This window comes from Microbacterium sp. SZ1 (genome assembly GCF_002362255.1).
Classification (GTDB): Bacteria; Actinomycetota; Actinomycetes; order Actinomycetales; family Microbacteriaceae; genus Microbacterium.
Genome location: NZ_LPVV01000040.1, coordinates 1 through 370,830 on the forward strand (window position 1 = coordinate 1; position 370,830 = coordinate 370,830).

At 68.4% G+C, this 370,830-nt stretch carries 358 protein-coding genes, 8 tRNA genes, 1 other RNA gene and 1 pseudogene; 200 read left to right on the top strand and 168 right to left on the bottom strand.

Translation table 11 applies throughout. The features are described from left to right. Positions 1–37: 37 nt before the first annotated feature. Positions 38–907 carry a fumarylacetoacetate hydrolase family protein gene (locus AUC47_RS14035; RefSeq protein WP_096715815.1) on the bottom strand — a complete coding sequence of 290 codons (870 nt, stop codon included), beginning with the start codon at positions 905–907 and terminating at the stop codon, positions 38–40. Between the two features lie 88 nt (positions 908–995). On the opposite strand from AUC47_RS14035, the gene AUC47_RS14040 reads away from it, so the two are divergent. The 3 genes from AUC47_RS14040 to AUC47_RS14050 all read left to right on the top strand — a co-directional run bounded on the left by AUC47_RS14040 (position 996) and on the right by AUC47_RS14050 (position 3,621). Continuing rightward, the gene (locus AUC47_RS14040; protein ID WP_096715816.1) at positions 996–2,315 is read left to right on the top strand and encodes a PrsW family intramembrane metalloprotease; all 1,320 of its coding nucleotides are present in this window, start codon (positions 996–998) and stop codon (positions 2,313–2,315) included. Positions 2,316–2,522: 207 nt separating this feature from the next. Further along, entirely contained in the window at positions 2,523–2,891 is a 369-nt protein-coding gene (locus AUC47_RS14045) for an FKBP-type peptidyl-prolyl cis-trans isomerase (protein WP_096715817.1), read from the top strand. Positions 2,892–3,069: 178 nt separating this feature from the next. Further along, positions 3,070–3,621, top strand: coding sequence for a YceI family protein (locus AUC47_RS14050; protein WP_096715818.1), 552 nt, complete (start codon positions 3,070–3,072; stop codon positions 3,619–3,621). Between the two features lie 27 nt (positions 3,622–3,648). Here AUC47_RS14050 and AUC47_RS14055 read toward each other — a convergent pair whose 3' ends face one another. Continuing rightward, positions 3,649–4,941: an MFS transporter gene (locus tag AUC47_RS14055; RefSeq protein ID WP_096715819.1), complete on the bottom strand. Its 1,293-nt coding sequence runs from the start codon at positions 4,939–4,941 to the stop codon at positions 3,649–3,651. Between the two features lie 184 nt (positions 4,942–5,125). Between AUC47_RS14055 and rpsO the strand changes: the two genes are divergently transcribed. From rpsO to AUC47_RS14070, 3 genes are all read left to right on the top strand, one after another. Next, positions 5,126–5,395, top strand: coding sequence for a 30S ribosomal protein S15 (rpsO, locus tag AUC47_RS14060; protein WP_017203073.1), 270 nt, complete (start codon positions 5,126–5,128; stop codon positions 5,393–5,395). Positions 5,396–5,553: 158 nt separating this feature from the next. Continuing rightward, complete coding sequence (locus tag AUC47_RS14065) at positions 5,554–6,429, top strand: hypothetical protein (RefSeq protein WP_096715820.1); 876 nt, start codon at positions 5,554–5,556, stop codon at positions 6,427–6,429. Between the two features lie 25 nt (positions 6,430–6,454). Next, positions 6,455–6,775: a transcriptional regulator gene (locus AUC47_RS14070; RefSeq protein ID WP_256999592.1), complete on the top strand. Its 321-nt coding sequence runs from the start codon at positions 6,455–6,457 to the stop codon at positions 6,773–6,775. A gap of 10 nt (positions 6,776–6,785) precedes the next feature. Here AUC47_RS14070 and AUC47_RS14075 read toward each other — a convergent pair whose 3' ends face one another. After that, positions 6,786–7,790 carry an isopenicillin N synthase family dioxygenase gene (locus AUC47_RS14075; RefSeq protein ID WP_096715822.1) on the bottom strand — a complete coding sequence of 335 codons (1,005 nt, stop codon included), beginning with the start codon at positions 7,788–7,790 and terminating at the stop codon, positions 6,786–6,788. Positions 7,791–7,954: 164 nt separating this feature from the next. Here AUC47_RS14075 and efeU point away from each other — a divergent pair, with 164 nt between their 5' ends. Genes efeU through efeB form a run of 3 tightly spaced genes read left to right on the top strand, consistent with a single transcriptional unit; the run spans position 7,955 to position 11,466 of the window. Beyond that, entirely contained in the window at positions 7,955–8,908 is a 954-nt protein-coding gene (gene efeU, locus AUC47_RS14080) for an iron uptake transporter permease EfeU (protein ID WP_096715823.1), read from the top strand. Then, positions 8,905–10,137 (top strand): iron uptake system protein EfeO, encoded by a 1,233-nt coding sequence (gene efeO, locus AUC47_RS14085; protein ID WP_096715824.1) that lies wholly within the window; start codon positions 8,905–8,907, stop codon positions 10,135–10,137. The genes efeU and efeO overlap by 4 nt, the downstream gene beginning before the upstream one ends. A gap of 21 nt (positions 10,138–10,158) precedes the next feature. Beyond that, complete coding sequence (gene efeB, locus AUC47_RS14090) at positions 10,159–11,466, top strand: iron uptake transporter deferrochelatase/peroxidase subunit (protein WP_096715825.1); 1,308 nt, start codon at positions 10,159–10,161, stop codon at positions 11,464–11,466. Positions 11,467–11,470: 4 nt separating this feature from the next. On the opposite strand, the gene AUC47_RS14095 is transcribed toward efeB, so the two are convergent. Further along, positions 11,471–12,334 carry a serine hydrolase domain-containing protein gene (locus tag AUC47_RS14095; protein ID WP_096715826.1) on the bottom strand — a complete coding sequence of 288 codons (864 nt, stop codon included), beginning with the start codon at positions 12,332–12,334 and terminating at the stop codon, positions 11,471–11,473. Continuing rightward, positions 12,331–13,479: an acyltransferase family protein gene (locus AUC47_RS14100; RefSeq protein ID WP_096715827.1), complete on the bottom strand. Its 1,149-nt coding sequence runs from the start codon at positions 13,477–13,479 to the stop codon at positions 12,331–12,333. The genes AUC47_RS14095 and AUC47_RS14100 overlap by 4 nt, the downstream gene beginning before the upstream one ends. A gap of 110 nt (positions 13,480–13,589) precedes the next feature. On the opposite strand from AUC47_RS14100, the gene AUC47_RS14105 reads away from it, so the two are divergent. After that, complete coding sequence (locus AUC47_RS14105; protein ID WP_096716140.1) at positions 13,590–14,813, top strand: LLM class flavin-dependent oxidoreductase; 1,224 nt, start codon at positions 13,590–13,592, stop codon at positions 14,811–14,813. A 1-nt stretch (position 14,814) separates the two neighbouring features. Next, positions 14,815–15,459, top strand: a complete 645-nt coding sequence (locus AUC47_RS14110; RefSeq protein ID WP_096715828.1) for an FMN reductase — start codon at positions 14,815–14,817, stop codon at positions 15,457–15,459. 107 nt (positions 15,460–15,566) lie between these two features. Here AUC47_RS14110 and AUC47_RS14115 read toward each other — a convergent pair whose 3' ends face one another. Together AUC47_RS14115 and AUC47_RS14120 are read right to left on the bottom strand one after the other, a co-directional pair. After that, positions 15,567–16,259 carry a response regulator gene (locus tag AUC47_RS14115; RefSeq protein WP_096715829.1) on the bottom strand — a complete coding sequence of 231 codons (693 nt, stop codon included), beginning with the start codon at positions 16,257–16,259 and terminating at the stop codon, positions 15,567–15,569. After that, positions 16,256–17,533 carry a sensor histidine kinase gene (locus tag AUC47_RS14120; RefSeq protein ID WP_096715830.1) on the bottom strand — a complete coding sequence of 426 codons (1,278 nt, stop codon included), beginning with the start codon at positions 17,531–17,533 and terminating at the stop codon, positions 16,256–16,258. The genes AUC47_RS14115 and AUC47_RS14120 overlap by 4 nt, the downstream gene beginning before the upstream one ends. A 159-nt stretch (positions 17,534–17,692) precedes the next feature. On the opposite strand from AUC47_RS14120, the gene AUC47_RS14125 reads away from it, so the two are divergent. Next, complete coding sequence (locus tag AUC47_RS14125; RefSeq protein ID WP_096715831.1) at positions 17,693–19,132, top strand: cation:dicarboxylate symporter family transporter; 1,440 nt, start codon at positions 17,693–17,695, stop codon at positions 19,130–19,132. A gap of 59 nt (positions 19,133–19,191) precedes the next feature. On the opposite strand, the gene AUC47_RS16820 is transcribed toward AUC47_RS14125, so the two are convergent. Both AUC47_RS16820 and AUC47_RS14135 read right to left on the bottom strand, forming a co-directional pair. Then, positions 19,192–19,368 carry a DUF5302 domain-containing protein gene (locus AUC47_RS16820; RefSeq protein ID WP_096715832.1) on the bottom strand — a complete coding sequence of 59 codons (177 nt, stop codon included), beginning with the start codon at positions 19,366–19,368 and terminating at the stop codon, positions 19,192–19,194. A 38-nt stretch (positions 19,369–19,406) separates the two neighbouring features. Beyond that, positions 19,407–19,979 carry a DedA family protein gene (locus AUC47_RS14135; RefSeq protein WP_256999593.1) on the bottom strand — a complete coding sequence of 191 codons (573 nt, stop codon included), beginning with the start codon at positions 19,977–19,979 and terminating at the stop codon, positions 19,407–19,409. Between the two features lie 154 nt (positions 19,980–20,133). Between AUC47_RS14135 and AUC47_RS14140 the strand changes: the two genes are divergently transcribed. After that, complete coding sequence (locus tag AUC47_RS14140; protein WP_256999594.1) at positions 20,134–22,059, top strand: GDSL-type esterase/lipase family protein; 1,926 nt, start codon at positions 20,134–20,136, stop codon at positions 22,057–22,059. A gap of 107 nt (positions 22,060–22,166) precedes the next feature. Here AUC47_RS14140 and AUC47_RS14145 read toward each other — a convergent pair whose 3' ends face one another. After that, entirely contained in the window at positions 22,167–23,477 is a 1,311-nt protein-coding gene (locus AUC47_RS14145; protein ID WP_096715834.1) for a UDP-glucose dehydrogenase family protein, read from the bottom strand. Between the two features lie 377 nt (positions 23,478–23,854). Here AUC47_RS14145 and AUC47_RS14150 point away from each other — a divergent pair, with 377 nt between their 5' ends. From AUC47_RS14150 to AUC47_RS14170, 5 genes are all read left to right on the top strand, one after another. Continuing rightward, positions 23,855–26,131 carry a polyribonucleotide nucleotidyltransferase gene (locus AUC47_RS14150; protein WP_096715835.1) on the top strand — a complete coding sequence of 759 codons (2,277 nt, stop codon included), beginning with the start codon at positions 23,855–23,857 and terminating at the stop codon, positions 26,129–26,131. A 218-nt stretch (positions 26,132–26,349) separates the two neighbouring features. After that, entirely contained in the window at positions 26,350–27,375 is a 1,026-nt protein-coding gene (locus AUC47_RS14155) for an aldo/keto reductase (RefSeq protein WP_096715836.1), read from the top strand. Positions 27,376–27,455: 80 nt separating this feature from the next. Further along, positions 27,456–28,058 (top strand): histidine phosphatase family protein, encoded by a 603-nt coding sequence (locus AUC47_RS14160; protein ID WP_096715837.1) that lies wholly within the window; start codon positions 27,456–27,458, stop codon positions 28,056–28,058. Between the two features lie 58 nt (positions 28,059–28,116). After that, the gene (gene dapB / locus AUC47_RS14165) at positions 28,117–28,857 is read left to right on the top strand and encodes a 4-hydroxy-tetrahydrodipicolinate reductase (protein WP_096715838.1); all 741 of its coding nucleotides are present in this window, start codon (positions 28,117–28,119) and stop codon (positions 28,855–28,857) included. Further along, a complete protein-coding gene (locus AUC47_RS14170; protein WP_096715839.1) occupies positions 28,857–29,291 on the top strand; it encodes a hypothetical protein in 435 nt (144 codons plus the stop codon). Before dapB ends, AUC47_RS14170 begins: the two co-directional genes overlap by 1 nt. A gap of 8 nt (positions 29,292–29,299) precedes the next feature. On the opposite strand, the gene AUC47_RS14175 is transcribed toward AUC47_RS14170, so the two are convergent. From AUC47_RS14175 to AUC47_RS14185, 3 genes are all read right to left on the bottom strand, one after another. Then, positions 29,300–29,725, bottom strand: coding sequence for an OsmC family peroxiredoxin (locus AUC47_RS14175; protein WP_096715840.1), 426 nt, complete (start codon positions 29,723–29,725; stop codon positions 29,300–29,302). Positions 29,726–29,808: 83 nt separating this feature from the next. Further along, positions 29,809–30,309 (bottom strand): DUF4395 domain-containing protein, encoded by a 501-nt coding sequence (locus tag AUC47_RS14180; RefSeq protein ID WP_096715841.1) that lies wholly within the window; start codon positions 30,307–30,309, stop codon positions 29,809–29,811. Positions 30,310–30,329: 20 nt separating this feature from the next. Beyond that, a complete protein-coding gene (locus AUC47_RS14185; protein ID WP_096715842.1) occupies positions 30,330–30,740 on the bottom strand; it encodes a thioredoxin family protein in 411 nt (136 codons plus the stop codon). A 96-nt stretch (positions 30,741–30,836) separates the two neighbouring features. On the opposite strand from AUC47_RS14185, the gene AUC47_RS14190 reads away from it, so the two are divergent. From AUC47_RS14190 to AUC47_RS14200, 3 genes are read left to right on the top strand one after another with little or no spacing between them, the layout of a single operon-like run. Continuing rightward, positions 30,837–31,646, top strand: a complete 810-nt coding sequence (locus tag AUC47_RS14190) for a thymidylate synthase (RefSeq protein ID WP_096715843.1) — start codon at positions 30,837–30,839, stop codon at positions 31,644–31,646. Next, positions 31,643–32,119: a dihydrofolate reductase gene (locus AUC47_RS14195; RefSeq protein WP_096715844.1), complete on the top strand. Its 477-nt coding sequence runs from the start codon at positions 31,643–31,645 to the stop codon at positions 32,117–32,119. The genes AUC47_RS14190 and AUC47_RS14195 overlap by 4 nt, the downstream gene beginning before the upstream one ends. Beyond that, positions 32,119–32,880, top strand: a complete 762-nt coding sequence (locus tag AUC47_RS14200; RefSeq protein ID WP_096715845.1) for an SDR family NAD(P)-dependent oxidoreductase — start codon at positions 32,119–32,121, stop codon at positions 32,878–32,880. The genes AUC47_RS14195 and AUC47_RS14200 overlap by 1 nt, the downstream gene beginning before the upstream one ends. Positions 32,881–32,893: 13 nt before the next feature. Here the strand turns inward: AUC47_RS14200 and AUC47_RS14205 are convergent, their stop codons facing one another. Further along, the gene (locus AUC47_RS14205; protein WP_096715846.1) at positions 32,894–33,436 is read right to left on the bottom strand and encodes an NUDIX domain-containing protein; all 543 of its coding nucleotides are present in this window, start codon (positions 33,434–33,436) and stop codon (positions 32,894–32,896) included. A 94-nt stretch (positions 33,437–33,530) separates the two neighbouring features. Here AUC47_RS14205 and dapA point away from each other — a divergent pair, with 94 nt between their 5' ends. From dapA to dapF, 15 genes are all read left to right on the top strand, one after another. Next, entirely contained in the window at positions 33,531–34,508 is a 978-nt protein-coding gene (dapA, locus tag AUC47_RS14210) for a 4-hydroxy-tetrahydrodipicolinate synthase (RefSeq protein ID WP_096715847.1), read from the top strand. A 68-nt stretch (positions 34,509–34,576) separates the two neighbouring features. Then, positions 34,577–36,253 (top strand): ribonuclease J, encoded by a 1,677-nt coding sequence (locus tag AUC47_RS14215; RefSeq protein ID WP_096716142.1) that lies wholly within the window; start codon positions 34,577–34,579, stop codon positions 36,251–36,253. Between the two features lie 67 nt (positions 36,254–36,320). Continuing rightward, positions 36,321–36,815, top strand: a complete 495-nt coding sequence (locus tag AUC47_RS14220) for a GNAT family N-acetyltransferase (protein WP_096715848.1) — start codon at positions 36,321–36,323, stop codon at positions 36,813–36,815. Positions 36,816–36,888: 73 nt separating this feature from the next. Continuing rightward, entirely contained in the window at positions 36,889–39,603 is a 2,715-nt protein-coding gene (locus AUC47_RS14225; RefSeq protein WP_096715849.1) for an FtsK/SpoIIIE family DNA translocase, read from the top strand. After that, entirely contained in the window at positions 39,603–40,178 is a 576-nt protein-coding gene (pgsA, locus tag AUC47_RS14230; RefSeq protein WP_096715850.1) for a CDP-diacylglycerol--glycerol-3-phosphate 3-phosphatidyltransferase, read from the top strand. The genes AUC47_RS14225 and pgsA overlap by 1 nt, the downstream gene beginning before the upstream one ends. Further along, on the top strand, positions 40,175–40,654 hold the full coding sequence (locus tag AUC47_RS14235) for a CinA family protein (protein ID WP_256999595.1): 480 nt from the start codon (positions 40,175–40,177) through the stop codon (positions 40,652–40,654). The genes pgsA and AUC47_RS14235 overlap by 4 nt, the downstream gene beginning before the upstream one ends. A 141-nt stretch (positions 40,655–40,795) precedes the next feature. Beyond that, positions 40,796–41,104 carry a helix-turn-helix domain-containing protein gene (locus AUC47_RS14240; protein ID WP_096715852.1) on the top strand — a complete coding sequence of 103 codons (309 nt, stop codon included), beginning with the start codon at positions 40,796–40,798 and terminating at the stop codon, positions 41,102–41,104. Positions 41,105–41,125: 21 nt separating this feature from the next. Then, positions 41,126–41,350, top strand: a complete 225-nt coding sequence (locus AUC47_RS14245; protein ID WP_096715853.1) for a DUF3046 domain-containing protein — start codon at positions 41,126–41,128, stop codon at positions 41,348–41,350. A 269-nt stretch (positions 41,351–41,619) separates the two neighbouring features. After that, positions 41,620–42,666, top strand: a complete 1,047-nt coding sequence (gene recA / locus AUC47_RS14250; protein WP_096715854.1) for a recombinase RecA — start codon at positions 41,620–41,622, stop codon at positions 42,664–42,666. 246 nt (positions 42,667–42,912) lie between these two features. Beyond that, positions 42,913–43,659, top strand: a complete 747-nt coding sequence (locus tag AUC47_RS14255; protein WP_096715855.1) for a regulatory protein RecX — start codon at positions 42,913–42,915, stop codon at positions 43,657–43,659. Positions 43,660–43,764: 105 nt separating this feature from the next. Further along, on the top strand, positions 43,765–45,312 hold the full coding sequence (gene miaB, locus AUC47_RS14260) for a tRNA (N6-isopentenyl adenosine(37)-C2)-methylthiotransferase MiaB (protein ID WP_096715856.1): 1,548 nt from the start codon (positions 43,765–43,767) through the stop codon (positions 45,310–45,312). Next, positions 45,309–46,247: a tRNA (adenosine(37)-N6)-dimethylallyltransferase MiaA gene (gene miaA, locus AUC47_RS14265; RefSeq protein WP_096715857.1), complete on the top strand. Its 939-nt coding sequence runs from the start codon at positions 45,309–45,311 to the stop codon at positions 46,245–46,247. Before miaB ends, miaA begins: the two co-directional genes overlap by 4 nt. Before the next feature lie 53 nt (positions 46,248–46,300). Next, positions 46,301–46,828, top strand: coding sequence for a dihydrofolate reductase family protein (locus tag AUC47_RS14270; RefSeq protein ID WP_096715858.1), 528 nt, complete (start codon positions 46,301–46,303; stop codon positions 46,826–46,828). Positions 46,829–46,853: 25 nt separating this feature from the next. Continuing rightward, the gene (locus AUC47_RS14275) at positions 46,854–47,294 is read left to right on the top strand and encodes a GNAT family acetyltransferase (protein ID WP_096715859.1); all 441 of its coding nucleotides are present in this window, start codon (positions 46,854–46,856) and stop codon (positions 47,292–47,294) included. A gap of 22 nt (positions 47,295–47,316) precedes the next feature. Beyond that, on the top strand, positions 47,317–48,189 hold the full coding sequence (gene dapF / locus AUC47_RS14280) for a diaminopimelate epimerase (protein ID WP_096715860.1): 873 nt from the start codon (positions 47,317–47,319) through the stop codon (positions 48,187–48,189). A gap of 24 nt (positions 48,190–48,213) precedes the next feature. Here the strand turns inward: dapF and AUC47_RS14285 are convergent, their stop codons facing one another. Then, positions 48,214–48,867 carry a class I SAM-dependent methyltransferase gene (locus AUC47_RS14285; RefSeq protein ID WP_096715861.1) on the bottom strand — a complete coding sequence of 218 codons (654 nt, stop codon included), beginning with the start codon at positions 48,865–48,867 and terminating at the stop codon, positions 48,214–48,216. Positions 48,868–48,935: 68 nt separating this feature from the next. On the opposite strand from AUC47_RS14285, the gene hflX reads away from it, so the two are divergent. Then, complete coding sequence (hflX, locus tag AUC47_RS14290; protein ID WP_096715862.1) at positions 48,936–50,447, top strand: GTPase HflX; 1,512 nt, start codon at positions 48,936–48,938, stop codon at positions 50,445–50,447. A gap of 24 nt (positions 50,448–50,471) precedes the next feature. On the opposite strand, the gene AUC47_RS14295 is transcribed toward hflX, so the two are convergent. Then, positions 50,472–51,140, bottom strand: a complete 669-nt coding sequence (locus AUC47_RS14295; RefSeq protein ID WP_096715863.1) for an SIMPL domain-containing protein — start codon at positions 51,138–51,140, stop codon at positions 50,472–50,474. Between the two features lie 142 nt (positions 51,141–51,282). Between AUC47_RS14295 and ssrA the strand changes: the two genes are divergently transcribed. The 8 genes from ssrA to AUC47_RS14325 all read left to right on the top strand — a co-directional run bounded on the left by ssrA (position 51,283) and on the right by AUC47_RS14325 (position 61,418). After that, positions 51,283–51,652, top strand: a transfer-messenger RNA (tmRNA) gene (ssrA, locus tag AUC47_RS14300). Positions 51,653–51,753: 101 nt separating this feature from the next. Next, a complete protein-coding gene (locus tag AUC47_RS16580; protein WP_143740744.1) occupies positions 51,754–53,178 on the top strand; it encodes a tyrosine-type recombinase/integrase in 1,425 nt (474 codons plus the stop codon). Next, positions 53,171–54,739: a hypothetical protein gene (locus AUC47_RS16585; RefSeq protein ID WP_143740745.1), complete on the top strand. Its 1,569-nt coding sequence runs from the start codon at positions 53,171–53,173 to the stop codon at positions 54,737–54,739. The genes AUC47_RS16580 and AUC47_RS16585 overlap by 8 nt, the downstream gene beginning before the upstream one ends. Next, positions 54,693–56,768 (top strand): phage integrase family protein, encoded by a 2,076-nt coding sequence (locus tag AUC47_RS16590; RefSeq protein ID WP_143740746.1) that lies wholly within the window; start codon positions 54,693–54,695, stop codon positions 56,766–56,768. Before AUC47_RS16585 ends, AUC47_RS16590 begins: the two co-directional genes overlap by 47 nt. Next, positions 56,768–57,190, top strand: a complete 423-nt coding sequence (locus tag AUC47_RS14310; protein WP_096715865.1) for a hypothetical protein — start codon at positions 56,768–56,770, stop codon at positions 57,188–57,190. The genes AUC47_RS16590 and AUC47_RS14310 overlap by 1 nt, the downstream gene beginning before the upstream one ends. A gap of 238 nt (positions 57,191–57,428) precedes the next feature. Further along, on the top strand, positions 57,429–59,573 hold the full coding sequence (locus tag AUC47_RS14315) for a hypothetical protein (protein ID WP_143740747.1): 2,145 nt from the start codon (positions 57,429–57,431) through the stop codon (positions 59,571–59,573). A gap of 198 nt (positions 59,574–59,771) precedes the next feature. Next, positions 59,772–60,197 (top strand): SIR2 family protein, encoded by a 426-nt coding sequence (locus AUC47_RS14320; RefSeq protein WP_096715867.1) that lies wholly within the window; start codon positions 59,772–59,774, stop codon positions 60,195–60,197. 99 nt (positions 60,198–60,296) lie between these two features. Further along, positions 60,297–61,418 (top strand): hypothetical protein, encoded by a 1,122-nt coding sequence (locus AUC47_RS14325; protein ID WP_143740748.1) that lies wholly within the window; start codon positions 60,297–60,299, stop codon positions 61,416–61,418. Between the two features lie 199 nt (positions 61,419–61,617). On the opposite strand, the gene AUC47_RS14330 is transcribed toward AUC47_RS14325, so the two are convergent. Beyond that, positions 61,618–61,941, bottom strand: a complete 324-nt coding sequence (locus AUC47_RS14330) for a hypothetical protein (RefSeq protein ID WP_096715869.1) — start codon at positions 61,939–61,941, stop codon at positions 61,618–61,620. A gap of 228 nt (positions 61,942–62,169) precedes the next feature. On the opposite strand from AUC47_RS14330, the gene AUC47_RS14335 reads away from it, so the two are divergent. Together AUC47_RS14335 and AUC47_RS14340 are read left to right on the top strand one after the other, a co-directional pair. Beyond that, positions 62,170–62,577 carry an ArsR/SmtB family transcription factor gene (locus AUC47_RS14335; protein ID WP_256999596.1) on the top strand — a complete coding sequence of 136 codons (408 nt, stop codon included), beginning with the start codon at positions 62,170–62,172 and terminating at the stop codon, positions 62,575–62,577. Then, positions 62,577–63,518, top strand: coding sequence for a cation diffusion facilitator family transporter (locus AUC47_RS14340; protein ID WP_096715871.1), 942 nt, complete (start codon positions 62,577–62,579; stop codon positions 63,516–63,518). Before AUC47_RS14335 ends, AUC47_RS14340 begins: the two co-directional genes overlap by 1 nt. A gap of 117 nt (positions 63,519–63,635) precedes the next feature. On the opposite strand, the gene AUC47_RS14345 is transcribed toward AUC47_RS14340, so the two are convergent. Together AUC47_RS14345 and cmtR are read right to left on the bottom strand one after the other, a co-directional pair. After that, on the bottom strand, positions 63,636–65,729 hold the full coding sequence (locus AUC47_RS14345; protein WP_373557871.1) for a heavy metal translocating P-type ATPase: 2,094 nt from the start codon (positions 65,727–65,729) through the stop codon (positions 63,636–63,638). After that, complete coding sequence (cmtR, locus tag AUC47_RS14350; RefSeq protein WP_096715873.1) at positions 65,726–66,100, bottom strand: Cd(II)/Pb(II)-sensing metalloregulatory transcriptional regulator CmtR; 375 nt, start codon at positions 66,098–66,100, stop codon at positions 65,726–65,728. The genes AUC47_RS14345 and cmtR overlap by 4 nt, the downstream gene beginning before the upstream one ends. Positions 66,101–66,204: 104 nt before the next feature. Between cmtR and AUC47_RS14355 the strand changes: the two genes are divergently transcribed. The 16 genes from AUC47_RS14355 to ccsB all read left to right on the top strand — a co-directional run bounded on the left by AUC47_RS14355 (position 66,205) and on the right by ccsB (position 81,674). Then, positions 66,205–66,621, top strand: a complete 417-nt coding sequence (locus tag AUC47_RS14355) for a hypothetical protein (RefSeq protein WP_096715874.1) — start codon at positions 66,205–66,207, stop codon at positions 66,619–66,621. A gap of 140 nt (positions 66,622–66,761) precedes the next feature. Continuing rightward, positions 66,762–67,274 carry a DUF3515 family protein gene (locus tag AUC47_RS14360; RefSeq protein ID WP_096716143.1) on the top strand — a complete coding sequence of 171 codons (513 nt, stop codon included), beginning with the start codon at positions 66,762–66,764 and terminating at the stop codon, positions 67,272–67,274. Next, the gene (locus tag AUC47_RS14365; RefSeq protein WP_096715875.1) at positions 67,271–69,169 is read left to right on the top strand and encodes a cytochrome c oxidase assembly protein; all 1,899 of its coding nucleotides are present in this window, start codon (positions 67,271–67,273) and stop codon (positions 69,167–69,169) included. Before AUC47_RS14360 ends, AUC47_RS14365 begins: the two co-directional genes overlap by 4 nt. Beyond that, positions 69,166–69,822, top strand: a complete 657-nt coding sequence (locus AUC47_RS14370; protein ID WP_179297639.1) for a copper resistance CopC family protein — start codon at positions 69,166–69,168, stop codon at positions 69,820–69,822. Before AUC47_RS14365 ends, AUC47_RS14370 begins: the two co-directional genes overlap by 4 nt. 585 nt (positions 69,823–70,407) lie before the next feature. Next, positions 70,408–71,073: a DsbA family protein gene (locus AUC47_RS14380; protein WP_096715878.1), complete on the top strand. Its 666-nt coding sequence runs from the start codon at positions 70,408–70,410 to the stop codon at positions 71,071–71,073. Positions 71,074–71,108: 35 nt separating this feature from the next. Further along, positions 71,109–72,065, top strand: coding sequence for an NAD(P)-binding domain-containing protein (locus tag AUC47_RS14385; protein ID WP_256999632.1), 957 nt, complete (start codon positions 71,109–71,111; stop codon positions 72,063–72,065). A 40-nt stretch (positions 72,066–72,105) separates the two neighbouring features. Then, on the top strand, positions 72,106–72,510 hold the full coding sequence (locus tag AUC47_RS14390; protein ID WP_096715880.1) for a hypothetical protein: 405 nt from the start codon (positions 72,106–72,108) through the stop codon (positions 72,508–72,510). Continuing rightward, entirely contained in the window at positions 72,510–73,049 is a 540-nt protein-coding gene (locus AUC47_RS14395; RefSeq protein ID WP_096715881.1) for a signal peptidase II, read from the top strand. Before AUC47_RS14390 ends, AUC47_RS14395 begins: the two co-directional genes overlap by 1 nt. Continuing rightward, positions 73,046–73,381 (top strand): DUF6804 family protein, encoded by a 336-nt coding sequence (locus tag AUC47_RS14400; protein ID WP_067118169.1) that lies wholly within the window; start codon positions 73,046–73,048, stop codon positions 73,379–73,381. Before AUC47_RS14395 ends, AUC47_RS14400 begins: the two co-directional genes overlap by 4 nt. 49 nt (positions 73,382–73,430) lie before the next feature. Beyond that, a complete protein-coding gene (locus tag AUC47_RS14405) occupies positions 73,431–74,369 on the top strand; it encodes a cytochrome c oxidase assembly protein (protein WP_096715882.1) in 939 nt (312 codons plus the stop codon). 62 nt (positions 74,370–74,431) lie between these two features. Next, complete coding sequence (gene lnt, locus AUC47_RS14410; RefSeq protein ID WP_306453254.1) at positions 74,432–75,982, top strand: apolipoprotein N-acyltransferase; 1,551 nt, start codon at positions 74,432–74,434, stop codon at positions 75,980–75,982. Between the two features lie 176 nt (positions 75,983–76,158). Further along, entirely contained in the window at positions 76,159–76,935 is a 777-nt protein-coding gene (locus AUC47_RS14415; RefSeq protein ID WP_096715884.1) for a M23 family metallopeptidase, read from the top strand. A gap of 669 nt (positions 76,936–77,604) precedes the next feature. Next, complete coding sequence (locus tag AUC47_RS14425) at positions 77,605–78,261, top strand: TlpA family protein disulfide reductase (RefSeq protein WP_096715886.1); 657 nt, start codon at positions 77,605–77,607, stop codon at positions 78,259–78,261. Beyond that, complete coding sequence (locus AUC47_RS14430; protein ID WP_096715887.1) at positions 78,258–79,004, top strand: cytochrome c biogenesis CcdA family protein; 747 nt, start codon at positions 78,258–78,260, stop codon at positions 79,002–79,004. The genes AUC47_RS14425 and AUC47_RS14430 overlap by 4 nt, the downstream gene beginning before the upstream one ends. Further along, positions 78,985–80,685 (top strand): cytochrome c biogenesis protein ResB, encoded by a 1,701-nt coding sequence (resB, locus tag AUC47_RS14435; protein WP_096715888.1) that lies wholly within the window; start codon positions 78,985–78,987, stop codon positions 80,683–80,685. The genes AUC47_RS14430 and resB overlap by 20 nt, the downstream gene beginning before the upstream one ends. Then, a complete protein-coding gene (gene ccsB / locus AUC47_RS14440) occupies positions 80,682–81,674 on the top strand; it encodes a c-type cytochrome biogenesis protein CcsB (protein WP_096715889.1) in 993 nt (330 codons plus the stop codon). Before resB ends, ccsB begins: the two co-directional genes overlap by 4 nt. 21 nt (positions 81,675–81,695) lie before the next feature. Here the strand turns inward: ccsB and AUC47_RS14445 are convergent, their stop codons facing one another. Continuing rightward, complete coding sequence (locus AUC47_RS14445; protein ID WP_096715890.1) at positions 81,696–83,060, bottom strand: M23 family metallopeptidase; 1,365 nt, start codon at positions 83,058–83,060, stop codon at positions 81,696–81,698. A 209-nt stretch (positions 83,061–83,269) separates the two neighbouring features. On the opposite strand from AUC47_RS14445, the gene AUC47_RS14450 reads away from it, so the two are divergent. Further along, positions 83,270–83,569 (top strand): ArsR/SmtB family transcription factor, encoded by a 300-nt coding sequence (locus tag AUC47_RS14450; protein WP_096715891.1) that lies wholly within the window; start codon positions 83,270–83,272, stop codon positions 83,567–83,569. Between the two features lie 76 nt (positions 83,570–83,645). On the opposite strand, the gene AUC47_RS14455 is transcribed toward AUC47_RS14450, so the two are convergent. Together AUC47_RS14455 and AUC47_RS14460 are read right to left on the bottom strand one after the other, a co-directional pair. Continuing rightward, positions 83,646–84,701 carry a Gfo/Idh/MocA family protein gene (locus AUC47_RS14455; RefSeq protein ID WP_096715892.1) on the bottom strand — a complete coding sequence of 352 codons (1,056 nt, stop codon included), beginning with the start codon at positions 84,699–84,701 and terminating at the stop codon, positions 83,646–83,648. Beyond that, positions 84,702–85,004 carry a PTS sugar transporter subunit IIB gene (locus AUC47_RS14460; RefSeq protein ID WP_096715893.1) on the bottom strand — a complete coding sequence of 101 codons (303 nt, stop codon included), beginning with the start codon at positions 85,002–85,004 and terminating at the stop codon, positions 84,702–84,704. It abuts the gene before it with no gap. Between the two features lie 793 nt (positions 85,005–85,797). Here AUC47_RS14460 and AUC47_RS14470 point away from each other — a divergent pair. Next, on the top strand, positions 85,798–87,573 hold the full coding sequence (locus tag AUC47_RS14470; RefSeq protein WP_143740749.1) for an ATP-dependent nuclease: 1,776 nt from the start codon (positions 85,798–85,800) through the stop codon (positions 87,571–87,573). 89 nt (positions 87,574–87,662) lie between these two features. Here the strand turns inward: AUC47_RS14470 and AUC47_RS14475 are convergent, their stop codons facing one another. Both AUC47_RS14475 and AUC47_RS14480 read right to left on the bottom strand, forming a co-directional pair. Beyond that, positions 87,663–88,043, bottom strand: a complete 381-nt coding sequence (locus AUC47_RS14475) for a hypothetical protein (RefSeq protein ID WP_096715896.1) — start codon at positions 88,041–88,043, stop codon at positions 87,663–87,665. Continuing rightward, positions 88,040–89,038, bottom strand: coding sequence for a metallophosphoesterase (locus AUC47_RS14480; RefSeq protein ID WP_096715897.1), 999 nt, complete (start codon positions 89,036–89,038; stop codon positions 88,040–88,042). Before AUC47_RS14480 ends, AUC47_RS14475 begins: the two co-directional genes overlap by 4 nt. Before the next feature lie 591 nt (positions 89,039–89,629). On the opposite strand from AUC47_RS14480, the gene AUC47_RS14490 reads away from it, so the two are divergent. Next, positions 89,630–89,914: a helix-turn-helix transcriptional regulator gene (locus tag AUC47_RS14490; protein ID WP_256999597.1), complete on the top strand. Its 285-nt coding sequence runs from the start codon at positions 89,630–89,632 to the stop codon at positions 89,912–89,914. A 218-nt stretch (positions 89,915–90,132) separates the two neighbouring features. Continuing rightward, complete coding sequence (locus AUC47_RS16595; RefSeq protein ID WP_143740750.1) at positions 90,133–91,131, top strand: hypothetical protein; 999 nt, start codon at positions 90,133–90,135, stop codon at positions 91,129–91,131. Positions 91,132–91,529: 398 nt separating this feature from the next. Here the strand turns inward: AUC47_RS16595 and AUC47_RS14495 are convergent, their stop codons facing one another. The 4 genes from AUC47_RS14495 to AUC47_RS14510 form a co-directional block, all read right to left on the bottom strand. Next, positions 91,530–92,393: a transposase gene (locus AUC47_RS14495; protein ID WP_096715900.1), complete on the bottom strand. Its 864-nt coding sequence runs from the start codon at positions 92,391–92,393 to the stop codon at positions 91,530–91,532. A 10-nt stretch (positions 92,394–92,403) separates the two neighbouring features. Further along, positions 92,404–92,751: a DUF7882 family protein gene (locus AUC47_RS14500; RefSeq protein ID WP_096715901.1), complete on the bottom strand. Its 348-nt coding sequence runs from the start codon at positions 92,749–92,751 to the stop codon at positions 92,404–92,406. A 175-nt stretch (positions 92,752–92,926) separates the two neighbouring features. Then, positions 92,927–93,496: a hypothetical protein gene (locus tag AUC47_RS14505; protein ID WP_096715902.1), complete on the bottom strand. Its 570-nt coding sequence runs from the start codon at positions 93,494–93,496 to the stop codon at positions 92,927–92,929. 14 nt (positions 93,497–93,510) lie between these two features. Further along, entirely contained in the window at positions 93,511–94,308 is a 798-nt protein-coding gene (locus tag AUC47_RS14510) for an inositol monophosphatase family protein (RefSeq protein ID WP_096715903.1), read from the bottom strand. 145 nt (positions 94,309–94,453) lie between these two features. Here AUC47_RS14510 and AUC47_RS14515 point away from each other — a divergent pair. After that, a tRNA-Lys gene (locus tag AUC47_RS14515) sits at positions 94,454–94,526 on the top strand. Positions 94,527–94,600: 74 nt separating this feature from the next. Here the strand turns inward: AUC47_RS14515 and AUC47_RS14520 are convergent. From AUC47_RS14520 to AUC47_RS14535, 4 genes and pseudogenes are all read right to left on the bottom strand, one after another. Further along, on the bottom strand, positions 94,601–95,074 hold the full coding sequence (locus AUC47_RS14520; protein ID WP_096715904.1) for a YbaK/EbsC family protein: 474 nt from the start codon (positions 95,072–95,074) through the stop codon (positions 94,601–94,603). 63 nt (positions 95,075–95,137) lie between these two features. After that, positions 95,138–96,369, bottom strand: a pseudogene (locus AUC47_RS14525) (MFS transporter). Then, the gene (locus AUC47_RS14530) at positions 96,360–96,797 is read right to left on the bottom strand and encodes a MarR family winged helix-turn-helix transcriptional regulator (RefSeq protein ID WP_096715905.1); all 438 of its coding nucleotides are present in this window, start codon (positions 96,795–96,797) and stop codon (positions 96,360–96,362) included. The pseudogene AUC47_RS14525 and the gene AUC47_RS14530 overlap by 10 nt, the downstream one beginning before the upstream one ends. Before the next feature lie 36 nt (positions 96,798–96,833). Continuing rightward, a complete protein-coding gene (locus AUC47_RS14535) occupies positions 96,834–97,622 on the bottom strand; it encodes an IclR family transcriptional regulator (RefSeq protein WP_096715906.1) in 789 nt (262 codons plus the stop codon). Positions 97,623–97,727: 105 nt separating this feature from the next. On the opposite strand from AUC47_RS14535, the gene AUC47_RS14540 reads away from it, so the two are divergent. Genes AUC47_RS14540 through AUC47_RS14550 form a run of 3 tightly spaced genes read left to right on the top strand, consistent with a single transcriptional unit; the run spans position 97,728 to position 100,389 of the window. Further along, positions 97,728–98,501: a CoA transferase subunit A gene (locus AUC47_RS14540; protein ID WP_096715907.1), complete on the top strand. Its 774-nt coding sequence runs from the start codon at positions 97,728–97,730 to the stop codon at positions 98,499–98,501. A 1-nt stretch (position 98,502) separates the two neighbouring features. Further along, positions 98,503–99,150, top strand: a complete 648-nt coding sequence (locus tag AUC47_RS14545) for a 3-oxoacid CoA-transferase subunit B (protein ID WP_179297640.1) — start codon at positions 98,503–98,505, stop codon at positions 99,148–99,150. A gap of 36 nt (positions 99,151–99,186) precedes the next feature. After that, the gene (locus AUC47_RS14550; RefSeq protein WP_096715908.1) at positions 99,187–100,389 is read left to right on the top strand and encodes an acetyl-CoA C-acetyltransferase; all 1,203 of its coding nucleotides are present in this window, start codon (positions 99,187–99,189) and stop codon (positions 100,387–100,389) included. A gap of 25 nt (positions 100,390–100,414) precedes the next feature. Here AUC47_RS14550 and AUC47_RS14555 read toward each other — a convergent pair whose 3' ends face one another. Beyond that, a complete protein-coding gene (locus AUC47_RS14555) occupies positions 100,415–100,690 on the bottom strand; it encodes a hypothetical protein (protein ID WP_096715909.1) in 276 nt (91 codons plus the stop codon). Between the two features lie 215 nt (positions 100,691–100,905). Between AUC47_RS14555 and AUC47_RS14560 the strand changes: the two genes are divergently transcribed. The 7 genes from AUC47_RS14560 (at position 100,906) to ilvC (ending at position 109,683) form a co-directional block, all read left to right on the top strand. Next, complete coding sequence (locus AUC47_RS14560) at positions 100,906–102,174, top strand: MFS transporter (protein ID WP_096715910.1); 1,269 nt, start codon at positions 100,906–100,908, stop codon at positions 102,172–102,174. 50 nt (positions 102,175–102,224) lie between these two features. Continuing rightward, positions 102,225–103,631 (top strand): alpha,alpha-trehalose-phosphate synthase (UDP-forming), encoded by a 1,407-nt coding sequence (locus AUC47_RS14565; RefSeq protein WP_096715911.1) that lies wholly within the window; start codon positions 102,225–102,227, stop codon positions 103,629–103,631. Positions 103,632–103,677: 46 nt separating this feature from the next. After that, positions 103,678–104,475, top strand: a complete 798-nt coding sequence (gene otsB, locus AUC47_RS14570) for a trehalose-phosphatase (protein ID WP_096715912.1) — start codon at positions 103,678–103,680, stop codon at positions 104,473–104,475. A 9-nt stretch (positions 104,476–104,484) separates the two neighbouring features. Beyond that, complete coding sequence (gene ilvD, locus AUC47_RS14575; RefSeq protein ID WP_096715913.1) at positions 104,485–106,203, top strand: dihydroxy-acid dehydratase; 1,719 nt, start codon at positions 104,485–104,487, stop codon at positions 106,201–106,203. Positions 106,204–106,262: 59 nt separating this feature from the next. Next, a complete protein-coding gene (locus AUC47_RS14580) occupies positions 106,263–108,065 on the top strand; it encodes an acetolactate synthase large subunit (protein WP_096715914.1) in 1,803 nt (600 codons plus the stop codon). Positions 108,066–108,067: 2 nt separating this feature from the next. After that, positions 108,068–108,577 carry an acetolactate synthase small subunit gene (ilvN, locus tag AUC47_RS14585; RefSeq protein WP_096715915.1) on the top strand — a complete coding sequence of 170 codons (510 nt, stop codon included), beginning with the start codon at positions 108,068–108,070 and terminating at the stop codon, positions 108,575–108,577. A 77-nt stretch (positions 108,578–108,654) separates the two neighbouring features. Further along, complete coding sequence (ilvC, locus tag AUC47_RS14590; protein ID WP_096715916.1) at positions 108,655–109,683, top strand: ketol-acid reductoisomerase; 1,029 nt, start codon at positions 108,655–108,657, stop codon at positions 109,681–109,683. Positions 109,684–109,745: 62 nt separating this feature from the next. Here the strand turns inward: ilvC and AUC47_RS14595 are convergent, their stop codons facing one another. Then, entirely contained in the window at positions 109,746–110,681 is a 936-nt protein-coding gene (locus AUC47_RS14595) for a hypothetical protein (protein ID WP_096715917.1), read from the bottom strand. 78 nt (positions 110,682–110,759) lie between these two features. On the opposite strand from AUC47_RS14595, the gene AUC47_RS14600 reads away from it, so the two are divergent. The 3 genes from AUC47_RS14600 to serA all read left to right on the top strand — a co-directional run bounded on the left by AUC47_RS14600 (position 110,760) and on the right by serA (position 113,344). Next, the gene (locus AUC47_RS14600) at positions 110,760–111,281 is read left to right on the top strand and encodes a hypothetical protein (protein ID WP_096715918.1); all 522 of its coding nucleotides are present in this window, start codon (positions 110,760–110,762) and stop codon (positions 111,279–111,281) included. Beyond that, positions 111,278–111,613 (top strand): hypothetical protein, encoded by a 336-nt coding sequence (locus AUC47_RS14605; protein WP_096715919.1) that lies wholly within the window; start codon positions 111,278–111,280, stop codon positions 111,611–111,613. The genes AUC47_RS14600 and AUC47_RS14605 overlap by 4 nt, the downstream gene beginning before the upstream one ends. 126 nt (positions 111,614–111,739) lie before the next feature. Then, a complete protein-coding gene (serA, locus tag AUC47_RS14610) occupies positions 111,740–113,344 on the top strand; it encodes a phosphoglycerate dehydrogenase (RefSeq protein WP_096715920.1) in 1,605 nt (534 codons plus the stop codon). Positions 113,345–113,413: 69 nt separating this feature from the next. Here the strand turns inward: serA and AUC47_RS14615 are convergent, their stop codons facing one another. Then, positions 113,414–113,959 carry a TetR/AcrR family transcriptional regulator gene (locus tag AUC47_RS14615; RefSeq protein WP_096715921.1) on the bottom strand — a complete coding sequence of 182 codons (546 nt, stop codon included), beginning with the start codon at positions 113,957–113,959 and terminating at the stop codon, positions 113,414–113,416. A gap of 118 nt (positions 113,960–114,077) precedes the next feature. Between AUC47_RS14615 and AUC47_RS14620 the strand changes: the two genes are divergently transcribed. The 7 genes from AUC47_RS14620 to AUC47_RS14650 all read left to right on the top strand — a co-directional run bounded on the left by AUC47_RS14620 (position 114,078) and on the right by AUC47_RS14650 (position 121,721). Then, entirely contained in the window at positions 114,078–115,613 is a 1,536-nt protein-coding gene (locus AUC47_RS14620) for an MFS transporter (RefSeq protein WP_096716145.1), read from the top strand. A gap of 73 nt (positions 115,614–115,686) precedes the next feature. Then, positions 115,687–116,730: a 3-isopropylmalate dehydrogenase gene (locus AUC47_RS14625; RefSeq protein ID WP_096715922.1), complete on the top strand. Its 1,044-nt coding sequence runs from the start codon at positions 115,687–115,689 to the stop codon at positions 116,728–116,730. Between the two features lie 61 nt (positions 116,731–116,791). Continuing rightward, positions 116,792–117,892, top strand: coding sequence for a branched-chain amino acid aminotransferase (locus AUC47_RS14630; protein WP_096715923.1), 1,101 nt, complete (start codon positions 116,792–116,794; stop codon positions 117,890–117,892). An 85-nt stretch (positions 117,893–117,977) separates the two neighbouring features. After that, the gene (locus AUC47_RS14635; protein WP_096715924.1) at positions 117,978–118,754 is read left to right on the top strand and encodes a fumarylacetoacetate hydrolase family protein; all 777 of its coding nucleotides are present in this window, start codon (positions 117,978–117,980) and stop codon (positions 118,752–118,754) included. Next, a complete protein-coding gene (locus AUC47_RS14640; RefSeq protein ID WP_096715925.1) occupies positions 118,751–120,034 on the top strand; it encodes an MFS transporter in 1,284 nt (427 codons plus the stop codon). Before AUC47_RS14635 ends, AUC47_RS14640 begins: the two co-directional genes overlap by 4 nt. Positions 120,035–120,046: 12 nt before the next feature. Beyond that, positions 120,047–121,552, top strand: coding sequence for a glutamate--tRNA ligase (gltX, locus tag AUC47_RS14645; protein ID WP_096715926.1), 1,506 nt, complete (start codon positions 120,047–120,049; stop codon positions 121,550–121,552). A 97-nt stretch (positions 121,553–121,649) separates the two neighbouring features. After that, positions 121,650–121,721 (top strand) — tRNA-Gln (locus tag AUC47_RS14650). A gap of 62 nt (positions 121,722–121,783) precedes the next feature. Here the strand turns inward: AUC47_RS14650 and AUC47_RS16825 are convergent. Beyond that, positions 121,784–122,686 carry a hypothetical protein gene (locus AUC47_RS16825; RefSeq protein ID WP_096715927.1) on the bottom strand — a complete coding sequence of 301 codons (903 nt, stop codon included), beginning with the start codon at positions 122,684–122,686 and terminating at the stop codon, positions 121,784–121,786. Between the two features lie 179 nt (positions 122,687–122,865). Between AUC47_RS16825 and AUC47_RS14660 the strand changes: the two genes are divergently transcribed. Next, positions 122,866–123,825 carry a DNA topoisomerase IB gene (locus AUC47_RS14660; protein ID WP_096715928.1) on the top strand — a complete coding sequence of 320 codons (960 nt, stop codon included), beginning with the start codon at positions 122,866–122,868 and terminating at the stop codon, positions 123,823–123,825. Between the two features lie 69 nt (positions 123,826–123,894). Further along, positions 123,895–126,372 (top strand): aminopeptidase N, encoded by a 2,478-nt coding sequence (gene pepN, locus AUC47_RS14665; RefSeq protein ID WP_096715929.1) that lies wholly within the window; start codon positions 123,895–123,897, stop codon positions 126,370–126,372. A 4-nt stretch (positions 126,373–126,376) separates the two neighbouring features. On the opposite strand, the gene AUC47_RS14670 is transcribed toward pepN (AUC47_RS14665), so the two are convergent. Then, positions 126,377–127,261 (bottom strand): aminoglycoside phosphotransferase family protein, encoded by an 885-nt coding sequence (locus tag AUC47_RS14670; protein ID WP_096715930.1) that lies wholly within the window; start codon positions 127,259–127,261, stop codon positions 126,377–126,379. 2 nt (positions 127,262–127,263) lie between these two features. Next, complete coding sequence (locus AUC47_RS14675) at positions 127,264–127,902, bottom strand: MBL fold metallo-hydrolase (RefSeq protein ID WP_096715931.1); 639 nt, start codon at positions 127,900–127,902, stop codon at positions 127,264–127,266. Positions 127,903–128,054: 152 nt separating this feature from the next. Here AUC47_RS14675 and AUC47_RS14680 point away from each other — a divergent pair. Continuing rightward, positions 128,055–128,127: transfer RNA gene (locus tag AUC47_RS14680), tRNA-Glu, on the top strand. Between the two features lie 89 nt (positions 128,128–128,216). Here AUC47_RS14680 and AUC47_RS14685 read toward each other — a convergent pair. The 3 genes from AUC47_RS14685 to AUC47_RS14695 form a co-directional block, all read right to left on the bottom strand. Next, positions 128,217–129,548 carry an acyltransferase family protein gene (locus AUC47_RS14685; protein WP_179297641.1) on the bottom strand — a complete coding sequence of 444 codons (1,332 nt, stop codon included), beginning with the start codon at positions 129,546–129,548 and terminating at the stop codon, positions 128,217–128,219. 122 nt (positions 129,549–129,670) lie between these two features. After that, a complete protein-coding gene (locus AUC47_RS14690; protein ID WP_096715933.1) occupies positions 129,671–130,780 on the bottom strand; it encodes a DUF4349 domain-containing protein in 1,110 nt (369 codons plus the stop codon). Then, positions 130,777–131,358: an RNA polymerase sigma factor gene (locus AUC47_RS14695; RefSeq protein WP_256999602.1), complete on the bottom strand. Its 582-nt coding sequence runs from the start codon at positions 131,356–131,358 to the stop codon at positions 130,777–130,779. Before AUC47_RS14695 ends, AUC47_RS14690 begins: the two co-directional genes overlap by 4 nt. A gap of 219 nt (positions 131,359–131,577) precedes the next feature. Here AUC47_RS14695 and AUC47_RS14700 point away from each other — a divergent pair, with 219 nt between their 5' ends. Next, the gene (locus tag AUC47_RS14700; protein ID WP_096715934.1) at positions 131,578–132,582 is read left to right on the top strand and encodes a TerC/Alx family metal homeostasis membrane protein; all 1,005 of its coding nucleotides are present in this window, start codon (positions 131,578–131,580) and stop codon (positions 132,580–132,582) included. A gap of 5 nt (positions 132,583–132,587) precedes the next feature. On the opposite strand, the gene AUC47_RS14705 is transcribed toward AUC47_RS14700, so the two are convergent. Continuing rightward, a complete protein-coding gene (locus AUC47_RS14705) occupies positions 132,588–133,181 on the bottom strand; it encodes an LON peptidase substrate-binding domain-containing protein (RefSeq protein WP_096715935.1) in 594 nt (197 codons plus the stop codon). A gap of 36 nt (positions 133,182–133,217) precedes the next feature. Between AUC47_RS14705 and AUC47_RS14710 the strand changes: the two genes are divergently transcribed. Next, positions 133,218–133,715: a DUF427 domain-containing protein gene (locus AUC47_RS14710; protein ID WP_096715936.1), complete on the top strand. Its 498-nt coding sequence runs from the start codon at positions 133,218–133,220 to the stop codon at positions 133,713–133,715. 17 nt (positions 133,716–133,732) lie between these two features. Here the strand turns inward: AUC47_RS14710 and AUC47_RS14715 are convergent, their stop codons facing one another. Together AUC47_RS14715 and AUC47_RS14720 are read right to left on the bottom strand one after the other, a co-directional pair. Next, the gene (locus AUC47_RS14715; protein WP_096715937.1) at positions 133,733–135,046 is read right to left on the bottom strand and encodes an LLM class flavin-dependent oxidoreductase; all 1,314 of its coding nucleotides are present in this window, start codon (positions 135,044–135,046) and stop codon (positions 133,733–133,735) included. Beyond that, positions 135,043–136,338: an O-acetylhomoserine aminocarboxypropyltransferase/cysteine synthase family protein gene (locus AUC47_RS14720; RefSeq protein WP_096715938.1), complete on the bottom strand. Its 1,296-nt coding sequence runs from the start codon at positions 136,336–136,338 to the stop codon at positions 135,043–135,045. The genes AUC47_RS14715 and AUC47_RS14720 overlap by 4 nt, the downstream gene beginning before the upstream one ends. A 187-nt stretch (positions 136,339–136,525) precedes the next feature. Here AUC47_RS14720 and leuC point away from each other — a divergent pair, with 187 nt between their 5' ends. The 6 genes from leuC (at position 136,526) to AUC47_RS14750 (ending at position 142,878) form a co-directional block, all read left to right on the top strand. Beyond that, on the top strand, positions 136,526–137,977 hold the full coding sequence (gene leuC / locus AUC47_RS14725) for a 3-isopropylmalate dehydratase large subunit (RefSeq protein WP_096715939.1): 1,452 nt from the start codon (positions 136,526–136,528) through the stop codon (positions 137,975–137,977). Positions 137,978–137,979: 2 nt separating this feature from the next. Continuing rightward, the gene (leuD, locus tag AUC47_RS14730; protein ID WP_096715940.1) at positions 137,980–138,576 is read left to right on the top strand and encodes a 3-isopropylmalate dehydratase small subunit; all 597 of its coding nucleotides are present in this window, start codon (positions 137,980–137,982) and stop codon (positions 138,574–138,576) included. Between the two features lie 62 nt (positions 138,577–138,638). Further along, positions 138,639–140,006: a UDP-N-acetylglucosamine 1-carboxyvinyltransferase gene (gene murA, locus AUC47_RS14735; RefSeq protein WP_096715941.1), complete on the top strand. Its 1,368-nt coding sequence runs from the start codon at positions 138,639–138,641 to the stop codon at positions 140,004–140,006. 5 nt (positions 140,007–140,011) lie between these two features. Next, positions 140,012–140,767, top strand: a complete 756-nt coding sequence (locus AUC47_RS14740; protein ID WP_096715942.1) for a lysophospholipid acyltransferase family protein — start codon at positions 140,012–140,014, stop codon at positions 140,765–140,767. Further along, positions 140,757–141,896, top strand: coding sequence for an NAD(P)H-dependent glycerol-3-phosphate dehydrogenase (locus AUC47_RS14745; RefSeq protein ID WP_096715943.1), 1,140 nt, complete (start codon positions 140,757–140,759; stop codon positions 141,894–141,896). Before AUC47_RS14740 ends, AUC47_RS14745 begins: the two co-directional genes overlap by 11 nt. Then, positions 141,796–142,878: a D-alanine--D-alanine ligase family protein gene (locus AUC47_RS14750; protein WP_096715944.1), complete on the top strand. Its 1,083-nt coding sequence runs from the start codon at positions 141,796–141,798 to the stop codon at positions 142,876–142,878. The genes AUC47_RS14745 and AUC47_RS14750 overlap by 101 nt, the downstream gene beginning before the upstream one ends. 69 nt (positions 142,879–142,947) lie before the next feature. Here AUC47_RS14750 and AUC47_RS14755 read toward each other — a convergent pair whose 3' ends face one another. Beyond that, positions 142,948–143,466: a DUF3515 domain-containing protein gene (locus AUC47_RS14755; RefSeq protein WP_096715945.1), complete on the bottom strand. Its 519-nt coding sequence runs from the start codon at positions 143,464–143,466 to the stop codon at positions 142,948–142,950. 23 nt (positions 143,467–143,489) lie between these two features. Here AUC47_RS14755 and thiL point away from each other — a divergent pair, with 23 nt between their 5' ends. After that, on the top strand, positions 143,490–144,485 hold the full coding sequence (gene thiL, locus AUC47_RS14760) for a thiamine-phosphate kinase (RefSeq protein ID WP_096715946.1): 996 nt from the start codon (positions 143,490–143,492) through the stop codon (positions 144,483–144,485). Here the strand turns inward: thiL and rsmD are convergent. Further along, entirely contained in the window at positions 144,477–145,058 is a 582-nt protein-coding gene (gene rsmD / locus AUC47_RS14765; protein WP_143740753.1) for a 16S rRNA (guanine(966)-N(2))-methyltransferase RsmD, read from the bottom strand. The two genes, thiL and rsmD, sit on opposite strands and share 9 nt — an antisense overlap. A 61-nt stretch (positions 145,059–145,119) precedes the next feature. On the opposite strand from rsmD, the gene AUC47_RS14770 reads away from it, so the two are divergent. The 6 genes from AUC47_RS14770 to mutM all read left to right on the top strand — a co-directional run bounded on the left by AUC47_RS14770 (position 145,120) and on the right by mutM (position 150,234). Then, positions 145,120–147,294: an ATP-dependent DNA helicase RecG gene (locus tag AUC47_RS14770; RefSeq protein WP_096715947.1), complete on the top strand. Its 2,175-nt coding sequence runs from the start codon at positions 145,120–145,122 to the stop codon at positions 147,292–147,294. Between the two features lie 30 nt (positions 147,295–147,324). Beyond that, positions 147,325–147,822, top strand: coding sequence for a pantetheine-phosphate adenylyltransferase (gene coaD / locus AUC47_RS14775; RefSeq protein WP_096715948.1), 498 nt, complete (start codon positions 147,325–147,327; stop codon positions 147,820–147,822). A gap of 140 nt (positions 147,823–147,962) precedes the next feature. After that, complete coding sequence (locus AUC47_RS14780; protein ID WP_096716147.1) at positions 147,963–148,457, top strand: YceD family protein; 495 nt, start codon at positions 147,963–147,965, stop codon at positions 148,455–148,457. A gap of 2 nt (positions 148,458–148,459) precedes the next feature. Then, positions 148,460–148,669, top strand: coding sequence for a 50S ribosomal protein L32 (gene rpmF / locus AUC47_RS14785; RefSeq protein ID WP_050721097.1), 210 nt, complete (start codon positions 148,460–148,462; stop codon positions 148,667–148,669). 16 nt (positions 148,670–148,685) lie between these two features. Beyond that, positions 148,686–149,378, top strand: a complete 693-nt coding sequence (gene rnc / locus AUC47_RS14790; protein WP_096715949.1) for a ribonuclease III — start codon at positions 148,686–148,688, stop codon at positions 149,376–149,378. Then, complete coding sequence (mutM, locus tag AUC47_RS14795) at positions 149,371–150,234, top strand: bifunctional DNA-formamidopyrimidine glycosylase/DNA-(apurinic or apyrimidinic site) lyase (protein WP_096715950.1); 864 nt, start codon at positions 149,371–149,373, stop codon at positions 150,232–150,234. Before rnc ends, mutM begins: the two co-directional genes overlap by 8 nt. Before the next feature lie 12 nt (positions 150,235–150,246). On the opposite strand, the gene AUC47_RS14800 is transcribed toward mutM, so the two are convergent. The 5 genes from AUC47_RS14800 to AUC47_RS14820 form a co-directional block, all read right to left on the bottom strand. Beyond that, positions 150,247–151,569: an FtsX-like permease family protein gene (locus AUC47_RS14800; RefSeq protein ID WP_096715951.1), complete on the bottom strand. Its 1,323-nt coding sequence runs from the start codon at positions 151,567–151,569 to the stop codon at positions 150,247–150,249. Then, the gene (locus AUC47_RS14805; RefSeq protein ID WP_096715952.1) at positions 151,566–152,261 is read right to left on the bottom strand and encodes an ABC transporter ATP-binding protein; all 696 of its coding nucleotides are present in this window, start codon (positions 152,259–152,261) and stop codon (positions 151,566–151,568) included. Before AUC47_RS14805 ends, AUC47_RS14800 begins: the two co-directional genes overlap by 4 nt. Before the next feature lie 85 nt (positions 152,262–152,346). Continuing rightward, on the bottom strand, positions 152,347–153,429 hold the full coding sequence (locus AUC47_RS14810; RefSeq protein ID WP_096715953.1) for a GNAT family N-acetyltransferase: 1,083 nt from the start codon (positions 153,427–153,429) through the stop codon (positions 152,347–152,349). Further along, on the bottom strand, positions 153,426–154,511 hold the full coding sequence (locus AUC47_RS14815; RefSeq protein WP_096715954.1) for a GNAT family N-acetyltransferase: 1,086 nt from the start codon (positions 154,509–154,511) through the stop codon (positions 153,426–153,428). Before AUC47_RS14815 ends, AUC47_RS14810 begins: the two co-directional genes overlap by 4 nt. 13 nt (positions 154,512–154,524) lie before the next feature. After that, the gene (locus AUC47_RS14820; RefSeq protein ID WP_096715955.1) at positions 154,525–154,803 is read right to left on the bottom strand and encodes a hypothetical protein; all 279 of its coding nucleotides are present in this window, start codon (positions 154,801–154,803) and stop codon (positions 154,525–154,527) included. 521 nt (positions 154,804–155,324) lie between these two features. Between AUC47_RS14820 and smc the strand changes: the two genes are divergently transcribed. From smc to AUC47_RS14835, 3 genes are read left to right on the top strand one after another with little or no spacing between them, the layout of a single operon-like run. Beyond that, a complete protein-coding gene (gene smc / locus AUC47_RS14825; RefSeq protein ID WP_096715956.1) occupies positions 155,325–158,873 on the top strand; it encodes a chromosome segregation protein SMC in 3,549 nt (1,182 codons plus the stop codon). 26 nt (positions 158,874–158,899) lie between these two features. Beyond that, complete coding sequence (ftsY, locus tag AUC47_RS14830; protein WP_096715957.1) at positions 158,900–159,772, top strand: signal recognition particle-docking protein FtsY; 873 nt, start codon at positions 158,900–158,902, stop codon at positions 159,770–159,772. Between the two features lie 55 nt (positions 159,773–159,827). Beyond that, complete coding sequence (locus AUC47_RS14835; RefSeq protein WP_096715958.1) at positions 159,828–160,328, top strand: DUF2004 domain-containing protein; 501 nt, start codon at positions 159,828–159,830, stop codon at positions 160,326–160,328. Positions 160,329–160,349: 21 nt separating this feature from the next. Here the strand turns inward: AUC47_RS14835 and lipA are convergent, their stop codons facing one another. Together lipA and lipB are read right to left on the bottom strand one after the other, a co-directional pair. Then, positions 160,350–161,342: a lipoyl synthase gene (gene lipA / locus AUC47_RS14840; RefSeq protein WP_096715959.1), complete on the bottom strand. Its 993-nt coding sequence runs from the start codon at positions 161,340–161,342 to the stop codon at positions 160,350–160,352. Continuing rightward, the gene (gene lipB, locus AUC47_RS14845) at positions 161,339–162,028 is read right to left on the bottom strand and encodes a lipoyl(octanoyl) transferase LipB (protein ID WP_306453256.1); all 690 of its coding nucleotides are present in this window, start codon (positions 162,026–162,028) and stop codon (positions 161,339–161,341) included. Before lipB ends, lipA begins: the two co-directional genes overlap by 4 nt. 72 nt (positions 162,029–162,100) lie before the next feature. On the opposite strand from lipB, the gene AUC47_RS14850 reads away from it, so the two are divergent. Beyond that, on the top strand, positions 162,101–162,685 hold the full coding sequence (locus tag AUC47_RS14850) for a TetR/AcrR family transcriptional regulator (protein WP_096715961.1): 585 nt from the start codon (positions 162,101–162,103) through the stop codon (positions 162,683–162,685). Positions 162,686–162,726: 41 nt separating this feature from the next. Beyond that, positions 162,727–164,286, top strand: a complete 1,560-nt coding sequence (gene ffh / locus AUC47_RS14855; protein ID WP_096715962.1) for a signal recognition particle protein — start codon at positions 162,727–162,729, stop codon at positions 164,284–164,286. Between the two features lie 6 nt (positions 164,287–164,292). Here ffh and AUC47_RS14860 read toward each other — a convergent pair whose 3' ends face one another. Beyond that, positions 164,293–165,204 carry an EamA family transporter gene (locus tag AUC47_RS14860; protein WP_096715963.1) on the bottom strand — a complete coding sequence of 304 codons (912 nt, stop codon included), beginning with the start codon at positions 165,202–165,204 and terminating at the stop codon, positions 164,293–164,295. A gap of 78 nt (positions 165,205–165,282) precedes the next feature. Here AUC47_RS14860 and AUC47_RS14865 point away from each other — a divergent pair, with 78 nt between their 5' ends. Then, positions 165,283–166,215: a LysR family transcriptional regulator gene (locus AUC47_RS14865; protein WP_096715964.1), complete on the top strand. Its 933-nt coding sequence runs from the start codon at positions 165,283–165,285 to the stop codon at positions 166,213–166,215. 2 nt (positions 166,216–166,217) lie between these two features. On the opposite strand, the gene glpK is transcribed toward AUC47_RS14865, so the two are convergent. The 3 genes from glpK to AUC47_RS14880 form a co-directional block, all read right to left on the bottom strand. After that, positions 166,218–167,732: a glycerol kinase GlpK gene (gene glpK, locus AUC47_RS14870; RefSeq protein ID WP_096715965.1), complete on the bottom strand. Its 1,515-nt coding sequence runs from the start codon at positions 167,730–167,732 to the stop codon at positions 166,218–166,220. Between the two features lie 30 nt (positions 167,733–167,762). Then, positions 167,763–168,515 (bottom strand): MIP/aquaporin family protein, encoded by a 753-nt coding sequence (locus AUC47_RS14875; protein WP_096715966.1) that lies wholly within the window; start codon positions 168,513–168,515, stop codon positions 167,763–167,765. A 97-nt stretch (positions 168,516–168,612) separates the two neighbouring features. Then, entirely contained in the window at positions 168,613–170,322 is a 1,710-nt protein-coding gene (locus tag AUC47_RS14880) for a glycerol-3-phosphate dehydrogenase/oxidase (RefSeq protein ID WP_096715967.1), read from the bottom strand. A 102-nt stretch (positions 170,323–170,424) separates the two neighbouring features. Between AUC47_RS14880 and AUC47_RS14885 the strand changes: the two genes are divergently transcribed. Beyond that, positions 170,425–171,396 carry a sugar-binding transcriptional regulator gene (locus AUC47_RS14885; protein WP_096715968.1) on the top strand — a complete coding sequence of 324 codons (972 nt, stop codon included), beginning with the start codon at positions 170,425–170,427 and terminating at the stop codon, positions 171,394–171,396. Positions 171,397–171,399: 3 nt separating this feature from the next. Here the strand turns inward: AUC47_RS14885 and AUC47_RS14890 are convergent, their stop codons facing one another. Further along, on the bottom strand, positions 171,400–172,551 hold the full coding sequence (locus AUC47_RS14890; protein ID WP_096716148.1) for a glutamate--cysteine ligase: 1,152 nt from the start codon (positions 172,549–172,551) through the stop codon (positions 171,400–171,402). A gap of 207 nt (positions 172,552–172,758) precedes the next feature. Here AUC47_RS14890 and rpsP point away from each other — a divergent pair, with 207 nt between their 5' ends. From rpsP to trmD, 4 genes are read left to right on the top strand one after another with little or no spacing between them, the layout of a single operon-like run. After that, entirely contained in the window at positions 172,759–173,196 is a 438-nt protein-coding gene (gene rpsP, locus AUC47_RS14895) for a 30S ribosomal protein S16 (protein ID WP_096715969.1), read from the top strand. 6 nt (positions 173,197–173,202) lie between these two features. Continuing rightward, a complete protein-coding gene (locus AUC47_RS14900) occupies positions 173,203–173,433 on the top strand; it encodes an RNA-binding protein (protein ID WP_096715970.1) in 231 nt (76 codons plus the stop codon). Next, on the top strand, positions 173,417–174,055 hold the full coding sequence (rimM, locus tag AUC47_RS14905) for a ribosome maturation factor RimM (protein ID WP_096715971.1): 639 nt from the start codon (positions 173,417–173,419) through the stop codon (positions 174,053–174,055). Before AUC47_RS14900 ends, rimM begins: the two co-directional genes overlap by 17 nt. A 20-nt stretch (positions 174,056–174,075) precedes the next feature. Further along, complete coding sequence (gene trmD / locus AUC47_RS14910) at positions 174,076–174,777, top strand: tRNA (guanosine(37)-N1)-methyltransferase TrmD (RefSeq protein ID WP_096715972.1); 702 nt, start codon at positions 174,076–174,078, stop codon at positions 174,775–174,777. Here the strand turns inward: trmD and AUC47_RS14915 are convergent. Then, positions 174,774–175,367, bottom strand: a complete 594-nt coding sequence (locus AUC47_RS14915; protein WP_256999607.1) for a histidine phosphatase family protein — start codon at positions 175,365–175,367, stop codon at positions 174,774–174,776. The genes trmD and AUC47_RS14915 overlap by 4 nt on opposite strands. Before the next feature lie 71 nt (positions 175,368–175,438). Here AUC47_RS14915 and AUC47_RS14920 point away from each other — a divergent pair, with 71 nt between their 5' ends. Together AUC47_RS14920 and AUC47_RS14925 are read left to right on the top strand one after the other, a co-directional pair. Continuing rightward, complete coding sequence (locus AUC47_RS14920; protein WP_096715973.1) at positions 175,439–176,176, top strand: class I SAM-dependent methyltransferase; 738 nt, start codon at positions 175,439–175,441, stop codon at positions 176,174–176,176. Continuing rightward, complete coding sequence (locus AUC47_RS14925; protein WP_096715974.1) at positions 176,173–176,619, top strand: pyrimidine dimer DNA glycosylase/endonuclease V; 447 nt, start codon at positions 176,173–176,175, stop codon at positions 176,617–176,619. Before AUC47_RS14920 ends, AUC47_RS14925 begins: the two co-directional genes overlap by 4 nt. Positions 176,620–176,628: 9 nt before the next feature. Here the strand turns inward: AUC47_RS14925 and map are convergent, their stop codons facing one another. Continuing rightward, positions 176,629–177,411: a type I methionyl aminopeptidase gene (gene map, locus AUC47_RS14930; protein WP_096715975.1), complete on the bottom strand. Its 783-nt coding sequence runs from the start codon at positions 177,409–177,411 to the stop codon at positions 176,629–176,631. A 109-nt stretch (positions 177,412–177,520) separates the two neighbouring features. Between map and AUC47_RS14935 the strand changes: the two genes are divergently transcribed. The 9 genes from AUC47_RS14935 (at position 177,521) to AUC47_RS14975 (ending at position 184,638) form a co-directional block, all read left to right on the top strand. Continuing rightward, on the top strand, positions 177,521–178,012 hold the full coding sequence (locus AUC47_RS14935; RefSeq protein WP_096715976.1) for an MFS transporter permease: 492 nt from the start codon (positions 177,521–177,523) through the stop codon (positions 178,010–178,012). A gap of 176 nt (positions 178,013–178,188) precedes the next feature. Next, on the top strand, positions 178,189–178,536 hold the full coding sequence (rplS, locus tag AUC47_RS14940) for a 50S ribosomal protein L19 (RefSeq protein ID WP_096716150.1): 348 nt from the start codon (positions 178,189–178,191) through the stop codon (positions 178,534–178,536). 117 nt (positions 178,537–178,653) lie between these two features. Then, the gene (gene lepB / locus AUC47_RS14945) at positions 178,654–179,388 is read left to right on the top strand and encodes a signal peptidase I (protein WP_096715977.1); all 735 of its coding nucleotides are present in this window, start codon (positions 178,654–178,656) and stop codon (positions 179,386–179,388) included. Then, on the top strand, positions 179,385–180,047 hold the full coding sequence (locus AUC47_RS14950; protein ID WP_096715978.1) for a ribonuclease HII: 663 nt from the start codon (positions 179,385–179,387) through the stop codon (positions 180,045–180,047). The genes lepB and AUC47_RS14950 overlap by 4 nt, the downstream gene beginning before the upstream one ends. A 42-nt stretch (positions 180,048–180,089) precedes the next feature. Beyond that, the gene (locus AUC47_RS14955) at positions 180,090–180,416 is read left to right on the top strand and encodes a DUF2469 family protein (RefSeq protein ID WP_017204525.1); all 327 of its coding nucleotides are present in this window, start codon (positions 180,090–180,092) and stop codon (positions 180,414–180,416) included. A 155-nt stretch (positions 180,417–180,571) separates the two neighbouring features. After that, entirely contained in the window at positions 180,572–180,931 is a 360-nt protein-coding gene (locus AUC47_RS14960; protein WP_096715979.1) for a YraN family protein, read from the top strand. Then, complete coding sequence (locus tag AUC47_RS14965) at positions 180,931–182,460, top strand: YifB family Mg chelatase-like AAA ATPase (protein WP_096715980.1); 1,530 nt, start codon at positions 180,931–180,933, stop codon at positions 182,458–182,460. The genes AUC47_RS14960 and AUC47_RS14965 overlap by 1 nt, the downstream gene beginning before the upstream one ends. Continuing rightward, positions 182,457–183,659 (top strand): DNA-processing protein DprA, encoded by a 1,203-nt coding sequence (gene dprA, locus AUC47_RS14970; RefSeq protein WP_096715981.1) that lies wholly within the window; start codon positions 182,457–182,459, stop codon positions 183,657–183,659. The genes AUC47_RS14965 and dprA overlap by 4 nt, the downstream gene beginning before the upstream one ends. Before the next feature lie 76 nt (positions 183,660–183,735). Further along, a complete protein-coding gene (locus tag AUC47_RS14975; RefSeq protein ID WP_096715982.1) occupies positions 183,736–184,638 on the top strand; it encodes a tyrosine recombinase XerC in 903 nt (300 codons plus the stop codon). Between the two features lie 15 nt (positions 184,639–184,653). Here AUC47_RS14975 and AUC47_RS14980 read toward each other — a convergent pair whose 3' ends face one another. Beyond that, complete coding sequence (locus AUC47_RS14980; protein WP_256999609.1) at positions 184,654–185,181, bottom strand: murein hydrolase activator EnvC family protein; 528 nt, start codon at positions 185,179–185,181, stop codon at positions 184,654–184,656. 306 nt (positions 185,182–185,487) lie between these two features. Between AUC47_RS14980 and rpsB the strand changes: the two genes are divergently transcribed. From rpsB to AUC47_RS15025, 9 genes are all read left to right on the top strand, one after another. Further along, complete coding sequence (gene rpsB / locus AUC47_RS14985; protein WP_096715984.1) at positions 185,488–186,381, top strand: 30S ribosomal protein S2; 894 nt, start codon at positions 185,488–185,490, stop codon at positions 186,379–186,381. A 44-nt stretch (positions 186,382–186,425) separates the two neighbouring features. Further along, the gene (gene tsf, locus AUC47_RS14990; protein ID WP_096715985.1) at positions 186,426–187,253 is read left to right on the top strand and encodes a translation elongation factor Ts; all 828 of its coding nucleotides are present in this window, start codon (positions 186,426–186,428) and stop codon (positions 187,251–187,253) included. A gap of 91 nt (positions 187,254–187,344) precedes the next feature. Further along, entirely contained in the window at positions 187,345–188,061 is a 717-nt protein-coding gene (gene pyrH / locus AUC47_RS14995; protein ID WP_096715986.1) for a UMP kinase, read from the top strand. A 63-nt stretch (positions 188,062–188,124) separates the two neighbouring features. Further along, the gene (gene frr / locus AUC47_RS15000) at positions 188,125–188,679 is read left to right on the top strand and encodes a ribosome recycling factor (protein ID WP_096715987.1); all 555 of its coding nucleotides are present in this window, start codon (positions 188,125–188,127) and stop codon (positions 188,677–188,679) included. 5 nt (positions 188,680–188,684) lie between these two features. Then, a complete protein-coding gene (locus AUC47_RS15005; protein WP_179297642.1) occupies positions 188,685–189,839 on the top strand; it encodes a phosphatidate cytidylyltransferase in 1,155 nt (384 codons plus the stop codon). After that, positions 189,839–190,420: a DivIVA domain-containing protein gene (locus AUC47_RS15010; RefSeq protein ID WP_096715988.1), complete on the top strand. Its 582-nt coding sequence runs from the start codon at positions 189,839–189,841 to the stop codon at positions 190,418–190,420. The genes AUC47_RS15005 and AUC47_RS15010 overlap by 1 nt, the downstream gene beginning before the upstream one ends. A gap of 48 nt (positions 190,421–190,468) precedes the next feature. Next, complete coding sequence (locus AUC47_RS15015; protein ID WP_256999612.1) at positions 190,469–191,143, top strand: lytic transglycosylase domain-containing protein; 675 nt, start codon at positions 190,469–190,471, stop codon at positions 191,141–191,143. A gap of 9 nt (positions 191,144–191,152) precedes the next feature. Beyond that, entirely contained in the window at positions 191,153–191,440 is a 288-nt protein-coding gene (locus tag AUC47_RS16955) for a hypothetical protein (protein WP_096715989.1), read from the top strand. A 2-nt stretch (positions 191,441–191,442) separates the two neighbouring features. After that, a complete protein-coding gene (locus tag AUC47_RS15025; protein WP_096715990.1) occupies positions 191,443–192,156 on the top strand; it encodes an alpha/beta hydrolase in 714 nt (237 codons plus the stop codon). On the opposite strand, the gene AUC47_RS15030 is transcribed toward AUC47_RS15025, so the two are convergent. Beyond that, complete coding sequence (locus AUC47_RS15030) at positions 192,153–193,202, bottom strand: AI-2E family transporter (RefSeq protein ID WP_096715991.1); 1,050 nt, start codon at positions 193,200–193,202, stop codon at positions 192,153–192,155. The two genes, AUC47_RS15025 and AUC47_RS15030, sit on opposite strands and share 4 nt — an antisense overlap. A 181-nt stretch (positions 193,203–193,383) precedes the next feature. Here AUC47_RS15030 and AUC47_RS15035 point away from each other — a divergent pair, with 181 nt between their 5' ends. Beyond that, positions 193,384–195,354 carry a glycosyl transferase gene (locus AUC47_RS15035; RefSeq protein WP_096715992.1) on the top strand — a complete coding sequence of 657 codons (1,971 nt, stop codon included), beginning with the start codon at positions 193,384–193,386 and terminating at the stop codon, positions 195,352–195,354. 20 nt (positions 195,355–195,374) lie between these two features. Continuing rightward, positions 195,375–196,286 carry a tetratricopeptide repeat protein gene (locus AUC47_RS15040; protein WP_096716153.1) on the top strand — a complete coding sequence of 304 codons (912 nt, stop codon included), beginning with the start codon at positions 195,375–195,377 and terminating at the stop codon, positions 196,284–196,286. 71 nt (positions 196,287–196,357) lie between these two features. Here the strand turns inward: AUC47_RS15040 and glgB are convergent, their stop codons facing one another. The 3 genes from glgB to glgX form a co-directional block, all read right to left on the bottom strand. Next, on the bottom strand, positions 196,358–198,562 hold the full coding sequence (gene glgB, locus AUC47_RS15045; protein WP_096715993.1) for a 1,4-alpha-glucan branching protein GlgB: 2,205 nt from the start codon (positions 198,560–198,562) through the stop codon (positions 196,358–196,360). Continuing rightward, entirely contained in the window at positions 198,559–200,631 is a 2,073-nt protein-coding gene (locus AUC47_RS15050; RefSeq protein WP_179297644.1) for an alpha-1,4-glucan--maltose-1-phosphate maltosyltransferase, read from the bottom strand. The genes glgB and AUC47_RS15050 overlap by 4 nt, the downstream gene beginning before the upstream one ends. A 62-nt stretch (positions 200,632–200,693) precedes the next feature. Next, entirely contained in the window at positions 200,694–202,766 is a 2,073-nt protein-coding gene (glgX, locus tag AUC47_RS15055; protein ID WP_096715994.1) for a glycogen debranching protein GlgX, read from the bottom strand. A 127-nt stretch (positions 202,767–202,893) separates the two neighbouring features. On the opposite strand from glgX, the gene AUC47_RS15060 reads away from it, so the two are divergent. From AUC47_RS15060 to ligA, 3 genes are read left to right on the top strand one after another with little or no spacing between them, the layout of a single operon-like run. Then, entirely contained in the window at positions 202,894–204,069 is a 1,176-nt protein-coding gene (locus tag AUC47_RS15060) for a cysteine desulfurase family protein (protein ID WP_096715995.1), read from the top strand. Between the two features lie 9 nt (positions 204,070–204,078). Then, on the top strand, positions 204,079–205,176 hold the full coding sequence (gene mnmA, locus AUC47_RS15065) for a tRNA 2-thiouridine(34) synthase MnmA (protein ID WP_096715996.1): 1,098 nt from the start codon (positions 204,079–204,081) through the stop codon (positions 205,174–205,176). Positions 205,177–205,215: 39 nt separating this feature from the next. Beyond that, a complete protein-coding gene (ligA, locus tag AUC47_RS15070) occupies positions 205,216–207,531 on the top strand; it encodes an NAD-dependent DNA ligase LigA (RefSeq protein ID WP_096715997.1) in 2,316 nt (771 codons plus the stop codon). A 15-nt stretch (positions 207,532–207,546) separates the two neighbouring features. Here the strand turns inward: ligA and AUC47_RS15075 are convergent, their stop codons facing one another. Genes AUC47_RS15075 through AUC47_RS15085 form a run of 3 tightly spaced genes read right to left on the bottom strand, consistent with a single transcriptional unit; the run spans position 207,547 to position 211,734 of the window. Continuing rightward, positions 207,547–208,098: a GNAT family N-acetyltransferase gene (locus tag AUC47_RS15075; RefSeq protein ID WP_096715998.1), complete on the bottom strand. Its 552-nt coding sequence runs from the start codon at positions 208,096–208,098 to the stop codon at positions 207,547–207,549. A 58-nt stretch (positions 208,099–208,156) separates the two neighbouring features. Then, positions 208,157–209,986: a DEAD/DEAH box helicase gene (locus AUC47_RS15080; protein ID WP_096715999.1), complete on the bottom strand. Its 1,830-nt coding sequence runs from the start codon at positions 209,984–209,986 to the stop codon at positions 208,157–208,159. Between the two features lie 47 nt (positions 209,987–210,033). Beyond that, complete coding sequence (locus AUC47_RS15085; RefSeq protein WP_096716000.1) at positions 210,034–211,734, bottom strand: long-chain-fatty-acid--CoA ligase; 1,701 nt, start codon at positions 211,732–211,734, stop codon at positions 210,034–210,036. A 68-nt stretch (positions 211,735–211,802) separates the two neighbouring features. Between AUC47_RS15085 and gatC the strand changes: the two genes are divergently transcribed. From gatC to AUC47_RS15115, 6 genes are all read left to right on the top strand, one after another. Then, the gene (gene gatC / locus AUC47_RS15090) at positions 211,803–212,102 is read left to right on the top strand and encodes an Asp-tRNA(Asn)/Glu-tRNA(Gln) amidotransferase subunit GatC (RefSeq protein ID WP_096716001.1); all 300 of its coding nucleotides are present in this window, start codon (positions 211,803–211,805) and stop codon (positions 212,100–212,102) included. Then, positions 212,099–213,616, top strand: a complete 1,518-nt coding sequence (gene gatA / locus AUC47_RS15095; RefSeq protein WP_096716002.1) for an Asp-tRNA(Asn)/Glu-tRNA(Gln) amidotransferase subunit GatA — start codon at positions 212,099–212,101, stop codon at positions 213,614–213,616. Before gatC ends, gatA begins: the two co-directional genes overlap by 4 nt. Next, entirely contained in the window at positions 213,616–215,130 is a 1,515-nt protein-coding gene (gene gatB, locus AUC47_RS15100; RefSeq protein WP_096716003.1) for an Asp-tRNA(Asn)/Glu-tRNA(Gln) amidotransferase subunit GatB, read from the top strand. Before gatA ends, gatB begins: the two co-directional genes overlap by 1 nt. A gap of 72 nt (positions 215,131–215,202) precedes the next feature. Beyond that, positions 215,203–216,459: a DNA polymerase IV gene (gene dinB, locus AUC47_RS15105; protein WP_096716004.1), complete on the top strand. Its 1,257-nt coding sequence runs from the start codon at positions 215,203–215,205 to the stop codon at positions 216,457–216,459. Positions 216,460–216,497: 38 nt separating this feature from the next. Then, positions 216,498–216,815: a hypothetical protein gene (locus AUC47_RS15110; protein WP_096716005.1), complete on the top strand. Its 318-nt coding sequence runs from the start codon at positions 216,498–216,500 to the stop codon at positions 216,813–216,815. Continuing rightward, the gene (locus AUC47_RS15115; protein WP_096716006.1) at positions 216,799–217,380 is read left to right on the top strand and encodes a hypothetical protein; all 582 of its coding nucleotides are present in this window, start codon (positions 216,799–216,801) and stop codon (positions 217,378–217,380) included. Before AUC47_RS15110 ends, AUC47_RS15115 begins: the two co-directional genes overlap by 17 nt. A 3-nt stretch (positions 217,381–217,383) precedes the next feature. Here AUC47_RS15115 and AUC47_RS15120 read toward each other — a convergent pair whose 3' ends face one another. The 9 genes from AUC47_RS15120 to AUC47_RS15160 all read right to left on the bottom strand — a co-directional run bounded on the left by AUC47_RS15120 (position 217,384) and on the right by AUC47_RS15160 (position 222,901). After that, the gene (locus AUC47_RS15120) at positions 217,384–217,878 is read right to left on the bottom strand and encodes a DUF2017 family protein (RefSeq protein ID WP_096716007.1); all 495 of its coding nucleotides are present in this window, start codon (positions 217,876–217,878) and stop codon (positions 217,384–217,386) included. After that, the gene (gene clpS, locus AUC47_RS15125; protein WP_096716155.1) at positions 217,875–218,171 is read right to left on the bottom strand and encodes an ATP-dependent Clp protease adapter ClpS; all 297 of its coding nucleotides are present in this window, start codon (positions 218,169–218,171) and stop codon (positions 217,875–217,877) included. Before clpS ends, AUC47_RS15120 begins: the two co-directional genes overlap by 4 nt. Beyond that, positions 218,168–218,515, bottom strand: a complete 348-nt coding sequence (locus tag AUC47_RS15130) for a metallopeptidase family protein (protein WP_096716008.1) — start codon at positions 218,513–218,515, stop codon at positions 218,168–218,170. The genes clpS and AUC47_RS15130 overlap by 4 nt, the downstream gene beginning before the upstream one ends. A 34-nt stretch (positions 218,516–218,549) precedes the next feature. After that, positions 218,550–219,179 (bottom strand): LysE family transporter, encoded by a 630-nt coding sequence (locus tag AUC47_RS15135; RefSeq protein ID WP_096716009.1) that lies wholly within the window; start codon positions 219,177–219,179, stop codon positions 218,550–218,552. 9 nt (positions 219,180–219,188) lie between these two features. Further along, positions 219,189–221,270 carry a heavy metal translocating P-type ATPase gene (locus AUC47_RS15140; protein WP_373557872.1) on the bottom strand — a complete coding sequence of 694 codons (2,082 nt, stop codon included), beginning with the start codon at positions 221,268–221,270 and terminating at the stop codon, positions 219,189–219,191. 97 nt (positions 221,271–221,367) lie between these two features. After that, positions 221,368–221,443: transfer RNA gene (locus AUC47_RS15145), tRNA-His, on the bottom strand. Between the two features lie 36 nt (positions 221,444–221,479). Continuing rightward, positions 221,480–222,106, bottom strand: coding sequence for an oligoribonuclease (orn, locus tag AUC47_RS15150; RefSeq protein WP_096716011.1), 627 nt, complete (start codon positions 222,104–222,106; stop codon positions 221,480–221,482). A 36-nt stretch (positions 222,107–222,142) separates the two neighbouring features. Then, positions 222,143–222,218 (bottom strand) — tRNA-Arg (locus AUC47_RS15155). A gap of 413 nt (positions 222,219–222,631) precedes the next feature. Continuing rightward, complete coding sequence (locus AUC47_RS15160) at positions 222,632–222,901, bottom strand: hypothetical protein (protein ID WP_096716012.1); 270 nt, start codon at positions 222,899–222,901, stop codon at positions 222,632–222,634. 217 nt (positions 222,902–223,118) lie between these two features. Between AUC47_RS15160 and AUC47_RS15165 the strand changes: the two genes are divergently transcribed. The 4 genes from AUC47_RS15165 to AUC47_RS15180 all read left to right on the top strand — a co-directional run bounded on the left by AUC47_RS15165 (position 223,119) and on the right by AUC47_RS15180 (position 226,510). Then, positions 223,119–223,670 carry a single-stranded DNA-binding protein gene (locus AUC47_RS15165; RefSeq protein ID WP_096716013.1) on the top strand — a complete coding sequence of 184 codons (552 nt, stop codon included), beginning with the start codon at positions 223,119–223,121 and terminating at the stop codon, positions 223,668–223,670. Between the two features lie 54 nt (positions 223,671–223,724). Continuing rightward, the gene (locus tag AUC47_RS15170) at positions 223,725–224,216 is read left to right on the top strand and encodes a DUF6993 domain-containing protein (protein WP_256999616.1); all 492 of its coding nucleotides are present in this window, start codon (positions 223,725–223,727) and stop codon (positions 224,214–224,216) included. A gap of 121 nt (positions 224,217–224,337) precedes the next feature. Next, positions 224,338–226,017: an energy-dependent translational throttle protein EttA gene (gene ettA / locus AUC47_RS15175; protein WP_096716014.1), complete on the top strand. Its 1,680-nt coding sequence runs from the start codon at positions 224,338–224,340 to the stop codon at positions 226,015–226,017. 4 nt (positions 226,018–226,021) lie between these two features. After that, complete coding sequence (locus AUC47_RS15180; RefSeq protein WP_096716015.1) at positions 226,022–226,510, top strand: acyl-CoA thioesterase; 489 nt, start codon at positions 226,022–226,024, stop codon at positions 226,508–226,510. Positions 226,511–226,543: 33 nt separating this feature from the next. Here the strand turns inward: AUC47_RS15180 and AUC47_RS15185 are convergent, their stop codons facing one another. Continuing rightward, the gene (locus tag AUC47_RS15185) at positions 226,544–227,431 is read right to left on the bottom strand and encodes an acyl-CoA thioesterase (protein ID WP_096716016.1); all 888 of its coding nucleotides are present in this window, start codon (positions 227,429–227,431) and stop codon (positions 226,544–226,546) included. A gap of 53 nt (positions 227,432–227,484) precedes the next feature. Here AUC47_RS15185 and AUC47_RS15190 point away from each other — a divergent pair, with 53 nt between their 5' ends. Continuing rightward, entirely contained in the window at positions 227,485–228,150 is a 666-nt protein-coding gene (locus AUC47_RS15190; RefSeq protein WP_096716017.1) for a hypothetical protein, read from the top strand. A gap of 20 nt (positions 228,151–228,170) precedes the next feature. On the opposite strand, the gene AUC47_RS15195 is transcribed toward AUC47_RS15190, so the two are convergent. The 4 genes from AUC47_RS15195 to pepN (AUC47_RS15210) form a co-directional block, all read right to left on the bottom strand. Continuing rightward, entirely contained in the window at positions 228,171–229,829 is a 1,659-nt protein-coding gene (locus AUC47_RS15195; RefSeq protein ID WP_096716018.1) for an FAD-binding dehydrogenase, read from the bottom strand. Continuing rightward, entirely contained in the window at positions 229,826–230,275 is a 450-nt protein-coding gene (locus AUC47_RS15200) for a globin (RefSeq protein ID WP_096716019.1), read from the bottom strand. The genes AUC47_RS15195 and AUC47_RS15200 overlap by 4 nt, the downstream gene beginning before the upstream one ends. Continuing rightward, the gene (locus AUC47_RS15205) at positions 230,272–231,351 is read right to left on the bottom strand and encodes a mechanosensitive ion channel family protein (protein ID WP_096716020.1); all 1,080 of its coding nucleotides are present in this window, start codon (positions 231,349–231,351) and stop codon (positions 230,272–230,274) included. Before AUC47_RS15205 ends, AUC47_RS15200 begins: the two co-directional genes overlap by 4 nt. Positions 231,352–231,423: 72 nt before the next feature. Next, positions 231,424–233,976, bottom strand: coding sequence for an aminopeptidase N (gene pepN, locus AUC47_RS15210; RefSeq protein ID WP_096716021.1), 2,553 nt, complete (start codon positions 233,974–233,976; stop codon positions 231,424–231,426). 124 nt (positions 233,977–234,100) lie between these two features. Between pepN (AUC47_RS15210) and AUC47_RS15215 the strand changes: the two genes are divergently transcribed. Genes AUC47_RS15215 through AUC47_RS15235 form a run of 5 tightly spaced genes read left to right on the top strand, consistent with a single transcriptional unit; the run spans position 234,101 to position 238,977 of the window. Next, a complete protein-coding gene (locus AUC47_RS15215; protein WP_096716022.1) occupies positions 234,101–235,285 on the top strand; it encodes a ferrochelatase in 1,185 nt (394 codons plus the stop codon). A gap of 36 nt (positions 235,286–235,321) precedes the next feature. Beyond that, on the top strand, positions 235,322–235,807 hold the full coding sequence (locus AUC47_RS15220) for a ribose-5-phosphate isomerase (RefSeq protein WP_096716023.1): 486 nt from the start codon (positions 235,322–235,324) through the stop codon (positions 235,805–235,807). A gap of 1 nt (position 235,808) precedes the next feature. Continuing rightward, complete coding sequence (locus AUC47_RS15225) at positions 235,809–236,819, top strand: Fpg/Nei family DNA glycosylase (protein WP_096716024.1); 1,011 nt, start codon at positions 235,809–235,811, stop codon at positions 236,817–236,819. A 23-nt stretch (positions 236,820–236,842) separates the two neighbouring features. Next, positions 236,843–237,484, top strand: a complete 642-nt coding sequence (locus AUC47_RS15230; protein ID WP_096716025.1) for an FMN-binding negative transcriptional regulator — start codon at positions 236,843–236,845, stop codon at positions 237,482–237,484. Next, positions 237,481–238,977 carry an amidohydrolase gene (locus AUC47_RS15235; protein WP_096716026.1) on the top strand — a complete coding sequence of 499 codons (1,497 nt, stop codon included), beginning with the start codon at positions 237,481–237,483 and terminating at the stop codon, positions 238,975–238,977. Before AUC47_RS15230 ends, AUC47_RS15235 begins: the two co-directional genes overlap by 4 nt. 78 nt (positions 238,978–239,055) lie before the next feature. Here the strand turns inward: AUC47_RS15235 and AUC47_RS15240 are convergent, their stop codons facing one another. Next, positions 239,056–239,541: a Dps family protein gene (locus AUC47_RS15240; protein ID WP_096716027.1), complete on the bottom strand. Its 486-nt coding sequence runs from the start codon at positions 239,539–239,541 to the stop codon at positions 239,056–239,058. A 139-nt stretch (positions 239,542–239,680) separates the two neighbouring features. Between AUC47_RS15240 and AUC47_RS15245 the strand changes: the two genes are divergently transcribed. The 3 genes from AUC47_RS15245 (at position 239,681) to AUC47_RS15255 (ending at position 240,644) form a co-directional block, all read left to right on the top strand. Next, positions 239,681–240,217 carry a gamma carbonic anhydrase family protein gene (locus AUC47_RS15245; protein ID WP_096716028.1) on the top strand — a complete coding sequence of 179 codons (537 nt, stop codon included), beginning with the start codon at positions 239,681–239,683 and terminating at the stop codon, positions 240,215–240,217. 28 nt (positions 240,218–240,245) lie between these two features. Further along, a tRNA-Ile gene (locus AUC47_RS15250) sits at positions 240,246–240,319 on the top strand. 121 nt (positions 240,320–240,440) lie between these two features. Beyond that, entirely contained in the window at positions 240,441–240,644 is a 204-nt protein-coding gene (locus tag AUC47_RS15255; protein WP_096716029.1) for a DUF6458 family protein, read from the top strand. 23 nt (positions 240,645–240,667) lie between these two features. Here AUC47_RS15255 and AUC47_RS15260 read toward each other — a convergent pair whose 3' ends face one another. The 3 genes from AUC47_RS15260 to AUC47_RS15270 form a co-directional block, all read right to left on the bottom strand. Then, positions 240,668–241,018 carry a DUF7882 family protein gene (locus AUC47_RS15260; RefSeq protein ID WP_096716030.1) on the bottom strand — a complete coding sequence of 117 codons (351 nt, stop codon included), beginning with the start codon at positions 241,016–241,018 and terminating at the stop codon, positions 240,668–240,670. Between the two features lie 86 nt (positions 241,019–241,104). After that, the gene (locus AUC47_RS15265; RefSeq protein WP_096716031.1) at positions 241,105–242,034 is read right to left on the bottom strand and encodes a helix-turn-helix transcriptional regulator; all 930 of its coding nucleotides are present in this window, start codon (positions 242,032–242,034) and stop codon (positions 241,105–241,107) included. Continuing rightward, positions 242,015–242,770: a 3'-5' exonuclease gene (locus AUC47_RS15270; RefSeq protein WP_096716157.1), complete on the bottom strand. Its 756-nt coding sequence runs from the start codon at positions 242,768–242,770 to the stop codon at positions 242,015–242,017. Before AUC47_RS15270 ends, AUC47_RS15265 begins: the two co-directional genes overlap by 20 nt. Positions 242,771–242,848: 78 nt before the next feature. On the opposite strand from AUC47_RS15270, the gene AUC47_RS15275 reads away from it, so the two are divergent. Then, positions 242,849–243,748 (top strand): alpha/beta fold hydrolase, encoded by a 900-nt coding sequence (locus AUC47_RS15275; protein WP_096716032.1) that lies wholly within the window; start codon positions 242,849–242,851, stop codon positions 243,746–243,748. Here AUC47_RS15275 and AUC47_RS15280 read toward each other — a convergent pair. After that, positions 243,720–244,193 (bottom strand): Lrp/AsnC family transcriptional regulator, encoded by a 474-nt coding sequence (locus AUC47_RS15280; protein ID WP_096716033.1) that lies wholly within the window; start codon positions 244,191–244,193, stop codon positions 243,720–243,722. The two genes, AUC47_RS15275 and AUC47_RS15280, sit on opposite strands and share 29 nt — an antisense overlap. Positions 244,194–244,361: 168 nt before the next feature. On the opposite strand from AUC47_RS15280, the gene pdhA reads away from it, so the two are divergent. From pdhA to AUC47_RS15295, 3 genes are read left to right on the top strand one after another with little or no spacing between them, the layout of a single operon-like run. Further along, positions 244,362–245,477 carry a pyruvate dehydrogenase (acetyl-transferring) E1 component subunit alpha gene (gene pdhA / locus AUC47_RS15285; protein WP_096716158.1) on the top strand — a complete coding sequence of 372 codons (1,116 nt, stop codon included), beginning with the start codon at positions 244,362–244,364 and terminating at the stop codon, positions 245,475–245,477. Positions 245,478–245,479: 2 nt separating this feature from the next. Next, entirely contained in the window at positions 245,480–246,490 is a 1,011-nt protein-coding gene (locus tag AUC47_RS15290; RefSeq protein ID WP_096716034.1) for an alpha-ketoacid dehydrogenase subunit beta, read from the top strand. After that, positions 246,487–247,866 carry a dihydrolipoamide acetyltransferase family protein gene (locus AUC47_RS15295; RefSeq protein ID WP_096716035.1) on the top strand — a complete coding sequence of 460 codons (1,380 nt, stop codon included), beginning with the start codon at positions 246,487–246,489 and terminating at the stop codon, positions 247,864–247,866. Before AUC47_RS15290 ends, AUC47_RS15295 begins: the two co-directional genes overlap by 4 nt. Here AUC47_RS15295 and AUC47_RS15300 read toward each other — a convergent pair. Beyond that, a complete protein-coding gene (locus AUC47_RS15300) occupies positions 247,859–248,452 on the bottom strand; it encodes a TetR/AcrR family transcriptional regulator (protein WP_096716036.1) in 594 nt (197 codons plus the stop codon). The genes AUC47_RS15295 and AUC47_RS15300 overlap by 8 nt on opposite strands. Before the next feature lie 112 nt (positions 248,453–248,564). Here AUC47_RS15300 and AUC47_RS15305 point away from each other — a divergent pair, with 112 nt between their 5' ends. The 5 genes from AUC47_RS15305 to AUC47_RS15325 are packed head-to-tail and all read left to right on the top strand — an operon-like array spanning position 248,565 to position 254,474. After that, the gene (locus tag AUC47_RS15305; RefSeq protein ID WP_256999624.1) at positions 248,565–250,118 is read left to right on the top strand and encodes a carboxyl transferase domain-containing protein; all 1,554 of its coding nucleotides are present in this window, start codon (positions 248,565–248,567) and stop codon (positions 250,116–250,118) included. Between the two features lie 5 nt (positions 250,119–250,123). Further along, entirely contained in the window at positions 250,124–252,025 is a 1,902-nt protein-coding gene (locus AUC47_RS15310; protein WP_096716038.1) for an acetyl/propionyl/methylcrotonyl-CoA carboxylase subunit alpha, read from the top strand. Beyond that, complete coding sequence (locus AUC47_RS15315) at positions 252,025–253,173, top strand: acyl-CoA dehydrogenase family protein (RefSeq protein WP_096716039.1); 1,149 nt, start codon at positions 252,025–252,027, stop codon at positions 253,171–253,173. The genes AUC47_RS15310 and AUC47_RS15315 overlap by 1 nt, the downstream gene beginning before the upstream one ends. Before the next feature lie 9 nt (positions 253,174–253,182). Next, positions 253,183–253,671, top strand: coding sequence for a MaoC family dehydratase (locus AUC47_RS15320; protein WP_096716040.1), 489 nt, complete (start codon positions 253,183–253,185; stop codon positions 253,669–253,671). Further along, the gene (locus AUC47_RS15325; RefSeq protein WP_096716041.1) at positions 253,668–254,474 is read left to right on the top strand and encodes an HpcH/HpaI aldolase/citrate lyase family protein; all 807 of its coding nucleotides are present in this window, start codon (positions 253,668–253,670) and stop codon (positions 254,472–254,474) included. Before AUC47_RS15320 ends, AUC47_RS15325 begins: the two co-directional genes overlap by 4 nt. Positions 254,475–254,511: 37 nt before the next feature. Here the strand turns inward: AUC47_RS15325 and AUC47_RS15330 are convergent, their stop codons facing one another. Then, entirely contained in the window at positions 254,512–255,099 is a 588-nt protein-coding gene (locus tag AUC47_RS15330; RefSeq protein ID WP_096716042.1) for a histidine phosphatase family protein, read from the bottom strand. Further along, positions 255,096–255,935, bottom strand: a complete 840-nt coding sequence (locus AUC47_RS15335; RefSeq protein ID WP_096716043.1) for a Sir2 family NAD-dependent protein deacetylase — start codon at positions 255,933–255,935, stop codon at positions 255,096–255,098. Before AUC47_RS15335 ends, AUC47_RS15330 begins: the two co-directional genes overlap by 4 nt. 65 nt (positions 255,936–256,000) lie before the next feature. Here AUC47_RS15335 and AUC47_RS15340 point away from each other — a divergent pair, with 65 nt between their 5' ends. Further along, positions 256,001–256,804 (top strand): TrmH family RNA methyltransferase, encoded by an 804-nt coding sequence (locus AUC47_RS15340; RefSeq protein WP_096716044.1) that lies wholly within the window; start codon positions 256,001–256,003, stop codon positions 256,802–256,804. Positions 256,805–256,825: 21 nt separating this feature from the next. Here AUC47_RS15340 and AUC47_RS15345 read toward each other — a convergent pair whose 3' ends face one another. Then, positions 256,826–257,656, bottom strand: a complete 831-nt coding sequence (locus AUC47_RS15345) for an SGNH/GDSL hydrolase family protein (RefSeq protein ID WP_096716159.1) — start codon at positions 257,654–257,656, stop codon at positions 256,826–256,828. A gap of 125 nt (positions 257,657–257,781) precedes the next feature. Between AUC47_RS15345 and AUC47_RS15350 the strand changes: the two genes are divergently transcribed. Further along, on the top strand, positions 257,782–259,524 hold the full coding sequence (locus tag AUC47_RS15350; RefSeq protein WP_096716045.1) for a DEAD/DEAH box helicase: 1,743 nt from the start codon (positions 257,782–257,784) through the stop codon (positions 259,522–259,524). 122 nt (positions 259,525–259,646) lie between these two features. Then, complete coding sequence (locus AUC47_RS15355) at positions 259,647–260,744, top strand: VIT1/CCC1 transporter family protein (protein ID WP_096716046.1); 1,098 nt, start codon at positions 259,647–259,649, stop codon at positions 260,742–260,744. Positions 260,745–260,832: 88 nt separating this feature from the next. On the opposite strand, the gene AUC47_RS15360 is transcribed toward AUC47_RS15355, so the two are convergent. Beyond that, positions 260,833–260,915 (bottom strand) — tRNA-Leu (locus tag AUC47_RS15360). A 112-nt stretch (positions 260,916–261,027) separates the two neighbouring features. On the opposite strand from AUC47_RS15360, the gene AUC47_RS15365 reads away from it, so the two are divergent. Both AUC47_RS15365 and AUC47_RS15370 read left to right on the top strand, forming a co-directional pair. Further along, the gene (locus AUC47_RS15365) at positions 261,028–262,323 is read left to right on the top strand and encodes a M20/M25/M40 family metallo-hydrolase (RefSeq protein ID WP_096716047.1); all 1,296 of its coding nucleotides are present in this window, start codon (positions 261,028–261,030) and stop codon (positions 262,321–262,323) included. A gap of 51 nt (positions 262,324–262,374) precedes the next feature. Beyond that, positions 262,375–263,199, top strand: a complete 825-nt coding sequence (locus AUC47_RS15370) for an undecaprenyl-diphosphate phosphatase (RefSeq protein ID WP_096716048.1) — start codon at positions 262,375–262,377, stop codon at positions 263,197–263,199. A 12-nt stretch (positions 263,200–263,211) separates the two neighbouring features. Here the strand turns inward: AUC47_RS15370 and AUC47_RS15375 are convergent, their stop codons facing one another. Further along, the gene (locus tag AUC47_RS15375) at positions 263,212–264,060 is read right to left on the bottom strand and encodes a PAC2 family protein (protein ID WP_096716049.1); all 849 of its coding nucleotides are present in this window, start codon (positions 264,058–264,060) and stop codon (positions 263,212–263,214) included. 90 nt (positions 264,061–264,150) lie between these two features. Between AUC47_RS15375 and AUC47_RS15380 the strand changes: the two genes are divergently transcribed. From AUC47_RS15380 to lnt (AUC47_RS15420), 9 genes are read left to right on the top strand one after another with little or no spacing between them, the layout of a single operon-like run. After that, positions 264,151–264,831 (top strand): HAD family hydrolase, encoded by a 681-nt coding sequence (locus AUC47_RS15380; protein ID WP_256999625.1) that lies wholly within the window; start codon positions 264,151–264,153, stop codon positions 264,829–264,831. Beyond that, positions 264,828–265,847 (top strand): tRNA (adenine-N1)-methyltransferase, encoded by a 1,020-nt coding sequence (locus AUC47_RS15385; protein ID WP_096716051.1) that lies wholly within the window; start codon positions 264,828–264,830, stop codon positions 265,845–265,847. Before AUC47_RS15380 ends, AUC47_RS15385 begins: the two co-directional genes overlap by 4 nt. Before the next feature lie 10 nt (positions 265,848–265,857). Continuing rightward, positions 265,858–266,772, top strand: coding sequence for a hypothetical protein (locus AUC47_RS15390; protein ID WP_096716052.1), 915 nt, complete (start codon positions 265,858–265,860; stop codon positions 266,770–266,772). Then, the gene (locus tag AUC47_RS15395) at positions 266,772–267,764 is read left to right on the top strand and encodes a helix-turn-helix transcriptional regulator (protein ID WP_096716053.1); all 993 of its coding nucleotides are present in this window, start codon (positions 266,772–266,774) and stop codon (positions 267,762–267,764) included. Before AUC47_RS15390 ends, AUC47_RS15395 begins: the two co-directional genes overlap by 1 nt. Further along, positions 267,761–268,750, top strand: a complete 990-nt coding sequence (locus tag AUC47_RS15400; protein WP_096716054.1) for a helix-turn-helix transcriptional regulator — start codon at positions 267,761–267,763, stop codon at positions 268,748–268,750. The genes AUC47_RS15395 and AUC47_RS15400 overlap by 4 nt, the downstream gene beginning before the upstream one ends. 26 nt (positions 268,751–268,776) lie before the next feature. After that, positions 268,777–269,040 carry a Sec-independent protein translocase subunit TatA gene (gene tatA, locus AUC47_RS16605; RefSeq protein WP_143740755.1) on the top strand — a complete coding sequence of 88 codons (264 nt, stop codon included), beginning with the start codon at positions 268,777–268,779 and terminating at the stop codon, positions 269,038–269,040. 54 nt (positions 269,041–269,094) lie between these two features. Next, complete coding sequence (tatC, locus tag AUC47_RS15410) at positions 269,095–269,853, top strand: twin-arginine translocase subunit TatC (protein WP_096716055.1); 759 nt, start codon at positions 269,095–269,097, stop codon at positions 269,851–269,853. Further along, entirely contained in the window at positions 269,850–272,324 is a 2,475-nt protein-coding gene (locus AUC47_RS15415; RefSeq protein WP_096716056.1) for a DEAD/DEAH box helicase, read from the top strand. The genes tatC and AUC47_RS15415 overlap by 4 nt, the downstream gene beginning before the upstream one ends. 11 nt (positions 272,325–272,335) lie before the next feature. After that, positions 272,336–273,868 carry an apolipoprotein N-acyltransferase gene (lnt, locus tag AUC47_RS15420; protein ID WP_096716057.1) on the top strand — a complete coding sequence of 511 codons (1,533 nt, stop codon included), beginning with the start codon at positions 272,336–272,338 and terminating at the stop codon, positions 273,866–273,868. Here lnt (AUC47_RS15420) and AUC47_RS15425 read toward each other — a convergent pair. The 4 genes from AUC47_RS15425 to AUC47_RS15440 all read right to left on the bottom strand — a co-directional run bounded on the left by AUC47_RS15425 (position 273,865) and on the right by AUC47_RS15440 (position 276,551). Further along, a complete protein-coding gene (locus AUC47_RS15425) occupies positions 273,865–274,248 on the bottom strand; it encodes an RNA polymerase-binding protein RbpA (protein ID WP_096716058.1) in 384 nt (127 codons plus the stop codon). The genes lnt (AUC47_RS15420) and AUC47_RS15425 overlap by 4 nt on opposite strands. 123 nt (positions 274,249–274,371) lie before the next feature. Then, entirely contained in the window at positions 274,372–275,145 is a 774-nt protein-coding gene (locus tag AUC47_RS15430; RefSeq protein WP_096716059.1) for a glycerophosphodiester phosphodiesterase family protein, read from the bottom strand. Continuing rightward, positions 275,142–276,068, bottom strand: coding sequence for an SPFH domain-containing protein (locus tag AUC47_RS15435; RefSeq protein WP_096716060.1), 927 nt, complete (start codon positions 276,066–276,068; stop codon positions 275,142–275,144). Before AUC47_RS15435 ends, AUC47_RS15430 begins: the two co-directional genes overlap by 4 nt. 9 nt (positions 276,069–276,077) lie before the next feature. Continuing rightward, complete coding sequence (locus AUC47_RS15440; protein ID WP_096716061.1) at positions 276,078–276,551, bottom strand: NfeD family protein; 474 nt, start codon at positions 276,549–276,551, stop codon at positions 276,078–276,080. Positions 276,552–276,672: 121 nt separating this feature from the next. Here AUC47_RS15440 and AUC47_RS15445 point away from each other — a divergent pair, with 121 nt between their 5' ends. Next, positions 276,673–277,437, top strand: coding sequence for an SDR family oxidoreductase (locus AUC47_RS15445; RefSeq protein ID WP_096716062.1), 765 nt, complete (start codon positions 276,673–276,675; stop codon positions 277,435–277,437). A gap of 77 nt (positions 277,438–277,514) precedes the next feature. Here the strand turns inward: AUC47_RS15445 and AUC47_RS15450 are convergent, their stop codons facing one another. After that, positions 277,515–278,114 carry an HdeD family acid-resistance protein gene (locus AUC47_RS15450; protein ID WP_096716063.1) on the bottom strand — a complete coding sequence of 200 codons (600 nt, stop codon included), beginning with the start codon at positions 278,112–278,114 and terminating at the stop codon, positions 277,515–277,517. Between the two features lie 180 nt (positions 278,115–278,294). On the opposite strand from AUC47_RS15450, the gene AUC47_RS15455 reads away from it, so the two are divergent. From AUC47_RS15455 to AUC47_RS15465, 3 genes are read left to right on the top strand one after another with little or no spacing between them, the layout of a single operon-like run. Beyond that, positions 278,295–278,693, top strand: coding sequence for a helix-turn-helix transcriptional regulator (locus tag AUC47_RS15455; RefSeq protein WP_256999638.1), 399 nt, complete (start codon positions 278,295–278,297; stop codon positions 278,691–278,693). Positions 278,694–278,697: 4 nt separating this feature from the next. Beyond that, positions 278,698–279,108 carry a VOC family protein gene (locus AUC47_RS15460; RefSeq protein ID WP_096716065.1) on the top strand — a complete coding sequence of 137 codons (411 nt, stop codon included), beginning with the start codon at positions 278,698–278,700 and terminating at the stop codon, positions 279,106–279,108. 27 nt (positions 279,109–279,135) lie between these two features. Continuing rightward, positions 279,136–281,484 (top strand): ATP-binding cassette domain-containing protein, encoded by a 2,349-nt coding sequence (locus AUC47_RS15465; RefSeq protein ID WP_096716066.1) that lies wholly within the window; start codon positions 279,136–279,138, stop codon positions 281,482–281,484. A 98-nt stretch (positions 281,485–281,582) separates the two neighbouring features. On the opposite strand, the gene AUC47_RS15470 is transcribed toward AUC47_RS15465, so the two are convergent. Next, positions 281,583–282,434: a class I SAM-dependent methyltransferase gene (locus tag AUC47_RS15470; protein WP_096716067.1), complete on the bottom strand. Its 852-nt coding sequence runs from the start codon at positions 282,432–282,434 to the stop codon at positions 281,583–281,585. A gap of 96 nt (positions 282,435–282,530) precedes the next feature. Here AUC47_RS15470 and AUC47_RS15475 point away from each other — a divergent pair, with 96 nt between their 5' ends. After that, complete coding sequence (locus AUC47_RS15475; RefSeq protein WP_096716068.1) at positions 282,531–283,379, top strand: hypothetical protein; 849 nt, start codon at positions 282,531–282,533, stop codon at positions 283,377–283,379. A 40-nt stretch (positions 283,380–283,419) separates the two neighbouring features. Then, positions 283,420–284,745 (top strand): MFS transporter, encoded by a 1,326-nt coding sequence (locus tag AUC47_RS15480; RefSeq protein WP_096716069.1) that lies wholly within the window; start codon positions 283,420–283,422, stop codon positions 284,743–284,745. 14 nt (positions 284,746–284,759) lie between these two features. Here the strand turns inward: AUC47_RS15480 and AUC47_RS15485 are convergent, their stop codons facing one another. The 7 genes from AUC47_RS15485 to polA are packed head-to-tail and all read right to left on the bottom strand — an operon-like array spanning position 284,760 to position 294,032. Next, positions 284,760–285,572, bottom strand: coding sequence for an arginase family protein (locus AUC47_RS15485; RefSeq protein WP_096716070.1), 813 nt, complete (start codon positions 285,570–285,572; stop codon positions 284,760–284,762). A gap of 58 nt (positions 285,573–285,630) precedes the next feature. Beyond that, a complete protein-coding gene (locus AUC47_RS15490; RefSeq protein ID WP_179297645.1) occupies positions 285,631–286,386 on the bottom strand; it encodes a formylglycine-generating enzyme family protein in 756 nt (251 codons plus the stop codon). Continuing rightward, positions 286,383–287,132, bottom strand: a complete 750-nt coding sequence (locus AUC47_RS15495) for an SGNH/GDSL hydrolase family protein (RefSeq protein ID WP_096716071.1) — start codon at positions 287,130–287,132, stop codon at positions 286,383–286,385. The genes AUC47_RS15490 and AUC47_RS15495 overlap by 4 nt, the downstream gene beginning before the upstream one ends. 44 nt (positions 287,133–287,176) lie before the next feature. Beyond that, positions 287,177–288,529, bottom strand: a complete 1,353-nt coding sequence (locus AUC47_RS15500; RefSeq protein WP_096716072.1) for an MFS transporter — start codon at positions 288,527–288,529, stop codon at positions 287,177–287,179. Between the two features lie 50 nt (positions 288,530–288,579). Next, on the bottom strand, positions 288,580–289,614 hold the full coding sequence (locus AUC47_RS15505; protein WP_096716073.1) for an LLM class flavin-dependent oxidoreductase: 1,035 nt from the start codon (positions 289,612–289,614) through the stop codon (positions 288,580–288,582). A gap of 54 nt (positions 289,615–289,668) precedes the next feature. Continuing rightward, on the bottom strand, positions 289,669–291,345 hold the full coding sequence (locus AUC47_RS15510; RefSeq protein WP_096716074.1) for a DUF885 domain-containing protein: 1,677 nt from the start codon (positions 291,343–291,345) through the stop codon (positions 289,669–289,671). Positions 291,346–291,401: 56 nt separating this feature from the next. Next, on the bottom strand, positions 291,402–294,032 hold the full coding sequence (gene polA / locus AUC47_RS15515; RefSeq protein WP_179297646.1) for a DNA polymerase I: 2,631 nt from the start codon (positions 294,030–294,032) through the stop codon (positions 291,402–291,404). A gap of 45 nt (positions 294,033–294,077) precedes the next feature. On the opposite strand from polA, the gene AUC47_RS15520 reads away from it, so the two are divergent. Continuing rightward, positions 294,078–294,503 (top strand): hotdog fold thioesterase, encoded by a 426-nt coding sequence (locus tag AUC47_RS15520; protein WP_096716076.1) that lies wholly within the window; start codon positions 294,078–294,080, stop codon positions 294,501–294,503. A gap of 27 nt (positions 294,504–294,530) precedes the next feature. Here the strand turns inward: AUC47_RS15520 and AUC47_RS15525 are convergent, their stop codons facing one another. Next, a complete protein-coding gene (locus AUC47_RS15525) occupies positions 294,531–295,064 on the bottom strand; it encodes a GNAT family N-acetyltransferase (RefSeq protein WP_096716077.1) in 534 nt (177 codons plus the stop codon). A gap of 3 nt (positions 295,065–295,067) precedes the next feature. Next, on the bottom strand, positions 295,068–295,694 hold the full coding sequence (locus tag AUC47_RS15530; protein ID WP_373557873.1) for an ANTAR domain-containing response regulator: 627 nt from the start codon (positions 295,692–295,694) through the stop codon (positions 295,068–295,070). An 84-nt stretch (positions 295,695–295,778) separates the two neighbouring features. Between AUC47_RS15530 and AUC47_RS15535 the strand changes: the two genes are divergently transcribed. Next, positions 295,779–295,861, top strand: a tRNA-Leu gene (locus AUC47_RS15535). 11 nt (positions 295,862–295,872) lie between these two features. Here the strand turns inward: AUC47_RS15535 and AUC47_RS15540 are convergent. Then, complete coding sequence (locus AUC47_RS15540; protein ID WP_096716078.1) at positions 295,873–296,217, bottom strand: DUF3140 domain-containing protein; 345 nt, start codon at positions 296,215–296,217, stop codon at positions 295,873–295,875. 129 nt (positions 296,218–296,346) lie between these two features. Between AUC47_RS15540 and AUC47_RS15545 the strand changes: the two genes are divergently transcribed. Next, positions 296,347–297,600: an alpha/beta fold hydrolase gene (locus AUC47_RS15545; RefSeq protein ID WP_096716079.1), complete on the top strand. Its 1,254-nt coding sequence runs from the start codon at positions 296,347–296,349 to the stop codon at positions 297,598–297,600. 7 nt (positions 297,601–297,607) lie between these two features. On the opposite strand, the gene AUC47_RS15550 is transcribed toward AUC47_RS15545, so the two are convergent. The 44 genes from AUC47_RS15550 to AUC47_RS15765 form a co-directional block, all read right to left on the bottom strand. Further along, a complete protein-coding gene (locus tag AUC47_RS15550) occupies positions 297,608–298,285 on the bottom strand; it encodes an esterase/lipase family protein (protein WP_256999626.1) in 678 nt (225 codons plus the stop codon). Beyond that, positions 298,264–299,061, bottom strand: coding sequence for an alpha/beta fold hydrolase (locus AUC47_RS15555; RefSeq protein ID WP_096716080.1), 798 nt, complete (start codon positions 299,059–299,061; stop codon positions 298,264–298,266). The genes AUC47_RS15550 and AUC47_RS15555 overlap by 22 nt, the downstream gene beginning before the upstream one ends. 118 nt (positions 299,062–299,179) lie before the next feature. After that, entirely contained in the window at positions 299,180–300,631 is a 1,452-nt protein-coding gene (gene pyk / locus AUC47_RS15560; protein WP_096716081.1) for a pyruvate kinase, read from the bottom strand. 54 nt (positions 300,632–300,685) lie between these two features. Beyond that, positions 300,686–302,152, bottom strand: a complete 1,467-nt coding sequence (locus tag AUC47_RS15565; RefSeq protein WP_096716082.1) for a glutamate synthase subunit beta — start codon at positions 302,150–302,152, stop codon at positions 300,686–300,688. Continuing rightward, positions 302,145–306,668, bottom strand: coding sequence for a glutamate synthase large subunit (gene gltB / locus AUC47_RS15570; RefSeq protein ID WP_096716083.1), 4,524 nt, complete (start codon positions 306,666–306,668; stop codon positions 302,145–302,147). Before gltB ends, AUC47_RS15565 begins: the two co-directional genes overlap by 8 nt. Before the next feature lie 135 nt (positions 306,669–306,803). Continuing rightward, a complete protein-coding gene (lgt, locus tag AUC47_RS15575) occupies positions 306,804–307,832 on the bottom strand; it encodes a prolipoprotein diacylglyceryl transferase (RefSeq protein ID WP_096716084.1) in 1,029 nt (342 codons plus the stop codon). Between the two features lie 10 nt (positions 307,833–307,842). Continuing rightward, the gene (gene trpA, locus AUC47_RS15580) at positions 307,843–308,646 is read right to left on the bottom strand and encodes a tryptophan synthase subunit alpha (protein ID WP_096716085.1); all 804 of its coding nucleotides are present in this window, start codon (positions 308,644–308,646) and stop codon (positions 307,843–307,845) included. Continuing rightward, positions 308,643–309,911 (bottom strand): tryptophan synthase subunit beta, encoded by a 1,269-nt coding sequence (trpB, locus tag AUC47_RS15585; RefSeq protein ID WP_096716086.1) that lies wholly within the window; start codon positions 309,909–309,911, stop codon positions 308,643–308,645. Before trpB ends, trpA begins: the two co-directional genes overlap by 4 nt. After that, complete coding sequence (gene trpC / locus AUC47_RS15590; RefSeq protein WP_096716087.1) at positions 309,911–310,684, bottom strand: indole-3-glycerol phosphate synthase TrpC; 774 nt, start codon at positions 310,682–310,684, stop codon at positions 309,911–309,913. Before trpC ends, trpB begins: the two co-directional genes overlap by 1 nt. Further along, complete coding sequence (locus AUC47_RS15595; protein ID WP_096716088.1) at positions 310,684–310,929, bottom strand: HGxxPAAW family protein; 246 nt, start codon at positions 310,927–310,929, stop codon at positions 310,684–310,686. The genes trpC and AUC47_RS15595 overlap by 1 nt, the downstream gene beginning before the upstream one ends. A gap of 47 nt (positions 310,930–310,976) precedes the next feature. Next, positions 310,977–311,567: a Trp biosynthesis-associated membrane protein gene (locus AUC47_RS15600; RefSeq protein WP_096716089.1), complete on the bottom strand. Its 591-nt coding sequence runs from the start codon at positions 311,565–311,567 to the stop codon at positions 310,977–310,979. Next, the gene (gene hisI / locus AUC47_RS15605; RefSeq protein WP_096716090.1) at positions 311,564–311,923 is read right to left on the bottom strand and encodes a phosphoribosyl-AMP cyclohydrolase; all 360 of its coding nucleotides are present in this window, start codon (positions 311,921–311,923) and stop codon (positions 311,564–311,566) included. The genes AUC47_RS15600 and hisI overlap by 4 nt, the downstream gene beginning before the upstream one ends. After that, positions 311,920–312,681, bottom strand: coding sequence for an imidazole glycerol phosphate synthase subunit HisF (gene hisF, locus AUC47_RS15610; RefSeq protein ID WP_096716091.1), 762 nt, complete (start codon positions 312,679–312,681; stop codon positions 311,920–311,922). Before hisF ends, hisI begins: the two co-directional genes overlap by 4 nt. Next, positions 312,681–313,523, bottom strand: coding sequence for an ATP phosphoribosyltransferase (gene hisG / locus AUC47_RS15615; RefSeq protein WP_096716092.1), 843 nt, complete (start codon positions 313,521–313,523; stop codon positions 312,681–312,683). Before hisG ends, hisF begins: the two co-directional genes overlap by 1 nt. 41 nt (positions 313,524–313,564) lie before the next feature. Further along, complete coding sequence (locus tag AUC47_RS15620) at positions 313,565–313,828, bottom strand: phosphoribosyl-ATP diphosphatase (protein ID WP_096716093.1); 264 nt, start codon at positions 313,826–313,828, stop codon at positions 313,565–313,567. Then, positions 313,825–314,505 carry a ribulose-phosphate 3-epimerase gene (rpe, locus tag AUC47_RS15625; protein ID WP_096716094.1) on the bottom strand — a complete coding sequence of 227 codons (681 nt, stop codon included), beginning with the start codon at positions 314,503–314,505 and terminating at the stop codon, positions 313,825–313,827. The genes AUC47_RS15620 and rpe overlap by 4 nt, the downstream gene beginning before the upstream one ends. After that, positions 314,492–315,895, bottom strand: coding sequence for an RsmB/NOP family class I SAM-dependent RNA methyltransferase (locus tag AUC47_RS15630; protein ID WP_096716095.1), 1,404 nt, complete (start codon positions 315,893–315,895; stop codon positions 314,492–314,494). The genes rpe and AUC47_RS15630 overlap by 14 nt, the downstream gene beginning before the upstream one ends. A gap of 107 nt (positions 315,896–316,002) precedes the next feature. Further along, the gene (fmt, locus tag AUC47_RS15635) at positions 316,003–316,920 is read right to left on the bottom strand and encodes a methionyl-tRNA formyltransferase (protein ID WP_096716096.1); all 918 of its coding nucleotides are present in this window, start codon (positions 316,918–316,920) and stop codon (positions 316,003–316,005) included. A 53-nt stretch (positions 316,921–316,973) separates the two neighbouring features. Continuing rightward, on the bottom strand, positions 316,974–318,932 hold the full coding sequence (locus AUC47_RS15640) for a hypothetical protein (protein ID WP_096716097.1): 1,959 nt from the start codon (positions 318,930–318,932) through the stop codon (positions 316,974–316,976). A 7-nt stretch (positions 318,933–318,939) separates the two neighbouring features. Further along, entirely contained in the window at positions 318,940–320,133 is a 1,194-nt protein-coding gene (gene metK / locus AUC47_RS15645) for a methionine adenosyltransferase (RefSeq protein ID WP_096716098.1), read from the bottom strand. A gap of 92 nt (positions 320,134–320,225) precedes the next feature. Then, complete coding sequence (gene rpoZ, locus AUC47_RS15650) at positions 320,226–320,483, bottom strand: DNA-directed RNA polymerase subunit omega (protein WP_045258544.1); 258 nt, start codon at positions 320,481–320,483, stop codon at positions 320,226–320,228. Positions 320,484–320,546: 63 nt separating this feature from the next. Next, positions 320,547–321,509, bottom strand: a complete 963-nt coding sequence (gmk, locus tag AUC47_RS15655) for a guanylate kinase (RefSeq protein WP_373557874.1) — start codon at positions 321,507–321,509, stop codon at positions 320,547–320,549. Then, positions 321,448–322,293, bottom strand: a complete 846-nt coding sequence (gene pyrF / locus AUC47_RS15660) for an orotidine-5'-phosphate decarboxylase (protein WP_096716100.1) — start codon at positions 322,291–322,293, stop codon at positions 321,448–321,450. Before pyrF ends, gmk begins: the two co-directional genes overlap by 62 nt. Further along, complete coding sequence (carB, locus tag AUC47_RS15665; protein ID WP_096716101.1) at positions 322,290–325,577, bottom strand: carbamoyl-phosphate synthase large subunit; 3,288 nt, start codon at positions 325,575–325,577, stop codon at positions 322,290–322,292. Before carB ends, pyrF begins: the two co-directional genes overlap by 4 nt. Continuing rightward, positions 325,577–326,731, bottom strand: coding sequence for a glutamine-hydrolyzing carbamoyl-phosphate synthase small subunit (gene carA, locus AUC47_RS15670; protein ID WP_096716102.1), 1,155 nt, complete (start codon positions 326,729–326,731; stop codon positions 325,577–325,579). Before carA ends, carB begins: the two co-directional genes overlap by 1 nt. Continuing rightward, a complete protein-coding gene (locus AUC47_RS15675; RefSeq protein ID WP_096716103.1) occupies positions 326,728–327,264 on the bottom strand; it encodes a PH-like domain-containing protein in 537 nt (178 codons plus the stop codon). The genes carA and AUC47_RS15675 overlap by 4 nt, the downstream gene beginning before the upstream one ends. Then, on the bottom strand, positions 327,261–328,565 hold the full coding sequence (locus AUC47_RS15680) for a dihydroorotase (protein ID WP_096716104.1): 1,305 nt from the start codon (positions 328,563–328,565) through the stop codon (positions 327,261–327,263). Before AUC47_RS15680 ends, AUC47_RS15675 begins: the two co-directional genes overlap by 4 nt. Then, positions 328,562–329,527: an aspartate carbamoyltransferase catalytic subunit gene (locus tag AUC47_RS15685; RefSeq protein ID WP_096716105.1), complete on the bottom strand. Its 966-nt coding sequence runs from the start codon at positions 329,525–329,527 to the stop codon at positions 328,562–328,564. Before AUC47_RS15685 ends, AUC47_RS15680 begins: the two co-directional genes overlap by 4 nt. Beyond that, positions 329,524–330,054 (bottom strand): bifunctional pyr operon transcriptional regulator/uracil phosphoribosyltransferase PyrR, encoded by a 531-nt coding sequence (pyrR, locus tag AUC47_RS15690; protein WP_096716106.1) that lies wholly within the window; start codon positions 330,052–330,054, stop codon positions 329,524–329,526. Before pyrR ends, AUC47_RS15685 begins: the two co-directional genes overlap by 4 nt. Positions 330,055–330,136: 82 nt before the next feature. Beyond that, positions 330,137–331,714, bottom strand: a complete 1,578-nt coding sequence (locus AUC47_RS15695) for a Rieske 2Fe-2S domain-containing protein (protein WP_096716107.1) — start codon at positions 331,712–331,714, stop codon at positions 330,137–330,139. Between the two features lie 118 nt (positions 331,715–331,832). Beyond that, on the bottom strand, positions 331,833–335,135 hold the full coding sequence (locus AUC47_RS15700; RefSeq protein WP_096716108.1) for a DEAD/DEAH box helicase: 3,303 nt from the start codon (positions 335,133–335,135) through the stop codon (positions 331,833–331,835). Between the two features lie 53 nt (positions 335,136–335,188). After that, positions 335,189–335,599, bottom strand: coding sequence for a transcription antitermination factor NusB (nusB, locus tag AUC47_RS15705; RefSeq protein WP_096716109.1), 411 nt, complete (start codon positions 335,597–335,599; stop codon positions 335,189–335,191). Positions 335,600–335,602: 3 nt separating this feature from the next. Further along, on the bottom strand, positions 335,603–336,163 hold the full coding sequence (gene efp, locus AUC47_RS15710; RefSeq protein ID WP_067118332.1) for an elongation factor P: 561 nt from the start codon (positions 336,161–336,163) through the stop codon (positions 335,603–335,605). A gap of 74 nt (positions 336,164–336,237) precedes the next feature. Beyond that, positions 336,238–336,675, bottom strand: coding sequence for a type II 3-dehydroquinate dehydratase (aroQ, locus tag AUC47_RS15715; RefSeq protein WP_096716110.1), 438 nt, complete (start codon positions 336,673–336,675; stop codon positions 336,238–336,240). Next, complete coding sequence (gene aroB, locus AUC47_RS15720; protein WP_096716111.1) at positions 336,672–337,760, bottom strand: 3-dehydroquinate synthase; 1,089 nt, start codon at positions 337,758–337,760, stop codon at positions 336,672–336,674. Before aroB ends, aroQ begins: the two co-directional genes overlap by 4 nt. Further along, positions 337,757–338,275: a shikimate kinase gene (locus AUC47_RS15725; protein WP_096716112.1), complete on the bottom strand. Its 519-nt coding sequence runs from the start codon at positions 338,273–338,275 to the stop codon at positions 337,757–337,759. Before AUC47_RS15725 ends, aroB begins: the two co-directional genes overlap by 4 nt. Beyond that, positions 338,259–339,488, bottom strand: coding sequence for a chorismate synthase (aroC, locus tag AUC47_RS15730; RefSeq protein ID WP_096716113.1), 1,230 nt, complete (start codon positions 339,486–339,488; stop codon positions 338,259–338,261). Before aroC ends, AUC47_RS15725 begins: the two co-directional genes overlap by 17 nt. 48 nt (positions 339,489–339,536) lie before the next feature. Then, positions 339,537–340,352 (bottom strand): shikimate dehydrogenase, encoded by an 816-nt coding sequence (locus AUC47_RS15735; RefSeq protein WP_256999627.1) that lies wholly within the window; start codon positions 340,350–340,352, stop codon positions 339,537–339,539. Then, the gene (gene mltG / locus AUC47_RS15740; RefSeq protein WP_096716115.1) at positions 340,349–341,899 is read right to left on the bottom strand and encodes an endolytic transglycosylase MltG; all 1,551 of its coding nucleotides are present in this window, start codon (positions 341,897–341,899) and stop codon (positions 340,349–340,351) included. Before mltG ends, AUC47_RS15735 begins: the two co-directional genes overlap by 4 nt. Positions 341,900–341,901: 2 nt before the next feature. Beyond that, positions 341,902–342,375, bottom strand: coding sequence for a Holliday junction resolvase RuvX (gene ruvX / locus AUC47_RS15745; protein ID WP_096716116.1), 474 nt, complete (start codon positions 342,373–342,375; stop codon positions 341,902–341,904). Continuing rightward, positions 342,372–345,032, bottom strand: coding sequence for an alanine--tRNA ligase (gene alaS / locus AUC47_RS15750; protein WP_096716117.1), 2,661 nt, complete (start codon positions 345,030–345,032; stop codon positions 342,372–342,374). Before alaS ends, ruvX begins: the two co-directional genes overlap by 4 nt. Positions 345,033–345,105: 73 nt before the next feature. After that, positions 345,106–345,294 carry a hypothetical protein gene (locus AUC47_RS15755; protein ID WP_096716118.1) on the bottom strand — a complete coding sequence of 63 codons (189 nt, stop codon included), beginning with the start codon at positions 345,292–345,294 and terminating at the stop codon, positions 345,106–345,108. Positions 345,295–345,410: 116 nt separating this feature from the next. Then, complete coding sequence (gene rpsD, locus AUC47_RS15760) at positions 345,411–346,040, bottom strand: 30S ribosomal protein S4 (RefSeq protein ID WP_096716119.1); 630 nt, start codon at positions 346,038–346,040, stop codon at positions 345,411–345,413. A gap of 160 nt (positions 346,041–346,200) precedes the next feature. Further along, positions 346,201–347,568, bottom strand: coding sequence for a replication-associated recombination protein A (locus tag AUC47_RS15765; protein ID WP_096716120.1), 1,368 nt, complete (start codon positions 347,566–347,568; stop codon positions 346,201–346,203). Between the two features lie 110 nt (positions 347,569–347,678). Here AUC47_RS15765 and AUC47_RS15770 point away from each other — a divergent pair, with 110 nt between their 5' ends. From AUC47_RS15770 to AUC47_RS15780, 3 genes are all read left to right on the top strand, one after another. Then, the gene (locus AUC47_RS15770) at positions 347,679–347,996 is read left to right on the top strand and encodes a hypothetical protein (RefSeq protein ID WP_096716121.1); all 318 of its coding nucleotides are present in this window, start codon (positions 347,679–347,681) and stop codon (positions 347,994–347,996) included. A 92-nt stretch (positions 347,997–348,088) separates the two neighbouring features. Further along, positions 348,089–349,444 carry a DUF349 domain-containing protein gene (locus tag AUC47_RS15775; RefSeq protein WP_256999629.1) on the top strand — a complete coding sequence of 452 codons (1,356 nt, stop codon included), beginning with the start codon at positions 348,089–348,091 and terminating at the stop codon, positions 349,442–349,444. 61 nt (positions 349,445–349,505) lie between these two features. After that, positions 349,506–350,057, top strand: coding sequence for a type IV toxin-antitoxin system AbiEi family antitoxin (locus AUC47_RS15780; RefSeq protein WP_096716122.1), 552 nt, complete (start codon positions 349,506–349,508; stop codon positions 350,055–350,057). Here the strand turns inward: AUC47_RS15780 and AUC47_RS15785 are convergent. The 10 genes from AUC47_RS15785 to pdxS all read right to left on the bottom strand — a co-directional run bounded on the left by AUC47_RS15785 (position 350,044) and on the right by pdxS (position 360,244). Continuing rightward, positions 350,044–352,293 (bottom strand): RelA/SpoT family protein, encoded by a 2,250-nt coding sequence (locus tag AUC47_RS15785; RefSeq protein ID WP_096716123.1) that lies wholly within the window; start codon positions 352,291–352,293, stop codon positions 350,044–350,046. The genes AUC47_RS15780 and AUC47_RS15785 overlap by 14 nt on opposite strands. A gap of 68 nt (positions 352,294–352,361) precedes the next feature. Beyond that, positions 352,362–353,351 carry a protein translocase subunit SecF gene (secF, locus tag AUC47_RS15790; protein ID WP_096716124.1) on the bottom strand — a complete coding sequence of 330 codons (990 nt, stop codon included), beginning with the start codon at positions 353,349–353,351 and terminating at the stop codon, positions 352,362–352,364. Continuing rightward, positions 353,351–355,081, bottom strand: coding sequence for a protein translocase subunit SecD (gene secD, locus AUC47_RS15795; RefSeq protein ID WP_096716125.1), 1,731 nt, complete (start codon positions 355,079–355,081; stop codon positions 353,351–353,353). The genes secF and secD overlap by 1 nt, the downstream gene beginning before the upstream one ends. Before the next feature lie 50 nt (positions 355,082–355,131). Continuing rightward, positions 355,132–355,548, bottom strand: coding sequence for a preprotein translocase subunit YajC (locus AUC47_RS15800; protein ID WP_256999630.1), 417 nt, complete (start codon positions 355,546–355,548; stop codon positions 355,132–355,134). 73 nt (positions 355,549–355,621) lie between these two features. Further along, positions 355,622–356,647, bottom strand: coding sequence for a Holliday junction branch migration DNA helicase RuvB (ruvB, locus tag AUC47_RS15805; protein WP_096716127.1), 1,026 nt, complete (start codon positions 356,645–356,647; stop codon positions 355,622–355,624). Further along, on the bottom strand, positions 356,640–357,245 hold the full coding sequence (gene ruvA, locus AUC47_RS15810; protein WP_096716128.1) for a Holliday junction branch migration protein RuvA: 606 nt from the start codon (positions 357,243–357,245) through the stop codon (positions 356,640–356,642). The genes ruvB and ruvA overlap by 8 nt, the downstream gene beginning before the upstream one ends. A 9-nt stretch (positions 357,246–357,254) precedes the next feature. After that, entirely contained in the window at positions 357,255–357,836 is a 582-nt protein-coding gene (ruvC, locus tag AUC47_RS15815) for a crossover junction endodeoxyribonuclease RuvC (RefSeq protein WP_096716129.1), read from the bottom strand. 45 nt (positions 357,837–357,881) lie between these two features. Then, positions 357,882–358,643: a YebC/PmpR family DNA-binding transcriptional regulator gene (locus AUC47_RS15820; RefSeq protein WP_096716130.1), complete on the bottom strand. Its 762-nt coding sequence runs from the start codon at positions 358,641–358,643 to the stop codon at positions 357,882–357,884. Positions 358,644–358,767: 124 nt separating this feature from the next. After that, positions 358,768–359,361: a pyridoxal 5'-phosphate synthase glutaminase subunit PdxT gene (pdxT, locus tag AUC47_RS15825; RefSeq protein WP_179297647.1), complete on the bottom strand. Its 594-nt coding sequence runs from the start codon at positions 359,359–359,361 to the stop codon at positions 358,768–358,770. Continuing rightward, a complete protein-coding gene (gene pdxS, locus AUC47_RS15830) occupies positions 359,351–360,244 on the bottom strand; it encodes a pyridoxal 5'-phosphate synthase lyase subunit PdxS (protein ID WP_096716131.1) in 894 nt (297 codons plus the stop codon). The genes pdxT and pdxS overlap by 11 nt, the downstream gene beginning before the upstream one ends. 77 nt (positions 360,245–360,321) lie before the next feature. Between pdxS and AUC47_RS15835 the strand changes: the two genes are divergently transcribed. Together AUC47_RS15835 and pdxY are read left to right on the top strand one after the other, a co-directional pair. Next, entirely contained in the window at positions 360,322–361,629 is a 1,308-nt protein-coding gene (locus AUC47_RS15835) for an aminotransferase class I/II-fold pyridoxal phosphate-dependent enzyme (protein WP_096716132.1), read from the top strand. 46 nt (positions 361,630–361,675) lie between these two features. Further along, complete coding sequence (pdxY, locus tag AUC47_RS15840) at positions 361,676–362,527, top strand: pyridoxal kinase PdxY (RefSeq protein ID WP_096716133.1); 852 nt, start codon at positions 361,676–361,678, stop codon at positions 362,525–362,527. Positions 362,528–362,534: 7 nt separating this feature from the next. Here the strand turns inward: pdxY and AUC47_RS15845 are convergent, their stop codons facing one another. From AUC47_RS15845 to AUC47_RS15855, 3 genes are all read right to left on the bottom strand, one after another. Then, the gene (locus AUC47_RS15845) at positions 362,535–363,083 is read right to left on the bottom strand and encodes an HIT family protein (RefSeq protein WP_096716134.1); all 549 of its coding nucleotides are present in this window, start codon (positions 363,081–363,083) and stop codon (positions 362,535–362,537) included. Continuing rightward, complete coding sequence (thrS, locus tag AUC47_RS15850) at positions 363,080–365,005, bottom strand: threonine--tRNA ligase (RefSeq protein WP_256999639.1); 1,926 nt, start codon at positions 365,003–365,005, stop codon at positions 363,080–363,082. The genes AUC47_RS15845 and thrS overlap by 4 nt, the downstream gene beginning before the upstream one ends. Positions 365,006–365,126: 121 nt before the next feature. Further along, the gene (locus AUC47_RS15855) at positions 365,127–365,486 is read right to left on the bottom strand and encodes a YnfA family protein (protein WP_096716136.1); all 360 of its coding nucleotides are present in this window, start codon (positions 365,484–365,486) and stop codon (positions 365,127–365,129) included. A gap of 22 nt (positions 365,487–365,508) precedes the next feature. Here AUC47_RS15855 and AUC47_RS15860 point away from each other — a divergent pair, with 22 nt between their 5' ends. Beyond that, a complete protein-coding gene (locus AUC47_RS15860) occupies positions 365,509–365,931 on the top strand; it encodes a DoxX family protein (protein WP_096716137.1) in 423 nt (140 codons plus the stop codon). 39 nt (positions 365,932–365,970) lie between these two features. Continuing rightward, entirely contained in the window at positions 365,971–367,317 is a 1,347-nt protein-coding gene (locus AUC47_RS15865) for a cryptochrome/photolyase family protein (protein ID WP_096716138.1), read from the top strand. Between the two features lie 13 nt (positions 367,318–367,330). On the opposite strand, the gene AUC47_RS15870 is transcribed toward AUC47_RS15865, so the two are convergent. Further along, positions 367,331–367,813 carry a hypothetical protein gene (locus AUC47_RS15870; RefSeq protein ID WP_218838230.1) on the bottom strand — a complete coding sequence of 161 codons (483 nt, stop codon included), beginning with the start codon at positions 367,811–367,813 and terminating at the stop codon, positions 367,331–367,333. Between the two features lie 25 nt (positions 367,814–367,838). Beyond that, on the bottom strand, positions 367,839–370,830 hold a 2,992-nt coding region (locus AUC47_RS15875; protein ID WP_143740756.1), incomplete at its 5' end, for a DUF7507 domain-containing protein.

Here is a 370,830-nt window from a genome sequence, read left to right on the forward strand (position 1 = left end):
CGGGGCCGTCGTCTGTGTCCGTGTCGTCGCGTGCGAGTCAGTCGATCATCCGGCAGTGCGTCGTGAGCTCGCCGAGTCCGTCGATGCCGACCGTCACCGTGGAGCGGTCGCGGAGGAAGATCTGCGGATCGCGGGAGTAGCCCGCCCCACCCGGGCTGCCGGTCGAGATGAGCGTGCCAGGCAGCAGGGTGAGCGACTGTGAGAGGTGGGCGATCAGCTTCGCGACCGAGCGGACCATCTGTCCCGTGCTCGCGTCCTGCACCGTCTCGCCGTCGACGACCGCCCAGATGTGGAGGTCCTGCGGGTCTGTGACCTCGTCAGCAGTGACGGCGAACGGACCCGTGGGCGTGAATCCGTCGAAGGACTTGCAGCGCGACCACTGCGCCTCGGAGAACTGGATGTTCCGAGCGGTGATGTCGTTGACGACGGTGTACCCCCACACGTGCGAGAGCGCGTCCGCTTCGGAGACGTCCTTGGCGGGCGTGCCGATCAGCACGCCGAGCTCGGCCTCGTAGTCGACGGCTTCGCTGAGGGAGCGCGGCCAGGAGGTGGTCTGCCGGTGACCCGTCAGAGAGTTCGGCCAGAGGGTGAACACCGTCGGCGCCGTATCCGTCTTGAGGCCGAGCTCGCTCGAGTGAGCGGCGTAGTTGAGACCAACCGCGAGGACCGCGGGCGGCGCGATGACGGCGGAGAGGAACTCCCAGTCGCCGAGCGGATGCCGCGGCGCGGCGCCTTCCGCCAGGGCCGATCCGAGCGCGTCGAGCAGGGCGGTTCCGCCCTCGATCAGCTGCTGCAGGGTCGCCGGTGCATCGGCGAGGAGGTCGGAGACGAGGATGGCGTCGGTGCCGTCCACCACCGCGAGATTCGCAGCGGGGGAGTCGGCACGGCGCAGATGAGCGAACCGCATGCCTCTACGGTATCCGCTGACGCCCGTCGGTCGCTGGAGGAAGTCGCCAGACCGGGCCGCGGTTGATTGTTACCAATATGCTGTGGGCATGAGTTCCGGAGGACCCGCCCAGCCGTCGCCGTACACGCCGCCGCCCGCGCACGGGTACCCCCAGCAGCAACCGCCGGCGCCTCAGGGGTATCCCCAGCAGTACGGCGCCCAGCAGTACGCCCAGTCGAACTACGCACCGGCCGCATTCGGTCAGCGTCCCGCCTACGCCTCCGTGCTCGCCCAGCCGACGCCCTACTCGCCGCCCGCTCCGGTCGCGCCGTCACCCGCGCAGGGGCTGCCGGCGCTGCCGGGCCGCCGTCGCGCCAGCGGGGTGGCCCTCGGCATCCTCTTCGGGTTCCTCGGCCTGTTGCTGCTCGGTCTCATCGCGTACTTCGGCCTGTTCCTGGGTCCGTTCGCCTCGGTCGTCGGGCTGGTGCTCGCCCTGGTGCCGCTGGCTGTGGTGTTCTTCGTCGTGCGGATGATCGACCGGTGGGAGCCGGAACCCAAGACGCTCGTCTTCTTGGCCGTCGCGTGGGGAGCCGTCGCGGCGGTCGGGCTGACGCTCCTGGTCGACCTCGGGCTCTCGGCCGTGCTCGGACCGCGCGGCGAGGTGGCGAGCGCGGTCATCCAGGCGCCGATCGTCGAGGAGCTGTGGAAGGGCGTCGGGGTCTTCCTGATCTTCCTGATCGCACGCCGGTCCTTCGACGGGCCGGTCGACGGGGTCGTCTACGGCGCGCTCGTCGGCGCCGGATTCGCATTCACCGAGAACATCCAGTACTTCGCCATCAGCCTCATCGAAGGCGGCAGCGGTCAGCTGACGGTCACGTTCATCATGCGCGCGATCATGTCGCCGTTCGCCCACGCCATGTTCACCTCTCTCACCGGCCTCGCGATCGGCCTCGCGGCCCGGCGGCACGCGTCGGCCGGCGCAGCCCTCGGCTTCGGCCTGCTGGGGATGCTCGGGGCGATCTTCCTGCACGGGCTCTGGAACGGCTCGTCGTTCGCCAACTTCTTCCTGCTGTACTTCGTGCTGCAGGTGCCGCTGTTCGTCGGCTTCATCCTCGGCATCGTCGCTCTGCGCCGGGAGGAGGCGCGTCTCACCAAGGCGCGTCTGAGCGACTACGCGGCGGCGGGGTGGTTCACGCCGGAGGAGGTCACGATGCTGGCGACTCCCGCGGGGCGCAAGACCGGACTCCGCTGGGCTGCGCAGCTGCGCGGCGATCGTCGACCGCTCATGCGCGAGTTCATCAAGGATGCGACCATGTTGGCCGCCGTGCGCCAGCGGGCGATCACGGGCCGCGATCCGATGGCTCCCGCCGACGAGCAGGCGCTGCTGGTGCGCACCCGCGCGGCCAGGGCGGCGCTGCTGGCTTACTGACCTGCCCCCGGACAGACTCAACGCCCGGTGCTGCGGCGATGCCTGCATGTCTCCCGGGCGTTGAGTTGGTCTACAAACAGGGTGCACCCGGCATCCGCGGGTGTCAAGAGCTTCTCCCGAGTCGAGTCGAGTCGAGTCGCGTCGTGTTCGCTGTGAGCAGGTGCGAGCTCGTTGACCCCTGCGCGACGGCTCGGGTTGGATGGAAGCATGACTGATCGCACAAAGCCTGAGTTCGACGCCCCCACCGGACCCGCTCCCTCCGAGCTCGTGATCCGCGACCTCATCGAAGGCGACGGAGCCGAGGCCAAGCCCGGCGACACCGTGACCGTCCACTACGCCGGGGTGGAGTTCGAGTCCGGCGAGGAATTCGACTCCTCCTGGGGTCGCGGCGAGACCATCCAGTTCCCGCTGCGCGGCCTCATCCAGGGCTGGCAGGACGGGATCCCCGGCATGAAGGTCGGTGGACGACGCGAGCTCGTCATCCCGCCGCACCTCGCCTACGGCCCTGCGGGCGGCGGGCACTTCCTGTCCGGCAAGACCCTGATCTTCATCATCGATCTCGTCGCCGTCGGCTGATCCGACCCCCGACTGCGGAAGGCGTCGCCCCCACCCGGGGTCGGCGCCTTCCGTCGTTCCGGAGAATCCTCACCATTCGGGGAATACATGCAACTGCATGTAAGTTGTGACACGTGATGCCGCGCGAGCGGTCCACGATCACGGTCGCAGATGCGGCTGACGTCTTCAGAGGAGCACCATGACCATCGACATCCCCGGCTACCGTCCCGGCACCTACGTCCTCGACCCCGCGCACAGCGAGGTCACGTTCAGCGTCCGACACATGATGATCTCGAAGGTGCGCGGCACCTTCGGCGTGAAGAGCGCCACCCTCGTCGCACCCGAGAACCCGCTCGAGACCACCGTCCAGGCGAGCGTCGACGTCACGTCCGTCGACACGAAGGACGAGGGGCGCGACCAGCACCTCCGCTCGGCCGACTTCTTCGACACCGAGAACTTCCCCACGATGGACTTCGTCTCGACCGGCGCCCGCGCCGAGAACGGCGACCTGTTCGTCGACGGCGACCTCACGATCCGCGGCATCACCAAGCCCGTCACGTTCGAGGTCGACTTCGGCGGCTTCGGCTCCGACCCGTGGGGCAACTACAAGGCCGGCGCCTCGGCCAAGACCGTCATCAACCGCGAGGACTTCGGTCTGACCTGGAACGCCGCGCTCGAGACCGGAGGCGTGCTCGTCGGCAAGGACGTCACGATCAACCTCGACCTGCAGGCCGCTCTGCAGCAGGACTGATCGCAGCTCGCGAGAGCCCCGTGCCCGTCAGGGTGCGGGGCTCTCGGCGTCGTAGGCGTGGAATCGCCGATTGCGTCCGGCGAGGATCGCGACGAGTGCGATCACGAGGAATCCCCCGAGCAGCGGCGGGAACCACAGCGTGGTCAGCGACGCCAGTACGCCGGCGTAGAGCGCTCCGACGCGCGGACCACCGGCCACCACGACGATGAAGACGCCCTGCAGGCGGCCGCGCATGGTGTCGGGGACGGCGGCCTGCATCATCGTGTTGCGGTAGATCGAGCTGACGTTGTCGGAGGCTCCGGAGAGCGCCAGCGCGACGCAGGCGGCGGCGATCAGGGCGATGGCGGGGGAGCTCTCGGTCGCACTGCCGGTCAGGGCACCGATCAGCAGCACGACGCCGAACAGGAGGATCGCCGCGCCGTATACCTCGACCGACCGCGTGATGCCACGACCGTGCCATCGGTACTGCACGACCCTGCCCGAGAACAGGCTCGACGCGAAGGTGCCGACCGCGACGGACGCGGTGAGGATGCCGGTGGTCACGGCGCCGCCGCCGAGGATCATCGTCCCGAGTGCGGGGAAGAGCGCGAGCGGCTGCCCGAACGTCATCGCGATGATGTCGACGACGTACTGCATCCGGATATTGCTCGCTCGGCGGAGGAACCGCCATCCGTCGACGAGCGACGCCAGTCCCGGTCGGACGATCTCTCCCTCGGGGCGAAGCGCGGGAAGAGTCCACAGACCGAGGAACATCGAGAGCATGAGCACGACGTCGATCGTGTACGTCCAGCCGTAGCCGGTCAGAGCGACGAGCAACCCGGCGAGGGCGGGACCGGCCATGACGGTCAGTCCGAAGGCCACGCCGTTGAGGGCGGATGCTGCGGCCAGCAGCTCGCGGGCGATCAGGCGAGGGACGATCGCGGTGCGCGTCGCCATGCCCACCGAGTTCGCCGCCGAGTTCACGATGCTGAGCACATACAGCCACCAGATCGTCTCGGCGCCGGTCCACGTGAGGGCCGCCAGGAGTGCGGTGGAGAGGAACGTCACGGTGGCCGCGATCAGCGCGACCCTGCGCCGATCGAAGGCGTCGGCGAGCATCCCGCCGTACAGGCCGGCGAGCACCATCGGCGCGAGACCGGCGACCGCGATCATCGACACCGCGAAGGTGCTCTCGGTGAGCTCGAACACGTGCAGCATGACCGTGACGATGGTGAGCTGGCCGCCGATCCCCGCGAGCGAGGAGCCGATCCACATACGGGCGAACGCCGGGCTCGCCTTCAGCGGGCTGAGGTCGATCAGATGGCCGCGCGCGCTGCTCACGCCGGGTGCCTGTCATGCATTCCTCGAGCGTATCCGCTCTGCGTGGAGGCGGACGTGGGCATGGTCACCTCGCGGCTCCGCGCCTGGTAGACTCGTCAGGTTGCCGTTCGATCGGCCGCGGATAAAGAGAGCTCGCGCATCAGGCGTCGGGCGCCGCGCAACAAGCAGAGAGGGGATCGAATCTATGGCACTGGAAGCAGACGTCAAGAAGGCGATCATCGAAGAGTACGCGACGCACCCCGGTGACACCGGATCCCCCGAGGTGCAGGCCGCGATGCTGACGCAGCGCATCAAGGACCTCACCGAGCACCTGAAGGAGCACAAGCACGACCACCACTCGCGTCGTGGTCTGTTCCTGCTCGTGGGTCAGCGCCGTCGTCTGCTCGGCTATCTCCAGAGCGTCGACATCGAGCGTTACCGCTCGCTGATCGCGCGCCTTGGTCTTCGCCGATAAGGCACCACGGACCCAGCGTTCAATCGCGCAGAACATTCTTGAGAAGGCCGCCCCAGGTGTGGGGCGGCCTTCGTCATGTCCGGCACGGCCGCGCGGAGCGTTGACCTCGTGCTGACTTTCCTTTAGGAAAGCAGGACGAGTCGAAACGGGGAAGCGACGTGGAACAGAAGCCGATGCGCGGTCTCGCGCCCCTCGATCCGCCCTCGCCCGACGTCGCTCGCCAGTATCTGCAGGAGGCGGATGCCGTGCGTGCTCGGCGTGATCGTCAGGGCGGATCGCAGGTGCAGGGGTGGGCGATCATCGTCACGGCCATCGTCACCGGGGTGTTCCTCACGGCGCACCTCGTCGTGGTGGATTCCGGGAGACCCGCCGTCGTGCCGGTCTTCGTCTTCGTCATCATGATCGCGGCGCAGATCGTCTCGGGAGCGACGGAGCGCGACGGCGTGCGGGTGCGCGTGCCTCGCAATCGCGCAGCCTTCGTCGCCATCGTCGTGCTGAGCGTGCTCGGCATCCTCGCATCCTTCGCTGTGCAGATCGTGGCGCCGGAGGCGCCGTTCGTGGTGATCGCAGCGCCGCTCTGGACGTCCTGTCTGATCTTCGCAGGCCTCGGAGTCGCGCATCTCCGAACCGCGACCGGCGACGGGCGCATCGTGCCGCAGCCGCCGTTCGAAGGACCTGCCCGTCTCACGACGCTGGTGGTCGGGTCGCTGCTCGCAGCCACGATCGCCGTGGTCTCCCTCGACGACCTGCTGTTGAGCAGCGTGCTGGCGATCGTCATCGGCTCGGCGTTCGTGGTGGGAGTCGTCGGCGCCCGCACGGATTGGGGTCTCTCCCACCTGGGGCAGGTGTGGCGATGGCCGCAGTACGGCGTCGGTGCTCTCGGTGCGACTGCGCTGCTGGGCGTCACCCTGAACGCATCAGCCGGATCACCGGTCGACCCGCTGCTCGGTGTCGCGGCCGCCGTCGTGGTCGCTCTGTCGACCGTCGTCGTGGCGATCGCGCCGACCCCGACGGAGCGCCGCGATGTCGAGTGAGGGCATCGCGGAGATCCATCCCAGGATGCGACTCGACGACAACTTCTCGACGCCGACCCGGTTCTCGGTCCTCGCCTCGCTCGGCGAGGGCGTGGAGATCGACTTCGGGACTCTCGCGAAGGTCATCCAGGCGAACGACTCCACGCTGAGCAAGGCGATCGCTCACCTGGTGGATGCCGGGTACGTGCAGACGCGCAAGGGTCAGGTCGGGAGCCGCCCCCGCACCTGGATCCGATCGACGGCGCTGGGGGAGGCGGCATTCACCGGCCATCTCAGAGCACTGCGAGAGATCGTCGAACTCGGCGGACGCCACGCCGACGGGACGCGGTCGGTCGAGGGCGACTGACCGCGTCGCCTCAGGCGGCGGGCCCGACGAGATCGGGGTGGTGGATCGCCGCCACGTCGGGGTGCGCCCGCAGACGCGACTTCATCGCATTCTCGCCGTAGGTCGCGTGGATCGGGTTGCTCGGGTCTTCGGTGATGCCCGTCGCCTCGGCGGCGAGGTCGGCGGGAAGCTCCAGGAGCGGCAGCTGCTGATCCAGGGCCGGGTTGAAGAAGAACGGGATCGAGATGCGCTCCTCGGGTGCCCTCGGCGAGATGACGCGGTGGTTGGTGGCCTTGAGGTACCCGCCGGTCGCGTACTCCAGCAGCTCGCCGATGTTCACGACGAAGGCGCCGGGCACGGGCGGTGCCGACACCCACTCGCCGTCGCGCTCGACCTGGAGACCGCCCTTGCCAGGCTCGACCCAGAGCAGCGTCAGCACGCCCGAGTCCTTGTGCGCGCCGACGCCCTGCTGCGGCTCCGGCTCATTCGTGCCCGGATACCGAACGATCTTGATCAGGGTCGACGGGTCGCGGAACGACTCGTCGAAGTAGTTCTCCTCCGCGCCGAGGGTCAGGGCCCAGGCGCGCAGCAGCTTGCGGGCGATCTCCGTCAGGGTGTCATGCCACTCCGTGACGACCTCCTTGAGCTCCGGCTGCGCTGCGGGCCAGAGGTTCGGGCCCGTGAGGCGGTTGAACGCCGGACCGCCCTCGACGGGCTCGCGTTCCGGTCCGATGTCGATCTGCTCGCGCCAGTCGACCTTGCCCTGCGTCCGCTCTCCACCGACGCGCGTGTAGCCGCGGAAGTGGGGGCTCTTCACGTTCTCGATCGCGAGCTTGTCCTCGTCGGGCAGGGCGAAGAAGTCGAGCGCGGCCCGGTGCAGGCGCGCCTCCAGCTCGGGGGAGATGCCCGTTCCCGTCAGGTAGAAGAACCCGACGTCGTGGGTGGCGGCACGCAGCTCGTCGCGGAACCGTGCTGCTGCCTCGGGGCCGGCATCGAGCTGAGAGAGGTCGAGGATGGGGAGCGAGAGATCAGCCATTCCCCGAGCGTAAGTCGCCGTGCCAGCGGTGCGGACGAGTGTTGCGCCGCGTTACCCGACGCGCGTCCGGAGGCGCCGAGTCGAAACAATCGGCGACGTGATGCTAAGGTCTCCTCCTGGGTAAGGGATGCCTTACCTTGGTTTCGTCAGGGAGTTCCCGTTCCGTGCTCGCCACCTTTCTCATCGGCCTCCGTGAAGGCCTCGAGGCCGCACTCGTCGTCGGCATCCTCGTCGCCTACCTCCGCCGGCTCGGACGTACCGACGCGCTGCCCCGTATGTGGGCGGGGGTGGGCCTCGCGATCGCGCTCGCCCTGGGGATCGGCGCGATCCTCACCTTCGGCGCGTACTCCCTGACCTTCGAGGCGCAGGAGCTCATCGGGGGCCTCATGTCGCTGCTCGCTGTGGGCATGGTCACCTGGATGATCTTCTGGATGCAGAAGGCCGGGCGCACCATGAAGGCCACGTTGGAAGGCGGCCTCGACCGGGCGCTGACCCAGGGCGGCGTCTGGGCGCTCGTGGCGATCGGCTTCGTCTCCGTCGCGCGAGAGGGTATCGAGACGACCCTCCTGCTCTGGTCGATGGTGCAGTCGTTCGGCGACACGCCCACGGCACTGCTCGGCGCCGTGCTCGGTCTCGGCACCGCCGTGGCGATCGGCTGGCTGCTGGCGCGAGGCGCCGTGCGTCTCGACCTGCGCCGGTTCTTCACCTGGACGAGCGGCTTCCTCGTCGTCGTCGCCGCCGGCGTGCTCGCGTATGCCGTCATGGATCTCCAGGAGGCCGGAGCGCTGCCGGGTCCCTTCACCGCCCTGGCTCCCGTCGACGCGCTCACCGGCGCCGTCGCGACCGGCTGGCCCGCGTTCCCCTTCGGCTGGGCGTTCGACGTGAGCCCCGCCATCGCGCCAGGAGGAGCGGTCGCCAGCATCCTGCAGGCGACCGTCGGATTCATGCCCCGGATGACCTGGCTCCAGGTCGCGGCGTGGGTCGTCTACCTCGCCGTCGTCGGCATCCTCTTCGTCCGCGGGCTCCGATCCCGTCGGTCCTCCGCCCCTCACACGACACCGTCGTCCGCCGACGCGGACGCCCCGGTGCAGTCCCTCACCGATCAAGGAGCAGTATGACCACCTCCCGCCGAGTCCTGGCATCCGTCGCGGCCGCCGGTGCGGCCGTCCTCGTGCTGAGCGGATGCGTCGCGAAGAGCGACGCCGCCGCGGGCGCCGCGTTCGACGTGGCGTCGACCGACTCCGAGTGCGCCGTGTCCGGCTCGACCGCGACGAGCGGCACCCTCACCTTCGACGTCAAGAACGACAGCGCCCAGACGTCGGAGTTCTACCTGCTCGCCGAAGACGGTCTGCGCATCGTCGGCGAGGTCGAGAACATCGCCCCCGCCGCGTCGCGCACGCTCACCGTGGTCGCCCAGCCGGGAAAGTACTACACGCTCTGCAAGCCGGGGATGATCGGTGACGGCGTCGGGAAGGCCGAGTTCACGGTGACGGGTGACCGCGTCGCGGTCGCCGGCGAGGACTCGGAGCAGAAGCAGCAGGCGGTCGACCTCTACGCGGCGTTCGTCAAGGATCAGGTCGGCCAGCTCGTGCCTGCGGTGGAGGAGCTCGTCGCCGCGTACGAGTCGGGCGACGACGAGACCGCACGCACGAAGTTCCCGCAGACGCGTGCCTTCTACGAGCGCATCGAGCCGGTCGCCGAGGCGCTCGGCTCGCTCGACCCCCGCATCGACTACCGCGAGGTGGATGCCGTCGCCGAAGGCCTCGATTGGACGGGCTTCCACCGCATCGAGAAAGACCTCTGGGTTCCGGCTCAGGACGCGCTGAATGCCGACGGCGAGACGCCGGCTTGGCAGGACTGGGTGCCGTCTACCCCCGAGGAGCGCGTCGGGTACGGCGACCAGCTCCTCGCCGACGTGCAGGAGCTCTACGACTACGTCCACTCCGACGACTTCACGAAGGCCCTCGAGGACCAGGGTATCGGCGGCATCTCGAACGGCGCGATCGCCCTGCTCGACGAGGTCGCGACCGGCAAGATCTCGGGCGAGGAGGACTGGTGGTCGAGTACCGACCTCTATGACTTCGCCGCCAACGTCGAGGGATCGAAGATGGCGTTCTCGCTCGTGCAGGACTTCGCCGCGGCGCAGGGTGACGAGGGCGAGGCTCTCGTCGGTGAGATCGAAGACGGCTACGCCGCTCTCGAGGCCTCGCTCGCCGCGCACGGGTCGCTCGCCGGCGGCTTCGTCGGTTACTCCGAACTCACCGACGACGACAAGCGCGAGTTCACCGACCTGATCAACGCCCTGGCCGAGCCGCTCTCGCAGCTCACCGGCACGATCCTCGACTGAGCGACGGGTACGATCACGCGAGTGGACGACAGCACGAACGGGGCCGCCGCAGACGCATGGGACGCGTCTGCGGCGGCATCCGTCCCCGCGGGGCTGAGCCGTCGGGGACTCCTCGGACTCGCGCTCGGCGGCGGTGCCGCATCGCTCGCGGTCGGCCTCGGCGCCGGCCTCACGGGCGGCGTGGCGCTCGGTCGAGCACGGGCCGCAGAGGATGCCGAGCACGCATACTCCTTCTTCGGCGCGCATCAGGCCGGCATCACCACGCCCGTGCAGGAGCACCTTCACTTCGCGGCGTTCGACATGATGCCGCGCACCGACCGGGACGACCTCGTGACGCTGCTGCAGGACTGGAGCTATGCGGCCTCCCGCCTGACGCAGGGCCTCGAGGTGAGCGCCACGGGGGCGGTCGGCGGGGATGCCGAGGTGCCGCCGGACGACACGGGCGAGGCGCTCGGTCTGCCGGCGGCCGGTCTCACCATCACGATCGGCTTCGGACCCAGTCTGTTCGAGAACGAGGACGGCGACCGGTACGGCATCGCGGCGCAGCGTCCCGCCTCGCTGGAACGGCTTCCCGCGTTCCTGGGTGACGACCTCGTCCCGCAGCTGTCGAACGGCGATCTCTGCATCCAGGCGTGCGCCGACGACCCGCAGGTCGCGGTGCACGCGATCCGCAACCTCAGTCGAATCGCCTTCGGCCGCGCGAAGCTCCGCTGGTCTCAGCTGGGGTTCGGCAAGACCTCTCGCACCACCGCCGATCAGGCGACCCCGCGCAACCTGTTCGGCTTCAAGGACGGGACGGCGAACATCCTCGCCGACGACGAGAAGGCCCTTGCGAAGAACGTCTGGGTTGCGGCATCCGACGAGCCGGCGTGGATGGCCGGCGGCTCGTACCTGGTCGCGCGGAAGATCGCCATGCTCATCGAGACGTGGGATCGGGTGCGCCTGTCGGAGCAGGACACGATCATCGGGCGTGACAAGGGACGCGGCGCGCCGCTGTCCGGCGGCGACGAGGACACCGCCCCGGACTTCACGTCCACGCGCATCGACGCGAACTCGCACGTGCGCCTCGCGCATCCGGAGCAGAACGACGGGGTCCGCATACTCCGTCGCGGCTTCAACTACGTGGACGGCAACAACGACCTCGGGCGCCTCGATGCCGGACTCTTCTTCCTGTCGTACCAGCGCGACCCCGCGCAGTTCATCACGCTGCAGCGGAAGCTCTCGACCGACCGCATGAACGAGTACATCCGGCACGTGGGTTCCGGGATCTGGGCGATCCCCGCGGGCGCGGAGCAGGGATCCTACGTCGGGGCGCCCCTGTTCGACTGAGCCGTCAGCTCGCGATGAGACGCACGGCTGCCGCGGCGAAGGCGTCCGCCCCGAAGTGGTCGTCGGCCGACACCGTGACGACCGTGTCCGCATGGAGGATCACGAGCTGCCCGTAGGCTCCGTGCAGCCGCCACGCAGATCCGGGGCCGTCCCACGCTCCGAGGCCGTACCGCTGGTATCCCTCGCTCGTTCCGGCAGGCACCCAATCCGAGTGCATGGCATCGACGACGGATCCGGGCACGATCTGCTCCCCGTCCCAGACGCCGCGGTCGCGGAGCAGGCGGCCGATGCGCGACATCTCCTCCGTGCGGAGCGCGAGGCCCTCTCCGGCGAGGATGTGCCCGAGCGGGCAGCGCCGCCATTCGACGTCCTCGAGTCCGAGCGGTGCGAAGAGGCGCGGCCCCAGATAGTCCTCGACATCGCCGACCACGCGCTCCAGCAGTCGCATCGCCGTATAGGTGCTGGCGTTGGAGTACTGGAACGCCCGGCCGCGCGAGTCGCGGCTCAGGAACTCGGCGGCGAGATCGGGCCAGTCCGTCATCAGCGTCGGCGACCACGGGAGATCGATGCCGGTCGACATCGACAGCAGGCGGCGGAGCGTGAGAGCACCGACGCCCCGACCGAGAGCGACGTCCTCGACGATCCCGGAGATCGGCTCGTCGAGGGAGAGCAGTCCCTCGGCATCCGCGCTGCCCGCCGCGAGGACGCTGACACCTTTCGCGACGGAGTGGATCTCCGTGCTCTCATCGGCGGCCCAGCGATGATCCGCCGTGTCGTCGCCCACCCGCACGTGCAGACCGAGCGCGCCGAAACCGCTGGACTCGACCTCGGCGACCAGGCGATCTCTGAGCGATGCAGCCCGGGTCATCGGGGAGTGCCCGGAACAGCACGCGGTCGACGCGAGCCCGTGGGGTCGCTGCGGTGCCCCTGCTTGCCGGCGAGGTCCGGATCGGCGAACAGCCACTTCGGTCGGGGCTCGACGAGCGGGCGGAACACCCACCGCACGGGCTTCGTCGCGAGCGCGAGGGCGAGAGCGACCGACAGCAGGGTGACCAGCGGTAGCCAGAGCCAGGTCGGGTCGAGGTCGCGCAGCACACCGGTCTCGCGGAAGGGGTAGAGGGCGAACGAGTGCAGCAGGTAGACGTACATCGTGTACTGCCCGAAGGGGGTCCACCAGTAGGTTCCGCGCGGAACCAGAACGAAGAACGCCGCGCTCAGCACGAGCGCGAGCACCATCAGGGCGAGGCGGACGCCCCCGGCCCACCACTGCTCGCCGCCGAGGTCGGCGTAGGCGTCCTCGTAGAACAGCCAGTGCCGCAGGTCGATCATCTCCCAGAGGTCGACCCAGTGCCAGGCGGTGAATCCTGCGGCGGCGAGCACACCGACGGCGCCGACGCGGAGCCACCACGGGCGCGCATCCAGCAGCCGCAGTCGGGCGACGACGTCGTGCTCGCGCAACCACCATCCGAGCGTGAAGAACGGCAGCAGCCCGAGCGTCCGTGACAGGGAGAACGTGCTGTCGACGTTGGGCAGGTAGCCGACGCCCAGGGAGATCACGACGGTCCAGGCGAGCGGCCACCGGAGCAGCGCGAGGTAGGGGAGCACGAGGCGGAAGATGCCGAGCGCGAGGAGGAACCACAGCGTCCACGACGGCTTGGTGAAGTTCGGCTCCGCCTGCCCCTCGACGAGCCATTTCGTCAGCGTCCAGAGCAGCTCGAAGATCACGTACGGCACGAGGATGTCGGTGATCACCCGCGCCATCTGCACCCTGGTGGGGGACCCGGACTTCGAGAAGTAGCCGGAGATGATCGCGAACGCGGGCATGTGGAAGGCGTACAGCGCGAGGTAGGCGGCCAGCGCGATGTCGGAGTCGTACGTGAGGCGCTGCACCGCATGCCCGAGCACGACCAGGACGATGCACGCGTAGCGCGCGTTGTCCCAGAACGGGACGCGTCGGCGGGGCTTCGGTGCGGTCGCGGTGACGGGGTTCGGGTCGGCTCCGGCACTGTTCATGCTCTGAGGCTACCGCCGGGAATAAAGTTGGTCCGATCGCGTTGACTCAGATACATTCAAATGAATAAAACCGGATGCAGGGCACCCGATTCGGAGAAGACGGAGCAATCATGAGCGAGCAGACAGGCACGCAGATGCAGTTCGGCATCATGTCGGTCAGCGACATCACCCGCGACCCGACGACCGGCGTCACGCCCAGCGAGCAGGAGCGCATCAAGGCGACTCTCGCGATCGCCAAGCACAGCGAAGAGGTCGGCCTCGACGTCTTCGCCATCGGCGAGCATCACAACCCGCCGTTCTGGTCCTCGAGCCCGACCACGTTCCTCGCGGCCCTCGCCGCGCAGACCGAGCGACTGATCGTGTCGACCTCCACGACGCTCATCACCACGAACGACCCCGTGCGGATCGCGGAGGAGTACGCGATGCTGCAGCACGTCTCCGACGGACGCATGGATCTCATGCTCGGGCGCGGCAACACCGGCCCGGTGTACCCGTGGTTCGGCAAGGACATCCGCCAGGGACTCCCGCTCGCGATCGAGAACTACGCGCTGCTGCACAAGCTGTGGCGAGAGGACGTCGTCGACTGGGAGGGCAAGTTCCGCACCCCGCTGCAGGGCTTCACCTCGACCCCGCGCCCGCTCGACGGCATCGCGCCCTTCGTGTGGCACGGCTCGATCCGCACGCCCGAGATCGCCGAGCAGGCCGCCTATTACGGGGACGGCTTCTTCGCGAACAACATCTTCTGGCCGAAGGAGCACTACCAGCGGCTCATCGAGCTCTACCGTCAGCGCTACGCCCACTACGGTCACGGCACGCCGGAGCAGGCGATCGTCGGTCTCGGCGGCCAGGTGTTCATGGCCGCGAAGTCGCAGGATGCCGTCTCGCAGTTCCGCCCGTACTTCGACAACGCCCCGGTGTACGGCCACGGCCCGAGCATGGAGGACTTCACCGAGATGACTCCGCTGACGGTGGGATCGCCGCAGCAGGTGATCGACCGCTACGCCGGCATGCGCGAGCACTTCGGCGACTACCAGCGCCAGCTGTTCCTCATCGATCACGCGGGTCTGCCGCTGAAGACGGTTCTCGAGCAGCTCGACATCCTGGGCTCGGAGGTCGTGCCGGTGCTCCGCAAGGAGCTCGCGAAGGACCGTCCGGAGACGGTTCCGGACGCCCCGACCCACGCGGCCCGGGTGAAGGCCGTGTACGGCGATGGGCCCACACGCCAGGCGCGTCCGGGTGCCAACCGCGGCGACAACCTCACCGGCGACTCGCCCTACGAGGACACGCCGGCACCCGCCGGATCCGCGTTCGGCCTGTCCCGGAAGGGAGCCTGAGATGACCACGCGCCGCATCGCCGTGGTCTCGGCAGGGCTGTCGAACCCGTCGTCGACCCGCATGCTCGCCGATCGGCTGGCCGCGGAGACGGTCAAAGCGCTCGCCGCACGCGACATCGACGCCACAGTCGACGTGATCGAGCTGCGCGACTACGCGCATGACATCACGAACAACCTTCTGACGGGTTTCGCGCCGCCGGCGCTCGAGACCGCGATCAACACGGTGGTCTCCGCCGACGCGCTCATCGCGGTCACTCCCATCTTCTCCACGAGCTACTCGGGGCTGTTCAAGTCGTTCATCGACGTGCTCGACCCCGATTCGCTCACCGGGAAGCCGGTGCTGATCGGAGCGAACGCCGGGACGGCCCGTCACTCGCTCGCGATCGACTACGCGATCCGCCCGCTGTTCGCCTACCTGCACGCGGATGCCGTGTCGACGGGCGTCTTCGCGGCATCGAGCGACTGGGGAGGTGCCGGCGACGACGTCGCCCCGCTCGCGCGCCGCGTGGAGAAGGGGGCGAAGGAGCTCGCGGACGTGATCGCGCAGCGCGACGCGGCCACGGTCTCCGACCCCTTCGATCCCGCGACGTACCTCGGTGAGGGTCGCTCGTTCGGACACATGCTCGGCGGTCTCGCGGGGGAGTGAGCGCACGGCGGCGACAGGCGTCGCGCGGAGGGCCACGAGCCGCCAAGGATGTCTGAGGCATCGCACGGTGACCCGTGGCCCTCTCCGCCGTTCCGCGGCGACCGGCCTCAGCGACCCGGGGTCGGGCGCTGCCAGGAGTACTCGGTCTCCGGCCTGCCCCGCGCGCCGTAACGGGCCGCTCTCATGACGACGCCCTCCGACGCCAGATGCTCGAGATACCGTCGCACCGACACGCGGGACATGCCGAGCCGGTCGGCGGCTTCACTGGCCGAGAGCGGACCAGCAGCCCGCACCTCATGCGTGACGGCCTCCAGGGTCGCGGCCGACAGTCCCTTCGGCAGGGCGATCGTTCCGGTCGCTCGTCCGAGCAGCGCGTCGATCTCGGCCTGAGTGGTCTCTCCGTCGGTCTCGTCGACTCGTGCCCGATGTTCGCGGTAGGCCGTGAGGCGTTCTCGGAAGATCGCGAACGGGAACGGCTTGACAAGATACTGGTACACGCCGAGGGCCGCCATCTGCCGCACGGTCTCGGCGTCCCGCACACCGGTGATCGCGATGACGTCGATCGCCGCAGCCCGGGCGCGCAGCGTGCGAAGCACGTCGATGCCGGATCCGTCGGGCATGGTCACGTCGAGCAGCACGAGGTCGAAGCGCTCGGAGCCGTCGGCCCCTAGGACGGCGGTGAGGGCCGCCCGCGCCCCCGAGCATTCCGCACCCACCACGAAGCCGTCGATGCGCTCGAGGTAGGTCCGGTGCAGTTCGAGCGTCAGGGCGTCGTCGTCGACGATCAGGGTTCGAATCACCGGATCCTCCGTCTCTTCGGCGGCAGAGTGACGCGGAACGTGGTCGGGGCGGACCGCAGCTCGACGATGCCGCCGGCGTCGACGACGACGGCGCGCACCAGTGCGAGTCCGACTCCGCGTCCCTCGGCGCCTGCCGGCTTCGTGGAGAACCCCTGCTCGAAGACGCGATCGCGCAGGTCGATGGGGATCCCGGGGCCGCTGTCCGACACCTCCAGCACGATACCGCCGTCCTCGGTGGGCTGCAGCACGACCTCGACCCAGCGCTCGGCGACGTCGGCCACGGCATCCATCGCGTTGTCGACGAGGTTTCCGAGGACCGCGACGCTGTCGACGGCCGAGAGCGGCGACGCCGGGGTGTCCGGCTCGATGCGGATCCGCCAGTCGATGCCCCGCTCCTTCGCCTGCGAGGCCTTGCCCAGCAGCAGGGCGCCGACGGCGGGGTCGCCCGCGCGGCGTGCGGTGACCTGGTCGACGAGCGACTGACTCTGACGAGAGGTCTCGGTGAGGATCTCGATCGCCTCGTCGCTGCGTCCGAGCTCGAGCAGCGCGACCGCGGTGTGCATGCGGTTCCCGTGCTCGTGGGTCTGCGCGCGGAGGGCATCTCCGAGTGTCCGCAGCGATTCGTACGACGACACGGCGTCGCGCAGCTGTCCCGGTGGCAGGTCGCCGGCGATCCGTCGTGTGATGCGCCGGGCGATCCAGGCGCCGAGCGCTCCCAGTGCGACGAGCCCGACCGTGATGGCGAGGGAGAGCGGCAGCCGTCGCAGCAGGGTGTCGGAGATCGACTCGATCGTCACCCCGGCCGACACCCAGCCGATCAGCTCGTCGCCCGCGGTGAGGACGGGCACGATCGTGCGGACCGACGGTCCGAGGGTCCCCGTGAACACCTCCGTCAGCTGCGAGGGTGCGGCGGGGATGGTGCCGAGGTAGCGCTCGCCGAGCCGGTCGACGTCGGGGTGCGTCACCCGCACGCCGTCCGGGGTCATGATGGTCACGAAATCCAGGTCCGCCGCAGCGATGACGTCGAGTGCATAGGGCTCGAGAGCGCGGGTCGCGGCATCCGTGTCGCCCGTCGCGAGCGCCTCGGCGACGGCGGGCGACGTCGCGAGCGTCACCGCGGTCGCCGCGGTCACCCGCTCGGCCTCGGCGTGCGTCGCGCGCTGCGCCTCGACGACGAGGAACACCGCGACGAGGGCGCCGATCACCACGGCCGCCGCGAGGACGACGAGGAACACCGCCGAGGCGGTGCTGCGGCTGCGGCGGGCGTGTCGCATCTGGTGCTTCCGATCGTCGGTGATCGCCGTGACGGGATCTCGGTAGTGACCAATACGACCACAAATATCGACGACGCGGGAAGTCGGGGAGTGTGGACACACCGCGGGCGACGACGCCGGCGCAGACGGACGACGACGTTCATTATCAAGGAGGATGCCATGGCCATCACGACGGGGTTCACCCTTCCCGGATTCCATTGGCGACGAGGCAAGCAGTCGTGGGACAGGCACACCTGGCTGTACGTGTCGGTCATCATCGCTGTCGTGCTGGGAGCCGCGGTCGGCCTCATCTGGCCCGAGGTCGGTCAGAGCCTCGAGCCGATCGGCAAGGGCTTCGTGTCGCTCATCAAGATGATGATCGCTCCCATCATCTTCTGCACGATCGTGGTCGGCGTCGGATCCATCGCCAAGGCGGCCACCGTGGGCAAGATCGGCGGACTCGCGCTGCTCTACTTCATGGTGATGTCGACGTTCGCCCTCGCGATCGGCCTGGTCGTCGGCAACATCATCCACCCCGGTGCGGGCCTCGACATGGCGTCGGCGACCTACGACGCGACAGAGACCGAGGCGAAGACGACCACCGAGTTCGTGCTCGGCATCATCCCGACGACGTTCTTCTCCGCGTTCACCGGGGAGAGCGTGCTGCAGGTGCTGTTCATCGCGCTGCTCGTCGGCTTCGCCCTCCAGGGACTCGGGGAGAAGGGCGCTCCGATCATGGACGCCGTCAAGAACCTGCAGAAGCTCGTCTTCCGCATCCTCGGCATGATCCTGTGGCTGGCGCCGCTCGGCGCGTTCGGAGCCATCGCCGCCGTCGTGGGCAAGACCGGCATCGCGGCCATCTGGAGCCTCGGCGTGCTGATGATCGCCTTCTACATCACCTGCGTCGTGTTCATCGTCGTGGTGCTGGGCGTGCTGCTGTTCGCGGTGACGCGGGTCAACATCTTCAGTCTCATCAAGTACCTGGCCCGCGAGTACCTGCTGATCGTCGGCACCTCGTCGTCGGAGTCGGCCTTGCCTCGACTCATCGCGAAGATGGAGCACGTCGGCGTCTCGAAGCCGGTCGTCGGCATCACGGTCCCGACCGGGTACTCGTTCAACCTCGACGGCACAGCGATCTACCTGACCATGGCGTCGCTCTTCATCGCCACGGGGATGGGGCAGCCGATGTCGATCGGCGAGCAGATCGGTCTGCTGGTGTTCATGATCATCGCGAGCAAGGGAGCGGCCGGCGTCACCGGTGCCGGGCTCGCGACGCTCGCGGGCGGTCTGCAGGCTTACCGCCCCGACCTCGTCGACGGGGTCGGCGTGATCGTCGGCATCGACCGGTTCATGTCCGAGGGCCGCGCGCTCACCAACTTCACGGGCAACGCCGTCGCGACGCTGCTCATCGGCACGTGGACCCGCGAGATCGACCGGGAGCGCGTGCGCCGGGTCCTCAGCGGCGAACTGCCGTTCGACGAGTCGGTTCTCGACGGCGTCGACGACCACGGCATGGCCGACGAGCGCACGGCCGTCGACGCACAGGGACTCAAGGACTCGGCACTCGACGAGATGTCGGCGAAGCAGGAGCGCGCACGCGCCAGGGCCGTGCAGAGCTGACGGCGGGACCGAAGAAGGGGATGCGGGAGTCGACGTCGTCGGCTCCCGCATCCGTGCGATCAGCCGCTCTTGCGTCGGAACTCGCGCCGGGTCTGCGGGGCGTGCGTGCCGTGGACGGCGGAGTCGCCGTCCAGGTGGGCTTCACCCTGGCGGTGGTGCGCGTTCTTCTTCTCGAGCGCTTCCTTGAACTTGCGCTTCATGTCCTCGGTCGAGGACGCGCCTTCGTCGGTGCTCATGCCCGCCAGCCTAGGGCACGGCTCGTCCGGCCGGTCCGTCACCTGCGGACGCGCGTCGTGACGACGTCGATCGCGGCGCCGAGCGCGAGGGCGGCCCCCACCGACACGATCACGGCCACGACGGGACCGCCGGGGACGACGAGCGCCACGACCGCGCCCACCGACGCCTGATAGGCGCCCCAGCCGACCGCCGCGACGGCCGCAAGGCACAGGTATCTCAGCGGGTGCAGGCGCGACGCCCCGGCCACCAGGTTTACGGCGAGCCGCGCGAAGGGGATGAACCGTGCCGTGAACAGTACGCTCGCCGTCCCGGTGTCGAGTCGGCGCCGGGCCCAGGCGAGCGCCTGCTGCACGCGGGGTCCCCGCATCCACCGCCACCGCTCCGTTCCCACTGTGCGGCCGATCAGGTAGCAGGCGACATCATCGAGGAACGCCGCCGCCCCCGCGCAGGCGATCACCGACCAGAGCGGCGGCGATCCGGCCGTCGATGCGATCGCACCGAGGGCGGTGACCGCGATCTCGCCCGGGATCACCACGAAGAAGGAGTCGCCGAGCACGAGCACGCTCATGATCGCGAGAGCCCAGGGCCCGGTGAGCAGGTCGGTCGGCACGGCTCCACCCTGCGCGGCGCAAGTGAACGGGAACCAAAGCGCGGATAGCCGGTGACCAGCGATCCAGCATCCGGTGAACTTCTGGTGCGTCGGGCCGTTTCGGTGATGCGGCCACCCGCGGCCGCTGCATCCTGAGGGTGTGAGAGTCGCGATCGTGACAGAGTCCTTCCTTCCGCACATGAACGGTGTCACCGGATCCGTGCTGCAGATCCTGAAGCACCTCGAGCGCACGGGGCACGACGCCCACGTCCTCGCTCCGGATGCCGTCGGCATCCCCACCGAGATCTCCGGCGCCCCGGTGCACGCCATCCCGAGCCTCCCGCTCCCGGGCTACCGCAACGTGCGGGTGGGCACCTCGCCGGCGCACCGAGTGGCGGCATCCCTCCGTCGCTTCCAGCCCGACGTGGTGCACCTCGCCTCGCCGTTCGCGCTCGGGTGGCGCGGAGCGCTCGCCGCGGAGCGCCTCGACGTCGCAGCGGTCGCGGCGTACCAGACCGATGTCGCGGCGTACACCGAGCGCTACGGCATCCCGGCGACCACCGGCATCGCGCAGTCGCACATCGCGCGGCTGCACCGCAGGGCGACGCTCACGCTCGCGCCGTCGGCGGAGTCGGCCCGGCAGTTGGCCGACCTGGGAGTGGACAGGGTGCGTCGGTGGGGGCGCGGTGTCGATGCGGAGCGCTTCCACCCGTCTCGGCGGTCAGGAGCACTGCGCGCCTCCTGGGGAGCGGACGTCGTGATCGGCTACGTCGGCCGGCTCGCGCCCGAGAAGCAGGTCGAGGACCTGGCCGTGCTCGACGGCATCCCCGGCGCCAGGGTCGTCATCGTCGGCGATGGTCCGAGCCGCGCGAAGCTCGAGACGCTGATGCCTCGCGCCCTCTTCCTCGGCCACCTGAGCGGTGATGCGCTCGCCGCAGCGATGGCGTCGTTCGACGTGTTCGTCCACCCGGGCGAGAGCGAGACGTTCGGGCAGACTCTCCAAGAGGCGCACGCGAGCGGAGTGCCCGTCGTCGCCACGGGACGAGGAGGTCCGCTCGATCTCGTCCGCATGGGGATCGACGGCTGGCTCTACCGCCCGGGCGACCTCGACGACCTGACCATGCGCGTGCAGGACCTCGTGGGCGATCAGCGCAAACGCCGCGCCCTCGGCGAGGCGGGATGCGAGGCGGTGCAGGGACGCAGCTGGGGGAGCGTCTGCGACCAGCTCCTGGGGCACTTCGACGATGCGATCGGCCTGCGGACGGTCGACACGGCCCTGCGCGCTCGCCGCCTGTCCAGGCCCGAGCCGTCCGTCGCCGTGCCGAGCAGACGCTGGAACCGCTACGTGGCACTGGGTGACTCGCTCACCGAGGGGCTGTGCGACCCCGCGCCCGACGGCTCGCTCCGCGGCTGGGCCGACCGGCTCGCGCTGCTGCTGGCTGCTCGGGGAGGCCTCCACTACGCCAATCTCGCCGTCCGATCGAAGCGCGTGCGCGACGTCTGCGGCGCGCAGCTCGACCGGGCACTGGCGCTGCGCCCCGACCTCGTGTCGATCCTCGTCGGGGCGAACGATCTCGTCGGTCGCAGGGTCGACGTGCGCCGGATCGCCGCCCAGCTCGAACAGGCCGTGGTGCGATTGCGCGACGGCGGGGCGGACGTGCTCCTCGTCACGCCGTTCCTTCCGCGTCGACGGGCCGCGCAGATCTACGCCAGGCGGTTCTCGGCCTTCGCCACGGCGCTCGCCGGGATCGCCGTGCGCACCGGAGCGATCCTCATCGACACCGATATGCACCCGACGCTGCCCGATCGCGAGAACTGGGGCGAGGACCTCGTGCACCTCAGCAGCCGTGGTCACCGCTTCCTCGCGTACCAGGCCGGCGAGGTGCTCGGCGTCCCGCATGCGGACGCGCTCGGCGCCCTCGACGCGGCGCTCCACGAGAACGAGCCGATCGGCGCAGGACTCTGGTGGCGCAGGCACGCGCTGCCCTGGGTCTGGCGCCGCATGCACGGCAGGGCGGCGGGCGACGGCCGCGTCGCCAAGCACGACGATTACGTGTACCTCGGCCGCTCCGCCGCGCAGCGCGACGTGCCGGTCGCCTGACCCGCCCGCGATCTCCGCCGACGCTCCGGGCTACCGCCGAGACCCCGGGGCCGCAGACGTCCGCAGCCCGGGGTCTCGACGAGACGGCGTGGTCTCGGTGGCAGGGGTCAGCGACGGCCCATGCCGTGGTACGCCCATCCGGCCGCGCGCCAGGCCGTGGCATCCAGGCAGTTGCGACCGTCGACGATCACGCGCCCCGCGACAAGTGAGCCCGCGTGCTCGGGCGTGAGCTCGCGGCGGTAGATGTCCCATTCCGTGACGACGACGACCGCGTCGGCGTCGCGCAGCGCGTCGTCGCGCTCTGCCGCGTAGCCGAGCTGCGGGTGCGCGGCCGCGGCGTTCGCGAGTGCGGCGGGGTCGGTGACCACGACATCCGCGCCGAGTCCGCGCAGTCGCACCGCGATGTCGAGTGCGGGGGAGTCGCGGATGTCGTCGCTGAACGGTTTGAACGCCGCACCGAGCACCGCGATGCGGCGTCCGAACACGAGTCCGCCGAGGGCGTCGACCACCAACCGCACGGCGCGGTCCCTCCGCCGCATGTTGATGCCGTCCACCTCGCGGAGGAACCCCACGGCCTCGCCTCGTCCGAGCTCCTCCGCCCTGGCGGCGAACGCGCGGATGTCCTTCGGCAGGCACCCGCCTCCGAAGCCGATGCCGGATCCGAGGTACCGGCGCCCGATCCGGGAGTCGTGGCCGAGCGCCTCGGCGAGCAGAGCGACGTCTGCGCCGGCCGCCTCGGCGATCTCGGCCATCGCATTGATGAACGAGATCTTCGTCGCCAGGAAGGCGTTCGCGGCGCCCTTCACGAGCTCGGCCGTGGCGAGGTCGGTGACGAGGAAGGGCGCGCCCGCCCGGATCGCGGGCGCGTAGACGTCGCGCAGGAGCTCGGCGGCATGCGCGCCCGCCTCGCCGGTCGGGATGCCGACGACCAGACGGTCCGGGGTGATCGTGTCGTGCACGGCCCATCCCTCGCGCAGGAACTCCGGGTTCCAGACGAGCGTGGCACCGGTGGCTTCGACCGCACTCGAGAGTCGTGCTGCCGTTCCGACCGGCACCGTCGACTTGCCCGCCACGACGTCGCCGGGTCGGAGGTGGGGGAGGAGTGATGTCACTGCCGCATCGACGAAGCGCAGATCCGCGGCGTGTCCGTCGGGCACCTGCGGCGTGCCGACGGCGACGAAGTGCACCGCCGCGCCCTCGGCGTCCGCCATGTCCGTGCTGAAGCGGAGACGGCCGGTGGCGACGCCGTCACGGAGAAGCTCGTCGAGCTGCGGCTCGAAGAACGGCGCCGATCCGCGGCGCAGGGCGTCGACCTTTCCGGCATCGACGTCGATGCCGATCACGTCGTGCCCGATCGAGGCCATGGCTGCGGCGTGCACGGCACCGAGGTACCCGCAGCCGATCACTGACATGCGCATGGGGACACCACAGCCCATGCGCCCCACGGTGCGGCGTCCGGCGTGTGAACGCGCGATGACCGGCCGGTGTCCGCTCGACGACGGGCACCAGGGGAGTCGCGGTTCGCGGACGTTCTGAGGGCGCGCTGATAGGCTGTCAGCGGTCGACGTCTGTCGCCACCACAATTTCATATCGACTCATGGAGCGATCGGCGGAGAAGCTGGTCCCCTGTGGTGGGTTCCTCGGCGGATGTCGTCGGGTGGCTTTCTACTGGTGGCCAGCGCAGGCGATGTTCGCGGGATTGCCCGCGCGCCCGAACCCCGTCGATTCCGCTCCTTCATGAACACGCTCGCGCATCACACGGATCCGCGAGTCTAAACAAAGAAGGAGAGACCTCTTGGAAGGTCCTGAAATCACCGCCACCGAGGCCGTACTCGACAACGGCCGCTTCGGCACCCGCACCGTCCGCTTCGAGACCGGCCGCCTCGCGCAGCAGGCGCAGGGCGCCGTCGCCGCCTACCTCGACGGCGAGACCATGCTCCTCTCGGCCACCAGCGCCGGCAAGCACCCGCGCGAAGGCTTCGACTTCTTCCCGCTGACCGTCGACGTCGAGGAGCGCTCCTACGCCGCCGGCAAGATCCCCGGCTCGTTCTTCCGCCGCGAGGGCCGCCCCTCCACCGAGGCGATCCTCGTCTGCCGTCTGATCGACCGTCCTCTGCGTCCGTCGTTCGTCGACGGCCTGCGCAACGAGGTCCAGATCGTCATCACCGTGCTCTCGATCGCGCCGGGCGAGTTCTACGACGCCCTCGCGATCAACGCGGCGTCCGCGTCGACGCAGATCTCCGGCCTGCCGTTCTCCGGCCCGGTCGCAGGTGTGCGCCTCGCGTTCATCCCCGGTCACGGCGAGCACGCCGACCAGTGGGTCGCGTTCCCGACTGCCGCGCAGGTCGACGAGGCCGTGTTCGACCTCGTCGTCGCGGGTCGCGTCGTCACGAAGGCCGACGGCACCGAAGACGTCGCGATCATGATGGTCGAGGCCGAGGCCACCGAGAACAGCTGGAACCTCATCAAGGCCGGCGCCACCAAGCCGAGCGAGGACGTCGTCGCCGAGGGCCTCGAGGCCGCGAAGCCGTTCATCGCCCAGCTCGTCAAGGCCCAGGCCGAGCTCGCCGCCACCGCGTCGAAGGAGCCGGGCGTCTACCCGGTCTTCCCGGCGTACAGCCAGGAGGTCTACGACTTCGTCGCCGGCCGCTCGTACGACGAGCTCGTCGGCGTCTACCAGATCGCCGACAAGACCGAGCGCCAGACCGCCGACGACGCGATCAAGGACCGCGTCAAGGCCGAGCTCATCGAGGCGACCGAGGCAGGCGAACTGCCCGCTGCTGCTCCGCTCGAGTTCTCCGCGGCGTACAAGTCCGTCACGAAGAAGATCGTCCGCGGCCGCATCCTCACCGAGGGATCGCGCATCGACGGTCGCGGTCTCGCCGACATCCGTCCGCTCGACGCCGAGGTGCAGGTCATCCCGCGCGTCCACGGTTCGGCGATCTTCCAGCGCGGGGAGACCCAGATCCTGGGCATCACCACGCTCAACATGCTCAAGATGGAGCAGCAGATCGACTCGCTGTCGCCCACGACGAGCAAGCGCTACATGCACCACTACAACTTCCCGCCCTACTCGACCGGTGAGACCGGCCGCGTGGGTTCGCCGAAGCGTCGCGAGATCGGGCACGGCTTCCTCGCCGAGCGCGCCCTCGTGCCGGTGCTGCCGAGCCGCGAGGAGTTCCCGTACGCGATCCGTCAGGTGTCCGAGGCGCTGAGCTCGAACGGCTCCACGTCGATGGGCTCGGTCTGCGCGTCGACCCTGTCGCTGCTGAACGCGGGTGTGCCGCTGCGCGCCCCCGTCGCCGGTATCGCGATGGGCCTCGTGTCCGACGAGGTCGACGGTGAGACCCGCTATGCGGCGCTCACCGACATCCTGGGTGCGGAGGACGCGCTCGGCGACATGGACTTCAAGGTCGCCGGTACGAGCGAGTTCGTCACGGCCATCCAGCTCGACACGAAGCTCGACGGCATCCCGTCGTCTGTGCTCGCCGGAGCACTCACCCAGGCCCGCGACGCACGTCTGACGATCCTCAACGTCCTGAACGCCGCTATCGACGCTCCCGACGAGATGGCGCCCACCGCGCCTCGCGTCATCAGCGTCCAGATCCCGGTCGACAAGATCGGTGAGCTGATCGGCCCGAAGGGCAAGACGATCAACGCGATCCAGGACGAGACCGGCGCGCAGATCTCCATCGAGGAGGACGGCACCGTCTACATCGGTGCGACCGACGGACCCTCGGCCGAGGCAGCCCGTGCCCAGGTCAACGCGATCGCCAACCCGACCAACCCCGAGGTCGGCGAGCAGTTCCTCGGAACCGTCGTGAAGATCGCCACGTTCGGCGCCTTCATCTCGCTGCTTCCGGGCAAGGACGGCCTCCTGCACGTCACCGAGGTGCGCAAGCTCGCCGGTGGCAAGCGCGTCGAGAACGTCGAGGACGTGCTCTCCGTCGGCCAGAAGATCCTCGTGAAGATCACGAAGATCGACGACCGCGGCAAGCTCTCGCTCGAGCCCGTGCTCGACGACGCGCCTGCCGAGGGCGCGGCTCCCGCCGAGGAGACCGCGGCCGAGTAAGCATCGCCGCCGCGACATCGAACCCGGGTCCGTCTTCGCGACGGGCCCGGGTTCCGTCGTTCCGTGGCGTGACCAAACCGTTATGGGAAGTTTCTCCGCCGTTCCCCGTATTGGCCGGCGGGTTCGCGGTCATCGCATACCCTCGAAGTACGCACCGGGGGGTGCAGACCAGGCAGTGACGGAGATCGGATCGTTCGATCGACGCGGGGGTGAGGAAGATGCGGTTGTTCAGCGTAGGCGCAGGCGCCTCCGCAGAGCGCGCCCCGCACGACGCGGAACACCCCTCCGCTCCCATCCCGATCGTCGGCCCCGGCATCGGCGAGTCGATCAGGGTGCCGCTCGGAGAGACCGGTTTCGACACCTTCCCTCTCATGCTCGGCGCGGCGGAGTTCGGCTGGAACGTCGATCTCGAGACCAGCCACGGCATCCTCGACCGTTACGTCGAGTTCGGCGGCAACGCCATCCACACCGCCGACGGATTCTCGGGCGGCCGCAGCGAGCACATCATCGGACAGTGGCTGCGTTCGCGCGGCCGTCGCGACCGGACTCTGCTCAGTGTGCGAATCGGCGCGCACGCCGACAATCCGGGGCTCGGGTCGGTCAACCTCGTCCGCGCCGTCGAGGGCTCGCTCACCCGCCTGGGTGTGGAGCGCATCGACGTGCTCTACCTCGACGCGACGCTCGACCGCACGACCAACTTGGAAGACACGCTCGCCACGGTGGAGTGGCTGACCGAGGCGGGCAAGATCGGTGCGCTCGGCGCCTTCGGACTCGCACCCGAGCGTCTCGTCGAGGCGCGCATCCTCGCCTCGGCGGGTTACCCGCGCATCCAGGTGATCGACTCGCCGTACAACCTCGTGCGACGTCAGCCGTTCGAGGGCAACCTGCGACTCGTGGCCGGAGCCCAGAACCTCGCCGTCACCCCCTCGCACGCGCTCGAGCACGGCTTCCTCTCCGGCCGCCACCGCAGCAAGGCGCTGACCTCGCGGGGCGTGCGCGGCGAGCAGCTGCGCGGACACCTGAACCGGCGCGGCACCAAGATCCTCAAGGCCCTCGACCAGGTCGCCGCCGAGCTCGACGTCCCGGTCGCCGCCGTATCCGTCGCCTGGCTGCTCGCCCAGCGCACCGTCGCCGCACCGATCGTCAACACGTTCGCGACCGAGCACGTCGACGAGCTGATGCAGGGCGCCGGTGTGAGTCTGTCTCGCGTGCAGGTCGCCGACCTCACTCGCGCGGGCAACTGAGCGTCCTCCCGCCTCTCTCACAGACCTGACATAGGCTGGGAGAGATCCCCACGGATGCTGTCGATGAAGCGAGCGAGTTTGTGACGCACTACATATACCTGGTCAGGCACGGCGAACACCAGGATGCCGAGCACGGTCTCGCCGACGGTCCGCTCTCTCCGCGCGGAGCTCGTCAGGCCGAGCTCATCGCCGACCGTCTGTCGGGTCTTCCGCTCGATGCCGTGTGGCACTCCCCGCTGCTGCGAGCGAACGAGACGGCTCGCGCCATCGCCGCCCGCCTCCCATCGGTCGACCCGGAGCCGACCGCGCTTCTGTTCGACTGCGTGCCGACCGGGATGACGGAAGAGACCCCTGCGGTCTTCGAGCCCTTCTTCGGTTCGATCACGGATGCCGAGATCGAGGCCGGCCGCGCGCAGATGGCGGATGCCGTCAACGAGTTCCTCGTGCGCAAACCCGGTGACGTGCACGAGGTGCTCATCACCCACAATTTCGTGATCTCGTGGTTCGTCAGGGAGGTGCTGGGCGCACCGGAGTGGCGGTGGATGACTCTGAACCAGGCCCACTGCGGCCTGACGGTGATCGCCCAGAAGCAGGGACGCCCCTGGACGCTGCTCACCCACAACGACACCGGGCACCTCCCGGTCGAGCTCCGCACGGGCATACCCGACACGATGCCCGTCTGATACGACGTTGCACGGCCAGCCGCCGATCAGGCGACCGTCCGCGAAATAGACTCGAAACATGACCACGCAGGTAGCCCTCGTCGGCGGCACCGGGAAGCTCGGCTCGATCATCCACGCTGTGATCGACGAGCTGGACGGGTTCGAGGTGAGCCGCGTGCTGACGTCGTCGAGCGACCTGGCCGAGATTGACGGCGCCCACCTCGTCGTCGATGCGACGACCCCGCAGGTGAGCATCGACGTCGTGCGCGCGGCGGTCGAGCGCGGCATCAACGTGCTCGTCGCGACGTCGGGCTGGTCGGCCGAGCGGATCGCACTGGTGCGCCCACTCGTCGACGACGCGGGGAACGGCGTCGTGTTCATCCCGAACTTCTCGCTCGGATCGGTCCTCGGTTCGGCTCTCGCCGCGGCTGCGGCTCCGTTCTTCCCGTCGGCCGAGATCGTCGAGGCGCATCACGAGCGCAAGGTGGACTCGCCCAGCGGCACCGCCGTGCGCACCGCCGAGCTCATCGCGGCGGCGCGCGCCGACCGGGGACCCGTCAGCGCGCCGCACGCCGATCAGCGAGCGCGGGGCCAGCAGGTCGCGACGGTCCCCGTGCATTCGCTGCGTCGGCCCGGGGTTATCGCCAAGCAGGAGGTCGTGCTGTCCGGGCCGGGAGAATCCCTGAGCTTCGTGCACGACACCGTCGAGCCTGCTCTGGCCTACGCGCCCGGCATCCGCCTCGCCGTGCCGTACGCCGCACAGGCCACCGGTGTCGTGGTCGGACTCGAGAGCATGATCGACATCGGCATCCGCTCGTGATGTCTCGCATCGGAGTCGGCCTCATGGCCGCGTCGCTCCTGGTCTACCTCGCGGTGTCCGTGTGGCTCGCGATCATGTTCTTCGCCGTGGGCACGGGCGTGTCGATCGGCATGGGCATCGCGCTCCTCGTGCTCGCACCGTTCGGCGCCTGGGCCCTCGGGCGCGAGATGCAATTCGGCTTCGCGGCGGATCGTCTCGGCCGCACGCTGGACGCCGAGGGCGGCATGCCGGAGGCCGAGACCGAGCTGACGCCCAGCGGTCGGCTCCGTGCCGAGGACGCAGCGCCGATGATCGCCCGCTACGAGGCGGAGGCGGATGCCGCGCCCGACGACTGGCGGGCACGGTACCGGCTCGGCGTCGTGCAGGACGCGTCCGGGCACCGCAAGGATGCGCGAGCGAGCATCAGATCGGCGATCCGGCTCGCCCGCCGCTGAGGCCCGGGTCAGGCGAGCGTCGCCTCGAGGGTGATGTCGATACCGGCGAGAGCCTGAGAGACCGGGCAGCCGGTCTTCGCGCCCTCGGCGATCTCCTGGAACGCCTCAGGAGACAATCCGGGCACGACGGCATTGACGTTGAGGTGACTGCCGGTGATGCCGACGCCGGGCTTGAAGGTCACCGATGCGCTCGTGTTCACGCGCTCCGGCGGGGTCCCGTTCTCCGAGAGGGCGTGGGAGAGAGCCATGCTGAAGCACGAGGCGTGAGCCGCGGCGATCAGTTCCTCGGGCGTGGTGGTCGTGTCGCTGCCCTCGCTGCGGGCCTTCCAGTCGATCGGGAAGGTGCCGAGGTTCGACGACGAGAAGGCGACGGTGCCCGAGCCCTCCGCGAGGGATCCGGTCCAGGTGGTGGTGGCTTCGCTGGTGACGGGCATGATTCCTCCGGTTCTCGCGATGCTCGGTGTGCGGGTCGCGTGTCCGGTCAGCCTACCGAGCGGGCAGGCGGGAGGGAACCGGCTCAGGCGGTGGTCGCCGAGCGTCCGAGCAGACCGGCGCGCTGGAGCAGCAGGTAGAGCTGGCAGCCGAGGCACAGCGAGAACACGGCGTTGAGGAACGCGGCGATGAAGGCCGCCGCCGTCGCGATGGGCAGGGCCCATGGGATCCCGAGCAGGTGGAGGACGAGGCCCACCGAGACCACGAACAGGCCGACGCCCTGAGCGAAGCGCGGAGGTCGAGGGTCCTCGAGCTCCGACGGCGGGCTCAGTCGCGGCTTCACGAATCGGCGGAAGACCGCTCCCCAGGGGGCGGTCGAGGGCGAGACGACGCTCCAGAGGAACAGCGCGGCGATGACGACCGCCAGGAGGAAGCCGGGGTCGAGGGCGCGTTGCCCGAGGGGCGCAGATGGGGCGTCGGGCGAGGTGCCCACGAGCCCGAGGAACGTCGCCACGAGCAGCAGTGCGGTCGTGATCGTGGCGGCGAAGCGCGGTCCGCGAGGGTCGATGCCGGCGGGAGTGCTCATCTCTGCTCCAGTCTGCCGCGTCAGAGGGCGGCCACTGCCTCGGTGAGGGCGGCCGGTCGTGGCACGCCGTGGAACCGGGCGCGCACGGCGCCCGATCGGTCGACGACGAATGTCGTGGGGGTCTGCAGGACCCGGTAGCGGGACGACAGGTCCGGGCGATGCGTGAGGTCGACCTCGACGTGGGCGACGGATTCGTGTTGATCTGCGTAGGAGGTCAGCAGGCGCCGCACCTGCGGGCAGCGGGTGCAGAACTCGGTGCTGAACTGCACGAGGGTCGCACGCTCTGCGAGCGGGACTCCTCCGTCGGAAGGGTCGAACCGGAGGCCGCCGGCCGCGCTGCGACGGCCGTCCCGTGCTCGCACCACCAGCCCCGCGACGACCGCGAGGATGACGAGTGCTCCCGCGATGGCGAGCGCGAGTCCGGGTGACATGGGTCGAGCGTAAACCCGCTGCGGATGGGGCGGACGCGATGTTTCCGACCGTGACGGACGGCTCCGATGTCGCCCGCGGCGGGTAGTCTGACTCTCATGAGCGCAGCCGTCCCGACGCCGTATGAAGACCTGCTCCGCGACGTGCTGGATCACGGCACACACAAGTCCGATCGCACCGGAACCGGCACCACGAGCGTGTTCGGCCGTCAGATCCGCTTCGACCTCTCCCAGGGGTTCCCGCTCATCACCACGAAACGGGTGCACTTCAAATCCATCGCCTACGAGCTGCTGTGGTTCCTCCGCGGCGACTCGAACGTGCGCTGGCTGCAGGAGCACGGCGTGACGATCTGGGACGAGTGGGCGGATGCCGAGGGCGACCTCGGGCCCGTGTACGGCGTGCAGTGGCGCTCGTGGCCCACTCCCGACGGCGAGAGCATCGATCAGCTCTCCCAGGTGATCGAGCAGATCCGTCAGACCCCGGACTCCCGCCGCCTCATCGTCTCGGCCTGGAACCCGGCCGACATCCCCGACATGGCGCTGGCGCCCTGCCACGCGCTCTTCCAGTTCTACGTGGCCGACGGACGCCTGTCCTGCCAGTTGTACCAGCGCAGCGCCGACCTGTTCCTCGGAGTCCCCTTCAACATCGCCTCGTACGCGCTGCTGACGATGATGATCGCGCAGCAGGTAGGCCTCGAGCCGGGCGACTTCGTCTGGACCGGCGGCGACTGCCACATCTACGACAACCACCTCGAGCAGGTACGCGAGCAGCTGACCCGAGAGCCCTTCCCGTACCCGACTCTGCGATTCGCGCGCACTCCTGACTCGGTGTTCGAGTACGAGTACGACGATTTCGTCGTCGAGGGCTACCAGCATCACGCCCCGATTCGCGCGGCGGTGGCGGTATGACCTGGGTCGGGCTGGTGTGGGCGCAGGCCGCGGGCGGCGTCATCGGCGCCGAGGGCGGCATGCCGTGGAACGTCCCCGAGGATCTCGCTCACTTCAAGGATGTGACGATGGGCGCCCCGGTGATCATGGGGCGCAAGACATGGGACTCGCTCCCCGAACGTTTCCGACCTCTGCCGGGCCGCGAGAACGTCGTCATCACCCGCCAGCAGGACTGGTCGGCAGAGGGTGCGCATCGCTCGGCGACGGTCGCGGATGCCGTGCGCGGCCACGACCGCGTCTGGATCATCGGCGGTGCCGAGATCTTCCGTCAGGTGATCGGCGACGCCGACCGCCTCGAGGTGACGGAGCTCGATCTCGACGTCGGCGGCGACGCGTTCGCGCCGTCGACCGCGGGATGGCGCGTCGTCGACGAGGGGGAGTGGCAGACCTCCCGCACCGGCATCCGCTACCGCTTCCTCGGGTACGAGCGCTGATGCCCACCGCTCTGATCACCGGTGCCAGTGCCGGCCTGGGCGAGGAGTTCGCCCGTCAGCTCGCGCGTCGCCGTGCCGATCTCGTGCTCGTGGCGCGCTCGGCCGACGCTCTCGAGGAACTCGCTGCCGATCTGCGCAGCGAGCACGGCGTCGCGGTCGAGGTGCTCGTCGCCGATCTGGCGGATGAGGCGGGTGTCGAGAGTGTCGCGACTCGACTGCGCGATGCCGGCGACCCGATCGACCTGCTGGTGAACAACGCGGGATTCGGGCTGCCGCTGCAGTTCGCCGACAACGACATCGACGACGAGGTGCAGCATCTGCGGGTCCACGTCGAGGCATCGATGCGACTCATGCACGCCGCCCTCCAGACGATGCGGGGCCGCGGCGGACGCATCATCAACGTCGCCTCCGTGGCCGGATTCATCTCCCGCTCGACGTACTCCGCATGCAAGAGCTGGCTCATCGGCTTCAGCCGCTGGGCGAACAGCGAGTACGCCGGCGACGGCGTGAGTGTGACCGCAGTGTGCCCGGGGTTCACGCACACGTCGTTCCACGAGCGCATGGGGCTTCCGCCCGGGCAGGAGGGCGTGCCGGCCTTCATGTGGCTCGACGCGCGGAACGTCGTGCGAGAGGGTCTGCGCGACGCGGCGCGGGGGAGGGCGGTGTCGATCCCATCGCTGCGCTACAAGGCGCTGGTCGCGGTGACGCGCGTGCTGCCGAGTTCCCTCACGTCCCGCATCGCTCGCCGCGGACGCGTCTGACATCCAGCGCCGCTCAGCGGAAGCGACCCAGCCGGATCCCGGCCATGGCGATCGCAGCGACCGTTTCGCCGTCGGTGATGCGGCCGTCGGAGATCATGGCCAGAACCTCGGAGAACGGCTCCCAGGCGACCGCGTCGATACCCTCCTCGTTCTGCGTGCGCGTGTCGGCGCCCGCGATCGGGCGAAGACCGCGCGCGAGGAAGACGTACTCCGGAGCATCCGCGATGCCGTTGAGAGCGTTCATCGTGCCGATCCGTGTCCAGTCGGCCGCCTCGAAGCCGGTCTCCTCCGCGAGCTCCCGCTGCGCGGCGACGAGGGGCTCCTCGCCGTCGCTGCCGCCGGCCGGTATCTCGATCGACCGTCCCGTCGTGTAGCGCTCGAGTGTGACGAGGCAGACCCGGTCCTGGTCGTCGACGGCGACCACGAACACCGCCGGATTGCGCATCGTCACGACTCCGTAGATCCCATCGCCGCTGGGTCCGGTCACGCGATCCTCGCGCACCGAGATCCAGGCGTTCTCGTAGACCGTCGACGAATCGTGCGTGACCCAACTCATGAGTCAGAGCCTAGGCGTCTCCGTCAGGGGTCGAGGCGACGTCATCCGGCCCGCAGCGTCGGCGTGAACCCCGGCCGACCGATACGCTGGGATCATGACGCACTCGGGCAACCCCTTCGGACAGGTTCTCGTCGCGCTGGTCACTCCGATGACCGCCGACGGCGAAGTCGACTGGCCCGCCGTCGAGAAGCACATCGATGACGTGATCACCGCTGGAGCGGACGGCATCGTCGTGACGGGAACGACCGGCGAGACCTCGACCCTGACGGACCCCGAGAAGCTCAAGCTCGTCGAGGTAGGCAAGTCGGTCTCCGCCGGTCGCGCGAAGATCATCACCGGCGGCGGTTCCAACGAGACCGCCCACGCGATCGAGCTCTACAAGGCCAGCGAGAAGGCCGGCGCCGACGGCATCATGATCGTCACGCCGTACTACAACAAGCCGACCCAGGCCGGCATCCTCACCCACTTCCGGCTCGTCGCGGACGCCACCGACCTCCCGGTCATCCTGTACGACATCCCGGGCCGCACGGGCGTGCCGATCAAGTACGAGACGATCCTCCGTCTCGCGAAGCATCCGAACATCCTCGCGGTGAAGGACGCCAAGGGCGACTTCTCCGAGGTGAGCCGCGTGCTCAACCAGACGGATCTCATGTACTTCTCCGGCGACGACGCGAACGTGCTGCCGCACCTCGCGATCGGCGCGACGGGAATGATCGGCGTCACCGCGAACATCGCCGCGACGCCGTATCGCACCATCGTGGATGCCGTGAACCGCGGCGACCTCGCGGCCGCGACCGCAGAGCACAAGCGTCTCGAGCCGCTCGTCCGCGCCGTCATGACCCACGTGCCCGGCACTGTCGCGGCGAAGTACATCCTGCACGGGCTCGGCCGCATCTCGAGCCCGCGCGTCCGTCTGCCCCTCGTCGGACCGGAGGAGTGGGAGGCGGCCCTGATCGAGGACGAGCTCGACCTCGTCAGGGACGTCCCGGGTGCCGACTTCTCGAACTTCCGCCCCGACCGCAACGCGGCCGCAGGCGGCGCCCTGCCGAAGGTGCACGGCACGACACGCTGACACGGGTCGCGGTGCGCCGCGACATCATGAACGACCGGACGCGGGAAGCGTTCGACAGAGGAGAGCGCATGTCCATCCCGATCGCAGATCCCACCGACCTCGAACGGGGGACGCTGCGCGTCACCCCGCTCGGCGGACTCGGCGAGGTCGGCCGCAACATGACCATCTTCGAGTTCGACGGCAAGATCCTGATCGTCGACTGCGGAGTGCTGTTCCCCGAGGAGCACCAGCCGGGAGTCGACCTGATCCTGCCGGACTTCGAGCCGATCAAAGACAGGCTCGACGACATCGTCGGCGTCGTGCTCACGCACGGTCACGAAGATCACATCGGTGCCGTGCCGTACCTGCTGCGCCTCAAGAGCGACATCCCGCTCATCGGCTCCGGTCTGACCCTTGCGCTGGTCGAGGCGAAGCTCAAGGAACACCGCATCAAGGCCTTCACGCTCACCGTCACGGAGGGCCAGCGCGAGCAGGTCGGGCCGTTCGACCTCGAGTTCGTCGCCGTGAACCACTCGATCCCGGATGCTCTCGCCGTCGCGATCCGCACGCCGGCCGGCATGGTGCTCGCCACCGGCGACTTCAAGATGGACCAGCTGCCGCTCGACGGTCGCATCACGGACCTCCGTGCGTTCTCGCGTCTGGGGGAGGAGGGCGTCGACCTGTTCCTCGTCGACTCCACCAACGCCGACGTACCCGGCTTCACCCCGACCGAGCGCTCGATCGGGCCGGTGCTCGACCAGGTGATCGCGAAGGCGCCTCGTCGCGTGATCGTCGCGAGCTTCTCCAGCCACGTGCACCGTGTGCAGCAGGTCATCGACGCGGCTCACGCGCACGGTCGCCGCGTGGCCTTCCTCGGCCGCAGCATGGTGCGGAACATGACGATCGCCGAGCAGCTCGGATACCTCAAGGTGCCGGAGGGCGTGCTCATCGACTTCAAGAAGGCCCGCGACCTTCCGGACGACCGCATCGTCTACATGTCGACCGGATCGCAGGGCGAGCCGATGGCCGTGCTCAGCCGGATGGCGAACCTCGACCACGCGATCGAGATCAGCGAGGGCGACACCGTCATCCTCGCCTCGAGCCTGATCCCCGGCAACGAGAACGCCGTGTACCGCGTGATCGACGGACTCACGAAGCTCGGCGCGAACGTCGTGCACAAGGCCAACGCCCGGGTGCACGTGTCCGGCCACGCCGCCGCCGGCGAGCTTCTCTACTGCTACAACATCCTGAAGCCGAAGAACGTCCTCCCCGTGCACGGCGAGTACCGCCACCTCATGGCGAACGCGAAACTCGCTCAGGACACCGGAATCGCCGCCGAGCGGACGATCATCGCGTCGAACGGCACCGTGATCGATCTGAAGGACGGCGACGCGCGCGTCGCGGGTCAGCTCGACCTCGGTTTCGTCTACGTCGACGGCTCGACCGTGGGCGAGATCACCGATGCCGACCTCAAGGACCGCCGCATCCTCGGCGAAGAGGGTTTCGTCTCGGTCATCGTCGTCGTGGATGCCGCGACCGGGCGCATCATCTCGGGGCCCGAGATCCACGCGCGAGGCATCGCCGAGGACGACTCGGTCTTCGATGACGTCTCGCCGAAGATCGTCGCCGCCCTCAAGGAGGCGTCGGGCAACGGCGTCCGCGACACGCACGCGCTGTCGCAGGTCGTTCGCCGCACGATCGGCCGGTGGGTCAACCAGAAGCTCCGTCGTCGCCCGATGATCGTGCCGCTCGTCATCGAGGCCTGACGGGGGTCCGCTCGCTCTCACGGGTGGCCGACATCCGGACGTAACACGCGCGCCCTATGCTCCCGGCATGTACAGGGCGTTCACGTCTCGCAGGGCCGTCCAGACCGATGCGAAGTTCCTCGGCGACATGCTCGTCGAGGCCGCGAACTGGCGCTCCGGTGGGCTGCGACCTCGACACGAGGTGCTCGCCTCCGCGGAGCATCGTCGCTACCTGGCCGGTTGGAAGCGGACGGCGGATGACGGACTCGTGGCGATCGATGCGGACGACGTGCCTATCGGAGCTGCCTGGTACCGCATGCTCCCGCAGAACGAGCCGGGCCTCGGGTTCGTCGGCATCGCGGTGCCCGAGCTCATCATCGGCGTACACCCGCTCTGGCGGGCGCGCGGCGTGGGCCGGTCACTGCTGCGCGGAGTCGTGGAGCTCGCCGGCTCACAGGGTCACGCGCGAATCAGCCTGAGCGTCGAAAGGGAGAACTTCGCTCGCAACCTGTACCGCGCTGAAGGGTTCTCGGTCGTGGAGTCGACCGGATCCCGCGAGACGATGGTCAGGGTGACGGTCTGACCGGAGAGTCGCGGATCCCGCGAGTGCCGCGTCATTACGCGGCATCGTCGGAGGTTGGTCGTACCGTGGAAGCATGGCCAGGAGTACCACCAAGACTGAGCGCGCTTCGAGCGGCGCGTCGTCGCGCCCGAAGCGCCAGGCCGCGCCGAAGGCTCAGGCCGCACCGAAGAAGTACATCGACGACCTCGACAAGCCTCCGGTGATCGTGCGCGCGTGGGGCGGTCTCGCACACGGCGTCGGTGGTCTGTTCCGGGCGTTCGGACCCGAGACCCTCGAGAAGGACGACCGCCGCGACGGCTTCCCGTTCCTGCTCGTGCTGCTCGCGATCGCCGGCGCCGTGAACGAGTGGTTCTTCATCGGCAACGAGGTCGCAGCGAACATCAGCGCCTACTCGGTCGGTCTGTTCGTCGGGCGCGTCGCATTCATCATGCCCGTGCTCCTCCTCCTGCTTGCGGGGTGGCTGTTCCGCCACCCCTCGTCGGTGCACGACAACGGGCGCATCGGCATCGGCTTCGGGATGTTCGTGCTGGCGCTGTCCGGCATCTTCCACGTGGCTGGTCCTCGACCGCATCCGAACCAGGGGATGCCGGCGCTCAGCGAATCCGGCGGCCTGCTCGGGTGGCTGGTCGGGCAGCCCCTGACGTATCTGACCGACATCCCGGCGTACCTCGTGCTGTCGCTCCTCGTGGTGCTCAGCATCCTGATCCTCACGAAGACGCCGCCGAACCGCATCGGACAGCGCCTCGGCGATCTCTACGCGTGGATGTTCGACGCCGAGCGCATCGAGAAGCCGGTGAAGGATGCTGCGGCGATCGACGACGCGGACAAGGTCGACGACCCCGACGTGCTGCCGTGGTGGCGTCGCAACAAGACGGGTCGCGAGGAGGACCCCGACGAGGGAACCTTGGGCTCCGACGACATCACGGCGCTCCTCGGGACTCAGGAGGCCACTCCCGCCTACGACCAGGCCGTCACGGTCGCGAACCCGTACGACGCGGCGACGGAGGTGCTGTCCGATGTGCGCTCGGTGACCGACGCCCTCGCAGAGCAGCAGACGACAGCGCTCCTCGACGACGAGTCGGACACCGGCGAGATGCCCGAGCTTCCCGGACTCGACGGGTTCGGCACGGACGGCCCCGGAGACGGCGGCCCGCAGGCTCCCGTCGCGCCGTACATCCTCCCGTCGCCGGGCGTGCTCGCGGAGGGGCCGCCCTCGGTCGCCCGTTCGGAGGCGAACGACCGTATCGTCGAGCAGATCACGAGCGTGCTCTCGCAGTTCAACGTCGATGCGAAGGTCACGGGCTTCTCGCGCGGTCCGACGGTCACGCAGTACGAGGTCGAGGTCGGGCACGGCGTCAAGGTCGAGAAGATCCTGCAGCTCAGCAACAACTTCGCGTACGCGGTCGCGTCGAACGACGTGCGCATCCTCTCGCCGATCCCGGGCAAGAGCGCGATCGGCATCGAGATCCCGAACACAGACCGAGAGACCGTCGCGCTGGGAGATGTCCTCCGCTCGCAGGCGGCGCACAAGAGTACGCACCCGTTGACGATCGGCGTCGGCAAGGACGTGGGCGGCAACTTCGTCGTCGCCAACCTCGCGAAGATGCCGCACCTGCTCGTGGCCGGTTCGACCGGTTCGGGTAAGTCGAGCTTCGTCAACTCGATGATCACGAGCCTGCTCATGCGCGCACGTCCATCGGACGTGCGCATGGTCCTGATCGACCCCAAGCGCGTCGAGCTGACCAGCTACGCCGGGGTGCCCCACCTCATCACGCCCATCATCACGAACCCCAAGAAGGCAGCCGAGGCGCTGCAGTGGGTCGTGAAGGAGATGGACATGCGGTACGACGACCTCGCGTCGTTCGGCTTCCGTCACATCGACGACTTCAACAGGGCCGTGCGCGCCGGCGAGGTCGAGGTACCGGTCGGCAGCGAACGCGTGCTCAAGCCGTACCCGTACCTGCTCGTGGTCGTCGACGAGCTCGCGGACCTCATGATGGTCGCCCCGCGTGATGTCGAGGACTCGATCGTCCGCATCACGCAGCTCGCGCGTGCGTCCGGCATCCATCTCGTCCTCGCCACGCAGCGCCCGAGCGTCGACGTCGTGACCGGTCTGATCAAGGCCAACGTCCCCTCACGTCTGGCATTCGCCGTCACGAGCGTCACCGACAGCCGCGTGATCCTCGACAGCCCCGGCGCCGACAAGCTCATCGGTCAAGGTGACGCTCTGTTCTCGCCGATGGGATCGTCGAAGCCGTTCCGGCTGCAGGGTGCGTGGGTCGACGAGAAGGAGATCGACGCGGTCGTCAAGCACGTCACACGCCAGGCGCGTCCCGAGTACCGGTCCGACGTGCAGGAGGCGATGGAGCCGAGCAAGAAGAAGGAGGTCGACGAGGACATCGGAGACGACCTCGAGCTCCTCCTGGCCGCTGCCGAGCTCATCGTGTCGTCGCAGTTCGGCTCGACGTCCATGCTGCAGCGCAAGCTGCGTGTCGGCTTCGCGAAGGCGGGCCGCCTGATGGATCTGCTCGAGTCGAGGGAGATCGTCGGCCCGTCCGAGGGATCCAAGGCTCGCGATGTGCTTGCGACGCCCGAGCAGCTTCCGCAGGTCATGGCGAAGCTCCGCGGCGAAGACGTGCCGGCGCCCGTCGGCGCTGCGCCCGCGGCGGCGGCGGCGGCCGCGGGACCCGCTGCTCCGCGCGATCCGGTGGAGGCGCAGTTCGAAGGACTGCCCGTCGTCGAGGGCGAGGGCGACGAAGACGCCTGGGGCCTGACGGGACGCGACTGATGGCGATTCCTCGGCAGCTGCCCAACGCGATCACGGTGGCCCGCATCCCGCTCGCGATCGTGTTCTTCGTTCTGCTCCTGCTGGGCGGCGCGTACGGCCTGGCCGATCTGACGGTGCGCTGGATCGCGGCGGTCCTCTTCGTCGTCGCCATCTCCACCGACTGGGTCGACGGCTACCTCGCCCGGCGCTATGACATCGTCAGCGACTTCGGCAAGCTGTGGGATCCGATCGCCGACAAGCTCCTCACCGGAGCCGGGTTCATCGGTCTCGCGATCCTCGGTGAGATCAACTGGTGGGTCGTCGTGGTGATCCTGGTGCGAGAGTGGGGGATCACGGTTCACCGGTTGATCGTCGCGAAGGAGCACGTGGTCGCAGCGGCGTGGATGGGCAAGCTCAAGACGGCTGCGCAGGGGGTCGCGCTCGCATGGGCGCTGCTCCCGCTGCACGTGGTGATCGGTCTCTGGCCATGGGTGGTCGTCACAGCCGTGCTGATGATCATCGTTCTGATCCTCACGGTGGCGAGCGGGATCGACTACATCGTCGCTCAGGTCAGAGGATCGAGGCGGTCTGCGTGACGAACGCCTCCGACGTCGTCGGTGCCCTCACCCGACGCGGCTGGACGCTGGGCGTGGCCGAGTCCCTGACTGGCGGCGCCGTCGCGGCGGAGCTCGTGAGGGTTCCCGGCGCCTCGGCGGCGCTGTGGGGTGCCGTCGTGGCTTACGCGACTCCGGTCAAGCACTCGTTGCTCGGGGTCGACGAGGCGCTCCTGGCGGCGCACGGGCCCGTTCACCCGCGCGTGGCGCTGCAGATGGCTGACGGTGTGCGCCGCGCCGTCGGCGTCGGAAGACCAGCCGACGTCGGGATCGCGACGACCGGCATCGCGGGTCCGGACTCGCCCGACGGACAGCCCGTCGGCACCGTGCACGTCGCCGTCGTCACCCCGGAGTGCTCGGTCAGCGAGTCGTTCCGGTTCGACGGCGACCGGGCGGAGATCCGCTCCAGCGCGGTCGATGCCGTGCTCTCGCTTCTGCGGCGACTGACCCGGGAATAGTGACGTCAGCGTGTCCGTTGTCATAAATGTGCTCACACCGAAAGCACAGCGTGCAAGGGTAGATTCTGTGACAGTCGATACGACTAGACTGACGATTCCATCGGGGGAGACCTCGAGTAGGCGATCTGGGAGGAGGTTCCGATGATTCTCGTACGGCAGGAAATCGGCGATGTTCTGAGGGACTTCCGACTTCAGAAGGGGCGGACGCTCCGCCAGGTCGCGAGTAAGGCATCCGTCGCTCTCGGATACCTCAGCGAGGTCGAGCGCGGTCAGAAGGAAGCCTCCAGCGAGATCCTCGCTTCGGTCGCGGACGCGCTCGATGTCCCCATCTCGACGATCATGCGCGAGGTCGGCGACCGCATCTCGGTTCTCGAGGGCATCCAGGTGTTCCCCGATGTCGTCCCCGACGACCTGGTGGCAGCCGTCGAGCCCGAGCTCTCACTCCGCTGACGCCGGGTTCTTCGACTCTCCATGCGTCGCAGTGAGTTCCTCCGCGCCGTGGAGGCTGAGTTCGGCGGACGCTCGTCTTCGCTGGTGAGCGATCTCGTGCTGACGCAGCTGTCCGGCCGCACGGCTGAGGCCGCGTTGGATGCGGGCGTTCCCCCGCGCGACATCTGGCTCGCGCTGTGCGCCGAGACGGACGTGCCTCTCGAGCGACGCCATGGTGCAGGGCGACTGGAACCGCGCAAGCGTTGAGAACGGCGGCTTCGGCGGTTCACTTCGAGATTCGCCCGACTCGTTTCGGCGTGTCGTCGAAGATGTGTTCGATATGCGCGTAACGTTCTGCACAAGTGGTTCGGAGATCTCGTTCTCCCCGTTCACTGGCTCACGCGATGCAATGTCGGTGGCCCCTCGTACGGTGATAACAGGCCGAAGAGCCATACGCCTTGTCGGAGAGTTCGTCCCGATCCCGGGACGACCGCGACAGCCTACAGGCGGCACCACGCGAGCATAAGGAGCACGTCATGCCATCACCCGCAGACCGCGAGAAGTCCCTCGAGACCGCACTCGCTCAGATCGACCGGCAGTTCGGTAAGGGCTCCGTCATGCGACTGGGCAGCGACGAGCGCGCACCGGTCGCCGTGATCCCGACCGGATCGATCGCTCTCGACGTCGCTCTCGGCGTCGGCGGGCTCCCGCGTGGCCGCATCGTGGAGATCTACGGACCCGAGTCCTCGGGTAAGACCACGCTCACGCTGCATGCGATCGCCAACGCCCAGCGCTCCGGCGGCATCGCGGCATTCATCGACGCGGAGCACGCGCTCGACCCCGACTACGCGGCCAAGCTCGGCGTCGACATCGATGCACTGCTCGTCTCGCAGCCCGACACGGGTGAGCAGGCGCTCGAGATCGCTGACATGCTCGTGCGCTCCGGGGCGATCGATCTGATCGTGATCGACTCGGTCGCCGCTCTCGTGCCCCGAGCCGAGATCGAAGGTGAGATGGGAGACTCTCACGTCGGTCTCCAGGCCCGCCTCATGTCGCAGGCTCTCCGTAAGCTGACCGGTGGTCTCAACCAGACCAACACGACGATGATCTTCATCAACCAGCTGCGCGAGAAGATCGGTGTCTTCTTCGGATCGCCGGAGACCACCGCCGGTGGAAAGGCGTTGAAGTTCTACGCGTCGGTGCGCATGGACATCCGTCGTATCGAGACCCTCAAGGACGGTACCGACGCCGTCGGAAACCGCACCAGGGTCAAGGTCGTCAAGAACAAGATGGCACCTCCCTTCAAGCAGGCGGAGTTCGACATCCTCTACGGCGTCGGCATCTCCCGCGAGGGCAGTCTCATCGACTTCGGCGTCGACCACGGCATCGTGAAGAAGTCGGGCTCGTGGTACACCTACGACGGAGATCAGCTCGGACAGGGCAAGGAGAACGCCCGCACGTTCCTGATCAAGAACCCTGACATCGCTCTCACGATCGAGACGCAGATCAAGCAAAAGCTCGGGATCGGCGGGCCGGCTGCTGCGGCTCCCGGCGACGAGCTCGCTGAGCGTCGCCCCGCGTAAGAGCTATGCGCAGGCAGTTCGACGGTCGAGGAACGAACGCTCCGATGGCCGGAGTGTGCGATGAGTGATCGCGGGGGCGAGTCCGAGCGGCTCGCTCCCGTGACCCCGCTTTTCGGCGGGCGGCGCCGGACTTCGGGTTCCGCTTCAGTGGGAGACCAGAACCCCCGCGCTGACGAGCACGGGCCGCATCGAGGCGCTACGACCGCTGGAGGACCCGATGACAAGCGGCGCGCAGCGGAAGCCGTCATGCCGCGGCGCACCGGGGACGCGGGGCTCTGGCGGTCGACGTGGGACGGCAACGACATCTCGCACTCCTCGCGCGATGAGGAATCGGCCGGCTCTCCGAGCGACCGCCATCCTGCTCGCGGTGCGGCAGGGCGAAGTCCTCGGCTGCGTCCGCTCAACACCGTGCCCGATTCTTCGGGCGACGCATCAGAAGAGGCCGGAGCGGGTGCGCGGTCTCCGCAGAGCGATGAGGAGATCCGTGCGGCAGCGGAGGAGCTGCTCGTGCGCAAGCTCCGCTCACGATCGCTGTCGGTGTCCGAAGCTCGTCTTGTGCTGCGGGGCTACGAGCGCGACGGACGACGTCTTGACCCGCATCAGATGGACGATGTCGTCGCAGAGTTCGAGCGCCGCGGCTACCTCGACGATGCGCTTCTCGCCGAGCAACTCGTCACAGGGGGAGTGGCACGCAAGGGGCAGGGTCGCGTGGCTCTCACTCGCGCACTCGCTCAGCGAGGGATTCCTCGCGAGATCATCGACGGCGCTCTTGAAGAGCTGCCGGACGACGACGCGGAGCGGGCCCTCGAGTTCGCGAGGACCAAGGCGAAGTCTCTGGCCAGGCTCGACCCGGACACCGCCCTCCGCCGTCTCGTCGGACAGCTCGCGCGACGTGGCTACAACGGCGGGGTCGCGATGAACGCGGCGAAGACCGCATTGGCGGAAGCGTCCGGTCGCAGCTCGAGCGGAGTGCGCTTCGTCGACTCTGACTGACCCGACGATCTGACTGCCTCGACGACCAGCGGGTCATCACCCTCCACATACGTTTCATCGGCGGCCGCGGGCGCCCTCGCGACACGCTCGTAGAATGGCTTCATCATGACTATCCCGCGCAGCGAGCCGACGATCATCTCCTCATCGTCGGCGGCGATCGACCACGACGGCAGGCAGCGTTCCTACGAGGTGCGCACCTTCGGGTGTCAGATGAACGTGCACGACTCCGAGCGCCTGTCGGGTTCACTCGAAAGCGCGGGGTACGTGCGAGCGGAGGCCGGAGACGAAGCCGACGTCGTCATCATCAACACCTGTGCGGTGCGCGACAACGCGGCCGGCAAGCTCTACGGCACACTCGGACAGCTCGCCGCCGTCAAGCGCCGAAAGGACGGCATGCAGATCGCCGTCGGCGGCTGCCTCGCGCAGATGGACAAGCAAGCCGTGCTCGATAAAGCCCCATGGGTCGATGTCGTCTTCGGCACGCACAACATGGGCTCGCTCCCGGGTCTGCTGGAACGCGCGCGTCACAACGGCGAGGCGGAGCTGGAGATCCTCGAGTCGCTCGAGATCTTCCCATCGACGCTCCCGACCAAGCGCGACTTCGCCCACAGCGGATGGGTGTCGATCTCCGTCGGATGCAACAACACCTGCACGTTCTGCATCGTGCCGAGTCTGCGCGGCAAGGAGAAGGACCGCCGACCCGGCGACATCCTGAACGAGATCCGACTGCTGGTCGAAGACGGCGCGATCGAGGTCACGCTCCTCGGCCAGAACGTGAACTCCTACGGCGTCGAATTCGGCGACCGCCAGGCTTTCGGCAAGCTTCTCCGTGCGACCGGGGAGATCGAGGGTCTCGAGCGCGTCCGCTTCACCAGCCCTCACCCCGCGGCCTTCACCGACGACGTGATCGACGCCATGGCGGAGACGCCGAACGTGATGCCGCAGCTGCACATGCCGCTGCAGTCGGGCAGCGACCGCATCCTCAAAGCGATGCGGCGGTCCTATCGCAGCGAGAAGTTCCTCGGCATCCTCGAGCGGGTGCGCGACCGGATTCCCCACGCGGCGATCACCACCGACATCATCGTCGGATTCCCGGGTGAGACCGACGAGGACTTCGAAGACACCATGCGGGTCGTCGAGCAGTCGCGTTTCGCGAGTGCCTTCACGTTCCAGTACTCGATCCGCGAGGGCACCCCGGCGGCGACGATGGAGGACCAGGTCCCCAAGGCCGTCGTCCAAGAGCGCTACAACCGCCTGATCGCGCTGCAGGAGCGCATCTCTCTCGAGGAGAACCAGAAGCAGGTCGGCCGCGAGGTCGAGGTGCTGGTCTCGACGGGCGAGGGTAAGAAGGATGCCGAGACCCACCGCCTCACCGGTCGAGGGCAGGACAACCGTCTCGTGCACTTCGAGGTGACTCCCGGCTCGGATCTGCCGCGCCCGGGTGATGTCGTGACCGTCACGATCAGCCACGCAGCGCCGTTCCACCTGCTCGCCGACGATCCGACCGGCGCGCCGCTGCGAATCCGTCGCACGCGCGGAGGCGACGCGTGGGATCGTGCTCAGGCGGAATCCTGCGCGGTGCCCGCTCCGGCCTCGACCGGTGGGACACGAGCGGTGTCACTCGGCCTCCCCACGCTCCGCGTCGGCGTGTGACCGAAGACAACTCCACCACGACGTCGGGTACTCCGAAGCTGTGGGCGATCGTCGGCGCCACGGGCACGGGGAAGAGCGATCTCGCTCTCGACCTCGCCGAGACTCTGCGTGCCCGAGGCAACCACGCGGAGATCGTCAACGCCGATGCCATGCAGCTCTATCGGGGCATGGACATCGGCACGGCGAAGCTGGCGGTCGACGAGCGCCGCGGCATCCCGCACCATCTTCTCGACGTACGCGACGTCGAGGAGGAAGCGGCCGTGGCCTGGTACCAGCCCCTGGCACGCGCGGCCGTGACCGACATCCATTCTCGCGGCGGGGACGCGATCGTCGTCGGGGGATCGGGTCTGTACGTCTCCAGCGTCGTCTTCGACTTCACGTTCCCGCCCCGTGACACCGCCATCCGCGAACGGCTCCAACGCGAACTCGACGACAGCGGACTCGACGCGTTGATCGCCCGACTGCGCCGACTCGACCCCGGGACGGCGGATCGTATCGACACCAGGAACGCGCGACGCGTGATGCGCGCCCTCGAGGTGCTCGAGCAGGGGAGCGCCACCCATGGAGCTGCTCTTCCTTCCGATCCCGCGCTCTGGCAAGCCGGCACTCGCATCATCGGTGTGCACGTCGACCGACCGCGCCTGGTGCAGCGCCTCGATGAGCGCGTGGAGCGTATGTGGCGCGCGGGGCTGGAGACCGAGGTCGCCGCGCTCCGAGAGCAGGGACTGGAGCGCGGAGTGACCGCTCGTCGGGCGATCGGATACGCGCAAGCACTCGCACAACTCGACGGGGTCCTCTCCGAAAGAGAGGCGATCGAGCAGACCCAAGCGCTCACCCGTCGATACGCGCGTCGGCAGGTCTCGTGGTTCAAGCGGTACCCCGGCCTGGAATGGCACGACTCGCCGGTCGAGGCGCGATCGCTCCTCCCGGACTGACCCTGCCTGGGCGCCGGCGGGTGAATGTCCGACGTCCGTGCGACCCTGTCGCCATGGCGACCCATTACTACACCGCATCCAGTCTCGACGGCTTCATCGCGACCGCCGACCACTCCCTCGACTGGCTCCTCTCCCAGGACATCGACCAGGACGGCCCGATGGCGTACCAGGAGTTCGAGCGGGGGATGGGCGTGCTCGCGATGGGGGCGTCCACGTACGAGTGGGTGATGCGGCACGAGGAGGGGAAGTGGGGGTACACGCAGCCGACGTGGGTGTTCACTCACCGCGACCTCGAGCGCCCGACGAGCGGGGACGTCCGCTTCGCGCAGGGTGACATCGCGGCCGCCCATGCGGAGATGGTCGAGGCTGCCGGCGGGAGGGACGTCTGGGTGGTAGGCGGGGGAGAGCTCGCGGGTCAGTTCGCCGACTCCGGACTCCTCGACGAGGTTTGGGTTCAGTACGCGCCGGTGACCCTCGGCTCGGGCGCTCCGCTGCTGCCCCGTAGGCTCACCCTCGACTTGCTGGACGTCGCCCGCAACCGCGCGTTCCTCTGCGGGCGCTATCGCGTCGTCAAAGACTGAGACCGCACGATCCTAGACTCGAGGCATGGCCTGGGAAATCCGCGCATTCGACCCCCGAGACACCGAGGCGGTCGTCGCGCTCTGGGAGGAGGCGGGGCTCACCAGGCCTTGGAACGATCCGCGCCGAGACATCGAACGCAAGCTCCAGGTGCAGCCCGAGCTGTTCCTCGTCGCGTTCGATGACGGCGACGGCACTGAGTCGCGCATCGTCGGAACCGTGATGGCGGGGTACGACGGGCACCGCGGATGGCTGTACTACCTCGCGACGGCGCTCACTCACCGCAAGCGCGGTGTCGCCCGCGCCGTCGTCGAAGAAGCCGAGCGGCTGCTCCTCGCCATGGGGTGCCCGAAGATCCAGCTCATGGTCCGCGAGGGCAACGAGTCGGTGCTGGCCTTCTACGACAGCCTCGGATACGAACGGTTCTCGGTGAGCAACACAGGGAAGCGACTGATCGTCGACGCATAGGCGCGATCCATAGACTGGTGGCATGGTCGCATTCACCAAGGGGCACGGCACAGGCAACGATTTCGTCATCATCGCCGACCCCGACGGCACGCTCGAGCTGACCGCCGAACAGGTCGCCGCGCTCTGCGACCGTCACTTCGGGATCGGCGCAGACGGCATCCTCAGGGTCGTGCGCTCCTCGGCGATCCCGGAGGGCCGCGCGTCGCTCGACGAGGAGCCCGCCGCCGAGTGGTTCATGGACTACCGCAACGCCGACGGATCCCTCGCGGAGATGTGCGGCAACGGCATCCGCGTCTTCGCCCACTACCTCCTGCGGTCGGGCCTCGCGTCGCTCGAGCCCGGGTCGACCCTTCCGATCGGCACCCGCGCAGGAGTCCGAGACATCACCCGGAGCGATACCGGATACCAGGTCGACCTCGGCGCGTGGCGACTCTCCGGCGGCGACCCCCTCGTGAAGGCCGACGGGCTCGCGGTCACGCGTCCGGGACTCGGCATCGACGTCGGCAACCCGCACGTGGTCGTGGCGCTGGCCGAAGACGCCGAGCTGGCGGCCCTCGAACTGCATCGCGCTCCCGAACTCGACCCCGCGCCGCCGCACGGTGCGAATGTCGAGTTCGTCGTCCCCGCTGAGCCGCTGGTTCGCGACGGGGTGGGTCACGTGCGCATGCGCGTGTCGGAGCGCGGTGTCGGTGAGACGCTGAGCTGCGGCACGGGCGTCGCGGCGACTGCGCTGGCGGTGCGGCACTGGGCCGGCGCGCAGGCGCCGGATCATTGGCGCGTCGAGGTCCCCGGTGGCGTCCTGGGGGTGCGGATGTTCCCTGCCGAAGACGGCGAGCACGTCGGTCTGTCCGGACCAGCGCAGCTCGTGTTCAGCGGCGAGGTCGAGCTGGTCTGACCCGCGCCGTGCTTCGTGGGCGGATCAGTCCTCGGCGAGCGGAAGGGCGATGGGCTCAGTGGGGGGAGTCCCGTGCTTTCGCACCTTGAGCACTCGGTACCCCTTGGCCGTGGCGGTGCGGTACACGCTGAAACCGGGGTGGAAGGTCGCGCTGATCCAGCGCTGCAACGAATCCGCGCCCAGGTTGCGCTGCACGACGAGCCACGCGTCGCTGCGCTCATCGAGGCGCGGGATCCACTTCTCCAGCAGTCCGTGCAGCTCGTTCTTGCCCACCCGGATCGGCGGGTTCGACCGGATCGAGCGGAACATCACGTCGCCGGGAACATCTTCGGGGCGACGGGCGTTGACATTGGTGAGGCCGAGAGCCGCCGCGTTGCGGCGGACCAGGTCGAGGGCACGCTCATTGACGTCGACCGCCCAGACGGTCGCGTGAGGCGAGGCGAGCGCCATCGACAGGGAGATCGGACCCCAGCCGCTGCCGAGGTCGAGAAGGTGACCTCCCGGCGGAACCGGAGGCATGTTGGCGAGCAGGACCGCAGTTCCGGCGTCCAGCCGATCCGGGCTGAAGACGCCACCCGCTGTGGTGACGTCCAGCTCGCGGCCTGCGAGCGATACACGGATCGTGCGCAGGTTCTCGGGACTCGCCGGGGCCGCAGTGAAGTAATGGTCGGACCCCATACCGTGAGCGTAGCGGACGGCGCGGGCTAAGGTTAAGGCTCGCAACCAAACCCAGAGAACAGGGACGGATGACGGATACCACGACACACTCGACCGGCGACGACGCGCTCGACCGCGTGCTCGCGAACGCCGAACGGCGCACCGAGCCGCGAGTCTTCGGTGCAGCCCAGGCGCTGCAGGACCGCGAGACGGCCGCACACGCGACGTCGGACGGCGATCAGTGGGATCTTGAGGACCGCCACGCGCTTCGCCGCGTCGCCGGACTCTCGACGGAGCTCGAGGACGTCACCGAGGTCGAGTACCGGCAGCTCCGACTCGAGAACGTCGTGCTTGCGGGGGTGTACCCGCAGGGCGCACAGGAGGATGCCGAGAACTCGCTGCGTGAACTCGCCGCACTCGCGGAGACGGCCGGTGCCGTCGTGCTCGACGGCGTCCTGCAGCGTCGACCGCACCCGGATGCCGCGACCTATCTCGGACGCGGCAAGGCGCAGGAGCTCAAGGACATCGTCGCGGCCGTCGGCGCCGACACCGTCATCGCCGACACTGAACTCGCCCCCAGCCAGCGTCGTGCGCTCGAGGACGTCGTGAAGGTCAAGGTCATCGACCGCACGACCGTCATCCTCGACATCTTCAGCCAGCACGCGAAGAGCCGCGAGGGCAAGGCTCAGGTCGAGCTCGCCCAGCTCGAGTACCTGCTGCCGCGTCTCCGCGGATGGGGTGAGTCCATGAGCCGTCAGGCGGGCGGCCAGGTCGGTGCCGGAGGTGCCGGCATGGGATCCCGCGGTCCGGGTGAGACGAAGATCGAGCTCGACCGTCGCCGCATTCGCACCAAGATGGCGCTGCTCCGTCGGCAGATCCGTGACTTCGGCCCTGCTCGCGAGGCGAAGCGCGCCGAGCGCAAGCGCAACACGATCCCGTCCGTCGCGATCGCCGGATACACGAACGCCGGCAAGTCGAGCCTGTTGAACGCGCTCACGAGCGCGGGCGTGCTCGTCGAGAACGCGCTCTTCGCGACCCTCGACGCGACCGTACGCCGGTCCGAGACCTCCGACGGCCGCGTGTACACGCTGACCGACACAGTCGGGTTCGTGCGCAACCTGCCGCACCAGCTGGTCGAGGCCTTCCGGTCGACGCTGGAGGAGGTGGGTGACGCCGACGTCGTGCTGCACGTGGTCGACGGTTCGCACCCCGATCCTGCGGGTCAGCTGCAGACCGTTCGCGATGTGATGGGCGATGTCGGAGTCAGGGATCTGCCCGAACTGGTCGTCTTCAACAAGGCCGACCTCATCGCGCCCGACGAGCGCCTCGTTTTGCAGGGACTCGAGCCGAAGGCGCACTTCGTGTCGTCGCGGTCGGGCGAGGGCATCGACGAGCTGCGCGCCGCGATCGAGGAGGCTCTGCCGAAGCCCGCGGTCGAGGTACGCGCGGTCGTGCCGTACGACCGGGGCGATCTCGTCGCGGCGATCCACGAGACGGGGATGCTCCTGTCGGTGGATCACCGCGAGGACGGAACCCTCGTGCACGCACGGGTGTCGGAACGGCTCGCCGCCGACCTGGAACCCTTCGCGATCGACGCCTGACGGTCCGGGCTGACCGCGCGAAGGTCAGCGCGCCAGGAAGCGCGCCTCGACGGTCGCCGAGATGGCGATGTCCTCGGGCTCGTACTCCATCGCCGGCGTGGCGTCGGCGGCGAAGGCGGCGCCTCGGGCCGCTTTCATCATCATCGGGGGCGTCGGCGACGGCTGCCCGCTCGAGATCAGGCCGACGTCGGCGATCTCGCGCGGCGCGACCTCGTTCAGGCCCAGCGCTCCGGCATAAGCCTCGGCGCGCGTCACGGCGACGCGGACGGCCTCGGCGGCGACGGCGCGCTCGATCTCGGCGCGGGTCGCGGGCGTGAGGTGCCAGTCCACCCAGCCGAGTTCGACGCCGTCCCACGGCGAGACCTCGGAGACCCACTCCGACAGGTCCGACGCCTCGGTGAACGTGGCGGTGAGATCGACGCTCGCGTAGTGCACGAGAGCGAGACGCTTGCCCTCGGTGTTCCAGGGGCGTTCGGCGCGTACGGAGAGCCGCTTGCTCGTCCAGTCGACCACGATTCCGGCGTCCGCTCTGCTCGTGATCGAGGCGCGGACCGGCTCCGTCAGGCGCATCACACGGTCGATGACGGCGCCGCGGTCGGGGCCGTCGGCGCGCACGCTGACCTGGATGGTCGCCCGTTCGGGTGCGATGCGCCTCTCGTGTTCTCCGCGGACCGTGATGGTGACTTCGCTCATGACGGCGACTCTACGCCAGCGCTCAAGGAGGGGCGGAATGGCAGAGACCGCTCCGACGTTGTAGTCTGTGATGCTCGGGGACTTCGGTTCGCGAGGTGATAAATCCACAGAGTGACAGCGGCTCCTTCGAGAGAAGGACGACGGGGCTGATCGGTTTCGACAGCGCCTGTGAATCCACGAGAAGCGGGCCGAGGATGCAGAGTTATCTCGTAAACGCTCTCTGCAAAACAATAGTTGCCGAAACCAAGCGCAACGACTTCGCCCTCGCTGCCTAAGCGAGCCCGATAGTCCGTCAGACCATGTGTGATTCCGGCATGGATTCTGGCGTCATCTAGGAATCTTGCTGCGTGACGGCGTCTGGACGTCACGTGGGACTCCTCCCAGGCTGGGCTCGTCGACTTGGGTGTCTGTGACAAAGGTCGGAGCCGAGCAGAACGCTTTCACAGACTGCGCCCGGAGAAGGCGTGGAGACTCAGCGTTGGACGGGGGTTCGATTCCCCCCAGCTCCACATGTCGCGTGAAATGAGTGTCTCACGACTTTCAGATCGGTCTTCAGATCGGTCTGGTTGAGATGTATCATCCGAGTCATCAAGGATGACTCGGAGGTAAGCCGTTGTCAGCTGAGGAGAACGATGCCTCGCCGGAACACGAGAAGCACACTCTTGTTCTTGGTGAGGTTTCCCGCAAGCGCGTCATTGATCTTCGGATCAATGACGCGCTTCTGCGTGCGAGCGACATCACTGGAACCCTTGACGGCCTACAGATTCCCGACGGAACTCCGTTCCTCGCGGAAGCGAACGGAGAGGTTGAGCTGCTTCGTTTCGTCAACGCATACCTGTTGGACGCCGCGCAGCAGCGTGCGTACCCCTTAGGCACGTTGCGAACTCAACATGCGGCGGTGTTCCGCCGTCTGCTTGAGCGGGTCCGAGATAAGCGCGATCCGTGCGCAGACCTGATCGATGTCACACGCGAGGACCTCTTCGAGTACCGCGACCATCGCAGAAGCAGGTTGCAGAGCAGTTCCTGGAACAGCGAACTCAGCATCATTTCGAACTTCTTCCGCTACGCGCGCGAGAAAGAGTGGATAGCGCGAGATCCTGTGGCTCGGTGGGGTTCCACCGGCCGCGTAACTATGAAAGCCAAGGAGCAACACGTCAAACGAATCCGCTTCTTGACGGAGGGGCAAGCGCGCTTCTTCCTGGAAGCGGGATTGCGAGGCGACGGGGCGGCTCCTGAGGCGCGAGTGACTTTCCCAGAACGTGACTACGCGTTCGGTCTAACACTGGTCTCGACCGGATTGCGTCGACTCGAAGCTAGTTTGCTGCTCGAGGCAGAAATCCCCAAGTCCGTCGACGCAAGCGGCGTCCATGTGTTCTGGCGCGTGGGGAAGGGGGATCGCCCTCGAGAGATTTGGGTCGCCGAGGCCGTTGCTACCGCCATTGATCACTATCGGCTCATAGAACGCGAGTACGTCGTCCAGCGAGCTCAACGCGCACTTCGGAAAGCGAAGCGCGACGGCAGACTAGTGATGGCTGAAGTTCTCGAACGACATGGCGAGCCGAGGTTTCGAATCGACGGAGTCATGATGCGAGCGGAACAGATTGGCGATGACCTACGCCGACATGCAGTACGCGTGCGACCTGACGGCATGCTTGATCCTTTGGCTCTCTTCGTTATGCAAGGTGGCCGTGGACCATCTCTAAAACGGTTCAACGCGACGTTCAACGAGGCCAGCGAGCGTGTCGCTCTCTTTGGCCCGCACCGGGACTCTCCACCTGCGCACCTCAGCGTCACCCCGCACATCATGCGACATACTTTCGCCGTTCGTATGCTCGCTGCGCTCATGCGTCACGGCCGTGAGACTGCCGGGAACCCGAACCTCCACCTGACTCACCCTCTACTTGTCGTGCAAGAACTGCTTGGCCACGCTCGAAGGGACACGACCGAGCTCTACCTCCATCACGCTCATCGTTACTCGGATCAAGTTCCAAACGTCATTCGGGACGCTGCAGTTCGAATGGTCTCGACGAATGCGTGAAGAGTTCGTTGTGGAGTGGTTCCCTCCCGCTGGCCCGAGGCGGTTGCGGCTGGTCCCAGCAAACCTTGGTGCACCTGAGCTTGCAAGAGAACTGGCTAGTTCGTGGGTGGCCCTATGCCGAGAGTACATCTCGCCGGTGAACATTCTGAGAACGGCCATTCCAAAGTTCTGCGCAATCGTTGCTCGCCAACCCGGCTTCGACGCGTCGACTGACGGCATCGAAGCTCTTCGTCGTCGCCACCTCGATGCGTGGGAGCGAGAGCTGCTTGATGAGCAAGCAAAGAAGAAAACAGAGCAACCCTACCGTTTAGCCGTCTTCCTTTCAGCATTTCTTCGCTGGATCGAAGACGAACAGCCAGGAAAACTGCATCCAAGCGTCGTAGAACGGGTCAGGGAGAAGACGCGGCTCTCACTCGTGTCGTCGAACCCGTTGCAGGACTTCTCAAGACGCGAGATGTTTCTAATGCGAAAGGCCGCGAGGGAACTCACCCACCAAGATCGAGAGAGTTGTGATCCTGACGTTCTCGTAGCATTGCACGTCCTCCTATCCGTGGCGACCGGTCAGCCGCCCGAGGTGTTGCGCGTGCTTACGGTTGACGACGTCGTCGCATCGACTACCGACCCGCGGGGCGCCGACATGGATACCGCCGTTCTGGCTGCTTCAGGGCTGGCGACGAGTTACGCAGTCACGATCTTCAAGCTGCGTGCGCACTCGGTAGACGAAGAGGTCTACACGCGCAAGCATGATCGTCGCGTTGTCAGTCTGTTCGACGACTTGATCTCACGAACGAACACGCTTCGGCAGCAGAGTGGACTCCGTTCTCTCTGGCTCACTCGAGGGCGAACCGGTGAGATCGAACGGCACGATTGGAGCCGACCTCGGCTCTCAACGTGGTTGTTCCGTCACGTCGAGGAACCTGTCAGTCGCAACCACGACTGGAGACGTATAAGGAAGTCAGCCATCGCGAAGGACGTGATGGACAACACCGATACCTTCCTCGAATTGCAGCATCGACATTCGCCGTCAACTTTCTTCGGACGATATACCGCGAGCCCTGACATGCGCGCCCACATGGGACGCCTTTGGGGCAGAACTGCCGCTGAGATGTTCGACCGAGCCGTCGGCCCCGCAGTGGTTGTAGGAGGAAGCCCTGTGCGACTGGACGTGGCCACCCAGCAAGCCCGTCCGATTGAGTCCAAGTCGGTCCCACGGGCATACGAGGGAGCACTCACGGGATGCGCAGCGCCTGAGCAGTCCCCGTACGCAGACGAGGGCGAGACATGCCCTGTAGCGCGCGCGGGGAAATGTTTCACTTGTCCCAACGCGGTAATTACCGAAGCCCACCTCCCTGCGATGATCCTCCTCAACGAAGCCTCTGACCCGGAAGCAGCCGGGCGTCTCGACACGTGGACCTCGCTGTGGCGAGACATACACCGCTCGACCGCAACGATGCTCACTCTCTTCCCGGCGAAAAGTGTTGACGAGGCCCGCAGACGCACGTCCGAGGTGCTGGTTGATCTGGGCATACGACAGGAACTTCGAGGCGATGATGAGAAGTAGTTCGAGGCACATCGTGGATAGCGCGGGAAAGGTCGCGGTCCGCGCGTCAGACTACGTCCATGATGACATGCCGGACGGACCGCGATTTAGCGACAACCGTTGGGATTGTCAGTCGATCCGGCGCCAGGGCTTCGCGACCCGTTATCTCAACTTCGAAGACATACCCTCCGGCTACCGCCCCGACGTCAAGCTGTTCCTTCTCTTTCAGGGGCGACCCCACCACTCACACGCCGTGAATGCCGGAGTTGTACTGCGAAGGAACCCCGCGCCGCTCGAGGCGATGGTCGCGCAGCTCGCCCGTTTTTCTCTCATAACGAGGTGGGGAGAAGCGAACAAGTTGGCTTCGTTCAAGCAATGGTCGCAGAAGCACGCAAACGCCTACATCGAGGACCTCCGAGCTGGCAAACATTACGCAAACGGGCAGCCGAACGGCCCCAGTTCCGTCCGCGCCCATGCCACTCTCCTCCAACAGTTGCGCGTGATGGCTCCGGCGGCTCCCAATCCATTGTCATTCAACCCTTGGTTCGGTTTGACGGGAGCTGAAGTTGCCGGCGATGAGCCGGACCTTGAGGCGAGGACTCCGCCGCTTCCTCGCGAAGAGACATGGGAGCCGCTGCTTGCTGCATCGGCCTTCGTCATCTTCGAGTGCAAAGACACGATTCTTCAAGCCCATGCAGCGCTACGTGATAGTCGGACGTCGCCGGAGATGGGCAGAGGCTTCTCCGGTCGTGATGCCGTCAACGTCCTTGAGGCGTATCTCGAGGGAGGAGGACGAGTTCCGCTGATCACGGCTTTCGGGCGCAACAAGAAGCGTACGCGGGGCGCCCCAAACCTAGCGATGCTTCGCAGGAAGTTGAACCTCAGTGAAAACATCACGAAACCATCTCATCGGGCCTATAACCCAGAGATCCGTCGAACGATACAGAGAGCAGTCGATGAGGGTCAGACTGAATACGGTGGCCTAGTGGAATGCGCGCCTGATTCACCGTTCGCCGAGATCGGAATGGATGAGGCAGAGTACTTGCCTAGTGTGCTACGCGCCGCGTGCTATGTGATGATCGCAAGCTTGTCCGCGATGCGCGACAGCGAGATTCAAGCGATCCGACGCGGCTCGGTAAACCGTGACCTGGACGTGCCGGAGATCTCCTCGATCACGTTCAAACACGCAGGTGTCTTCGGGCGGCCCAGGACTTGGTGGATCCCCGAAGTTGTCACACAAGCGACAACGGCCCTCGAGCAATTGACGGCCACCAATCGGGTGTTCGCTCGCAGTGGTCGACGAGGAGACGGCGGGGAAGACGGCGAGTACAGGGCGCAACGCGATATCAGGAGACTGATCGACTTCGCCAACAGTCCTCCTGAGAGGCGTCCAGGGAGAGGCCGGGAACTTCACCTTTCGCCGATCCGGCTCACGCCCGGTCACACCATCAATGCGATGTCATTACGGCGGTCGTTCTGCGTCTATGCCGCGGCCTACCCCGGAATGGACATTGGGATTGGCATCCAGTTAGGACACGCGTCATTGAGGGTCACCGGCAACTACACTCGCGACCGTCATCATGTCGCGAGTGCAGTACTTGACGACGAACGCGCCAAGGTAGTTCGTCGGGCGGTCGCCGAGCTGGTCTATTCAGAGGAGGCAATCGGCGGTCCGTCAGGAGGACGGCTGATGGAGCTGCGCGCTCAGGTGGTGGCCGATCCGGCTCGCGCCGCGTTGCTGATCTCGCGCGCTGCCGAAAACTATCACCTCGGGGCGACAAACGATTGTGCACATCGGGAAGAGACAGCTGCCTGCGGTCCTGGCGGGCCTAAGCTCGCCGACCGGTTCTGCGCAACCGGAGCCTGCCCGAACGCAGTGGTGCACGCCAAACATGTAGCTGTGCTGGACCATCAGATCGCGAGAGCCGACGCACTCCTCGATACGGACGGCCTTCATCCTGGGTTCGAGAAGAACGTGCGCAGCGGAAGGGCAGGAATGGTCAAGCTGCGAGACGAGATCACCGGGCCGCCTGACGAAAGGAACGATTGATGTCCATAAAGCCAGCCGCGGTAAGCGACGACGTGTTCGAGCGAGTGCTCGCAGCTATCGAGGTGATGGCTGGCAGTGCGACCCTGAGGCGGACGAAGAGAGAGATCGAGAAGGTCGCGGGCTTGGCGCATGCCACGGTCGCCCGCGCTTTCGCCCAGGACTTGCGTGAACCCACACGCTACGCCATCAATGAACGCTTCAACGCGCTTCAGGGCGAGACCGGTGGTCTGTCGGCCGAGGGGGTTGAAGAGCGCAATAAGGATGAACAATTAGAGCAGGGTAAGGAGCGCATCAAGGTGCTGGAAGGTGAACGAGCGGTTCATCTACAGACGATCTACGCGCTGTGGCTGGCTTCCCAGCCCGACCAGTCCGCGGCTCCAATTGTCCGGATCAAGCGGCCGCGCTCTCCGAACCTCCAGTAGCAGCACACTCGAGACCCTCTGCTCAACGATAACCGGGCAGGGGACGGGGCCCGAGGCAATGCCAATTTCTCTGCTGTCGGACTCGGTCGGGACCATCAGTGCCGCGCCTCTGAGTACTCTCGACCTGAAGGACCAGGTGTGCCTTGCGCGCCGAGGGGAAACCCGCGCGTCCCGCATGCCGCTCAAGTCCCGATCCAGTAACGTCAGAATTTCTGGGTTCGGAGTACTGGGGGAAACGATGACTGACGCAGTGATCGAGGACGACTACGCGACGTCATCTGATGCGCTTCTGGACGGTGGGTACGCGCTCATTGGGGCGGTGCACAATCTGGTGAAGGCGCAAGGCGCTGCCACAAAGCGGGATCTCCTTCTGGCTGCTGCGACACACAGCCTGCGAAGCGGTGACAAATCTGCAGGAGAAGTCACCGCGGTCGTCAGCCAAGTCTGGCCGGGCGCACGGACTGATGAAGCCTCGGTGGGAGAAGCGCTTCTGGTCGGTCAGGAACTCAACCTGTTGCAGCCGAAAAACGGGCTTGACGGAACTGAACTTTGGGGTCTGACCGCCAATGGTGCTGACGACGTCGACCGTCAAGTGGCCTGGGTCGCATCGGTCAAGGCCTCCGCAGCGGAGGAGCTGCGCTCGCGAGCCCTCGCGGACGCGGGCAGGGACATCTCACGTGAAACCGCGGAATTGTGGCTCGAGCGCATTGTCGGAGCGCTAGTCGTGGGTATCACTGCCTCGCAGGACGCGTACCTCGGCCAGGTCGAGCACCTGGTGACGAAGCGGCTGGCGCCGCGCGGCATCCATCAGAAGACGGTGCTCGCTGAGATAGCCCGGGTCGATGCGGATCCAGATGTTGTGTCGTTCTTGCAAGCCTGCGCTATCGCAGCGCTTGACCCCCTCGATCCATTCGGCGCGGAGATCGTCAGTCACATCACAACCGGTTGCGTGCTCCATTCGTACGTGGCGGGGAGGGACTCTGCCGCCGTTATCGAACGTCTTGGGACGCCAGCGGGTCAACGGGCCATCATCGACACACCGGTTCTCGTCGATCTCGTGGGCCCGGCGCGCGTGAGCATTCCGGCAGCCACGACCATTCGTGCGGCGGTGGCTGCTGGATGGGACGTTGTCGTAGCGGATCACACCATTGAAGAGCTGGACTCGTTGATGGAGCGCGAGATCCCACGAATTAAAGAGAGCCTTCACGAAGCCCATGACCGCGGGGTCCGCGCCGAGTGGTACGCCTCATTAGTCGAAGAGCAACTGCCGAGCTACTGCATCGAGGCAGTCAAGGAGGGGACGTACACCAATCTTGACCAGATGGTGGACGCTGCTCAGAGCATCGCAGATGTCCTGAGCGAGCTCGGCGTGGTGGTGCGAGCGCATTACAACGAGAACGACATCGTGCGAGTGGAGCGTTGTCGCGCCGCACTCGAGAACGACCTAGAACAGACGAACTCTGGACGCTCGACGAGCGCTATTCAAAGAGACGCAGACACCATTGCCATGATGTGGCGACGGCGTCGTCGAGAGGCGAATGGCAGTGCCTGGTCTGGTGGATGGGTGATAACGCCGGACCGCCACATGTCGGCGGCGTATCGGGCGGTGGAGCGCGCCGATGCCGTCTCCCTGACACTCTCGTTGGCGCAATGGTCGACTCTTCTCTCAGTGACGGTGCCTCCTGCGGAGGTCGTGGACCTTGCAGGAGCGGCCGCGCGCCAACTCGTCGACGAGGCCATGTGGTTGCTTCCGTCTCGCTTCCCTAGTGACGTAGCTATGGACTTGGCACGGCAGATCTCTCCCGACCGTGGGGGATCGGAGTCGGATCTCCGCTACATGCAACTCAGTTTCGACACGGCGCTACGTGCGGATCCGAATCGCTCGGCCACATCCATCGCGGCCGAAGTTCTCGAGGGGAGGAACCAGCGCAGAGACCGGCAGAGTGCGCTGAGCGTTGAGCGGGCGAAGCAATCGGAGGCGGATGCGCTCCGCAACGCTGACGCCGCACGGCGCGAGGCGAGCGAGCAGCGCAGACTCGCCGACTCCGCGGTTGCGGACTCTGTGACCTCGAGGCAAGAAGGGCAGCAGCTCAAGGATGAACTCGCATGGGCTAGGCAGCGCACGACCAGGATCGTCGTCGTGTTCAGCGCAGGGTTCGTTGCGTCGCTGGTGTGCATCGCGCTGGTCATCCTGAACGCCGGGCTTCTTCCGCTCCTTAGCGCGCTGGCGGGACTCGCTGTTCTCGTCGTCGGCGGTATCAGATGGTGTCAGAAGTCGGATGCGAAACTCCTCCCGATACTCATTGGCGCCGGCTTTGAGGTACTCGGCCTAGCCACAGGGCTTCTTGGCCTTGTTGGCTCCGACCTCAGCTCGCTGGGCTAGCCGGTATCACGACCGAGGCGCAAACACGGGGGCACACTCACACGAACATCGCAAAGGCTACGGGAAGGACACCTGATGCCTCTAGGAATTCCAGCACTCGTTTCACTCGCAACGTCGATGCACGCTCAGCCAGGTGTCTATGCGCTGCTCCTTGGATCGGGCGTGTCTACCGGCGCTGGCGTCCCGACGGGATGGGGCGTGGTCACCGAACTGGTCGCGCGTACGGCGGCGCTCCAAGGCGGCGATGAAGGCGCAGCGCAGGCACGCGCGGATGCCGAGGCATGGTGGTCCGAACACGGCGAAGGCGAGCTCGGGTACTCGACTTTGCTCGAGCAGCTCGCGCCCACGGCGGCGGCCCGGCAGGGGCTCCTTGCAGAGTTCTTCGAAGGCGAAACCGCAGACGGGGACAGACTCGTCCCGAGCCGCGCTCACCACGCCATAGCCCGGCTTGTGGCGCGGGGTGCTGTACGTGTGATTATCACGACGAACTTCGACCGCCTCATGGCGCAGGCGCTGGAAGCCGTCGGTGTGTCCCCGCAGGTCATCGCCCGACCGGAGGCCGTCAACGGCATGATGCCACTCGCTCACGCTTCCGCCACGGTCATCAAGTTGCATGGTGACTAAAAAGATCTCGGTTCTCGCAACACTCCCGACGAACTGTCGACGTATCCGGAGGAGTGGACTCGGCTTCTCTCGCAGGTATTCGAAGAGTACGGACTGCTTGTGTCTGGTTGGTCCGCGGAGTGGGATGAAGCGCTCGTGCATGCGTTGGAAGAGGCGCGTCATCGGTATTCGCTCTTCTGGGATGCTCGCAGCTCCCGAAAGGAGAACGCTCAGCGCCTACTATCGGGACGACGCGGGGTCACCATCCCGTCGAGCAACGCCGACGTCCTGTTTACCGAGCTTGCAGAGGATCTCGATGCGTTAGACCGCATGAGCGCTGCCCCGCTCACGACCGCTCTCGCCGTTGCACGTCTGAAGAAGTACCTACCGGACCCCGCACGCCGCATCGACCTCCACGACCTTGTAATGAGCGTTGTCGATGAAGTTGTAGAGGGGATCAAAACCCAAGTGATTACCGGCGGAGGTGCGACCGTCACCGGTGCCGATCTGCAGTCCGTATGGGATGACCGATTCCGATCCATGGAACGACTCGCGCCTCTCCTCATCGAAGGCGTGTGGCACGATTCAGACGGCCGCCATGATCAACTGTGGCAGGACGTCGTTCAGCGCCTCGTCGATGCCGCCGCGGTTTTCGAGCAGACCTTTAACGAGGGCTACCGGGGTGCGCGACGCATTCCCGCGCTGGTCGCACTCGAGGTGCTGTCCATCACGTCAATGCGTCGCGGACGCGAGGACCTCCTACCTACGCTCACAGACAAGATTGAGGTCGTCGACCGCTACCGCGACACCGAACCACAGGACTGCGTGCATTTCCTCCATTACGCGCGCATCGCGGACGACAGTTGGGTCAGTGCGATGCCGAGATGCGAGGAAACTCGCTACATGTATCCAGTGAGTCACGTTTTCTCGTTGGAGACGCGTCGCTTCTTCCAGGATCTCCTCGCCGACGACGAGGCTTTCAAGGCTGCCTTCTACGGCTTCGAGTATCGCCTTGGCCTCCTCCAATCTCTTCGGCCGCGCGGCTACCGGGCAATCTCTGGGGACTACGTGGGGGAGTGGCAATGGCTGGCCGAGATGCCCAACGCCGAGACGCAGTTCCGTCGTGACTTGGAGAGAAGCGGACAAGGCAGGTGGGCCACGCTCCTGGAGCGCGACGGAGTAACGCTTGATGCCGCTCTGATCTCGCATCGTGAAACGCTTGAGCGCTATCGCCGCTACTAGGTAGATTCGGGATCGGTGTCCGAGCGCCGAGTTGACGCGTCAGGTCGGATGACAACGCAAGCGCGAACTCCTGTGCAAGTACTGTCGGTATGGTCGCGCTGGACCATCCCGAGCCGCCGACGTTTCCGCCCTCGTTAGCGCCGGCTGAACGTCACGTTCGACATCCCATCCTTCGGGAACCAGGACGGCGGCTCGAGCCTCAGCAGGAAGTTCGAGTCGCGGTGGAAGAGCGCTGGTCGCCGCCGCCGTGCTTCGGGAGGGCATCGAGCGTCGAGATCGGTGTCGTCGTCGAATCGAGGATGGTCAGGTGGGGGAAGACCTGCTGCGCGGTGAACGACACCGCGTCCCATGCCCGGAGGCCGAGCTCGTAGGCCAGGTCCAGGATGACGGCAAGATGTGCCGCCGTGTACTCGAACCGAAGATCGCCGGCGGTAGGTCGAACGGCATCCGCGTTCACACGCTCGACGAGCGAGCAGTACTTGCTGATCTCTTCGGCGTGGACGTCCGGCAAGAGCTCGTCCATGCCGTCGACCCTGTGCCGACGAACGGCAAGGCTTCGCGGTCTCCGTCGTCGAAGCCCGTAGAGCGGTACCTCGTCGAGGGTGAGGAATGGGGGAAAAGGGTGATGTTGACGCGGGCGGGACAGCCGACTCATCCGCGCCCCTCGGCCTAATTAGGAACACGGCGGACATGGGTCGAAACGGATTCCGGGCGGTGAAAGTGAGTGTCCTTATCAAATTCCGGTTGATGCTTGAACGAGAATGAAGGCGCGATCTATCATCGTCGTATGGCGATGATAGAACGCTCGTTCAGCAGCTTGGACTCAGAAGCAACCGATGCCTACGCACATCTCTTCCATGCCTTCGCGGATCCCACAAGGCTTGCTATCGTCCAACATCTTGCCTCGGGGGAGCACCGAGTGCGTGACCTCGTCGAGCACATGGGCTTTGCCCAGTCGACCGTGAGCAAGCACCTGAGCTTCCTGTCCGAATGTGATCTGATCTCCGCCCGCCCCGATGGGCGCGCGACCTGGTATGCGCTGGTCCACCCCCGGGCGGTGCGCGATGTGATGGTGGCGGCGGAAGCGCTCTTAGGAGCAACGGGCAAAGACTTTGCGCTCTGCGCGCACCTCCGTAGCGAGCATCAAGGAGAAAACTGATGGGTGCAGGACACGAGCACGGCCCCGCTCTGACGGATGAGGGCATGCCCGGCGACTACCGTCGTCGGCTCTGGATCACCTTCATCATCACCGCAGCAATCGTGACGGCCCAGGCCGTCGGTTCCGTCATCACCGGTAGCTTGGCGCTGCTCACCGATACGGCGCATGCGGTCACCGACGCCTCCGGTCTACTGGTCGCGCTTATCGCAGCAACTCTGATGCTGCGGCCTGCAAGCGCGAAACGCACGTGGGGCTTCCGGCGGATCGAGGTGATTGCGGCGCTTGCCCAGGCGGCGCTGTTACTCGCGGTAGGCACCTATGCGGCGATTGAAGGGATCCGACGCCTGTTCGAGCCTCCCGAGGTGCCGGCCGGCGAGCTGCTTGTCTTCGGTATCATCGGGCTCGCCGCCAATATCATTGCAATCGTCGTCCTCGCGTCCAGCCGTGGTGCCAACTTCAACATGCGCGCGGCTTTCCTCGAAGTCCTCAACGATGCGCTCGGCTCGTTAGGGGTTATCGTCGCGGCAGTCGTCATTGCAACGACGGGATTCCAGCAAGCTGACGCCCTCGCTGGCATCCTTATCGCTGCACTCATTGTCCCGCGCGCCTTCGTCCTGATGCGAGAAACCGGCGCCGTCTTGATGGAGTTCACGCCGAAAGGATTGGATCTCGAGGACGTCAGAGCGCATATCCTTCGCCAGAAGTACGTCGTTGACGTACACGACATTCACGCCTCCACGGTTGCTACTGGGCTCCCGACATTGAGTGCCCACGTTGTTGTGAAGGACGAGTGCTTCGAGGACGGTCATGCTATGCAGGTGCTGAGCGACGTTCGAGAGTGCGTTGCGGAACACTTCGACGTCGCCGTCACTCACTCCACGTTCCAGCTGGAAACCGAGCAGGTGAAAGACGGAGAGTCCGCTTCGACCCGGCACGCGTAAAGGACTGCAGACTCTCTCTTTGCGAGGCGTCTGTCCGAAGCGAGGATCCAGGCATCCGATCTCTTGCTTGGCCCAGCGTCCTCGAGTGCAGATAGAGGATCGCGCTCGGGCAATCGCCTACGCGAGGACGGGCCGCGCAGCTGAAGCCTTCTGCGTTGCGGGTCCGGTTCGTCGGGCGGCGCGGACACCGTTGAGGATCACAATGACCTCAGCCACCTCATGGACCAACACCACACCCGCCAGGCCGAGCACGCCGAAGAGGGCCAGGGGGAACAGCACGATGATGATGGCCAGGGCGAGAGCGATGTTGACGGTCATGATGCGGCGTCCGCGGCGGGCATGGGCGAGGGCTGCGGGGATGAGGCGCAGGTCGTTGTCGGTGAACGCGATGTCGGCGGACTCGATGGCGGCGGCTGAGCCTTTCACTCCCATGGCGATGCCGACGGTGGCGGTGGCGAGGGCGGGGGCGTCGTTGATGCCGTCGCCGACCATCGCGGTCGGGCTCTCGGCGGCGAGTGACGAGATGGCAGCCGCCTTGTCCGCGGGGAGCTGCTCGGCGCGCACATCGGAGACGCCTGCCTGAGCGGCGAGGGCGCGCGCCGTCCGCTCGTTGTCGCCCGTGAGCATGACGGTGCGGATGCCCTGCTTGTTCAGCAGGGAGATGGTCTCGGCCGCTTCGGGGCGCAGTTCGTCCCGCACGCCGATGAGGCCCGATACCTGACCGTCGGTCTCGACGACGACGACGGTCATCCCGTCGCCGGCCATCTCGTCCGCGGGCCCGGCGAGATCGCCCAGATCCGACAGCCATCGCACGTTCCCGACCCGCACTCGGGTCGGGCCGACGCGACCGGTGAGGCCGTGGCCCGCGTCTTCGACGACATCCGTCGCCGCGAAGATGTCAGAGGCGGCGCGGGTAATGGCGGCGGCGAGCGGGTGGGTGCTGGTGTTCTCGAGCGCGGCGGCGAAGGCGAGGATGTCCTCGCGGGAGCGTCCCTGGGCGGTGGCGACGGAGACGACCTCCGGCTCGTTGCGGGTGAGGGTGCCGGTCTTGTCGAGCGCGACGGTGCGGATGGTGCCGAACTGTTCGAACGCCTCACCGGACTTGATGACGACACCGAACTTCGACGCCGAGCCGATGGCGCTGATTACGGTGACCGGCACGGCGATGGCCAGCGCACAGGGCGATGCGGCGACGAGCACCACGAGAGCTCGCTCGATCCACAGGCCGGGATCGCCGGCGATGAACCCGAACCCGGCGACGAGCGCGGCGATGATGAGCACGGCCGGCACGAGGGGGCGGGCGATCCGGTCGGCCAGACGTGCACGCTCGCCCTTGCGGGCGTGCGCCTGCTCGACCAGCTCGACAATCTGCGTCAGGGAGTTGTCGCGACCGTCCGCGGTCGCTTCGATCCGCAGCGTCGCGGCGCCGTTCACGGATCCTGCGGGGACCGCATCGCCCGGCCCGACCTCGACGGGGATCGACTCGCCCGTCACCGCCGAGGTGTCGATGCCGGAGCGGCCCTCGACGACGACGCCGTCTGTCGCGACGCGTTCTCCGGCTCCGACCACGAGGATATCCAGTTTACGGACCTCGGCAGCGGGGATCGTCACGTCTCCGCTCAGGCGCGACACCCGAACCGTGTCGGGGATCAGCGACAGCAGGGCGCGTAGGCCTTCTTTGGCCCGGTCCATTGCCCGGTCCTCGAGTGCTTCGGCGAGGGAGAACAGGAAGGCGAGCGCGGCCGCCTCTCCGATGTGCCCGAGGGCTACGGCACCGATGGCGGCGATGGTCATCAAGAGGCCCACGCCGAGGCGCCCGCGTGCCAGGCGGCGGATCGCGCCGGGCACGAAGGTGTAGGCACCGGCGAGAAGCGCGACCGACTGCAGCACGAGCGCGGGGATCGGGAACCCTGTCCACTCGGAGAGATAACCGGCAAGCAGCGTCACTCCGCCGATAGCGGAGGGAAGTAGGGCGGTGTCGCGCCACAGCGGCGGTCGCACCTCGTGCTCGGCTTCGTCGTGCTCGCTTTCAGTCCCGGCGGGCCCGCAGCATGCATCGCCCTCGTGGCGTATGGACGATCCATGTGATGCTCTGGCCGTCGGTTCGGGGCCGCAGCACGCGTCACCGGGCGCAGAAGGCTGACGCAGCTCGAGTCGCCGAATGGTCTTCGTGGGGCGTGCGTCGTCGGGTCCGCAGCATTCCTCGCTCATCGGTTCTCCTCTACGTTCGAGTCGGCCGGTGCGCAGCACAGGGGGACGTCGCAGTTTTCGTCGGTGCACGGCTCACCGTCGTCGACTGCGAGCACAGTGTTCACCAGAATCGTGATCGCCTTCGTCACGTGTGGATCTGCGATCTCGTACCGCGTCTGGCGTCCTTCCGGGGTCGCGACGACGATCCCGCACCCGCGCAGACACGCCAGATGATTCGAGACGTTCGTGCGGGACAAGCCCAGCGATTCCGAAAGGCGAGCCGGATACGCCGGCCCAGAAAGGAGTTCGAGCAGAATCCGCGAACGAGTCGGGTCGGCCATCGCCCGCCCGAGCCTGTTCATCACGTCGAGACGGGAAGCAATGGTCAGCATGCAGTGACTATACATCACCCACTGACATATGCTCGTTGTCGACCGTCCGAGGTCGGCTAAGTGCGTTGAGGTTGACGGCAGAAGTGGTGGTTAGACTGATAGAGATGATGCCGCCAACTGACTCCGATGGTTCGGCGCTCGTCCCGTTCCGCTCGCCGGCGGCGCGATTCATCTTCAGCCTCGTTGTCGCGCTGCTCGTGGTTCTCGGAATCGGAAGTAGCCTTCATGCTGAGGCGACGGCTTCGGCGTCCGCCCCGACGGCAATCTCGTACGTCGCCCACGAGCACACAGATGAAGGCAGCTCCTCTCAAGCTTTGACAGGATCATCCGAGATGGTCGCTGTCGCATGCATGGTCGGTGTGTTCTTCGGCATGCTGGTGCTCGGACGGTTCCTGAGCAGCAGACCACTTACGCCTGTGCGCGCGGAGCAGTTCGCCCTGAGGGTCACGGTGCGCCCGAGCGTGCGTCATCTGCATCTGTTGCGACCTAATCCCTCCGAGCTGCAGGTGTCTCGAACCTGACTCTCCGGCTCTTAAGCCGTTTTCGTCCGTACGTTGACGCGGATGCAGATCGACGCGCGTCGTCGACAGCCTGGAGAGAAAACTTGAAGAACACCCCTTACCAACGCGCCGCCGAGGGCGTCTCGCATCGTCGCACCGCATTGCGGAAGACAGCGCTATGCATTGTCGCGCTCGTCGGATCGCTCGCGGTTCTGTCCGGATGCGCGGCAACTGTCGCAACAAGACCTGCCCCTGATGCGAACGCCCCAGAGTGCGCTGACGTATCGGTGCGCCTTCCGGATGCTGTCGGCGAGCTCGAGAGCCGGACGACCGATGGCCAGGCGACGGCCGCGTGGGGAGACCCTACGGCTGTTGTCTTCGCCTGCGGCCTTGAACCGCCAGCGCCGACGACGTTGCAATGCGTGACTATCAATTCCGTCGACTGGATCGTTGACGACGAAGAACTGCCGAACCTGCGGTTGACGACTTACGGACGGGAACCTGCGGCCCAGGCGTACGTCGACACGACTCGCCTGTCTGCCGACACTGTGCTGCAGGCACTCGCGCCGGCGGTGCAGATGCTCCCGAAAACGGCTGCCTGTTCTGCGCCTGATGAAGGTACATCGGACGACGACGACGCTCCCACGACAAGTGGCTCAGGAGACCTCCCATGAGCGTGCGAAGCACGCGCGTTATCGGTCCCGCGCTCTTGTTGACGGCAGCCGTTGTCGCTCTACTGTTGGGTCTCGTCGTCGGAGGGGGCGCCGACCCGCGCGTGGCCAGTGATCCCGGCGCCGTCGTTCGGTGGGGACTTCCGGCCGCCAAGTTCATCGTCAATCTAAGCGCCGCCGTCATGGCAGGATCGGTCGTTCTTGCCGCGTTCGCCCTGCGACGTGGCGAGAAAGAGTTCGACATCGCGCTGGACGTCACGTCCATCGGCGCTGCCGCCCTCACCATCAGCAGCGGAACGACCGGGTACCTCACGTTCCTGTCATCGTTCAACCCCGAAGTATCACTGGGTCCCGCTTTTGGACAGCAGTTCGGTCGGTTTCTCCTCGAAACCGAGCTCGGTCGTGTCTGGTTGATCACGACAGTGATAGCTGCCGTCATCACCGTGATTTCCTACGCCTTCCGCGGTTGGGGGGCCACGCTGGTCCTAGTCGTTCTCTCCCTCACATCGCTGGTCCCGATGGCGACACAGGGCCATTCGGGTAGTCTCGCGAACCACGACGCAGCCGTGATGGCCTTGGTGTTGCACATCACAAGCGCCGCCGTGTGGATGGGTGGGCTGATAGCGCTCGCGTACTTGAGGCCGAATCTGCGGGAGCATCGGTTGCGTGTGATTGTTGAGCGGTACTCAACCATCGCGCTCGTGGCGTTCGTCATTGTGACCGCCTCTGGGGTCGCTCGTACGATTGCCTCGGTGCGGGGCTGGAGTGACCTCGCCAGTGCGTATGGTGTCGTGCTCATGCTCAAGGTGGTCGCGCTGACGTTGCTCGGGCTCGTCGGAGTGGCGCACCGACGTTGGTTCATCCGGCGGAGTGTCGGAGAGCGTGCGCCATTTTGGACCTTCGTGGGCGTCGAGTTTGCCATCATGGGCGTGGCCAGCGGTGCTGCAGCGGCGCTCGCGCGCACCCCTGCGCCGGCCGACACTACGGCCCCGGTGCTGACTACGCCGGCAGAGATTCTCACTGAGGCACCTCTGCCACCTGAGCTCACATTGGCTCGATGGTTTGCGGGCAACGATGTGAACGTGCTGTGGCTGCTGATTGCGGCGTTCGGGATCTTCTTCTATCTGGCGGGAGTTCGCCGGCTGCGGCAGCGTGGCGGGGAGTGGCAAGCGTCTCGAACGTCGGCGTGGGTGCTGGGTATGGTGTTGCTGGCGTGGGCCAACGGCGGGGCCGTCGCGGTTTACGCCGAGTACCTGCACAGTATTGACGCGGTGGGGCGAGTGCTGTTGCTGCTCGTGGTTCCCTTCTTCCTTGTTCTCGGTGCGCCTTGGCAGCTCGCGATGACGACGATCACCAGTCGTACTGATGGAAGTCGTGGAGTTCGCGAGTGGTTGCAGGCCGCTGCCGGATCGAGCGTCATACGTTTCATCGCACGCCCCGTTGCCACGGTCTGCGCCTTCGCGCTTGTTCTGTGGTCCACGTCGGCGACGGGTGTGCTCCGAAGCACCCTGGCTGACCCGTTGCTGCATGAGCTGCGCGTAGCTGGTCTTCTGTTCGTCGGGAGCCTTCTCTTTTCTCTGGTCCTTCGTCGAAGGGCTATGCGCGGTCATTGGACGTGGTGGACGGCCATCGTGGGTCCTGCCGCCGCGCTCGTCGGCGTCGGTGGCTGGGTCGTTCTGCAGAGCGGCCTGATTGCCGCCAACTGGTTCGGGGCGATGGGCCGCCAATGGGGTCTCGAGCCGATGGCGGACCAGCGAATCGCCGGCATCGTCATCCTTGTCTCCGGTCCGCTGTTGGTCTTCGTCGGGATCGCAGTCAGCCGCTCACGGTCTTCTTATCCAACATTCTCAGCCTCGGGGCAGATCCGGTCCCATGCTTCTCGAAAGGTTCACTCATGACATCCCTGTCCGCTCAAATCCGCCGGATCGGCGGCGGCGCGTTCGCCACGGCCCTCGTTGTCACGCTGCTCAGCGCCGCCCCAGCTGTCGCTCATGACAACTTGACTGATGCCGTACCCGCTGCTGGCGAGACAGTGACCAGCTTGGATGCGGTCGCTCTCACCTTTAGCGGTGAACTCATCGACTTCAGCCAGACCAGCTTCGCGCAGGTTCAGGGGGCTGACGGGCTCTTCTACGAGTCCGCTTGCTCCACAATCGAGCTCAATGTGCTCACAACCCCCGTGGCTCTCGGTGCCTCGGGCACGTACACCGTGTTGTGGAACGCCGTATCCAGCGACGGGCACCCTATCTCCGAGTCGTATCAGTTCGAGTACGTGGCATCTCCGGACGCGACCGTCGCACTCGGTTGGGATGCCCCGGCGTGTGGGAACGAGGACACGCGCGCTCAACCTGCAGCGGCACCCACCAGCACCCCGGCCCCAATGGAGGACGATGTCACTTCGACACCGCAGCCGCTCGAGGACAGCGAAGCGCCGAACGCTTCCGGCGAGATCGTCGTCGTTCTTGGCATCGTCGCGGGGGTCATCGTTCTCGGTGGCCTGACAATCGCGACGATCTCGATCTTGAGCCGTCGACGGAAAAGGTCCGAGTGAGTTCGGTAGGACGGCTGATTCAAAGAATCGCTACAACGCGCTGGCTACAATCGACGTGTGGTTCATTCGATTCGACCTGCCCGTGATGGGCTGTGGAGTCGGAGCCAATTGATAATGCGGCTCATTACCACCATCGGACTAGCGCTCTTGCTCGTTTTCGCAATCTGCGCCGCAGCGCATGGCAGCGCCGAACTCGCCTCGCAGGCCGCGCCGAGTGTCGTATTGACGGCGTCCGGGGATTCGAGTGTCGTTGGCGATGAAGCGACGAGCGTCGCTGAGGAGTCGTCGCCCAGTTCGGAACTGGACCCCGCCACAGGCGCTGTACTGTGCGTCCTCGGAATTCTGTGCGGGCTCGTGGCGGCCGTCCTCCTATACCGCATGTTGTACCGTGACGCGCGTTGGACGTTTTCGACAGCCGTCAGAACGATGCTGTCGTCTGCACCCACGGCTCGCCCCACTCCAAGGCAGATGTCCTTGCCTCTGACGGCTCTCGGTCTCTCCCGCACCTGACACACCGAAGGACCGCGCAACGAGCGCGGGCCGTTTCTCGACCTTCGACCGTGTCACCTGTCTGTGGAGTACCCAATGAAACCTGCCGTGAAAGCCGGCCTCGTTGCTGTTGCCGTTGCCATCGTCCTAATCGTTGCCGCTGTGATTTTCGTCCTCGTGAGTCAAAGGAACTCCGCGCCGCCTGCGTCCGAGGATGGGGGAACTACGCCTCAAGTGCTCCGAGACAACTCTCACGTCCTCGATGATGGGGGAGAGGGGGCCGTAACCGTCGTGGAGTTCCTCGACTTCGAATGCGAAGCATGCGGTGCCTTTTATCCTGTGGTTGAAGAGCTGCGGGAGAAGTACGACGGCGAGATCACGTATGTGATCCGGTACTTCCCGCTGCCGGGTCACTTGAATTCTCGGAACGCTGCTTACGCGGCGGAAGCAGCGGCACAACAGGGCCGTCTCGAGGAGATGTACCGCATGCTCTTCGAGACCCAGTCGCAGTGGGGTGAAGCCCAGGAATCCCGGGCGAGCGTCTTCCGAGGATTTGCAGAAGAGATCGGCCTGGACATGGCCGCGTACGACGCGGCGGTCGCAGATTCGGTCACGGCCGAACGCGTCGACCTCGACTATAACGACGGCCAGGCGTTGGGCGTCAGTGGTACACCGACCTTCTTCGTCGACGGTGAGCCGGTCACACTCGAGCGGTACGAGGACCTCGAGAACGCCATCGTTGCTGCAAGCGAGGCGCAGTGACGCTAGCAGCGCTAACTCACCGTCGGGCCATCATCGTGGGCTCGGGCCACGCTGGCCTCTCCGTCGCTTCGGAACTTTCTCGAATGGGATTGGTTCCGCAGCGGGACTTCGCCGTCATCGACAGTAACTGCGACGGTCGCCGCTCGTGGGGTTATCGCTGGTCATCGATGACGCTGTTGACCGAAGCGGGACGCAGTCCGATAGCGGGTCGTCATCTTTCGGGAGACCCTTACCGCCACCCGTCACCGCGCGAGGTCGAAGAGCACCTCTTGTCGGTGGAGTCCTCGCTGCGCATCACCACCATGTGGGGCATTCGTGCGACCGGCGTGCAGCGTCTTGGCGATGGGTCGACCCTTCTCCTCTCCACCAATGAGGGGCAGGTTCAGACACGCAATATCGTCTGCGCGAGCGGATCCGCAGGTCGTCCGCGTATTCCTAGCTGGGCCGTAGAGACGCAGGCGCCGGGCATAGTCCTACACAGCGCGGACTATCGTGGCCCGACACAGATTCCCGCGGGCGACGTTCTCATCATCGGGGCGGGTCACAGCGGACAGCAGGTTGCGCGCGAACTTAGCAGCTCCCACCGCGTTACGTTGTCGTCCAGGTCGCCGCAAGGTCACAGTCCCGGAGCGGGATGGGGCCGCTGGATGGGGCGGCAGTTGCGCGACGGTAGGACATCACACGCTCCTGACTGGGAGGCGCTCGGCGTCACGTTGATGCCCGCTGCGGTGGCCGTCGACGGAGCACACATCATCTTCGAAGATGGTCAGCGAACCGCTCCGCAGTCGGTGATCTTCGCGACCGGCTATCTGCCCGCCGACACTTGGCTCCCGACTGAAGTTCGAGACTCGCCTCGCGGACGCGGAACGACAGCGGTGCCTGGTCTGTTCATCGCCGGCATGCCGCTGTACAGCAAGCCGGACGCCGACACCTTCGACGGAGCACGTCGCGACGCGATGCTCATCGCACGGCGGATCATGAAACGCCCCTGAACAACGCCCACATCAGTGAACCCCGGAATGAGGAGAACGCATGAGACATCAGAACATCACTAAGAGACTGGAACACGCAGTCGCTGCGGTGCTGCTGGTGGCGGCCGCGACCTTCATGCTGGGCTCGCAGGCAACGTCCGCGGCCGCGGCGACGGAAACCGTGCCGCCGGCTGTGTCCTCGACGCCGTCGCCGACCGCAAGTCCCAGCCCTTCGGAAGCACCTACCCCTTCGGGAACTCCGACCGAGACTGAGTCGGACAAGGAACGTCACGAAAGACAGAACGGGGAGCGACCAGTAGAGCGGGACGATCTCGGGTTCCTCGGGATCATCTTCGTAATCGGTATCGGATTCGTTCTCGCCGCGGGAGCCGTCGGTGTCGCAGTCGCCGGGCGGAAGCGACGCCGCGAAGACCGCGCGGCGGCTGACACCGAGATCGAAGGGTGATGATGAACGCCCGGATTCCGAAAAACGCGTTCGCCTTCGCGGTTGCAGGTGCGACGGTTGCCACTGACCAGGTGTCGAAGGCCATGGCCCTCGCGGAGCTGAGCACCACGGAGCGTATACCGCTGTTGGGTGACCTTTTCGGGCTGCAGCTCGCGTTCAACCCCGGCGCGATCCTCTCGTTCGGCTCCGGCGCGACCCCGTTGCTTACGGCGGTGGGCGTCATCGCAACGGTCGCCCTTTTCATCAGCGCCATCCGGTCCCGTACCGCATGGTGGGCGGTCGGTATCGGGTTCATACTCGGGGGAGCTATCGGCAACGTGCTTGACCGCCTCTTCGCGCCGCCGGGTTTTGGTCGCGGGTACGTGACGGACTTTCTCGCCTATTCCGACCTGTTCATCGGAAATATCGCCGACGTCGCGTTGGCGGTGGGGGCTGTTGTGCTCGCCATCGGCCTTTTACGCCGACGACGCAACACCCCTGAGGACCCTCAGAGTGTTTCCTCACATCTGAACGACAACGAGATGAGTGACCAGATATGACGCAGAAGAAGCGCACTCCCTCCACCTACCAGAGAAATGCGCTCGCGCCCAGCCTCATTGCCGCAGCGGTCCTGTTCCTCGCGCCTGTGCTGCTGACGACCGAATGGGCAGCTGTGGTGCTCTACGTGACGTCGATCCTGGCCATCATCGTGGGGTGGTTTGCTGTGCAGGCGCGTCACTGGTGGTGGGCGCCGGTGTTCGTCGCCATCGCGGTTCTGTGGAACCCCGTGGCACCATTCCCGTTCGAAGGACCGGTGTGGGTTGGGGTTCAGGCTGCTGCGGCGGTCGTGTTCCTGGTCGCCGGAAGTCTCATCAAGTTCCCGCGTCCATGATGTTCCTCTCACGTGCTCCACACCTCGACATCACGGAGAGCGCCCGTCGATGACCCCGTGGATCCCCGATGCCCCACCTTCGTTCCCCGACTACTTCGCCGTGGTCCCGGGGGCGCTTCCCGTGCTGCCTGCAGTCGCAGGGCTCCTTGCGGTTTTCTACTCCGCCGGCGCGATTCGGATGTGGGTGCACGGTCGGAGATGGTCAGTGTGGCGCACACTCAGCTTCCTCAGCGGGTGCGCAGGTCTTGCGGCGACGACCGGACTGGCGGTCGAAAACTACGGCTACGCGCTGATGTCGGTGTTCATGTTCCAGCAGCTCACCTTGATGATGGCGATCCCGCCACTGCTCGTCTTGGGATCCCCGGGGACGTTGCTGCTTCGCGCGACCCCGCACCGGGGAATGGGGCGTGTGGTTCTGACCATGGCTCATGCCGGCCTGCGCAGCAGACTCGCTCGGTGGACATTGAGCCCGTGGACCGCGCTCCCGCTCTACCTCGCGGCGTTCTATGGCTTATACCTGGCAGGGCTCGCGGACACGATCTTAGGCTCAACCACAGGTCACATAGCACTGGAAGTGGCTTTCCTCGCGGCGGGCATCATCTTCACCATCCCCATCCTCAGTTCCGATCCGCTTCCCGTCCGGCTCAGCCATGGCGGTCGCGCCCTGGACGTATTCGCCGAAGCCGCCCTGCATGCGTTCTTCGGCGTGTTTCTCATGATGTCGACCACCATGCTCATCACGCACTTCGTCGCTCCCACGCAGGCGATGGGCCTGGATCCCATCGAGGATCAGAGGCTCGCCGGTGGACTCGCATGGTCGTACGGCGAAGCGCCGACGCTGCTGATGTTGATCTACGTCATGCATCGGTGGTTCCGGGACGACACCGCACGGTCGCAGGCGCAAGACCGCTACGAGGACCTGCACGGTTCCTCCGAGCTCGATGAGTACAACGCCTATCTTGAGAAGCTGCGGGAGCGGGACACCTGACCATGACAGTGGCACTCAGACCCGCGTCCCTACATGAGCCCTGCTCACCGGAGACCGACCCGGTGCGTCCACTCATCACACTGTGGCTCGCGCTTCCGCTTGCCGCGGCCGCCGGACTCGCGATGGATCTCGCGAGCCCAGAGTTGAGCTGGTGGCCGCTCGCATTCGTGAGCGTTGTCGTCGCCCTGGTGACCACCGTCGGGCGCAGTATCGGTGGGGCACTGCTCGTCGGGCTTGTGTTCGGAGCGACCTTCTACTCGCTTCACCTGGACTGGGTCGGTCAATTCCTCGGCCCAGTACCCAGAATCGCATTGGTCGGGCTTCAATCCGCGATCTTCGGAATCGGTGCGATCCCGATAGCGCTCGCGTACAAGTGGACGAGCGAGCTCCGCCGCAGCGCCGCGCTGCAGGTCATCATCGTGCCCGCACTCATCGGCGTGCTCTGGGTCGGGCGAGAGGTAGCGCTCGGCTCATGGCCCTACGGGGGATTCCCGTGGGCGCGTCTCGGAATGACACAGGTGGAGGGACCTTTCCCCGAGGTCGCCTCCTGGGTCGGCGTGACCGGTCTCTCACTCGTCATCGCGACGATCTCGGCCAGCGTCGTGCAGTGGTTGCGCGCGGGGCTGCGATTCCTGCCCGCCGCAGCGCCTGCTGCGCTCCTCCTCATCGGGCTCGCCGCCATCCCGCAGTTCGCGACGACCGATGCGGGCATCCTCAGAGTCGGGTGGGTTCAGGGCAACGGCCCCTCAGGCTACTTCGATGAGCGATCCTCTGGAGACCTGCTGAGCGCTCAAGCCGACGCGACGGAACCGCTCCTCGACCGGCGGACCGATCTGCTCGTATGGCCAGAAGGAGCGGCTGAGTTCGATCCCTTCCGGGACGAACAAGCTGCCGCTGTGCTCGACGAGATCGTGACCAGGGCAGGGAGCCCCCTCCTCGGCAATGCCGCGACGACGAGAGGCGCCGAGACGTTCAACACCTCGTTCGTCTGGACGCAGGGCTCGCTCGATCCCCAAATCCACGACAAGGTCAATCCAGTCCCGTTCGGTGAGTACGTCCCCGACCGATGGTTCTATGAGCAGTTGGCCCCGGATCTCGTCGGGCTGATCCAACGCGAATACACACCGGGCACTAATCCGCCCGTTGTCACGGTGGGGAAGACCGCCATCGGGTTGGCGATCTGCTTCGACGTCATCTTCGACGGCGTGATCCGCGCCGGCGCCGAACGAGACGTGGGACTCTTCGTCTTCCAGACCAACAACGCCGACTTCCGTGGATCGGATGAGAACCTTCAGCAGCTCGCCTTTGCTCGCATGCGCGCCATTCAGACCGGGAAGAGCGTGGTCAACGTGTCCACCGTCGGCACCAGCCAGGTCATCGCCCCGGATGGAAGCATCCTCGCGACCGCTGGCGTGGATGAGGTCGCCGCTGAGGTTACGAACGTTCCCCTTCGCACCGGCACGGCGCCCGGGATCTTCGTTGACCAGTGGGCCTCGTCCAGCATCCTCCTCCTCGCGCTCGGAGCCATCGTCGGGCTCGCCATCTACTCTCGTCGGCGTTCAACGCGCCCTCCACGTCTCCACGACGACCCAACCCGAAAGGTCGAACAGTGACCACGCATGAGACTCGCCAGGCCGCGACTGCTGACTCCCGACTCGAACCGGCACTCACTCGCGCGGACCTCCGAAATCAGAGAGCCGCAGCTGCAACAGCTCATGTTCCGCAACTCACTCGCGCCGAGCTTCGGCGCGCTCGCGAGGCCACACCACCTAGCAAGGCGGATCTCATCGTGTCGACGGTCCCCAGCCACGACGCGGCGGACAGCGACCTCCCACGTCAACAGCCCTCGCCTGCCGGATCCCGAACCCGGAGCATCGGAAAGAAGCTCATCGCGGTCGGCACGCTCGCACTCGCTTCCTCATTCACGGTCGGCATGACCATCCCCGCGGCGACCATCGAAGCATCCGGAGCCGACACCACTGCGCGGTTCTCCTCCACTCAGAGTCTCGCGAGCGACGACATTCAGGCTTTCGTGGTTCCCGAGGACACCGCAGCAGTAGACCTTCGTCGGGAGAACGACTACAGCGTTACCTCGGCTCCGCAACTCGCCGCGGCCGCGGGGATCCGCTATTTCTATGGATCACTACAGATAGACCCGGATGCGGTCGTGCAGTGGCCGTTCCCTGTCAGCGTGCCCACATCGTCCAGTTTCGGGCCGCGATGGGGACGAATGCATGAGGGGGCGGATTTCACGCCCGGGGAGGGCGCCCAGATTCGGGCAGTCGCTGGGGGAACGGTGCGTATCGCTACCGAGAACGGCGGAGCGTTCGGGGTGACCGTCTACATCGAGAGCATCGTGGACGGTCAAACGGTGTTCAGTCGGTATGCGCACATGCTGAATGGGTCGCTCGGCGTCCGCGAGGGAGACATCGTGTCGGCCGGGACTGTGGTCGGAAGAGTGGGTAACACCGGCCGCAGTTTCGGTGCGCACCTGCACCTTGAGGTGTCGACAGGCGACGGCACGCTCGATCCCGTGTCCTGGTTGCAGGAGAAGACAAGTGGATGAGCGGACGGGTCTCAAGGGCTCCGGCACCGCAAGGGCGACAATCCGCTCCGTCTGGGTTCACCGCCATCCCTCCTTCACCCTGAGCCTTGTCGCCATCGTTCTGTCATCGATGCTGCTCATGCTCGGCGTTGCGTGCGCGACCGACAAAGCTGCGCCCGTCCCAGCGACCACGTCGTACGCCGATTCGACGGTGCTTTTCGCAGCCTCCGACAACCCACCCGAGATGGCTCACATCGCGCCGGGGAGCACGTCAACCTCGCTGAGTGACGGCCTCGGCACCGCTCTGTGCTCGATTACCGTTCTCTGCGGTGCTCTGCTTCTCGTTATCTCCGCCCGATGGCGTCAACCGTCTTCAACGAGCGTCCCTCTCTCGAGATTCGCCCGTGTCATCCGCGCTCTCCCGCGTGTCGATATCCGAGTGACAACACTCACGCTGACGCAACTCCGCGTATCCCGGACCTGAGCTCCGCGTCGTATCGCGTCTTCACCTCGTCGCTGCCGGCGCGCGGCAACTAACCGGCATCCCGGCGACCGCACCAGCGCGGGCCGGGAGGATTCTGGGCGCCGCCGAGGACTCGCTGTCCTTCTTCGACCGTGCCATCGGCACGTGCTCTGGACGCGAGCGACCGTGCTGCACCCTCCGACATTCGTACCTGAACAGGAACCCTCATGCATCCTGAATCCGTTCACCCACCGCCCGACTCGGTCAAGACGCCGCGAGCGCATCGACGCCGTCGCACCGCTCTCACTGTCGTGTCGATAGCCGCTCTTGTCGCCTTAGTGGGCTGCGCCTCCAACGATTCCCTCTCTCAGCAGTATCGGGAAGGCAACGAAAAAGGATTCATTGCCGGCGACTTTCAAGTCGTTGAGATCCCGGAAGCCGAGCGCGGCGAACCAGTTGCGTTCGAAGGCGTCACTGAGACCGACGAAAGGGTGTCGAGCGACGACTACCGGGGTGAGGTCCTCGTCGTGAATTTCTGGTACGCCGCATGCGGCCCGTGCATCGTCGAGGCGCCGTACCTAGAACAGGTATGGCAGGACTACCAAGATGAGGGAGTCGCCGTTCTCGGAGTCAACACGTACGACCAGGCTGCAACCGCGTTGTCATTCGCAAAGGACAACGGTGTCACCTACCCGAGTGTCATCGACGTCAACGACGGCAAGGTCAAGCTGGCGTTCGTGCAGGTGACACCGATCCAGGCGACGCCGACGACATTGGTGCTTGACCGCGGCGGACGGGTCGCCGCGCGCGTCATCGGTCAACTGGACAGCGCGTCAATCCTCGCCACCCTCGTCGACGACGTCCTCGAGGAGAGGGCGCCGTGACCCCCGGCGCACTCATCGTCGACGGCGCTCTCTGGGTCGCGCTCCCAGTCGCTCTCCTCGCGGGACTCGTCTCCTTCGTCTCCCCATGCGTGCTGCCGCTCGTCCCGGGATATCTCGGGTATCTCGGCGGAACGGTGCCAACCGGGACCGGGGGCCGACGTCCGGCACGTGGCCGGTTGATGCTGGGGGTGACGTTGTTCATCGCAGGCTTCACCGTGGTCTTCGTCGTGGTGACCATCCTTGGAGGAACCTTCGGATTCGTTCTGCTGCGGTACGCGGACATCCTGACCCGCGTGTTCGGTGTGGTCATCATTGTGATGGGACTCGTCTTCATCGGAGCTTTCAGCATCGCTCAGCGATCCGTGCGCCCCCTCCTTAGCAACCGCGCTGGGCTCATCGGTGCGCCGCTTCTCGGGTTTGCCCTCGGAGTCGGGTGGACGCCCTGCATCGGGCCGACACTCGCGGCCATCATCTCCATGTCATGGAATCTCGGGGATCCGGCGCGGGCAGGCTTGCTTGGTCTCGCTTACTCGCTGGGCCTGGGAATCCCCTTCCTGATCCTCGCCGCTGGATGGGGATGGGCCTCCTCCTCGGTGGCGTTCCTCCGACGCCATGTCCGCACTCTCAATCTCATCGGCGGCGCGATGCTCGTCGCCCTCGGAATCCTCATGGTTTCAGGGGCGTGGACCTCGCTCATGTCCCAACTCCAGCAGGTGATTATCAATGTCCCGCTCCCGCTCTGACTCCCGCACGACAAGCGACCCGCTCCGACCCAGCGACCACGCCGAAACCGACACTGCGGTAGAAGTGACCAACCCCTCGCTCAGCGTCACCGGGTGGCTGCGATGGGGGTGGACGCAGTTGACGAGCATGCGCACCGCGCTGCTTCTTCTGCTTCTATTGGCAATCGCGGCAATACCGGGCTCGCTGTTCCCGCAACGCAGCGCGGACCCGAACGGTGTCGTGCAATGGCGGCGGAACAATCCCGAGATGTTTCCTCTGGCCGATGGCCTCGGACTGTTCGACGTCTACATCTCACCGTGGTTCTCCGCCATCCACCTTCTGCTGTTCCTCTCGCTGATTGGCTGCGTCATCCCCCGCGCGAAGCACCACTACGTTGCGTTGCGCTCGCGTCCCCCGCGGACACCGTCGCGGCTGTCACGACTTCCCGCCCATCGCGAACTGGTGGTCGCCGCAGACGCGGAACGTGCCATTGTCTCTGCGTCGGACATGCTGCGCCGGTCTGGCTATCGCGTTGAGCGCTACGACCAGCGAGGCTCCTTCTCGGTGTCCGCTGAACGCGGCTACCTCCGAGAATCAGGGAACCTCGTCTTCCACGTTGCATTGGTGGGCGTGCTCGTCTCCGTTGCCGTCGGCGGATCTTTCGCCTTCACCGGTCAACGAGTCGTGGTTGAAGGGACAACCTTCGTCAACGCCCTCAGCGACTACTCCTCGTTCAACCCCGGACGCTTCGTCGACGGCACCGGTCTCGTGCCCTACTCACTCACGCTCGACGACTTCCGGGTGGCGTATCGGCTACCTGGAACCCCGGGGGCAGGGCAGGCCGAGAACTTCGACGCGCAGATCACCGTTCGCCAGCCAGGGGAGGAGGACACCGCGACGAGCGTGCGGGTGAACCACCCAATTACCGTTGCGAACGACCGCATCTACCTGCTCGGGAACGGGTACGCTCCAACGCTCACCGTGAGGAACGGCGACGGTGACATCGTCTTCAGCGAATCGCAGCCGTTCCTTCCGCAAGACTCCAACATGACGTCGCTGGGTATCATCAAGATCCCGGATGGGTTGCCGAAACAGGTCGGACTTGTTGGTTTCTTCTACCCCACTCAGGGGACCCTCCCATCGGGAGCCTTCACATCGATCTATCCCGATGTCGTTGACCCAGTGCTGACATTCAATGTCTTCAGTGGCGACCTTGGCATCGACGACGGCACGCCGCGCTCGGTGTACACGCTGGACGTGAGCGGGCTCAACCAGGAGACCGGAGGTGACAGCGAGGTTGACTCGTTGGAGCTTCGCCCCGGAGACACCGTTGACCTTCCGAACGGGTGGGGGTCTGTGACGTGGGAGATCGCGGAAGAGCAACAACCGGTGAAGCGGTTCGCGTCATTGCAGATTCAACAGGACCCCAGCAGCGGGGGAGTGCTCCTCTTCTCCGTTATTGCGATGGTCGGGCTGTTCGCCGGACTGTTCGTGCCACGCCGACGCGTCTGGGTGAAAGCGCGTGTCGATGAAGGCCTGGTGCGTATCGAATACGCCGGCCTCGCCCGAGGGGACGACCCGACACTGCAACGGGCGATAGATGAACTCGCCCGCCGCCACTCCACATCCGTTGATGCACACGACACATCTGCAGCCGCCATCGACCATTCCCACGACCCCTCCGAAAGGAACCCGTCATGACCGACCTCAGCCTTGACGGCATCTCTCTCCTCCTCGTCTGGACGGCGATTGCCACATACGTCCTCGCCTTCGCGGCCTACACCATCGATCTCGCGCAACGCAGCGCGGCCTCCACCGTGCCGGCGAGGAGCGTGGTCGTGGCGGGACCGAATAGATCAGATCTGCAGGGATCGGAGCCTCATCAGAGCTCTGGTAGGACCGGGGGGCCACCACGCCGGATGTGGGCCAGGATCGGGACCTCGCTCACCGTCCTCGCGCTCCTGTTCCACCTCGGAGGAACCTTGGGCCGAGGTATCGCCGCCGAACGCGTCCCATGGGCGAACATGTATGAGTTCGCGCTCACCGGCACGCTCCTCATCGTCGCCGTCTACCTCGTCGTGCTGCGATTGTACGACCTGCGGTTCCTGGGAGCGTTCCTGCTCGGTATGACCGTGCTACTCCTCGGCGGCGCCACACTCGGGTTCTATGTCGAGGTAGCGCCGTTGATGGATCCGTTGAAGAGCGTCTGGCTCGTCATCCACGTCTTCGTCGCCTCGCTGGCCACTGCACTGTTCGCTCTTGCTTGCGGAGTGTCGGTCACTCAACTCATGCAGGGGCGACGTGAGCGACTACTCGCGGCCGACGCCGCGGGGAACGCCGCGCGGAAGGGGCCCCGGTTCCTCCGCACGATCCCGTCGGCTGAGACTCTGGAGACTCTCGCGTACCGGTTCACCATCGTCGGCTTCATGTTCTGGAGTTTCACCCTCATCGCGGGGGCGATCTGGGCAAACGATTCGTGGGGCCGTTACTGGGGATTCGACGTCAAGGAAGTGTGGACGTTCGTGATTTGGGTCCTCTACGCGGGGTACATCCATGCGCGGGCCACGCGGGGATGGCGCGGGGCGCGATCCGCCTGGCTGTCCATCGTTGGCTTCGCGGCGGTGCTGTTCAATTTCACCATCGTGAACATCTATTTCCCCGGTCTCCACTCATACTCAGGGCTCACCTGACAGGCGGGGCCGCGGCGTCCGTCATACGTAGACGCCGCGGTCCTCCATGAACCGCACAGGGTTCGTGTACCCGCCGTTGATGTACACCTCGAAGTGCAGGTGACAACCGAAAGAGCGACCTGTGTTCCCCGCGTACGCGATGACCTGTCCAGATTCCACCCACTGACCGCGACGTACAGCGATCCCGCCGGGCTTGATGTGCGCGTAACCGGAGCTGACACCTCCGCCGTGTTGGATGCGCACGTAGTTGCCGTAGTTCCCGTTGGCGCCGGCGTACTCGACCGTCCCGGAGTTGGCGGCGAAAATGGCCGCACCACATCCGTTCGCCAGGTCGGCGCCATAGTGATAGCTCGATGAGCAGCCCTGCGGTCCGCAGATGGGAGTGCGTGGTCCATAACTCGAGCTGCGCGCACCGCCATGCGGTCGCACCCATCCGCCTGTCCCGGCCTGACCGCCCCCTCCACTGTTTCCACCGCTGTTCGCGGCGGCCTCCGCAGCCTCTCGCTCCCGCCTGGCCTTCTCCTCCGCAGCGCGCACGGCGACACCGGCTTGGTAACCGGCCACCGTCTGCGCCGTCGTGTCTTGAAGCGCGGCGAGCTGCGCCTCCAGCGTCCCGAGATACGCAGTTTGCTCATCCAATGCCGCCTGGGCAGCGTCCGCAGCGTCCTGTGCGGCGCGCATCTTCTGCTCAGCGACCTGCTGAAGTCGGTCGCGTTCGTCGCGCGCGACAGCCGCCTGGTCTGAGAAGGACTGCGCAGTGTTCTTCGACGAGATCGCGTCGTCGTACACCGCGCGGTTGTACTGCATGAACTTGTCGAGGGTTCCCAATCGCGACAAGAGCTCGTCCGACTCTGCGGCCGAGCCCGCAAGGAAGAGCTGGAGGGTGGTGTCGTCGCCCCCGTTTCGGTAGAGCTGCGCTGCGAGCTGACCGGCTTTGCGAGATGCCTCCTCGGCAATTGCGGCTTGTTCATCCGCTTGGGCCTGCAGCTCGTCAGCGGTGGTAATCGCGTCGAAGAACTCCTGCTGCGCCGTGTAGTACTCGTCTGACGCGACCTGAGCGGCAGCTTGTGTGTCGGCGACGTTCCGGGTCAGTGACTGGATGAGCCCTTGGATACGTTGAACCTCAGCGCCTTTCGCGGCCTCGTTGCCTTTGGCGCGCTGCACGTCGTCCCAGGAGGGATACGTGGCGGCGTAAGCGGCCGACACCCCAGAGCCGATCCAGAAGGCGGCGAGAGCAACGACGCTCATCGCGCCGAGCCCGAAAACGCTACGACGGCCAATTGGCCGCTTCCAGAACTGTTCTCTCTCCGCTGCTGTCGGACCACATCCGCAATCATCGGAAGCGGCCAAGGCAGCACGCTCAGCCTCGTCGCGGGCCGTGTTCATGAAACGCTCGTATTCTCGAGGCCAGCTTCCGGGAAGCGTCGGTTGAACGCATCCTCGGCAACGGTCGGAATAAGGTGGCCCGGGCGCATGAGGTCGATGGTCACGACGCAAAAATACATCAGCCTTCACTGATATGTTGTCACATGGCCGAGTGTCGTCAACATAGACTCTTCACCGTGGGTAGCGGGACAGGGTCAGAGGCGGAGAGCATGCTGTCTCCAGTCGACTCCGTTCGATTGTCCGAGATCATTCAGGGCTTCGCTTCGCCCGTGCGTCTGCGAATTCTCAGCGCCGTTATGTACTCGCCACTCACGGTCGGTGAGCTGTGCGAAGCTGTTGGAGCTGGCCAGACCGCCGTCTCGAATCACCTCAAACTACTCCGTGAGCTCGGCCTGGTCGCTGGAACTCGCGACGGGCGCAACATCCGGTACGAGCTGTTTAGCAGCGATGTATTGCAGCTCCTTGCCGACATGATTTCTCACCTCACCCCGAACTCGACTGACGACTGAGTGCAAAGGACCATGGGCTGCTGAATCTGTCGACATGAGATCTGCGGCCGCTCCTCGCGCAGATTGTGACGCGGACTCAGGCTCGCCCCCGATGAGCGGAGTGCTCCACTACGTCCACCCATGAGCGCGCGACCTGTTCGACGACTGCCAATGTCGCCGCTGTCGCTCGCTGGTCGCGACCCGCGTCGTGGTCGCCGCCGACGAGGTCACGGAATCGCCTGAGAACCGGACGCAAGTCACTGGGCGGAAGATCCACGATCCTCCGGACAGGTGGTCGACCGCTCGCAGCCAGCACGATCTCCCGAGGCTGGTCGATTTGGTCGATGAGCACCCTGCCCCGCTCACCCTGTATCTCACTTGGTCGTCGCGACGCTGTGAACTTGGAGTAGGTGACCTCGGCGATGAATTCCGGGTAGGTCAATAGCGCCGTTCCCACTCCGTCAGCTCCGGTGGGTAGTGAGAGGGTCCGACCGATAGCGTCCGACGGCTCACCGAACAGTCGTATGAGGGCTGCGATGGGATAGACGCCGAGATCTCGCAACGCACCCCCACCGAGCTTGGGGTCGAAGATCGCGGGTTTCTCGCTGGCAAGCACCTTGTCGTACCGGGAGGACCGCTGGCACAGCGCGAACGACACGTGGCGGACCGGCCCGATGACGCTGAGCCACTCCTCGATGAGGTCGAACCCCGGCTCGTAGACGGATCGCATTGCCTCCATCAGCACGAGGTCATGGGCCGACGCCCACTGCGCAAGAGCCACGAAACTCGCGGAGCGGGATACGGCGGGCTTCTCAACAAGGACGTGCTTTCCGGCATCCAGTGCATCGCACACCCACCGCTCGTGCGTGCTGTTCGGTGTGGCGATGTATACGGCGTCGAGACCGCTGTCATCCCACAACTCGCGGGGTGTGGAGACCGCCTTGGCGATGTTGTGCTCTCGGGCGAAGTCTTCAGCGCGCCCCTGGTCTCTCGAGAACGCGGTGCGGACTGAGACACCGCCGACCGTGGCTGCTGCGAGGGCGAGTTCGCCGGCGATCCGACTGGTGCCGACGTTCCGATGGTCAGCATGAGTTCTCCGGGGCGGTGAGAGGAGCGCGCTTTGATGTCGGAGGCCGCTCCTCCCACCTCGCATTCACTTCGCGACGGCCGCCATCACATCGTTGAGGACCTTTTCGGCGTTCATGGTGCCGAAGTCCGGGGGCGAGATCACGAGCACCGGCACGCCGTCTGGGGCCTTCTTCTGCACGTCATTGAGCGCGAATCGGATCTGTGGGCCGAGCAGGATGGCCGTGGCGGTGTCGATGTGGTCGTCGAGTTCGACGAGGGGAACGGCGAGCACCTCCGTGGCCATCCCGCGGGCGTTCGCCGACTGGGTCAGTTTCACCTGCATGATTCCGGTGCTCATACCTGCGTTGCACACGAGGAGCAGTTTCATCAGTCATGCAAGGGTGCGCGAACCGTCCGCCTCCAGCTCAGGGACAGCGAAGACCGTCGAGGAGCCGTCCTCGATGGCGCCTAGAGGCCGTGAGCTTCCGAGGCCGCGATGGTCTTCGGCCGACGAGGGGCAGGCGCAGCCCCGCAACTGAGTCAGAGCGCCGGACACTCACAATCGGCAACCCGCGGACGGCTTCCCGAGGGCCATGCACTCGACTGTTTCTACGGTCACGGGGGAGAAGCCCTCGGTGAGTGCCGGTGACCGACATGGAACATTTGTTCGAATCTTGCTAGCGTTACTCGAATAGAGGAGCCTGTCATGGGATCGAGCAAGAGGTTGGCAGCTCATTACGACATGCGCGCAGCATCGTGCCATCCTTGACGCCTCCCGCGCCGGCCCGCTGCAGTCGCTGACCGACCGGGAGCTGGCGCTGCGTGAGCAACCGGTGATTATCTACCCTCATCCGTTCTCCGCAGTCCGGGCGTGGGTGCGGTTCGGACCGGAGGCGATCTGCGTCAACGCAAAGCTCGTGCGGTCGACCCCGCGCGCAGCGGGTATCGAGTTCCGGGCGGAAGAGCGAGTCTTTCGATGCTGGGTGTGGGGCAATGCCGTTCACACGGTGGAAGACGACTGATGACGGCCAACAAGTCGACTCGCTCTGCCATCGGCGGCTCAACGCACGACCGCGGTTCGCAGCGCCGAACGACATCCCGACGGATCCCGGACGTCACCGGCGATGGCGGTACTGTCAGGATCGGAATCACCACCGGCACAGAGACCCTAGGGAGCCGAATTGCATTTGAACTTCGTCATCGGCTACAAGTCCTTCGAGGCACTGCCTTCGTCAGCGGACCTTCCGAACTTCATGGTGGTCACCGGAGCCAACGGGTCTGGCAAGACTCAGTTTCTCGAGGCCCTGAACGTTGGCGCGTTCACCGGGGACTGGGATCGGTCGGTCGACCAGACGCTTCTTCTCAGCGCGGCTCAGCTGGGCGAGCCTGTATTCGAGTTGAGCGCGCAAGAACCACGACGCGCGGTCGTCGAGCGGTTCAAGGCTCAGGTCGACGGTTTCCTTCGTCCCAATGGCTATCGGCGCACCTCCGACTTGGAAGGCATCTACGAGAACCTCCGGCTGAGCTTCGGGATTTCAGAAGGAGCAATGCGCGCTGCCGAAGCGCACGCAGGGAAACCCATCGAGGAATGGCAGTTGTCCGATTTCGAGCTATGGACCCCATTCGAACTCGGACACGGATTCTTTGGAATGGCCGTCACGGATGCGTTCACTCGGTATCAAGCCATGCTCACTGCGAACGACTTCAGGGCGTGGCGAGCCTCTCAGGGTAAAGCAGTAGATGCCTGGTTGACCGAAGAGCAGTTTCAGAGTGCGTATGGCCCGCCCCCGTGGGATCTGTTGAACGAGGTGCTCGTACACCTCGCTCTTCCGTATGAATTTGTGGCGCCGCCAATGGACCTCGATAACGGGCCGTTCTCGGTGCGCCTGCGCTCGCTCGCGGATGGCTTCGAGCTCGCCCCCGCCGACTTGTCCTCGGGCGAGAAGACACTCCTCCAGCTTGCGCTGTCGATGTACTCCGGCACGCACCGCGCACAGGTCTCCCGGATTCCGAAAGTGCTTCTTCTCGATGAACCGGACGCTGCGTTGCATCCGTCGATGGTACGAAGCATGTTGGCAGTCATCCGAGAGGTCCTCGTCGAACGGCTCGACATGCGAGTGGTGATGACGACGCACTCGCCGACCACCGTGGCGCTGAGTCCCGACGATGCCATCTTTGTAATGGAACGCACGGGAGTGGAACGGCTCACGCGGGCGTCGAAGGATGCGGCGTTGCGTCGGCTGCTCGTCGGCGTCCCCGCCATCAGCGTCTCCGCGGAGAACCGTCGAGTCGTTCTCGTCGAGAGCCCGAACGATGCACGTTGGTACTCCAGCATTTACGCCGTCATCCAACCGACGCTGAGCTCGGAGCGGAGCTTGGAGTTCGTCGCTGCTGGTGGTTCCGGCCTCGCTGACGGGTGTGATGCGGTAGTGGGACTCGTTCACAAGCTTCGTTCCAACGGAAACCTCGCAGTGTGGGGCTTGGTGGACCGCGACAACCGCCATAGGGAGCCTTCCGACTCGGTCATTTTCAACGACGAGGGCTACTCCATTGAGAATCTGTTGTTGAACCCTCTCGCTATTGGACTCCTGCTCTTGTCGGACAGCCACGCCGCTGCTGTTACAGCTGTCCCTGAATCTCGTTTCGTCGAGTTTCGACCTGTGGACGCCCAGGCCCTGGTTGACGCCGTAAGTGCTCACGTTTTAGGGGACGCCGCTCGAGGTGTTACGCAGACCATGCGTTTCGCCGGAGGGCTCGAGATCGAAGTCCCGAGCTCATGGTTGTCTGGTCGGGGCCATGACCTTCACGATCTGATTCTCGAGAAGCTCAGCTGGCTGCGGCGATACGCGGCCCGAGATCGGCTCATCGATTCCGTCGTCAGTCGCGTCTTGGCGCAGTATCCGACCTTTGTGCCGATGTCGGTCGTTGGTACGGTTCGTCGGTTACTTGACGCCTAGTTTCGTTGACCAGCCGCAGCGCCTGACCGCAGTCGAGCGCAGACCAGACCAGACGGGTCCTCGCCAGAGGTGAGTCGGCTCCGGACGTTTCATGATCTCCATGCCCAGGCGTCGTGCTTGGCATCGCGCAACGCCTCCTCAAGGCGCCCCTCATAAAGCAAGGTGATGTTGCGCGGTGGGTCCTCGTCGGGTAGCGCGACGTTCAACCACTGCGCCCAGGTCCAGCTATCGGCGGTCCCGGTCGCCAGGACGCGGAGAACTTCCTGTAGCCCCTCGACGATGCTCCCCTCCTGGAGCTGAAACGACGGGAACAGGTAGACGTCGTCGGATGTGTGCAGCATGAGGAGCCGTAGGTCGCTCCCGGCTTCCATGACCTCGGTCTCCGTCCACTCGAGGGCGCGGGCCATGCTCGCGACCGTGTAGCAGGGACCGACGATCTTGGCCCAGGGGTTTGGCTCGTCGTCGGTCATGGCTTCCCCTCAGGATCGCGAGTGTGGCGCCGGCGGACGTCTTCGATGAGTTCGTCGAGGGTGCGGCGTCCGTCGACGTAGTCTTGCGCGTCGCGCAGAGCGTGGGTGCTGGGCTTGCGTCCGTCCAACGTTCCGTCGTGCAGCGATTCGGCAACGTTGCGGATCCGCCAGTCGCGGTCAATATCGGCGCGCTCGGACATCCCGCGGATCACCGCGAGACTGGGCGTTGCCATCTTCAGCGTGGCCATGTCGAGGATCCCCAGGTTCCCCTCGTGGCCTTCTCGCCCGAGGCTGGCAACGCGTCTGCCGTCGTCGGTCTTTCCGCCGGCTGCGACATGCATGTGCCCGTGAGCGAGCAGCTCGGGGCGCACCGCGTTCCACACTTCGGTGATTCGAGCACGCGACGCTGCGGACGCTTCAAGCGCGGTTTCGGGGAATCGATGGGGATTTGTGCGCAGGATCTCGCGGACTGGACGAACTGGTGTACCCGCCGGGCCTTCGTGCGTGAGCATGAGGTCGGCAGGCCCTCCTGCGATGGCCGCAGCGACGTGGTCGTCGGTAACGCCCTCCTCCGGCCACCAAGTCGATCCTTCGATGCGGGACTGACGGTCGACCGACGCGGCCCCTCCCAGGGACAGAACCCGACGGCCGCCGATGGTCAAGCGAGCCGGTCGAGGGAGTAACCAGATCAGCTTCGAGACGCGTATAGCGTGACCGGGACGCTCGTCGAGGAGCGGGCTTATCTGGTTCCAGGGTTCGTGGTTGCCCAGGGTGACGAGAATTCGGTCGATGTCAGTTGCAGCGAACACGTCGTCGATCTCCGTTGGAGGCATCCACCAGTCGCCGAGGTGGAGCAAGGTCGTCACATCGGGCGCCATGTAGGGAAGCACACGGGCAATCGTGTGCGCCCATCCAACGTTGCCGTGCCAGTCTCCGCACACCGCAACTCGCTGATCCGGGAGGTCAAGGGTCGACGCGTGTTCGAGCACTCTCATCGCGCCCTCGCGGCCTGGCGTGCTCGCGACCGTGCGCGGAAGGTCGGCCCCACTCGCAGGCTGCGCTCCACGCCCGGATCCCAACTGATCCATCCGCCGCGTTTCCACTGAATCGCTACGTGCAGTCGGAACGCGTGGTGGATCGTCGCGCGAACGGGGTATGTGAGGCCGGGGGGCCACTCGGGGTGCAGCTGGTCGTGCGGGAAGAGCTCAGCGAAAAGTTCCGAGAAAGTCGGGCCGCGGCCGGTGCGTCGCCGTACGCGGGCGATGAAGATGGCCGCGGTCAGGCCCATTTCGTCGGCTCGCTCGTCATCGGTGAGCGCTCTGAACGCCGCGATCCAAGCATCAGGTGCTTCGACCTCCACGGCGCTCCACCAGATCGGTCGGGGATCAGTCACTGCTACTCAACAATCGGGGTCGACCGGAACGGGACCTACGCATCGAGGCGACCCGGAGCCGATGCGCGGCGGCACACGTGCAGGTCGAGACGCGCGGAGCGTCAGTCGATGGAGTGAATGTTTCGTATGGCTGAACACGATTATGCCATATAGAAAAGGCCATGGGTCGGGGTAATCTCGTCAGGCTTGACCGGTGGGACGGCAAGACGCGAGCGCTAAGGCAGGTTGGGAGGCGTTCGCTGTCCAGCTGGGTCACAACCTTCAGCAAGCGCGGGTCGGACGAAGCATGACGCAGGGCTCGGTGGCTTACCGTGCAGGTCTAACTCGCTACACCTACCAGATGTATGAGTTGGGTAAGGCTCAATCCCAGGGGCCCGCGAATCCGACTCTCAGAATTCTGCTGGCGCTGTCGCAGGTGCTCGAAGTTCCTCTTCACGAACTGTTACCCTCGGACGTCCCCGACGTGACGACTCGCTGAGCGCCTCGACACCGTACCGCCCGCGCAAGGCATCGAGGCGGGTGCGCGTCCATCATGAATTGCGGGGCGCAAAGTGGTCGGCCCGACGTTCTCGGACGCATCGACGCCGCCCCCGTTCTGTGAGCGCTTCTCTCGTTCGTCAGATGTCTACTAGTCCTCTGCTTTCCCACCTGGCGCGCTACGATCTCTCAGATTCAATCACGCAAAGGAGAACTTGGATGTCCGCGACGAAGCCGAAGCCAGTGTGGTCAAAACGCCATCGGCGCCTAATCGACGAGTCCTTTGACTTCCTGCGTTCTTCGTCGCAACACCTCAGCAGGAACGTGGTGGTTCGCGGTATCCCAGTTATGGACGGAGACCGACGGATCATTTTTCGATACGGTGTGCGTGGAACTCTGATTCCCGACGATTTCATCGAGGACCTACGCGATATCCTCGGGAGGGCTCAGTCGGTCCTCGACATAGCGATGACTCAGGCAGTGACCGACGCGGCTAATCCTCCGCTCACGGACAAGCAACGCCGTAACACCTACTTTCCTCTAGCGAATAGTGAGGCAGCCTGGAGGTCTATGCTCGGTCAGCCACATGTCAAGGCGCTGCCTTCGAGAACTGTCCGTGCACTCCGCGCGATCCAACCGTTCGTGACGAGAGATCCTGTGATTTCCTTGTTTCATCAAGTGCATAACTCGGACAAGCACGAAACTCCGCTAGTGCTAGGGGTGATACCCGATCCTGAGTTCATCATGATGTTCAGCGAGGTGGAGCCACGCACAAGTGAGCATTGGATCGATTGGGTCGACCCGCTCCCAGAAGTCGAGAATCGTGTTGAATTCGCCTACTACCGGTGTGCTGACCCTATTACTCACGTTGGAATCGAGGAGATTCCACTTGGGTTGGTCATTCGCGTTGAGAATGAGTGGCGAGACACTCAATATCTGCTTTGGGATGTTATGGAGTTTGTTACACGGGCGGCAGCCCTGCTGAGCGGGACTAGTCTCACACCAGCCAATCTGATGCGGAACATGTTCAACGCTGAACGTGCCCAGCTCGAGGCTTTCAAGTCGATGATGAGTGATGCATCCCGGACTGGGACGAACACTGCGCCCCACGCCGAGCGGCTCTGGCAGCAGCGCGCTGAAGTGACGCGGCGGGCGGCACGGCGTTTCGCTGCCTGGAATGGATCTTTCCCGCCAGGTCACGAGGAAGATAGACGGTGAGAATAGCAGGTCTGCCTTGGCGCTATAAAGCGGTCGGAGGTGGTTCGACAGCAGACGGATCGCGTCTCGGGCGAGAATCTCTCGCGAACCATGTAAGCCGGATGGTCGACCACATCATCAGTCCTATCCGAGGCTGGAGCGCCGGTCCTCGAGACGATTCGCTTCTCGTGAGGGACGCGGCACTACGCTCGGATCCGTGCACACCGGGCGCGCAGCCCCAATAAGTGTCTCATCGACACCCGCTCAAGATTCTGCGTGGGCTGCCGGTAAGAGACATGAGACACGTAAAAAGCGATTCTTGTGCGCACCAGGTCGCTGTCACCGACGAGGCCCCGTCTCAGCAGCCGCGGCGGCGGGGCTTCGTCGTGTCCGGGCGCTGCGCAGAACCGGCGGCGGAGTCAGCGGGGGCGGCCGAGCGCGTCGAGAGCGCTGCGCGCCGCTGCCACGGCATCCTCGGCCTGGTCGGCGGCTTGCGCGGCGTCTGCGCGGCGTTCCTTCGCTTTCGCGGCGTCGGCCTCGGCGTGCTTCGCTTCCCTTCGTGCGGCGGCGAGCTCCTTCTCGAGTTCGGATACACGTGCGATGAGCTCGTCGGCTCGGCTCGCGGTCTCGTCCGCGACGCGTTCGGCCTTGGCGACATCTCGGGCAGCGCGTTCGTGCGCCTGCTCGGCCTCGCGCAGCGCGCGCTCCGCGTCTCGCCGTGCGCGGCGGGCTTTCAGCTCATCGGGCGGCGCCGGTGGTTCGACCGGTGCGGAGGGAGCGCCACCACCGACGATCGTGTCCAGCGCGTCGGCGAAGGTCCCGGTGGGCTCGAGCTCCCGCACCAGCCGCCCCGAGGCCACGGCGGCCGCAGCATCGGGGTCGAAGAACGCCGCGGAGATCGTCTGCTGCACGGCATCCCTCGTCGACGGCGTGACCCGCTCGCCCCTCGACTCCGCGAGGTCCGCAGCGGCGGCCGCGAGCCGTGCGGTCAGCGCCCGACGGTCGCGTCCCAGCTGCGCGAGCGCTTTCGCGTCGAGATCCTCCTGCGCCTCGCGCAGCTCTGCGGCGAGCTGCAGGGCTTCGCCGAGCTGGGAGCCGCGCTCGCGCGCGAAGACGTTGACCACCCACGCGGCGACCGACGGCTTGCGCAGGGCGCGGATGCCAGCCACCAGGGCCTTGTCGGACGATTCGGCGGCACGCGCGTTGCGGGCGGCGATGAACTCGCCGAGCGGATGAGTGTAGAGCTCGGCCGCGATCTCGGAGAGGGAGGATGCCGCGCTCATGCGAGCGAGGTTACACCGCGGCGCCCGCGGCGGACTCGCCGACCTTGTCGATCGCCGCGGTCTCGGCCGGCTCGGGCACGAGGTACATCCCGGTCGGAGTGTTCGCCGTGTAGGCGAGCGCTTCGACCCAGGCGCGGTTGACGGAAGGGGAGCGGCTGCCGAAGTACTTGAAGACGATCGAGCTGCCGGAGTGGATCCAGACCGTGGTTCGTCCGCCGCCGACGCTGGAGTCCTCGCGCCACGAAAAGGGAAACGGCTCGCCTCGGCGGAGCTTCGCAGTCATGACCAGCTGAATGTGCGTGAGGGCGCGGTCCTCGATCTCGACCTTCGGTCCGCCTTCGTAGATGAACTTGCCCATGCTCGGTCCTCCTGCTGCGTCACCACGGGAGCCCGCGTCACAAGCCGCGATCGAGGTGATCGCTGGGTGGAGACGTTCTCACTCTCACACGCGGCGGCAAGACCGGTATACCGAGATCGGGACGGGCGCGCCTGCTCTTCGCCCGGTGTAATCATGCGTGCGCGGAATGTGCTCTTCAGCCCGCCCAGTCGATGAGGATGAGTCCCTGCCGGGTGTCGGCGAACTTCACCCAGCCGTCGCCGAAAAGATACGTCATGCCGTAGCCGTCTTCGTCGGTTCCCATCGAGAACTGCGGGTTCTCGGTGAGATAGATCCCGTCCGACCCGTCTTCTCGAGTCCACCCCTCGCCGAGCAGCGAGGTCTGCGCGCGGGACGCGTCGTCGGGAGTGATCTCGGACCACCCGTAGAGCTGTCCGTGGTCGGATGCGACGCTGTAGTCGGCCCAGAAGCACAGCAGGCCGTCGGGCAGAGCGACGTCGCCGATCACGAACTCCTTCTCCTCGAACGTCCACCCCTGCGAGGTGAGGGCGTCGACGGTGCCCGGCGAGATGATCGTGTCGCAGGCCGGCTCAGCGGCGTCAGCGGTCGGGGCCGGCGACGAGGCGGGCTCGGATGTCGCGCTCGTCGTCGGCGTCGCAGCCTCGGGTATGGGCGAGGCCTCCGAGTCGGGCGTTGCTCCGCACGCCGTGAGAGCGAGCGCGAGAGCGAGGGCGCCGAACGCGGCGGCGGGGGTGAGGGGCTTCATCGCTGGCTTCCGGGTCAGTCGTGCAGGAGCTCGAGGAACGCGTCGTGGAGGACGCCGTTGGTGGCGAGTGTCGACAGGTCCGAGATCGTCTCAGCGCCGTCGAAGCCGGTCATGCGTCCGCCGGCCTCGCGCACGATCGGCACGGCCGCGGCGATGTCGTACTCCTTGACGTCGAACTCGGCGACCATGTCGATGCGCCCCTCGGCGAGGAGCATGTAGGCGTAGATGTCGCCGTACGCGCGGTCGCGCCAGACCCGATCTGCGAGGCGCAGGAGCTGGTCGCGGTGGCCGGCACGCGTCCACTGGGCGATGCTCTGGAAGCTCACGCTGGCGTCGTCGAGCGAGTCGACCGCCGACACCTCGATGCGGCGTGGGTCATGATCGGTCGCGGTCCACGCGCCGAGGCCCGCAGCGCCCCACCACCGCCGTCCGAGTGCCGGCATGCTCACCACGCCGATCTGCGGCACTCCGTCGATCGCGAGCGCGATCATCGTGCCCCACAGAGGGACGCCCCGGAGGAAGTTCGCCGTGCCGTCGATCGGGTCGATGATCCACTGCCGGTGAGTGTCGCCCTCGGCGCCGAACTCCTCGCCGAAGACGCCGTCGTTCGGGCGCTCGGTCGACAGGACGTCGCGGATCCCGCGCTCGGTGGCGAGGTCGGCATCCGTGACGTGCGAGCTGTCCGCCTTCCTCGATACCTGCAGGTCGGCGGAGTCGAAGCGGGGCAGGGACTGCGCGTCGGCGGCGTCGGCCAGCCGAAGGGCGAGCTCGAGGTCGCGGGACAGGTCGGCGGCAGCGGGGGCGGCGGTCACGCCTCAAGGATAACCGGCGCCGTTTCCGGGCGAGCGGCAGCGGCGACATGCGGCGACACGCGCGGGCTTGAGGTGCCCGCGTCCCGATTTCCCCCAGCGCTGCTCGACTGGTAATGTAATTCCTCGGCCGGGGAAACCGGGCCACGCACCTCTAGCTCAATCGGCAGAGCAACTGACTCTTAATCAGTGGGTTCAGGGTTCAAGTCCCTGGGGGTGCACGGATCAGCCTCGGAATCTCTCGCCAGACTCCGGGGCTTTTTCGCGTCCGCCGCAGCAGCGCTGCGCATGAGGCTCACTCCACGGCGACGATGGTGCCGTCCGTCAGCCGTTGCAGGGTCTCGAACGTCAACGGCATCACGGTGTGCGGGTGACCTGCCGCCGCCCAGATGACGTCGTGGTCGCGCAGCGCCTCGTCGATGAACGTGCGCAGGGGAGAGGGGTGCCCCACGGGGGCGACACCGCCGATCGCCTGGCCCGTGGCCTCTCGCACGACGGCGGGCGGAGCCATGGACACGTCGACCGCTCCGATCGAGCGGGCGAGCACATCGAGATCGACCCGGTGGCCGCCGCTCGTCATGACGAGGATCGGGGCGCTGTTGGCCTTCAGCACCAGGCTGTTCGCGATCGCCGCGACGTCGCAGCCGATCGCATCGGCTGCCGCCCTGGCCGTCCGAGCGGAGTCCGGCAGCACGCGGATCTGGGTCTCGACACCCGCGCGGGCGAGGTGCTGCTGGACGAGGATACTGCGCTCGGGAAGGTCGGTCATGGCCCCACCGTACCGAGAACCACCGTACCGAGAGCAACCGCCCTCAGAGGTGGGGCTGTCCGATCACGCCGCGTCGCCGATGAGGATCGCCGCGGCATCCTCGGTCTCGGCGTCCGCCGGCTCGTCGTCGATGTGCGCGAGAGCCTTGCGTCCGAGGAACACGGTGAGGGCGGCGATGAGGACGGCGGCCGCGGCGACGAGGTACGGCACGGTGGCATTGAGCGCGTGCCAGAGGGCTGCTGCGAGCGGCGGTGCCATGGCGCCGCCGAGGAACCGCACGGCCGAGTACGCGGAGGAGGCGACGGAGCGGGGCAGGTCGGTGGCCTCCATGACCGCCTCGGTGAGCACGGTGTTCATGATGCCGAGCAGCAGACCGCCGATGACGATGCACGTCACGAGCGCGGCGGCGGACGAGACCAGCAGCCCGGCGACGACGAGGTCGATGGCGAGGAGCGGAAGGACCAGGAGGATGACGCGGGTGCGCGGCATCCGGCGCATGAGGAGCGGCGCGACCCAGACGCTCGTCACCGCCAGGGCGACGCCCCATCCGAAGAAGGTGAAGCCGATGCCCATCGCGCCGAAGCCGAGCGGGAAGGGCGAGAACGCGAGCAGGATGAAGAAGCCGATGTTGTAGAACAGTGCGGCGACCGCGAGGATCGCCAGTGCCGGGCGCTTCAGCGCTGTGAACGGGGGGAGAAAGGCACGGGTGTGCGCTTCTCCTGCGGCCCGCGCAACAGCACGAGGACCGCCACGAACGCGATGGCCATGAGCACCACGACACCGAAGAACGGGGCACGCCAGCTCTGCTCGCCGAGGATGCCGCCGAGCAGCGGACCGATGGCGATGCCGAGGCCGAGCGCGGCCTCGTAGAGCACGATCGCCGCGGCACTGCCTCCGGATGCGGCGCCCACGATCGTCGCCAGTGCGGTGGAGATGAACAGCGCGTTGCCGAGTCCCCATCCGGCGCGGAACCCGATCACCGCGTCGACGCTGCCGCTCAGCGCGCAGAGCAGCGCGAACGCGACGATCAGGGCGAGGCCGATGAGCAGCGTGCGCTTAGCGCCGATGCGGCTCGAGATCCAGCTGGTGACGAGCATCGCGACGCCTGTCACGGCGAGGTAGCTCGTGAAGAGCAGCTCGGTCTCGAACGGGCTCGCCTGCAGCGAATCCGCGATCGCCGGAAGGATCGGATCGACGAGCCCGATGCCCATGAAGGCGACGACGCAGGCGAAGGCCACTGCCCAGACCTGTGCCGGCTGCTTCCACACGGAGGTGGTGGTACTGCTCACTGCGATGCTCCTGCCTGATCGTTGGTGGTGTGCGCGGCGAGGATCTCGGCGGCCCTGTTCAGGGCGCGCCAGTCGTCGTCGCCGAGATCGGTGAATCGCGGCGCCAGGGTGTCTCGGAACTCCACCCGCCAGGCGCGGAGTGCGTGTGACCCCTCTGGAGTGATCGCGACCGCGGTCGCCCGGGAGTCCTCGAGAACGGGGGAGCGAAGCACGAGCCCATCCCGCTCCAGCGTGCCGAGCAACCGCGTCATGCCCGGCTGCGTGGTCCGCGCAGCCACGGCCAGCTCGCCGACCCGCTTCGGTCCGTTCTGCTCGAGCAGACTCAGGACGCGCCACTGCGCGGCCGGTGCCTCGTTCCCGGCCTCCTGCGCGGCGATCCGCGCGAGGGCATAGGAGGAGAGGACGAGCGAGGGGATGACGTCCTGACGATTCATACCACCGAGTATATACCTAATGGTATGTAAAGGGAGTCAGTGACGTGCGCCGGCTAGTCGTGCGGACAGCTGATGGGCGTGCGCGAGCAGAATGCGACCGAGCTCGGGGGTGCGGTCGGGACCGAACCGGAATTCCACGCCGGTCAGGCTCAGCGCCCACTCCGGCCGTCCCTGGCGATCGAAGACCGCAGCGCCGAGTCCCCAGCTGCCCTCCACGATGAGCCCGGGATTCACGGAGTAGCCGCGTTCCTTCGTCTCGGCGAGTCGGGTGCGCAGGGCTGCCTCGCCGTGGGTGCGACCCCAGCCGTCGGCGAGCTCCGGGTGTCGGTCGAGATAGGCATCCACATCGTGGTCGGGGAGGAACGCGAGGATGGCCAGTCCGGCGCTCGCGACTCCGAGCGGGAACCGCACGCCCTCGCTGAGCACGAACGAGCGGATCGGGAACGAGCCCTCCTCGCGCAGCAGGCACACCGTCTCATCCGCGCGTCTCACCGACAGGAACGCGCTCTCCTCGGTCTTCACGGCGAGCGAGCGCACGATGTCACGGGCGAGCGCCGTGATGTCGTAGCGGGCCGCGGCGACCGTACCCATGAGGAAGAGCTCGGGCCCGGGCATCCAGCGCCCGGTGTCGTCGGAGCGGTCGACCAGGCCTTCGGCACGCAGCGCGGACAGCAGGCGGTGCGCGGTGGACCGGGAGAGGTCGGCCGCCTGCGCGAGCGACTGCAGTGTGGCTCCGTCGGTTCCGCCGGCCGTTACCAACCGCAGCAGCGAGGCAGCGCGGGCGATCGCCTGCGCCCCCGGGATGGTGCGGATCTGTCGTTCCATAATGTGGACGCTAGGTGAGAGAGCGGCCACATCGCAAGAGCGGGCTTTCGCTGGAATGCGGCGAGAGCGCACGCTGGACGAACGCACGTCTTCGAAGGAGCACACGTGATCGACAAGCAGTGGGCATCTGCAGCGGACGCCGTCGCCGACATCCCCGACGGGGCCTCCCTCGCGGTCGGCGGCTTCGGGCTCTCCGGGAATCCGATCGCCCTCATCGAGGCGCTGCTCGCACAGGGGACGACGGACCTCAGCATCGTCAGCAACAACTGCGGTGTCGACGACTGGGGCCTCGGCGTCCTCCTGCACGCTCAGCGCATCCGCAAGATGACGTCATCGTACGTGGGGGAGAACAAGGAGTTCGAGCGGCAGTTCCTCTCCGGCGAACTCGAACTCGAGCTCACGCCGCAGGGAACGCTCGCCGAGAAGCTGCGCGCCGGCGGCTCGGGCATCGCGGCCTTCTACACGCAGACCGGAGTGGGTACTCAGGTCGCCGAGGGCGGCCTCCCGCGGCGCTACCACCCCGACGGCACGGTCGACGTGGCGTCGCCGGCGAAGGACGTCCGGACGTTCGACGTCGCAGGCACGCCCCGCGAGTACGTCCTCGAAGAGGCCATCACGACTGACTTCTCCCTCGTGCACGCGCTGCTCGGTGACCGACACGGCAACCTGGTGTTCAACAAGGCTGCCCGCAACTTCAACCCGCTCGCCGCCATGGCAGGGCGCGTCTGCATCGCGCAGGTCGAGCGTCTCGTCGAACCGGGAGAACTCGACCCCGACGGCATCCACCTCCCCGGTGTCTTCGTGCACCGGATCGTCGAGGTCGGCACCGACATCCCCAAGCGCATCGAACGGCGCACCGTCGCCACGGAAGGAGCCTGACATGGCGCTCACCCGCGACGAGATGGCCGCGCGTGCCGCCGCGGAACTCCACGACGGCTCCTACGTCAACCTCGGGATCGGGCTGCCGACGCTCGTGCCCAACCACGTGCCCCGCGATGTCACGGTCGTGCTGCAGTCCGAGAACGGCATCCTCGGTGTGGGGCCCTATCCGCACGAGGATGCCGTCGACCCCGACCTCATCAACGCGGGCAAGGAGACCGTGACGGTGCTCGCCGGCGCCGCGTTCTTCGATTCGGCGACGAGCTTCGGCATGATCCGCGGCGGGAAGATCGACGCCGCGATCCTCGGAGCGATGCAGGTGTCGGCGAGCGGCGACCTCGCGAACTGGATGATCCCGGGCAAGATGGTGAAGGGGCCGGGCGGAGCCATGGACCTCGTGCACGGGGCCGGCCGGGTGATCGTGCTCATGGAGCACGTCGCGAAAGACGGGTCCGCGAAGATCGTGAACACCTGCACCCTCCCTCTCACGGGTCGTGGGGTGGTCGACCGGATCATCACCGACATCGCCGTGATCGACGTGACCGCACAGGGTCTCGTGCTCGTCGAGACGGCGCCGGGGGTGTCGGTGCAGCAGGTGATCGACGCCACAGAGCCGCCACTCGTCATCGCACCTGGACTCGCACACTGACCGCGGACTGACCGCAGACATCGGAAGGATGCAGACATGACCGACCTCACCGCACCCGACGACCACGACGTCGTGATCGTCGCCGCAGCGCGCACGCCGCAGGGCCGTCTCAAAGGGCAGCTCGCGCGATTCTCCGCACCCGAGCTCGGCGCGTTCGCGATCCGCGGCGCCCTGGAACGAGGAGGGGTGGATGCCGCGGACGTCGATGCCGTGATCGTCGGTCAGGTGCTCGCCGCCGGGTCGGGCCAGAACGCAGCGCGCCAGGCCGCCATCGGCGCCGGCATCGGCTGGGACGTCCCCGCGCACTCCGTGAACAAGGTCTGCTTGTCGGGGCTCACCGCGGTCATCGATGCGGCCCGCATGATCCGCACCCGCGATGCCGAGGTCGTCGTCGCCGCGGGGATGGAGTCGATGACGCGCGCCCCGCACCTGCTGATGGGCTCACGTGACGGCTGGGCCTACGGCTCGGTCGAGGTGCTCGACCACATGGCCTACGACGGCCTCACCGACGCCTTCGATCGCGAAAGCATGGGGGCGTCGACCGAGCGGCACAACGAGCGCTACGAGGTCACACGGGAGGCGCAGGACACCGTCGCCGCGCTCTCGCACCAGCGCGCGGCGGCCGCCCAGCAGGCCGGCGTCTTCGACGCGGAGATCGTGCCGGTCGAGGTGCCGCAGCGCAAGGGTGCGCCCGTCGTCGTGTCGACGGATGAGGGGGTGCGCCCGGACACCACGGTCGAGTCGCTCGCGGGGTTGCGCGCGGCCTTCGCCGAGGGGGGTTCGCTCACGGCCGGGAATTCGTCGCAGATCTCCGACGGCGCCTCGGCCGTCGTGGTGACCACCCGTGGCACCGCGGCGGCGAAGGGGTGGGAGGTGCTCGCCACGGTCGGTGCGAGCGGACAGACGGCCGGTCCGGACAACTCGCTGCACGCGCAGCCGGCTCGTGCCATCGAACAGGCCTGCGAGAAGCAGGGCATCGCGCCGGCTGACCTGGACCTCGTGGAGATCAACGAGGCGTTCGGGGCCGTCGTCGCGCGATCTCAGACCGAACTCGGCCTCGACAGCGCGATCGTGAACATCCACGGCGGGGGCATCGCGATCGGTCACCCGATCGGAGCATCGGGCAACCGTCTCGTCGTGCACGTCGTGCACGAGCTGACCAGGCGCGGCAGCGGCATCGCAGCCGTCGGGCTCTGCGGAGGCGGCGGTCAGGGCGAGGCGCTCATCCTCAGCCGCTGACGCCAAGTCGGGCGGGCAAGGGGACTCAGCGTGAGCGCTTGAGTTCCTTGGAGAGGTTCTTCTCCTTCTTCTCCCGCTCCTTCTGCTGCTTGGCGTAGACGGGGGAGTCCTTCGAGACCGGCTTGCCCTGCTTGGCGCGACGGGTGTCGATGACGGCGCCGATCGCGAGGGCGAAGGTGATGCCCCAGCTCACCCACGCGAGCGCGGCGCGCCAGGTGATCGGCGTCTCGCGGGAACCGCGGAGCAGAGAGGCGCCCGACATGATCGCGCCGAGGAGTCCGGTGCTGGTGAGGTAGTTCATGACCTTCACGCTACCCGGGCGGGTGGTCGGTCCGCCCAGCCTTGACAACCCGGCGGGATGCTGTCAGGCCTCGTTCCCAGCGAACGCGAACCGCCACGCGGTAGAATGGTCGGGTCGCGGCTGGTCCGCGGCCGCAACCCGTGTATCTACCGGCCGTCGGCTCCCCGGCGGACAGCGGCGGCACCCGACCCCGCGTCCGCGGACGCGCGAGAGCCATGACACACGCTTCCCCCTCGACATCCTCCGTCGCCACGGCGACGCCTCCGGCCCCCAGCCTCATCCGCACGGCGGGCATCCCCTACTTCCTCATCGCGTTCATCGCGCGCCTGCCGTTCGCGATGATGGTGGTGGGGGTGCTCACGGTCGTCGTCTCGGCGCGCGGGTCTCTCTCGCTGGGCGGACTCACCTCCGCGGCGGTCGGACTCGGCACCGCGTGCTTCGGTCCGCTGCTGGGCGCGGCAGCCGATCGATTCGGCCAGCGCTTCGTACTGCTCGCTCTTGCGATCGCCAACGGCGCGATGCTCGTCGTGTTCACCCTGGTCGTCTACGGCGGGGCCGCCGACGCGCTCGTGCTCGTCGCCGCGTTCGGCATCGGCGCGACCGCGCCGCAGGTGGCTCCGATGTCGCGCTCGCGCCTGGTCACGATGATCACGGAGCGGATGCCGGAGGCTGCGCGCCCCCGCACGCTGTCGGGGACCATGGCGTACGAATCCGCCGCGGATGAGACCGTGTTCGTGTTCGGACCCTTCCTCGTCGGCATCCTCGCGTCCGTCATCGCGCCGTGGGCGCCGCTGGTCGGCGCGGCCCTGCTCACCGTGGTCTTCGTCGGGGGATTCGCGCTGCATCCGAGCGCCAGGGCAGTATCGATCCACCGCGGCGACGACGGGAGGGCGCCGTCCTCGGCATCCGACCTCTTCCGCCCGCGCCTGCTCGTGGTCGTCCTCGGCATCCTCGGCGTCGGAATGTTCTTCGGAACCATGCTGACGTCGCTCACCTCGTTCATGGCCGATCGCGGCGCGGCGGAGGAGGCCGGACTGCTCTACGGCGTAATGGGCGTCGGCTCGGCGCTCCTCGCGCTCGGCGTCGCCTGGCTCCCCGCTCGGTTCACGCTGCGCGCGCGCTGGCTCGTCTTCTCGGGGATCCTGCTCGGCGGAACCCTGCTGCTGCTGTTCGTCGACACGCCGGCCACGATGATGGTGGCTCTGGCGATCATGGGGGTCGGCATCGGCCCAACCCTCGTCACGCAGTACAGCCTCGGAGCCGCCCGCAGCCCGCTCGGCCGCTCGGCCACCGTGATGACCATGCTCGGATCCGCGGTCGTCGTCGGGCAGTCGATCGGCGCAGCCGTCGCCGGGGAGCTCGCCGAGAACGTCGGCACGGCGGGCGCGCTCGCCCTCCCGATCGCCGCGGCCGGGATAGCGTTCACCGCGGCGCTTGTCAACTGGCGTCTGAGTCCCGCGGCGCCTCGCGTAGCCTCGGTCTGAGCCTCTGTAGCCTGAGGAGCACCGCACCGGATCGTCAGGAGCCTTCCCCCATGCCCGCAGATTTCGTCGTCGTCGCCAACCGTCTCCCCGTCGACCGTGTCGCCGGTCCGGACGGCACGGAGGAGTGGCGGACGTCGCCCGGCGGCTTGGTGGCGGCGCTCGAGCCGATGATGCGCAGCGCCCGCGGCGCCTGGGTCGGCTGGCCGGGTCAGCCCGATACCGAGCTCGAGCCGTTCGAGATCAACGGCATCGATCTCGTGCCGGTGGCGCTGAGCGCCGATGAGGTCGCCGACTACTACGAGGGCTTCGCCAACGACACCATCTGGCCGCTGTACCACGACGTCATCGCGCCCCCGCAGTATCACCGAGAGTGGTGGGAGGCGTACGTGCGGGTCAACCGCCGCTTCGCCGAGGCGGCCGCGTCCGTCGCGGCCCCCGACGGCACGGTCTGGGTGCACGACTACCAGCTGCAGCTCGTGCCGCAGATGGTGCGCGACCTGCGGCCGGACGTGACGATCGGGTACTTCCACCACATCCCGTTCCCCGCGCACGGACTGTACGCTCAGCTGCCCTGGCGCGATCAGGTGCTCACCGGCCTGCTCGGCGCCGACGTCATCGGGTTCCAGCGCGCTCAGGACGCGACCTACTTCCTGACCGCGGTGCGCCGCCGTCTCAAGTACGAGGTCAGGGGCTCGAACGTCGCGGTGCCGACGGCCGACGGCGGCACACGCTCCGCGGTCGCGCGGGCCTTCCCGATCTCCATCGACACCGCGCCCTACATCGAGCTCGCCGCTCGCCCCGACATCAGGGCGCGTGCACAGGAGATCAGGGAGAGCCTCGGCAACCCGTCGAAGATCCTGCTCGGGGTCGATCGTCTCGACTACACCAAGGGCATCCGTCACCGCATCAAGGCGTACGGGGAGCTGCTGGAGGACGGCCGCCTGAACGTCGAGGACGTCACCCTCGTGCAGGTCGCGAGTCCGAGCCGCGAGCGCGTCGACGCCTACGTGCACCTGCGCGACGAGATCGAGCTCGCCGTCGGACGAATCAACGGCGACAACGACACGATGGGCCACACGGCGATCCGCTACCTGCACCAGGGCTACCCGCGCGAGGAGATGGTCGCGCTGTATCTCGCTGCCGACGTGATGCTCGTGACCGCCCTCAGGGACGGTATGAACCTCGTCGCCAAGGAGTATGTCGCCACACGTGCCGACAACAGGGGAGTGCTGGTGCTCAGCGAGTTCACCGGCGCCGCCGACGAGCTCCGCCAGGCCGTGCGGGTGAATCCCCACGATATCGCCGGACTCAAGGACGCGATCATCGAGGCCGTCGAGATGACGCCGGCCGAGCAGTCGAAGCGGATGCGGTCGCTGCGCCGTCGCGTGCTCGAGAACGACGTCACCGCGTGGTCGAACTCCTTCCTCAGGGCTCTCTCCGAGGTCAGGTCGCGCTGACCCGGACGGCCATACTGGAGGGGACCCGTCGATTGGAGATCTTCCCGTGACCCGCAGCTGGACCCCCGGATCGTCAGACCCCGCCCTGAGCGCCATCGCGGCGACACCGCGGCTCGTGGTCGCCCTGGACTTCGACGGGACCGCGTCTCCGCTGGTTCCCGACCCGATGGCCGCGCGAGCGCTGCCCGAGGTCGCGGCGCAGGTCGCGCGTCTGGCCGAGCTCCCCGACACGGTGGTCGCCTACGTCTCCGGGCGCAGCATGCACGACCTGCGGGTGATCACCGAGCACGCAGACGACTCGCTGATCGCACTCGCCGGTTCGCACGGTGCGCAGTACTGGTATCCGGGACTCGGCGACGCCGACGCCGACGGCCCTGCACCGGGCGACGGCGAGCGTGAGGCCCTGTGGGCCGCTGCCCGTCCGATCATCGACCGATACGAGGGCGCGGAGCTCGAGCCCAAGACCTTCGGCATGGGCGTGCACACGCGCACGGCCACCCGCGAGGTCGAACAGGCGGTGTTCGCCGAGATCGACGAGCTGGTCGCCGCGCGCTTCCCGCACTGGCGTCGTCGCTCCGGACACCGCGTGCTGGAGTTCTCGTCGCGGACCGAGGGGAAGGATGCCGCGATGGCGGCGCTCCGCGCCCACTTCGCGGCGACAGCGATCCTCTTCGCCGGCGACGACGTGACCGACGAGGACGCGATGCGCGTGCTCGGGGGCGACGACCTCGGGGTGCGTGTCGGACCGGGGGAGACCGCTGCGACCCTGCGTGTGGAGAATCCGCAGGAGATCGCGCTTCTTCTGGAGGCGCTGGCGGACGAGCGGGCCGCCCGTCGGGAATAGACTTCCGTCATGTCCTCGTCTGACACCGCCCCCCACGAGTCCATCGACATCAAGCCTCGCAGCCGCGTCGTCACCGACGGCATCGAGGCGACGACCTCCCGCGGCATGCTCCGCGCGGTCGGCATGGGCGACGCGGACTGGGACAAGCCCCAGATCGGCATCGCCTCGAGCTGGAACGAGATCACCCCCTGCAACCTGAGCCTCGACCGGCTTGCGCAAGGCGCGAAGGAGGGTGTGCACTCCGGAGGCGGCTACCCGCTGCAGTTCGGCACGATCTCCGTCTCCGACGGCATCTCGATGGGCCACGAGGGCATGCACTTCTCGCTCGTGTCGCGCGAAGTGATCGCCGACTCCGTCGAGACCGTCATGATGGCCGAGCGCCTCGACGGCTCGGTGCTGCTGGCCGGGTGCGACAAGTCCATCCCCGGGATGCTCATGGCCAGCGCTCGCCTCGACCTGTCGAGCGTGTTCCTGTATGCCGGCTCGATCGCGCCCGGCTGGGTGAAGCTCTCGGACGGCACCGAGAAGGACGTCACGATCATCGACTCGTTCGAGGCCGTCGGCGCCTGCCGGGCCGGGCTCATGAGCGAGGAGGACCTCAAGCGCATCGAGTGCGCGATCGCTCCGGGCGAAGGCGCCTGCGGCGGTATGTACACCGCGAACACCATGGCCTCGGTCGCCGAGGCGCTCGGGTTGAGCCTGCCGGGGTCGGCAGCACCGCCCGCGGCCGACCGTCGCCGCGACTACTTCGCCCACCGCTCGGGCGAGGCCGTGGTGAACCTGCTCCGTCAGGGCATCACCACCCGCGACATCCTCACCAGAGAGGCTTTCGAGAACGCGATCGCGCTGGCGATGGCCCTCGGCGGCTCGACCAACGTCGTGCTGCACCTGCTGGCGATCGCCCGGGAGGCGGAGGTCGAGCTCAGCCTGCACGACTTCAACCGCATCGGCGACAGGGTCCCGCACGTCGCCGACATGAAGCCGTTCGGCAAGTACGTCATGAACGACGTCGACCGGCACGGCGGCATCCCGGTGATCATGAAGGCGATGCTCGATGAGGGGCTGCTGCACGGCGACGCGCTCACGGTCACGGGGAAGACCCTCGCCGAGAACCTCGCAGAGCTCGACCCGCAGCCGATCGACGGCGAGGTCATCCACACCTTCGACAACCCGATCCACGCCACCGGGGGGCTGACGATCCTGCACGGATCGCTCGCCCCGGAAGGTGCGGTCGTCAAGACGGCGGGCTTCGATGCCGCCGTGTTCGAGGGGCCGGCGCGCGTGTTCGAGCGCGAGCGCGCCGCGATGGATGCCGTCGCGAACGGCGAGATCGACAAGGGCACCGTCATCGTCATCCGCTACGAAGGCCCCAAGGGGGGCCCGGGCATGCGCGAGATGCTGGCGATCACCGCGGCCATCAAGGGCGCGGGGCTCGGAAAAGATGTACTACTCTTGACGGACGGACGATTCTCAGGCGGCACAACCGGCCTGTGCATCGGCCACATAGCACCCGAAGCGGTGGACGCAGGTCCCATCGCCTTCGTGCGCGATGGTGATCTGATACGGGTCGATATCGCAGCTCGCTCTCTCGACCTACTCGTCGACGAGGCGGAGCTCGCCTCCCGCCGTTCCGGCTGGGAGCCGCTTCCCCCGCGCTATACCCGTGGCGTCCTTGCCAAGTACTCGCGCCTCGTGCGGTCCGCCGCCGAAGGCGCGACGACCGGCTGATCCGCGTCGAACGCCTCTGCGGCATCCGACGTCGCCCACAGACCATCAGAAGGAAAGTCATGACTGCTGACTCCGTCTCGGCCGTGCCGAGGCCACCCGCACCCAAGTCATCCGCTCCCGAGATCACGGGTGCGGAAGCCGTCGTCCGCTCGCTCGAACTCCTCGGCATCACCGACGTGTTCGGCCTGCCCGGCGGCGCGATCCTGCCCGTCTACGACCCGCTGATGGATGCCGCGCAGCTGCGTCACATCCTGGTCCGCCACGAGCAGGGCGCCGGTCACGCCGCCGAAGGGTACGCCTCGTCGTCGGGCAAGGTGGGTGTGTGCATCGCGACCTCCGGACCGGGAGCGACGAACCTCGTCACCGCGATCGCCGACGCCTACATGGACTCGGTGCCGCTGCTCGCCATCACCGGCCAGGTCTTCTCCACCCTCATGGGCACGGACGCGTTCCAGGAGGCCGACATCGTCGGCATCACGATGCCGATCACGAAGCACTCGTTCCTCGTGAAGGATGCCGCGGACATCCCCGGCGCGATCGCCGCCGCGTACGAGATCGCCTCGACCGGTCGTCCGGGCCCGGTGCTGGTGGACATCACGAAGGACGCGCAGCAGGCCGTCGCCCCGTTCGTGTGGCCGCCGAAGATCGACCTCCCCGGCTACCGTCCCGTGACCAAGGCGCACGGCAAGCAGATCCAGGCCGCCGCGGCCCTGCTCGCCGAGGCGAAGAAGCCCGTGCTGTACGTCGGCGGCGGTGTGATCCGCGGTCGCGCCTCGGCCGAACTGCTGGCCCTCGCCGAGACCACGGGCGCGCCGGTCGTGACGACCCTCATGGCGCGCGGCGCGTTCCCCGACTCGCACCCGCAGCACCTCGGCATGCCCGGCATGCACGGCACGGTCCCGGCCGTCCTCGCGCTGCAGGAGGCCGACCTGCTCGTCTCGCTCGGGGCGCGGTTCGACGACCGTGTGACCGGCAAGGCGTCGCTGTTCGCACCGAACGCCAAGGTCGTGCACGTCGACATCGATCCCGCCGAGATCTCCAAGATCCGCACGGCCGACGTGCCGATCGTCGGCGACGTGCGCGACGTGCTCGTCGACCTCGAGAGCGCGTTCCGCGCTGCGGCCGGTGACACCGCACCCGACACCGAGGAGTGGTGGTCGTACCTCGACGGCCTGCGCACCGAGTTCCCGCTCGGGTACGCGCCGACCACGGACGGGCTCCTCGCTCCGCAGTACGTGATCCAGCGCATCGGCGAGCTCACCGGCCCCGAGGGCATCTACGCCGCAGGTGTCGGTCAGCACCAGATGTGGGCCGCGCAGTTCATCAAGTACGAGCGCCCGAACGCGTGGCTGAACTCCGGGGGAGCGGGCACCATGGGCTACTCGGTCCCCGCCGCCATGGGAGCGAAGGTGGCCGAGCCCGACCGCCACGTGTGGGCGATCGACGGCGACGGCTGCTTCCAGATGACCAATCAGGAGCTCGCCACCTGCGCGATCAACAACATCCCCATCAAGGTCGCGGTCATCAACAACTCCTCGCTGGGCATGGTGCGCCAGTGGCAGACCCTCTTCTACGACGGGCGCCACTCGAACACCGACCTGAACACGGGACACGGCACGATCCGCATCCCCGACTTCGTGAAGCTCGCCGAGGCGTACGGCTGCCTCGCGATCCGCGTGGAGAAGGAGGAGGAGGTCGACGCCGCCATCACCCTCGCGCTCGAGACGAACGACCGCCCCGTCGTGATCGACTTCGTCGTGAGCGCGGACTCCATGGTGTGGCCGATGGTGCCGCAGGGCGTCAGCAACAGCTACGTCCAGTACGCGCGTGACCACGCGCCCGCATTCGACGAGGAGGACTGACCATGACGACGCACGTGCTGAGCCTCCTCGTGGAGGACACCCCCGGTCTGCTGACGCGAGTCGCCGGACTCTTCGCCCGACGGGGCTTCAACATCCACTCCCTCGCGGTGGGCGTGACCGAGGTGCCGAACATCTCGCGCATCACGGTGGTCGTCGATCTCGACGATCTGCCTCTCGAGCAGGTGACGAAGCAGCTCAACAAGCTGATCAACGTCATCAAGATCGTGGAGCTCGACTTCGCCACCTCGGTGCAGCGCGAGCACATGCTCATCAAGGTGCGCACCGACAACACCACCCGATCGAACGTGATCGAGGTCGTGAACCTCTTCCGCGCCTCCGTGGTCGACTACGCCTCCGACGCCCTCGTCGTCGAGGTCACCGGCGACCGCGGCAAGGTCGAGGCTCTGCTGCGCGCGCTCGAGCCCTTCGGCATCAAAGAGATCGCGCAGTCCGGCCTCCTCGCGATCGGCCGCGGCGGCAAGAGCATCACCGAACGCGTCCTGCGCGGCTGACCAGAACCATCCCGAGCTTCGCCGTCGTCGAACGAGCGAAGCGAGACGAAACGCCAACAATCAAGGAGAAAGAACCAGTGAGCACCGAGATCTTCTACGACGCTGACGCCGACCTGTCCATCATCCAGGGCAAGAAGGTCGCGATCGTCGGCTACGGCTCGCAGGGCCACGCGCACGCGCAGAACCTGCGCGACTCGGGCGTCGAGGTCGCGATCGCCCTCAAGGAGGGCTCGAAGTCCGCGCCGAAGGCGGAGGAGGCCGGCTTCGCCGTCAAGACCGTCGCCGAGGCCACCGAATGGGCCGACCTCATCATGATCCTCGCGCCGGACCAGCACCAGCGCACGATCTACAGCGAGTCGATCGCCCCCAACCTCACCGCGGGCAAGACACTCGCCTTCGCGCACGGGTTCAACATCCGCTTCGGCTACATCGACGCGCCCGAGGGCGTCGACGTCATCCTCGTCGCGCCCAAGGCCCCCGGTCACACGGTGCGCCGCGAGTTCGTCGCCGGCCGCGGCATCCCCGACATCATCGCCGTCGAGCGCGACGCATCGGGCAACGCCTGGGCGACCGCCCTCTCGTACGCGAAGGCCATCGGCGGCACCCGCGCCGGCGTCATCAAGACGACCTTCACCGAGGAGACCGAGACCGACCTCTTCGGCGAGCAGGCCGTCCTCTGCGGTGGCATGAGCCACCTCGTGCAGGCCGGTTTCGAGACTCTCGTCGAGGCGGGCTACCAGCCGCAGATCGCCTACTTCGAGGTGCTGCACGAGCTCAAGCTCATCGTCGACCTCATGTGGGAGGGCGGCATCGCCAAGCAGCGCTGGTCGATCTCCGACACGGCCGAGTTCGGCGACTACGTCTCGGGCCCGCGCGTCATCGACGAGCGCGTCAAGGAGAGCATGAAGGGCGTCCTGTCCGACATCCAGTCGGGGGCGTTCGCCAAGCGCTTCATCGAGGACCAGGACAACGGTGCCGAGGAGTTCCTCGCGCTGCGTGCCAAGGAGGAGACGCACCCGATCGAGGCCACCGGCAAGGAGCTGCGTTCGCTCTTCGCCTGGAAGCAGCAGGACGAGGACTACGTCGACGGCAGCGCTGCGCGCTGATCTCCCCGTAGACCGAGAACGGGCCCGGTGCGAATCGCACCGGGCCCGTTCTGCGTCAGGATTCACTCCGCGGGAGCGGCGTCCTCCACCTCGATCGGCGCATCCGACGGGTCGGCCCACACGGGCGCGGGCAGGGGAGTGTCGACCTGACCGCTCTGGATCGCGCGCAGCGCTTCGGTGATCTCGTCGGCGTTCTCCGGCACGGCGAGACCGCAGGTCCGCAGCTCCGAGGCGAACTTCAGCGTGAGTCGGATCTTGCCGGCCTCGACGGCCTCAGCAGTCGTCCCGGTCAGCTTCTCGCTCCCGGTCTGGATGTCGGAGACCTCGTCGCACACGTGATAGACCGCACCCCCGGCGACCCACACCACCTCGTCCTTTCCCAGCAGCTGGATGACGGTGGACTGGTCGGCGGTGTACTGCTCGACGGAGGGCGGGTCGAAGTCGATCCCCAGGACGACGGCGAGAGCGGCGAGCACGATGCCGACGACGCCGGCGGTGGCCTTCTGCCCCTTGTCCATGTCCTTGTTCAGGAAGATCAGGATGATCAGCGGGAGGAAGGCGACGACCGCGATGATCGCGCCGAGCTGGTTCTGCACGAAGAAGCGGACCTTGTCCGACTTGCGTGCCGGGTCCAGTCGGTTCGCCTTCTTCCACAGGATCGAGCCGGTGATCGACAGCGCCGCGATCACGACGAGCATGACCAGCAGCGTGACGAACGCCCACTGGGGGAACTGGGCCGTGGCGTTCTGGCTCTCCAGCAGGCCGGTGTCGGAGTCGCGGACGTAGGTGCCGTCCTCGCCGACCACGACGCGCTGACGCAGCAGCCAGAAGATCGCGACCGCCTCGGCGGCGATCGCGACGACCCACAGTGCAACCGCGATCCATCGGAACGTCGTCGCCTTCGATGTGGCCTGAGCGGTCGGCGTCCAGCCCGCTGCGGGCTCCCCGACCTCGCTGGTCGACCGCGAACGGTCTGTTCGATTGTCGTTCTCGGTCACTGCGATCCTTCCCCGCCGTGGGCGCCTCCGGCCCGGATGCCCCCGAGCCTAGTGGAGCCGGTGTCCTACGCTGGAGACATGACATCCGATTCCGACGACGACGCCCTGAGCTGGGACGGTGACGACGCCCGCGCCTCGAAGCGACTGCCTCGGGACGATGCCGGTCGGCGAGCGCCCGCCGAGGATGCCGCCGCTGAGCCGTCGATCATCGGGTCCTCGACCGATGGTGCTTCCTCGCGGCATGCTGCGGAGCCGGTCGGCTCTGACGACGACGCGGCCGTGCTGCTCGATGACGAGAGCTCCGCACTGGGCACGGGCGTGCTGCTCGCACTCGGCGTCGTCGGCGGGATCTACCTGCTCTACAGCGTCGGCTGGGTCGTGGGCGGTCTGCGACTCAAGCCGCTCGCCAACTTCTTCGTCGCGGACGCGATGTTCCTCCCGTGGTTCGTGCTCGCCGTCGCGGCTCCGGCTCTGTGGTTCCTCGCGGGGTGGGTGCTCACGCGGGGGAAGGCGACCTGGATCCGTCTGTCCGTCCTTCTGCTGGGAGTGGTTCTGCTCGTGCCCTGGCCTTTCGTGACGGTGGGGGCGATCGGATCATGACCGCGACCCCTCCTGCATCCTCGACGACCCCGGCCTCGCCCCGCTGGGTCACGGGGCTCGTGCTCGGCCTCGCCGGACTCTTCTACGCCTACGCCGTCTGGAACGCGATCGCGCACCTGATCACGATGGCGCAGAGCGGCATCGACGGCGCCGGGTGGGTGACGCTGCTGTTCGGCGTCGCCTTCCCCGCGATCGTGTTCGTGTTCGCGTATCTGATCGGTCGCCGCCGGCGTGCCGGCGAGCTCGCCCTCGCACTGCTGGCCGGTCTGGGCATCGTCGCGGTGTTCTGGTTGAGCCTGCTCGCGTACAGCCTCACGCTGCCGACCGGCTGAGGAGTCGTCGACCGTCACACGTCCGGGAGGCGGGGGAGCGCTCGGGTACAGTTGAGGTGATCGCGCCCCCACGGTGTGCGGCGCATCGGCCCCTCCCGCCTGTCGCGCTGCCCCGAAGGATCCACTGTGCCGAAGCCCGTCGTGCTCATCGCCGAAGTTCTCTCTCCCGCCACGATCGAGGCCCTCGGCCCCGACTTCGACGTCAGGCACGTCGACGGCACCGATCGCGAGGCTCTGTTCGCGGCTCTCGCCGAGGCGAACGCGGTGCTGATCCGCTCGGCCACCCGGATCGACGAAGAAGCGCTCTCGCACGCGCCGCAGCTCAAGGTCGTCGCTCGTGCCGGCGTCGGTCTCGACAACGTCGACATCAAGGCGGCGACCACCGCCGGCGTCATGGTGGTGAACGCTCCCACCTCGAACATCGTCTCCGCCGCCGAGCTCACGGTCGGCCACATCCTGAGCCTGGCCCGCCGTATCCCCGCCGCTCACGCCTCGCTGTCGTCCGGTGCGTGGAAGCGCAGCTCGTTCACCGGCGCCGAGCTCTTCGAGAAGACGGTCGGCATCGTCGGGCTGGGCCGCATCGGCGCCCTGGTCGCGGCTCGGCTCGCCGCGTTCGACATGCGCGTCGTCGCCTACGACCCCTACGTCACGTCGGCGCGCGCCCAGCAGCTCGGCGTGCAGCTGCTCTCGCTCGACGAGCTCGTGGCGGAGTCCGACTTCCTCACGATCCACATGCCGAAGACGCCCGAGACCACGGGCATGATCGGCGCCGAGCAGTTCACGGCGATGAAGCCGACCGCCTTCGTGGTGAACGTCGCCCGCGGCGGCCTCATCGATGAGGAGGCGCTGCGTGAGGCGCTCGTCGCGGGCGAGATCGCTGGTGCGGGCCTTGACGTGTTCACCTCTGAGCCCCCGGCCGACGGCGGCTCCGCGAGGGCACTCCTCGACCTCCCCAACGTCGTCGTGACCCCGCACCTCGGCGCGAGCACCGAGGAGGCCCAGGAGAAGGCCGGCGTCTCGGTCGCGAAGTCGGTGCGCCTCGCGCTCGGCGGAGACCTCGTGCCCGACGCGGTCAACGTCGCCGGCGGTGTCATCGACCCGTACGTGCGTCCCGGCATCTCGCTCGTCGAGAAGCTCGGCCAGATCTTCGCGGCTCTCGCGACGTCGCCGCTCACGAGCCTCGACGTCGAGGTGCATGGCGAGCTCAACGACTACGACGTGAGCGTGCTGAAGCTCGCGGCGCTGAAGGGCGTGTTCACCAACATCGTCAGCGAGACGGTGTCGTACGTGAACGCTCCGCTGCTCGCCGAACAGCGCGGCATCGCGGTCCGTCTGCTCAAGGACGACGAGAGCGACGAGTACCGCAATGTGATCACGCTGAGGGGTGCGCTGTCCGACGGCTCACAGCTTGCCGTCTCCGGAACCCTGACCGGTCCGAAGCAGACCGAGAAGCTCGTCGGCATCAACGATCATGCGCTCGAGCTGCCCATCGAGAAGCACCACGTGGTGATGCTCTACACCGACCGCCCCGGCATCGTCGCGGTCTACGGGCAGAAGTTCGGCGAGGCGGGCATCAACATCGCCGGCATGCAGATCGGCCGTCTCGCCGCCGGCGACCAGGCGCTCAGCGTGCTGACCCTCGACTCGCCCGTCTCCGACGAACTCCTCGACGACGTCCGCGACGCGATCGACGCCGACCTGTTCCGTCAGATCGAGATCACCGAGGTCTGATCCGAACAACGAAGAGGGAGGATGCCGCGCGCTGCAGCATCCTCCCTCTTCTCGTTCCGTTCGACGGTGTCAGGGCGCCGTGGCGCGGAGGACCAGGGCGATCAGCGCCTCCAGTTCCTCGCGGTGGGGGACCAGGTGCTCCTCGCCGTTCACGTCGAGCGAGTTGTTGAAGTACAGGCCGTCGCTCACGAGCATCACGAGGTCGAGGCTCGCACGGTCGCGTACGTGCGGGCGGATCGTGTCCTCCCACCTTCGGCGCACGTGACGGAGGGCGTCGCCCGCCGCGACGGAACCGCCCTGGGCGAGGCGCGAGGTGGCGATCAGAGCGCGGTCGAGCGCGTCGTCCTCCATCACCGAGGTGCGCACGTAGTAGGCGACCGGTCCGTCCTCGTGTGCGTTCATGCGCTCGAGGTCGGCCGTCGTGAGCCGATCGAGACGGTCGAGAAGCCCGGCGACGAGGTCGTCCTTTGAACCGAAGTGGTAGAGCAGGCCGCCCTTCGAGACGCCGGCCTCCTTCGCCGTGGCGTCCAGGGTCGCCGTTCGCTCGCCGTCGTTGATCACGATCTTCTCGAACGCGTCGAGCACGCGCTCGCGGGCGAGGGGAGGTCTGGGCATCGGGGTCCTCTGCTCGGCGGGTTCTTGCCTTCACGGTACGCCAAGGGAGCGGTGTTCCTGTTACTATACCATCCGGACGGTTTATATTCAGGCCGACTCAACTCGAAAGGTGTTCCTCATGACCCGCACGGCGTCGATCCCGACGACGGAGACGGAAGCGCCCCGCGTCGGGGCTCGCGGCTGGGCGGCCCTCGTCGTCCTCATGCTGCCGGTCCTGCTCGTCTCGGTGGACAACACGGTGCTCAGCTTCGCCCTGCCCGAGATCTCCATCGCGCTCGCCCCCTCAGGAACCGAGCAGCTGTGGATCATCGACGTATATCCGCTCGTGCTGGCCGGGCTCCTCGTGACCATGGGAACGCTCGGCGACCGCTTCGGGCGCCGCAGGATGCTGCTGATCGGCGCGACCGGCTTCGCGGTGGTCTCGGCGCTGGCGGCGTTCGCGCCCACCGCGGGCCTGCTCATCGCCGCGCGCGCCCTGCTCGGATTCTTCGGCGCGATGCTCATGCCGTCGACGCTGTCGCTGCTGCGGTCGATCTTCCAGAACCGCGATCAGCGACGGCTCGCGATCGCGGTGTGGGCGTCCGCGTTCTCGGCAGGCGCGGCGCTCGGACCGATCGTCGGCGGGTTCCTCCTCGAGCATTTCGCGTGGGGAGCCGTCTTCCTCATCGCGGTCCCGGTGCTGATCCCGCTGCTCATCGCCGCGCCGCTGCTCGTGCCCGAAAGCCGTGACCCGCACCCCGGGCGGATCGACCCGGTCAGCATCCTGCTGTCGATGGCCGCCATGATCCCCGTCGTGTACGCGATCAAGTCGTTCGCGGTAGACGGCCCCTCGCTCACCGCGGGTGCCTGGGCTCTGCTCGGCGTCGTCATGGGGTACCTGTTCGTGCGACGTCAGCTGCGCGCCGACGTCCCGATGCTCGACATGGCGCTCTTCCGCCGAGGGTCGTTCTCCGGAGCGATCCTCGTGAACCTGCTGAGCGTCGTCGCGCTCGTGGGCTTCCTGTACTTCGTCTCGCAGCATCTGCAGCTCGTACTCGGACTCTCGCCGATGGTCGCGGGTCTCGCCCTCGTGCCCGGGATGGCGGCGATGATCGTCGCAGGCCTCGGGGTCGTGCCGATCTCGCGCCGGGTTCGCCCGCATATCCTCGTACCGGCCGGACTCGTGTTCTCGGTCGCCGGATACCTCCTCGTCGCCCTGTCGACCGAGGATCACGGTGTGGCGCCGCTCATCATCGCCTTCGTCGTGCTGGGCGTCGGGATCGGCGCCGCCGAGACGATCTCCAACGAGCTGATCCTGTCGAGTGCTCCGGCGGCGAAGGCGGGAGCCGCGAGCGCGGTGTCGGAGACCGCGTACGAGCTCGGAGCCGTGCTCGGCACGGCCGTTCTCGGCGGACTCATCACGGCGTTCTACCGCGGCGCGCTCGTGGTACCCGACGGCATTCCCGCGGAGGCCGCGCACGCGGCATCCGAGACCCTCGCGGGGGCGTACACGGCTGCGGCCGCGCTGCCGGGGGAGTCGGGCGAGGCCCTCTGGGCTGCGGCATCCGCGGCGTTCGGATCCGGAGTCCTGGTGACGTCGTTGATCGGTGCGGGACTCGTGGTCGTCGCGGGGGTCGTCGCCGCCGTCACACTGCGCAAAGCCCCCGTTCACTGACCGCTACGCTGGGAGGACCGGCCCGCTCGTCGCGTCGACGATGCGGCCGGTCCATCCCGATGCAAGGAGTGTCATGTCGCGTGTCGTGAAGCTGGCCGTCATCCCCGGTGACGGGATCGGTCCCGAGGTCATCGCGGAGGCGGAGAAGGTCCTCGACGCTGTCACGGCCGACTCCGACGTGACCTTCGACAGGACCCGATTCTCGCTCGGCGCCGACCGGTTCCTCGCGACCGGCGACACACTCACCGACGATGACCTCTCGGCCATCGCCCAGCACGACGCGATCCTGCTGGGCGCAGTCGGCGGGACGCCTGGCGACCCCCGCCTGAAGGACGCGAACATCGAGCGCGGCCTCCTGCTGAAGCTTCGCTTCACGCTCGACCACTACGTCAACCTGCGCCCGTCGAAGCTCTTCGCGGGTGCTCCCGGACCGCTCGCCGAGCCGGGGGAGATCGACTTCGTCGTCGTGCGCGAGGGCACCGAGGGCCCGTACGTCGGCAACGGCGGAGCGATCCGCAAGGGCACCCCGCACGAGGTCGCGAACGAGACTTCCGTCAACACGGCCTTCGGCGTCGAGCGCGTCGTCCGCTACGCCTTCGATCTCGCCGAGCGCCGGCGCAAGAAGCTCACGCTGGTGCACAAGACCAACGTGCTCGTTCACGCCGGTGCCATCTGGCAGCGCATCGTGAACGAGGTCGCCGCCGAGCACCCCGACGTATCGGTCGACTACCTGCACGTCGACGCCGCCACGATCTTCCTCGTGACCGATCCCTCCCGCTTCGACGTCATCGTCACCGACAACCTGTTCGGTGATATCCTCACAGATCTGGCAGGTGCCGTCACCGGCGGCATCGGTCTCGCAGCATCCGGGAACATCAACCCGGATGACTCGTTCCCCTCGATGTTCGAGCCGGTCCACGGTTCCGCGCCCGACATCGCAGGTCAGCAGAAGGCCGACCCGACCGCGGCGATCCTCTCGATCGCGCTGCTCCTCGACCACCTCGGCCTCGCCGAGGAATCGGCGCGTGTCAGTGCCGCCGTCGAGGCCGACATCGCCGCTCGTTCGGGCGCGCGCAGCACCGCGGAGATCGGCTCCGCGATCGCTGCGAGACTCTGAATCGCAGGCGTAGGCTGAAGCGGCGCGACGATGCGCCCACCCACAAGGAACGGATGAACACATGACGACCATCGATGCCGAGGCGACCCTGGCTCCCCTGGAATTCGCGGTGACCAAGAACCTCGCTGCGGCGACACCTGCTCGCGTCGACGAGGTGCACGAGAACCCCGGATTCGGCGTCGTCTTCACGGACCACATGGTCGACATCTGCTGGTCGGCGAAGGGCGGCTGGCACCGTCCGCGGGTGCAGCCCTACGGTCCCATTCCGCTCGATCCCGCCGCCGCAGTGCTGCACTACGCGCAGGAGATCTTCGAGGGGATCAAGGCATACCGCCACGCCGACGGGTCGATCCACACCTTCCGACCCGATCGCAACGCCGCGCGCATGCAGGCGAGCGCCCGCCGTCTGGCACTGCCCGAGCTTCCCACCGAGTACTTCATCCAGTCGCTGCGCGAGCTGATCGCCGTCGACGGTCGCTGGGTGCCCTCCGGCGCGGATCAGAGCCTCTATCTGCGCCCCTTCATGTTCGCGAAGGAGGCGTTCCTCGGCGTCCGCGCGGCACAGAAGGTCGCCTACTACGTCATCGCCAGCCCGGCCGGAGCCTACTTCACCGGCGGCATCAAGCCGGTACGCATCTGGCTGTCGGAAGAGCACGCGCGCGCCGGACGCGGCGGCACCGGCAAGGCGAAGACGGGGGGCAACTACGCCTCCAGCCTGCTGCCCCAGGCCCTCGCCAGTGAGAAGGGCTGCGATCAGGTGGTCTTCCTCAACGAGGACGACAACGTCGAGGAGCTCGGCGGCATGAACGTGGTGTTCGTGTTCAAGGACGGCCGCGTCGTCACCCCGGAATCCGACAGCATCCTCGAGGGCATCACGCGCGACTCGCTGCTGCAGCTCGCCGAGGACCGCGGCTACACGGTCGAGAAGCGACCGATCTCGATCACCGAGTGGCGTGAGGGTGTCGCCTCCGGAGACATCGTCGAGGTCTTCGCGTGCGGAACCGCCGCCGTGGTCACGCCGATCGGCGCCCTCGTCGGCGAGGGCTTCGAGGAGCCGCAGCCGCTCGGCGAGCTCGCCCTGTCGCTGCGCGAGGAGCTCACCGACATCCAGTACGGGCGTCGTGAGGACAAGCACGGCTGGCTGCTGCGCCTCGACGCCTGATCTTCCGTCTCTTCACATCGAGACCCCGCCCCGCTGGCGTCAGCAGGGCGGGGTCTCGGCGTTGCGGGCTGGATAGGCTGGATGCATGAAGATCGCCCGGTTCAGCCATGACGACGCCATCCTGTTCGGGATCGTCGACGAGTCCGACCTCGTCGTCCTGACGGGCGACCCGCTCTACGCCGGGTACGAGACCACCGGCGACCGGGTGCCGATCGCGGATGCCGTCATCCTCGCTCCCGTGATCCCTCGCTCCAAGATCGTCTGCGTCGGGAAGAACTACCACGACCATGCCGCCGAGATGGGCGGAGAGGCCCCGGAGGAGCCGCTGCTGTTCCTCAAGCCCAACACCTCGGTGATCGGCCCCGGTGACGCGATCGTGCGACCCGCCATCTCGGAGCAGACCGAGTACGAGGGCGAGCTCGCCGTGGTGATCGGTCGCGTCGCGAAGAACGTCTCGGCGGAGAACGCGCTCGACCACGTGCTCGGCTATACGATCGCGAACGACGTGACCGCCCGCGACCTGCAGCGCAAGGACGGTCAGTGGACCAGGGCCAAGGGCTTCGACACGTTCTGCCCGCTCGGCCCGACCATCAACACCGACTTCGACCCGTCGACGGCCACACTTCAGACCCGGGTGAACGGCGAGGTGAAGCAGCAGGCGCCGCTCAGCGACATGATCCACTCCGTCGCCGACATCATCGCCCACGCGTCGGCGGTGTTCACGCTGCTGCCGGGCGACGTGATCCTCACCGGCACCCCTGCCGGGGTGGGGGCGTTCGGCGCCGGCGACACGGTCGAGGTCGAGATCACGGGCCTCGGCATTCTGCGCAACGCCGTGCGCGACGCCGCAGCCGCGTCATGAGCGACGTCGCCCTGTCGGCGGCGCAGATCCTCCGCATTCAGCGGCGTACCGTCCTGACCCTGTCGATCGGGCAGGTGCTGGGCGGCATCGCATTCGGGGCGACCGTCTCGCTGGGGGCGCTTCTCGCCGCCGACATCTCGGGCGACGATGCGCTCTCAGGTCTCGCCACCGCGTCGGTGACTCTCGGCGCCGCGCTGTGCGCGATTCCGCTCGCCCGGCTGGCGGCGCGGGTCGGACGTCGACGCGCACTGACCCTCGGGAATCTCTTCGCGCTCATCGGCATCGCCGTCGTCATCACAGCCGCGTCGCTTCGGATCTTCCCGCTTCTGCTCGTCGGCATCGTCATGATCGGAGCGGGCAACGCCGGCAATCTGCAGTCGAGGTTCGCCGCGACCGATCTCGCCTCTCCGCAGCATCGGGGCAGGGACCTCTCGATCGTCGTGTGGGCGACGACCATCGGGGGAGTCACTGGACCGCTTCTCCTCGGCCCGGGCGAGGTCGTCGGCGAGATGATCGGGATGCCGCCGCAGACGGGCTCGTACGCCTTCTCGTTCGTCGCGCAGTGCGCGGCCCTGGCGCTGTATCTCATCGCCCTGCGTCCTGATCCGCTGCTCACGGCGCAGAAGCTGGCTGTCGCCACGGCGGCGACCACGGGTCGTGTCATCGAGGACCGCCCCGTGGTGGCGCGCTATGCCGTCTTCGCTATCGCCGGCTCGCACGTCGTGATGGCCTCGGTCATGGCGATGACCCCCGTGCACCTCGCTCACATGGCGCACGGCGCACACGGCATGGCGCCGACGCCGGCCGACGTCTCGGCCCTCGTCGGCATCACGATCGCCCTGCACGTCGGCGGCATGTACGCGCTGTCACCTCTGTTCGGCATCCTCGCCGACCGGTGGGGTCGGCTGCGCGTCGTCCTGCTCGGGCAGGCGCTGCTCGGCGGCGCTCTGGCCTTCGCCGTGTTCGTGAACGATCAGGAATGGGGTGTGATGGTCGCCCTCATCCTGCTCGGACTCGGCTGGAGCGCAGCGACGGTCGCCGGTGCAGCCTTGCTGACCGAGGCGAGCGCGCCGGAACTGCGGACGCGCAGGCAGGGGCGCAGCGACTCGTTGATGAGCCTCTGCGCAGCTGCTGGAGCGGTGCTCGCCGGTGTCGTCCTGTCGAACTTCCAGTACGCGGGGCTCGGGATCGCGGCATCCGTGCTCGTCGTCGCGATCGTCGCGCTGTCGCCGCTTGGCGCACAACGGACGCGCGCGGGGAGCAGGACGCCCGCGCCGTAGAATCGAAGGGCTATGGCTACTCCTCACCCCCTCACGACGACGGCCAGCGGCGCCGACGTCCGCGTCCGCTTCTGCCCCTCGCCGACCGGTCTGCCGCACGTCGGCATGGTCCGCACCGCCCTGTTCAACTGGGCCTACGCCCGACACAACGGCGGGAAGATGGTGTTCCGCATCGAGGACACCGATGCCGCGCGCGACAGCGAGGAGAGCTTCCGGCAGCTCGTCGACGCGCTCACCTGGCTGAAGATCGACTGGGACGAGGGTGTCGAGGTCGGCGGCCCGCACGCGCCGTACCGGCAGTCGGAACGGCACGACATCTACCGCGGCGTCATCGACAAGCTGCTCGCGACCGGCGCGCTCTACGAGAGCTACTCGACCGCCGAGGAGATCGACGCCCGCAACGAGGCAGCGGGTCGTGCCAAGCAGCTCGGGTACGACAACTACGACCGGAACCTGACCGACGAGCAGAAGGCCGCGTTCCGCGCCGAGGGTCGTCAGCCTGCGCTGCGCCTGCGCGTGCCGGACGAGGACGTCACATACGTCGATCTCATCCGCGGCGAGGTGACCTTCCCCGCAGGGTCGTTCCCGGACTTCGTCGTGGTCCGCCCCAACGGCATCCCGCTGTACACCTTCGTGAACCCGGTCGACGACGCGCTCATGGGCATCACCCACGTGCTGCGTGGCGAGGACCTCATGCCCTCGACGGCCCGTCAGCTCGCCCTGTACGCCGCGCTCATCGACGCCGGAGTGACGACGTTCGTGCCTCGCTTCGCCCACATGCCTCTCGTGCTGGGGGAGACCGGCACGAAGAAGCTCTCGAAGCGCGACCCCCAGGCCGATCTGTTCCTGCACCGCGAGCGCGGGTTCATCCATGAGGGGCTGCTGAACTACCTGGCTCTGCTCGGGTGGTCGATCGGCCCCGACCGCGACGTCTTCTCGCTCGAGGAGTTCATCGAGGCGTTCGACATCATGAACGTCAACCCGAACCCGGCGCGCTTCGACCAGAAGAAGGCCGAGTCGATCAACGGCGACCACATCCGGATGCTGGGGGAGAAGGACTTCGCCGAGCGGACGATCCCGTACCTCGCCGCCGCCGGCCTCTTCGACGAGCCGACCCACGAGCAGCTGGTCCTCGCCTTCCGCGCGGCGCCGCTCGTTCAGGAGCGCGTGCAGCTGCTGGGCGATGTGCCGGGGATGCTGGGCTTCCTGTTCGTCGACGAGGTGTCGTATGACGCCGACGCGCTGAAGGGCCTCCCGGCCAACGCCTCGGAGGTGCTGCAGGCCTGCGTCGCCGCTCTCGAGCCCGTCGAGGAGTTCACCCCGGAGAAGATCCAGGATGCTCTCGCGACGGCCCTCGTCGAGAACCTCGAGCTGAAGCCGCGGGTCGCCTACGGCCCGCCGCGCGTCGCGATCACCGGTCGGCGTGTGTCGCCGCCGCTGTTCGAGTCGATGGAGCTCATCGGCAAGGACGAATCGCTCCGCCGCCTCCGCAGTCTGGCGGACTTCCTGGCGCAGTGACGGCGCGCCCGGGCGGGCGATCGGAGCCGAGCGTTTTGGCATTCCGGTCGCCGCTCGGGTAGGCTTGACTCTCGGTGCGAGGCTCCGGTTTCGCCCTTGGGGTATGGTGTAATTGGCAACACGGCTGATTCTGGTTCAGTTGTTCTTGGTTCGAGTCCAGGTACCCCAGCAGAACGAAAACCCCCGCTCAGGCGGGGGTTTCGTCGTTTTCGGTAGTGGGATTTCGCGCGGCTACTCGCACTCCCCGAGGAAGCCGAGGTAGCAGACGGCCTCGTGGGTCTCGGCGGGCCGGTAGTCGTCGTTCGACACCTGCCGAGTGTCGATCTCAGGCGTCCGCGTCAGATTCCCGTATGTCCCGAGGGTCGCGACATAGGCGCCCTCACTGTCCTGCGCCCGCATCTGGCTGATCGCGTTGCTGTAGTCCGCGCAGATCGCGGTCGCGGTCTCCGTCAGCTCCACCCCCGCGCAGTTCGCGTCGTAGCTGGCCTGCAGCAGGTTCGTGCAGTCGGTCCAGTCCTGGTTGACGTAGCAGGGGTTCACGGTGTCCATCGACACGTCGTACCGACCCGTCTCGTACTCCTCGCTGTGGAACGTCTCCGGCTGCTCCGGCACGTCGACCTTGGTCCAGTGCCGCGCCGTCGCGAAGGCCGTGACCACCACGATGGCGATGATCAGGAGCAGGGCGCCGAGGATCGACAGCGTCACCCAGAGGCCGACGTTGCGCTTCTTCGCCGGGGCGCCGTCCGACGGCATCCCGGCATACTGCGCGGACTCGAAAGAAGGGGACGCCTCGTACGGGTCCGTCGGCGCGCCCGGGTACGGGGAGGTGGGTGCGCCGGGGTACGCAGACGCTGGTGCCCCGGAATGCGGGGGTGCGGGAGAGTAGGGCGGCGGCGCAGCGTCGAAGGCGGGAGCGCCGGCCGGCTCGGCCGGGGCGGGCTCCGGCGCGGGTGCCGGGGGACTCGGCTGGGCGGCGCTCGGCTGGGTGGAGAGCCAGTACGTGTACCAGCTCTGAGAGGATGCCGGATCGTCGGCGACCAGCTGCGCGTCGACGTCGCTGAGCTGCAGACCGAGTGGTCCGCGCATGTCCGCTCGCTTGAGGGCCGCACGGAACTGCTCGAGTGACATCGTCATACATACGAGGATGGCAGACGGTCGTCGTCGTCGACAATCGCGGCACCGCGGGTGTGGCCGCGCGCGGACGCGCGGTCACCTAGCAGATGGTCCGCATCCGACGCCACGCCCTTCCCGCGCACCAGGCTCTCAGGCATCGTCGACACCGTGCCGAGACGACCGATCAGGGGAGGATGCGCATGGCGCTGAGGCGAGTGGTCCCGGGCGAGGAGCCGGGAATCCGTCGCGTTCGTTCCGGATCGGGGTTCCGCTACCTCGACGCCGGTGATCAACCGGTCGTCGATGCCGATCGCGAGCGCATCCAGGACCTCGTGATCCCGCCGCGGTGGACCGACGTCTGGATCGCGGCCGATCCGCTCGCGCACATCCAGGCCGTCGGCACCGACGACGCGGGTCGGCGCCAGTACCTCTACCACCCGCTGTGGCGTGCCGGGCGAGACCAGCGCAAGTTCGCCAGAGCACTCCGGCTTGCGGCTGCCCTGCCGTCGGCTCGCCGACGGGTGACCCGGGCGATCGGCCAACCGGGGCTGTCGAAGGAACGCGCTCTCGCGGTCGCGTTCCGTCTGCTCGACGACGGAGCTCTGCGCATCGGCTCGGAGCGCTACCTCGTCAAGCACGGGAGCCGGGGTCTGAGCACCCTCCGCCGACGGGACGTGCGGATCGACGGGAGCACCGTCGCCCTCGAGTTCCCCGCCAAGAGCAAGCAGCTCGCGTCGATCGAGATCACGGACGGGCCGCTCGCCGAGGCGCTGTCGGAGTTCGCGGTCGGCTCTCCGCGAGCGACGCTGCTCGCGTATCGCAAGGGTCGCCGACGCGTTCGGCTGACGTCGGGGGAGATCAACGACTACCTGAGGGAGGTCGCGGGTACGGCCTTCACGGCCAAGGACTTCCGAACACTTCACGGCACGATCCTCGCGGCCGACGCTCTCGCGCGGATCGGCCCGCTCGAGGGCAAGAACGAGCGCCGCAAGGCGGAGCGGCTCGCCGTGCAGGCCACGGCATCCGCCCTGGGCAACACGATCGCCGTCGCCCGCAACAGCTACATCGATCCCCGGGTGTTCCGCCTGTACGCGCGCGGTCGCACGCTGGATCTGTCGGTGTCGCCCGAGACCGCGATCCGGCGACTGCTCGGCAAGTGATCTCGGTCGGCCGCCCGCGCCCGGTCGGCCGGGGCGGCACCTCGCGAGGTCGGATGACAGGATGGAACCATGGACACAGCCAATCTCACCCGCGAGGAGACCGCCGCGCGATCCGCTGCGATCACCGTGCGCGGCATCCGCGTCGAGCTCGATTTGACGGGCGCGCCCGAGCGGGCGCGCGCGGGTTTCGCGACGACGACGACCCTCGATTTCTCCTCGACGAGTGAGACGACCTGGCTGGACTTCATCGGGCTCTCCGTGGATCGCGTCGTCGTCAACGGGGAGGAGCGCGACGTCGACTACGACGGTGCCCGCATCCAGCTTCGCGATCTCGCCGCCGACAACGTGGTGCGCGTCGAGGGCACTGGCGCGTACAGCCGCTCCGGCGAGGGGCTGCACCGGTTCCACGACCCCGCCGACGGACTCACCTACCTGTACACGCAGTACGAGCCGGCCGACTCCCGTCGCGTGATGGCATGCTTCGAGCAGCCCGACCTCAAGGCGTCGTACACGTTCGTCGTCGATGCGCCGGCCGGGTGGCAGGTGCTGTCGAACCAGTCGGCGTCCTCCGTCGACGTGGGCGTCGGAGTGCAGCGCGTGGAGTTCGCCCCCACGCTTCCGATCTCGAGCTACATCACCTCGGTCGCTGCCGGCCCGTACACGAAGGTCGATGGCGTCTGGCAGCGCGACGACCAGAGCGTCGACCTCGGCGTGTTCGTCCGCCAATCGCTCGCGCAGTACCTCGAATCCGACGAGATCCTCGAGATCACGCGACAGGGTCTGGACTTCTTCACGGATGCCTTCGCCTTCCCGTACCCGTGGGGCAAGTACGACCAGATCTTCGTTCCCGAGTACAACCTCGGCGCCATGGAGAACCCCGGGCTCGTGACCTTCACGGAGTCGTACCTGTCGCGCGGAGCGGCGACCGACGCCCAGCGTGCCGCCAGAGCGAACACGATCCTGCACGAGATGGCGCACATGTGGTTCGGCGACCTCGTGACCATGAAGTGGTGGGACGACCTCTGGCTCAAGGAGTCGTTCGCCGACTACATGGGCGCTCACGCCTCGGCGGTGGCGACCCGGTTCCATGACGCCTGGGTCACCTTCGCCTCTCGGCGCAAGGCCTGGGCATATCAGCAGGACCAGCTGCCCACCACGCATCCGATCGTCGCCGACATCACCGACCTCGAGGCGGCGAAGCTCAACTTCGACGGCATCACCTACGCCAAGGGCGCCGCGGTGCTCAAGCAGCTCGTCGCCTTCGTCGGCGATGACGCGTTCTTCGAGGGCGCCCGCCGGTACTTCGCGGCCAACGCCTACGGCAACACCACCCTCGACGACTTCCTCGTGCAGCTGAGCGCCGTCTCCGGCCGCGACATGACGGAGTGGTCCCGCGCGTGGCTGCAGACCACCGGCCTCTCTACGCTCTGGCTCGAGCGCACGGCCGATGCCACGGTGCTCGTCCAGCAGGATCCGCGGCCGCACCGCCTGCGGATCGGCCTCTACGATCGCGTCGACGATCGCATCGTGCGGCGGGACCAGATCTCCCTCGACGTCTCCGATGAGCGCACCGAGATCGAGCTCGCCGAGGCCGACCTCGTCCTCGTGAACGACGACGATCTCACCTACGCGAAGGTGCGCCTCGACGAGCGCTCGCTCGCCACGGTCGAGGAGTCCCTGTCGACGATCGAGGACCCGCTCGCTCGTGCGCTCGTGTGGTCGTCGCTGTGGAACGCCACGCGCGACGGCGAGCTGGCCGCCTCGCGATACACGGCGATCGTCCGTGCCCATGCTCCGGCGGAGTCGAACATCGGACTCCTCGTCGGCGTGCTCGCCAACGCGGCCTTCGCCATCCGCCATTTCGTCGCCGGCGACCGCCGAGTCGATGAGCAGCGGCTCTGGGTGGAGGCGACGTGGCGCGCCCTTCAGGACGCCGACGCCGGGAGCGATGCGCAGCTCTCCTGGGCGCGGGCCCTTGCCGCGGCATCCGCCTTCGACGACGCTCGGCATCTCGAGGTAAGGGCGCTCCTCGACGGCGAAGTCCCCGAGGGTCTCTCTGTCGATCCGGACCTGCGCTGGCAGCTGCTCACAGGTCTCGTCACGACGGGGCATGCGGACGTCGCCGATATCGATCGCGAGGCAGAGTCCGATGACACCGGCAGCGGCCACACGGCGGCCCGTCGCGCACGAGCATCCCGCCCGGAGGCGTCGGTGCGTGCCGACGCCTGGCGGACGGCGTGGGACGACGAATCGCTGAGCAACGATCACCTGGACGCCGAGATCGCCGGGTTCCGTGCTGGCGGCCGACGCGACCTCATCGCCGGCTTCGACGACGAGTACTTCGCCCGAATCGCCGGCGTCTGGCGCACCAGGAGCATCGAGCTGGCACAGCGCCTCGTCGTCGGGATGTTCCCGGCGGCGGACTCGCTGGGGCCCGTGGACGCGTGGCTCGAGGAGAACCCCGACGCCCCTGCGGCGCTGCGACGGATCGTCGTGGAGCAGCGAGATCACCTCGCGCGCGATCTCCGCGTGCGCGCTGCTCAGTAGGCGCTCAGGAGGACGTGAGTTCCCCCGCCGCGCGCTCGCCCAGAGCGCGCAGCGCGGGGCGGTCGTCGCTCTCGGTGAGGAACACCGCCGCCAGGTAGGCCGCCCAGGCGCGAGCGCGCACCCACGTGTCGTCGTCGTATCGCCCCGCCGTGGCTTCCCTGAACGCAGATCGGCCCGCATGGTCGAAGAGGAGCCAGCCCGCCGCGAGGTCGTAGGCGGGGTCGCCGGACGTGACGTCGCCGAAGTCGATGAGCGCTGCCAGCGAACCGTTCATGATGAGGATGTTGCCCGGGTGCAGGTCGCCGTGGATCCACACTTTCTCGGACGCGGAAGACGCCGTGAGACCGGCATCCCATGCGGACTGCATCGGCTGCGCGTCACCGAGTCGCACGAGTCGCGCCCGCATCGCCTCGTCTCGCTCAGCGAGAGCAACGCCGCGCACCGGATTCCCCGGCGCATCGGCAGGCGCAGGCCGGTGCAGGGCGCCGAGAGCCGCGGCCAACATCGGCGCCCACGGGGCGTTGGCCTGCATGCTCAGCCCGAGGGCCGGCGTGCCGTCGATCCAGGGCACCACCGACCACGGCCAGGGGAACGCCTCGGTCGGGGCGCCGACGATCAGCGGAACCGGCGTGCGGATGCCGAGCACGGCCAGACGCGGGCCCAGCACCGGGAGCGCCCGCTGCTCGTGCCGGATCAGCGAAGAAGCGAGCGCCCGCCGCGGCAGACGCACGGCGAGCTCGTCGCCGAGTCGCCAGATCGCGTTGTCCCAGCCCTCCGCGACCTTGCGCAGCGGAAGACCCGCGAGCCGTGCCGAGTCCTCCTGGCCGCGCAGAAGCGCGCGGATCTCGTCTTCGTCGAGTGCGAGTTCGGCGGCGGGGGAGTCCGCCACCGTCAGAGATCGAGCGAGTCGTTGGGCTCGAGCGCGAAGAACTCGCCGCCGTTCTGCTCGGTCGCCCACTGCAGGCGCTGACGGTGCATCGTCTTGCCGGCGACCGACAGCGTCATGTCGTGCGTGCCGAAGGCGCGGCGCGGCTTGACGGCGAGCACGTAGTCCATCGCCTCGCCGATCTTCAGCCACGGTGCGCCGAGCGGGGCCGCGAGCGTGCCCACCTCCACGCCCTCCGGGACGGCATACGAGTCGCCGGGGTAGTAGAACTCACCGTCGACGAGCACGCCCACGTTCTCGGGCACGGGCAGAGACGAGTGGATGACCTCGTGCGTCCCTCCGAAGAATCGCAGCTCGAACGATCCCGCTGTCACGGTGTCACCCGGTGCGACGACCGTGATGTCGTATCCCTCGGCCGCCTTCGCGACACCGGCAGGCCCGAAGATCGGCGTGCCGGGAGCGGCGCGCAGAATCCGGTCGAGGTGTTCGGGCGTCCAATGATCGGGGTGCTCGTGCGTGAGGACGACCGCCACGAGGCCGCTGAGGTCGTCGAGCGGGCTGGTGAAGGAGCCAGGATCGATCAGCAGGACGTCGGCGCCCTTGTCGATGCGGAGAGCGGCATGTTCGAATTTCGTGACGCGCATGAGCCGAGTCAACTCCGTTGCGATCGGTCTCGCAAACGGCTTGACAGCACGCCACGCCCGGGATCCCGCTCTCTCCGGCCTCGATTTGGCGCAGTGAGAATCGCCGTGGCATACTTGAACGGTTGTTGCGGGACGGAAACGCTCCGCAAGACGGCCCCATCGTATAGCGGCCTAGTACGCCGCCCTCTCACGGCGGTAACGCGGGTTCGAATCCCGCTGGGGTCACACAACACGCGAAAGCCCTCGGTTCTCCGAGGGCTTTCGTCGTCTCCGCAGGCGGAGCCGTTGCCGAGCGCCGGCACCCTCCGGGGGAATCAGGTGTTCGGCCGGCCGGCCGGCCGCGTCGATCCCGTGAGCCACAGAGCGACGACCGTGCAGGCCAGCGAGAGCGCCGCGAGCGGGAAGTCCAGGCCGTACGTCGTGATCGCGATGATCGGGGCGATGAACACCACGACGGCGAGCACGCAGATGCGCATTCCGGGGAACCGCGGGAGGCCGGGGCGCGGCGCCGCCTCGAACCGTACGAGCCACAGCGATGCCGCCCACACGACCGCGAGGACGAGCAGCAGGAAGAGCGGACGCGTCCACCACCAGACCGCACCGCCCGGTGCGGGCATCGGCACAGGTAGCAGCAGCTCGATGCCGATCAGCATCATGATGATCGGCAGGTGCCAGAGGTAGATGGTCATCAGGCGCGAGCCGATGACGAACACCGCACCCTGCGCGGCCCTGGTCTCCATCAGTGCCGTGAGGGGCCTGTGCAGCAGGGTGAGACCTGCCGCCTGGATCGCGGCGAGAACGGCCATCGGCGTGGTCGGCGGCCACTGGTTGCCGAGCATGCTCCACGAGTACCCGTCGAGCGAGACGAGGCCCCAGAGCGCCAGATACCCGCCGATCATGACGAACACCAGCTGCCACCACGACCGTCGCGAGAACCAGCCGTCGAAGAGGAAGAAGCCGACCTGTTGCGCGAACAGCCAGACGAACACGATGTTCGGCACCCCGAAGAGCTCCTGCCCGGCGCCGTACCCCTCGGGAGGAACGGGGTGGATGCCGAGCAGACCGCCGACCACGATGTAGCGGAACCCGTCGACGAGCAGAGCGAGGCCGAGCAGCACGAGCAGCACGCGCGCGCCGTGCTTCTCGTGCAGACGCATCATCGTCGGTGCGGCCGCCTGCACGATCAGATACGCGGCGAGGAACCACAGGGGAGAGCCCACTCCGACCGCGACGACGTCCACGAGCGCTGGATCGATGCCGAGCAGGCGGACGGCACCCAGCGCGACCGTGAAGAAGACGAACAGCGGTACGGCAGGACGAGCGAGGCGCGCCAGGCGGACGCGCACGAACGAGTCGGCGCTCTCCCCGCGGCGCTGCGCGGAGCGCCATCCGGCGCGGGCCGCATAACCGCCGACGACGAAGAAGAGCGGCATGATGTTGGCCACCCAGGTCGCGGCGCTGAACCAGGGCTGCGCCTCGACGGTCCGCTCGATCAGGAGCGAGCCGTCCGGTGCCCGGCCGACTCCCGTGAAGAGGATGTGCACGAACACGACGAGCACGACGCAGGCGACGCGGGCGAGGTCGAGGGTGAGGTCACGTCCGACCGGAATCGCGCGGGCGGTCGTGTCGGTGGCGGCACTGCTCATGCCGACGACTCTAGCGGCGTGCGTCGTCACGACCCCGTTCACCGTCATCGATGCATCGACGGTCAGCGAAGGAGGGCCGCCCCGCACGGACGGCCCTCCTCTCTCCTTGCGCCGTGCGCGTGTCAGTCCTCAGTCGGCGCAGGCGCGGCATCCGCTCGCGCGAGGCGACGCCGGCGACGAGTGCGACGGACGAACCACACCACCAGCACGATCACCGCGGCGACCGCGAGCCACGGGAGGAGGAATCCGACAGCGATCACCAGCGCATTGAGCGAGACCACGAGGCCGTTCCATCCGGCGAGGACGCCGTCGCCGAAACCGGCGGGGTCGGCGGTGGTCGGTGCGTTCGCCTTCGTGAGCTGCACCTGCACGCTCGACATCGCGACCTGGTCGTCGAGAGCGGCGAGCTGCTGCTCGTACGACTCGAGCTGTGCCTGGCGGTCGGTGAGGGCCACCTCGGCCTCGATGAGCTCCGAGACGCTGCCCGACTGCGCCATGAGCTCTGTGAGCCGCTGCACCGACGCCCTCGTGGCGTCGACGCGGGCTCGCAGATCAATCGCGGTCGAGGTGACATCCTGCTTCGAGATCGACGACGAGACGACCTCACCGGAGTCGCCGAGCTCGTCGATCACCGCGGTCAGGTCGGCGGACGGAACACGGATGCTGATCCAGCCGTACCCGGAAGCCGGCGGCGCGGGCATCGACGTGTCGTCGACCGAGGAACTCCTGCCGACCTCGGTGCTCTCGACGTGACCGCCCCGTGACTCCGCGAGCGCACTGATCTCGTCGGCCGCCTTCGCGATGTCCTTCACCTCGAGCGTGACGTATCCGGTCGCGATGATCTCGCGGTCGGCTCCGTCGACCGCGCCCGGAGCGTTCGCGGAAGCGTCTGCCCCCGGCGCGGCTTCCGAGAGACCCTGCGGAGCACTGCGATCGGGTGAGATGGCGCTCGAGTCCTGCGCTGTGCCGCCCGTGAGCATCTCACCGCTCTCCGCCGTGCTCGTCGCGCTCCCGCCGACGCTGTCGAGGATGGGCGGCGTCACAAGCACTCCGACGACGAAGGCGGCGGCGATGCCGGCGCCGGTCAGCCAGCGGCGGCGGCGCGCACCCGACCGGTCGGCGACCGGCGCGGGGCGAGGCCGTTCCTCGGCGATCTCGGCGAAGACCGCGCGCTCGATGCGGGCGACGGCGTCGTCCGAGAGCTCAGGCAGGTCAGGGGTCTTGTCGTTCATGCGTCGCTCGCTTCCTTGACGGCACCCCGCAGGTGGGTGCGCACTCGCGAGAGACGATTCCGAACGACCGCGTGGCTCACTCCGAGATGTTCGGCAGCGGCCTGGTAGGCGTATCCCTCGGCCGCGCAGAGCCGGAAGATCTCCCGGTCGAGTTCGCCGAGCGTTCCGACCTCCTCGGCGATCCGGTCGGCCAGGGCCGCCGTGATCACCTGCTCCTCGACGCTCACCGTCGCGGGCAGCGTCTCGTCGACGGCGTCCGCGGTGTGGGCCTGGTCGCGGCGACGCTGGCGCAGGCGGTTGGCCGCCTGGAACCGGCAGATCGTCGCGAGCCACGGCAGGACGGAATCTCCCTGCAGCTCGAGTCCTGGCAGCTTGCGCCACGCGGTCACGAAGGTCTCCTGCGTCACATCCTCGGCATCGGGCGCCGAGCCGAGGATGCCGTGGGCGATCCAGTAGACCGGTCGCACGTACGAGCGGTACAGCTCGCGGAAGGCGCGTTCGTCGCCCGCTGCGGCCTGCGCCACCCATCTCTGATCACTCGTGTGCACGGCATCCTGCTTCCGTTCGGTGTCTCTCACCCGGAAAGTGTCGGCGAACGCCTCATCGTCTCAGAATCAGCCGACGGGTGTTCCATCACGAGCCGGGGTCTAGCATGGACTACTGCGAGAGGGAGTATCCCGGACCCGCGCGTAACGTCATCACGAGCATCGGCGAAGCTGCTCCGGGCGCGCGACGCACCAGTGTGCGGGGGAGAGACTTTCGGTTCTTTCCCTGCCTTCCGAAAGGTCCCCGCGACTGTGGACATCCCCCTCTGGTTCGAGATCACCTCGATGGTGGCGCTGAGCCTCATCCTCATCGGCGATCTGCTGCTCATCCGGCTGCGCCCGCACATCCCGTCCACGAAGGAGTCGACCCTCTGGGTGGCCTTCTACGTCGGACTCGCTCTGCTCTTCGCCGTGATCCTCGGCAATGTCGCCGGATGGCGCAACGCCGGCGACTTCATCACGGGCTGGGCGCTGGAGTACAGCCTCTCGGTCGACAACCTCTTCGTCTTCGTGCTGATCATGGCGCAGTTCGCGGTCCCGAGGCGGCTCCAGCAGCAGGTTCTCATGGTCGGCATCATCATCGCGCTCGTGCTGCGTGGCGCCTTCATCCTCGTGGGTGTCACGATCATCGAGCACTTCTCGCCGATCTTCTACATCTTCGGCGCCTTCCTCATCTACACCGCGATCAAGCAGGCGATGCCCGAGGGCGAGCACGACGACGACGTGAAGCGGGAGAACTTCATCGTGCGGCTGCTGCGTCGCCGCATCGACATCAGCGAGACGTACGACGGCTCGAAGATCCGCACCACCGTGGACGGGAAGCGGATGTGGACGCCGATGGTCATCGTGTTCATCACGATCGGCGTCACCGACCTCATCTTCGCGATCGACTCGATCCCCGCGATCTTCGAGATCACCACCAACGGCTTCCTCGTGTTCGCGGCGAACATCTTCGCGCTCATGGGTCTCCGTCAGCTCTACTTCCTGCTCGGCGATCTGCTCGACCGCCTGCGGTACCTGCACTACGGCATCGCGGTCATCCTCGGCTTCATCGGCGTCAAGCTCATCCTGCATGCCCTGCACGAGAACGAGCTGCCGTTCATCAACGGCGGCGAGCACGTCGAATGGGTGCCCGACATCGACAACCTCGTGTCCCTCGGCGTGATCGTCGTATCGATGGCCGTGGCGACGATCGCGAGCCTCATCGCCTCCTCACGGGAGAAGCGCGCGGTGACCCGGAGCGCATCGGTGGAGTGAGCGTCTCACCCGGCTGACCAGAGCTGCTCGGCCTCGAGCGTGAGGTCGATGACCTGACGGAGCAGTGCTCCGACGGTGGTCGACTGCAGCAGGGTGAACTGGTCGTACTCGCCGAGCGGGGCGATCGCGGCGAGCTGCCAGGAGGCGGCGAGGGGGTCGTCGGAGATCTCGGTGTCCGAATCCCACCGCCCGTCGGCGCGAGAGAGCACCCGCCGAACGATCGCCTCCGCCTCCGTGCGCAGCGGGGTGAGCGCCTCGTTCCAGGTGAGATGGGGGAGCAGCGAGACCTCCGCGCGCGGATAGGGGTCGTCGTCCAGCCATCGCTCGACCGTGAAGCGCTGAGTGCCGACGGCGACCGTGCGCAGCACCTCCGCACCCGCCGTCACGCTCACCAGGCGGGCCAGGGTGCCGACGCCGCTGCGTCGATCGCCGCCTCCGACCTCGTGTCCGCGTTCGATGAGCACGACGCCGAACTGCGGGTCGTCGTCATCGAGCAGCTGACCGATCATCGTGAGGTATCGGGGTTCGAACACCCGCAGGGGGAGCGGGGTGTACGGGAAGAGCACCGAGCCGAGCGGGAACATCGGTATTGCAGTCATGACCCCAGTCAACACCGCGCGACGTACAGTGAACAGATGCGCAGACCCCGCCCCGACACTCCCGGCCCCGGACAGGAATCCGTCTGGGACTATCCACGGCCCCCGCGGGTCGAGCCCGTGCCGGAGCGCGTCACGATCAGGCTGGGCGGCGAGGTGATCGCGGACACGACGGATGCCGTGCGCGTTCTCGAGACGAGCCACCCGCCCGTCTACTACCTCCCGATCGAGGACTTCGTCGACGGCGCGCTCGTGGATGCCCCAGGCTCGTCGTTCTGCGAGTTCAAGGGAGCGGCCCGCTATCTCGACGTCCGAGGCGGCGGAACGAGCGCCCCGGGCGCGGCCTGGAACTACCCGCAGCCGTCGCCCGGCTTCGCCGTGCTCGCCGACCGGGTCGCGGTGTACGCCGGGCCGATGGACGCCTGCACGGTCGGAGACGAGGTCGTCACGCCGCAGCCGGGAGGCTTCTACGGCGGGTGGGTGACGTCGACCGTCGCCGGACCTTTCAAGGGCATCCCGGGCTCGATGGGCTGGTAGCCCGGAAGTCAGTCAGCTCAGAAGGCACGCAGGTTCGCCTGCAGCCCGCCGTCGACGTACTCCCGGCGTAGGATGCGGCGTCTGCGCAGCACCGGAACGAGCTCGTCGAGCGTGCGGTGCAGTGTGACCGGGTGGAAGTCGCCCCACAGCAGCACGCCGTCGTTCCCCCACTCGCCGAGTTCCTCCACGAGGTCGACGAACTCCTCAGCCGTACCCACGAAGCCCGTGCGGTCGGTGATGCGGCCGGCTCTGGCGAGGGCCGTGAGGTGAGCGCGGAGCGGCGCGTCGTCACCGCGGTCGCCCACCAATCGCTGGATGCTGCCTCGCGAGACGTGCGGCCCGAAGATCGAGAGGTCCAACGGGCGGTCGAGGTCCAGCGTCGTGAGATCGGTCTCCAGGTCGCTCGACTGCTTGCGGGCGATCTGCACGAGTGCGGCGTCGTCGGGGTGTGCCGAGGCGGCGACGATACGGTCCGCTTCTTCCGCGGAGGTGGTGATCACCGGCTGGATCGCGAAGAGGATCCGGATGTCGTCGGGCGTGCGCCCCGCCGCGACGGCGGCGTCGTGGATCTTCGCACGGTAGGCCCGGATCGACGCCTCGTCCAGCGGGGCGAGTGCGAGCTGCACGTCGGAGTTCGCACCAGCGAAACCGAGACCGCGCCCGGAGCCTCCGGGTGAGACGATCGCCGGCTCGCCGTCCGTGAAGGGAATCGCGTTGAGCGGACCGTCGAACGAGTAGTGCTCGCCCCGGTGCTGCGTCGCGGAGAGCCGGGTGCCGTCGGCGTACACGCCGGTCGAGCGGTCGGCGACGAGCGCACCGTCCTCCCAGCTGCGCCAGAGCGAGCGGATGCCGTCCAGCCACTCCTCTGCGCGGTCGTACGCCTCGTCGTGGCCGAGCTGCGCGGCATCCGAGAAGTGTCGTGCGCTGCCGGTGTCGGTGACGACGTTGAGGCCGAGACGGTGTGCGCTCAGGTGCTGCAGCGTCGCGAACTGGCGGGCGGCCGTGTACGGGAGGTAAGCCGCGGGGTTGACCGTCGGCACCACGCCGAGATGCCGCGTCGCCTGGAAGAGATACGGCGCGAGCAGCAGCGGGTCGTGCTTGGGTCCGCCGAACGCATGCCGGACCCGGAGGTCGATGGTCTCCCGCGAACCCATCGACGGCGCGTCCTCGATGATGACGAGGTCGAAGCCGGCCTGCTCCAGAGTGCGCGCCGCCTCCTGGTAGATCTCGGGGCGCGTCCAGTCGTAGTCCCAGTCGAGCGAGGGGTAGCCCCAGCCCTGCGGTCCGAAACCGCGGGCGAGGAACCACCCGAAGTGCTGGAGCCTGCTCATGCCACGGCCTCGCGGGCGGGGGCGAGGACGCGCGAGAGGTCGGCGATCAGGTCGGCGACGTCTTCGATGCCGATCGACAGGCGGAGGGTGCCGGGGCGCACGCCGAGCACCTCACGCTCCTCGTCCGTGCGCGAGGCGTGGCTCGTGGTGGCGGGGTGCAGCACGAGAGAGCGCACGTCGCCGATGTGCGTCATGTGCGTGAAGACGCGGACGTCCTCGACGAAGGCGCGCGCGGCTTCGAGACCGCCGCGCAGGGTGAAGGTGAAGATCGAGCCGTATCCGCCGGTCAGGTACGTCGCCGCGAGGCGGTGGTGCGGGTGACTCTCGAGCCCCAGGTAGTCGACGCTCTCGACCGCGTCCTGCGCCGTCAGCCAGCGGGCGACCTCCAGCGCGTTGCGCGACTGCCGCTCGACGCGGAGTCCCAGCGTCTCGGCGCCCTGTCCGATGAGGAAGGCGTTGAGCGGCGAGGGCGACGCGCCGAACCGTGGCGCGACCGACTCGCGGGCGTACGCGAGTCGTGCGTTGCCCCCGTGTCGTGCGGCCACGCTCGCGAGGCCGCCGCGGCCGGGCAGCACGAGGTGCGGGGCGTTGTGACCGGCCTTCGCCGCGTCGAAGCGTCCGTCGTCGACGAGCACACCGCCCAGCACCGACCCGTGCCCGGCGAGGAACTTCGAGGCGGAGTGGACGACGATCGCGGCTCCGTGCTCGATAGGTCGGATGAGGTACGGGGTGGCGAGCGTGTTGTCGACGATGAGCGGGATCGCCGACTCGTCGCCGACGGCGCTGACGGCTGCGATGTCGAGCAGGTCGTTCCGCGCGTTCGCGATCGACTCCGCGAACAGCGCCCTCGTGTTGGGGCGGATGGCCTCTCGCCACGCATCGGGGTCGTCGATGTCATCGACGAACGTCGTCTCGATGCCGAGACGGGTGAGGTTGTCGAGGAAGAGGCCGCGTGTTCCCTCATAGATGTGGGTGGACGAGACGACGTGGTCGCCGGCGCCCGCCACCGTGAGAAGCGCCGTGGCGACCGCTGCCTGACCGCTCGCGACGAGCACCGCGTCGGCTCCGGCCTCGAGGGCGGCGAGCTGACGCTCGACGGCTCGGACCGTCGGATTGCCGGTGCGGGTGTACCCGAATCCGTCGCCCGTACCGAAGTGGTTCGCCGCGTGATCGAAGTCATCGAACTCGAAGCCCGCCGTGAGGTAGATCGGCGTCGCGCGCGACGTCGCCGGCTGCTGATTCCGGGCGGCGTGAACGGCCTTGGTGGCGAAGCCGAGGGAGTCGTCGGTCATGCGGGTGCCTCTCGATGGTGCGGGTCACAGTACTGTGTCACGGCGTGACTCGCCGCGCGGAAGCGGTGGTAACCTGACGTCATGCGGATCGTGCTCCTTCTTAGCGGCCGCGACGAGACCTCGTTCTGAGCCCCTCCTCGTCGCGGAGTCCATCGTGGGCCGAACCGCCAGCTTCAGGAGAACCGCATTGAACACCCCCGCATCGGAGTCCGCTCCCGCACGCCGCAGGACACTCGCCGAGAAGGTCTGGGACGACCACTTGGTCGTCAAGGGCGAGAACGGCGAGCCCGACCTCATCTACATCGACCTGCACCTCGTCCACGAGGTGACGAGCCCGCAGGCCTTCGACGGCCTGCGCGCGGAGGGGCGTCCGCTCCGTCGTCTCGATCTCACGATCGCCACGGAGGACCACAACACCCCCACCTGGGAGATCGACAAACCGATCGCCGACCTCACGAGCCGCACCCAGATCGAGACCCTGCGTCGCAACGCCGCGGAGTTCGGCGTGCGGCTGCACTCCCTCGGCGACGCGGAGCAGGGCATCGTGCACGTCGTCGGCCCGCAGCTCGGCCTGACGATGCCGGGCATCACGGTGGTCTGCGGTGACTCGCACACCTCGACCCACGGCGCGTTCGGTGCCATGGCGTTCGGCATCGGCACCAGCGAGGTCGAGCACGTGATGGCCACGCAGACCCTGCCGCTCAAGCCCTTCAAGACGATGGCTATCACCGTCGAGGGCACGCTGCGCCCCGGGGTGACGGCGAAGGACATCATCCTCGCGGTCATCGCGAAGATCGGCACCGGCGGCGGGCAGGGCTATGTGCTCGAGTACCGCGGCAGTGCGATCCGCGCCCTCTCGATGGAGGGGCGCATGACGATCTGCAACATGTCGATCGAAGCCGGTGCCCGCGCGGGCATGGTCGCGCCGGACGAGACGACATTCGCGTACCTGGAGGGGCGTCCGCACGCGCCGAAGGGGCAGGACTGGGAGGATGCCGTCGCCTACTGGCGCACGCTCCCCACCGACGAGGGCGCCGAGTTCGACGCCGAGGTGTTCATCGACGCCGACGAGCTCGAGCCGTTCGTCACCTGGGGTACCAACCCCGGCCAGGGCAGCTCCCTGTCGGCATCCGTGCCGAACCCGTCGGAGATCGCCGATCCGAACGAGCGAGCCGCCGCCGAGCGCGCGCTGGAGTACATGGATCTGACGCCGGGCACGCCGCTCAAGGAGGTGCCGGTCGACGCCGTCTTCATGGGCTCGTGCACCAACAGCCGCATCGAGGACCTGCGGGCCTTCGCATCGATCATCAAGGGCAAGAAGAAGGCCGACGGCGTCCGCGTCATGGTCGTCCCCGGATCAGCTCGCGTGCGTCTGGAGGCCGAGGCCGAGGGCCTCGACCAGGTGATCAAGGACTTCGGGGCGGAGTGGCGGTTCGCCGGGTGCTCGATGTGCCTCGGCATGAACCCTGATCAGCTGGCACCGGGCGAGCGCTGCGCCTCCACGTCGAACCGCAACTTCGAAGGCCGCCAGGGCAAGGGCGGCCGCACGCACCTCGTGTCGCCCCTGGTGGCCGCGGCGACCGCGATCCGCGGCACCCTGTCGAGTCCCAGTGACCTGAGCGAGACGGTGGAGGTCTGACCATGGAGAAGTTCACGACGCACACGGGGATCGCCGCACCGCTGAAGCGGTCGAACGTCGACACCGACCAGATCATCCCCGCCGTCTTCCTCAAGCGCGTCACCAAGACGGGCTTCGACGACGCCCTGTTCCACGGCTGGCGACAGGATCCGGACTTCGTACTGAACCAGGCGCCGTTCCAGGGCGCGAGCGTGCTGGTGGCCGGTCCCGACTTCGGAACCGGTTCGAGCCGCGAGCACGCGGTCTGGGCACTGCGCGATTACGGATTCAAGGTCGTCCTGAGTCCGCGGTTCGCCGACATCTTCCGGGGCAACTCGGGCAAGCAGGGTCTGCTCGCCGCGACGATCTCGGAAGAGGATCTCGAGCGCATCTGGGCGGAGATCGACCGGAATCCCGGCGCATCCATCACCGTCGACCTCGAGGCGCGCACCGCGTCGATCGGCGACATCCAGGCCGTGATCGGTATCGACGATTACACTAGATGGCGGCTCCTCGAAGGGCTCGATGACATCGGGCTCACCCTGCGCAACGAAGACAAGATCGCGCAGTTCGAGGCCCGCCGCGAGTCGTGGCGGCCCCGGACTCTCCCTGTTCAGTGAACGGAGGGGCGGGGGAGCCGAGGGCGACCCCGCCCCGATTTCCTGAACGAAGTGAGGCCCGAATGACGACACCTGTGCGCGACGCTCTCCCCGACGGGGTGCCCCCGCTGACCGGAGACGTCCTCGCCATTCGAGGAGGGCGACCGCTGCGCGGTCGCGTCGACGTCAAGGGCGCGAAGAACCTCGCGACCAAGGCGATGGTGGCGACTCTGCTCGGGGAGACCGCCAGCACGCTACGCGACGTACCCGCGATCAGCGACGTCGCCGTGGTGCGGTCGCTGCTCGAAGTGCACGGAGTGCGGGTGTCCGAGGGCGATGAGCCCGGATCGCTCACCTTCGACCCGAGCGACGTCGAATCCGCCCACTTCGAGGAGATCGACGCCCACGCCGGGGCCTCGCGCATCCCGATCCTCTTCTGCGGCCCTCTGCTGCACAGGCTCGGACAGGCATTCATCCCCGACCTCGGCGGATGCCGCATCGGCGACCGCCCCATCGACTTCCACCTCGACGCGCTCCGCAAGTTCGGCGCCACGGTCGAGAAGCTGCCGAGCGGCATCCGCCTCTCCACGGGTGGAACCCGTCTGCACGGCGCGAACATCCACCTGCCGTACCCGAGCGTCGGCGCCACGGAGCAGGTGCTGCTCACCGCGGTGCGCGCCGAGGGCGTGACCGAGCTGCGCAACGCCGCGATCGAGCCCGAGATCATGGACCTGATCGCGGTGCTGCAGAAGATGGGCGCCATCATCTCGTACGAGCCGAACCGCGTGATCCTCATCGAGGGCGTGGAGAAGCTGCGCGGCTACGATCACCGGTCGATCTTCGACCGCAACGAGGCGGCGTCCTGGGCGTCCGCCGCGCTCGCGACCGACGGCGAGATCTTCGTCGGCGGCGCGAAGCAGCAGGAGATGCTCACGTTCCTCAACGTCTTCCGCAAGGCCGGCGGCTGGTTCGACATCCAGGAGGACGGCATCCTCTTCCGTCGCGAGGGCGAGCTCAAGCCCGTCGTCGTCGAGACCGACGTGCACCCGGGCTTCATGACCGACTGGCAGCAGCCGCTGGTCGTCGCCCTCACCCAGGCGAAGGGCCGCTCGATCGTTCACGAGACGGTGTACGAGAACCGCCTCGGCTTCACCGACGCCCTCGTCAAGATGGGCGCCGACATCGTCGTGCACCCGCGCGGACTGCAGGCCGGACCCCGTCGTGTGCCGCGCCGCGACCTCGAGCAGGCAGCCGTCATCACGGGCCCGACGCCGCTGCACGGCGCCGACATCGTCGTGCCGGACCTCCGCGGCGGCTACAGCCACGTGATCGCTGCGCTCACGGCTGAAGGCGAGTCGAAGGTGTCGGGTGTCGACATCCTCAGCCGCGGCTACGAGAAGTTCCTCGCCAAGCTCGACGCTCTCGGCGCCGACTTCGACGTCCTCCGGTGACCCCGATGGGTTCCCGGTCGACGGAGACCACGCGGCCGAGCCTGTTCTGGCCGCTCGCGGCGATCGTGATCCCGGCGATCTCGCTGCTGGCGAAGATCCGCATCACGGGTGCCGAGAAGCTCCCGCAGAACGGTGCCTTCGTCCTGGCGCCGAACCACTACTCCGAGTTCGACCCGCTCATCGTGGCGCTGGCGGTGTGGCGCATCGGTCGCGCGCCGCGGTTCATGGCGAAGGAGAGCCTGTTCCGGGTGCCGGTGCTGGGATGGTTCCTCACCCACACGGGCATGATCCCCGTCGCGCGCACGTCGTCGGCGTCGGCGGCCAAGCAGACGATGAAGCAGTCGGAGGAGCTCGTCGAGCACGGCCGCGGAGTGATCGTCTACCCCGAGGGCACGCTCACGCGCGACCCCGACATGTGGCCGATGCGCGGAAAGTCGGGCGCGGTCCGGCTCGCTCTCGCCGACGGCATCCCACTCATCCCGATGGCGCACTGGGGCACCCAGGCGATCATGGGGCGGTATCAGAAGGGCCTGAGCCTCTGGCCGCTGCGCAAGCGGGTGGAGGTCGTGGTCGGCGACCCCGTCGACGTCTCGGATCTCCGCGGTCGTGCGAGCGAGCCGGCCGCGCTGAACGAGGCTACAAACCGGCTCATGAACGCCATCACGGCACTGCTCGAGGAGCTGCGCGACGAGAAGGCACCGGCCGAGCGCTGGAACCCCACTGCCCACGGACAGAAGGAGACGGGTCGCCTTGACTCCTAAGCGGACGATTCCGAGCGGTCCCCGGGTCGCGGTGATCGGCGCCGGAAGCTGGGGGACCACCTTCGGCAAGATCCTCGCCGACGGCGGCGCGCAGGTGACGATGTGGGCGCGTCGCGCCGAGCTCGCGCACGAGATCGATGAGGCCAAGCGCAACTCGAAGTATCTGCCCGGCATCAATCTGCCGCGCACGATGAGCGCCACACACGAGCTGGCCGTCGCGATGCGAGGCGTCGACCAGGTCTACCTCTCGGTGCCGAGCCAGTCGTTGCGCGAGAACCTCAAGGCCCTGCGGCCCCTGCTCGCCGGGAACGATGCGAAGATCGTCAGCCTCATGAAGGGCGTCGAGCGCTCGACGGGTCTGCGCATGAGCCAGGTCATCGAGCAGGAGCTGCGGTGCGATCCCGAGCGCATCGCCGTCGCATCCGGCCCGAACCTCGCGCTGGAGATCGCGCGGGAGCAGCCGACGGCTGCCGTGATCTCCTCGCGCAGCCAGGAGACGGCTGAGGAGGTCGCTCGCGCCGCTCGCAACGACTACTTCCGCACCTTCGTGAACACCGACGTGATCGGCACCGAGTTCGGCGGCGTGCTGAAGAACCTCATCGCCGTCGCGATCGGCATCGTCGACGGGGTCGGCTACGGCGAGAACACCAAGGCGTCGATCATCACCCGGGGGCTCGTCGAGATGACCGACTTCGCGGTCGCGAACGGCGCCCATCCCGAGACGCTGCAGGGACTCGCGGGGCTCGGCGACCTCATCGCGACGTGCCAGTCGCCGCTGAGTCGGAACAACACGGCCGGGCGTCTGCTCGGCCAGGGATACAGCTTTCAGGACGTGGTGAAGCAGATGCAGCAGACGGCCGAGGGACTCGCTTCCGTCGCGCCGGTGCTGCAGCTCGCCCGCGAATCCGACGTGGACATGCCCATCGTCGAACAGGTGAAGATGGTGCTCGACGGGAAGATGGATCCCCGCGACATCGCACCCCACCTCACGACGGACGACGACACCCCGCAGGGGGAGAGGACCAACCATGGACAAGCAGAGGGTGGTGGTGCTCTTCGGCGGGCGCTCCAGCGAGCATTCGATCAGTTCCGCAACGGCGGGCGGAGTGCTGGGCGCGATCGATCGTGACCGCTACGACGTGATCCCGGTGGGGATCACGCGGGAGGGCGCCTTCGTCCTCGAGGACGACGACCCGGCGAAGTTCCCACTCGATGCCGCGCATCTTCCCGAGGTGGTCGACAACGGCACTCGCGTGCTCTGGCCCGAACCAGGGGGGAATCGCACCCTGCGCGTGGTGCAGGCGGATGGAACGATCGACGGGCTCGGCGAGATCGACGTCGTGCTGCCGATCCTGCACGGCCCGCACGGCGAGGACGGCACGATCCAGGGTTACTTCGACACGCTCGAGGTACCGTACGCCGGCGGCGGCGTGCTCGACTCGGCGCTCTGCATGGACAAGCACTTCATGAAGGTGGCGCTGCAGGCCGCCGGTATCGCCGTCGCCCCGTGGCGCACGGTGCGTGCGAAAGAGTGGGCGTCGGATCCGGATGCCGTGCGCGCCGCCGCTGCGGAGCTCGGATCGCCGCTCTTCGTGAAGCCGGCTCGGGCCGGGTCGAGCGTCGGGGTGTCGAAGGTCGAAGTGCTCGACGAGCTCGACGCGGCCCTCGCGATCGCCTTCGCGGAGGACGACAAGGTTCTCATCGAGACCGGTGTCGTCGGCCGCGAGATCGAGGTCGCGGTGCTCGAGGGCGCCGAGGGCGTCCGTGCGTCTCTTCCCGGAGAGATCGTGCTCACCTCGCGCGGCTTCTACGACTTCGAGGGCAAGTACCTCGGCGGCGACGGCGTGGACGTCGTCTGTCCGGCCGACCTCGACGAGGTAGAGGTGACAGCCATCCAGGATGTCGGCATCCGCGCCTTCGAGGCGGTGGATGGTCGCGGCCTGGCCCGTGTCGACATGTTCCTCACCGCGTCGGGCGAGCTCGTCGTCAACGAGCTGAACACGATGCCCGGCTTCACCCCGATCTCGATGTTCCCCAAGTGCTGGGTCGTCTCGGGGCTGAGCTACGGAGATCTCATCTCCGAGCTGATCGAGGCCGGTCTGCGTCGCTGAACGCCAGGCCTCGGCGGCGCTGACGAGGCGCCTCGGCCGCGCTCAAGGCAGCGGCTCGACCGCTGGCGATCAGCCCTCGGCCGAGCCGTCGTCGGTGCTCTCGCCTGTGCCGTCGTCGGTAGGGACGCGATCCGTGCACCGCGCCGTGGCGGGTACCAGGCCGGCCCTGATGCTCGTCGACAACTGCTCCACGACCGTGCGGAAGTCGATCTCGGAACCGCGACGGATGATCACCTCGACAGCCGGGTCCCGTCCGTAGGTGACGAGACGCTGGCGCTCCTCCTCCTGATCGAGCACGAGCCAGTCGACACCGCCGATCGTGGTGCACACGTCGGTCGACGGTGCCGGCGGCTCGACGCCGCAGCGGAGCACGACGGTCGGATCGCCCCAGGCGCCGGTGGCCTGAGCGTCGGTCCAGACCCGGTCGAGATCGCCCACCGCGTCGGGCAGGAGCACCGAGACCTCGGCGCACGCCGGGTTGTTCGCGTCGTCGGCCGGCTCCAGGTGGATCGTGGTCGAGCAGCCGGCGAGTCCGGCCGCGGCGACCAGCATGCCCGCGACGAGAAGCAGACGGCGAGAAGGGGGCATGCATCCAGGCTACCTTTGACTGCATGCCCTCCCGACCCGATGCCGACGACCCGCGCCTGGGCGACCTGTCGGAGGGGGAGATCCTCCGCGCCATCCTCGCGCGGACGTCACAGGCGTCGCACACGCTGATCGGGCCCGGCGACGACGCAGCGGTCATCGCCGCTCCATCCGGATCCGTCGTCGCGACGACCGACACCCTCGTGCACGGTCCGGACTTCCGACTCGCCTGGTCGAGCGGATTCGACCTGGGCTGGAAGGCGGCGGCGGTCAATCTCGCCGACGTGGCCGCGATGGGCGCGCGTCCGACGGCCCTTCTCGTGGCTCTGGCGGTGCCGCGCGACCTCCGGCTCTCCTTCGTGGAGCGCCTCGCGGACGGATTCCGCGAGGCGTGTGCGGCGCTGGCGCCAGGCTGCGCGGTCGTCGGCGGCGACCTGACCGTGTCGGACGTGCTCACCGTCGCCGTCACCGCGCTGGGCGATCTGGAAGGGCGGGCTCCGATCACCCGCAGCGGCGCGCGTCCCGGCGACACGGTCGCGGTCGCGGGCGAGCTCGGTCATGCCGCGCAGGGACTCCAGCTGCTCTTCGGCCGGTTCCGCGACGGCGAGACCCCGGTGCCCGTGGACGCCGCCGCGCTAGGCGAAGGCGATCGTGCGGCACTCGATGCTCAGCTGCGCCCATCGCCGCCGATCGGGCTCGGACCCATGGCCGCGACCGCCGGTGCCACGGCGATGATGGACATCTCCGACGGGCTCGCACTGGACGCACGGCGCATGGCGGCGGCATCCGGGGTGACGATCGACCTGTCGGCGGCGGCGCTCGGCAGTGATCCAGTACGCGCTCTCGCCGGAGGAGAGGACCATGCGCTGCTGGCCGCGTTCCCCGGTGAGGCTCTGCCGCCGGGCTTCCGGCGCATCGGCGAGGTTGCAGAGCGATCGGAGCACGACCTGCTCCTCGACGGGAAGCCGGTCGACATCAGCGGCTGGGATCCCTACCGCGACTGGGACTCGGCGTCAGGCTGAGTCGTCGGCCGACCCTCGGGGCACCGCCCACCACAGGGTCGTGTCGCCGTAGGTCTTCTCGCGGAGCAGCTCGAGTCCGGCGGCGGCGAGGTCGGGCGGAGTGGACCGTCGCGCACGCTCGATCACGACCAGCGCCTCCGGCGCGAGGAGGGGCGTGAGGGCGACGAGGTCGCCGGTCATCGCCTCATCGACGAGGTCATAGGGCGGGTCGGTGAAGACGAGGTCGAACGGCCCGGTCGCACGCTGCAGGAACGCGCGAGCGCTGCTCTGATGCACACGCGCAGGAGAGAGCCCCCCGGCCTTCGCGACGACGCCGGCGTTGCGCCGGATGATCCCGGTTGCGGTCCGAGCGTGCTCGACGAGATCGACGGATGAGGCGCCCCGGCTCAGCGCTTCCAGACCGAGCGCCCCCGAGCCCGCGTAAAGATCGAGGACACGCGCGCCGACCATCGCGTCGGCGGATTCGAGCGCGCCGAACAGCGACTCGCGCACCCGGTCGCTCGTGGGGCGGGTTCCGCTTCCCGGCACGTCCAGTCGGGCGCCTCTGGCGGCTCCGGCGATGATCCTCGTCACCCGTTCACGATACGACAGCGCCCGTGCGCGCCGTGTCGGCGCCTTCTTCTAGACTCGGATCATGCCGCTCTCGCTCGACACGTCTCTGCAGGAGACGCTCGGTGCGACCCCGGCGAAGGCGCTCGACCGGGCGTTCGGGATGACGACCGTGGGCGACCTGCTCTCGCACTATCCGCGGCGGTACGCGGATCCGGGTGAGCTCACCCCGATCCGAGAGCTCCCGATCGGCGAGACCGTCACGATCGTGGCCGAGGTGCTGTCGTCGAGCGCTCGAGCGATGCGCAACCGGCGCGGCGCGATGGCCGACGTGGTGATCGGCGACGGCATCGGCAAGATGTCGCTGACGTTCTTCGCGAAGAACCTCGGCGCGGCGAAATGGCGGGCCGAGGAGCTGGCGGTCGGGCGCCGGGGCGTGTTCTCCGGCAAGGTCGGGGAGTTCAACGGCGTGACCCAGTTCGCGCACCCCGAGTACGAGCTCTTCGACGACGAGGATGCCGCGCGGCGGCGTGCGGACGCCCGTGCCGCCGTCCTCATTCCGATCTACCCGGCGACCTCCAGCCTGCAGACGTGGCAGATCGCGAAGTTCGTCGGGCGGGTGCTCGATGACCTCGGCGATGTGCCGGAGCCGCTCGCCCCCGAGGTCCGGACCAGGGAGGAGCTGCTGACGGCGCGTGAGGCGCTCGAGCAGATACATCGTCCCAAGACCCGCAACGACATCGACCCTGCCGTCCGCACGCTGCGCATGCACGAGGCGCTCACTCTGCAGACGGCCCTGCTGCAGCAGCGCGATGCGGTGCGCGCGCTCTCCGCGACGACCCGTCCGGCGAGACCGGGAGGACTCCTCGAGAGGTTCGACGCGGCGCTTCCGTACTCGCTCACGCCCGACCAGCAGACGGTCGGCGAGCAGATCGCCCACGACCTGGTCGGGTCGTGGCCCATGAACAGGCTCGTTCAGGGCGAGGTGGGGTCGGGTAAGACCCTCGTGGCCCTGCGTGCCATGCTCCAGGTCGCCGAGTCCGGCGGTCAGGCCGCGCTCATCGCACCGACCGAGGTGCTCGCAGGGCAGCACCTCCGATCGATCACGAAGATGCTCGGGCCGCAGCTCGCTCCTCTGGTCATGCCGACTCTGCTGACGGGGCAGATGCCGGCCGCCGAGAGACGGAAGGCCGCGCTGCGGGTCGCATCGGGCCAGTCGCTCATCGTCGTCGGCACACATGCTCTGCTCGGCGACAAGACGACGTTCGCCGATCTCGGACTCGTCGTCGTCGACGAGCAGCATCGGTTCGGCGTCGAGCAGCGCGAGGCGCTCCGCGCGAAGGGGTCGAGCCCGCACGCCCTCGTGCTGACGGCGACGCCGATCCCTCGGACGGTCGCGATGACCGTGTTCGGCGACCTCGACACGTCGGTCATCCGCACGATGCCGAAGGGGCGAGCCGGGATCGAGTCGTTCGTCGCACCCCTCGCCGAGCACCCGGGGTGGTTCAACCGCGTCTGGGAGCGTGCGGCCGAGGAGATCGCGCAGGGCCGCCAGGTGTTCGCCGTGTGCGCGGCGATCGACACGACCAAGAAGACCGCCGAGGTGGGGGAGCAGGCGCTTCTCCAGGGCGAGGGCGCCTCCGGTCCGAAGTGGGGCGTCGTGCAGCTCGACGAGGCCCTGGCCACGCACCCGACGCTCGGCGGTCTGCGCAGGGCGGTGCTCCACGGGCGCATGCCGTCGGACGAGAAGGATGCCGTGATGCAGTCCTTCGCCCGCGGAGACATCGACCTGCTGATCGCGACGACCGTGATCGAGGTCGGCGTCGACGTGCCCAACGCCTCGACCATGATCGTGCTCGACGCCGACCGCTTCGGCGTCTCGCAGCTGCATCAGCTCCGCGGGCGCGTGGGTCGAGGAGGCGTACCGGGTCTCTGCCTCCTCGTGACAGAGGCCGAAGCGGGCTCGGTCGCGCGCGAGCGCGTGGATGCCGTCGCCGCGACGCTCGACGGATTCGCCCTCGCGGAGGTCGATCTCGAGCTGCGCGGAGAGGGCGACGTGCTCGGAGCGGCCCAGGCCGGAGTGCGCTCCTCGCTCAAGCTCCTGCGCGTCGTCAAGGACTCCAAGCTCATCGTGCGGGCTCGGGAGCTGGCCGAGGCGATCCTCGCGGACGACCCCGATCTGACCGCGAATTCCGGTCTCCGCGCCGCTATCGCGCGTCGCGTGACGGAGGAAGACCGCGCCGCCCTCGCGAAGAACTGACCTCCGTTCGAGGTGCCCTAGGCTGGATGCATGAGCAGCCGGATCGCCGTCGTCCCGGGTTCCTTCGATCCGCCCACCCTCGGTCACCTCGATGTGATCAGGCGTGCCGCGAAGCTGTACGACGAGCTGCACGTCCTCGTCGTTCACAACCCCGGCAAGGAGGCGATGCTGCCGATCGCGCAGCGCATGTCGCTGCTGGAGCAGTCGATCGCCGAGGACGGGATGGACGGCAACGTCATCGTCGGGTCATGGAGCATGGGGCTGCTTGTGGACTACGCCCGCGACGTCGACGCCGGCGTCCTGGTCAAGGGCATCCGGTCGCAGGTGGACGTCGCCTATGAATCTCCGATGGCGATCGTCAACCGCCACCTCGCCGACATCGAGACGGTGTTCCTGCTGCCGGATCCTGCGCACGCCCTCGTGTCGAGCTCGCTCGTGCGGCAGGTCGCCGGTCTCGGCGGAGACATCTCACCGTTCGTGCCGCCCGCCGTCGCGTCGTTCCTGGACACCGGCTCCCGGGGCATCTGACGGGTGCCAGGCCGCGACCTCCGCACTCAGGCGCCGGCCAGCCCCGCCTCCTGCCGAGCCGGTAGCATTGCGGGGTGCGTTCCCGATTCAACGGCCCCTTCGTCCTCCCCGTCCGCGACATCGTTCGCAAGCCGGGGGAGATGCGCGAGCATGCCTTCACGGTGACACTCGACGAGCCGTGGGGCGAGGGCATCGTGTCGTTCGCTCAGGGGTCGCAGCTCGATCTCGACGTGCGGCTCGAGTCCGTTCACGAGGGCATTCTCGTGTCGGGCGCGGCGGACGGGGAGTACTCCGGAGTGTGCGGTCGATGCCTGACCGACATCGCCCGGCCCGTCGAAGTCGAGTTCCAGGAGCTTTTCGCGTATCCTGGTGAGGAAGAAACTGACTTCGAGGTTCAAGACGACCACGTGGATCTTGAAACTCTTGTCAGGGATGCGGCCGTATTGTCGCTTCCATTTCAGCCGGTGTGTCAGCCGGATTGCCCCGGGCTCGACCCGGTCACGGGCGAGAGGCTGACCGAGAGCACCGGATCGGAGCAGGCGGCTCCCATCGATCCTCGATGGAGCGCGCTCCAGCAGATCACAGACCAAGACGGCGCGGCAGAGAGCAGCGCCGCCGAGAAAGAAGAGAGCTAGTCATGGCTGGTAACCCCCCGAAGCGCAAGGTCTCCCGTTCCAACACCCGCTCGCGTCGTGCGCAGTGGAAGGCCGAGGCCCCCGCGCTCGTCAAGACCGTCGAGAACGGCAAGGTCGTCTACAGCCGTCCGCACCAGGCGAAGGTCGTCACCGACTCGCAGGGCACCGAGCTCTTCCTCGAGTACAAGGGCCGCAAGGTCGCTGACGTCTGAGTCGCGACTCCAGCTCGTGACAGAGGTCCCTGGGGGGACGAGACCTCTCCCTGAGAAGCTCCGCGTCGACATCGACGCGGAGCTTCTGGAGTTGGCGCTCACCCACCGCTCGTACGCCTACGAGCACGGGGGCATCCCTCACAACGAGCGCCTCGAGTTCCTGGGCGACTCCGTGCTCGGGCAGGCCGTGACCGTGATGCTGTTCACGAGCCACCCCGAACTCGACGAAGGCGCCCTCGCGAAGCGCCGCGCGAGCGTCGTGTCGACGGTCGCGCTGGCGGAGGTCGCGCGCGGCATCGAGCTGGGCAGCCACCTGCTTCTCGGCCGTGGTGAGGAGCAGACCGGCGGACGCGACAAGGACTCGATCCTCGCGGACACGATGGAGGCCGTGATCGGCGCCACGTTCCTGTCGGCTGGGCCGGAGGCCGCGACCGAGCTCGTGCTGCGGCTGACCGAACCTCTGCTCGCCGACCCCGAGCGCTACGGCGCGGCGATGGACCCGAAAACGAGCCTGCAGGAACTGGCAGCACGCCTCGGTCTGACGGCTCCGCAGTACTCCATCGAGGCCAGCGGCCCTGATCACGATCGTCGCTTCACGGCGACGGTGACCGTCGGCGACGTCAGTATGACCGGTCTCGGCAGCAGCAAGAAGACGGCCGAGATGGCCGCCGCGCTGAGTGCATGGCGTCTCCTGAACGAGCGTGCCTGAGCTTCCCGAGGTCGAGGTCGTGCGTGCCGGTCTCGCACCTGCCGCGATCGGCTCGCTCATCACCGCTGTCAGCGTGTTCGATGAACGCGCCCTGACCCGGCATGCGGCCGGACCCGAGGACTTCGTCGCCCGGCTCGAGGGACACCGCTTCGCGGCAGCCGACCGACGCGGCAAATTCCTCTGGCTTCCGCTCGACTCCGGCGACACGGCGCTGATCGCGCACCTCGGTATGAGCGGCCAGATGCTGCTCCGTGCGCCCGACGCGCCCGCCGAACGGCATGAGCGCATCAGGATCGGCCTCGAGCATCCGATCCACGGCGAACTGGCCGTCGTGTTCGCCGACCAGCGGACCTTCGGCTCGCTGGCCGTCGACGAGCTGCGCGACGATGGACCGTCGCGCATCCCCTCGCAGGTGCTGCACATCGCTCGCGATCCGATGGACCCGCTGTTCGACGACGCGACGTTCCTCGCCGCTCTGCGGCGGAGGAGCAGCGGGATCAAGCGCGTCCTGCTCGATCAGCAGGTGATCAGCGGTGTCGGCAACATCTACGCTGACGAGTCGCTGTGGGCGGCCCGCATCCATCCCGAGACCGCGGTATCCGCTCTCTCGACGCGAGCAGCCTCGCGGTTGCTCGCCGACATCCGCGCCGTGCTGGCCAAAGCCCTCGCCGAGGGCGGCACCAGCTTCGACGCGCAGTACGTCAACGTGAACGGTCAGGCCGGGTATTTCGCCCATTCCCTCAACGCCTACGGACGGGGAGGTGAACCGTGTCCGCGGTGCGGTGGCCCGATTCGGCGCACCGCGTTCATGAACCGGTCGAGCCACTACTGCCCGCGCTGTCAGCGCCGCCGCTGACCCGACCGGCGCTCACCCCGCCGCGAACGAACGCGCCAGGAGCGGTCGGGTCGCGCGCATGCTGGCTCCGACCACGCCGATCCCGATCGCGACGACGACGACGATCGTCAGCACCGATTCCGGCGCCGTGATGAGGGCCATCCCGAGCAGCGGGAAGACGAGCACTGCCGCGCAGAGCGCCGAGCCGATCGCGGTGATCAGCAGCGGCGACATGATCGCCCGACGACGTGCGCGGTCGACCGTCTCGAGCGGCATCCCCAGGTGATGCAGGCTCTCGTGGAGCTCGCGCTGATCGAGGATCGCCGCCGCCTGATTCACGCCCACCGAGGCCGCGACCATGAGGAACGACGCCACGAGCGTGATGATGAGGCCGGTACGCATGTCGACGGCGAGTGCGGCTTCCTCGGAGGCGGCGTCGTCGCTGCCGAGAACGTTCATGAGCGAGACTCCGGTGCCCGCGAACACGGCCATGAAGCTCGCCATCGCGATCCCGCTCACCTGCCGCCAGGCGCTCTTCGGGGAATCGAGCACGAGGCGCGCCGCCAGCAGCCGCTCCGGGTGCTCGGCCCGACGCAGCTGCCCCGACGCGATGAGCTTGATCACCCAGGGGCCGAGCACGTTCAGCACGGTGAGCGCGATCGCGAAGAGCACGGCAAGCACCGTGATCGTCGTCACGATGCCGGCGACCGAGGGGAAGACCTTGATCAGCACGAAGACCAGCGCGAGGACGGAGACGCCGATGATCGCGCGGAACCAGTGCACGTTCGACGCGGTGGTGCGCAGGCGAACGCCGAGCGGCGAGATGATGACCCGGCGGAGGCCGAGCGCGGCGCTGCCTGCCGCGACGACGAGGATGCCGCCGACCACCGAGAGTACGACCAGCGGTGGGAGCACGACGGCCTCTACGCCCAGTGCTTCGCCGCGGAAAGGGATCAGGCCGATCAGCGGGCTGATCGCGAGAGAGACGAGCACTCCGGCGACCGCGCCGGCGGCGGCCACGAGCACGGACTCGACGACGGTCGCGACACCGACGCCGAGCGGGGTGACCCCCAGAAGGCGCAGTGTGGAGAGACGCTCGTCACGTCGCCGCGCGGAGAGCCGTGCGGCGGCTCCGCCGAGGTTCATCAGCGGGACGACCAAGAGCACCAGCGCGATCGCGGCGAGTGCCTGGTAGACGGGGGCGAAGTCATCGGTCCAGCTCCAGAAGGACTGCGCGCCGCCGACCACGGTGAGCACGAGTGCGGTGACGATCGCGAAGGCCGTCGCGGGGAGTGCGAGGAACGCCGTCTGACCCTGCGCCGGACGCAGCAGCAGGGCGAGGACGCGAGGGTTCATGCGGACACCGCCGGCGAGACGACCTGTCCATCGCGCACGGAGGCGATCCGGGAGCAGCGGGCCGCGACCTCCGGATCGTGGGTGACGACGAGCAGTGTCCGCCCCTGACCCGTTGTCGACCAGAGCAGGGCGTCCATGACCTCGTGCGAGGTGTGCGAGTCGAGGGCGCCGGTCGGCTCGTCGGCGAAGACGAGCTCGGCACCCGTCGCCTGAGCGCGCGCGATCGCGACGCGCTGCGCCTGGCCACCCGAGAGCTCGCCGATGCGGCGGTCCTCCATGCCGGCGAGCCCGAGGGCGGCGAGCCACGATGCCGCGTGGTGCACGGCATCCGCTCTCTTCACGCCGTTGATCATGGAGGCGAGGGCGACGTTCTCGACGGCGGTGAGCTCAGGGATGAGGAGACCCTGCTGGAAGACGAAGCCGAAGCGCTCGCGTCGCAAGCGCGATCGGGCCGACTCTCCGAGCCCGGACAGCTCGACCGGGGAGCCCGCGGCTGGTCGGAACGAGACGGTCCCGGAGTCGGGGGTGATGATGCCGGCGAGGACGTGCAGGAGGGTGGTCTTGCCCGATCCGGAGGCGCCCATGATCGCGACGGACTCGCCGGGAAGGACCTGGAGGTCCACCCCGGCGAGTGCGCGTGTGGTGCCGTAGGACTTCGTGAGGGCCCGTGCCTCGAGGACGTGAGTGTTCATGCTTCCAGCCTCGCGACGACGCCACCCGGCGTCATCGCACCGGCGGATGATCCGCCGTCCCGCGCCTACATCGCGCGGATGATCCTCAGGCGAGCCGCTTCTGCCAGGCGCCTGCGTACGACACCGCCCGGAAGCCGAGCGCCTCGTTGATGCTGAGCATCGGCCGGTTCTCCTCGGCGTTGAAGGTGGATACGACGGGAGAGTCCGGCATCAGCTCGCGCCAGCGGAGCAGATTGGCGCACTTCACGATCATGCCGAGGCGGTGTCCGCGATGAGCGCTCGAGACGAGCGTGCCGAACTGATGTGTCGTGCCGGTGCGATCCGCGCCGATGAGCAGCTCGTTGTACGCGACGAGATCGCCGGTGGGCACGTGCTGCACCGCGGTGACCGCGAACGCCTGACCCGCCGACGTCAACCTCGCGTCACGTCGTTCGACGCGCTGCGCGTCCCACTCTTCCGCGACGAACTCCATGTCGCCGCTCGGCGCGTCCGTCGAGAGACGTGCGAGGATGCCCGCGTACCCGTCCCGGTACTCCTCGGGAGTGGGCGCCATCCACTGCACGATCCGGTAGTCCGGTCCTGCGACATCGAGGGCGGAGTCGAGGGCGTGTTCGAGCGCGGAGAGGTCCGCGCGCAGATCGAGCTCGCTGTTGCGCTCGACCTGCTCGCAGACGAAGCCTTCGACCGCCAGCGCGTCGGAGAGAGCAGTGGACGGGATCCGCCCCCACCCGGTCCGGGGCACGATCATGCGATCGGTCTCGATCGGGCGGTGCAGAGACCAGGCCTGGATGAGCGACCGCCCGTGGGCGCGCGCCTCCTCCTCGGCGAGGTCGAGCAGCGCCGCCTCGACGCCCAGCCCGGCGAACCGATGCGGTACGAGCACGTCGATCTCGGCTGCCTGCGCATCGGCTTCCCTGGCGTAGTCGATCGTGATCATGCCGACGATCTCACCATCGATCCTCGCCACGAATCCGGTGTGCAGGGTGTCGGTCTGGTCCTGCCAGGCCGGCAGCATCTGGGCGGCGTCCGGAGCCAGATCCGGGATACCGGTGGCCTCATCGCAGACGAGGCGATTGAGTTCACCGTACGCGAGGAAGTCCGCGGCCTCGTCGCTGTCGAGCGAACCGGGGACCACGAGGGGCGTGATCGTCAGCGTGGAGGTGGTCATGAGAGGTCCTTCCGCCAGGCGCCTTCGTAGGCGATGGCTTCGAAGCCCAGGGCTTCGTTGATGGAGAGCATGGGCCGGTTCTCCTCGGCGTTGTAGGTGATCACCGCCCGCGACTGCGGCGCGATCTCCCGCCAGGTCGCGAGCGAGGCGCACTTCACGAGCTGGCCGAGGCGGTGACCTCGGTGCTCACGCAGCACGAGCGTGTCGTGCTGGTGGGTGGTGGCGGCGGTATCCGGGCCGATGCCGATCTCGGTGAACGCCGCGAGCTCGCCGCTGTCGACGTGCTGCGCAACGGTGACGAGCATCCGCTGGCGCATCTCGACGATGCGCTTCTCGCCGGCGACGACGCGATCGGCGTCCCACTGCTCCTCGTCGGCTTCGAGCCCCGCCGACGGCGCGTCGGTCGACATCCGAGACTTGAGCCAGGCGTAGCCGTCGAGGTGCTCGGTCGGTGTAGGCACCTCCCACTGCAGCACCCGGTACCCGGTAGCCGCGCGGCGCGCGTCGGCGTGCAGGGCGTCGAACTCATGGGTCGCGTCGTCGAGGTCGAGCCGACTGACCCGATACACCTGTTCGAGTGAGAAGCCGTGGCGCAGCAGGAATCGGGAGACGTGGTCGTCCGGCACGCTTCCGTGTCCGGTGCGCGCGGTGATCCGGTCGCCTGAGGACGCCGGCTGCTCAGTCCAGTTCTGGATGACGGTCCTGCCGTGTCGCCGGGCCGCTGCTTCGATGTGGGGGAGCACGGCACTGCCGATGCCCCGACCCCAGACGCGCGGGTGGATCTCGATGCTCGCGATCGCCGTGCGCGACCCCTCCTCGTGGGGGATGTCGACGACAGCGCGTCCGACGATCGTGCCCGCGACGCGGACGGCCCAGACGGTCGTGGTGCGTTCCGGACGCGACCTCAGCAGTGGCAGCAGCGCCTCGGGCTCGAGGTCCTGTTCGTCGCGTCCGGTGATCGCGCGGTAGACGTCGTTGCGGACGCGGGCGAGTTCGCGGAACTCGCCCGCGTCTGCTGCATCCGCCCGTGCCGGGAGCACGAGCGGATGCAGCGTGGCATCCTCGGTGAGCACGATGCTCATGATGTCCTTCCGATCAGCGCAGCTGGCGCTGCAGGTCGAAGGTGAGCAGAGCGTACGTCTCGGCGGCGGAGCGTTCCCGCCGGTCGAGAGCGAGCAGATCGCCGGAGACGCGAGACGAGCGGCGCTCCCGCCGAGGGCGCTGCGCTCTCTGCAGCAGCCACAGGCCGATGCGGAGGGAGAGACGGTCTGCGAGCGCGAGGCGACGCAGGTCGTCGGGTGCGGGGATGTGGAGGACCTGCTGGTCCTCGGTATCCGGTGGGTGGGTGGTGGAGCGGTACAGCGTGGTGTTCACGATGATTCCTTCGAGTGGTGATGGTGTGATGCGATGACGCAGACGGCGCGGACCCCGTTCAGAGAGGGGTGGCGCGGTGAGAGCACGAGCCCGGGAGACTGCGGAGAGCGGATGCCGGGGTCGGCGGTGAGCCGTGATCCTGCGGGATCAGTGCGGAAGCGGCGCGATGGCGCGCGAGGCGGACGCCCGAGAGCGGGCGGAGTCCTGCTGCTGCGGCTCTAGGAGAGAGCGCTGCTGCGACGGACGCCGGCGGTTACCGAGTGCGCAAGGCGCGGCGCAAAGGGCGCGGCGAGGCGTGTGGCCTGTGCGTTCAGCTGAGTGATCATCATCGGTAACCTCCTTTCGTGTGGCGATCCGGAGGTTCACGGTAGCGAAGGCCCACAGCTGACGTCAAGCATCCCGGGCGTGTCCGGCGTGTCGCGGCGTCGGGACGATCGCCCCGGCACCGCGCGGGATGCCGGTCGTGACGCGGAATTCCGGTAGCGTATGGGCGTGATCCAGCCCGGAAGCGCGGTACGCGCATGCATCTGAAGAGCCTGACCCTCAAGGGGTTCAAGTCCTTCGCGCAGCCGACCAGCTTCGTCTTCGAACCGGGCGTCACGTGCATCGTCGGCCCCAACGGATCCGGCAAGTCGAACGTCGTCGACGCTCTCGCCTGGGTGATGGGGGAGCAAGGGGCGAAGACCCTTCGCGGCGGCAAGATGGAGGACGTCATCTTCGCCGGCACGTCGACGCGAGGTCCGCTCGGCCGTGCGGAGGTGCAGCTGACGATCGACAACGCCGACGGCGCGCTGCCGATCGAGTACGCCGAGGTCACGATCAGCCGCACGCTCTTCCGCAACGGATCGAGCGAGTACGCGATCAACGGCGAGTCCTGCCGACTGCTCGACGTGCAGGAGCTGCTGAGCGATTCCGGTCTCGGCCGCGAGATGCACGTGATCGTCGGCCAGGGCCGCCTCGACACGGTCCTGCAGGCCTCGCCCGAGGACCGCCGCGGCTTCATCGAGGAGGCCGCAGGAATCCTCAAGCACCGGCGGCGCAAGGAGAAGACCCTCCGCAAGCTCGACGCGATGGAGACGAATCTGACGCGTCTGAGCGACCTCGCCGGGGAGATCCGCCGTCAGCTCAAGCCGCTGGGTCGTCAGGCGGAGATCGCGCGTGAGGCGCAGACCATCGCGGCGGTCGTGCGCGACGCCAAAGCCCGCATCTTCGCCGACGACGTCGTGGCACTGCGCACGGCCCTGGCGGACCACACCCGCACCGAGCACGAGCGTCACACCGAGCGACTCGTGCTCTCCGATCAGGCCGAGGCCGTGCGGGCGAGTATCGCGCGCCTCGAGCAGGACCAGAACTCGGTGGCCGTCGACCAGGCGCGAAGCGTCGCCTTCGGGCTGGAGCAGGTGCAGGAGCGCATGCGCGGTCTGTACACACTCGCCAACCAGCGCCTCGCGCTGCTCGGCTCGGAGGAGGACGACGCGGCGGTGACCGCGGTGACCGTCACACAGGCGACGATCGACGAGGCGAAGGCCGAGATCACCGAGATCTCTGAGGGGCTGGGCGATGCGCAGGACGCCGCGGCGGCCGCCAGCCGCGAGGTCGTCAGCGCGCGCGCAGAGCTCGACACGCTCGACGTCGACATCGCCGAGCAGAGCGCTCTCGTCTCGGAGTACGACATGAGGCTCACCTCGCTGCGCGGTGCCGCGGATGCTGCGGCGTCGGCTCTCGCGGCGGTGCGTGGCGCGGTGCTGCGGCAGGAGAACGCTCTCGAGGCCGCCCACATCCGGCGCCGGGAGGCAGCAGAGGCGCTGGAGGCCATCGACACCGCGGAAGCACCCGAAGGCACCGCGGCCGAGTACTCCGCGGCCTACGAGAGCGCGCAACGCGCCGCGACGGCAGCCGAGACGGAGCGGGAGACGCTCCGCGAGCGGCTGCACGCGGCGGAGCGCGAGGTCGATGCGCTCACCGCGAAGGCCGCAGCCCTCGGGAGTGCACTCGCCCTCTCCGGTGGTGCGGCCGAGATCGTGAAGACCGGGGGCGACGGCATCCGCGGTCTCGTCGGCGACGCCGTGCAGGTCAAAGCGGGTTTCGAGGCGGCGATCGCCGCTGTGCTCGGTCCGCTGACCGAGGGCGTCCTGGTGGACGAGGCTGTTCATGCCTTCGCCCTCGCCGGGGATGCCGAGTCGCAGGGGAGGGGCGTGATCGACTTCGTCGTGGCCGACGCTATCCGTCCTGCCGTCCGGCTGCCGGAGCTTCCGGGCGTCACGCCCGCCGTCGACACGGTCACAGCGCCCGCCGGGGTGCTCGGCATCCTGTCGCACGTGCTCATCGCCGGCGACCTCGACGAGGCTCGCGCAGCGCGCAGCGCGCTGGACGCTCTCGACGACACCACGACGACCGTCGTGACGACCACGGGAGACGTGGTCACCGCGCAGACTCTGCGCACGGGTTCCGGGGGAGAGCGTTCACGACTCGAACTCGCCGCCGAGCGGGATGCCGCGAGCGAGCGCCTCGCGGAGGTGCAGGTCATCGTCGACTCGCTGCGCGAGGCGCGGGAGGACGCGAACGACCTCGTCGAGACGACGCGGCGTCAGGCGAAGGACGCGCTGCGTGCGCTCCGGGAGCATGACGCGGCGCTGGCCAGCCACGCGGAGCAGGTCAACCGCATCACCGTCACGCACGAGTCGGCGGTCGCGGAGTGCGACCGGCTCGAGGCGGGACTGGCTCAGGCGCAGTCCGCCGTGGAGGAAGCAGAGGCGAAGGCCGGCCGCGCGAAGACCGAGCTCGACGAGGCGGTGTCGGCACCCCGGCCCGTCCTCGACGCATCGGCCCGAGACGGTCTGCTGGAGGCTCTGGAGCATGCGCGCGAGGGCGAGGTCAGAGCCCGCCTGGAGATCGAGACGTTGCGGGAGCGCGTCCGCGCGGCCCAGGCGCGCGTCGCGAGCTTGGAGCGACAGCGCGAGCAGGAACGGGATGCGGCGGCGGAGGCAGCGCGTCGCGCGGTGATCCGTCGCGCTCAGCGGGAAGCGGCGTCGGGCGTCGCGTCAGAGCTCCCGCGCATCCTGGACTCGATCGACCGCTCCGTGGCCGAAGCCCGTCTCGCGTTGGGGGAGGCGGAGGCTGCGCGCTCCGCGCAGAACGAGGAGCTGACCGCTCTCCGTGCGCAGGAGACGTCGCTCCGCGAGCGCCTCGCAGGTCTCACCGAGAGCGTCCACGGCCTGGAACTGCAGATCCACGAGAAGAAGCTGCACCTCAACAGTCTGCTCGAACGCGTCGCGTCCGAGCTGGCGCTCGACGAAGATATTCTCGTTGCGGAATATGGGCCGGATCAACTCGTGCCTCGCGATCCGGGCGCTGAGCTCGCAGAGGGGGAGTTAATCGACGACACGGCCATTCCGTTCGATCGCCGCATCCAGCAGCGACGCCTTGCCGACGCGGAACGCAAGCTCGCTCAGCTGGGGCGCGTCAACCCGCTCGCTCTGGAAGAGTTCGCGGCGCTCGAGCAGCGGCACGCCTTCCTGACCGAGCAGCTCGCCGACCTCACGCAGACGCGACAGGACCTGCTGACGATCATCGCCGACCTCGACGAGCGGATGCAGACGATCTTCGCCAGTGCGTTCGAGGACACCAAGGAGGCCTTCGGGGAGGTCTTCCCGCTGCTGTTCCCCGGCGGCTCGGGAAGCATTTCGCTCACCGACCCCGACAACATGCTCACGACGGGCATCGAGGTCTCGGTGCGACCGGTGGGCAAGAAGATCGAGCGGCTGTCGCTCCTCTCGGGTGGTGAGCGGTCCCTCGCGGCCGTCGCACTCCTCGTGGCGATCTTCAAGGCCCGGCCGAGTCCCTTCTACATCCTCGACGAAGTCGAGGCCGCGCTCGACGACGCCAACCTTGGACGCCTGCTCACCGTGTTCGAGCAGTTGCGCGAGAGCTCGCAGCTGCTGATCATCACGCACCAGAAGCGCACGATGGAGATCGCGGACGCCCTCTACGGCGTCTCGATGCGCCAGGACGGCGTGTCGGCCGTCGTGGGACAGCGCGTCGGCGACCGCGCCGCGGCCGCGGCGGTGTAAGCGTCCGGCGCGGATAGGCTGGAGTCATGGCGGAGAAGTCCTGGTCCCTCGGTCGCGCGCTGCGCGGCATGTTCGTCAAGCCCACGATCGACGAGACGACGTGGGAGGACCTGGAGACCGCGCTCATCACGGCCGACTTCGGCCCAGACATCAGCGAGCGAGTCGTGGACGAGCTCCGCGCGAAGGTCGAGCGCTACCGCACGACCGACCCGAAGGACCTGCAGCGGATGCTGCGCGAGACGCTCGAGGAGCACTTCGCGAAGTTCGACACGACCCTGAAGCTCACCGAGCGTCCGGCCGTCGTGCTCGTCGTCGGCGTGAACGGCGTCGGCAAGACCACGACGATCGGCAAGTTCACCAAGTTCCTCCGCGGATACCAGCGCAGTGTCGTGGTCGGTGCCGCCGACACCTTCCGTGCCGCGGCGGTCGACCAGCTCGCGACCTGGGCGCAGCGTGGGGGAGCGGCGATCGTCCGTCCGCAGCAGGAGGGGCAGGATCCCGCGTCCGTCGCCTACCAGACCATCGAGTTCGCGCAGCGCGAGGGGATCGAGATCGCGATCATCGACACCGCGGGACGCCTGCACACCAAGGGCGGACTCATGGACGAGCTGACGAAGATCCGTCGGGTCATCGAGAAGCAGGCTCCGATCAGTGAGGTGCTGCTCGTGCTCGACGCGACGACCGGTCAGAACGGCGTCATGCAGGCCGAGGCCTTCCTGCAGCACGCGGGCGTCACGGGGCTGGTTCTCACCAAGCTCGACGGTTCGGCGAAGGGCGGTTTCGTCCTCGCGGTGCAGGAGCGCACCGGCATCCCCGTCAAGCTCCTCGGCCAGGGCGAGGGCATCGACGACCTCACCGGTTTCACCCCGCACGTCTTCGTGCAGTCACTCGTCGGCTGACGACACGACACGCACAGGACTACCGCCGCGACCACGAGGCTGGTTTCATAGCGTTATGGCGATCGAACACGATTACTTCGGACTCCTGTCGTCGGGCCCCGACGGCTCGATCTTCTGGTCGGAGACCGTGGAACTCGGCGATCAGAGTGTGACGGTCGACCTCACTGCTCCGGATCAGGATGACGTGTCGGCGGACGCCCTCGACATCGCGGCGTCGCTGATCGCCGGCCTCGAGACGGTCGACGGCACGGCGCGGCGCAGCATGCTCTCCGAAGTCGACGACCGCACCAGCGAGGTGACGGAGTACATCCTGCAGCAGCAGGAGGCCTACGGCGACGAACTCGACGACGTGCTGATCGACGTGAGCGGGGATGCAGCGGTCGACATCATCCGATCGCTGCGGCTCATGAGCATGACGATCCTGGCCGACGAGCACGGCGGTTCCGAGCCGTTCGCGGTGCTCGAGTACGCGCTCGACGCCGACACGACCGACGACGTGCTGCTCGTGAACCTCGGCTCCGACGGCGCCGTGCTGTCGGTCATGAGCGCCGACTGACCGTCGGCGCCCTGCCCGATCTCAGACCGCCTGAGCGAAGCCGAGGTCTGCGCCCTCTGCGATGTGCGCGAGGTGCGCGGGGATCTCGCGTCCCTTCGACGTCATCGACTGCGCCCACAGCCGTCCGGCTCGGTAGGAGGAGCGGACGAGCGGACCCGCGAGCACGCCGAGGAAGCCGATGCGCTCCGCCTCCTCCTTGAACTCGACGAACTCCGCGGGCTTCACCCAGCGGGCGACCGGGAGGTGTCGTGGCGACGGGCGAAGGTACTGCGTGATCGTGATGATGTCGCAGCCGGCCTCGTGCAGGTCGCTCAGGGCCTGGACGACCTCTTCCGGCTCCTCGCCCATTCCGAGGATCAGATTGGACTTCGTGATGAGTCCGGCATCCCGCCCCTGGGTGATCACGTTCAGCGAGCGCTCGTACTTGAAGGCCGGGCGGATGCGCTTGAAGATCCGCGGGACGGTCTCGACGTTGTGGGCGAACACCTCGGGACGCGCCTCGAAGATCTGACCGAGGAAGGCCGGATCGGCGTTGTGCTCGTTCGCGAGTAGTTCGACGCCGGTGTTCGGATTCAGGGCGTGGATGCGGCGCACGGTCTCGGCGTTCAGCCACGCCCCGGTGTCGGGCAGGTCATCGCGCGCGACACTCGTCACCGTGGCGTAGCGCAGACCCATCCGCTGCACGCTCTCGGCCACGCGGCGGGGCTCGTCCGTGTCGTACGCGTCCGGCTTCCCTGTGTCGATCTGGCAGAAGTCGCAGCGCCGCGTGCACTGCGAACCGCCGATGAGGAACGTCGCCTCCCGATCCTCCCAGCACTCGAAGATGTTCGGGCATCCGGCCTCCTGGCAGACCGTATGCAGGTCCTCGCTTTTCACGAGCGAGTGCAGGGCCGTGTACTCGGGGCCCATCTTGGCCTTCGTCTTGATCCACTCGGGCTTGCGCTCGATGGGGGTCTCCGAGTTGCGGATCTCGAGGCGGAGGAGCTTGCGTCCCTCGGGTGCGGCGGCGGTCATGCGGATGCTCCTGCGAGGTCGGCGGTCGAGTAGGCGGCGGTGAAGGCGGACGCGACGGCATCCGCGATATCGGCGGGGGAGACGTCGGCGCCGACGACGTCGCTCACGGTGGTGACGCCGGCGTCGGTGATCCCGCAGGGGATGATGTCGCGGAAGCCCGCGAGCGTGTTGTCGCAGTTGATCGCGAAGCCGTGCATCGTCACGCCCTGCTGGACGCGGACCCCGATCGCGGCGACCTTGTCCTCGGAGAGAGGGCGACGCACCCAGACGCCGCTCCGACCCTCGACCTGATGGCCGTCGACGCCGAGCGGTCGCAGCACGTCGATGAGCACATGCTCGATCCGTCGCACGTGCGCGACGACGTCCATCGGCTCGGCGAGGCGGACGATCGGGTAGCCGACGAGCTGCCCGGGACCGTGCCAGGTGATCTTGCCCCCGCGGTCGACGTCGATCACGGGGGTCCCGTCCTGCGGCCGCTCATGCTCCTCCGTGCGCTTGCCGGCCGTGTAGACCGCCTCGTGCTCGAGGAGCAGGAGGGTGTCCGGCCGTGAGCCCGCGACGACCTCGGCGTGGACGCGCCGCTGCAGATCCCAGCCCTCCGTGTAGGGCACGTAGGCCGGTGCGAGACCGGCGGTGACGACGTCGAGCATGCGAGCACTCCCTCGTGAGGCGACCGTGGCATAAATGGATCGCGTCTAACAATACTCCTCCGGGTCGGGTCAGGGCGCTCGGCGGTCGCCGCGCGATACCGTGTCCTCATGACGACGACGAGCCGAGCAGGGCGCCCGAAGGCGTCGTCGCGCGAGACGCTCGCCGAGGCCGCCTGCGAGCTCTTCCTCGAGCGCGGGTACGACGCGACCTCCGTCGCCGACATCACTCAGCGCGCGGGAGTCAGTCGTTCCAGCTTCTTCAACTACTTCTCGTCGAAGAGCGACGTGCTGTGGTCGGGTCTCGATGCACGCATCGACGGAGTGGGCACGGCGCTGAGCGAGCTCGGCGACCACGCGGATGCCGCGGCGGTCCGGTCGATCCTCGTCGACGCCCTCCGCGGGTTCGCTCCCGACCCGCTCGCGCTGGCGCTGCGCAACCGGACGGCCATGGGGCTCGACGAGGAGCTCGCCCGCGACAGCGCGCTCCGGCTCGCGCGCCTCGCATCCATCGTCGCGTCCGCGGCATCCGCATCCGGGATCTCCCGCATCCGTGCGGATGTGGTCGGCGCAGCTCACGCAGCCGCCGTGCTGTCGTCGCTTCGCGAGTGGGCCGAGCAGGGTGCCGGCTATTCGGCACCTGAGACCGTGCTCGCGGACGCCTTGACGACCCTCGACGACCTCCGCTGGGGCTGACGCGTTCGACGAGGCACCGCTCGCGTAGAATCGCTATCACCATGGCTACGTTTGGCACGCTCTCCGATCGTCTCACCGACACCTTCCGCAATCTGCGCACGAAGGGAAAGCTCAGTGCGGCTGATGTCGACGGCACCGTCCGCGAGATCCGGCGCGCTCTGCTCGATGCCGACGTCGCCCTCGCCGTCGTCAAGGACTTCACGGCGAAGGTGCGCGAGCGTGCCCTCGGCGACGAGGTCAACAAGGCGCTGAACCCGGCGCAGCAGGTCGTCCAGATCGTCAATGAGGAACTCGTTCAGATCCTCGGTGGAGAACAGCGTCGTCTGCAGTTCGCCAAGACCGCGCCGACCGTGATCATGCTCGCCGGACTCCAGGGTTCGGGCAAGACGACGTTCGCCGGCAAGCTCGCCAAGCAGCTCGAGGGCGAGGGCCACACTCCGCTCCTCGTCGCCGCCGACCTCCAGCGCCCGAACGCCGTGAACCAGCTGCAGGTCGTCGCCGAGCAGGCCGGTGCCACGATCTACGCGCCCGAGCCCGGAAACGGCATCGGAGACCCGGTCAAGGTCTCGCGCGACGGCGTCGAGCACGCCCGCCGTCAGCAGCACGACGTCGTCATCATCGACACCGCCGGTCGTCTCGGCGTCGACGCAGAGCTCATGAAGCAGGCCGCCGACATCCGTCGAGCCGTCGACCCCGACGAGGTGCTCTTCGTGATCGATGCCATGATCGGGCAGGACGCCGTCAACACGGCCAAGGCCTTCCAAGAGGGCGTCGACTTCACCGGTGTCGTGCTGTCGAAGCTCGACGGAGACGCCCGCGGTGGTGCCGCGCTGTCCGTCGCGTCGGTGACCGGACGCCCGATCATCTTCGCCTCGACGGGTGAGCGCCTCGAAGACCTCGAGCCGTTCCATCCCGACCGCATGGCGAGCCGCATCCTCGACCTCGGCGACATCCTCACCCTCATCGAGCAGGCCCAGCAGGCCTTCGACGAGGAAGAGGCCGCCAAGATGGCGGAGAAGCTCGCGACCGAGCAGTTCACGCTCGAGGACTTCCTCGACCAGCTTCAGCAGATGAAGAAGATGGGGTCGATGAAGAAGATGCTCGGGATGCTCCCGGGCATGGGCCAGATGAAGCAGCAGCTCGAGGACTTCGACGAGCGCGAGATCGACCGCACCGAGGCGATCATCCGCTCGATGACCCCGGGGGAGCGCCGAAACCCCAAGATCCTCAACGGATCCCGCCGCCTGCGCATCGCGCGCGGTTCGGGTATGACCGTCACGGACGTGAATCAGCTGGTGCAGCGCTTCGACCAGGCCGCGAAGATGATGAAGACCGTCGCCCGCGGCGGCACCCCGAACATCCCCGGGATGGGTCCCGTGCCCGGGATGGGGCGCCCCGGCGCCTCATCGAAGCGCGGCAAGAAGGGCAAGGGCAAGCCCTCGGGATCGCGATCGGGCAACCCGGCCAAGCGCGCCGCCGAGAACGCCGGGCTCACGCCGGCCTCGACGCCGACCGGATCCGGCTTCGGTCTGGGCGGGGGAGCCAAGGCGCCGACCGAGGCGGATCTCGCCGAGATCCAGAAGCTCTTCGGCAAGAACTGACGCGGTTCAGGCTCTCGCGTCGACGCGTTCGGCGGTAGACGTGCTCGCGGGCTCCGCAGAGCGCCGCGGACGCGCGACGAGCTGCCCGCCGACCAGCGCCGCGACCACGACCCCGATCCCGAGTGCCTGCGCGCTGCTGAACGACTCGCCGGCGATGACCACGCCGAGAACGGTCGCGACGACGGGGGAGAGAAGCGCCAGCAGCCCGGGCGCCACCACCGAGAGCAGCTGGATGCCGCGGAACCACAGCGTGTATGCGATCAGCCCGCCGACGGTGCCCAGCCAGAGGTAGCCCAGTGCGGCGTCGCCGTCGATGTGTGACGGCAGGCCTTCGACACTCAGCGTGAGCGGCAGAAGGAAGAGTCCGCCCGCGGTGAGCTGCCATCCCGCGTACGCGACCGGACCCACGTCGGCAGGGCGTCCCCATCGTTTCGTGAGGATGATGCCGAGCCCGGTCGAGGCGACGCCGCCGAGCGCGGCGAGGATACCGAGAGCGTCGAGGGCGGCATCCGGGCCCAGCACGACGAGCCCGACGCCGGCTGCTCCCGCCAGAGCGGCGATGGCAGAGCCTGGGCGGATTCGGTCGCGGAGGACCAGGGCTCCCAGAGCGAGCACGATGAGAGGCTGCGCCCCGGCGACGGCGGCGGCGACTCCACCCGGGAGTCGCTCGGCGGCGAGGAACAGCAGCGGGAAGAACGCTCCGATGTTGAGGATGCCGAGCACGAGGGACTTCACCCACCACCACCCGGACGGCCGGGTGCGACCGATGGCGAGCGCGATGAGGCCGGCCGGAAGGGAGCGGAGGAGTCCGGCGAGCAGGGGGTGGCCGACCGGGAGAAGCTCCGTCGTCACGACGTAGGTCGTTCCCCACGACATCGGCGCGATGGCGGTGAGCATGAGGACGGTCAGTCGGTTCATGAATCCAGATTCGCTCCGATCGCCCCATGAGTCCAACGCATGCTTGTCATCTCAGGTATGAATGACGATCATGGTCCTGTGGATCTGCAGCAGATGAGGTACGTGGTCGCGCTTGCCGAGGAATCGAGCTTCACCCGCGCCGCCGAGAAGAGCTTCGTGACGCAGTCGGCTCTCAGCCATCAGATCGCGGCTCTCGAGCGCGAGATCGGGCACCGGCTGTTCGTCCGCACGAGCCGTGCGGTGCGGCTCACCGAGCCCGGTGAAGCGTTCCTCGCGCACGCGCGCATCGCCGTGCGCGCCTCGTCCGACGCGCGTGAGGCGGCGTCTGCCGCCGCAGGGAACATCACGGGGACACTTCGACTCGGGGTGATCCCGACGGTCACCGCCGTCGAGGTGCCCACCGTGATCGCGCGTTTCCGCTCGATGCACCCGAACACGCGAGTCGAACTCGTCGTCGGCAACAGCGACAGCCTCATGAGCGATGTGCGCGCCGGGCGTCTGGATGCGGCGCTGCTGGGGCTGCGCGCCGAGATCGAGCCGCACGGTGTGGCCGCAAGCGAGCTGGCGCGCGAGAAGCTCGTCGCCGTGGTTCCCGACGATCACCGGCTCGCGAACCGGCGCAGTATCCGGCTCTCGGATCTCGCCGACGAGGTCTTCGCCGATTTCCCCGCCGGGACCTCCGGGCGTGCGCAGAGCGATGCGGCGTTCGCCGACGCGGACGTCCCGCGCGATGTCGCATTCGAGGCCGACTCCGCCGAGCTCATCCTGGGTCTGGTCGCCGCCGGACTCGCGGTCACGTTGCTGGCTGCAGGCGTCCCCGACCGCTCGCGAGGCGGAGTGCGGATCATCCCCCTCCGCGACGGGCCGTCGCGGGTCGAGTACCTCGCGTGGGACGAGCGGTCGACCCGAGCGGTCACGCGCGCCTTCCGCGAAGTGATCGGCGGCGAACCACCGGGGAACGCGGAAGCGGGCCCGGAGGAATCCTCCGAGCCCGCTCCCTCAGCATCCTGAGATCACTTCACGTCTTCGTCGACCCAGTCCATCGACTTCGTGACGGCCTTGCGCCACAGTCGCAGCTGGCGGTCGCGCTCGCCCTCGTCCATCGAGGGCTCCCAGCGCTTGTCCTCCTGCCAGTTGGCGGACAGATCGTCGAGGCCGCTCCAGAAGCCGACGGCGAGGCCGGCCGCGTACGCGGCGCCCAGTGCGGTGGTCTCCGCGACGACCGGGCGCACGACCGGGACGCCGAGCACGTCCGCTTGGAACTGCATGAGCGCGTCGTTGGCGACCATGCCGCCGTCGACCTTCAGCTCCGACAGATCGACTCCGGCATCCGCGTTGACCGCGTCGAGGACGTCGCGGGTCTGGAACGCCACTGCCTCCAGGGCCGCACGCGCGATGTGGTTCTTGTTCGCGTAGCGGGTCAGTCCGACGATCGCGCCGCGTGCGTCCGGACGCCAGTACGGAGCGAACAGACCCGAGAACGCGGGGACGATGTAGACACCGCCGTTGTCCTCGACCTTGTCGGCCAGCTCCTCGACCTCGGGGGCGGAGGAGATGATGCCGAGCTGGTCGCGCAGCCATTGGATCAGGGATCCGGTGACGGCGATCGATCCCTCGAGCGCGTAGTGCGTCGGCTGGTCGCCGAGCTTGTACCCGACGGTCGTGAGCAGCCCGTTCTTCGAGCGGACGATCTCCTCGCCCGTGTTGAAGATCAGGAAGCAGCCGGTGCCGTAGGTGTTCTTGCTCTCGCCCTTGTCGAACGCGGCCTGCCCGAACGTCGCCGCCTGCTGGTCGCCGAGGATGCCGGCAATCGGTGTCTCGCGCAGGAGCGACGAGCTCTCGGCCGCGCCGTACACCTCGGAGGAGGAGCGGATCTCCGGCATCATCGAGCGCGGCACGCCGAACGCCTCGAGGATGTCGTCGCGCCACTCCAGCGTCTCGAGGTCCATGAACATCGTGCGCGAGGCGTTGGTGACGTCGGTCGCGTGCACGCCGCCGTCGATGCCGCCCGTGAGGTTCCAGAGCACCCAGCTGTCGGTCGTGCCGAAGAGCAGGTCGCCGGCCTCCGCCTTCTCACGAGCGCCGTCGACGTTCTCGAGGATCCAGGTGATCTTGGTTCCCGAGAAGTAGGTGGCGAGGGGGAGGCCGACGATCGACTTGAAGCGGTCGACGCCCTCCTCTCCGGCCAGACGGTCGACGATCTCCTGCGTGCGGGTGTCCTGCCAGACGATCGCGTTGTACACCGGCTTTCCGGTGTTCTTGTCCCAGACGACCGCCGTCTCGCGCTGGTTCGTGATGCCGACCGCGGCGATGTCGTGACGGGTGAGGTCGGCGCGGCTCAGAGCGAGGCCGATGACCTCCTGCACGTTGCGCCAGATCTCGGAGGCGTCGTGCTCGACCCAGCCCGCCTTGGGGAGGATCTGCTCGTGCTCCTTCTGGCCGGTCGCGACGATGCTGCCCTTCTTGTCGAAGATGATCGCGCGGCTCGAGGTCGTGCCCTGGTCGATCGCGATGATGTAGTCAGCCATGGATGTTCTCCTTCGAAGTCAGGTGGCGGTTCAGGCGAGGCCGAGGAGGGCCGGTGCGGCGAGGGCGGCGAGCACGCCACCGACGAGCGGACCCACGACCGGGACCCACGAGTAGGACCAGTCGCTGGAGCCCTTGCCCTTGATCGGCAGGATGGCGTGAGCGATGCGAGGACCGAGGTCGCGGGCAGGGTTGATGGCGTATCCGGTGGGTCCACCGAGCGAGGCGCCGATACCGACCACGACGAGGGCGACGGGCAGCGCGCTCAGCGGTCCGAGGCCTCCGGGGACGCCGATGTCGGCGACGCCGTAGTCGGCGAACGCGAACACCGCGAACACGAGCACGAATGTCCCGATGACCTCGGTGACGAGGTTCCAGCCGTAGGAGCGGATGGCGGGGCCGGTCGAGAACACGCCGAGCTTGTTGGCGGGCTCGGGTTCCTCGTCGAAGTGCTGCTTGTACGCGAGCCACACGAGGATGGCGCCGACGATCGCGCCGAGGAGTTCCGCGCCGGTCGCGGTCGCGAACTGCGAGAAGTCGATCTTGCCGGCGACCAGCAGACCGATGCCGACCGCGGGGTTGAGGATCGCACCGGAGTACGCCGAGGCGAGGACACCCACGAAGACCGCGAGACCCCAACCCCAGTTGACCATCAGGAAGCCGCCGCCGTAGCCCTTGTTCTTGGCCAGGGCGACGTTGGCGACGACTCCGCATCCGAGGAGGATCAGCAGCGCTGTGCCGACGAACTCCGACAGGAAGTAGAGACCGAGATTCACATCAGTCATGTCTTCTTTGACCTTTCTCGCGTGTCAGGGCCCCTCTGCCCCGACACTTTTCTGTTGTTGTGGTTCGTCGCGAGGAGGGCGACGGTCGGAGGTCCCGTCAGCCGCGGGTGCGGGACGGGATGTGAAGTCCGTGGCGCTCGTTCAACAGCGTCCGAGTCTCCTCGATCTCGGCGTCGTGGCGGTCGCGATCCCAGTCGAGCAGCGACGCCAGGGCGTCGGCCAGCTCGTCCAGCACCTCGGCGTCGGCACTGCCGGTGAAGGCGATGCTGGTGCGGCGCAGGACGACGTCCTGGAGCCGTGCGACGAGCTCGTTGCGCACCATCCACTCGAGCTCCCGCGTCGAGAGGTCGCCGTCGGCGAGAGGAGCGTCGTCACCCTGCTCGATGAAGGCCCAGACCTCCGCGGCGCGAGTGCCGTAGCGGGCCAGCAGCTTCTCGGCACGCTCGCCGGCGCCTCCCAGGTGCTCCTGGATCCAGATGCGACGGGCCTTCTCGGTGCGCGGGAAGTCGCGCCCTCCGCCGATCGCACGACCGGCGGTCGAGACCGTCCGGGTGCGCCCGATGAGGTCGAGCACGACGTCGGAGAGCGATTCGCCCAGTGCGCGGAAGGTGGTCCACTTGCCGCCCACGAGGCTGACGAGCGGGGTCGCGCCCTTCCTGTCGACCTCGACGCGGTAGTCACGCGAGACGAACCCGGGCGCGGTGTCCTCGTGACGGGGGAGCGGGCGGATGCCGGAGAAGTTGAACACGATCTGCTCGCGCGTCACAGCGATCTGCGGGAACACGTGGTGGATGAGGTCGAAGAAGTAGTCGATCTCCTCCTCGGTGCACACCGGGACCTCGCGGGGGTCGGCGTCGATGTCGGTCGTGCCGACGAGCACCCGGCCCTTGAGCGGGTAGATCAGCACGATGCGACCGTCGGAGTGCTCGAAGAAGATCTCGCGGCCGCGGGTGGCCTCGAGGAGCTCCGGGTGGTCGAGCACGATGTGCGAGCCCTTGGTGCCGCCCATGAAGTGTGTGTCGGCGCCCAGCGCGTCGTTGGTGAGGTCGGTCCACGGGCCGGAGGCGTTGACGACGACGTCGGCCGCGACCGAGAACTCGGTGCCGCTCTCGCGGTCCCGCAGCACGACCTTGTCACCGTCGCGGGAGACGGCCTCGACGTAGTTCAGAGCCACGGCGCCGGGGTGGGCGGCGCGACCGTCCTGCAGCACGTCCAGAGCGAGGCGCTCGGGGTCGTGCATCGAGGCGTCGTAGTACGTGGCGGTGTACTTGATGTTCGGGTCGAGGTGCGGGAGCTCCGCGAGCGACTTCTTGCGACCGAGGAAGCGGTGACGCGGAACCGTGCCCCCGTCGCGCGAGAACGTGTCGTAGATCGTCAGGCCGATCTTGATCAGGAACGCACCGCGCTCCTGCGGCTTGCCGCTCTTGTGCGTCAGGAAGCGCAGCGGGGCGGACAGGATGCCGGAGAACGTCGAGTAGATCGGAATGGTCGTCTGCAGCGGCTTGACGTAGTGGGGAGCGATCTTCAGCAGACCGTTGCGCTCCTCCACCGACTCGCGGACCAGACGGAACTCGCCGTTCTCAAGGTAGCGGATGCCGCCGTGGATCATGTGGCTCGACGCTGCGGATGCCCCCGAGGCGAAGTCGCCGCGTTCGACGAGGACGACGTCGACGCCCTGCAGGGCGAGGTCGCGGAACGTGGAGATGCCGTTGATCCCTGCTCCGATGATGAGGACGCTGGTGCGCCCTGCTTCGCGAACGGCGCGGACCTCTGCGCGCTCCGGTGACGAGTGTGTCGACTCGATCATCTTCGACCTCCCTGTGGTGCTTGCCCCCAGCATCGACCCGTACGACCCTCGCGCGCAAGCCCGCTGCACATATGTGCAAGGATCGGTGTCGAGGAGGATGCCATGCCCCACACTGAGCCGGGATCCCGCGACTCCAAGCTGATCGCGGCGCTCACTGCCGCGCAGCTCTACTACATGCAGGACAAGACCATGGAGGTCATCGCAAAGGAGTTGAAGACCTCCCGGTCCTCGGTCTCGCGTCTCCTGAGCTTCGCGCGGGAGAGCGGTCTCGTCGACATCCGCATCAATTCGCCGCTCGAACGGCTCGGGATGCTGGAGCAGCGGATCCGCGACCGGCACCGAGTGGTGGCGCACGTCGTGCCGACGCCGGAGATCGTGAGCGAGGTGGAGCGGCTCGAACGGGTGGCGCTGACGGCCGGCCGACTGCTCTCGCAGTTCGTCGACTCGAACATGATCGTCGGAGTGGCGTGGGGGTCGACGATCAGCGCGGTGAGCCGTGGACTCACGCAGAAGGAGACGCACAACACCACGTTCGTGCAGCTCAACGGCGCCGGCAACACGCAGACGAGCGGCGTCGAGTACTCGAGCGACATCCTGCAGCGCTTCGGCAGCGCCTTCGGCGCCCAGGTGCAGCAGTTCCCCGTGCCGGCGTTCTTCGACGATCCGTCGACGCGTGAGGCCATGTGGCGCGAGCGCAGCACGCGCCGGGTGCTCGACCTTCAGGCGAAGATGGACATCGCCGTCTTCAGTCTCGGGTCGCCGGCCGCCGAGGTCCCGAGCCGGGTCTACGTCGGCGGCTACCTGAGCCGGGACGACTACCGCAGCCTCCGCGAAGACCACGCGATCGGTGACGTCGCGACGGTGTTCTTCCGGGCTGACGGGTCGTGGAAGGACATCCGCGTCAACGCACGTGCGACCGGACCCGGTCTCGACAGGCTGCGTCGGGTGCCGCGTCGCGTGTGCGTCGTGTCCGGCATCCCGAAACTGGCGAGCTTGCGCGCGGCGATCGCCGCCGACCTCGTCACCGATGTCGTCCTCGACGAGGGGCTCGCCCGCCGTCTGGTGGACGACTGACAGTCAGGGCGCCTCGGTCGAGCCCTCCGGGCCCGACCGGAACTCCCGGATCAGGTGCTGCACGACAGCCCGGAGGTCGCCGCCCGTGGCGTTCGCGATCATGAGCTGCCGCTCATAGCTGGCGCCGTTGCCGAGGATCGTCGAGATGCTCCCGAATTCCCGCACGCATCCCAGCTCCACCGCCACGGGCGCGAGCTCGTCGAGGACCTCGGCGAGGTGATCCCGCACCGGTCGCTGTGTGCCATCGGCGTCGACGATCAGACGCGCGTCGAGTCCGTAACGCGCCGCGCGCCACTTGTTCTCCCTGTGGTACCACGACGGCATGGTCGGCAGTTCCCGCCCCTCGTCCATCTCGCGAGAGAAGTGTTCGACCAGGACCTGCACGAGAGCGGCGACGGCGGCGAGCTCCGGCAGCGTCGAGAGCCCGTCGCACGCGCGGACCTCGATGGTTCCCCAGCGAGGAGCCGGCCGGATGTCCCAGCGGACCTCGGTGGCATCGGCCATGACACCGGTCCTGACCATGTCGTCGAGGTACGACTCGTACGCGGACCAGTCGGGTAGCTGCCAGGGCAGACCTGCAGTGGGGAGCTGCTGGAAGACGAGGGCGCGGTTGGACGCGTACCCCGTGCGCTCACCGGCCCAGAACGGGCTGGAGGCCGACAGGGCCTGGAGATGGGGGAGGTACCCCGAGAGGGCGTTGATGATCGGGATGACCTTGCGCTTGTCCTCGACACCGATGTGCACGTGGATGCCCCAGATCATCATGTTGCGTCCCCACCACTGGGTGCGCTCGATGAGCGTGTGATACCGGGTCTTGTCCGTGACCTCCTGGTCGTACCACTGGGCGAAGGGATGGCTGCCGGCCGACAGCAGCTCGACGCCGGCCGGGTCGGTCGCGGTCCGCACGGCCGCGATCGCGTTCGCGATGTCGTCGACGGCGTGTGCGACCGAGTCTCCGACTCCGCTCGTGACCTCGATGGTGTTCGTCAGGAGCTCGCCCGTCACCGTGTACCGCTCGTCCGCGCTGTTCGCCTCCAGCGCCTCCAACAGCTCGGGAGCGCGCCCGACGAGGTCGCCGGTCGCCGGATCGGCGAGCATGATCTCCCATTCCAGACCGACGGTGGACCGGTCGGAGGCGGCGAACTCGAGTGTCACCCGCACAGTCTGGCACGCGACAGAGGCGACACGACGAGCATCGTGTCGCCGCGTTTCGCGAGCGGTCGACGGATCTGGCAGAATAGAGGGTCGGACGACGTGCTCGACCCTCTATCCAGCACGAGTCCTCCCTCTGAGCTTCCGCCGGATGTGCACCCCACTCTCCAGGCGACCGGTTCGTTTCCTTCCACACAATTCAGGAGAATCGTGGCTGTCAAGATTCGTCTCAAGCGCCTGGGCAAGATCCGTGCGCCCTACTACCGCATCGTCGTCGCCGACTCGCGCACCAAGCGCGACGGTCGCGTGATCGAGGAGATCGGCAAGTACCACCCGACCGAGGAGCCCTCGTTCATCGAGATCGACTCCGAGCGTGCGCAGTACTGGCTGTCCGTCGGCGCCCAGCCGACCGAGCAGGTCACCGCGCTCCTCAAGATCACGGGCGACTGGGGCACCTTCAAGGGTGACAAGGACGCGAAGTCCACCCTCAAGGTCGCCGACGAGAAGGCCGCTTTCGAGGCGGACTCGTCGAAGAAGTCGGTCATCAAGCCCAAGGCGGAGAAGAAGGAGGAGGCCCCCGCTGAGGAGGCTCCCGCCGCCGAGGCCGACGCGGAGGCCGCTGAGGCTCCCGCCGCCGACTCCGAGTAATCCGCCGTGCTCGCCGCCGCGCTCGAACACATCGTCAAGGGGATCGTCGATCACCCTGAGGATGTCCGCATCAACGCCTCCACGTCGCCGCGAGGCGATCTCCTCGAGGTGCGTGTGCACCCCGATGACCGTGGACGCGTGATCGGGCGCGGCGGCCGCACCGCGAAAGCACTGCGCACGCTCGTCTCCGCCCTGGCGGACGGGCGCCGCGTCCGCGTCGATGTCGCGGACGACTGACGTGGTGCCGAAAGATCGCAACCAGGGCAAGAACCAGCTCCGCGTGGGGCGTCTCGTCAAGGCCCACGGCCTCAAGGGTGCGCTGAAGCTGGAGCTGTACACCGACAACCCCGAGCGACGTTTCACTCCGGGCGCCGAGTTCACGTTGCAGGTGCCCGAGGCATCTCCGTGGCACGGCAAGACCGTCACGGTCCGCGAGTACCGCGTCATGAACGCGAATTCCGTCGTCTTCTTCCAGGACGTCGACGATCGCGACGCCGCCGAGAGCCTCGTGCGCGCGATCCTCTGGATCGACCAGGACTCCGACGAGCCCGAGGACAACGCCTGGTACGACCACCAGCTCGTCGGGTTGGACGTCGTGCGCGACGACTCCGTCGTCGGTCGCGTGATCCGCGTCGAGCACCTGCCCGCCCAGGACCTTCTCATCGTCAAGGCGCGCGAGCAGGAGATCATGGTCCCCTTCGTCGAGGCCATCGTGCCGACCGTCGACATCGCCGCGGGACGGGTCATCGTGACGCCGCCCGCCGGGTTGTTCGAGGAGGTGCCGGACGCCGACGACGGCGGGAACGCGGAGACCGACGCGGATGCCGGTGAGTCGTCCGATTCCGACGCGACCTCCTGAGCGCTGACCCGGTTCCCCTCGTGCGCATCGACGTCGTCTCGATCTTCCCGTCGTACTTCGACGGTCTGACCCTCTCGCTGCTCGGCAAGGCCCGGAGCACCGGTCTGCTCGACCTGAACGTTCACGATCTGCGCGACTGGACCCACGATCGGCACCGCACGGTCGACGACACCCCGTACGGCGGTGGCGCCGGCATGGTCATGAAGCCGGAGCCGTGGGCCGCCGCGCTCGACGACCTCGTGGCGATCGACGCGTCGGTTCGACCGACCATCATCTTCCCCTCTCCCGCAGGCGAGGTGTTCACGCAGGCCTCGGCGCGCGAGCTGAGCGGGAGCGACCACCTCATCTTCGGATGCGGGCGCTACGAGGGCATCGACGAGCGCGTGTTCGAGTATGCGGCGACACGCGGCGAGGTGCGGCTGATCAGCCTCGGCGACTACGTGCTGAACGGGGGAGAGGTCGCGACGATGGCGATGATCGAGGCCATCGGCCGACTGATCCCCGGCGTGGTCGGCAACCCCGAGAGCCTCGTCGAGGAATCTCACGAGGACGGTCTGCTCGAGTACCCGTCGTACACGAAGCCCTCCCTGTGGCGGGACCGGCCCGTGCCCGAGGTGCTGCTCAGCGGCAACCACGCCGCCATCGCCGCGTGGCGGCGCGAGCAGCAGTTCGATCGCACCCGGCTCCGCCGTCCCGATCTGCTGTCGGACGACGAGTCCTAGAGCATCCGCTCGCCGCGACGGTCGATCTCGAAGACCACTCCATGCGGATGCCGGAGCGCCAGCGCGCTCGAGGCATCCAGCCCGCGGAGCTCGGCGCGCAGCATCCGCCCGATCATCTCGTGGCTGACGATGAGCGGGGTGCCCGATGCGAGCCATCCGCAGGACGACAGCGCTCGGCGTGCGCGCGCACGCGCCTGCGCGTAGCTCTCGCCGCCGGGGAACGCCCAGCCGTAGCGGTTCGCTGCGCGTTCCTCCCTGGCGGAGGGAAAGCGCACGTCGATCTCGTCCCAGGTCATTCCCGCCATCCGCCCGTGATGGATCTCGGCGAGCTCCGGGATCTCGACGAGGTCGACTCCCAGCCGCTCGGCGATCACGGCGGCGGTGCGCAGAGCCCGCCCCAGCGGGCTGGAGCAGACGACCGTGACGTCCTGGCCGACGAGTCGCTCGGCTATGGATGCTGCCTGCCGCTCGCCCTCGGCGGTCAGAGGCGAGTCCAGCTGCCCGTGGAGCCGGTGCTCCAGATTCCACTCCGTCTGGCCGTGACGGGACAGGAGCACTCGCTCCGGCACGCGACGGTCCTGGGGAATCATGCCCCCAGGATGGCATAGGCGGTGCGAGGCGTCGACGGAGGGTCGAAGCGACGGACTGATACCGTCGGAGCATGGTCGATGAGGCGCTGGCGAGATCGTTCGAGGGCATCGGAGCGGATTACGACCGATACCGGCCCGGCTTCCCCTCGGTCGCGGCGGATGCCATCGTCCCTGGCCACGTCGGGGTCGCTCTCGACCTGGGAGCCGGTACAGGGAAGTTCACCGAGCATCTGGTGGATCGCGCCGACCGGGTCATCGCTGTCGAGCCGTCGGCCGCCATGCTCGAGGTCCTTCGCGAGAAGCTGCCCACGGCGGAGGCTCTCGAGGGCAACGCCGAGCAGATCCCTGTCGAGGACGCGGTCGTCGACGTCGTGGCGGTGGCGCAGGCGTTCCACTGGTTCGACCGCGTGCGAGCCTGTGCGGAGATCGCGCGGGTGCTGCGGCCTGGTGGAACGCTGGGCCTGCTGTGGAACCGCTCCGATCCCTCATGCTCGTGGGACACGGCGGCAGCACGCGTCATCCACCCCGCCGTGGGCGACGATGACGAGACGACCGGCAGCACCTCCGAGGAGTTAGCCGGATTCCGTTTCGAGCGCCTCGAGACGTTCCACTGGAGCGAGCCGATCACGCGCGACGATTACCTCGCACGGTGGTCGACCGTGAGCACGTTCCTCGTCGCCCCTCCATCAGGGAAGGCGGCGATGACGGCAGCGATCGAGGAGATCCTGGAGGCGGATGCCGCGACGCGCGGTCTCGACGGCTTCGAGCTGCCGCATCTGACCGACGTCTACCTCTACACCCGGGTATGAGGATCTGGTCGCTGCATCCGCAGTATCTCGATCGTCAGGGGCTGGTGGCGTGCTGGCGGGAGACCCTGCTCGCGCAAGCCGTCCTGGCGGGACGCACTCGCGGGTGGGACAGGCATCCACAGCTCGAGAGGTTCCGAGCAGCGCCCGACCCGCTCGACGCGCTCGGCTCCTACCTCGAAGCGATAGCCGTCGAGGCGGATGAACGCGGTTACCGCTTCGACCGGAGTCGCATCGACCGTGCTGCAGCACGTCAGGCCGATGCGCTCTCCGTCACCACGGGGCAGCTCGCCTTCGAGTGGGGCCACCTCACCGCGAAGCTCGCCGTGCGAAGTCCCGACCTCCGCGAGCTGTGGTCGGGCGTGACGACGCCCGAGCCTCACCCGCTGTTCCATGTGCTGGACGGACCCGTCGCCGGGTGGGAGCGGGCGTCGGCCGAGGACTGAGCAGCGGTGTCAGTCCACTCCGAGGAACGAGCGGTCGGTCAGCACGATCGGGCCCTCGGCCGTCACCGCGACCGTGTGCTCGGAGTGCGCGCCGCGTGAGCCGTCGACGCTGCGCAGCGTCCACCCGTCCGGATCGGTGACCAGTTCGTCGGTGGTCGCGAGCAGCCAGGGCTCGAGGGCGAACACGAGTCCCTCGCGCAGCGGGAAGCCGCGTCCGGCTCGGCCGTCGTTCGGCACGTGAGGGTCGCCGTGCATGATGCGACCGACGCCGTGGCCGCCGAAGTCGGTGTTGATCGAGTACCCCTCGCCGTGGGACACCGCCGCGATGGCGGCCGAGATGTCGCCGATGCGGTTGCCCACGGTCGCCGCATCGATCGCGGCGGCCAGAGCGCGCTCGGTGGTGTCGATGAGTCTGAGGTCTTCATCGCGCGGTGTTCCGACGACGAAGGACACCGCCGAGTCGGCCACCCAGCCGTCGACGGACACCGCGAAGTCGAGGGAGACGAGGTCGCCGTCGCGAAGCGTGTAGTCGTGGGGGAGTCCGTGCAGGACGGCATCGTTCACCGACGTGCAGATCACCTTGCCGAACGGGCTCGCGCCGAACGAGGGGTGATAGTCGATGTAGCAGGACTCGGCGCCCGCCTTGCGGATCATGTCGTGCGCGCGACGGTCGATCGACAGGAGGTTCGTGCCGACCTTCGTGTCATCGCGCAGCGTCGCCAGCGTCTCGGCGACGAAGCGTCCTGCCGCGCGCATCTCGTCGATCTCGGCGGGGGTGCGCAGTTCGATCATCGGGTGTCCTCTCGTCCTTCCCATTCTCCCTGATCGGAGCGCCCGCGGACCGCACGCGCTCAGAGCGAACACCCCGGACGTGCACGGCGTGCCGTCGTACCATCGAGGTATGTGGTTGCGTCAGGCGTTCTTCCGGTGGTTGCTCCCGGCCGCGTTCCTGCTGCCACTGTGGCTCCTCGTCGGATGGGGCGTGTTCCAGGGCGGGTGGGCGATCCTGTGGGTCCTGTTCATCGCCGTGCCGTCGGTGTTCCTCGGGCAGCTGCTTCTCACCCTTCTCACCCGGTCTCGTCCGTCGGTGCGTGCCGAGCGAGCCGTCTCCTGGTGGGATGTCGCCGGATTCACCGTCTGGCACGGCCTCACCATCGCCGTCGGGCTCTTCATCGACGGGGCGTTCGGGTGGCTCCTCACGGCGGCGATCGTCGTCGGAATCGCATTGATCTGGCTCCAGCTCTGGCAGCTCTGGAACGAGGCGAGGGGAAGCGGTGCGCGCATCCGGGAGACCATCAGCTGGTCGACCATCCCGCGCGTCGACGAGCCGACCTCCACGAGCCGGGCGCGTGAGGTCATCGTCGTCCGGGAGACGGATCAGCGCGACGCCTGACGGGTGAGCGCCGCGTTTTGGCGGTGTGCGGCATCCGTGGCAGAATAGTTCCTTGTGCCGTGACCGGCTCTGCCTCAGGGGAGCCCGCGGACGCTTCGGCGCCGTTCAGCACACACCTTTCTTGTTCCTTCCGAAATCATGCATCCGACCTGTGGCGAGTGCAGAGAGAGACGATCATGCAGATCCTCGACGCCGTCGACGCGGCTTCGCTCCGTTCCGACATTCCTGTCTTCCACCCCGGTGACACGGTCAACGTGCACGTCAACATCACCGAGGGCAGCCGCTCCCGTATCCAGGTCTTCAAGGGCGTCGTCATCGGCCGCCAGGGCGACGGCGTTCGCGAGACCTTCACGGTCCGCAAGATCAGCTTCCAGGTCGGTGTCGAGCGCACCTTCCCCGTGCACTCCCCGGTGATCGACCACATCGAGGTCGTCACCCGCGGTGACGTGCGTCGCGCGAAGCTCTACTACCTGCGCCAGCTGCGCGGCAAGAAGGCGAAGATCAAGGAGAAGCGCGACAACTGACGCGCACCGACTTCAAAGCACCCCGGGACACGATGTCCCGGGGTGCTTTGTTCTCCCCGGGGTGTGCGACCCTTGGTAGTGCCGCGTGCGCGCGGTGCGACTCTGTGAAGGAACCTGATGACGACTGACTCCGCCGCCGCATCCACGCCTCGAACACGACGGCGCCGCGGATTCCTGATCTTCCTGCGAGACGTGCTGATCATCATCGTCATCGCCGCCCTCGTCTCGTTCGTCGTGAAGACCTTCATCGTCCGCTCGTTCTTCATCCCTTCGGCGTCGATGGAGCGGACCCTCATGGTCGACGATCGGATCCTCGTCGACGAGCTGACCCCGCGTTGGACCGACTACGAGCGCGGAGACGTCGTGGTCTTCAAGGATCCGGGTGGGTGGCTCGAGGGGCAGCCGCAGACGCCCGCACAGCCACCGCTCATCCAGGCCGTCGACTGGGTTCTCACCGTCGTCGGCATCTCGGCGTCGGACTCGCAGGACCACCTCGTCAAACGCGTCATCGGGCTGCCGGGGGATCACGTCGTGTGCTGCAACGCGCTCGGCCAGATCACCGTCAACGGCGCTCCCATCGACGAGCTGGACTACCTCGACCTCCCTGAGGGTGACACGGCGGCCTCCAACGAGCCGTTCGACGTGGTCGTGCCCGATGACTCCATCTGGGTGCTCGGAGACAACCGCGATCGGTCGCGCGACTCCCGCGCGCATCAGGACCTCCCCAGTGGCGGTTTCGTGCCCCTCGACAACGTCGTCGGCAAGGCGTTCTTCACGACCTGGCCGCTCGACCGCATGGGTACGATCGACGGTCACCACGACAGCTTCAACGGGGTGCCGGAGGCGGAATGACCGTCGTCGCACCGAAGCTCACGCTCGAGCGCAGACTCCTGACCGAGGAGTGCGAGCTGATCATCTCGCTCGACGAGGTCGGCCGTGGAGCCCTCGCCGGCCCCGTGGCGGTCGGCGCAGCGGTGATGGATGCCAAAGGCGCACGCCGACGCGTCCCGGAGGGCCTCCGCGACTCGAAGCTGGTGACGGAGAGACGGCGTCCCGACGTCGCGGCCCGCGCGGCAGCGTGGGTGCAGGCCTCAGGGGTCGGATGGGCGACGGCCGCGGAGATCGATCAGGTCGGCATCATGCGGGCTCTCGGTCTGGCAGCGTCGCGGGCTGTGCAGAGCGTGGTGGAGCAGGGCGTCGCGGTGTCCAACGCGCTCGTGCTCCTCGACGGCAACCATGACTACGTCTCCGCCGTGCATCCCGTGCCGCTGCGGGTGCGTTCGGTCGTCAAGGCCGACCGCGACTGCGCCTCGGTCTCGGCGGCGTCCGTCATAGCGAAGGTCGCGCGAGACACATACATGACCGAGCTGCACGTCGACCACCCTCCGTACCAGTGGGATCGGAACAAGGGGTACGCGAGCGTCGAGCATCGGGACGCGATCCGTTCGCTCGGGCTCTCGCCCCACCACCGGTCGTCCTGGTCGATCGCCGACGCGCCAACCCTGTTCTGAGCGTGCGACGACTGCCCGCGCCGACTCTAGGATGGACTCATCATGGATGAGGAAGCATTCGACGACTACGACCGCGAACTCGAGCTGGCTCTGTTCCGCGAGTACCGCGACGTCGTCTCGCAGTTCCAGTACGTCGTCGAGACGGAGCGGCGGTTCTATCTCGCCAACGAGGTGAACGTGGTCCGTCGTGACACCGAGCACGACTTCTACTTCGAGATCTCCATGAGCGACGTCTGGGTGTGGGACATCTACCGGGCCGACCGCTTCGTCAAGGCCGTGCGGGTGCTGACGTTCAAGGACGTCAACGTGGAGGAGCTCCAGCGCCGCGAGTTCGAACTGCCTCAGGAGCTCTCGCTCGACGGCGAGTGATCACTCGGCACGCGTCCTCCCTATTGCGTGTGTGATCTGTTCTGCACGCGTGATCTCCTCTGCACGGGAGGCGGAACAGGGGAGTTCTCCCGGATAGCCGCCTTTCGCGGGATGCGTCGGCGGAGAACAGACACGTCGGGCGACAGGCTGTCGGCATGGCAGCGAAAGACGAACTCGGCAGGGCGGGCGAGCAGCGCGCCGCACGATACCTTCAGAACCGCGGATACGAGATCCTCGCTCGGAACTGGCGGTGCTCCCAGGGGGAGATCGACATCGTCGCGGTCACATCGGGATGGCTCTGCGTCGTCGAGGTGAAGACACGCACGTCGGCGGCCTTCGGGCACCCCCTCGATGCGATCGACTCCCGCAAGCTCGGGCGGCTGTGGCACCTGGCTTACGCGTGGATCGCCGCGCATCCCGACCGTGCGCGCGGGCTTGGTTTGCGCGTCGAGGCGATCTCGATCGTGGGGGCGGATCCCGCCTCAGGTGAGATCGAGCACCTGGTGGACCTCTGATGACGATCGCACGGACCTGGGCGGTCGCGCTGACCGGGGTGGACGGGCACCTCGTGGAGGTCGAAGCGGATCTGTCGAATCAGACACCGGACTTCCGCATCATCGGCCTTCCCGACAAGTCGCTCGGAGAGGCGGTTCAGCGCGTGCACAACGCCTGCAAGAACTCCGGCCTCGATCTTCCGAGGCGCAGGCTCACCATCAACCTCTCGCCGGCGAGCCTGCCGAAGCAGGGATCCTCCTTCGACCTGAGCGTGGCCGTGTGCGCCCTCGCCGCCGGGGGAGCCGTCGACGTCCGGTCGATCCGTCGTACCGTGCACATCGGCGAACTGGGGCTGGACGGGCGACTGCGCCCTGTACCCGGAGTGCTCCCCGCGGTCCTCGCGGCAGCGCGCGCGGGATTCGACCGCGTGGTCGTTCCGTCGGCGAACCTGAGCGAAGCCGTGCTCGTGCCGGGGGTCGAGGTGCGCGCCGCCGTCTCGCTCGCAGAGGTGGCCCTGTGGCACGGAGCGGACGTCGTCGTTCCGGAGCTCGATCCGGTCGAGCACCCGCCTGTCGTTCTCCCGGACAGCGATTCGCTCGACCTCGCCGACATCGTCGGACAGCACGACGCCGTGGAGGCGCTCGTCGTGGCGGCGGCCGGGGGCCACCACATGCTTCTCAGCGGACCCCCGGGTGCAGGCAAGACCATGCTCGCGAGGCGACTTCCGGGCATTCTCCCTCCCCTCACCGACGAGGAAGCGCTGGACGTCGCCTCGATCAGATCGCTGTGCGGCGAGAACGTGCGGATCCTCGACGCGGTCGCTCCGCTCGAGGCGCCGCATCACAGCGCATCGGTCGCCGCTCTCGTCGGGGGCGGTTCGCGTGCGGCGCGTCCCGGGGCGATCGTCCGAGCGCACCGCGGCGTGCTCTTCCTCGACGAGGCAGCGGAGTTCTCGCGCGTTGCGCTCGACGCTCTGCGACAGCCGCTCGAGTCGGGCACCATCGAGATCAGCAGGTCTGGATTCACCGCGCGCTTCCCGGCGCGATTCCAGCTCGTCATGGCCATGAATCCGTGTCCGTGCGGCAACTACGGGGTACGAGGGGCCGAGTGCGTCTGTCCCTCGGCGGCCATTCGCCGATACGCGTCGCGGCTCTCCGGTCCGCTGCGCGACCGTGTCGACATCGAGCTGCAGGTGGCGCGTGTGACGCCTGCGCGAGCAGTGGCCGGGGCGCCGGCGCTGACGAACACCAGAGACGCCGCGGATCGAGTCGTGAGAGCCCGCGCCCGAGCTGCGGAGCGTTGGCAGGGAACGCCGTGGTCGAGGAACGCCGAGGTGCCCGGGAGTCGGTTGCGTCAGATCGACGTGCGGATCCCTTCGGATGCGCGCACAGCCCTGGACCGCGCTCTCGAGCGAGGGATGCTGACGCTGCGCGGCTACGACCGCGTGTTGCGGCTCGCGTGGACGATGGCCGACCTTGCCGGACTCGATCGGCCAGGGCGGGAGCAGGTCGGACGAGCCCTCTACCTGAAGCGGGGGTACGTCGCATGATCGACGACCTGCTCAGGGACGAATCGATCCGCGAGAGTCTTGCGCTCCTCAGGGGACCCTCCGCGAACGCGGAAAGGACCTCGCAGGAGGTGCTGGCGCGAGTCGCGTGGTCCGTTGTCACCGAGCCCGGCGACGGGGTCGCCGGCGCGCTCGTGGCGGAGATGGGCGCGGCGGACGCCTGGCAGACCATGGTGCGAGGAGTGATGGATGGGCTCCTCTCGCCTCGTCCGGACGGCCGGGCACTCCGTGAGGGTCTCGCGCGCTGGCGTCCGCGCTTGTCAGCCGGCGCCGTCGCGTCTGCGCTGCGGGATGCCGCGCACCTGGGGGCGCGACTGCTTCTGCCCGGGGACGACGCGTGGCCGACGCCGCTCGACGACCTGGAGGTCCACACGCCCTTCGCGCTGTGGGTCAGGGGAGATGTCGCCGCTTTGCGCACGGCGGAACGGGTGGGGATCGTCGGAGCGCGAGCGGCCACCGCCTACGGCGAACAGGTGGCGGGCGAGATCGCGGGCGACCTCGCGGCGACAGGTGTGGCCGTGGTCTCCGGCGGCGCGTACGGCATCGACGGCGCCGCTCATCGTGCGGCCCTCGGCGTCGGCGGCACGACCGTCGCCTTCCTCGCCGGTGGTGTCGATCGAGCCTACCCGCAGGGACACCGCGATCTCCTGCAGCGGATCGCGTCGGCGGGGGCGGTGGTGAGCGAGGTGCCCTGCGGGACCGCGCCGACGAAGTGGCGCTTCCTGTCGCGCAATCGGTTGATAGCCGCGCTCGGCGACGCGACGGTGGTCGTCGAGGCGGGGTGGCGGAGCGGATCGCTGAACACCGCGGGCCATGCCGCCGCCCTCGGACGTCCGCTGGGTGCCGTGCCGGGTCCGGTGACGTCTCCCGCGTCGGCCGGATGCCATCGACTGCTGCGAGAGTACGACGCCCGCTGCGTGACCACTGCGGGGGAGGTGCGCGAGCTGTGGCGTCCGTCGACGGATGCCACATCGGTCGGGTTCCGTGACTCGCCGGAGCAGACCAGACTCCTCGACGCCATGAGTGCGCGAACGGGGTGGGATGCCGATGAACTCGCCCGCCGCAGCGGTATCGCGCCGGCATCGGTGCGCGCACTCCTGGGCGCTCTCGAACTGGAGGGTTCGGTGCAGCGGACCGAGCACGGGTGGAAGCGACGGACCACGGGCGAGCGGCGGGAGTGATCCGGGCGCTGCCGTCCCCATCCGGGCAGCGGCGAGGCTGACGCGGGAAGGGGGAAGTCTGCGGCAGGCTTTCCCCATGGAGCTCAGCGCGGCCGCGTCGGCATTCGTCGATCACCTCGATCGGGTGCGTCGGCTGTCTCCCGCCACCGTTCGGGCGTACCGCTCCGACCTCCGTGATCTCTCGGCGACACTCGGACAGGCGGCGGTCGATCAGGTGACCTTGGAAGACCTGCGTGACTGGCTGTGGGCGGCGACGCAGAGGGGTGACGCCCGCTCGACGCTCGCCAGGCGAACCGCCGCCGTCAGGTCCTTCTTCGCCTGGGCGCAGGAGCAGGCGCTCATCGGGCACGACCCGAGCCTCCGCCTGGTCGCACCCAGGCGCGGACGCACCCTACCTACCGTGGCGTCGAAGGACTCCATGACGGCGCTCCTCGATGGACAGCGAGCAGCCGCGGCGAGCGGCGACCCGATCGCGCTGCGAGACCATGCGATCCTCGAACTCCTGTACGGCGCCGGTATCCGGGTCTCGGAGCTGTGCGGCCTCGACGTCGACGACCTGGACCTCGACCGCGGCACCGCGCGCGTGCTCGGCAAGGGCGGGAAGGAGCGGGTCGTTCCCTTCGGCGCACCTGCTCGCGACGCGGTCGGCGGGTATCTCACCCGCGGACGTCCGGCGCTCGCAGCAGGAGCGTCAGCGACGTCGCCGGCGCTCTTCCTCGGCGCGCGTGGCGGCCGGGTCGGGCCACGGGCGGTGTACACGCTGGTGGCGGAGGTGCTCGCCCCTCTCGTCGGAGCGGAGACCGTCGGGCCGCACGCTCTGCGCCACACGGCGGCCACCCACCTGCTCGACGGTGGAGCCGACCTCCGCGCCGTGCAGGAGATCCTCGGCCACGCCAGCCTCGGCACGACGCAGATCTACACCCACGTCTCGTCGGAGCGGCTCGCCGCCACCTACCGTCTGGCTCATCCCCGGGCCTGAGCCGGCCGACCGGGATCATCCGTCGTCGCAGCACGGCAGCAGCACTGCGCGTGCTACGTCGCCGAACAGCAGCAGCGGATTCACGTACTCGCCCCGAAGGCGGACGCCGACATGCAGCGTGCCGGCGACAGCATGGCCTCCGACACCGACCGTCCCGATGACGTCACCGCCCCTGACCGCCGTGCCCGGAGCGAGGTCCGACGTCAGCGGCTCGTAGGAGGATACGAGCTGGTCCGCGTGCTCGATGGTCAGCACGGGCCGATCGACGACCACTCCGCGAAAGGCGACGACGCCATCGGCGGGAGCGCGCACCTCGGAACCGACGTCGGCGCGGAGGTCGATGCCGCGATGTCCCGCACCGTACCGGTGGGCGGGAGCGCGATACGGCTCGACCACCTCGTGCGGTGCTTCGACGGGCCACTGCCATCGCGGGTACTCGCCGTGATCGGGCGGGGCCGATCCGTCGCCGGCGGCTCGACCCGGTTGGAAAAGGAGGAGGAGCGCCATCACGAGCAGAACGGCGAGTGCGAGTCGGTGTCTCATGTCGACAGCTTGCGGTGCGGCGCATACGACGGGTCGGAGAACTCCGGGACCTGCCGACCGCGGGGGAGAACCCGTCTCGTCCGTCCGTCGTGGAGGAGGAGTGACGCCGGGCGATCCTGTATGCTGGAGGAGCACCTCGATATCGGGGTGACTACGCGTGCCCACAGCGACTCCGGTCGCGGCATCCATTCCCACAGGTCCCGTTCTCGAACGGGCGGGAGTGCGCCGGGCGCCAGGGAATCCGATCGTCCGATCGGTTCGACAAACCTCAACGGCGTGTTCTCGCGCCAGAACCAGGAGACGACCATGGCTGTGGTCACCATCCGCCAGCTGCTCGACAGCGGCGTGCACTTCGGACACCAGACCCGTCGGTGGAACCCGAAGGTGAAGCGCTTCATCCTCACGGAGCGCAGCGGCATCCACATCATCGACCTGCAGCAGTCGCTGGGCTACATCGACAAGGCCTACGACTTCGTCAAGGAGACGGTCGCGCACGGCGGCACCATCCTCTTCGTCGGCACCAAGAAGCAGGCGCAGGAGATCCTCGCGGAGCAGGCGACCCGTGTCGGCCAGCCCTTCGTGAACCAGCGCTGGCTCGGCGGCCTCCTCACCAACTTCTCCACGATCGCGAAGCGTCTCGCCCGCATGAAGGAGCTCGAGGAGCTCGACTACGAGAACCCCGCCGCATCGGGCTTCACCAAGAAGGAGCTGCTGCTCAAGAAGCGTGAGCTCGACAAGCTGCACAAGTCGCTCGGCGGTATCCGCAACCTCACCAAGACGCCGTCCGCCCTCTGGGTCGTCGACGCCAAGCGCGAGCACCTCGCGATCGACGAGGCCAAGAAGCTCGGCATCCCGGTCATCGGCATCCTCGACACGAACGCCGACCCCGACGACTTCCAGTACCCGATCCCCGGCAACGACGACGCGATCCGCTCCGTCTCGCTGCTGACGCGCATCATCGCCGACGCCGCGGCCGAGGGCCTGCAGCAGAAGCACAACCCCGAGTCGGGCGACGCCGAGCCGCTGGCCGAGTGGGAGAAGGAGCTGCTCGCGACCCCCGCCGAGGAGGTCACCGAGGCTGAGACCGCTGAGACCCCCGCCGACGCCGCAGGCGCCGAGGCTCACGACGAGGCGATCGCCGCCGCTTCCGGTGAGGAGACCGCCGAGGTCGCCGCCGCCGAGGCAGCAGACGCCAAGTAATTCCGCGACCACCACACACATCACGAAGCAAGGAGCCACCACACATGGCCAACTTCACCATCGCCGACCTCAAGGCGCTGCGTGAGCAGCTCGGCACGGGAATGGTCGACACCAAGAAGGCGCTTGAGGAGGCCGACGGCGACGTCGAGAAGGCCACCGAGATCCTGCGCCTGAAGGGTGCGAAGGGCAACGCCAAGCGCGCCGACCGTTCCACCAGCGAGGGCCTCGTCGTCGCTCGCGAGCAGGACGGCGCAGTGACGCTGATCGAGCTCGCCTGCGAGACCGACTTCGTCGCGAAGAACGAGCGCTTCATCGCGCTGGCCGACAAGGTCGCCGACGCCGTCGCCGCTGTCAAGGCGGACTCCGTCGAGGCCGCGCTCGCGGCTCCGGCCGGTGACAAGAACGTCGAGACGGTCATCTCGGAAGAGGCCGCCATCATCGGCGAGAAGGTCGAGCTGCGTCAGGTCCGCACCGTGACCGGCGACAAGGTCGAGGTGTACCTGCACCGCACCAGCAAGGACCTGCCGCCGCAGATCGGCGTCGTCGTCGCCTACTCGGGTGACGACGCCGAGACCGCGCGCAGCATCGCTCAGCACATCTCGTTCGCCAACCCGTCGTACCTGTCCCGCGAGGACGTGCCGGCCGAGGCCGTCGAGAAGGAGCGCGAGATCGTCACCGAGATCTCTCGCAACGAGGGCAAGCCCGAGGCGGCTCTGCCCAAGATCGTCGAGGGCCGCGTCTCCGCGTTCATCAAGCAGGTCGCACTGCTCGAGCAGGACTACGCGAAGGACAACAAGCTCTCCGTCGCCCAGGTGGCGAAGGACGCCGGTATCACCGTGACGGACTTCGCGCGCTTCAAGGTCGGCGCGTAGCACGGTCGAAGGGGTTCGGATCCACGTGGTCCGAACCCCTTCTTCATGCCCACGAGGCAGTATCTTGAATCGGGACGAGAGGACAACACCCATGACCGAACGCACCGGACGCCGCCGCGTCCTGCTCAAGCTCTCCGGAGAGGCGTTCGGCGCCGGGCAGCTCGGCGTCAACCCCGACGTGGTGAGCCAGATCGCGCGGGACATCGCTGCGGCCGTCGACCGCGTCGAGATCGCCATCGTCGTGGGCGGCGGCAACTTCTTCCGCGGAGCCGAGCTCAGTCAGCGCGGTATGGATCGCGGTCGTGCGGACTACATGGGAATGCTCGGCACCGTGATGAACGCGCTCGCGCTCCAGGACTTCCTCGAGCAGGCCGGCGCGCCGACGCGCGTGCAGTCCGCCATCTCGATGACCCAGGTCGCCGAGCCGTACATCCCGCGCCGCGCAGAGCGCCACATGGAGAAGGGCCGCGTCGTCATCTTCGGCGCCGGCGCCGGACTCCCGTACTTCTCCACCGACACGGTCGCCGCGCAGCGCGCGCTCGAGATCGGCGCCAAGGAGGTACTCGTCGCCAAGAACGGCGTCGATGCCATCTACACAGCAGATCCCAACAAGCACGCGGATGCCGAGCGCATCGACCGCGTCACCTACCGAGACGCCCTGCAGCGCGGACTCAAGGTCGTCGACTCCACCGCGTTCAGCCTCTGCATGGACAACAACATGGACATGCGCGTGTTCGGCATGGAGCCCGCGGGCAATGTGACCAAGGCGCTGCTCGGCGAGCCGATCGGCACGCTCGTCACCGCGTGACCTGACGGGCGTTCCGCGCCCGGCCCGATAGAATTCTTGAACACCCCGACGATAGGAGCCACCGTGATCGCGGACGTCCTCGCTGAAACCACCACTCGCATGGCGCGGGCGGTCGAAGCCGCCAAGGAGGACTTCTCCACGGTGCGCACCGGGCGGGCGAACCCGCAGCTCTTCCAGAAGGTCCTGGTGGACTACTACGGCACGCCCACCCCGCTCGCGCAGCTCGCCTCCCTGGCCAACCAGGAGGCTCGAACCCTCATCATCACGCCGTACGACAAGTCGGCGCTCAAGGCGATCGAGCAGGCTATCCGGGACATGCCGAACCTCGGCGCGAATCCGACGAACGACGGCAACCTCGTGCGCGTCACCATGCCCGAGCTCACGGCCGAGCGCCGCAAGGAGTACGTCAAGCTCGTGAAGTCGAAGGCGGAGGACGCGAAGGTCCACGTCCGCGGCATCCGTCGCAAGTCCAAGGACGAGCTGGATGCGCTCAAGAGCGATCTCGGCGAGGACGAGATCGCCCGCGGCGAGAAAGAACTCGACGTCATCACGCGCCAGCACGTCGACCTCATCGACGACGCTCTCAAGCGCAAAGAGGCCGAACTCCTCGAGGTGTAGGCGGTATGTCCGACGATCGCATCGGCGAAGGACCCGAGTCGCCGCAGACGCGCCGCGAAGCGCGTGACTCGGCGTCCGCTGCAGACGGAGCCCCCCTGGGTGACGCCGCGTTCCCCGGGTTCGACGCCGACAGCATCCCGCCGCGCCCACCGCTGCCGGCGGAGCCGGTGTCGGCGGAGCCGCCGGTCGTGCGCGCACCGACGCTGGCGACCGCCGACCACAACGCGATCCGTGAGCAGTGGCGCGCCGCGCGCGACGAGTTCGGCACTCACGTCTCGCACGCGCGCGACCAGATCGACCTCGCCAACGAGCGCATCAAGGAGCGAACGGGTCGCGACCTGATCTTGGCGATCCTGATCGGCTTGGCCTTCGGTGCCGCGCTGCTCGCCTCGTTGCTGTTCATCAAGATCCTCTTCGTCCCGTTCGCCCTGGCGGCCGCTCTGCTGGGCGTCTACGAGCTCTCGCTGGCGTTGCGCGGCTCGGGTCGTCGGATCGACCTCGTTCCGCAGTTCATCGCTGCGGGCTGCCTTGTGCTCTCCGCCTACTTCCTCGATCTCTGGCTCGTCTGGGTGACGCTGTTCCTCGCGGTCGCCTTCGTCGTCGTGTGGCGCCTCATGGCACAGATGGTCGCCAAGGACGGACGCACATACGGAGACGTGCTCGCGGACGCCGTCATCGGCGGATTTGTGCAGATCTACGTCCCGTTCCTCGCTGCGGTCGCGCTCATCCTTCTCGGTCAGGAGGGCGGCGAGTGGTGGGTGCTGAGCTTCATCGTGATCGCCGTCGTCGCTGACATCAGCGCGTATGCCGCCGGCCTCGCGTTCGGACGCCATCCGATGGCTCCGCGCATCAGCCCGAAGAAGACGTGGGAGGGCTTCGGCGGAGCCGTCGTGGGGTCGGTCGCCGCCGGAGTGCTGCTCGCCATCTACCTGCTCCAGCTGCCGTGGTGGATCGGCGTCATCTTCGGAGCTGCGATCCTCCTGTCGGCGACGCTGGGCGACCTCGGCGAGTCCATGCTGAAGCGCGACCTCGGGATCAAGGACATGAGCTCGTGGCTTCCGGGACACGGCGGTCTGCTCGACCGGCTCGACAGCATCCTGCCGTCGACGATCCCCGCTCTCTGCCTCTACTTCCTCTTCTCCTCCTGGACGGTGCTCTGATGGCTACAGAAGAACGACTCGACTCGACACAGGTCGCCGATCCTCGTCCCGCCTTCTCGTTGACGACCGGACGCACGCGCGGATATCACCGCGCCGCCGTCGACACCTTCCTCGCCGCCGCCCGCACGGCGTTCGAGGGTGGCGGAGATCTCACCGCGGCCGACGTCCGGGTGGCGTCCTTCCCGCTGGTGAAGAACGGATACGTGATCTCGGAGGTCGACGCGGCTCTGGGACGGGTGGAGGACGCTCTCGCCGGCCGCGCCCGCGAGCAGTCCGTGCGTGAGAAGGGCGCCGGGGCCTGGGTCGAGGAGGCCAGGGCCGAGGCCCAGGTCATCCTGGACCACCTCGCCCGCCCCAAGCGCCACCGATTCGCGCGCACCGGAGTCCTGACGTTCGGCTATCGCGTCGACGAGGTCGACCACGTGGCTTCCCGCATAGTCCGGTACCTCCGCGACGGCGAACCGCTGACCGCGGAGCAGCTGCGAGGCGCGGCGTTCCGAATGCAGCGTGGTGGGTACCGCGAAGAGCAGGTCGACGCTCTCCTCGACGCGACCATCGACGTGATCCTGGCTGTTCGCTGAACGTTTCCGTGGTCCATCCCGACCCGATTGGGTAGACTGCCCCCTATCGTGAACTCCCGAAACGACATGATCACCCATCGCAACGATCGCTCGCCGGTGCCCGCATCGCGAGTCCTCTCGCCGCGCGCAGGTACGCGACGCCGGGGGATCGTCGGGTTCTTCAGCGCACTCGCGGTCGTCGGATTCGCCGCGGCCATCGTCGCCCCGACCGGAGTGGCCCTCGCCGAGCAGCCCGTCGAGGCCGGCCCCGAGTCGGCGTACGCGGCGGCACTCGCCGACACGCAGAACATCACGGTGACGGTCGAGGGCGCCGAGATCGCGCCCGTCCAGCGCGGCACGTTCTCGGTGTACGTGACGCCGAAGCCGACGCCGACTCCGACCGTCGCCGCCAGCACCTTCGAGAAGTCGAGCTCCGGCGGCGGCGGACCGCTGTTCTACACGGGCGGTGGCGCGCCGGCCGAGTGGATGGCGGCGGCTGGCATCGCCGAGTCCGACTGGGGCTACGTCGACTACATCGTGTCCCGGGAGAGCGGCTGGAACCCGAACGCGACGAACAAGTCGTCCGGAGCATGCGGCCTCGTGCAGGCGCTCCCGTGCAGCAAGGTGCCGGGCAACGGCTACGACCCGGTCGACAATCTCCGCTGGGCCACGGGATACGCGACGGGTCGCTACGGAAGCTGGGCCGGGGCCCACGCCTTCTGGACCAAGAACCACTGGTGGTGACCTCGGGTCATGCCCCGTTCGCGCAGACGGCGTCCGGCGCGCCCTGACGCCGAGGACTCCCTCGAGCGACTGCTCTCCTCCTGGAAGCGCACCGAGACGCGTCGCGGTGCCGAATGGACCGTTCAGCCCGTCTCGGCGGCCCAGGCGCAGAAGGAGTACAGCTGTCCGGGCTGCGGGCGCGCCATCGCTCCGGGCATCCCACACGTCGTCGTGTGGCGCGCCGACGGCGTGCTCGGGGACGCCGCCGATCTGGCCGCGCGCAGACACTGGCATTCGCACTGTTGGAGGATCGGGTGAGCATGGAAATCCGTGGACCGTTGGAACTGCCCGCCCGCCGCGAGGACATCGAACTCCGCACGGCGGACGACCTCACCCTGGTGGGCGAGCTGTCGCTCCCCGAGACCGCTGAACCGATCGCCACTCTCGTGACGCTGCATCCGCTGCCGACGGCCGGTGGCTTCATGGACTCGCACATCCTGCGCAAGGCCGCCGCACGACTTCCCGCCCTCGCCGACCTCGCGGTGCTGCGGTTCAACACACGCGGAACGAGTTCACCGCGCGGCACCAGCGAGGGCGCCTTCGATGGGGGCGCCTCCGAGCGATTCGATGTCGCGGCGGCGATGGATTTCGCGCGCGAGCGCGCGCTTCCGCGCCCGTGGCTGCTCGGGTGGTCGTTCGGCACCGAGCTCGCGCTGAAGTACGGCCGCGAGCACGATGTCCAGGGCGTGATCCTGCTCTCCCCGCCGCTGCACCGCGCCACCGACGACGAGGTGGCCGCCTGGGCGGGCGACGGTCGCAAGGTCGTCGTCCTCGTGCCGGAGCTCGATGACTACCTGCGCCCGGAAGAGGCGCGCAAGCGCTTCTCGTCGATCCCGCACGCCGAGCTCATCGCGGTCGAGGGCGGCAAGCACCTGTGGGTGGGGGAGAGCCAGACCCGCCGCGTGCTCACCGAGATCGTCGCTGCGGTGAACCCCTCTGCCCTGCCGTTGCCGACGGAATGGCCATTGGCCTAGAGCTCGTTCATCCGCGGGATCAGCACCTGACGATAGATGATCAGGATGCTGGCGGCCACGGGGATCGCGATGAGCGCCCCGAGGAGCCCGAGGAGGCTGCCCCCGGCCAGAGCCGCGACGACGACGACCGCGCCGGGCACCGACACCGCCCGGCTCATGATGCGTGGGGAGATCACGTACGCCTCGATCTGCATGTAGATCAGGTAGTAGATCGCGGCGGCGATCGCCGTCGCGGGGGAGCCGAGACCGGGGATCAGGCAGACGAGGACGATGAGGGTGGACCCCGTGAGGGTCCCGACGAGCGGAATCAGCGAGAAGAAGAAGGCGACGACGGCGAGCACGGCGGGGAACGGCGCCTGGATGATCGACAGGAAGATCATGCTGAGCACGCCGTTGATCACGCCGAGCGACACCTGCCCCATGACGTAGTAGCCCACCGAGTCGGTGATCTGCTCGGAGAGGTCGATGAAGCGGTCGCGCTTCGACGCCGGAGCGAGCTGGTACACGGCTCGCTTGAGCGACGGCGTCGATGCCGTCAGGTAGATCGTCAGGATCAGCACGATGAACGCGCCGAACAGGCCGGTCACCACGGACAGGCTCGCGTTGATGACGCGGTTGGTGATGTCGCCGAGGTTCGCGATGACCCAGGCCTGCGCCTCCTGCAGCACGCGCTCGACGTCGAGGTTCGGGAACGCTCCGGTGATCCACTCCTCGATGTCGCCAAGCAGACTGGGGCGGCTGACGATCACGGTGATCTGGCTCACGAGCTGCGAGATCTGATCGACGAGCACGGGGAGCACGATGAGAATGATCCCGGCGAAGATGCCCAGAACCGCGACGATCGTGACCAGCACGGCCGACCAGCGGGGGAGCCGACGCCGCTCGAGGAACGAGACGAGCGGGTCGAGCCCCAGACTCAGGAACAGCGCGGTGCCGACGTAGAGGAGCACCGTGGAGAGGCTCTGCACACTGGTGATGAGCAGGATCCCCAGTCCCACTCCGAGCGTCGCCACGAGGGCGGAGCGGAAGGGATTGTGGATCTTCATCTGTACTCCTCGGCAATCCGGTTGCTCAAGGTTATCCATCGCGCCGACGGAGCCGCGGCGCGACGTGCCGCCGGCGACCGCAGCCTCGTCCCTCGTGGGCAACACACAGGTGATTTCGCTAGTCTGAAATGTCGAGTGTTGCGACTCGGGCGTGCGTCCGGGGCGCGTGAGGAGACTATTCGTGCGTTTCGTATGGGCCGTCGTGGCCTTCGTCCTGGCCGCGGGACTGATCGGTGCGGGCATCGCCCAGCGCACCGTTTTCATGGGCCCGTCGAGTCAGAAGGTCAGCGTCGAGGTGGACCAGCCTGCGCCGTTCGTGCTCATGGACGGCGAAGTGCTCCGCGAGAACCCGGGCGCGCAGACGCTGCTCGTCCGCGGTGACGGTGACATCTTCGCCGCTTACGGCCGGACCGCCGACATGGAGGCGTGGCTCGCGGACGCCGACTACAACCACGTCACGGTGGGAGACGAGGGCGGCCTCGACGTCGAGCACGTCACGGTGCAGTCGTCGGAGGACGATTCCGATGCTGCGACGCCCACCCCCGCGCCGGCGGAGACCCCCGCCGCTGACGGAGCAGCCGCCGACGACGCGACGGCAGACCAAGCCGGCCGCAGCCCCGTCGGATCCGACCTGTGGCTCGACTCGTTCACCGACACCGACTCGCTGATCGCCGACATGCAGGTCCCCGACGGTGTGAGCGTCCTCATCGCCTACGACGGCACCCAAGACGCGCCCGACGACATCGCGGTCTCATGGCCGCTCGACAACTCCACTCCGCTCGCGGGTCCGCTCCTCACGGCCGGTGCGATCGTCCTGGCCGTCGGACTCGTGCTCTACGTCCTCGCCATCCGGCACCAGCGGCGCGGCCGGGGCCCCCGACGCAAGGGGCTGGGCCCGCTTCCGGCGACCGAGCCGATCGACGTGGCGCAGCTACCCCCGGCCGACCGCGCCGCCATCGAGTCACCGGCCCCGCACGGCGGCGCGCCGTCGGCCGACGCCGCGGACGGCTCCTCGGGCGAGGCGAACGGACCCAGCGGTGATCGCGCCGGCGAGAAGCGCTCGGAGAATCGCGCGCAGCTGCCCTGGCGTCGCGGCCGGATGCTGGCGCTCCCCGTGGTCGCACTCACCGCCGTTCTGGCGACCGGATGCTCTCCGGACTCGTGGCCGCAGTTCGATCAGGCCTCGCCGACGCCCTCGCCGAGTGAGACCGTCATCGCCCCTGAGAACCAGAAGCCGCCGGCGGTCACCGAGGCGCAGGCGAAGCGCATCCTCCAGGAGGCCTCAGCCACCCTCGCCGAGGCCGACACCGCCATGGACATCGATCTGGCAGGAACCCGCCTCGACGGACCTGCCCTCGCGGCCCGCAAGACCGAGTACGCCCTGCGGACCGCGGTCCCCGAGACACCCGTCCCTGCGGTGATACCGACCGACGACGTGGAGGTCGTGCTCCCCGAGGCGACCGACCGCTGGCCGCGCACGGTGCTCATGCTCTCGAAGAGCGAGGGTGACGACACCGTTCCCCCCGTGATCCTGACCATGAGCCAGCAGGACCCGTGGTCGAACTACAAGGTCACCAACATGGCGGAGATGTCGGCGGACGCCGTCTTCCCCGATGTCGCGGCTTCCTGGCTCGGAACATCCCTCGTGCCTGCCGACTCGGCGTTCCTCGGTCTGCCCCCGGGGGAGCTCGCGGCAGCGTTCTCGGACGTCGTGGACGCGGCCGAGCAGAGCCCGTCGTACGGCCTCTTCGACGACAATGCCCTGAACCTCGCGAAGTCCATCAGGGACAGTCGCCAGGCCGTGGTGCAGAACCTCGCCGACAACGGGGCGGCCGAGACATCGCAGACCTCCTTCGACATCGTTCCGGCCGACTCCGCGCCGGTATCGATGACCACCCTGGGAAGCGGCGCGATCGTCAGCGTCTCGCTGATCGACACCGAGAGCGTGACGCCGACCTCGGCCGACGCGGTGATCCGCTTCGGCGACAACGTTCAGGCGAAAGCGCTCACAGGAGTGACCGAGTCGGCCAAGGGCGTGACCACGAAGTACGAGTTCCAGTTGTTCTTCTCCGTTCCCGCGCAGGGATCGACGGAGCAGATCAAGCTTCTCGCCGTCCGTCAGGACCTACTCTCCGTCGAGGTGATCAAGTGACCGATATCTCTCCTGCCGCGATGCGTGGCGCCGTCGACCTGTCGAGCCTGCGCAACCGCCCTGCCGCTCCTCCCTCGGGAACCGCTCCAGCCCCCGCCGGGCCGCTGGCCGACGTGGTCGTCGACGCGACCGACGAATCGTTCGGGCAGATCCTCGAGATCTCGCGCACGGTCCCCGTGGTCGTCGACCTGTGGGCCGAGTGGTGCGGGCCGTGCAAGCAGCTGAGCCCGATCATCGAGAAGGTGACCCGCGAGCTCGGCGGACGGGTCCTGCTCGCGAAGGTCGACGTCGACGCGAACCCGCAGCTCGCGCAGGGTTTCCGTGCGCAGTCGATCCCCATGGTGGTCGCGCTGATCGCCGGGCAGCCGGTGCCGATGTTCACCGGCGCCGTGCCGGAGCAGCAGGTGCGCGAGGTGTTCGCGCAGCTGCTCCAGGTCGCCGCGCAGAACGGTGTCACCGGCACGCTTCCGTTCGGCGGTGCAGAGGCCGAAGGGGCGGATGCCGACGCTGAGCCGCCTCTCCCGCCTCTGCACGCCGAGGCGTTCGCCGCGATCGAAGTGGGGGATTACGCCGCAGCGATCACCGCGTACGAGAAGGCGCTCGCGGAAAACCCGCGCGACGAAGACGCGATCGCGGGCCTCGGTCAGGTCCGTCTGCTCGACCGCGTGCAGAAGCTCGACCTTCAGCAGGCCAGGGCCGCTGCCGCAGCTGCACCCCTCGACGTGCAGGCGCAGTTCGACGTCGCCGACCTCGATCTGGCCGGTGGCCACGTCGAGGACGCGTTCGGGAGGCTGCTCGACCTCTTCGCGCAGCTGCCGTCCGACCAGCGAACGCCCGTCCGAGAGCGTCTGGTGGAGCTGTTCGGACTCATCGGCGCCGCGGACCCGCGCGTCGTCTCGGCTCGCAACCGCCTGTCGTCGCTGCTGTTCTGACGAGGTCGTCACCACGCGCACCGAGAGGGCGGCGAGACGAGGTCTCGCCGCCCTCTCGGCGTCCGTCGGCCTCAGCCCCGGTTCACGGTCGGGACGTGAGGATCGTTCTGAAGGCGCAGCCAGATCGTCGACAGCGCGGGCAGCGTCACCGACGCGACCGGCGCTCCGCTGTCGGGGCTCTCCGCGACGACCATGCCGAGGTTGCCTGATCCGCGACCGCCGAACGCCGCGGCATCCGAGTTCAGGATCTCCTGCCACACACCTGCGCGGGGGAACTCGAGTCGATAGCCCGTGCGCTCCACGCCGGCGAAGTTGCTGATGACGATGAGTCGGCCGCCGTGCGCGTCACGCCGCTCGAAGGCGATGACCGTGGGGTCCCAGGTGGGCGCCCCGAGGCGCGAGAACGACGATGCGTCGTTGTCGCGCTCCCAGAGCGGAGCCTGTGCTCGATAAGCATGGTTGAGCTCGCTGACGAACTGCTGCAGCTGTGCGTGCGAAGGCTGGTCGAGCAGCCACCAGTCGAGTTCCCGCGACTCCGACCATTCCGCGAGCTGGCCGAACTCCTGCCCCATGAACAAGAGCTTCTTGCCAGGGTGCCCCCACATGTATGCGAGATAGGCGCGTGCGTTCGCGAGCTTGTGCCAGTGGTCTCCCGGCATCTTCGACAGCAGGCTGCCCTTGCCGTGCACGACCTCGTCGTGGCTGATGGGGAGGAGATAGTTCTCCCCGAACGCGTAGACGAACGAGAACGTCATCTCGCCCTCATGATGCGCGCGGTACATCGGGTCGCGCTCGATGTACTGGAGCGAGTCGTTCATCCACCCCATGTTCCATTTGAAGCCGAACCCCAGGCCGGCGTGGTCGGTGGGCGCGGTGACACCGGGGAAGCTGGTCGACTCCTCAGCGATCATGAGGATGCCGGGGTGCAGGCGATACGCGGTCGCATTGACCTCCTGCAGGAACCGGATGGCCTCGAGGTTCTCGCGTCCGCCATGGATGTTCGGCTCCCACTCGCCCGCGTTCCGCGAGTAGTCCAGGTAGAGCATCGATGCGACAGCGTCCACGCGCAAGCCGTCCACGTGGAACTCCTGCAGCCAGAACAGCGCGTTCGCGACGAGGAACCCGCGCACCTCGGGGCGCCCGTAGTCGAAGATCAGCGTGCCCCAGTCCTGGTGCTCGCCGCGACGCGGGTCGGGGTGCTCGTAGAGCGGCTGCCCGTCGAAGCGAGCGAGCGCGAACGCGTCCTTCGGGAAGTGGCCGGGGACCCAGTCCATGATCACGCCGATTCCGGCCTGATGCAGGCGGTCGATGAGGTAACGCAGGTCGTCGGGTGAGCCGAACCGGCTCGTCGCGGCGTAGTAGCCGCTGACCTGGTAGCCCCACGAGCCGCCGAACGGGTGCTCGGCCAGGGGCATGAACTCCACGTGGGTGAAGCCCGCCTCGGTGACATGCTCGATCAACGGGTCGGCGATCTCGCGATATCCCAGGCCGGACCGCCACGATCCGAGGTGCACCTCGTACACCGACAGGGGCTGCGCCACGGCATGGGTGGCCGCTCTGCGCGTCATCCACGCCCCGTCCGACCAGTCGTACGAGGGCGCGGTGACGATCGACGCCGTCTCGGGCGGAGTCTGGGCCGCCTGCGCCATCGGGTCGGCCTTGAAGATCCAGGAGCCTTCGCGCGTGCGGATCTCGTACTTGTACGTCGACCCGACGGAGACGTCGGGGATGAAGAGCTCCCAGAGGCCGCTCACGCCCATGGAGCGCATCGCGTGGCCCTCGCCGTTCCACCCGTTGAAATCGCCCACGACGCGCACGGCCGTGGCGTTGGGCGCCCAGACCGCGAAAGATACTCCGGCGTCGCCGTCGGCGTCTCTCGGGTGCGCTCCCAGCACCTCCCAGAGGCGTTCGTGGCGTCCCTCCGCGATGAGATGCACATCGAGTTCCCCGAGCGTGGGCGGGTGCCGGTACGGATCGCCGACGATCGTCTCGTCGTCCTCGCCGTACGCGGTGGCGACGCGATATGCCACGGCAGAGCCGTCGTGCTGCGCCTCCCAGATCCCGTGTGCGACGTGATGCAGGTCGAGACGGGTTCCGTCGCGGAACACGGCGGCGACGGTCGACGCGAGCGGGCGGCGCACGCGGATCACCGTGACGGTGCGCTCGGATGCGTCGTGCTTGGGGTGCGCGCCGAGGACGGAGTGCGGATCGTGATGTGTGCCGGCGGCGACGGAACCCCACTCCGTCGATGCGGTCGCGTCTTCGACGTAGCTCATGCTCGTCCCCTCACCTTCAGGATGTGCACCGGTTCGGCGAAGGCGTCGAGGCGCACGTAGTTGTGGTCCGTCCAGGTCCAGACGGCGCCCGTCAGCAGGTCTTCGACCTCGAAGGGCTCGCCGGGCGTGACACCCCAGACCGTGGTGTCCAGGTGGACGGTGGTCTCGCGCACCGAGTGCGGGTCGACGTTGGCGACGACGATGATCGTGTCGGATTCTCCCGTGCCGGTGAAGGCGGCGTCGAGATGCTTGCTGTAGACGAGGATCGCGTCGTCGTCGCTCCAGTGGACCGAGAGGTTGCGAAGCTGACGCAGTGCGGGATGCTCACGACGGATGCCGTTGAGACGGCGGAGCAACGGGGCGAGGGAGTCGCCGGACTGCTCCGCGGCATCCCAGTCCCGCAGCTTGAACTCGTACTTCTCGTTGTCGATGTTCTCCTCGGAGCCGGGACGAGCGACGTTCTCGAAGAGCTCGTAGCCGGCGTACACCCCGTACACCGGCGCCGCAGTGGCGCCGATGCACGCGCGGATGCGGTACGCCGCCCTGCCGCCGAACTGGAGGTACTCGGTGAGGATGTCGTGGGTGTTCACGAAGAGGTTCGGGCGCATGTAGTCGCTGGTCTCATGCGCGATGCTGTCGAGGAACTCCTCGAGCTCGGCCTTGGTGTTGCGCCAGGTGAAGTAGCTGTAGCTCTGCTGGAACCCGACAGCGGCGAGCGCGCGCATCACCGCGGGCCTGGTGAACGCCTCGGCCAGGAAGATGACGTCGGCGTCGGCGGCGTTCACCGTGGCGATCAGCCATTCCCAGAACTGCAGCGGCTTCGTGTGCGGGTTGTCGACGCGGAAGATCTTCACTCCCTGACGCACCCAGTGCTGCACGATGCGCAGCATCTCGGCGTAGATCCCCGTCGGATCGTTGTCGAAGTTCAGGGGATAGATGTCCTGATACTTCTTCGGAGGATTCTCGGCGAACGCGATCGTGCCGTCGGGGAGCGTCGTGAACCACTCGGGGTGCTCGGCGACCCAGGGGTGGTCGGGGGAGGCCTGCAGCGCAAGGTCCAGTGCGACCTCCAGACCCTCCTTCTGGGCGGCGCGGACGAAGGCGCGGAAGTCCGCCGGGGTTCCGAGCTCGGGGTGGATCGCATCGTGCCCGCCCTCGGCCGCGCCGATGGCGTACGGCGAGCCGGGGTCCCCGGCCTCCGCGGTGAGCGTGTTGTTGCGGCCCTTGCGGTTGATGGTGCCGATCGGGTGGATGGGGACAAGGTAGATGATGTCGAAGCCCATGTCCGCGACGGCGGGGAGGCGCTTCGCGGCGGTGCGGAAGGTGCCGCTCTTGATGGTGCCGTCTTTGAGGCGCTTCGCCCCCTCGGATCGCGGGAAGAACTCGTACCAGGCGCCGACGCCGGCGGCAGTGCGCTCGACGCGCAGGGGACTGATCTCGGATGCGGAGCGGAGTGTGGTCAGCGGCCTCTCGGAGAAGACACGCGCGAGGTCGGCATCGGTCGACAGCGCGAGCGTGCGGTCGGCGTCGCCGGCGCGCAGCTCTGCAGCGAGGGTTGTGAGGAGTCGTCGCTGGGCGGCCGGTCGGTCCTTCTCAGCCGCAGCACGAGTGAGAAGCTCGGCACCCATGGCGGCCATCACCGGCACGTCGACACCCGCTGCGACCTTCACCTCCGCCGCATGGGCCCAGGTCGCGAAGTCATCGGAGAACGCCTCGAAACGGAACGACCAGGTTCCCTGCACGTCGAGCGCGATCTCGGCGGCCCACCGGTCGGTGCCGTCGAGCAGGGGATGAAGCCGGTGCAGGCTCTCCTCACCGGCGGGCGACGTCAGGCGCAGCTGGACGCCGATCAGGTCGTGGCCCTCACGGAACGCGACGACTCCGAACGGCACCACCTCGCCGACGAACGCCTTCGGCGTGAAGCCTCCCGGCACCGCCGGGGTCGCCGCCGTCAGCGGTATGCGGCCGGCGCGAAGGTCTATCGGATCCTGCACGGCGCCGAGCGGGCGCAGGGGGATCTCAGCGGGACTCCGGAAAGCCTTCGGGCGGGTACTCGTGCGTGCGGCCACCCCCCGACAGTACCGCGACGGCCAGACAGCGGGTAGCGCGCCGAGGACCGGCGCGCCGCGGGTCATTCCACGCGGAACAGGTGCATGGACGTGCCGGGAATGGGCAGCACGTCGCCAGGAGCGTACGCCTCGCCGTGACTGTTCGGACGCTCGTCCGCACTCGACCACAGCGATATGAATCGCGTCGCGTCTTCGAGCGCGTCGGGCAGTCGGACGTCGATCGGCGACTCGGTGCCGTGCACGATCAGGAGGATGCGGTTGGCCGCTTCGCGGTCGGGCGTCGAGGCGGCGACGTACTGCAGGGTCCGGTTGCCCGGGTCGCTCCACTGCTCGCTCTCCATGGTGTCGCCGTTCTGGTCGAACCAGTCCATGACCGAGGCGTTGGGGATGTGCTCGCCCAGCCGCGCATATCGGCTGGGACGCAGCGCCGGGTTCTCTTCGCGCAGGGCGATCAGACGGGTGACGTGCGCACGGAGATCCTCCTGCCACGGCTCCGGATCCCAGCTCAGCCAGGTGAGGGGCGAGTCCTGCGCATACGCGTTGTTGTTGCCGCGCTGGCTGCGGCCCACTTCGTCACCGGCCGTGAGCATGGGGATGCCGGCGGAGAGGAGCAGGGTGCCGAGGAGGTTGCGCATCGCCTTACGGCGCGCGGAGAGGATGGCCGAATCGTCGGTCGGTCCCTCGATCCCGTGGTTGAAGGCGCGGTTGGTGTCGGCCCCGTCCCGGTTGTGCTCGCCGTTCGCCTCGTTGTGCTTCACGTCGTACGACACGAGGTCGTGCAGCGTGAAGCCGTCGTGGGCCGTGACGAAGTTCACGCTCGCGAGCGGCCCGCGCTCCTCGGAGAACGTGTTCGACGAACCGGCGAGGCGGGTCGCGAAGCCGCCGATCCCGACCGGTGCGGATGCCCGTCGGGCGTAGTCGATGTCGCTCAGCCAGAAGTTGCGGACGCGATCGCGATAGCGGTCGTTCCACTCGTGCCATCCCGACGGGAAGTTGCCGGTCTGCCACCCGCCCAGGCCCACGTCCCAGGGCTCCGCGATCAGCTTGGTGTCCGCGAGCAGGGGGTCGGCGGCGATCGCGCTGAGCAGGGGGTGCTCGGGCGTGTAGGCGTGACTCCCATCCCGGGCGATCGCCGTGGCGAGGTCGAAGCGGAAGCCGTCGATCTGCATCTCCTGCGCCCAGTAGCGCAGCGAGTCGAGAACCAGGCGCGCCCCGGCATCCGTCGCCGTGTTGAGCGTGTTGCCGCAGCCGGTGGTGTCGATGTAGACGCCGGATGCGTCTTGGCGGTAATAGCTCGCATTGTCGATACCCCTCAGGCTCGACCTCGGGCCGCCGATGCCCTCCTCGGAGGTGTGGTTGTACACCACGTCGAGGATGACTTCGAGGCCCGCCTCGTGGAGCAGGCGCACCATGCCCTTGAACTCGGCGAGGACGGCTTCGGGGCCGCCCTTGCGGGCGTCCTCCGTCGCGTAGGCGGTGTGCGGGGTGAAGAAGTTGAGGGTGTTGTAGCCCCAGTAGTTCGTGAGCCCCCGTTCCAGCAGGCGGGGCTCGGGTACGAACGCGTGCACCGGGAGCAGTTCGATCGAGGTGATGCCGAGCGAGTGGAAGTACTCGATCATCGCGGGGTGCGCGAGGCCGGCGTAGGTGCCGTGCAACGCGGGCGGCATGTCCGGCTGCCGCTTCGTGAGGCCCTTGAGGTGGCCTTCGTAGATCACGGTTCGATCGAGAGGAATGCGCGGCTTGACGGAATCGCCCCAGTCAAAGCCGTCGGCGATGACGACCGACCGCCACTCCTCGTAACCGCCGCCCTGCGCAAGGCCGCGCGCGTAGGGGTCGAGGAGCAGCGTCTCGGAATTGAAGGTGTTGCCGGGGCCGTGCGGTCCGCCGACACGGATCGCATAGCGGGTTCCGGGCTGCAGCAGGGGAGTGGTGACCTCCCAGACGCCTCCGGGAAGGCGCTCGAGGCTCACCTGATCGGTCGCCCAATCGAGGTCCTCGGCGTCGAAGATCACCAGCTCGACCGACGACGCGTTCTGTGACCAGATGCGAAGCGTTCCGACGCCGTCGTGAAGACGGACGCCGAGGTGGTCGAGGGTGGATCCCCCGGGCACGGTGCTGTCTCGAGTCGCGGGCATGAGTACACCCTAGAGGTCTGAACCTCAGTGCCAGAATCGTGCGCACACGGTCCCATCTCCGCGGCGCTCCCGCGCCGCCTGAGACCACTCACGAGCCGGCGCGTGCGAAATGCGCGACTATGGAGGCATGCGGCATTACCTCGACCACGCAGCCACGAGCCCGCTGCGCCCGGAGGCCCGCGAGGCGTGGCTGCGGGCGAGCGAGGTGGTCGGCAACGCGTCATCGACGCACGGCGCGGGGCAGGATGCGAGGCGGCTGCTCGAGGAGTCCCGCGAGCGTGCGGCGGCCGTGCTCGACTGCGACCCGATCGAGGTGGTCTTCACCTCGGGCGGCACGGAGTCGATCAACCTGGCGCTGAAGGGTCTCTGGGCCGCCCGTCGGACGGGCACCGATGCGATCGTCATGCCGGATGCCGAGCACCACGCCACGATGGATACGGTGGCGGCGCTCGTCGCCGACGGCGCCGTGCCGCGCCCGGTCGCCGTGACGGCACTCGCGGCGATCGATGTCGACGCCTTTCGCGAGGAGCTGCCAGGAGCGTCGATCGCGACCGCTCTGATCGCGAACAACGAGGTCGGAACCGTCAATGACGGCGATGCACTCGCCCGAGCGTCGGCGGCGGCGAACGTGCCGCTGCACCTCGACGCCGTCTCGGCTCTCGGTCACGTCCCGCTCTCGTTCCGCGAACTGCGCGGCGATGCTCCAGACGCGGTCGGCCTCGTCGCGATGAGCGTCGCCGGTCACAAGATCGGCGCCCCCGTCGGCGTCGGCGCGCTGGTGACCTCGCGGACGGCTCGCCTGACCGCGCTGCTGCACGGCGGCGCGCAGCAGCGGAACCTCCGCGCCGGGACGCAGGACGTCGCGGGCGCCGCGGCCTTCGCGACCGCGCTCGAACTCGCGGAGGCGGAGCGAGAAGGCGAGTCGGTGCGGCTCAGCGCCCTGCGTGACCGGATCGTCTCCGGCATCCTGGCGCGCGTACCGACGGCGGAACTGCTCGGCGATCCGGTCCATCGCCTGCCCGGGAACGCGCACCTCCTGTTCCCCGGCGCGGTGGGGGAGAGCCTGCTGTTCCTGCTCGACATGGCCGGGGTCGCGGCGTCCACCGGATCCGCCTGCCAGGCGGGCGTCGCCGAGCCCTCTCACGTCGTGATGGCGATGGGGCGCAGCGAGCAGGACGCCAGGAGCGTGCTGCGCTTCTCCTTGGGACGCACGTCGACGGATGCCGATGTCGACGCGGTGCTGTCGACGATCGCCGACGCCTACGCCAGGGCATCCGGGTCCGGCTCAGCCGCGCGCTCGTAGACTGGACGCATGAGGATTCTCGCGGCCATGAGCGGAGGCGTCGACTCCGCCGTGGCGGCTGCCCGAGCCGTCGAGGCGGGGCACGACGTCGTCGGTGTGCACCTCGCGCTCTCGCGCGCCGGCGGCACGCTGCGCACCGGCAGTCGGGGCTGCTGCACGATCGAGGACGCCCTCGACGCGCGGCGGGCCGCCGACCTGCTCGGCATCCCGTTCTATGTCTGGGACTTCTCCGAGCGGTTCCGCGACGACGTGATCGCCGACTTCGTGTCGGAGTACCAGGCCGGGCGCACCCCGAACCCGTGCATGCGCTGCAATGAAAAGATCAAGTTCGCGGCATTGCTGGAGCGCGCGATCGAACTCGGCTTCGACGCGGTCTGCACCGGCCATTACGCCACGCTCGTTCCGACGGAGTCGGGTCTCGAGCTGCACAGAGCAGCCGACAACGCGAAGGACCAGTCCTACGTGCTCGGCGTCCTGACGGCTGAGCAGCTCGCGCACACGTACTTCCCGCTCGGCACGACGCCGTCGAAGGCGGTGGTCCGTGCGGAGGCCGAGGCCAGAGGGCTGAGCGTCGCCCAAAAGCCCGACAGCCACGACATCTGCTTCATCCCCGACGGCGACACCCGCGGGTGGCTCGCGGAGAAGGTCGGCACCGCGACCGGTGAGATCGTCGACCGGACCGGCGCCGTCGTCGGCTCCCACGAAGGTGCCCACGCCTTCACGGTCGGGCAGCGCCGCGGGCTCAAGCTCGGCGTTCCGGCGTCCGACGGCAAGCCGCGGTTCGTGCTCGAGGTGCGCCCCGTCTCGAACACGGTGGTGGTGGGGCCGAAGGAGGCGCTTGCGACCCGTGAGATCGCCGGTGCGCGATTCAGCTGGGCGGGCGCGGCCCCCATCGACAGCGATTTCCGGTGCGACGTCCAGATCCGCGCGCACGCGGAGCCCGTCGCCGCGCACGCCTTCGTCGAGCCGGACGGCGTCCGCGTGGTGCCTGACGAGCCGCTCGACGGCGTCGCTCCCGGCCAGACCGCCGTGCTCTACATCGACACCCGGGTGCTCGGTCAGTTCACGATCGACCGCACCGTATCAGCGGTGCCGGTCGGCGCGTAGCCCCCTTCGTATGTCGGTGCCCGCTCGTAGACTGACGGGGTGCCGGAGAACATCTCGCTGGAAGACGCCCGTACCGAGGCCGCGGAGCTGACGACCCGCATCCTCGAGGCGAAAGACGCCTATTACGGGCGCGACACCTCGATCGTCGACGACTTCACCTACGACGGCTGGATGCATCGGCTCGAAGAGCTCGAACGGCTGCATCCTGAGCTTCAGGGGCAGGATTCGCCGACGCAGATGGTGGGAGCCGCGGAGGCCACCGGCCTCGCGACGATCGAGCACGCCGAGCGGATGCTGAGCCTCGACAACGTCTTCTCGATCGACGAGCTCCGCGATTGGGCCGCGAAGACTCGGGCATCAGCGGGGCGCGACGTGGACTGGCTCACGGAGCTCAAGATCGACGGACTGGCGATCAACCTCCGATACGAGAACGGGCGCCTGACGTCGGCGGCCACGCGAGGCGACGGCCGTGTCGGCGAGATCGTCACCGAGAACGCCCTGCGACTGCCCATGATCCCGGCGCGGCTGAGCGGTACCGGGCATCCGTCCATCGTGGAGGTCCGTGGCGAGGTCTTCATCCCCGTGGCGGCGTTCGAGCGCTTGAACGCCGCGCAGGCTGAGTTCCGTGAGCGGGCCTTTGCCGAAGCCCTCGAGCGCTGGGAAGCACGGGCGGGAGCGAAGAAGCCGTTCGACGAAGAGAAGGCTCGTACGGCGGCGGCTCGACGGTTCCCCGCCTTCGCGAACCCTCGCAACGCCGCGAGCGGCGGGCTGCGGCAGCAGATCGAGAAGAAGAACGGCATGGAGCTGGAGGCGGGCCTGCTCCGCATCGAATCGCTGGACCTCTACGTGCACGGCATCGGCGCGTGGGAGAACCCGCCCGTCGCCGCGCAGAGCCAGGTCTACGAGCTCCTCGCCGAGTGGGGCCTACCGACGAGTCCGCACACCAAAGTCTGCACGACGGTCGACGACGTCGTCGAGTTCGTCGAGTACTTCGGCGAGCACCGTCATGACGTCGAGCACGAACTGGACGGCATCGTCGTCAAGGTCGACGAGCTCGCACTGCACGACGAGCTGGGGGCGACGAGCCGTGCGCCGCGATGGGCCATCGCCTACAAGTACCCGCCCGAAGAGGTGCAGACGAAGCTGCTCGACATCGTCGTCTCCGTCGGCCGCACCGGTCGCGCGACGCCGTTCGCCGTCATGGCGCCCGCGCACGTGGCCGGGTCGGTCGTCCGTCAGGCCACGCTGCACAACAAAGACGTCGTGAAGGCGAAGGGCGTCCTCATCGGCGACACGGTCGTGCTCCGCAAAGCGGGCGACGTGATCCCCGAGGTGCTCGGTCCGGTGGTCGAGAAGCGCGACGGCACCGAGCGCGAGTTCGTCATGCCGACGGACTGCCCCGAGTGCGGCACCCCGCTGCGCCCCATGAAGGAGGGCGACATCGACCTGCGGTGCCCGAACGCCCGTTCGTGCCCCGCTCAGGTGCGCGGTCGGGTCGAGCACATCGGCTCGCGCGGCGGTCTCGACATCGAGGCGCTCGGCGAGGTGACCGCCGCGGCTCTCACGCAGCCGACGTCGCCGTCCACTCCGCCCCTCGAGACCGAAGCGGGACTGTTCGGGCTCACTCTCGAGCAGATAGTCCCGATCGAGCTCGTCGTCAAGGATGCGGAGACGGGACTGCCCAAGGAGGACGAGGACGGCCTGGTGAAGACGCGAGCACCGTTCCGTCGCAATCCCACGGCTGCCGAGAAGAAGTCGGGTATCGACGGGCCGCAGCCGTCGTCGCAGGCGGTGACGTTGCTGGCGGAGCTGGAGAAGGCGAAGACCAAGGATCTTTGGCGTCTGCTCGTCTCTCTCAACATCCGTCACGTCGGTCCCTCGGCCGCTCGCGCGCTCGCGCAGTGGTTCGGTTCGCTCGACGCGATCCGGGCAGCGTCCCGCGACGAACTCGCCGCCGTCGAAGGGGTGGGTGGGATCATCGCCGACTCTCTCCTCGCGTGGTTCGAGGTCGACTGGCATCAGGACATCGTGCGCCAGTGGACTGAAGCCGGAGTGCAGTGGGCCACCCCCGGCCACCCCGGCCCTGGAGGAGCCGTCGCCGAGGGAGGCGTGCTGGAGGGCCTGACGGTGGTCGCGACCGGCTCTCTCGACGGCTACACGCGAGACGGTGCCCAGGAGGCCATCATCCAGGCGGGTGGCAAGGCTGCCTCGAGCGTCTCGAAGAAGACGGACTTCGTCGCTGCCGGACCCGGCGCTGGGTCGAAGCTCGCGAAAGCCGAGGAGCTCGGCATCCGCATCCTCGACGCCGCGCAGTTCCGCATCCTGGTCACAGAGGGGCCTGACGCGCTCGGCTGAGTCGGCGACCCGCGATCACTCCGCGGGATCGGCGAGGTCCGTGACGAGACGAAGCTCGTGCAAGCCCTGCACACTGCCACCCTCGCCGAACTTCTCACCGCCGTCGGCTGTCCAGCCGTGCGCACGGTAGAACCCGATCGCTCGCTCATTGCCTTTCAGCACCCACAGGTACGCGCGCGACCAGCCGCTCGTCCGCAACTCGTCCTCAGCATGGCGGATGAGCGCGCGACCGACGCCCTGCGACCAGACGTCGGGATGCGCGTACAGACCGGCGATCTCTCCGCGATCCCTGAAATCGGCGTCGCGTCCTCCGCCGAAACTCGCCCAGCCGACGATGCGGTCGTCGAGTTCGGCGACGACGAGACGGTGCGCGACCGGTCCATACGCGTCGGTCGACGCCCCAGCGAGCGATCGAGTGATCCACGCGGACCACATCGCCTCGCGTGCATCCACGCTCTGCTGATCGACCACTGTCCGGTCGATGAGGCCGGCGTACGCCGCACGCCACGAGTCGACATGCACGACGGCGATGCCGCGCGCATCTGCGACGGTGGCATCCCTGATCATCAGCGTCCGGTCACCCTACCGGCTGCGGGCGCACCCGCCGAAGCGCGAAAGCCCGACGTCAGTTCTTGTGACGCGGCTTGCGAGCCGCGCGGTCATCGCGGGCGGGGCGGTCGTCGCGACGGTCGAATCGGGGACGGTCGTCGCGTCGTTCGAAGCGGTCCCGTCCACCGTCCCGGGGTGCGCGTCGAGCACCGGGGCCACGGTCCGGCTTGATCTCGATCAGTCGGCCGGAGATGCGCGTGTCGCGCAGCTTCTCCAGCACCGAGGCGTCGAGATTCGCGGGCAGCTCGACGATCGAGAAGTCCGGACGGATGTTGATCGCGCCGAAGTCGTCGCGCCCCAGTCCGCCTTCGTTCGCGAGCGCGCCGACGATCTGGCGGGGTTCCACGCGGTGGCGGCGACCGACTTCGATGCGGTAGGCCGCGTAGTCTCCGCGACCGCGACGCTCGCGCGGCTCGCGCGCCTCTCGCGGCTCACGCGTGGCCCGCTCGCGCGGCGGGCGGTTGTCGAACTCCACGGCGCGGGCGAGGGCGTCGTCCTCGGGGTCGAGCAGCAGCGGCTGGTCGCCCTGTGCGACGACCGCGAGCGCGGCGGCGACGTCGGCCTCCGGCACATCGTGGTTGCGCACGTAGTGCGCGATGATGTCGCGGAACTTCTCGATGCGCGTCGTCTCGCCGAGCGCCGCTGTGATCGCATCGTCGAAGCGGGCGAGGCGAGTCGTGTTCACATCCTCGGTCGTCGGCAGCTGCATCTGCGTCGGCTGCTGGCGCGTCGCCTTCTCGATGTGCTTGAGCAGGTAGCGCTCGCGCGGAGTGATGAAGCTGATCGCGTCACCGGTGCGACCGGCGCGGCCCGTGCGGCCGATGCGGTGCACGTACGACTCCGTGTCCGTCGGGATGTCGAAGTTCACGACGTGGCTGATGCGCTCGACGTCGAGACCACGGGCGGCGACATCCGTGGCGACCAGAATGTCGAGCTTGCCGTCCTTGAGTTGATTGACGCTGCGCTCGCGCTGCACCTGTGGCACGTCGCCGTTGATCGCCGCGGCAGAGTAGCCGCGGGCTCGGAGCTTCTCGGCGAGAGTCTCGGTCTCGTTCTTCGTGCGGACGAAGACGATCATGCCGTCGAAGTTCTCGACCTCGAGGATGCGGGTGAGCGCATCGACCTTCTGCGCATACGACACGACCAGGTAGCGCTGGGTGATGTTGGTGTTCGTGGCCGTCTTGGACTTGATCGTGATCTCTTCGGGATCACGGAGGTATTGCTGCGCGAGACGGCGGATCTGCGCGGGCATGGTCGCCGAGAACAGTGCGACCTGCTTCTCGACGGGTGTCTGGGCGAGGATCTGCTCGACGTCCTCGGCGAACCCCATCTTGAGCATCTCGTCGGCCTCGTCGAGAACGAGGTACTGCAGTTCGGAGAGGTCGAGGGTGCCCTTGGCGAGGTGGTCCATGATGCGACCAGGGGTGCCGACCACGACGTGCACTCCGCGCCGCAGCGCTGAGAGCTGGACGCCGTATCCCTGGCCGCCGTAGACGGGGAGGACATGCACGCCCTTCATCTTCGAGGCGTACGACTCGAACGCCTCGCAGACCTGGAGCGCGAGCTCACGCGTCGGGGCCAGCACGAGCGCCTGCGGTGTCTTCTGCGCGACGTCGAGCCGCTCGAGCACGGGCAGGGCGAACGCCGCGGTCTTTCCCGTGCCGGTCTGCGCCATGCCGACGACATCGCGTCCGGAGAGCAGGGTCGGGATGGTCGCGGCCTGAATCGGGGAGGGCGTCTCGTAGCCGAGGTCCTTGATGGCTTTGAGGACCGACCCGGTGATTCCGAGTTCCTCGAATCCGGGTGTCGAGGGGGCGTCGGTGGGCGCAGCGTCTTCAGGAGTCACTGATCAAGGGTAGCGTCTCGCCGCCGACGCCACCTGTGAGCTCTCGATCAGGAGCCGCTGCTGAGCGCCAGCAGCTTCTCCTTGACCTGACGACGCAGCACCTTGCCGATCAGCGACTTCGGTAGCTCGTCGACGACGAAGATGCGACGGGGCACCTTGTAGGGCGTCAGGATGCCGCGGGCGAACGCGCGGATCGCCTCGACGTCCACGTCGGACGCCGGATCGGCGACGATCGCCGCCACCACCTCCTCGCCGGAGTGCTCGCTCGGAAGGCCGACGACCGCGGCATCCATCACCTGCGGATGCTGACGCAGGGCGCTCTCGACCTCGGTCGGTGCCACATTGAAGCCGCCGGTGATGATGAGTTCCTTGATGCGATCGACGATGCGGATGAACCCGCCGTCGTCGATCGTCACGATGTCGCCCGTGCGGAACCACCCGTCGACGAAGACCGACTCGGTCTCCTCCGGCTTGCCGTAGTAGCCGGAGAACACCTGGGGTCCTCGCACCAGCAGCTCGCCCGCGGAACCCGCCGGGACGTCGACCGTGGGGTTCTCGGGGTCGACGACGCGGCACTCGGTGCCGGGCAGCGGGAGCCCGACCGTGCCCGGCACACGGTTGTCGGCGACCGGGTTGGCCATGAGTACCGGTGAGCACTCGCTTAGGCCGTATCCCTCGACGAGGAAACCGCCGGTCGCCGCCTCGAACGGCACCACGAGCTCGTGGGGGAGAGCCATGGCTCCCGAGATCGCGACCTCGATGCCCGTCAGCGACACGCCCTGGTCGGTCGCGGCGCTCAGCAGCCGGTCGGCGATCGGAGGCACGAGCGGGAGGAACGTCGCGGGGTGCTTCTTCATGACGTCGAGCACGAGTCCGGGGTCGAACTTCGGGAAGAGCACGAGGCGCGCCCCCATCGACATCGCGAACGTGAGGCAGAGGGTCAGTCCGTAGGCGTGGAACATCGGGAGAACGGCGTAGACGACGCATCCCTTGCCGCGCTCGATCGACGGCACCCATGCCTGTGCTTGAGCGGCGTTCGCGAGCAGATTCCGATGTGTGAGCGCAGCGCCCTTGGGAGTTCCCGTCGTGCCGGACGTGTACTGGATGATCGCCAGATCGTCGGTCGACGGGCGAGGGTGCGAGGCGGGCAGCGGCTCCGAACCGACCAGCGTCTCCCAGGTGACGGTTCCGCGAACGCGCTCGGTCAGCGCCGCGCGGGATTCGCGGGCCTTCGCGATCGGCAGACGCAGGGCCGTGCGGGTGAGGAACGGCATGGCGCGCGTGACGTCGACGGAGATGAGGTTCGCGACGGCGAGATCGGCGGGGAAGCCCTGCACCGTCGAGACGACCTTGTTCCACACGATCGCATGCTTCGCCCCGTGGTCCTCGAACTGCTTGCGCAGCTCGCGAGGCGTGTAGAGCGGGTTGTGCTCGACGACGACGGCGCCGAGTCGGAGCACGGCGTAGAACGCCACGATGTGCTGCGGACAGTTCGGCAGCACGATCGCGACGGGGTCGCCCGCTCGGACACCGAGGGCGCGGAGACCGGATGCGGCACGGTCGATCGCCTGCTGCAACTCGTCGTAGGTCGTCTCCCGGCCGAAGAACTGCAGGGCGGGAGCGTCGGGGTAATCGCGGGCCGACGCGGCGACGATGTCGATCAGTGATCCGGAGACGGCCGCGAGGTCGTCGGGGACGCCGTCGGCGTAGCTGGCGATCCACGGGCGAGGAGGCTCATACGTGCTCACGAGCCCAGCATAGGGCGGGGGCTCGCCGCTCTGCGGGAGCGGGGTCGCGCGCGAACTAGACTGGAGGGGTGTCTGAAATCACCCCTGATCTTGTGCGCCATCTCGGCGTGCTCGCGCGCATCCAGCTGAACGACGACGAGGTGACGCGGCTCACGGGCCAGCTCGACGCCATCGTCGACAACATCGCGAAGGTGTCGGAGGTCGCGACGGCCGACGTCGCCGCGACCAGCCACCCGATCCCGCTGAGCAACGTCTTCCGCCCCGACGAGGTCGGGCAGACGCTCACGCATGAGCAGGTGCTCCAGAACGCCCCGGACCAGGCCGACGGCCGGTTCCGCGTCACCGCGATCCTGGGAGAAGAGCAGTGAGCGACATCATCCGTCTGACCGCCGCAGAGCTCGCCGACAAGCTGGCGTCGCGCGAGATCTCGAGCGTCGAGGCCACTCAGGCGCACCTCGACCGGATCGCCGCCGTCGACGGCGACGTCCATGCCTTCCTGCACGTGAACGAGGGCGCGATCGCCGCGGCGTCCGACATCGACGCCCGCCGCGCGGCGGGGGAGCAGCTCGGTCCGATCGCCGGCGTCCCGCTCGCGATCAAGGACGTCCTGGTGACGACCGACCAGCCGACCACCAGCGGCTCGCGCATCCTCGAGGGGTACCGCTCGCCGTATGACGCCACGGTCGTCGCGCGGTCGCGCGCTGCGGGCCTCGTGCCGCTCGGCAAGACGAACATGGACGAGTTCGCCATGGGATCGTCGACCGAGCACTCCGCCTACGGGCCGACGCGCAACCCCTGGGACCTCGACCGGATCCCCGGCGGCTCCGGCGGTGGCTCGGCGGCCGCCGTGGCGGCGTTCGAGGCGCCTCTCGCGCTCGGCTCCGACACCGGAGGCTCGATCCGCCAGCCCGCGCATGTCACGGGAACGGTCGGCGTGAAGCCCACGTACGGCGGCGTGAGCCGCTACGGCGCGATCGCGCTGGCATCGAGCCTCGACCAGGTCGGTCCCGTCACGCGCACGGTGCTCGACGCGGGTCTGCTGCACGACGCGATCGGTGGCCATGACCCGAAGGACTCGACCTCGCTCACGGACGCCTGGCCGTCGTTCGCCGACGCCGCCCGCGAGGGCGCGCGGGGCGACGTGCTCAAGGGCCTCAGGGTCGGCGTCATCCGTGAACTCGCCGACAGCGATTTCCAGCCCGGCGTCGCGGAGTCCTTCCGCAGCGCTCTCGCGCTCATGGAGGCGCAGGGTGCCGAGATCGTCGAGATCGGCGCGCCGCACTTCGAGTACGGCGTCGCCGCGTACTACCTGATCCTCCCCGCCGAGGCGTCGAGCAACCTCGCGAAGTTCGACTCCGTGCGCTTCGGACTGCGCGTCACGCCCACCGGCAACCCCACGGTCGAGGACGTGATGTCGGCCACCCGTGACGCCGGATTCGGCGACGAGGTCAAGCGTCGCATCATCCTCGGCACGTACGCGCTCTCGGCCGGGTACTACGACGCGTACTACGGCAGCGCGCAGAAGGTGCGCACGCTCATCCAGCAGGACTTCGCGAACGCCTTCGCCGAGGTCGACGTGATCGCCACCCCGTCGGCGCCCACCACGGCGTTCAAGCTGGGGGAGAAGATCGACGACCCGCTGCAGATGTACCTCAACGACGTCACGACGATCCCGGTCAACCTCGCGGGTGTCCCCGGGATCTCGATCCCGAGCGGTCTCGCGTCGGACGACGGCCTCCCGGTCGGCATCCAGTTCATCGCACCTGCGCGTGAGGATGCCCGCCTGTACAAGGTCGGCGCCGCGCTCGAGACCGTGCTGGTCGACTCCTGGGGGGCGCCGCTCCTCACCCGCGCACCCCAGCTCGCAGGAGGGATCCGCTGATGGCCGCCGCCAAGCTCATGGACTTCGACAAGGCGCTCGAGCTGTTCGAGCCCGTGCTCGGGTTCGAGGTGCACGTCGAGCTGAACACGAACACGAAGATGTTCTCCGACGCGCCGAACCCGGCCAACGAGCTCTACCACGCGGCCGAGCCGAACACGCTCATCGCGCCGGTCGACCTCGGCCTGCCCGGGTCGCTGCCGGTCGTGAACGAGACCGCCATCCGGTCGTCGATCAGCCTCGGCCTCGCGCTCGGCTGCTCGATCGCGGAGTCGAGCCGCTTCGCGCGGAAGAACTACTTCTACCCCGACCTCGGCAAGAACTATCAGATCTCCCAGTACGACGAGCCGATCGCCTTCGAGGGCTCGGTCGAGGTCGAGCTCGAGGACGGCACGATCGTCCAGGTCCCGATCGAGCGCGCGCACATGGAGGAGGATGCCGGGAAGCTCACCCACATGGGCGGCTCCACCGGTCGCATCCAGGGCGCCGAGTACTCGCTCGTCGACTACAACCGCGCGGGTGTCCCGCTCGTCGAGATCGTGACGAAGACGATCTTCGGCACCGAGCACCGCGCCCCCGAGGTGGCGAAGGCATACGTCGCCGCGATCCGCGACATCGTGCGCGGACTCGGGATCTCGGAGGCACGTCTCGAGCGCGGCAACCTCCGTTGTGACGCCAACGTGTCGCTGCGACGCCGGGGGGAGGAGAAGCTCGGCACGCGAACCGAGACGAAGAACGTCAACTCGATGCGGTCCGTCGAGCGCGCAGTGCGCTACGAGATCCAGCGCCAGGCGCAGATCCTCGCCGACGGCGGCACGATCACGCAGGAGACGCGGCACTGGCACGAGGACACCGGCACCACCTCGCCGGGGCGGCCGAAGTCGGATGCCGACGACTACCGCTACTTCCCCGAGCCCGACCTGCTGCCGGTCGAGCCCGCGGCAGAGCTCATCGAGGAACTGCGTGCGGCGCTGCCCGAGCAGCCGGTCGCTCGCCGTCGCCGTCTGATGGCGGAGTGGGGCTTCACCGACCTGGAGTTCCAGGACGTGCGCAACGGCGGTCTCGTCGAGGTCGTCGAAGCCACGGTCGCGGCCGGCGCCAGCCCCGCGACCGCGCGAAAGTGGTGGACCGGTGAGATCACTCGCCTCGCGAACGCCCAGGAGAAGGACGCGACCGAGCTGGTCTCGCCCGAGAACGTCGCCGCCCTGCAGAAGCTCGTCGATGCGGGAACGCTCACCGACAAGCTCGCTCGCCAGGTGCTCGAGGGCGTCATCGCCGGTGAGGGCACGCCGCACGAGGTCGTCGACGCGCGCGGTCTCGCCGTCGTCTCGGACGACGGTGCGCTGATCGCGGCGATCGACGAGGCCCTCGCCGCGCAGCCCGACATCCTCGCGAAGATCAAGGACGGCAAGGTGCAGGCGGCCGGCGCCGTCATCGGCGCGGTGATGAAGGCGATGAAGGGCCAGGCCGACGCCGCGCGCGTGCGGGAGCTGGTGCTCGAGCGCGCCGCGCAGTGACACCGTGGGCTCGGCCGCTCCACGGCGGCCGAGCCCGCCCCTGATGTCCGCTGTCCGAGGAAGAATGGACTGATGGGTCACGGTGACGGCAGAGGGCGCCTCGTGTCGACGGCGGATGCCGACGACACGGGAACCGGCATCCTGCATGTCGACATGGACGCGTTCTACGCGGCCGTCGAGGTCCTCGACGACCCGAGTCTCCGCGGGCTGCCGCTGATCATCGGCTCGCCCGACGGCCGCTCGGTCGTGTCGAGCGCTTCGTATGAGGCGCGCCGCTACGGCGTGCTCTCGGCGATGCCGGTCTCTCAGGCGCTGCGCCTGTGCCCGTCGGCCCGCATCGTGTCGCCGCACTTCCACCGGTACCAGGCTGTCTCTCGTCAGGTCATGTCGATCTTCGAGTCGATCACGCCCCTCGTCGAGCCCCTCTCGGTCGATGAGGCCTTCCTCGATGTGCGAGGCGTTCGTCGCCTGTGGGGGAGTCCCGTCCGCATCGCCGAGCTCGTGCGGCGTCGGGTCTACGACGAGGTCGGCATCACCTGCAGCGTCGGTGTCGCCGCCACGAAGCACGTGGCGAAGATGGCGTCGACGATCGCGAAGCCCGACGGGATGCTCGTCGTCGCGGAGGCCGATACGCAGGCGTTCCTCGACCCGCGGCCGGTGCGTGCGCTGTGGGGAGTCGGTCCGAAAGCCGCAGAAGCACTGGAGGGGCGAGGCATCCGCACGATCCGCGACATCCGCGAGTCGTCGCGCGACATGCTCGACCGCGCCGTCGGGCCTGCGCTCGGCGCGCGCCTGTCACAGCTCTCCCGCGGAGAGGACGCCAGGGCCGTCGAGACCGAGCGCATCGAGAAGAGCATCGGCCACGAGGAGACGTTCGACACCGACGTCACCGACCGCGAGTTCCTGAAGGCCGAGCTGCTGCGCCTGGCGGATCGCGTCGCAGCGCGGCTCCGCAAGGCGCAGTGGGAGACCGGCACGGTGTCGATCAAGATCCGCTTCGACGATTTCCGCACCCTCACCCGATCCCAGACCCTGGCTGAGCCCACCGCCGTCGGTCAGCGCATCGGCGAGGCCGCGCAGGCGCTGTTCGCGCAGATCGACAGACGCGACCCTGTACGCCTCGTCGGGGTGCGTGCCGAGAAGCTCCGGCCTGCCGGCGCGGGCGGCATCGGACTGTGGGACGAGGATGAGGACTGGCGTCGGGTCGAGGGCGCCATGGACGACGCCGTCGCGCGCTTCGGCTCCGCCACGATCACCCGGGCCAGGCACCTCGGTCGCGGAGACGGACGCGGCGCGGCGCAGCATCCGAAGGCCCACGGCGTGGAATGACCCCTGCGCGTCACCCGCGCCTGGACTAGCGTGGACCCATGCCCAACATTGCACTGGAACTCGGAAAGCAGGCCGCGTCGTTCGGGGTCAAGACCGCCTACGGTGAGCCGCAGGATGTCGACGGCGTGAGCATCACTCCGGTCGCCTTCACGTACTCCGGCTTCGGCGGAGGAAGCGGCGACGGCGCCGAGGGCGGCGGTGGTGGCGGCGTCTCGGTACCGGTCGGCGTGTATGTGCGCCGTGAAGAGGGCCTTCGGTTCGAGCCGAACCTCGTGACTCTGCTCGTCGTGGCCGTGCCCTTCGTGTGGGTCGCCGGACGGGCGCTCTCCCGCATCATCCGTGCCCTCAAGAAGTGACGATCCGGTCGCGGTCGCCCTGGAGCGCGCTGCGACGCTGATCGTCGACGACATCCGCGGTCTGGCGGTGTCGAACCCGGTCGTTCTGATCGACGGCCGGAGCGGAGCGGGCAAGACGACGCTCGCGCGCCTGCTCGTCGCACGCTGGCCCGTTCAGGGACGGGTCCAGTCGATCGCCCTCGACTCGCTCTACCCCGGGTGGGACGGGCTCGACGCCGGCGTGGAGCGCGCACTCGACGGCATCCTCAGGCCTCATGGCCGCGGTCTGCTCGGGAGTTGGCGGCGCTGGGACTGGGAGCGCGAGGCGGATGCCGAAAGCCACGCCGTGGATCCCGCTCTCAGCCTGCTCGTCGAAGGGAGCGGGATCCTCACACCGGCGACGGCGAAGATCGCCGACGTGACGGTATGGGTCGACTCCGCCGAGCCGAGAAGGAAAGCACGGGCGCTCGCTCGTGACGGGGACACGTACCGCCCGCACTGGGACCGCTGGGCGCGGCAGGAGGACCAGCACGTGCGGAGAGACGAACCACGAACACTGGCCACGCGCGTCGTGACCGTGCCCTGATCGTCAGTCGAGACGGTCGGCGGCCAGCACAACGACCTCGAGCCGGTAACCGAGCCAGTCGTAGACCGCGTATCGCGGGTCATCGATGTCGTGCTCGTCATCGGACTGTATGCCGAGGCGATCGGCGATGACCAGCCGGAGTGCGGTCAATGTCCGCATCCAGGCGTCGAGGTCGGCGGGCGCCGCCACGACGTCGATCGACGCGAACGCGTCCTCCTCCGAGGCGACCCCCGCGTCGGGCAAGGACGAGGCGATCGAGGTCCGCACCGTGACGGCGTCAGTGCGACGGCGAGCGAGGAGGTCGTCGGCGGTGGCCGAGCGGTAGGCGCGGGCGGCCTCCTCGTCGTCGGGGTAGGCGCTCGGCGTCAGGCGATCGATCGCAGTGTCGAGTGGATCGCGGTCGCCGCCGAGGAGCTCGATGAAGTCGTCGAGCAGCTGCACGAGTTGATGACCTTCGATCGCAGCCATCTGGAGAGTCACTCGACGGTCGACGGTCACTGGGCGACCTTTCGCACGGTGGCCCAGAGGCCGTAGTCGTGCATGGCCTGCGCATGCACCTCCATGGTCTCGCGTGGCCCGGTCGCGACGATCGCATGGCCCTCGTGGTGCACAGCCAGCATCAGCTGGGTGGCACGCTCGGTCGAGTATCCGAAGTACGTGCGGAAGACCCGGACCACGTAGCTCATCAGGTTCACGGGGTCGTTCCACACGATGACCTCCCACGGTTCCATGGGAGCAGCGCTCAATTCGAGCTGCTCGTCGATCTCCGGGGTGGCGAGCGGACTCATCATGCCCACCCCAGCTCGTGCAACTGCTCGTCGTCGATTCCGTAGAAGTGAGCGATCTCGTGCACGAGAGTGGTGTGGATCTCGTCGCGCAGCTCGTCTTCGTCGTCGCACGCGGCGAGGTGCGGCTCCCGGTACACGACGATGCGGTCGGGGAGCTCACCCATGCCGTACTGCGTGCGCTCCGTGAGCGCGAGCCCGTCGTAGAGCCCGAGCAGATCGAGGCTGCCGTCTTCCGGCCGGTCCTCCACGACGAAGACGACGTTGTCGAGTCCCTCGACCATGTCATCGGGGAGGCGGTCGAGTTCGTCGACGACGAGCTCCTCGAAGGCGTCGGCAGTCATATCCATCCTCACCAGCCTATTGCCGTGCGGCAGGCGATGGTCAGTGCAGGAACGCGAGCAGAGCTGCGACCCCGATGAACAGCAACCCGAACACCGTGTTCAGCGTGCGCTGCCCGCGCGGCGAGCGGGTGAAGCGGCGGAACGGGCGAGCGGCGGCGGCGAAGAACCCCCACATGACGAGGATGTCGACCACGATCACCGTCGTGATGAGGATGAGGTACTGTGGTAGCTGCGGCTCGTCGAGGCGGATGAACTGGGGGATGAACGCCAGAAAGAAGACGATCGCCTTGGGGTTGAGCAGATTGACCCAGAAACCTCGGCGGATCATCGACCAGTGGCTCTCGCGCTCAGCGAGGCGCTGCCCCTCGACGTTCTCCGCCATCGAGGGGCGCGCCAAGATCAGACGCACGCCGAGGTAGATCAGATACGCCGCTCCGGCATACCGGATCGCGGTGAACAGGATCTCGGAGCGCGAGACGAGGAGCCCCACCCCGGCGGCGACGATCACGACGTGCACGATGAGAGCGAGCTGCTGGCCGATGATGCCCCAGATCGACCGCATCCACCCCTGGTTCAGCGCGTTCGACATCGTGTTGATGGCGCCCGCGCCGGGGGTGAAGCTGATCACGACGCAGGCGAGGAGGAGCGAGAACCAGACTGCCGGCGACACCCCGCAAGTCTAGGGCCGTCGGCTCGCATTCTCCGGCGCGCGCGGGACCACGGTGTCGGGCCTCAGATCGAGTCGGCGCAGGAGTTGCGCGTTGAGGGCGACCGCGACGGTCGACAGCGACATCAGGATCGCGCCGACGGACATCGGGAGCACGAACCCGAGCGGAGCGAGGATCCCGGCGGCCAACGGCACGGACATGAGGTTGTAGCCCGCGGCCCACCAGAGGTTCTGGGTCATCTTGCGGTATCCGGCGCGGGAGAGCTCGATCACCGAGACGACGGTGCGCGGGTCGTCCGACGCCAGGATGACACCGGCCGACGCGATCGCCACATCGGTACCCGCTCCGATCGCGAGGCCGACGTCGGCCTGAGCGAGCGCCGGTGCATCGTTGACGCCGTCTCCGACCATGGCGACGCGTCGACCTTCAGCCTGCAGCTCACGGACCGTGGACGCCTTGTCCTCAGGGCGCACGCCCGCGAACACCCGCCGGATGCCGAGGTCGTCGGCCACGTGACGTGCGACGGCCTCCGCGTCGCCCGTGATCATGACGACCTCGATGCCGCGTCGCTGCAGGGCCGCGACAGCGGGCCGCGACTCCGGTCGGATACCGTCAGCCAGCCGGAGCGCACCGACCGCGCGATGGTCGATCAGCACGTGCAGGACGATCGCGCCTTCCGTCCGCCATCCGCGCGCAGCCGGGAGTTCCGCCAGCTCCTCCTGAGCGAGGAGACGCGGTCCGCCCACGGCGACGTGTCGCCCATCGGCAGTAGCACTGACACCGACGGCAGGGGAGGAGTGAAAGTCTCTCGCAGCCGGGATCGTGAGTCCGCGCGCTCTCGCGGCGGAGACGATCGCCGAGGCGAGGGGGTGCTCGGAGTCGGTCTCTGCGGCCGCCGCGGCGGCGAGAACCTCGTCCTCGGTGACATCGGCGACCGTGCTGACAGCGGTGACCTCGGGCTTGCCCGCGGTGAGGGTGCCGGTCTTGTCGAACAGCACGGTGTCGACGGTACGCATCGTCTCGAGAGCCAGCCTGTCCTTGACGAGCACTCCGGCTCTGGCTGCGCGCTCGGTCGCGATCGACACCACGAGGGGGATCGCGAGGCCCAGGGCGTGCGGGCAGGCGATCACGAGGACCGTGATGGTGCGCACGACCGCCTCGTCGGGAAGGCCGAGGGTCGACCAGGCGACGGCGGTGATGACGGCGGCGCCCAGCGCGAACCAGAACAACCAGGCCGCAGCCCTGTCTGCGATGCGCTGGGCCCTCGACGAGGACGCCTGGGCATCGGACACCAGCCTCTGGATGCCGGCGAGCGTGGTGTCTGCGCCGACGGCCGTGACCTCGACGCGGATGCCCGAGTCGGTGGCGACGGTGCCCGCGACGACGGCATCGCCCGCGCCGCGTGTGACGGTCCTCGACTCCCCGGTGATCATGGATTCGTCGATGCTCGCGGATCCCTGGGTGATGCGACCGTCGGCCGGCACTCGACCGCCGGGGCGCACGATGACGACGTCGCCCACCCGGAGGTCGGTCGGGGAGACGGTCACGGTCGTCTCGCCGTCGATGCGCTCGGCCCCGTCGGGCAGCAGCGCCGCGAGTGAATCGAGGGCGGATGTCGTCTGCGCGAGAGAGCGCATCTCGATCCAGTGTCCGAGCAGCATGATGACGATGAGGAGGGCGAGCTCCCACCAGAACTCGAGCTCGTGGCGGACGAGGCCGAGGCTGGCACCCCACGATGCCGTGAACGCGACGGTGATGGCGAGGCCGATCAGCAGCATCATCCCAGGCCGCCGGGAACGCAGCTCCGCGATCGCCCCGGTGAGGAACGGAGCCCCGCCCCAGACGTACATCGCCGAGCCGAGGACAGGGGCGATCCAGCGGGCCCACGATGGAACGTCGTAGTCCAGGATCATGGCGAACATCGGTGAGGCGGCGACGACGGGGACCGCGATCACGAGCATGATCCAGAACAGGCGACGGAATCGCTCCGTGTGTGCGGAGTGGTGGTCATGGCCGGAGTGATTCGCGTGGTTGTGGTGCGCCGCGCCTGCGTGTTGCACGCCGACGCCGTGCCGTGAGTGATCGTGCATCATCGGGAGTCTCCGTTCTCTGCATCGATCAGAACAGAATACCCCCAGGGGGTATTCCATGGGGGGAGAAAAAGGCCCGAGTCAACGACCCGGGCCTTCGTGGGGTGAGTAACGGGACTCGAACCCGCGACATCCGGCACCACAAGCCAGCGCTCTACCAGCTGAGCTATACCCACCATGTGCCGATCGGAATCGGCAACCAGACGAGTCTATTACATGTTTGGAGTGAACTCCGACACGGTGCGACTCGCGATGTCTCTGGCGTCGTCACTGGAGGGCCCTGGCTCGTCGACGAAGACCGCTTCACGGTAGTAGCGAAGTTCACGGATCGACTCGAGGATGTCGGCGAGCGCGCGATGACCGCCGTCTTTCGAGGGCGCCTGGAAGAACACGCGCGGGTACCAACGCCGGGAGAGTTCCTTGATGCTCGACACGTCGACGTTCCGGTAGTGCAGCCATTGGTCGACCTGTGGCATGTACTTCGCGAGGAACATGCGGTCGGTGCCGATCGTGTTGCCCGCGAGTGGTGCCTTCTTCTCGACGGGCGCGAACCGCTTGATGTACGCCAGGGTCTGCGCCTCGGCCTCCGCCAGCGTCACGCCGTGCGGGATCTCCTCGCTCAAGCCGGAGGTCTCGTGCATCTTCGTGACGAAGTCGTTCATGTGCGCGATCGCTTCATCGCTTGGACGGATGACGACCTGGAACCCGGCGTCGACAGGGCGCAGCTCGAAATCGGTGACCACGACCGCGATCTCGACCAGTTCGTCTACTGCGAGGTCGAGGCCCGTCATCTCGCAGTCGATCCAGACGAGTCGGTCGTTCTCAGACGCAGATACCATGCCGCCATCCTATCGACGGCTCCGACACCGGGACATTGGCCCCCCAGGCACGATTCGAACGTGCGACCGGCGACTTAGAAGATCGATGCTCTATCCACTGAGCTACTGGGGGTAGACGTTCAGGATACCGATTCCCGCGCGGAGTTCGTGCCGCCGGGGTCAGTGGTGCCGTCACCGACGACCGTATCCGGACCGACGCGCTCTCCGCGTGACAGGGTGTTTGCGGTGCCCGGATCGACGGGCCGTCCGACGACGGTGGCAGTTCGCGCACACCACCTCACATTTCTCGATCTCTGCGAGTATCGACGCCCACGAGCGCGTCGACGCGCCGACCGCACGCGCGATCTCGAATCGCTCGGCGTATCCAGGGAGGTGATCGAAGTCGAGGACTACGGGATCGCATTCTCTGCAGTCTCGGCACGGATGCCCGCGAAGGTACTCGATCATGTGCAGGAAGTTCCGCTGCCGGTGTCGCGCCTGCATCTCCCGCAGCTCGGCTCCCGTGCTCGGCACCTCGCGCGTCCTTCAGCCGTTGCGCAGAGCCGCGACGGCGTCGTCCGCTCGCCAGAAGTCGCCGACCAGCCGGAATGTGCCCGTGGGCAGGTGCAGACGCTCCGCGCGGTACCGCAGGCCGAGGGGATCGGCGAGGATTCGGAGGTGCCCGAGCACGCGTCCACGGACGTCCTGCACGCGCCACAGATGCGCGGAGGCGCGTACGAGGTGCTCGTGCGGCGAGGACAGGCGGGGCGCTGCGTACGGGACCTCGGGTGCGGTCAAGAGCTGTGTGTCGGACATCGGTATCTCCTCTCTTGTTCGAACATACGATCGACCACCGACATTCCCTCCGCGCAGGTCACCAGCGAGCCCCCCGACCTCTTCCGCACGACGCGCGTGCCGCGTCGAGTTGTCCCCAGCTACCGGCGTTCCGGTCTCCAGCGCCGAACGCGGCGGTTCCTCTCTGACCATGCTGTGAGCATCCGGGCGTCCGACCCGGCTCGCGAAGGAGACAGACATGCAGGACACCGTCACGATCATCGGCAACGTCGCCACCGACCCGACCCAGGGCCGCACGGCCGGGGGAGTGCCCGTGACCAACTTCCGCCTCGCCAGCACGCATCGGCGCTTCGACGAGGCCACGCAGACCTGGATCGACGTCGGCACGAACTGGTACTCGGTCGCGGCGTTCCGCAATCTCGCGGAGAACGTGAAGGCGTCGTTGCGCGCGGGCGACAGCGTGATCGTCACGGGGCGCATGAAGATCCGGGCCTGGGAGAACAACGGCAAGCAGGGGACGAGCGTCGACATCGACGCGGATGCGGTCGGGCACGACCTCCGTTGGGGCACCACGGCGTACCGGAAGTCGGCTTCTCGATCGGACTCCGCCGACCACGGTCGACAGTCCGGCGACCCGGACTCCTCACCGCAGGTCCCGGCCGATGCGACCGCGAGCACACGCGACATCGAGACTCCGTGGGCGGATCCGTCGCTGACCTCGGTCGATCCTCAGAGCGGGGAGCTGGTCGCCTCCGGCGCCGCGGGGGATGCATGGAGTGCGTCGTCCTGAGGCGTCGCAGCGCGTGTCGTAGGGCGTTCGTGGGCGCCCCCGTAGACTCGGGGCGTGCTTCGACGATCGGCCTCCAGAACGGCACGCGCTGCTGCTTTCCTCTCCGTCGCCATGGGCGCGGCTCTCCTGTTGTCGGCGTGCGGTCCGCAGAGCGAGCCCACCCCGTCGCCGACCGCGGCGGAGACGAGCGCCGAGCCGACGCCGAGCGGCCCCACGCTCGTTCCGGAGGGCACTGCTGAGGAGAACCTGCCGCTCTTCTCGGACGTCACCGCGCAGGTCTGGGCGTCCGATCAGCGCGGCGCCGGTCGCGCCTACATCGATGCTCTGATCGCGGCAGGCTTCGACCGAGGAGCCATGCAGGTGACGCAGGACGTGTCGACGGTGGGGAACCCCGCCGAGAGCTTGCAGTTCTCAGTCAGGTGGGGTGAGACCGAGTGCCTCGTCGGGCAGGTGGGGCCGTCCACCGGGGAACCGGTCACTGCGGTGCTGCCGCAGCTCGCCGAGGGGCGCTGCCTGGTCGGCAGCACGCGGCCGATCGACTGGTGACTCGTCGCGTCCGCGCGACAGCGCCTGACCGGGATTCGACGCGGAACCCGTCGGCCTCGCCGAGGCTGGGCCGGTAGGCTGGAGTGTCGAACTTCGACGCGAAGAGAAGGAGCGGTTTTCGGTGGCTGAGTACATCTACTCGATGGTCCGTGCACGCAAGGCGGTGGGTGAGAAGCTCATCCTCGACGACGTCACGATGTCGTTCCTGCCCGGTGCGAAGATCGGCATGGTCGGCCCCAACGGCGCCGGTAAGTCCACGATCCTCAAGATCATGGCGGGTCTCGACACGCCGTCGAACGGAGAAGCGAAGCTCACGCCCGGCTTCTCGGTCGGCATCCTGATGCAGGAGCCGGAACTCGACGAGTCCAAGACGGTGCTGGAGAACATCCAGGACGGCATCGCGATCAAGGCGAAGCTCGACCGGTTCAACGAGATCTCCGCCCTCATGGCCGACCCCGACGCCGACTTCGACTCGCTGCTCGCCGAGATGGGGACGCTGCAGGAGGAGATCGACGCGGCCGACGGCTGGGACCTCGACTCCCAACTCGAGCAGGCCATGGATGCCCTCCGCACCCCGCCGGGAGATGCCGCGATCGCGCCGCTCTCGGGTGGTGAGAAGCGACGCGTCGCCCTCGCCAAGCTCCTCCTGCAGAAGCCCGACCTGCTCCTGCTCGACGAGCCCACCAACCACCTCGACGCCGAGAGCGTGCTGTGGCTCGAGCAGCACCTCCAGTCGTACAAGGGCGCGGTCATCGCGATCACCCACGACCGGTACTTTCTTGACCATGTCGCCGAATGGATCGCCGAGGTCGACCGCGGCCGGCTGATCGGCTACGAGGGCAACTACTCGACGTACCTGGAGAAGAAGGGCGAGCGCCTCGAGATCCAGGGCAAGAAGGACGCGAAGCTCGCCCAGCGCCTCAAGGAGGAGCTGGAGTGGGTGCGCTCCAGCGCGAAGGGACGCCAGACGAAGTCGAAGGCCCGTCTCGCCCGTTACGAGGAGATGGCTGCCGAGGCTGAGCGGACCAGGAAGCTCGACTTCGAAGAGATCCAGATCCCGGCCGGCCCGCGTCTCGGCAACGTCGTCATCGAGGCGAAGAAGCTGCAGAAGGGCTTCGACGGGCGTTCGCTGATCGACGGCCTGAGCTTCAGCCTTCCGCCGAACGGCATCGTCGGTGTGATCGGCCCCAACGGCGTCGGCAAGACGACGCTCTTCAAGACGATCGTCGGCCTCGAGCCCCTCGACGGCGGCGACCTGAAGATCGGCGAGACGGTCAAGATCAGCTACGTCGATCAGTCGCGCGCGAACATCGACCCCGACAAGACACTCTGGGAGGTCGTGTCCGACGGACTCGATTTCATCACGGTCGGCAAGACGGAGATCCCGTCCCGCGCCTACGTCTCGAAGTTCGGCTTCAAGGGACCGGACCAGCAGAAGAAGGCGGGAGTCCTGTCGGGTGGCGAGCGGAACCGACTGAACCTGGCGCTCACGCTCAAGGAGGGCGGCAACCTGCTCCTCCTCGACGAGCCCACCAACGACCTCGACGTCGAGACCCTCAGCTCCCTCGAGAACGCTCTGCTCGAGTTCCCCGGGTGTGCGGTGGTCATCACCCACGACCGGTGGTTCCTCGACCGGATCGCCACGCACATCCTCGCCTATGAGGGCACCGACGAGAAGCCCGACCAGTGGTACTGGTTCGAGGGGAACTTCGAGGCGTACGAGGAGAACAAGATCGAGCGCCTCGGTCCGGATGCCGCAAAGCCGCACCGCTCCACCCACCGCAAGCTCACGCGCGACTGACGCGATGAGCGAGCACGTATCCGGGTCCCGCCTGCACATCCCGATTCACCTCCGCTGGGGGGATCTGGATGCGTTCAACCACGTCAACAACACCTCGATGCTCAAACTGCTCGAGGAAGCGCGTGTGCGAGCCTTCTGGCGGGCGGGTCCCGGTGAGCAGGCGCCTTCGACGGCTGTGCTCGACTCGGGAATCGACGAGGGCGTGCTCACGCTGATCGCGCGGCAGGAGATCGAGTACCTCGCGCCGGTGCCGTACCAGCGGCGTCCGCTCGAGGTCCAGATGTGGTTCGGCAAGCTCGGTGGGTCGAGCGTCGAGGTCTGCTACGAGGTCCACAACGACCCGACGGCGGAGCCGCGCAGGATCTACGCGCGGTCGACCGCCGTCATCGTGCTCGTCGACGCCCGCACCGGACGGCCGACCCGGCTCACGCAGGAGATGCGCGACGCGTGGGAGCCGTTCGTCGGACCGTCGATCGAATACGCGCACCGCTGACCGAGCCAGCGCCGCGGGCGGTGCGCCGGGGCGTCACGGGTGCTCGGGCACCCGCACCATGATCTCCTGAGCGACCGACGCCACCAGCTGGCCGTCGCGCGTGAAGATCCGCCCCTGGGCGAGTCCGCGGCCGCCGCGGGCATTGGGCGATTCCTGCAGGTACAGCAGCCACTCGTCGACGCGCGCCGGTCGGTGCCACCACATCGCATGGTCGAGACTCGCGACCTTGAGTCCGGGGAGCGCCCAGTACACGCCGTGCGCCCGCAGGATCGACTCCTGGATCGTCATGTCGCTCAGATACGCGAGCGCCGCCCGATGGATGCGAGGGTCATCGGGCAGTGGTGCGCGCATCTTCATCCACACGCCCTGCTGCGGCACCTTCTCGTCCTCACTGGGCAGGAACAGCGGACCCTCGACATGCCGGACATCGGCCGCACGGTCGCTCAGCATCCGTGAAGTGCCCGGCGGCAGTCCGTCGACCCGCTCCTCATCGGGGAGGAGGGTCTCGGGGTCGGGCACTCCGGACGGCATGGGGGTCGAATGCTCGACACCGGGTCCCTCGTCCTGGAACGAGGCGATCATCGAGAAGATCGGCACGCCGTTCTGATAGGCCTGCGAGCGCCGTGTCGAGAACGACCGACCGTCGTGGATGCGGTCCACGGCGATCGTGAGACCCTGGCTCGCGTCTCCCGGACGGAGGAAGTAGCCGTGCATCGAATGCGCGGCCCGGTCCTCCGGCAGGGTGCGCTCCGCGGCGAGGAGGCTCTGCGCGAGCACCTGGCCCCCGTAGATCCGGCCGGACGGCATGGGGTGCGAGCGACCCGTGAAGATGTCCTCCGTGGTGCGAGCCCGGGTGTCGTCCAGGTCGAGCACCCCCAGCAACTGCTCGACGGTGCGGATCGCATGCGAATCGGCGGTCATGGCATCCCTCCCCAGCGGCTGGGGCGTCCGCTGGCCTTGATAGTTTAGAGGTTGTGTCCTCGCAGCTCGTCCTCGCCGATGCCCCGACCACCAAGGACGTCCTGACGTTCGTCGGGCGGGCCGGCCGCATCTCCGACGAGGGCGTCCGACTGCAGGCGACCGGGGGAGTCCTCGCGCTCTCCGCCGCTGCGCTCGCACCGCAGGGCCTCTTCGACCAGACGCCGACGGTGCTCGGCATGCGAGTGGTCCATGCGGATCCGGAGCTCGTCTGCGACATCGTCGTCGCCTCCCTCACCGCGACCGATGACGAGCGGGTGCTCGATCTGCCCGAGACCGGACTCTCGCCCGCCTGGGCCGGCATCGCTCCTCCGCGCGGCGAGTGGGAGCGGATAGGAAGCGTCGCGGCATCCGTCGTCGCGCAGCGCGCGCAGTGGGGCATCAGCGCTGTCGCCCGTGGGGCGACCGACGGCGCGGGTGAGGAGGCCGTGCGAGCGCTCCGCGCCGCGATATGGGGCGAGCCGGAAGACGACCTGCTCGGTCTCCCGAGAGGCGTCGCCTTCGCCGCCGACGCGTTCGGGTTCATCTCCGGCGAGGAGGACGTCGCCGTGATGCGCTCCGGACGCTGGACGCGGCTCGCGTTTCGCCGGGGACACGTGCTGACGCGCGGACCCGCCGCGATCGGACTCACGGCGGTGCGCGGGACGGGCACCGCCGACTGACGGGGCGGTCCGCGCTGACGTCAGCGCGACGCCGCTCTGCCCGCCTGACGGCCCGAGAAGAGGCAGCCTCCGAGGAACGTGCCCTCGAGAGCACGATAACCGTGCACGCCGCCGCCTCCGAAGCCGCTCGCCTCTCCGGCCGCGAACAGGCCGGGGATCGGGGAGCCGTCGCCGTCGAGTGCTCGACCGTCGAGGTCGGTGGTGATCCCGCCCAAGGACTTGCGTGTGAGCACGTGGAGCTTCACGGCGACCATCGGACCCGCGGCAGGATCCTGAAGACGATGCGGCGCTGCTGTGCGAATGAGACGATCGCCGCGATAGCCGCGCATCGAGCGCAGCATCCCGATCTGCGCATCCTTGGTGAAGTCGTTCTCCATCTCGAGATCGCGCGCGACGATCTCGCGACGGACCCGATCGAGATCGAGGAGTTCGCCACCGGGATGCTGCCGCATCTGCTCGAGCAGCGACTCCAGGTCGTTCTCGACGATGAAGTCCGCACCCTCGTCGAGGAACGCCTGCACGGGGCCGGTCGGTCCCTTCGCCAAGCGCGACCGCAGGAGCAGACCGACATCCTTCCCGGTCAGGTCCGGGTTCTGCTCGCTGCCCGAGAGCGCGAACTCCTTCTCCACGATCTGTCGGGAGGTGACGAACCAGGAGTGGTCGTGTCCGGTGCGACGCAGGTGTGCGAGCGTGCCGAGGGTGTCGAACCCCGGGAAGAGGGGAACGGGCAGCCGCGCGCCGGTGGCGTCGAGCCACAGCGAGGACGGACCCGGCAGGATCCGGATGCCGTGCGACGGCCACACCGGGTCCCAGTTGGTGATGCCCTCGACGTAATGCCACATGCGGTCGCCGTTGATCAGTCGAGCGCCGGCGGCCGCGCTCACGGACTGCATCGATCCGTCCACATAGGCGGGGACCCCCGTGAGCATGTGGTCGGGCGGAGTGCCGAGTCGAGAGGGCCAGGCAGCCCGCACGAGGTCGTGGTTGCCGCCGATCCCGCCGGAACTCACGATCGTGGCGCCTGCGGTGATCTCGAAGTCGCCGATCACCTCGCGTGAGGATTCGACGCCTCGCTCCGACGCGCTCGAAGCGAGAATGCTGCCGCGCGCGCCGGTGACGACGCCGTCCGTCACGACGAGCTCGGTCACCCGATGACGGGCGAGGACGGTGAGGTGACCGTCGCGCTCGCCCTGCTCGACGGCCACGGTGAACGGCGCGACGATGCCCGGCCCTGTGCCCCACGTGATATGGAACCTCGGGACGGAGTTGCCGGGGCCGAGCGCGCCGTATCCGCCGCGCTCGGCCCACCCGACGACCGGGAAGAAGCCGACTCCGCGCTCACGCAGCCAGGCGCGCTTCTCGCCGGCGGCGAACTGCAGGTACGCCTCCGCCCAGCGGCGCGGCCACTCGTCCTCCGGCCGGTCGAAGCCGGCGGTGCCGAACCAGTCCTGCGTGGCGAGGTCGAGCGAATCGCGAATGCCCATCCGCCGCTGCTCGGGGGAGTCGACGAAGAACAGGCCGCCGAACGACCACCACGCCTGCCCGCCGAGGTTGGTGCGCGGCTCCTGGTCGACGATGACGACACGTCTCCCTGCAGCCAGGGCTTCGCCCGCGGCCACGAGGCCGGCGAGACCCCATCCGATCACCAGGACGTCTGCGGACAGGGTCTTCTTCGTCATGTGCTCTCCGTTGATTCCTGACGCGATCGGGTCTCGAGCGTGGGGCGGCCGTCGGCGGACGTGCCGATGCCGCGGGGCTCGAACGAGTTCACCATCGCATACGCAGCTCGCTCCAGGTAGTCCCAGAGCGTCGATTCGTGCAGGGGCGACAACTGCGCCTCGTCCACGGCCGTGCGCATGTGCCGGAGCCAACGATCGCGCGCGTCGGGGTCGACATGGAAGGGCATGTGCCGCATCCGCAGTCGAGGGTGACCTCGCGTCTCGCCGTAGGTCGTCGGACCGCCCCAATACTGCTCGAGGAACAGCAGCAGCCGCTCCTCTGCCGGGCCCAGGTCCTCCTCCGGGTACATCGCCTTGAGCACGGGGTCGAGCGCGACCTCGCGGTAGAAGACCGAGACGATCTTCGCGAAGGTCTCTCGCCCGCCGACCTCGTCGTAGAAGGTCACTTCTGGGTGCTCCCGTCGTCGTTCTGCTGCTTCTTGCGCCGCCAGATCCCGCGGTCGGGGATGACGGGCACCCCCGTGACCGCGTTCGGACGCGTCTTCGGCGGGTTGGCGCCGCGCACCCGCCTCGCGCCGTCGAGACCGGTGGGGACGATGGTCGCCATGCTCGGCAGGGCGATCTCCTTCTCGAGCAGCGCCGCGCGGAGTCGCTTGCGCAGCTCCTGCGCCACGTCGTCCTTCGCGTTGGCGCGCGCCTTGATGACGATCCGCACGACGAGCGCCTCGCCGCCGATCGACTCGAGGCCCCACAGCTCGGGTTTCTCGATGATGCGCGTCCGCCACTTCGGATCCTTCGCCAGCCCCTGAGCGGTCTCCAGCATGACCTGCTCGACCTCGTCGAGGTCGGCGTCGAGGGGCACTCCGATGTCGATGATCGCGCGAGCCCACCCCTGCGACATGTTGCCGATCCGGGTCACCTCGCCGTTGCGGACGTACCAGAGCGTGCCGTTGACGTCGCGCACCTGCGTGATGCGGACGCTCACGTACTCGACCACGCCGGACGCGAGGCCGAGGTCGACGACGTCTCCGATGCCGATCTGGTCCTCCGCGACGATGAACATTCCGTTCAGGACGTCCTTGACGATGTTCTGGGCGCCGAAGCCGAGACCGGCGCCGACCGCCGCGGTGAGCAGCGTCAGCGACCCCAGCAGGCTGTTGTCGAGCGCATTGACCACGAGCACCACGGCGATCACGACCAGCATGACGTTGACGATGTTCTGCAGGATGGTGCCGAGGGTGCGGGTGCGTTGCACGAGTCGCATGTCGGCGAGCGGCGAGCGTTCCAAGGCCTGGGTGTCGTCGACCGAGGCCTTGTTCTTCGCGGTGTCGACGATCCGGTGCACGACGCGGCGGATGACCACGCGGAGCACGAGGGCTATGAGGACGCACGCGATGATGATGATCGCGACGTTGAGCGCTTTCATCCCGACGTCGCCGAGGACGCGCAGGAACTCGGTCCACTCCGGGGAGAGAGCCGGTTCTTCGGGCGGGGGAGTGACTTGGGAAGGCAGGGGGATCATCCCCTCCAGGGTAGCGAGAAGGCCTCAGCGCGGGCTGGAAGCGCCGCACTGAGGCCTTCGCTCAGCCGGGTATCAGTCGTCTGCGTCGCGCGACTGCGCGGCGAGTGCGCGCTCGACGTCGGCGAGGTTCTCCATCACGAGGCGACGCAGAGCGGGCGCCGCGTCCTGGTGCTCGGAGAGCCAGGCGCGCGTGGCGTCGCGGAGGGCCACATCGGCGATCGCCGTCGGGAACAGACCCACGACGAGGTACTGCGCGATCTGATACGTCCGCGAGTCCCAGATCGGCACCAGCATGTCGAAGTACGGCTGCACGAACTCGCGGAGCGACTCGACGCCGGCCGGGTGCACGAACCCGAGCGCAGCGGAGCGGACGATGGTGTTCGGCGCGTCGTCGCGCTCGATCAGCGACGCCCACGCGGCACGCTTCGAGTCGAGGTCAGGAAGCGCGGCGCGAGCCTGTGCGGCGAACTCCGCGCCCTTCGCCGTGTTGTCGGCGGCCAGTGCGGCGTCGATCGCCGCGGCATCCGTCGCTCCGATGGTCGCGAGTCCCACGAGCAGCTGCCAGTTCAGGTCGGCGTCGATCTCGAGGCCCGGCAGAGTCTCCTCGCCGGAGCGGAGCCGGCCGACGATGCCCGCGTGCTCGGGAGTGACGAGCGAGCTCGCGAACGCGGTCACGAACTGCAGCTGGCTGTCGCTGCCCGACTCCGCACCCTCGGCGAGGGTCCACAGGCCGTCTGCGACCTTCTGGCGTGCCGCTTCGCGCTGCTCGGGGGCCACGTACAGGGTCGCCGCGGTGCGAAGCTGCGCGAGCGTGGTGCGTACGGTCGTCGACTCGGTCTCGCGGCCGATGTTGCCGAGCACGAGGTCGATGTAGTCCGACGCCGCCGTCTCGGCATCCCGAGTCTGGTCCCAGGCCGCACCCCACACGAGCGAGCGCGGGAGCGGCTCGCTGATGTCGGCGAGGTGGGCGATCGCGGTCGCCAGCGAGCGCTCGTCGAGTCGGATCTTCGCGTAGGCGAGGTCGTTGTCGTTCAGGAGCACCAGGTCGGGACGCTTGAGCCCCTGCAGCTCGGGCACCTCGGTGCGGTCGCCGTCGACGTCGACCTCGACGTAGTGCACCCTGACCAGCGCGCCGTCCTGCAGCGAGTAGAAGCCGATGCCCAGGCGGTGCGGGCGGATCGTCGGATAGTCGGCCGGCGCCGTCTGCGTCACGGCGAAGCGCGAGATGGTGCCGTCGGAGTCCTCGACGATGAAGGGCTCGAGCGTATTGACGCCGGCCGTCTCCAGCCACTTCTTCGACCAGGTGCTCAGCTCGCGACCGCTGGTGGCCTCGAGCTCGGTGAGCAGGTCGCTGAGCTCGGTGTTGCCCCAGGAGTGCTTCTGGAAGTACTGCGAGACGCCGGCGAAGAACTGCTCGATGCCGACCCAGGCCGCGAGCTGCTTGAGGACGGATCCGCCCTTCGCGTAGGTGATGCCGTCGAAGTTGACCTGCACGTCCTCGAGATCGTTGATCTCGGCGACGATGGGGTGCGTCGACGGCAGCTGGTCCTGCCGGTACGCCCAGGTCTTCTCCATCGCGTTGAACGTTGTCCACGCCTCGGTCCACTCGGTGGCCTCGGCGGTCGCGATGGTCGACGCCCACTCGGCGAACGACTCGTTCAGCCAGAGATCGTTCCACCACTTCATCGTGACGAGGTCGCCGAACCACATGTGAGCGAGCTCGTGCAGGATCGTGACGACGCGGCGCTCCTTCACCGCATCCGTCACCTTGCTGCGGAACACGTAGGTCTCGGTGAAGGTGACGGCGCCCGCGTTCTCCATGGCGCCCGCGTTGAACTCCGGGACGAAGAGCTGGTCGTACTTCGCGAACGGGTACGGGACTCCGAACTTCGACTCGAAGTAGGCGAAGCCCTCGCGGGTCTTGTCGAAGATGTAGTCGGCGTCGAGGTGCTGCCACAGGCTCTTGCGTCCGTAGACGCCGAGCGGGATGACGCGGCCGGAGGCGCTCGTGAGCTCCGAGAACGTCGACTCGTAGGGACCCGCGATCAGTGCGGTGATGTACGAGGAGATACGAGGGGTGGGCTCGAAGCCCCACGTGGCGATCGTGCTGTCGTCGTGCAGGATCGGCTCGGGCGTGGGGGAGTTCGAGACGACCTTCCACGCGGCGGGTGCCGTGACCGTGAACTGGAACGTCGCCTTGAGATCGGGCTGCTCGAAGACGGCGAAGACGCGACGGGAGTCGGGGACCTCGAACTGCGAGTACAGGTAGACCTCGCCGTCGACCGGATCGACGAACCGGTGCAGTCCCTCGCCGGTGTTCGTGTAGAGGCAGTCGGCGTCGACGACCAGCACGTTCTCGGCCTGCAGGCCGGAGAGGGCGATGCGCGAGTCGGCGAAGACCTCTTCGGGGTCGAGCTGCTCGCCGTTGAGCGAGATCTCACGCACCTCGCGTGCGATCAGGTCGATGAAGGTGAAGCTCTCCGGCGTCGCGGTGAAGCGCACCACGCTGCGGGAACCGAAGACCTCGGCGCCCTTGGTGAGGTCGAGCGACACCTCGTACGACTGGGTGTCGATGACGTCGCGGCGCTCCTGCGCTTCGATACGGGTGAGGTTCTCTCCAGGCACAGCTGTACTCCCAGGGGTGAGGGGATGTCACCGCAACCCGGCGCAGTTGGCGCCCACGGCAACCATGACAGCCTACGCCAGCATCCCGGCCTGTCTCACGTCCGGGAGGTGAAAGGATGGAGGGGTGACTGCGATCGAGCCGAACACCGTCCCCTTTGCCTCAGCCGCCGCCGCGAGCGGAGCACCTTTCGTGACCACCCCGGTCGCGTACGACGGCATCCTGCTCGCGGGCTTCGGAGGCCCCGAGGGGCAGGACGACGTCATCCCGTTCCTGCGCAACGTGACCCGCGGTCGCGGCATCCCCGACGAGCGGCTCGAGGAGGTCGCGCACCACTACCGCCACTTCGGCGGCGTGAGCCCGATCAACGGCCAGAACCGCATCCTGAAGGAGGCGCTGGAAGCCGAGCTGGAGCGGCGCGGCATCGATCTGCCCGTGTACTGGGGCAACCGCAACTGGAGCCCGTATCTGGAGGAGGTCGTGACCGAGGCGGCGGACGCCGGTCACACGACCCTCCTCGCGTTCGCGACGAGCGCGTACAGCTCCTTCTCGAGCTGCCGCCAGTACCGCGAGGATTTCGCCCGGGTACTGCAGGAGACGGGGCTCGGCAAGACGGTGACGATCGACAAGATCCGCCCCTTCTACGACCACCCCGGATTCGTGGAGTCGTTCGAGACGGGTGTGCGCGAGGCCGTCGAGTCGTTCCTCGCTCAGGGCATCGCGGCATCCGACATCCAGATCCTCTTCTCCACCCACAGCATCCCCACGGAGGACGCGCAGCGCTCCGGCGCCCGCGACATCGACTGGGGCGAAGGGGGAGCGTACGCCGCGCAGCACCTCGCGGTCGCCGCCTGGGTCATGGATCGAGTCCGAGCGACGATCCCCGCCGCGGCCGACGTCTCGTGGGAGCTCGTCTACCAGTCGCGCTCGGGACCCGCCTCCCAGCCGTGGCTCGAGCCGGACGTGTGCGACGTGATCGCCGAGCTTCCGTCGCGCGGGCGCACGGCGGTCGCGGTCGTCCCCGTGGGCTTCATGAGCGATCACATGGAGGTGCTGTGGGACCTCGACACCGAGGCCGCCGAAGCCGCGGAGGAAGCGGGACTGGCATTCACCCGCACGCCGACACCTGGTGTCGCGCCGTCCTTCGTCGCCGGCATCGTCGACCTGATCGAAGAGCGCCTCGAAGGGCGTCCCAACGAGCAGCGTCCGCACGTCACCTCGCTCCCCGGCGGTTTCGACGTCTGCCGACCGGGATGCTGCGAGAACATCCGCGCGGGATTCAAGCCGGCCGCGGCCGGCGTCGCACCGTGATGCCGCGTGTCAGCGCCCGATCCTAGGATGGGAGCCATGCGCATCCACATCGCCACCGATCACGCCGGCCTCGACTTCTCGACGCAGTTGCAGGACCACCTGCGCACGGCGGGGCACGAGGTCGTCGATCACGGTCCGGTCGAATACGACGCACTCGACGACTACCCGGCCTTCTGCATCCGCGCAGCTCAGGCGGTGGTGGCCGACCAGGCCGCCGGCGTCGAGACGCTCGGAGTGGTGTTCGGAGGTTCGGGCAACGGCGAGCAGATCGCCGCGAACAAGGTCGAGGGGGTGCGCGCCGCGCTCGTCTGGAACACATCGACGGCAGAGCTCGCGCGTCAGCACAACGACGCCAACGTGATCTCGATCGGTGCGCGTCAGCACACCTTCGACGAGGTGACGTCGTTCATCGACACCTTCATCGCCACGCCGTTCTCGGACGAGGAGCGCCACGTGCGTCGCATCGCTCAGATCGCCGACTTCGAGCGCGACGGGTCGCTGCTGCCGGATCCGCGGGCCTGAGATGCCCGAGGGTCATTCCGTCCATCGGATCGCGCGACAGTTCGACCGCAACTTCGTCGGCAAGACCATGTCGGCGTCGAGTCCGCAGGGCCGGTTCGCCGAGGGCGCTGCCGTCCTCGACGGTCGCGAGGCCGTGAGCGTCCAGGCGGTCGGCAAGCAGATGTTCCTCGAGGCCGAGGGCGACGTCTGGCTGCGTGTGCACCTCGGGCTCTACGGCGCGTGGGACTTCGCAGGCGAGATCGTCGTCGACCCGACGATCGCTTCCGCCAACGGCCGGATGGGACAGACCAATCAGCGCGGCACCGTTCTCGACGATCCGATCCTCGACGATGCGGGCGAGAACTCGCTGTCGTCGATCGGCGCTCCGCGTCGCACGCGCGTGCACGTCCGCATGTCGGAACAGACCAAGGGGCTCGGTGAGGCTTCGGACGAGGATCTCGTCGAGTGGCCGCCCCCGGTCGTCGGACAGGTGCGCCTGCGCCTCATGACCGACATCACGGCCGCCGACCTGCGCGGACCGACCGCGTGCGTGCTGCAGACCCCGGATGAGGTGCTGGCGACGATCGCCAAGCTCGGCCCGGATCCGCTCGTCGGCGACCCGGTCGAGAACGAGGAGCGATTCGTGCGCGCCGTGCGCAAGACGCAGACCGTGATCGCCCTCCTGCTCATGGACCAGTCGGTCGTCAGCGGCATCGGGAACGTCTACCGCGCCGAGATGCTGTTCCGGCAGCGGCTGAATCCGCACACCCCCGGCAAGCGGGTGCCAGAGGACGTCGTACGCGCGCTCTGGCGCGACTGGGTGCGTCTGCTGGCGATCGGCGTCGAGACCGGCCAGATGATGACGATGGACGACCTGTCGCCCGAGGCCTACCGCGCAGCGATGGCGAGTCGCGACGACCGTCACTGGGTCTACCACCGTGCAGGACTTCCGTGTCGCGTCTGCGGCACCGAGATAGCCCTCGAGGAGATCGGCGCCCGGAAGCTCTACTGGTGCCCTCGCTGCCAGGCGTGACGCCGCGGTCCTAGGCTGGGAGGATGCGTCAGAATCCCAGCTTCACCCTCGCCGACGTCGAGGAGATCCGTCGTGTCGTCGACGCGAATCCGTGGGCGACGATCGTCAGCCACGGCCCGGACGGGCTCGTCTCGTCGCACTACGTGGTCCTGCTCGACGAGGACCGCGACGACCTGACGATCGTCGGTCACGTCGGTCGTCCGGACGACCTGATCCACGGCATGGGAGAGCGCGAGCTGCTGGTCATCTTCCAGGGGCCGCACGGGTACATCTCGCCGGGGTGGTACGGCGATGTGCAGGCGGTTCCCACCTGGAACTACACGGCCGTGCACCTCGCCGGGATCCCGGAGATCCTCTCCGACGAGGAGAACCTCGCCGTGCTCGACCGGCTCGTCGACCGGTTCGAAGGGCGTATGCCGGACCCCCGCCGCATGTGGGAGCGTCCCAACGATCCGGCGTTCGTCACCCGCCTCGCCTCGGGCACCGTGGGGTTCCGGCTCACCCCGCGCCGAGTCGTCGCGAAGCGCAAACTGAGCCAGAACAAGCCGGCTGAGACGGTGGATGCCGTGATCGAGGCACTGGAGAGCGGCGGGCCGTACGCGCACCCCGAGCTCGCCGCCGAGATGCGCCGGGCCCGAGACGCTCGCACAGGCGCTGCGCGGTGAGCGCGAACGGCGAGGTCGTCGGCACAGTCACCTCGGTGCGGATCGCCGGCCCCGGTCGCGAGTTCCTCATCGACGACGAACCCGTCGACGTGTTTCTCGACGGTGGGCGGATCGCCGACATCGCCCCGGTGGGCGCGCTGCCGACCCGGGGCGAGGTGCTCGACGGTGACGGGGCCTGGGTCGTGCCGGGACTCTGGGACAACCACGTGCACACCGTGCAGTGGGCGCTGGAGTCGCAGCGAACGCCGCTGGGCGACGCAGCCTCCGCGGCAGAGGCGGCCCGCATCATGTCGCGGGCGGTGCCGCTGCCCGACGGACGTCGCGTCGGCAGCGGGTTTCGCGACGCTCTGTGGCCCGACAAGCCGAGTCTCGCTCTGCTCGACGCGGCGACGGGCAGCGTGCCCGCCTACCTGATCAACGCGGACGTCCACAGCACCTGGCTGAACTCGGCCGCTCTGCGTCGGGAGGGGTTCGATGCCGCCGACGGCGTGCTGCGCGAGGCCGATGCGTTCGAGATCTCGCGTCGCCTGAACGCCGCCGATCCTGCCCACAGCGATCGCGCGGTCGCACAGGCCGGCGCGCAGGCCGCGTCTCGCGGTGTCACCGGCCTGGTCGACTTCGACATGGCCTGGAACGCGGATGCGTGGCCTCGTCGAGTACAGGCGGGGTTCTCTGCGCATCGGGTCGAGTTCGCCGTCTATCCCTTCGACCTCGCGCGTGCCATCGCAGCTGGCCTGCGCACGGGCGAGGTCCATGAGCTGGCCGACGCGCCCGAGGCGGGTCGCGGTCTCATCCATGTCGGTCCGCTGAAGATCATCAGCGACGGGTCGCTCGGCACCCGCACCGCCGCCTGCTCGCACGCCTACCCCGACGACCCGGAGAACTACGGAGTGCTCACCGTTCCCCCGGCGGAGCTGACGGAGCTGCTGACGACCGCGACGGGTGCGGGGTTGGCGGTCGCCGTGCACGCCATCGGCGACCGAGCGGTGACCGCCGCGCTCGATGCGTTCACAACGAGCGGCGCCGTCGGCACGATCGAGCACGCGCAGCTGGTGCGTCACGCTGACCTCGCTCGGTTCGGTCGGCTCGGGGTCATCGCCAGCGTGCAGCCGCAGCACGCGCTCGACGATCGCGACATCGTCGGTACGCACTGGTCGTCGCAGACCTCGATCGGCTATCCGCTCAGAGCCCTGCAGGACGCAGGGGTGGAGCTGCGGTTCGGCTCGGACGCACCGGTCGCGCCTCTGGATCCGTGGCAGGCCATCTCGGCGGCCGTCGCGCGGACGGACGACGAGCGGGCGCCATGGCACCCCGAGGAGGCTCTGCGATTCGACGAAGCGCTCGGTGCGAGCGTTCGGTCGTCGACGCGACCGGGCGAGGTCGCCGACCTCGTGTTGTGCGGTGCCGATCCTCGCTCCGCCGACGGAAAGACGCTGCGCAGGATGCCGATCGTCGCGACGCTTCTCGGCGGACGTCTCACACACCGCGGCTGAAGGGGGTCGCGGCTCGCCCGTGCGAACGAGGAGGGGCACCGGGATCGCTCCCGGTGCCCCTCCTCGTTGACAGTGCGATTACGCGGCGATGTGCGAGACGAGGAACCAGCGGTCCTTCTCGAGGCCGCGCATGATCTCGATCGCGACGTCCTGGCTCGTCAGATCGACCTCATCGAGGCCGTCGATCGCGGCCTTCAGGTCGACGAGGATCGCGTCGATGTCGGTGATGACCGCGCGGACCAGCTCATCGGACTGCGTGAAGCCGGCCGGCACGGAGGTGTCGCCTGCCTTGCCCGCGACGGTGTTGACGCGTGCGTCGATCGGCAGTCCGAGGGCGACGATGCGCTCCGCGGCGGTGTCGGCGAAGTCGCCGGCGTGGGCGACGATCGTGTCGAGCAGCTCGTGCACGCCGACGAAGTTCGCGCCGCGGACGTGCCAGTGCGCCTGCTTGCCGTTGATCGTGAGGGCCTGGAGGCCGAGGACGACGGGGGAGAGGAACTGGGCGGCTGCGGCCGCGACGGTCGGGTCGCTGGCGGTGGTGGGAACGGTCTGTGCCTTGCTCATCGTGACTCCTCCGGAGTTGATTCTTCTGCCTGGTGAAGACAACGCTACTCGTCTGGAATCATTCCGCAAGCAAGCACAGGCTGGGCTTACTGCCCCGGAATCACGCGGAAAATCGAGCCTGTGAGGGTAGTCTCGCCTCATGAGCATCGCAGCCGGAGCTTCCGTCCTCGCCCTCGGCGACAAGACCCCGTCGATCGCCCAGGCCACGTTCGTCGCCGAGGGGGCCCGTGTGGTGGGGGACGTGCGGATCGAGCCCGGCGCGAGCGTCTGGTACAACGCCGTGCTCCGCGCCGACTCGGCGCAGATCTCCGTCGGCGCGGGGAGCAACGTGCAGGACAACGTCTCGATCCACGTGGATGCCGGACATCCCGTGCGGATCGGCGCGAAGGTGTCGATCGGGCACAACGCCGTCGTCCACGGATGCACGATCGGCGACGGCTCGCTGATCGGCATGGGCGCGGTGGTGCTGAGCGGCGCGGTGATTGGACCGGGGTGCCTGATCGCCGGCGGTGCCGTGGTGCTGAGCGGCACCGAGGTGCCGGAGGGCTCGCTCGTCGCCGGCGTCCCGGCGAAAGTGCGCAGGTCACTCACCGAGGACGAGCGTGAGGGGCTGATCGCGAACGCCGACATCTATCTCGGTCACCTGCGGACGCACGAGGACGCGACCCCGGCCTGAGAGGCTCGACCGCTAGGCTTGTGCCTACGGGGCGGTGGCCAAGCTGGTTAAGGCAGTGGGCTCATAACCCAACGATCGCGGGTTCAAGTCCCGCCCGCCCTACCGTTGAATCCGCGCACAGGCGAGCGTGTCAAGCCCTTGTCGCCGGAAACGAAGCCCTGACACTCTGAGGAACGGAACGACCGGCTCACCTGCCCGGTTCGTCCGGAATCTAGGAGGCATCATGACCATCGGCACCGGCGTCGTGCTCTTCGTGATCGGGGCGATCCTCGTGTTCGCCCTCAACATCCAGGTGGACTGGGTCAACCTCGACATGGTCGGTTACATCCTGATGGCGGCGGGCGCACTCGTCTTCATCATCGGGCTGATCCTGCTGGTCGCCCGTCGCGGTCGCCGCGACACCGTCGTCGAGCGAGATGTGATCTGACGCGGACGGAGTCGGTTGCGGACTCAGTCCGCTGCGGACTCGAGCGCCCCGGGGCCGGTCTCGATCGGCTCCGGGGTTTCGAGGTGCTCGTCGACGAGCGTGATTCCGCCGCTGGAGTTGGCGGAGTGTGCGAGGTCCTCGATCCATCGACGGCTGAGCTCGGGTGCCTCCGGGTCCTGGAAGACGAAGCGCAACGGGATCGACGGGTGCAGCCAGATCGTCGAGCGTCCGCTCGGCTGACCGTCCGGGTGACGCCAGGAGACGGTGAAGCTCTCGTTGCGCCGGAGTTTCGTGGCGACGACGACCTTCAGGTGCGCGAGCGCTCGGTCGTCGATCTGGATCGGCTCGGAGTCGCCGTAGTACAGAGAACCCATGCCTCAAAATCTAAGCTGTCGCGAAAGCCCGGCCGCGCCGCGGCGATGCGCCACGCCACGAGAGCGAACAGGGTTTTCGCTCCATGTCATCTCCTGTGCTTGCCGGCCGTCACCGACGGAAGCACGCCGAACGCCTCGCGGTAGGCCGCTGCGAAGCGCGACGGATGGGCGAATCCCCAGCGTCGGGCTATCGCAGCCACGGTCGTCGGCACCCCCGAGCGGAGTTCGCGGTGAGCCCCGTCGAGGCGCGCCTGTCGCAGGCACTCGGCCGGCGTGACATCGAGCGCACGCCGGAATGCGTACTGCAGTCCGCGCGTGGAGATGTGCACCGAGGCCGCCACATCGTCGATCGTGATCGGTCGGTGCGCGTTCTCGGCGATGTACGCGAGCGCCCGACGCACCGTCGCGGGTGCCGGCGCGGTCTGCGGGGAGCGGGAGCGCCTGCTCAGAATCGTCGTAGAGAACGACGACAGCGTGGTCGTCGCTGCGTGCCGGGCGAGCTCCGCGCGAAGCAGCACGTCTCCATCCTCCAGCTCCTGAATGCTGCGCTCGACGTAGTCGAACATCCGGTCCCATGCCGCCGCCGCGGCGGCCGTGGAGGGCGAGAGGTCGGTGACGTGGAGGGCCATGGTGTCGTCGCCGGTGATACGGCGCCCGAGCTGCTCGAGCGGCTCACGGTCGAAGATCAGTGCGGTGACGCGGACGCTCTCGTCCCAGTGCGCGTGCACGCGTGGTCCGTCGGTCAGCCAGGGACGCGCGGGGTCGAGATCCGACCTGTCGGAATGCAGGCGGACGCCGGCCCCATCGACGCGACAGGCCAGGAACTGATCCTGAGGCTCAGCCGTGGAGTGGACGCGAGCGGCGAGGTCGTAGCGAACCACGCTCATTCCGGGAAGCACTTCGGAGTGCCAGTCGAAGCGGAAGCGCTGAGGGTCGACGTCGTGCAGTTTCGCCGAGGGAACGTACTGCTGCCAGGTCTCTTCGACTCGGGCCACGTCACGGGTGTGGAAACGCACGGGGGAGATCCTCTCTCAGGGGCGCTCTGCGGGGGCGCACCGGCCATGACCCGTCGATGGTGTCTTCGGGATCGATGCGGCCGATGCGGATGAAGTAGTCGGTGAGGCTCGCGGCCTGGGAGCGGGCCCAGCCGATCTGCCTCTCATGAAGCTCGGAGAGCGTCACGGGAAGCACGAACTGACGGGCCAGCGCCTGGGCGATGCGACCGGCCGCGACGGCATCGGCGGAAGCATCGTGCGCGTCCTCGAGTGGCACCGCGTAGTGCGCTGCGACGACTTGCAACGTGCGCTTACCGGGCCGATATCGATCATAAGCCTTGTCGATGACAAGGGGGTCGATGACGGGGGAGGGGTTCTTGAGCGCAGGGATGCCGTGACGTCTGGCCTCGTGCGCGAGCAGGGAGAAGTCGTAGGAGGCGTTGTAGGCGACGATGGGCACTCCCTGCGAGAGCAGCGATGCGAGGGCTGATGAGACCTGCGTCACTACTTCGAGCGCGGGACGACCGTGAGTCTGCGCATGCGCGGTCGTGATCCCGTGCACAGCGGTCGCTCCGTCCGGAATCGGGATGCCGGGGTCGGCCATCCAGTTCCGGGCCGCGATCTCCACACCGCGAGCGTCGAGCAGACCGATGTGCGCGGTCACGATGCGATCGTGCTCGACGTCGACCCCGGTCGTCTCGAGGTCGAACACCCCGACGCGCGTGATCCACTCGGGGAGCGGGGCGTCGCGGGGCATGGGATCACGGTAGAGCCGGGCACCGACATCGGTCGTGAAGGACACGGGAGCGCTCCCCGGCATCCGTAGACTTGGGGAATGACCGTCAACTCGCCGTACGCAGACCGCCTGAGCAGACTGCCGGTGGAACGGCACGATGTGCAGGTGCGCGGCGCTGACACCGCCTACTGGGTGTACGGCCCGGCAGACGCCGAGGTCACCCTGATCGCGGTGCACGGGTTCCGGGGCGAGCATCACGGCCTCGAGTCCGTGCTCGCCTTCCTCCCCGAGGCGCGGGTCATCGCTCCCGACCTGCCGGGCTTCGGCGAGTCCGCCCCCGTCCCCGGGAGGACGTACGACCTCGACGAGTACGCGGCATGGTTGATCGATTTCGCCGCCCGGGTCGCTCCGGGGGCCGTCGTCCTCGGTCACTCCTTCGGATCGATCGTCACCTCCGCCGCCGTGGCGTCAGGACTTGCGACCCCGAAGCTGATCCTGATGAATCCGATCGGCGCGCCGGCGCTCGAAGGGCCGAAGGGCGTCATGACCCGCCTCGCGGTGCTCTACTACGCGCTCGGAGCAAAGCTGCCCGAGAGGCTCGGCACGGCACTGCTGAGGAACGGACTGATCGTGCGGGTCATGAGCATCGCCATGGCGAAGACCTCCGACCCGGCACTGCGACGATTCATTCACGATCAGCACGACACGTACTTCTCGCGCTTCGCCGACCGCGACGTGCTGCGGGACGCCTTCGTCGCGAGCGTCTCGCACGACGTGAGCCAGTTCGCCTCGTCCATCGACGTCCCGACACTGCTGATCGCGGCGCAACGCGACGACATCACGCCGATCGAGGTCGAGCGGGAGCTCGTGAAGCGCTTCCCCGACGCGGAGCTCGTCGAGATCGCCCATGTCGGGCACCTGATCCACTACGAGACGCCGGCCGAGGCCGCCGGCGCGATCCGTCGCTTCCTCAGGATTCCCGTTTCGCGAGCCCGATGAGCCCGGCGACCCGGAACGGGATGACTTCGCCCATGGCGAGCGACGTCTCGGTGCGCTCGACCCCCTCGATCGACAGGATGCGCGCGTCGGTGTCGAACAGGTGACGGGCGTCGCGGCACGCGACCCGCGCGAGCAGGTCGATGGAGCCGCTGAGACCGTGCGCCTGCACGACCTCGGGGATGCGCGCGAGCTCGTTGATGATGCGCGGCAGCTCGGTCTGACGCACGCCGATGCTCACGAAGGCCTGCAGGGGGAATCCGAGCACGTCGGTGGAGAACGACCTCTCGTAGGAGAGGAAGACGCCGGTCTGCTCGAGACGCGCCATGCGCGCCTGGATGGTGTTGCGCGAGAGGCCGAGATTTTCAGCGAGCGCCACGATCGTGACTCGCGGATCGTCGGCGAGCGCGGCGAGGAGTTCCAGATCGATGCGGTCGAGGCCAGCCATAGTGCCAAAGAGTAGCAGGGCGGTATTCCGCTGAATTGAGCAACATGCTCAAGCGCTCTTCCATTGCTTGAGCGAGGTGATGAGCGGACGTACGCTCTGGTTAGCCGGTGACGATGCCGGCCCCGCGTGCCGCGCCCCGCGAGGACGCCGCGAATGAGGAGGACGATGATGTCACCGCAGATCACCCCGATCGCCGACACCGCGCAGGATCTGGAGCTCGCCGAGCGCATCTTGACCCCCGACGGCGTGCGGATCCCCAACCCGCAGCTCGACCGCTTCGTACAGGACGTCGACCCCGCGCAGCTGCGCGCGCTGCTCCGCGACATGGTCGTGCTCCGCCGTATCGACACGGAGGGCGTCGCCCTCCAGCGTCAGGGGCAGCTCGGCCTCTGGGCGCCGTGCCAGGGGCAGGAGGCCACGCAGATCGGCACGGCACGGGCTCTGGCCCCGCATGACTACGTGTTCCCGAGCTACCGGGAGACCGGCGTCATCTACGCGCGCGGCGCTCAGCCCGGCGACTACGTGCGCATGTGGCGGGGTGAGGAAGGTGCGGGGCATGACCCTGCGGCACTCCGCGTCGCGCCGCTGCAGATCATCATCGGGGCGCAGTCGCTGCACGCGGTCGGGTATGCCCTCGGCATCCGTCACGACGGTGCCGATGAGGTGGCCGTCACCTATTTCGGCGACGGTGCGACGAGCCAGGGCGACGTGAACGAGGCGATGATCTTCGCCGCGTCGTATCAGGCGCCCGTCGTGTTCGTGTGTCAGAACAACCACTGGGCGATCTCGGAACCGGTGGCGCTGCAGTCGCAGTACCCCATCGCAGGGCGGGCGCCGGGCTTCGGCATCCCGAGCCTGCGTGTGGACGGCAACGATGTCCTGGCATGCATGGCGGCGATGCGGTGGGCGCTCGACCACGCTCGGTCGGGCAAGGGCCCCGCCTACATCGAGGCCGTCACGTACCGGATGGGGCCGCACACGACGGCCGACGACCCGACGAGATACCGCCCGGCCGAGGAGCTCGACGCGTGGCGCGACCGCGACCCGATCGCCCGTCTGGAGACCTACCTGCGGGGGATCGGCGAGCTCGACGACGAGCACCTCGCCGAGACGCAGGCGGTGGCGGACGCCGTGGCGAAGGAGATGCGGGCGGAGTGCCTCGGCATGGTCACCCGTGAGCCGCTCGCGGTCTTCGACGGCGTGTACGCCGAGCCGCACGCCGGGCTCGAGCGCCAGCGCGACGAGTACGCGGCGTATCTCTCGACGTTCGAGGGCGAGGTCTGATCGTGGCGGAGCTCACTCTCGGGAAGGCTCTCGGGGCAGGATTGCGTCAGGCGATGCGCGACGACGACAGGGTCGTGCTGCTGGGCGAGGACATCGGGAAGCTCGGTGGGGTCTTCCGCATCACCGACGGGCTGCTGGACGAGTTCGGGCCGGCGCGCGTCATCGACACCCCGCTGGCGGAGTCCGGCATCGTCGGGATGGCCGTCGGACTCGCGTTCCGCGGATACCGCCCGGTCGTCGAGATCCAGTTCGACGGCTTCGTGTACCCGGCGTTCGACCAGATCGTCGCGCAGGTCGCGAAGCTGCACTATCGCACCCAGGGACGGGTGAGGATGCCGATCACGATCCGCATCCCGTGGGCGGGAGGCATCGGTGCCGCCGAACATCACTCGGAGTCGCCGGAGGCGTACTTCGTGCACACGGCGGGCCTGCGTGTGATCGCCGTCTCGAATCCGGAAGACGCTTATCGCAGCCTTCGGCAGGCGATCACGAGCGACGACCCCGTGATCTTCTTCGAGCCCAAGCGCCTGTACCACCACAAGGGGGAGGTCGACCTCGAGGCGCCCCTCGCGGACGCTGCGCCGATGGGACTCGCGCGCGTCGTGAGACCAGGCACGGATGCCACGCTCATCACCTACGGGGCGATGGTGGGCACCGCGCTGCAGGCCGCCGATGCCGCGGAAGACGAGGGCGTCTCGCTCGAGGTGATCGACCTCCGGTCACTGTCGCCCGTCGACTACGACTCCGTGGCCGCATCGGTGCGCAAGACGGGACGCGTGGTCGTCGCGCACGAGGCCTCCCGCGAGGCGGGTGTGGCTGCCGAGGTCATCGCGAGCATCACCGAACGCTGCTTCGAATACCTCGAGTCGGCGCCGCTGCGGGTGACGGGTCACGACATCCCGTACCCGCCCGCGAAGCTCGAGAAGCACCACCTCCCCGACCTCGACCGGCTGCTCGACGCGGTCGACCGGGTCATGGACCGACCGAACAGCCTGACGGGGGCCGACGCATGATCGCAGAGTTCCGCCTTCCCGACCTGGGCGAGGGCCTGACCGAGGCGGAGGTCGTGCAATGGCTCGTCTCCCCGGGCGACCCCGTCGCGTTGAACCAGACCCTGGCCGAGGTTGAGACCGCGAAGGCCGTCGTCGAATTGCCCTCGCCGTACGAGGGCACCGTCTCGACTCTGCATGCCGAGGCGGGGGAGACCGTGGCCGTCGGCGCGCCGCTCATCGCGTTCGACGTGCAGGGTGCCGATGAACAGGTATCCGCGCCCGAACAGCGCGCGACCGCGGATGCCGAGGAGAAGGCGCAGCCCAACCTCGTCGGCTACGGTGCGGCGCCCACGGCATCCGGCCGCCCGGCTCGTCGCGCACGTCGTGGGGGAGTGCTGCCGCAAACCGACACCGCCGTGCTCGAGGCGGCGCCGCACGACGCCACGCCCTCGCTGTCGTCGGAGACGGTCGTCGAGCGACCGCGCTCCACTCCGCCGGTGCGCGCGCACGCGAAGCGCCTCGGCGTCGACCTGGTGCTGATCGCCGCGGAGGTCGGTGACCGGCTCATCACTCGTGCCGACGTCGACGCCTACGCGGCCCGCGTCGGAGCGGCGCCGGTCATGGCTCCGCCGTCGACGACGGCGGCGGCGCCGGCCTCGGCGGTACCGGACAGTCCGGCCGGGCTCGGCGCGCGGGACCGCGAGACGCGCATCCCGATCCGCGGAGTCCGCAAGCACACGGCGGCCGCCATGGTGCAGAGCGCGTTCACGGCGCCGCACGTCACGGTCTTTCACACGGTCGATGTGACCGCGACCATGGACCTCGTCGCCTCGCTGCGGGAGGATCGGCGCTTGGCCGAGCATCGGATCGGACCGCTGGCCGTGGTCGCCAAGGCGGTGTGCATGGCCCTGCCGCGCACGCCGGGCCTCAACTCCCACTGGGATGAGCAGGCGGGCGAGATCGTCGAATACGGGTACGTCGACCTCGGTATCGCCGCGGCGACTGATCGCGGTCTCATCGTCCCGAACATCAGGGAGGCTCAGTCGCTCACGCTCACACAGCTGGCGGACGCGATCTCCGCCCTGGCGAGCACGGCGCGGTCGGGCAAGACGTCGCCGGCTGAGCTCGCCGGCGGCACCTTCTCGATCTCGAACATCGGCGTGTTCGGTGTCGACGCCGGCACCCCGATCCTGCCGCCGGGGCAATCGGGCATCCTCGCCGTCGGTGCTGTCCGGCGACAGCCGTGGGAGTACCGCGGCGAGATCGCTCTGCGGCAGTTGATGACCCTGAGCCTCTCGTTCGACCATCGACTGGTCGACGGGGCAGAGGGTGCGCGGTTCCTCAAGGACGTCGCCGACGTGCTGGAGGAGCCGGGTCGGGCGATGCTGTTCAGCTAGGTGCGCGCAGCGCCGCCTCCGCCATCGCCCCGAGCACCGCGGCGGTCGCGGAGCGGCGGCGCGATGCGGAGCGCGTGCTGTGCGGCGTGGAGTTGATGAGACCGAAGCAGGCCTGCACGCGCAGGCGCAGTTCGTCGAGGTCCGCCTCGACCAGCGGCGCCAGCGTGCGGATCCACAGCTCGATGTAGGCCCGCTGCAGTCGCCGCACCTCGGCGTGATCGCTTGCAGCGAGCTGCACGACGTCCCGATCGTGCACGCGGATCACGTCGGCGTGACCGAGCGCGAATTCCACATGGAACGCGATCAGCGCCCGCATCCTCTCCGCATCGTCCGCGGCCCGCGCCGCGACGTCCGTGCCGCCGGAGATGAGGTCCTCGCTGACCTGCACCAGCACGGCGCCCAGCAGCGCCTGCTTGCCGGCGAAGTGGCGGTACACGGCCGGGCCCGACACACCGACGGCCGCACCGATGTCCTCCAGGCTCACGCCGTTGTAGCCGCGCTCGGCGAAGAGCCGCGCGGCCTCGCGGAGGATGGCGTCGGAGCGCTCGGCCTTGGCGCGGTCGCGGGCCGTCACGGGGGTTGTCATCTCAGTTAATCCTCGCTAACCTGATGCAATCGGTTAGTGAACACTAACCGAAAAGCGCATCGAGCGCGCCGATCGTTACAGAGGCGCGATGTGGGTCGAGGAGGACAACACGATGCCGGTATCCCAGGAGACCCTGGCAGCGGATCTGCGCCAGCGCCTCGCGACCGCCGCACGCGGCGGGCCGGAGGCCTCGCGGCAGAGGCACGTGGCCCGCGGAAAGCTGCTCCCGCGCGACCGGGTGACCCGGTTGCTGGACGAGGGCAGCCCCTTCGTGGAGATCGCACCCCTCGCCGCCGATGGCCTGTACGACGGTGAAGCGCCGGGGGCAGGAGTCATCGCCGGCATCGGCCTCGTGCACGGTCGGCACGTCATGGTCGTGTGCAACGACGCCACGGTCAAAGGAGGGACCTATCTGCCCCTCACCGTGAAGAAGCACCTGCGCGCGCAGGAAATCGCGCTCGAGAACAGGCTGCCGTGCCTCTATCTCGTCGACTCCGGCGGTGCGTTCCTGCCGAAGCAGGACGAAGTGTTCCCCGACCGCGAGCACTTCGGCCGCATCTTCTACAACCAGGCGCGGATGTCGGCGGAGGGCATCCCGCAGCTGGCCGCCGTGCTCGGATCCTGCACTGCCGGCGGCGCATATGTGCCGGCGATGAGCGACGAGACGGTGATCGTCCGCAACCAGGGGACGATCTTCCTGGGCGGGCCGCCGCTCGTGAAGGCCGCGATCGGCGAGGTCGTCACAGCCGAGGAGCTCGGCGGCGGCGAACTGCACGCCCGTCGCAGCGGCGTCGTCGACCACCTCGCCGACGACGACGAGCACGCGCTCGAGATCCTCCGCGACATCGTCGCCACGCTCCCCGCTCCGGCCCCGCCCGCGTGGGAGGTGCACGAGAACAGACCTCCCGCCGAGCTCGGGTCTCTGTACGACGTCGTGCCGGTCGACGTCAACGAGGCGTACGACGTGCACGTGGTCATCGACCGTCTCGTCGACGGAGACAGCTTCCGCGAGTTCAAGGCCGAGTACGGCACCACGCTCGTCACCGGATTCGCACGGCTGCACGGTCACCCGGTGGGCATCGTCGCCAACAACGGCGTGCTCTTCAGCGAGTCGGCGCTCAAGGGCGCCCACTTCATCGAGCTCTGCGACCAGCGCGGCGTCCCCCTGCTGTTCCTGCAGAACATCACGGGCTTCATGGTCGGATCGGATGCCGAGGCCGGCGGGATCGCGAAGGACGGCGCGAAGATGGTCACCGCCGTCGCGAGCACGAGGGTGCCGAAGCTCACCGTGATCGTCGGCGGCTCATTCGGCGCCGGCAACTACTCCATGTGCGGACGCGCGTACTCGCCTCGATTCCTGTGGACCTGGCCGGCCAGTCGGATCTCCGTCATGGGCGGCGCGCAGGCGGCATCCGTCCTCGCCACGGTGAAGGAGGACCAGCTCGCCGCACGAGGCGAGTCGTGGAGCGCCGATGAGCGTTCCGCATTCCAGCAGCCGATCCGCGAGCAGTACGAGACGCAGGGCGAGCCGTATTACGCGACGGCACGGCTCTGGGACGACGGGATCATCGATCCGGCGCAGACCCGCGACCTCCTCGGTCTCGCGCTCGACGTCGTCGCGCGCACCCCTCTGCCCGAGCCCCGCTTCGGCCTCTTCAGGATGTGACCGCCATGTCGACGACCTCGTACTTCCAGACCGTCCTCGTCGCCAACCGCGGCGAGATCGCCCGACGGGTGATCCGTACGCTCCGATCTCTCGGCATCCGCAGCGTCGCCGTGTACAGCGATGCCGACGCGGACGCGCCGCATGTGCGCGAAGCGGATAGCGCCGTGCGGATCGGCCCCCCTCCGGCCGCCGAGTCCTATCTCGACATCGATGCCGTGATCGCCGCCGCACGGAGCACCGGCGCGCAGGCGATCCACCCCGGTTACGGCTTCCTGTCGGAGAGCGTCGGTCTCGCCGAGGCGTGCGCGGAGAGCGGCATCGTCTTCATCGGCCCCGGCGTCGACGCCCTGCAGATCATGGGCGACAAGGCGCGAGCGCGGGACCACGTCATGCGCTCGGGCGTTCCCGTGGTGCCGGGGTTCGACGCGCGCGGCCTGTCGGACCGCGAGATCGCCGACGAAGCGGAGTCCGTGGGCTTTCCGCTTCTCGTCAAGCCCAGCGCGGGTGGCGGCGGCAAGGGCATGGAGGTCGTCGCGGACGCCGCGGGCCTCGCACCCGCCCTCGCGTCGGCGCGTCGCGTCGCGAAGGCGGCCTTCGGCGACGACTCGCTCATCCTCGAGCGGTTGATCCGCCGGCCCCGTCACATCGAGGTGCAGGTCTTCGGGGATACGCACGGCACGGTGATCGCCCTCGGCGAGCGCGAGTGCACGCTTCAGCGCCGACACCAGAAGGTCATCGAGGAGGCGCCGTCCGCGGGCATCCCGGAGACCACGAGGCGGACTCTTCTCGCTGCCGCCGTGCAGGCGGGGGAGAGCGTCTCGTACGTGGGAGCGGGAACGGTGGAGTTCCTCGTCGACGCGGACGCGCCGGAGGACGTGTTCTTCATCGAGATGAACACGCGCCTGCAGGTGGAGCATCCCGTCACAGAGGAGGTCACCGGCCTCGACCTCGTGGAGCTGCAGCTGCGCGTGGCCGCGGGCGGCACGCTGGACCCGGCTGCCGAGCTCAACGGCCACGCGGTCGAGGCGCGGATCTACGCCGAATCACCGCACCGCGGATTCCTCCCCTCGACGGGACAGGTGCTCCTGTTCGAGCCGCCCACAGGTGTGCGGGTCGATGCCGCGGTGGAGTCAGGCTCCGAGGTGTCGGGCTTCTACGACCCAATGATCGCGAAGGTCATCGCCGTGGCCGCCGACCGGGAGGCCGCACTGCGCCGGCTCGACGAGGCGCTGGCCTCGACCGTCGTGCTCGGCGTGGAGACGAACATCGAGTTCCTCCGACAGCTCTGCCGTGATCCTCGGGTGGTCGAAGGAGACCTCGACACCGGCATCATCGACACGCTTCTGCCCGTCGTGGCGGAGCCGCCCTCACCGGCCATGCTCGGCGCGGCGCGTGAGCGCGTCCTGAGTGCGCAGGAAGCGAAGGCCGATCGTGCGGCCCGCGCCGGCAGTGTGTGGGCGGCCCTCTCCGATCCGCGACAGCGCGCTCTCGCCTTCCTCACGGACGACGGTCAGGTGATCGACGGCGTCGAGGGAACGAGCGGTTCCGGGATCTCGACCGCACTCGATGCCGACGGCGCGGTGTGGGTGAGCGAGGCCGGGCGATCCGCCCGTCTCGCGCCGCTCGACCGACGGGCCACGACCATGAGGCGCCTGCGGACACGCGACGAGGGAGCGGGCGGAGCAGGTCCGGAGGGCCGTGCGCCCATGCCGGGCAGCGTCGTCGCCGTGCACGTCGTCGACGGCGCCACCGTGAAGGCGGGCGATCCGCTCGTCTCGATCGAGGCGATGAAGATGGAGCACCCTGTGCTCGCCCCGCAGGACGGCACCGTGCAGGTGCTCGTCGCTGTGGGGGACCAGGTTCGACGCGACCAGCCGGTGGCGCGAGTGACGGAGGAGAACGAATGATGGATCAGCTGACCGAGGAGGAGCGCGAGCTCTCCGCGATGGTGCGCGAGTTCGCCGACACCGTGGTGGCGCCCCAGTCGTACGAGGCGGACCGCACGCACACCCTGTCGATGGACGTCGTGGCGGCGATGGGCGACCTGGGCCTGTTCGGCCTCCCGTTCCCCGAGGAGTACGGCGGCCAGGGTGGCGACTACATGGCGCTCGGCATCGCCATCGAGGCGCTCGGACGCGTCGACCAGTCGATCGCGATAACCCTGGAGGCGGGGGTCAGCCTCGGCGCGATGCCGATCTTCCGCTTCGGCACGGAGGAGCAGAAGCAGGAGCTCCTTCCCGACCTCCTCGCCGGACGCGCTCTCGCCGGCTTCGGCCTCACCGAACCCGAGGCAGGCAGCGATGCGGGCGCCACGCGCACCACGGCGCGTCTCGACGGCGACGAGTGGGTGATCACCGGCTCGAAGCAGTTCATCACGAACTCCGGCACACCGATCACACGGTTCGTCACCGTGACGGCGGTGACCGGCGAGGTCGACGGACGCAAGGAGATCTCGACGATCATCGTGCCGAACGGCACCCCCGGGTTCACCGTCGAGGCCCCCTATGACAAGGTCGGCTGGAACGCATCCGACACGCACCCGCTGACCTTCGACGACGCTCGGGTCCCCGCCGTCAATCTGCTCGGACAGCGGGGGAGCGGCTTCCGCAACTTCCTCAGCATCCTCGACGAGGGGCGGATCGCGATCGCCGCCCTGTCCACGGGAGCCGCGGAGGGATGCCTCGAAGCCGCCGTCGACTACGCGAAGAGCCGCACGATCTTCGGCAGCGCGCTCAGCACGCGGCAGAACGCGCAGTTCACGCTCGCGCGGATGCGGGCCCGCGTGCACACCGCTCGCCTTGCCTGGCACCACGCTGCCCGTCTGCGTGACGCCGGGCGACCGTTCGCCGAGCAGGCAGCGATCGCGAAGCTCGTCGCGGGCGAGGCCGCGATGGACAACGCGCGCGACGCCACGCAGATCTTCGGCGGGAACGGCTTCATGAACGAGTTCCCCGTCGCCAGGCACTACCGGGATTCGAAGATCCTCGAGATCGGGGAGGGGACGACCGAGGTCCAGCTGCTCGTGATCGCACGGGCCCTCGGGCTCGCCGGGTAGCGTGGCGGCATGACCACGCACGACATCGTCCAGCGCGGGCTGTACTTCGAGGAGTTCGAGGTCGACGCCCGGTACCTGCACCGTCCGGGGCGCACCGCGACCGAGGCCGACAACGTGCTGTTCACCACGCTCACGATGAACACGCAGGCGCTCCACCTCGACGCGGCGTTCGCCGACGCCCGGGAGCCTTTCCACGCGCGCCTCATGAACTCGATGTGGACGCTGTCGACCATGGTCGGGTCGTCCGTCGCTCAGCTCACGCAGGGAACCCTCGTGGCGCAGCTCGGGTTCGGTGAGATCGCGTTCCCGCATCCGCTCTTCGCCGGCGACACCCTCTACACCGAGAGCGTCATCTCCGAGAAGCGACTGTCGGGGTCCCGCCCCGGTCAGGGCATCGTGTCGATCGCCCACACGGGTCGCAATCAGAACGGCGTCGTCGTCGCGACGGCCACCCGATCAGTGCTCGTCCGCTGCAGCCCGGAGGAGGAGACCCGATGACGTTCGAGCTCGGACCGGCCCTGCTGTTCTGCCCCGCCGATCGTCCGGAGCGCTTCGAGGGCGCGCTCCGCAAGGCGGACGCCGTGATCCTCGACCTCGAGGACGCCGTCCTCCCGGATGCGAAGGTCGCGGCTCGGGGGAACCTCGTCGACGCGCACCTCGATCCCGACCGAGTGATCGTGCGGGTGAACTCTCCCGGGTCGGCGGAGTTCGTGTCGGATCTCGCGACGTTGAACCAGACGGACTTCCGCCGCGTGATGGTGGCGAAGACCGAGGACCCCGAGGCGCTGTCTGCCTTCGACGAGCGCTTCGAGCTGATCGCGCTGTGCGAGACGGCACGCGGCGTGCAGGCCGCGGATCGCATCGCCGCCCATCCCCGTGTCGTGGCGATGATGTGGGGCGCGGAGGATCTCGTCGCCTCGCTGGGCGGAACCTCGAGTCGGACGGATGCCGGGGGCTACCGCGACATCGCCCGCTACGCGCGATCTCGCGTTCTCCTCGAGGCCGGCGCGCAGGGCAAGGCGGCGATCGACGCCGTCCACATCGACATCGACGACATCGCGGGGCTCGAGTCCGAGGCGCGCGATGCCGTGGCGTCGGGCTTCGCCGCGACCGCGTGCATCCACCCGAGTCAGGTCGCGGTCATCCGCGCCGCGTATGCGCCCGACGCCGAGACGGTGGAATGGGCCGATGCCGTGATGAGCGCGGCGGAGTCGGAGCGGGGCGTGTTCCGGTTCCGCGGGCGGATGATCGACGAGCCCGTGCTGCGGCACGCCCGATCGATCCTCGCTCGCGCGCGCTGAGCGGAGCGTCGCCCGGCGCCGAGAAGCGGACGGTCGATCAGAGCAGGATCGCCGGCTCGAGCAGTCGCAGGGACCCGGGCGACGCCTCGAAGCGGTGCACCGAGCCGTTGGCGAGCACCTCGCCCACCCGGGGGAGCGTGCCACCGGACACGTGGTCGATCAGCGACCGGATCACTCCTCCGTGTGTCACGACGATCACGGATTCGGCCACGGGGGATGAGCGTCGCCGCGAGTCGCGGGCTATCCCGTCGAGAGCACGCAGCGCGCGGTCGGCGACACCCTCGAGGGTCTCCGCGCCCGGCACCGGGGCGAGCCAGTCGCCGTACAGCTCGAGATACTCGGCGACGAGCTTGCCCTCGCCCTCGCCGAACTCGCGCTCGCGCATGTCCGGCACCAGGGTGGGGGAGCCCAGCCCGAGCTCCGCCGCGATGATCTCCGCGGTCTCGCGAGCGCGCACGAGCGGGCTGGCGTAGATCGCGTGGTGGGTCGTATCGGTGAGCAGTCCGGCGGCCGTGCGAGCGTCGGCGCGCCCCGTCTCGTTCAGCGGGATGTCGGTCGACCCCTGGATGCGACGGGCGAGGTTCCAGTCGGTCTGACCGTGGCGGACGAGGGTGATGAGGGTCATGCGAGAAGCTCCTGAAGGGCGGGCAGGACGTCGCTCGTGCCTGCGGCGATGGTGACATCGGCCCAGGCGTCGGCGCGCGTCGGTTCGCGGTTGATGATGACGAGCGGGATGCTTCGACGTCGCGCCCGCTCGACGAGGCGCACGCCGGAGTTCACGACGAGCGACGACCCGGCGACGATCATCGCGTCACTCGATCGCAGCAGCGACTCGGCGGCCTTGAAGCGGTCGAGCGGGACGTACTCGCCGAAGAACACGACGTCCGGCTTCAGCATCCCGTCGCAGACCGTGCACGACGGCACGACGAATCCCTCGGTGCTCTCCGGCAGCACGTCGCCGTCGGGAGCGAGCTTCACGTTCTCGGGCACCGTGATCCAGGGGTTGCGTTCCTCGATCTGCGTGGCGATGTCGCGACGGTCGAACACCTGCCCGCAGTGCAGGCATACCACGCGGCGCATTGTGCCGTGGACCTCGATCACGTGCGAGCTTCCGGCGCGCAGATGCAGACCGTCGACGTTCTGGGTGATGACACCGCTCACGCGACCTGCGCTCTCCATCTCCGCGAGTGCGACGTGTCCGGGATTGGGCTCCGCGCGGGCGAAGGCCCGCCAGCCCAGATGGCCGCCGACCCAGTAGCGACGACGCGCCGCCTCGTCGCCGAGGTAGCGCTGAATGGTCATGGGGTCGGAGCGGGTGCGCGCGCCCTCGCCGCGGTAGGCCGGGATGCCGGAGTCGGTCGAGATCCCGGCTCCCGTGAGAAGGGCGATGCGGCGGCCGGCCAGGAGTTCGGCGGTGCGAGCGACGACGGCCGACAGCGCGGCCGGACTCGAATCACTCACGGGACCTCCTGCAGCGAGTCTACGGCGTGACGCCGACAGCGGGTCGCAGATGGGAGAGTGGAGGCGTGGAACTGCTGGAACTGACGGATGCCGACGACCCGCGACTCGACGACTACCGCGGGCTCACCGACACCGCGCTGCGCCGAATCGCGGAACCAGAGGGCGGTCTGTACATCGCGGAGTCGGCGAAGGTCATCGAGCGCGCCGTCGTCGCCGGGCACCGCCCCCGATCGGTGATGGTGCAGCGGCGGTGGGTCGACGGCATCCGCTCGATCATGGCCGATCACGATGTGCCGGTCTACGTGGTCCCCGATGCCGTCGCGGAGGCCGTCGCGGGCTTCGCCGTCCACCGCGGCGCCCTCGCCTCCATGCATCGCCCCGCGCTGCCGAGCGTTGCCTCGGTCGTGGCGGATGCACGGCTCGTCCTGATCCTCGCCGACATCGGCGACCACGCGAACATCGGCGCCGCGTTCCGCGCGGCAGCGGGGCTGGGCGCGGATGCGGTGCTGGTGTCACCCGGCTGCGCCGACCCGCTCTACCGCCGGAGCGTGCGCGTCAGCATGGGCACGGTGTTCCAGGTGCCGTGGACGCGCATGCCGGACTGGAAGAGCAGCGTCGACGCGCTCCGTGACGAGGCGATCGCGACTACGGCTCTCGCTCTCGACGAGCGCGCCGTCCCGCTGCGCGACTTCGTGCGCGAGCGTCCGGAGCGCGTCGCGCTGATGATGGGGTCGGAGGGCGACGGGCTGTCGGCCGAGGCGCTGGCGCTGGCCGATCACGTCGTGACCATCCCGATGAGCGGGGGAGTGGACTCGCTCAACGTCGCATCGGCGGCTGCCGTCGCCCTGTGGGCGCTCGGCGAGGAGTGACCCTCAGCCCGGGCGCCGAGGTCAGCGGTTCTCGGGCAGCCGCAGGAACGGCGCCGCCTCGGGGCGCTTCGCCGCGACGTGGTCGCCGGAGGACTGGTGACGCAGCCGACGCAGCACCCACGGGACGAGGTGCTCGCGTGCCCAGCCGAGGTCTTCGGCACGCGCCTCGCGCCAGGTGCGAACGGGGAGGGCCTCCGGCTGCATCGACTCCAGGTCGTTGGGCACGTTGAGCGCCCGCAGCACCATCCGAGCGACCTCGTGGTGGCCGAGCGCGTTGTAGTGCAGGCGGTCGTCGTCGAAGAACCGCATGTCCTGCACGACCTTCAGCGCCCACTGATCGGCGACGATGCAGTCGTGGCGCTCCGCGATCGCCCGCACGTTCTCGTTGTAGATCGCGACCTTGCCGCGGAACGGACGGAACACGGGCGTGAAACCCGTGTCGATGCCGGTGAACAGCAGCACCGCCGCACCCGTCGAGGAGAGCCGGGCGACGGCATCCTCCAGCTGTGCGGCGATCGCGTCGGGATCGGTACCCGGACGGATCACGTCGTTCCCGCCGGCGCAGATCGACACGAGATCGGGGCGCAGCGCGACGGCCGGTTCGATCTGGTCCTGGACGATCTGCGCGATGAGCTTGCCGCGCACCGCGAGGTTCGCGTAGGCGAAGTCGTCGACCTGCTGTGACAGGACCTCGGCGACGCGGTCCGCCCAGCCGCGGTGACCGCCGGGAACGGCGGGATCGGGGTCGCCGATCCCCTCGGTGAACGAGTCGCCCACGGCCACGAAACGGCGCCACGGGTGGGGCGTGTCGTTGGCCACGTACGGGGTCCGAGTCGAATCCTGGTCGGTCATCCAGCTCTCCTTCGCGAACGTGCGCCGCGCATCGATGGCGGCGGCGCAGTGACCGAGCCTACTCCGCCGGTCGGCATCCGTGCCGGTGCGATCCGGTGTCGGCGGCACCGATTATCGTTGTCTCGATGCTTTCTCCGTCCTTTCCCCAGCGCGCCCCGTGGGGAACCGCCAACAAGCTGCGTGCCTGGCAGCAGGAGGCTCTCGAGCAGTACTTCGAGGCGGATCAACGCGACTTCCTCGTCGCCGCGACACCCGGGGCAGGCAAGACCACGTTCGCCCTCACCCTCGCCGTCGAGCTCATGCGCAGCGGCGAGGTGAACCGCGTCATCGTCGTCGCCCCGACCGAGCACCTGAAGACGCAGTGGGCCGATGCCGCTGCTCGTGTGCACATCCGGCTCGACCCGCACTTCAAGAACAGTCACTGGGCGCCCGCGCGGCACTATCACGGCGCTGTCGTGACCTACGCGCAGGTCGCCGCGAAGTCCTCGGTGCACCGTCACCTCACGGAGGACGCGAACACGCTCGTGATCCTCGACGAGGTGCACCACGGCGGGGACGCGTTGAGCTGGGGCGACGCGATCCGCGATGCCTACGGCCCGGCCAAGAGGCGTCTGCTCCTCTCCGGCACGCCGTTCCGCAGCGACACGGCGCCGATCCCGTTCGTCGAGTACCACCCCGACGAGTCCGGCGCGCGGATCTCGCGGACCGACTACAACTACGGCTACGGGCGAGCCCTCGCCGACGGCGTCGTCCGGCCGGTGCTCTTCCACATGTATGCGGGCAAGATGCGGTGGCGCACGAGCTCCGGCGATGAGCTCGAGACGCATCTGGGCCAGGACAACACGAAGGACGTCACGTCACAGGCCTGGCGGACGGCCCTGGATCCCGAGGGCGAGTGGATGCCGGCGGTGCTCTCCGCCGCTGACCGGCGCCTCACCGAGATCCGCCACCACATCCCCGACGCCGGCGGACTCGTCCTGGCGACCGACCAGACCGTGGCGCGGGCCTACGCCAAGATCCTCCACAGCATCACGCGTCAGCAGCCGACGATCGTGCTCTCGGACGATGCGACGGCGTCGGAGCGGATCGAGAAGTTCAGCGCGAGCGACGATCGCTGGATGGTCGCGGTGCGCATGGTGTCGGAGGGCGTCGACGTACCGCGGCTCGCCGTCGGCGTGTACGCCACCTCGTCGTCGACGCCGCTCTTCTTCGCGCAGGCCATCGGTCGCTTCGTGCGTGCCCGCCGACGGGGCGAGGCAGCGAGCGTGTTCCTCCCGCAGGTGCCCGTGCTGATGGGCCTCGCGAACGAGATGGACAAGCAGCGCGACCACGCGCTGGACCGGCAGTCGAAGGACGACGACGGGCTCGAGGACTCGCTCCTCGACAGCGCGAACCGCGAGGACGAGGCATCCGACGCGCTGACGCAGGAGTTCAGCTACCAGGCACTGTCGTCGATCGCGCACTTCGATCGGCTCGTGTTCGAGGGGCAGGAGTTCGGCCAGCTCGCCGAACCGGGCACGCCCGAGGAGGAGGAGTTCATCGGGTTCCCCGGTCTGCTCGAACCGGAGCACGTCCACGAGCTCCTCATGCAGCGTCAGGCGCGGCAGTCCCGGCTGCGTGAGGCGCGAGAGGCCGCGGCCGGACCCAGCGAGACGACGACGCTGCCGGCACCCCTGCACCGCACGCTGAAGGAGCAGCGGCAGCTGCTGAACAGCCTCGTCGGCCTCTATGCCCGGCAGAAGGGCGAGCCGCACGGAGCAGTGCACGCCGAGCTGCGGCGCATCTGCGGAGGTCCGGCTGTCGCCCAGGCCACGGTCACGCAGCTGCAGGCGAGGATCGACGTGTTGCGCAAACGCGTCCGCTCCTGATCGAAGGCTCCGGCCGCATTCCTTCGCCGCCCCGAAAAGCTGTCAATCACGGGATCTGGGCGTGTTCGCCGCGCCGCGCCGATTAGCGTGGAAGCGCCCCCCAGCAGTACCGAGGAGACGTCATGACCGCACCTGCGCCCGCCCCCGCGACCGACGCCGATCGACGTCGGTGGGCCCGCTACCTCGTCGAGGAGCGGGCCGAGGGCCTCGTCTACCAGCGGCTCGCTCACCGCCGCTCGGGCGAGGAGCGCGAGATCCTGCTCGGACTCGCCGAGGCCGAGCGACGCCACGAGCAGCACTGGCTCGACCTCCTCGGCGGCGAGCCGGCACGTCTGCCCAGAGCGGGTGTCCGCTCTCGTCTGCTCGGACGGATGGCCGGACGGTTCGGCTCGATCTTCGTACTCGCCCTCGCACAGAGCGCCGAGGCGCGGTCGCCGTACGACGAGGAGCAGTACGCCACCCCGGCGATGCGGGCCGACGAGAAGGTGCACTACGAGGTCGTGCGCGGACTCGCCGCTCGAGGGAGGCGCCGACTGTCCGGTTCCTTCCGAGCCGCGGTGTTCGGTGCGAACGACGGTCTCGTCAGCAACCTCGCCCTCGTGCTCGGCATCGGCGCGACCGGGGTCAGCTCCGGGTTCGTGCTCTTCAGCGGCATCGCGGGTCTGCTGGCCGGTGCGCTCTCCATGGGTGCGGGCGAATTCGTCTCGGTGCGCTCCCAGCGCGAATTGCTCGCGGCGACCGAGGCGAACGAGAACGCGGCAGCCTCCGCCGCCGATCTCGACATCGACGAGAACGAGCTCGCCCTCGTCTACCGCGCGCGCGGCGTCGGCCCGAAGGAAGCCCTCGAACGCGCCCGTCGCATCGTGGCTGCCGCGAGAGCCGGTGTCGAGCGCACCGCCACCGGTCCTGTGCACGTGCACTCCGGCGACGATCACGAGATCGTCGGCAGCGATTGGACAGCGGCGATCTCGTCGTTCCTGCTCTTCGCCTCTGGCGCCATCATCCCCGTGCTGCCGTGGATCTTCGGCCTCCAGGGGACAGCGGCGGTCGTCGTCGCTCTCGTGCTCGTCGGCGTCGCGCTGCTGTCGACGGGCGCGATGGTCGGCATCCTGTCGGGCGGACCGCCGCTGCGTCGCGCGCTGCGCCAGCTGGCGATCGGATTCGGGGCTGCGGCCGTCACGTACATCCTCGGACTGGTGTTCGGCGTCGGCGCGGTATGACGTCGGTGTCCGGCCGGTGCCTCGCGCCGGCCGGACACCGGGTACGAAGAAGGCCCCGGGAGATCAGTGATCTTCCGGGGCCTGTCCGTGCGCGGAGGGGGACTTGAACCCCCACGCCCTTACGGGCACTACGACCTCAACGTAGCGCGTCTACCATTCCGCCACCCGCGCGGGTGTTGGATGTTCGTTGCCGAACGAAGATTTACATTAGCACGCACCTCGATGCACTCAGAAACCGAAGGGGTCGCCCGGGCGCGCCTCGTCGCTTCGATAGCCTGGAGCCATGACCGAGCAGTCCCTCCCCGAAGTCGTGCGTGTGGCCCGAGACCTGATCCGCTTCGACACGTCGAACTTCGGCGGAGGAGACGCCAAGGGCGAGCGGGAAGCGGCGGAGTACGTCGGCGCGTACCTCACGGAGCTAGGCCTCGAGGTCGAGTACTACGAACCGATCCCGCGGCGCACCAACGTGATGGCCAGGGTGCCGGGACGCGACCGCAGCAAGCCCGCTCTCGTGGTGCACGGCCACCTCGACGTCGTGCCGGCCATGCCGGAGGACTGGACGGTCGACCCCTTCGCCGGCATCGTCCGGGACGGGATGCTGTGGGGCCGCGGAGCGGTCGACATGAAGAACATGGATGCGATGATCCTCGCCGCGGTCGCCGACATCCTGCGCGCCGGCGAGCAGCCCGAGCGCGACCTGGTCCTGGCGTTCTTCGCCGACGAGGAGAACGGCGGTGTCGAGGGCTCTGCTCTCGTCGTCCGCGACCGACCGGAGTGGTTCGAGGGCGCGACCGAGGCGATCAGCGAGGTCGGCGGATACTCGATCTCGGTCGACGACCGTCGCGCGTATCTGCTGCAGGTGGGGGAGAAGGCGCTGATCTGGATCCGACTCGTCGCGAAGGGCCGTGCGGGGCACGGAAGCCGCCTGCACGACGACAATGCGGTGACGAAGCTCGCCGAGGCCGTCGCGGCGATCGGTCGCACGCGGTGGCCCGTCCGACTCACACCGACCACGGAGGCACTGCTGCAGGGCCTGAGCGACCTCACGGGGCGCCCGGTCGACGACCCCGACGCCCTGGCCGCGGCCGCGGGGCCCGCAGAGGCGTTCCTGCGGTCGACCTTCCGCACGACGACGAACCCGACCGTGCTGAGCGCCGGGTACAAGCACAACGTCATCCCGGAGCGCGCCGAGGCCCTGATCGACGTCCGCGTCATCCCCGGCACCGAAGACGACGTACTGCGCGAGCTGCAGCAGATCGTGGGCGACGAGATCGAGATCCAGACGGTCGTGCGCGACATCGGCATGGAGACCTCGTTCGAGGGCGACCTGGTCGACGCGATGGTGGCCAGCCTGGGGCGACACGATCCGGGCGTCCCCGTCATCCCGTACCTTCTCGGGGCAGGGACAGACAACAAGGCGCTCGCGTACCTGGGCATCACCGGGTACGGCTTCGCTCCGCTGCGGCTGCCGGCCGACCTCGACTTCACAGGCATGTTCCACGGAGTCGACGAGCGCGTGCCCGTAGAATCGCTTGTCTTCGGTCAGCAGGTGCTGGCCGATCTGCTGCGCACGTACTGAGCGCTCCTTCCGCGCGACCGCGCCGCTCCCGAACATCCCGAAGGCTCCTCCATGCACCTGCTCGAAGCGCTCATCCTCGGCCTCGTGCAGGGACTCACCGAGTTCCTGCCGATCTCCTCGAGTGCGCACCTGCGCATCCTCGGCACGTTCCTCCCCTCCGGCGAGGACCCCGGGGCCGCGTTCACCGCGATCACGCAGATCGGCACCGAGGCCGCGGTGGTCGTGTTCTTCTGGCGTGACATCGTGCGCATCATCCGCCAGTGGTTCCGGTCGCTGATCGGCAAGGCCCCCAAGAGCGACCCCGATGCGCGCATGGGCTGGATGATCATCATCGGCAGCATCCCCATCGTCGTGCTGGGGCTGCTGTTCCAGGATCAGATCGAGACGGTCTTCCGGTCGATGTGGATCGTCGCGGTCATGCTGATCGTGTTCGGCATCCTGCTCGGCGTGGCCGACTACGTCGGCTCGAAGCGTCGCAAGCTGGACGACCTCACGTACCCGCACGGCGTCGCCTACGGATTCGCTCAGGCGCTCGCGCTGATCCCCGGCGTCTCCCGCTCGGGCGGCACGATCACGATGGGGCTCTTCCTCGGGTACGAGCGGGCGGCCGCCGCACGCTACGCTTTCCTGCTCGCCATCCCCGCGGTGTTCGGAAGCGGCTTCTACCAGGTCTTCAAGAGCTGGGACCAGCCGTCGTTCTTCTCGTTCGGCGACACGCTCGCGGCGACCGGCGTCGCGTTCGTCGTGGCCCTCGCGGTGATCGCGTTCTTCATGAACTACATCTCGAAGCGCAGCTTCCTGCCCTTCGTGATCTACCGCATCCTGCTCGGATCCGTGCTGCTGGTCCTCCTCGGCCTCGGCGTCATCCCGGCCTGAGCGACGGGGGACTCAGCCCTTGCGGTCCGCGGGTCCGTCGCCCCTGCGCTTCAGGTAGCGTTCGAAAGCCTGGGCGATGGCATCGCCCGAGGCGTCGGGAGAATCCCACGTGTCGCGGGTGCGCTCGAGCTGCCTGATGTACTCCGTCATGTCCTCGTCGTCGGCCGCGGCCGCGTCGATCGACGCCTCCCACGCGGCGGCCTCGGTGCGCAGGTGGTCACGGGACACATCGACCCCGGTCAGCTCCTCCAGGCGGTCGAGCAGTGCCAGGGTCACCTTCGGAGAAGGGGTCGCCGACGCCACATAGTGCGGGACGCTCGCCCACAGGCTCGCGGTCGGGATGCCGGAGGTCTCGGCAAAGTGCTCGAAGACGCTGAGGATGCCGACGGGCCCCTCGTACATCGACCGCTCGAGGCCGTGCGCCTCACGCACCTGCTCGTTCTGACTGGACGCGAAGATCGAGATCGGACGGGTGTGCGGCACGTCGGAGAGCATGGCTCCGAGGGTGACGAGTCCGGTGATGTCGTCGCGGAGCGCGACGTCCATGAACTCCGAGGCGAACGCCTGCCAGGTGCGGGCAGGCTCGACCCCGGTGAGGATCCACAGCTCGGGGCCGGGACCCGGATCGCGCGGACGCCACAGCCCGGCCTCTGGCCAGGTCAGCTGGCGGCGCCCCTCGGCATCCATCTTCGTGGCCGGCCGCGTGTACTGGTAGTCGAAGTACAGCTCGGGGTCGATCGAGTGCACGAGGTCGTACTCGTTCTCGGCGCGCAGTGCGGCGATGGCGCCGCTCGCGGCTTCGCCCGCGTCGTTCCAGCCATCGAAGGCGGCGATGATGATGCGAGAACCCAGAACATCCATCGTGGTCTCCCCTCGTGGTTCCGGATCGATGTCTACCCAGGCTAGTCCGACCGAACAGGGGGAGGGCGGCGCCACGGCTAACATGGACCGGTGAGCAGACAGCCCCGCGCGATCCTCTGGGACATGGACGGAACCCTCGTCGACACCGAGCCGTACTGGATGGCAGCGGAGACGGCGCTCGTCGAATCCTTCGGCGGAAGCTGGAGCCACGAGCAGGCTCTGCAGCTCGTCGGCAACGGTCTGATCGACAGCGCGGTGATTCTGCAGAACGCGGGCGTCGACATGGAGGCCGACGCGATCATCTCCCTTCTCACCGATGGGGTGCAGGAGGCGCTGCGCGTGCAGGGCGTGCCGTTCCGGCCGGGGGCCCGCGAACTGCTCCTCGATCTGAAGTCCGCCGGCATCACGACCGGTCTCGTGACCATGTCGCTGCGTCGCATGGCACTCAGCGTGGTCGACCTCATCGAGTTCGACGCGTTCGACATCGTGGTGGCAGGCGACGACGTCTCGAACCCCAAGCCGCACCCGGAGCCTTATCTGCACGCCGCGTCGCTGCTCGAGGTCGACATCGCCGACACCCTCGTGATCGAGGACTCGCCGACGGGTCTCCGCGCAGGTCTCGCCTCCGGTGCCGTGACCCTCGGCGTGCCGCACATCGTCGCACTCGACCATGTGGGCGCGCACGAGCTGTGGCCGACCCTTCAGGACCGCACCGCCGCCGACCTCGTCGAGCTCTTCGACCGCAAGGCCATGACAGGAGCAACCCGATGAGCCAGCCCCTCGCACATCGACCCAGCGGACCGTTCCGCGAGGGAGACCGGGTGCAGCTGACCGGCCCGAAGGGCCGCCTGCACACCGTCACGCTCCGTGAGGACGGCGAGCTGCACACGCACCACGGCGTGCTGCGTCACCGCGATCTCATCGGCCTTCCCGACGGCTCGGTCGTCGCGAACAGCTCCGGACACGAATACCTCGCCCTGCGCCCGCTGCTCCGCGACTTCGCAATGTCGATGCCCCGCGGCGCGGCGATCGTGTACCCGAAGGATGCCGCGCAGATCGTCATGCAGGCCGATGTCTTCCCCGGCGCCGTGGTCGTCGAGGCGGGCGTGGGCTCCGGCGCTCTGTCGCTCTCGCTGCTGCGGGCGATCGGCCCTGCGGGACGCCTCGTGTCGTTCGAGCGCCGCGACGACTTCGCCGAGGTCGCGCGGGGCAATGTGGAGACCTTCTTCGGCGAGACCCCGTCGACGTGGAACGTGGTCGTCGGCGATCTGGCCGAGGCCCTGCCGACGGAGTTCGAGTCAGGCACGGTCGACCGCGTCGTCCTCGACATGCTCGCCCCGTGGGAGTGCATGGACGTCGTGGCGGACGCGCTGACTCCGGGCGGCGTCGTGCTCTGCTACGTCGCCACCGCCACCCAGCTCTCGCGCGTCGCCGAGTACATCCGCGGCACCGGTCTGTTCACCGATCCTGACGCCTCCGAGACGATGGTCCGCGGCTGGCACGTCGAAGGGCTCGCCGTGCGTCCGGACCACCGCATGGTCGCGCACACCGGATTCCTCCTCACCGCGCGGCGTCTCGCTCCCGGGGCCGTCGCGCCGTCGGTCAAGCGCCGCGCGTCGAAGAGCAGCTACGGCGACGAGGATGTCGAGCTCTGGACGCCCGGCGCCGTGGGCGATCGCGAGATCACCGACAAGAACCTGCGCAAGCGCGCGAGGGAAGCGGCCAAAGCCGCGGAGGGCGCGCGTCTCGCCGCCGCATCGCGCGAATCGGAGCCCCCGACGGAATAGACTGGAGCGCGTGCGTAAAACGTCCGCCGTTCTGGCCACCCTCAGCCTCGCCGCCCTCGCTCTGACCGGGTGCGCGTCCGCCCCGTCGTTCGCGGGGGAGACCTGCGATCGTGCCGCGGACTCGAGCGCGATCCTCGATTCCGTGAACGTCGATGGCGAACTGGGCTCGAAGCCCGATGTCGAGGTGTTCGGCCCGGTGAAGGGATCGAAGACGTCGTTCGCCGACGCCGTCGTCGGCGACGGCCGCACTCTCGAGTCGACGTCCCAGCCGTTCGTCCTCGATCTGACGTTCTTCGCCGGCGACAGCGGCAAGCCCCTCTACGAGACCGAGTACAACGACGACCTGAGCCGCGTCCACAGCATCTCGTACTGGTCGCAGCGGTCGGCGGGGCTCGAGAAGGTCCTGGAGTGCGCGACCGGCGGCAGCCGCGTCGTCGCCGTCCTGACGCCCGAGGGCTTCGGCCAGGCGAACGTCGAGGCGTTCGGGCTCGATGACGACGAGAACGTGGTGGCCGTCATCGACGTGCTCGACGTGTCGCTCGCCCGTGCCGAGGGCACGCCCCAGTTCAACGACGCCCAGGGGATGCCCACGGTGGTGCGCGCCCCGGACGGCACGCCGGGAGTGATCGTCCCCGACAGCCCCTCCCCGAAGAAGTCCGTCACGCAGACCCTCATCAAGGGCGACGGCGCGGTCGTCGAAAAGGGGCAGACGATCATCACGAACCTCACCGCCGTGGGCTGGGACGACAAGAAGGTCGCGACGAGCACCTGGGGCTCCGAGCCGAACATCGGCCCGGCGGCCAACGAGCTCGTCGGAGCCACGGTCGGCTCTCAGCTGCTGGTCGTCGTGCCCGAGGCCGACGGCAACAAGGCGACGGCGATCGTCGTCGACATCCTGGGGATCGTCCCGACTCCGGAGCAGTGATGGCGGCCCGTATTCCCGCGGAGGAGCGCCTGACGAACCTCGTCGTGGCGCTCATGGCCACGGAGATCGGGCTCACCAAGCAGCAGATCCTCGACAACGTCTCGGGATACCGCCAGCGCGCGGATGCCGGTGCCCGCTCGGACGCGCTCGAGAAGATGTTCGAACGCGACAAGGACGAGCTCCGCACGCTCGGCGTGCCCGTCGAGACGCTGGGAGATCAGTCCGACCCGAACGACCTCCGCGAGGCTCGGTACCGCATCCCTCAGGCGGAGTACGACCTGCCTGGCGACATCGAGTTCACCCCGGCCGAGCTCGCCGTGCTCCGGCTCGCGGGCAGCGTCTGGAGCGCGGAGTCGGCGTCCGGCGACGCACAGGCGGGCGTGCGCAAGATCCGTGCCCTGGGGATCGACGGCGACGAGCCGATCATCGGCTTCGCGCCGCGCATCACCGCCCGCGACGAGGCGTTCCCCGTGCTTCAGGAAGCGATCGAGAAGAGCCGGGTCGTCGTGTTCGACTACCTGAAGCCGGGGGAGGATGCGCCGCGGCGACGCAGCATCCGTCCGCTCGCTCTGGTCGACTACGAGGCGCGCTGGCACGTCTTCGGGATCGATGTCGCGATCGAGGAGGATCGGATGTTCCTGCTCAGTCGGATCGTCGGCAAGGTGAAGATGACGGCGACCTCGTTCGACCCGTCGCTCCGTGACGGGGCGGGGGAGCGGGCCCTCAGCGGTCTCGAAGCCGTCGCCGCCCAGAACTCCGCGCTGCTCGAGGTGACGCCGGGGACGGAGGCGTCCCTGCGGCTCGGACGCCGCGCCACACCGGCCACTCAGGGTATCCGGGTGCCGTTCGTCGACATGCACATCCTCGCCGACGAGCTCGCCTCGTACGGACCCGAGGTCCGCGTGGTAGAGCCGGCACCCCTGCGCGACGCCGTGATCTCGCGGCTGACCGCAGTGGTCGAGGCCAACACCGACGCGGAGGAGGGCCGATGAGCGCGCAGGCGAAGCCGCTGCTCGCCGCCGACCGCGTGCGGGTGTATCTGACCCTCGTCCCGTATCTGCTCGAGCACGGTCAGGTCTCGCTGCAGGAGGCGGCGGCGGAGTTCGGCGTCACTCCGAACGAGATGCGCCAGATGGTCGAGAAGCTCACGGTCATCGGCCTTCCTGGCGACTCGGGCTACTGGCAGCAGCCGCAGGAGATGTTCGACATCAACTGGGACCTCCTCGACGAGGAGGACGTCATCGAGATCACGAACGACGTCGCGCTGCGCCGCGTGCCGCGGTTCACGGCTCGCGAGGCCGCAGCCCTGCTCGCCGGTCTGCAGATGGTCGCCGCAGTTCCGGCCGTGTCGGACTCCGGTCTCGTGAGCGGCCTGATCTCCAAGCTCTCGCGCGGTGCCGCGGATGCGCCCGCAGAGGTCGTCGTCGCCCCCAGCGCTGTCGACGAGGTGCGGCGAGTCGTCTCTCAGGGTGTCCGCGACGGTGTCGCCGTCTCCTTCACCTACCAGGCACCCGATGCCGCACCGACGACGCGCACCGTGGATCCCGTGCAGGTGCTGATCACCAACGCCCAGTGGTACCTGCAGGGCTGGTGCCATATGCGCAAGGCGATGCGGACGTTCCACCTCGACCGCGTCAGCGACGCACGGCTCACCGACATCCCGATCACTCACGCCGGCGATCACGTCCCCGAGGCGTTCGCCGCGGCCGAGGACGAGGGCGAGGTGCGGGTGCGCGTCCCCGAGAGGATCGCCCCACTGCTCCGCGGATTCCTCACCGGCGACGACGTGGAGGCGGCGGACGGCGTGGTCACGGCGCGACTGCATCTCGCCGACCCGCGCGGCATCAAGCGCCTGGCGGCTCGGTTCGGCGGTGTGATGGAGGTCATCGAGCCGGGCATCGCCCGCGCGGCCGCCCGCGAGTGGGCCGCGGCAGGACTCGCGCTGTATGGCCACCCGGATGGCGCTGACGCCGGTTAGACTGGGGAAAACGACGAAGGAGAATCATGGGCGCTTTCGGTTGGCCACATCTGCTGATCATCCTCGCCGTCATCCTGCTGCTTTTCGGCGCTGCGAAGCTGCCGGCGCTCGCCAAGAGCCTTGGGCAGTCGGCCCGAGTGTTCAAGGGCGAGATGAAGGCGATGAAGAGCGACGACGCCGGCGACGCGACGGAGCCCGCGGCGACCGCCGCTCCCGCTCCGAAGGCATCGGTGACGGAGAACACGGTGATCCGCGACGCGGACCCGGGTCAGCCGCCTCGATCCGCCTAGGTCGTGTCGGCACTCGAATCCGCCGATCAGGAGACTTCCGGTCGCGATAGGCGGATGTCACTGGGCGCGCATCTGATCGAGCTGCGCAAGCGCCTCGTCATCGCCGCGGCCGCGCTGGTGGTCGGCATGGTCGTCGCGTTCATCGTGACCGGACCCATCATCGATCTGCTGTCGATCCCGATCCGTACCATCGCGGAGGAGGCCGGCCGCGAGTACACCGGCCTCAACTTCACGACCGTCACGAGCGGTTTCGACCTGCGGATGCGGATCGCGTTCGCCATCGGCCTCCTCATCTCAGCCCCGGTCTGGCTCTGGCAGGTCTGGGCGTTCGTGATGCCGGGTCTGACCAAGAAGGAGACCCAGTACACCTGGGGGTTCCTGGGCGCTGCGATCCCGCTCTTCTTCGGCGGGTGCACCGTCGCGTTCTTCGTCCTGCCGCACGTGATCGAGATCATGGCGTCGTTCGTCCCCACGGGAATGGCGCAGTTCTACGACTATTCCGGCTACTACGATTTCGTCTTCAAATTCCTGCTCGTCGTCGGGATCGCATTCGTCCTGCCCGTGTTCCTCGTCGCGTTGAACCTCGCCGGTGTCATCTCAGGTCGCGAGATCCTCAAGGGATGGCGGGTTGCCGTGCTGGTGTGCACCATCTTCGCCGCGGTGACGACCCCACCCGCCGACGTCTTCTCGATGCTTCTCCTGATGGCATCCATGATCGTGCTCTACTTCGCCGCGACGTTCATCTCCATGCTGTTCGACCGGCGCAAGCGCAAGCTGGCGAGGGCAGCCGGCATCGACCCGGCGACCGCATGAGCTCGCCCGCCGAACGCTTCGCCGCCGCGCGCGAGGCCGCAGGTCATCCGCAGACGACCGCCTTCGCGGCGCGTCAGCGGTTCGATCTCGACGCGTTTCAGGTCGAGGGATGCCACGCGCTCGAGCGAGGTCACAGCGTGCTCGTCGCCGCTCCCACCGGCGCCGGGAAGACCATCGTCGGCGAGTTCGCGATCCACCTCGCGATGCAGACCACGCGCGACAAGGCGTTCTACACCACGCCGATGAAGGCGCTGTCGAACCAGAAGTTCCGGGAGCTCGTCGATGTGTACGGGCCCGACGACGTGGGTCTGCTGACCGGCGACACCAACATCAACGGCAACGCGCGGATCGTCGTGATGACGACCGAGGTGCTGCGCAACATGATCTACGCGGATTCCGCAGCGCTGCGCGATCTCCGCTACGTCGTGATGGACGAGGTGCACTACCTCGCCGACCGCTTCCGCGGGGCCGTCTGGGAAGAGGTCATCATCCATCTGCCGTCGCACGTGCGGCTGGTGTCGCTCAGCGCGACGGTGTCGAACGCCGAGGAGTTCGGCGACTGGCTCGACACAGTTCGCGGTGACACCGAGGTGATCGTCTCCGAGATCCGCCCCGTGCCCCTCGAGCAGCACGTGCTCGTTCGTGACGATCTGCTTCCGCTCTTCGACGACCGGGCGGGACTCGCGACAGCGCAGGTGAATCAGGAGCTGATGCGCATCCGCTCCTTCACCGGCTCGCACTATGAGCAGAACCGCGAAGCGCAGTCCTACCGGAGCAACCGTCATGCCGGTCGGCAGGCCCAGCGTCCGCCGCGCGGCGGACGGCGCCCTGTGCGCTCGGCGAACGTGCGTCGCATCGAGCGGATGGACCGTCCGGATGTCGTGCGGCTGCTCGAACGGTCGAACCTCCTGCCGGCGATCTTCTTCATCTTCAGCCGCGTCGGGTGCGACGCGGCGGTGCAGCAGGTGCGTCGGTCGGGACTGCGGCTGACATCGACCGAGGAGCGCGCGGAGATCCGCTCGATCGTCGAGGAGCGCACCCGCACGCTGCAGGAGGAGGACCTCGGCGTCCTGGGGTACTGGGAGTGGCTCGACAATCTGGAGCGGGGAGTGGCGGCCCATCACGCAGGGCTGCTTCCCGCCTTCAAGGAGGTCGTCGAGGAGCTCTTCCAGCGCAAGCTCGTGAAGGCCGTCTTCGCGACGGAGACGCTGGCGCTCGGCATCAACATGCCCGCCCGCACCGTCGTCCTGGAGAAGATGGAGAAGTTCAACGGCGAGGCGCGAGTCGCGATCACGTCGGGGGAGTACACGCAGCTCACCGGTCGGGCCGGTCGGCGCGGCATCGACGTCGAGGGTCATGCCGTCGTCCAGTGGACCGAGGGGATGGATCCGCAGGCCGTCGCGGCGCTCGCGTCCCGGCGAACCTACCCGCTCAACTCCAGCTTCCGTCCGACGTACAACATGGCTGTGAACCTCATCGACCTCTTCGGCAGGGATCGCGCGCGGGAGGTCCTCGAGTCGTCGTTCGCGCAGTTCCAGGCGGACCGTGCCGTTGTGGGCCTCGCGCGGAAGGTGCGCGAGGCCGAGGAATCACTCGAGGGATTTCGTTCGGCGATGGTCTGCGATCACGGCGACTTCATGGAGTACGCCGCGATGCGCCGCGAGCTGAGCGATCTCGAGAAGAAGAACCGGCAGGACTCGAACTCGCCGCGAGTGGCGCGCGAGAAGCGGATGAAGCAGATCCAATCCCTGCGCACCCGGATGCAGCGGCACGGGTGCCATCGCTGCCCCGACCGGGAGAAGCACGCGCGATGGGCCGAGCGCTACTGGAAGCTCAAGCGCGAGACGGACCGGACACGACGACAGATCGAGAATCGGACGGGCACGGTCGCTCGCGTGTTCGACAGGGTCAGCGAGGTCCTCGAGACGCTCGACTACCTCCGCACCGAAGACGGCGAGACCCGATTGACGGATGCCGGGCGCACCATGCGGCGCATCTACGGGGAGCGGGATCTTCTCATCGCCGAGTCGCTCCGTCAGGGACTGTGGAAGGGCCTCGACGCCCCGTCGCTCGCAGCGATGGCCTGCTGTCTCGTGTACGAGCCGCGCCGCGATGAGGCGAACTCGGGCGAGCGCGGGCTCCCGCGGGGAGCGTTCCGCGCCGCGTACGACCGCACGACGACGCTGTGGGCCGAGCTGGACGACCTCGAGAAGGAGCACCACCTGCCCGGGACCGAGCCGCTCGCCGCGGGTCTCGCCGGCGCGATGCACACCTGGGCGCGCGGCGGCAGTCTCGATCGGGTCCTGATCGATGCCGACATGGCCGCCGGTGACTTCGTGCGGTGGGCGAAGCAGACGATCGATCTGCTCGACCAGCTGTCCATCGTCGCCGAGGACGGAACTCTCGCACGGAACGCGCGCGCGGCGCTCGACGGGGTACGCCGGGGCATCGTGGCGTACTCGTCGATGTGAGCAGGGGATCGATGTCGGACTCCCCGGCGGCATCCTCGGCGCCGCGCCCGCTCGTGCCCCTCTGGGCCGCCGTCCTCAGCGCGGTCGCGGCGGCGGTCTTCATGGATCTGTCGTACCCGGAGGCCGCCGTCTGGATCCTCGCGTTTCCTGCCGTTGCCCTGCTGCTGCTCGCTCTGGTCGGTCGCCGGGTGGGCGGAGCCCTCCTGGTCGGCGCCGTCTACGGAGTGGTCTTCTTCGCTCTGCTCGTGTCATGGACGTCGCGTTATCTCGGACCCGTGCCGTGGGCGGCGCTCAGCGTCGTCGAGGGCGGCCTGACCGCGCTCGCACTCATCCCGATTGCACTGGCCTATCGATGGCTTCCTCGTGCCTTCCCGAGGCCCGCTGCGCGCATTCTGCTGCTCCCGGCGGTGGTCGCCGCGCTCTGGGTCGGGCGGGAGCTCTTCGTCGGATCCTGGCCCTATGGCGGCTTTCCGTGGGCGCGGCTCGGGATGACGCAGGCGCAGAGCCCGCTCGCCCCCGTGACGTCGTGGCTGGGCGTCAGCGGTCTGAGCTTCTTGATGGTCTTCTTCGTGGCGGTGGTCATCGAGATGGTCCGTGCGCGGCGCGAGATGGTGCGCGTGACTCTCGTCGTGCCGGCGGCTCTCGTCGTCGTCCTCGCCTTCACGCCGCTGTATCCGACGACGGGCACCGGATCGATGCGCATCGCGGCGGTGCAGGGCAACGGTCCGAGCGGCTACTTCGATGAGCGAGAGCCGTTTTCGCTCGTCGACGCCCAGGCGACGGCGACCGCGCCTCTGTTCGGGGAAGACGTCGACCTCCTGGTCTGGCCGGAGGGGTCGCTGGACTACGACCCCTTCCAGACCGACGCCCTGGCCCGCCGGATGAGCTTCGTGAGTTCGCGCATCGGGGCACCGCTCCTGGCGAACGCCGCGACGGAGCGCGACGGTCGGTACTGGAACACCTCGATGCTGTGGACCGAGGGCGGGGGAGCGGAGCAGACGCACGACAAGCGGCATCCCGTGCCCTTCGGCGAGTACGTGCCCGATCGCGCCTTCTTCAACGCCCTCGCGCCCGACCTCATCGGACTGATTCAGCGGGAGTACACCCCGGGCACGAACAGCTCCGTGATCGACGTCGACGGCGTGCGGGTCGGACTCGCGATCTGCTTCGACGTCATCTACGACGACGTCGTCGACCAGGGTGTGCGCGACGGCGCCGACGTGCTCGTCTTCCAGACCAACAACGCCGACTTCCGGGGGACGGACGAGAACCTGCAGCAGCTGGCCTTCGCCCGGATGCGCGCCATAGAGACCGGCCGCAGCGTGGTGAACATCTCCACGGTCGGCACCAGCCAGATCATCCGCGCGGACGGCACCACCGTCTCGAGCCTGGACGCAGACGAGGCCGGAGCGATGCTCGAGAACGTCGAGCTTCGATCCGGCCTCACGGCGGGTGTCGTCCTGGGCCCGTGGATCCAGCAGCTTCTGCTGTGGGGCGGGCTGGGCGCGCTGATCGTCGGGTGGTGGCGCGCCCGGAGGCGCTAGGCGCCGATCTTCTCGCGGGTGGGGTCTTCGCCGGCTCCGCGACGGGCGCGGATGAAGGCGAGGCGCTCTTCGAGCAGTTCCTCGAGCTCGGCGCGGGTGCGGCGCTCCATCAGCATGTCCCAGTGGGTGCGGGCGGCCTTCTCGTCGGCCGTGTCGAGCGTGACGGCCTGACCGTTGACGTTCAGGCGGGCCTCGGCGCCGCAGGCACGGCACTCCCAGGTCTGCGGAGCTTCTGCATCAGCTGCGAACATGAGGGTCGTGACATGTCCGCACGTGTCACAGGTGTAGGTGGTCTCGCGGCGCTCCATGAAGACGACGCCCTCTTCGCTCTGTAGGCTCTGGGCGCCGAGTCGGATGCCGCGCAGGCTGCGATCTGCCATTGTGTGGTCCTCTCGTCTCTGCCAGGTATAACGTTCCGAGCTGTGCGCTTCATCCACGCGAACGCTTTCCCCGAGCGATTCACAGCGGAATCCCAGCGCGATCGCGCGGTCGGGCGGCGGTGCTCAGCGGCGCAGCGCGGCGAGGGCGAGATCCGCACGATCGGAGACGACGCCGTCGACGCCGAGTCCGACGAGCCGGACCATGTCCGCAGGCTCGTTCACGGTCCAGACGTGCACTTCGACGCCGTGTCGATGGGCGGTCCTGAGCAGAGCGGGGGTGAGCACCCGGAGCGCACCGTGACGTTCCGGGATCTGCAGGGCGTCGATGTCGCGCAGCGCCCGGACAGCGGAGAACCTCAGTGCGGAGAGCGCTCGGAGGGCGGCGATGGTACGGCTTCCCCCCGAAGTCGCAGGCCGGAGTCCCGCCCCGGCCTGCAGCACGGACGCGATCGTCGCCCGGCGATTCCGGTCGTCGAAACTCGTCACGAGCACGCGATGCGTGTGCTCCACGAGAATCCGACCGAGGGGTTCGACAGCCTCCGCGGTCTTGACGTCGATGTTGAATCGGGTCGACGGGAAGGCCGCGAGTGCTTCTGCGACCGTGAGCAGCCCGCCGTGGTCGGCGAACATGTTCGCGAGCTCCCTTGTGCGCACCTCGCGGACGAGGCGGGTGTCGCCGACGAGCCGCCGCAGGGACGAGTCGTGGAAGAGCACGACATCACCATCGGCAGTGACCTGGCAGTCGGTCTCGATGTACTCGGCCCCGGCGGCATGGGCGGCGGCGAACGCCGCCGCCGTGTTCTCCCAGACGCCCGAGTCCTCGCCCTCCGCCGTGACGAGACCGCGGTGGGCGAGGACTCGCGGATGCGCGGCCTTGTCGAAGTACGGGTGCGTCACGCGCCCGGCGTGCCGAGCGGCGGCTGACCGGGCTTCGGCGTGAAGGCGCTGCCGATGCCCTTCAGTGCCTCGGTGAGCTCGCTCGGGATGATCCAGAGCTTGCTCGACTCGCTCTCGCTGATCTTCGGCAGCATCTGCAGGTACTGGTAGGCCAGCAGCTTGTCGTCCGGCTGTCCCTGATGGATGGCGCTGAAGACGTTCTGGATGGCCTCGGCCTCACCCTGCGCCCGCAGCACCGCGGCCTGCTTGTCGCCCTCCGCCCGGAGGATCTCGGCCTGACGACGGCCTTCCGCCTCGAGGATCTGCGACTGCTTGGAGCCCTCGGCGGTGAGGATCGCGGCACGACGATCACGCTCGGCGCGCATCTGCTTCTCCATCGAGTCCTGGATGGAGACGGGCGGATCGATCGCCTTGAGCTCCACGCGTCCCACGCGGATGCCCCACTTGCCGGTCGCCTCGTCGAGCACGACGCGCAGCTGACCGTTGATGTTGTCACGGCTGGTCAGCGCCTCTTCGAGGTTGAGCCCACCCACGACGTTTCGCAGCGTCGTCGTCGTCAGCTGCTCGACCGCACCGAGGTAGTTGGCGATCTCGTACGTCGCAGCGCGGGCGTCCGTCACCTGGAAGTAGACGACGGTGTCAATGGAGACGACGAGGTTGTCCTCGGTGATGACCGGCTGCGGCGGGAACGACACGACCTGCTCGCGCATGTCGATCAGCGGACGAAGACGATCGATGAACGGCACCAGGATGTTGAGGCCCGGCGTGAGCGTCTTGTGATAGCGCCCCAGTCGTTCGACGACACCGGCCGTCGCCTGGGGGATGATCCGGATGGATCGGGCCAGCGTGACCACCACGAAGATGATGATCGCGATGACGAGGATCCAGCCGATGGCGGCCGGAATGAACGAGCTGTCGTTCACGGGGTGCTCCTAGTCGTTGACGGGTCGGACGGTCGCTGTGGCGCCGTTGATGGCGGCGACGGCGATCGGCGAGCCCTGGGGGATCGGCATCGAGGTCGCCGTTCGGGCGGTCCAGGTGTCGCCGTTGCTGAGCTTGGCCTGACCGGAGATCTGAGTGATGTCCTGCAGCGCGATGCCGCGGAGTCCGACGAGCGCCTCGACGTTCGACTTGGTCGGGTCTTCGCCGCGATGGAGTCGCCGGATCAACGGTGGGCGCAGGAACAGGATGAAGAGCGCAGCCGCGCCTGCGGCGACGAGCACCTGAACCCACACGGGGACGCCGAGGAAGTCCGTGACGAGCCCGATAGCACTGCCGAAGCTCAGCATCAGGAAGGTGAAGTCGAGGGTGAGCATCTCGATCACGAGGAAGAGGGCGATGAGGACCAGCCACCCGACCCATGCCCACTGATCGACGAACTGGACGAATGTCGCGAAGTTGTCCATGCGGCCTCCCTGTTGCGGTCAACCTATCACGCGAGGTGTTCGCTCCAAGGGTCCCGAAGGGCGCCTTGCTAGTCTGGAACGGCCGTGCGATCACGGCGTTCCACGCACTTGAGGAGTCACCGTGACCGACGTTCTTCCCGCAGGTTCTCTCGACGGCAAGGTCGCGCTTGTCACCGGTTCGTCCCGAGGCATCGGGGCCGACACGGTGCGGTACCTCGCCGAGGCCGGAGCCGACGTCGTCATCAACTATCGCAACAAGGCTCCGCGCGCCGAGAAGCTCGCCACGCAGCTGCGGGAGCTCGGACGTCGCGTCCTGACCGTGGGCGCCGACCTGACCGACCCCACGTCGGTGGGGGAGATGTTCGAAGCCGTCGAGGCGGAGTTCGGGCGCCTCGACGTGCTGGTGCTGAACGCGTCGGGCGGTATGGAGTCCGGCATGGCGGAGGACTACGCCCTCACCCTCAACCGGGACGCTCAGCTCAACGTGCTCGACGCAGCGACGCCGCTGCTCGACGACGGCGCCCGGGTCGTGTTCGTCACGAGCCACCAGGCGCACTTCATCCGCACGACGCCCACCATGCCCGAGTACGAGCCGGTGGCGCTCTCGAAGCGCGCGGGAGAGGATGCTCTGCGCGAGCGCATCCCTGGGCTCGCCGAGAAGGGCATCGGGTTCACGGTGGTGTCCGGCGACATGATCGAGGGCACCATCACCGCGACGCTCCTGGAGCGTGCGAACCCGGGCGCGATCGCCGAGCGGCGTGAGTCGGCCGGCAAGCTGTACAACGTGTCGGAGTTCGCCGCCGAGGTCGCACGCGCGGCCGTCGACCCCGTGCCCGCTGACAACACCCGCCTGGTGGGCGACGTGAGCGGCTTCGCCGCCGAGTGACGCTCCTGATGTGAGAGAGGGCCCCGTCCGTGCGGACGCGCCCCTCTCTCCTCTGCGTGGCGGCCGGAGGGCGGTCGTCAGCTCACCGTCTCCGACCGGAAGGCGTCGGCAGCATCCTTCGCATCCTTGCCGATCGTGATGGCGCGGACGATCTGCACGATGCCCAGGGCGACGAGCGAGATGCCGAAGACGAGCCAGAGCACCGCCGCCGCGTACAGCGGCGAGAACAGCACGACAATGCCGGCGATGATGCTCAGCAGAGCATAGAGCAGCGTCCACACCCGGGATCCATCCTGGCCGAGCAGCGACAGCGAGACGACGCCGTCGACGATCCAGCTGATGCCGATGAAGATGACGACGACGAGGGCCAGGGTCGCCGCGGCGACGCCGAGATTGGCGAACGCGATGACGCCCGCGGCGATGTACAGCAGCCCGAGGACGATGTGGCCGACACGCGCCCACCCTCCCTTGCGGTGCGAGAAGATTCCGAGGCCGATGTAGACGAGCCCGGCGACGATCAGGTACGAGGCGAAGATGCCCGTCACGATCACCGCCGATTTGACCGGCCACACGAGCAGCACGACGCCGGCGATGAGCGCCAGCGCGCCAGACACGGCCAGGGTGATGCGAAGGGACTTGAACAGCGATTTCGCGTCGTTCGCGAGTGTTTCAGACATGGTTGGGGACCCTTTCTGAGAAAATCCTGTGAGGGATGGTCACAGAATATCGCTGCCTGCTCGCAAATGGGGGAGGAGTCGTGGCCGGCGACGCGGGAGTTCACGCGGAGGCACACGGCGGCATGGCACTATCGAGAGGTGACTCCCGATGAGGACGCCAGACTCCGCGAGCTCGTCGTCATGCGGAGGGTTCGTGACCGCATCGACAGGGAGTACGCGAAGCCGCTCGATGTCGAGGCCCTCGCGCGGGGCGTGCACATGTCGGCCGGTCACCTCAGTCGCAGGTTCCGTGATGCGTACGGTGAGTCACCGTACTCGTACCTCATGACGCGGCGCATCGAACGCGCCATGGCGCTGCTGCGACGCGGCGACCTCACGGTGACCGAGGTGTGCCTCGAGGTCGGGTGCTCGTCGCTCGGCACCTTCAGCACGCGCTTCACCGAGCTGGTGGGTGTCTCACCCCGGGTGTACCGTGAACGCGCCGCCAACGTCGACGGCATCCCGACCTTTCAGGTCAAGCAGGTCATCCGACCGATCAGGAATCAAGAAGCACCCCGCACCGACGCGAACCTAACCTGAACCCATGAACATCAGCATCCACTACGCATTCCTCCCGCACACGGATGCCGAGGCGGCCCTCGGCTTCTATCGAGACGCCCTCGGATTCGAGGTGCGAGGCGACGTCGGGTACGACGGCCTCCGCTGGCTCACCGTCGGGCCCGAAGGGCAGCCGGGAACGTCGATCGTGCTGCACCCGCCCGCGACCGATCCCGGTCTCACCGACGACGAACGCCGCACCATCAACGAGCTGATCGCGAAAGGCAGTTACGGCGCGCTCACGCTCGCGAGCGACGACCTCGACGGTCTGTTCGAACGGCTCGTCGAGAAGGGCGCCGATGTCGTCCAGGAGCCGATGGATCAGCCGTACGGCGTCCGCGACTGCGCCTTCCGCGACCCGGCGGGCAACCTGCTCCGTATCAACCAGGCCGGCTGAGCCCGCCCGACCGTTCGAGGAACCCCCATGACCCACGCCGCTGACGCCCACGACCTCATCCGCGTGCAGGGCGCACGCGAGAACAACCTGAAGGAGGTCAGCGTCGACATCCCGAAACGACGCCTGACCGTGTTCACCGGTGTCTCGGGCTCGGGGAAGAGCTCCCTCGTCTTCGACACCATCGCCGCCGAGTCGCGGCGCATGATCGACGAGACCTACAGCGCCTTCGTGCAGGGGTTCATGCCCTCTGTGCCTCGGCCCGACGTCGACGTGCTCGAGGGGCTGACCACGGCGATCATCGTCGACCAGGAGCGACTGGGGGCCAATCCGCGCTCCACTGTCGGCACGGTGACGGATGCCAACGCCATGCTGCGCATCCTCTTCAGCAAGCTGGGGCAGCCGTACATCGGCGGACCCACCGCGTTCTCGTTCAACATCCCGACGCAGAGGGCGAGCGGGGTGATGACGGGGCCGGGCGGCGAGAAGAAGATCGTCAAGGATGCGATCTATCTCGGCGGCATGTGTCCGCGATGCGAGGGCAGGGGAGCGGTCTCCGACCTCGACCTCTCGCAGATCGTCGACGAGTCGAAGTCGCTCGACGAGGGCGCCATCATGGTCCCCGGGTACACGGCCGACGGATGGATGGTGAAGGGCTTCTCCCAATCGGGCTTCTACCCGGGCGACAGGCCGATCGCGGAGTTCACGGAGAAGCAGCGGCACCTGTTCCTCTACGGAGAGGTGACGAAGGTCAAGATCTCCGGGATCAACATGACCTACGAGGGACTGATCCCGAAGATCACGAAGTCGATGCTGTCGAAGGACCTGGAGGCTCTGCAGCCGCACGTCCGCGCCTTCGTCGAGCGGGTGGCGACGTTCGCAACCTGCCCGGAGTGCGACGGCACCCGCCTCACCGAGGGAGCGCGGTCGTCGAAGATCGACGGCATCAGCATCGCCGATGCCTGCCGCATGCAGGTCACCGACCTCGCGGAGTGGGTGCGCGGGCTCGATCTGCCCGGTGCCGGCCCGCTGCTCGACGCACTGCGGGCGAACCTCGACGCGTTCGTCACGCTCGGACTCGGCTATCTCAGCTTGGAGCGCCCCTCCGGCACCCTTTCCGGCGGAGAGGCGCAGCGCATCAAGATGCTGCGGCATCTCGGCTCCTCGCTCACCGACGTCACCTACGTGTTCGACGAGCCGACGATCGGCCTGCACCCGCATGACATCCAGCGGATGAACAGCCTGCTGCTGCGGTTGAGAGACAAGGGCAACACCGTCCTCGTCGTGGAGCACAAGCCTGAGACCATCGCGATCGGCGACCATGTGGTGGACCTTGGCCCCGGTGCGGGAAGCGCAGGAGGACAGATCTGCTTCGAGGGCACCGTCGCGGGTCTGCGGTCCAGCGCCACCCTCACCGGCTCGCACCTCGACGACCGCGCTCAGGTGAAGGATGCCGTCAGGAGCAGGTCGGGCGTCATCGAGATCCGGGGCGCGAACGCGAACAACCTGCGGGACGTCGACGTCGACATTCCGACGGGGGTGCTCACGGTCGTCACCGGGGTCGCAGGATCGGGTAAGAGCTCCCTCATCCACGGCTCGGTCTCGAAGCGCGACGGCGTCGTGTCGATCGACCAGTCGGCGATCAAGGGGTCGCGGCGCAGCAACCCGGCGACGTACACCGGGCTCCTCGAACCCATCCGCAAGGCGTTCGCCAAGGCGAACGGTGTGAAGCCCGCACTGTTCAGCGCGAACTCCGAGGGGGCGTGCCCCACCTGCAAGGGCGCGGGCGTGATCATCACCGAGCTCGGATTCATGGACACCATCGAGACGCTGTGCGAGGACTGCGGGGGCAAGCGCTTCCAGGCCGCCGTGCTGGAGTACAAGCTCGGGGGCAAGGACATCACCGAGGTGCTCGATCTGCCCGTCTCCGAGGCCAGGGCGTTCTTCTCAGACGGCGAGGCCAAGCTGCCGGCCGCGGCGGCGATCCTCGGGAGGTTGGAGGACGTGGGGCTCGGCTACCTCGCCCTCGGACAGCCTCTGTCGACTCTGTCGGGTGGCGAGCGTCAGCGCATCAAGCTGGCGATCCAGATGGGGGAGAAGGGCGACGTCTACGTGCTGGACGAGCCGACGACCGGGCTGCATCTGGCGGATGTCCAGAACATCCTCGGACTGCTCGACCGGCTCGTCGAATCGGGCAAGACCGTGATCGTCATCGAGCACCATCAAGCCGTCATGGCCCACGCCGACTGGATCGTCGACATCGGCCCAGGCGCAGGGCACGACGGCGGACGCGTGGTGTTCGAGGGCACGCCCGCCGACCTGGTCGCGTCACGGGCGACGCTTACGGGCGAGCATCTTGCCGAGTACGTGGGCGCCTGAATCCGGAGGAGGAGAACCCATGTCCCTCGTGCGCGTGCACGACTTCACGATCTCTCTGTCCTGAACTCGAACCGGCGAGCGCACTACGAGGCGGTTTCTCAGGTGCGCTCCTTGCGGGCGACGATCGTGAAGGTGCTCGGCACCAGGTCGCGCTCGGACTCGGGCCAGGCGTATCCGCCCGGGACCTCGACCATGCGCGAGCTGAATCGCCAGGGGAGTGTCCGCCCCTCGTCGAAGTGCACGAGACGGAGTCCTGCGCGAAGCAGCGCGCCGAGGATCTCGGAGAGCGGGTGCGGCCACTCGTAGGTGCGAGCGTGCGCGACGGTGCCCTCGCCGGCGTATGTCGACGCGTCATCCCATTGCTGAGCATGGCCGTCGCCGAAGTACGGGTATCGGATGGTGAGTGCCGGCGCGTTCTCGTCGAGTGCGTAGAGCGAGGGGTGTCCGTCGCGGATGAAGAACGTGCCGCCATCTCGCAGCAGACCGAAGATCTGTTCGGCCCAGCGCTCCAGATCATCCAGCCAGCAGATCGTGCCGATGCTGGTATAGACCACGTCGAAGTCGCCGCTCACGGCGGCACGGGCGTCGAGCACGTCGGTCTGCACCCAGGTGGCGGTCACGCCCGTCCGCCGAGCGAGTTCCGCGCCGGCGGTCAGAGCGGGCTCCGAGAAGTCCACGCCGGTGACTCGCGCACCGGCTCGCGCCAGAGAGATCGTGTCGGTGCCGATGTGGCACTGCAGATGGCAGAGATCGAGCCCAGACAGAGTGCCGGTCGGCAGAAATCGCTCGAGCACGGGGACATCCGCGCGGACGACGTCGCTGAGATGCGACGGGTCATCGAACGCCTCGAGCCCGTAAGCGACCTGATGCAGGGGTACTCGGTCGTCCCAGTTCCGACGATTGGCCGCGCGGGCGTCAGCCCACGTCACTTCCACAGAGTCACCGTCCACGGAGCGAGCCTATCGACCGGAAGGCGGAACCCCGAGTAACCGATAATGTACATTATGTCAGGTCACGAAGAACTGCCCTGAGACTAGGCTCGATCCATGTTCCGCCCCCGCCCCCGCTCCCTCGAACTCCGCGTGGACCGGGACAGCGTCGCGATGGGTGACGACGTCGTCTCCCACGCCGGCGTGTTGTCCGTCCCGCGAGGGACGTTGCTCAGCGCGGCGATCGAGCGATGCTCGCCCGAGATCAAGGCACCTGGATGGTCCTGGGTCGCTGTCGTCGATGGCATGGCCGCCGCGGTCTGGTCCGTCGACCACGGCGTGCACCTGCTCGTCCCTGACCGGAAGCTCTCGCGCGGACCGGTCGAGGTCTTCTTCCGCTACTTCGCCCAGATCGATCCTGTCTGGTTGTTCGACCGCCTCGCGCGCGGAGAAAGACCCGACCGGCGTGCGCTCGAGGAGCAGTATGCGCCGATCGCGCGCGAGAGGTACCGGGCAGAGCTGCGTCGCCGGGAACGCGAGCTCGACGGGCGCCTGCTGAGCACTGCCTGCGTCGAGGCACTCCGCCACTACGGCGCCGAGTTCACCCTGCACGCCGATGTGGCGTGCGAATTCACACACGACGCAGACGCCTGGGTCGTTCGTCGGGCGGACACGATGTTCCAGGTCTTCCGCGGCGGCGGTGGCCCGATCGCGTCGCTCCGACCCCACGCTTTCGGCGAGGCGTGGCTCGTCGGCATGCTCGGCGCGGCCGTTCGCGCCGCCGAAGGCTGGGAAGCCCTCCCCGACGCCCACGTCTCCCCCGACCTCGAACTCACTCGATCCGGCGGCCGGTGGACGTCGCGCGGACCGACGGTCGTGCAGGTGCACTCCGAGCTCGCCGCTAGTGTCGCACAGCTCGCCCACGGGCGTTCGGTCTCGCAGATGCTCGAGGTGTTCGACGTCTGAGGCGGCCAGAGCCGTCCCCGACCAGGAGTAGCGTGGAGGGGTGACGTCGGCCGCCCACTCCCCCGCTTCGCGCCCGGGATGGAAGGCCTGGCTGATCTGGTCGGTGGGAGTGGCCGCCTACGTCCTCGCCATCACGAACCGCACCTCTCTCGGCGCAGTCGGCGTCGACGCGGCCGACCGCTTCATGGCGGATGCCTCGACGCTCGCGCTCTTCGCCGTGGTGCAGCTCGCGGTCTACGGCGGAATGCAGATTCCCATCGGCATCCTGCTCGATCGCTACGGCTCCCGTCCGATCATGACGGCGGGCATGCTGCTGATGGCTCTGGGGCAGCTGACGATGGCCCTCTCCCCCAGCATCGGCATCGCGATCGTCGCCCGTATCCTGCTCGGTGCAGGCGATGCCGCCGTGTTCCCGGCGGTCCTGCGCCTCGTCGCCACCTGGTTCCCTGCGCAGCGCGGCCCGATCATGGTGCAGTTCACGGGGATCATCGGACAGGCCGGCCAGCTCATCGCGCTCGTGCCGCTCGCAGCCCTTCTGCATGCGACGACGTGGACGGTGACGTTCGGCAGCATCGCGGGACTCGGTGCGCTCTTCACGGTGCTGGTGGCCATCGTCATCCGCAATCATCCGCCGGAGCGGGATGCCGATGTCTCGGTCAACACGGACACCGGCGTGGTGCGGGTCGTGACGTCCGCGATCGACACCGGCGTCGGCATCCGTGCGGCATGGGCGCACCCCGGCACCCGCCTCGCCTTCTGGTCGCACTTCACGACACCCTTCGCCGGCACCGCGTTCATCCTGCTCTGGGGCATGCCGTTCCTCACCGCGGCGCAGGGACTCGACACCGCCCACGCCGCAGGCATCATCTCGGTCTACGTCGTCGCCGGAATGGCACTCGGACCGGTCATCGGAGAGCTGTCGCGGCGGCTGCCGAACCAGCGCTCTTTCGCACTCGTCCTCCCTGCGGTGGTACTGCAGCTCCTCGCGTGGACGACCGTGATCGCGCTCCCCGGGCCTGCCCCGGTCTGGTTGCTCTACCTGCTGGCGGTGGCCCTCGCTACGGGAGGCCCCGCCAGTATGATCGCGTTCGATCACGCGCGCACCCACAACCCGACTCACCGCCTGAGCACCGCCACCGGTGTGACGAACGCGGGTGGGTTCATCGCCGCCCTGATAGCGATCTTCCTGATCGGTCTCGCGCTCGATCTGCAGGGCGCGGGTACGCCCGAGACATACTCGCTGGACGCGTTCCGCATCGCATTCCTGATGCCGATCCCGCTCTGGCTCCTCGGGATGACGTTCATCCTCATCGAGCGCAAGCGCACCCGCATCCGGATGGGTCTGGATCCGGAACGTCGTCGCTGATCTCCGTCCCCGACTCAGCGGAGCAGGTGCTGCACCGTCTCGATGATGAGCTCCAGGCTGACCTGCTCCGGCACCTCGGCGTCGCCGGCTTCGAACTCCGCCAGCTCGATGCCCTTCACAGCATCGATCGGCAGCGCGGCGAAGATCCCGGCGATCTGATGGGGCAGAAGGCCGTCGGCGACGCGATAGGCCGCGGGGATGTACCCCGGCTCGAGCACGTCCCAGTCGACATGGATCCACACCGGACGCCCGTCGACGAGTTCGAGCACGCGCTCCGGGGTGCTGTCCGCCGGAGCGAGCACCGTCGCTCCCGCATCCGCGAGGAGCTCGGCCTCGGCCGGATCGATGTCCCGGCCGCCGACGATCACGACGCGTGACGGATCGATCCCTGCACCGTGCCCGCTGTCCCAGAGACCGCTCGCGGCGGCGAGCACCATGCCGCCCAGGTATCCGGACTCGGTGGTGTCCGGGGTGTTGAAGTCGCCGTGCGCATCGATCCAGAGCACGACTACATCGGGATACCGCTCGGCGACGGTGGGCAGCGTGCCCAGGCTCGCGGCGCACGTGTTCGTGGCGAGCAGCGGCAGCTGTCCCCCGTCGATCGCCGCGCTCACGGCGTCCCGGAGTCCGTGCAGCGTCTCTTCGGCCTCGGGCAGCGCGCTCGTCCAGTCGTCCGTCCTCGCCGCGCTCGGAGCACCGACCGTCTGGGGTGCCGTGCCCAGGAGTGCGGCAAGCCGCTCCCCCACGAGACGCGCGCCCACGAGCGCGCCCTCCGTGCGATCGGCGACGCGGCCCTGGGAGACGATGAGCGAGAAGCGGGAGGTCATCCTCTCAGCTTCGCACTTATCCGGTATACCGGGCAAAACGGCGGCGCGGCCGCCCCGATCAGCCCTGGGAACGCCGCAGCGGTGTCCAGCCGAAAGGGATCGGGCCGTTCGAGAACGATCGCTCTCGATCGTCCTGCGCCGACCAACCCTGGGCGGCCCGCGGGCCGTCGAACTCCCCTCGCGCGACCCGGAACCCGACGTCGTCCTGGGCTGTGCGCGGAGATCCACCGCGACGAACGGAAGCCCGGACGCTCCATGCCTCATCGGCGAACGCGCCGCCGCGGAAGACCCGGTACTCGCCGTAGCGCTCAGGATCGAGCAGGTCCCAGCACCACTCCCATGTGTTTCCGAGCGTGTCGAAGAGGCCGAAGAGGTTCGGGAGCTTGCCGCCGACGTCTCGCGGCGTGCGGATGCCGTCGGCGCTCGTCCACGCGGCATCCAAGAGCGGCGCGTAGTGCGGTCCGACCGATCCCGCGCGGCAGGCGTACTCCCACTCCGCTTCGGTGGGCAGCCGGTATCCGCCCGCAGTGACGTCCCACTCGACGTCCTCGCCGTCGAAGTGGTACACCGGATCGAGCCCCTCCCACTCGGATGCCGCGTTGCAGAAGTGCACGGCCCGCAACCAGCTCACGTCGACGGCCGGACGGCGCGGATGCCGCGAGGGGACGGGGAGGATCTCCGCCAGCTGCTCCTCGGTCACGGCGAACACGCCGATCTCGAAGCTCTCCAGTTCCACGGTGCGCTCCGCCTTGCGTCGCGCGTCGTGCAGCGTCACGCGCCCCGCCGGCAGACTCCGCATCTCGATATCGGTCACGCGCCGGGCGCCCGCTCGACCCAGGTCGGGTACTTCGCCGCACGCCCGTCGCCCGACGAGGTGCGCGTGAGGCGACGACGCACCCACGGACCGACGAATTCACGGTAGTAAGCCAGTCCCGACGGCCCGGCCATCGCGGCCGCGGTCGGAGACCACCAGGCAGCAGGTGGCTCGAACCCCAGCGCCTGCAGCACCCGTGCCGCCACGCGATGATGCCCGGCCGCATTCATGTGCAGGCGATCCTCCGACCAGTACGGCGGTCGGGCGAGCTCCCGGTCGGGCCAGTTGAGCGCGCGGACGACGTCGGGGCGGTCCTCGACCCGCCGCAGCACCGCCTCGGAGAGCAGATCACCGCGGCGCTGGACGACGGTGCCCATGGGCAGCTGGCCGCTGGGATTCGCACCCGACAGCAGGATCAGGGTCACGCCCTCCTCGTCGCACCGACGCAGCACGCGACTGAACGCGTCCGCGATGTGCTCGAGGTCGGATCGAGGACGCAGCATGTCGTTGCCACCGCCGTTGAACGAGAGGTGCGTCGGACGCAGCGCCAACGCCGGCTCCAGCTGCTGCTCGACGATCGGCCAGGCGAGCTTCCCCCGGATGGCGAGGTTCGCATACTGGATCGGATGTCCGGACGCATCCGCCCATCCCTGCGCGACGAGATCGGCCCAGCCCCGTTCTCGTCCGTCGGGCAGCGCGTCGCCCACCCCCTCGGTGAAGGAGTCGCCGATAGCCACGTAGCGCACATCTGTCACCTCGCCAGCATATTGGCGGAACGATGGTGCGCGGCTCAGCGATCGTCGAGCGCGACTCCCCCGCGGTCGGCCAGACCCCACGCAGCGGCGGCCGCGATGACGAAGCACGCCCCGAACACGACGAACAGGGTCGGCACTCCCCCGGAGACGAGCAGCACGGGGACGGCGAGCGGTGCGGCGATCGACGCGAGGCGACCGATGCCTGCCGCCCAGCCTGCGCCTGTTCCTCGCAGCGATGTGGGATAGATCTCGGGCGTCACCGCGTACAGCGCCCCCCAGGCGCCGAGGTTGAAGAACGACAGCGCCATTCCCGATGCGATGATCGCGACCTCGGTGGTCGACGTGCCGAAGAAGACGGCGGAGGCGGCCGAGCCGACGAGGAAGACCGACAGCGTGATGCGGCGCCCCCAGACTTCGATCAGCCACGCCGCGACCGCGTAGCCCGGAAGCTGCGCGAGCGTGATGATGAGGGTGAACCCGAACGAGCGCACGAGATCGAAGCCGGCGTCGACGAGGATGCTCGGGATCCAGATGAAGGCGCCGTAGTAGGCGAAGTTCACGCAGAGCCACACCAGCCAGAGGCACAGTGTGCGGACTCGGAACTCCGAGCTCCACAGGGCGGACAGCCGGGCTCGCACGGTCACGGCGATCGGCTGCGTCGCCGGCTCCTTGCGGATCGCCGGAGTCCGCTCGATCTCCGCGTCGACCTCGAACGCCGAGACGATGCGGTCGGCCTCGGCGATACGCCCCTTCGACGCCAGCCAGCGCGGTGACTCCGGCAGCCCCCAGCGCACGACGAGAGCGTAGATCGCGGGGATCGCACCCAGCGCGAACGCCCACCGCCAGCCGTTCTCGGATGCCGGGATCACGAAGTATCCGATGACGGCCGCCGCTGTCCAGCCCAGGGCCCAGAACGCTTCGAGGAAGACGATGAGACGTCCCCGGATGCGCGCGGGGGCGAACTCGCTCACATACGTCGAAGCCACCGGCAGCTCCGCCCCGAGGCCCAGGCCGACGAGGAACCGCAGCACGAGAAGCGCCGCCAGACCGCCGACGAGAGCGCTCGCCCCCGTCGCGACGCCGTAGACGAGCAGAGTCAGCGCGAAGACCTGGCGGCGTCCGAGTCGATCCGCGAGCAGGCCGCCGAGGGTGGCTCCGAGCGCCATGCCGATGAAGCCGACGGACGCCACCCACCCGGCATCCGTCTTCGTCAGGCCCCACTGCTGGGTGAGAGCCGCGAGGATGAATGAGATGAGCCCCACGTCCATCGCGTCGAGCGCCCAGCCGACCCCCGACCCCGTCAGCAGGCGAAGGTGGCGGCGCGTGAACGGCAGATCATCGAGACGGCCGGCGAGCGACTCACGGCTCGGCAGGACGGGTTGTGCCATGCCCCCATCGTAGGGGCGTCGGTGCGCCCTCCGGCCTCACGTCATCCGCGTCAGTCGTTCGCGGCGAGCAGCCGCCGTACACGAGGGATCACCTCGGTGCCGTACAGCTCGACGCTTCGCATCAGGGCCTCATGCGAGATTGTGCCGGTGGAGTACTTCAGGTCGAAGCGTCCGAGACCGAGAGTGGTGACGGTGTCGGCGATCTTGGCGGCGACCCGGTCGGGCGAGCCGGCGTAGATGGCGCCGGCCGGCCCGACGTCGTTCTGGAAGCGCGCTCGACTGTAGGGCGGCCAGCCGCGCTCGGCGCCGATCGTGTTGTTCATGGCTTCGAAGCCGGAGTACGCGGCCTCCCAGGCTTCCTCGTCGGTCTCGGCGATGTGCCCTGGCGAGTGCACCGAGATCGGCTGCGCAGCGGTGCCGAACGACGCGACCGACCGGTGGTAGAGGTCGACGAAGGGCTTGAATCGGCCTGCCGGGCCGCCGATGATCGCGAGCATGAGTCCGAGCCCGTGCCGAGCGACGCGCACCACGGATTCAGGGCTGCCGCCGACGCCGACCCAGGTGCGAAGGCCCTTCTCGGTCTTGGGAAAGACATCGGCGTTCTCGAGAGAGGCGCGCATGCTCCCCGACCAGGTGACCGGCTCCTCCTTCAGAAGCTCGACGAACAGCTCGAGTTTCTGCTCGAACAGGGCGTCGTAGTCGCGGAGGTCGTAGCCGAACAGGGGGAACGACTCGATGAAGGAGCCGCGGCCGAGCACGACCTCCGCCCGCCCGTCAGACAGGGCGTCGAGGGTCGAGAAGCGCTCGAACACCCGCACCGGGTCGTCGGAGGAGAGGACCGTCACCGCTGTCCCGAGCCGCATCCGCTCGGTGCGCCCGGCGATGGTGGCGAGCACCATCTCCGGAGAGGAGATCGCGAACTCCTTGCGGTGGTGCTCCCCCACCCCGAAGTAGTCGACGCCCACCGAGTCGGCGAGCACCGCCTGCTCCACGACGTTCCGAATGGTCTGCGCGCCGGTGAGCAGCTCTCCGTCGGCGTCGCGGGTGATGTCTCCGAACGTGTCCAGCCCGAACTCGATGTCCATGTCAGCTCCTTCTATTCAGGTGAATGAACATCGGAGGAGGCGTGGGCATTCCCATCACCGGGTGAGCAGTGCTGTACGGAGGGTGTCGAGTCCGACGCCGCCCATGTCGAGGGCGCGCTTGTGGAACTCCTTGATGTCGAAGTCCGCGCCCTTCTCCGCCCGGTAGGCGTCGCGGACCTGCTCCCAGATGCGCTGCCCGACCTTATACGACGGGGCCTGACCCGGCCAACCGAGGTAGCGGTTCACCTCGAACTGCACGAACTGATCGGACATGTTCACGTTCTTGCGCATGAAGTCGAGTGCATAGGCGGCGTCCCAGGTACCTCCGCCATCGAGACGCTGCTTGCCGAGATGCACGCCGATGTCGAGCACGACGCGCGCTGCGCGCATGCGCTGTCCGTCGAGCATGCCGAGACGATCGGCCGGGTCGTCGAGGTAGCCCAGCTGCTGCATCAGTCGCTCCGCGTAGAGCGCCCAGCCCTCGGCGTGGCCCGAGGTTCCCGCGAGCAGGCGACGCCAGGAGTTCAGCTCTGCGCGGTTGTACACGGCCTGCGCGATCTGCAGGTGATGCCCCGGGACGCCCTCGTGATAGACGGTGGTGAGCTCACGCCAGGTGTCGAACTCGGTCACTCCCTCGGGGACGGACCACCACATGCGACCCGGACGCGAGAAATCGTCGGTCGGCCCCGTGTAGTAGATGCCGCCCTCCTGAGTGGGCGCGATCATGCACTCGAGCGTGCGAATGGCTTCGGGGATGTCGAAGTGCGTGGCGCCGAGCTCGGCCACGGCGCGGTCGCTCGTCTCCTGCATCCAGCGCTGCAGCGCCTCCGTGCCCACCAGCTTGCGAGCCGGATCCGCTTCGAGATGCGCAACGGCCTCCTCGACAGAGGCCCCGGGCAGAATCTCGTTCGCGATCGCAGTCTGCTCGGCGACCATGCGCTCGAGCTCTTCGCGGCCCCACTCATACGTCTCGTCGAGGTCGATCGTGGCGCCGAGGAAACGGCGCGAGTTGAGTGCGTAGAGCTCGCGCCCCACCGCATCCTCCTCACCGGCGGCAGGAGCGAGCTCCTCCGCGAGGAAGCGACGCAGCGCTCCGTAGGCGACGCGTGCCGATGCCGAGTTGTCGGCGAGAGTACGGGCGAGGGATGCCGGGAGGTTCCCGTCCTCCGGCGACGCGTCGGCGACGAAAGCTGCGAAGAATCCGTCGTCGGCGATGTAGCGGTCGATCTGCGTGGCGACCTCGACCACCTGACGGCGTGCGGGCGTCACACCGGCAGCGATGCCGGCACGGAGGGTCTCCGTGTATCCGCGCAGCGCGTCGGGCACGGCAGCGAGGCGGGTGGCGATCACCGACCAGTCGTCCGCCGTCGCCGTGGGCATCAGGTCGAACGCGGAACGCACGTCCTGCGCGGCAGATGCGATGACGTTGAGGTCGCGAAGGTGCCAGTTCGCCTCGTGGAGCTCGAGATCGAGAGTGAGCTCCGCAGTGAGGTCGGCCTTCGTGACCTCGTCGATGGCGTCCACCGGCTCCAGCGACGAGAGCTCGGCAAGCGTCGCACGCGTCGCTGCGGCGATGCTCTCGTGACCGTCGGGGCTCAGGTCGCCGAAGCGATCGTTGACCTCGTCGCGACCGATGTACGTGCCGAGCGTCGGCGCCAACTGCACCAGCGCGTCGACCCATTCATCGGCGACCTTGTCGATGGCGGAGGGAGTGCGGGGCTCAGAAGTCATCCCTTCAGCGTAGCCGGATGACGCCTGTGCCACCCACCCGGCGGCCGCCTCGTCCGTCAGTGCGCCGCCTCGTTCCAGTCCTGCCCGCGACCGACCTGCACGTCGAGCGGGACGGTGAGGTCTGCGGCGTCGCCCATGCGCTGGCGAACAATGCGCTCCGCCGCATCCCACTCTCCGGGCGCGACCTCCACCACCAGCTCGTCGTGGATCTGGAGCAGCACGCGGGAGGAGAGCCGCTCGGAGCGCAGGTCGTCATGGATGTGGAACAGCGCGATCTTCATGATGTCGGCCGCGCTCCCCTGGATGGGTGCGTTGAGCGCCGCGCGCTCCGCGTTCTCGCGAAGCACGCGGTTCGGCGAGGCCAGATCCGGGAACGGACGCCGGCGGCCGTAGATCGTCTCGGTGTACCCCACCTCGCGCGCGGCGAGCACCGACGCCCGGAGGTAGTCGCGCACCGCCCCGAACCGGGCGAAATACTCGACCATCAGCTGCTTCGCCTCGGACTGCTCGATGCGCAGTTGCTTCGACAGACCGAACGCCGAGAGCCCGTAGACGAGCCCGTACGACATGGCCTTCACCTTCGTGCGCATCGCTGCCGTGACGTCGGCGGGATCGACCCCGAAGACGCGAGCGCCGACGAACCGGTGCAGGTCCTCTCCGCTGTTGAAGGCCTCGATGAGACCTTCGTCGCCGGAGAGGTGCGCCATAATCCGCATCTCGATCTGCGAGTAGTCCGCGGTGAGGAGAGCCTCGTACCCCTCGCCGACCCGGAAGGCGCTGCGGATGCGACGTGACTCCTCCGTGCGGACGGGGATGTTCTGCAGGTTGGGATCGGTGCTCGAGAGGCGCCCCGTCTGGCTGCCTGTCTGCACGTAGGTCGTGCGCACCCGCTGGTCAGGGCCGATCGCCACGTCGAGCGACTCGATGATCTGCCGGAGCTTGGTCGCCTCGCGGTGCTGCAGCAGCAGACCGAGGAACGGATGCGGATGCGATTCCTGCAGGTCGGCGAGGACCGCGGCATCCGTCGAATAGCCCGTCTTCGTCTTGCGGGTCTTCGGGAGCTGCAGGTCGTCGAAGAGCACCTCCTGGAGCTGCTTCGGCGAGCCGAGGTTGAACTCGCGTCCGACGATGCCGAACGCATCCTGCGCGATGCCGTCCGCGCGGGTGGCGAGCTCGGACGAGAAGGCCGACAGCACCTCGTGCGAGACCGCGACGCCCGCGACCTCCATGTCGGCCAGGGTCAGCAGCGTCGGAAGCTCGATGTCGGTGAGCACCGCGGCGACGGTTCCCGGGATGTCGTCGCGCAGAGCCGCCGCGACGCGCAGCGCGAACCAGGCCTCCTGCGACGGCGTCGCTCCCTCGGTCTCGGGCACCAACTGGGTGGGGTCGGCCTCGGGCAGCTTCTCGCCGAGGTACCGCTCGACGAGGTCGCCGAGGGTCTTGTCGGGGAAGCTCGGACGCAGCAGCCAGCCGGCGAGGCTCGTGTCATAGGCGAGGCCGGAGAGGCGGATGCCCAGCCGGAGGAGTGCCTTCACCTGCGGTTTCGCGTCGTGCATGATCTTCGGACGGTCGGATTCGAGCCAGCCGCGGAGCGAGGTCGCGGCGTCGTCGTTCCAGTTCAGCTCCCGCAGTTCGGTCTCCGTCGCGGCGCCGATCCGCGTGGGCGCGCCGCTCTGCAGAACCAGGCGGAGTGCCACTTCTTGCTGCGACTCCGCCCAGGAGAGGAACTCGTCGGCCGCGACCTCGGCCGGAGCCGGCAGATCGACGACGGTCGCCGGGTCGTCAGCGACCTCGCCGGCGCCGACGGCCTCGAACACCCGCGGGAGCAGCGTGCGGAACTCCAGGCGGGCGAAGATGTCTCGGACGGCCTGCGCGTCGATCGGTGAGACGGCCAGGTCGGCGGGTGCGACCGGGAGCTCGACGTCGCGGAGCAGTCGATTCAGCTTCCGGTTCCGCCGCACGTCCTCGATGTGCTCACGGAGGTTGCCGCCGACGACGCCCTTGATCTCGTCCGCCCGGTCGAGGAGCTCATCGAGTGATCCGAACTGGGTGAGCCACTTGACCGCCGTCTTCTCCCCCACCTTCGGCACTCCGGGGAGGTTGTCGCTGGTCTCACCCACCAGTGCGGCGATGTCAGGGTACTGCTCTGGGCGCACTCCGTATCGCTCCCGGACCGTGGCCGGGTCGTACCGCTTGAGCTGAGAGACACCCTGGACGTTCGGGTACAGCAGCGTGATCTCGTCGTTCACGAGCTGGATCGTGTCGCGATCGCCCGACACGACGAGGACCTCGTACCCTTGCTCCGCTCCCTGGGTCGAGAGGGTCGCGAGGATGTCGTCCGCTTCGATCCCCTCCTTCGTGAGCACCGGGATCGACATCGCTGCGAGGCAGTCCTGCAGCAGCGGGATCTGTCCGCGGAACTCCTGGGGCGTCTCCGAACGTGTCGCCTTGTACTCCGGGTACTCGTCGGTGCGGAAGGAGTGACGCGACGTGTCGAAGGCGATGGCCAGGTGCGTCGGCTGCTCGGCCTTGATGAGGTTCACCAGCATCGAGAGGAAGCCGTAAATGGCGTTCGTGTGCTGGTTGTCCTTCGTCGTGAAGTTGTCGACCGGCAGGGCGAAAAAAGCGCGGTAGGCGAGCGAATGGCCGTCGACGACCATGAGGGTAGGCTTTGCGGAGTCCGTCACCCTGTCAGCCTAACGAGGACGACAGACACCCGCTGAGGAGGATTCATGAGCGACACCACCGCGACGAGTCAGGGACTCGATTGGGCGTCCGCTCGCGGCATGGGAGCCCTCGCCGAGAAGATGGGGATGCAGTTCCTCGAGTTCGGCACGGAGCGGTGCATCGCGACGATGCCGGTCGAGGGCAACACGCAGCCCGTCGGTCTGATGCACGGCGGCGCGTACGTGGTGCTCGGCGAGTCCCTGGGGTCCATGGCGGCGAACCTGCATGCAGGCCCAGGACGCCTCGCTGTCGGGGTGGACATCAACGCCACGCACACTCGATCGGCGACATCCGGCGTGGTCACCGGTGTCTGCACGCCGGTCCATCTCGGCCGCAGCATCACCGTGCACGAGATCGTCGTCACCGACGATCAGGGACGCCGCTGCTCCACCATCCGGATCACCAACATGATCAAGGACGCACCGGCCTGACCCCGTCCCGTCGAACGCTCGCGGGCGTCACGCGAGTATCCGCTGGAAGAGGAGGTGATCGCGCCACTCCCCCGCGATGTGCAGGTACTTCGGCGCGAGTCCGATCTTGGCGAACCGGGCGCTGCGGAGAACCCGCTGCGACGCGACGTTATCGAGCAGCGTCGCCGCCTGAACACGGTGCAGCGACAGCTCGTCCTCGGCGAATCGGATGAGCTCCGCGACACCCCGGCCGGCCAGACCGCGGCGCAGCCGTGATCCGTCGATCCAGTAGCCGAGGTCGGCGCTGCGGAAAGCACCCCGCACGACGTTGTTGAGGTTCATCCGTCCGCGGATCTCTCCGTCATCCGACACGAGAACGAATCGATAGCCGCGCCCGGAGTCCACGTCGGCGATGCACTGATCGACGTGCCGTTCCTGCCACGCCGCCGTGTAGAACTCGTTGCTCCGCACCGGCTCCCAGGGCGCGAGATGCTCCCGATTCGTCGCGTACGCGCGAGCAAGCGGCGCGCCGTCCCCCGGCTGGACGAGACGCAGGACGTGGTCCGCGTCGAGCCGGAGCACCGACTACTTCTTCGGAGCGAGCTGCTCGATGATCGCCTTCGCGACGTCCTGCATCGTGAGACGACGATCCATCGACGCCTTCTGGATCCAGCGGAAGGCTTCGGGCTCGGAGAGTCCCATCTTCTCGTTCAGCAGGCCCTTGGCCCGGTCGACGAGCTTGCGTGTCTCGAAACGCTCCACCATATCGGCGACCTCGGCCTCGAGCGTGATGATCTGCTCGTGACGGGCGAGCGCGATCTCGATCGCGGGCAGCAGGTCGTTGGGGGTGAAGGGCTTCACGACGTATGCCAGCGCGCCGGCCTCGCTCGCTCGCTCGACCAGCTCCTTCTGGCTGAACGCCGTGAGCAGGACCACAGGGGCGATGTTGCCCTTGTGCAGCTTCTCGGCAGCGCTGATGCCGTCGAGCTGAGGCATCTTGACGTCCATGATCACGAGGTCGGGTCGCAGCTCTGTGGCGAGAGCGACAGCGGTCTCGCCGTCTCCGGCCTCGCCGACCACATCGAAGCCGTTGTCGCGGAGGATCTCGACGATGTCGAGACGGATCAGCGACTCGTCCTCGGCGACGACGACGCGTCGGGGGGCGGATGCCGTGGGCTGCTCAGCCTGTTCTTGCTCTGTCACGCCCTCCATCCTAGTGGAGAGTCACCCGGCCGACCCCGAAGGTCGCACGTCTGTGCACCTGCGCTGCGATACAGTCGTAGACGCGACACACGGGCCGGCGTGGCGGAATGGCAGACGCGGAGCACTCAAAATGCTTTGTCCGAGAGGGCGTGTGGGTTCGAGTCCCACCGCCGGCACCCTGCGGTCGTCATCCCCGATTCTTCAGCGGGTCGTGCCCCCAGTTCATGAGCGAGTACCGCCACCGCGTCTCGGTGACATCCCCGTCCGGCCTCTGCGCTCCGTGGCGAGCCACGTAGCCGACGACCTTCCGCATCCACGCGACGTCGTCGCGCGTGAGTTCCGCTTTCTTCGTCCTCAGCAGCGTGACGATACGGCGCCCCGACCTGTGCCCCGTCGATTCGCCGCCGTCGGAATCGCCGACGGATCGGGATTCGTCGGTCTCGAGCCACTGCTCGAGCTCCTTCGGTGCCATGTTCACATCTCGCTGCCAGTCGTCCCAGACATCGGCCAGTTCGTCGTCGTGATCGGTCATCGGTCATCCTCTCGTGGGTTCTCCGAACCTACTGCGCCCGACGGCAGGGAGAAGGGGCTTGCGCGTCTCCTCGCCTTCCGCAAGCCGCCTCGGCTTCCGGCGACGGCGCCGATGCGATAGACACGTCACATGCGTTCGCGCACGTCCGTCGACATCTGGAGCCGCACCCGACACCGTCGGCGTGGCCTCGTGATCGGGCTGATCGCCGTCACGGTGATCGGCGGCGTCCTCGCCGTCGACGCGATCCGTCGGCACATCGAGGGCGAGGCCGACCTCGCGGGCGACAGGACTTTCTACCGGATACCCGATCCGCTGCCGGAAGGCGAGCCGGGCGACATCGTCCGCCTCGAGGAGATCGACAGCGCGCCGCTCGGATCCGCGGCCTGGCGACTGATCTACCACACGAGAGACCTCGCGGGATCCGACGTGGCAGCCTCGGCGGTCGTGGTCGTGCCCGACACCCCGGCCCCCGCGCGCGGGCGGGCCGTCATCGCCTGGGGCCATCCCACCACGGGTGCTGCGACGCACTGCGCGCCGTCGCTCGACGTCGATCCCTTCCAGCTCATCGAGGGTCTGCACGAGTTCCTCCTCGAGGGGTACGCCGTGGTGGCGGCGGACTACCCCGGTCTCGGCGTAGCCGGCGCATCCTCGTATCTGCTCGGCGTCCCGGAGGCGAACAGCGTGCTCGACGCCGTGCGCGCGGCGGGCGACATCGACGCCGCGAAGATCGGCACGGATGTCGTCCTGTGGGGACACTCGCAGGGCGGACAGGCCGTGCTCTTCGCAGCCGAACGGGCAGAGCGTTACGCGCCGGACCTGACGGTGCACAGCGTCGCCGTCGCCGCCCCCGCGGCTGACCTGACCGAGCTCATGAGCGATGACATCGTGAACATCTCGGGCGTCACGATCGCCTCCTACGCGATCCCCGCTTATGAGGCGGCATACGCCGAGCAGTACGGCAGCAGTGAACTCATCGCGATCCTCACGCCCGGCGGAGCCGCGGCGACCCCGCAGATGGCCGAGATGTGCCTGCTGTCGCAGAACAAGGAGATCCACGCGATCGCCGACCCGCTCATCGGACGCTACGTCACGAGCGACCCCGCGACGACGGAGCCGTGGAAGACGCTTCTCGAGGAGAACAGCGCCGGGTCATCGCCGATCCGTGTTCCGGTGTTCGTGGGGCAGGGCCTCGCCGACGAGCTCGTGAAGCCCGCGGCGACCGAGGACTATGTGGCCCTTCTGTGCGGACAGGAGACGAGAGTCAGCTTCCACCGCTACCCGAGCGTGAATCACGGACTGGCCGCTTACGCCGCGCTGCCCGACATGCTCGGCTGGCTCTCGGCGGTCAGCGCCGGCCAACCGCCGCCCTCCACCTGCCCATGACCGTCGATCAGTGTTCCGACATGGCCGCGATCTCCGCGATCACGCGTGGATCGGCCAACACCCGGAAGTGACCTCCGGTGTCCAGTCGCACATTGCGGCGCGCGCCGGTGAGTTCGCTGCCCTCCGGGATGTGAGGGTCGAATCGCGCGTAGACGGATACGATTCGCGAGTCGACGTCGAGGTGACGCGCGAGCGCCAGGATCGACGGGTGCGTGGGTGCGAGCGCGCGGAGGCCGCGCACCGGCATCCATCGGGCGTACCGTGAACCGCGAAATGGCGTCGAGATCGCGACCATCCCCCGGATCCGTGCACCGGCGCGGCCGATCATCGCTGTCTTCCCGGCCAGTCCACCCTTGCTGTGCGCGACCAGCACGACGTCGGTCATCCCCGCCTCCTCGAGGAAGGTGGCGAGGATGTCGGCGGCCTCGTCGACCGGCCGCCTGTTGTGTCTCCAGGCGTCGAGCACATGAACCGGGTGTCCACGGGCGTGCAGGGCAGCGATCATCGGCTGCATGAAGCGCCACGTCTCGTACACACCGGGCAGGATCACGATCGGCACGCCCGACCCGCCTGCGAAGTCCCGGGAATCCGTGCGATCGAACGCCGCCCGCAGCTGCCAGGCCGCAGCGTACGCGTAGTCGGCGATCCACCACGTCAGGCGCCTCAGTGCGTCGATGTCGTCCACCCTCTCTCGGGCACCCGCGTCGTGTCGCCCCCGCCCAGCGCATGCCCGAATCGCTCGATCGCGTCGGCCACCTCCCGCGCAGCCGTGTACTGCACATTGTGCGGCTGATCCGCGATCTCCGCGACCTGCGCTCTTCCCGCTGAGGAGCGCAATCGCCGCACCCACTGCTGTCCGGCGACGGGGTCCCGGCCGCCGCGCATCAGAAGCATCGGCTGTGTCGCTCTCGCGATGGCGGCCTCGGTTCTGTATGCGGTCATGTGACGCGCCTGCGTCAGATACCAGCGGGGCCCGCAGCGGAGATAGTCGAAGAAGACGAGAGCGTTGACGACCGGCGCCTCCCGGAAGGTGTCGACGGTCAGGGCGAGGGCTTGTGCCGGAAGCGAGCGGTGTGCCTCGTCGACGACGGGACCGATGAGGACCAGGCCGTCCACACGATCGGGCTCCGACTGCGCCGCCTCCAGCGCCCACTGCACTCCCATCGAGTGCCCGACGAGAACGACGCGGGTGAGATCGAGCGCTCCGAGCGTCTGGGCGAGGATGCGCCCCATCGCGGCGACGTCGAGATCCTCGCCGGGTGCCGGCAGGCCGCCGAAGCCGGGGAGGTCGATCGTGATGACCCGGCCGCGTCGGCTGAGCGCGTCGCGCAGCGGGGCGAAGTACCGGTGCGACATGCCGATGCCGTGGACGAGAACGTACGTCGGCTCCGAGAGCGGTCCGCATGCCGCGACGCGAAGAGCATGGCCCGCGACGACGATCCGCTGCCGGGCTGTGCTCATCCCCTCACGCTATCCAGAGGGGCGGGGTGCTGTGAAAGCCTTGACAACCGAGAGTGCTGTCGGCAGACGACGGAGGGGTGGGACCGCAGTCCCACCCCTCCGCGACCGATGGATCCGGTCAGACCGTGGCTTCCTTGTAGATCGGAGCGGCGCCGTTCACGGCATCCCCGACCTTGTGCACGCGGATGTCGTTGGTGGATCCGACGATCCCGGGAGGGGATCCGGAGATCACGACCACCTTGTCGCCCTCGGCCGCAAGGCCGTTCGAGAGGAGGTGGTCGTCGACCTGCAGGTACATGAGGTCGGTGTGCTGCACCATGTCGACGAGGCTGGACCGGATGCCCCAGGTCAGCGCCATGCGACGGCGGATGTCGGGCTCCGGTGTGAAGGCGAGCATCGGGATGCGCGAGCGCAGTCGCGACAGACGACGAGCCGAGTCACCCGACTGCGTGAAGACGCAGAGGAACTTGGCATCGACGAACTCGGCGACCTCGAGGGCTGCGAGCGTGATCGCTCCGCCCTGCGTGCGCGGCTTGGCCGTGAGCGGGGCGATGCGCTCGAGCCCGTGCTCCTCGGTGGACTCGATGATGCGAGCCATCGTCTCGACGACGACGACCGGGTAGTCGCCGACGCTGGTCTCGCCCGAGAGCATGACGGCGTCTGCGCCGTCGAGCACGGCGTTCGCGACATCAGAGGTCTCGGCGCGCGTGGGCACCGGGCTGTTGATCATCGACTCGAGCATCTGCGTCGCCACGATGACCGGCTTCGCGTTGCGGCGGGCGAGCTCGACGGCGCGCTTCTGCACGATCGGCACGGCCTCGAGCGGAAGCTCGACGCCCAGGTCGCCTCGCGCGACCATGATGCCGTCGAACGCATCGACGATCTCCTCGAGCGCGTCGACCGCCTGCGGCTTCTCGACCTTGGCGATGACGGGGACGCGTACGCCCTCCTCCGCCATGATCTCGTGCACTCGCGTGACGTCGGCCGCGTTGCGCACGAACGACAGCGCGATGAGGTCGGCGCCGGTGCGCAGACCCCAGCGCAGGTCGTCCTCGTCCTTCTCGCTGAGGGCCGGGACGTTGACCGCGACGCCGGGCAGGTTGATGCCCTTGTTGTTCGAGACGGCACCGGCCACGACCACGCGGGTCGTGACGGTCACGCCATCGGTGTCGACGACCTCGACGCGGACCTTGCCGTCGTCGATGAGCAGGAAGTCTCCGGCCTTCACGTCCTGCGGCAGACCCTTGAAGGTGGTGCCGCAGATCTCGCGATTTCCGATGATGTCCTCGGTGGTGATCTTGAAGATATCGCCCACCGCGAGCTCGTAGGGGCCGTCCTCGAAGCGGCCGAGACGGATCTTCGGGCCCTGCAGGTCGACGAGGATGGCGACGGCACGACCGGCGTCCTCCGCAGCACGACGCACGTTGGCGTAGTTGTTCTCGTGCACGGAGTAGTCGCCGTGGCTGAGGTTCAGGCGAGCGACGTCCACACCGGCGTCGATGAGTGCACGCACGGTCTCATAGGTGGAAGTTGCGGGGCCCAGGGTGGCGACGATTTTCGCGCGTCTCAACTGATTCTCCAGGGGGAAGGGGGATAAAAATCGGGCGACGGTGCCTGGCTCAGCCTACGCGTGAGCGAGGCCGATCGCGACTTGATGCGGGCCCACCGGCTCGGGCAGCACGGTCTCTCCCATCAGGAAGCGATCGACGTTCGCGGCAGCGGCGCGCCCCTCGGCGATCGCCCACACGATGAGCGACTGACCTCGACCCGCATCGCCCGCGACGAACACCCCGGGGATGCTGGACTCGTAGCGGTCGTCACGCTGGAAAGCGCCGCGGTCGGTGAGCTGCGGACGGGTGTCGTCCGTGTAGCCGTCCTGCTCGGGGCCGGTGAAGCCCATCGCGATGAGCACCAGGTCGGCCGGGATCTCGCGCTCGGTGCCGCTCTTCGGCACACGGCGTCCGTCGATGTACTCGGTCTCCGCGACGCGCAGTGCGCGCACCTCGCCGACCTCGTTCGCGAGGAACTCGACGGTCGAGGCGAGGAACACGCGCTCACCGCCCTCCTCGTGGGCGGACGAGACCTCGAAGACCGTCGGCATCATCGGCCAGGGCTGGTGCGCGGGGCGCTCGGTGCCCGGCTGCTTGCCGATCGCGAGGTTCGTGACGCTGAGAGCGCCCTGGCGGTGAGCGGTGCCGATGCAGTCAGCTCCGGTGTCGCCGCCGCCGATGACGATGACGTGCTTGCCCTCGGCGGTGATCTGCTCGGGGACCTTGTCGCCGGCGACCGCGTGATTGGACTCGACGAGGTACTCCATCGCGAAGTGCACACCGTCGAGATCGCGACCGGGGATGGCCAGGTCGCGCGGAACAGTGGCGCCCGTGGCGATCACGACCGCGTCGTACCGCGCCCGCAGGTCGGCCCAGGAGATGTCCTTGCCGATCTCCACGCCGGCGCGGAAGCGGGTGCCCTCCTCCTGCATCTGGCGCAGACGAGCTTCGAGCTGGCCCTTCTCCATCTTGAAGTCGGGGATGCCGTACCGGAGGAGGCCGCCGATGCGGTCGTCGCGCTCGAAGACGGCGACGGTGTGACCCGCGCGAGTCAGCTGCTGCGCGGCGGCGAGGCCGGCGGGGCCTGAGCCGACCACGGCGACCGTCTTGCCGGTAAGCCGTGCGGGCGGCTGCGGCTCGACCCAGCCCTTGGCGAAGGCCTCGTCGATGATCGACTGCTCGATCTGCTTGATCGTCACGGCCGGTTGGTTGATTCCCAGCACGCAGGAGCTCTCGCAGGGAGCCGGGCACAGACGGCCCGTGAACTCCGGGAAGTTGTTCGTGGCGTGCAGACGGTCGATCGCCGCGCGCCCTTCGCCGCGCCAGGTGAGGTCGTTCCACTCGGGGATCAGGTTGCCCAGCGGGCAGCCCTGGTGGCAGAACGGCACACCGCAGTCCATGCACCGACCGGCCTGGCGCTTGAGCACGGCCTGATCGCCCGCTTCATAGACCTCTTTCCAGTCCATGATGCGCACGGGAACGGGGCGCCGCGCGGGCACCTCGCGCTCCGTGACCTTCAGAAAACCCTTGGGATCAGCCACCGGTCACCTCCAGGATCCGGTTCCAGACGACGTCGCCATCGGGGTCGATGCCCTCGGCGACTGCTTCCTCGCGCATGCTCCGGACCGCGGCGTAGTCGCGCGGGAGCACCTTCGTGAACTGGCCGGCGACCTCATCGAATCGCGCCAGGATGTCGGAGCCGAGCGGGGATGCCGTCCGCTCCACGTGCTCGGCGATCAGGCTGCGCAGGACCTCGAGATCCGCCCGGTCGAGCGGCTCGAGCAGCAGCTCGCCGCTGCTGAGGGACTGCGCGTTGATCTTGCCGGTGTCGAGCGAGCGGATGTACGCAACTCCCCCGGACATGCCCGCACCGAGGTTCCGGCCGGTCGTGCCGAGGATCACCGCGACGCCGCCCGTCATGTACTCGAGTGCGTGGTCGCCCACGCCCTCGACGACGGCCGTGGCACCGGAGTTGCGCACCAGGAACCGCTCGCCGACGACACCCGACAGGAACATCGTCCCCGCCGTGGCGCCGTAGCCGATGACGTTGCCCGCGATGACGTTCTCGTGCGGGGCGATGTGCGACCCCCGGGGAGGTCGGATCGTGATGTCGCCACCGGACAGGCCCTTGCCGACGTAGTCGTTCGCGTCTCCCTCGAGACGCAGCACGATGCCGGACGGCAGGAACGCCCCGAGGGACTGGCCGGCCGTGCCGTGCAGCGTGACGTCGATGGTTCCGCGCGGCAGACCGTCGGCGCCGTGGCGGGACGTGACCTGGTGGCCGAGCATGGTGCCGACCGCGCGCTCGGTGTTGGCGATGGGCAGCTCCGCGATCACGGGCTCGCCGTTCAGCAGCGCCGGTCCCGCGATGTCGATCAGCTGGACGTCGAAGTGCTTGTCGAGCTCGTGATCCTGCGCACGGCGGCTGCGGCGCGGCTCGCTCGCGGGGAACGCCGGACCCTCCAGCACGGGGCTGAGGTCGAGACCCTCGGCCTTCCAGTGCTCCACGGCGGCATCCACCTCGAGCAGTTCGGCGCGTCCGATGATCTCGTCGAGCGAGCGGAAGCCCAGCTCGGCGAGGATCTCGCGCACCTCCTCGGCGATGAACTCCATGAAGTTCACCACGAACTCGGGCTTGCCCGTGAAGCGCTCCCGCAGAACCGGGTTCTGCGTCGCGACGCCGACGGGGCAGGTGTCGAGGTGGCAGACGCGCATCATGATGCAGCCGCTCACGACGAGCGGCGCCGTCGCGAAGCCGAACTCCTCGGCGCCGAGCAGGGCGCCGATGATCACGTCTCGACCCGTCTTGAGCTGGCCGTCGACCTGCACGACCACGCGGTCGCGCATGCCGTTCAGCATGAGCGTCTGCTGCGTCTCGGCCAGGCCGAGCTCCCAGGGCGTGCCCGCGTGCTTGAGCGAGTTCATCGGGCTCGCGCCCGTGCCTCCGTCGTGTCCGGAGACGAGGATGACGTCGCTGAGCGCCTTCGCCACGCCAGCCGACACCGCGCCGATGCCCGACTGGCTGACGAGCTTCGTGTGGATGCGAGCATCGGGGTTCGCCCTCTTCAGGTCGAAGATGAGCTGCTTGAGGTCCTCGATCGAGTAGATGTCGTGGTGCGGCGGCGGCGAGATGAGTCCGACGCCCGGAGTCCCGCCGCGGGTGCGAGCCACCCAGGGGTACACCTTCTGCGGCGGGAGCTGCCCGCCCTCACCGGGTTTGGCGCCCTGGGCCAGCTTGATCTGGATGTCGTCCGCCTCGGTGAGGTACAGGCTCGTGACGCCGAAGCGACCGGAGGCGACCTGCTTGATCGCGCTGCGGCGCTCGGGGTCCATGAGCCGGTCGACGTCCTCGCCGCCCTCACCCGTGTTGGACTTGCCGCCGAGGCGGTTCATGGCGATGGCCAGAGTCTCGTGCGCCTCCTTGGAGATCGAGCCATAGCTCATAGCTCCGGTCGAGAAGCGCTTCACGATCGCCGACACGGGCTCGACCTCGTCGATCGGCACCGGCTTGCGGGTGCCGGTGCGGAGGGCGAACAGACCGCGCAGGGTCTTGAGCTCGGCGGCCTGATCGTCGACGAGCTTCGTGTACTGACGGAAGATGTCGTACCGGCGCTCCCGCGTGGAGTGCTGCAGCTTGAACACCGTCTCCGGGTTGAAGAGGTGGGGCGAGCCGTCACGACGCCACTGGTACTCGCCACCGCTCCAGAGGCGCTCGTGGGCGCGCGCCGCGGCATCCTCGGGGTAGGCGTAGTCGTGCCTGGCCTGGTTCTCGGCGAAGATCTCCTCGATCCCGATTCCGCCGAGCTTCGACTCCGTGCGGGTGAAGTACTTGTCGATGAATTCCTCGCTCAGGCCGACGGCCTCGAACACCTGCGCGCCGGCGTACGACGACACGGTGGAGATGCCCATCTTCGACATGATCTTCAGCACGCCCTTGCCGAGCGCGTAGATGAGGTTCTTGACCGCCTTCTCGGGGCTGATCCCCGTGATGTACCCGGTGCGCACGAGGTGCTCGACCGTCTCCATGGCGAGATAGGGGTTGATCGCCGAGGCGCCGTAGCCGATGAGGGTCGCCACGTGATGGACCTCGCGGACGTCGCCGGCTTCGACGATCAGACCGACCTTCATGCGGTTCTCGCGGCGGATGAGGTGATGGTGCACCGCCGAGACCATGAGGAGCGACGGGATCGGAGTGAGGTCCTTGTTCGAGTCGCGGTCGGACAGGATGATGAACTCCGCGCCGCTCGCGATCGCCTCGTCGACCTCGTCGCACATCTCGGTGAGACGCTTCTCGAGCGTGTTCGATCCGACATCGAAGTGGTACAGGCCCTTGATCGTCACGCTCGAGCGATCGGGCAGCGCCTTGTCGATGTGGCGGATCTTCGCCAGCTCGTCGTTGTCGATGACCGGGAAGTCGAGTGACACCGTGCGGGTGTGATCCGGGCCCCAGCTGAGCAGGTTGCTCTCCGGGCCGAGACCGAGCTTGAGGCTCGTGACGACCTCTTCGCGGATCGAGTCGAGCGGCGGATTCGTCACCTGCGCGAACTGCTGCGTGAAGTAGTCGAAGAGCAGACGCGGACGCTTGCTCAGCACCGCGATCGGCGTGTCGGACCCCATCGCGCCGAGCGGCTCGACGCCGGTCTGCCCCATCGGGGTCAGGAGGATGCGGACCTCTTCCTCGGTGTAGCCGAACGTGCGCTGGCGCCGTGTGATGGATGCGGGCGGGTGCACGATGTGCTCGCGCTCCGGGAGGTCGGCGAGGCGCACGGCCCCCGCATCCAGCCACTCCTGCCAGGGGTGCATCGTCGCGAGGTCGCGCTTGATCTCCTCGTCCTCGATGATGCGCTGCTGCGCGGTGTCGACGAGGAACATCTTGCCGGGCTGCAGGCGGCCGCGGCGCTTGATGCGCTCCGGCTCGAACGTGAGCACACCGGTCTCGGAGCCGATGACGATGAGCCCGTCGGTCGTCTCGGTCCAGCGCCCCGGGCGCAGACCGTTTCGGTCGAGCGTCGCTCCGACGAGCGTGCCATCGGTGAAGATGAGGGCGGCGGGCCCGTCCCACGGCTCCATCTGGTTCGAGTGGTACTCGTAGAAGGCGCGCAGCTCGGGCGAGATGTCCGACTGCTTCTCATAGGCCTCCGGCACCATCATCATGATCGCGTGCGGCAGGCTGCGCCCGGTCAGGGTCAGCAGCTCGAGCACCTCGTCGAAGGAGGCGGAGTCGCTCGCGCCGTCGGTGCAGATGGGCAGCAGCGGCGAGACGTCGCCGAGCAGCTCGGACTCGAGCTGCGACTGGCGAGCGCGCATCCAGTTGCGGTTGCCGCCCACGGTGTTGATCTCGCCGTTGTGCGCGAGCATGCGCAGCGGCTGCGCGAGCGGCCACGACGGGAAGGTGTTCGTCGAGTAGCGCGAGTGCACGACGGCGAGCTCCGACATGAACCGCTCGTCCTGGAGGTCGGGGTAGAACGGCTCCAGCTGCAGGGTCGTGACCATGCCCTTGTAACCGAGCGTGCGGGCCGACAGAGTGACGAAGTAGGCGCCGAGCTCATGACCGGCGCGCTTGCGAAGACGGTAGGCGACGCGGTCGAGGGCGATGCCCGTGAGCGGCGCGTCGGAGTGCGACGCTCCGCCGGCGCTGACGAAGAGCTGTTCGAAGGCCGGACGCGCCTCGTCCGCGAGCTTGCCGAGGTGCTCGTTGGCGGTCGGGACCTCGCGCCAGCCGAGCACGCGGAGTCCTTCCGACCGCGCGATCCGTTCGATCCCGGCCTTCTGCTCGCGGCGCACGCTCGAGTCGCGCGGCAGGAAGGCGAGACCGGCCGCGTACTCCCCCATCGGCGGCAGCTCGAAGTCGGTCACGGCGCGCAGGAAGGCGTCGGGCATCTGGGTGAGGATCCCGGCGCCGTCTCCGGTTCCGGCATCGGAGCCGATGGCTCCGCGGTGCTCGAGGTTGCGCAGCGCCTCCAGAGCGAGCGCGATGATGTCGTGGCCCGCCTCACCGCGCAGGGTCGCGACCATGGCGAGGCCGCAGGCGTCCTTCTCGAACGCGGGGTTGTACATGCCCTGCTTCGGGGGGTAGGCGCCGGAGGCGCCATGGGGAGGCTGAAAATACACCTGAACCGTCCTCAGATCTACGGATGACCCGGGGACGTCATTGGCCGGGCTGATGCGATGGGGTCCGCACGGACCGGTCGGCTATCGGGCGCCTTCCGTGTCCGTGGGAGCGGTGCTTGTGGCGCTGGCTCCTGCGGCGACTTCTTCGGACGGAGGCTCACTCAGGTCCACGAAGTCGGAGGGATTGTCCTGCGAGTCTACATCAGCGTCCAGATCCTTCCGCCCGCGACCCGGCTGGTACGGCGACGGCTCCAGACCGAGGTGACGACGCGACTGCACGACGAGGATCGCGAGACCCACGATGATGCCGATGATCGCGGCCCAGACGTTGCTGCGCAGACCGAGGATGATCTCGCTCGGATCGATGCGGATCGACTCCCAGACCACGCGACCGGCGCTGTACCAGATGAGGTAGATGGCGAAGAGGCGGCCCCACTGCAGGCTCGTGACCTTGCGGCTGAGCCAGAGCAGGACGACGACGCCGAGCAGGTTCCAGATGACCTCGTACAGGAACGTCGGGTGGAACAGCGTCCCCTCGGGCAGGCCAGGGGGGAAGGCGGAGTTGTCCGACTCGATCTCGAGACCCCAGGGCAGGTCGGTCGGCAGACCGAACAGCTCGTGATTGAACCAGTTGCCGAAGCGTCCCATGGCCTGGGCGAGCAGGAGGCCGGGTGCGAGGGCATCGGCGAAGGTCCAGAAGCGGATGCCGGTCCAGCGGCATCCCAGGTACGCGCCGATGGCGCCGCCGATGAGGGCGCCGAAGATCGCGATGCCCCCCTCCCAGATCGCCCACACCGAGCCGGGCTCGAAGGGGTTCCAGGTGTTCTTGCCCTCGCCGAAGTAGAAACCCGGGTGGGTGAGCACGTGGAAGATGCGCGCGCCGATGATGGCGAGCGGGACAGCGAGGATCGAGATGTCGATGACGACCCAGGGCTCCGCTCCGCGTCGCGTCAGTCGGTGGTTCGTGAGCAGCACGGCGGCGATGATGCCGGCGATGATGCACAGCGCGTAGAAGTGGATGCGCAGCGGTCCGATGTCGAAGTACGAGACGGGCGGACTGGGGATGCTGGCGAGCACGCCGCTGAAGGTGCTGTGGAGCGCGTGGGACATGAGTGCGATTCTAGTTCTCGTGTACGGGCCGCGCGGATGCGGTCCCGGCGGCCAGGGTGCGGGTGACCTCGGCGAGGGCGGGGATCCCGCCGTCACGGAGGGCTCGGACGAGTGCTGTGCCGACGATCGCGCCATCGGCGTACTCGGAGACGCCGGCGATCTGCTCGGCGGTCGAGATGCCGATGCCGACGCAGGCCCGGGTCGATCCGGCCGCGCGCAGACGCTCGACCAGCGTGCGCGCCGCCCGGTCGAGCTCGGCGCGCTCGCCCGTGATGCCCATGGTGGACACGGTGTAGACGAAGCCGGTCGACGATTCGACGACGAGCGACAGCCGCTCGTCGGACGAAGTCGGGGCGGCGAGGAAGACGCGGTCGAGGCCGGTGCGCTCGCTCGCGGCGATCCACTCGCCCGCGACGTCCGGCGTGATGTCGGGCGTGATGAGCCCCGCGCCGCCCGCCGCGAGCAGGTCGTCGGCGTAGCGGTCGACGCCGTACTGGAACACGGGGTTCCAGTACGTCATCACGAGCACGGGGACCTCGGTCGCCTCGGTGATCGCCCGCACCGCCGTGAACAGGTCCTTCATCTTGAAGCCGTTCGCGAGGGCCGCGGTCGTTGCCTCCTGGATGACGGCACCGTCCATGACCGGATCGCTGTACGGCGGGCCGAGCTCGATGATGTCGACGCCGTTCTCCGCGAGGGTGATGGCCGCCTGGATGCTGGTCTCGAGATCGGGGAAGCCGACGGGGAGGTATCCGACGAAGGCGCTTCGACCGGCTGCGTGCGCCGCCTCGATCGCCTGTTCCACACGGCTCATAGCTCGGGCTCCCCCTTCGACGCCGCGGCCTCCTCGGCGCTCTCGTGCTCGACGTCGTGCTCGAGAGCCGAGCGGTCGTACAGGTCGAAGTAGCGCGCCGCCGTGTCCATGTCCTTGTCGCCGCGTCCCGACAGGCAGACGGCGAGCACGGCATCCGCTCCCATCTCCCGCCCGAGACGCAGCGCGCCTGCGAGAGCGTGTGCGGACTCCACGGCGGGGATGATCCCCTCGGTGCGGCTGAGCAGGCGCAGCGCCTGCATCGCCTCGTCGTCGGTCGCCGGGATGTACTCCGCCCGACCGATGTCGGCGAGCCACGCGTGCTCGGGTCCGACGCCCGGATAGTCGAGGCCCGCCGAGATCGAATGAGACTCGACGGTTTGACCGTCTTCGTCCTGCAGCACGTAGGTCTTGGCGCCGTGCAGGATGCCGGGGCGTCCGCGTTCGATCGAGGCGGCGTGCTTCGGGGTGTCGACGCCGTCGCCGGCCGCCTCCACCCCGTAGAGCTTCACCTCGGCGTCGTCGAGGAACGCGTCGAACATGCCGATCGCGTTCGACCCGCCACCGACGCACGCGATCACGGCATCCGGGAGACGACCGACCTCGTCGAGGAGCTGCTGCCTGGCCTCTTCGCCGATGATCTTCTGGAAGTCGCGCACCATCGCCGGGAACGGGTGCGGGCCCGCCGCCGTGCCGAAGATGTAATTGGTCGTCTCTACGGACGCCACCCAGTCGCGGTACGCGTCGTTGATCGCGTCCTTGAGCGTGCGCGATCCGGACCGCACCGGCACGACCTCCGCGCCGAGCAGGCGCATGCGGGCGACGTTGAGCGCCTGCCGCTCCGTGTCGACCTCTCCCATGTAGATGGTGCAGTCGAGGCCGAAGAGGGCCGCTGCGGTCGCGGTCGCGACGCCGTGCTGACCGGCACCGGTCTCGGCGATGACGCGGGTCTTGCCGAGGCGCTTGGTGAGCAGGGCCTGACCGAGCACGTTGTTGATCTTGTGCGAACCGGTGTGGTTGAGGTCTTCGCGCTTGAGGAACACCCGTGCTCCGCCCGCGTGCTCCGCGAAGCGCGCCACCTCGGTGAGGGGTGACGGGCGGCCGGCGTACGAGCTCAGCAGAGAGGACAGCTCCGCCCGGAACTCGGGGTCGGCGATCGCCGCGTCGTAGGCGACGGTCAGCTCGTCGATGGCAGCGATCAGCGATTCGGGCATGTACCGCCCGCCGTAGTCGCCGAACAGTGGACCATGCTGGTCACGCAGGCTCATCACGCCTCCAGGAAGCTCTTGAGAGTGGCGATCGGGTCGCCCGTCACGAGGGCCTCACCGATCAGGACGACGTCCGCACCCGCGGAGCGGTAGTGCGTGACGTCGGCGGGGGTCAGCACCGCTGACTCGGCGATCTTGACCGCGGAGTCCGGGATGCGATCGACCAGACGGCCGAACAGGTCGCGGTCGAGTTCGAGGGTCGTGAGATCACGGGCGTTGACGCCGATCAGGGACGCGCCGAGATCGATCGCGACTTCGAGCTCCTCGGCCGAGTGGGTCTCGACGAGCGGGGTCATGCCGAGTTCGAGCACGAAGTCGTAGAGCTCTCGGAGCACGCCCGGCTCGAGACCCGCCACGATGAGCAGCACGAGGTCGGCCCCAGCGGCCCGCGCCTCGAGCACCTGATATCGCGTCGCGATGAAGTCCTTGCGCAGCACCGGCAGGGCCACGCGCGCGGTCACGGCCTCGAGATCGGCGAGGCTGCCGCCGAACCGTCGCTCCTCCGTCAGCACGCTGATCGTGGACGCCCCGCCGAGCTCGTACAGCGAGGCCTGCAGTGCCGGGTCGGGGATCTCGGCGAGGGCGCCGCGCGAGGGACTCGCACGCTTGACCTCGGCGATGATCTTCACCCGCTCAGCCGGAGCGAGGAACGACAGCGCGTCCTTCGCCGCAGGCCGCGCGAGAGCGACGCGCTCGACGTCGGCCAGCGGCCGGGTGAGTGCGCGACGCTCGGCGTCTGCGACAGCGCCGGCCGTGAGGTCGGCGAGGACCACTAGTGCCCCTTCGGCGAGTACTTCGGACCCTTGACGCCGTAGCCGGCGCGCGCGAGCAGCCAGCCGACCAGAGCACCGATCGGAACGATCACGGCACCGACGTAGATCAGCGGCACCCAGAATCCGGCGAACTCGGCGAGGCAGAACGCCACCGTCGCGAGCGTGAACCCGAAGAGCATGATGATCACGGCCGTCCAGGCGGCAGGCGAGTGTCCGTGGCCGGGATCGGCGATCGGGTTGGTCATGTTCTCCTCCGGGGACGGCGTGCGGGATCGGGTCAAGTCTATCGGGGTCAGCGCGTCGGATCGGTTCCGCGCGACAGGTCGTCCCAGGAATCGATCGCGTCGACGGGACCGGCGGTCTCGGCCGCGTGCGGGGCGTCGGTGCGGAATCGGCGGCCGCCCGTCTTCCACCGGCGCCAGGTGATCAGGACGACGACGGCTGCGGCCAGCAGCACGATCCATCCGACCAGGGTGATCGACGGCCATGCGGACCGCTCGATACCGACGACGACGTCGGCGATCGCCGCGCTGCCGGCGAGACCCGTCGTCTCGGTGACGGTGGGACCGACGGCGGCGAGCGGATCGGAGACGAGCAGCTGCAGCGTCGTCCACCCGAGGAAGACGGCGGATGCCGCGCCGAGTGCTCCGAACACGAGGCGCAGCACGGGTCCCACGATCGACAGGGCGAGACCGAGCGCGAGCACCGCCAGACTCAGCGGCGCGAGGAGCGGCAACGCGGAGGCCCCGGGGACGAGAATGGCCTCGCCGGCATCCGCCCGTTCCACCGTCAGCCAGGTCTGGGTCGACGAGATGATGCCGATCGCCCCGGCGAGGAGGAAACCGAGCACCGCGATGGAGCGGCCGCGACGAGCCAGGCTCATGCGCTCGCGCCCCCGTCGACCGCCTCGAGATCGGTCGTGTCGAAGCAGGTGCGGGTGCCCGTGTGGCACGCGGGACCCGTCTGATCGACACGCAGGAGGATGGCATCGCCGTCGCAATCCAGTCGCGCCTCGCGGACGACCTGGATATTGCCGGAGGTGTCGCCCTTGCGCCAGTACTCGCGGCGTGAGCGCGACCAGTACACCGCGCGTCCGGTGGTCAGAGTGCGGCGCAGCGCCTCGGCATCCATCCAAGCGAGCATCAAGACCTCGCCGGTGTCCCACTGCTGGACGATCGCCGGCGTGAGGCCGTCGTCGTTGAAGACGACCTGGGCGATCCGCTCCTCGATCGAGCTCACCGGACCACCACTCCCTCCGCGCGCAGCGCGTCCTTGACGTCTCCGACCGTCAGGGCGCCGGTGTGGAAGACGCTTGCGGCGAGCACGGCATCCGCTCCGGCTGTGATGGCGGGGGCGAAATGCTCGACCGCACCCGCGCCGCCCGAGGCGATCACGGGGACCGCCGCGACCTCGCGCATGAGGCCGACGAGTTCGAGGTCGAAGCCGTCGCGGGTGCCGTCCGCGTCGATGGAGTTCACGAGCAGCTCGCCCGCGCCGCGCTCCGCCGCCTCGCGTGCCCACTCGAGGGCGTCCAGCGTCGTCTGCGTGCGTCCGCCGTGCGTGGTGACGACGAAGCCGGACGGGGCGGTATCCGCGCGCTTGACGTCGAGCGACAGCACGAGCACCTGCGCGCCGAACCGGTCGGCGATCTCGCCGATCAGGTCCGGACGCGCGATGGCCGCCGAGTTGACGCCCGCCTTGTCCGCGCCGACCGCGAGCAGACGCGCGACGTCCTCGACCGAGCGCACTCCCCCGCCGACCGTCAGCGGCACGAAGACCTGCTCCGCCGTCCGCTGGACCACGTCGTACGTCGTCGCGCGAGCATCGACGGTGGCCGTCACGTCGAGGAAGGTGATCTCGTCGGCACCCTGGGCCGCATAGTGCCGCGCCAGCTCGACGGGGTCGCCCATGTCACGGAGGTTCTCGAAGTTCACGCCCTTGACCACGCGGCCGGCCGCGACGTCGAGGCACGGGATGACCCGGCTCGCGAGCGTCATCAGAGCCTCGCGTTGTGGATCGCGGTCACGAGGATCGCCCGTGCACCCAGGGCATACAGCTCGTCCATGACGGGGTTCACCCGCGACCGGGCGACCATGACGCGCACCGCGACCCACTCCGGATCGCGCAGCGGCGACACGGTCGGCGACTCGATGCCGCCGGCGACCTTCACCGCGTCATCGAGGAGCGCCACGGGCAGGTCGTAGTCGATCATCACGAAGCGTCGGGCGACCATGACGCCGCGGAGCCGGCGCAGCAGCGTCTCGGATCCTTCGGCGTCGTGAGGACCCGCGATCAGCACGGCCTCTGATTCGAGGATCGCCGGGCCGAAGACGTCGAGGCCCGCCTGGCGGAGCGTCGTGCCCGTCTCCACCACATCGGCGACGGCGTCAGCCACCCCGAGCTGCACCGCGGACTCCACCGCGCCGTCGAGCGGTACGAGGTCGACGGCGATGCCCCGCTCGTCGAGGAACGAATCCACGAGGCCCGGATACGACGTGGCGATGCGCAAGCCGTCGAGCTGCGACACGTCGGTGTAGCGTCCCGCCGGCGCCGCGAACCGGAACGTGGACGCGGCGAAGCCCAGAGCCTCGATCTCGCGAGCGCCCGGCATGCGGGCATCGAGGAGCAGGTCACGACCGGTGATCCCCACGTCGATCGCACCGGAGCCGACGTACGTCGCGATGTCCTTGGGACGAAGGAAGAAGAACTCCACGTCGTTCTCGGTGTCGACGACGTGCAGGGTCTTGGTGTCACGGCGACCGGCGTAGCCGGCCTCCGCGAGCATCTCGGCAGCGGTCTCGGACAGAGACCCCTTGTTGGGAACGGCGATGCGCAGCATGAACAGCCTTCAGTTCGGAGTGGAGGGGGCGGGGCGGCGCATCACAGATGTCGGTAGACGTCCTGCAGGCTCAGGCCCTTCGCGATCATCATCACCTGCACGTGGTAGAGCAGCTGCGAGATCTCCTCCGCCGCGGCCTCGTCGGACTCGTACTCCGACGCCATCCAGACCTCGGCGGCCTCCTCGACGATCTTCTTGCCGATCGTGTGCACGCCGCCGTCGAGCTCCGCGACCGTGCCCGATCCCTCGGGGCGGGTCTCGGCCTTGTGGCTGAGCTCAGCGAACAGCTCGTCGAAAGTCTTCACGATTCCAGGCTAGCGGCTCGCGCACGGTCCCTGAGCCGGGTGACGGCGGCCTCCACGTCGTCCGCCCCGTAGACCGCCGATCCCGCCACGAACGTGTCGGCCCCCGCGGCGGCCGCCTGCTCGATCGTCTCGTCGGAGATGCCGCCGTCGACCTGCAGCCACACGGTCGAGCCCCGTCGCTTCGCCTCGTCCGCGAGCGCCCGCAGCTTCGGCATCGTCTCGGGCATGAAGCCCTGCCCGCCGAAACCGGGCTCCACCGTCATCACGAGGATCTGGTCGAACTCGTCGAGCACGGAGTAGAGACCCTCGGCGGGTGTGTCGGGCTTGATCGCCACACCCGCCCGCGCTCCGATGCTCCGCAGCCGGCGCGCGAGCGAGATCGGATCCGCCGCGGCCTCGAGGTGGAACGTCACGCTCGCGGCACCCAGTTCGGCGTATCCGGGCGCCCAGCGATCAGGATCGGTGATCATGAGGTGCACGTCGAGCGGGATCGGGCTCGTCGCCTGGATGCGCTGGACCATCTGCGGACCGAAGGTCAGGTTCGGCACGAAGTGGTTGTCCATCACGTCGACATGGGCGAAGTCGGCCGTCACGATCTTCGCGAGGTCGCGCTGCATGTTGACGAAGTCCGCGGCGAGGATGCTGGGGTTGATGCGAGGGGCGTCAGGCAGTTCCACGGGTGTCGTCTCCTTCTGCGGCCGAGTCGCCGCGTGCGTCCGATTCGGTGCGCTGCAGCAGCGCGAGGAACATGGCGTCCGTTCCGTGCCGGTGCGGCCACAACTGCACCCGCCCGGAGCCGTCCGAGCCCAGGTCGATCGGCGATCGAGCCACGCGCGAGACCGCCGACCGGGCGTCGAGCTCGATGATGTCGGTGCGCCCGCGCAGGACATCCTGCACGACACCCGTGGTCTCGGCGAGGTGGGGCGAGCACGTGACGTACGCGACGATCCCGCCGGGGGCGAGCGCGTCGAGCGCCGCGGTCAGCAGCTCGACCTGCAGCGGGACGAGGTCTGCGACGTCCGCCGGCGTCTTCCGCCATCGGGCCTCGGGGCGTCGACGGAGTGCGCCGAGACCCGTGCACGGCGCGTCGACGAGGATGCGATCGAACATCGCCGGATGCTCGGCGGCGAACTCCCGTCCGTCCTCCTCGTGCACGACGACGTCTCCGGGGACGGACCGCAGGGCGTTGCGCACGAGACCCGCGCGAGCCGGCACGACCTCGTTGGCCTCCACCACGACACCGTGCTCGCGGGCCACGGCCGCGAGGAGCGCCGTCTTGCCACCGGGGCCGGCGCACAGGTCGAGCCACCGCTCTTCTGCACGGATGGGAGCGGCCTCGGCCAGGGCGAGAGCGACGAGCTGCGATCCTTCGTCCTGCACGCGCACCGATCCGCCCGACTCGGTGAGCACGCGGTGCGGGTCACCTCCGGGGGAACCGTAGGCCGTGGGTGCATACGGCCGTCGGGGTTCGCCCGGCTCGGCGAGACCGGGAAGTGCGACCAGGGTCACCTCGGGCGAGACGTTGTCGGCGTCGAGCAGAGCCTCGAGCTCATCGGCCCGGCCTTCTGCGGCGAGAGCCCGCCGCATCGCGCGGATGACCCACACGGGATGCGCGGTGCGCAGCGCAAGCCGCTCGTCGTCCGAGCGGGCCGCATCCTCGATGCGCGTCTGCCACTCCCCCGGCGTCTCACGGGCGATGCGACGCAGCACGGCGTTGGCGAAGCCCGCGGCGCCGCGTCCCTGGGCCGACGCGATGAGGTTGACCGACTCGTTGACGGCGGCGTGCGAGGCGACACGCGTCGCGAGCAGCTGGTGCGTGGCGAGCCGGAGCGCATCGAGCACGGCCGGATCGATCTCGTCGACAGAACGGTCGGCGGCGGCGCGGATGATGGCGTCGTAGGTGCCACGTCGACGGAGTGTGCCGTAGGCGAGCTCGGTGGCCAAGGCGGCGTCCTGCGGGGTCAGGTCCGCATCCGCGATCGCGGACGGCAGCATCAGGTTCGCGTACGCGTCCGACTCGGACACCGCACGCAGGACGTCGTAGGCCACCCGACGGGCGGGCTGCACGGTACGCTGCGGTCCTCGATCTCCTCCACCGCGACGCTCGGACGGTCGCCGCCGATCGCCGTGCGAACCGTCCCGCTGACCGCTCGGGCGACGCTTGCCCCGGGCGCTCACACGCCTGCCCGCAATCCGTCGGTGTCGCGAAGTCCGCGCCACCAGTCGGTGGCGTTCATGGCGCCCTTGCCTGCCGGCTGCACACGCGTCACGGCCAACGGAGCATCCGCGGTGCCGACGAGCAGCGCGGTCTTCGTCGCGGCGAGCTCGCCCGGAGCGAGTTCTGCGCCGTCGGCAGGGGTCGCTGTGAGGATCTTCACCCGCTGATCGCCCACCGTGGTGTGCGCGCCGGGCTCAGGAGTCACGCCGCGGAAGCGCGCGTACACCTGCGACGCCGTCTGCGACCAGTCCAGAGCGCCGTCGTCCAACGTGAGCTTGGGAGCCAGGGTGGGCTCGCCCCTCTGCGGCACTGCGTGCAGGGTTCCGGCGTCGATGCCCGACACGACGTCGGACGTGAGGTCGGCGCCGAACGTCGCGAGCTCCTCGAGCGCCGCATCGGCCGTCGCGTCGCCCGGGATGTCCGCCTCGCGCATGGCGAAGACGTCGCCTGCGTCGAGTTCCGGGACGAGTTGGAAGACGCTCGCCCCCAGTCTCTCATCACCGGCGATGAGCGCCCGCTGCACCGGGGCCGCTCCCCGCCACCGAGGCAGCAGTGAGAAATGGAGGTTGATCCACCCGCGATCGGGTGTTGACAGCAGCGGCTCGCGCACGAGTCCGCCGTAGGCGACGATGACGCCGAGTTCGGGTCCCAGCGCGGCGATGCGTCGGGTGACCTCGTCGTCGAGCCGCGCCGCCTTGATCACGGGCAGGCCGAGCTCCATGGCGGTCTCGGCGACAGGAGACGGCGTCAATACGCGTTTGCGGCCGAGAGGCGCGTCCGGCCGCGTGACGACGGCGAGGATCTCGTGCTCGGCGGCGAGGCGCCGGAGGGTTGGCACGGCGGCCGACGGTGTGCCGGCGAAGACGAGACGCATGAAGGTGCTCCGGAGGGAAGTCGAGTGGGAGGGATCCGAGCGGTCGGAGCCGCTCAAAGCTCTGGATCGAGGATATCGAGGCGGACCGAGAGTGTGCTCCGAGAGGAGCGGCCCTTGCCGCGCCTGGCCGCGACGGCCTCGGCGACGACCGCCGCGCGCAGCGTCGTCGCCACTCTGCTTCCGGCGCCGTAGTCGAAGCGAACCAGGGCGCGGACCCGCGGCGGAACGTCGTCGGACTCCACCGGGACGGGCCCGAGCACGGCATCCGCGGGTAGCGCGAGCTCCCGGAGACTGCTCAGTGCTCGCCCGACTGCCGCAGATGACCCCTCGACGAGCGCGACTCGTGCGGCGGGGGGCATGTGCAGCGGCGCTCGCTCGGCGAGTTCTGCGCGCGCGTAGCCCGCCTGGTTCCACGTCGCGAGGGCTCGGGCAACGGCCCCGTCGACCCCCACGAGGTGCACGGGCGCGCCCGGGGCGGCGAGGGCGGCGGCGTTCGACCACCAGCGAAGACAGGCCTCGCCGATCCGAAGATCCGGCGCCTGCAGCATCCGCGGACCGTCCAGCAGCACCACCGCCCGGTATCCGCCCTCGGCGATCGGTTCGGCCCCCCGCGTCGCCACGACGAGAGCGGGCTTATCGGCGACCCGCTCGACGGGGTGCGCACTGTCGGCGACGATGACACGGATGCCGGGGAACGCCCGACCGAGCTCATCGGCGGTGCGCTCGCTGCCCGACGAGGCGAGCCGCAGCTTCGTCGAGGAGCACACCGGGCAGCTCCAGGCGCGCGCGCCGCGACCGCACCACCCGCAGACCGGCACGGCACCCCGATGCTTCGCCCCGAGCGGTCCCCCGCAGTGGGCGCAGCGAGCGGGCGCCCGGCATTCGGCGCAGACGAGGGAAGGGGCGAATCCCGGACGCGACACCTGCACGAGCACGGGCCCCTCGGCGGCCGCGTTGCGCGCCGAGAGGAAGGCGGACGAGGGCATGCGCTGCGCGGTGGGCGCCTCCATCTCCTGCGGAGTGCTGAGTATCACCCGAGGCAGAACACGTCTGCGCGCACGGACGTCCTGCAGCCACCCTCGCGCCACGAGGCGCTCGACATCCGTGGTGCGCGTGTGGCCGACGAACAGCAGTGCGGAACCCTCCTGCTCCTGCCGGAGCAGCGCCGCGTCGCGCGCGTTCACGTACGGGGCCAGCGGCTCGCCGAGGAGCGGGTCGCCGTCGTCCCAGATCGCCACCAGGCCGGCCTGCACCGGTGCGTAGACGGCCGAGCGGTTGCCGACGACGATGCACGGGGACTCTTCGAGCGAGCGGAGGAAGGCGCGATAACGGTCGGGATTCGTCTGTCGGGAGTCGTAGCGGACGACGGTGCCCTCCGGCGCGACGCTCTCGAGGGCTGCGAGCAGGCGATCGAGATCGCGATGGTCGGGGACGATCAGGATGCTGGACGCGCCGCCGTCGAGCACGGACGTGGCGGCCGCCGCGAGCAGCGATGCCCAGCCCTGCTCCTCGTCGCGCTGCTGCGGGATCGCCTCGACCGCCGCGCGCCCGTGCTGCTCCAGCACGGCATCGAGCCCGTCGTAGGCGTCGATGACTCCCCGAGTCGCCTCGCGCGCGGCATCCGATGCCTTGACCGCGGGCGCGTCGTTCGTCCAGGCCTTCTCGACCCGCACCTGCCGCTTCGGGATCACCAGACGGAGGATGTCGGACGCCGACCCGGCGGCGCGGTCGGCGGTGCGCCGCGCCAGCCGGTAGAGGCGATCCGGAAGCACCGCCACCGAGGAGACGACGCTCTCGATCTCCGACAGCGGGCGGTCCGCGTCGTCCTCGAGGTCGAGCTCGACGACATAGGCGTCGAGTACCCGCCCGGCCGTGCGCAGAGGCACCCGCACCCGCACACCCGTGCCGACCTCGCCCAACTCGTCGGGTATCGCGTAGTCGAACAGCCGATCGAGCTGCGGCAGCGGGGAGTCCAGGAGCACGCGCGCGACACGCCGGCTCTGCGTCACCATCGCGCGCTCAGAGGCCGGCTGCCCGCCGCAGCTCCTCGGCGCGATCCGTCCGCTCCCAGGTGAAGTCGGGGAGCTCTCGTCCGAAGTGCCCGTACGCGGCGGTCTGCGCGTAGATCGGGCGCAGCAGGTCGAGCTGCTCGATGATGGCCTGCGGTCGCAGGTCGAAGACATCGAGGATCGCCCGGGTGATCGCCTCGTCCGAGACCTTGCCGGTGCCGAACGTCTCGACGTAGAGGCCGACCGGGCGCGCGACACCGATCGCATATGCGACCTGCACCTCCAGGCGGTCTGCGAGACCCGCGGCGACGGCGTTCTTCGCCACCCAGCGCGTCGCATAGGCGCCCGAGCGATCGACCTTGGATGGATCCTTGCCGCTGAACGCTCCGCCGCCGTGACGGGCAGCGCCGCCGTACGTGTCGATGATGATCTTGCGCCCGGTGAGCCCGGCGTCTCCCTTGGGGCCGCCGGTGACGAAGGGTCCGGCCGGGTTGATGTAGTACGTGATGTCGTCGAGGTCGAGACCCGTGGTCGCGAGAACCGGATCGATGACGTGCTGGCGCACCTGCGCCTGCAGCTCCTCCTGAGAGATGTCAGGATTGTGCTGCGTGGAGAGGACGACCGCATCGACGGTCTTCGGCGTGAAGCCGTCGTAGCCGAGGGTCACCTGCGTCTTGCCGTCCGGGCGCAGGAAGGGCAGGACCCCCGACCAGCGGACCTCGGTGAGGCGTTCGGCGATGCGATGCGCGGTCCACGCCGCCATCGGCATCAGCTGCGGCGTCTCGTTGGTCGCGAAGCCGAACATGATGCCCTGGTCGCCGGCTCCGAGGCCGTCGAGCGGATCGATCGACGAGCCGTCGCGGTGTTCCTGCGCGTTGTCGACGCCGTGCGCGATGTCGGAGGACTGCTCCCCCACCGAGACGCTGACTCCGCACGAATCGCCGTCGAAGCCGGTGTCGCTGGACGTGTAGCCGATCCCGTTTACGACCTGACGCACGATGGTGGGGATGTCGACGTAGGCGTCGGTGCGGATCTCCCCGGCGACGTGAACGAGCCCGGTCGTCACGAGGGTCTCGACGGCGACACGCGAGCCCGCGTCCTTGGCCAGGAGCCCGTCGAGGATGCTGTCCGAGATCTGGTCGCAGATCTTGTCCGGGTGCCCTTCGGTGACGGACTCGGACGTGAACAGACGCAGGGCGCTCATCGGTGCTCCAGAACGGGATCGATCGGATGAAGGGGTCGGACCCCATTCTGAACCGCGCCGCCGACATCAGCCGGCGGCGCGGTCACAGGAGGTCACTCTGCGTGACGCAGGCGGAGCTTGTCCTCGTTGATCTCGTGCAGAGCGATGGTCAGCGGCTTGTCCTCGACCGAGGAGTCGACGAGCGGGCCGACGTTGTCGAAGAGGTTGCCCTCGTGCAGGTCCGAGTAGTAGTCGTTGATCTGGCGCGCGCGCTTCGCCGCGTAGATGACGAGCTCGTACTTGGAGTCCACTCGGTCGAGAAGGTTGTCGATGGGGGGATCGATGATGCCCTTGTTGTGGTGTCCGGCCATGGTGACCTCCTGATCAGGCGACGGGTTCGTCGCGAAGACGGCGCAATGGGCGCGCGAGAATACTCAGCGCGCAGAGCTTGAAGACAATTCTACGACCTCGGCGGCCGCAGCGGCGACGTCCTCGTTCACGACGAGGTGATCGAACTCGTTCTGTGCGGCCAGTTCGACCTTCGCGGTGCGCAGGCGGCGGGCCCGCTCCTCCGGCCCCTCCGTGCCGCGACCGACGAGTCGCTGGACCAGTTCGTCCCAGCTGGGCGGCAGCAGGAAGATCAGCGTGGCGCTCGGCTCCGCCTTGCGCACCTGGCGCGCGCCCTGCAGATCGATCTCCAGCAGCACGGTCTTGCCGGCGGCCAGCGCAGCGTCGATCGGCGCACGCGGGGTGCCGTAGCGGGACCGGTTGTGGACCACGGCGTACTCGAGCAGCTCCCCCGCGTCGATGAGGCGGTCGAACTCCGCGTCGTCGACGAAGAAGTAGTGCACGCCGTCGACCTCGCCGGGGCGCGGCGCCCGCGTGGTCGCCGACACCGAGAGATGGATCTCCGGGTTGTGCTCGCGGATGTACGCGGCCACGGTCCCCTTGCCGACCGCCGTCGGGCCGGCCAGCACCAGGAGCCGGCTGCGACCGCCACGCGGCTCGATGACCGGGAAGCGCTCGTCGAGCCAGCGAGTCAGGGCGGCGCGCTGTCGTACGCCGAGGCCGCCGAGTCGCTTGACCGGCGAGATGCCCAGGTCGTCGAGGATGCGGTCGCGCTTGCCCGCACCGATCGCGGGGAGGGCCAGCAGGAAGTCCGTGATCCGCATCGACCCCTCCACCGAGTCGGGGTCGGCGGTGGCACGGGCGAGCACGGTCTGCGGCGTCGTGACCCGCATGGTGAGGTCGCGCTTCAGCGCAGCACGCGCGCGTCGACGCTCCACGGCCTTGCGGGCGGCGGCGGCGCGGTCGACTTCGGGGACGGGACGAGCCTCAGCCACGGCTGACCTCTCTGTACTCGGCGACGCGGGCGTCGATGGCGGCGGCGAGGTCATGCGGACCCGCCTCCAGGATGCTGCGACTCTCGCTCGCGATGACGGCGGCGCTCATCGAGCCGAAACGGCGGTGCACGTCTGCCGGCGAGGCGCCCTGCGCCCCGAAACCCGGAGCGAGGATCGGAGCGACCGGGGTGTACGCGGCGAGTCCGGCATCCGTCCAGTCGACCGTCGCCCCGATGACGAAGCCGATGCTCCCCCACTCCCCCGTGCGGCCCTGCTCCGCGTTGCGCGCGGACACCACGGAGACGATGTCAGCCGACACCGAGCGGCCCGTCGCAGACTGCGATCGCTGCAGCGCCTCCGCCTCAGGATTGCTCGTCGCGGCGAGCACGAACACGCCCTTGCCGTGCGTGTGCGCGAGATCGAAGGTGCCGTCGAGCGCGCCGACTCCCAGGAACGGGTTGACGGTCAGGGCGTCGGCTTCGAGCGACGAGCCCTGCGTGAGCCAGGCCGCGGCGTACGCGTCCATGGTCGTGCCGATGTCGCCGCGCTTGGCGTCGGCGATCACGATCAGTCCCGCTGCCCGCGCCGCCGACAGGACCTCCTCGAGCGCCGCGAATCCACCGGATCCGAAGCGCTCGAAGAACGAGACCTGCGGCTTGACGATGCCGACCCGCCCGGCGGCGGCCTCGACCGAGCGCAGACCGAACTCGCGCACACCCGCGGCATCCTGCCCGAGCCCCCAGCCGTCGAGCAGCCCGGGGTGCGGATCGATGCCCACGCAGAGCGGGCCGCGCTCGTCCAGGACGGCGCGGACCCGCTCACCGAAGGACGTGGTCACACCGCGGCCTTCCGGTCGAGCGCGTACTCCTGGAGGCTCTTCACCTGGAACCCCTCGTGCGCGGCATCCATACCGCTCACGGCGGCGCCGAGTACGGCCATCGTGGTGAACAGCGCCTTGTCGGCGGCGACCGCTGCGGCCCGGATCTCGTAACCGTCTGCTCGTGCCGCACCACCGGAGGGTGTGTTCACGACGATGTCGATCTCCCCGTCGTTGATCAGGTCGACGATGTTCCGTGCGCCGGACTCCTGCGTGTCGCTGTACTTCTCGACCACGGTGACGGCGATGCCGTTGCGCGAGAGGATCTCTGCCGTGCCCTCCGTGGCGACGATCGTGAAGCCCAGCTGCTGCAGACGGTGCGCCGGCAGGATGACGGCGCGCTTGTCGGAGTCGGCGACCGAGATGAACACGGTGCCCGACGTCGGCATCCCGCCGTACGCGGCGGCCTGGCTCTTGGCGAACGCGGTCGGGAAGTCGCGGTCGATGCCCATGACCTCACCCGTCGAGCGCATCTCCGGACCGAGGACCGAGTCGACCGTCTTGCCGTCGGCGGTGCGGAACCGCTTGAACGGCAGCACGGCCTCCTTGACCGACACGGGCGCGTCGAGGGGAACCCGCGAGCCGTCCTGCTCGGGCAGCATGCCCTCGGCGCGGAGCTCGGCGATCGTCGCGCCGGCCATGATGCGGCTGGCCGCCTTCGCCATCGGGATGCCCAGGGCCTTCGACACGAACGGAACCGTCCGGCTCGCACGGGGGTTCGCCTCGATGACGTAGAGCACGCCAGCGCTGATCGCGAACTGCACGTTGAGCAGACCGCGCACGCCGACGCCCTTCGCGATGGCGAGGGTGGCCTCGCGGACGCGGTCGACGTCGCTGCGGCCCAGCGACACGGGCGGAAGGGTGCAGCTCGAGTCACCGGAGTGGATGCCTGCCTCCTCGAGGTGCTCCATGACGCCGCCGATGAAGAGGTCGGTGCCGTCGTACAGCGCGTCGACGTCGAGCTCGATCGCGTCGTCGAGGAAGCGGTCGACGAGCAGCGGCTTGCCCTCCTCGATCACGACCTCGTCGGCGGTGCGCACGAAGTAGTCGCGCAGCGAATCGGTGGAGTAGACGATCTCCATACCGCGTCCGCCGAGCACGAAGCTCGGACGCACCAGCACGGGGTAGCCGATCTCCTCGGCCACGGACACGGCGCCCTCGACGTCGATCGCCGTGCCGTGGCGCGGCGCGAGCAGACCGGCGGAGTCGAGCAGCTGCGAGAAGAGCTCGCGCTCCTCGGCGATGTCGATCGCCTCGGGGCTGGTGCCGAGCACGGTGTAGCCCGCGGCCTCGATGCCCTTCGCGAGTCCGAGCGGAGTCTGGCCGCCCAACTGGCAGACGACGCCGAGGATCGTGCCGCTGGCCGCCTCGGCGTCCAGCACCTCGAGCACGTCCTCCAGGGTCAGCGGCTCGAAGTACAGGCGGTCGGAGGTGTCGTAGTCGGTCGACACGGTCTCCGGGTTGCAGTTGACCATGACGGTCTCGAAGCCGGCATCCGCGAGAGCGAACGACGCGTGGACGCAGGAGTAGTCGAACTCGACGCCCTGTCCGATGCGGTTCGGACCGGAGCCGATGATGACGACCTTGGTGCGATCCGACGGCTGGACCTCGGTCTCGAAGTCGTAGCTCGAGTAGTGGTACGGCGTCAGAGCAGGGAACTCGCCGGCGCACGTGTCGACCGTCTTGTACACGGGGCGGATGCCGAGCCCGTGCCGGACTCCGCGGATCTCCGCCTCCGTCGTGCCGCGCAGCTGCGCGAGCTGCGCGTCGGAGAAACCGTGCTCCTTGGCGTAACGCAGGGTCGCAGCATCCAGCTCCGGCGCCGTGCGCACGAGCTCCGCGACCTCGTTGATGAGGACGATCTGGTCGAGGAACCACGGGTCCATCGCCGTCGACTCGAATGCCTGCTCGACCGTCGCGCCCTTGCGCAGCGCCTGCTGCAACGTGACGATGCGGCCGTCGGTCGGGGTCTTCGCGATCTCGAGGAGCTCCTCCACCGACCGGTTCTCCTCGCCCCAGTGGAAGCTGGAGCCGCGCTTCTCGAGCGAGCGGAGCGCCTTCTGCAGGGCGGTCGCGTAGTTGCGGCCGATCGCCATGGCCTCGCCGACCGACTTCATGGTGGTGGTGAGGGTCGCGTCGGCGGCGGGGAACTTCTCGAACGCGAAGCGCGGGACCTTCACGACCACGTAGTCGAGCGTCGGCTCGAAGCTCGCGGGCGTCACGCCGGTGATGTCGTTCGGGATCTCGTCGAGCCGGTACCCGAGTGCGAGCTTCGCGGCGAGCTTGGCGATCGGGAAGCCTGTCGCCTTGGAAGCGAGGGCGCTCGAGCGCGAGACACGCGGGTTCATCTCGATCACGATGATGCGCCCGTTCGTCGGGTCCACCGCGAACTGGATGTTGCAGCCACCGGTGTCGACACCCACGGCACGGATGATGTCGATGCCGATGTCCCGCATCTTCTGGTACTCGCGGTCGGTGAGGGTCAGAGCGGGGGCGACGGTGATCGAATCGCCCGTGTGCACGCCGACCGGGTCGACGTTCTCGATCGAGCAGACGACCACCGTGTTGTCAGCCGTGTCGCGCATGAGCTCGAGCTCATACTCCTTCCACCCGAGGATCGACTCCTCCAGCAGGACCTCGGTCGTCGGAGAGTCGCGCAGGCCGGCGCCGCCGATGCGGCGCAGGTCCTCCTCGTCGTAGGCGAAACCGGAGCCGAGGCCGCCCATCGTGAACGACGGGCGCACGACGAGCGGGTAGCCGAGCTTCTCGGCACCGGCGAGCAGGTCGTCCATGGTGTGCGCGATGACGCTCTTGGCGACGTCGGCGCCCGCTTCGAGCACGAGCTCCTTGAAGACCTGGCGGTCCTCGCCCTTCTTGATCGCATCGACCTTCGCGCCGATGAGCTCGACGCCGTACTTGGCGAGGATGCCGCGCTCGTCGAGCGCCATCGCCGCGTTCAGAGCAGTCTGACCGCCGAGCGTCGGCAGGATGGCGTCGGGCTTCTCCTTGGCGATGATCGTCTCGATGACCTCCGGAGTGATCGGCTCGATGTACGTCGCATCGGCGAAGTCCGGGTCGGTCATGATCGTGGCGGGGTTCGAGTTCACGAGGATGACGCGGACGCCCTCCTCGCGCAGCACGCGGCACGCCTGGGTGCCCGAGTAGTCGAACTCGCAGGCCTGACCGATGACGATCGGGCCGGATCCGATGACGAGAACGGAGTTGATGTCGTCGCGCTTGGGCATTACTGGGCGTCCTTCTTGTTCGCGTTGTTCGCGATGACCATGTCGCGGAAGCGGTCGAAGAGGTAGTTGGCGTCGTGCGGACCGGCCGCGGCCTCCGGGTGGTACTGCACCGAGAAGGCCGGGATGTCGAGGGCGCGCAGACCCTCGACGACGTTGTCGTTGAGACCGACGTGGCTCACTTCGACCTTGCCGTAGCCGTGCGGGCTGTCGAACGAGCCCTCGAGCGGGGCGTCGACCGCGAAACCGTGGTTGTGCGCTGTGATCTCGACCCGACCCGTCTGCTTGTCGAGGACCGGCTGGTTGATCCCTCGGTGGCCGAACGGCAGCTTGTAGGTGCCGAGGCCGAGGGCGCGGCCGAGCAGCTGGTTGCCGAAGCAGATGCCGAAGAACGGCAGCCCGTCGTCGAGGACGGAGCGGAGCAGCTCGACGTGGTCGCCCGAGGCCGCCGGGTCGCCGGGCCCGTTCGAGTAGAACACCGCGACCGGGTCGATGGCACGGAGCTCGTCGATGGTGACGTCCTGCGGCAGCACGTGCACCTCGAAGCCGCGCGCGGCGAGGTTGTCGATCGTGGCCTGCTTGACGCCGAGGTCGAGCACGGCCAGGTTGCCGACCTTCTCGCCGACGGCATCCGTCACCGTCGCGACCTCGACCGAGACCTGCGCGGAGAGGTTCTGCCCGGCCATCTTCGGGGCTTCCCGCACGATCCGGAGCTGCTCATCGGCGTCGAGGCGAGCCGCCTCGCCCGAGAAGATGCCGCCGCGCATCGAGCCGGCGGAGCGGATGTGCCGGGTGATCGAACGGGTGTCGATGCCGCTGATGCCGACGATGCCGTCCTGCACGAGGATCTCGTCGAGCGACGCGTTCGCGCGCCAGTTCGAGACGACGCGAGAGGGATCGCGCACGATGTAACCGGCCACCCAGATACGGCGCGACTCGGGGTCCTCGTCGTTCATGCCGGTGTTGCCGATGTGCGGGGCCGTCTGCAGCACGATCTGTCCGGCGTACGACGGGTCGGTGAGCGTCTCCTGGTAACCGGACATGCCGGTTGCGAAGACGACCTCGCCGAGGGTGGTGCCCAGCGCGCCGTATGCGCGGCCGCTGTGACGGGTGCCGTCCTCGAGGACCAGGACGGCGGGTTCGGGGAGGGCGGTCATGACTGTTCTCCTGTGTCGGTCGTGGCGATGTCGTCGCGGCCGCCTGAGGCGGGGACGAGTCGCTGGAGTTCTGAGATGAAGTTCTTCGGGTCGCCGTCGGTGAGGCGGAGGTAGGAGTCGACCACCGTGTCGTCGGCGGCGTTCCAGGCGACCCGCACGAGGCCGCCCGGCTCGACCACGCGGTCGATCGTGACCGTGGCCCGATCCACACCGGCGAGTCGCTCCTTGGCGAGGAACACCGTGGGCGCGCCGTCGAGGCAGAGGGCGAGACCGCGATCCGTGACCGCGGCCTCTCCCCTCGCCCGGTAGGCGAGCGGAGACATGGTGAGGCGTTCGAGCGGCTGATCGTGCTTCGTGGTGGACACGTACAGCACCTCGTGCCGGTCGAGGACCTCGGCATGCTCGGGGACGCCGAGCGGGGCCGCGAGCCCCGCGTCACGTCGGAGGCGGCGTCGCCAGGCGACGAGCATGGCCAGGAGTGCGAGCGCGGCGAGAGCGATCATCACGGCGATCGCGACGTCCCTGGGGATCATGCGTTCAGCTCCTCGACCACCGAGCCCGACTCCACGGTCAGCGTGCCGCCGTGGATCGTGTACTCGACGCGGCCCGGCAGAGCGCGACCCAGGTACGGCGAGTTCGCGCTGCGACCGTGCAGGTCGGCCTCGGTGAACACCCCGGAGACGGATGCGTCGTACAGCGTGATCTGCGCAGGCGCTCCCACCTCGAGGGCGGTGCCGTGGCCAGAGAGCCGACCGATGCGAGCGGGGGCCGCGCTCATGACGCGGGCGACGTCGCTCCATCCGATCAGTCCGGTCTGCACCATCGACTGGTGCACGACCCGCAGTGCGCTCTCGAGTCCGACCATCCCGTTCGCTGCGGCCTGCCACTCGCACGTCTTGTGCTCGCTCGGGTGCGGAGCGTGATCGGTCGCGACGATGTCGATCGTCCCGTCGGCGAGCCCCTCGCGCACCGCGAGCACGTCCTCCTCGCGCCGGAGCGGCGGGTTGACCTTGTACCGGGCGTCGTAGCCGCGCACGAGTTCGTCGGTGAGCAGGAGGTGATGGGGTGTCACCTCGGCGGTCACCGCGATCCCGCGCTTCTTCGCCCAGCGGACGATGTCGACCGAGCCGGCGGTGGACAGGTGGCAGACGTGCAGGCGCGAGCCGACGTGCTCGGCGAGGAGCACGTCGCGCGCGATGATCGACTCCTCGGCGACCGCCGGCCATCCGGAGAGTCCCAGTTCCGCCGACACGACGCCCTCGTTCATCTGGGCGCCCTCGGTCAGGCGGGGGTCCTGCGCGTGCTGGGCGATCACACCGCCGAAGGACTTCACGTACTCGAGCGCGCGCCGCATGATCAGCGGGTCGAACACGCAGAAGCCGTCGTCGCTGAACACCCGCACCTGAGCGCGGGACGTCGCCATCGCGCCGAGCTCGGCGAGTCGCTCGCCCTTCTGCCCCACGGTGACGGCGCCGATCGGCTGCACGGTCGCGTATCCCGCCGCTTCGCCCAGGGCGAGCTCCTGCTCGACCACACCGGCCGTGTCGGCCACGGGCGAGGTGTTCGGCATCGCGAAGACGGCCGTGAATCCACCGGCTGCCGCTGCGCGGGTTCCGGTGAGGATCGTCTCGGATGCCTCGTAGCCCGGCTCGCGGAGGTGCGTGTGCAGGTCGACGAGCCCGGGCAGCGCGACCAGTCCGGTCGCGTCGATGACGCGAGCGCCCGCACGCTGGAGTCCGGAGCCGATCTCGGCGATCCGGCCGTCCTCCACGATCATGTCGACGCTCTCGGCGCCGAGAAGCTGTGCGCCGGTGATGACGAGGGTCTCGCTCACAGGTCTCCCCCTCGTTCGTCGTCTCGTTCGCCCGCAAGGAGCAGGTACAGCACTGCCATCCGGATGGACACCCCGTTCGTGACCTGCTCCAGCACCGTGGAGCGCGGCGAATCGGCGGCCTCGGAGGAGATCTCCAGCCCGCGGTTCATGGGTCCCGGGTGCATGACAATGCTATCGTCCGGCAGAGCGGCCACGCGCCGTGCGTCGAGTCCCCACCGACGGGAATACTCCCGCTCAGTCGGGAAATACGCGGCATTCATCCGCTCCAGCTGGATTCGCAGCATCATGACCGCGTCCGGGCCGTCCGCGAGCGCCTCGTCGAGGTCGTAGAGCACGCGCACTGGCCACTGCGACACGTTCTGGGGCACCAGAGTCGGCGGCGACACGAGAGTGACCTCGGCGCCCAGCGTGGTCAGCAGCCAGACGTTGGACCGAGCGACCCGGGAGTGCAGCACGTCGCCGACGACGACCACGCGGATGCCGGACAGGTCGCGGCCTCGGCTGTCGACGCCGAACCGACGCTTGCGGATGGTGAACGCGTCGAGGAGCGCCTGGGTGGGGTGCTCGTGCGTGCCGTCGCCGGCATTCACGACGCCCGCGGAGATCCAGCCGCTCGTGGCGAGCGTCTGCGGGGCGCCGGAGGCGGGATGGCGGATGACGACGGCATCCGCCCCCATCGCCTGCAGCGTCTGCGCGGTGTCCTTCAGGCTCTCGCCCTTGGAGACGCTGGACCCTTTGGCGGCGAAGTTGATCACGTCGGCCGAGAGGCGCTTGGCGGCGGCCTCGAACGAGATGCGCGTGCGGGTCGAGTCCTCGAAGAAGAGGTTCACGACGGTCTTGCCGCGCAGTGTCGGGAGTTTCTTGACCTCGCGCGACTGCGTGTCGGACATGTCCTCCGCGACGTCGAGGATGCGAAGGGCGGCCTCGCGGTGGAGGGTGCGGGTGTCGAGAAGATGCCTCATGCCTCGATCGTCACCTCCTCGGCACCGTCGTACTCGCGCAGGCGCACGTTCACGCGCTCCTGGCGCGACGACGGGATGTTCTTGCCGACGAAGTCCGGCCGGATCGGCAGTTCGCGGTGGCCGCGGTCGACGAGGATCGCCAGGCGGACCGCCGCAGGACGACCGATCGACTGCAGTGCGTCGAGGGCCGCGCGGATGCTGCGACCCGAGAAAAGCACATCGTCGACGAGCACGACGGTACGGTCGTCGATGCCGTCGGCCGGGATGTCGGTCGGATGCGGCGACCGGGTCGGATGCTTCGCGAGGTCGTCGCGGAAGAGGGTGACATCGAGAGACCCGACGGGAACGGACGTCTGCGCGATCTCGGCGATCAGACGGCCGAGGCGCTGGGCGAGAGCCACCCCGCGGGTCGGGATGCCCAGCAGGACGAGGTTCTCGCCCCCTCGATTCGACTCGAGGATCTCGTGCGCGATGCGGGTCAGCGCCCGCGTGATATCGGCGTCGTGCAGCACGGTTCGTGCGCTCATCAGCCGCTCCCTTCTCCGCCTCACAGGACGGTGTTAAAGGTTGCTTGTCACTCCACTCTAACGGAGACGCCGAGTCCGTCTCTCAGCTGGCCTCACGGAGTACAGCGTCGGTGACCTCGTCGATCTTCTTCGAGCGGATCGGGTGACCGGTGGTCGACAGGCAGCGACCGGTCTTGAGGTCCCATTTCCAGTCGTGCATGCTGCACGTCAGGATGCCGTCCTCATCGACCTTCCCTGTCTTGGTGAGGTCGGCGCGCAGGTGCGGGCACCGGCGCTGCACGACCCAGTCGCCGATCTCGGCATCCTCGGTCTGGTCGGTCTGCTCCTGGTACCAGTTCTCGACGTACTCGATGCGGTCGACGGAGAGGCACTTGAGGAACGTGGTCAGGAACTCGTTGAACTTGCCGCTGCGGCTCACCTGGAACTGCATCGACAGGAAGATCGAGTTCGACCAGTCGATCTCATGGTCGCGGATGTTCGTCGAGACGAGGTCAGCGGGGATCGTGTACCAGTAGATGCAGTCCTCGCCGGCGTATTCGCGGACCTTGGCACGCGGGAAGTCCACGACCATGTCGAGGTCGCCGATCCTGAAGCGCACGTTGCCGCCCACACCGAGCCTGATGGTGCGCGACTTCTTCAGCAGCGGCTCCCACCACGCCTTGAGCTCCTCCAGGATCTCCTGGGTCGGCAGCACCGCGGCGCGCGATGCCTCCTCGTCGCGGATCTCCTGCTGGCGCGAGGCGCGCTGCTCCTCGAGGTAGTCCCACTTCTCGTCGAAGATGTGCGCGAGCTCGGCATCGGAGTAGAGCGTCTGCTCGGTCCGAACCTCACCGTTCTCGACGGTGACGAGCGTGCCGGGGACGAACAGCTGGCCGTCGTACTGCGGCGCCAGTTCGCGCATGTGCGCGAGGAACTGCTTCTGGTCCGTGAAGATCGACTCGCCATTGCGCCCGACGCCGTTGAAGTCGAACAGGTCGTCGCGGAGGAACATGGGCGGCCCTGCCATCGGGAAGACGTGCGGAGCGTCGACCTTCTCGATGTAGTACATCGCGCGCTTGTTCTGCGCCTCGCGCTTGAGTTTCGCGAAGTTCTGCTTGGCGTCCATCGGCAGGTCGTAGACCATGGGCCACCAGATCGCGCCGGAGACCTGGGTGAAGTACGCGTCGGGCTTGCCGAAGTGCAGCAGCTTCTCGAGGTCGAGCGGGTGCGAGTCGTTCTGGTTGAGCACCGACCCCGTACCGTCGTCGACGCTCAGCGATGAGTCGCCGATCGGCCCGTCGCTCGGCGCGCGCAACGGGGTGATCATGATCTTCGTGCCGCCGCGTTCGATGATCTCGCCCGCCGGAGCGTAGGTGATGTTCGTGTAGCCGAGCGCACGGATGTCCTGCTCCAGGTCATCGATGGGGTACTCGGGGAGGAGCACCTCGATGTCCTTGCGGATGTAGCGCTCCAGGAGCTTCGGATCGAAATGGTCCCGGTGCCGGTGCGAGATGTACAGGAAGTCCGCCTCGCGGCCGAAGCGCTCCCAGTCGAGGCCGCGGTTGTCGGGGAACGGGAACCACGAGCCGAAGAACGACGGCCCGAGAACGGGGTCGCAGATGATGTTCCCGCCGATCGTCTCGATGAACATCCCGGCGTGGCCGAGTCCCGTGATCCTCATGTATGACCTCCTGAAGTAGCCGTACGAGTCTACCGGCGGGCTCCTGGACGGCAGCGGTGACCGGCCGTGAATATGCGGGGCGGATGCCGTTCCCCCGCCCGCGGTGCCGAGCCGTCCGCTAGTCGTCGAACAGGCCGCGGATGTCGGCGGCGGTCAGCGATTGGGCGAAGAGCTCCTCGTCGTCCATCACCGCCGTGAACAGTCGCGCCTTGCGCTGCTGCAGCTCGAGCACCTTCTCCTCGATCGTTCCGAGCGAGATCATGCGGTAGACGAAGACCTGGCTCGTCTGACCGATGCGGTGCGTACGGTCGACCGCCTGAGCCTCGGCGGCCGGATTCCACCACGGATCCAGAAGGAACACGTAGTCGGCTTCGGTGAGGGTGAGTCCGAATCCGCCGGCTTTCAGGCTGATGAGGAAGACCGGCTGCTGCCCCTCCTTGAACGAGTCGATCACGTCCTGCCGGCGCCGCGTGGAGCCGTCGAGGTGCGCGTACGGGATGCCGGCGTCGCGCAGTCGCCGGGCGGCCAGGTCGAGGAACGAGGTGAACTGGCTGAACACGAGCGCACGGTGTCCTTCGGCCTGCAGCTCCTCGACTCGGTCGAGGAGCGTGTCGAGCTTGCTCGAGCCGATCTCGCCGTCATCCTCGTCGATCAGCGCCGGGGCGAGGCTCAGCATCCGCAGCAGCGTGAGCGAGCGGAAGACGATGAAGCGGTTGCGGTCGAGATCCTCGAGGAGTCCGAGCACCTTCTGCCGCTCGCGCTGCAGCACCACGTCGTAGAGCGCACGATGAGCCGGGCTCAGCTCGACCTCGAGCACCTGCTCCTGCTTCGGGGGCAGGTCGTCGGCGACGAGCTCCTTCGTGCGGCGCAGCACGAGTGGCCGGATGCGGCGGCGCAGCTGCGCCAGACGACGGGCCCGGTACGCGCCGCCCTCCTCGTTCTCGGGAACCTTGCCCTTCTCGATCGGGTGGATGTAGCGGTCGCGGAACTTCCGCGCCGAGGGGAACAGCCCGGGGGCCGCCAGCTTCAGCAGCGCCCACAGCTCGGTCAGGCTGTTCTCCATCGGCGTGCCCGTGACGGCGTACACCGCATCCGCGCGGAAGGAGAAGATGGCCCGGTGCAGCTTGGTCTTCGGATTCTTCACGAACTGCGCTTCGTCGAGGATGAGGCCGGCCCACTCGACGGTCTGGAATTCGTCCTCGTCGAGGCGAGCCACGGTGTACGAGCTCACCACGATGTCCGCATCCGCGGCGGCGTGGGCGAGGCGAGCTGTGCGCTTGCCGTGCGTGCTCTCCACGACCGCGACCCGGAGCCCGGGCGTGAAACGCGCTGCCTCGCTGCGCCAGGTGCTCAGGACCGAGGTCGGCGCGAGCACGAGGAACGGGCGCGTCTCCCCCGTCTCGCGGGTGTGCTGAACGAACGTGAGCAGCTGCAGCGTCTTGCCCAGGCCCATGTCGTCGGCCAGGATGCCGCCGAGGCGATGGCGCCAGAGGAAGGCGAGCCAGTCGAATCCGTGCTTCTGGTACGTGCGGAGTTCGGCGTGCAGACCCGCCGGGACCGGAGTCGGGGGAACGCCGGTGGCGCCGCGGAGTCCCTCCGCCGTGGAGCGCCAGCTGACGGCGGGCTGGGCCTCGTCCGCCAGATCCTCGAACTCCTCCCAGAGGTCGGTCTGGTAACGGCTGATGCGCGGACCAGTCTCCCATTCGTCGAGTTCTCCTGCCTCCTCGATGAGCTCGCGCAGCCGATCGAGTGCGGGGTGATCAAGGGAGAAGTAGCCACCGTCGGAGAGCAGCAGCTTCCTGCGGCCGCGGCTGAGCGCCGTGAACAACGGTCCGAACGGGATCGTGCGACCGTCGATCGTCACGATGATCCCGAGGTCGAACCAGTCCGCATCGGTCGTCTCGACCGTGGTGACCTTCACCTCCGGGGTCCCGGTCAGTTCGCGATACTCCTTGCTCTCCCCCGTGCGCGTCACCGTGACGCCGGCCGCCTCGAAGGCGGGGACGGCGTGGGCGACGAAGTGTGCGGCGTCGATGTCGTGGAACGCGCCGGACGGGGCGAACCGCCTGCCGCTGTGCTCCTGCCACACCCCCTCGACGACGGCGCGCCACGCTGACTCGGCGACGGGGTCGCGCACCGCGGACGTGTTCGCGCCCTGGACGAAGGGCAGAATGCCGAATCCCTCGTAGATCCACGAGAACGAGTACTCGACGACATCGCCGCCCTCGAACGAGACGCCCAGGGCCGGGACAGGCGCGGGGATCTCGGGCAGCGCGACCCGACCCGAGGTGCGCACCGCGGATCGCCGCGCGAGCAGCGGGTACACCGTCTCGATGAAGTCCTGTTCGTCGGCGGCCGGCACGACGATGGGCTGCGCGGCCGTCAGCAGCGCACGCGTCTGCTCGCTCAGCGGTGCCTCGGCCAGCACGAGCTCGATGCGGTTGTCGCCGAGCGTCGCCGCATAGATTCCGGTGCGGCCGATCGGGTGCGCGTCCGCAGCGCTCACGGAGCGATCGTCGATCGACACCTCGGCCGTCAGCTCGAGCGGCCCGTCGTCGTCAGGACGGGCGATCGCCGCCGTCACCTCGGCCGAAGTCGCCAGCCGCACCGACGCCGACTTCTGGGTGGACACGAGCGGGATGCCGAGCTCGGCACCGACCCTGAGGTGTCGCCACAAGAGCGCTGACTCGATCTGGTCGACGACGAGCCAATCGCCCGCGTTGCCCGACAGCAGCGAGTCGCGCGAAAGGCTGAGCAGGTCGCCGAACCAGCGGGTCTGCACGCGGCCGAACTGCACGACGTCACGACGAACCGAGTCCCAGGTCGCCTTGCCCTGGATCCATGCACCGGTCTGAGCGCTGCGCGCCAGCGGGCGGATGGCGAGCAGCAGCTCGCCGGTGCGCCGCGCGACATCGCGGGCGGTCGCCGCGCGGAGGGGACGCGGCGCCCAATGATTGTCGCCCCGCGCCGCACGATGACGCAGCTCGACGCCGAGGGCGAGCTCCTGAGCCTGACGAGGAGCCTCGGGGCCGATCAGCGACCGCCACGACGGAGCAGCGGGCGGCGGCACGGCGACCGCGGCCTCGCGCTGCGGCGGCGATGCTATCGCCTCGGCCTGTCTCGAGTACTCGTGGACGTTCGAGGCGAGCACGGTCGCCACGACGTGCTTGCAGCCCGACCGCACGGGACAGGTGCACCGGGTGGAGCGGATGCGGGGCTTTCCGTTCGACGAGACGAACGCGACGCCGGTGACGTAGGGAAGGTCCTGTCCGCCTCGGACGTGTCCCTCGAGCGCGAGAGACTCCTCATCCCACGTGACGTCGAGCACGTTGCCCTCGCGGAAGTACGCGAGTCCTCGCGTGTAGCCGCCGGCATCCGTGACCTGCAGGAGATCACGGAGATCGACGTGCGGCGCGGGCATACCCGACATCCTTCCCGCGGCATCCGACATCGCGGACGCGATGAGGCGCGGCCTCAGGCCGCTCGGGCCACCCGCGCGAGCACGCCGTGCACGAACGCGCCGGAATCGTCGGTCGAGAACTCCTTGGCGAGCTCGACCGCCTCGTCGATCGCGACGGCGGTCGGCACCTCGTCGTTGAAGAGGATCTCCCAGACGCCGATCCGCAGCAGAGCGCGGTCGACCGCGGGCATCCGCTCGAGCTTCCAGTCGCGACTGTGGGTGGTGATGTGCTCGTCGATCTCGTCACGATGGTCGATGATGCCGTCGACCACCTCGCGAGCGTAGAGCCAGGAGGCCTCGCGCGCGGGTTCGCTCGCCGCGCGAGACGCCTCGGCTGCGAGGGTCACCGCGAGGTCGTCGCCGCGGACGTCGGACGAGAACAGGATGTCGAGTGCGCGCTTGCGCGCCTTCGTACGGGCGCTCACGCCTTACTTCTCGCGGCCGAGGTAGTCGCCCGTGCGGGTGTCGACCTTGACCTTCGTGCCGGCCTCGACGAACAGCGGGACCTGGATCTCGTAGCCGGTCTCGAGCGTCGCGGGCTTGGTGCCGGCGGAGGAGCGGTCGCCCTGAAGACCGGGCTCGGTGTAGGTGATCTCGAGGATCACCGAGGCGGGGAGATCGATGTACAGCGGGTTGCCGTTGTTGAGCGCGATCGTGACCTGCTGGTTCTCGAGCAGGAAGTTCTTCGCGTCGCCGACCGTGGGCGCGCCGACGGTGATCTGGTCGAAGTCGGTCTGGTCCATGAAGACGTAGCCGTCGCCGTCGGTGTACAGGTAGGTGAAGTCGCGGCGGTCGACGTTCTCGATGTCGATCTTGGCGCCGGCGTTGTAGGTGCGGTCGACGACCTTGCCCGAGACGACGTTCTTCAGCTTGGTGCGCACGAACGCGCCGCCCTTGCCGGGCTTCACGTGCTGGAACTCGATGACGCTCCAGAGCTGCCCATCGATGCTGAGGACGACGCCGTTCTTGATGTCTGCGGTAGATGCCATGCGCGGGAGTTCCGTTCGTGAGTCCGTGGGGCCGCTCTCATCCGGGTGGAGACCGGGGCGGCCGACAGTCGATTCTACGGGATGAGCGCGGCGAGCTGTCGCACGGCGGTCTCGTAGCCCGAGACCCCCTCCCCGATGACGCGCACCGCCGCGACGTCGTGGAGGTACGAGTGGTGGCGGAACTCCTCGCGGGCGTAGACATCGGAGATGTGCACCTCGGCGAACGGAAGAGACACCCCGGTGAGGGCGTCTCGGAGCGATACCGAGGTGTGGGTGAGCCCGCCGGGGTTGATCACGATCCCCGCGCAGTCCTCCCGCGCGGCGTGGATCGCGTCGATCAGCACGCCCTCGTGGTTGCTCTGGATCGCGCGGAGCTCGAAACCGTGCGCGGCGGCGGCGTCTGTCGTGAGCGCGACGACGTCGGCGAGGGTCGCCGTGCCGTACACCTCCGGCTCCCGGGTCCCCAGCAGATTGAGGTTCGGACCGTTCACGAGGAGGATTCGCCGCGTCACGCCCCCACCTCCTGGTATGCCGCGAACAGCAGCGACTCGTCGGGCGCCTGCAGCACGGTGGGCTTGGCGATGTCGTCGAGCAGGATGAATCGCAGCATCCCGCCCCGGCTCTTCTTGTCGCGCTGCATGGTCGCGAGCAGCTGCGGCCATGCGCCCGCTCGGTACGACGTGGGCAGCCCGAGGGATTCGAGGATCGAACGGTGGCGCTCGGCTGCCGCGTCGGACAGGCGGCCGGCGAGGCGCGACAGCTCGGCGGCATACAGCATCCCGACGGAGATCGCCGCGCCGTGCCGCCAGCGGTAGCGCTCCGCGTGCTCGATCGCGTGGCCCAGTGTGTGACCGTAGTTGAGGATCTCGCGCTGACCGGCCTCGCGGAAGTCATCGGAGACGACCTGCGCCTTCATGTCGATCGCCAGCTCGACCGCACGGCGGAACTCGTCGGAGGTGGTGTCGACGGCGCGCTGCGGGTCGGCCTCGATGATGTCGAGGATCTCCGGCGCCCAGATGAACCCCGCCTTCACGACCTCGGCGAACCCCGCTGTCGCCTCGTTGGCGCTCAGGCTCCCGAGCTCGTCGAGGTCTCCGATCACGGCGCGGGGCGCCCAGAACGCCCCGACGAGGTTCTTGCCCTCGGCGGTGTTGATCCCGGTCTTGCCGCCGACGGAGGCGTCGACCAGGCCGAGCACCGTCGTCGGCACCTGGACGACCTGGACGCCGCGCAGCCACGTCGCGGCGACGAAGCCGGCGAGGTCTGTGACGGCTCCGCCGCCGTACCCGATCACGGCATCCGTGCGCGTGAAGTCGGCCTGGCCCATCACCTGCCAGCAGAACGCCGCGACCTCGATGCGCTTGCCCTGCTCGGCGTCGGGCACCTCGGCGAGGAGCACCTCGCGCGCACCGTTCGCCGTGTCGGCGAGCAGTCGGTCGCGCAGCTCGGCGGCCCGGGCGGCGAGCGTGGGCGGGTGCACGACGAGGACCTTTCGCACGCCGGGCTCCAGCGCCTCGGAGACGCGGTCGAGGATGCCGCGGCCGATCGTGATGTCGTACGGGGTCTCCCCCGTCACGCTGATGGTCGTCGTGCTCATTCCAGTCCTCTCCTCCACGCGGCGATCTCCTCCGCGATCCGCTGCATCGGCCGACGCGACGTGTCGATGGTGACCGATGCCACCTCCTCGTACCAGGCTCTGCGCTCGTCGAAGATGCGGGTCCATGCGCGCACCGGGTCGTCCCCCGCGAGAAGGGGTCGCCCTCCCCCGCCGATCCGCTGCGCGACGGCCTCCGGCGCGACGGTCAGGAACACGACGGGATGCGCGCCGAGCAGCGCCCGCGTGCCCGGGTCCGTGACGGCGCCCCCGCCCAGCGAGATGACGCCTCCCTCGGTCAGCGCGGCGGCGACGGCTTCCCGCTCGAGCTCGCGGAATCGGGACTCACCGAACTCGGCGAAGATCTCCGGAATCGGCCCGTGCGCGCTCACGACCCGCTTGTCGGTGTCGATGAATGGCACACCGAGCCGGCGCGCCACGCGACGACCCACGCTGGTCTTGCCGGCGGCCATCGGGCCGACCAGCACCAGCGTCAACGGATCAGCCTCGCTCGTCATGCGCGATGAGCGCCGCCTCGGAGGCCGGAGCGGTGCGCAGCTCGGCAGGGATGGCGTCGAGGTACGACTCGAGGTTCCGGCGTGTCTCGCGGATGCTGTCGCCGCCGAACTTCTCCAGCACGGCGCGGGCGAGCTCGATCGCGACCATCGCCTCGGCGACGACACCGGCCGCAGGCACGGCGCACACGTCGGAGCGCTGATGGTGAGCAGTGGCGTCCTCGCCGGTCGCGACGTCGATCGTCCGCAGGGCGTGCGGCACCGTCGCGATCGGCTTCATGCCGGCGCGGACGCGCAGAACGGTGCCCGTCGACATGCCGCCCTCGGTGCCGCCGGCGCGATCGGACCCGCGGGTGATGCCGTCGCCCGTCGCGAACAGCTCGTCGTGGGCGGCGGAGCCGCGGCGGCGAGTGGTCTCGAAGCCGTCGCCGACCTCGACCCCCTTGATCGCCTGGATGCTCATGAGCGCCTGCGCCAGACGCGCGTCGAGGCGTCGATCCCAGTGCACGTGCGATCCGAGCCCCGGGGGCAGGCCATACGCCAGCACCTCGACGATGCCGCCAAGGGTGTCGCCGTCCTTCTTCGCGTCGTCGACCTCCGCCACCATGCGCGCGGAGGTCTCCGCGTCGAAGCAGCGCAGCGGATCGGCATCGAGAGCCTCGACGTCATCGGGTGTGGGCAACGCGGCGCCGTCCGGCACCCGCACCGGCCCGATCGACAGCGTGTGGCTCACGAGACGGATGCCGAGCTCGCTGAGGAACGACCGCGCGACCGCTCCGAGCGCGACACGGGCCGCCGTCTCGCGCGCGCTGGCGCGCTCGAGGATGGGTCGGGCCTCGTGGAAGTCGTACTTCTGCATGCCCACGAGGTCGGCGTGGCCAGGCCGCGGACGGGTGAGCGGGGCGCTCCGTCCGCGCGACCGGTCGGTGAGCTCGACGGGTTCGGGGTTCATGACCTCGATCCACTTCGGCCACTCCGTGTTGCCGATGCGCAGGGCGATCGGGCTGCCGAGCGTCTTGCCGTGGCGCACGCCGCCCGAGATGGAGAGTTCATCCTGCTCGAACTTCATGCGCGAGCCCCGGCCGTAGCCGAGCTTGCGTCGTGCCAGGTCGGCCTGGATGGCCTCTGACGACACCGGAACACCCGAGGGCAGGCCCTCCATGACGGCAATGAGTTCTGGGCCGTGCGATTCGCCGGCCGTGAGCACGCGGAGCATTGCTCTAGTCTCCCATGAGCCGCGACCCCGCTCGTGCCCCGTGTCGTCCTAAGACCGCAGGACTTCACGCATCGCCTCGACCATGATCTCCTCGTCGGGCAGAACGCGATCCTGATCGCCGTGGTGGAAGATCCGGATCTGACGGACGGCCTGGTGCAGCAGCATCCCGAGCCCCGAGATCGATCGGCCGGGCCATCGCGCCGCGAGGACCGAGGGCCACGGGGCGTAGGCGACGTCGAAGAGCACGCCGCCGTCCTCGACGAGCGGCTCGACCACGGCCTCGTCGAGCGACGTCCCGCCGGGCAGGGTGGCGATCGTCAGGTCGACGGGCTCGACGGGCGCGTCGAACGTCTGCACCGAGCCGGTGAGTCCCAGACGCACGGCGAGGCCCATAAGCCCTTCAGCACGGCGCGGGCGTCGTGCGCGCACGTCGACCCGGCGCGCGCCCATCTCGGCGACAGCCACGAGAGCGGATGCCGCGGTCGCACCGGCTCCGAGGATCCGGATCGATTCGACGTCCGCGATGCCGTCCTCGCCGAGTGCGTCGACGATTCCGCCGACATCGGTGTTGAACCCCTGCGGTCCGTCGGCGAGCAGCAGCGTGTTCACCGCGCCGGTCAGGTCGGCGTGCCGGTCGCGGACCACGGCCGCCCGGTGCGCCTGCTCCTTCAGCGGCATCGTCAGCGAGAGGCCGCGCCAGGAGTCATCGAGGGACGCGAGAGCATCGCCGAACGCGACCTCGTCGACGCGCCGCCTGGTGTACTCCCAGTCCAGGCCCAGCGCGCGATAGGCGGCGCCGTGCAGCTGCGGGGAGCGGGAGTGCGCGATCGGATCGCCCCAGACCGCGAGATGCGACCGGGTCATCCCGCCGAGCATCCTCCGTCGGGGTTCTCCTGGCACCATTTCTCCCACTTCTCCACACCCTGCAGGTGCTCTTCGTAGGTCTCGGAGAACTGCGTCTCACCGGTGGCGAGGTTGATCGTGACGAAGTAGAGCCACGGACCGTCGGCCGGACTCATCGCCGCCTTGATGGCGGCATCGCTCGGGCTCGCGATCGGGGTCACCGGCAGCCCGACGTTGACGTAGGTGTTCCACGGGTTCGGGTCGGCCAGCGCCTCGGCCGAGCTCGACACGACACCCTCGTGCAGCGATCCGTAGCCGTACTGGGCCGTCGAGTCCATCTGCAGCTTCATGTCGATGTCGAGACGGTTCTGGATCACCCGCGAGACCTTGGCGAAGTCGGCCGTGGCGCCCTCGCGCTGGATGATGGAGGCGATCGTCAGGATGCGCTGCGCGTCTTCGGCCGGGACGCCTGCGGCGTTCAGCGACTCACGAGTGCGGTCGACCATGCGCTGGATCACCTGCTGCGCCGTGACGCCCGGGTCGAACGTGTAGACCGCGGGGAACAGCCAGCCCTCGAGGCTCTGGGCGTCGACGCCGTAGGCCGCCGGGCCGAGATCGATCGCAGCCTGGAAGTCCTCCACCGGCATGCCCAGCGACTCCGCGATCGTCGGGAGCGACGACTCGATCGTGGCACCCTCCGACACGCTCGCGGAGTTCTCCATCTTGTTCTCGGGGTTCTGAAGGGCTTCGAGCGCCGCTTCCGCGGTCATCTTCTCCTGCAGGCGATAGATGCCCGGGTAGAAGGTCACAGCGATGTTCTCGTTCACCAGGTAGTCGTAGAAAACGTCCTCGGTGCGGGTCACGCCTGCGTCGAAGAGCGCCGTCGAGACGGGTCCGCCGGTGTCGCCCTCCTCGATCGTGACGAGCACCTCGCCCGTCGCCTGGCCGGCCTCCCAGTCGGCGGGCTCGCCCCACCCCATCGCATCGCTGATCTTGTCGCCGTACGTGTTCCACGCCCACACGCCGCCGGCGACGATGCCGCCGATCACGGCGAGCACGATGATGAGGGCGACGAGGCAGCCGGTGCGGCGCTTCTTCTTCTGAGCCGCGGGCTTGTCGTGATCGCGGGAATCGTCGTGGAACAGGTCGTCGAGACTCCCGCTGCGCGGGGAGGTCTCCGTCTCGGGGTCTTCGGCGCGTGGAACTTCTGCCGCGCGCGGCGTGTCTGTGGTCGAGCCGCTCGACCGCGCACCCGGTTCTGCGGATGCTGCGGCCCCCGCGCCCGCTGTCGGAGCCGACACGGGCACGGCGCGGGTCGGAGTTCCGAGCCCCTCGTCGTGCTCGGAGGGAGTCGTCTGCGCCTCGGTCTCGCGGGTCCCGACCGACGGGTCTTCCGCCCTGGCACCGGACCGCGCTGCCGCCTCCCGCGCTGCGCGGCGCGACCCGGGAGCCGGCGGGGTGTTGTCCACCGTCGGGCTCTGCTGCATGGGGTCGGGCAGGTTCTCGAACAGGTCACCCAGGCGGGCGTCCGGATCGTGCTGGGGGGAGGCACTCTCGCGTTCGGGCATAGTCAGGGGGACTCCTCGTCGAGCGGAATCGTGGCTCCGGGCGGGTTTCCGGTGCTCTTCTCCGTGTCTATCGCCTGCTGCAGCAAGACCACGGCGGCGACCTGATCCACAATGCTACGAGAGTTCTTCTGGGTTCTGCCGGAAGATCTCAGTGCGGCGTGCGCCGTGACCGTGCTGAGCCTCTCGTCCACGAGGCGGATCGGCAGGCCGAGGCGGCCTCCGAGCTCAGCCGCGAAGTCACGGGCGTCTGCGGTGGAGGCGGTGTCGGCGCCCTGCAGATTCACGGGCAGACCCACGACCACTTCGAGGGGCTGGTGCTCTGCGACGATCTCCGCGATGCGGGCGACCGACGCCTCGTCGCGCTTCACCGTCTCGACGGGCACGGCCAGCATGCCGTCGGGATCGCACCGGGCTACGCCGACCCTGGCGCGACCGACGTCGATGCCGATGCGCACACCGCGACGGAAGCCCGTCACGCTGCCTGCAGCTCCTGGGAGACGGCCTCGAGCGCCGTGCCGAGTGCCGCAGCATCGGTGCCGCCGCCCTGGGCGACGTCGTCGCGCCCGCCTCCGCCTCCGCCGAGCACCGATGCGGCGCGCTTCGCGAGCGCACCGGCCTTGGCACCGGCAGCGCGGGCTGCATCGTTCGTGGCGACCACGACGACCGGTCGACCGTTCACCACGCCGCCGAGCGCGACGACCGCAGCGTCAGAGCCCAGCCGGTCGCGAACACCGAGGACGATGTCACGCAGGTCGTCCGCCGACGCGAGGTCGCCGAGCGAATGCGCCGCGACACGGAACGCTCCGATGCGCGATGAGGCGTCGGCGATCGCAGGGACCTGACCGGCGCGCTCCTTCGCCTCGAACTGCGCGATGCGCTTCTCCGCCGCCTTCAGGCTCGACGACAGGTCGGCGACGCGCTCGACGAGCTGATCGCGCGGCGCCTTCAACGACGCGGTGAGCTGCGACACGAGGGCGCGCTCGGCGGCGAGCTCGCGGAACGCGTCCTGGCCGACGAGCGCCTCGATTCGGCGGTTGGACGCACCGACCGACGACTCCCCCACCAGGCTCACGAGGCCGATCTCCGAGCTGCTCGAGACGTGCGTGCCCGCGCAGAGCTCGCGCGACCAGGGCCCGCCGATGTCGACCATCCGCACGACGTCGCCGTACTTCTCGCCGAACAGCGCCATCGCGCCGGCTTCCTTGGCCTCGTCCAGCGTGACGATGCGCGTGGTGACCTCGAGCGCGTCGTGGACGGCGCGGTTTGTGATCTCCTCGATCTCCGTCTTGGTGTCGGCGGAAAGCGCCTGCGACCAGGAGAAGTCGAAGCGCATGTACCCTGCTCGGTTCAGCGACCCGGCCTGCGTGGCGGTCGGTCCGAGCGTGTCGCGCAGCGCGGCGTGCACCAGGTGGGTCGCCGAGTGGGCCTGACGAGCCGCGCGCCGGTTCGCGGCGTCGACCACGGTGGTCGCCGTGTCGTCGACCGATACCGCCCCACGGGTGACCTCGACCGTGTGGCTGATGAGCCCGGGAACGGGCTTCTGCACGTCCAAGACCTCGAGCTCGTAGCCGGGACCGACGATCACTCCCTTGTCGGCCACCTGCCCGCCGGACTCCGCGTAGAGCGTCGTCTCGGCGAGCACGACCTCGGCGATCTGACCCTCCGATGCGCTGCGCACGACCTGGCCGTCGACGAGGATGCCCAGCACGCGCGAGTCGACCTCGAGCTCGGTGTACCCGTCGAAGCCCGTCTCGCCGAGGGCGCGCAGGTCGCGGTACACCGACACGTCGGCGAGCTGACGCTTGCGGTTGCGGGCATCGGCCTTGGCGCGGTCGCGCTGCTCCTTCATGAGCGAGTCGAAGGCCGCGCGGTCGACCTCGAGCCCGGCCTCCTCGGCGACCTCGAGCGTCAGGTCGATCGGGAACCCGTAGGTGTCGTGCAGCAGGAACGCCTCACGTCCGCTGAGCGCGCTGCCCCCGCCCTTCTTGGTCTCGTCGAGTGCGAGATCGAGGATGGTCGAGCCCTGCGCGAGGGTGCGCCGGAAGGTCTCCTCCTCGGCGAACGCGGCGGAGGAGAGCGTCGACCACTCGGACTCGAGCACGGGGTATGCGGTCTTCATCGCGTCGCGCGATGCCGCGAACAGCTCGGGGAACGACGGTGCGTCGACGCCCAGCAGTCGCATCGCCCGGACCGTGCGGCGCATCAGGCGGCGCAGGATGTATCCGCGCCCCTCGTTCGAGGGACGCACGCCGTCGGACAGCAGCATGAGCGAGGAACGCACGTGATCGGCGACGACGCGGAAGCGCACGTCGTCCTCGTGCACCGCCCCGTAGCGCCGACCCGAGAGCTCGACGGCGCGGTCCAGGACCGGACGCACCTGGTCGGTCTCGTACATGTTCTCGACGCCCTGCTTCAGGAACGCGACCCGCTCCAGCCCCATGCCGGTGTCGATGTTCTTCATCGGCAGCTCGCCGACGATGTCGAACTCCGTCTTGCCGCGGATGTTCTCGATGAAGTCCTGCATGAACACGAGGTTCCAGATCTCCAGGAACCGGGTGTCGTCGGCCGCGGGTCCGCCGTCCTCGCCGTAGGAGGGACCGCGGTCGAAGAAGATCTCGCTGTCGGGGCCACCCGGACCAGGCTGACCGGTGTTCCAGTAGTTGTCTGCACGGCCGAGGCGCTGGATGCGCTCGGGCTTGAGGCCGATGATGTCACGCCAGATGGACTCCGCCTCGTCGTCGGTCTCATAGACGGTGACCCAGAGGTCCTTCTCGTCGAAGCCGAGGCCGCCGTCGGACTCGGAGCCGGTCAGCAGCTCCCAGGCGTAGCGGATCGCGCCCTCCTTGAAGTAGTCGCCGAACGACCAGTTGCCGAGCATCTGGAAGAAGGTGCCGTGCCGCGCGGTGCGCCCGACCTCCTCGATGTCGTTGGTGCGGATGCACTTCTGAAGGTCGGCGATGCGCGGGTGCGGCGCGGGGACGACGCCCGTGAGATACGGGATCATCGGCACCATGCCCGCCACGGTGAACAGCAGCGAGGGGTCATCGCTGACGAGCGACGAGGACGGGACGATGAGGTGGTCGTTCTTCTCGAAGTAGTCGAGGTAGCGCTGCGCGATCTCCGCAGTGTTCATGGGTGTGCCGGGTGTCCTTGCGTACGGGATGGGGAATGCGGGCAGGCGGATGGCGCGTCGAGGCGCCGCCCGCTCAGTCGTCTGCGGGGTCGGTGAGTCGCGCCTGCTGCTCGCGGTAGGCGTCGCCGATGATCGTCGTGAACTCGTTGATCCGGGCGTCGACCTCGGCGAGGATGTCGTGTCCGCGGGGGTCCTTGTTCATGAAATGCGCCGCGACGAAACCGCCGATCACGCCGATCAGGAACCACAGCACGTTCTTCATGTCGTCATCCTCGTGTCAGACCCGCGGAGGCGCGGTCTCTCCATCGTATGCGGAAACGGCAGAAGGCGCCGGGTGACCCCGACGCCTTCTGCGGTGTTGCTGAGCCTGTCAGCGGATCAGCGAGCTGCGTAGTACTCGACGACGAGCTGCACTTCACAGGTCACGGGGACCTCGGCGCGCTTCGGGCGACGGACCAGGCGAGCCTGGAGCTTGTCGAGCTCGACCTCGAGGTAGCCCGGAACGGGAGGCAGGACCTCGGCGTGACCGCCGGCGGCTGCGACCTGGAAGGGCTCGGTGCCCTCGCTCTTGGCCTTGACGTGGATGAGCTGACCCGGCTTCACGCGGAACGACGGGCGGTCGACGAGCTGGCCGTCGACGAGGATGTGACGGTGCACGACGAGCTGGCGTGCCTGCGCGGTGGTGCGGGCGAAGCCCGAACGCAGCACGAGGGCGTCGAGACGCATCTCGAGGAGCTCGACGAGGTTCTCACCGGTCAGGCCGTCCTGGCGACGGGCCTCGTTGAAGGTGTTGCGCATCTGCTTCTCGCGGATGCCGTACTGCTCGCGCAGACGCTGCTTCTCGCGCAGACGGACGGCGTAGTCGCTGTCCGCCTTGCGCTTGGTGCGGCCATGCTCGCCGGGAGCGTAGGGACGCTTCTCGAGGTAGCGGGCGGCCTTCGGGGTGAGCGCCACGCCGAGGGCGCGGCTGAGACGGACCTTGCGGCGGTCCTGGGACTTCGTGGTCACGAAGCTGTCCTTCCGATGACGCGGTCGCGGCTTTCGCGACTCGCGGACGTATCGCCGCGTTCTGCCTCGGAGCGCACGCCGGGGCGCCGTCGAGGTGGGGTGTGAACGAGGAGATGCCCGAAAACTCGGTTTCGAGCCGCTCGATCTTATCAGATGCGGCTCAACGCCCGTCGAGGATGCGGCGGATGCGCTCGAGACGGGCCGAGATGTCGCGCTCCGCACCGAGGTTCTTCGGCTCGTAGTATCGACGACCCCTCAGCTCGTCGGGCAGGTACTGCTGCGGGAGGATGCCGAACTCGCTGTCGTGCGGGTACACGTAGCCCCGGCCGTGACCGAGGCGCTTCGCGCCCGGATAGTGTGCGTCGCGGAGGTGCAGCGGCACACGACCGAAGCCGCCGGCGCGGATGTCGGCGATCGCGGCGTCGATGCCCGTGTAGGCGGCGTTCGACTTGGCGGTCGTCGCGAGGTACACCGTGGCCTCCGCCAAGGGGATGCGTCCCTCCGGCATTCCGATGAACGCGACGGCATCGGCTGCCGCGACCGCGATCGAGAGAGCCTGGGGGTCGGCGAGACCAACGTCCTCCGACGCCGAGATCACGAGCCGTCGGGCGATGAACCGAGGATCCTCCCCCGCCTCGATCATCCGTGCGAGGTAGTGCAGCGCGGCATCCGGGTCGGAGCCGCGGATCGACTTGATGAACGCGCTGATGACGTCGTAGTGCTCGTCGCCCTGGCGGTCGTACCGGAGCAGGGCCTTGTCGACGGCCTGTGCGACATCGTCCGCCGTGACGGCCGGAGGCACGGCATCCTTCTCTGCGCCGCGCTCGTCCGAGTCCGCTGCGTCGCTCGCATGCGAGAGCGCGACCGCTGCGGCCGCCTCGAGACCCGTCAGCGCTCGGCGTGCGTCACCGGAGGCGAGACGGATGAGGGCCGAGCGCGCGTCGTCGCCGAGGGAGACGGCGCCGTTGAGTCCTCGCGCATCGGCGATGGCCCGATCAACGAGCACGCCGATGTCGTCGTCGGTGAGCGGCTGAAGGGTCAGCAGCAGCGAGCGGGACAGGAGCGGAGAGATGACGGAGAACGACGGGTTCTCGGTGGTCGCCGCGATGAGGATGACCCAGCCGTTCTCGACGCCGGGGAGAAGGGCGTCCTGCTGCGCCTTCGTGAACCGGTGGATCTCATCGAGGAAGAGGATGGTGGTCTGGCCGTACAGATCGCGCTGGGTGATCGCCTCCTGCATCACCTCGCGCACGTCCTTCACGCCGGCGGTGATCGCCGAGAGCTCGACGAAGCGGCGCCCGGACGAGCGGGCGATGGCTTGCGCCAGAGTCGTCTTGCCCGTGCCAGGCGGCCCCCAGAGGATGATCGACACCGCGCCGGGCGACGAGGCGGCCGGGTCGGCCAGCGCCACGATCGGCGAGCCGGCACGCAGGAGATGCTTCTGACCTGCGACCTCGTCGAGGGATACCGGACGCATCCGCACGGCGAGAGGCGTCTGCCCGGAGAGCAGAGCGGCGGCGGAGGTCATCGTCCCAGGCTAACGCGGGCCGCCGACACCGGTCACCGGCTCGAGGCGACCGCGCGGCGACGATAGGCTCTCAGGCGACGTGCCATCGCGCGTCGGAGAGGGAGTGGGGCATGGCCGCACGCGGGTCCAGGAATGCACAGCGCGCACGCACCGAGGCGGAGCGCGCTCGTCTGCACAACGCGCGACGCGACTGGCACGAGCGTCAGATCGCTCGACGGGCGCGTGACAACGTGATCGCCGTCACCGTCGGCCTGGTCATCGTGGGCGGAGCCGTGGTGAGCCAGGTCGTGCATGCCCAGGTGACCGCGCCGGAGCCGACCCCGACCCCCAGCCCCACTGTCGAGCCGAGCGTGGATCCCGGCGAGCAGATCCTGCCGAGCGAGACCCCCGCGCCCGACCCGGTTCCCTCGGAGACCCCGGGCGGGTGAATCCGGTCTCGCCGCACGCGCGGACGCCGCGCGTACTAGGCTGAGGCTCGTCCTTTCCGCCTCCCGCGGTACGACCGCGCAAGGAGAAACACGTGTCTGCCAACGAGCCCGCGAAGCCGACTCCCCCCGTTCCCGCTCCCCCGGCGAAGCCCATGCCGCGGAAGCTGCCGACGCCGGCTGCCGCCGCCCCGATCACCGCCGCGATTCCGACGCCGTCGACCGACGCCGCCGACTGGGGTCGGGTCGCCGAAGACGGCACGGTGGAGGTCCGCGAAGGCGAGACCTGGCGCGTCGTCGGGCAGTACCCCGACGGCACACCGGATGAGGCTCTCGCCTACTTCGTCCGCAAGTACGACGACATCGCGTTCAAGGTCGTCGCGCTGGAGCAGCGCCACCAGGCCGGTGGCGCTGCAGCCGCCGACCTCGTCAAGCAGGCGAACCACCTCATCGAGGAGGCGACGGATGCCGCGGCCGTCGGCGACCTCGCGGGTTTGCGAGACCGGCTCACCGCACTGACATCCTCCCTGTCGGAGGCGACGGCGCAGGAGGCCCAGCAGGCGAAGGAGCTCGTCGAGAAGGCCGTCGCCGAGCGCACCGCCCTCGTGGAGCGCGCAGAGGCCATCGCCGCCCGCGACCTCTCCAAGGTGCAGTGGAAGCAGGTCACCGCCGAGCTCAACGAGCTGTTCGAGACGTGGCAGGCCCAGCAGCAGTCCGGTCCCCGCCTGTCGAAGGGCATCTCCCAGCAGCTCTGGAAGCGATTCCGCGACGCCCGATCGACCGTCGACAAGGCGCGCCGTGCGTTCTACTCGGAGCTCGACGACGCGCACAAGACAGCCCGCGATGCGAAGACCCGTCTGGTCGAGCGCGCTGAGGCCCTGGCGCCGCGGGGCGTCGACGGCATCCCGGCGTACCGCACCCTCCTCGACGAGTGGAAGAACGCGGGCCGAGCCGGACGCAAGGCCGACGATGCACTCTGGGCACGATTCAAGGCGGCCGGCGACGCGCTGTACGCCGCTCGCGCCGAGCAGGCGGCGGCTGAGGAGGCCGACTCCGCGCCGAAGATCGAAGCCCGACAGGCGCTCCTCGAAGAAGCCAAGGCCGTCGCGGACGAGCGCGACATCAAGCGTGCCCGCGCGCTTCTCACCCGCATCCAGCGCCAGTGGGACGAGGTCGGCCGCATCTTCCCGCGAGACAAGGAGCGCGCGCTCGACGACCGCCTGCGTGTGATCGAGCAGGCGCTCAAGGCGCGCGAGGACGTCGACTGGAAGAAGAACAACCCGGAGACGAAGGCGCGCGCGAACGACATGAGCTCGCAGCTGCTCGACGCGATCGAGAAGCTCGAGTCCGAGCTCGCCGCCGCCGAGAAGTCCGGCGACAAGAAGGCCGTCGACGCGGCGTCCGAGGCTCTCGAAGCACGTCGCGCCTGGCTCAACGCCCTCGGCGGCTGATCTCTCCACAGATCCGACCGCACGCACGGATGGGCGGGATGCGCTGCGCCACACTGGCGTGATGCATCCCGCTCTCCTGTATCTGCCGGGAGGCCGTCTCACCCTCCCCGAGCTGTCGGCCGCCCGACTCGACGGTCACGTCATCGAGCTCGGCGAAGGGTACGTGCCGGCAGACCTCGTTGAGTCGCCGCCGGCACGGGCCGCCGCCATCGCCGAGATCGTTCCCGCGAACACCGCCGCCTGCGGTCCGTCCGCTGCCTGGGTGCACGGAGCGGGCGACCAGCCACCTGCGCGCCACCACGTGCGACGCGCTGTCCCTCACCGACTGCGCGTCGTTCTGCCGCCGCGGGTCGTTCTGCACGACACAGCGCTTCCGGATGATGACGTCGTGACGCTCGGCGGCATCCTCGTCATGACTCCGGTTCGCACCATGGTCGACCTGGCGCTCGGCTTGCACAGGGACCCGACGCGACGCCCGTGGATCGATCTGCTCGCCGACGCGGATCCTGACCTGCTCGACGACGCCGCATCAGCGATCGACGACATGCACCGAATGCCCGGCGCCCGGGTGGCGCGGGCCGCGCTGGAGCGCGCGATTCTCAGGACGAGGTGACGCGGTACACGTCGTACACCGCGTCGATGCGCCGCACCGCGTTCAGAACGCGATCGAGGTGCACCGCGTCGCCCATCTCGAACACGAAGCGGCTGAGAGCCAGACGCTCGTCGGTCGTGCTGACGGTGGCCGAGAGGATGTTCACGTGGTGCTCGCTGAGGACGCGTGTGACGTCGGAGAGGAGCCCTGAGCGGTCGAGCGCCTCGACCTGGATCTGCACGCGGAACACGCTCTTGGTCGTGGGGGCCCACGAGACGTCGACGAACCGGTCCTCTTCGCTCGACAGCGCCTTCACGTTGACGCAGTCGGCGCGGTGCACCGAGACGCCGCTGCCGCGCGTGACGAACCCGACGATGTCGTCGCCGGGCACCGGCGTGCAGCACTTGGCGAGCTTCACGAGGATGTCGGCGGCGCCGCGGACCAGCACACCGGAATCGCCCGCACGCGGCTCGCGCGAGGGCATCGTGCCCGGCAGATCGATCGGCCCGGTCGCCGGGTCGTCGGTCGCGACGAGGGCGGTGACCTTCTCGAGCACCGACTGCGTGGAGACGTGCCCCTCGCCGACGGCGGCGTAGAGCCCCGAGACGTCTTCATAGTGCAGCTGGTGCGCGACCTCGGCGAACGAGTCCTGGTTCATGAGCCGCTGGAGCGGCAGGTTCTGTCGACGCATCGCCCGGGCGATGGCCTCCTTGCCCTGCTCGATCGCCTCTTCGCGGCGCTCCTTGGTGAACCAGCCGCGGATCTTGTTCCGGGCGCGAGTGCTCTTGACGAAACCGAGCCAGTCCTGGCTGGGGCCCGCATCGGGGTTCTTCGACGTGAAGACCTCGACCACGTCGCCGCTCTTGAGCTCAGACTCGAGCGGCACCAGGCGTCCGTTGACCTTCGACCCCATCGTGCGGTGGCCGATCTCGGTGTGGACGGCGTACGCGAAGTCGACCGGGGTCGCACCCGCCGGCAGGCCGATGACGCGGCCCTTCGGGGTGAAGACGTAGACCTCCTTCGCGCCGATCTCAAAGCGCAGCGAGTCGAGGAACTCCCCCGGGTCGGCGGTCTCGGCCTGCCAGTCGGAGATGTGCGCAAGCCACGCCATGTCGCGGTCGGCCGCGCGGACCTCGGCCTTGCCGCCGTTCATCCGCTCCTTGTACATCCAGTGCGCCGCGACACCGTACTCCGCCTGCTGGTGCATCTCGTGCGTGCGGATCTGGATCTCGACCGTGCGGCCGGACGGTCCGATCACAGTCGTGTGCAGCGACTGGTACAGGTTGAATTTCGGTGTAGCGATGTAGTCCTTGAACCGCCCGGGCAGGGGCGTCCACCGTGCGTGAATGGCCCCGAGCACCGCGTAGCAGTCACGGACGGACGAGACGAGCACGCGGATGCCGATGAGATCGTAGATGTCGTCGAACTCGCGGCCGCGCACCACCATCTTCTGGTACACGGAGTAGAGCTGCTTCGGACGCCCGACCACCTTGCCGCGGATGCGCAGGTCGCGCAGGTCCTCGTCGATCTCCTCGACGACCTGGCCGAGGTACTTCTCGCGCTGAGGGGTGCGCTGGGCGATGAGGTTGTGGATCTCGTTGTAGATCTTCGGATGCAGCACCGCGAAGGACAGATCCTCGAGCTCGGACTTGATGGCCTGGATGCCGAGTCGATTCGCCAGCGGAGCGTAGATCTCGAGCGTCTCCTTGGCCTTCTTCGCGGCCTTCTCCGGCGGCACGAAGCCCCACGTGCGGGCGTTGTGCAGACGGTCGGCGAGCTTGATCAGGAGGACCCTGATGTCCTTCGACATCGCGACGATCATCTTGCGGACCGTCTCGGCCTGTGCGCTCTCGCCGTACTTGACCTTGTCGAGCTTCGTGACCCCGTCAACGAGCATCGCGACCTCGTCGCCGAACTCGGCGGTGAGGTCGGTCAGCGCGTAGCCGGTGTCCTCGACCGTGTCGTGCAGCAGGGCAGCGGCGATCGCTCGCGGTCCGAGCCCCATCTCGCCGAGGATCTGCGCGACGGCGAGCGGGTGCGTGATGTACGGCTCGCCGCTCTGCCGCTTCTGGCCCTCGTGCTTCTCCTTGGCGACCGCGTAGGCCCGCTCGATGACCGCGAGGTCGCCCTTGGGGTGATTCGCCCTGACGGTGCGGATCAGGTTGTCGAGGTCGTTGACCCGGGGCGCGCGGGAGAAGATGCGGGGAACCAGTCGCCTCAGGCTCGATCCCTGCGACGTCGTCTGCGGTTCCGCCATCCGCTCACCTCCCCAATCAGAACAGCTTACGCGTGCTCAGCGGGGTGCGGCCCCGCCGAGCGGGACGATCAGACCTCGACGGCCGCGCGCTCGCGCGACTCGCGCACTCGGGCGTCGCGGGCCTTGATCTGCGGCTCGTTCTCGCGGAACAGCGAGTACAGGGGCGCGGCGACGAAGAGCGTCGAATACGTCGCGACGAGGATGCCGACGAAGATCGACAGCGAGATGTCCGTGAGCGTCTCGGCGCCGAGCCAGAACGATCCGATGAAGAGGATCGCCCCCACGGGCAGAGCGGCCACGACGGAGGTGTTGATCGACCGCACGAGCGTCTGGTTGACGGCGAGGTTGACCGATTCGCCGAAGAGGCGAGCGGACTTCTCCCCGTCCTCGGTGGTGTTCTCGCGGATCTTGTCGAAGACGACCGTGGTGTCGTACAGGGAGTACGCGAGGATCGTCAGGAAGCCGATCACGGCGGCCGGCGAGATCTCGAAGCCGGCCAGCGCGTAGACGCCGACCGTGATGACGAGCACGTCGAGCAGGCCGAGGATGGCGGCCGCTGACATCTTCCACGTGCGGAAGTAGATCGCCAGGATGAGGAAGGTCAGCGCGAGGAAGATCGCGAGGCCCCACAGCGACTGCTTGGTGACGTTCTCGCCCCAGGCAGGGCCGATGAAGGACGAGGTGACCGCGTCGCCGTCGACCTTGTACGCGTCGGCCAGGGCCGCGGAGACCTGCTGGGTCTCGGCCGCGCTCATCTGGTCGGTCTGGACGCGGATGTCCGAGCCGTTGACGACGACGACCTTGGTGGCCGCCTCGGGAACGACGGACTGCACGGCATCCGTCGCGGTCTGCTGGTCGGTCGTGTCCGGCGCCTGCACCGTGAACTGCGATCCGCCGGTGAACTCGATCGAGAACTGGATCGGACGGATCAGCGGGACGAGGGCCGAGCCCACGACGAGGGCGATCGCGATGATGAACCACAGGCGACGCTTGCCGACGAAGGGGAAGGAGGTCTTGCCCGTGTAGAGGTTGTTTCCGAACTCGTTCATGGAAGCCATCACGCGTCCCCCTCACTTCCGGTGCTGGTGCGTTTGTCACCGGCGAGTGCTTCGGCGCGCTTGCGCTCTGCGATCGTCTGACGGCGGTCGGCCTCTCCGCGCGAGCGGGCGTTCCTGGCGTTGCGCCCGGTCGACGTCGCCGCGACCTCGCGGAACTGCGAACGGCTGCGGTACACCGCGCCGAGGGATTCGGGGTCGAGTCCGGACAGCTTGTGGCCGCCGCCGAAGAACTTCGTGCGCGCCAGGATCTGCATGACCGGATGCGTGAAGATGACGAAGATCAGCACGTCGATGACGGTCGTGAGTCCGAGCGTGAAGGCGAATCCCTTCACCGTGGCGTCGGCGAGGATGTAGAGCACCACGGCCGCGAGGACGTTGATCGACTTCGAGATGTAGATCGTGCGCTTCGCTCGACCCCACCCGTCTTCGACGGCCGCGGTGATCGACTTGCCGTCGCGCAGCTCATCTCGAATGCGCTCGAAGTAGACGATGAACGAGTCGGCCGTGAAACCGATCGACACGATAAGACCGGCGACACCGGCGAGCGAGAGCCGGAATCCGAGTCGCCAGGCCAGGATGCAGATGACGATGTACGTCAGGACGGCCATCACCGCGATCGACGCGATGATCACCGTGCCGAGAGCGCGATACGAGAACAGCGAGTAGAGCGCGACGAGAGCGAGACCGATGAGTCCGGCGATCAGACCGATCTGCAGCTGCTGCGTGCCGAGCGTCGCCGACACCGTGTCGGAGCTCTGCACCTCGAAGCTGAGCGGCAGCGCTCCGAACTTGAGCTGATCGGCGAGCGTGGTGGCGGTCTCCTGCGTGAAGCTTCCTGAGATGCTCGGACGACCGTCGAGGATCTGACCGTTCATGACCGGCGCGCTGATGACGGAGCCGTCGAGCACGAACGCGAACTGGTCGCGCGGCGAGAGGTTGGCGATGCGGTTCTGGTTGAGACGCGTGCTCACCTTGCCGAACGCGTCGGTCCCGTCGGCGTTCATCGTGAGCTGCACGATCCACGCACCGGAGCGCGGGTCGCGGCCCGCCGTGGCGTCTGTGATCGCGGTGCCGGTCAGCTCGGTCGGGCCGAGGATGTACTTCGCCTGACCCGTCGGATCGCATGCGATGAGCGGCTGATCGGCAGGCTCGCGGGACGGGTCGTTGTCGGGGTTGGAGCAGTCGTAGGCCTGGAACTCCGCGGCCAGCTTCTCGCTCACCCAAGACAGGTCGCTCGGGTCCGTGGGCTCGGCCGTCGGGGTGTCGCTCAGCGAGTCATCGGGCGTCGGGTACGGCGTCTCGGCACCGTCTTCGCCGATGAAGGTGTTCGTGCCCGCGGTCGTCGCGAGGACGGGCCGGAACTGCAGCTGAGCACTGGACTGGATCCGCTCGCGTGTCTGGTCGTCGGCCGCGCCGGGGATCTGCACCACGATGTTGCGGCCGCCCTCGGTGGTGATGTCAGCCTCGGCGACGCCGGAGGCATCGACACGCTGGCGGATGATCGCCGCGGCCTGGTCGAGCTGCTCCGATGACGGGTCAGCACCGTCCTCGGTCTCGGCACTCAGGATGATCTGGGTTCCGCCCTGGAGGTCGAGCGCGAGCTCAGGGGCCCACGAGCTCTTCTGGAAGCCGTAGACGCCGATCGCGTTGATGCCGAACAGGACGCCCGTCACCAGGAGCAGTCCGAGGAGGACGCGCCAGGCGTGACGGACCGGGGAGGAAGTGGCCACGTGTGATCAGCTTTCTGAGATGCCGGAGTGCCGAGTACTGCGAGCGGATGTTACTTGTCGTCGCCGTCCCGCTCGAGACGACGGCGCGTCTCCTCGGGGGTCTCGACGACGGGGGCGTCCTCGACGACCGGGGTCTCCTCGACCACGACGGGCGCCTCGTCGGCCACGACCTCGACGCCGTCGGTCAGATCCTTCGGCTCGACGATGCGGAGGATGGCCTGGCTGTGCACCTCGATGACCGTGCCGGGTGCGATCTCGACGAGGGCGGGCGAGTCGAGGTCGTCGTGGTCGTAGGCCACGATGGTGCCGTAGATGCCGCCCTGGAGGAGCACCTTCACGCCGGGGACCGTCTTGGCCGCCTTCTCCTCCTGCTCCGCCTTCATCTGCTTCTGACGGCGACGTCCGTTCACGAACATGAAGACGACGAGGACGGCGAGGAGGCCGAAGAGGAGGATTTCCATGGGCATGAGGGCAAGCGCCTTTCTCAGGTGCACGCACCAGCCATGGGCGCACAGGTCTATCGGGGGAAGTCTTCAGCGATTATAGGTCATCGAGGCGAAGCAGCCCGTCCGGGTGAGCCACTCCGAGGTGCGTGTACGCCTCCGGCATCGCCACGCGCCCACGGGGCGTGCGACCGAGGAAGCCTATCCGCACGAGATAGGGCTCCACGACGCTTTCGACGGTCTCGGCTTCTTCCCCGACGGCGACGGCGAGGGTACTGAGTCCGACCGGGCCTCCGCGGAAGCGCCGCACCAGAGTCTCGAGCACGGCACGGTCGAGACGGTCGAGCCCGATGGGGTCGACGTCGTACAGCTCCAGCGCGGCACGCACATCGGCGAGTGAGGCCGCGCCTCCCCCGTGCACGAGAGCGTAATCGCGCACGCGGCGCAGGAGCCTGTTCGCGATTCGAGGCGTACCGCGCGAGCGGCGTGCGATCTCGGCGAGCGAGTCGCCGGGCAGATCGACGCCGAGCACCAGTGCCGACCGTGCGATCACCTGTTCGAGCTCGGAGTCGTCGTAGAACTCCAGGTGCCCCGTGAAGCCGAAGCGGTCGCGCAGCGGGTTCGGCAGCAGCCCCGACCTCGTCGTCGCGCCGACGAGCGTGAACGGTGCGAGATCGAGGGGGATGCTCGTCGCTCCAGCGCCCTTGCCGACCATGATGTCGATCCGGAAGTCCTCCATCGCGAGGTACAGCATCTCCTCCGCAGAGCGAGCCATGCGGTGGATCTCGTCGATGAAGAGGACTTCGCCCGGAACGAGGCTCGACAGCAGCGCAGCGAGGTCGCCCGCGTGCTGGATCGCCGGGCCGCTGGAGAGACGCAGCGGCCTTTCGCTCTCGTGTGCCACGATCATCGCGAGCGTCGTCTTGCCGAGGCCGGGAGGGCCGGCGAGGAGGATGTGATCGGGCGGGCGACTCTGGATGCGAGCTGCGTCGAGCAGGAGCTGCAGCTGTCCTCTGACCTTCTGCTGACCGACGAAGTCGCCGAGGCTGGTCGGTCGCAGCGCTCCCTCGATCGCGAGCTCGGTCTCGTCGACCGGCTCCGCTGCGTCCCTCCCGTCAGACACGCGCCGGTCCCAACAGCGCGAGCGTGCGCCGCAGCAGCGGGGCGACGGCGGCGCGTTCGGCCTCCGACGCCTCCTCCGCCGTCTGCGCTGCCGCCTCGGCCGCCACCTTCTCCGACCACCCGAGCCCGACGAGCGCGGCGGTGACCTGGGCGACGACATCCGAACCCGTCCCAGCCGCGGGCTTCGACGCAGGACCGGTGGGGTGCACCTTGCCGGCGAGCTGCACGACGATGAGCTTGGCAGTCTTCGGACCGATGCCCGAGACGCGTCGGAACGGGGCGTCGTCCTCCGCCGTCACGGCCTCGGCGATCTGATCGACCGTCAGGTGCGAGAGCACGCCCAGGGCGGACTTCGGGCCGACGCCCGTGACGCTGATGAGCAGGCCGAAGATCTCGAGCTCGTCGCGCTCCGCGAACCCGTACAGGGACAGCGCGTCCTCGCGGACGATCAGGCTCGTGTGCAGCTGCAGTCGCTCCCCCACGGTCGCCGTGTGCGCGACATCGGCGGGCACCGCCACCGAGAAGCCGACGCCTCCGACGTCCACGACGACGTGATCGGACGACGTGTGCAGCACGGTTCCGTGCAGGGAGGAGATCATCCCACCAGCCTAGACGCGGGATCGTACGTATGTTCGAGCGACACGCTCGGCATCCGCCCAGGCCCGCTGGGCCGGCGTGAGCGCATCGCGGCCGGGAGCGGACGCCGCGCCACGGCGCCATGCGTGACATAGCGCGATCGCGAGAGCATCGGCCGCATCGGCCGGTTGCGGAGGCGCGTCGAGACGCAGGATGCGGGCGATCATGGCCTGGACCTGCTTCTTGTCGGCGGAGCCGTAGCCGGTCACTGCCGCCTTCACCTCACTCGGGGTATGGGTGGCCGCCGGAAGGCCGGCCTCGGCGGCGAGCAGCAACGCGACTCCGCTCGCCTGGGCCGTGCCCATCACCGTGTGGGTGTTCTGTTGCGCGAAGACGCGCTCGACCGCCACCGCGTCCGGTCGATGCGCGGCGAGCACCTCGCGGATGCCGGAGGCGACCGCCGCCAGACGCTCCCCGATCGGCGCATCGGGCGACGAGCGGATGACCCCCACGTGCACGAGCGTCCCGCGGCGGGCACGATCGACGTCGACGACGCCGATTCCGCAGCGGGTGAGGCCCGGGTCGATGCCGAGGACGCGCAGCGAGGAGGTCACTCCCCCAGGCTATGCCGCTCCTCGTCGGACCCGGCTCCGGCGCGCCTAGTCCTCGTCGTTCTCGAGCTCGGCCTGCACCTCGGGGGTGAGGTCGAGGTTCGTGAAGACGTTCTGCACGTCCTCGCTGTCCTCGAGCGCGTCGATGAGGCGGAACACCTTGCGAGCGGTGTCGGCGTCGATCTCGACCTTGAGGTTCGGGACGAACTCCACGTCCGCCGACTCGTAGTCGATGCCGGCTTCCTGCAGAGCCGAGCGCACGGTGACGAGGTCGGTCGCCTCGGTGACGATCTCGAAGCCCTCGGCGCGGGGCTCGATCTCCTCGGCGCCCGCCTCGAGGGCCGTCATCATCACATCGTCCTCGGTGGTGCCCTCGGAGCCGACGACGATGACGCCCTTGCGGCTGAAGTTGTACGCGACGCTGCCGGGGTCCGCCAGCGTGCCGCCGTTGCGGCTGAGCGCCGTGCGCACCTCGGCTGCCGCGCGGTTTTTGTTGTCGGTCAGACACTCGATCATGAGCGCCACGCCGTTCGGTCCGTAGCCTTCGTACATGATCGAGGTGTACTCGACGGCCTCGCCGCCGATGCCGGCGCCGCGCTTCACCGCGCGGTCGATGTTGTCCTTCGGGACGGACGTCTTCTTGGCCTTCTGCACCGCGTCGAACAGCGTCGGGTTGCCGGCGAGGTCGGGGCCGCCGAGCTTGGCGGCGACCTCGATGTTCTTGATGAGCTTCGCCCACGACTTGGCACGGCGCGCGTCGATGACGGCCTTCTTGTGCTTGGTCGTGGCCCACTTGGAATGCCCGGACATAACTCTCCGCTCGTCGTATCCGCCCGGGCGCTGGGCCAGGGCGTCGTCCAGTCTATCGAACGGCGCCGCGGGATCGTTCCCGTCTCGTCTGGCGATGATCTCCGTCGCGGGGCGCCCTCCGGTCTCAGCGCGCGCGGACGACGTCGAGGAACCGCTCATGGAACCGCGTTTCGCCCGTGATCTCCGGATGGAAGCTCAAACCGAGCAGCGAGCCCTGTTCGACAGCGACGACGCGGCCGTCGTCGAGGGCGGCGAGCACGGATGCTGCGGGGCCGACGCTCTCGACGACGGGACCCCGGATGAACGCGGCGCGTACCGGGCCGCCCTCGAGCGCCGGCAGGGTGAGCTCCGCCTCGAAGGACTCGACCTGGCGGCCGAACGCATTGCGGCGCACCGTGACGTCGAGGCCGCCGAACGTCTCCTGCCCGTCGATCGCATCCACGAGCCGGTCCGCGAGCATGATGAGGCCTGCGCAGGTGCCCAGCACCGGCATTCCGTCGCGGAGAGCGGTGCGGATGGGCTCCTGCATCCCGAACAGGCGCGACAGCTTGTCGATCACGGTGGACTCGCCCCCCGGGATCACCAGGCCGTCGACCTGCGCCAGCTCCTCAGGGCGGCGCACGAGCGCGACCTCGGCGCCGAGCGCGCCGAGCAGGGCGGCATGCTCGCGCACGTCGCCCTGCAGGGCCAGGACTCCGACCCGGGGGTTACCAGCCACGCTCGGCGAGCCGGTGCGGGGCCGGGAGATCGGAGACGTTGATGCCGACCATGGCCTCGCCGAGCCCGCGCGACACCTCGGCGATGACCTTCGCGTCGTCGTAGAAGGTGGTCGCCTTGACGATCGCCTTGGCGCGCTCGGAGGGGTTTCCCGACTTGAAGATGCCCGACCCCACGAACACGCCGTCGGCACCGAGCTGCATCATCATGGCGGCATCGGCAGGCGTCGCCACGCCTCCGGCCACGAACAGCACCACAGGAAGCTTCCCGGTCTCGGCGATCTCGGCCACGAGGTCGTACGGCGCCTGCAGCTCCTTCGCGGCGACGAAGAGCTCGTCCTTCGGCAGCGCCGTCAATGCGGCGATCTCGCCGCGGATCTTCCGGATGTGCTTCATGGCCTCTGACACGTCACCGGTGCCTGCCTCGCCCTTCGAGCGGATCATGGTCGCACCCTCGTTGATGCGGCGAAGGGCCTCGCCGAGGTTCGTGGCGCCGCACACGAACGGCACCGTGAAGCCGAACTTGTCGATGTGGTTCACGTAATCCGCCGGCGACAGCACCTCCGACTCGTCGATGTAGTCGACGCCCAGCTCCTGCAGCACCTGCGCCTCGACGAAGTGGCCGATGCGCGCCTTCGCCATCACGGGGATGGAGACGGCGTCGATGATGCTGTCGATCATGTCGGGGTCGCTCATGCGGGAGACGCCACCCTGAGCCCGGATGTCGGCGGGCACGCGCTCCAGCGCCATGACGGCGACGGCTCCGGCATCCTCCGCGATCTTCGCCTGCTCGGCGGTGACGACGTCCATGATCACGCCGCCCTTCAGCATCTCGGCGAGGCCGCGCTTGACGCGCGAGGATCCGGTGGTGGTCTGTTCGGCCATGACTGACTCCTGTCGAGGTTTGATCTAGGCCAAACGATAGCACTGTCCGGAACGACCTAGAATCGACCTGAGGACACATGACGGAACAGATCAGCGGAACGACGGCGGCCGACATCGCAGACAGCGTGCGCGATCTGCGCGACCGCGGCGTGCTCGGCGCCGGCAGTCCGCTCCCCCCGGTGCGTGAGCTCGCCGCGATGCTCGGCGTGAACCGCAACACCGCGGTCGCGGCGTACCGTCAGCTCGCCCAGGCGGGTCTCGTCGTCTCGCGCGGACGCGCCGGCACGGTGATCGCGGGTCACGAATCCGTCCCTCAGGAGGGCTTCGCCGCCGACACCGTGCTCCGTGACGTCGGCACCGGCAACCCGGATCCGCGCCTCATCCCGGACCCGACGGCTGCGCTCGCCACGGTCGCCGGTCGCCCGGTCCTGTACGGCGAGCCGGTGATCGACCGCGGCCTGGAAGCCTGGGCGCGCGAGTGGATCACGAGTGACCTGGGTGACACCGACTTCCGCATCACGGTCACGAGCGGCGCGGTCGACGCGGTCGAGCGACTCCTCGCCCAGGCGCTCATGCGCGACGATGCCGTCGCCCTGGAAGACCCGTGCTTCCTGGCCAGCATCCACACCGTCCGCCTCGGAGGATACCGCGCGGTGCCGGTGCCGGTCGACGACGAGGGCATGACGGTCGAGGGACTCCGCGCGGCGCTCGACGCGGGGGTCCGCGCCGTCATCTGCACCCCGCGCGCCCAGAACCCGACGGGCACGAGCCTCTCCGCCCGACGCGCCGCAGACCTGCGCGCCGTGCTCGCCGACCACCCCTACGTGCTCCTCATCGAGGACGACCATTTCTCGATGCTCTCGCAGCGGAGCTACGAGACGCTGATCGGTCCCGAGCATCGACGCTTCGCGCTCGTGCGATCGGTGTCGAAGTTCCTCGGCCCCGACATGTGCCTCGCCATCGCCGCGACCGACCCGACCACGGCCGAGCGCCTCGCCATGAGGCTCAGCCCCGGAACGACCTGGGTCAGCCACCTCCTGCAGCGGCTCACGCTCGCTCAGCTGACGGATGCCGATGCCCTCGCCCGCATCACGACCGCTCGAGAGCATTACGCGGCTCGAAACGAGGCGTTCGCCGGGCGCCTGCGCGACGCAGGCCTCGATTCTCCGTCGACGGACGGACTGAGTCTCTGGGTGCGGCTTCCGAAGCCCGCCCGCGCCGTCGCCGAGCGCTTGATGCGCCGCGGCTGGCTCGCTCGGACGGGCGACGAGTTCGCGCTCGACGACCGCGGCGAACCCTCGCAGCACCTGCGCCTCACCGTGCACGACCTGTCCGACGAGGATGCGAAGACGCTCGTCGCCGACCTCGTCGCGGCGACCCGATGACCGACTCCCGCGGGCACCGGCCCGCCGCTCACGAAAGGATCGAGGAATGAAGGTCCTCTCCATCCAGTCCGCCGTCGCCTACGGACACGTCGGCAACTCCGCCGCCGTGTTCCCGCTGCAGCGCATCGGCGTCGAGGTGCTGCCCGTCTACACCGTGAACTTCTCCAACCACACCGGCTACGGCGCGTGGCGCGGACCGATGATCTCCCCCAACGACGTGCGCGAGGTCGTCACCGGGATCGAGGAGCGAGAGGCGTTCCCGGGGATCGACGCCGTGCTCAGCGGCTACCAGGGCGGCGAGGGCATCGGTGACGTGATCATCGACGCCGTCTCGCGCGTGAAGGCCGCGAACCCGGATGCCGTCTACGCCTGCGATCCCGTGATGGGCAACGCCAAGTCGGGATGCTTCGTCGCCCCGGCCATCCCGGTGCTGCTGCGCGAGAAGGTCGTGCCGGTCGCCGACATCATCACCCCCAACCAGTTCGAGCTCGGATTCCTCACCGAGACCGAGCCGGACACCCTGGAGTCCACGCTCGCCTCCGTCGACCTCGCGATGGCGATGGGACCGAGCACGGTTCTCGTCACGAGCGTCGAGCGTCCCGACCGCGAGGAGGGCACCATCGAGATGCTGGTGGCCGACGCGAAGGGCGCGTGGATCGTGCAGACGCCGCGCCTGCCCATGAAGGCCAACGGCTCCGGCGACGTGACGGCGGCGCTGTTCACCGCGCACTACGTCGAGACCGGCGACGCCAAGGTCGCGCTCGAGCGCACCGCGTCGAGCGTCTTCGACCTGCTGAGCCTCACCCTCGAGTCCGGTGAGCGGGAGCTGCAGCTCATCGAGGCTCAGGAGTTCTACGCCCACCCGCGAATGCAGTTCACGGCCCGCCAGGTGCGCTGAGGCGCGATCAGGCGGTGGGCCAGGCCGCGGACACCGCCTCGCGCACCTCGCCGAGCAGTTGCGGCAGCGCCTTCGTCTTGGCGATGATCGGGAAGAAGTTGGCGTCGGACTTCCAGCGAGGCACCACGTGCTGGTGCAGGTGCGCGTCGACACCTGCACCCGCGACGGCGCCCTGGTTCATGCCGAGGTTGAACCCGTCGCACCGCGACACCTCGCGCAGGACGCGCATAGCGATCTGCGTCAGCTCGCCGATCTCGGCGACCTCCTCGGGCGTGGCCTGATCGTAGGTGGCGATGTGCCGGTACGGGCACACGAGCAGATGGCCGGAGTTGTACGGGAACAGATTCAACAGCACGTAGGCGGTCTCGCCGCGCGCGACGATCAGCCGCTCGGCATCCGGGTACTTCGGCGCCTCACAGAACGGGCACTCCTCGCGCAGCGGCTCCGGCCCGGCCTGAATGTAGGCCATCCGGTGCGGGGTCCACAGCCGCTGGAACTCGTCGGGGACGCCGGCCAGCAGACCGGCGTCCTCGACGGAGGAGTGATCGTCGGTCACGCCAGGTCTCCGGCCTTCAGCACGAGGGCATGCGTCTCGATGGCGGAGCGGATGCGGCGGACGGCATCGGCCACCGGTACGCCGTTCTCCTGGGTACCGTCGCGGAAGCGGAACGACACGGTGCCCGCGGCGCGGTCCTGCTCGCCGACGATGAGGATGACCGGCACCTTGGCCGTGGTGTGGTTGCGGATCTTCTTCTGCATCCGGTCGTCGGAGTGGTCGACGTCCGCTCGCACCCCCGCGGCCCGGAGCTGCCCGATCACGTCGTCGAGGTACTCGCCGTACTGCTCGGCGACCGGGACGCCGACGACCTGGCTCGGCGCCAGCCACAGCGGGAAGTCGCCCGCATAGTGCTCGAGCAGGATCGCGAAGAAGCGCTCGACCGAACCGAGCAGCGCACGATGGATCATGACCGGTCGGTGCTTCTGTCCGTCGGATCCGGTGTACTCGAGCTCAAAGCGGTCGGGCTGGTTGAAGTCGAGCTGGATCGTCGACATCTGCCAGGTGCGGCCGATCGCGTCGCGCGCCTGCACAGAGATCTTCGGGCCGTAGAACGCCGCTCCGCCCGGATCGGCCACGAGCTCGAGGCCCGATTCGACCGCGACCTCGCGCAGAGTGTCGATCGCCGTCGACCACTGCTCGGGCTCGCCGAGGAACTTTGGGTTCCCCTCCTCGTTGGTCGAGAGCTCGAGGTAGAAGTCGTTGAGCCCGTAGTCGCGCAGCAGATCGAGCACGAGGTTCAGGTTGGTGGTGAGCTCCTCCTTCACCTGATCCTGGGCGACATAGATGTGCGCGTCGTCCTGCGTCAGGCCGCGGACGCGGGTGAGGCCGGACAGCGTCCCGCTCTTCTCGTAGCGGTAGACCGTGCCGAACTCGGCGAGCCGGAGCGGCAGCTCACGGTACGAGCGCCCGCGCGAGCGGTAGATGAGGTTGTGGAACGGGCAGTTCATGGGCTTCAGGTAGTAGTCCTGGCCCTGCCGGGTGACGTTGCCCTCGTCGTCGACCACCTCGTCGAGGTGCATCGGCGGGAACATGCCGTCGGCGTAGGTCTGCAGGTGCCCCGACGTCATGAAGAGGTCCTTCTTCGTGATGTGCGGGCTGTTGACGAGGTCGTAGCCGTTGCGGAGCAGGTGCTTGCGCAGGTTCTCCTCGATCTCGTAGCGGATGATCCCGCCCTTGGGGTGGAAGACAGCGAGCCCCGACCCGATCTCGTCGGGGAACGAGAACAGGTCCATCTCGCTGCCGAGCTTGCGGTGATCACGGCGTTCCGCCTCGGCCAGACGCTCCTGGTAGGCGCGCAGCTCGTCCTTCGAAGGCCAGGCCGTGCCGTAGATGCGCTGCAGCTGCGGGTTCTTCTCGCTGCCGCGCCAGTAGGCGGCGGCGATGCGCGTCAGGTCCCAGCCGTTGCCGATCATGCGCGTGCTGGGCAGGTGCGGCCCGCGGCAGAGGTCCTTCCAGACCACCTCGCCGTCGCGAGTGGTGTTGTCGTAGATCGTGAGCTCGCCCTCGCCGACCTCCACGGAGGCGCCTTCGGCAGCCTCTTTGCCGCCCTTGAGTCCGATGAGCTCGAGCTTGAACGGCTCGTCAGCGAGCTCGACGCGAGCCTCCTCGTCGGTGACGACCCGGCGCACGAAGCGCTGGCCCTCGCGGACGATGCGCTGCATCTCTTTCGTGATGGCCTTGAGGTCTTCGGGCGTGAAGGGCTCGGCCACGCCGAAGTCGTAGTAGAAGCCGTCGGTGACGGGCGGGCCGATGCCGAGGTTCGCCTGGGGGTTGATGCGCTGCACGGCCTGCGCGAGGACGTGCGCGGTGGAGTGGCGCAGGATGTCGAGCCCGTCGGGGCTGTCGATCATGACGGCCTCGACCTCGTCGGCGTCGGTCACGGTGGCGGCGAGGTCCTTGAGGACCCCGTTGACGCGCATCGCGACGACAGAACGGTCGGAGAACAGGGCGAAGCCGTCTTTCGGCAGGGCATCTTCAGGCACGGAACACTCCATCTGGGTCTCGATCTAGGCTACTCGCACGCCGGGCGCCCTCCGCCCGTCAGAGCCCTCCCTGCGCGTCGGCCGTCGATGCCGTCGGGGCGAGGACGATGATCGCGGCGCCGACGAGGGCGACCGCCGACCCGATCCAGTCCCACATCGTGGGGCGGAACCCGTCGACGATGATGCCCCACGCGAGGGAGCCGGCGATGAACACGCCGCCATACGACGCGAGGACGCGGCCGAAGTTCGCGTCCGGCTGCAGGGCGGCGAGGAAGCCGTAGGCGCCGAGCGCCATCACCCCGAGCACGGCGAACATCCACCCTCGATCCTCCTTGACCGACTGCCAGATGAGCCATGCTCCGCCGATCTCGGCGGCGGCGGCGAGCACGAAGAGGATGCTGATGCGGAGGACGGTCATGCGGCCACGGTAGCGTGGGCGGATGCTCAAGGACGTCGCACGCTGGTCGCTCGCCCTCCTTCTCACGGCAGCGGGGGTGATGCACTTCGTGAGGACCCGCGGCTTCCGCCTCGTCGTCCCCGATTGGGCGACGCGGTTCACCCGCCTCGACAAGGATGCGATCGTCGTGGCCTCGGGCGCGGTCGAGGTCGGCCTCGGTGCGGCGCTGATCGCCCTGCCCCGCGAACGGCGGCGGTTCGGGCTCGCGACAGCCGCCTTCTTCGTCGCCGTCTTCCCGGGCAACGTCCATCAGTGGCGCACGGGACGGTCGGCGCCCGGTCTCGACACCGATCGGCGCCGCTTCGTGCGCCTGTTCCTGCAGCCGGTTCTCGTGGCCTGGGCCGTCTGGTCGACGAGCGAGCGGAAGCCTACAGCGCGGCGGCGCCCGCGTCGAGGTCGGATGTGACGGCGGGCGCGAACGCCGTCGCCCGACGACAATAGGGGCATGTCCTCCCCCTCGGTCGTGTGGCTCCGCGACGATCTCCGTGTCGCCGACAATCCGGCTCTCCGCGCCGCGATCGACCGGGACGAGCCGCTCGTCGTGCTCTACGTGCTCGACGAGGAGTCGGACGGGGTCCGCCCGCTCGGCGGTGCGGCCCGCTGGTGGTTGCATCACTCGCTCGCCTCGCTCCGCGATCACATCGCGGACCTCGGCGCCCGGCTGATCCTCCGACGGGGTGCCGCCTTCGACGTCGTCCGCGGTGTCGTCGAGGACCTCGGCGCGTCGGCGGTCTTCTGGAACCGCCGTTACGGGGGCCCTGAGCGGGAGATCGACGCCGCGCTGAAGTCGTCGCTGCGCGAGGACGGCATCGAGGTCGCCTCGTTCGCCGGCTCCCTGCTCCACGAGCCGTGGACGGTGAAGACCGGCAGCGGGACCCACTTCTCGGTCTTCACGCCGTTCTGGCGGGCTGCGCGGGCGCTCCCCGCTCCCCGCGCTCCGCTCCCGGCGCCGCGGAGCCTCGACGGTGTGGGCAGGTCACCGGCCTCGGACGACCTGGACGACTGGCAGCTGCTGCCGACACGCCCGGACTGGGCGGGAGGACTCCGCGACACCTGGGAGCCGGGCGAGCAGGCAGCTCGTGCTCGGCTCCGCACCTTCCTCCGCGAGGATCTCGGCTCCTACGACCGCGCCCGTGACGAACCGTCGGCGGGCGCGACGTCTCAGCTCTCCCCTCGACTGCGCTGGGGCGAGCTCAGCCCGTTCACCGTCTGGCACGAGGCGATCGAGACGGAGGGCGCAGCGGGCTTCCTCTCCGAGCTCGGCTGGCGGGAGTTCGCCTGGCACACCCTGTTCCACTTCCCGGAGCTCGCGACGAGGAACCTCCGGAGCGAGTTCGACGCCTTCCCCTGGCCGACTCTGCGCCCGTCGCACCTCGAGGCATGGCAGCGCGGCGAGACCGGCATTCCGCTCGTGGATGCCGGGATGCGCGAGCTGTGGCACACCGGTTACATGCACAACCGTGTGCGGATGGTCACGGCATCCTTCCTCATCAAGAACCTCATGATCGACTGGCGTCGCGGCGAGGAGTGGTTCTGGGACACGCTCGTCGACGCCGACGGCGCGAACAACCCGTTCAACTGGCAGTGGGTCGCAGGCTCCGGCGCGGACGCCGCCCCGTCCTTCCGGATCTTCAACCCCGAGCTGCAGGCGAAGAAGTTCGACCCGCAGGGCCTGTACATCTCGGAGTGGGCGTCGGGCGCGCCGACCGAGCCGATCGTCGACCTCGGCGAGACGCGGAAGGCGGCACTCGCCGCCTACGACGAACTGCGCAGGTCGTCACGCACGCCCTGACGACGTCACCGGGTCAGGACGCGTAGCGCTCGACTCGGAGGACGCAGTCCAGGGTCTCATCCTGCACGGCGACCGTGGTCTCCCAGTCCGCGCTCGCTCCGGCGTCGATCGGGTCGACGTCCACCTGGGTGAGCGAGCGCGTGTCTCCGCCCTCCGTGAGGAGCGACACGTAGATGCGGTACGACGCGGCGGCGGCGCTCGAGTTCGTCACGGTGCCAGCGACCTCCCAGTGGTCACCGGCGAGCTCACACGTCTTGACCTCCGCGTCGGCGAGTGCCCCCTCGAGCCCTTCGCCGGAACCCGGGGTGTCGACGATGTCGGTGACTCCGGCCTGCGCCTCTTCCGTGGCCGTGGGCGTGGGCGTGGGCTCGGGCGCGGTGTCCGTGCATCCGGCGAGCACGAGACCGAGAGTCAGGGCGATTCCCGCAGTGAGCACCCCCTTGGCCGCCGGACGGCGGCCTGCGGTGATCTGCGGAGAGGTGCGGTGGTTCTGCATCGTGTCGCCTTTCAGTGCGGTGTCGCTAGGAGGTGAGGTTCTGGGGCCGGGACTCGCGGCGCCGGCGGCCGATGAGCAGGAGCACGAGGCCGCCGAGCAGGATCACAACCGCGCCGCCGACCAGCGGCCCGGGGTCGCCGCCGCCGGTGAAGGGCAGGAGCCCGTTCGGCGAGGGCTCCGGGAGACGCTCGGAGTCGGCGGCGACGTCGGTCACCGGCACCCCGGACTCGGCCTCCACGCTCGTCACCACGGCTCGCGACGTTACCACGGTGCCCTCCATCGCCGGGGTGATGACCACGGTCGCGACGGCCGTCACGCTCTGCCCGGGGAGAAGCACGCCCGGCTCCCCCGGCCACGAGTACGTGAGGGCCGAGAGCCCCGGGTACGGATCGCGGATCGAGACCCCCGTGAGGATGGTCGTGCCGGTGTTGGTGGCCGTGTAGCGGAAGACGAGCGTGTCGCCCGCGAAGCCCTTCTGGCCGTCCTGCACCGAGATGCTCATGCCCAGGCTGATGCGGGGATCGTTCGGCACGTCGACGCGAACGCTGTCGCTCGCGTCGACCTGCCCGCCGCCCGGTGTCGTCCCGACGGCGGAAGCGGTGTTGTCGATGTGCCCGCGGGTCACGTCGGCGAGGGTGATGACGTAGTCGGCCGAGAACGTCGCGGATTCACCGGCCCCGAGCACTCCGGGCACGCCGGGCCAGGTCACGGTGGGGGCTCCGAGGCCGACGAGGTCGTCGGTGACCGCGACGTCGGCGAGCGAGACGTTCCCCGTGTTCGTGACGGTGACGAGATAGCGCACCGTTCCTCCCTGCTGGGCGATGCCTGGGAGTTCGGCCGTCTTGTCGACCGAGAGCGACGGTGCCGCCGATATCAGGTTCTCTCCGGCGTCGTCGTCGCCGACGATCGTTCCCCCGCCGTTGCCGGTGGCGGTCGCCACGGAACCGATGCGTCCCGCATCGACGTCGGCCTGGGTGAGGGTGTACGACGCGACGGCGGTCGCGGTCGCCCCGGGAGCCAACACGCCGTCTGCTCCGGGCCACGTGATCCGAAGATCCGTGAGCCCGGCCTGCCCGTCGGCGAGGGTGATCCCGCGCAGGGTCACGTTGCCCGTGTTCACGATCGTGAACGAGTAGTCGACACGGTCGCCGGGGCGTCCGGTCGCCCCGGTGGCGAGCACCTGGGACTTCTCGAGGTCGATGGACGGTGCGGAACCGGCCGTGGGGACCACGGACTCGGGCGACTCGGCGGTGACCGGGTCGCCGCCCGGCGTGAGCGCGCTGCCCGTCGCGATGTTCCGCACGGAGCCGGCGTCGATGTCGCTCTGCTGCACCGTGTAGGTCGCGGTGGCCGTGACCGACTGACCCGGTCCGAGGCGCCCCTCGACGGACGGCCACGCACCGTAGACGATGTCCGACAGACCCTCGAGCGGGTCGCTCAGCGCCACGGACGACAGGGTGAGCGTGCCGGTGTTGCGGAGCACGAAGTCGTACCGCACCTCGGATCCGAGCGCGCCGTCGCCGAGGCGCGTGCCGACCTTGTCGACCTCGAGCGAGCCCGTGCCGCCCGCGAGCGGGATGATCGTCACCGGCGAGCGGTGCATGACCGTGTCGCCGGCGGGAGTCGTACCGGTGCCCGTGGCGACGTTGCGCACCGTTCCGGCATCCACGTCGGGCTGGGTGACGAGATGCGATGCCGTGATCGTCACGGTCTGCCCCGGCAGCAGTCGACCGGGGTTCGCCGCCGAGGGCCACGTGTAGACGAAGCCGGTGAGTGCGTCGACCGTGTTGCTGAGCGTCACCCCGGTGAGCGTCGTGTTGCCGGTGTTCTCGATCGTGAAGGTGTACTGGATCGTGTCGCCGCGCACCCCGGTGTCACCCGCGGCGAGCTGCGCACTCTGCGTCGTGCGGATCGCCTGGTCGGGGTCGGTGGGATCGTCCGTCCGGATGGTGAACGGGTCGGAGCTGTCGGAGACCACGACACCCCGCGGCGACGTACCGAAGGAGGTCGCCACGTTGCTGATCGAGCCGGCGTCGACATCCGCCTGCGTCACCGTGTACCGGGCGACACCGCTGGCCGTGCCGCCGGGCGGCAGGATGCCGGTGGTCGAGGGGAACTCGATCTGCGGCGTGCTGAGACCCTGCAGGTCGTCCTGAAGGCGGATGAGCCGGAGCGTGACGTTGCCCGTGTTGGTGATATCGAACGTGTACTCGATGACGCTTCCCACACCACCCGTGCCGGTCACGTACGAGCCGCCCTTCACCGTGCGGATCGACGGCGCCTGCGCGGCGGTCGGCAGCGGATCGGTCGTCGAGCGGGCGGTCAGCACCGCACCCGCAGGAGTGGTCGCTCGGACGGATGCCGTGTTCTGCACCGAGCCGCGGTCGACGTCCTCCTGGGTGATCGCGTACGGCGCCGTGCCTGTCGCGACCTGCCCGGGCGCGAGCACGCCCGCGGTGCCCGGCCAATCGACCGTGACGGCTCCCACACCCGCGAGCTCGTCGGTGATGGCGACGCCCGAGAGCGTCACGGTGCCGGTGTTCTCGATGCGGAAGCCGAAGGTGACGCCGTCGCCGGCGGCGTTCGCGCCGGGGGCTGTGAGAGCGGCGGTCTTCGTGAAGACGAGTCCGGGCGCAGGAGCCAGCGATACCGTCGCGGGGGCGACGGCCGTGGCCGGGGCACCGCCGTTGGGTGGGGTGCCGGTCCCGGTGACGAGGCTCGTCACGCCGCCCGCGTCGACGTCGGCCTGGGTGAGCGTGTACGTCGCGGTCGCCGTGACCGACTGCCCGGGCACCAGTACTCCCTCCGTGCCCTGCCAGACATAGGTCGGCGCGCTGACGCCGGTGAGGGCGTCGGCGAGGGCGGCACCGCTGAGGGTGACGTTGCCGTCATTGGTGAGGGTGTACGACCACGTGACCACATCGCCCGCACGACCCGTCGCACCCGGAGCCAGAGCACCCGAGTTCTGCACCGACACCACCGGAGCCGCAGCCGCCGTGGGGACGATGCTCTCGGGC

Coding starts and splice junctions, on each gene's coding strand:
- AUC47_RS14035 (WP_096715815.1), bottom strand. CDS start 907: ATGCGGTTCGCTCATCTGCGCCGTGCCGACTCCCCCGCTGCGAATCTC.
- AUC47_RS14040 (WP_096715816.1), top strand. CDS start 996: ATGAGTTCCGGAGGACCCGCCCAGCCGTCGCCGTACACGCCGCCGCCC.
- AUC47_RS14045 (WP_096715817.1), top strand. CDS start 2,523: ATGACTGATCGCACAAAGCCTGAGTTCGACGCCCCCACCGGACCCGCT.
- AUC47_RS14050 (WP_096715818.1), top strand. CDS start 3,070: ATGACCATCGACATCCCCGGCTACCGTCCCGGCACCTACGTCCTCGAC.
- rpsO (WP_017203073.1), top strand. CDS start 5,126: ATGGCACTGGAAGCAGACGTCAAGAAGGCGATCATCGAAGAGTACGCG.
- AUC47_RS14070 (WP_256999592.1), top strand. CDS start 6,455: ATGCGACTCGACGACAACTTCTCGACGCCGACCCGGTTCTCGGTCCTC.
- AUC47_RS14075 (WP_096715822.1), bottom strand. CDS start 7,790: ATGGCTGATCTCTCGCTCCCCATCCTCGACCTCTCTCAGCTCGATGCC.
- efeO (WP_096715824.1), top strand. CDS start 8,905: ATGACCACCTCCCGCCGAGTCCTGGCATCCGTCGCGGCCGCCGGTGCG.
- AUC47_RS14095 (WP_096715826.1), bottom strand. CDS start 12,334: ATGACCCGGGCTGCATCGCTCAGAGATCGCCTGGTCGCCGAGGTCGAG.
- AUC47_RS14100 (WP_096715827.1), bottom strand. CDS start 13,479: ATGAACAGTGCCGGAGCCGACCCGAACCCCGTCACCGCGACCGCACCG.
- AUC47_RS14105 (WP_096716140.1), top strand. CDS start 13,590: ATGAGCGAGCAGACAGGCACGCAGATGCAGTTCGGCATCATGTCGGTC.
- AUC47_RS14110 (WP_096715828.1), top strand. CDS start 14,815: ATGACCACGCGCCGCATCGCCGTGGTCTCGGCAGGGCTGTCGAACCCG.
- AUC47_RS14120 (WP_096715830.1), bottom strand. CDS start 17,533: ATGCGACACGCCCGCCGCAGCCGCAGCACCGCCTCGGCGGTGTTCCTC.
- AUC47_RS14125 (WP_096715831.1), top strand. CDS start 17,693: ATGGCCATCACGACGGGGTTCACCCTTCCCGGATTCCATTGGCGACGA.
- AUC47_RS16820 (WP_096715832.1), bottom strand. CDS start 19,368: ATGAGCACCGACGAAGGCGCGTCCTCGACCGAGGACATGAAGCGCAAG.
- AUC47_RS14145 (WP_096715834.1), bottom strand. CDS start 23,477: ATGCGCATGTCAGTGATCGGCTGCGGGTACCTCGGTGCCGTGCACGCC.
- AUC47_RS14155 (WP_096715836.1), top strand. CDS start 26,350: ATGCGGTTGTTCAGCGTAGGCGCAGGCGCCTCCGCAGAGCGCGCCCCG.
- dapB (WP_096715838.1), top strand. CDS start 28,117: ATGACCACGCAGGTAGCCCTCGTCGGCGGCACCGGGAAGCTCGGCTCG.
- AUC47_RS14170 (WP_096715839.1), top strand. CDS start 28,857: ATGTCTCGCATCGGAGTCGGCCTCATGGCCGCGTCGCTCCTGGTCTAC.
- AUC47_RS14175 (WP_096715840.1), bottom strand. CDS start 29,725: ATGCCCGTCACCAGCGAAGCCACCACCACCTGGACCGGATCCCTCGCG.
- AUC47_RS14180 (WP_096715841.1), bottom strand. CDS start 30,309: ATGAGCACTCCCGCCGGCATCGACCCTCGCGGACCGCGCTTCGCCGCC.
- AUC47_RS14185 (WP_096715842.1), bottom strand. CDS start 30,740: ATGTCACCCGGACTCGCGCTCGCCATCGCGGGAGCACTCGTCATCCTC.
- AUC47_RS14190 (WP_096715843.1), top strand. CDS start 30,837: ATGAGCGCAGCCGTCCCGACGCCGTATGAAGACCTGCTCCGCGACGTG.
- AUC47_RS14195 (WP_096715844.1), top strand. CDS start 31,643: ATGACCTGGGTCGGGCTGGTGTGGGCGCAGGCCGCGGGCGGCGTCATC.
- AUC47_RS14200 (WP_096715845.1), top strand. CDS start 32,119: ATGCCCACCGCTCTGATCACCGGTGCCAGTGCCGGCCTGGGCGAGGAG.
- AUC47_RS14205 (WP_096715846.1), bottom strand. CDS start 33,436: ATGAGTTGGGTCACGCACGATTCGTCGACGGTCTACGAGAACGCCTGG.
- dapA (WP_096715847.1), top strand. CDS start 33,531: ATGACGCACTCGGGCAACCCCTTCGGACAGGTTCTCGTCGCGCTGGTC.
- AUC47_RS14215 (WP_096716142.1), top strand. CDS start 34,577: ATGTCCATCCCGATCGCAGATCCCACCGACCTCGAACGGGGGACGCTG.
- AUC47_RS14220 (WP_096715848.1), top strand. CDS start 36,321: ATGTACAGGGCGTTCACGTCTCGCAGGGCCGTCCAGACCGATGCGAAG.
- AUC47_RS14225 (WP_096715849.1), top strand. CDS start 36,889: ATGGCCAGGAGTACCACCAAGACTGAGCGCGCTTCGAGCGGCGCGTCG.
- pgsA (WP_096715850.1), top strand. CDS start 39,603: ATGGCGATTCCTCGGCAGCTGCCCAACGCGATCACGGTGGCCCGCATC.
- AUC47_RS14240 (WP_096715852.1), top strand. CDS start 40,796: ATGATTCTCGTACGGCAGGAAATCGGCGATGTTCTGAGGGACTTCCGA.
- AUC47_RS14245 (WP_096715853.1), top strand. CDS start 41,126: ATGCGTCGCAGTGAGTTCCTCCGCGCCGTGGAGGCTGAGTTCGGCGGA.
- recA (WP_096715854.1), top strand. CDS start 41,620: ATGCCATCACCCGCAGACCGCGAGAAGTCCCTCGAGACCGCACTCGCT.
- AUC47_RS14255 (WP_096715855.1), top strand. CDS start 42,913: ATGCCGCGGCGCACCGGGGACGCGGGGCTCTGGCGGTCGACGTGGGAC.
- miaB (WP_096715856.1), top strand. CDS start 43,765: ATGACTATCCCGCGCAGCGAGCCGACGATCATCTCCTCATCGTCGGCG.
- AUC47_RS14270 (WP_096715858.1), top strand. CDS start 46,301: ATGGCGACCCATTACTACACCGCATCCAGTCTCGACGGCTTCATCGCG.
- AUC47_RS14275 (WP_096715859.1), top strand. CDS start 46,854: ATGGCCTGGGAAATCCGCGCATTCGACCCCCGAGACACCGAGGCGGTC.
- dapF (WP_096715860.1), top strand. CDS start 47,317: ATGGTCGCATTCACCAAGGGGCACGGCACAGGCAACGATTTCGTCATC.
- AUC47_RS14285 (WP_096715861.1), bottom strand. CDS start 48,867: ATGGGGTCCGACCATTACTTCACTGCGGCCCCGGCGAGTCCCGAGAAC.
- hflX (WP_096715862.1), top strand. CDS start 48,936: ATGACGGATACCACGACACACTCGACCGGCGACGACGCGCTCGACCGC.
- AUC47_RS14295 (WP_096715863.1), bottom strand. CDS start 51,140: ATGAGCGAAGTCACCATCACGGTCCGCGGAGAACACGAGAGGCGCATC.
- AUC47_RS16585 (WP_143740745.1), top strand. CDS start 53,171: ATGCGTGAAGAGTTCGTTGTGGAGTGGTTCCCTCCCGCTGGCCCGAGG.
- AUC47_RS14310 (WP_096715865.1), top strand. CDS start 56,768: ATGTCCATAAAGCCAGCCGCGGTAAGCGACGACGTGTTCGAGCGAGTG.
- AUC47_RS14315 (WP_143740747.1), top strand. CDS start 57,429: ATGACTGACGCAGTGATCGAGGACGACTACGCGACGTCATCTGATGCG.
- AUC47_RS14330 (WP_096715869.1), bottom strand. CDS start 61,941: ATGGACGAGCTCTTGCCGGACGTCCACGCCGAAGAGATCAGCAAGTAC.
- AUC47_RS14340 (WP_096715871.1), top strand. CDS start 62,577: ATGGGTGCAGGACACGAGCACGGCCCCGCTCTGACGGATGAGGGCATG.
- AUC47_RS14345 (WP_373557871.1), bottom strand. CDS start 65,729: ATGAGCGAGGAATGCTGCGGACCCGACGACGCACGCCCCACGAAGACC.
- cmtR (WP_096715873.1), bottom strand. CDS start 66,100: ATGCTGACCATTGCTTCCCGTCTCGACGTGATGAACAGGCTCGGGCGG.
- AUC47_RS14355 (WP_096715874.1), top strand. CDS start 66,205: ATGATGCCGCCAACTGACTCCGATGGTTCGGCGCTCGTCCCGTTCCGC.
- AUC47_RS14365 (WP_096715875.1), top strand. CDS start 67,271: ATGAGCGTGCGAAGCACGCGCGTTATCGGTCCCGCGCTCTTGTTGACG.
- AUC47_RS14370 (WP_179297639.1), top strand. CDS start 69,166: ATGACATCCCTGTCCGCTCAAATCCGCCGGATCGGCGGCGGCGCGTTC.
- AUC47_RS14380 (WP_096715878.1), top strand. CDS start 70,408: ATGAAACCTGCCGTGAAAGCCGGCCTCGTTGCTGTTGCCGTTGCCATC.
- AUC47_RS14390 (WP_096715880.1), top strand. CDS start 72,106: ATGAGACATCAGAACATCACTAAGAGACTGGAACACGCAGTCGCTGCG.
- AUC47_RS14395 (WP_096715881.1), top strand. CDS start 72,510: ATGATGAACGCCCGGATTCCGAAAAACGCGTTCGCCTTCGCGGTTGCA.
- AUC47_RS14400 (WP_067118169.1), top strand. CDS start 73,046: ATGACGCAGAAGAAGCGCACTCCCTCCACCTACCAGAGAAATGCGCTC.
- AUC47_RS14405 (WP_096715882.1), top strand. CDS start 73,431: ATGACCCCGTGGATCCCCGATGCCCCACCTTCGTTCCCCGACTACTTC.
- AUC47_RS14425 (WP_096715886.1), top strand. CDS start 77,605: ATGCATCCTGAATCCGTTCACCCACCGCCCGACTCGGTCAAGACGCCG.
- resB (WP_096715888.1), top strand. CDS start 78,985: ATGTCCCGCTCCCGCTCTGACTCCCGCACGACAAGCGACCCGCTCCGA.
- ccsB (WP_096715889.1), top strand. CDS start 80,682: ATGACCGACCTCAGCCTTGACGGCATCTCTCTCCTCCTCGTCTGGACG.
- AUC47_RS14445 (WP_096715890.1), bottom strand. CDS start 83,060: ATGAACACGGCCCGCGACGAGGCTGAGCGTGCTGCCTTGGCCGCTTCC.
- AUC47_RS14450 (WP_096715891.1), top strand. CDS start 83,270: ATGCTGTCTCCAGTCGACTCCGTTCGATTGTCCGAGATCATTCAGGGC.
- AUC47_RS14455 (WP_096715892.1), bottom strand. CDS start 84,701: ATGCGAGGTGGGAGGAGCGGCCTCCGACATCAAAGCGCGCTCCTCTCA.
- AUC47_RS14460 (WP_096715893.1), bottom strand. CDS start 85,004: ATGAAACTGCTCCTCGTGTGCAACGCAGGTATGAGCACCGGAATCATG.
- AUC47_RS14475 (WP_096715896.1), bottom strand. CDS start 88,043: ATGACCGACGACGAGCCAAACCCCTGGGCCAAGATCGTCGGTCCCTGC.
- AUC47_RS14480 (WP_096715897.1), bottom strand. CDS start 89,038: ATGAGAGTGCTCGAACACGCGTCGACCCTTGACCTCCCGGATCAGCGA.
- AUC47_RS16595 (WP_143740750.1), top strand. CDS start 90,133: ATGTCCGCGACGAAGCCGAAGCCAGTGTGGTCAAAACGCCATCGGCGC.
- AUC47_RS14495 (WP_096715900.1), bottom strand. CDS start 92,393: ATGAGCGCGGCATCCTCCCTCTCCGAGATCGCGGCCGAGCTCTACACT.
- AUC47_RS14500 (WP_096715901.1), bottom strand. CDS start 92,751: ATGGGCAAGTTCATCTACGAAGGCGGACCGAAGGTCGAGATCGAGGAC.
- AUC47_RS14505 (WP_096715902.1), bottom strand. CDS start 93,496: ATGAAGCCCCTCACCCCCGCCGCCGCGTTCGGCGCCCTCGCTCTCGCG.
- AUC47_RS14520 (WP_096715904.1), bottom strand. CDS start 95,074: ATGACCGACCTTCCCGAGCGCAGTATCCTCGTCCAGCAGCACCTCGCC.
- AUC47_RS14530 (WP_096715905.1), bottom strand. CDS start 96,797: ATGAATCGTCAGGACGTCATCCCCTCGCTCGTCCTCTCCTCCTATGCC.
- AUC47_RS14535 (WP_096715906.1), bottom strand. CDS start 97,622: ATGGAACGACAGATCCGCACCATCCCGGGGGCGCAGGCGATCGCCCGC.
- AUC47_RS14545 (WP_179297640.1), top strand. CDS start 98,503: ATGGCGCTCACCCGCGACGAGATGGCCGCGCGTGCCGCCGCGGAACTC.
- AUC47_RS14550 (WP_096715908.1), top strand. CDS start 99,187: ATGACCGACCTCACCGCACCCGACGACCACGACGTCGTGATCGTCGCC.
- AUC47_RS14555 (WP_096715909.1), bottom strand. CDS start 100,690: ATGAACTACCTCACCAGCACCGGACTCCTCGGCGCGATCATGTCGGGC.
- AUC47_RS14560 (WP_096715910.1), top strand. CDS start 100,906: ATGACACACGCTTCCCCCTCGACATCCTCCGTCGCCACGGCGACGCCT.
- AUC47_RS14565 (WP_096715911.1), top strand. CDS start 102,225: ATGCCCGCAGATTTCGTCGTCGTCGCCAACCGTCTCCCCGTCGACCGT.
- ilvD (WP_096715913.1), top strand. CDS start 104,485: ATGTCCTCGTCTGACACCGCCCCCCACGAGTCCATCGACATCAAGCCT.
- AUC47_RS14580 (WP_096715914.1), top strand. CDS start 106,263: ATGACTGCTGACTCCGTCTCGGCCGTGCCGAGGCCACCCGCACCCAAG.
- ilvN (WP_096715915.1), top strand. CDS start 108,068: ATGACGACGCACGTGCTGAGCCTCCTCGTGGAGGACACCCCCGGTCTG.
- AUC47_RS14600 (WP_096715918.1), top strand. CDS start 110,760: ATGACATCCGATTCCGACGACGACGCCCTGAGCTGGGACGGTGACGAC.
- AUC47_RS14605 (WP_096715919.1), top strand. CDS start 111,278: ATGACCGCGACCCCTCCTGCATCCTCGACGACCCCGGCCTCGCCCCGC.
- AUC47_RS14615 (WP_096715921.1), bottom strand. CDS start 113,959: ATGCCCAGACCTCCCCTCGCCCGCGAGCGCGTGCTCGACGCGTTCGAG.
- AUC47_RS14620 (WP_096716145.1), top strand. CDS start 114,078: ATGACCCGCACGGCGTCGATCCCGACGACGGAGACGGAAGCGCCCCGC.
- AUC47_RS14625 (WP_096715922.1), top strand. CDS start 115,687: ATGTCGCGTGTCGTGAAGCTGGCCGTCATCCCCGGTGACGGGATCGGT.
- AUC47_RS14630 (WP_096715923.1), top strand. CDS start 116,792: ATGACGACCATCGATGCCGAGGCGACCCTGGCTCCCCTGGAATTCGCG.
- AUC47_RS14635 (WP_096715924.1), top strand. CDS start 117,978: ATGAAGATCGCCCGGTTCAGCCATGACGACGCCATCCTGTTCGGGATC.
- AUC47_RS14640 (WP_096715925.1), top strand. CDS start 118,751: ATGAGCGACGTCGCCCTGTCGGCGGCGCAGATCCTCCGCATTCAGCGG.
- gltX (WP_096715926.1), top strand. CDS start 120,047: ATGGCTACTCCTCACCCCCTCACGACGACGGCCAGCGGCGCCGACGTC.
- AUC47_RS16825 (WP_096715927.1), bottom strand. CDS start 122,686: ATGACGATGTCACTCGAGCAGTTCCGTGCGGCCCTCAAGCGAGCGGAC.
- AUC47_RS14660 (WP_096715928.1), top strand. CDS start 122,866: ATGGCGCTGAGGCGAGTGGTCCCGGGCGAGGAGCCGGGAATCCGTCGC.
- pepN (WP_096715929.1), top strand. CDS start 123,895: ATGGACACAGCCAATCTCACCCGCGAGGAGACCGCCGCGCGATCCGCT.
- AUC47_RS14675 (WP_096715931.1), bottom strand. CDS start 127,902: ATGCGCGTCACGAAATTCGAACATGCCGCTCTCCGCATCGACAAGGGC.
- AUC47_RS14685 (WP_179297641.1), bottom strand. CDS start 129,548: ATGAGCAGTGCCGCCACCGACACGACCGCCCGCGCGATTCCGGTCGGA.
- AUC47_RS14690 (WP_096715933.1), bottom strand. CDS start 130,780: ATGAACGACAAGACCCCTGACCTGCCTGAGCTCTCGGACGACGCCGTC.
- AUC47_RS14705 (WP_096715935.1), bottom strand. CDS start 133,181: ATGACTGCAATACCGATGTTCCCGCTCGGCTCGGTGCTCTTCCCGTAC.
- AUC47_RS14710 (WP_096715936.1), top strand. CDS start 133,218: ATGCGCAGACCCCGCCCCGACACTCCCGGCCCCGGACAGGAATCCGTC.
- AUC47_RS14715 (WP_096715937.1), bottom strand. CDS start 135,046: ATGAGCAGGCTCCAGCACTTCGGGTGGTTCCTCGCCCGCGGTTTCGGA.
- AUC47_RS14720 (WP_096715938.1), bottom strand. CDS start 136,338: ATGACCGACGACTCCCTCGGCTTCGCCACCAAGGCCGTTCACGCCGCC.
- leuD (WP_096715940.1), top strand. CDS start 137,980: ATGGAGAAGTTCACGACGCACACGGGGATCGCCGCACCGCTGAAGCGG.
- murA (WP_096715941.1), top strand. CDS start 138,639: ATGACGACACCTGTGCGCGACGCTCTCCCCGACGGGGTGCCCCCGCTG.
- AUC47_RS14740 (WP_096715942.1), top strand. CDS start 140,012: ATGGGTTCCCGGTCGACGGAGACCACGCGGCCGAGCCTGTTCTGGCCG.
- AUC47_RS14750 (WP_096715944.1), top strand. CDS start 141,796: ATGGACAAGCAGAGGGTGGTGGTGCTCTTCGGCGGGCGCTCCAGCGAG.
- AUC47_RS14755 (WP_096715945.1), bottom strand. CDS start 143,466: ATGCCCCCTTCTCGCCGTCTGCTTCTCGTCGCGGGCATGCTGGTCGCC.
- thiL (WP_096715946.1), top strand. CDS start 143,490: ATGCCCTCCCGACCCGATGCCGACGACCCGCGCCTGGGCGACCTGTCG.
- AUC47_RS14770 (WP_096715947.1), top strand. CDS start 145,120: ATGCCGCTCTCGCTCGACACGTCTCTGCAGGAGACGCTCGGTGCGACC.
- coaD (WP_096715948.1), top strand. CDS start 147,325: ATGAGCAGCCGGATCGCCGTCGTCCCGGGTTCCTTCGATCCGCCCACC.
- AUC47_RS14780 (WP_096716147.1), top strand. CDS start 147,963: ATGCGCGAGCATGCCTTCACGGTGACACTCGACGAGCCGTGGGGCGAG.
- rpmF (WP_050721097.1), top strand. CDS start 148,460: ATGGCTGGTAACCCCCCGAAGCGCAAGGTCTCCCGTTCCAACACCCGC.
- AUC47_RS14800 (WP_096715951.1), bottom strand. CDS start 151,569: ATGAACCCTCGCGTCCTCGCCCTGCTGCTGCGTCCGGCGCAGGGTCAG.
- AUC47_RS14805 (WP_096715952.1), bottom strand. CDS start 152,261: ATGAACACTCACGTCCTCGAGGCACGGGCCCTCACGAAGTCCTACGGC.
- AUC47_RS14810 (WP_096715953.1), bottom strand. CDS start 153,429: ATGACCACCTCCACGCTGACGATCACGCCCCTCGTGGTCCCCGGTTCG.
- AUC47_RS14815 (WP_096715954.1), bottom strand. CDS start 154,511: ATGAGCATCGTGCTCACCGAGGATGCCACGCTGCATCCGCTCGTGCTC.
- smc (WP_096715956.1), top strand. CDS start 155,325: ATGCATCTGAAGAGCCTGACCCTCAAGGGGTTCAAGTCCTTCGCGCAG.
- ftsY (WP_096715957.1), top strand. CDS start 158,900: ATGGCGGAGAAGTCCTGGTCCCTCGGTCGCGCGCTGCGCGGCATGTTC.
- AUC47_RS14835 (WP_096715958.1), top strand. CDS start 159,828: ATGGCGATCGAACACGATTACTTCGGACTCCTGTCGTCGGGCCCCGAC.
- lipA (WP_096715959.1), bottom strand. CDS start 161,342: ATGACCGCCGCCGCACCCGAGGGACGCAAGCTCCTCCGCCTCGAGATC.
- AUC47_RS14850 (WP_096715961.1), top strand. CDS start 162,101: ATGACGACGACGAGCCGAGCAGGGCGCCCGAAGGCGTCGTCGCGCGAG.
- ffh (WP_096715962.1), top strand. CDS start 162,727: ATGGCTACGTTTGGCACGCTCTCCGATCGTCTCACCGACACCTTCCGC.
- AUC47_RS14860 (WP_096715963.1), bottom strand. CDS start 165,204: ATGAACCGACTGACCGTCCTCATGCTCACCGCCATCGCGCCGATGTCG.
- glpK (WP_096715965.1), bottom strand. CDS start 167,732: ATGGCTGACTACATCATCGCGATCGACCAGGGCACGACCTCGAGCCGC.
- AUC47_RS14875 (WP_096715966.1), bottom strand. CDS start 168,515: ATGACTGATGTGAATCTCGGTCTCTACTTCCTGTCGGAGTTCGTCGGC.
- AUC47_RS14880 (WP_096715967.1), bottom strand. CDS start 170,322: ATGATCGAGTCGACACACTCGTCACCGGAGCGCGCAGAGGTCCGCGCC.
- AUC47_RS14885 (WP_096715968.1), top strand. CDS start 170,425: ATGCCCCACACTGAGCCGGGATCCCGCGACTCCAAGCTGATCGCGGCG.
- rimM (WP_096715971.1), top strand. CDS start 173,417: ATGTCGCGGACGACTGACGTGGTGCCGAAAGATCGCAACCAGGGCAAG.
- AUC47_RS14915 (WP_256999607.1), bottom strand. CDS start 175,367: ATGATTCCCCAGGACCGTCGCGTGCCGGAGCGAGTGCTCCTGTCCCGT.
- AUC47_RS14920 (WP_096715973.1), top strand. CDS start 175,439: ATGGTCGATGAGGCGCTGGCGAGATCGTTCGAGGGCATCGGAGCGGAT.
- AUC47_RS14925 (WP_096715974.1), top strand. CDS start 176,173: ATGAGGATCTGGTCGCTGCATCCGCAGTATCTCGATCGTCAGGGGCTG.
- map (WP_096715975.1), bottom strand. CDS start 177,411: ATGATCGAACTGCGCACCCCCGCCGAGATCGACGAGATGCGCGCGGCA.
- AUC47_RS14935 (WP_096715976.1), top strand. CDS start 177,521: ATGTGGTTGCGTCAGGCGTTCTTCCGGTGGTTGCTCCCGGCCGCGTTC.
- rplS (WP_096716150.1), top strand. CDS start 178,189: ATGCAGATCCTCGACGCCGTCGACGCGGCTTCGCTCCGTTCCGACATT.
- lepB (WP_096715977.1), top strand. CDS start 178,654: ATGACGACTGACTCCGCCGCCGCATCCACGCCTCGAACACGACGGCGC.
- AUC47_RS14950 (WP_096715978.1), top strand. CDS start 179,385: ATGACCGTCGTCGCACCGAAGCTCACGCTCGAGCGCAGACTCCTGACC.
- AUC47_RS14955 (WP_017204525.1), top strand. CDS start 180,090: ATGGATGAGGAAGCATTCGACGACTACGACCGCGAACTCGAGCTGGCT.
- AUC47_RS14960 (WP_096715979.1), top strand. CDS start 180,572: ATGGCAGCGAAAGACGAACTCGGCAGGGCGGGCGAGCAGCGCGCCGCA.
- AUC47_RS14965 (WP_096715980.1), top strand. CDS start 180,931: ATGACGATCGCACGGACCTGGGCGGTCGCGCTGACCGGGGTGGACGGG.
- dprA (WP_096715981.1), top strand. CDS start 182,457: ATGATCGACGACCTGCTCAGGGACGAATCGATCCGCGAGAGTCTTGCG.
- AUC47_RS14975 (WP_096715982.1), top strand. CDS start 183,736: ATGGAGCTCAGCGCGGCCGCGTCGGCATTCGTCGATCACCTCGATCGG.
- AUC47_RS14980 (WP_256999609.1), bottom strand. CDS start 185,181: ATGAGACACCGACTCGCACTCGCCGTTCTGCTCGTGATGGCGCTCCTC.
- rpsB (WP_096715984.1), top strand. CDS start 185,488: ATGGCTGTGGTCACCATCCGCCAGCTGCTCGACAGCGGCGTGCACTTC.
- tsf (WP_096715985.1), top strand. CDS start 186,426: ATGGCCAACTTCACCATCGCCGACCTCAAGGCGCTGCGTGAGCAGCTC.
- pyrH (WP_096715986.1), top strand. CDS start 187,345: ATGACCGAACGCACCGGACGCCGCCGCGTCCTGCTCAAGCTCTCCGGA.
- AUC47_RS15005 (WP_179297642.1), top strand. CDS start 188,685: ATGTCCGACGATCGCATCGGCGAAGGACCCGAGTCGCCGCAGACGCGC.
- AUC47_RS15010 (WP_096715988.1), top strand. CDS start 189,839: ATGGCTACAGAAGAACGACTCGACTCGACACAGGTCGCCGATCCTCGT.
- AUC47_RS16955 (WP_096715989.1), top strand. CDS start 191,153: ATGCCCCGTTCGCGCAGACGGCGTCCGGCGCGCCCTGACGCCGAGGAC.
- AUC47_RS15025 (WP_096715990.1), top strand. CDS start 191,443: ATGGAAATCCGTGGACCGTTGGAACTGCCCGCCCGCCGCGAGGACATC.
- AUC47_RS15030 (WP_096715991.1), bottom strand. CDS start 193,202: ATGAAGATCCACAATCCCTTCCGCTCCGCCCTCGTGGCGACGCTCGGA.
- AUC47_RS15040 (WP_096716153.1), top strand. CDS start 195,375: ATGCGTGGCGCCGTCGACCTGTCGAGCCTGCGCAACCGCCCTGCCGCT.
- glgB (WP_096715993.1), bottom strand. CDS start 198,562: ATGAGCTACGTCGAAGACGCGACCGCATCGACGGAGTGGGGTTCCGTC.
- glgX (WP_096715994.1), bottom strand. CDS start 202,766: ATGCCCGCGACTCGAGACAGCACCGTGCCCGGGGGATCCACCCTCGAC.
- AUC47_RS15060 (WP_096715995.1), top strand. CDS start 202,894: ATGCGGCATTACCTCGACCACGCAGCCACGAGCCCGCTGCGCCCGGAG.
- mnmA (WP_096715996.1), top strand. CDS start 204,079: ATGAGGATTCTCGCGGCCATGAGCGGAGGCGTCGACTCCGCCGTGGCG.
- AUC47_RS15075 (WP_096715998.1), bottom strand. CDS start 208,098: ATGATCAGGGATGCCACCGTCGCAGATGCGCGCGGCATCGCCGTCGTG.
- gatB (WP_096716003.1), top strand. CDS start 213,616: ATGGCCGCCGCCAAGCTCATGGACTTCGACAAGGCGCTCGAGCTGTTC.
- dinB (WP_096716004.1), top strand. CDS start 215,203: ATGGGTCACGGTGACGGCAGAGGGCGCCTCGTGTCGACGGCGGATGCC.
- AUC47_RS15110 (WP_096716005.1), top strand. CDS start 216,498: ATGCCCAACATTGCACTGGAACTCGGAAAGCAGGCCGCGTCGTTCGGG.
- clpS (WP_096716155.1), bottom strand. CDS start 218,171: ATGATGAGTCCGCTCGCCACCCCGGAGATCGACGAGCAGCTCGAATTG.
- AUC47_RS15130 (WP_096716008.1), bottom strand. CDS start 218,515: ATGGATATGACTGCCGACGCCTTCGAGGAGCTCGTCGTCGACGAACTC.
- AUC47_RS15140 (WP_373557872.1), bottom strand. CDS start 221,270: ATGATGCACGATCACTCACGGCACGGCGTCGGCGTGCAACACGCAGGC.
- orn (WP_096716011.1), bottom strand. CDS start 222,106: ATGGTATCTGCGTCTGAGAACGACCGACTCGTCTGGATCGACTGCGAG.
- AUC47_RS15160 (WP_096716012.1), bottom strand. CDS start 222,901: ATGTCCGACACACAGCTCTTGACCGCACCCGAGGTCCCGTACGCAGCG.
- AUC47_RS15165 (WP_096716013.1), top strand. CDS start 223,119: ATGCAGGACACCGTCACGATCATCGGCAACGTCGCCACCGACCCGACC.
- AUC47_RS15180 (WP_096716015.1), top strand. CDS start 226,022: ATGAGCGAGCACGTATCCGGGTCCCGCCTGCACATCCCGATTCACCTC.
- AUC47_RS15185 (WP_096716016.1), bottom strand. CDS start 227,431: ATGACCGCCGATTCGCATGCGATCCGCACCGTCGAGCAGTTGCTGGGG.
- AUC47_RS15195 (WP_096716018.1), bottom strand. CDS start 229,829: ATGACGAAGAAGACCCTGTCCGCAGACGTCCTGGTGATCGGATGGGGT.
- AUC47_RS15205 (WP_096716020.1), bottom strand. CDS start 231,351: ATGATCCCCCTGCCTTCCCAAGTCACTCCCCCGCCCGAAGAACCGGCT.
- AUC47_RS15220 (WP_096716023.1), top strand. CDS start 235,322: ATGCGCATCCACATCGCCACCGATCACGCCGGCCTCGACTTCTCGACG.
- AUC47_RS15225 (WP_096716024.1), top strand. CDS start 235,809: ATGCCCGAGGGTCATTCCGTCCATCGGATCGCGCGACAGTTCGACCGC.
- AUC47_RS15230 (WP_096716025.1), top strand. CDS start 236,843: ATGCGTCAGAATCCCAGCTTCACCCTCGCCGACGTCGAGGAGATCCGT.
- AUC47_RS15240 (WP_096716027.1), bottom strand. CDS start 239,541: ATGAGCAAGGCACAGACCGTTCCCACCACCGCCAGCGACCCGACCGTC.
- AUC47_RS15245 (WP_096716028.1), top strand. CDS start 239,681: ATGAGCATCGCAGCCGGAGCTTCCGTCCTCGCCCTCGGCGACAAGACC.
- AUC47_RS15255 (WP_096716029.1), top strand. CDS start 240,441: ATGACCATCGGCACCGGCGTCGTGCTCTTCGTGATCGGGGCGATCCTC.
- AUC47_RS15260 (WP_096716030.1), bottom strand. CDS start 241,018: ATGGGTTCTCTGTACTACGGCGACTCCGAGCCGATCCAGATCGACGAC.
- AUC47_RS15270 (WP_096716157.1), bottom strand. CDS start 242,770: ATGCCCCGCGACGCCCCGCTCCCCGAGTGGATCACGCGCGTCGGGGTG.
- AUC47_RS15275 (WP_096716032.1), top strand. CDS start 242,849: ATGACCGTCAACTCGCCGTACGCAGACCGCCTGAGCAGACTGCCGGTG.
- AUC47_RS15280 (WP_096716033.1), bottom strand. CDS start 244,193: ATGGCTGGCCTCGACCGCATCGATCTGGAACTCCTCGCCGCGCTCGCC.
- pdhA (WP_096716158.1), top strand. CDS start 244,362: ATGTCACCGCAGATCACCCCGATCGCCGACACCGCGCAGGATCTGGAG.
- AUC47_RS15295 (WP_096716035.1), top strand. CDS start 246,487: ATGATCGCAGAGTTCCGCCTTCCCGACCTGGGCGAGGGCCTGACCGAG.
- AUC47_RS15300 (WP_096716036.1), bottom strand. CDS start 248,452: ATGACAACCCCCGTGACGGCCCGCGACCGCGCCAAGGCCGAGCGCTCC.
- AUC47_RS15305 (WP_256999624.1), top strand. CDS start 248,565: ATGCCGGTATCCCAGGAGACCCTGGCAGCGGATCTGCGCCAGCGCCTC.
- AUC47_RS15310 (WP_096716038.1), top strand. CDS start 250,124: ATGTCGACGACCTCGTACTTCCAGACCGTCCTCGTCGCCAACCGCGGC.
- AUC47_RS15315 (WP_096716039.1), top strand. CDS start 252,025: ATGGATCAGCTGACCGAGGAGGAGCGCGAGCTCTCCGCGATGGTGCGC.
- AUC47_RS15320 (WP_096716040.1), top strand. CDS start 253,183: ATGACCACGCACGACATCGTCCAGCGCGGGCTGTACTTCGAGGAGTTC.
- AUC47_RS15325 (WP_096716041.1), top strand. CDS start 253,668: ATGACGTTCGAGCTCGGACCGGCCCTGCTGTTCTGCCCCGCCGATCGT.
- AUC47_RS15330 (WP_096716042.1), bottom strand. CDS start 255,099: ATGACCCTCATCACCCTCGTCCGCCACGGTCAGACCGACTGGAACCTC.
- AUC47_RS15345 (WP_096716159.1), bottom strand. CDS start 257,656: ATGACCGACCAGGATTCGACTCGGACCCCGTACGTGGCCAACGACACG.
- AUC47_RS15350 (WP_096716045.1), top strand. CDS start 257,782: ATGCTTTCTCCGTCCTTTCCCCAGCGCGCCCCGTGGGGAACCGCCAAC.
- AUC47_RS15355 (WP_096716046.1), top strand. CDS start 259,647: ATGACCGCACCTGCGCCCGCCCCCGCGACCGACGCCGATCGACGTCGG.
- AUC47_RS15365 (WP_096716047.1), top strand. CDS start 261,028: ATGACCGAGCAGTCCCTCCCCGAAGTCGTGCGTGTGGCCCGAGACCTG.
- AUC47_RS15370 (WP_096716048.1), top strand. CDS start 262,375: ATGCACCTGCTCGAAGCGCTCATCCTCGGCCTCGTGCAGGGACTCACC.
- AUC47_RS15375 (WP_096716049.1), bottom strand. CDS start 264,060: ATGGATGTTCTGGGTTCTCGCATCATCATCGCCGCCTTCGATGGCTGG.
- AUC47_RS15385 (WP_096716051.1), top strand. CDS start 264,828: ATGAGCCAGCCCCTCGCACATCGACCCAGCGGACCGTTCCGCGAGGGA.
- AUC47_RS15395 (WP_096716053.1), top strand. CDS start 266,772: ATGGCGGCCCGTATTCCCGCGGAGGAGCGCCTGACGAACCTCGTCGTG.
- AUC47_RS15400 (WP_096716054.1), top strand. CDS start 267,761: ATGAGCGCGCAGGCGAAGCCGCTGCTCGCCGCCGACCGCGTGCGGGTG.
- tatA (WP_143740755.1), top strand. CDS start 268,777: ATGGGCGCTTTCGGTTGGCCACATCTGCTGATCATCCTCGCCGTCATC.
- tatC (WP_096716055.1), top strand. CDS start 269,095: ATGTCACTGGGCGCGCATCTGATCGAGCTGCGCAAGCGCCTCGTCATC.
- AUC47_RS15415 (WP_096716056.1), top strand. CDS start 269,850: ATGAGCTCGCCCGCCGAACGCTTCGCCGCCGCGCGCGAGGCCGCAGGT.
- lnt (WP_096716057.1), top strand. CDS start 272,336: ATGTCGGACTCCCCGGCGGCATCCTCGGCGCCGCGCCCGCTCGTGCCC.
- AUC47_RS15425 (WP_096716058.1), bottom strand. CDS start 274,248: ATGGCAGATCGCAGCCTGCGCGGCATCCGACTCGGCGCCCAGAGCCTA.
- AUC47_RS15440 (WP_096716061.1), bottom strand. CDS start 276,551: ATGGACAACTTCGCGACATTCGTCCAGTTCGTCGATCAGTGGGCATGG.
- AUC47_RS15450 (WP_096716063.1), bottom strand. CDS start 278,114: ATGTCTGAAACACTCGCGAACGACGCGAAATCGCTGTTCAAGTCCCTT.
- AUC47_RS15455 (WP_256999638.1), top strand. CDS start 278,295: ATGCGGAGGGTTCGTGACCGCATCGACAGGGAGTACGCGAAGCCGCTC.
- AUC47_RS15460 (WP_096716065.1), top strand. CDS start 278,698: ATGAACATCAGCATCCACTACGCATTCCTCCCGCACACGGATGCCGAG.
- AUC47_RS15465 (WP_096716066.1), top strand. CDS start 279,136: ATGACCCACGCCGCTGACGCCCACGACCTCATCCGCGTGCAGGGCGCA.
- AUC47_RS15475 (WP_096716068.1), top strand. CDS start 282,531: ATGTTCCGCCCCCGCCCCCGCTCCCTCGAACTCCGCGTGGACCGGGAC.
- AUC47_RS15485 (WP_096716070.1), bottom strand. CDS start 285,572: ATGACCTCCCGCTTCTCGCTCATCGTCTCCCAGGGCCGCGTCGCCGAT.
- AUC47_RS15500 (WP_096716072.1), bottom strand. CDS start 288,529: ATGGCACAACCCGTCCTGCCGAGCCGTGAGTCGCTCGCCGGCCGTCTC.
- AUC47_RS15505 (WP_096716073.1), bottom strand. CDS start 289,614: ATGGACATCGAGTTCGGGCTGGACACGTTCGGAGACATCACCCGCGAC.
- AUC47_RS15510 (WP_096716074.1), bottom strand. CDS start 291,345: ATGACTTCTGAGCCCCGCACTCCCTCCGCCATCGACAAGGTCGCCGAT.
- AUC47_RS15520 (WP_096716076.1), top strand. CDS start 294,078: ATGAGCGACACCACCGCGACGAGTCAGGGACTCGATTGGGCGTCCGCT.
- AUC47_RS15530 (WP_373557873.1), bottom strand. CDS start 295,694: ATGGAGGGCGTGACAGAGCAAGAACAGGCTGAGCAGCCCACGGCATCC.
- AUC47_RS15540 (WP_096716078.1), bottom strand. CDS start 296,217: ATGACCGATCACGACGACGAACTGGCCGATGTCTGGGACGACTGGCAG.
- AUC47_RS15545 (WP_096716079.1), top strand. CDS start 296,347: ATGCGTTCGCGCACGTCCGTCGACATCTGGAGCCGCACCCGACACCGT.
- AUC47_RS15555 (WP_096716080.1), bottom strand. CDS start 299,061: ATGAGCACAGCCCGGCAGCGGATCGTCGTCGCGGGCCATGCTCTTCGC.
- gltB (WP_096716083.1), bottom strand. CDS start 306,668: ATGTACAACCCCGCGTTCGAGAAGGACGCCTGCGGCCTCGCCATGGTC.
- lgt (WP_096716084.1), bottom strand. CDS start 307,832: ATGTCCCACGCGCTCCACAGCACCTTCAGCGGCGTGCTCGCCAGCATC.
- trpA (WP_096716085.1), bottom strand. CDS start 308,646: ATGAGCCGTGTGGAACAGGCGATCGAGGCGGCGCACGCAGCCGGTCGA.
- trpB (WP_096716086.1), bottom strand. CDS start 309,911: ATGAGCCTGCGTGACCAGCATGGTCCACTGTTCGGCGACTACGGCGGG.
- AUC47_RS15595 (WP_096716088.1), bottom strand. CDS start 310,929: ATGACCAACCCGATCGCCGATCCCGGCCACGGACACTCGCCTGCCGCC.
- AUC47_RS15600 (WP_096716089.1), bottom strand. CDS start 311,567: ATGAGCCTGGCTCGTCGCGGCCGCTCCATCGCGGTGCTCGGTTTCCTC.
- hisF (WP_096716091.1), bottom strand. CDS start 312,681: ATGACGCTCGCGAGCCGGGTCATCCCGTGCCTCGACGTCGCGGCCGGC.
- hisG (WP_096716092.1), bottom strand. CDS start 313,523: ATGCTGCGCATCGCCGTTCCCAACAAGGGGTCTCTGTCCGAGACCGCT.
- fmt (WP_096716096.1), bottom strand. CDS start 316,920: ATGCGTCTCGTCTTCGCCGGCACACCGTCGGCCGCCGTGCCAACCCTC.
- AUC47_RS15640 (WP_096716097.1), bottom strand. CDS start 318,932: ATGGTGACGCAGAGCCGGCGTGTCGCGCGCGTGCTCCTGGACTCCCCG.
- metK (WP_096716098.1), bottom strand. CDS start 320,133: ATGAGCGCCCTGCGTCTGTTCACGTCCGAGTCCGTCACCGAAGGGCAC.
- rpoZ (WP_045258544.1), bottom strand. CDS start 320,483: ATGGCCGGACACCACAACAAGGGCATCATCGATCCCCCCATCGACAAC.
- gmk (WP_373557874.1), bottom strand. CDS start 321,509: ATGACCTCGCCGCCGCCATCGACGCCCGCGTCGCCGAGTACAGAGAGG.
- carB (WP_096716101.1), bottom strand. CDS start 325,577: ATGCCCAAGCGCGACGACATCAACTCCGTTCTCGTCATCGGATCCGGC.
- carA (WP_096716102.1), bottom strand. CDS start 326,731: ATGACCGCCCTCCCCGAACCCGCCGTCCTGGTCCTCGAGGACGGCACC.
- AUC47_RS15675 (WP_096716103.1), bottom strand. CDS start 327,264: ATGATCCCCAGGGACGTCGCGATCGCCGTGATGATCGCTCTCGCCGCG.
- AUC47_RS15685 (WP_096716105.1), bottom strand. CDS start 329,527: ATGAGGCATCTTCTCGACACCCGCACCCTCCACCGCGAGGCCGCCCTT.
- pyrR (WP_096716106.1), bottom strand. CDS start 330,054: ATGAGCGCACGAACCGTGCTGCACGACGCCGATATCACGCGGGCGCTG.
- AUC47_RS15695 (WP_096716107.1), bottom strand. CDS start 331,714: ATGAGGATCACGGGACTCGGCCACGCCGGGATGTTCATCGAGACGATC.
- AUC47_RS15700 (WP_096716108.1), bottom strand. CDS start 335,135: ATGCCCGCGCCGCACGTCGATCTCCGTGATCTCCTGCAGGTCACGGAT.
- efp (WP_067118332.1), bottom strand. CDS start 336,163: ATGGCATCTACCGCAGACATCAAGAACGGCGTCGTCCTCAGCATCGAT.
- aroB (WP_096716111.1), bottom strand. CDS start 337,760: ATGAGCACGACGACCATCAGCGTGACGGGGGAGACCCCGTACGACATC.
- AUC47_RS15725 (WP_096716112.1), bottom strand. CDS start 338,275: ATGACGAGCGAGGCTGATCCGTTGACGCTGGTGCTGGTCGGCCCGATG.
- aroC (WP_096716113.1), bottom strand. CDS start 339,488: ATGCTCCGCGTGCTCACGGCCGGCGAATCGCACGGCCCAGAACTCATT.
- AUC47_RS15735 (WP_256999627.1), bottom strand. CDS start 340,352: ATGACCCGGTCGCATCTCGCGGTCTGGGGCGATCCGATCGCGCACTCC.
- mltG (WP_096716115.1), bottom strand. CDS start 341,899: ATGCCCGAACGCGAGAGTGCCTCCCCCCAGCACGATCCGGACGCCCGC.
- alaS (WP_096716117.1), bottom strand. CDS start 345,032: ATGAACACTGCGGAGATCGCGCAGCGCTACCTCGACTACTTCGAGAAG.
- AUC47_RS15755 (WP_096716118.1), bottom strand. CDS start 345,294: ATGAAGAACGTGCTGTGGTTCCTGATCGGCGTGATCGGCGGTTTCGTC.
- AUC47_RS15765 (WP_096716120.1), bottom strand. CDS start 347,568: ATGACCTCCGCCGCCGCTCTGCTCTCCGGGCAGACGCCTCTCGCCGTG.
- AUC47_RS15770 (WP_096716121.1), top strand. CDS start 347,679: ATGGCCGCACGCGGGTCCAGGAATGCACAGCGCGCACGCACCGAGGCG.
- AUC47_RS15780 (WP_096716122.1), top strand. CDS start 349,506: ATGCATCCCGCTCTCCTGTATCTGCCGGGAGGCCGTCTCACCCTCCCC.
- AUC47_RS15785 (WP_096716123.1), bottom strand. CDS start 352,293: ATGGCGGAACCGCAGACGACGTCGCAGGGATCGAGCCTGAGGCGACTG.
- secF (WP_096716124.1), bottom strand. CDS start 353,351: ATGGCTTCCATGAACGAGTTCGGAAACAACCTCTACACGGGCAAGACC.
- AUC47_RS15800 (WP_256999630.1), bottom strand. CDS start 355,548: ATGCCCATGGAAATCCTCCTCTTCGGCCTCCTCGCCGTCCTCGTCGTC.
- ruvA (WP_096716128.1), bottom strand. CDS start 357,245: ATGATCTCCTCCCTGCACGGAACCGTGCTGCACACGTCGTCCGATCAC.
- AUC47_RS15820 (WP_096716130.1), bottom strand. CDS start 358,643: ATGTCCGGGCATTCCAAGTGGGCCACGACCAAGCACAAGAAGGCCGTC.
- pdxS (WP_096716131.1), bottom strand. CDS start 360,244: ATGGCCGAACAGACCACCACCGGATCCTCGCGCGTCAAGCGCGGCCTC.
- AUC47_RS15835 (WP_096716132.1), top strand. CDS start 360,322: ATGACGGAACAGATCAGCGGAACGACGGCGGCCGACATCGCAGACAGC.
- pdxY (WP_096716133.1), top strand. CDS start 361,676: ATGAAGGTCCTCTCCATCCAGTCCGCCGTCGCCTACGGACACGTCGGC.
- thrS (WP_256999639.1), bottom strand. CDS start 365,005: ATGCGCGTCAACGGGGTCCTCAAGGACCTCGCCGCCACCGTGACCGAC.
- AUC47_RS15855 (WP_096716136.1), bottom strand. CDS start 365,486: ATGACCGTCCTCCGCATCAGCATCCTCTTCGTGCTCGCCGCCGCCGCC.
- AUC47_RS15860 (WP_096716137.1), top strand. CDS start 365,509: ATGCTCAAGGACGTCGCACGCTGGTCGCTCGCCCTCCTTCTCACGGCA.
- AUC47_RS15865 (WP_096716138.1), top strand. CDS start 365,971: ATGTCCTCCCCCTCGGTCGTGTGGCTCCGCGACGATCTCCGTGTCGCC.
- AUC47_RS15870 (WP_218838230.1), bottom strand. CDS start 367,813: ATGCAGAACCACCGCACCTCTCCGCAGATCACCGCAGGCCGCCGTCCG.